Origin of the sequence: Citrobacter amalonaticus (assembly GCF_018323885.1) — a bacterium.
GTDB classification, from domain to species: domain Bacteria; phylum Pseudomonadota; class Gammaproteobacteria; order Enterobacterales; family Enterobacteriaceae; genus Citrobacter_A; species Citrobacter_A amalonaticus.
Window position 1 is genome coordinate 1,210,335 of record NZ_AP024585.1, and the last position, 461,373, is coordinate 1,671,707.

The window sequence follows — 461,373 nt, forward strand, 5'->3', positions numbered from 1 at the left end:
TTACACTGGTATGAGATTTGATATCACTATAATCTTCCGGTTTTTGGATCCCTCCTTGCTTTAAAACGTTATAAGCGTTTAAATTGCGCCCCAGATGCTGTCAGACTGACTGTATTCAGGCGGTAAATCGAAAAACTATTCTCTGCTTTCCAGGTTATGGGAGATATCCCTCTGGAATAGCTTAAAAAAACCGCTGTTTCTTCCCGCTGGGAAAGACATCACGTTAATTTAATCAACACCACATCCACAGGCCGTAAGCTTTATGACCCATCAGTTAAAATCGCGCGATATTATTGCGCTGGGCTTTATGACTTTTGCGCTGTTCGTCGGCGCAGGGAACATCATCTTTCCTCCAATGGTTGGTTTGCAGGCAGGCGAAAACGTCTGGATGGCGGCATTCGGTTTTCTGATCACCGCTGTTGGGCTACCAGTGCTGACCGTTATCGCGCTGGCGAAAGTCGGTGGTGGTGTTGATAGTCTGAGTACCCCTATCGGTAAAGTCGCTGGCGTTTTGTTGGCGACTGTCTGCTATCTGGCCGTCGGGCCGTTATTCGCCACGCCGCGCACCGCGACGGTCTCTTTTGAAGTGGGGATCGCCCCGCTGACCGGCGATTCGGCTATGCCACTGCTTATCTACAGCGTGGTCTATTTTTCCATTGTCATTCTGGTCTCGCTCTATCCGGGTAAACTGCTGGATACCGTGGGTAACTTCCTGGCGCCGCTGAAGATTCTGGCGCTGATTGTGCTCTCCGTTGCGGCCATCATCTGGCCTGCCGGTCCGATCAGCCATGCGATGGAAGCGTACCAGACCGCCGCGTTCTCCAATGGTTTCGTTAATGGCTACCTGACGATGGATACGCTGGGCGCGATGGTCTTTGGCATCGTTATTGTTAACGCCGCGCGTTCTCGCGGCGTAACCGAAGCGCGTCTGCTGACCCGTTACACCGTCTGGGCTGGCCTGATGGCGGGCGTCGGATTAACGCTGCTGTACCTGGCGCTGTTCCGTCTCGGATCTGACAGCGCTACACTGGTCGATCAGTCGGCGAACGGCGCGGCGATCCTGCATGCCTATGTTCAGCACACCTTTGGCGGTGCAGGCAGCCTGCTGCTGGCGGCACTGATCTTTATCGCCTGTCTGGTAACGGCGGTCGGCCTGACCTGCGCTTGTGCCGAATTCTTCGCCCAGTATGTGCCGCTCTCCTACCGCACACTGGTGTTTATTCTTGGCGGCTTCTCAATGGTGGTGTCCAACCTGGGGCTCAGCCATCTGATTCAGATCTCTATTCCGGTGCTGACGGCGATCTACCCGCCGTGTATCGCACTGGTTGTATTAAGTTTTACCCGCTCATGGTGGCATAATTCGACCCGCGTCATTGCTCCGGCAATGTTTATCAGCCTGATTTTTGGTATCCTTGATGGTATTAAAGCATCGGCAATCGGCGACGTGTTACCAGCCTGGACCCAGCGCTTACCGCTGGCGGAACAAGGTCTGGCGTGGTTAATGCCCACTGTCGTGATGGTGGTCCTGGCGGTTGTCTGGGATCGCGCAGCAGGTCGACAGGTGACCTCCAGCGCACACTAAGATTGCGGAAAAGTGTTTTAACCACGGGGCTATTACTGGCCCCGTGGTTTTTTATTGTGTTGATGGGTTAGGAATCGATGGAAAGTAATAACAAGCTGAAGCGTGGGCTAAGCACCCGACACATTCGCTTTATGGCCCTGGGCTCAGCCATTGGCACCGGGCTGTTTTATGGCTCTGCGGATGCCATTAAAATGGCCGGGCCAAGCGTGCTGCTGGCCTACATTATTGGCGGGGTGGCGGCCTATATCATTATGCGTGCGTTGGGTGAAATGTCGGTACACAACCCTTCTGCCAGCTCCTTTTCGCGCTATGCGCAGGAAAACCTCGGCCCGCTCGCCGGTTACATTACCGGCTGGACCTACTGTTTTGAAATCCTGATTGTCGCCATTGCCGACGTGACCGCATTCGGCATTTATATGGGCGTCTGGTTTCCGACGGTGCCGCACTGGATCTGGGTGCTCAGCGTGGTGCTGATCATCTGTGCCATCAACCTGATGAGCGTGAAAGTGTTTGGTGAACTGGAATTCTGGTTCTCCTTCTTTAAAGTCGCCACCATCATCATCATGATCGTGGCTGGTTTCGGTATCATCATCTGGGGGATTGGCAACGGTGGACAACCGACCGGGATCCATAACCTGTGGAGCAACGGCGGCTTCTTCAGCAACGGCTGGCTGGGGATGGTGATGTCGTTGCAGATGGTGATGTTTGCCTACGGCGGTATTGAAATTATTGGTATCACTGCCGGCGAAGCGAAAGACCCGGAGAAATCCATTCCGCGCGCGATTAACTCGGTGCCCATGCGTATTCTGGTGTTCTACGTGGGGACGCTGTTTGTCATTATGTCTATCTACCCGTGGAACCAGGTGGGAACCGATGGCAGCCCGTTTGTGCTGACCTTCCAGCATCTCGGTATTACCTTTGCCGCCAGCATTCTTAACTTTGTGGTGCTGACGGCGTCACTGTCGGCGATCAACTCTGACGTCTTTGGCGTCGGTCGTATGCTGCACGGGATGGCGGAGCAGGGCAGTGCGCCAAAAGTGTTCGCCAAAACCTCGCGTCGGGGGATCCCGTGGGTCACGGTGATGGTGATGACTATCGCTCTGCTGTTTGCGGTGTATCTGAACTACATCATGCCGGAGAATGTTTTCCTGGTGATTGCGTCGCTGGCGACCTTCGCGACGGTCTGGGTGTGGATTATGATCCTGCTGTCGCAAATCGCGTTCCGTCGTCGTCTGCCGCCGGAAGAGGTGAAAGCGCTGAAGTTTAAAGTGCCGGGCGGCGTGGCAACAACCATTGTAGGCCTGATTTTCCTCGTCTTTATCATCGGACTGATTGGCTATCATCCCGACACCCGCATCTCGCTGTACGTGGGCTGTGGCTGGATTGTTCTGCTGATGATTGGCTGGATGTTCTAGCGTCGCCACGATCGCCAGATGGAGCAAGCGCAGTAAGATTGTACCGGGTGGCGTGAATGCCATCCGGTCATTTCTCCTCCCCCGAACTCCTCCCCCAATAAACCTTCAGATGATGAGTTATCCTGTAAATCGCTATGGCAAGGTGTGCTCATTTTCATCAAAGGGGATACGTGATGTTGAACGCCTGGCACCTACCGGTTGCCCCATTTGTTAAGCAAAACAAAGACCAACTGGCCATTACGCTCTGGCTGACGGGGGAGAACCTGCCGCAGCGCGTCACGCTGCGTGCGGAGAATGACAACGAAGAAATTGCGCTGGCGATGCATAAATTACGCACGCAGCCGTTCCCGGGCGTGACCGCCTGGCGTGCGGCGATTGATCTTCGCAGCGGGCAGCCGCGTCGGCGCTACAGCTTCAAACTGCTCTGGATCGATCGCCAGTTGTGGTTTACACCGCTTGGGTTCAGCCGTTTTCCGCCTGCTCGTCTGGAGCAATTTGCCGTAGATGCACCGGACAGCGGGCCGCAGTGGGTGGCCGATCAGGTTTTCTACCAAATCTTTCCTGACCGTTTTGCCCGCAGTTCGTCACGCGACGCAGAGCAGGATAAGGTCTATTACCATCACGCCGCCGGGCAGGAGATTGTGCTACGTGACTGGGATGAACCGGTGACTGCGCAGGCTGGCGGCTCCACGTTTTATGGCGGCGACCTCGACGGTATCAGCGAAAAGCTGCCGTACCTGAAAAAACTGGGCGTCACCGCGCTGTACCTGAACCCTGTGTTTACTGCGCCGAGCGTGCATAAGTACGACACCGAAGATTATCGCCATGTTGATCCGCAGTTTGGCGGCGATCAGGCGTTAATGCGTCTGCGGCAGAAAACGCAGCAGCAGGGAATGCGGCTGGTGCTGGACGGCGTGTTTAACCATAGCGGCGACTCTCATACATGGTTCGATCGTTATCAGCGCGGCTCCGGCGGCGCGTGCCATAACCCAGAATCACCCTGGCGTGACTGGTACAGCTTTTCGCCAGACGGCGTTGCGCTGGACTGGCTGGGATACGCCAGTCTGCCGAAGCTGGATTATCAGTCCGAAAGTCTGGTCAACGAAATATATCGCGGCGAAGACAGCATCGTTCGTCACTGGCTGAAAGCGCCGTGGAACATGGACGGCTGGCGGCTCGATGTCGTGCATATGCTGGGTGAAGCGGGCGGAGCGCGTAACAACCTTAAGCATGTCGCCGGGATCGTTCAGGCGGCGAAGGAAACGCAGCCAGAAGCCTACGTCTTTGGCGAACACTTTGGTGACGCGCGACAGTGGCTGCAGGCGGATGCAGAAGATGCTGCGATGAACTATCGTGGCTTCACCTTTCCGCTGTGGGGGTTTCTTGCCAATACCGATATCTCTTACGATCCTCAGCAGATTGACGCGCAGACCTGCATGGCGTGGATGGAAAACTATCGCGCCGGGCTCTCTCATCAGCAGCAACTGAGGATGTTCAACCAGCTCGACAGTCATGATACCGCCCGTTTCAAGTCGCTACTGGGCAACGATGTCGCCCGCCTGCCGCTGGCGGTAGTCTGGCTGTTTAGCTGGCCCGGCGTGCCCTGTATCTATTATGGCGATGAGGTGGGACTGGATGGCGATAACGATCCGTTCTGCCGCAAGACGTTTCCCTGGCAGGCGGAAAAACAGGATGTCACATTGCTTGCCCTGTACCAGCGGATGGCGAAACTGAGGCATAGTATCCCGGCGTTACGCTACGGTGGGTGCCAGGTGGTTTATGCGGAAGACAACGTAGTGGTATTTTTGCGCGTCTACCAGCAGCAGCGCGTGCTGGTAGCCATTAACCGCGGAGAGGCGTGTGAGGTGGTGCTCCCAGCGTCACCGCTGCTGAACGTAACAGAATGGCGTTGTAAAGAAGGAAAAGGGCAGCTGGTTGAGGACGTCCTGTCGCTGCCGACGATTTCCGCCACCCTCTGGCTGAATCACTGATACAACTGCGCGATGTCGCGGCTGGCAAGCAGCGTTTCCCGCCACCACTGCTGCGCCAGCCCGTGGCTACCATCGCGCCATGCCATATAGGCGACATCTTTTTCGCGAAAAGAGATGACGTTTTTTTCGACCAGTTCGCCCGTGGCAAGCCACGGGCTGGCGATATGCCGCGGGAGAAAACCGCAGCCCATCCCGGCGCGCAGCAGCGCCACTTTACTGTGAAAATCGTCAACATGGATTTGCGGCTGTTCTTCCATCAGGTTGGTTTGCAGCGGATGGCAAAAACGCGCGCTGTCGCTGATGACAATGGCGCGGTGCAGGCAGAGTTGTTCATTCGTCAGTCTGTCAGAGAGTGCGGCCAGCGGATGATTGGGCGCCACCACAAAAACATTATCCAGAGTCCCTAACATTTTGTAGGACCACGCGGCAGAGGTCGGTGGTTCGTTAATCGCGCCAAGAATGATATCCGCGCCATTATGCGTGAGCTCTTCCCATGACCCTGCCAGCGTGTGATACGAAAATTTAAGCAGCGTTTGTTTGTTCAGCGCGTGGAAGGCGTCGATGAGAGGTAACACCACCTCAAAGGGGAAGGAAACATCCAGCGCAATGACCAGCTCTTTTTCCCAACCGGAGCTCAGTTGCAGCGCCTGCTTTTCCAGATCTTTTGCCGCACTGAGCAACAAACGCCCCTTTTCCAGCATCATCAGTCCGGTGTCGGTGAATTTGGCCCGATGCCCGGAGCGGTCAAGCAGCTCGATGTTCAGGTCTTTTTCCAGCTTCTGAATCATATAGCTGAGCGCCGCGGGCGTCTTAAACAACGATTCGGCAGCGGCGGCAAAAGTACCGTATTTGTCGATAGCGTCCAGGATAAGCAGAACGTCCAGATTAATGCGCATAGGCTGAATATATCCCTGAAAGTAAACCTCACTGTTGTACCGAATAGCGATAAACAAAACCAGTGAATAAATTAGACGGAAGATCCGCATTTTTTTGAAGGTGCCAGACTATATCGCCGGAAAAGGCTTATTTCATACGCTGGTAAGTTTTCTTTAATAAGTCGTTAGAAATTTCCAACTATACTAAACAGGCTTTCTGATTCAGGATTTGATGGCTGACGGCGGATACCAGACGTCAATTTCTAACTCATTGATTAAGGAAGTATATTATGTCTATTCGGGAACTGATTAATCCCTCTAACTCGACGCTCATTTTTATTGACCATCAGCCGCAAATGGCATTTGGGGTTGCGAATATTGATCGCCAGACGCTGAAAAATAATACCGTCGCACTGGCGAAAGCAGGCAAAATATTTAATGTGCCGGTCATTTATACTTCAGTCGAAACAAAAAGTTTTAGTGGTTACATCTGGCCTGAGTTACTGGCGGTGCATCCGGATGTGAAACCTATCGAACGTACTTCCATGAACTCCTGGGAAGACGCGGCCTTTGTGAAAGCGGTGGCGGCGACCGGGCGTAAAAAGCTGATTATCTCTGCGCTATGGACTGAAGTGTGCCTGACCTTCCCGGCACTGATGGCGCTGGAAGCCGGTTACGAAGTGTATGTGGTGACGGATACCTCCGGCGGTACCTCTGTTGATGCGCATGAGCGCGCGATCGATCGCATGGTGCAGGCCGGTGCCGTACCGGTGACCTGGCAGCAGGTTCTGCTGGAGTACCAGCGTGACTGGTCGCGCAAAGAGACCTATGACGCGGTGATGGATCTGGTTCGTGAACACAGCGGCGCTTACGGCATGGGCGTGGATTATGCCTACACGATGGTGCATGGCGCACCGGAGCGTAAGGCCTGATTCTGAATTAAAAACCAGGAAAATCAATTCATTGATTCTCGGCTGATAACCACAAAGAAGGGAAAACCACCTTTTCCTTCTTTGTCAGCAGTCTGATGGCGGGGTAACCCGCCATTAACCTTCAGCAAGGAACCCGACATGGCGCAGAATAAACCTGTGACGCTGGTGATTACGCATACTTTGCAGCCCAATCAGGCGGCGCGATATGAACAATGGCTGGGGAAAATTATGCCGGTTGCGGCGGAATTTCCCGGACACCTTGGCGCGAACGTCATTCGCCCGACGGACGGGCACAATCTGTGGAGCATCATCATTCGTTTCGACACGCTCGAGCATCTCTATAACTGGACGCAATCAGATACGCGACGGCTCCTGGTCGAAGAGATCGCTCCGCTGTTGGCGGAAGGCGATAAAACCGAGATCCACACCGAAGCGGCATTCTGGTTTACGCCCCCCGCGCCACACGTCCGTCAACCGCTGCGCTGGAAGCAGTTCCTGATCACTTTGCTGGTTATTTTTCCCAGCACTAATCTGGTGCCGTGGCTGACCGGCATGCTATTGCCGTCGCTGAAGGGAACGCTGTTACTGCATCTGATTAACGATGCCTGTGTGGTTGCGCTGGTGGTCTGGTTGTGGATGCCCATCGTAACCCGTCTGTTTGCCGGCTGGCTAAAAAAAGCCTGATCGGCTTATCAGGAGAACGTTATGTCTCAAACTGCCTCATTGATTCTGACCCACGGAAAAATACATACCCTCGACAGCCATAGCCCGCAGGCGGAAGCCGTGGCGATCAAGGACGGAAAAATTCTCGCCACGGGAACGCACGACCAGGTGATGCGTTTTGCCGCAGACGGTACACAGGTGGTTGATCTGAAAGGTCACACTGTGATTCCGGGGCTTAATGATTCCCACCTGCATCTGATCCGCGGTGGGCTGAATTACAATCTGGAACTGCGCTGGGAAGGAGTACCCTCGCTGGCCGATGCGCTGCGTATGCTGAAAGAACAGGCCGACCGAACGCCTTCGCCACAGTGGGTTCGCGTGGTGGGCGGCTGGAGTGAATTTCAGTTTGCCGAACGCCGGATGCCGACGCTGGAAGAGCTTAACGACGCCGCGCCGGATACTCCCGTTTTCGTGCTGCATCTGTACGATCGTGCACTGTTAAACCGCGCGGCGCTGAAAGCCGTGGGATACACCAAAGCGACACCCGATCCGGCAGGCGGCGAGATCGTCCGTGATGGTAACGGTAACCCTACCGGGATGCTTATCGCCAAACCTAACGCCATGATCCTTTACTCGACGTTGGCGAAAGGGCCAAAACTGCCGCTGGAGATGCAGGTGAACTCCACCCGCCAGTTTATGCGTGAACTGAACCGTCTCGGACTGACCAGCGCCATCGACGCTGGTGGCGGTTTTCAGAACTACCCGGAAGATTACGAGATCATCGAGCAACTGCATGCCAACAATCAGATGACGGTGCGCATTGCCTATAACCTGTTTACGCAGCGACCGAAGCAGGAACTGGAAGACTTTGAGCGCTGGACCGATATGCTCAAGCCGGGCCAGGGGACCGATTTCTACCGTGCGAACGGAGCCGGGGAGATGCTGGTCTTCTCCGCAGCGGATTTCGAAGACTTCCTGCAACCGCGCCCGGATTTACCGCAAGGCATGGAGGATGAACTGGAGCGCGTGGTGCGCCACCTGGTGGAGCACCGCTGGCCGTTCCGTCTGCATGCCACTTACGATGAATCGATCAGCCGGATGCTGGATGTGTTCGAGAAAGTGAACCGTGATATTCCGTTCAATGGCCTGCACTGGTTCTTCGACCACGCCGAGACTATCAGCGAGCGCAATATCGATCGCGTGAAAGCACTGGGCGGCGGCATTGCGGTACAGCATCGTATGGCCTTCCAGGGCGAATACTTTATCGACCGCTACGGGAAAGAAGCGGTGAAACAGACGCCGCCAGTGGCGAAAATGCTGGCCGCCGAGGTGCCGGTGGGGCTCGGAACGGATGCCACCCGCGTCGCCAGCTATAACCCATGGACGGCGCTGTACTGGCTGGTTTCCGGGCGCACGGTCGGCGGTACGGCGATGTATGACGACAACAACCGTTTACCGCGCGACGTGGCGCTGGAACTGTGGACGGCAGGGAGCGCGTGGTTTTCCAGCGAGCAAGGCAAAAAAGGGCGCATTGTCAAAGATCAACTGGCCGACCTGGTAGTGCTGTCAAAAGACTACTTCAGCGTCACGGAAGAGGAGATCAAAGGTATTGAGTCGGTGATGACGATTGTCGATGGCAAAGTGGTGTATGCCGCCGGACCGTTTACTCCGCTCGCGCCGCCAGCGATCCCGGTCGTCCCGGACTGGTCTCCGGTGGTGAAAGTGCCGGGGCACTATCGCGCGGCGCCGCCAGCCGCCGCGAAAGCAGGCGCCGTGGTGCAGATGCACCAGTGCTGCGGGAGCTGCGGCGTACACGGTCATCAGCATGATATTGCCCGCCAGTCGGGGATCCCGGTGTCTGACGATCGGGCCTTCTGGGGCGCGCTCGGCTGTTCGTGCTTCGCATTTTAACGCGCCAGCCGGATGTGTCGTTAACGGCATATCCGGCATTTTCACCTTCAGAGATAGCGCGAATGCAACAATTTGTGTCAATCTTAGTTGATCCCGTACAGTGAAGGTGAATACATGGACGACCTTTTAATCCTCGGCTGCATCATTTTGTTCTTCGCACTGGTCGTGGTGCCTGTTCTGGCGATTGTCGCCATCAGCCGAAGTTCAACGACGCGTGATGAGCTTGCCCGCTTACGCCGTCGGGTAGAGGAGCTTGAACAACGTGGCGTTGTTGCCCCTGCGATAACACCAGCGGCAGCGGCACCGGTTCAGCCTGCGGAGACGGTTATGGAGCGCGACCCAGACCCGATTCCGGTGGCGGCGCCAGAACCTGAACCTGAACCTGAACCCAAACCGGCTCACGTCAACCCCTGGCGCTCGTATACGCCGCAGAACGCGGCAAGCGCCGAGAAAATCGTCGAAAGAGACGTCCCTGTTGCCGCCGCGCAACCCTCCGCTTTTGGCGGCGTGATGTCATCGCTGGTGCGCTGGTTTATGCAGGGCAATCCGCTTGCTAAGCTGGGGATCCTGCTTCTCTTCCTCGGTCTCTCTTTCCTGTTGCGCTATACGGTCGAGCACTCCCTGTTCCCGCTTGAGCTGCGTCTGGTTGCGGCGGCGCTGTTTGCGATTGTCCTGCTGGCGATAGGCTGGCGTCTGCGGCATAAACAGCCGATCTATGCTCTCATTTTGCAGGGTGGGGCGACAGGTGCGCTCTATCTCACCGTCTTTGGCGCGTTTCGCCTCTGGCAAATGCTGCCGATGACGCTGGCCTTTGTGCTGCTGGTGGTTATCTGCGCAGCAAGCGTAGGACTGGCGATTCTGCAAAAAGCGCTCAGTCTGGCGATGCTGGCAAGCCTCGGTGGCTATCTTGCCCCACTGCTGCTTTCGACGGGAAGCGGTAACTATGTCGCGCTGTTCTCTTTCTATTTGCTGCTTTCGGTCGGCATTCTGGCGATCAGCGCCTGGCAACACTGGCGCGAGCTTAATCTGCTCGGCCTGCTTTTTACCTTTGGCGTTGGCGGCCTCTGGGGGCTTGATGACTATCAGCCAGCGTATTACCTGAACTGCCAATTGTTCCTGATAGCCAACATTCTGCTTTTTGGCGTGCTGAGCGTGGCGCTGTCGCTGCGAGCGCAGACGAAGGGCAAGCAGATTATTGATGGCGTTTTGTTGTTTGCGCCGCCGCTGATCGGTTTTGGCATGCAGTACGCCATTATCCGCCACTGGGAATATGGTCCGGCGCTCAGCGCGTTGGGCTACGGCGGTTTTTATCTGGTGCTGGCCTGGCTGGCATTACGTCGCTACCCGTCGTTGGGCCGACCGCTGGTGCTGGCGGCACTGGCGCTGGGCGGCGCGTTTACCACTCTTGCGATACCGCTGGCGCTGTCGGCGCAGTGGACGGCCATGGCTTGGGCGCTGGAAGGGGTGGGGATCCTGTGGCTGGGAGTACAACAGCAGCAGCGACGCATGAGTTACAGCGGTACCGCACTGCTGGTGCTGGCGCTCGGCAGCGCGCTGTGGGCGCAGGCGAACGGCACCACTGCGCTTTCGCTGATGCTGATCTTTGCCGTCCTTAGCGTTTGCTGGCTGGCAGGGGCGTGGCTGTGGCGCAAGATTCATCTGCGCGGCAGCATGGGACTGCTGGCGGGCGGGGTGATATTCTGGATTGTGGCGCTCGCGGGCGCGGCGCAGTGGCAGTTGACCTCCGATTCGCAGGTGATGGCGGGCGTGCTGGCGCTGATGGCCGTGTCGGTCTGGGGCTGGCGATTTGCCGCCGCACGCCTGACGTGGCAGGCGCTGGATGCCTGCAAATGGTTGCTGTGGCCGATGATGCTGGTGGCGCTGCTGTTTCAGATTTCTCAGCAGCAGATTTTTGCCGCAGGCTGGCAGAATCTGGCCTGGTGTCTGGCATTGCCGGCGGCGGTGGCGTTGCTCTGGCGTGATGCTGAGGCGTTGCCGCCGCGTCTTTCCAGGCTGGCGCATCTCTCGTTCTTCTGGATGATTCTGTTGGCGCTGGCGGCGGAACTGTTCTGGTTTGCCCGCGACCTGCCGTGGGGCATGGCGGCCTGGGGCAGCGGTGTGGCAATGGCGGCAGGCGGTGCGCTGATTTTCCTCGTCGCAATGGCCGTTCGTCGTCAGTTCTGGCCGTTCCGGGTCTGGCCCGCGCTGTATGCCTGTCAGGCGCTGATTCCCGTCGCGGCGGCATTGGTCGGGCTGTTAGTGCTGACCAATTTGCAGGACGGCGTAGTCTACCGTCAGACCTGGCTACCGCTGCTCAATCCGCTGGAAGAAGGGGCGGCTTTTGCATTACTGGGATTGATCGTGTTTTATCGCGCCTGCCTGCGCTTTTTCCCGGTGCAGGTGTCGGTATGTCGTCCGTGGCCAGTGGTTGCCCTGGTCGCACTTGGCTTCTGGTGGCTGAACGGTATGCTGTTGCGCGCGTTGGCCTGGTATGGCGACGTGGCGTGGAACATGGAAGCGCTGTGGCATTCTCGGCTGATTCAGACCTGTTTTGCGCTGTTCTGGATGCTGGTGGCGCTGGTGGTGATGCTGCGCGCGACCCGCTATCGTTCACGCCGGGAATGGCTGTGCGGGGCGGCATTGTTAGGGATTGTGATTGTGAAACTGATGTTGGTGGACAGCGCGCGTGGCGGCGGCCTGGCGCGTGCGGTTGCGTTTATCGGTGTGGCTATACTGGTGCTCATTGTCGGGTATTTTTCACCGTTACCGCCCAAAGCTGGAGAAGAAAAATGAAATGGATGAAAGCGGTATTATGTAGTGTGCTACTGGGCGTGGCAGGCACCGCCATCGGCAGTGATGACGTGAAGGAGTCACCGAGGGATTACGCGACGGGCGTTATGCTGGAAACGCTCGGCACATCGCCGTGGTATCGCGTGTCGCTCCCGCAGGCGGTGTACCTGGGGACCGCCTGGCCAGATTTGCGCGATGTCCGCGTTTTTAATCATGCGGGGGAGACGGTGCCGTTTACGCTGGTGGCGCAGAAAACCCAACCCGTTACACCGCAAACGGTCACGCTGAGACTCTTCCCACTGGATATGTCGCCCGTCCCGCCGCGTGAGGAGGGGAGACGTAGCGGGGAATCTTTTGTCTTACGCTCGAAGACCGGCATTGAAATTCATCTGGAAAGTGATGACGTTAAAACGGTTGGACAGAGCTATTTACTGATGCTGCCGGAGGAAATGAAAGACGACTTTTTCCTGGAGCAACTGCGTCTGAACTGGGAGACCCCGACGGGCAACTGGCAGGGGAAAGCGTCGGTCTATGCCAGTCGTGATTTACGCTACTGGCGGTCCGTACAGGAAGAGGCGCCGCTGCTGGCGCTGACGCGTGATAACGATCGGCTGAAAATGGATACCATCAGCGCCAGTCTGAGACTTTCTGCCGATGGGAATCGTTATCTGCTGGTGATCCTCGATTCGCAAAGCCCGGCGCTGACGTTAAACAGCGTCACCGCCATTGCCGAAAACAGCGCGCCGGAATCCGCACGAATCGAGATCGGCGCGCAAGAGGAAAAGGTGTCCAATGACGAAGCGATCTGGCGCTGGACACAGCCGCAGCCTCTGACTTCGCTCAGCATCGTTCTGGATGATGAAGGCGTTTTACCGGTAGAGCTGGCGTGGCGTAGCGCAGAAAAAGCGCCCTGGCAGCCACTGACGAAAACCGTGCTTTATCGCCTGAACGGCAAGCGTTCGGAGGATATTCGTCTTTCCGGTGGGCTGGTTGACGCCGTTCGGATGACGACCATTAACGCTCGCTTGCCGGAGAGACTGCCTGCGCTGAGCGGCGCGCGCGACAGCTATCAACTGGTGTTTAATACTCAGGGAAAAGGGCCTTACATGCTGGCCTGGGGCAACCGGGCGGCGCAAAAAGCGGATATCGGTCTTGATCTGTTGATTCCAGTGTCGCTACGTAAAACACAGGAGATAGACGCTCTGCCACGGGCCACGCCGCAGAATGAGGTCGCCCTCGGCGGCGAGGCGCGACTGACGGCAACATCGGCTGCCGAGCAACAAAGCCAGTGGAAAACGGTGCTGGTGTGGGTGGCGCTGATACTGGGTGTTGCCATTCTGGCGTTAATGGCCTGGCGTATCTGGCGGGAAGTCAAAAAGGATGGGACGCAGTAAGCGATAAAAAGGCTCGCCGTCAGCACGATATCGCCCGCCCCGGCGTTGACCGGCGGCGGGTTTTCCCTGAGATGGCGTCACACGATGAGGCCAAACGTTTCTAATAGCGGTTTTGCGAGCCAAACAGTTCGATGCGCCGCGCAATCATCTCGCGTACCGGTTTTAGCCCCTGATTGATCACTTTCCGCGGGTCATTGACGTCGTGACCGGTATCGGCAGCAAATATCGCTTTCACTTCCTGGCACCAGGCGTACATGTTTTCGGTATTGACGTTAATTTTTGCCGTCCCGCAGGCAATGGCTTTACGCATGTCATCGTCTGCAATACCGGTGCCGCCGTGCAATACCAGGGGGACTTTTACCAACTCGGAAATGGTTTTCATCTCCGTAAACCCTAGTTTAGCTTTGCCTTTATACAGTCCATGGGTTGAACCCAGCGCTGCCGCCAGGCAATCGACCTGGGTTTCTTTGACCAGGGTATAGCACTCCTGTGGGTCGGCGTAGATAACCTCGGAATTGACAATGCCATCTTCACTGCCGGCGATGGTGCCCAGTTCAGCTTCAACCGAAATGCCTTTGCTGTGGGCCAGTTCAACCAGATGACGGGTAATGGCCAGGTTCTCGTTAAACGGCAGGTGCGAACCATCAAACATAATAGAACTGAATCCGGCGTCGATAGCCGCTTCGCAGGCTTCACGGGTGGTCCCATGATCCAGGTGCAGTGCGACCGGAATATCAATGTTTAAATAATCCATCGCATTCACCACGATGTCATGAATACATTTTAATCCCAGCATATGTTTAACTGTACCGCCGGAAACGCCTAAAATAACCGGAGAGCGTAGCTGTTGTCCGGTGCTTAATACCGCACCGACCCATTCCAGATTATTGATATTGAATTGTCCTACGGCATAACCGTCCCGTAGGGCATGCCGAAGCATGTCCTTCATAGAAACTAACATAATCACCTCTTGATATTCATTAAAAGCAATTACTCGCCAAAATATTGCTTTAAGTTTCTTTCGTAGCTATTTAACGAGTTGTGGACAACGGCAAGGTCCGGCATAGATTCGCGGACACCTTTTTTCTCTATGGAAATGGCGGCAGTCAGGCTGGCAAATAAAATGATATTATCAATATGCCATGAATAATGAACGCCGTAAGTAAAGGCACCGTGGAATACATCTCCTGCGCCAGTGGTATCAACGGCATTGCACAGCCAGGCAGGCACAATTTGCAGCATACCATTTTTTAATAGCGCGCAGCCTTTTTCCCCGAGGGTAATAAAGGCTTCCCCACGGCAAATTTTATTTAACTCAATTAGCGCTGCTTTAATTTCCGTTTCGGTACTCAGGGCACGATATCCCATATAGTCACGGGCAAAATGCTCGCTGACCACAAAATAATCGGTCCAGGCCGCTAGTTTAATATTACTGTCACGTAATGAACCGCCGTCCATGACCACCCGTGCCGATGGCAGTTTCTTAATTAAATATTCACTGATTTCGGCTTCATGACCATCAATTAATAGCGTTACGGGCTCGTCTGACGCAATCAACCGTTCAGCCAAATCATCAAGCTTGAGCTTCTGGTCATAAGTCAGCGAAGGTGGCGTTTGCATTTTACGGGTAATTATCGTCCGCGACCCCGTTAAGCGGTTTACCAGCACCGATGCCAGCGGTGTGATCATTTCATCAGAGAACACGACCTGACTGGTATCGACGCCCGCCTGGGCAAACTCATCAATAATACGCTGACCGTAAAGGTCCTGGTTCAGATGGCCAATGTAATAAACATCTTCACCCCATAATCCCAGCAACCACGCCGCATTTGCTGCCGGGCCGCCGCCACTTTCAATAAAGTCATGGCAGAAATTTTTGGTATTTTCCTGCGGCCATTCGTTCAAAAAGAAAAACTGATCAAAACATGAAAACCCGATGGACAAGATAGCCATAACAACTCCTGATTATTTTGTCAGCTGCGGGAAGACATCCCTTCCCGCAGGGAAAAATGAAACGGCTTATTCATTTTTCTTATCCGCAGTGAGCTCCTCATAGCTGAGCGTGTCACCGACTACGCGAACCGAACGGAAGCAGAATGGCACCAGCAGCGCGACGATAAGCGCCAGACAAATCAGGTAGATAGTGATCTGACCAAACTGGGTGAAGGCGTTACCGATAATAATTCCCCACACTGCGAAATCAAAGTCAGCGAAGGTGCTGTTTTCAAAGCCCAGGTTCCCCAATGCCGGAAGCAGCATGGCTGGCAGGAAAGCAAGGAATATGCCGCCGATAAAGGAGGCGATGATGCAGCCGCGTTTACCGCCAAGCTTGTCGGCGAATACCCCGGAAGTCCCGCCACAGAAGAAGTGCGGTACCATGCCCGGAATAATCAGCGCCATTCCCAGTCCGCCCAACATGAGCATACCGACCAGACCGCCAACAAATGAGCTGATAAAGCCTACGACGACTGCCGTTGGGCTGAAGGTGAAGAAGACCGCGCAGTCAACAGCAGGGATCGAGTCAGGAATCAGCTTCTGGCTAATCCCCTGGAATGCCGGAACCAGATCGCCGAGGATCAGCCGCACGCCGTTGTAGACGATGGCGACGCCAACCGCAAACTGCAGACCGGTAAGAATAGAGAAGATCAACATGTTCTGATCCGTTATCGTACGGAGATATTCAGTGCCAGCGACGGCGCTGCATACAAAGTAGATAATGAACATCACAATCCCGGTTGTGACCGTGGTATCGCGCAGAAAACCCCACTTTTCTGAGATTTCAGTATCGGCGAATGAGTTTGCCGGGTTACCGGTTTTGGTGGCGATCCAGGCTGAGATGTAATAGCCCAGGGAGCCAAAGTGTCCCATCGCGATACCGCCGTCTTCGGTCACCTGTTTGGTATAACGCTGGCCGATTGCCGGAGAAATGGCCGACCATGAGCCGAGCAAGAATCCGCCAATTAAAACCAACATCCAGCCGCGGAATTCCGCGGCCTGGAGAACCGCCGAAAACAGGCACGCCAGAAAGAACGAGTGGTGGCCGGTCAGAAAGATATATTTGTACTTGGTACAGCGAGCAATAATGAGGTTAAAAATAAAACCTAACAGCAAAATACTCATGGTTTCCACACCCAGCACCTTCTGTGCGACGGAAACAATGGCCTCGTTGTTAGGGATTACGCCGCGAATATTAAATCCGGCTTCGATAATTCCACCAAGCGGGTTCAGGTTGGCAACGATAACGCCAGCACCTGCGCTTAACATTAAATACCCTAAAATAGGTTTTAAGGTACCGGTGAGCAATTTATTCCCAGGAGAGCGTAGCGCCACTAAGCCGACAAAGGCGATAATCCCCATCAGGAATGCGGGTTGGCTAAATATTTCTGATAAGAAACTAAGAATAGCCTGCATGATCGTTCCCTCAATAATGATTAAGAGTGAGTCGCAGCAATTTTGGTAAGTGCTTCGGTAATATCTTCAGCAATTTTCGCTTTATGCACGTAGCTGCGAATAATGGCGACGTTACAATGCGCAGGAAACTGGTTTGCCAGCTCTTTAATCGTGACATAAAGATCGGCTTTTTCTCCTACAGCGTTAGCGAAATCAACGGAAGCAACGTCGGCTTTGATGCCTAATTCATCACATATTTTTTTGACATTATTCGCAGCCATTAATGAACTGCCAATACCGTTACCACAAACCGTTCTGATAACTAACATAATGACTACTCCATTTGTTTTTGGATGAAATGTAATACTGAATGAATGTCATTTTCCTGCTGAAGAAAGGTCACGATATCGGACTCAATCAATGAGGCGATCAGCTGGATCATTTTTATATGACTATCGGCATCCGCGCCTGCAATGGCGATGATGACGTTAACCGGATCAAATTCCTCATGGCCAAAGGCAATTGGTTGTTGACTGGTGACTAAAGAAAATCCGGTCAGCAATGCGCCTTTTTCTGGCCGGGCATGGGGCATCGCCAGGCCATAGTCGATAACAATAGCGGAGCCGAAATCCCGGTAGACCTTAACCATTTCACTGACATATTCCGGGCGACAAATATTTTGTCGGACCAGTAACGAGCCAGCCAGTTCGATAGCCTGCTCGGGGCTGGAAATATTCTGCTTAAGCGTAATCAGTCCAGGGTTAAAAATAATGTCCATCATCCGATCCTTAATGCGTTCATATTCCTGAACATGATCATGGCCAAATATAGCAACAAAAATTATGGGACAGATCACATATGGATTTTTAAATGTTGAAGCCGATCACATCAGGGGAATGTTGGCGTTATTTTGTCGACAAACGTTTTATTTTGTTTTATATCAATGCGTTAGAGTTTACCTTTTTGGCGTGGAAGAAATGGAAAGGAAAGATAAGCAGTCAAATGTCTGAATTTAAAATGAAGAAATGCGATTTTTATCACAAATAATGGGGCGTTTTTTTCACAAAGTTTGAACGAGTTGGCAAAAATCAGGCTCGAGGGCGATCCTACTCATTGATGACATCAATATTTGTATGGCGATGCGTTAAAAAGATGTTGCGTGATGGTAGGGTCAGGCGGTCAGAAACAAAAAAGGCTCGCCGTGGCGAGCCTTTTCGTTAATTCATGCCGATTACAGGCTGGAGACGTTTTCGGTCAGGTATTTTGCAACACCGTCCGGAGAGGCGTTCATACCTTCTTTGCCTTTTTCCCACTGTGCCGGGCAAACTTCACCGTGCTCTTCGTGGAACTGCAGCGCGTCAACCATACGCAGCATTTCGTCGATGTTACGACCCAGCGGCAGATCGTTAACCACCTGGTGGCGAACCACGCCATTTGCGTCGATCAGGAAAGAACCACGCAGCGCAACGCCCGCTTCCGGATGTTCGATGCCATAGGCTTTCTGGATTTCACGCTTAACGTCAGCAACCATTGCGTATTTCACTGCACCGATGCCGCCTTTGTCGACAGGGGTGTTACGCCATGCGTTGTGGACGAATTCAGAGTCAAAAGAAACGCCAACCACTTCAACGCCGCGCTTCTGGAATTCTTCATAACGTTTGTCGAACGCGATCAGTTCAGACGGGCAAACGAAGGTGAAATCCATTGGCCAGAAGAACAGAACGGTCGTTTTGCCGTTGGTGTGCTGTTTGAAATTGAAGTTCTCAACAATCTCACCGCTACCGAGTACCGCAGCTGCTGTGAAATCCGGAGCCTGACGAGTCACCAGTACCATATTATTCTCCTGCAAAGTTAAGGGTTTTTGGAACGCAACGCGGGCCAGTATAGAAGGTGAAGGCGAATAAGACAAAGAGGCACTGGCAATCGTTCAGTGAGCTTTTACCTATCAATATTCTCAGGGGGTCCGGTAAGCGAAAGCGCCACCGGGCAAATCGCCTGGAGGCGGCTTTGCTTTATCCGGTCGACTGAACTACGGGTATCAGAGCGTTTTCTGCCTGGCTTGTTCCATCATGCGCGGATAAAACCGCCAGAAGCGCGCTTCCAGGGCATCATAATGGTTGTCCAGGTCATACCAGGAATCGCGAAGCGCATCCAGACGCGGTCGGCGACTCGCCATTCCGTTCAACACATTCTGAATAAAATCCATATCGCGATAACGCTCCAGCCACTTTTCCGACCACAGATAGTTGTTCAGATTGACAAAACGCGGCGGCGAATCGGGCAGAATAACCGACACCTGCTGATGGGCATAGCGCACGAACACCGGTAGCGGCATGTCCGGGGACAGCTGTGACCAGTGGCGCGACAGGAAATGATCCCACATCACGTCGAGCGTGATCGGCGCAACACGGCGCGTTTCTGGGCGAAACCACGTTTTGGCCTCCGTTACCTCGGGCAGGTTATCGGTTAGCACATCGATGCGGCGATGCATAAAAATACCGTCGACAACCTCCGGGCAATAGTCCTCTGCGGGGTTGCCGCGCACAAAATCGGCCAGCAAATTGCCGGAAAGAGAGCTGTCAGCGAGATGAGCGAGATGCAGATGAGCGAGAAAATTCATGCGTTTTATTTTTCCAGAAGCGGCTAGTTGTTGCAGCAAGAGGGTGTGAGCACTAGACTATGCCGCCTGTTTTTAAGTCACGAGTATACGTCATGCGCGTCGCCGATTTCTCCTTTGAACTACCTGAATCCCTGATTGCTCACTATCCCATGCCTGAGCGCAGCAGCTGTCGCTTACTGTCACTGGATGGGCCAACGGGCGAGCTGACGCACGGCACGTTCACCGATTTGCTCGACAAGCTCAACCCAGGCGATCTGCTGGTGTTTAATAATACCCGCGTGATCCCGGCGCGTCTGTTTGGCCGTAAAGCCAGCGGCGGTAAGATTGAAGTGCTGGTCGAACGTATGCTCGATGATAAAAGTATTCTGGCACATATTCGCGCTTCTAAGGCGCCGAAACCGGGTGCGGAGCTGCTGCTGGGCGATGATGAGAGCATCAAAGCGACCATGACCGCGCGCCACGACGCGCTGTTCGAGGTGGAGTTTGATGACGCGCGCACGGTGCTCGATATCCTGAACGCCATCGGCCATATGCCGCTGCCGCCGTACATTGAGCGCCCGGATGAAGAAGCCGATCGCGAGCTTTACCAGACGGTATACAGCGAAAAGCCCGGTGCCGTTGCCGCGCCGACCGCGGGGCTGCACTTTGACGAACCGCTGCTGGAAAAACTGCGCGAGAAAGGTGTCGAGATGGCGTTTGTAACGCTGCACGTCGGCGCGGGGACATTCCAGCCGGTGCGTGTGGACACCATTGAAGATCACATCATGCACTCCGAATATGCGGAAGTGCCGCAAGAGGTGGTGGACGCGGTGCTGGCGGCGAAAACGCGCGGCAACCGGGTGATTGCGGTTGGCACGACCTCAGTGCGTTCTCTGGAGAGCGCGGCGCAGGCGGCGAAGAACGCGCTTATTGAACCGTTCTTTGGCGACACACAAATTTTCATCTATCCAGGTTATCAATACAAAGTGATTGATGCGCTGGTGACTAACTTCCATCTCCCTGAATCGACATTGATTATGCTGGTCTCGGCATTTGCCGGTTATCAGCACACGATGAATGCATACAAGGCTGCGGTAGAACAACATTATCGCTTTTTTAGCTACGGGGACGCGATGTTTATCACGTACAATCCGCAGGCTATTTCTGAGCGCGTCGGGGAGTAAATCCGCGGCGCAGGTTGACACGTTGGACTGTTTTTCTGACGTACTGGAGAAAAAATGAAATTCGAACTGGATACCACCGACGGACGCGCCCGCCGTGGCCGCCTGGTGTTTGATCGTGGCGTTGTGGAAACGCCTGCTTTTATGCCGGTGGGGACCTACGGCACTGTTAAAGGCATGACGCCGGAAGAAGTTGAAGCCACTGGCGCGCAGATTATCCTTGGTAATACCTTCCATCTCTGGCTGCGTCCAGGCCAGGAGATCATGAAGCTGCATGGCGACCTGCATGATTTCATGCAGTGGAAAGGCCCGATTCTGACGGACTCCGGCGGTTTCCAGGTTTTCAGCCTGGGTGATATCCGTAAGATCACCGAACAGGGCGTACACTTCCGCAATCCGATCAACGGCGATCCGATTTTCCTTGATCCAGAAAAGTCGATGGAGATTCAGTACGATCTCGGTTCCGATATTGTCATGATTTTTGACGAATGCACGCCGTACCCGGCGGACTGGGACTATGCTAAACGATCGATGGAGATGTCACTGCGTTGGGCGAAGCGTAGCCGCGACCGTTTTGATGGTCTGGGCAACAAAAATGCGCTTTTTGGCATCATTCAGGGCAGTGTTTACGAAGATTTACGTGATATCTCTGTGAAAGGTCTGGTAGAGATTGGCTTTGATGGCTACGCTGTCGGCGGTCTGGCTGTGGGTGAGCCGAAGGAAGATATGCATCGCATCCTTGAGCATGTTTGCCCGCAAATTCCGGCAGATAAACCGCGGTACCTGATGGGCGTCGGTAAACCTGAAGATCTGGTTGAAGGCGTGCGTCGCGGTATCGATATGTTTGACTGCGTGATGCCAACCCGCAATGCGCGTAATGGTCACCTGTTCGTGACCGATGGCGTGGTGAAAATTCGCAATGCGAAGCATAAGAGCGATACCAGCCCACTCGATGCTGAGTGTGATTGCTACACCTGTCGCAATTATTCACGTGCCTACTTGCATCATCTTGATCGTTGCAACGAAATATTGGGCGCGCGACTCAATACGATTCATAACCTGCGTTACTACCAGCGTTTGATGGCGGGTTTACGCAAGGCTATTGAAGAGGGTAAATTAGAGAGCTTCGTGACCGATTTTTACCAACGTCAGGGTCGACCGGTTCCACCTTTGAACGTTGATTAATTTTAATAATGAGGGAATTTGAATGAGCTTTTTTATTTCTGATGCGGTAGCGGCAACAGGTGCTCCGGCGCAGGGCAGCCCGATGTCTCTGATTCTGATGCTGGTGGTGTTTGGTCTGATTTTCTATTTCATGATCCTGCGTCCACAGCAGAAGCGCACTAAAGAGCATAAAAACCTGATGGCCTCCATCGCGAAAGGTGATGAAGTCCTGACTAACGGTGGCCTGGTAGGCCGAGTGACCAAAGTTGCAGAATCTGGTTACATCGCTATCGCACTGAACGATACCACTGAAGTGGTTATCAAACGTGATTTCGTAGCTGCCGTTCTGCCGAAAGGCACCATGAAGGCGCTGTAATAGTAACTTTTCCCTAAGGGAACTGCCGTGTTAAACCGTTATCCTTTGTGGAAGTACATCATGCTGATCGTCGTCATTGTCGTCGGCCTGCTGTATGCGCTTCCCAACCTGTATGGTGAGGATCCGGCCGTTCAAATCACTGGCGCGCGCGGTGTCGCCGCCAGTGAGCAAACGCTGATCCAGGTCCAGAATACGTTACAAAAAGAAAAAATTACCGCTAAGTCTGTGGCACTGGAAGAGGGCGCGATTCTTGCGCGCTTCGACACCACCGACACCCAACTGCGTGCACGTGAAGCGCTGGTGGACGTGCTGGGTGATAAATACGTCGTGGCGCTTAACCTTGCTCCGGCAACTCCGCGCTGGTTGGCGGCCATCAAAGCAGAACCGATGAAACTCGGTCTTGACCTGCGCGGCGGCGTTCACTTCCTGATGGAAGTGGATATGGATACCGCGCTGGGTAAACTGCAGGAACAAAATATCGATAGCCTGCGCAGCGATCTGCGTACAGAAGGCATCCCGTATACTACCGTTCGTAAAGAAGACAATTACGGCCTGAGCATCAACTTCCGTGATGCTGACGCACGTGATAAAGCGATTGCTTATCTCAGCAAGCGTCACCCGGATTTGGTTATCTCAAGTCAGGGCAGCAATGCGCTGCGCGCGGTGATGACCGATGCACGTCTGAGCGAAGCGCGTGAATACGCGGTACAACAGAACATCAATATCCTGCGTAACCGTGTGAACCAGTTGGGCGTCGCCGAACCGGTGGTACAGCGCCAGGGCGCGGATCGTATCGTGGTCGAGCTGCCGGGTATTCAGGACACGGCGCGTGCGAAAGAGATTCTTGGCGCGACAGCGACGCTGGAATTCCGTCTGGTCAACACCAACGTTGATCAGTCTGCGGCGGCATCCGGGCGTGTTCCAGGTGATTCCGAAGTGAAACAGACGCGTGAAGGTCAGCCGGTTGTGCTGTACAAACGCGTTATCCTGACCGGTGACCATATCACTGACTCCACTTCAAGCCAGGACGAATACAACCAACCGCAGGTAAACATCTCGCTGGATAGCGCAGGTGGCAACATCATGTCTAACTTCACCAAGGACAATATCGGTAAACCGATGGCGACCCTGTTTGTGGAGTACAAAGACAGCGGTAAAAAAGACGCTAACGGTCGCGCGGTGCTGGTGAAACAGGAAGAGGTGATTAACATCGCCAACATCCAGTCTCGTCTGGGTAACAGCTTCCGTATTACCGGGATCAACAACCCGAACGAAGCGCGTCAGCTTTCTCTGCTGCTGCGTGCCGGTGCGCTGATTGCGCCGATTCAGATTGTTGAAGAGCGGACCATCGGTCCAACGCTGGGGATGCAGAACATCAAGCAGGGTCTGGAAGCGTGTCTGGCCGGTCTGGCGGTGTCCATCCTGTTCATGATTCTGTTCTACAAGAAGTTTGGTCTGATTGCGACCAGCGCGTTGATTGCTAACCTGGTACTGATTGTTGGCATTATGTCGCTGCTGCCGGGGGCAACGCTGAGTATGCCGGGGATTGCGGGGATCGTCTTAACCCTTGCCGTCGCCGTCGATGCGAACGTCCTGATCAACGAACGTATCAAAGAAGAGTTGAGTAACGGACGTTCGGTGCAGCAGGCGATCAACGAAGGGTATGCGGGCGCCTTCAGTTCCATCTTTGATGCGAACATTACGACGCTGATTAAGGTCATTATCCTGTACGCCGTCGGCACCGGGGCAATTAAAGGGTTCGCGATTACTACCGGTATCGGTGTGGCGACGTCGATGTTTACCGCGATCGTCGGTACTCGTGCCATCGTAAACCTGTTGTATGGCGGCAAGCGCGTCAAAAAGCTGTCAATCTGAGGAGTGCGAAGTGGCACAGGAATATACTGTTGAACAATTGAACCACGGCCGTAAAGTCTGGGACTTTATGCGCTGGGACTACTGGGCTTTCGGCATCTCAGGCCTGTTGCTGGTATTGGCCATCATCGTGATGGGCGTGCGCGGCTTTAACTGGGGTCTCGATTTCACCGGTGGTACGGTGATTGAAATCACGCTGGAAAAACCGGCTGAGATGGACGTGATGCGCGACGCGCTGGAAAAAGCGGGCTTTGTTGATCCGCTTTTACAGAACTTCGGCAGCAGTCACGACATCATGGTCCGTATGCCGCCGACCGAAGGGGCCAACGGCGGCCAGGTGCTGGGCAGCAAAGTGTTGAGTGTGATTAATGAATCCACCAACCAGAACGCAGCGGTGAAGCGTATTGAATTCGTCGGACCGAGCGTAGGTGCCGATCTGGCGCAAACCGGTGCGATGGCGCTGCTGGCAGCGCTGATCTCCATCCTGGTTTACGTTGGTATCCGTTTCGAATGGCGACTGGCGGCGGGCGTGGTTATCGCGCTGGCGCACGACGTCATCATTACGCTGGGGATCCTGTCGTTATTCCATATCGAGATCGACCTGACTATCGTGGCATCGCTGATGTCCGTTATCGGTTACTCGCTTAACGACAGCATCGTGGTGTCTGACCGTATTCGTGAAAACTTCCGCAAAATTCGTCGCGGGACGCCTTACGAAATCTTTAACGTGTCACTGACCCAGACGCTGCACCGTACGTTGATTACCTCCGGTACGACGTTAATGGTTATCCTGATGCTGTTCCTGTTTGGTGGTCCGGTGCTGGAAGGCTTCTCGCTGACTATGCTTATCGGGGTGTCCATCGGTACGGCATCGTCCATTTACGTGGCATCGGCGCTGGCGTTGAAACTTGGTATGAAGCGCGAGCATATGCTGCAACAGAAAGTCGAGAAAGAAGGGGCGGATCAGCCGTCAATTCTGCCTTAACCCGATTTTCAGTTCACGCTCAGAAATCCCGGTCATTCGATCGGGATTTTTCTTTTCTTCCTTTCTCTTGTCCTGCAATCACTCCTGACACTATGCTGTCAGGAGCCCTGTTTTATCCTCTTCCTGAACTTACCCACACAGGCAGGAGGAACGATGAAAAGCATTATTAACTGGTTTGAAATTCCCGTAACGGATATGGAACGCGCGATTGCGTTTTATGAGCCGGTCATGGGGCTGTCGCTGCGTCGTGAAAAAATGGATTTTGCCGATCTGGCGGTTTTCCCGTATGACGAACCGGCCGCCGGTGGGGCGTTGGCGAAGTTTGATGGCATCGCGCCTTCATTACAGGGCGCCATTATTTATCTGCATACGGACGATCTCGGCGCCACGCTGGATCGCGTCGCCAGTGCTGGTGGCAACTGCGTTTTTGGTCCGCTCGATCTCGGTAAAGAGATTGGTACCATCGCGCTGTTTACTGACAGCGAAGGCAATCGTGTGGGGTTACATCAACCGGCTTAATCACAGAGAGCAACTATGACCCGTCGCGCTGACCGTTTATTTCAGATAGTCCAGATCCTGCGTGGCAGGCGGCTGACAACGGCAGCGCTGCTGGCGGAGCGGCTTGAGGTGTCAGAGCGGACGATCTATCGTGATATCCGTGACCTTTCGCTCTCCGGCGTGCCGGTCGAAGGGGAGGCGGGAAGCGGCTATCGGCTGATGGCGGGGTTTGATCTCCCGCCGCTGATGCTAACGCACCGGGAATCGGAAGCGCTGATTGCCGCCATTCGTCTGCTGCACACCTGGGGCGGTGATCTGCTCTCCAGAGAACTGGAGTCGGCGCAGGAAAAGGTGCTGGCGATATTACCGGAAGAAAGCCGACGTAAAGCCGAGCAGGCACGTATTTTCGCGCCGGATTTTGGCAGGCAACAGCATTCACGTAGCGCGTTCGATATGATCCACCGGGCGGTGAGCACGCAACAGGTGCTGGCGTTACATTATCGTGATGAGGCGGGGCAGCTCACCTGGCGGGAAGTGCAGCCGTTAGGGATTTTTTTCCAGGGAGAGTTTTGGCTGCTGGTAGCCTGGTGCGAACGGCGCGAGGACTATCGCTGTTTTCGTGTCGATCGCTGTTTAAGCATCACGCCGCTCGACAGGCGATTTAGCGAGTGCGCCGATCGATCGCTGAGTGATTTTTTACGTAAGATCCGCGACGAAACGCACGCATAAAAAAGCCAGCGCTCTGGCTGGCTTTTGCAGGAAAGGAATGTTATCAGAAGTTGTAGCCGACAACCAGATAGCCACCCCAGCCGGTAGATTTCACGTTGAAGTTACCTTTGCCGAAGTTCAGCTCTGCGTCGTCGTTCCACTGACCCCCGTTGTGCCAGTAACGCGCTACGACCGAATAGTGCCAGTGGTCGTAGTTCAGCGCCAGAATATGGCTGGAGGCGATGGAGTCGTTGGTACGCGCTTTGTTGCCGTTCAGATCGGAGAAGTCGTTGTCGCCCAGATCGGAACCCCAGTCAAAGTTGGTGAAACCGATATAGCTCAGGTTACCGCCCCACAGTTCGGTAATCGGAACAAAGTATTTCACTTTGAAACGGTAGCCGTCCCACTCGTTTTCGTTAGCGGCGCCATAGTTCTGCCACTGATATTTCGCATATACGTTCAGAGACAAACTCATCGGCAGGCCAGTATCAATATCGGTACCCAGACCCATGTACCAGGTGCTCTGACGGCCATCTTTGTTACGACCCATGTCGTAGATGTAGTTATTGGCGAAGTACCACTCTTTAAACGGACCGAAGCTCAGGTCAGTGCCGGTCAGTTTGTCGATGGAGAAACGCGGTTCGATTTCCATAAACAGCGGAGAACCGTGGTTCCAGATCCCTTTCGCGTCGGTGTTACCACCGAAGAAAACCGGCGCATCCATGTAGCCATAGAAGTCAAACCAGTCTTTCTTCGCGAAAGCTTCATATTCCAGGTAGGTATCGTTACGGAGCTGCGGTCCGAAACGGGTGTGATAGCTACCGACGACGTTGACGCTCTGGTGCCACCAGTCTGAAAGATACTGCGGTTTGTCATTTTCCGCAGCATTTGCGGTGAATGTCGAGGAGAGCGCGAGCACGGCACCGGCTGCAAGTAATGTTTTTTTCATATTGTATGCCACTGTTTGAAATCCCTGACGGGAGTGAAAAAGGCGCAAATAGCGTTTCTGAATAATTCATGTTTCTGGGAGCCTATTATAGAAATCATTGCTCACAAAAATATGTCTTGTTTCACAGTTCTATCATTCACGTAATCGATTGCGTTCACGTTTGCGTATTTTAGCGCGGCGATTGTACTGACTTTCATGCTGATTGCCAACGTTGACAAAAACTGACGTGGATGTCAGTGGAGTCACAAAAAGAGGCGGAGGGATGTTGCGGAACGCACAAAACGTTCCGCAAGGAGGTTTATTGCGTAACAGGCTGGATGTCGTGGATACGCACAAATCCTAACTGGTCTGGGGTGAGGTTATTCAGTTGCAGCGGGATGTCCACATCGCTCGGTGCCAGCACGCTGGCCGGGGCATTGATCAACTGATTCTGCACATTCACTTCCTGATAATTGTCAGTAGTTCCTTGAATTTGCCCATATTCAACGGTGCCGCTAAAGGCCGGCAGCGGATCGTTGGATTCCCCCTGAATGCGCAGCGTCACCCGGGTGCCAGCGGCATTCGGCGCAATGTTGATAAGCGACATGCGCAGTGTGCCTATCTGACTGTTCAGCCGTGCGGGCGTATTGGAGCCTGGGAGCAGGTAAACACCACGGGTGGATTTAACGTTCAGACTGTTTTGCTGAGTAATCTTCACGGTTTCCTGATTAAGCTGATTCATCTCTTTATTCAGCGTTGAAACGCTTTGATGCATCTGGCGCACTTCGCTTTGTTGCGCGCAGGCGCTCAGACTAAAGAGACTTCCCACCAGGAGAATTCTTAGGTAACGTCTTGTCATCTCTCTTATTTCCTGAATAGTCGCGATACCATAATGGTAGTTCGTAATATGATCAAAGACATCGATCCATTGTCTCAAAAGCGTTGCGCCTTTGTTGTCACGTCAGTTCAGGTTAAAATAGATTTCTGTTAACCACCTGGTCAGGACGCCGTATGCATTGCCCATTCTGTTTCGCCGTAGACACTAAGGTAATTGACTCTCGTCTTGTGGGCGAGGGCTCTTCTGTACGCCGCCGTCGGCAGTGTCTGGTTTGTAATGAACGTTTCACTACCTTTGAAGTGGCAGAACTGGTAATGCCACGCGTTGTGAAAAGCAACGACGTGCGCGAACCGTTTAATGAAGAAAAGCTGCGCAGTGGAATGCAACGCGCGCTGGAAAAGCGTCCGGTGAGTTCCGATGACGTCGAAATGGCGTTGAATCATATTAAGTCGCAACTGCGCGCCACCGGCGAACGTGAAGTCCCCAGTAAGATGATTGGCAATCTGGTGATGGAACAATTGAAAAAACTCGATAAAGTCGCCTATATCCGCTTTGCCTCGGTTTACCGCAGCTTCGAAGATATCAAAGAATTTGGCGAAGAGATCGCTCGCCTACAGGATTAAGCCATGCAGGATGAGTTATACATGGCGCGAGCGCTGAAGCTGGCGCAGCGCGGGCGGTTTACCACCCATCCCAACCCTAACGTCGGCTGCGTGATCGTCAATAACGGCGAGATTGTCGGTGAAGGTTATCACCATCGTGCGGGCGAACCGCATGCGGAAGTGCATGCCTTGCGCATGGCGGGCGAAAAGGCCAAAGGGGCCACTGCGTACGTCACGCTTGAGCCCTGTAGTCATCATGGCCGCACGCCGCCGTGCTGCGACGCGCTGATCGCCGCGGGCGTTTCTCGCGTGGTGGCGGCGATGCAGGACCCGAATCCACAAGTGGCGGGACGCGGATTATACCGTTTGCAGCAGGCGGGCATTGACGTCAGCCACGGGCTGATGATGAGTGAAGTCGAAGCGTTAAATAAAGGTTTTCTCAAACGGATGCGCACCGGGTTTCCGTATGTGCAACTGAAACTCGGCGCTTCGCTGGACGGCCGTACAGCGATGGCCAGCGGCGAAAGTCAGTGGATTACCTCTCCCGAGGCGCGACGTGATGTTCAGCGTCTACGCGCGCAAAGCCATGCCATTTTAACCAGCAGCGCGACGGTGCTGGCGGATGATCCGCAGCTCACCGTGCGCTGGTCAGAACTCGGCGAGGCGACACAAGCTCTTTATCCGCAGGATGCCGTGCGTCAGCCGGTGCGAATTGTGATAGACAGTCAGAACCGCGTAGCGCCGGAGCAGCGCCTGGTACAGCAGCCAGGAGAAACCTGGATTGCGCGCACCAAAGAAGACGCACGCGTCTGGCCCGATTCGGTTCGCACGATTTTGGTGCCGGAGCATAACGGGCATCTGGATCTGGTGGTGCTGATGATGTTGCTCGGCAAACAGCAAATTAACAGCCTGTGGGTGGAGGCCGGGCCGACGCTCGCCGGTGCGCTCTTGCAGGCCGGAGTGGTTGACGAGCTTATCGTCTATCTTGCGCCTAAACTGTTAGGCAGTGACGCCAGGGGATTATGTGTGTTGCCAGGGCTTGAGAAACTGGCTGACGCCCCCCATTTCAAATTCAATGAGATACGCCAGGTGGGCCCGGACGTTTGCCTGCATTTAACCCCTGCGTGAGGCTTTCGAATTATCGAATTATTGGAAGCAGCGCACAGAATATTATGATAAAATCCGCCCCCCTTACGGGGCCATATCGAACCCGAAGGAAGAATATGAACATTATTGAAGCTAACGTTGCTACTCCGGACGCTCGCGTCGCCATCACCATTGCGCGTTTCAACAACTTTATCAATGACAGCCTGCTGGAAGGTGCGATTGACGCCCTGAAACGTATTGGTCAGGTCAAAGATGAAAACATTACCGTCGTTTGGGTTCCAGGTGCCTACGAACTGCCGCTGGCAGCAGGCGCGCTGGCGAAAACCGGTAAATATGACGCGGTGATTGCACTGGGTACGGTTATTCGTGGCGGCACAGCTCACTTCGAATATGTCGCTGGCGGTGCAAGCAACGGCCTGGCGCATGTCGCTCAGGACAGCGAAATTCCGGTCGCCTTTGGCGTCCTGACCACCGAAAGCATTGAACAAGCTATCGAACGTGCTGGCACCAAAGCTGGCAACAAGGGCGCGGAAGCTGCACTGACCGCGCTTGAAATGATTAATGTATTGAAAGCCATCAAGGCCTGATTTTTGTAAGGGGAAATCCGTGAAACCTGCTGCTCGTCGCCGCGCTCGTGAGTGTGCCGTTCAGGCGCTCTACTCCTGGCAGTTGTCCCAGAACGACATCGCTGATGTTGAATACCAGTTCCTGGCAGAACAGGACGTGAAAGATGTTGACGTCATGTACTTCCGTGAACTGCTGTCCGGGGTGGCGACTAACAGCGCGTACCTGGATGGCCTGATGAAGCCTTACCTGTCTCGTCTGCTGGAAGAGCTGGGTCAGGTGGAAAAAGCCGTACTGCGTATTGCGCTGTTCGAGCTGTCTAAACGCAGTGATGTGCCATATAAAGTGGCCATCAACGAAGCGATTGAACTGGCAAAAACGTTCGGCGCGGAAGACAGCCACAAGTTCGTCAATGGCGTTCTGGATAAAGCAGCGCCTGCGATTCGCCCCAACAAAAAGTAATCTCCAGGCCGTCAGTGAAGTGGAAGCGATTCCTCTCCCCTGGCGGCTTTTTCTTTTTTTCTGCTGAGGCATAACGTATGGCATGCGGCGAATTTTCCCTGATTGCCCGTTATTTTGACCGTGTCAGAAGCTCTCGTCTTGACGTCGAAACCGGTATTGGCGACGACTGTGCACTTCTGAACATCCCTGATAAACAGACGCTGGCAATCAGCACCGATACGCTGGTGGCGGGCAACCACTTCCTGACCGACATTGATCCTGCCGATCTGGCGTACAAAGCGCTGGCGGTGAATTTAAGCGATCTGGCGGCAATGGGGGCCGATCCGGCGTGGCTGACGCTGGCGATCACCCTGCCTGAGGTGGACGAACGCTGGCTGGAAACCTTCAGCGACAGTCTGTTTGATCTCCTGAATTACTACGATATGCAACTGATTGGCGGCGACACCACGCGGGGGCCGCTGTCGATGACATTGGGTATCCACGGCTTTGTTCCTGCCGGGCGCGCACTGAAACGCTCTGGGGCGAAACCGGGTGACTGGATTTACGTGACCGGCACGCCGGGTGATAGCGCCGCAGGTCTGGCGATTTTGCAGAACCGTTTGCAGGTTGCCGATGAGGGTGACCGCGAATATCTGCTCAAACGTCACCTGCGTCCGACGCCGCGTATTTTGCAGGGCCAGGCGCTGCGCGATCTGGCCAGTTCAGCGATTGATCTCTCTGACGGACTGATTTCCGATCTTGGGCATATTGTTAAAGCCAGCGCCTGTGGCGCGCGCGTCGATCTCGATGCGCTGCCGTGGTCAGGCGCGATGACGCGTCACGTCGAGCCCGAACAGGCGCTGCGCTGGGCGTTGTCCGGTGGTGAAGACTATGAGTTATGCTTTACGGTACCGGAACTGAACCGCGGCGCGCTGGAGGTGGCTATGGGACAGCTTGGCGTTGCCTTTACCTGCATTGGGCAGATGAGCGCGGATGTGGAAGGGATTCATTTCATGCGTGACGGAACGTCTGTCACTTTTGACTGGAAAGGATATGACCATTTTGCCACGCCATAAAGATGTCGCCAAAAGCCGCCTGAATCTGCTTAACCCGTGGCATTTACTGGCGACCGGGTTTGGTAGCGGCCTCAGTCCGATTGTTCCAGGTACGATGGGATCGCTGGCGGCGATTCCCTTCTGGTATCTGATGACCTTTCTGCCGTGGCAGCTCTATTCGCTGGTGGTGATGCTGGGCATCTGTATCGGCGTCTATCTTTGCCATCAGACGGCAAAAGACATGGGCGTGCACGATCACGGCAGTATCGTCTGGGATGAATTCATCGGAATGTGGATCACGCTGATGGCGCTGCCGACCCTCGACTGGCGGTGGGTCGCCGCCGGGTTTGTGATTTTCCGTATTCTGGATATGTGGAAGCCGTGGCCGATCCGTTGGTTCGATCGCAATGTACATGGCGGGATGGGGATCATGGTGGACGATATTGTCGCCGGAGTGATTTCCGCGGGGATCCTCTATTTCATCGGACATCACTGGCCGATCGGGATTATTTGACGGGTGATGTCGGTGCCGGATGACGGCGTTAACGCCTTATCCGGCCAGGGATCGTGTGCCTGAGCCCGATAAGCGAATCGCCATCGGGCAATGTGAGGCTATTTAAATCCGGCGATCGGATGCGGTTTATACGGTGTTTCCAGCTCGGCGATGTGCTCGGGTTTCAGCGTGAGATCCACGGCGTTCAACAACTCATCGAGCTGTTCTTCCCGCGATGAGCCGATAATCGGCGCGGCAATCCCTGGTTTGCTTAACAGCCACGCCAGCGCCACCTGGGCACGCGTTGCGCCAAGCTCTTCGCTCACGCCGGCCAGCCGGGCGGCAATTTGCGCATCATTTTCGTCGCTTTCGCTATACAGCTTTTTCCCCACTTCGTCAGAAACCAGGCGCGCCGTGGTTTCTCCCCACGGACGCGTCAGACGCCCGCGGGCCATCGGGCTCCACGGGATCACCGCCACACCTTCCTGATAGCACAGCGGCAGCATTTCGCGTTCTTCCTCGCGGTAGATGAGGTTGTAGTGGTCCTGCATACTGACAAACTGCGCCCAGCCGTGCTGTCTTTGCAGCGCCAGCGCCTGGGCAAACTGCGACGCATGCATTGATGACGCGCCGATATAACGCGCTTTGCCGGCCTTGACCACATCGTTTAACGCTTCCAGCGTCTCTTCAATCGGCGTGTTGTAATCCCAGCGGTGAATTTGCAGGATATCGACGTAGTCCATCCCCAGCCGTCTCAGACTGTCATCAATAGAACGCAGGATTTGCGCGCGGGATAATCCTTCCGGCAGGTCATCCACCCGATTAAACACTTTGGTGGCGACCACCACCTCATCACGACGGGCGAAATCGCGCAGTGCGCGACCGACAATCTCTTCACTGCTGCCGGCTGAATAGTTGTTCGAGGTATCGAAAAAGTTGATGCCGCCCTCAAGGGCGCGCTGGATGATAGGGCGACTGCTCTCTTCGGGAAGCGTCCAGGCGTGGTTTCCACGATTCGGCTCGCCGAACGTCATGCAGCCCAGACAAAGGCGCGAAACCCTGAGGTCCGTTTTTCCTAAGATGTTGTATTGCATTATTTCGCTCCTGTTATGCTCGTTATTCAGTAAGCATAGCAGGAGCGAAGTGGCGATTATGCCAACCAGGCCTTGATTTTGGCCTCAATGCCTGCGGCATCCAGACCCAACCCGGCACGGGCTTCATCCTGAGTTCCTTGCGGAATGAAGAAGTCCGGCAGGCCAATATTCAGGACAGGAACCGGTTTGCGGTGCGCCATCAGCACTTCGTTCACGCCGCTACCGGCCCCGCCCATAATGGCGTTTTCTTCCAGCGTCACCAGCACCTCATGACACGCCGCCATTTCAAGGATCAGGGCTTCATCCAGCGGTTTCACAAAGCGCATGTCGACCAGTGTGGCGTTGAGGGATTCCGCGACTTTCGCCGCATCTGGCATCAGCGTACCGAAGTTGAGGATCGCCAGCTTTTCGCCGCGACGCTTCACCACGCCTTTTCCGATCGGTAGTTTTTCCAGCGGTGTCAGCTCAACGCCGACGGCATTTCCGCGTGGATAGCGCACCGCCGTTGGGCCATCGCTGTAGTGATAACCGGTAAACAGCATCTGGCGGCATTCGTTTTCATCGCTCGGGGTCATGATGACCATGTCCGGGATGCAGCGCAGATAGGAGAGATCGAACGCCCCCTGGTGCGTTTGTCCGTCAGCCCCGACAATCCCCGCACGATCAATCGCAAACATGACCGGTAGCTTTTGGATCGCCACATCATGAATCACCTGATCGTATGCGCGTTGCAGGAACGTTGAGTAGATAGCGACAACCGGCTTGTAACCGCCAATCGCCAGTCCGGCAGCGAAGGTCACCGCGTGCTGCTCGGCAATCGCCACGTCAAAGTAGCGGTCCGGGAATTTACGCGAGAATTCGACCATGCCGGATCCTTCGCGCATGGCTGGGGTGATCGCCATCAGCTTACTGTCTTTGGCCGCCGTTTCGCACAACCAGTCGCCGAAGATTTTCGAATAGCTCGGCAGACCGCCGCTGCTTTTCGGCAGACAACCGCTGGACGGATCGAATTTCGGTACGGCGTGGAAAGTAATGGGGTCTTTTTCCGCCGGCTCATAACCCCGACCTTTCTTGGTCATGATATGCAGGAACTGCGGACCTTTCAGGTCGCGCATGTTTTTCAGCGTGGTGATAAGTCCCAGGACATCGTGACCGTCGACCGGGCCGATGTAGTTAAAGCCCAGTTCTTCAAACAGCGTGCCGGGCACGACCATGCCTTTAATATGTTCTTCGGTGCGTTTGAGCAGTTCTTTAATCGGCGGTACGCCAGAGAATACTTTTTTTCCGCTCTCGCGCAGGGAAGAGTAAAGTTTACCGGAGAGCAACTGCGCGAGGTGATTGTTCAGCGCGCCGACGTTCTCAGATATCGACATTTCGTTATCGTTGAGGATGACCAGCATATCGGGTTTGATATCGCCCGCATGGTTCATCGCCTCGAATGCCATCCCGGCGGTAATCGCCCCGTCGCCAATCACGCAGACGGTACGGCGATCTTTACCCTCTTTTTCCGCAGCAACCGCCACGCCGATGCCTGCGCTGATCGAGGTGGAGGAGTGACCCACGCTCAGGACGTCGTATTCACTTTCACCGCGCCACGGGAATGGGTGCAGGCCGCCTTTCTGGCGGATAGTGCCAATTTTATCGCGACGACCGGTCAAAATCTTGTGCGGATAAGCCTGATGACCCACGTCCCAGATGAGCTGGTCAAACGGGGTGTTATAGACATAGTGTAGCGCCACAGTCAGCTCGACCGTGCCCAGCCCGGAGGCGAAGTGTCCGCTGGAACGACTGACGCTGTCGAGTAAATAGCGGCGCAGTTCGTCGCAGAGTTTCGGCAGACTCTCTTTTGGTAGCAGTCGTAACTCCTGGGTGGAGTCGACCAGTGCCAGGGTAGGGTATTTGGCGATATCAAAACTCATCAGAGGCCTTTAAGTAAGACAGAGTGTTTATTTATTACGCTGGATTATGTAGTCCGCTAGCGCTTCCAGTGCCGAGGTATCGAGTGACTGTGCGGCCAGTTGGTTTAGCGACTGGCGAGCCTCTGCGATTAAATCCCGGGCTTTATTCCGGGCTTGCTCAAGGCCCAGAAGTGCAGGATAGGTACTTTTGCCAAGCTGCTGATCGGCGCCCTGACGTTTACCCAACGTTGCAGTATCGCCCACCACATCCAGAATGTCATCCTGAACCTGGAATGCCAGACCGATACTTTCTGCGTATTTGTCGAGTATTGGCAGTGCATTTCTGCCTTTTTCTCCGGCACTTAACGCCCCCAGGCGAACCGCGGCGCGAATCAACGCGCCCGTCTTATGACGATGGATTTTCTCCAGCGCCTCCAGCGGCACCTGTTTACCTTCGGCGTCGAGATCCAGCGCCTGACCACCGCACATTCCGGCGATGCCACTGGCGCTCGCCAGCTCGGAAATCATTGCGATTCGATCGCGGTCAGCAACTTCCGGCATCGGGGCGTCGCTGATAATCGAGAATGCCAGCGTTTGCAGGGCATCACCCGCCAGAATCGCATTGGCCTCGCCAAACTTGACGTGACAGGTCGGCAGGCCGCGACGCAGATCGTCATCGTCCATTGCAGGCAGATCGTCATGGATCAGCGAGTAAGCATGAATGCACTCAACGGCGGCTGCCGGGGCATCCAGCGTGTTCAGGCTGATACCAAACATCTGACCGGTGGCATACACCAGAAACGGACGCAGACGTTTACCGCCTAATAATGCGCCATACTGCATGGTTTCGACCACGGGAGTGTTCTGAAAGGGCAGTGGGGCAATAAAACGGCTCAGCGCCTGGTTGGCCTGCTCGACGCAGGCCTGAAGCTGCTGCGAAAAATCCATTTACTCGTTATCCGCTGTAAAAGGCGTAGGGGATGCGTCTTCATTGTCAGACAGCAGAATTTGCACACGCTGTTCAGCCTGTTGCAATTTCACCTGACCCTGACGTGCCAGCTGCACGCCACGTTCGAATTCGTTCAGCGCCTCTTCCAGCGGCAGATCGCCACTTTCCAGACGCGTTACAATTTGCTCCAGCTCGTTCAGCGACGTTTCAAAGCTGACCGGCGCCTCATTTTTCTTCGCCATAATAAATGTCGGACTCTCAGTATTTTCAGCCCTGATATGGTAACGGACTCAGAGCAATTATCAAATTTACCCACCCAACTTCAGGCTGCATGTACGTTGGCCGCATTCGCTCACTCCAGCCGCTTACGTGTTTAGCGCCAGGGGATATTCCCCTTTGCCGCCCGCCTGCAACTTGAATTATTGAGGGTATAACGCGCAATGTGCACAGGAATCGCGTGATAGTGGTATACTTCCGCGCCTGGATGCAGCCGCTTAACGGGGTTGCTGTACTATTTCTCCACGACAAGCCGTAACTGGCTTGCTAAAGAACCATTGCCGCCATGAAGTTTATCATTAAATTGTTCCCGGAAATCACCATCAAAAGCCAATCTGTGCGTTTGCGCTTTATAAAAATGCTGACCGGGAACATTCGTAACGTTTTAAAGCACTATGATGAGACCCTCGCCGTGGTCCGTCACTGGGATAACATCGAAGTTCGCGCGAAAGATGAAAACCAGCGTCTGGCGATCCGCGACGCGCTGACCCGTATCCCGGGGATTCACCACATTCTCGAAGTTGAAGACGTGCCGTTTACCGATATGCACGATATTTTCGAGAAGGCGCTGGTACAGTACCGCGATCAACTGGAAGGCAAAACCTTCTGCGTGCGCGTTAAACGTCGCGGTAAACACGAGTTTAGCTCTATTGACGTGGAACGTTACGTAGGCGGCGGTTTAAATCAGCATATTGAATCGGCGCGCGTGAAGCTGACCAATCCAGACGTTACTGTGCATCTGGAAGTGGAAGATGATCGTCTGTTGCTGATCAAAGGCCGTTACGAAGGGATCGGCGGTTTCCCGATCGGGACCCAGGAAGACGTACTGTCGCTGATCTCCGGCGGCTTCGACTCCGGCGTTTCCAGCTATATGCTGATGCGTCGTGGCTGCCGCGTTCACTACTGTTTCTTTAACCTCGGCGGCGCGGCCCATGAAATCGGCGTTCGTCAGGTGGCGCACTATCTGTGGAACCGCTTCGGCAGTTCGCATCGCGTGCGTTTTGTCGCTATCAACTTTGAACCGGTGGTCGGCGAGATCCTCGAGAAAGTGGATGACGGCCAGATGGGCGTGGTACTGAAACGTATGATGGTTCGTGCGGCGTCGAAAGTGGCGGAGCGCTATGGCGTGCAGGCGCTGGTCACCGGCGAAGCGCTGGGACAGGTCTCCAGCCAGACGCTGACCAACCTGCGTCTGATCGATAACGTCTCCGATACGCTGATTCTGCGTCCGCTGATCTCTTACGATAAAGAGCACATCATCAATCTGGCGCGCCAGATTGGGACTGAAGATTTTGCCCGCACCATGCCGGAATACTGCGGCGTGATTTCAAAAAGCCCAACGGTGAAAGCCATCAAGGCGAAGATTGAAGCGGAAGAACAGAACTTTGACTTCAGCATCCTCGACAAAGTGGTCGAAGAAGCCAGTAATATCGATATTCGCGACATCGCGCAGCAGACCCAGCAGGACGTGGTGGAAGTTGAAACCGTCAGCGGTTTTGGCCCGAACGACGTGATTCTGGATATCCGCTCCATCGACGAGCAGGACGATAAGCCGCTGAAGGTAGAAGGTGTCGATGTGGTTTCACTGCCGTTCTACAAGCTGAGCACTCAATTCGGCGATCTCGACCAGAATAAAACCTGGCTGTTGTGGTGCGAGCGCGGCGTGATGAGTCGTCTGCAGGCGCTGTATCTGCGCGAACAGGGCTTTGAGAATGTGAAGGTGTATCGCCCGTAATCGCGATTTTCCCCGGCCATCCGCGCCGGGGGAATCTTACTCCTGCAGATGAAGCGCTTCGACGCTTCTCACTAACTGTCCGGCAATCTGCGGCATGTCGTCTGCACTGAAGAACCCCATCGTCACGGCAATCGCCACCAGCTCTCCCTTTTTATTCCGTAGCGGACAGGCAATCGACTGTGCGCCAGGGATCCCCTGTGTCGGATGGTGACGCACCGCGTAGCCCCGAGAGCGTATCTGCTCAATCAGTTGTGCCTGCGCCTGGTTTTGCGGCTGATAAGTGGAATAACTCATGAATACCTGACCCGCTGAACTGGCGTGAAGCGGAACGGGCGTGTTGGGTAGAAAATCGATATCTACATTACGGAAGCTGCGATTGTAGTGCTTCAGCACTAATCCGCCGTCCGTCTCAACCACCACGCCGGTAGAGTGGTTAAAGGTATCGCGAAACGCGATCAGCGCCGTATTGAGTTCACTCACCGGATCGCGTGCTGCCGTTGGTTTCCCCGCCATCTGAAGAAGGGTTGACCCCAGGCAGTAAAGTCCTTTTTCGTTTTGCCCCAGCATACCGGTTCGACAGAGTGAGACCAGGTACTTGTGTAAACGACTTTTCGACAGATTGCATCCCGTGGCGATATCGATGGCCCGTGTCTGGCCGTTTTGACTGGCAACAAACGCCAGAATATTGACGGCGATATCAACCGAATTGACCCCTTGCGATGTTTCAGCCATATGCGTTCTCTTTTTTGATTCTTCGCGAGTATACCATCACGGCTGAAATCAGTACTGCCTTCGCAATTTAAAAAGTGCACTACGCCTAAATGGTTAGATGTTGATCTGGGTCAGGTTAATTACTGGTGAACCTGGGTTAACTAATAATGAACTATTTTAGAGGCAAGAACATGGACGCATTGAGCAATATCCGCTTAAAAAGAAGAACCCTGTTAAAAGGGTTCGGTGTGGTGGGGTTATCTTCATTAGCACCGACGTTTCTGACGCTACGTCAGGCTAACGGTGCGCCTTTACCCCGATTTCGTCTTAAGCAATCGGACTACCAGACGTTCCGCTCGACCTGTGCGATGGAATGTTTGCACTGCAACCTGACGGCGTACGTCTGGAAAGACCGGTTAATGAAAATTGAAGCGACGAAAGGCTTCAATGTGAAGTGCTGTTTACGGGGAATTAGCCGTACCAAATGGGTCTATCACCCATTACGGCTAACGCAGCCATTGTTGCGGACGGGAGAAAAAGGCGAGGGGAAATTTAAACCGATCACCTGGGACGCCGCGCTGGATCTCATTGAAAAGAACATCCGGGAGACCATTGCCACTGAGGGCAATAAAGGGTTACTGCTCACTGCCGCTTCCGGGAACATGGACTCCATCAAGAACGATATGGCCAAAGCCTTTTTCGATTATCTTGGTGGCAGTACCAAAACCGCGGGGTCGCTCTGTTGCGCGGCGGTCACTGCGGCGATGATGCCGATGGTTGGCCTGCGCTATGCCGATACCCGCGATACCATTGCAGACAGCCGCTACATTTTGTGTTGGGGGAATAACCCGGCGGTCACCATGCATGCCTATTTTAAAAACTACTCACAGGCGCAGAGAAACGGCGCACGGTTGGTGGTGATCGATCCGCGATTTAACGAAACGGCGGCCAAAGCCGACGAATGGGTGCCGATCGTGCCGGGTACGGATATCGCCCTGGCATTAGGGATGATTAACATCATCATGCAGGAGAAACGCTATGACGCGGATTTCCTGCGCGCGCATACCGGTGCGGTTTATCTGGTGGATCCGCAGCAGCAACTGATGCGTGCCGACCCAAATGACGCGGACAGCTATCTGGTGTTTGATACCCAGAGTCAGACCCTGAAACGCCATGATGCGCCCGGCGTAATACCCGCATTGCTCAGCGAGGAATTACCTGCCAACAGTGAATTCACCACCGTGCTGGATAACGTCTGGGCGCAGGCAAAACCCTGGACAGCACAGAGAGTGGAGGAGGAGACTGACGTGCCCGCGCAGACGGTGCTCCGTCTGGCACGAGATTACGCTGCAACGCAACCGGCGATGATTGTTCAGAACATGTCGGGGGCACAGAGAACCGAGTTTGGGACTTACGTCGCTGCCAGCCAGTTCTATCTGGCGTTGATCACCGGCAATATCGGCAAAGCCGGGGCGGGGGTCTGCGATGCGGGTGGCGTCAGACAGATGGCAAAATTCTCGCCCATCGTTCCTCCGGCGCCAAATGCGGCCAAAATTCCCGCCATTCCTATTCCTAAAATTGGTGACTGGGTCGTTAATGAAAAACCGCATGCGATTAAGTTCTGGTGGAATATGACGCTGGGTGCGATGACTCAGTTACCCAACACCAACCAGGTCAGAGAGGCCTTTAAAAAGGTACCGTTTGTGGTAGTAGCCGACAATCTGATGAGTTCGTCTGCGCTGTACGCCGATCTGGTGCTCCCCGTCACGACCATTTTTGAGGATGTCAGCCTTATGGCGGGCGTGCGCAGTCACTATGTGCAACTGATGGAGAAGGCCGTGGAGCCGCCGGGAGAAGCCAAACCCGATTACTGGATTTTTGCCCGGCTGGCCGAACGCTTTGGTTTTGGCGAGGTTTTTAACCAGCCTATTGAGCACTATATCGACACCTGCCTGAAAGGCTCGGGCATTACCCGCGACATGCTGAAAAAGGGACCGGTATGTCCCGTCGAAGATGACTGGATCCCGTTTAAAGACGGCCAGTTCCTCACCTCGACCGGCAAAGCGCATCTGTACATTGAGGAGTGGGCGAAGAAAGATTTCCTGCCGGTGGTGACCTGGAAGCAGGTGAAAGAATCGGTTAAAGGATCGCCTGAACTGGCTCAAACCTACCCGCTAATGGCGGTGCAGCGCAAACTGGCGCGCAGCGTGCACTCCAGCCACGGGATGAATGAGTGGATCCTGGAGGTTCAGCGTAACCGCCCGAATGTGATGATCCACCCGGAAGATGCCCGTCAGCGAAAGATTCAGTCCGGAGAGTGGGTCGTGGTGTTCAATCACCGCGGTCAGCATCGGGCGATTGCCGACGTGACCACCCATATCAAACGCGGAGTGGTGAGTCTGGATAACGGCTGGTGGGAGCAGCAGGGCGGAAGCAGTAGCCATGTGACTAACGATCAGGTGGAAGTGTTGGGCAATGGACACTGTTGCAACAGTACGCTCGTCGATGTGAGAAGGGAGGCTTAATTGCATGAAACAGTATGGATTTCTTATTGATATGCAAAATTGCTACGGTTGTAAAACCTGTAGCATGGCCTGCAAATCAGAAAACATGACGCCGATGGGCGTTCTCTGGCGTCGGGTTCGTGAACGCCATACGGATGAACCCAATACGCAAGCCTTCATCAGTATGTCGTGCAACCACTGCGATGACCCGCAATGCATGAAAGTCTGCCCGGCAGGGACGTACAGCAAACGCGCCGACGGCATTGTCGTGCAGGATCACGATCGCTGCATTGGCTGCCGGATGTGCATCATGGCCTGTCCGTGGAGTGCGCCGGTGTACGATCCCGCAGAAGGGAAAACCAGTAAGTGCAATCTGTGTGCTGAACGTCTCGATGAAGGATTGCAGCCGCGCTGCGTAGAATCCTGTCCTGCAGGCGTATTACGTTTTGGCGAGATCGCAGAGCTGCGTAAGGAGCATACGACGCCATGGACGGTGCTGGAAAAACGCTACAACCTGCCCGATCACACGATTAGCCAGCCTAACATTGTCATTATTCCGCCGCGGGATTAAGGAGAACAACATGGAACAGTATGAATTGCCGTTGGTCTTCTTTACTGTCTTTGCTCAGTGGGGGGCTGGCGGGGTACTGGCGCTGACGCTATGCCAGGTTTTCAGCGCACAGAAATTCAGCGCAATGCAGTGTCGTACGCTGGCGCTTCGGTTCTGGATCATTACCGTGCTGGGGTCCTGTGCGTCGCTGGCGCATCTGGGCGCGCCTGAAGGTGCTTACCGATCTCTGACTGGACTGGGAAGCTCCTGGCTCAGCCGGGAAGTGGCCGCGTTTATTGTGCTCAATGGCGTGATGTTTTGCTGGCTACTGCTGTGCTGGTTCAGGCCTGCGCCGCGCGGAGTGACGCTGCTGGGCGGTGTGACGGCACTGGTGGGATTGGGCACTATTCTGGTGACGTCGCAGGTCTATTACCAGATGCCGTTACACCCGCTCTGGCACAACGCTGCGACGCCTGCCGCTTTCCTGGGAACGGCGCTGCTGACGGGGTTTATGAGTGTCGCCATTGCCAGAGCGTACTGGCACCTTTCACCTTCTACGGTCTGTAATGCGGGGATTGTGACTGGCATTGTACTGAGTGCAGGCGCACTGGGCCTTCGTTATCAGGTTCCGGGTGCCGATGCATCCAGCCCTCTGCTCTGGTGGCAGCTGTTCGCCAGCGTGTGCGTCGCGGTGTGGGGAATATCACGTCTGAACAGCGGGATGCGCAGTTGGCTATGGGTGGCACTCATCATCACGGGAGAACTGGCCGGTAGAATGCTGTTTTACAGCAATGTCATGAGTTCCGCGCCCTGGTTTTGAATGATTGGTCTCCAGGCCGGATGGCGATGCTAAAGCGTCTTATCCGGCCTGGAGACTGACGCGCGTGGCGTCATCTTACTCGTAGTAATTATAAATACCTGCCGCCATCACCAGTTGTGATGCGACTTCATGGGCTTTTTCACGCCCAACCAACAGGTCGATAATCTTTAAGCCAAAATCGATTGAGGTTCCCGGGGCCTGGCTGGTCAGTAATTTGACCCGCGGGTCCCACACCACGCGTTTATCCTGCCATTGTTCTGCGGGTATTTTATCTTTCAGCGCCGGGAAGCCCGTCATATTGCCGATGGGAAAAATGTCATGCGGAACGAGTACGGTAGCGGCTGCCGCGCAAATGGCGGCGACAATCCGTCCGGAACGGTGAAACTGTTTAACGGTTTCAACCAGCAGCGTGCTGTCGCGAAAACACTCGGCGCCCTTAATGCCGCCCGGCAGGACGATGATGTCGTAGTCGCCATCGGCCACGGCAACCAGCGGCGCATCCGCCAGCAGTTTTACGCCGCGTGAACAGACAATGGTCAGACTGCCGTCGCTGGCGACGCTCGCGGTGGTGACGTTGATTCCACCACGAACCAGCAGGTCGATAGTGGTAACCGCTTCGGTTTCTTCACTACCAGGGGCGAGGCATACCAGTGCCGATGCGCTCATACTCACTCTCCTTACGTTTTACTAACTCAAACAGGCGGCTGTTTTCCGGCACCGCAATCCCGTGTGCACGGGCGCGTTTCAACAGATAGCCGGTAATGTAGTCTATCTCGGTATGACGCATGGCCCGGATATCCTGCAGCATAGACGAGATATTTTCTGCTGTACTGTCAATAACTTGCTCGACATAATAGCGTAAATCGTCCACCGAGGTATGATGACCTTCGCGCTCAATGACCGCCGCGACTTCCTGGCAAATCAGATTGACCTCTTCAGGATGGTTGCGCAGTTCGCCATTCGGGCAGTTCCACAGCGCGGTCAGGGGATTGATCACACAGTTCACCGCCAGCTTGCGCCACATCTCAGCACGAATATTATTATGCCAGGCGACGTCAGGCAGCACGCATTGCAGCAAATCGGCGAGATAGCTGAAATCGCCATCCTGCTCGCGCGCCGGACCGATACGCGTGGTGCCGTTCGCGACGTGGATAATGACGTTGCCATCGCGACGTGCAGCGTGGGTGGTCGTTCCCATCAGCAAGGGTTGGTGGATAGCGTGCAATTCTTCAATCGTTCCCATGCCGTTATGGATCAACAGAATGGGCGTCATTTCCGACAGCGTTGACGCCAGCGCTTTGACCGCGTCGGAGACCTGCCACGCTTTGAGCGTCACCAATAGCAAATCGCTGGTGGCTAAAAACTCCGGATCGTTTGCCGTCAGGGATTCGTTAAATATCGACCCGTCCGTCTCAATCACATTCACGCTGCAATAGGGCTGCGGAACGCGCAGCCAACCTTGTACTTCATGTCCCTGTTTGCACAGCGCCGAAAGCCATAACTGTCCTAAGGCTCCGCATCCCAGTACGGTAATTTTCATTCTTCCTCCTCACCCGCAACAGCACCAGGTGTTTGCTAACATAGTATAGCGCTGTCTGTTGAGTCACTTTGCAGGTATTATGCTTCGCATCAAAAATGAAGGGAGAGGAAAAGATGCCATCTTTCGATATTGTGTCTGAAGTTGATCTTCAGGAAGCTCGTAACGGCGTAGATAACGCCATTCGGGAAGTTGAGTCACGTTTTGATTTTCGCGGCGTTGAAGCGACCATTGAGCTCAATGATGCCAATAAAACCATCAAGGTGCTGAGCGAATCCGATTTCCAGGTCAACCAGTTGCTGGATATTCTGCGTGCCAAGTTGCTTAAGCGCGGCATTGAAGGGGCATCGCTTGATGTACCGGAAGAGTTCGTACACAGCGGGAAAACCTGGTTTGTCGAAGCGAAGCTGAAGCAGGGCATCGAGAGCGCCGTGCAGAAGAAGATCGTTAAGCTGATTAAAGACAGCAAGCTGAAGGTGCAGGCGCAGATTCAGGGCGAAGAGATTCGCGTGACCGGGAAATCCCGCGATGACCTCCAGTCCGTGATGGCGCTGGTGCGCGGCGGCGATTTGGGACAGCCGTTCCAGTTTAAAAACTTCCGCGATTAATCTTTAACGGTCCGGCTTTCCGGACCGTTTTCTTTTTTACGCCTGGCTGATGGCCTGTTCAACCTCAAAGCGGTTGGTCACTTTGCTGTCGATCTTCACATAGGCGGAATGTTCCTGCTGTGCAATCAACACTTCACTGACGCCTTCTGTTGCCAGTAAACGCTGCTTCAGCACGTCATCGGCTGCAATCTCCGGTGGAATGACCACCCGCAGGCTGCTGACATACGGCGGCTCTTTCATGGTGCTGGCGACGGCAAGCCAGACAACGGCTAAAAACGCTCCGGCAAGGAAAACCGTCTGACCGTCAAACATCCCATCGACCCAACCGCCCAGTGACCCGCCCAGCGCGACGCCGAGGAACTGGCTGGTGGAATACACGCCCATCGCCGTGCCTTTATAGCCCGCCGGAGACTCTTTGCTGATGAGCGAAGGGAGGAGGGCTTCCATCAGATTGAAGGCGAGGAAGAACAATTGCACACCGATAATCAGTTCCCAGAAATGGCTGCCCGCGCCCCAGAGAACAATCTCGGCAATCACAATCAGCGCGACGCAAAACAGGAACACCCGTTTCATCCGCCGCTTCACTTCGGCGTAGATAATAAACGGGACGACCGAGCCAAACGAAATCAGCATCGTCACCAGATACACTTTCCAGTGTTCCGCTGCGGGTAGCCCGGCATCAGCCAACTGGCCGGGTAGGGCAACGAAGGTGGACATCAGCAGAATGTGCAGACACATGATGCCAAAGTTGAGTTTCAGCAGTTTCGGTTCCGCCAGCACTTTGCTGAAGCTGCCTTTCACCATTCCTGATTCGCGATTAAGCACGTGGTTGTCACTGTCTGGCACCACCCACAGCGTCAGGACGATCCCAAGCGTCGCCAGGACGGCGATCATCCAGAAGAGGGCGTTGAGACCCAGGGCGTGGGTGATGATTGGCCCAAGCACCATGGCGATCGCGAAGGTGATGCCAAAGCTTACGCCAATAAACGCCATCGCTTTCGTGCGGTTTTGCTCGCGGGTTAAATCTGACAGCAGCGCCATCACCGCGGCGGCAATCGCGCCCGAACCTTGTAACGCGCGGCCAAGAATAATGCCCCAGATGGAGTCTGACAGCGCGGCGATAATACTGCCGAGAATAAACACCGCTAACCCGCCGACAATCAGCGGTTTACGACCGATACGGTCGGAAAGCAGTCCGAAGGGGATCTGAAAAATAGCCTGCGCCAGACCATAGATGCCGATGGCGAGTCCAATCAAGGCTTCACTGGCGCCCTGTAGCGCCATACCGTATGTGGTCAGAACCGGCAGGACCATAAACATGCCAAGCATGCGCAGCGAAAATACGGTCCCTAAACCCCAGGTGGCGCGCAACTCACCCGGTGTCATTTTATAATCGTTCATTCCCACCTCTGTCTCAATTTCGCGCCTAGTGTAAAGCGCTAAGCAGGCGGGGTAAACATGAGGTTATTGAGTAAATATTACCGGAAGAGAGATTTGTGACAGAAATAGAAAAGGGTGCCGAAGCACCCTTTTAATACCGTTATCTGGCTTACCAGACGTAGGTCAGCAGATTGTGTGAATCCGGCACCATAAAGTCGACGGACATCATCACGGAGAGCGCGGTAATGGCGATGATGGAGAAACCGAACAGCTTGCGCGCCCAGACTCTGTCATCTTCCACTTTGTAACCGCGCAGCGCCATGCCTAACCACCAGACGCTCACCGCTGCCGCCACCACCAGATATTTATATCCGGCATAGCCGCCCAGAGAGAGCATCAGCGTCGCGATGGCAAATGCGATGATGTACAGCGTAATGTGGTTCTTGGCGACGGAAATGCCTTTCACCACCGGCAGAACCGGGATGTTAGCCGCCTGATAATCCTTAAAGCGGAAAATCGCGATGGCATAGGAGTGCGGCATCTGCCACAGGCTGAAAATCGCCAGCAGAATCAGCGCGCCGCTGTCGAACTCTCCGGTGACTGCGCAGTAGCCGATCACCGGCGGCGCCGCGCCGGAGAGAGAGCCGATCAGCGTCCCGTAGACCGAGTGGCGTTTCATATACAGGCTGTAAACGCCCACATAAACCACAAAGCCCATCACCCCCAGCCAGCAGGCCAGAGGGTTCGCGCCAAACCACAGCAGCATGAAGCCAGCAATACCCAGCAGGGTGGCGTACACCAGCGAGACTTTAGGAGAGATCAGGCCTCTTACCAGCACCCGATTCTTGGTCCTTTCCATCTTTCTGTCGATATCCCTGTCGATGTAGTTGTTAAATACACAACCCGACGCCACAACCAGTGACACTCCGACCAACGTATAGATGAACAGGGGATAGTCGATGCTGCCCTTGGAGGCCAGCAGGAACCCCCCGATCACCGAGATCAGGTTGCCAAAGATGATGCCTGGTTTCGTTACTTGCAGGTATTGCTTAAACATCATAACCGCCGCTCTTAGTGCATCATCATATTGTAGTTGAGGTTCCACATGATCCAGATGGAACCGACAACCAGGATGGCGATGATCAGCACGGTAAAGACAAAAGCCGTCATGTTCCAGCCTTCATCAGATTTGGTGTTCATGTGCAGGAAGCACACCAGATGCACCAGAATCTGCACCACTGCCATTGCCAGGATAGTCCCCAGAATTACGGCCGGAGAGGCAGCACCTGTCATTACCATCCAGAACGGAATGACCGTCAGGATGACTGACAGGATAAATCCTGTCATGTAGGTTTTTACGCTGCCATGGGACGCGCCGCTGTTCACGTTAGAATGACTCATTACATCGCCCCCATCAGATAAACAACAGTGAACACACAGATCCACACCACGTCCAGGAAGTGCCAGAACAGGCTCAGGCACATGATGCGGGTGCGGTTGGTGCTGGTCAGGCCGCGACGGGCGATCTGTACCATCAGCACGGCCATCCAGATAAGACCGGACGTCACGTGCAGACCGTGGGTGCCGACCAGCGCGAAGAACGCAGAGAGGAAGCCGCTGCGATCCGGGCCCATACCGTTAACAATCAGATGATGGAATTCATAGATTTCCATCCCGATGAAGCCGGCACCAAACAAGAAGGTCAACGCCAGCCAGGAAACCACCTGGCTCTTGTTGTTCTTGTGCATGGCGATCGCCGCCATGCCATAGGTAATGGAGCTGAACAACAGCAAGAAAGTTTCAACCAGAACGAACGGCAGTTCGAAAATGTCCTTACCTGTCGGGCCACCTGCGGTGCCGTTCACCAGAACGGCATAGGTAGCAAACAGAATAGAGAACAGAATGCAATCGCTCATCAGGTAGATCCAAAATCCGAAGATTTTGTTCTGGCCTGCATCGTGGTGCCCGTGTTCGTGCGCGTGGGCAGTCGCGTGCGCTAATGTATCAGTTGCCATTTTTCAGCCCTGCCTTAGTAATCTCATCGAAATGCTGGTTTTCCAGTTTTTCGATTTCCGGGACCGGCACGTAGTAGTCCACATCTTCATCAAAGCTTTTCACAATCCAGCTGATGATCATGCCTGCGAAGCTTGCAATAGCCAGCCACCAGATATGCCAGATCATGGCGAAACCAAACAGCGTAGCGAAGGCGGTAATGACGATACCGGCACCGCTATTCTTCGGCATATGAATCTCTTCATAGTGCGCAGGCTGCTTGTACGCTTCACCTTTTTCTTTCATTTCCCAGAAGGCATCACGCTCATGAACGTGCGGCACAACGGCAAAGTTATAGAACGGAGGCGGAGAAGACGTTGCCCATTCCAGCGTACGGCCACCCCATGGGTCACCGGTCAGATCACGATTCTGTTCGCGGTCGCGAATAGAAACATACATCTGAATGAACTGGCACAGGATACCCACTGCAATCAGCGCGGCGCCACAGGCAGCAACAACCAGCATCGGATGGAACTGAGGGTCAATCTGCTGGCTGAGACGACGAGTCATCCCCATAAAGCCCAGCACATACAGCGGCATGAAAGCAACGAAGAAGCCGATGATCCAGAACCAGAATGCGCGTTTACCCCAGGTTTCGTTCAGCGTGAAGCCAAACGCTTTTGGCCACCAGTAGGTCATACCCGCGAAGCAACCAAATACGACGCCGCCGATAATAACGTTATGGAAGTGCGCAATCAGGAACAGACTGTTGTGCAGTACAAAGTCCGCGCCCGGGACCGCCAGCAGTACGCCGGTCATCCCGCCGACTGAGAAGGTCACGATAAAGCCAATCGTCCACAGCATTGCTGAGTGGAATACGATACGGCCCTGATACATGGTGAACAGCCAGTTGAAGATCTTCACCCCGGTCGGGATGGCGATAATCATGGTGGTAATACCGAAGAAGGCGTTAACGTTCGCACCGGCACCCATGGTAAAGAAGTGGTGCAGCCAGACGATGAACGACAATACGGTAATACACACGGTTGCCCACACCAGCGAGGTGTAACCAAACAGACGTTTACGTGAGAAGGTCGCGGCGATTTCCGAGAACACCCCGAATACCGGCAGAATCAGAATGTACACTTCCGGATGGCCCCAGGCCCAAATCAGGTTGATGTACATCATCATGTTGCCGCCCATATCGTTGGTAAAGAAATGGGTGCCCAGATAACGATCCAGGGTAAGCAACGCGACGGTAACCGTCAGAATCGGGAAGGAGGCGATAATCAGGATGTTTGCGCATAGCGATGCCCAGGTAAAGACCGGCATCTTGAACATGGTCATGCCTGGCGCGCGCATCTTAATGATAGTCACAAAGAAGTTGATACCGGTCAGGGTTGTACCAATACCGGACAACTGGACTGCCCATATCCAATAGTCGACCCCGACGCTTGGACTGTACTCAATTCCCGAGAGCGGCGGGTACGCCAGCCAACCGGTCTGCGCGAATTCACCCACACCCAGAGACAGGTTAACCAGGATAACGCCGACAACGGTGAACCAGAAGCTCAGGTTGTTCAGGAACGGGAACGCAACGTCACGCGCACCAATCTGCAGTGGAACCACCAGGTTCATCAGACCGATAACAAATGGCATTGCCACGAAGAAGATCATGATCACGCCGTGAGCCGTGAATATCTGATCGTAGTGGTGAGGCGGCAGGAAGCCCGCTTCACCTGCAGACGCCAGCGCTTGCTGACTACGCATCATGATGGCGTCAGCAAAGCCACGAACCAACATGACGATAGCGACGATGACATACATGATGCCAAGGCGTTTGTGGTCAACCGAAGTTAGCCACTCTTTCCACAGGTAGGTCCACTTACCAAAGTAAGTAATCAGGCCAAGTAAAGCCGCACCACCGATGATAATAGCAGCGATCGTAACCATGACGATGGGTTCATGGAACGGAACTGCATCCAGTGTCAATTTTCCGAACATCGTATTCTTCCTCAGCCCCTTGAGTTGGCGGCTTCCGCGTGGCTCATGTCCATGCCTTCCATTCCTTCGTGCGAGCTGTGCTCACCTTCCGGTTGGGTCATGTCCATGCTCTGACCGTGAGCCATAAATTTGTTAATCACGTCTTTAAACAAATCGGGTTTCACGTTGGAGAAGTATTCCACCTGGTTGTATTCGCTTGGCACAGCCACTTTCTCGAACGCAGCCATGTCGCTCATGGTGTTCGGTGACTGTTTCGCTTTAGCAACCCATTGGTCGAATGCGGCGCGGTCCTCTGTTGCGATAGCCTTGAACTTCATACCGGAGAAGCCAGGTCCGCTATAGCTTGCGGAGATACCGTCATAGGTACCGGCTTCATTGGCGATCAGATGCAGGCGAGTCTGCATACCGGCCATGGCATAAATCTGGCTGCCCAGACGTGGGATGAAGAAGGAGTTCATCACGGAGTTAGAGGTCACTTTGAAGTACACCGGAGTGTTCGCCGGGAAGGCGATTTCATTCACGGTAGCAATGCCCTGTTCCGGGTAGATGAAGAACCATTTCCAGTCCATGGAAACCACTTCGATGGTAATGGGCTTCTCGTCATGCGCCAGCGGCTTGCTTGGCTCAAGAGCGTGAGTGGTTTTCCAGGTCAGCACGGCAAGGAAAATGATGATTAAGATAGGAACCGTCCAGACCACCGCTTCCACTTTATTGGAGTGTGACCAGTTCGGGCTATACTTCGCATCTTTATTGCTTGCACGGTACTTCCAGGCAAAACCTACAGCCATCAAGATTGCAGGAATAACGACGATCAACATCAGGCCAAATGCCGTCAGTATCAGCGAACGTTGCTCCAGTCCAATCTGTCCTTTGGGATCTAACAGCGCAGAATTACAGCCACTGAGTAATGCAGTGCCTGCAATTAATGACAACCATCCCAAACTTTTATTGTATTTCCTGAGTCTCATTTAACGACCTCAATTCCACGGGACCGGGTGGCGTTTAAAGTGTGTGGGCATTTTACGGGAAGGTTACATTACTGTAAACATCATTGGATCTGTGTTACCGGGTTCTGCCGCCCGTGTCACATATGTTGCAAGATATGTCGTTTCAGCATTAAGAACCTGTTGCAACATCACGTTATAACGAAAGGGGACTTCAGGGAGGCGACGCGAGGGCAATTGGTATAACCAATGCAAAAATAAAACAATTGGTTAACAAGTGATTATCAATAAAGAGACAAATAAAATACAAAAAATAAATGTGTTTCGGCTGAATCGAGTAAGGAAAATAAAACCTATAAAAGGCGTCAATAATTTCCAGATTCTATTGCGCACAAAACAACAAATATTAATTTTTTCAGTTGTTGTTTATTTAGCCGATATAATTACGCAAGGTGATTACAACGGCTAAATAAAGGGGCGCTTACACCAGCCGCGTTTTGCATAGCGCCAGATAGTCGAGCAAGCCGCCAAACACGATGCCGAAAATGGCGATAGTCACTGCGACTTCCAGCAGTCCGGCGAGGAAGGAGAAGTTAGTGAACGCCAGCGCGTTCAGCGATAGCAACAGCAGCCAGACGGCAAGCAACACGCATCCCGCCATCAAAATCCATAACGCCAGACGGTAGGCTGAACGGAATTCTGTTCGCGGCAGGAAACTTTCGCTCTGTCGCGTGTACTCCAGCGTTTGCCGACACACCAGCAGCAATATCAGGCCCGGAACGGCGGCTACGACGGAGAAAAGATAAAACGTCGACCAGCCATGCGCCTCGACAAACCAACCGGCAACCGGGCCAACATAGACGCGCCCCACGGCAGAAAGCGCTGACAGCAGGGCAAACTGGGTGGCGGAAAATGACTTATTACACAGCGTCATCAGTAGCGCGACGAACGCTGACGTCCCCATTCCCCCGCACAGGTTCTCGAAAAACACCGCCGCAGCCATGCTGAACATGTGCTTGTCGGTCACCGACAGGAGCCAGTATCCGGCGTTAGAGACGCCCTGCAGAATGCCGAAAATCAGTAAAGCGCGAAACAGCGTCAGCCGTTGCATCAACACCCCGCCGTACAGCGCGCCAATAATCGTGGCGATAAGCCCCAGCGTTTTATTGACGACGCCCACTTCTCCGGCGTCAAAGCCCACACCACGAATCAAAAAGGTGGTGGTCAGGCTCATGGCGAAGGCATCACCCAGCTTATAAAGGATGATGAGCAGCAAAATCAGCCAGGCGTTGTTACGTCCGAAGAAATCGCGTAGCGGGGCTGCGACTGCCTGCTCCAGCGTTTTTGGCACCGGAATGCTGTCGGTCGGTTCGGGGGCGAGCAGAGTGGAAATAATACAAGGGATCAGTAATGCTGCCATCAGCCAGTACATGCCTTGCCAGCCGAGCCAGCGGTCGGCCATCCACAGCGCCAGTCCACCGGACACCAGCATGCCGAGGCGATAGCCGAGCACGCTGATTGCCGCACCGGTTCCGCGCTCTTCTGCGGCTAAGACGTCCGTTTTCCAGGCGTCAAACACAATATCTTGCGACGCTGAACAAAAGGCGATCACTACCGCCAGCGCCGCCATCCATCGCAACTGGCTACCGGGCTCCAGAAAACCCATCGCAGCGATGGAGACCAGCAACAAACATTGCGTCGTCAGCAACCAGCCACGACGACGACCTAAAAAGGGCGGTGTGTAGCGGTCCATGACCGGAGACCAGAGAAATTTAAAGACGTAAGCCTGACCGACCAGCGAAAAGAAACCGATGGTTTTCAGGTCGATATTCTCGACGGTCATCCATGCCTGAAGCGTACCGGAGGTCAACGCGAGCGGCAGGCCGGAGGCAAAACCTAACATCAGCAAAATGGCTGATTTCGGTTGTTGAAAAATGCGTAAGTAGTGACTAGGCATGGGCATATAAAGCTGACCCGGCGCGGAGCCGGGTCAGGGGGCAGAAATTAACGAGCGTTCTGTTTGATGAAGTCGTGGACGCTGGTGTCCTGAGACATATCAGTAATCGTATCGGTCAGCACGCTGTTAACCGCGTTGGCGATATTCTTGTTGGTCGCCTGGAACGCGCCTTCAACGGAGTAGCTGGCGCGGTAGTTTTTGGTCATCTTGTTGCCGTTGGCCGCCGTCGCGATGATCGCGATATCGGCCTTGGTGGCGATGTTATAACGCACGTTGCCCTGAGACACATCCGCGTATAGCTGGTTAACAATGATCTGCAGGTTCACCGCACCGTTCGGGCCAACCATATAACCGCGCGAGGTCATCTGTTTTTCCAGTACTTCTTGTAACAGGAAGCGCAGATCGCGGGAGGCCGTCAGTGTCACCAACTGATTGTCGCGGGTCACTTTTGCCAGCGCCTGGTCCGGACGCTGATCGGCGCCGTTGATGCTAACGGTCACGCCCATCAGGCTAGGATCCTGTTGTGGGAGCGTGATTTTAGGCGAAACGTCAATCGTGGTTGGTGGTGTCGCACAGCCCGCCAGCATGAAAAGCGCGATTAACGGGAAGAGGATTTTTTTTAACATGTTCGTGCTCTCAGTAACTCTTAATCATATGGATAGAGAAAAATTCCCGCCATCATAACATCGCCAACGGCGAGGGGAAGTGGGTAACGCATGTAAATTCATCATGTTGTCGGAATAATGAAGTTATAGAGACCAAATTGGGCATTTATGCCATCCCCCAACGGGTTGAATCAGTAAACTTCATCGCGTTGATGGCGAAAATCAGACGAAGGCTAAATTTTTGTTGTAATGGCGCAATGGAACCGGTAAAAGCGGCTAATATTTAAAGGGATGGGTGACATCTCAGCGCCGTTTGAGGAGATATATCATGATGATACGTGAGCAAATAGAAGAAAAATTAAGGGCAGCGTTCCAACCCGTGTTCCTCGAGGTCGTGGATGAAAGCTATCGTCATAATGTCCCGGCTGGCTCAGAAAGCCACTTTAAGGTCGTTCTGGTTAGCGATCGCTTTACCGGCGAGCGTTTTTTGAATCGTCATCGGATGATCTACGGTACATTAACCGCAGAACTGTCTACGACGGTTCACGCGCTGGCTCTGCATACTTATACCATCAAAGAGTGGGAAGGGTTGCAGGATACGATCTTTGCGTCACCTCCCTGTCGTGGTGCGGGAAGCATCGCGTAAAAACGCATTTGCAACTGCTGGCGTTTTTCCAGTATGTTGCTAAAGATTATGTGAAAACGGCCTGCGGGCCGTTTTGTTTTGTCTGAATTTTGCACGAGTCAAACCCTTTTCAGGGCAAGAATAGCCGGGAATTGTGAAAAATGCCGCAGCAACGCGTAATAACCGTTCTCGACTCATAAAAGTGATGCCGCTATAATGCCGCGTCTTATTTGAATGTCTTCGGGATGATTCTGACGACAGGGAATGTGATTGATTAAGAGAACATCCCGGTTCCGCGAAGCTAATAATCTGTGCTTGCGGAGTAGAGTTGACCGAGCACTGTGATTTTTTGAGGTAACAAGATGCAAGTTTCAGTTGAAACCACTCAAGGCCTTGGCCGCCGTGTAACGATTACTATCGCTGCTGACAGCATCGAGACCGCTGTTAAAAGCGAGCTGGTCAACGTAGCGAAGAAAGTGCGTATTGACGGCTTCCGTAAAGGCAAAGTACCGATGAATGTTGTTGCTCAGCGTTATGGCGCGTCCGTTCGCCAGGACGTTCTGGGTGACCTGATGAGCCGCAACTTCGTTGATGCCATCATCAAAGAAAAAATCAATCCGGCTGGCGCACCGAACTACGTTCCGGGCGAATACAAACTGGGTGAAGATTTCACCTACGCGGTAGAATTCGAAGTCTATCCGGAAGTTGAACTGACCGGCCTGGACACAATCGAAGTTGAAAAACCGGTTGTTGAAGTCACCGATGCGGATGTTGACGTGATGCTGGATACCCTGCGCAAACAGCAGGCGACCTGGAAAGATAAAGACGGCGCCGCGGATGCAGAAGACCGCGTTACCCTCGACTTCACCGGTTCTGTAGACGGCGAAGAGTTCGAAGGCGGTAAAGCGTCTGATTTCGTACTGGCGATGGGCCAGGGTCGTATGATCCCGGGCTTTGAAGACGGTATCAAAGGTCACAAAGCGGGCGAAGAGTTCACCATCGACGTGACTTTCCCGGAAGACTACCACGCTGAAAACCTGAAAGGTAAAGCGGCGAAATTCGCCATCAACCTGAAGAAAGTGGAAGAGCGTGAGCTGCCGGAACTGACTGAAGAATTCATCAAACGTTTTGGCGTTGAAGATGGTTCCGTTGCCGGTCTGCGTACTGAAGTCCGTAAAAACATGGAACGCGAGCTGAAAGGCGCGGTGCGTAACCGTGTTAAATCTCAGGCAATCGACGGTCTGGTGAAAGCGAACGACATCGACGTTCCTGCTGCACTGATTGACAGCGAAATCGACGTTCTGCGTCGTCAGGCTGCTCAGCGTTTCGGTGGTAACGAGAAACAAGCGCTGGAACTGCCGCGTGAACTGTTCGAAGAACAGGCTAAGCGTCGCGTAGTTGTGGGTCTGCTGCTGGGCGAAGTGATTCGTACCAATGAACTGAAAGCGGATGAAGATCGCGTGAAGGGCCTGATCGAAGAGATGGCTTCTGCTTACGAAGATCCGAAAGAAGTGATCGAGTTCTACAGCAAAAATAAAGAGCTGATGGACAACATGCGTAACGTCGCTCTGGAAGAGCAGGCGGTTGAAGCGGTTCTGGCGAAAGCCAAAGTGACTGAAAAAGCCACGACCTTCAATGAGCTGATGAACCAGCAGGCGTAATTCCGCTTAAACGCGCGAATTTCGCTCAAAGGCCCGTCACCGTCAGGTGGCGGGCCTTTTTTTTGTCATGACTTTTGCATGGAAGCGTGCGAAAAAGCCCTTTTCGGTGTTAGCGTTCAGGCAAAAGATTGTTATGCTTGAATTATGGCGATGCCGTACCCATAACAGAGGGACTAGCTGATAATCCGTCCATAAGGTTACAATCGGTACAGCAGGTTTTTTCATTTTTTATCCAGGAGACGGAAATGTCATACAGCGGCGAACGAGATAACTTTGCACCCCATATGGCGCTGGTGCCGATGGTCATTGAACAGACCTCACGTGGTGAGCGCTCTTTTGATATCTACTCTCGTCTACTTAAGGAACGTGTCATTTTTCTGACCGGCCAGGTCGAAGATCATATGGCTAACCTGATTGTGGCGCAGATGCTGTTCCTGGAAGCCGAAAACCCGGAAAAAGATATCTACCTGTACATTAACTCTCCGGGCGGCGTAATTACCGCAGGCATGTCGATTTATGACACCATGCAGTTTATTAAGCCAGACGTCAGCACCATTTGTATGGGCCAGGCGGCCTCTATGGGCGCGTTCTTGCTGACGGCCGGGGCAAAAGGTAAACGTTTCTGCCTGCCGAACTCCCGCGTAATGATTCATCAGCCGTTGGGCGGTTACCAGGGCCAGGCAACGGATATTGAAATTCACGCCCGTGAAATCCTGAAAGTTAAAGGGCGCATGAACGAACTTATGGCACACCATACGGGTCAATCTCTTGAGCAGATTGAGCGTGATACTGAGCGCGATCGCTTCCTCTCTGCCGCTGAGGCAGTTGAGTATGGCTTAGTCGACTCGATTTTGACCCATCGTAATTGATGCCCGGGGCGCAACTCTGCCGCTATACTTACCAGGGGCGGCACAACGCGACAAAGCGAGTTGCGCCTGAGAATGGCATTTTGCGTCGTCGTGTGCGGCACAAAGAACAAAGAAGAGGTTTTGACTCATGACAGATAAACGCAAAGATGGCTCGGGCAAATTGTTGTACTGCTCTTTTTGCGGCAAAAGCCAGCATGAAGTGCGTAAGCTCATCGCCGGTCCATCCGTGTATATCTGCGATGAATGTGTCGATCTGTGTAACGACATCATTCGCGAAGAGATTAAGGAAGTAGCACCGCATCGTGAACGCAGTGCGCTGCCGACGCCACACGAAATTCGTAACCATCTTGACGATTACGTCATCGGTCAGGAACAGGCCAAGAAAGTGCTGGCGGTCGCGGTATACAACCACTACAAACGTCTGCGCAACGGCGACACCAGTAATGGCGTCGAGTTGGGCAAAAGTAATATTCTGCTGATCGGTCCGACCGGCTCCGGTAAAACGCTGTTGGCGGAAACGCTGGCGCGCCTGCTGGATGTTCCGTTCACGATGGCGGATGCCACCACGCTGACCGAAGCGGGTTACGTGGGTGAGGACGTTGAGAACATCATCCAGAAACTGTTGCAGAAGTGCGACTACGATGTGCAGAAAGCGCAGCGTGGTATTGTCTATATCGATGAAATTGACAAGATTTCCCGTAAGTCTGACAACCCGTCGATCACCCGTGACGTTTCCGGTGAAGGCGTACAGCAGGCGCTGCTGAAACTGATCGAAGGGACGGTTGCTGCCGTTCCGCCGCAGGGTGGACGTAAACATCCGCAGCAGGAATTCTTGCAGGTGGATACCTCTAAGATCCTGTTCATCTGTGGCGGTGCGTTTGCCGGCCTGGATAAAGTGATCGCCAACCGCGTTGAAACCGGCTCCGGCATTGGTTTTGGTGCAACGGTGAAAGCGAAATCCGACAAGGCCAGCGAAGGCGAACTGCTCTCGCAGGTTGAGCCGGAAGATTTGATCAAGTTTGGTCTGATTCCTGAGTTTATTGGTCGTCTGCCGGTTGTGGCAACGCTGAGCGAACTGAGCGAAGAAGCGCTGATCCAGATCCTGAAAGAGCCGAAAAACGCGCTGACCAAGCAGTATCAGGCGCTGTTCAATCTGGAAGGCGTTGACCTGGAGTTCCGCGACGAAGCGCTGGATGCGATTGCCCGCAAAGCCATGGCGCGTAAAACCGGTGCCCGTGGTCTGCGTTCCATCGTAGAAGCCGCGCTGCTGGATACCATGTATGATCTGCCTTCGATGGAAGACGTCGAAAAAGTGGTGATTGATGAGTCGGTGATCGGCGGTCAGAGCAAGCCATTACTGATTTACGGCAAGCCGGAAGCCCAGCAGGCATCTGGTGAATAATTAGCCAATCCATACAATCAGTTAATCAAAAAGGGGGGATTTTATCTCCCCTTTACTTTTTCCGTAATCATGGCGTTGAATGTGTGGGAAACATCCCCATATACTGACATACATGTTAAAGGTGGCATGAAGCACAGCTATGCCATCTGATTACCTGGCGGACACTAAACTAAGAGAGAGCTCTATGAATCCTGAGCGTTCTGAACGCATTGAAATCCCCGTATTGCCGTTGCGCGATGTGGTGGTTTATCCGCACATGGTCATACCCTTGTTTGTAGGGCGGGAAAAATCTATCCGTTGTCTGGAAGCGGCTATGGACCATGATAAAAAAATCATGCTGGTCGCCCAGAAGGAAGCATCAACGGATGAGCCGGGTGTAAACGATCTTTTCACCGTCGGGACCGTGGCCTCTATTTTGCAGATGCTGAAACTGCCTGACGGCACCGTCAAAGTGCTGGTCGAAGGGTTACAGCGTGCGCGTATTTCTGCGCTGTCTGATAACGGCGAGCACTTCTCTGCGAAAGCGGAATACCTTGATTCGCCTGCTATTGACGAGCGCGAACAGGAAGTGCTGGTACGCACGGCGATCAGCCAGTTCGAAGGCTACATCAAGCTGAACAAGAAAATCCCACCAGAAGTGCTGACGTCGCTCAATAGCATTGACGATCCGGCGCGTCTGGCGGACACCATCGCTGCCCATATGCCGCTGAAGCTGGCGGATAAGCAGTCCGTGCTGGAGATGTCAGACGTGAACGAGCGTCTGGAATATCTGATGGCGATGATGGAGTCTGAAATCGATCTGCTGCAGGTGGAGAAGCGCATTCGCAACCGCGTGAAAAAGCAGATGGAGAAATCTCAGCGTGAGTACTATCTGAATGAGCAGATGAAGGCGATTCAGAAAGAACTCGGCGAAATGGACGATGCGCCGGACGAAAACGAAGCGCTGAAGCGGAAGATCGACGCGGCAAAAATGCCGAAAGAGGCGAAAGAGAAAGCCGAAGCTGAACTGCAGAAGCTGAAAATGATGTCGCCGATGTCAGCGGAAGCGACTGTCGTGCGTGGTTACATCGACTGGATGGTTCAGGTGCCGTGGAATGCGCGTAGCAAGGTTAAAAAAGACCTGCGTCAGGCGCAGGAAATCCTTGATACCGACCATTATGGTCTGGAGCGTGTGAAAGACCGCATCCTTGAGTATCTCGCGGTACAAAGCCGTGTGAACAAAATCAAGGGGCCGATCCTGTGCCTGGTGGGACCGCCGGGGGTAGGTAAAACCTCTCTGGGTCAGTCCATCGCCAAAGCGACCGGGCGTAAATACATCCGTATGGCGCTGGGCGGCGTGCGTGATGAAGCGGAAATTCGTGGCCACCGTCGGACATACATCGGTTCAATGCCGGGTAAACTGATCCAGAAAATGGCGAAAGTGGGCGTGAAAAACCCGCTGTTCCTGCTCGATGAGATCGACAAAATGTCTTCCGACATGCGTGGCGATCCGGCATCTGCACTGCTTGAGGTGCTGGATCCCGAGCAGAACGTGGCCTTCAGCGATCACTACCTGGAAGTGGACTACGATCTCAGCGACGTGATGTTTGTCGCGACCTCCAACTCCATGAACATTCCAGCGCCGCTGCTGGATCGTATGGAAGTGATCCGTCTGTCCGGGTATACCGAAGACGAGAAGCTGAACATTGCCAAACAGCACCTGTTGCCGAAGCAGATTGAGCGTAACGCGCTGAAGAAAGGCGAGCTGACGGTCGACGACAGCGCCATTATCGGCATTATTCGTTACTACACTCGTGAGGCTGGCGTGCGTAGTCTGGAACGTGAAATTTCCAAACTGTGCCGGAAAGCGGTTAAGCAATTGCTGCTGGATAAGTCACTGAAACACATTGTGATCAATGGCGATAACCTGCACGACTACCTGGGTGTACAGCGCTTTGACTATGGTCGCGCGGACAATGAAAACCGCGTAGGCCAGGTGACAGGTCTGGCGTGGACGGAAGTGGGCGGCGATCTGCTGACCATCGAAACCGCCTGCGTGCCTGGCAAAGGCAAGCTGACCTACACCGGTTCGCTGGGTGAAGTGATGCAGGAGTCCATTCAGGCTGCATTGACCGTGGTGCGTGCGCGTGCGGAAAAACTGGGTATTAATCCGGACTTTTACGAAAAACGCGACATTCACGTTCACGTTCCGGAAGGGGCGACGCCGAAAGACGGTCCGAGCGCCGGTATTGCGATGTGTACCGCACTGGTTTCCTGCCTGACCGGTAACCCGGTGCGTGCCGATGTGGCGATGACCGGTGAGATCACCCTGCGTGGTCAGGTGCTGCCGATCGGTGGGTTAAAAGAAAAACTTCTGGCTGCGCACCGTGGTGGTATTAAAACGGTCTTAATTCCGGATGAAAACAAACGCGACCTGGAAGAGATTCCGGACAATGTTATTGCCGATTTGGACATCCATCCGGTGAAACGCATTGAAGAGGTTCTGACACTCGCATTGCAAAATGAACCCTCTGGAATGCAGGTTGTGACGGCAAAATAGTGACCTCGCGCAAAGAGCACTAATAAAAACAGGGCTGGCAGGCCATTTCGTACTTGCCAGCCTTTTTTTGTATAGCTAATTTAGATGACGGATTGGGCTTGCCATCATTATCGGGTGTTGTAAGGGCATGGCAGGCCTGATATAACTGCTGCGCGGTCGCACTTTGAAGGATTCTGGTGCGATATAAATTATAATGAGGAAGAGAAGAGTGAATAAATCTCAACTGATCGACAAAATTGCTGCAGGGGCTGATATCTCCAAAGCTGCGGCAGGGCGTGCGTTAGACGCAATTATTGCTTCTGTTACCGAATCTCTGAAAGAAGGGGATGACGTTGCGCTGGTAGGTTTTGGTACTTTTGCTGTTAAAGAGCGTGCTGCCCGTACTGGCCGCAACCCGCAAACAGGTAAAGAGATCGCCATTGCTGCCGCCAAAGTACCTGGTTTCCGTGCAGGTAAAGCACTGAAAGACGCAGTAAACTAAGCGTGATCCCCTTCCGGGGACAGGACTCAGTACAAGGGCGCATCAATTGATGTGCCTTTTTTGTTTTTGCAGCGATTTTCTACATGTTGTGGGCTGACAATCGCCCCTGTTTCTTGTCACAATAGGCCTTTATGCGCAGCGTTCAGGAAACGCTATGCTGCGTAACGCGTATATACACAAGGCATTCACGTTTCATCGGGGCAGTTAACGACGAGGCCGCGTGAAAGATGCCGTGTATAGTCACCTACAGCGGAGTGTGGTTACACCATGATGGACAGCTTACGCACGGCTGCTAACAGTCTCGTGCTCAAGATTATTTTCGGAATCATTATCGTGTCGTTCATTCTGACCGGCGTGAGTGGTTACCTGATTGGCGGAGGCAACAACTACGCCGCTAAAGTGAATGACCAGGAAATCAGCCGTGGGCAGTTTGAGAATGCGTTCAACAGCGAACGTAATCGCATGCAGCAACAGTTGGGCGATCAGTACTCTGAGCTTGCGGCAAACGAAGGTTACATGAAAACCCTGCGCCAGCAGACGCTTAATCGTCTGATTGATGAAGCGCTGCTTGATCAGTATGCCCGCGAACTCAAACTGGGCATCAGCGACGAGCAGGTGAAGCAGGCGATTTTCTCCACGCCGGCATTCCAGGTCGATGGCAAATTTGATAACAACCGCTATAACGCGATTGTTAATCAGATGGGGATGACCGCTGACCAGTATGCGCAAGCCTTGCGTAACCAACTGACTACACAGCAGCTTATCAGCGGCGTCGCGGGCACCGATTTTATGCTCAAGGGTGAGACTGATGAGCTGGCGGCGCTGGTTGCACAGCAGCGTGTCGTCCGTGAAGCCACGATTGACGTCAATGCTCTTGCAGCGAAGCAGTCGGTGACGGATCAGGAAGTGGCCAGCTACTACGAGCAGCACAAAAACAGCTTCATGACTCCGGAACAGTTCCGCGTCAGCTACATCAAGCTGGACGCCGCCTCGATGCAAAAGCCGGTCAGCGATGAAGATATCCAGTCTTATTACGATCAGCATCAGGATCAGTTCACCCAGGCACAGCGTAGCCGTTACAGCATCATCCAGACTAAAACGGAAGATGAAGCGAAAGCGGTACTCGACGCGCTGAACAAAGGTGGTGACTTTGCTGCGCTGGCGAAAGAGAAATCGGCCGACATCATCTCTGCCCGCAACGGCGGCGATATGGGTTGGCTGGAAGACGCCACCACGCCGGAAGAGCTGAAAAATGCCGGGCTGAAAGAGAAGGGCCAGCTTTCTGGCGTGATTAAATCCTCTGTTGGCTTTCTGGTTGTGCGTTTGGACGACATTCAGCCGGCGGTTGTGAAGCCGCTGAACGAAGTCCGTGATGACATCGCAGCGAAAGTGAAACAGGAAAAAGCGCTGGATGCTTACTTTGCTTTACAGCAGAAAGTGAGCGATGCGGCGAACAATGATACGGAATCTCTGGCGGGTGCCGAACAGGCAGCTGGCGCGAAAGCGGTACAGACGGGCTGGTTCAGTCACGAGAACCTGCCGGAAGAGCTGAATTTCAAACCGGTATCAGACGCCATTTTTGATGGTGCTCTGGTGGGTGAAAACGGCGCGCCGGGCAGAAACTCCGATATCATCACCGTCGATGGCGATCGCGCGTTTGTTCTGCGTATCAGCGATCACAAGGCAGAGGCCGTGAAGCCGCTGTCTGAGGTGAAAGATCAGGTTACGGCGCTGGTTAAGCACAACAAGGCAGAGCAGCAGGCTAAACTGGATGCGGAAAAACTGCTGGTTGAGCTGAAGGCGGGTAAAGGCGCAGAAGCGATGAAAGCCGCTGGTCTGAGCTTTGGAGAGTCTAAAACGCTGAGCCGTACGGGCCAGGATCCGGTTAGCCAGGCGGCGTTTGGTCTGAGCCTGCCGGCGAAAGATAAGCCGAGCTATGGCATTGCCAACGATATGCAGGGCAATGTGGTTTTGCTGGCTCTGGACGACGTGAAAGCGGGCTCCATGCCGGAAGATCAGAAGAAAGCGATGGTTCAGGGGATCACCCAGAACAATGCGCAGATTGTCTTTGAGGCATTGATGAGTAACCTGCGTAAATCGGCGAAAATCAAAATCGGCGATGCGATGGATCAACAGCCGTAATCGTCGAGACGTCTCGCAAATCATTGCACAACCGTTGTAACACCTGAAGGCCGCTTTCGCGGCCTTTTCCATTTCTGACATTTGCCATTTGTTCGTTGGTTTTAACCTCGTTATCGTGATTCCACTGTTCACTAACAAGGAGAAAACAGTATGAAACATGGAATCAAAGCGTTACTTATCACCCTTTCCTTCGCCTGCGCGGGTATGACGCAAAGCGCGCTGGCGGCGTCATCGACAGCGGCAGCGAAAAGCCCGGCGGTGGAGACCAGCGCACAAGCACCGGTTGCAGGACAAAACAAATCCGCGGTTCCGGCGAAAGCCAGCACCGAAGAGGGCACCAGGGTCAGCATCAATACCGCATCGGCAGAAGAGCTGGCGCGCGCGATGAACGGTGTTGGCCTGAAGAAAGCACAGGCGATCGTCAGCTATCGTGATGAGTACGGTCCGTTTAAAACGGTGGAAGATCTCAAACAAGTACCGGGGATGGGCAACGCGTTAGTGGAGCGCAATCTGTCTGCTTTAACACTTTAATCACTTGCGCACTGGCAAATATTTGCCAGACTGAGAGAGGTCATACCAGTTATGGCCTCTCTACTCCTGTCTCTCTATAACAAAAACGTAAGGTCTCTGCGCTATGCAAACACAGATTAAGGTTCGTGGTTATCATCTTGATGTCTACCAGCACGTGAATAATGCCCGCTATCTTGAGTTTCTGGAGGAAGCCCGCTGGGATGGCCTGGAGAGCAGCGATAGCTTTCAATGGATGACTGCCCACAATATCGCTTTCGTGGTGGTCAACATCAATATTAACTATCGCCGTCCGGCGGTTCTGAGTGATCTGCTAACCGTCACCAGTCAGGTGCAACAGCTAAACGGGAAAAGCGGTATTCTAAGCCAGGTGATTACGCTGGAACCGGAAGGACAGGTGGTGGCTGATGCGCTTATTACGTTCGTCTGTATTGATCTGAAATCGCAAAAAGCGCTGCCGCTGGAAGGGGAGTTACGCGAAAAGCTGGAGCAGATGGTGAAGTAGGGGTGGATGATCCAACTGTTGGCCGGATAAGGTGCCTGGCACCGCCATCCGGCGAAACCCGCAATTATTTCAAACCGGTCTTCTGCTTCATTGCCGCCATTATGACCGGTTTATCTGCCAGGTAATGATTCAGGCCATTTGCGCGTAGATTACAGGCCGCGCAGTGGCCGCAACCGTCGCCCTTGATGCCGTTATAGCAGGTCAGCGTTTCTTCACGTACCAGATCCAGCTTGCCCCAATAATCTGCCAGCGCCCAGGTTTCGGCTTTATCAATCCACATCAGCGGCGTTTCAAAGCGGATATCTTTCGCCATCCCCAGTTTAATGGCGTGATTCAACGCCTCGACAAAATCATTGCGGCAGTCAGGGTAACCAGAGAAATCGGTCTCGCAGACGCCGGTAATCACCGCTTCTGCTTTTACCTGATAAGCATAAATCGCCGCCAGGGTCAGAAACAGAATATTACGTCCAGGGACAAAGGTATTCGGGATCCCATCGGCATCCGGTTCATAATCCGGAACCGGGATGTTGTCACGGGTCAGGCTGCTGACTGCCAGTTCACTCAGCAGCGTCACGTCCAGTACTTTGTGTGCACGTGCACCCAGTTTCAGGGCCAGATCACGTGCAACATCAATCTCCGCGCGATGGCGCTGACCATAATCAAAGGTCACGCAATGCACTTCATCATACTGATGCAGCGCCTGCACCAGACAGGTGGTGGAGTCCTGGCCTCCACTGAATACTACGACGGCACGTTTCATGGTTAATCCTGATAAGTTACTGTACACAAAGCCATTCAAATTGCATCGAGACGAAAAGTCTGAGAATCTCCTAGAGTTTACATAAGTAAATGACAGGGGTGAACAGACGTAGCCGACAAAGAGGCAGTTTGAAGAATGACGTGTATAAAGCCGCTATGGTAGCGCCAGAGTTGCCTGGCGACCAGCTTCTTCACGACGCGGGTGGTGGTAGCCAGGCTTCGGTGAACTCAAACCAGCCGCGCGGATTCAACCGCACCCCGTTCACACCAGGTGGTGCGCTGATGCGATAGTGATAGTTAAACAGCGGCGTCAGCGTCGCGTCATCCATCAGGCTGGCGAAAACTTGCCGCAGCGCGGCATAGCGATGATCCTCTTCCGGTCTGATTTGCAGCGCATCCAGCGTGGCCTGAAGATGTGAGAATGTTGGTGCATCAAGCACGTGCGGCCAAAGTGAATCACAGCGTAGCCACTGTTCGAGTGTATATTCGGGCGCTTCGCCAATCAGGCGGTCTCCCATCAGCAGATCCGCTTCGGCAAGCCGTTGGCAGCCGTCCCAGGTTTTCGCGTTATGAAAAATCAGCGTCAGTTCGCAGCCGAGGGCGGCCAGCGTGTGGCGCAGGTGTTCTGCCATAGTATGCAGTTCCACCGGCAGGTGATAAACCAGCGTCATTTTTTTCGGTAGTTCAACCGATTCCAGCCCCTCCCACTGCGGAATGGCCCAGCCAGGCAACAATTCGTTGCAGGGCGTAATCAGGTTTTCTCTCACATCCAGCGTTTGCAGCAGTGAAGAACGATGAATAAGGCTGACCAGCCGACGAGCCTGCAGTGGCGTCAGGTGGGCGCTTTTTTTCAGCGCGAGATAGCAAAAGCCGAGACTGATGCCGGTACTTACCGGGCTCACCGTGGCGAGTTCTTCGGGTTTGCCAATGGTTATCTGCACCGGATGGCGACAACTGGTGCCGAGATCTTGCTCAAAAAGCTGAGGGGTGATCCAGTATTCAATGGCTTTGAGCAGTGGATGTACGAGATGGTAATGGTCATGGCTTTCCAGACGTACCAGTTCGGGCGTAAACAGCGTCAGACGAAAAGGTCCCGTTCCGATGACGGGGTGTTCCGGATGTGCCAGCAGGCTGCCGTAGCTTGCCAGCCGGTGCGCCAGCCAGAAATCCGGGCGGTGCAGGATAAACGTCAGGCACTGCGGATGCGTCACCTCAATGTGCTTTACGCTGATAAACAGCCGGTTCAGTGCCGGGAGTTTGCGCAACATCAGCAGTCGCTGATGAAGCTGTGTGGTTTCTACCGCGTCACCGTTGTGCCAGAACAGCGTCGAGCGGATATAGAAGTCCCAGCGCAACCCGTCGGCGGAAATATCCCAGTGGTGGGCTAAATCCCCGCAGGGCCGCTGCGTCTGGCTGTCAAAACGGGTCAGTCCGGAGAAAATCTGCCCTGCGAGATGTTGCTCGGCGCGACCGGGAAGAAAACCAGAATGCAGCGGTTCAAGCTGACGGTAATAGGGAATACGCAGCGTGGGCGTGTCGTTTTGCCATTGACCCCCCATAAAGGGCTGCAGCATGGCCCGTAGTTCACCGGGTGCCAGTTGCGCCAGCTCCAGTACGCTAAGCTGTTGGCCCTTCTCCAGCGCCTGTTCCATCATCGCCGTGCGCAATGATTCCGGGGCCACCAGAAAACGCAGTTGCCCGCGCTTACCGCGTCCGGACTGCGCCTCCCAGACCAGCCAACCCGATTCCTGCGCCTGGCGCAACAACGTGCGGACGTGCCGCTCACTACAGAAGCAGCGTTCAGCCAGTTCCCCGACGGTCACGTGCTGCGGTTCGCCGTTAGAAGGCTGCCAGAGTCGCTGGTACTGATTAAGCCGATTGAGAAGTCGCATATAAACCCGGAACAATTTCTTTTATCTATTCACTATTACTTCCGTATATCTCAGGTAATACTGAATCACAAGTTAATCCGTCACCGAGTGGAGAAAGAGATGGCACGCCTGGCTGCATTTGATATGGATGGCACCCTGTTGATGCCAAATCACCTTTTGGGTGATGAAACGCTCTCTACTCTGGCGCGTCTGCGCGAACGTGACATTACCCTGACGTTTGCCACCGGACGCCATGTACTGGAAATGCGCCATATTCTCGGCACTTTTTCTCTCGATGCTTTTCTGATCACCGGTAACGGGACACGCATTCACTCGCTGGAAGGCGAGGTGCTGCACCGTCAGGATCTGGATCCGGCTGTTGCTGAGATCGTCCTGCATCAGCACTGGGACACACAGGCGAGTATGCATGTCTTCAACGATAACGGCTGGTTTACCGGACAAGAGATCCCCGAGATGCTGCACGCCCACGTCTATAGCGGTTTTCGCTATCAGATTGTGGATGTCGCGCGTATTCCGGCAGATCGGGTGACTAAAGTTTGCTTCTGTGGCGATCATGACGATTTGACGAGGCTGAAAATTCAGCTTGAAGAGGTACTGGGCGCACGAGCCCATCTTTGTTACTCGGCGATCGATTGCCTGGAAGTACTGCCGGTAGGCTGTAACAAAGGTTCTGCACTGGAGGTCCTGAGCGGACATCTGGGGCTGTCGCTGACGGAATGTATGGCGTTTGGTGACGCGATGAACGATCGCGAAATGCTTGGCAGCGTCGGCCGTGGCCTGATCATGGGCAATGCCATGCCGCAGCTTATTGCCGAACTTCCCCATTTACCGGTGATTGGTCATTGTCGCAACCAGGCGGTATCACACTTTTTGACACATTGGCTGGACTATCCAAATCTTCCTTATTCCCCCGAATGAGAGACCCTACCAGCACCGGGCGTTCAGCCCGGTTTTTTTTGATTTAATGGGTATTCAGCAACCCCACCAGCTCTGCTTTCGCCGCGCTAAGATCGCCAATATGGGCGCTCACCCATTCAGCATGGTAGTAGGTGTCCAGATAGCGTTCGCCGCTGTCGCACAGTAGCGTCACCAGCGAACCGGTTTCTCCGGCTTCGCGCATGCGGGCGGCCAGTTGCAACATTCCCCACATATTGGTACCCGTAGAGGCACCGACTTTGCGGCCCAGTTGCGTTTCCAGCCAGTGCGCGGTCGCCACGCTGGCGGCATCCGGTACGCGCAGCATCTCATCGACCACGTCGGCAATGAATGACGGTTCGACGCGCGGGCGTCCAATTCCTTCAATTTTGCTGCCGACAGGGCTGCGCAGCGTAGCATCACGCGACTGCCAGAAAGGCAGGAAGACGGAGTTTTCCGGGTCCACCACCATCAATTTTGTATCGTAACCCTGGCAGCGGATGTAGCGGCCAATGGTCGCGGAGGTCCCGCCGGTTCCGGCGCTCATCACAATGTGTTTCGGTACGGGATGCGGTTCACACTGCATCTGGCGGAAGATGCTGTCGGCGATATTGTTGTTACCGCGCCAGTCGGTGGCGCGTTCGGCATAGGTGAACTGATCCATATAATGGCCGTTCAACTCATGCGCCAGTTGTTCTGACGCCGCATAAATCTCGCAGGCGCTGTCCACGAAATGACAGCGACCACCGTAAAATTCAATCTGTTCGATTTTCCGTTTGGCCGTACAGGCGGGCATGACGGCGATAAACGGCAGCCCCAGCAGGCGCGCGAAATAGGCTTCGGAGACTGCCGTTGAACCGGAAGAGGATTCGATAATCGTCGTGCCTTCCTTAATCCAGCCATTGCACAACCCATAGAGGAACAGCGAACGCGCCAGCCGGTGCTTCAGGCTACCGGTCGGGTGGGTGCTTTCATCTTTCAGATAGAGCTGGATATCCGGAAATGCCGGTAATGGCAGGCGGATAAGATGGGTATCCGCCGAGCGCTGATAATCCGCGTTAATCTCATTGATGGCATTTTTAACCCAGGTGCTGTTCATCATTAGTATCCATTTGTCATTTTGTGCCAAGAGTAGCGAAAAGCACGGAAAAAATTGTTGCCATTTAGCCTTTAAAATAGAATGTAAGGAGAAAATTCTTCTCTGAGGTGCCGGTATGTTAGATAAAATTGACCGTAAGCTGCTTGCATTGTTGCAACAGGACTGCACCCTCTCTTTGCAGGCGCTGGCGGATGCCGTTAATCTGACCACCACACCCTGCTGGAAACGCCTCAAACGACTAGAAGATGAGGGAATTCTGGTCGGTAAAGTCGCACTGCTGGATCCGGAAAAACTGGGGCTGGGATTAACCGCCTTTGTGCTCATTAAAACCCAGCATCACAGCAGTGACTGGTATTGCCGCTTCGTGACGGTGGTCAGTGAGATGCCGGAGGTGTTGGGCTTCTGGCGCATGGCCGGGGAGTACGACTACCTGATGCGGGTTCAGGTGGCCGACATGAAGCGCTATGACGACTTCTATAAACGTCTGGTCAATAGCGTTCCCGGTCTGTCGGACGTCACGTCGAGCTTTGCCATGGAACAGATTAAATACACCACTGCGCTGCCAATCGAATAACTCTCCCGGCACGATTTGCCGGAAAATCAGGTCAGGACATAATACGTGCGATTATTTGCTCAATTAAGCTGGTATTTTCGCCGGGAGTGGCGTCGCTACCTCGGGGCGGTTGCCTTGCTTATCCTCATCGCTATTCTGCAACTCATTCCACCAAAAGTGGTCGGTATTGTGGTGGATGGCGTATCTACACAACGCTTTACGCCGCAACAGATCATGCTGTGGATTGGCACCATCGCCCTGATTGCCGTGGTGGTCTATCTGCTGCGCTACGTCTGGCGCGTGCTGCTGTTTGGTGCGTCTTACCAACTGGCGGTGGAGCTACGCGAAGATTATTACCGCCAACTCAGCCGCCAGCATCCTGAATTTTATCTGCGCCACCGCACTGGTGATCTCATGGCGCGCGCCACCAATGATGTCGACCGCGTGGTCTTTGCCGCCGGGGAAGGGGTTCTGACGCTGGTGGATTCGCTGGTGATGGGCTGTGCGGTGCTGATTGTGATGTCCACGCAGATCAGCTGGCAGCTTACGCTGTTTGCTCTACTGCCGATGCCGGTAATGGCGCTGATGATCAAACGCTACGGCGATCGTCTGCATGATCGTTTCAGACTGGCACAGGCGGCGTTCTCCAGTCTCAATGACCGTACCCAGGAGAGCCTGACCAGTATTCGTATGATCAAAGCCTTTGGTCTGGAGGATCGGCAGTCCGCACTGTTTGCGGCTGATGCGGAAGATACCGGGAAGAAAAACATGCGCGTGGCGCGTATTGATGCCCGTTTTGATCCGACGATTTATATCGCCATCGGCACGGCGAACCTGCTGGCTATCGGTGGCGGCAGTTGGATGGTCGTACAAGGTTCGCTGACGCTGGGACAACTGACCAGCTTCATGATGTACCTCGGGCTGATGATTTGGCCGATGCTGGCGCTGGCGTGGATGTTTAACATCGTGGAACGCGGTAGCGCCGCTTACGGTCGTATTCGCGCGATGCTGGCCGAAGCGCCGGTGGTGAATGATGGCAGCGAACCGGTGCCGGAAGGGCGGGGCGAACTGGCGGTGGCGATCCGTGCGTTCTGCTATCCGCAAACCACGCACCCGACGCTGGAAAATGTCAATTTTCAGCTTAAGCCTGGGCAGATGCTCGGCATCTGCGGGCCGACTGGTGCGGGTAAAAGTACCGTGTTGTCGCTGATTCAGCGCCATTTCGATGTCACCCAGGGAGATATCCGTTTTCATGACATCCCTCTGCCATGCCTGCAACTGGATAGCTGGCGCAGTCGGCTGGCGGTGGTCAGTCAGACGCCATTCCTGTTTTCGGATACGGTAGCCAATAACATTGCGCTGGGCTGCCCCGGCGCCACGCAGCAGGATATTGAACATGTCGCGCGTTTAGCCAGTGTGCATGAGGATATTCTCCGTCTGCCGCAGGGTTACGACACTGAAGTCGGTGAGCGCGGCGTGATGCTTTCCGGCGGACAGAAACAGCGTATCTCCATTGCGCGGGCGCTGTTGCTGAATGCCGAAATCCTGATCCTGGATGATGCCCTGTCGGCGGTGGACGGGCGAACGGAGCATCAGATCTTGCACAATCTGCGCCAGTGGGGAGAAGGGCGAACGGTGATTATCAGCGCGCACCGCCTCTCGGCGCTGACTGAAGCGAGCGAAATCATCGTGATGCAGCATGGGCATATCGCGCAGCGCGGCGATCACGAGGCACTGGTGCAGCAGGCGGGCTGGTATCGCGATATGTACCGTTATCAGCAACTGGAAGCGGCGCTTGATGATGCGCCGGAAAATAACGAGGAGGCGGCAAATGCGTAGTTTTGGGCAGTTATGGCCGACCCTCAAACGCCTGCTGGCCTATGGATCGCCATGGCGAAAACCATTAGGCGTTGCAGTGATTATGCTGTGGGTCGCGGCGGCAGCAGAAGTCAGCGGGCCGCTACTGATAAGCTACTTCATCGACAACATGGTGGCTAAAAATAACCTGCCGCTGGGGAGGGTGACCGGACTCATTGCCGCCTATCTTGGGCTACAGATTCTCGCCGCCAGTCTGCACTATGCTCAGTCGCTGTTGTTTAACCGCGCTGCGGTCGGCGTGGTGCAGCAATTGCGTACCGACGTGATGGATGCCGCGCTGCGCCAGCCGTTGAGTGAATTTGACACGCAGCCCGTCGGACAGCTCATTTCGCGCGTCACCAACGATACCGAAGTGATCCGCGATCTGTATGTCACGGTAGTCGCGACAGTTCTGCGCAGCGCGGCGCTGATTGGCGCGATGCTGGTGGCAATGTTCAGTCTCGACTGGCGCATGGCGCTGGTGGCGATCCTGATTTTCCCGGCGGTGCTGGTGGTGATGATTATCTATCAGCGTTACAGCACGCCGATAGTCCGTCGTGTGCGGGCTTATCTCGCCGATATCAATGATGGCTTCAACGAAGTGATTAACGGCATGAGCGTGATCCAGCAGTTTCGCCAGCAGGCGCGCTTTGGTGAGAGGATGGGCGAAGCCAGCCGCTCGCATTATCTGGCGCGTATGCAGACGTTGCGTTTAGATGGCTTCTTATTACGGCCTCTGCTGAGCCTGTTTTCCGCGCTCATTCTCTGCGGTCTGTTGATGTTGTTCAGTTTTACGTCGGCAGGAACAATAGAAGTCGGGGTGCTCTACGCCTTTATCAGTTATCTGGGACGCCTTAATGAACCGCTGATCGAACTGACCACTCAGCAGTCGATGCTGCAACAGGCCGTGGTGGCCGGGGAGCGCGTGTTTGAACTGATGGACGGGCCGCGCCAGCGTTACGGGCAGGACCCGCGACCGCTGGCGTCCGGGCAGATTGACGTTGAGGATGTGTCGTTCGCCTACCGCGATGATAATCTGGTGCTGCAAAATGTCAGCCTTTCCGTACCGTCCCGCAGTTTTGTTGCACTGGTTGGGCATACCGGCAGCGGTAAAAGTACGCTTGCCAGTCTGCTGATGGGCTATTACCCACTGAGTCAGGGGGAGATTCGCCTTGACGGGCGTCCATTACGTTCACTGAGTCACAGCGCGTTGCGTCAGGGCGTCGCGATGGTGCAACAGGATCCGGTGGTCATGGCGGATTCATTCCTGGCAAACGTGACGCTGGGGCGGGATATCTCTGAAGAACAAGTGTGGCAAGCCCTGGAGACGGTGCAACTGGCGGAGCTGGCTCGCGGGATGAGCGAAGGCATTCATACTCAACTTGGCGAGCAGGGGAACAATCTCTCCGTCGGGCAGAAACAGTTACTGGCGCTGGCGCGGGTGCTGGTGGCAACGCCGCAAATTTTGATCCTCGACGAAGCGACCGCCAGTATCGATTCCGGTACCGAGCAGGCCATTCAGCATGCGCTGGCCGCCGTGCGCGAACACACCACGCTGGTGGTGATTGCGCACCGACTGTCGACCATTGTTGAGGCGGACACCATTCTGGTGCTTCATCGTGGACAGGCGGTAGAGCGTGGTACTCATCAGCAACTGCTTGCGGCGCAAGGGCGCTACTGGCAGATGTATCAGCTCCAGCTCGCTGGCGAAGAGCTTGCCGCCAGCGTTCGTGAGGAGTCGCTTCCCGCCTGATGCACCGCCACTGCCGGGTCGCTTCGGCGGTGGTGCAAAAATGTAACGCATCATGCACTGCCATGGTGCGTTTTTCTTTTCCCGTTCCGTTTTCCATTCTGAATCGCCAGTCAGACGGCCTGTAGAACAGACATCGGCCCCGCTTTTTCAATTCTGGCATACCCCTTGCAATACCTCAGTCGTGTAGTCGCACCATATGCCGAATTCTGACTGGAGGGGATCTATGAAGCTGGTTACCGTGGTAATCAAACCGTTCAAACTGGAAGACGTTCGCGAAGCGCTCTCTTCTATTGGTATTCAAGGGCTGACCGTCACCGAAGTGAAAGGGTTCGGACGTCAGAAGGGTCATGCCGAGTTATATCGGGGTGCAGAGTACAGTGTCAACTTCCTGCCTAAAGTGAAGATTGATGTGGCCATTGCCGACGACCAACTGGATGAAGTGATCGATGTCATCAGCAAGGCGGCCTACACCGGAAAAATTGGCGACGGCAAAATTTTCGTCGCGGAGCTGCAACGCGTCATTCGTATTCGCACCGGCGAAGCTGACGAAGCGGCGCTGTAAAGCCTGGCACACAGTAACGGGAAACGACAAAATGAAGATAGCAACGATGAAAACGGGCCTTGCTTCGCTGGCGCTGCTGCCAGGTCTCGCGATGGCTGCTCCGGCAGTGGCGGATAAAGCCGATAACGCCTTTATGATGATTTGTACCGCGCTGGTGCTGTTTATGACCATACCGGGTATCGCCCTGTTTTACGGCGGTTTGATCCGCGGGAAGAACGTCCTGTCGATGCTGACGCAGGTCACCGTCACCTTTGCGCTGGTGTGCATCATATGGGTGGTGTTTGGTTATTCACTGGCATTCGGCGAAGGGAACAGCTTCTTCGGTAACTTCAACTGGGTGATGCTGAAAAACATTGAACTGACCGCCGTAATGGGCAGTATCTACCAATATATTCACGTTGCATTCCAGGGATCGTTTGCCTGTATTACTGTCGGCCTGATCGTCGGTTCGCTGGCGGAACGCATCCGTTTCTCTGCCGTCCTGATCTTCGTGGTGGTCTGGCTGACCCTCTCCTACATTCCGATTGCCCATATGGTGTGGGGCGGCGGCCTGTTGGGATCGCACGGTGCGCTGGACTTTGCCGGCGGTACCGTCGTGCATATCAACGCCGCCATCGCTGGCCTGGTGGGGGCTTACCTGATTGGCAAACGTGTGGGTTTCGGCAAAGAGGCGTTCAAACCGCATAACCTGCCGATGGTCTTTACTGGTACGGCGATCCTCTATATCGGTTGGTTCGGCTTTAACGCCGGTTCCGCAGGGACGGCGAACGAAATTGCTGCGCTGGCCTTTGTGAACACCGTTGTTGCCACGGCCGCCGCGATCCTCGGCTGGATCTTCGGCGAGTGGGCGTTGCGCGGTAAACCGTCTCTGCTGGGTGCATGCTCAGGGGCGATTGCCGGTCTGGTTGGCGTGACGCCTGCCTGTGGTTACATCGGTGTCGGTGGCGCGTTAATCATTGGCGTGGTGGCTGGCGTGGCCGGGCTGTGGGGCGTGACAATGCTCAAACGTCTGCTGCGCGTTGATGACCCGTGTGATGTGTTTGGCGTTCACGGTGTCTGCGGGATTGTCGGTTGTATTCTTACCGGGGTCTTTGCCTCAAGCGCACTGGGCGGTGTGGGCTTTGCTGAAGGGGTGACGATGGGGCATCAGCTGCTGGTTCAGCTTGAGAGCATCGCCATCACGATCGTCTGGTCTGGCGTCGTGGCCTTCATCGGCTACAAGCTGGCGGATATGACCGTTGGTCTGCGCGTCCCGGAAGAGCAAGAGCGCGAAGGGCTGGATGTGAACAGTCACGGCGAGAATGCCTACAACGCATAACAGAAAAATGCCCGGTGAACTTAACCGGGCAACACGGGATATCGCCGGATGCGCAGCAATGCCATCCGGTTTTTTATTCGTTGTGATTACGCATCACCCCTTCCTGCACGGTCGAGGCCACCAGTTTGCCATCCTGCGTGTAGAACTCGCCGCGAACAAATCCGCGCGCGCTGGAGGCCGACGTGCTTTCCACGCTGTACAGCAGCCATTCATTCAAATCAAACGGACGGTGGAACCACATGGAATGGTCGATCGTGGCAATCTGAATCCCTTTTTCCAGGAAACCAATGCCGTGAGGTTGCAGGGCAACCGGCAGGAAATTGAGATCGGAGGCGTAGCCCAACAGATACTGATGGACGCGAATGTCGTTGGGTAATGTACCGTTCGCGCGGATCCACACCTGGCGCGTGGGTTCTGCCACATGGCCTTTTAACGGGTTATGAAACTCAACGGGACGCACTTCCAGCGGGCGATCGCAGAGAAATTTATCTTTTAAAATCGGCGGCAACTGATGCGCGACTGACCGGGCAATGTCGGTTTCTGATGTTAATCCTTCCGGCGCGGGGGCGTGCGGCATGGTTTTTTGATGTTCGAAACCGGGCTCTGGCGCCTGGAATGAAGCGGTCATATAAAAAATAGGCTTTCCGTTCTGAATAGCGGCAACGCGGCGGGCGCTGAAGCTGTTGCCGTCGCGCAGAACTTCCACGTCATAAATAATCGGTCGCTGGCTATCACCAGGGCGTAAAAAATAGCTATGAAACGAGTGGACCAGGCGTTCTTCTGGTACCGTTTCTTTCGCTGCATACAGCGCCTGACCGACGACCTGTCCACCAAATACCTGGCGCAGCCCTAAGTCTTCACTTTGGCCCCGAAAGAGTCCTTCCTCAATTTTTTCCAGATTCAACAATGTCAGCAAATTGTTCAGTGCCTGACTCATACATGCTCTCCAGGTAACAACGACGCCGAAGCGAGATAGGCAGAGTATAACGCAATTTTAGAAGTGGTCCGATGGGTGCAATAGTCTGAAAAACTGGCCAATTCCAGGCAAAAATAAGTGATATGTGCCACACTTAGCTACGTTACGTTTTTGTTAACCACTCTTCCGGCGGGAGGAAAACCCGCTGGTGCAGAGATGATAAGGAGAATTTAATGAAGCTCATGCACATGGTAAGTGGTTTAGCGGTTGCGGTTGCTCTGGCCGCCTGCGCAGATAAAAGCGCGGATATCCAGACGCCAGCGCCAAACCCAAACACTTCAGCAACGACCACACAGCCTGCTATTCAGCAACCTAATGTCTCGGGTACCGTATGGATCCGTCAGAAAGTGGCATTGCCGCCTGACGCCGTGCTTACCGTGACCCTGTCGGATGCGTCGCTCGCCGACGCCCCGTCGAAAGTGTTGTCCCAGAAAGCGGTTCGTACCGAAGGGAAACAGGCGCCATTTAGCTTCGTTCTGCCGTTTAACCCGGCTGACGTGCAGCCGAATGCCCGCATTCTGCTGAGTGCGGCAATTACGGTGAATGACAAACTGGTGTTTATTACCGATACCGTTCAGCCGGTCATCAACCAGGGCGGTACGAAAGCCGATCTGACTCTGGTGCCGGTGCAGCAAACGGAAGTGCCTGTGCAGGCAAGCGGTGGGGCAGCGACAACGGTGCCTTCAACTTCGCCAACGCAGGTCAACCCGTCTTCAGCGGTGCCTGCTCCGACACAGTACTAAGGCCTGTCTGACCCTCTCCACCCGGAGAGGGTCAATAATTCCAGCGATACCGTTGCAAATCAATCAGCCCGCTCCCTGATACCACAATACCTTCTGCCAGTAATGCCTGCCGTTGTCGCTGTAGATCGGGACCGGTGAGTGAAATCGCACCGTGCCGATTCACCACCCGATGCCAGGGCAGGGTGCTGCCTTCGGGTAAACGTTTGAGTACGCCACCAACCTGTCTGGCCGCGCGCGGAGAACCTGCGAGCAATGCGATGTCGCCATAAGTGGTGACACAGCCTTCGGGAATGGAGGCAACAATTTGCCAGACGCGCTGAGGGAAAGTGTCTTGTCTGTCCATGGTCTCTTCCTGCGGTAATCCTTCAGCATAATCTGGAATGGCGGGCGCGGGAAGTTCCATTGCGCAAGAAACCAGCATCTGACCGCCGATGGCTTGCAATTACAGGGGGCAGCAGTGATAATGCGCCTGCGCGTTGGTTAACAACGCTCTCAATGGGGGCTCTGTTGGTTCTCCCGCAACGCTACTCTGTTTACCAGGTCAGGTCCGGAAGGAAGCAGCCAAGGCAGATGACGCGTGTGCCGGGATGTAGCTGGCAGGGCCCCCACCCATTTGTGCCATCTGGCATCACATCTTCGTTTTTCTTCTTGTTGTTGTCATAGTTTTGTCATTTTTTTGTCATCAAATGCTGGCAGAGTGTTTTTGGGATGTTAAATCCTGGCGCTCAATTCGCTTATCACGCCATGGCGATCCTGTCGTCGCCGGAACCGTGCTTTTGCCTGTCCACAAGGATTCTTACGATGGCTACTGCAGTACTGAATGTCAAAATTGATGAGACGTTAAAAGAAAAACTTCGTCATTACGCTGAACTGAATAATGAGAATTTAAGCGTCACGACAGAAAAACTGCTGCTGATTGCCTTCGACGTTGCGGCAGAGGCGGGGGTCTCGGCTGGCGATATCGATAGCCAACACACGGAAGAGTCGTTTGTTGAGCCACTGACTCCTAAAGAAATCAAAGCATTGCGCAGACTACTGAAGAAGAAAAAATGAAACAGCAAACGCTCTCCATCGCCAGTAACTATGGCGAAGCCTGTGAACTGCTCCGCTCGGGTTATGTTAAGCATGTTTGCCTGAGCTGGAACGTCGGTAGTGATGAATTTTTCCGTATAGCCTCTGACTGGTGCGATGCCGGTGCCAAAATAAAGAAAGAGGGCGATAATTTTGTGATTTCCCTCAAGGGTTTTCCGGTTCCTCGTCAGCATTAAATAATCTTACGCACCTTAGCGTTGCCGGACTGCAGACGCAGTGTTTCCCAGATCGGTTCCAGGGTGTTAAACGCCGCGCGCAGAGGCTCTTCCGGTAAGGCAAACGGCATACGTAAGAAACGATCAAATGCGCCCGTGAGCCCAAAACGGGTGCCTGTTCCGAGTTGGATCCCGACGCTTTCCGCCCGCGTGGCGAAAAGCGTTGCCAGCGTATCCGGCAGTTCTACCCAGAAGGATAATCCGCCCTGTGGTTGCTGATAGCGCCACTCGGGAAAGTGTTTGCGCATCAGGGTGTCGCAGAGTGCGCGCCGCGCGGCGAGCTGTTGTCTGCGCTGCGGCAAAAATGAATCAGCATTATCCAGGAGCCACGTGGTGGCAAGTTGTTCGATGACCGGCGAGCCCAAATCGACCGTATCCCGCGTTTGCACCAGCGCGGCGATGGTACGTGATGGCGCACGCACCCAGCCCAGACGCAGTCCTCCCCAGAAACTCTTGCCCGCTGAACCCAGCATAATTACCGGGGCGTCGCGGTGATACGCCGCCAGTGGCGGGGGCGGTGGGGCGTCGTACCAGAGGTTCACCATCGTTTCGTCAATCACTAGCGTTGTACGCGTACGGGCAGCGATATCCGCGATGACGTGCCGCGTCTCATCATCCATACACCGCCCGGTGGGATTATGGAAATCCGGCATCAGATAGGCCATTCTCGGTGAGGTCTGGGCGATGGTTGCGGCCAGTCCATCCGTATCCCAACCCTGTTCGGGTAATGACACGCCCACCGGTCGACAGGAGGCGCCCTGAATGGCCGCAATTGCCAGCGGGTACGTCGGATGATCGACCACTACCCGATCGCCGGGGCCAGTCAATAAGCGCAGGATCAGCGCCAGACCACTGACCGCGCCGTTGACCACCATGATTTCATCCGCCGTTGTCGGAAGGCCTCGCGCACAGTAATGACGGGCGAGCGATTCACGCAAGCCGAGTAATCCCTGTGGTTGATAGCCCGACGTCAGCAAATGCGGTGGCATCGCAACCAGCGCCTGTTGATAAGCCTGATGGATTTCAGGCCCCGCACTGAGGGCGGCGGTGGAGAGATCCAATGCCATCGTGGTACCGGTTCGCGTCGGCACTTCGCGGATATGACCTGGCAGAACCACACGCGACCCACTGCCGTGCCGACTCTCCAGATATCCCTCTTCCCGCAATTGCGCCAGCGCGCTGGCCACGGTGGTCCGGCTGACGTCGAGTACCGCAGCCAGTTCGCGTTCTCCGGGCAAACGACTGTCGAGTGCCAGACGCCCGTCGAGGATCAGCAGACGCAACGCTTCTGCCAGTTGCCGCCAGAGCGGAGTTCTTGCGGCGCTATCCTGCCAGTGCCCAAGCAGGCGCTGGAGAGATTGACTTCCATAACGACGTGATGACATTGCAGTCCACTTTTTCAAAACTGGTCATTAATCATAGTGCCAATTACAGCGATGATGAAGACTATCTGAACGGGGAGGGTGAAAATGGGACGTCGTCTGGTTCAACTTTATTTTGGGCTGGCTCTGTATGGGGTATCAACCGCGATGTTTGTGCGCGCGGATTTAGGTGCCGATCCGTGGAACGTGTTCCATCTGGGGCTGGCGAATCTGTTGTCGATGAAGATTGGCGTGGTGATGATTATTGTCGGCGCGCTGGTACTCCTGCTGTGGATCCCCCTGCGTCAGCGCCCAGGATTGGGGACGCTCAGTAACGTGATTGTGATCGGGCTTGCCGCCGATGCCGCGCTGGCGATGATACCAACGTTTTCCTCTCTCGCGGTGCGTAGCCTTATGCTGGTGGCGGCCGTGGTAGTGAACGCCCTGGCGACGGGGATGTACATTGGCGCGGGGTTTGGCGCCGGGCCGAGAGACGGTCTGATGACCGGTATTCACGCCCGCACGGGATGGTCGGTGCGTACGATCCGAACGGCGATTGAAGTTTCTGTTTTACTGAGCGGTTGGCTGCTCGGCGGTACGCTTGGCGTCGGAACCGTGCTGTATGCGCTGGCGATTGGACCGCTGATCCAGATCTGCCTGCCGTGGTTTCGCTACAAACCCAGTGCGCGGATTCAGACGGCGTAGACAGGAGAGGGCGACTAAACTTATTCACGACTGACGCGGCTGGAATAGGCTTGTCGCGCGGTGGACTTCGGAGGTTTTTCTCATGAAGTACGTGGATGGATTTGTCCTTGCCGTACCTGCCGAAAACAAGGAGGCTTATAAGGCGATGGCGGCAAAAGCAGCACCGCTGTTCAAGGAATTTGGCGCGCTCCGCATTGTGGAATGTTGGGCCGAGGATGTGCCCGATGGCAAACTCACCGATTTTCGTATGGCGGTGAAAGCCGAGGAGCACGAAGAAGTGGTATTCAGTTGGATTGAATACCCGTCGAAAGAAGTGCGGGATGCGGCGAATCAGAAGATGATGAACGATCCGCGCATGAAAGCGTTCAGTGAGTCGATGCCGTTTGATGGTAAACGCATGATTTACGGCGGATTCTCCCCCATTATCGACGACTAGCGTGACTGGCTGTGCGGCGTGCCGCCAGCCATCTTTGCGTTATAAGCGTTTTTCAGCCCACAGAATAAATGCTTCTTTGGGCAGCGCTTTGCTGTAAAGCCAGCCCTGCCCATAATGGACGCCGTGCTGGCGCAACCAGTCTTCCTGATTAGCCGTTTCAATTCCTTCCGCCACCATTTTCAGCTTCAGCGTTTTGGCCATTTCGATGATATGCGGCGTCACGTTTTTATATTCGAGCGCATCGACAAACGATTTGTCGATTTTCAGGATATCTACGTCCAGATTCTGCAAATAACTAAGACTGGAATAGCCGGTGCCAAAATCATCAATATAGATAGCATGCCCCGCCTTACGATAGCGGGCGACAATGGGTGAACTGGTTTTCGGATCGGCAAATCCCCGTTCCGTCAGTTCCAGCGCAATCTGTGAGGGGGCAAGCTGATACCGGTTAAGCCGTTTACTGAGCAACGTCGGGAGCTTTTCAGAGGCGAGATCCGCCGCTTCAACATTTATGGAAATATGCTGTTCGGGATGCTGCTTCAGCCATTTCCCCATATCCTCAAATACCGTTTCAATGATTAAGCGGGTGAGAGGTTCGGTAAGACCAGTCTCTTCGGCCAGAGTGATGAAAATGTCGGGCGACAGGTCGCTGCCGTCAGTTTGCGGCCAGCGCGCCAGCGCTTCCGCCCCTACGATTTTGCCGGTGCTGAGTGACACAATAGGCTGATAATGGACCTTAATATCGCGGTTATTGATGGCATCCTGCAATCGGTGGTGGGGTGACTGGAGACGGCGCAGAATGCGCAAAATAAAGGCGGCGGCCAGCAGACCGATCAGAGTGCCGGCGGGAACCCAGATCAGCGCCTGCCGGTACCAGATTTTTTGTAGTGGGAGGGTCGACGCCCAACTGACAATGGTAATGCCCATCTCCGGGAAAGGGCGAATCTCATAAATAATGCCATGACTTTCCATGTGGCGAGGCGTGGTTTCCTGAGTAAATTGCAGAATATTCGGTGCGAGCGCGCTGCTGCTGGCAATGACGGTATTGCGTTTTACGCCAATAATCGCGACATCGATCTGCCAGGCGCCAAAAGGAACCACGTCGATAAATGAGGCGGGATCAATCATCACGATATAGTCGCCATAGCCCAGTGCTGCCATGTAACGCTCGATCCCCAGATCGTTATGCGCGGTAAACCAGGCGCGGTAGCCATCGTTAGTGATTTTCATGGGCGGCGGGAAGGCCGAGGTATAACTTTCCTGCTCCAGAGAGGAACAGCGTGGTATGTTGTTTCGCAGATACAGTACTTCCTGGACATAGCGATAGCTGAAGGAAAGTCTCCGCATCGCCAGTAAGTGTTCACGCGAGCACGGTGCGCTGTTCACGGCGTTAATCTGCTGTAATGCCTGTTTTGCCTGGGCCACCACGCGTTCAGTACGTTCAGATACGCGCGATGAGTAGGTATCCAGCTCCTCGATGAATTTCTTTTCGACCTGGCGATGAGCGAGCCAGACACTCAAACCGACCGGAACCAATACGGCGAGGATAAGCACTCCTGTTACCAGACTGACCAGATGTCGTGTTCTCACGCAAATATCCTTAATAACGCATTGTAGAGAAAGTATATCCGATCGGGAAAAAAGCCCTGTAAATGATGTCGTTAATCTGCAGAATTTTTTGTGGGGAGTCCGACTTTTCGCCGTCTTCAATGCAAAAGAACGCGCGTTAATGCGGAAAGGATTGAACTGTCATGCGTTCAGCGATAAGGTAATGTTATACTATAACATAATATCAACGCTGATGAGGATATCATGCAGGTCTTGAATTCATTACGTAGCGCAAAGCAGCGCCATCCCGACTGTCAGATCGTAAAGCGGAAAGGGCGTTTATATGTGATTTGTAAGAGCAACCCGCGTTTTAAAGCGGTACAGGGAAGGAAAAAACGGCGTTAGAGAGAAGAGGGCCGGATAGAGGAAAAGTCTATCCGGCAATACCAATTGGCTATGGTGTGGCTTCTGCGCGGGCAAGAGTGAAGATATCGTAAAACGACAGTTCGCCTTTACGCGTCAGCATCTTCTGTAATTGCGCTTTACGTTCATCGTCAACGTCCGGGGAGTGAAGGATGGTGCTAATCAGTGTAGGAGGCACAAAGCGGGTGTTGTACCACTCGCCGTTGTAACACACCCTTAAATCCAGTACGTCGATATCTTCATAGCGATAGCGCGGGGCGACATCAAAAAAGAAAAAACCGTTGAGGATGACAAACAGCACCACCAGCAGCCAGACGGAGTCAACCAGCGTTTCTGATTGCAGCATGACCGCCAGCGTGGCAAACCACGCAACATACATCCCGATAAACAGGCCTGGATGTTTACGAATAAAGCTGATGCTAAAGCGGGGCTTATTATCGCGCTTCTCACGAACATTCAGATCGTCGATGGTTTCAGTGAGCAGGCGTTGTATTTCTGTCATTTTTTGCCTTCGTGATTTCGCAACTTACAGGGGAACGCCCTATTTTAAATGGGCGATTAGCCTGAAAAAAGTAACAGATTAACCACAATTTAGCATAACAGTTACAATTCTATTTACAGTGTTTTAATAATCCGTGCTGGATTACCTCCCACCACGACGTTGGCGGGTACGCTTTTGGTCACTACGGCGCCGGAGGCAACCACCACATTGTCACCAATGCTGACGCCGGGATTAATGACCGCACGCCCACCAATCCAGACATTATTGCCAATCGTGACGGGTTTGCCGAACTCCAGTCCGCTATTGCGTTCTGTCGCATCCAGCGGATGCGTGGCGGTATAGATATGAACGCCGGGAGCCAGCATGCAGTTATCACCAATAATAATGGGGCAGACGTCGAGCATGACGCAGTCGAAGTTGGCGTAGAAGTCTTTACCCAGGAAGATATTGTAACCGTAGTCACAGCGAAATGAAGGCTCGATGTAGGGGCGGTCGCACTGACCTAACAGGGCGTGGAGAATAGCCTGGCGTTCGGCCTTTTCATCCGGGGCGGTGTGATTGTAGCGGTGAACGAACCGACGCGCCTGCAATCGGTCATGGCGCAGAGTCTCATCTGCCGGGTGATACCGTTCACCCGCTATCATTTTACGCTTCTCTTCACTCATTCTGCGCTCTCTGCCTGTTCACTGGTGAGGCAATACAGTAGAGGGTCTGCGTTAATCAGGGAACGATCCCTGAACTATACCGTGACAGAAGTCACAATAGCCATGCTATTGTTATTGCAAATAAGATAAATGTTCCCCAGGAAAACATCCGTATTTCCTGATATTCAGTAATCAAATTAACGAATGAATTTCCAGACGGAGGAGGGGATCTTGTCGTAAAGTTTATTCATCGTCAATTCTGCAAGACGGTGATCGGCGGCTGAGTAAAATACAGCCAATTCATTGTCAGATAATTCATATTTATTTTTCTCAATCACGCGTTCAAGTGTGTCAATTGTCTGACAGCGTCGCAAGCGCATCAAATAATCAGTTTTAGTTAATGGTTTATCGGACATAAATCTTACCTATGATTGTAATAATTTTTAACAAGACAAACTAACAGGGTTAGCTCTGGTGGCATTCACAAAGCAACGGAACAAGCGATTACCTGATTTCCGCCATTTCTGCAGATCCTGCGCATTAATGCCATAACTGCTGAACAACATAAATGTGTCGTCCAGATATTCATCAATCTGCTCAATCAGCTTATTGTCCTCATTATACTTAATTTTATAATTAAGTGCGAAGGTTGCAATATGCTCTATCAGTTCGTTGAGTTGAAGGTTGATCGCCGAGGTTGGGTCGTTAACCCAGCCATGATTGCTTTCTTCAAGGTTTGCAAGACAGTCGTGATAAAGCGTTTCACAAAGAAATTTAAGCTGCGCTATATCATGTCTTTTGGGTGAGTATTCATCCATAACGCATCCCCTTCTTAGTGGCTTGAACTAACCGAACACCTTTCGGGATGGGTACAACTAACTGACCTGGTACTTGCCTTCTACGCTTGATGATTTAACTATAATCTACTCTAAAAAAGATTTCATCGTTATATTACGAAAAATTACAATTAATGTAATATGAGAGAAAGTGAAGGTTTGTGGATTTTTCTCATTATAGCATGTCGCCAGCCCATTCCGAAATGAGATAATTACGTGATTATTTTGAAATTCATCAGATTATCCTCTCTTTCCATCCTCATCGCTTACCTCCGACACGAAACCAGAAACGGATACCCCCCAGGAATTGTCTTAATAATGAGTGGTTAAGTAGGGAATAAGCCATAAGCCAAATGGCCAGAAATAGCCTTCATCCTCTTGTGGATTATAACCTTTATTATCTACAACCAAAAGTCAACAAGGTATCAATAAGCCCTTTTGCTGATTTCATTCGAAAAAAAGGCCGCTTGCGCGGCCTTTTATCAGATGAGCATCAGCGATGTTCTACGGAATGGCTGTGTTCAATATCTTCACTTTTCCGGCTGAAGCGGCGGCGTACCACCACAAAGAAGACCGGGACGAAGAAGATAGCCAGAACCGTTGCGGTGACCATCCCGCCCATAACGCCGGTACCTACGGCGTTCTGCGCGCCGGAACCGGCACCGGAGCTGATAACCAGTGGCATAACGCCCAGAATGAACGCCAGAGAGGTCATCAGGATCGGACGTAAACGCATACGAACCGCATCCAGCGTCGCTTCAATCAGGCCTTTGCCCTCTTTATCCATCAGATCTTTGGCGAATTCGACGATCAGTATCGCGTTCTTCGCCGACAACCCAATGGTGGTGAGCAGGCCCACCTGGAAGTAAACGTCGTTGGTCAGACCGCGGAAAGTGGCCGCTAACAGCGCACCAATTACCCCCAGCGGAACCACCAGCATAACGGAGAACGGAATCGACCAGCTCTCATACAACGCCGCCAGACACAGGAAGACGACAATCAGTGAGATGGCATACAGGGCAGGGGCCTGGTTACCGGACAGACGTTCCTGGTAGGACATCCCCGTCCAGTCGTAGCCGATACCGGATGGCAGCTTACTGGCCAACTGCTCCATCATTGCCATCGCTTCACCGGTACTCTTACCCGGTGCCGCCTGACCTAAGATCTCCATAGAAGGCAGACCGTTATAGCGTTCCAGACGCGGTGAACCGTATTCCCAGCGTGAAGACGAGAAGGCTGAGAACGGCACCATTTGACCATCGCTGCCGCGCACATACCAGTTACCGATATCTTCCGGCAACATACGGTATTTGGCTTCGGACATGACGTAAACTTTCTTCACACGACCGCGGTCGATAAAGTCGTTCACATAGCTTCCGCCCCATGCGGCACCCAGCGTGGTATTAATGTCGCTAATGGAAACACCTAGCGCCTGTGCTTTTTCCTGGTCGATATCAATCTTGAACTGCGGCGTATCTTCCAGACCGTTCGGACGAACGCCGACCAGCAGATCCGGATGTTTTGCCACTTCGCCGAACAACTGGTTACGCGCCTGGGTCAGTTTTTCGTGACCGAGTCCCGCCTGGTCAATCAACTGGAAGTCAAAACCAGTCGCGGTTCCCAGTTCCACAATCGCGGGCAGGTTAAAGGCGAATACCATGGCGTCTTTAATCTGCGAGAAGGCGGCAGAAGCGCGTTGGGTAATGGCTTCAACCTTGTTCTCTTCACCCGGACGGTCAGCCCAGTCTTTCAATGAGACGAACGCGATACCGGTGTTCTGACCACGACCTGCAAAGCCGAAGCCGTTAACCGCAAACACCGATTCAACGTTGTTCTTCTCTTTGGTAAGGAAGTAGTCGGTCATCTCATCAAGCACTTTCTGCGTCCGTTCCTGGGTCGCACCGGCAGGCAACTGGGCCATGCTCAGGAATACGCCCTGGTCTTCGTCCGGCAGGAAGGAGCTTGGCAGACGGACGAACAGGAACGCCATGCCGACGACGATGATCAGATACAGCAGCAGATAACGACCGGTGCTGCGCAGAATATTACCCACGCTGTCGGTGTAATGGTGCGTGCTCTTATCGAACATGCGGTTAAACCAGCCGAAGAAGCCTTTCTTGCCTTCACCGTGGTCGCCTTTGGCAACCGGTTTAAGCATGGTGGCGCACAGCGCCGGCGTCAGGATCAACGCAACCAGTACGGACAGCGCCATTGCGGACACAATGGTGATGGAGAACTGACGATAAATCGCACCGGTAGATCCGCCAAAGAAAGCCATCGGGATAAATACCGCAGACAGCACCATTGCGATACCCACCAGTGCACCCTGAATCTGCCCCATGGATTTACGCGTGGCTTCTTTCGGCGGTAGCCCCTCTTCGGACATGACTCGTTCGACGTTCTCGACCACCACGATGGCGTCATCCACCAACAGGCCGATGGCGAGCACCATCCCGAACATCGTCAGGGTGTTTATCGAGAAGCCAAAAGCGGCAAGCACCGCAAAGGTCCCCAACAGAACGACCGGTACTGCAATAGTCGGGATCAGCGTTGCGCGGAAGTTCTGCAGGAACAGATACATCACGAGGAACACGAGGATGATCGCTTCCGCCAGCGTTTTCACCACTTCGTGAATAGAGATTTTCACGAACGGGGTGGTGTCATACGGGTAAACGATTTTCAGGCCTGACGGGAAGAAAGGTTCCATCTTCACCAGTTCGGCACGGATCGCCGCGGCGGTATCCAGCGCGTTCGCGCCGGTCGCCAGTTTGATCCCCAGACCGGAGGCCGGTTTACCGTTGAACTTCGCGATGATGTCGTAGTTCTCGCCGCCCAGTTCAATTTTCGCGACGTCACGCAGGCGAACCTGAGAGCCGTCCTGGTTCACTTTCAGCAGGATTTTGCCGAACTCGTCGGTTGACGTCAGACGGGTCTGGGCAATAATCGATGCGTTAAGCTGCTGGCCTTTCACCGGCGGCGTACCGCCTAACTGACCGGCAGCTACCTGGGCGTTCTGCGCTTTGATAGCCGCAATGACATCGACCGGGGTCAACTGATACTTGTTGAGTTCGGTCGGGTCCATCCAGATACGCATCGCATACTGCGAACCAAACAGCTGAACGTCACCCACGCCGGAAGTACGGCTGATGGTGTCTTTCATGTTGGCGGCGACGTAATCCGAAATATCTTCCTGCGTCATAGTGCCGTCGGTATTGATAACCCCGACAACCATCAGGAAGCTACTGGACGACTTCTCAACGCTCACACCCTGTTGTTGTACTTCCTGCGGCAGCAACGGCATCGCCAACTGCAGTTTGTTCTGCACCTGAACCTGCGCGATATCTGCATCCGTACCGGATTCAAACGTCAGGGTGATCTGCACGGTACCCGTGGAGTCACTGTTTGAGGACATGTACATCAGGTTATCGATACCGTTCATATTCTGTTCGATAACCTGCGTGACCGTATCCTGCACGGTTTTGGCATCAGCGCCAGGGTAGGTTGCGGAGATCGTCACTGCGGGCGGCGCAATCGTCGGATATTGCGCGACCGGCAGCTTGAGGATCGCAAGCCCCCCTGCCAACATGATGATGATGGCGATCACCCATGCAAATATGGGGCGATCGATAAAGAAATTAGGCATGTCTTAACGGCTCCTGTTTAAGTTAAGACTTAGACTGCTCAGGCTGGCTACCGCTAGCGGCTTGCTGGTTGTTCTCTGCGGTAATCTCTTGTGCTTTCACCTGCGCACCAGGACGCACTTTCTGCAGCCCACTGATAATGACGCGTTCGCCTGCTTTCAGACCACTGGTCACCAGCCATTTGTTGCCAATCGCCTGACTGGCCACGATTTGACGGTTTTCCACTTTGTCATCCGCACCCACAACCAGCACGGTAGCATCGCCGCGCGGCGTACGGGTCACGCCTTGTTGCGGCACCAGTAACGCAGTAGGGTTGGTTCCTTCTTCCAGACGCGCGCGAACAAACATTCCCGGCAATAAGGTGTGATCCGGGTTAGGGAAGACGGCGCGGATGGTGATAGAACCGGTGGTCTGATCGACGGTCACGTCTGAAAACTCAAGCGTACCGGTCTGCGGGAATTTGATGCCGTCGCTGGTCACCAGCTCGACTTTCGCCTTGCCGTTTTCCTGCTTCAACGTTCCATTAGCCAGTTCTTGTTTCAGACGCAGGAAGTCGTTGCTCGACTGCGTCACGTCAACATAGATAGGATCGAGCTGCTGCACGGTTGCCAGCGCTGTCGCCTGACCGTTTTGCACCAGCGCGCCTTCCGTCACGGCAGATTTACCAATACGGCCGCTAATCGGAGAGGTCACTTTGGTGTACGCCAGGTTAATGCGCGCGGTTTCAACGGCGGCTTTCGCGGCAACGACAGCGGCATTCGCCTGTTGCGCATCGGCCAGCGCCTGATCGTAATCTTGTTGGCTGATGTACTGCGTGCCGAGCAGCTTTTTATAACGGTTAACCGTTACCTGAGCGATGCTGGCAGCGGCCTGGGCTTTCGCCAGATCGCCTTTCGCGCTTTCATAAGTGGCTTGATACGTCGCAGGATCAATCTGATAGAGAGACACTCCTGCTTCGATATCACTACCTTCCTCGAAATTACGCTTCAGGATAATCCCGCTTACCTGAGGACGAACTTCCGCAATACGGAAAGCACTGGTGCGACCCGGCAGTTCAGTTGTGATCTGTAGAGGTTCGGTTTTGAGCGTCACAACCCCAACTTCTGGCATCTGCTGGCCCCCTTGTTGGGCCTGTTTGTCGTCACATCCTGTAAGCGCTAAGCTGCCTGAGAGCATCAGAACGACCGCCAGAGGCGTAAACCCTCTGTTTTTGTTCATATGTAAACCTCGAGTGTCCGATTTCAAATTGATCAATGGTCAAAAGTCCACAAACCCATTGCTGCGTTTATATTATCGTCGTGCTATGGTACATACATCCATAAATGTATGTAAATCTAACACCTGTAAATTCACCGACATATGGCACGAAAAACCAAACAACAAGCGCAGGAAACACGACAACACATCCTGGATGTAGCGCTACGGTTGTTCTCGCAACAAGGGGTATCTTCCACCTCGCTGGCGGAGATTGCAAAAGCCGCTGGCGTAACTCGCGGTGCAATCTATTGGCATTTCAAAAACAAGTCGGATTTATTTAGTGAAATCTGGGAACTATCAGAATCCAGTATTGGTGAGCTTGAGACTGAGTATCAGGCAAAATTCCCCGACGATCCACTATCAGTGTTAAGAGAAATACTCGTTCATCTCCTTGAATCTACCGTGACAGAAGAACGGCGACGTTTATTGATGGAGATTATATTCCACAAATGTGAATTTGTGGGAGAAATGACTATAGTTCAGCAGGCGCAAAGAAACATCTGTCTCGAAAGCTATGATCGGATTGAACAAACTTTAGATCATTGTATTCATTCAAAAATGTTGCCTGCAAATTTGATTACGCGGCGGGCGGCGGTGATGATGCGCGCCATGATTTCAGGTCTGATGGAAAACTGGCTTTTTGCCCCCCAATCGTTTGATCTCAAAAAAGAAGCGCGGGATTACGTCGCCGTTTTGCTGGAAATGTTAACATTTTGTCCCACCTTACAGTCGACGGGGCCTGACGCCGTATCCTGACGCTACTCCAGGAATAATCCTGGTCGGTTTCGCTGCCGCTATTCTGTCTGACAGAGCCGTGATATTCTTGCGCGTTGACTATTTTCGGTCGTCTTTTCGGTTCAGAAACCTTCATTCACATGACTATGTTGCCGCTCTATAAACGTGCTCAGCACCGAGTTTTTATCACGGTGGCTGTTTTCATCTTAATGCTGTCCTGCCAGTCTCTGGCGCTTGCTCGCGCATCGTCAAACAGCGATCTGCCCTCGAAGGCGGATGTGCAAAGCCAACTGGATACGCTCAATAAGCAAAAAGACCTCTCCGCGCAGGATAAACTGGTTCAGCAGGATCTCGTCGAGACCATTGCAACGCTTGAGAAAATCGAGCGGGTGAAAGACGAGACGACCCAGCTCCGTCAGCGCGTGGCGCAGGCACCAGAAAAAATGCGTCAGGCGACAGAGGCGCTGAGTGCGCTCAGCGATGTGGATAATGATGATGAAACGCGTAAGACGCTCAGTACGCTTTCATTACGCCAGTTAGAACTGCGCGTGGCGCAGGTTCTGGATGATTTGCAGAACGCGCAAAACGATCTCGCCACCTATAACAGCCAGCTCGTTTCCCTGCAAACACAGCCCGAGCGTGTACAAAATGCGATGTATACGGCTTCTCAGCAGCTTCAGCAGATTCGCAACCGACTGGACGGCACCAGCGTGGGCGAAGCGGCGTTACGACCGACTCAGCAGGTGCTTTTACAGGCCCAGCAGACGTTACTGAACGCCCAGATCGATCAACAACGTAAAAGCCTGGAAGGCAATACGGTGTTGCAAGACACCCTGCAAAAACAGCGTGACTATATTACGGCAAACAGCAACCGGCTCGAGCACCAGTTACAGTTACTGCAGGAAGCGGTCAACAGCAAGCGTCTGACCTTAACGGAAAAAACGGCGCAGGAGGCCATTTCCCCGGATGAAACCGCGCGGATCCAGGCCAACCCACTGGTGAAACAGGAGCTGGAAATCAACCATCAGCTCAGCCAGCGCCTGATCACCGCGACGGAAAATGGCAACTCGCTGATGCAGCAAAACATTAGGGTCAAAAACTGGCTGGACCGCGCGCTGCAATCTGAACGCAATATCAAAGAACAAATCGCGGTGCTGAAGGGCAGTCTGCTGCTGTCGCGTATTCTCTATCAACAGCAGCAAACGCTGCCGTCGGCGGATGAACTCTCTGACATGACCAACCGCATTGCGGACCTGCGTCTGGAGCAGTTCGAAATTAACCAGCAGCGTGACGCGTTGTTCCAGAACGATGCGTTCGTGGCTAAGCTGGAAGAAGGCCACAGCAACGAAGTGAATGACGAAGTCCACGATGCGCTGCTACAGGTTGTCGATATGCGCCGTGAACTGCTGGACCAGTTGAACAAGCAACTGGGTAATCAGCTCATGATGGCCATTAATCTGCAAATTAATCAGCAGCAGTTAATGAGTGTCTCGAAAAGCCTGAAAGAGATCCTGACCCAGCAAATCTTCTGGGTAAACAGCAACCGGCCAATGGACTGGGACTGGATCAAAGCCTTCCCGCAGTCGCTGAAAGATCAGTTCAAGTCGATGAAAATCACGGTGAACTGGGAAAAAGCGTGGCCAGCGGTGTTTATCGCCTTCCTGGCCGGGTTGCCGCTACTGCTCATTGCCGGGTTGATTCGCTGGCGTCTGAAGTGGCTGAAAGCCTGGCAGCAGCAACTCGCCGCCGCGGTGGGATCGCTGCGCAATGACAGTCAGCTAAACACACCGAAAGCGATTCTGATCGATCTGATTCGCGCGCTGCCAGTATGTCTGCTGATTCTGGCGGTCGGCCTGATTTTGCTGACCATGCAGTTAAACATCAGCGATCTGCTGTGGGCATTCAGTAAAAAACTGGCAATCTTCTGGCTGGTTTTCGGACTGTGCTGGAAAGTGCTCGAAAAAGACGGGGTGGCGATTCGCCATTTTGGTATGCCTGCGCAACTGACCAGCCACTGGCGTCGCCAGATTGTGCGCATCAGCCTGGCGCTACTGCCGCTGCATTTCTGGTCAGTCGTGGCAGAGCTTTCTCCCTTGCATCTGATGGACGATGTGCTGGGGCAGGCGATGATTTTCCTCAACCTGCTGCTGATCGCGTTTCTGGTCTGGCCGATGTGCCGCGAAAGCTGGCGTGATAAAGAGTCACATGGCCTGCGCCTGGTGACGATCACCATCCTGTCTATCATCCCGATTGCGCTGATGGTGCTGACGGCAACTGGCTACTTTTACACCACGCTGCGCCTGTCGGGCCGCTGGATTGAAACCGTTTATCTGGTCATCATCTGGAACCTGCTCTATCAGACGGTGCTGCGCGGTTTAAGCGTCGCGGCGCGGCGTATCGCCTGGCGTCGTGCACTGGCGCGTCGGCAGAATCTGGTGAAAGAGGGGGCCGAAGGAGCGGAACCACAGGAAGAACCCACCATCGCGCTGGAGCAGGTGAACCAGCAAACGTTACGCATTACGATGCTGCTGATGATTTCACTGTTTGCGGTGGTGTTCTGGGCGATTTGGTCCGATCTGATCACCGTGTTCAGCTATCTCGACAGCATTACGCTCTGGCACTACAACGGCACCGAAGCGGGCGCAGCGGTAGTGAAAAGCGTGACGATGGGCAGCCTGCTGTTTGCCATTATCGCGTCGATGGTCGCCTGGGCGTTGATCCGTAACCTGCCGGGTCTGCTGGAAGTGCTGGTGCTGTCGCGTCTTAAAATGCGCCAGGGCGCCTCGTACGCCATCACCACGATCCTGAACTACATCATCATTGCCGTCGGGGCGATGACGGTCTTCGGTTCGCTCGGCGTGTCGTGGGATAAACTGCAATGGCTGGCGGCGGCCTTATCGGTCGGTCTCGGTTTCGGCTTGCAGGAGATTTTCGGTAACTTTGTCTCGGGTTTGATCATTTTGTTCGAACGTCCGGTGCGGATTGGCGATACGGTGACGATCGGCACATTCTCTGGTACCGTCAGCAAGATCCGTATCCGCGCAACCACCATTACCGATTTCGATCGCAAAGAGGTGATCATCCCGAACAAGGCGTTTGTAACCGAGCGCCTGATCAACTGGTCGTTGTCTGATACCACCACCCGTCTGGTGATCCGCATTGGCGTGGCGTACGGTTCGGATCTGGATAAAGTGAAGAAAGTCCTGCTTCAGGCTGCGATGGAGCATCCGAAGGTGATGCACGATCCTGAGCCGGCGGTGTTCTTCACTACCTTCGGCGCCAGTACCCTGGATCATGAACTGCGTCTGTACGTGCGTGAACTTCGCGATCGTAGCCACACGGTTGATGAACTGAACCGATCAATCGATCGTCTGTGCCGTGAAAACAACATTGATATCGCCTTTAACCAGCTTGAAGTGCATCTGCGCAACGAGAAGGGCGATGAGGTCACAGAGGTGAAACGCGAGATCAAAGGCGACGATCCGACGCCTGCGGTTTAATCAAACGATCGCATGCCTGATGGCGTCACTTGCGTCTTAATCCGGCCTACAACGCAGGGTAAATTCCAATACCCGCTCAGAAATGTAGGCCTGATAAGCGCAGCGCCATCCGGCAAAAATCAATCAAGTTTGTCAGCAGTTTGAGCCACTTTTTTTTCATAGTCCCGTTTAACCATTTCCAGCGCTTTCAAGACGGTATCCGGGGCGACATGGTTTTCTTCCAGCAATACAATCAAATCGACGGCCAGTTTGACCTCATCCGGGGCGTTTTCAAGTGACATAGCGTCTCCAGGGATTAGCGAGTTAAACGCGCCAGGACACGTTCAATATTGTCCAGCGCCTTTCGACAGCGCGCCAGACGACCTTCATAGATTTCCACTTCGCGTTGCAGCGTTTGTTGTTCGTCCAGACGGGTGACCTGAGCCAGCCGCGCTTTGCGCTGCGCGGTCATTTCCTGCAAACGTCGCTCAAATTCCTGATGCTGGATGCGTCTGCGTTGCCAGTGTGCCAGACCCGGCGAGGCGCTGTCCCACTCCCGCAGCGACCAGCTGGCAGTTTCGCGGGAGATTGCTTCCAGTTGCGACGCCAGATGTTCCGCCAGCCAGGCCACTTGCGGCAGTTGCTGCTGTTCAACCGCCTGACGTAGCGCCTGAAGGTGGCCTTCAGCTTCATCCAGACAGGCCTGGAGCAGGGTGCTACGCGTCTGAAAAAGATGGCGATCGAAACGGGCGCTGATCGTGGCATGCTGCGCCACCGGCGCACAGCGTTGGCGCAGGAGGGCGAGCTGATCTTCCAGCTTTTGCAGCAGCATGGCGGTTTTCACTGTAACACTCCGATGAAAATGATAACTGTTATGCTAAAGTAGCGTTCTGGTTTGCGATATGCCTTTATTATGCAACGAATCCTTTTAATCATCACGGGTTGGCTGGCGGTTGTATTGGGGACGCTGGGTGTTGTGTTGCCTGTATTGCCGACGACACCGTTTATCCTGCTGGCTGCCTGGTGCTTTGCCCGCTCATCGCCGCGTTTCCATAACTGGTTACTCTACCGCTCGTGGTTTGGCAGCTATTTGCGATTCTGGCAGAAATATAAGGCTATGCCGCCGGGCGTTAAGCCCCGCGCGATCGTAATGATCCTCATCACCTTCGCCGTATCGCTGTGGTTGACCCCGATGTGGTGGGTGCGGATCCTGCTGCTGGTGATCCTGGCTTGCCTGCTGGTATTTATGTGGCGAATACCTGTGATTGACGAAAAGCAACAAAAGCACTGAAGCATAATAATCGCGGTTGCAATTGCGAGCGGTAGCCAGTAAATTCGACCGTTTTCGAGCACAGGCGCACTGGGTCAAATTAATGCAGCCAATAAAGAGGCCGCTTGAAGGATGAAGTGTATAGTGCGCCGTGAAGTAACACCGTATTAATCAGGCACAAACTTATGACCGCAACTGCACAGCAGCTTGAGTTTCTCAAAAATAGCATTAAAAGCATTCAGGACTACCCGAAACCGGGCATTCTTTTCCGTGATGTCACCAGCTTACTGGAAGATCCGAAAGCTTACGCACTCAGCATCGAATTGCTGGTTGAGCGTTACAAAAATGCAGGCATCACCAAAGTTGTCGGTACCGAAGCTCGCGGCTTTCTGTTTGGCGCGCCGGTAGCGTTGGGTCTGGGCGTTGGCTTTGTGCCGGTGCGTAAACCGCGCAAGCTGCCGCGTGAAACGATCGCTGAAAGCTACGAACTGGAATACGGCACCGATCAACTGGAAATCCACCTTGATGCGATCCACGCCGGTGATAAAGTGCTGGTGGTTGACGATCTGCTGGCAACCGGCGGTACGATTGAAGCGACCGTGAAACTGATCCGTCGTCTGGGCGGCGAAGTGACCGATGCGGCGTTCATCATCAACCTGTTTGACCTCGGCGGCGAACAGCGTCTGGCGCAGCAGGGCATCAACTGTTATAGCCTGGTTCCTTTCCCGGGGCACTAATCGGCTCAACAGCACCTGACGTATTAGCTGAAGACATGACCTCGCTGAATTAGTGAGGTTGTGTTAGCATTCCCCCCTATGAATCCACCTTCCAGCGTTTCAGAGCCAGCCAATGAGTTATCAGGTTTTAGCCCGAAAATGGCGCCCACAAACCTTTGCTGACGTCGTCGGCCAGGAACATGTGCTGACCGCACTGGCGAACGGCTTGTCGTTAGGGCGTATTCACCATGCATATCTTTTTTCCGGTACCCGGGGTGTCGGTAAAACCTCCATTGCCCGTCTGCTGGCAAAGGGACTGAATTGCGAAACCGGCATTACCGCCACGCCGTGCGGCGTGTGTGATAACTGCCGTGAAATCGAACAGGGGCGATTTGTCGATCTGATTGAGATCGATGCTGCCTCGCGCACTAAAGTTGAAGACACCCGGGATCTGCTGGATAACGTCCAGTACGCCCCGGCGCGCGGTCGATTCAAAGTTTATCTGATCGACGAAGTGCATATGCTGTCTCGCCACAGTTTTAACGCGCTGCTCAAAACGCTTGAAGAGCCGCCGTCGCACGTCAAATTCCTGCTGGCGACAACCGATCCGCAGAAGCTGCCGGTGACTATTCTGTCCCGCTGCCTGCAGTTCCATCTTAAGGCGCTGGATGTCGACCAGATCCGCCATCAGCTTGAACACATTCTTAACGAAGAGCAGATAGCCCACGAGCCGCGCGCACTGCAACTGCTTTCCCGTGCGGCCGATGGCAGTCTGCGTGACGCGCTGAGTCTGACCGATCAGGCGATAGCCAGCGGTGATGGCCAGGTTTCCACCCAGGCGGTGAGCGCGATGCTCGGCACGCTGGATGACGATCAGGCGCTGTCGCTGGTGGAGGCGGTAATCGCTGCCGACGGTGAACGGGTGATGACGCTGGTCAACGAGGCCGCAGCGCGGGGAATTGAGTGGGAAGCACTGCTGGTCGAAATGCTTAGTCTGCTGCACCGTATTGCATTGGTCCAGTTGTCTCCTGCCGCACTAGGCGGCGACATGGCGACGATCGAAGTGCGCATGCGTGAACTGGCGCGCACCGTGCCGCCAGCGGACGTTCAGCTTTATTACCAGACGTTATTGATTGGCCGTAAAGAACTGCCGTACGCGCCAGACAGACGCATGGGCGTTGAAATGACCTTACTGCGGGCGCTGGCGTTTCATCCGCGTATGCCGCTACCAGAACCCGAGGTTCCGCGACAATCATTTGCCCCTGTCGCGCCAACGGCGGTAATGACGCCGACCCAGGTGCCGCAGCAGTCTGCACCCGCGCAACCGGCCCCGGCAGCACCGCTACCGGAATCCACCAGTCAGGTGCTGGCGGCGCGCAACCAACTGCAACGTGCGCAGGGAGCAACCAAAGCAAAAAAGAGTGAACCGGCAGCCGCACCCCGCGCGCGGCCGGTGAATAACGCTGCGCTGGAAAGACTGGCTTCGGTATCAGAACGCGTACAGGCTCGTCCTGCACCGTCTGCGCTCGAGCAGGCGCCGGCGAAGAAAGAGGCCTATCGCTGGAAGGCGACCACGCCGGTTGCTGAAGTGAAAGAGGTGGTGGCGACACCGAAGGCGCTGAAGAAAGCGCTGGAGCATGAGAAAACGCCGGAACTGGCAGCTAAGCTTGCCGCAGAAGCGATTGAACGCGATCCGTGGGCGGCGCAGGTCAGCCAGCTCTCGCTGCCAAAACTGGTTGAGCAGGTCGCGCTCAACGCCTGGAAAGAAGAGAACGATAATGCGGTCTGTCTGCATTTGCGTTCCAGCCAGCGTCACCTGAATTCCAGCGGTGCACAACAAAAGCTGGCGGAAGCACTGAGTCAGCTTGCGGGCTCAACGGTTGAACTGACCATCGTAGAAGATGATAATCCGGCGGTGCGAACGCCGCTGGAGTGGCGTCAGGCGATTTATGAAGAGAAACTTGCGCAGGCGCGTGAGTCGATAGTTGCGGATAACAACATCCAGACCCTGCGTCGGTTCTTCGATGCGGATCTGGATGAAGAGAGTATCCGCCCCATTTGATCGTAAGCGACGCTTATGATTGTCATCCCTTAACGTGATTGAGAGAGAAGCCTATGTTTGGTAAAGGCGGTCTGGGTAACCTGATGAAGCAGGCCCAGCAGATGCAGGAAAAAATGCAGCAGATGCAGGAAGAAATCGCGAAGCTGGAAGTGACCGGTGAATCCGGTGCGGGTCTGGTGAAAGTGACCATCAACGGCGCGCATAACTGCCGTCGCGTGGAGATCGACCCAAGCCTGCTCGAAGATGACAAAGAGATGCTGGAAGATCTGGTTGCTGCTGCGTTTAACGATGCTGCTCGTCGCATTGAAGAGACCCAGAAAGAAAAAATGGCCTCTGTCTCCTCCGGTATGCAACTGCCGCCAGGCTTTAAGATGCCGTTCTGATGCAAACCAGCCCGCTGTTAACTCAGCTTATGGAAGCACTGCGTTGCCTGCCGGGCGTTGGCCCGAAGTCGGCGCAGCGCATGGCGTTTACGCTGCTTCAGCGTGACCGCAGCGGCGGGATGCGTCTGGCGCAAGCGCTCACCCGGGCGATGTCGGAAATCGGTCACTGCGCCGATTGCCGCACTTTCACCGAGCAAGAGGTTTGCAATATCTGTTCAAATCCGCGTCGTCAGGAAAACGGCCAGATTTGCGTGGTCGAGAGTCCTGCGGATATCTATGCGATTGAACAGACCGGGCAGTTTTCCGGACGCTACTTCGTGCTGATGGGGCATTTGTCGCCGCTCGACGGCATCGGGCCAGATGATATCGGTCTCGACAGACTTGAGCAGCGCCTGTCCTGCGAGCAACTCAGTGAAGTGATCCTCGCGACCAACCCGACGGTCGAAGGGGAAGCCACGGCGAACTACATTGCTGAACTCTGCGCGCAATATGGCGTTGACGCCAGCCGTATCGCACACGGCGTGCCGGTCGGCGGTGAACTGGAGATGGTGGACGGTACCACGCTGTCGCATTCTCTGGCAGGACGCCACAAGATTAAATTCTGAACAAACGGAGGCTGTGCTCGCGGCCTCCGCTTGAAATCCCCCCCGGTTGTCCCCATTTCACCCTCAACGTGTTTTTACCATTGAAAATGGCATTGTTGAGGTAGATCTACATGAAAGGACAAGAAACTCGTGGTTTTCAGTCAGAAGTAAAACAGCTTCTGCATCTGATGATCCATTCTCTGTATTCCAATAAAGAAATCTTCCTGCGTGAGCTTATCTCTAACGCCTCCGATGCGGCAGACAAGCTGCGTTTTCGCGCGCTGTCGAACCCGGACCTCTATGAAGGCGACGGTGAACTGCGTGTACGCGTCTCCTTCGATAAAGATAAGCGTACGTTGACCATCGCCGATAACGGCGTGGGGATGAACCGTGATGACGTGATCGATCATCTGGGGACCATCGCGAAGTCCGGGACCAAATCCTTCCTTGAATCCATGGGCTCCGATCAGGCGAAAGACAGCCAACTGATTGGTCAGTTTGGCGTAGGCTTCTATTCGGCCTTTATTGTCGCGGATAAAGTCACAGTCCGCACTCGTGCCGCAGGCGACAAGCCGGAGAACGGCGTGTTCTGGGAATCAGCGGGCGAAGGTGAATACACCGTTGCCGATATCACCAAAGACGATCGCGGAACGGAAATCACGCTGCATCTGCGTGAAGGCGAAGACGAGTTCCTCGATGACTGGCGCGTACGTTCCATCATCAGCAAATATTCCGACCATATCGCCCTGCCGGTTGAGATAGAAAAACAGGAAGAGAAAGACGGCGAAACCGTCGTTACCTGGGAGAAAATCAACAAGGCGCAGGCGCTGTGGACCCGTAACAAGTCGGAAATCAAAGATGACGAGTACAACGAGTTTTACAAGCATATCGCGCACGATTTTACCGATCCACTGACCTGGAGCCACAACCGCGTAGAAGGGAAGCAGGAGTACACCAGTCTGCTGTACATCCCGTCGCGGGCACCGTGGGACATGTGGAACCGCGATCACAAACATGGCCTGAAGCTGTACGTCCAGCGCGTCTTTATCATGGACGACGCCGAGCAGTTCATGCCGAACTATTTGCGCTTCGTGCGAGGGCTTATTGATTCCAACGATCTGCCGCTGAACGTTTCTCGTGAGATCCTGCAGGACAGCACCGTCACCCGCAACCTGCGTAGCGCACTGACTAAGCGTGTTCTGCAGATGCTGGAAAAACTGGCGAAAGAGGATGTGGAAAAATACCAGACGTTCTGGCAGCAGTTTGGTCTGGTGATGAAAGAAGGGCCGGCGGAAGATCATGCTAACCAGGAAACCATCGCCAAACTGATGCGTTTCGCGTCGACGCATACCGACTCTTCTGCGCAGACCGTCTCTCTGGAAGACTACGTCTCTCGCATGAAAGAAGGGCAGGAGAAGATTTACTACATTACCGCTGACAGCTATGCGGCAGCGAAGAGCAGCCCGCACCTGGAACTGCTGCGTAAGAAAGGCATCGAAGTGCTGTTGCTCTCCGATCGCATTGACGAGTGGATGATGAACTACCTCACCGAGTTTGACGGTAAGGCGTTCCAGTCCGTCGCCAAAGCGGACGAGTCTATCGACAAGCTGGCCGATGAGGTTGATGAAAGCGCGAAAGAAGCGGAAAAAGCGCTGACACCGTTTGTTGAGCGCGTGAAAAACCTGCTGGGCGACCGGGTGAAAGACGTACGTCTGACGCACCGTCTGACCGATACGCCGGCGATTGTCACCACCGACGCGGACGAAATGAGCACCCAGATGGCAAAACTGTTTGCCGCAGCGGGTCAGAACGTACCGGAAGTGAAATACATCTTTGAACTCAATCCGGACCACGTGCTGGTGAAACGCACGGCGGATACCCAGGATGAAGCGCAATTCAACGAGTGGGTTGAACTGCTGCTGGATCAGGCGCTGTTTGCCGAGCGTGGCACGCTCGAAGATCCAAACCAGTTCATCCGCCGCATGAACCAACTGCTGGTTTCCTGATAACTGCGATGTGAATGCCGGATAAGCGTGATTGCTATCCGGCATTTCTTTTAATCGCCTCTCTTTTCTAAATTTTCCCTCATTAACCGTTTCAGCGCTGGCACCTTCCTTGAGACAAATGCGTGATGGTGGTATCGTTTAGCGCTTTTTTAAAAATATCGACAACCTTTAAGGGGATTTTCGTAATGCGTATCATTCTGCTTGGCGCTCCGGGCGCGGGTAAAGGAACTCAGGCTCAGTTCATCATGGAGAAGTATGGTATTCCGCAAATCTCCACCGGTGATATGCTGCGTGCCGCCGTGAAATCTGGCTCCGAGCTGGGCAAACAAGCGAAAGACATCATGGACGCCGGTAAGCTGGTGACGGATGAGCTGGTGATCGCGCTGGTAAAAGAGCGTATCGCGCAGGAAGATTGCCGTAACGGTTTTCTGTTAGATGGTTTCCCGCGCACGATTCCGCAGGCTGACGCCATGAAAGAAGCCGGTATCGTGGTAGATTATGTTCTCGAATTCGACGTACCGGATGAGCTGATCGTTGACCGTATCGTTGGTCGTCGCGTACACGCTGCGTCTGGCCGCGTTTACCACATCAAATTCAACCCGCCTAAGGTTGAAGGTAAAGACGACGTGACCGGCGAAGAGCTGACCACCCGTAAAGACGACCAGGAAGAGACCGTGCGTAAGCGTCTGGTGGAATACCATCAGATGACGGCGCCGCTGATTGGTTACTACCAGAAAGAAGCGGCAGCAGGTAACACGCAATACGCGAAAGTTGACGGGACTCAGGCCGTTGCTGACGTGCGCGCCGCGCTGGAAAAAATCCTCGGTTAAGTTTTTCGCGTAGTGAACCTTTTATCAGGCCTGCCATTATCGCGTAGGCCTGATAAGCGTAGCGCCATCAGGCAAATTCTCGTTTTACCTCTCACAGCAATTAGTTCTTCTTACTCACTTTTCCGCTACAATTATCAACAATTTGAATCGATAAGAGGCGGTAATGCGTCAGACGAAAACCGGTATCCTGCTGGCAAATCTTGGCACTCCCGATGCCCCCACTCCGGCGGCAGTAACACGCTATCTCCGGCAATTCTTAAGCGATACACGCGTTGTCGATACGCCCCGCGTGTTGTGGTGGCCGCTGCTGCGCGGCGTGATTTTGCCGCTTCGCGCCCCGCGTGTGGCAAAGCTTTATCAGTCTGTCTGGATGGAAGGCGGCTCTCCGTTAATGGTCTACAGCCGTCAACAGCAGCAGGCGCTTGCTGCGCGCCTGGCGGACACGCCCGTCGCGCTGGGCATGAGCTATGGCTCGCCGTCACTGGAAAGCGCGGTGGACGAGCTGCTGGCGAACCACGTGGATCATATCGTCGTGCTGCCGCTGTACCCGCAATATTCCTGCTCAACGGTTGCTGCGGTCTGGGATGAGCTGGCGCGCATTCTGGCGCGTAAACGTCGTATTCCCGGCATTTCGTTTATTCGCGATTACGCCGACGATCGCGCTTATATTGACGCGCTGGCGAACAGTGCGCGGGCCTCGTTCGCCGAACACGGCGAACCGGATTTGCTGTTGTTGTCCTACCACGGCATTCCGCAGCGCTTTGCTGATGAAGGCGACGACTATCCGCAGCGCTGTCGTGATACCACCCGTGAGCTGGTCTCAGCGCTCGGTCTGCCGCCAGAAAAAGTAATGATGACCTTCCAGTCGCGTTTTGGTCGTGAACCGTGGCTGACGCCCTACACGGATGAAACGCTGAAGATGTTAGGCGAGAAGGGAACGGGCCATATTCAGGTGATGTGTCCGGGCTTCGCGGCGGATTGTCTGGAGACGCTGGAAGAAATTGCGGTGCAGAATAAAGAGATCTTCCTCGAAGCGGGCGGTAAAAAGTATGGATATATTCCGGCGCTAAATGCCGCGCCGGAACATATCGATATGATGCTGAAACTGACAGCCCCGTACCGCTAACGTGCAGCGTTAATCTGCTGAGTGAAGAAACGCGCACCATCGCGTAAGGCGTCATCGGCAGATTTCATCATGCGTGAGTAGTGCAGAAAGGCGTGCAGCGTGCCGGGATACATTTTGTATTCGCAGGGCTGCTGGTGCGCCTGAAGCGTCTCGAAGAGCAGACGGCTGTCGTCGATCAGCGGGTCAAACTCCGCACCGGCGATAAAGCAGGGCGGCACATCGCGCGTCAGGTCGTTGTTGAACAGGCAATAGTACGGCGACTCGCGATCGTCGGCATCACGCAGATACATTTTTTCGTACATTTCCAAATCCTGACGGCTGAGACCGTCCCAGTCGCCGCCCATCAGTCGTCGACTTGCTGAGTCCTGTAAGCCGTACAGTCCATACCACAACAGCACGCCCGCCACCTTTCCACAAAATATGTGCTTATCGCGCAGCCACAGCGCGCTGGCGAGCGACAGCATCGCGCCAGCGGAATCACCGGCAAAGCCAATGTGCGTCATATTCAACTGATAGTCGTCCGCCTGCTGATAAAAGAACTGACAGGCGGCAATGGTCTCTTCAATGGCCTGCGGAAAGCGCGCCTCAGGTGAGAGTGAATAGTCGACGCCGATTACCGTGCACTGGGTATAGCTTGCCAGCAGACGCATGATTCGGTCATGGGTATCCAGATTCCCGAGAATACAACCGCCACCGTGCAGGTAAAACAGCGTGGCCTGACTGTCTGGCGTTGGGCTGTACAGGCGCGTTGTCACCTCTCCCCAGCGCGTAGGGAGGGCATATTCCCGCGTTGGCATTTGCGGTGCATCCGCATTCCAGAAGCGTCGTTCAAGAATGTAGTGTTGGCGCATCGCTGGCACATCATCGGCGGCAGGCCAGGGAGGTAAATCGTCCTGCCGGATATTCAGCACTGCGCGCATCTCGTCTGAAATGCTTGCCAGTACGGGAAGTTTATTCTCTGGTTTCATAAAACGCTCCTTGTGAAATCGACCCATTGTAAAAGCTTCCGTCGTGGAAACTGCGATCCGTTCGTCTGTTATTGAAACTCTGTCGTCCAGAGGGGAATGTGCTACCATGCACCGCTCAGTTATCCACCTGTAAAAACAGCTATGAAATTTCCCGGTAAACGCAAATCCAAACACTATTTCCCTGTCAACGCACGCGATCCACTGCTGCAACAAATCCAGCCTGAAAATGAAACCAGCGCCGCATGGGTGGTGGGGATCGATCAAACGCTGGTCGATATTGAAGCGAAAGTGGATGACGCGTTTGTACAACGTTATGGACTGAGTGCCGGGCATTCACTGGTGATTGAAGACGATGTGGCCGAAGCGCTGTATCAGGAACTGGTGCGTGACAATCTGATCACCCATCAGTTTGCCGGTGGCACGATTGGTAACACCATGCACAACTACTCCGTGCTGGCCGATGACCGTTCGGTGTTGCTGGGCGTGATGTGCAGCAACATCGAAATTGGCAGCTACGCCTACCGCTATTTGTGCAACACCTCCAGTCGGACCGACCTCAACTATCTGCAGGGCGTTGACGGGCCGATTGGCCGCTGCTTTACCCTGATCGGCGAATCCGGTGAGCGTACCTTCGCCATCAGCCCAGGGCACATGAACCAGCTGCGCGCGGAAAGCATTCCGGAACCGGTGATTGCCGGGGCATCGGCGCTGGTGCTGACCTCCTATCTGGTACGCTGCAAGCCAGGCGAGCCGATGCCGGAAGCCACCATGAAGGCCATTGAGTACGCTAAAAAGCACAATGTGCCCGTGGTGCTGACGCTTGGGACCAAATTCGTGATCGCCGATAACCCGCAATGGTGGCAGGGTTTCCTGAAAGAGAACGTCTCAATCCTGGCAATGAATGAAGAAGAGGCCGAAGCGCTGACCGGTGAAAACGATCCGCTGCTGGCATCTGATAAAGCGCTGGACTGGGTCGATCTGGTGTTGTGTACCGCCGGACCGGTAGGGCTGTACATGGCGGGCTTTACCGAAGAGGAAGCCAAACGCAAAACTCAACACCCGTTGTTGCCTGGGGCGATTGCCGAATTTAACCAATATGAGTTCAGCCGCGCGATGCGCCATAAAGACTGTCGCAATCCGCTGCGCGTCTATTCCCATATCGCGCCGTATATGGGCGGTCCGGAAAAGATCATGAACACCAATGGCGCAGGTGACGGCGCGCTGGCGGCGCTGCTGCACGATATTACCGCCAACAGCTATCACCGTTCGAACGTGCCGAATTCCAGTAAGCACAAGTTCACCTGGCTGACCTATTCGTCATTAGCTCAGGTGTGTAAATATGCCAATCGTGTGAGTTATCAGGTACTGAACCAGCACTCTCCACGTCTGACGCGTGGACTGCCGGAGCGTGAGGATAGCCTCGAAGAGTCGTACTGGGATCGTTAAGTCATTATGCCGGATGGCGACGTAAACGTCCTATCCGGCCTGGCGTTACCATTATCTGTGTCATCATGTAGGCCTGATAAGCGAAGCGCCATCAGGCAAACGAGCCGATGCCACGACGATCACCCGGTCACGATTTCACCGGCAGGGGGTGTTTCCAGCAATTCCAGCATCGTACGGGCGATTTCACGCTCGCCCATCACGACCTGATTAGCGCCGCGTTCGGTAATGTACTCGACCTCATCGTCATAATGCGCACGAGCAATAATCTCAATATTCGGGCACTTCTCGCGGGCAGACGCAACAATTTCACCGGCCTCATAGCCGTTCGGAATAGTGAGGATTAGCCAGCGGGCGCAGTCCAGATGCGCCAGATTCATAATCTCTTCATTGGCGGCATTCCCCAGCACCGCGCGGATCCCGCGCTCGCGTAGTTCATCCACTCGTGTCCGCGACGTTTCGATAACCACTAACGGCATCCCGGCCGCCATCAGTTTTTCACCGAGCAGACTGCCGACACGGCCAAAACCGACCAGCAGCGCGTGGTTGCAGATATCCACCGGAATTTGCTTTTCTTCCTCGATAGCCTCTTCCAGCGTTTGTTCTTCCAGCGTCTCGGTTTTTGCCAGATATTTTTCCAGCAGAGCAAACAGCACCGGGTTGAGCATAATCGACAGAATCGCCCCTGCCAGCACCAGATTTTGCCCTTCCTGCGGCAGCAGGTTCAGCGCCATCCCCAGACCGGCGAGAATAAAGGCGAATTCACCAATCTGCGCCAGGCTGGCGGCGATGGTCAGTGCGGTGCGCGGCGAGTGGCCAAACAGACGCACCAGGAAAAAGGCAGCGACCGACTTACCAAAGATAATGATGGCAAGCGTTGCCAGCACGGCCAGCGGTTGTTGGATCAGAATCAGCGGATCAAACAGCATACCGACGGAGACAAAGAACAGGACGGCAAACGCGTCGCGCAGCGGCAGCGTATCGTGGGCCGCGCGGTGGCTCAGTTCCGATTCATTCAGTACCATCCCGGCAAAGAACGCGCCCAGCGCGAAGGAGACATCAAACAGTTCCACCGCGCCGAAAGCGATACCTAATGCCAGCGCCAGTACGGAAAGGGTAAACAGTTCGCGGGAGCCGGTTGCCGCGCTGCGCGCCATAATCCACGGTACCAGACGGCGGCCAACCAGCATCATAATGGCGATAAAGGCGATAACTTTACCGATGGTAATGCCCATGTCGACGGCCAGCGAGGCGAAGCCGACGTCACCTTTTTCCACCATTCCGGCGACGGCTGGCAGCAGCACCAGCGTCAGTACCATTACCAGATCTTCAACAATCAGCCAGCCGATGGCAATCTGCCCTCGCTGACTGTCGACCAGTTGTCGTTCTTCAAGCGCGCGCAGCAGCACCACGGTACTGGCGGTTGAAAGACATAAACCAAAGACGATACCGGTCATCAGCGACCAGCCCAGCATGGCGGAAAGGGCCATACCCAACAGCGTCGCCACGGCTATCTGGGCGATCGCGCCGGGAATGGCTATCGACTTTACCGCCATCAAATCCTTCAGTGAAAAGTGCAAACCGACGCCGAACATCAGCAGAATAACGCCAAGCTCAGCGAGCTCCGGCGCAAGTTTGGTATCAGCCACAAAACCTGGCGTAAAAGGACCGGCCAGAACGCCCGCTAACAGATATCCCACCAGAGGAGAAATACGCAGTTTATTGGCAAGCATGCCGAGTATAAAAGCGAGCACAAGGCCGCCAACAATGGTGGTGATAAGCGGGGTGGCGTGATGCATTCCGTCTCCTTTGGTAGCTGATTTCCAAAATTCCAGGTAATAGTTTATGACAATTTTGACTATTATGTTTATGAATAATTATTGAATTTTGAAGAAAACTGCAATTTGAGCTGAAAAAAGCACGGATCGGAAAACGAATGGGTTGTAGACAGAGCAAAGGCTTATGGCAGCAGGCTGAGAGGGCGGCTAAAGTTTAGCTTTAGCCGCAAAAACTCAGGCTTTATGCCGGTTATCAGGTAGGAATATGGTCAAGATCCCCAGAAGTGGCAGGAAAGCACAGATTTTATAGACTAACTCGATGCTGGTATGGTCAGCGAGCAGACCTAACACCGCGGCTCCCAGGCCACCCATCCCAAAGGCAAAACCAAAAAACAGACCAGAAACCATGCCGATACGACCCGGCAGCAGCTCCTGGGCATACACCAGAATGGCGGAAAACGCCGAGGCGAGAATAAAACCAATGATCACCGTTAAAATGCCGGTCCAGTGCAGGGTGGCATAAGGTAAAATCAGCGTAAACGGCGCGACGCCGAGGATAGAGCCCCAAATGACATATTTTCTGCCAATCTTATCGCCTAAAGGCCCGCCAATTACCGTTCCTGCAGCAACCGCAAACAGGAAGGCAAAGAGGTGAAATTGCGCGTTTTGTACCGATAATCCGAATTTTTGCATCAGATAAAAGGTGTAATAGCTGCTGATGCTCGCCATATAGAAGTATTTCGAGAAAATCAGGATCAGCAGGACGCTGACCGCAAGCACCACCTTATTGCGCGGCAGTGGATTGATAATCGTTGCTTTTGGTTTCCCCTTGCTCATTCGATGCTGCGCGGCATACCAGCGGCTGATTTGCGCCAGCACGACAATGGCCAGCAGCGCCGCAAGAACGAACCAGGCCACATTACCTTTGCCGTAAGGGGCGATAATCACTGCCGCCAACAACGGACCGAGGGAGCTACCAAAATTACCGCCCACCTGGAAGATGGACTGGGCAAGACCGTGGCGTCCGCCTGAGGCCATACGCGCCACACGGGACGATTCCGGGTGGAATACCGAAGAACCGGTGCCGACCAGCGCGGCAGCCAACAGCACGGTGCCAAAACTGCCGGCCATTGCCAACAGCACCAGACCGCTTAGCGTAAAGCACATGCCAATCGGCAGCGACCACGGCATCGGGTACTTATCGGTCCAGTAGCCAACCACCGGTTGTAGTAGCGAAGAGGCCAACTGGAAGGTCAGGGTGATCATCCCTATCTGCATAAAGGTCAGTGAAAATTCGGACTGTAATAGCGGATAGATCGCCAGAATTAACGACTGAATCATATCGTTAAGCAGATGTGAAAGGCTGATCGCGCCTAAAATGCCGAACGACGTGCGTGCCTTAGCGACTGGCGCGGACGCACCAGGTGCTGGCTGGGTTTGTTCACTCATTGCCATAGAAAGTCACTTCTGTCTGATTTGCGATGTATGCGCTTTATCCTTCACGCTACCCGGATGCAACGTGAATGATGTTGCGCACAGGGGAATATCGTCATTGTGATTATTACCTGACTAACATACCTGCGGACGAGGTTTGAAGGAAGTCTCAATTCTGAAAACTTATTCGACTATTATTTCAGATAATTGTAATTTCAGCCGAGTGAAGGAATCAGGGAGAGAAACATGAAATTTTTAAAACGGGGTGTGGCGCTGGCACTGTTCGCTGCATTCACGCTGGCAAGTCAGCCTGCTCAGGCTTATGAAAAAGATAAAACCTATAAAATCACCATTCTGCATACCAACGATCACCATGGCCATTTCTGGCGCAGCGAATACGGCGAGTACGGTCTCTCAGCGCAAAAAACGCTGGTGGACGGGATTCGTCGCGAGGTGGCTGCCGAAGGGGGCAGCGTCCTGCTGCTGTCCGGCGGTGACATCAACACTGGCGTACCCGAATCGGATCTACAGGATGCTGAGCCCGACTTTCGCGGGATGAACCTGATTGGTTATGACGCGATGGCGGTCGGTAACCACGAATTTGATAATCCGCTCACTGTCCTGCGTCAGCAGGAGAAGTGGGCGAAGTTCCCGTTTCTCTCAGCCAATATTTACCAGAAAAGTACCGGCGAGCGCCTGTTTAAACCCTGGGCCATTTTTAAACGCCAGGATTTGAAAATCGCGGTGATCGGTTTGACCACCGACGACACGGCGAAAATCGGTAACCCTGAGTTCTTCACCGATATTGAATTTCGCAAACCAGCGGAAGAGGCAAAGGTGGTGATTCAGGAATTGCAGATGAATGAAAAGCCGGACGTCATGATTGCCACCACTCATATGGGGCATTACGACAACGGCAACCACGGAACGAACGCACCGGGCGACGTTGAAATGGCGCGCAGTCTGCCAGAGGGCGCGCTGGCGATGATTGTGGGTGGTCACTCACAGGACCCGGTGTGCATGGCGGCGGAAAATAAGAAACAGGTGGATTACGTTCCCGGTACGCCGTGTGCACCGGACAAACAGAATGGTATCTGGATCGTGCAGGCTCATGAGTGGGGGAAATACGTGGGTCGCGCGGACTTTGAGTTCCGTAACGGCGAGATGAAAATGGTCAACTATCAGCTGATTCCGGTGAACCTGAAGAAGAAAGTGACCTGGGAAGACGGGAAAAGTGAGCACGTACTTTACACCCCGGAAATCGCGGAGAATGCGCAGATGCTCTCGCTGTTGTCACCGTTCCAGAATAAAGGAAAAGCGCAACTGGATGTGAAAATTGGTGCGGTGAATGACCGACTGGAAGGCGATCGCAGCAAGGTCCGTTTTGTACAAACCAACATGGGGCATTTGATTCTGGCTGCGCAAATGGCGCGCACCGGTGCCGATTTTGGCGTTATGAGCGGCGGCGGCATTCGTGACTCGATTGACGGCGGGGATATCACCTATAAAAGCGTGCTGAAGGTTCAGCCATTCGGCAACGTTGTCGTATATGCCGACATGAACGGTAAGGATGTGACGGATTATCTGACGGCCGTGGCGCAAATGAAACCGGACTCCGGCGCCTATCCGCAGTTTGCCAGGGTTAGCTTTGTGGCAAAAGAGGGCAAGCTCAACGATTTGAAAATCAACGGCGAGCCGGTTGACCCGGCAAAAACCTACCGTATGGCGACGCTCAGCTTTAACGCGACCGGCGGCGACGGCTATCCGCGTATTGATAACAAACCGGGGTACGTCAACACCGGGTTTATTGATGCGGAAGTGCTGAAGGAATACATTCAGAAAAACTCACCGCTGGATGCCAGTGCGTATGAGCCGAAGGGGGAAGTTAGCTGGCAGTAACAGGGCGGAGTGCCGGATGGCGGTGCGGGCACCTTATCCGGCCTACAGGTTAGTGCGGTTTCCTGGCCTGATAAGCGTCGCGCTATCAGGCCATCATTCTATAATCACTTAATCCCGGCGGGCGATATCGGCGAATTCAGCCTCCAGAATCGCGGCTAAATCAACCGCCGCCAGTTCAATATCCAGCCCGCGTTTGCCGCCAGAGACAAAAATGGTGTCAAACGTCCGGGCTGGCGCATCAATCAGCGTCGGTAGACGTTTTTTTTGTCCCAGTGGGCTAATGCCGCCGACCAGATACCCGGTCGTGCGTTGCGCAACCAGCGGATCGGCCATATCGACCTTTTTCGCGCCGAGTGCTTTGGCGACTTTTTTCAGATCCAGTTGTCCGGCCACGGGCGTGACTGCAACCGCCAGATGTTTCATATCGCCATTCACCGCCACCAGCAGCGTTTTGTACACCTGATCGGCATTCAGCCCTAACTTGCGCACCACCTCATCGCCGAAGTTGGTCTCGGCGGGATCGTGGTCGTAGGTATGGATCCTGAACGTAATTTTGTTTTTTTCGAGTAATTTAACGGCGGGTGTCATAGCTATTTTTCCTGGCTAAACCAAATGACGAGTCAAGCATATCTCTAACGAATGTTCGAAATATAGTACCATCTTGCGCAATTATGTTGGCAGGATGCAGAGTTTGAGCGACAATCGACATACACCGTCGCATTAAGCGGCGGCATAATAATAATGATGAAATTCCTCTTTGACGGGCCAATAGAAATATTGGCCACTTTTTTTATCGCATCAGCTCCGGCAGATTTCCCTCTCCATAAAGGTGCAGCGCGCCGACGGCCACCACATAGCGACCCGCAGGCAGTGCCGCCAGACGATCCCGCCAGGCGATATTGCGTTGATGCATCAGCACATAGTACAGCGACTGACTGAAGGTGTTGGGAAGCGTCAGGTGATTGTCCTGCGGCGGGGAGTCAAGCCACCAGCTCATCATCTGTTGCAGTAGCCGGGCGTTGGTGTGCCAGTGCGTTAGTGTGTCCTCCAGCAGCGCCAGGCCGTTGTCTGGCAGTTCACACAACAGTGCAATCTGGCTGGCGGCACCTTCCAGTTCAATCACCGGTTTTTCTGCCTTTTTCGCGGCCTGCAACAGCTGATAATCAATACCGTATTCCGGGCGTAATCCCAACTGTTGCGCCTGGGTGGCCTGCAACACCATCGCGATTTGCCACAGCGGTTGTGTGGAAAACAGCGTCGGAGAGATCCCCAATTCATCGGTCGCGCGATGCAGATTGCGCAACTGCTCCTCGCTGATGCGCTCTTCCAGTGCGGCAAATTCGGGTAGATCGGCAAAAGGGCTGTCATTGCCGGAGACGTCGGCCTCAACAATTAGTGCATCGGCGCTGTTAAGCTTTTTGAGCAGTCTGGCAGGGAGAGGGGACATATCGCGACTGCCCATATGAATACTGCCAATCAGGTGGAAATGGCGGTTGCCGGGCAACGAAACATCAATGGCGGGCCAGGTATAGCGATTGCCGGATAGCGTAGCGAAGAATGTTTTTACCCGGTAAAACAGATCCATGCGACCTCCCTAATCAGAAGCCCATGCTAACGCGTGGCCCAGGGGTGTGCAATGTGTGAATTGCCGGATGGCGGCGCTAAAACGCCATCCGGCATCGCTTACTCTTTCGGTTTAAAGCGCAGCAGTCGGTTCGCGTTGCTCACCACGGTAATGGACGAGAGCGCCATCGCCGCACCGGCAACCACCGGGTTCAGCAACGTACCGGTAAACGGCCACAGAATACCGGCTGCAACAGGAATACCGATGCTGTTGTAGATGAATGCGCCAAGCAGGTTTTGCTTCATGTTTCGAAGCGTTGCGCGGGAAATAGACAGTGCATCTGCCACGCCCATCAGGCTATGACGCATCAGGGTAATTGCAGCGGTTTCGATAGCCACATCGCTGCCGCCGCCCATTGCGATCCCGACATCGGCTTGCGCCAGCGCCGGTGCATCATTGATGCCGTCACCGACCATCGCCACCTGACGCCCCTGGCTTTGCAGACGTTTAATGGCATCGGCTTTACCGTCCGGCAGAACGCCGGCAATCACCTCATCAATTCCCGCCTCTTTGGCGATGGCGTTAGCCGTCGTCGGGTTATCGCCGGTTAACATCACCAGACGATAGCCGGCGCGGTGCAGTCGCTGAAGGGCGGCCACGCTGTCGCTACGCAACGGATCGCGCACGGCCAGCAGCGCTGCCGCTTTACCATCAATCGCCAGCAGCACCGGCGTAGCGCCCTGAGAAGCCTGGGCCGATATCTCGGTTTCCAGTTCGCGAGTGTCAACCTGCTGCTCGTTCAGCAGGGCCTGGTTGCCCAACAACAGCGTATGCCCTTCGGCTTCACCGCTAACGCCTAATCCACGCAGGGTGCGGAAACCGTTGACCTGCGGCAGTGCACCATCACCGGCTTTGTCGAGAATCGCTCGTGCCAGCGGGTGGCTGGAGCCTTGCTCAAGCGCCGCCGCCAGACGCAGCACCTGCGCCTCGTCAGTCTCGCCTACGGTTTTAATCGCCACCACCTGGGGTTTGCCTTCGGTCAGTGTCCCGGTTTTGTCGAAGACCACGGTATCCAGAGTGCTGGCGCGCTGCAGCGCATCGGCATCACGCACCAGTACGCCAAACTCAGCCGCACGACCCACGCCGGAAATAATAGACATTGGTGTTGCCAGACCCAGCGCACACGGACAGGCAATAATCAGTACTGTGGTTGCAATCACCAGGGTGTAGACAATTTGTGGCGCCGGGCCAAAGAAGTACCAGATACCCGCGCTGACCAGCGCAATCACGACCACAACCGGAACAAACACGGCGGAAATCTTATCGGCCATCTGACCGATTTCCGGCTTACTGCTCTGGGCCTGGCGCACCATACGGATAATGCGCGACAGCGTAGTATGGCTGCCGACTGCGCTGGCGCGGAACAACACGCTGCCATCCTGCACAACGGTACCGGCATGCACACTGTCGCCTTCCCCTTTTTGCTGTGGGATAGGTTCGCCGGTAAGCATCGCCTCATCCAGCCAGGCTTCGCCCTGGGTGATTTCACCGTCAACCGGGACGCGGTCGCCGGTGGTCAGACGCAACAGCATCCCCGGTTGAACCTCTGCCAGCGGTACGCTCTTTTCACCGTCTTCTGTCACCACTCGCGCCGTTGGCGGCGTGAGATCGAGTAATTTTTCCAGCGCCTTAGACGAGCGCTGACGCGCGCGGGCTTCCAGCATGTGTCCGAGGTTAATCAGACCAATGATCATCGCGCTGGCTTCATAATAAAGATGACGCGCTTCCATCGGGAACCACTGCGGCCACAGGTTGACGCTCATCGAGTACAACCAGGCTACGCCGGTGCCCAGCGCCACCAGAGTGTCCATCGTGGCGGTACCGTTCATCAGGCTCTTCCACGCGCTGCGATAAAAATGGCCGCCGGCAAAAACCATCACGGCGAGCGTCGCCAGACCTATCGCCAGCCACAGGCTGCGGTTGTCGGCGGTCACCATCATGTTATCGCCCATCATCCCCCAGACCATCACCGGCACACCCACCAGCAGGGCGACAATCGCCTGCCAACGGAAGCGTTTCATTGTCGCGACGGCGGTTTCCTGCTGGCGCTCACGGCGTTTGAGATCGTCTTCAATCGCCTCCGCGCCATAGCCGGCTTTTTCCACCGCCTGGACTAAATCGGCGGCGGACGCACTGCCCATCACCAGCGCAGTACGTTCCGCGAGGTTTACCCGTGCCTGCGTGACCCCGGGAACGCTTTGCAGCGCATTTTGTACCCGGGAAACACAGCTGGCGCAGCTCATGCCGCTTAACAGCAGCTGTTGGCTCTCATCTTCAGCCGTCGCTGCCGGAAGCTCAGGAGGGACCGCTGCCAGTGCTTCCGACGGGATTGATGACTCCGCCAGCGGTTTAGCCTTTGGGTGGCTTAACTCTGCGCCGTAACCGGCTTGTTTGATGGTGTCGATAAGCGCTTCGGCGCTGGCGGTACCGGTGACGTGCGCTTCAGTCACGGTAACCTCAGCCTGTTCAACATCCGGGCGTTGTTCAAGACTCTCTTTTACGCGTTTGACGCAGTGACCGCAGGACAGGCCGTCCAGGGTCAGGTTGATAGTGTGAGACATCACTTCACTCCTTTATTACAGGGATTAATTGACTGTGATAAAGGTTAAACCTTCCAGCAAGGGGAAGGTCAAGGGATTTGTTTTCACCCTGTTTTTTTAATGTTCCAGTGCGATGGCGCAGACATGTTCGAGGGTGGAAAGGTTGTTGTAAAGTTCCGGTAAGGTCATTTTTTTTCTAATCACGACTTTAAGATTAACCTCTATTTTCCCCTTTTTGACATCGCGGATGGTGATAGCTTCAATAATGTTTTTTTGCTGATTAATACTTTCCACCAGCGTTTGTAGCCCTGATTTTTCGTCAAGAATAATGCGAATCTTAACTTTACCGGGCAATTGATTTTTAGTTTGTAAAAAGATGACAAAATAGCTGAGCTTTATGGCCAGCAGGAACAAGCCTGTGGCAAGAAGCGCATGCATATAAAAACCGGCGCCACTGGTAATTCCCACTCCCGCAGAAGCCCATACAATGGCTGCGGTTGTCAGCCCGGAGATGGCGTCGTCATGGCGATGAAGGATAACACCTGCACCGAGAAAGCCTACGCCGCTGATAATTTGTGCGGCCAGGCGCATCGGATCGCTACGTATATTCATCGAGATTTCCGCGTAATACTCTGCTGACTGAATAGAGACGATGGTCAGAACGCAACTGGCGACGGAAATAATGACGCACGTTTTAAATCCGACAGGCTTTCCTTTCGATTCCCTTTCAAGACCGATGATCCCGCCGAGGATAAAAGCGACGCAAATTTTGCCCAGCGTAATTAACAGAGATTCTCCTTCACCGAATAAGAGGAAGGATAACGTATTCATATTTCCTCCGGAAAACTCACCTCAAACAGCGTAAAAAAGGTCTCCTTTTCTGACCCGTAACGCTAGGCGCGGTAGGTATGGATATAGTGCTCAATCAGCGAAAGAAGTCGCCGGTTATCAATGCTCTGCAGAATTTTTACCCGCGCACCTTTTGGTTCAGGGATCCCTACATTGAGACGCAACGTGTCACGTCCATAGCGACAGGTCATACCGCGCGTGATGCCTTCCAGAGAGACATCCAGGTAATCTTCCTCCATTGTTGCCAGAGAGGGATCCAGTAACCAGGCAACGGTTAACGCATCATGGATCCAACATCCGGGCAGATGGCGGGTTTGCATAGAGTAGGTGATCCACGGACGAATGGTTTGCGCCAGATAACGGCTAAGCCCGTTTTCTGTTTTTGCCAGACGATCCAAATCGGCGTGAAGCATTTGAGTTTTCGTTGTCACATCCATCGGGACCAGCGTGACGGGCGCGCCGCTGGTAAGCACCGCATGAGCCGCCTCAGGATCCAGACCAAAATTGGTATCTTTCAGGTAGCCCGGCACATTGAATACGCCGCCCATAACAACGATATTTTTGACCGCGTGAACAATCTGCGGGTAAAGCTGCAGGGCAATGGCCACATTGGTGAGGGGACCGGTAGCAACCAACGTGATTTCACCAGGGTTATTACAGATGAGTTCACCTATCGCCTCGGGTGCATGGGGGGGCACCTGCTGGCACAATGCCGGGGCAGGAACTTCCGACCAGAGTTGCCGTAAGCCAAACTGATCGACACCCTGATCCAGTTTTTCACGCCAGGGAAGCGGATCTTCCCGGAGCGCACGCGAGGCTCCACGGTAAACAGAAACGGGAATAGCCAATTGCGCAATGAGATCTTTAGCGACGGCATATCCCACATCTGCTGGCGTATTTCCTGCGACAGTAGTGATCATCTCCAGAGTGATTTGCGGAGCGGCAATCGCCAGCGCTAGCGCCAGGCCGTCATCAATATTCGCGCCGGGAATGCCATTGCCTGGATCGCAGTCAATTATGATACGCATCGATGTATTTTCACGTTGTCTCGGGTTGTACTTCATGTCCCTGGCAGCCACACGATTCTCCTGTTCGTAAATAAAACTCAAATTCAACGCGGCGAACCTCTCCATCCCAATTTTTCAGCATGTCAATTGCCGCACGGGCCATCTTATCGACCGGTTGCAGAACGGCGGTCAAAGAAGGGACGTTGTAAGCCGATTCATGTGTTGCGTTAAAACAGACCAGTGCAACATCTTCAGGGACGCGCAGCCCATGTTCCGCCAGGGCGCGTAAGCAACCCAGTGCCTGCTGTTCATTCGTCGCGAACAACGCGCGCGGTGGCTGGCGTTGCAGCATACGTTTTGTCGCCTCGTAACCTCCGGCGCGGGTATAGTTGGTCGAAAAAATCCATGAAGGATTGACCATTAGCGATGAGGCTTCCAGCGCCTGCTGCCAGCCCCGGATACGATCCTGAGTATTCAGCATTTCACGCGGGCCACAGATGATGCCGATGTCGCGGTATCCGTGATCAATCAGATGTTGGGTTACCTGCATCGCCGCCTGTTGTTCATCAACCTGGATAACGCTGACGTTAAGTCCAGGATCCACGCGATCGAGCATAACGCAGGGCGTACCGCTCTCCTGAATCAAATTGATATAAGGATGGCGATCCACACTGGTGTAGATCAGCCCGTCAACCTGGCGGTGCAACATATTATTAATCAGTTCACGTTCACGGCAGCTACTGTCGCCCGCATCACCCAGCAGGAGTACTTTGCCATCAGTAAATGCTTCGTGTTGCAGAGCATGAGCCATAGAGGCGATAAACGGGTTCGAGATGTCCGGTGCAACAAGCCCATATGTTTGTGTACTCCCTGAAGCCAGCGCACGCGCGATGCCATTGGGTCGATAGCCGGTTTTCTTAATGGCCTGTAGTACACGTTGCCGGGTCGCTTCGGCAACGGGACGTGGACCATTATTAATAACGTAACTAACGACAGCGACGGACGTTCCCGCTTCTTTTGCCACGTCAGAACGTGTTACGCGTTGCGAATGTGATTGAGTCACGAGGCACCTACCTGATTGCGTTCAGAGTGATTTTTTCCAGACAGCATAAGGCGTTATGACCCAAAAATCTTTGGTAAAGAACGCGCATCTCACGTTCTCTGGCCTCAAATTGCATCCTCGGGTAAGTTAAGATCCCGTCCACGGGTTTCTGGTGCAAAGAACGTGGTTACCAGTCCAATTGTGGCCATCAGAGCGAAATAGAGAGCGATTGGCCACCAGTGCCCATAAAACGAGAGCAATGCAGAGGCGATAAGTGGCGCTGTCCCGCCAGACATAATCGAACCGAGCTCTTTTGCAAATGCCATTTTGGTATAACGATTCTTGACACCGAAAAGCTCAACGCCCCATGCAGCCTGAACACCAAAAATACCCAGTGACGCGATTCCCATCCCGGTAATGATCGTTGGGATGACAATCCATGGCTCACGAGAATCCAGCAGCATGAATGCCGGAAAAGCATACAGGATCAGTAACAAGCAGAACCAACGATAGACGATCCGTCTGCCGAATCGATCGGAAAGCCAGCCCGCCAGAGGAATAATGGCAAATCCCAGAACCGATGCGATAAACACCGCCACGGTCGGCACTGATTTATCCACCATCAGCACTTTAGCGACATAACCAATGATAAATCCCTGTGCCAGATAGGAGGGGCCATTCTCGCCAATGCGTAAGCCGACCATGGTCCAGAACGCACGGGTTCGTTTCCAGAAGCTACGTGTATCATGCTGTTGCTGCGCTTTTCCCTCGCGAAGAACTTTTTCTCGCTCGGCCTGCAGGAGGGCCTTTTGACGTTCAAAAACGGGCGTTTCACGCATATGGCGACGAATGAATAACGCAGCAGCGGCGATAAGAATGCTGCAAAGAAAAGGAATACGCCATCCCCAGCTTAATAAGTCATCTTTGTCCATTTGCAGGACGATTAGCCAAACCAACGAAGCCAGTAATGTTCCGCTGTTTGAGCCCAGCGCGATAATCGAGGAAACCAGCCCACGGCGTTTAACGGGAGCATATTCACCGAGCATCACGGTACCGCCTGAAAGTTCCGCTCCGGCCCCCAGGCCCTGAGAAAATCGAAGGATAACCAGGCATACCGGCGCCCAGACGCCTATCTGGGCGTAGCTGGGGATTAAACCTATTAGCATGGTCGACATGCCCATCAATCCAATCGTGATAACCATGACAATCTTCCGGCCATGTTTATCGCCTATCCAGCCAAACAGAAGCGCACCGATGGGGCGAGCAATAAACCCAACGGAATAGGCGGCAAAGCTGGAAAGTAACGCCATGACAGGTGTCGCTTCCGGAAAAAAGACATCGCCAAAGATAATACCTGCGGCAAGACCGTACAGGGCAAAATCGGCATACTCCATCGTGGTGCCTAACCAGCAGGAAAATGTCGCTCGCCAAAATTCGCGGCGTCCTTCGGGGGTTTCCAGCCGCTCCTGAGCGGCTTGTTGGTTATCCGTCAGGGGAACAGAGGATGAATGCGTGTTCATAAGAACTCCTTGAAGTTATCTGTCGACATACGTCGCAGGCTTGTGCTCTTCACGTTCTACTCGCGTAGATATTATATTTTTACCGGAGATTAATAAATCTACCCGCGTAGAATGATCAAGTAAAAGAGTTAAAATTGCGAAAGCGATCACTTATAACAGGCAATTGTTACAGAAAAAGGTACGCCTGCTTCGATGTTCTTCACTGTTTATGAAGTACGAACGTTCGACGGTTCCGGAAATGTGAAAGTGGCAGTGGTAACGCCCGCGACCTGTGAAGTGACAGGAGGTTACTGGCATCTATAGGATGGGGTGTGTGGTGTCAGCCACAAGTACGTTATAATGACACCATGCCACAGCTTAAGGTGCGGAGGACGTGTGAATATCAGCGATGTAGCAAAAAAAACCGGTTTAACCAGTAAAGCGATCCGCTTTTATGAAGAAAAAGGGCTGGTCACGCCGCCGCTGCGTGGTGAAAACGGTTATCGCACCTACGGGCAACAGCATCTCAATGAACTGACGCTGCTGCGCCAGGCGCGCCAGGTCGGATTCAACCTTGAAGAGTGCGGTGAACTGGTGAATCTGTTCAACGATCCGGGGCGTCACAGCGCGGATGTCAAAAAGCGGACGCTGGAGAAAGTGGCTGAAATTGAGCGCCATATCAGCGAATTACAGTCAATGCGCGTACAGTTGCTGGCGCTGGCGGAGTCGTGTCCGGGCGATGACAGCGCGGAATGCCCTATTATTGATAACCTTTCTGGCTGTTGCCACCACAAGGCGCAGGCTTAACGCGCGTCGGGATTAAGCATAAAGACCACCGTACCGCGATACCACGGGGATGTGCGTAACTGCGCTTCCGCCTGGCTGTCCCGCTTACCGTGCTGTACCAGACCAAGCTTAAAGGGAATTCGCAGGCGGGAGAGGGCGGGCAGGTAGTCCTGATAATTCGTCACCGTGTGCCGTCCCTGATAGCTCTGCACTACCAGTTCATCGATTGGCAGCGCGTTCAGCGTTGCAATGTCACCGGTTTTCGCCCAGTCCAGCAATCCGGTTACCCCAAGAGCAAAATCGGGTGGCAGTTGTTGGCGCAATACCCGCAGAAAGCGGGCATAGTCGGCGAGTTGATGCGTCGCGGCGTCAAAATCGACCTGTAGCCCTACCACCTGATTTCCCTCCCCCTGCCAGCGCTGCATCAGCCGCACGATGCGTGCCGGAATCGCGTCCGGAATGTCGAGCGTGGTAAAGCGCACGGTAAGCCAGATGGACGGAAACGTCAGGCGGCTGACGGGAAGCCCCAGACGCTGAAACTCCGCGCCCTTTGCCCGCATCAATACTTCCCCCTGATGCAGATAGACCGTTTGGGCGCCTCTCAGTTCATCGCTGGCTTTCACCCCTGACCAGAGCCAGAAGGCGGGATGTTCGCGGGCGATAACCGTCTCATCCGCCTGCGCCTGTCCCGCCAGTAGCGCGATTACCAGTAGTATTTGAGTTTTTGCGCCCACGGACTGCCCGGATACTGGGTTTTCAACTGCGTGAACCAGCCTTTGCGCTGCTGTTTGTCCACCTCTGCTCCGCCACACTCATTCGTGCCGGACGGGGCGTAACACATGATGGCGCGATACAGTGCGTAACTTCTGTCTTCGTGCTCGGCTTTTGGCGAGGTGATGACCTGCTGGTAGTAACTCTGGCGATCATACTGCCCAACCGGACGCTTGCGGTCGATAGCGGTCTCCAGCACGCCATTCCCTGTGCTGTCTTTCCACAAATCGACATGGGTTTGTGACGTGCGGAAGAACTCACCCAGACAGTTCAGCGCATGGGCATCATCGGGATTTTTGCTCAGCGTGCCGACGGTCTCATTGAGGCTGCGGCACACGTAACCGATTTCAGCGGCGTCACCGTTCCAGTCAAACGTGCTCAGATTGACGTCGTCGAATGCTTCGCCGATCACCGGCTGTGTGATGGCGCTGGCGAGTTTGCGGTCCTGCAGCCAGTCGCTAAAGCGGTTTTCTGTGAGATCGCGCACCAGCAGCGTATGCAGCGCGATAGTGCGTTCTTCGTTATTCGGTCCCTGGCTGACCTGCTGACGCAACTGTTCAGGCGTCGCCACGGTTTTCAGTACCCGGGAACGATAACGCAGGTTGGTGACCGCGCTGTCCGGGGCAAAAACCGCCTCCGTATCGCCACTGTACACCAGCGTGGCCGCCAGTTTTGCCTGCACATACTGCTGCTGTTCGTTATCCTGGCTCAGCTTCAGCAATGTCGACCAGAAATCACGCGCTTCTGACCACTGCTTTTGACCCATCAGCGCGTTACCGTAGAGAACCTGTTCGCTGAAAGCGAGGATATCGTGAGCCGGAAGTTGTTTCGCCGGGGTAACCGCCTGAAGAATCGCAGCATTGTTTTCTGTCGCCAGCCACAGGTTGAGTTGCAGATCGCGCCACAGCGGCAGTTTTCCGCTTTTTTCAAAAACCGGTTTGCTGGCATCCAGGTTAGCCTGCGTCAGGGTTGGCTTCTGGTCGCTGTTCAGACGAAGGGCGCGTAGCATCTCGGTATAGCTGACGAGAGGGGCGTCGGCGAACGCCTCCTGTACCGATTGATCGTAAAACTGCCTGCCATAGACATTATCGTATTCAATCACCCGGTTTCGCAGTGTCTGCGCATCGGCGGCCTGCCGGAATGCCTGCTCATACAATCCTGCAAGCGACGCCCAGTCCTGCAAATACCAGTGGATGCGACGCAGCATGCCGTGTGCGGAATCGGCATAGCGGCCTTCAGGCCAGCGCTGAAGATAGGTCTGCGCCTCTTTTTTCGCGCGTAAGGCGTCTTCACGGTTTATTCGCGCGATATCAAAATCGCCATATTCGCCGACGCTGTTCTGGCTGCTTTTGTTCAGCGCTGTGCGCATCAGCATATATTGCGCGGTTTCCGCCAGCCACGGGCGATGGCTCTTAAGCAGCGACGTGAAGACCTGCGCCGCGCTTTCGTATTCACCCGCGTAAAAATGGGCTGCGGCGATCAGATAGGTTTTATACGCCAGGGCAGGTGAGTCCGCCGGGAGCGTAGTGAGAGAGGCCGTGATTTGCTCTGCGCTGGCCCCGGAATAGAGTCCAAGACGTGCCTGCGCCAGCGCCTGTTTTTGTTCTGCTGTCAGCGTAGCATCGCTCAGTAGCGCGGCAAAAAACTGACTGACGCTGTCGGTATTATTGGAGACAAAACGGTTTTCCTGCTCACCGTCGTGGTTGAATTCAACCGCCGCTACCTGCAGCGTTGCCATCTGCTGGGCGAGTGTATTGGGTGCATTCTGCGTTTGTGCAGGCAAGTCCGTGCGGACATCAGCGTCATCCCACTGCGGGTGATAAGCAAAATAGAAATCGCGTGAGCGGGTGATATCCGCAGGCATCGACTGAACGGGCACAGCAAACGACTTTGCCTCACTCAGCAGGCGCAACAGGTTATCGCGTGAATCATTATCGGGCGTCAGAATAGGGGCGCCTTTTAGCAGACAGCGCGCGTCGCTCCAGGTGCAGTCTGCGATATCAAACGAGGCGAATGCCTGAGGGGCGGCGCTCGCCAGTAATGCACAAAAGCTAAATGCCAGAGGCGTCTTCCTGACCATCATGCGATTCCTGTCATCGGTTTTATCGGGTAAGGGGTCTGATATAGAGCGTGATGCCTTCAACGGCAATCACTTCAACGTGCGTGCCGGCGGGCAGATCGTCGCTGGCGTTGACCGGCCATGAACTGTCGCCAACACGCATGTGTCCACGACCATTGACCAGAGACGACTCCAGGACAAACCGACGGCCGACCAGTTGCTGGCCGCGCTGGTTGAGCTGACTGTCTACCGGTTTTTGTTCACGAACGCGTTTCGCCATCCACTTCCACCAGAACCAGGCGGCAAGCAGCGTTAAGACGGCAAAGATAACACCCTGCCATTCCCAGTCGACGGGCAACAGCCAGACCAGAATGCCGGTAATGACCGCCGCGACGCCGCTCCACAACAGATAACCGTTGCCGCCCAACATCTCAGCGGCCAGAAGCAGACCGCCAAGGCTGAGCCAGAAAATATGGGGATGCCCCACAATCATCTCGATCATTATTTATTCCGTTCGCTGGCGCTGTCCTTGATCAGTTCAGTGATCCCGGCAATGGAACCCATCAGGCTGCTGGCATCCAGTGGCATCATCACCACTTTACTGTTACTGGACGAGCCGATTTGCTGTAGCGCTTCGGTATATTTCTGCGCCACAAAGTAATTCACCGCCTGAATATCACCGGAGGCGATCGCTTCAGACACCATTTTGGTCGCGCGAGCTTCCGCTTCAGCGGAACGTTCGCGGGCTTCTGCCTGTAAGAAGGCGGATTGACGTTCCCCTTCAGCTTTCAGGATCTGCGACTGTTTTTCCCCTTCGGCCTTAAGGATTTCTGCCTGGCGCACCCCTTCGGCTTCCAGAATATACGCACGTTTAGTACGTTCCGCTTTCATCTGGGCGTTCATGGAGGAGATCAGTTCAGCCGGTGGGCGGACATCACGAATCTCGATACGCGTGACTTTAATGCCCCAGGGATTGGTGGCCTCATCGACGATATGCAGCAGTCGGGTATTGATGCTGTCACGCTGGGAGAGCATTTCATCAAGCTCCATCGACCCCAGAACGGTACGGATGTTGGTCATAGTGAGGTTGATGATCGCCAGTTCCAGATTGCTGACCTCATAGGCCGCACGCGGCGCGTCAATCACCTGAATAAAGCAGACGGCATCAATGGTGACGTTGGCGTTATCTTTCGAGATCACTTCCTGCGAGGGAATATCCAGCACCTGCTCCATCATATTGATTTTGCGTCCAATCCGGTCCATGAACGGCACAACGATGCTTAAGCCCGGTTGCAGCGTTTTGGTATAGCGGCCAAATCGCTCTACCGTCCACTGATACCCCTGGGGAACAATTTTCACGCCGGCGCCGACGATGACCAGCGCGACAAAAATGAGAATAGGAATAACAATAAGCATTGAAAAACCTCCTGTTGAACTGTCCATGATGTCGAGATTGGCGATGTTACTCTTGAAATTATACCTGATTCATTAAAGAGAGTTCCCCTCCTGTTAATTAGAGGGATACACTATTTTGCGATAAAACGCGAAAACAGGATAGATAATGCGTGAAAATAGCAGGTTGTTGCAGGTAAACAATGTGGGTTACCAGGTCGGGACCATCAAAATTCTGAATAACATCAGTTTTGACTTACGTCCTGGTGAATTTAAATTAATCACCGGCCCTTCTGGCTGTGGAAAAAGTACCTTACTGAAGATTATTGCGTCGTTGCTCAGTCCGAATAGCGGTGAGATCCGCTTTGGTGGAGAGGATATTGCCACTCTCAACCCGGAACATTATCGTCAACAGGTTTCGTATTGCGCCCAGACGCCCGCGCTGTTTGGCGATACGGTCTACGATAATCTGATCTTCCCCTGGCAAATCCGTAACCAGCGTCCAGATCCTGGGGCTTTTCTGGCGGACCTGGCCCGCTTTCAACTGCCGGAGTCGATTCTGGCGAAAAATATCAATGCGCTCTCCGGCGGAGAGAAACAGCGCATTTCCCTGATCCGCAATTTACAGTTTTTGCCGCAGGTTTTACTGCTTGATGAAATCACCAGCGCACTGGATGAAAGCAATAAGCGCAATGTGAATGAGATTATTCATCACTATGCTCGCGATAAGCAGATAGGGGTGTTGTGGGTGACTCACGATAAAGACGAAATTAATCATGCGGATGAAATAATCACTCTGATGCCGCATGCCGGAGAAATGCAGGAAGCGCGTAATGAATGAACATAATATTACTAACGAGTCACTGGCATTAGCGATGATGCTGGTGGTGGTGGCGATGCTGATAAGCCATAAAGAGAAACTGGCGCTGGAGAAAGATATTCTCTGGAGCGTCGCTCGCGCCGTGGTTCAACTTATTATCGTCGGCTATGTCCTGAAATATATCTTCGCGGTCAATCATGCAGTCCTGACGTTAGTGATGGTGTTATTCATCTGTTTTAACGCCGCGTATAACGCGCAGAAGCGCAGTAAATATATTGATAAAGCGTTTGTTTCCTCGTTTATTGCCATCACGACGGGGGCAGGGTTAACGCTGGCGGTGCTGGTGCTGTCGGGGTCGATTGAATTTATCCCGATGCAGGTGATCCCCATTTCTGGGATGATCGCTGGTAATGCGATGGTGGCCGTCGGATTGTGCTACAACAATCTCGGTCAGCGTTTCAGCAGCGAACAACAGCAGATTCAGGAAAAACTCAGTCTTGGCGCCACGCCGAAAATGGCGTCTGCGGGCTTGATCCGCGACAGTATTCGCGCCTCGCTGATCCCAACGATCGACTCCGCGAAAACGGTCGGACTGGTGAGTTTGCCGGGGATGATGTCAGGGCTGATCTTTGCCGGTATCGATCCGGTCAAAGCGATTAAATATCAGATTATGGTGACCTTTATGTTGCTCTCAACGGCGAGCCTGTCGACCATCATTGCTTGCTATTTAACCTATCGGAAGTTTTACAACTCGCGCCACCAACTGGTGGTGACGCGTTTGAAGAAATCGTAACCAGCGACTGGCGTAGGCCCGATAAGCGTAGCGCCATCGGGCAACGTAAATCAGTACAACAGCGCGTAGAGCTGACGACGATATTTCGACGCCAGCGCGTCGCCGGTACCCAGCGCGGCAAGAATTTCCTGGAACGTTTTACGCGCCTGACCGTCTGCGGCGGCAAGATCTTTTTTCAGATGACTGAACAGCAGTTCCAGTGCTTCTTCGTTGCGTCCCACCTGATGCAGTTGCAGCGCCAGCTGTGCGGCCAGTCCGGCGTCCTGCGGATTTTCCGCCACCTGCTGTTGCAGTAGCTGAATCTCTGGCGTATCCGCCGCCTGTTTCAACAGTTCAATTTGCGCGACCAGCCCCTGATAACGGGTGTCCTGATCCTGAAGCGGAATGGTTTTCAGCACGGCTTCTGCATCTTCAGAGCGGTTGAGGGCAATCTGCGTTTCCGCCAGTAGCAGGCCGATTTCACTGCTCTGGTTAGACAACTGCCAGGCGTCTTTCAGCAGCGGCAGTGCTTCAATGTAGTTGTCTTCCTGCATCAGCTGCATGGCCTGTTGCGCTTTTAGCTCTTCTTCACGCGGCAGCACTTTGTCGAGCAGGGCGCGAATCACCTCTTCAGGCTGCGGTCCCTGGAAGCCGTCAACCGGCTGACCGTTCTGGAACAAATAGACGGTTGGAATAGCGCGCAGACCGAACTGAGAGGCAATCATCTGCTCGGCATCGCAGTCGAGCTTCGCCAGAATGAACTGACCGTTGTACTGTGCGGCAAGGCTTTCCAGCACCGGCGTCAGTTGCAGGCAGTGCTGGCTGCGTTCAGACCAGAAGTAGAACAGGACCGGCGTGGTCATCGACAGTTCTAAGGTCTGCTGCAGGTTCGCTTCGTTAATGTTGACAATATTCTGTGTGGACATGGAGTCACTCTCTTGTGTCGATTTCTTTTTTACATGAGGGCTGACGCGTGCGCTTCAACTCATCCGTGCAAAATTTTGTCCATCAGGCGTCCCGGCAGCAGACGTTTGAGCAGCATGACGGCCCAGGTTACCAGCGTGACGGGATAGCGGAGTTTGGGTTTATCGCTGATAAAAGCATGGCGCACTTTGGCGACGACGGCTTCAGGATCGAGCGTAAAACGTGCGGCAATACCGGGGTTTTCCACCGGTTTGTCGTTCTGGGTCTGGTTAACGTTTTCCGTAAAGCGCGTGCGAATAGGGCCGGGTTCAATCAGGCTGACCTTAATTCCGCTGTGACGTAGCTCCATGCGTAACGCATCTGACCAGGCTTCCAGCGCGTATTTACTGGCCGCGTAGGCGCCGCGTCCGGGTGTGGAGATAAGCCCCATCACCGAGGAGGTCATCACGATCCGACCTTCGCCATGCGGCAGCATGGCCGGTAACAGACGCATCGTGAGCTGATGAGCGCCAAAGAAATTGGCGGAGAATTGCTGCTCCATCTGCGCGCGGCTGATGGTGGGCAGCGGACCGTAGACGCCGTACCCGGCATTGTTAAAGATCCCGTATAAGCAGTTATCGGTCAGGGCGATCACCTCGTCAGCGGCGCGATCCACGCTCTCAGGCGAGTCGAGGTCGATCAATACGCCGGTGAATCCCATATTATTCATGCGCGTGACATCGTCGGGTTTGCGGCAGCCGGCGAGAACCTGAAAACCCTGACGCTTCAGCTCAAGCGCGCTTTCCAGGCCGATACCGCTGGAACATCCTGTTATTAAGACCGATTTTTGCATAACTTTACCTGTCAGGATCTCCGTTGAATTAAGACTCGTGTTTTACTAAAGGACTCAGCTGCTTCGCCATCCAGTCAGCGATAAACGGCTGGGCATCGCGGTTAGGGTGAATACCATCATCCTGCATCCACTGCGGTTTTAGATAGACCTCTTCCATAAAAAAGGGTAACAGAGGAATATCAAATTCTTTGGCGAGCTTTGGATAGAGCGCGCTAAAGGTTTCATTATACCGACGGCCATAGTTTGCGGGCAGGCGAATTTGCATCAGCAACGGCTCGGCGTTCGCCGCCTTCACGTCCTGCACGATGGTACGCAGCGTTTGTTCGGTCTGTTGCGGCGCAAAGCCGCGTAGCCCGTCGTTGCCGCCCAGCTCAACCAGCACCCAGCGCGGTTGATGCTGTTTGAGTAGCGCAGGCAGGCGTGCCAGCGCTTGCTGGGAGGTGTCGCCGCTGATGCTGGCGTTCACCACGGTGGTTTTGCTCTGCCATTTGTCGTTGAGCAGTGCAGGCCAGGCGGCACTGGCGGACATTCGGTACCCGGCGCTCAGGCTGTCGCCGAGGATTAACAACGTGTCAGCCGCAGCGGCCCGACAGGTAAACAGGATCAGGAACAGGAAAGGCAAATGCCAGCGGAAAACATTGTTGAAGTTCATCATCTTAAGAAGTCCGTCGGTCAGGGGGAGCACGAGCTTTCCATCCTTACCGGAGTTGACCTGGTTGTCAAACGCGCCGAGACCATTGCGCTGATTGGCGAGTCGGGTTCAGGGAAATCTACGCTACTGGCGATCCTCGCCGGACTGGACGATGGCACCGACGGCGCCGTCAATTTGGTGGGGAAACCGTTGCATCAGATGGATGAAGAGGCCCGGGCTCAACTGCGTGCACAGCATGTCGGTTTTGTCTTTCAGTCATTTATGTTGATTCCCACGCTGAATGCACTGGAAAACGTCGAACTTCCCGCACTACTGCGCGGCGAAAACAGCGGACAAAGTAAAGCGGGAGCGAAAGCCCTGCTGGAACAACTGGGTCTGGGCAAGCGTCTGGACCATCTTCCGGCGCAGCTTTCCGGTGGTGAGCAGCAGCGCGTGGCGTTGGCGCGCGCTTTTAATGGTCGCCCGGACGTCCTGTTTGCCGATGAACCAACGGGGAACCTCGACCGGCAGACCGGTGAAAAAATTGCCGATCTGCTCTTTTCGCTTAACCGCGAACACGGCACCACGCTGATTCTGGTGACTCACGATCCGCAACTGGCGGCGCGCTGCAACCGACGACTGCGCCTGGTGAATGGACAGTTGCAGGAGGAGGCATGATCGCACGCTGGTTCTGGCGCGAATGGCGCTCGCCGTCGCTGTTGATTGTCTGGCTGGCGCTGAGTCTGGCGGTGGCCTGCGTGTTGGCGCTGGGCAACATCAGCGACCGGATGGAAAAAGGGTTAAGTCAGCAAAGCCGCGAGTTCATGGCGGGGGACCGGGCACTGCGCAGCTCACGCGAGGTGCCGCAGGCGTGGATTGACGATGCGCGTCAGCGCGGTCTGAAGGTCGGAGAACAACTGACCTTTGCCACCATGACCTTTGCTGGCGATACGCCACAGCTGGCGAACGTCAAAGCGGTCGATGACATCTATCCGATGTACGGCGAGCTGGAAACCAATCCGCCGGGGCTCAAGCCACAGCAGGGAACGGTACTGTTGGCGCCGCGACTGATGGCGTTGCTGAACCTGAAAATCGGCGACACTATTGATGTCGGCGACGCCACGCTGCGCATTGCTGGGGAAGTGGTGCAGGAGCCAGACTCCGGCTTTAACCCCTTCCAGATGGCGCCGCGTCTGTTAATGAATACAGCGGATGTTGCGAAAACCGGTGCCGTGCAGCCCGGCAGTCGCGTCACGTGGCGCTATAAATTTGGTGGCACGCCGCAACAGCTTGACGGCTATGAAAAGTGGCTACTACCGCAGCTGAAGCCGGAACATCGCTGGTACGGACTTGAACAGGACGACGGCGCGCTGGGCAAATCCCTGGAGCGTTCGCAACAATTTCTTCTTCTTTCGGCACTGTTAACACTGCTACTGGCCGTCGCTGCCGTGGCGGTGGCGATGAATCACTACTGTCGCAGTCGTTATGATCTGGTGGCGATTCTGAAAACGCTCGGTGCGGGCAGGGCACAACTGCGAAAACTGATTGTCGGGCAGTGGCTGATGGTACTGGCGCTTTCCGCCGTGACGGGCGGGGCGATCGGCCTGTTATTCGAAAAGATGCTAATGGTACTGCTTAAACCGGTGCTGCCCGCCGCGCTGCCGCCTGCCAGTTTCTGGCCGTGGATCTGGGCGTTGGGCACCATGACGGTGATCTCGCTGCTGGTCGGTTTGCGTCCCTATCGCTTGTTATTAGCTACCCAGCCGCTGCGCGTCTTGCGTCGTGACGTGGCGGCCAATGTCTGGCCGCTGAAATTCTATTTGCCGATCGTGACCGTGGTGGTGGTGGTGTTACTGGCCGGGTTAATGGGCGGCAGTCCACTGCTGTGGGCGGTGCTGGCGGGGGCGGTCGTGCTGGCGCTGCTGTGCGGCGTGTTGGGCTGGATGCTGCTGAACGTTCTGCGTGGGATGACGCTGTCGTCGTTGCCGCTGCGCCTCGCGGTCAGTCGCCTGCTACGTCAGCCGTGGTCGACGCTGAGCCAGCTGTCAGCGTTTTCGCTGTCGTTTATGCTACTGGCACTGCTGCTGGTTTTACGCGGTGATCTGCTGGATCGCTGGCAGCAGCAGCTTCCGCCGGAAAGTCCCAATTATTTTCTGATCAACATTGCCCCGGAGCAGGTGCCGCAGGTGAAGGCATTTCTCTCCGAGCATCAGGTGATCCCGGAAGCGTTCTACCCGATCGTGCGGGCGCGGTTGACGGCGATAAACAACACGCCGACAGAAGGGGGACAAGATGAGTCTCTGAATCGTGAGCTGAATCTGACCTGGCAGGATACCCGTCCGGATCACAACCCCATCACCGCCGGTAACTGGCCGCCAGGAAAAGGCGAGGTATCGATGGAAGAGGGGCTGGCAAAACGGTTGAACGTTTCACTCGGCGACAGCGTCACTTTTATGGGTGACACTCAGGCGTTCAGTGCGAAGGTGACCAGTTTGCGCCGGGTCGACTGGGAAAGCCTGCGCCCTAACTTTTTCTTTATCTTTCCGTCCGGCGCGCTGGATGGTCAGCCGCAAAGCTGGCTGACCAGCTTCCGCTGGGAAAACGGCAACGGCATGCTGACGCAACTTAATCGTGAGTTCCCGACGATTAGCCTGTTAGACATCGGCGCGATCCTTAAGCAGGTAGGGCAGGTGCTGGAGCAGGTTAGCCGGGCGCTGGAGGTCATGGTTGTGCTGGTAACCGCCTGCGGCATGCTGTTGCTACTGGCGCAGGTGCAGGTCGGCATGCGCCAGCGCCATCAGGAACTGGTGGTCTGGCGTACGTTAGGCGCGGGCAAAAAACTCCTGCGCACTACGCTGTGGTGTGAATTTGCCATGCTGGGGCTGGTCTCCGGGCTGGTGGCGTCCATCGGCGCGGAAACCGCGCTGGCGGTGCTGCAAACGCAGGTGTTTGACTTCCCGTGGGAACCTGACTGGCGCTTGTGGATTGTCCTGCCTCTTTGCGGCGCGCTTTTACTTTCTCTTTGCGGGGGCTGGCTCGGTGTCCGTCTGCTGAAAGGGAAAGCGTTGTTCCGTCAGTTTACTGTTTAATCCCGTGATAATGACGCGCCGGTTTTTATGCTGGCGCGTACTTTCTTAGTAGCATAAATTGATAACCCCTCGCTGTTTAACGGCACAAATCATTAAAAACCCGCCAACACGTCAGTGTTAATACCAGTTAATATTCAAACGCTGAATAATTAGCAGGAAATCTATCAAGGAAAAATAATGACTATAAAAACAACAGCGCTGGCGGCATCGATCGGCGCAGCAGTGGCATTAACGTCTTTCGCCTCTCAGGCGGAAATCACCGTTCTGAAACAAGATCCGCAGGCGGGCAATCCGCTGAGCCGTCTCAACTTTACCGTTGGCGGGAGTATTCGTCCTCAGTTCCAGAACATGACGGGCGATGACGGCGCAAATGGCTATAAACGTAATGGCTTCGACGGCGGTACCCGTTTCCGCTTCGCGGCAGATTACTATCTGTTTGATGACATCAGTTGGATCAGCTTCTACGAGCTGGGCGTTAACATTCCGGCGCAGTTCAACTGGGACAATCACTATGCTGACGGCGCGCATGACACCACGCGTCGTATGCTGTACACCGGTCTGAAGAGCGATACCTGGGGTACGCTGACCTTCGGTCAACAGAACAGCATCTACTACGATGTGGTCGGTGCGAAAACCGATATCTGGGACTACGACATGATTGGTCAGGCACCGGGTAACGGGATTAACGGCGACTATGATGGTTCTTACCGTTCCCGCAAAATGCTGAAATATAAGAAAACGGTTGGTGATGTTGATCTCTACGCATCTTATCTGTTCAGCGACGACTACAACCCGAATAATGGCCTGAACTACAAGCGTAAAGGCGGTGGTTCACTGGGTGCGGATTATCACATTACTGACGATCTGAGCTGGGGTACGGCGTGGAACTACACCCGTGCGGAAATGCGCGGTAACGGCAGCAAAACGTACGATCAGAACATCGTGGGTACTGCCCTGAGCTGGACCCCGGATAACTGGACCTTCTCACTGGGCGGCGGCTGGTACCAGAACTTTATGACCACCAAAAAAGTGTCTGTTAACGACTACTTTGCCGGTGATGCGTGGGGTCTGGAATACTTTGCGGGCTATACATTCCCAATCAACCAGTATGCGTTGAAATCCGTTCAGCCGTACTTCATGGGTGACCGTATTGAATACGTGAATGGTCGCAACTACCTGCGTACCGACAACGGCGTGGGTATCAGTTTCCAGCTGGATTATGGTTTCCGTGTTGATTACGAACACGTCTTTACCTCCAGCACCGATAACCTGGGTGATATGAACCTGGTGCGTCTGCGTTACGACTTCTGAGTCTGATGCTGTGCCCGGTGACGCTAACGCTTACCGGGCCTACAAATCATCACCCTCCGGCGTTTTTCAACCGCGCAACCACGCCTCAACCTCTTCAAATGTTCCACGAAAGGCAATCTGTCCGGCTTTCTTTTCCAGTTGATAGCGATACATCGGATCGTAATATTCTTCCAGCAGCGGCACTAACCAACTGAAATGCACTTCGGTGCTGCCGGTCTGACGCTGTGCCTCCAGCGCCACGTCCAGCCTGGCGGTTAACTCGTTAAACCGCTGCAAACCCAGACGCCGTTGAATTGCAAAAAGCCCATGATGCAGATAGTTGCTGTATTCCTGCCATCCCGGCTCTTCGCCATACGCATGGGTGAAATCATGATGCATCCGCACGAAATACTCTTCCCGCAGACGCTCAAGACGGCGCCCGAACGGATCGTCAATCACGGCGATAGCGGCCTGCGTCATGCGTTCGCGCAGGCATTCCGGCAGATGGTTAGCGCCGATCATCCGGCCTTCATCTTCCAGCACCCAGCGCGTGGCCTGCTTTTTGAGCAGCGTCACCGCCAGCAGATTTTCAAAACTGGCCTGACTGAGCTGGGGTTCCAGCGTGCGTCCAAAAGAGGAGCCGCGATGATGGGCTAATCCCTCAAGATCTACGCCGTTTTCCTGCTTTTGCACCAGTTGTGTTTTTCCATTGCCGGTACAGCCGCCAATTAGCACGATCGGTTTTTGGACCTGTTCTTCCGTGGCGGCAATCGCGGCCTGGCGTAGCGCTTTGTAGCCACCGTTGATCAACGGGTAATCCACGCCGGATTCACGTAGCCACTGCTGGACAATGTGCGAACGCTGACCGCCCCGGGCGCAGCAGAGATAGCCTTGCGGGTGTTGCCGGCAGGCTTTGTGCCAGGCAGCCAGACGCTGCTGGCGAATCTCGCCGCAGACCAGTTGATGACCGAGCTCAAGTGCAGCTTCTGGCCCCTGGCGTTTATAGCAGGTACCCACGGCGGCACGCTCGTCATCATTCATTAAGGGTAAATTTATCGCGCCCGGTATGGCACCCTGCTGAAATTCAACCGGCGCGCGGACATCGATTAAGGGCGTATCGGCGATAAGGATCGCGCGATAGTCCGTTCCATCGTTCATGAGAAATCCTGAAGAAGACAAACAGCAATGGACGGGATTTTACGCGCGGAACGAGAGGGCGGGGAAGTATAAGTTAAACTTCCCCGCATTTTAGGCTTACTTGAGCTGAGTTTGCGCCCAGAGGATACCGCTGGCGTATTCCGGCGGCAGCAGCGGCGCGAGGGCTTCCAGCGTGGCGCTCAGGCGCGCGGTATCGCTGTCGGTCAGATTCAGATGACCCACTTTACGCCCCGGACGCACCTCTTTGTCGTACCAGTGCAGATGCACTAACGGCAGTTTCAGCCAGTCGTAGTTCAGATCGCTGCCAATCAGATTCACCATTACCGACGGACTGTCCACCACCGGTGACGGCAGCGGTAGGCCGGTAATCGCCCGCAGATGCAGCTCAAACTGGCTGATGCTGGCGCCGTTTTGCGTCCAGTGACCGCTGTTGTGCACGCGCGGGGCCAGTTCGTTGATCAGCAGACCTTCCGGCGTAACAAAGCACTCCATCGCCATCACGCCAACGTAACCCAGCTCCTGCATGATGGCCGAAAGCATGGATTCGGCCTGCGCTTGTTGCTTCGCGTCGGCTCGAGGGAAGGCGACGCTGGTGCGCAGAATACCGTCCTGATGCAGGTTACGCGTCAGCGGGTAGAACACCGTGCTGCCGTCATGCGCGCGTGCGCCAACGAGCGACACTTCACCCGAGAAATTAATGCCTTGCTCAACAATGCATTCGCCGTAGTTATCGTCAGGCAGTTGATCGGTTTCACTGGCGCGTAAACGCCACTGACCACGACCGTCATAACCACCGACACGACGTTTCACGATCGCCAGTTCGCCTAAACGGTGAAAGACAGCAGGCCATTCGCTTTTGTCGGTCAGCAACTGCCATGGCGCGGTCGCCAGGCCGAGCTTATCGAAAAGCTGTTTTTGCGTCAGGCGATCAGCAATGATTGGGAACACATCACGGTTAACGAAAGCCGGATGACGCGCCAGTTCACGTGTTAACGCGGTTTCCGGCCAGCGCTCGATTTCTGCGGTAATCACGCTTTGCTGAAAAGGCACGGCAGCCGGTTCCGCATCCAGCCCCACCGGCCAGACGGCGATACCCAGCGGTTCACCGGCCTGACGGAGCATCCGGCCTAACTGCCCGTTGCCCAGTACGCAAACCTGTTTCATGCCGCACCTCGCGGATCCGGATTCTCCAGCACCTCATCCGTTTGCGCCTTGCGCCAGTCGTTCAGGCGCTGATGCAATGCCTTATCATGCGTCGCCAGAATCTGCGCCGCCAGCAGCGCCGCGTTAGCCGCGCCCGCTTTACCAATTGCCAGTGTACCGACCGGAATACCGCGCGGCATCTGCACGATCGAGTACAGGCTATCGACGCCGCTCAGCGCTGCACTTTGTACCGGAACGCCCAATACCGGCACCAGCGTTTTCGCCGCAATCATACCTGGAAGATGGGCAGCGCCACCTGCGCCAGCAATAATTACCTGATAGCCGTTCTCTTCGGCGCTTTCGGCAAAGCTAAACAGTTTATCGGGGGTGCGGTGGGCAGAAACCACTTCTACGTGATGTGGGACATCCAGGATTTCAAAGATTTCGGCGGCGAACTGCATGGTAGCCCAGTCGCTTTTGGACCCCATCACGATGGCGACACGCGCCGGATTATTGCGGGAAGACATGCGTCTGAAAACTCCTGTGGTGCGGGACACGCTGCTTTTGAGGCCACAGAGAATAGCACGATACAACGCCAAGGAAAACGGTTGCGTAGCTGGATTTTAAGGCTTCCTGCGATGTCAAAAGAGATTTCGCTGGAAACGTACCGGTTCTAACAGGAGCGGATCAACCCCCTCTGTGCCTCCTGACAAAAAGGGACTCTGTGGATCATGCTTTTTGAAATTGCTGTTGGCTTGATGTTGATTGTAAGTCGCGTAGCAATATTGACATCCACTCACTGTTGAAAGCGGGTATATCGGTGCGACGGCTGGCACTAATGATCATCGCGAGTATTCCAGTCGATAATGAGGGGGCTTTTTCTCAAAACGGGAAAGCGATCAGTTTCACATCGTCCGGCGTGACTTTAACCATCGATCCTTCCGTATGCCAGGCACCTAACACGACGCGAAAGGCGGGTTCGCCATTAGCCGTGAGCGGGTGGACATCAGGACGGTGAGTATGGCCGTGAATCAGCCACTGGACATGATGTTTTTCCATCTCTGCGATCACCGCATGTGGGTTGACGTCCATGATTTCCAGCGATTTGCTGCGGTTAGCAGCTTTGCTGTCGGCTCGCATTCGGGCGGCCACGCGTTTGCGAATACACAGCGGCAGGGCGAGGAACAGCGTTTGCAGCCAGCGTTGATGGACTTTTGCGCGAAATGCCTGATAACCCGCGTCATCGGTGCACAGCGTATCGCCGTGCAGGATAAGCACCCGGCGACCGTACAGATTGAGCACTTTTTCCTGGGGGAGCAACGTCATGCCGCTTTCGCAGGCGAAGCGTTTGCCAATCAGGAAGTCACGATTACCGTGAATAAAGAAACAGGGGACGCCGGAATCAACAACCGCTTTAATAGCGGCAGCGATTTCACGATGTAACGGGTTGGGATCGTCATCGCCAATCCACGCTTCGAACAGGTCGCCCAGGATATACAATGCGTCGGCCTGACGGGCTTCACCCGCTAAAAAACGCAGAAAACCGGCGGTGATCGCCGGTTCTTCCGTGCAGAGATGTAGATCTGCAATAAACAGTGTCGTCACGATTACTCGCTGACGGTCACGTTTTCGATAATGACGTCTTCTTTCGGTACGTCCTGGTGCATGCCGCTGCGACCGGTAGAAACGCCCTTGATTTTGTCAACCACGTCCATCCCTTCAACCACTTCCGCAAAGACGCAGTAGCCCCAGCCCTGCATGCTTTCGGCGGAGAAGTTCAGGAAGTCGTTGTCGGCAACGTTGATGAAGAACTGCGCTGTTGCAGAGTGCGGAGCCTGAGTACGCGCCATTGCCAGCGTACCACGGGTGTTTTTCAGACCGTTGTTGGCTTCGTTTTTGATAGCGTCTTTGGTGGCTTTCTGTTTCATGCCAGGCTCAAAACCGCCGCCCTGAATCATAAAACCATTGATCACACGGTGGAAAATGGTGTTGTTGTAAAAACCTTCGCGGCAGTAGTCCAGGAAGTTTTTAACTGTTTCAGGCGCTTTATCATCAAACGTTTTGATTACGATATCGCCGTGATTAGTGTGGAAAGTAACCATTTTTGCATCCTGTTCCGATATAGTAGTGCTTTAACCCAACTAAGGGTCAGAGTTAGGGAGGTGTTATAGCATAACCGCACGCTGCGATCACCTCGCAAAGTGTGCTGCTTCCCGTCCGAATTATGGGTATTATACAGACTTTGTTATCCACACACGTCTTACACGGAATCTTCGATGTTAAAAATCTTTAATACACTGACGCGCCAAAAAGAGGAATTCAAACCCATTCATGCCGGGGAAGTCGGCATGTACGTGTGTGGTATTACCGTTTACGATCTCTGTCATATTGGTCATGGCCGTACGTTTGTGGCGTTTGACGTGGTGGCGCGCTATCTGCGCTTTCTGGGCTACAAGCTGAAGTACGTGCGTAACATCACCGATATCGACGATAAAATCATTAAACGCGCAAATGAAAACGGCGAAAGCTTTGTCGCGCTGGTGGATCGTATGATCGCCGAAATGCACAACGACTTTGATGCGCTAAATATTCTGCGTCCGGACCTGGAGCCGCGCGCGACTCACCATATCGCTGAAATCATTGAAATCACTGAACAGCTGATTGCTAAAGGTCACGCCTATGTGGCGGATAACGGCGATGTGATGTTCGATGTCCCGACCGACCCAAACTACGGTCAATTGTCGCGCCAGGATCTGGACCAACTGCAGGCCGGCGCGCGCGTGGATGTGGTCGATGTGAAACGTAACCCGATGGACTTCGTGCTGTGGAAGATGTCCAAAGAGGGCGAGCCGAGCTGGCCGTCACCGTGGGGCGCAGGCCGTCCTGGCTGGCATATTGAATGTTCCGCGATGAACTGCAAACAGCTGGGTAATCACTTTGATATCCACGGCGGCGGTTCTGATCTGATGTTCCCGCACCACGAAAACGAAATTGCCCAGTCCACCTGTGCGCATGACGGTGAGTACGTGAATTACTGGATGCACTCCGGGATGGTGATGGTTGACCGCGAAAAGATGTCCAAATCGCTGGGTAACTTCTTTACCGTACGCGACGTGCTGAAGTATTACGACGCGGAAACCGTGCGCTACTTCCTGATGTCCGGCCACTATCGCAGCCAGTTGAACTACAGTGAAGAGAACCTGAAGCAGGCGCGTTCTGCGCTGGAGCGCTTGTACACCGCGCTGCGCGGGACGGATACGTCGGTCGCGCCAGCCGGTGGCGAGGCGTTTGAAGCGCGCTTTGTTGAGGCGATGAATGACGATTTCAACACCCCGGAAGCCTACTCCGTACTGTTCGACATGGCGCGCGAAGTGAATCGTCTGAAAGGCGAAGACATGGCCGCCGCGAACGCGATGGCCTCACATCTGCGTAAGATTTCTGGCGTGCTGGGACTGCTGGAGCAGGATCCGGAAGCGTTTCTGCAAAGCGGTGCGCAGGCGGATGACGGTGAAGTCGCGGAAATTGAAGCGCTGATTCAACAGCGCCTGGATGCCCGTAAAGCCAAAGACTGGGCGGCGGCGGATGCGGCGCGTGACCGTCTGAACGAAATGGGCATCGTGCTGGAAGATGGCCCGCAGGGGACGACCTGGCGTCGTAAGTAACGTTCTTGCCGGATGGCGGCTAACGCCTTATCCGGTCGACAACATACCTGAGCCGTGCCGGATAAAACGTTTTGCGTCGTTATCCGGCAATTCAATGCTTCCGGTACCACCGCAGCATCCCCATCAGCAGTACACCCGGCAACCACACCCACAGTAACTCGGAAATAATGACCTGATGCCCGTACGGCGTGGTGTAGCGCGACAGGGCAAACGGCGCGACTTTTATCACCTGCCATGGTGCGAAAAAGCGCTCGTCCGACCACGGCCACAGCCAGCCAACTCCTTTGCCGCCGGTAGTGATTGCGTCCAGCAGACTGTGCGACAGCAGCGAAACCGTCAAAAACAACCAGCAGCGCATTAACCCGGCTTTAAACCATCGCCGCCCCATCCACACGCAGAGCAGCGGGACCACCAACGCAAACAGTAGAGAATGGGTAAACCCTCGGTGTCCGAACACGTTCCCGTAGGACACGCCGAGTTTGAATGAAAGGACGTCGGCATCCGGTAGCATTGCCAGCGCGATCCCGGCAAACAGTAAACGTGGAGGAATGACTTTCAGTCCCAGACCCAGCCCAAGGCAAATCGGGACGGCGGCGTGCGTGATAACGGTAGGCATTGTCATTATCCCTGGCAAATCATAGCAATATAGCAGTGGCAAGCGGGGAGAGGAGGCGGGTGAATTCCGAATTTATGCCGATTCGCGCACGACCAGTTGACCGGAAAGGGTAATGCGCTGGATTTGTAGCGCCGGCTCTTTCAGTTTGCGCATCATAAGGACTGCCGCCTGGCGTCCGGTCTCTTCACTGGCGGATGAAACATAGGTCAATGACGGCGAGGTCAGATTCACGTGGAGCATGTCTTCGAACCCAATCAGGGCAACCTGTTGCGTGAGGAAAACATCTTTCCCGACCGTGCGCCCAACCTGATGAATGCCGGAGAACGAGCCAATCATCGCGGCGGGAGAATGGCAAAGCAGGGCGGTGAAGGTGTTGTTTTTTTCCAGTAACTGGCGTGTGGCGAGCCCCGCCGCCTGAGTGTCGTCACTACAGGCTGGTGCGGACTCTTCGCGATACACCAGGCCGTTCTGCGTCATCGCGCTGCGAAAACCCAGCAGTCGTTGCTCACGAATGTGGCAGCCTTCCTGACCGCCGATATAGGCGATATTACGGTGCCCGCGCTCGATGAGGTAGCGGGTCGCCAGATTCGCGGCCTGGCGATTATCGCGCATCACCAGATCGCATTTGTCTTCCAGTAGCGACTGAGACACCACCACCAGCGGTAGCGGGCAGTGGCGGATTTTCTCTGGCAATGTTGAGGCGCGATTATCAGAGGCGAGGTAAATCACCCCGGCGACGCCCTGCTGCTTAAACGACAGCAGACAGCGCTCCAGGTGATCGCCATCGTTAAGCGGTTGGCCGAGAAAAACCATAAAACCGTTTTTTTCCAGTTCCTGAACAATGCTTGCCATTACCTTGATGGAAAAGCTGTCGCTAAAATCGCGCAGGATCAGGCCGATCAAATTAGAGGTGTTAGCGCGAAGATTCGCCGCGGCGATGTTATGGACATAGCCAAGCGTATTGATGGCGGCATGAACCTTCTCAATGGTTGCCTCTGAGATTTTCCCTTTCTGGCGTAGCACCAGCGAAACGGTTGAGACCGAAACGCCCGCCAGCTTTGCCACATCAATAATGCTGACTTTCTTCAAAATCGCTCCCTGAAAATTACCGGTTATCAGCCTGATACAACAACGTCTCCCAGCGTACAGGAGACGTGTCACTCAGACATCTTATTATTTGCCGATCATCGTGGACATGGTCTGGGCGATAAACTGTGCTCTGGCACCGAAAATCACCTGGATACCGTTGTCGCCGACAAAGACCACGCCGCGCGCGCCGAGGCCGTTGAGACCGTCTTTATCGACCACGTCGCTTTTCGCCACTTCCAGACGCAGACGGGTGATGCAGGAGCCGACGGAGTCGATATTTTGCGCACCGCCCAGCAGGCCGATGATTTCAGTGGCAATTTCCGTATCCGTCTTGTCGTTGGCATTGGCGGTCACTTCGGTTCGACCTGGCGTTTTGATATCGAAACGGCGAATGACAAAGCGGAAGGTAAAGTAGTAAATCAGCGCCATCGGCACACCGATGATAATGGCGTTCAGGAAGTTGGTCTGATAACCATTGAAGGACGGCAGAATGCCAAACGACAGATAGTCGATGAAACCGGCGGAGAACGATTTGGCAATATGCGCATGCAGCAGGTACATGGTCATATAGGCCAGACCCGCCATCACGGCGTTGAAGACGTACAGAATCGGTGCCACGAAGATAAATGTGAACTCAACCGGCTCGGTGATCCCTGTCAGGAAGCAGGTGAGCGCCGCCGAGAACAGAATACCGGCGGCAATTTTCTTATTCTTCGTGTGTGCTTCGTGATACATCGCCAGACATGCCGCAGGCAGCGCGAACAGCATCAGCGGGAACTCGCCCTGCATAAACTTACCGGCGTTTTGATAGGTATCGCTACTGAAGGATTTGACCCCTTCCTCCAGCATTTTGAACCAGATGGTCTGATCGCCGTGGATCACCTGGCCGGCCTGAGTGGTGTAATCCCCAAAGGAATACCAGAAAGAGGGATACCAGATGTGATGTAAACCGAGCGGGATCAGCGCGCGTTCAACCAGGCCAAAGATAAAGGTTGAGACCGCCTGATTATCGCCGTTAACCACCACCGAGAGCGCATCGATACCGGACTGAATATGTTGCCAGACGTAGGGCAGCAGCAGACCGAGCACGAAGGAGAGAAACGCGGTGGCGATGGCCACAAAACGTTTACCGGAGAAGAAACCGAGGAATTCCGGCAACTGCATGGTGTGAAAGCGGTTGTAACACCAGGCGGCGAGAATACCGCAGATCAGACCGCCAAAGACGCCCATCTGCAGGGTCGGGATTCCGACCACCATCGCGTATTTGCCGCCCTGGGAGGCCATCTCCGGCGTGATGCTCAGCACCGTACTGATGGTGATATTGGTGACAAACACGGAGACCGCCGCCGACAGCGCGGCAATACCCGATTCTGAAGCGAGACCGACGGCAGAGCCGATAGCAAACAACATCGGCAGGTTATCAAAGATAACGCCGCCTGCGTTCATCATCAGCGGCAGATGGAATTTATCTCCGAAGGCCAGCAGCAGGCCCGCAGCAGGAAGTAGTGAAATTGGCAGCATTAAAGCGCGACCAATCATTGATAATTTAGACAACGATTTAACAAACCCTGATATCAGACTCATGCTGATTCCCCCGAGTAGCGTTTTTATTGACGCTGTTATTGTAAGTAGAACGTTATAGTAGAACGTTCTACTTATCGTGATGAAGGCGTGGATTTTGCGCAACTGAAATTTCACGCTTCATCAAATGAAATCGCGATTCTTTGAAGTTGATCGATAATTAACCGCTATGGTCGTAGGGTGACAGGGGAGGAGAAGGGGAGCCTCAACCCGACATCTCCGAAGGAGAGATCGGGTTGAGGTGTCAGACCGCTCAGGCTGTTACGGTGATGGTCTGTCCGGCAAAACTCACGGTTTGGCCGGCCACGATTTTACAGCGCTTGCGGGTTTCTACCGCGCCGTCAACTTTTACCTGACCTTCGGCAATCGCCATTTTCGCCTGGGCGCCGCTTTCACTCCAGCCTTCCAGTTTCAGCAAATCGCACAGTTCAACGTGAGGATGCTTGCCTAAAGAAAAGGTTGCCATATTAATTGTCCTGAGGATCGTGATATTCAACGCACGCCTGTAGCGTGTTTTCGATAAGTGTGGCGACCGTCATTGGCCCCACGCCGCCCGGTACGGGCGTAATGTACGAGGCACGTGCGGCAGCGTCTTCAAATACCACGTCGCCGACGACTTTGCCATTTTCCAGACGGTTGATGCCGACATCAACCACGATAGCGCCTTCTTTGATCCACTCACCTGGAATAAAGCCCGGTTTCCCGACGGCAACGATCAGCAGATCGGCATGCTCAACGTGATGACGCAGATTTTTGGTGAAGCGGTGGGTCACCGTAGTGGTGCAACCGGCCAGTAGCAGTTCCATACTCATGGGACGACCCACGATGTTAGAGGCACCGATCACGACCGCATTCAGCCCATAGAGGTCGATGTTGTAACGTTCGAGCAGGGTGACAATCCCGCGCGGCGTGCAGGGGCGCAAACGCGGGGCGCGCTGGCACAGGCGACCGACGTTGTAAGGATGGAAACCGTCCACGTCTTTATCCGGATCAATTCGTTCCAGCACTTTGACATTATCGATGCCTGCCGGAAGTGGCAACTGCACCAGAATACCGTCGATAGTGTTGTCGGCGTTGAGCGTATCAATCAGCTCAAGCAGTTCCGCCTCGCTGGTGGTTTCCGGCAGGTCATACGAGCGGGAGACGAATCCCACTTCGTCACAGGCTTTACGCTTGCTTGCCACATAAATCTGCGAAGCCGGGTTGCTGCCTACCAGCACTACCGCCAGGCCAGGGGCTCGACGCCCGGCCTCAATACGCGCCTGAACTTTTTGAGCAACCTCAGAGCGCACCTGCTGCGCAATCGTTTTACCGTCAATAATCTTTGCTGCCATCAGAGAGAGGATTCCATCTGTTACTTCACGTCAAAGGGGATGGCGCTATTTTGTCAGAAGTGAAGGCGGTTGTCAGTTACCGCTTACTATTGGCGTTGTTTTAGAGGGTTATCTGAAGGGGATTTGCCCTGCAAACAGACGGGATGCTCATAACTCAAGCAGTTGAGAGGAAAGCCATTGACCGCTAAGGTTGTGAACGTATAATACCGACCAGTTTTGTGTCAGTCCGCATTACAGTTCAATGCTCCCTTAGCTCAGCTGGATAGAGCAACGGCCTTCTAAGCCGTCGGTCACAGGTTCGAATCCTGTAGGGGGCGCCATTTCGAAGTCAATACACCTCTACTGAATTCGCTTTTTATCCGTTATATTCCCTGAAATGAGAAAAAATTCCCTGTCGGTGTTAATCCTGATATATCTCTGGATGAGGCTCGCTTGAAGCGAGAGGACGCCCGGAAGGTATAAAAAGATCACCTCTTTTTTAACGAACCAGCGACCATACGGCTGCCGGCACTTTGTCATACAGGGTGTTCGTTATTATCTCCGCCAGTCGATGGTCGGCTGCTGCGTAAAAATTCACCAGTTCATCGTTATTTTTTTCGATGACTTTATCCAGCGTTGCCTGACAGGTACATTTCCTTAACTGGAAAAGCCATTCCTGCTTTGTTTTAATCATTACTTTCCTGTGCTCCAGATAGCGCTTAAAAACAACGTATATCACTCACACAATTCCGGCACTGCCGTAAATGAAACCGCAACAAAATGATAGTGCCATAGCATTATCACCGAAAAGGAGGACGGAAACCCCAATGCTCAGTCATGTAGGGTTTCCCTTTCATGGAGACGGTGGTGTGTCAGTTTTTTCCTCCTGTAAGAATTGAATACGCTGCAGAGCCTTATCCAGTCCATTAACCGGCAACTGCAGTTCAATTGTCTCAGCACCATCGCCTGAATTCTTTCCCGTTAGCGTCCATTTATTCGCTTTCAGCAATTCCTTCGCTTGCTCTTTATCCCACTGCACAGGAACGATACATCCTTCTGGTACACAGGTACTGAAATGCAGTGTATCCAGACGCTTATCGTCGACAGACAGCGTGACACCTTCTGCGAGCGCAAGTCCAAATGGCAGGGTCAGCTTTCCGGTTAAGGACGTCTCGGTGTCACCCCTCAGTTCAGCAGAGAGGACTCTGACACCCGCCTTTGTCTGCACCTGCAGTGCGGTACATTGCGGAGCCGCTGTCTCCTTACTTTCCTGACAAATAACCACCCAGTCTCCGTAACGCTCCTGTAGTACCGCAGCATCAGCGCCATCAGGCAATACGGCCTGAGCCTGAAATCCAGCGGATATAAAAAATAACGTCACTCCGGTTAATAAACGTATCATTCATCCCTCTTCTTATTATTGTCGTTACTCTTATTACAGATAACAGAACCTGACCATAGAGCCGGTACTCCCGGCGCTATGGTCTTCAGTGGTTTACCAGTTGTATTTCACACCCAGCATGCCCTGGGTGTCGCTGTAGCCCTTGTCACCCATTTGCACGCCCACGCTGCCCCACACGCTCAGGCGATCATTTAGCTTACCTTCCACGCCAGTGCGGACTTCGCCGAGGTTGCGGGCACCGTCACGACTCACCGTCGTTCCGTCCATCTTCACGCCCCAGGTTTCCGTATTGTGGATCCAGTTCACTTCCACGAATGGCTGGAAGGTACGCTGTTTACCGTCATCCATTTTGTGGTGACTGCTCAGATACGTTCTCACCCCGAGGCGAGTCTGAATATTGCCGTCGCCCTGCGTTTCGATGCGGGTTCCGTCTTTACGGCGATGCGCATCATCCTTCACGCCCATCCAGGTGACCTGCGCCTGCGGCTGCACATACCAGGTGTTCAGTGTGCCTTCGCTGCCCCAGAACTCCCCGGCTTTCAGGGTGTAGCCGGCTTCCAGAGAGGCGGTCAGCCCTTTGGATTTGTACTCATCGCGCTCACGTCTGTCGGCGGTCACGCTGCTGTCGAACCAGTTGTACAGCATCCAGCTGTCCACATACATACCGGTTTTATCAGCATCGTTCTGGTACCAGGTGCCGTACAGACCGGCGCTGTAGCCGCTGACGCGACCGTCAGAACCATACCCGGCGCGGTTGCTCTGGGTGTTGCTGTGCTCGTTCGCATACCCTCCCATCACGCCCAGGTGCCAGCGGTCCAGACCGTCAGAACTCCACTGCGCGATATCGCCACCCAGTTGCAGCACATAGCGGTTGCTCTGGGTTTTCAGTTGACCGTCACCTGCACTTGAACGTTCGTGACCGCCAACGTGGCGCATCCACAGGCTGGTGACGCTGTCATCACCGTTACGCAGGGCGTCGGCGTACTGCGGTTCACCGAGACGGTCATGCAGACGGTGGTTAAACAAGGTGTTGGCCGCTGCGATGTTGCTGATATAGCTACCGGCTTCAGGGCGCAACGCGTCCTGGGCGGTCGGATCGACTACCGGCGGGTCCTGCGCGGGTACTGCGCCATTCCATTTGCTGGTCAGATACCAGTTCTTCGCCGCCTCACCGGTTCCTTTCGCCAGCGTATAGACATAGGCCCCGGCTTCAACGGTACCGTTCTCTAACGCAAAGTCACCGGCTGAGTTGCCATCAACCTGCACCAGTTCAATGCCGTTCACCGTCTGCGCACCCGTACCGCCGACGTTATTCACGTCAACACGGGTGTTGCCGCGGGTATCACCGTGAACGGTGAGTTTATCCGTCGGTGAGTTGTCGCCGTTCAGGGTGGTGTTCAGCGACAGCTGTCCGTCGTTGCCGGTGTAGTTACCATTGACCACCAACTGGTTACCCGTTTTGCTGCCGGCAAGGTTCACCGTCCCGCTGTTGCTCAGGTTACCGCCCAGTGTCAGGAGGCCTGCCGATGCCGATTCATGTCCGGGCAGGGCGTTCATGGCAATGAGCATCCCGCTGTTCACGACATTCCCTCCCACCAGCCCCTGTCCGGCCAGCATGCCGCCAGATGCCACCGTCACATCACCGGCATCCACGCCACCCAGAACCGTGTCAGGTGAAGCCAGCATGACAGTGGCTCCGTCAGCCACCGCTACACCGGCCGTCATATCACTGTTTACCCCTTCCACTGTCAGGACGCCGCCGTTCACATTAAGCTGACCACCCCCGGTAATTTCTCCCTGTACGCTGCCCCCCTGTGCCAGATTCAGCGTTCCGTCATTCAGTGCCAGCGTTCCGTTCTGCAGGGTATTCAGGCGTCCAGCTGACTGGGTGGTGCCGTTAAGGTCTGCTTTCGCACCGCTGTTAATTGCCAGCGTCGCGGTGGCGCCCAGCGCACCGTCCACATCCGTACGCAGGGTACCACTGAGCACGGTGGTGTCACCGGTGTAGTCGTTGCCGCTGTTGGACAGCGACAGCACATCACTGCCCGTTGTACTGATGGCGAGGTTACCGCTACCCGTGATGCGGGCAGACTGGTCTGCGGCGGCACCGGTAGCATCCGGTGTTCCGTCGAGCGTCAGGGTCTGGTCTTGCAGGATGTCCAGCTCTTTCAGACCGTAGTTCACATACAAACCATCCTGGCTGCCGGTGGTCCCGGTGGTGGTCATGCGGAAATCCCAGGTGCCTTTAGCCACCGTGGTGCCGCCCTGGGCGATATCCACCTCCGTGGCATCGCTGATGGTATTGCCATTCTGGTCATGCAGTATCAGGTTTCCACCACTACCGGTAACCTGAGCGGCGCTGACCAGATCAAGTTTCACATTCGCCTCATCCTGGGTCATCAGGGACGCCCGGGTGTCGGTCTCGTGGCCAGGAACATAGGTCTCAGGGATGATAATCTGCACCGTGCTGTTACCGGTTGCATCCAGCGTGCCGACGGTGACATGGCTGTCAGCCACTTTCCCATCAGGTGCCGTCGCGTTAAATACCATCTCACCCCCGGCAAAGGTGAGGCCACCGATGGTCTGCTCTCCGTCTGCCACCGTAGTGATACTGCCGACATTCGCTTTCAGAATGGCGCTGGTCAGGGCAGAGGTGTTCACGCCACTCAGATCCAGTGTCGCATTGCTCAGATCCACGGTTCCGCTAAAGGCGTTGCCTGCTGTTGATGAGAAGTTAAATGCTTCGTCTGCGGTATCCACCAGCAGCACACCGGCACCGGTCAGGACATTCCGCAGGGTGAAAGCGCCTGCTGTGGCGAGATCAATCAGCCCGTTGTCGTTCAGGCTGGCCGATGCAGGCAGTGTGGCGTCCGTGACGTGCAGGGTGCTGCCGGTCTGTACATCGTATGTACCGGTAAACGGACTGCCAGTGTCCGTGAGCGTCACATCTGCGCTGTCGGTCAGGGCTACCGTACCGGCACCCGTAACCCGGCTGTCCAGGTTACCGTCAAAGGCATCCAGTGAGAGGATTCCGGTTGTGTGGGTATTGACCGTTGCCGTTCCCGTGTTCTCCGTCCCGGAAGCATGCAGTTGGGTTCCATCTGTAACATCCCAGGTCCCGGTAAACAGGCGGTTATCCGCCGTCGCCATCACATCCGTTGCGTTACTCAGCGATACGATCCCCTGTCCGCTGAGACGGTTCACCAGTGAACCCGTTATGCCGTCCAGCGTCAGGGTGCCGCTATCCTTAATATCACCGGTACCTGCGCCCTGCGCATCATTCATCACCACTTGCGCGTCACTGCTGATGGCGGTAGTCGCGCTCAGGCTGCTGTTGGCACCGTCGATCATCAGCGTGCCGCCGGTGACATTCAGACTCCCGGCTCCGGTCAGGCTGCCGTTGCTGTAGCCGCCACTGGTCAGGTTAAGCGTACCGCCGTTAATGTTAAGGACAGAATCGACATCACCCGCCAGCTGACCGGCAGTCTGCTCAGAACCGTTCAGGTCAGCTTTCGCAGTGCTGTAGATATGCAACTCGCCGGTGTCACCCAGCGCGCCGTCTGCATCCGTCCGTAATGTCCCGGACTGAACCAGCGTGGTCCCGCTGTAGTCATTCAAACCATTTGACAGGGAAACCAGTCCGTCGGTGCTGATGGCAAGATTACCCGTCCCGGAGATTTTCGCCGACATGTCCGCATCTGCACCGCTGGCTCCCGCGAACTCAGCCAGCGTCAGCGTCTTCCCGGCACGGATATCCACTTCCTTCAGGCCGTAGTTCACATACAGACCGTCTCCCGGCGCGGTGGTCAGGCGGATACCGTACTGACCATCAGCCACAACCGTGCCGTACTGCGCGATGGCAATACTTTCGTCGGTACCAATAGCATTCCCGTTCTGGTCGATGAGCGTCAGGGCGCCGCCGGAGCCGATGACCGTATCGGCCTGGACAAGCTGAATATCGGCGTGCGTGTCATCCTGCTGCAGCAGGTTCAGGGTGGTGTCCGGGTCTGCCGTCAGACCCGGGTCATTCCACGGGTCCGTCAGCGTCACCTGAACATTGCCTGTCCCGCTTGCCTGAAGGTCACGACCGTTACGGCTGAAGGTGCCTGCGCCGGCAACCAGTGTCCCAGTCTGCAGAACACCGTCAGACTGTGTCGCACCGGGCAGGGAGATATCCAGCGCCAGGGTGCCGCCATTAAAGGCCAGACCGTCGGTATGCTGAACCCCTCCGCTTACCATTGTGGTGTTACCGCTGCTGGTCATCAGCATGGCCTGGGTCAGCGCCGCGGCGTTATCCCCGGACAGGGCAAAGGTGCTGTCCTGCAGGTCCACCGTGCCCGTAAAGGCTGTTCCGGCTGAAGGGTTAAAAGCAAAGATGTCGTCCGCAGACGCCAGGTCCACGCTCAGCAGACCGCTGCCGGTGAGCACATTACTGAACGTGAAATTCCCCGTACCGTCGGTGGTGGCACCGGCGACGTCCAGCGTTCCCGGTGCGGCAATGTTCACCGTACTGGTGCCGAGACCGGTATTGCCCGTGGTGGACTGCACGGTGGTGGTGAGCGTGCCGCCGTTAACCAGTGTGGCACCGCTGAAGGTGTTTTCTTTGCTCAGGACCGTATGGCCTGCGTCCTGCATCACGGTACCGTTGCCGGTAATCAGCGGCGTGAACTGGTATCCGCCCGCCGTGGTCGGGTCCGTCTCCGTATGGTTAAACACCAGGGTGGCGCTGCCTGCCCCCATGTTCACACTGTCAGCACCGGTGATAAGCCCGGCACCTGCTGCCGCCTCACCGTGGGCGGCGCCAATGTTAAGTGTGCCGGTGCTGCCGGCCTGCATTGCCAGCGCCACCGGATTGTTGGTATCAAGCGTACCGCTGTTGCTGAGGGTGAGGGTGCCGGCACCTGCCATTCCCAGATAAAGGAACGGGGTGCGCAACAGGGAGCCCGCGCCGTCCACAGTGATGGAGCCGGTAGTGGTTGCTAACGCGCCGGCACCGACGCCGCTTTGTTCACTGACGACCACGCCTCCGTTCCGGATATTCACGACGCCTGTTCCTGCCTGTCCTACGGCAATACCAACCACACCGTTCTGGATAAGCGTCGAACCCGGCCCTTCGACATTCAGGATCCCGGTACCGGCCCCCGGCTGTGTTGGGCCATTCAGTCCCCCAAGGATGAGACCGTCATTGCTGTTTACGGTCCCTCCTTCAGTGATATTCAGGGTCCCGTTGCCGTACTGCCCGATAATTGTCAGATCTGCGATTTCCAGATGACCTGTCTGACTGACGTTTATCACACCTGTACCGCCGGCTTGCGCACCAGTCGTAATGCCATCAGCCGTGACGTTACCGCCAGCGTTAATATTGAGCGTCCCGGTTCCGGCATCGCCCACCACCAGCGCGGGCAGGGTGCTGTTATCGATGGTCCACTGCCCGCCACTGCTGACAGTAACGGTACCGTTACTGCCGGAAAGCTGGCCTATTGAGCCGCTCTTCGACGTCATCAGACCGCCATTGCGGACCTGGACGTCACCGGTTCCCATATACCCCACGGCCCAGAGCGGACCTGAAGCGACACCGGTATTAAGCACGGCATCAGCACCGTCCACAATCACGGTACCTTCACCTCCGGCAGCCACTCCGACAACAAAACTGTCTGCGTTTACTGTACCGTTCGCACTGATATTAAGCGCGCCGGTTCCTGATAATCCCACTTCCAGCATATCTGTGGTGTTATCCCACACCGCACCGGAGCTGACATTAATCGTGCCGTGGCCACTGGTTGATTTGCCAATGATACTCTGACCGCTGGCCTGCAATAACGCGCCATCAGTGAGCGTCACAGTACCAGTACCCAGATCGCCCACAACCAGACTGTCAGTCAGCCACTGAGAATCAGCGCCCTCCACCGTGACCGTGCCGGTACCGCCTGTACCCGCACCGACTATACTGGTATCGCTGACACTTACGCTGCCACCACTTGTGATATCCAGTGACCCTGTTCCGGACTGACCCACCGTCAGGTCAACGGTATTCAGTACTGAGTCCGGACCGTCCACCGCCACGGAGCCATCACCCGTTGCAGCATTCCCTAGGATAGCGGAAGAAGAATCAACAGTACCGCCGTCATGAATGTTGACCGTGCCAGTTGCAGCATTGCCCACAATGAGGCTGACATTCTGTCCAGGGTCTGATGCTGCGCTGTTCCACACGGCACCATTACTGACGTCCACCGAGCCGTTACCCGCACCGGTAGCACCCACAGCGCCGCCCTTGCTGGTCACAACGGCATTGTTGGTCAGGGTCATTGTCCCGTTACCGGCAGCCCCCGTGGTCAGGCTGCCGGTCAGGTTCCACTGCGAACCCACACCATCAACTGTCACAGTACCGGTGCTTCCTGCCGCACTGCCTGTGATGCCGGTACCCATTCCGGCACCGGTGGTATTCACCACGCCGCCATCAGTAATGCTGAGGGTGCCCTGACCACTGGCGCCTGTGGTCAACGATGTCGTATTCATCACGGCATTCACGCCGCTGACATTAACCGTTCCTGTCCCCGCCGCTGCGTTGCCGATCGTGGTGTTACCTGCCGCCACTGTACCGGTCGTGTTGACATTCAGGATACCGGTCCCCGCATCACCCACCTTCAACGCGCCCATACCGGCATTCCACAGACCACCCGAGCTGACATCCACCGTACCTGTCCCGGTTCCGGTACTGCCCACGATGCCCCCGTAGCTGGCGACGCTGGCGTTATTAGTCAGCGCCATCGTGCCGGTACCTGCAGCCCCCGTAGTCAGGACGCTGGTCAGGTTCCACTGCGAATTCGCACCATCAACGGTGACAGTCCCGGCACTGCCTGCGGCATAACCGATGATGCCCGTTCCTGTGCTGTTCACGACGCCACTATCAGTAATGGTGAGTTCACCCTCACCATTAACCCCCGTTGTCAGGGTGGCAGTATTCAGTACGGCATCTTCACCATCCACATTTACCGTACCCACACCGGTCGCCGCATTACCTATATTGGTGTTGCCAGCCGTAACGGTACCGGTGGTGTTGATATTGAGGGTCCCTGTACCGCCACTGCCCACGGTCAGCGTCTGTCCGGCGCCAGCGGCATTGAGAAGATTCCACTGACCGTCGCTGCTGACATCGACAACACCTGTACTTCCCGTCGTACCACCGATAACGCCCGCACCAGTACTGTCCACCACACCGCTGTCAGTAATGGTGAGCGTACCTGTACCATTACTGCCTGTGGTCAGGGCGACCGTATTCAGCACAGCATCGGTTCCGTTCACACTAACAGTGCCCGTACCTGTTACAGTACTGCCAATGGTCGTATTGCCAGCGGTAACGGTGCCTGTGGTATTGATATTAAGTGTGCCCGTACCACTACCGCCCACAGTCAGGGTCTGCCTGGCTCCGCCAGCATTAATGAGGTTCCATTGAGAATGACTGCTGACATTCACCGTGCCATCACCATTTCCGATGACCGAAGCATTACCCGTAAGGGAGGCTGTATTACCTAACATGCCGGCACCACTACTGTTCACGGTGCCGCTATTGGTGATATTAAGTGTACCCTGCTCACGGTCTCCAACGGTCAGCATGGTGGTGTTCAGTTCAGTACCTGCACCATCAACATTGGCGAGGCCAGAACCAATTTCAGTATAATATGGCGTGCCAATATTGGTGCTCCCTGCGGTAACCACAGCCATGGTATTGGCATTGAGAGTACCCGTACCGCCAGCACCCACGTTCAGCCCCTGGAGCTTTCCACTGGCGTTAATGAGAGTCACTCGGGCTCCGCCACTAACATCAAATGTGCCTGTACTGCCTTCCTGCGCGCCAACCGCAATGAAGCTACCGGTCATCTCCGCGCCATCAGTTAATTTCACGGCACCAGAACCCTGGAGTCCTATGTTCGTCGTAGATGCTGTTGTCCAGGTGGAACCATTACCGTCTACCGTAATTCTGGCAATATTCCCTACAAGCCTGCCAATGTTAATCGTAGACGTACTCAACGCCCCCCCATTAGTGACCAGTATGGCGGTAGGATCTGCCGGGTTTTTACCTTGCATGTTAAAGGTTCCGCCCATACTGAGACGGGAGGCTGTGCCATCAATGGTAATGAGAGTACGGGAGGTCGCGTCATTAGTCTGCATGCTGCCACCCGCCGCAAGATTGACAACACCTCCGTTTGTAATGGCTATTGTAGGCGTGGTGCCGGTAACGGTCCCCATGAAAAAGTTGCCACTGTCCGTCCATACAGAACCTGCGCCATCCACCGTCACCGTACCATTGATCGTATCACCGGAAGTGCCGTGAGTGGCGACATTGCCTCCGTTGGTCACCGCCATTAAGCCGCCGTCATTCACGGTAAAATTTCCGGAAGTCAGTCCGGAGTCTGTGCCGTCGACCCTGAGCGTGCCGCCGCTGCTTACAGTGATTGGGTTAAGATTTCTTATGCCGATGACTTGTCCGCCATCGGTGATATCGAGGTCGCCACTAATTTGCAGGCCGCCGTTTCCGTATGACAAGCTGGAACCTGTACCATCAATAGTGGCTTTACCGCCAGCACCTATTGACACGCCATAATTATCGGTAATCATCACTGAACTCCCCCCGGAGATGTTCAGCGTTCCCGTGCCTGCGCTGCCCACTATCAGCTTTTGTCCCGATAAATTCCACTGGCTGCCACCGCTGACATCAACCACACCTTTGCTGCCAGCAAGGTGTCCAATCGTGCTGCCAGCAGTGCTGTTTACAACACCGCCATTGGTAATGGCTAACATCCCCTCGCCGGCATGTCCCACAGTCATGTCCGCCGTGTTGAGTACCGAGCCCGTGCCGTCCACCGTGAGGGTTCCCGAACTTCCGGCTGACAATCCAACCGTACTGGTGCCACCCGTGACTGCGCCACCATTACTGATGGTGAGGTCTCCCGTTCCGCCACTGGTACTGCCCACAATAATATTGCCGGCATCAGCATAAGGATTATCCTGGGTGACGGACAGATTAGGGGTACCCAGACTGCTGTCCACGACCAGGTCAGCAAAGGAGGTACCGGGCAGGGCCATCAATACCAGTAGAGAAAGCACACGCAGTCGTGAAGGAAGAGGGTGGGTAAAGGAGATATTGTTTAAACAAATAACAGTGGGGGGGGGCTGGCTTACGGATGAGACCTGCTGTTTCCCGTTCACCAGTTCAGAACAGACCTGAAAGACCCGCAGTGTGCTGTTCCAGATAACACGATAAATTTTGTTCATTGCAGCCACCTCTTATACTGTGCCAAAACTGACTACACAGGTATCTGCTCTGTCACTGCCCTGAGCTTTCCCTGTACTCTCACGCATGACTGGCGCAGTATTTTTTTCTGTCCGGATGAGATTTTTAATTCTTCCAGTGCAATTCTCAGGTACGAAAATCCGATCCCGAGAATTATTAAAACTATGAATCTTCGGTTGTTCCATACTCTATGCTCGTGGTTAATTTGTTATATTTGTTATACAGGTGAGTTATCTCTTTTGCGTAGGAGCGATAAAAGGCTCCCGAGCCCCATAATTTATGAAGCATGAAAAGAAAAATCTTAGCGTGGGTAGTTATATCACCTGTTACCAGCCTCAAGATTTTGATGAGGGTGTAATGTATTGATATTACTTTATCTTGCTGACACCTGATGAGTGCCTGACTGGCAAATATAACTACTCATTGAGTATTGCAATTTGCTTGCAAACTGCATTTTTAAGAATGGTTTACATTTCTACGGCCTCTGTAAAATAAAACAACAAAGGAATCAATAAGAATATATACGACAGATATTTTCTCTGACAGATTATGATACCATTACTCGAATAAGTAATAATGGTTTAAAAAACGTCCCTTTGCAATTCCCCAATTCCAGTTTTGCACTGTACTAAAAGAGAGTCAAGAAGAGCTAAAATGTTAGAAATGTAATATTAATGCTACTGGATAAACCTGTTATATATATTCCTGGTGGTCGTTTTAAATGAGGGGCGTCTTTTCAGGAAATATCACTCACTTGCTCTTTTGAGGTTGAGATATTTGCATCTGACAATAAGAATATTGCAAACATTAGATGAGGCTGGAAGTAGTCACCCGAGAGCACAATTTGCTAAAAAGTAATGGGCGTGGTTTGTAATTTTAATTTAAGTGATTGTATATAATGATATTTTTCTAAGTTGTTGTTATGAATTAATAATCTCCATTTTTATATCATGTAAAAAACACAACGTTATGATTGTATTATTCTTTTTTTGTTTTTTCGTTAGATATGAAAATTTGTTAAAAAAACAGTGTTACGAGAGGGTGGCAGCCGTAATTCGTAATCTGACCGGGTAAATTTTATAAAATTCAGATTTTTCTTTCTGAACAATAACCTGATAAAGGGGGACGGTATCAGTAAATTAGCCTTATGCCATGCCCATTTTTTGTGTCTTAAGCGTTTCTCATTGTTTCGTGTCGCTGCAACCCAGAACATTTCCATCCCGTTAGATAAATGGATGGATCATCAAGTCAGAAACCTCGGACAAAAAAGCTGGTGCGGTTCACCGGATCCCGTTCTTTGCAGGCCAGCAGCACACGTCCGGATCCGCGCGAGAGGGAGATAATCCCTATTGCAACCAGAAAGGGTGAAGCCTAAGAACGGCCAAGGGATTCGATATCCTGCAACAGCGTGTCGATCGTGGCGCGCTCTGTGAAAGGTTCTGGCGCACCTTCAGGTGCTGTCAGCCCAACCCTGTTATGCCAGTACGTGGGCACTCCCACTTTTTGCGTCCCAAGCATGTCATAAGCAGAGCCTGCGACAAATATAGCCTCGGCAGGAACAAAGCCTGTATTACACAACGCCAGACGATACGGCTCAGGATGCGGCTTGTAAAAATCAGCCTGTTCGGAAGTCACGACGACATCGAAGGGAACGCCGACAAGATCCGCAGCAATGCGCCTGAGGCGCGCCGAACAGTTAGTGACCACACTTAATCCCATCAGCTCAGAATAGACCCTGTTAACCGATTACACTGACGTGATTTGCTCCACCAGCATTGAACGCATCATCACCGGACGTAATGCTGCGCTGAGCCTGACAGAAATCCTTATTCATCAGCTCAGTGATATTTTTGCACTCACCGACAGCATTGGCGGGGGCAACGCGAATGAATGACGACTGCGCACATTACCTTTAAGCGGTCAGAACTTGTAGAAAAACTGAATGACATTTTCACTAAGCATTATCCGGGGATACTGGTAGCGCGATAGTTCATTGTTACCATAACCGGGCTCGAAATCACGGGTGTTTTTAGCGAAATACGATTGTGGGCTTCGGCGTTTTTCGAACTGCTAAAAATGCTGTAATAACAATGGTTATATGGCCTGTATTCGAATCCGGTAGGATCTCAGACCCACTCTTTCGGTAAACTCAACGTAAACCGGGTCACGTTTACATCCGAAGTCACCGACACTTTTCCGTGGTGTGCGGTCACAATCGATTTCACGATCGCCAGTCCGATGCCGCTGCCTTCGCCTTTACGCTGGCGGGATGGATCCACGCGATAAAAGCGATCAAACAACCGTGGTAAATGTTCGGCAGGGATAGGTGTTCCCGGGTTTTCAATGATGATGTGCACCTGTTCGTCCGCCTCTGTCAGCCGGACGGTAATGCTCTGGCCCAATGGCGTGTAGCGCATCGCGTTGGAGAGGAGATTGCTGATCGCCCGGCGCAGCATATCTGAATCGCCGGATACCAGGCATGGACGCCCTTCAAAATGCAACCCGACTTCCCGTTCTTCCGCCAGCGCCTCAAAAAAGTCGAATACTTTACTGACTTCATCCGCCAGATTGATCGTTTTTTTCTCCGGGATCAGCTGGTTGTTATCGGCCTGCGCCAGAAACAGCATATCGCTGACCATTTTCGCCATATGGCTAAATTCTTCGAGGTTGGAATAGAGCACCTCTTCCAGCTCCTTCTGGCTACGGGGCTGGCTGAGGACAATTTCTGTTTGCGTCACCAGGTTGGTGATAGGGGTACGGATCTCATGGGCAATATCAGCTGAAAAATTGGACTGGCGGGTAAAAACGTCTTCGATACGCTCGATCATGTGATTAAACGAGAGCACCAGCCGTTCCAGTTCAATAGGCACCGACCGGGGATCCAGTCGGACGTCGAGATCTTTCGAGGTGATGTTCTGAATCTGTCGGCTGACGCTACGGATCGGTTCGTGGCCTTTATACACGGCAAACAGCACGATAAAAATGATCAACATGCTGATGATCGAGGCGGTCATGATCAGCTTGTTTTTCAAATCGTTAATGTAATGCAGGTGAAAATCGATCGACAGCGCCAGATACAGGGTATAGGCCGGTTTTCCGTCGATCAGCGGCCCGACCGGCAGGCGGATCATGCGCCAGCTGGAATGGGTGCCGTGGCCAGCCATCTGCATCGACGGACCATTAATCAAATAGACGTTGCCGCCCGGAACGGTTTTATCCACCGTGGCGCGGGCAAGAAACTGGCGGATATCCGGCATATGAGGGGAATGAAAGAGCGCCTGCTGGTTGGCATCTTCCAGCGAAATAATGACGTTTGAGTAACCGGCTACCACGTTTTTCAGGATCTCCAGACGGCGGGATTCTGGCTCGTCGGAGGGGCTAAGGATACGTTCGAGGGTGGCGCTGATTTCGCTTAAGTCGTTGATGTCCTGTTCGGCAAAATGCACTTTTACCGACTGAATCATGATCCAGGCAAAGGCAAAAAAGGAGGCAATGGTCACGAGGCTGATAAAAAAGGTCAGGCGCGTCGCCAGCGAAAAAGGGCGGGGTAACCGCTTACTGACCATCCGGCACCTCAAGCACATATCCCACGCCACGCACGGTCTGAATCAGCTTAGGCTCAAAGTCGTTATCAATTTTGCCGCGCAGGCGCTTCACGGCCACGTCAATGGCGTTGGTATCGCTGTCAAAATTCATGTCCCACACCTGAGAGGCAATCAGCGAGCGGGGTAATACTTCTCCCTGGTGGCGCAGGAAAAACTCCAGCAGGGTAAATTCTTTGCTGGTGAGCGTGATGCGGGTACCGCTACGACTCACTTTGCGGCTCACCAGGTCAACGATCAGATCGGCCACCTGAAACTGGCTTTCGACGATTACCGCCGCCCCCCGGCGTAGCAGGGTTCTGACGCGCGCCAGCAGTTCGGCAAAGGCAAACGGCTTAACCAGATAATCATCCGCCCCTAATTCCAGCCCTTTTACCCGATGTTCAATGGTTCCCAACGCGGTAAGCAGCAGAATCGGCATGCCTTTATTCGCGGCACGCAGCATCCGGACGATATCCCAGCCGTTGACGTCGGGCAGCATGATATCAAGAACGAGCAGGTCGTAATCACCGGTCATCGCCAGGTGATAGCCGTTCAGACCGTTGTCAGCAAGATCGACAACAAAGCCCGCTTCCGTCAGTCCTTTGGTCAGGTATTCACCGGTTTTGTTCTCATCTTCGACGATCAAAATTTTCAACACATTCTCCTTCGCCACGCGACGGTCATGGGGCCTCTCAATTCTAGAGAAGCCAGATCGGATAGCAATCGCATTCTGGGAAAATGACAGCTTTGTCATTTTGCTGTCACGGGTTGAACAGAGAGCGCCAGGTAAAGTGGCTGATATCAACCCACATGAAAATCAGGCTTATGCGTAATTTTAAGCGTCTCACGCTCTCAATGGCGTTACTGCTGGCAGGATGTTCACTCGCCCCGGACTATCAGCGCCCGGCGCTTCCGGTACCGCAGCAGTTTTCTCTCAGTCAGAACCAACTGGTGACATCACCGACAGGTTATCAGGACAGCGGCTGGCGGCAGTTTTTTGTCGATCCGCAGGTGAAAGTGCTGATTGACGAGGCGCTGCGTAACAATCGCGATTTACGTATGGCGACGCTGAAAGTACAGGAGGCGAGGGCGCAATATCGGGTGACTGATGCCGATCGCTATCCGCAGTTGAATGCGGAAAGCAGCGGAAACTGGAGCGGGAAACTGAAAGGCGACACCCGCAGTACGCGTGAATATGAGGCCGGGCTGAACCTGAGCGTTGATCTGGATTTCTTTGGGCGGCTGAAAAACATGAGCGAAGCCGATCGACAGAACTTTTTCGCCAGCGAAGAGGCGCGCCGGGCGGTGCATATCCTGTTGGTGTCCAACGTTGCACAGAGCTGGTTCAATCAGCGTCTGGCCTTCGCGCAACTTCAGGTGGCACAAGAAACGCTGAGCAATTATGAGCGTGCATATGCGCTGGTGGAAAAACAACTGGTTACCGGCAGTACTAACGTGCTGGCGCTGGAACAGGCGCGTGGCGTGATTGAAAGTACCCGCAGTGATATTGCGAAACGTCAGGGGGAACTGGCGCAGGCGAATAACGCGTTGCAGCTGTTACTGGGGAGCTACGCTAAGCTGCCGGACGATGCGCGACAGAATGTCGGCGATATCAACGGCGTGACGTTACCGCCATCGCTGTCATCGCAAATCCTGTTGCAGCGTCCGGACATCATGGAAGCCGAACATGCGCTGATGGCGGCAAACGCCAATATCGGCGCGGCACGGGCGGCGTTTTTCCCCTCCATCACGCTGACCAGCGGGATCTCCGGCAGCAGCAGCGATCTCTCGAGCCTGTTTTCGACGGCAAGCGGGATGTGGAATTTCATTCCGAAAGTGGAGCTACCGATCTTCAATGCCGGACGTAATCAGGCCAACCTCGATCTGGCTGAGATCCGCCAGCAGCAGTCGGTGGTCAATTATGAGCAGAAGATCCAGAACGCGTTCAAAGAGGTTGCCGACGCGCTGGCGCTACGCCAGAGCCTTACCGATCAGATTCGCGGTCAGCAGCGATACCTGACTTCGCTACAAATCACGCTTCAGCGTGCGAGAGCGCTCTATCGCAATGGAGCGGTGAGCTATATCAACGTACTGGACGCTGAACGTTCGCTATTTGCGACGCAACAAACCCTGCTTGACCTTAATTACGCCCGACAGGTTAACGAAATTACGCTCTATACCGCGCTTGGCGGTGGTTGGCTGGAATAAACCGAAACACATCACAGGAGATTGACATGAACACAGTATGTAAAGCGGTGGTATTCGCCATTTTCTCTACGCTGGCAATTAACGCTCAGGCCAATGAACACCATCACGGCGATATGATGAGCGCCATGCCTGCCGCCGAACAAAGCCCGGCGATCAGCGCCACTGGCGTAGTAAAAAGCGTTGATACGCAAAGCAAAAAAGTCACCATTGAACATGGGCCGATCCCCGCGCTGAACTGGCCGGCAATGACCATGCGTTTTACCATCACACCGCAAACGCAGCTCAACGATATTAAACCCGGTGACAACGTGGCGTTTACATTTATCCAGCAGGGCAATCTCTCTTTATTGCAGGATATTAAAAGCCAGTAATTCTCTCTTATTTTAACGTTGAGCATGACCTCATGAAAAATATCGCGCTGATTATCGGCAGCATGATGGCGGGCGGCATTATCGCCGTGGGCGGCTACGCGTATTTCGCCGCGGCGCACCCGTCGGCGAATACACCGCCAGTCACGGAAAAAGAAGCCCGCAAGGTGCTGTTCTGGTACGACCCGATGTACCCGAATACCCGCTTCGATAAACCCGGCAAATCGCCCTTTATGGATATGGATCTGGTGCCGAAATATGCCGATGAAGAGTCTGCCAGCGCTACTGCGCCGGGCGTCCGTATCGATCCGACGCAAACGCAAAACCTCGGTGTGAAAACTGAGGCTGTGCGTCGCGGACCCCTCACTTTTGCCCAGACGTTCCCGGCCAACGTCAGCTATAACGAGTATCAGTTTGTCATTATGCAGGCGCGTGCCGCCGGATTTGTCGAGAAAGTCTGGCCGCTCACCGTGGGTGATAAGGTGAAAAAAGGCGCACCGCTGCTTGAACTCACGATCCCTGACTGGGTGGAAGCGCAGAGTGAATATCTGCTGCTGAAAGAAACTGGCGGCACGGCAACCCAGGTTGAGGGGATTCTGGAGCGGCTGCGCCTGGCCGGAATGCCGGAAACGGATATTCGACGTTTGACCGCAACGCGCAAAATTCAGACCCGCTTTATCCTTACTGCACCCATTGACGGAGTAATTACCGCCTTTGATTTACGTGCTGGCATGAACATCGCCAAAGATAACGTGGTCGCGAAAATTCAGGGGATGGATCCAGTGTGGGTAACCGCTGCGGTGCCTGAATCCATCGCGTGGCTGATTAAAGACGCGTCGCCGTTTTCGCTGACCGTTCCGGCGCGTCCGGACAAGTCCTTCACCGTGCGCAAGTGGACGCTGTTGCCCAGCGCCGACGCCACCACCCGAACGCTGCAACTGCGCCTGGAAGTCGATAACCCCGACGAAGCGCTGAAACCGGGGATGAACGCTTATCTTAATCTGAAAACGGAAAGTGAGCCGATGTTGCTGATCCCGTCTAAAGCGCTGATCGATACCGGCAGCGAGCAGCGGGTGATCACGGTGGACGGTGAAGGGCGTTTTGTCCCTAAACCCGTTTCTGTCTTCCAGGCCTCGCAGGGGGTAACGGCGATCCGTTCCGGGCTGGCTGAAGGCGAGAAGGTGGTTGCCAGCGGCCTGTTCCTGATTGATTCAGAAGCCAACATCTCGGGGGCGTTAGACCGGATGCGCACGCAGCAACCGTCGGCGATGCCCGATCCTGCGGCCCATGCGCACTGAGGAGAACGCAGATGATTGAATGGATTATTCGCCGCTCGGTCGCCAACCGTTTTCTGGTGATCATTGGCGCGCTCTTTCTCAGCGTCTGGGGGACCTGGACCATCGTTAACACGCCGGTGGATGCGCTGCCCGACCTGTCCGACGTGCAGGTGATCGTCAAAACCAGCTACCCGGGGCAGGCGCCGCAGATTGTCGAGAATCAGGTGACCTATCCGCTGACCACCACCATGCTGTCCGTACCCGGCGCAAAAACTGTGCGCGGTTTCTCGCAGTTTGGCGACTCGTATGTCTATGTCATTTTTGAAGATGGCACCGATCCGTACTGGGCGCGTTCTCGCGTGCTGGAATATCTCAACCAGGTACAGGGTAAGCTCCCGGCGGGCGTCAGCGCGGAAATGGGGCCAGACGCCACCGGCGTGGGCTGGATCTTCGAGTATGCGTTGGTCGATCGCAGCGGTAAGCACGACCTGGCGGAACTGCGTTCGTTGCAGGACTGGTTTCTGAAATATGAGTTAAAAACTATCCCGAATGTGTCGGAAGTGGCCTCCGTGGGCGGCGTGGTGAAAGAGTATCAGGTGGTGATCGACCCAATGAAACTCGCTCAGTACGGCATCAACCTGTCGGAGGTGAAAGGTGCGCTGGATGCCTCTAACCAGGAGGCGGGGGGCTCATCGGTGGAACTGTCGGAAGCAGAATACATGGTCCGCGCCAGCGGGTATCTGCAAACGCTGGATGACTTCAATCATATCGTTCTGAAGTCAGGGGAAAACGGGGTACCCGTGTACCTGCGGGATGTGGCGAGAGTGCAGGCAGGCCCGGAAATGCGCCGGGGGATTGCCGAACTTAACGGCGAGGGAGAAGTGGCCGGCGGGGTGGTTATCTTGCGCTCCGGTAAAAACGCGCGTGAGGTTATCTCGGCGGTTAAAAATAAACTCGAGACGCTGAAAAGTAGTCTGCCGGAAGGCGTGGAAGTGGTGACCACCTACGATCGCAGTCAGTTGATTGACCGCGCCATCGATAACCTCAGCTATAAGCTACTGGAAGAGTTTATCGTCGTGGCGCTGGTCTGCGCACTGTTTCTCTGGCACGTGCGTTCCGCGCTGGTGGCGATCATCTCGCTGCCGCTGGGATTGTGTATCGCCTTTATCGTGATGCATTTTCAGGGGCTGAACGCCAACATTATGTCGCTTGGCGGGATCGCTATCGCCGTGGGGGCGATGGTGGATGCCGCCATTGTGATGATCGAAAATGCGCATAAACGGCTGGAAGAGTGGGGACACCAGCATCCGGGTGAAGTGCCGGATAACGAAACGCGCTGGACGGTGATCACCAATGCCTCTGTAGAGGTTGGTCCGGCGCTGTTCATCAGTTTGCTGATCATCACGCTCTCTTTTATTCCCATCTTTACCCTGGAAGGGCAGGAAGGACGCCTGTTCGGGCCGCTGGCGTTCACCAAAACGTATGCGATGGCGGGGGCGGCGTTTCTGGCGATCGTGGTGATCCCGATCCTGATGGGGTTGTGGATCCGCGGGAAAATTCCGGCGGAAAGCAGCAACCCGCTTAACCGCTTTTTGATCCGTATTTACCATCCGCTACTGCTGAAAGTATTGCACTGGCCGAAAGTCACGCTGCTGGTGGCGGGGCTCTCGATCCTGACGGTGGCCTGGCCGCTGAGTAAAGTGGGGGGCGAGTTCTTACCGCAGATTAACGAAGGCGATCTGTTGTACATGCCGTCCACGCTGCCGGGGATTTCGGCGGCAGAAGCGGCAAGCATGTTACAGAAAACCGATAAGCTGATCATGACCGTACCGGAAGTCGCCAGGGTCTTTGGCAAAACCGGGAAAGCGGAAACCGCCACGGATTCGGCACCGCTGGAGATGGTGGAAACCACGATTCAGCTCAAACCGCAGGATCAGTGGCGTCCGGGAATGACGATGGAAAAAATCATCGAGGAACTGGACAACACCGTTCGTCTGCCAGGGCTGGCAAACCTGTGGGTGCCGCCGATTCGTAACCGTATTGATATGCTCTCTACCGGGATTAAGAGTCCGATTGGGATTAAAGTCTCTGGTAACGTACTGGCCGATATCGACGCGATGGCCGAGCAGATTGAAGAGGTTGCCCGCACCGTCCCTGGCGTAACATCTGCGCTCGCTGAGCGTCTGCAAGGTGGTCGCTATCTCAACATCGATATCAACCGTGAGAAAGCTGCCCGCTACGGCATGACGGTGGGGGACGTGCAGTTGTTTATTACCTCTGCCGTCGGTGGGGCGATGGTTGGGGAGACCGTTGAGGGGATTGCCCGTTATCCGATCAATCTGCGTTATCCGCAGAGCTTCCGGGACAGCCCGCAGGCGCTGCGCCAGTTACCAATCCTGACGCCGATGAAGCAACAAATTACGCTGGGGGATGTCGCCACAATCAACATCACGCCGGGGCCCTCGATGCTAAAAACGGAGAACGCACGGCCCACCAGTTGGATCTACATTGATGCGCGCGACAGGGATATGGTCTCTGTGGTTAACGATCTGAAACAGGCGATTGCCGATAACGTTCAGTTGAAGCCCGGTACCAGCGTCGCGTTTTCTGGTCAGTTTGAATTGCTGGAGCGGGCGAACCATAAGCTGAAGCTGATGGTGCCCATGACGCTGATGATCATCTTCGTCCTGTTGTATCTGGCGTTCCGCCGGGTCGGAGAAGCGCTGCTGATCATCACCAGCGTGCCGTTTGCGCTGGTGGGCGGGATTTGGTTCCTGTACTGGATGGGATTTCATCTGTCGGTGGCGACGGGAACCGGGTTTATCGCTCTGGCGGGGGTTGCTGCGGAATTTGGCGTGGTCATGCTGATGTACCTGCGCCATGCCATTGAGGCCGATCCTTCACTGGACAACTCACAGACGTTCAGCACAGAGAAACTGGATGACGCGTTGTATCACGGAGCGGTGCTACGGGTACGACCCAAAGCGATGACCGTAGCGGTGATCATTGCCGGTCTTCTGCCGATTTTGTGGGGGACAGGAGCCGGTTCGGAAGTGATGAGTCAGATTGCTGCGCCCATGATCGGCGGTATGATTACGGCGCCGCTACTGTCACTGTTTATTATCCCTGCGGCTTATAAGTTGATGTGGATACATCGTCACCGTAAAATATCCCGTTAACATCTTCATCATCCGGCCTGCTGAAATGAAGCGGGCCGGAAAAATCATTTTAACGGTGATTTTTCATTCTTTCTGACATATTCTGCAATACTGTAAAATGCTTTTTCTGATGATAAGCGTTATCCCTTTATGAATCTCCCGTTATTGCTATTCGTTCCCTCTGATATTTAATTTTGCTGTTACCTCTCAGCGGGTTGTGCATAAAAAGCACAGCCCGCATCCTTGTGTTGCAAATAGTGTAAACATCAGTTTTATATTTCAGAATCGTGCAGTTAATCGCATTTTATTCATTTTTGTTATCAAGTTTTCGTTAAGTTCATTCTCTTTTACGCATAATGCGGGCCACTTTTACACTTCACTGAATGTTTTTACATATCAATTAATCAGTAAAAATAGTCAAAAACTTAATATCATGCGAAATATCTGAAAGGTAATCCCTTATGGTAATCAAAAAACCATCTGCGGGAGCCAGTTTTAGCCTTTTATCATTAAACACGAATGAGAAGTATCTGAAATATAAAATAAGGATTTTACTATGGGATTTGGGATGGCAAAGGACAATAAATTTGAGATCGTGGCCATTATTCGCGAAGAGCTTCTCAGAAAAACGAAGGTAGAACTGAAATTTAAAGACGCCAGCGTGGTCACTCAATTAGAAAAGGTTGACTTCGACTACTTCGTGATTACCAACAACAGCGACATCCCACACTCTTCTATCCAGTCTTTTATCTTGCACAGCGACAGCGGCATTATCCGGTTCAATGCCCGGTTCAGTCAGTCGCTGACCGATAAACTGGAGTGCGGACTGGCGTATCGCATACCTGAAGTGATCTTATTGGTTCAGCGCCGCCAGCATCAGCGTTTCTCCTTTTTAAAGGGGTATCATTTCTACTGTTCTGGACGCTATAAAAATGGTGAGAATTACTTGCTGCAGATTAAGAATATCTCTCGCGGCGGTTGCGCGCTGATCTCACAGAAAATAAACACCCGCTTTCTTTATAAAAATGCGCTGATTAAAGGGGCATCTCTGGATTTTGAACAGTTTGGTCGTTTGCATTGCGATCTCCGGGTCGTCAACGTTGTTGCTATCAACGAATTTGATGAAAACAATCAGCTTTATTCCTGTCAGCAGATCTCCTGCAAGTTCGAATTCAAACATCCACGCGACGCGTTGGATGTCGAAAAGGTCATTATTCATTTTTTGATGAGTAATAAATTAAAAAGTTTATAAAGGAAGGTGAACTTTATGTTGATGTGTGGAAATGAAGATTTTGTCGGTAGCAGTGTCTCAACGTATTTAAAAAGTAAAAATGCTGAGGTGACGGATGTCCCCTGGCAGGTGATGGTAGATTACTCTGCACGCTATCGCCATCGGATGATGATTTTTAATATCATCAGCCACGAACAGTCCTACGCTGATTTTGTCAGCTATTTAAATAAGAATCGCTTTAAAGTTTACGATAATGCCGTGGTGGTGATTGCCGATGACCGTCTGGCGAAATTGTGCATTGAGTTACTGTATGTCGAAAAAGTGATTGTGCTGACCGATAAATCACCGCTGCGTGATTTTGGCCGACTGACGACCCTGACGGGGGAGTGCTGGAATCCCCGCTTATTCCGTTCACAAAAACGGCTGAGCGATCGTGAACAGCAAATCCTCAGTTTGCTGGTGAGCGGATATTCACCAAATGAAATCTCGGATCTGATCAGTGTGAGCTATAAAACGATACAGACGCATAAAATGCGAATCATCACGAAGCTGGGTCTGGCCCATTCGACTGAACTGAATAAACTGATTGTCAGATTCAACCATCCGTTCTCTTTTTTATCCTGAGTTTGTCATCAGCCTGATGGCGCTTCGCTTATCAGGCCTACAGCTGTCCTGAACAACGTAGGCCAGGTGAGGCATTGCCTTCACCCGGCCTGATCCCCTCAGCGGTTGTCAGAATGACTTTTTAAAGCCAATGGAGGCATTCACTGGCGCTTCCACCTGCGATTTATGCCCGCCGTTGTTGAACTGCGTTCCCAGTTCGCCGTACACCTGCAGATCGCGGTCGATGCTCCAGCTCAGACCTGCGGCCACTTCGGTACTGGAGTACTGCTGCGAGGATTCCAGCGTTGTGGTGGCAACCGCATTGCTGAAGTGGGTTTTGTCTTTTGACCCCAGTCCCTGCCACAGGTTGACGCGTCCATATGGCTGAATCTTACCGTGACGGGTGTCATAGTCAGCTTTCAGTCGCAGCCCAACACGGGCGGTAAAGGCATCGGCAGTATCGAGTCTGACCTTCGTCTTCGTCGCGCCGCCCAGCGTGCTGTCATCAAAATCGCTGTACTGATAGATCAGCTGTGCCTGGGGTTCCAGACTCCATGCGCTTGCTCCTAAGCGGAACGCTTTGCCGATCTCCGTCGAGGCGGTCAGCGTATGGCCTTTCACGGTATGGGAACCCTTGTTTCCGGATGCCGACAGGCGAGCGTCATGGTTACCGTATTGCAGGACGTTATCCACATACATGCCATCGGTGGAGAACCAGGTAGCATAACCGCCCAGGTAAAACGCGTTGTCATCGATGTTACCGCCTTTACCCGCGCTACCCGCATGGCTGCCTTTGACGCTGCTGTCGATATCCAGAATGCTGGTGTATACACCGGCTTTCCAGCTGGTATCCGCGTAAAGGTCAACCCCTGCCTGAATCCCCATCGTGTGGCTGGTGGTCTGTGTGCCGGTGATGTCGTCCAGTTTGGTTTTAGCGGAGTAGCCAATCATTCTCGCCCATGCACGGTGGTCTTCATCGAGACCCGGTCGTACGTCGTCCCCCATTCGCTGGTGCATATTGCCTAACAGGCTCAGGTCGCCCTGACGCACTACGCTGGCGAGACCGGAGTAGAGCATGGTTTCCGGGCGGTATTCACTGCGCAGGTACCAGTTTTCGCCCAGGCCTTTCGCGTTGCCGGCATACAACTGGTATTCAAACGCCCCGGCAGACATCCGGTTATTCGCCAGATAGAAGCCGTCACGCGTGGATTGTGCCGTGGTGGTGGCGCCGTTTTTCGCCGTCACCACTTCGATCCCGTCTCCCACCGTCGGCGCACCCAGCCCTGAACCGTCTACTTTCAGCAGCGTGTTACCGCTGACCTTACCGCCATCGATCACCAGCCGGTCCGCAATGCCCTGACCGCCGCTGTTCTGCGCTGCGGCTAATTCAAGCGTCCCGTTTTTGCCGCTGTAATCGCCTTTCACCGTCAACGCGGAACCGATCGCCGCCCCCGTCAGCGACACATTGCCGCCGTTGGTTAATCCGGCGATCGTCTGGTCGTAACCTTGCGTTTTCAGCGTGGTTTCGCTCGCCACAATGTGATGGGACGCTGCGCTCAACGTATTGGCGCCACCGGCCTGCAGAACCCCGTTGGCGACAAGCGTTGCGCCTTTGTAGCTGTTCGCGCCTTCCAGCGTGGTGATGCCGCTACCGGTGTGGTGGAGCTGTCCTTCGCCGCTGATATTGCCGCTCAGGGTGTAGCTGTTGCAGCGTTTCACATCCAGTATGCCGTCAGCGATGATATCGCCCTGTACGCTGCCGATCTCACCGCCATTACCCAACTGCAACGTGCCCTGCACGACGTGGGTGCCGCCAGTGTAGGAGGTGTCGAGCGTGAGCATGAGCGTACCCTGACCGGTTTTCGTTAACTGTCCGCTGCCTTCAACGTCGGTCAATAGTTCGACGTTGAAGCCGTTGGTGTCGAAGGTCCCGCCGCCGGATTCCAGCGTCACCTGGCGGGCGGTATTAAACGCATCGCCATACTTCAGCGTGCCGCCGTTAAAGGTGATCCCGGTATTGGCTGCTCCGAGGTTTTTATCGCCGGAAACCTGTAGTGTCCCTGCCGTAATCGTTGTACCGCCGCTGTAGCTGTTCTCGCCGGTCAGGATCAGCGTGCCGAGGTCGCTCTTATTGACGCCACCGGAGCCGCGGATCTCACTGTCGATGGTGGCGATATACCCTGCGCCATCGATGGTGCCGTCGCCGACGCGAATCAGCGTATTGGCGGTGTTGGTGGTGATGGCATCGCCCGCTACGCGGTAGCCATCGGTGGCAAACTGCGCGCCGCTGATGATCACATCGCCCAGACTGTTATCCACGGTGACATTGCCTGCCACCCCCTGGAAAACGGCGAACGCGGCATCGGTGAACGGGGCGTTCAGCGCGCCTTCTGGCGTGGATTCATCGGTGGTCCAGTTATCGTTGCCGTGGCTGGATTGCCAGATACCATCGCCGCCGTTGATCACGCCGTTGTTTTTCAGTTCGCCATTTTCACCGCCGGTGCCGTCCCAGAAGCGCAGGGTCAGACCGCCGTGGTTCACCAGATTGACCTGATTGTTAACCGATGTCTGCACGTACAGACTGTCTGCCGCCGTTGGGGCGTTGGCAATGTCCATCACGTTGTTGGTCAGCGTGCCGGAGTAGTTAATGACGCGATAGACGCCAACATCAAAGCTGCCGCCGGGTGAGGTTTCAATGTTGAGCTTGCCGTCGAGTACCAGATCGCCGTTGACGTTAATCAGGTCGTTGAAGGCACCGCCCGGGGTATATGCCTGGCCAAACTGATAATCCAGTTGCGACAGGTCATTCAGCGTCAGAGCGCCGGTGGTCAGTTTGCCGACGCTGTTCAGTGTGGAACCGGCGGTAATATGGCCGTTATCCGCAACATTTACCGCGCCGCCAATAATGCCGTTGCCGCCCAGCGTCGCGCCTGCCTTGACCGTTACGTCACCGGTCGCCGCCGCCTGATTGCCGTTGACCAGCAGTACGCCCTCATCGACCGATGTGGTGCCGGTCCAGGTGTTGTCACCGGTTAAGGTCAGTATGCCGTCGCCGATTTTCACCAGATTGCCGCTGTCACCGCTGATGATGCCGCTGATGGTGTCGTTGAGACCCAGATTACCGAGGGAGAGGGTTTTATCGCCCAGCTCAACGTTACCCGCGCCGGACAGCGAACCGACGGATGTCGCGCTGTCGACATGGCTGATATCCACTCTACCGCCGGAGAGGTTTTTCACCATCGTCATATCCGCCAGTGCGCGATCGGCAAAAGACATCAGCCCGCTGTTAGTCACCGTTGCGCTACCGCCGCTGGCATCCTCTTCCAGCGCCAGTGTGCTCGTTTCTGAAACGTTAATCGTGGATTGTCCGGCTGTTGCATTGCCTGCAATCAGCGCCTTTGCGGTGCCGCTCAGATTCAGCGTTGCACTAGCAGCAGTGACCGTGTCTTTTAGCGTTAACAGGCTGTCGGCAATATTCAGCGTCAGGGATTGCAGACTGGTTGCCGCGCCGCTGACGTTCAGCGCCGCGCCTTTCGTTACGTTCACCGTGCTGCTGGCATTGCTACCAAATGTTCCCGTCTGGCTGGCATTGACCGTAACGTTGTGAGCTTGTCCGGTACCTTCAATCAGCGTCGTACCCTGATAGCGGTTTGCCCGATCGAGCGACAGCGTGCTGGCCGCATCATGGGTACTGCTGGTGACTTTCAGGTTACCCGCGCCCGTGATATCGCCGACCGGGGAGAAGTGGTGCGAATTCAGATCGAACACCGCATCCGCGCCAGACGTCCCCAGGGTGAGGGTGCGCTGAGTGGTGAAATCCGCGCCCAGCTGGAACGTTGAGCCGTTGTTGATAGTGACGCCGGTTCCGGACTGGCCCAGGTTGTTATCCGCCGATATTTGCAGCGTACCGCCGTCAATGCGCGTGCCGCCATGATAGGTATTATCACCGCTCAGGATCAGACGCCCCTGGTCAGTCTTGACCAGCGTCAGGCTATCCGTACTGTCACCTTCGCGGATCGTCGATTCGATCGTTGCGGTGAAGTTTTCGCCTGCGCCACCAGCACCGACGCGTAGCATCAGCTCATTGCTGCCCGCGGTGGTCTCCCACGCGTTCAGCGCATCGCCTTTGATGACATAGCCGTCCGCGTCAAACTGCGCGCCGTCCCAGAACTGGAGTGTGACGCCGTTGGCGTTAACCAGGTTGACCTGCTTATCCAGTACCGTCTGAACGAAAATATTACGCTTATCCTGACCCGCCGGAACGTCACCTAACGCCAGTGTCTGGTTGTCGAGGGTGCCGCCGTAGTTATAGAGACGGTAGACGCCTGGGCCAAACGTGCCGCCTGTGCTTTGGCTGACGTTCAGCGTGCCATCGAGCAGTAGATTGCCGGTGACATCGACCAGATCGTTTTGTGCGCCACCGGGCACGAAGGCTTCTCCCAGTTCAAACGCGGAGGTGGTTTTGCTGCCCAGTTGCAGACTTCCGTTGATCTTCAGCGTCCCCGCGCCGCCGTCGCCTGCGCTAAGAGTGGTGGCGTCATTCATCACGACGTCACCGCCGAGGGTGCCGGTGCCGCCCAGGGTCGCGATGCCGTTCACGGTTGTCATGCCCGTCGCGGCAGACTGATCGCCATTGACCAGCAGTGTGCCGTTGTCGACGGTAGTCACTCCTTTATAACTGTTGGCGCCGGTTAAACGGGTAATACCTTTACCGATTTGCTCCAGCGCGCCGATACCGGAAATCACCCCGTTAAGCAGGACGTTATTGCTGCGATTCACGGTCAGAATACCGTCATCAATGATCTGCGAAACCGGGTTGATACCGCCCGTTGTACCGCCCTGACCAAGATGTAAAATCCCGCCCTGTTTGATCGTCGTAGAACCGCTGTAGCTATTGTCAGTGGTGAACACCGTCGTGCCGCCCGTTGCGCGGACAAAGTTGCCGCTACCGCTGATGGTGCCCTGATAAATCTGGCTGTCAGCGTCATTGCCCTGCGTATCAAAGATGATGTTGCTGGCTATACCGCTGGTGGTAATGCTGTAGTTGCCAATGGTCGCGCCGGTATTACTGGCATCGCGATGGTTGCCTGTGCGCAGCGTCGCGCCATCGTTAACAGCCAGGGTGCCGTCAGCCAGCGTCAGGCTATCCACAATGCGCATATCTGCCTGTGCGCCCGTCAGCGTTAAGGTATTCCAGCCGCTGCCGATGTGGGTTCCCAGACTGAGATCATCCGCCAGCAGCGTACCGATATTACCCCGTGTGTTTGTGAAGGTGAGGGCATTACCCGTACCGGCGAGCGTGGTGATGTGACGCGTGTTCGCCAGCGATACGTTGCCGATGTTGGCTTTGTTGTTGGTTGTCCCGGCGAAGTTCACCTCCCCGGCGAACGTTCCGCTGTTCCAGATAAAACGATCGCTACCGGCGCCAGTATTGATGACGCCCCGCGTATTGCCGCCGCTGATGTTGATAGTGTCATTGCCTTTACCAGACTGAATCGCGACATCCCTGTCGGTGGCGGCGAGGATCGTCCCGGTGTTGGTGATGGTCTTGCTGCTGTCACCGCTGGCATCCACCACCGGGCCGTTCACGCTGTTGGAGGTGACTTTGCCACTGTTGGTGATGGCGGAAACGTCTTTTGCCAGGATCGCTGAGCCGCCCGTCGCGTCCTGAATGGTAATATCGGCGCGGGTGGTCAGTTTGCCGTTAGTGCGGGCATCAATCCCGTTCCCCGTGGCGTTTCCGGTATTGTTGTGTACCAGCACGGTGTAACCCGTGCCGATAACCAAATCGCCGGTCGCGTTGTCGCCGTTCTCTTTCATGAAGGCAAAGCCTGAACCCGCACCGGTGACGTTGAGTAGATTATTGGCGCCGTTTTTCACATTCAGCGCCACGCTGGTGCGGATCCCCGGACCGTCGTTGGCGTTAATCATGACGTTGTTCAGCGTGATATCCGAACTTTCGGCATGGTTTTGAATCCCTGCGCCGCTGCCCAATGCGCTAATAGTGACGCCTTTGGCGGTCAGCGACCCCGCACCGGCGGCAAGGCGAATTCCATCCGCCGTGCCGTTGGTCGTAATGGTATCGGCTACCCCACCGGTTCCCGTCGTGATATTCAGCGTTGCGCCATTGGTCAGCAGCACGCCTGCGGTACCGTCATCGACCACAATGGCGCCCAGCTTTTTGATCTGCGCATCTTTGCCAGAGGCGCGAACGCCAATCCCATTGCTGACATGCAATGCCTGGGATGCGTTGTTGGTTAACCGTCCTCCTTCCTGCACGTCGACACCGATACTGTCTTTACTGGCGAGCTCGATAATCGCGTCCTGTTGCAGAACAATGTTGCCAAGATTCTTCGCCACATAGGCGATGACGTTCAGCCCGGTATCCAGGGATTTAATAATGGCGCTGGAGTTAAGAATGGTTTCGACAGGGGTGCCCTGTTTATTACCGTTCAACTGGTGCGCCTGACCATCGACAATCCCGGCTGTGGTATTTGAGCCGGTCAGTTCAATAAGGGTCTTATCGCTGATGGTGCCTTCTGCACCCCCTTCGAGCAGCAGCGCCGCCGCGCCGTCGCCGCTTACCGTAAATGTCGCTTCACCCGTATCCACGGTGCTGCCTTTACCGGTCGCAAAGACGCCAATCGATTTTTCGCCCGTTAGGGTCATCTCGAGTTTAGATGGCTGGAGCGTCAGCGGGTCGAACGTATTGCCGGCAAAGTTTGCGCCATTAGCAATGCGGAACAACGTGGTGCGCGCCTGACCGTTATCGTTCATCACGGCTTCGCCGATATTGGCGGTCGCACCTTTGCCGTACAGATAGTAGCCAATTTGATCGCTATTTTTGAATAGCGGACTGCTGGTACTGTTAACGTTAGCCACCGCATTATCGCGGACATGAACGCCAATATTGCCGACTTCTTTGAGTGTGATCGAAGAAGACACGTCAACGGTGGCCTGAGCAGTGTTACTCCCTTCTGCCCAGATTGCATAGTTACGGTTCGACGTGCCACCGTCGCCCGCGACCGTGATTGCCCCTGTATTGCTGGATGTCACATGCGCGTTCTTCGAACTGGCGGTCAGATGGATCCCGATGTTGTTGTGGCCGTTGACGTTAATCTCACCGTCGTTACGGATCTGCTGGCCGTTTTCGCTGCCGCTGTCGCGCACGGAAATACCGAAGTTATGGCTGGTGCCGGATGACGAGTCGCCGTTGAGGGTGATTTTACCGGTGTTGGTCACATTCCCGGTGGCGTTACCGACCAGGATCCCCGCCGCGTTACGTACGCCTGTTCCAAGGGTGATTGCCCCGTCATTGGTGACATCGCCTGAACTTCGGGTCAGGATCCCGGCGCTGGGGCTGGCACCACCTGCCATATCGACATCCTGTGTGAGATCGTTAGCGTTACGCCCAAGATAGATGGCGGCATCAAGGGTGTTTGTGAAGGTGGCCTCACCGGACACTTCAACGCCGTAAGCCGTTCCCTTACCAAATGAGTCGTCGTTACTGCGTCCGTCCACGACGTTAATCTCACCCCTGTTGATCCCGCTGGTTTGATCGGACAACTGCATACCGATAGCGAGCGTCAGAGAACTGTCCGGTTTATCCGTTGACCACGGATCGGCCGCCGCCGCCGTACCGTAGTTGTTGGTCGTGATGGCCTGGTTAATGGTCCCTTCGTTCACGACGGTGCTGTTTCCCAGCCCCTGCATACCGTAGGCACCGTAACTGTTGACCTTCCGATTCCCATCCTTATCGATAAACAAACCGGAGTTGATCGTGCCGTGGTTAATGGCGCTGGCATCACTGGCCAACATGCCAATCGCCAGCCCCTGTCCGGTAGACGTTCGCAGCACGTTCAGGGCGCCTTCATTGACGACAGAACCACCGCCATCGGCCTTCATTGCCCCATTGATACTGCCATCGACAGCCAGAGTCGCGCCCGCAACCAATGTACCGGTGGTGCCTTGTCCGTTAGCATAGATGGCATGCAGTTCCCCAGTGGCCGCTGTGGTGTTATTGGTGTGCGCCTGTCCGTCAGTCCAGACATCGTAATCCCAGGTCAGCAGGTCGGCATTGGTGCTGGAGGTCAGCAGTTGGTTGATCAGGCTCGCGTAGTAGGTCTGTGCGTCAGAAACTTTACTGATAGCGCCAGAATCCAGCCATAGCTGGATCTGGCTGATATCTTGCCCGTCGGGTGTTTTGGCGCTCTCACTGCCGGCGCCAATCAGCCAGTTGTTGAAATTCGCCAGATCCGCCGTGTTTTTGATGGAAAAGGTGCGGTTACCCGTTTCAACGACATTCCCCTCTTCGTCGTAGCCGTAGGTCATTAAGGTAATGTCTTTGCCAAATACGGTGGTCTGTTTCGAACCCGCAAAGATTTTGCTCGGAACGACTGGCGCAGCACCAAACTGGATATAGTTATCGGATTGCCAGTTGACCTTGCTGTTCGGTTCTTGCGCTTTGAGCAGAGAAGAGTCTTTTGCCAGCAGACGGATAGCATTTTCTCTTACGTTCAGTGAATTATCGCCAATATTGAGATTGGCGGTTGCGCCATCTTTGGCAAGGGCAAAGCCAAACTGCTTATAGATTTGCGACACATTGGCATCAAACGTGTTAAGCACTGCATCGCCAATCTGCGAAACGCTAATAAAGTTTGCCAGGCTTGTGGTATCAAACACCTTCAGTGTGGAGGTTGTTTCGGGATCGGCCGGGTCAATCACCTGAAATTCCACGCTTTGCTGCGGCGTAGACGACTGCGTATGACTCAGGTATTCCGCCAGTTCTTCAATGGTGGTGATAGGTTTTGGTTCGTGGTCGAGGTTGGTAGCGGTAATAATAATTTTGCCGCTTTCCAACAGATCCCGGATGGTAGACGATTCCACAATGCCGGTCTGTCCGTAGGCGATGTTGGGGATCGCGCCGGTGATATTCAGTTCACTGGCGTTGTTTTTGTTTTCATATAAAAAACCGTAGTTGAATACGTCCTGATGGACGCCGGCGGAGATGACATTCGAGTAATCCACGGTGATATCGCGTGTGCCATCGGTCACGATCGGTATGGCGGCGGCTGTGAAAGAAACGCCAGCAAATAAACCGGAAACAACACGCAGTCCTGTTTTACGCGAGCTGCTTTTTTTCTTCCCTTTTGATAATTCGGAGGCGACAACCCAAAGCCCGAGTGTCGCATTCCATATGATGTTGTAAACCTTATTCATAATAACCTCGTCTGCATTTCTGTTTTTAGTTGGTTGACACGTTGCGTTTGTGGTTAGGGGTGGCTCACGATGAGTTGGCCTGGGTTGTCAAATTTCGAAAACAGGAGTCCCTTCCGCAGGGCGGAATAATTTTTAGTGATTGATAACGTCTTAATTAATTCTCAGTCGTCCGTGTTGTATTTCCTTAGTAGGCTGTTAGCGATAGTGGGAGAATATATATTTCAGATGGGTGTTGTTGTGCCCTAGCTTTTTGGCAATATTGCTTTTATAGGTACCGATAGTTTTTTCGCTTTTATGCGCAATAGTGGCAATTCTGGACAGTGACCAGCCACGGGAATACATCATCATGACGTTAAATTCATTAACGCTCATGGCATTATCCAGCGGTCGGTTCACACTTGTGTTCTTGCAGTTGATGAGTTGAATCACCCGGCCGTGTAGTGCGTCAAGGCTCAATGTGCGGTCAAGAAAGTGCATCTGCATGCCGCAAATGGTCTGGAATACCGCAAAGGTTTCGACATTCGTCAGCACAAAAAGCATCAATGACGCACGCGAGGAGAGACGGCGAATGATGCTGGCGTATTTCAGAATATCCGTCTCTTCGGGATGAATAATGAGGTAATCATTATTCTGAACAACCGGGAGAGAAGAGGGCGGTGAACTGGCTGCATAATATTGCATGCCATAATAGAGTGATGTGCCGCGCAGAATATTTTTCATGCCAAGCCAGGTGTAATAATCATCACCCATAAAAATAGCTTTTGACATTAAATTCTCCTTGAGTCGGCAATAGCATCCTGCCCCTCTTTAACATTTTAAAAAAGGGTTCTTTCCCAGTCTGGGAATCTGTTTAAATCCACAACCTGTATTGGGATTATTCTCAATTGAAATATTACGCTTTGTTAAAATTTAAGATAAATCGTTTATTTCACCTCCTGAAGAATGATTGATAGATTTCACTTATGGATTGATGAAAACGGCTGGGAAAATAATGGAGCGTTTGCGGGAAAGTCTTAAAAAATAGCGGAGACCATCGGAGGTAAAGGCATGCGGTGTGGAGGTAGGGGATAAACGTGATGATGTGCGGAATCGTGAGTTAAGAATATTCCTGGGTAATGTCACCGTAAAAACACTCCCTCTGCGTAATGCTCTTGAGGTTAACGTATTTTAAGTGAATAAATCTGGGTTATTGATGATTATGTGGAATTAAACTCTATTAGTTTTTCAGTTAACGTTATTAAGTGTTATTTTTGATTTTTTGTGCTGTTTATGGGCGGGCAACTGGCCAGCACTCCTTCGCCACCCTTTTGTTACAAAAAAACTTAACCTGCCAGCAGATCCTGTTCAACATGTTTAACCTGGGTCTCCAGCGTATCGCGAAGCTCAGCCAGCGCGCGTTCTTGTTCTGCAAAGTACGCTTCTTTATCGCGAACCGAGGTCGCCAGACGCCAGGCATTTTCTGCTTCCAGCCCGGCGATCTCTTTTATCAGCGCATCAATCTGGATCCGCAACTGCTGGATTTTCTGCCGCAGATGGTCGAGATTGTTCAACCGGTCGCTGGCCATCATTGGCTCCAGACCGCTTTGCAACTGAGTGAGCAGGGCGCGAATGGCCGCCAGATCGGCGTTTTGCCGCGCCAGATTGAGCTGCACCATCATCTGGTGCGCTTTCTCTTTCAGTTCATCAGCGACAACGTCCGGGTGACACAAACGGCTGGCCTGACGCCACAGGCGCTTAAGCTCATTACGCTCATCCGGTGAAAGGCGCTGATCGCGTGCGAAACGGTGCTGAGCATCCTGCTGCTGTTCCTGATACTCCTCATATTCATGCGCTGCCTCTTCCTGTGCCTGCCGCGTGTCGCTGTCATCCTGGCGGGAAAAATCGGCTTCCAGTTCACGGATCTCGGCGAGCAGGTCGGTAATCAGCTCCGTTTGCTGTTGGATGCGCTGACGGATGTCGACTGCGGCACGAGAGGCTGAATCCATGCCCATCCATTGCTGTTTAAGCTGGGCTAACCGATCGACCGCCAGTGAGATGTACTGCTGACAGGAGAGGTAATCTTTCTCGCGACGTCTGCGTTCTGCTTCCTGCCGACGCAGGGCGCTGGCTGCGAGCTGTTTACGCAGCTCGAGAATACGGCTCATTAATGGCCCGAGGCGCAGATGATACTGGTCGTTAAACTCATCCAGAATCTGAATGCGGGTATTACGGGTATCGATCAATTCACGCAACTGATTTTCCAGCGCCTTAAGTTCCAGCTTGCTGGCGGCAATCGCCGGATCCTGCCAGTTGGTTATGGCGCGCTGATTTTGTAGCAAGGTAGCAATTTCACGCATTGCATCACTGAAGCGGCGCGTCTCGATAGCCTGGGCAATTGCCGTTATTACAGGATCGCCAGATTCCCGCTGCAGATGCACAAGCTGCTGCTGGATGATCTCCTCATCCTCAAGTTCGATGGCGCTTTTAATGATTTCGAGTCGTTTGATGATTTTATTCATGACACCGTTGCCTGGCGTGACCGACACATGAATGACGATATTTAGGTTAAGTCATTCGTTTGAAAAATATAAAAAAAGTGCAAATCGCATTCTGTGGCCTGCGGGGCCTGTTCGTCCAGAATAATTCGCAGAAATTATCGTTCACTCGCCATTTTCGTTTGAGCTCTCACAATTCGAACCTCTGTTTCATTAAGGGTATTTTTTGCGCGAAATACACTTGCTTCGAAAAAGAGAATAAGTATAGTTCTCATTCTCTTTATTATTTAATGCGTGTCTTTTTTGGTAAGGAACCCAGAATGAAAAAAAATATTACGGCGCTGGCCGTGCTGATCGCGGCGGCATTAAGCGGTTGCGCGACCACTACGCCCGTCACTACGCCGTCAAATACCGTTGAAAAAGCGGCGACGCCCGCGGTGGCGACCGATACGTTAAAGCGCGATCTGGCGGATGGCCTGTATGAGATGGCATTAAATCCTGCCGGGGACGCGTTGTATGTCGCCAGTGCCGAAGGCTTTAAAGATGTTCAGGGCGGGGTGATCTACAAACTGGATGCCAAAACCCTTAAGACGATCGGTCGCAGCCACACGGATCTGAAAAACTTTGGTATGGCGATTTCGCCTGATGGCAAAACGGTGTACGTCACCAACTCGCTGGACGGTGGCCTGAGCGCGTTGAACACTGCGGATGGCAAAGTTAAAAATCGCGTCCTGTTTCCTGAGCGGAACGCGGAAGGTTTCCCGTATGGCGCTCGTCAGGTGTTGCTGCATAACGGCCTGCTGTATATCGGCGCGGTCGCCGATCCTGCGGTGATCTGGGTGGTTGATGCCGAAACGCTGAAGCTGAAAACGCGCATTAAAAATACGGGCAAATGGATGACCGGTCTGCACTACTCCGAAACGACCCAGCGCATCTACGCCGCGAATGGCGGTGGTGAAATCCTGGTAATCAACCCGCGTAATCAGCACGTTGAGAAACGCTGGAAGCCGCTGGGCGACAAGCCGGCGCTGTTGCTGAATATGGCGGAAGACCCACAAACCGGACGTCTGTTCGTGACCGATAACGCCAAAGCGAAAACCACGCTGGTGCTCGATATCCACACCGGCAAGGTGCTGAAGCAACTGGACGTTGGGGATTCTCTGGCGGTGACATTCAACGCCAAACGCAACGAAATTTACATCACCCAGCGTGATTCCGGGAAGCTGCTCAGTCTCAACGCGAGCGATTACAGCGTGAAAAAAAGCTGGGACCTGCCGCCGAATCCAAACAGCCTGTTGCTCTCTGCTGACGGCCAGACGCTGTATGTCACTGTGAAACAGAAATTTAATAAAGACCACTCAACCGATGTGCCGGACAGCGTTGTGCGTATTGAGCTGAATAAATAATAAAAATCAGTCGGGGGACGGATGTTGTCCCCCGCCACATTGACTCTTTTTGATGGCATTCACATGAACAACACCAAAACTATTCTGGCGCTGACGATGGGCGCAATCTCTGGCTCGGCCTGGGCGGCAGACACCGCGAAAAAAGCGGAGGACACCATTGTGGTCCAGGCGACAACCCAAAATGATTTCAAACCGGGTGGCGACACGCCGCTGCCGGCCTTTCTTGATGGACAAGTCGCCAACGGCGGCAGACTCGGCATGCTCGGTCAACAAAGTGCGATGGACGTACCGTACAACGTCATCAGCTACACCTCTAAACTGGTTGAAGATCAACAGGCGAAAACCATCGCCGACGTCGTGGCAAACGATGCGGGCGTGCAGTATGTCCAGGGCTACGGCAACAGCGCGGAAAGCTTTCGCATTCGTGGTTTGAAATTTGACGGCGATGATATGACCTTTGGCGGGCTGTCTGGTGTTCTGCCGCGTCAGGTGGTGGATGCGCAGATGGTGGATCGCATCGAAATCTTCAAAGGGGCAAACGCCCTGATGAACGGCGCCGCGAGTTCTGCCGTCGGCGGGATGATCAACCTTGAACCGAAACATGCAGGCGACATCCCGCAGGCTAAAGTCGGCGTGGACTACACGTCGGATTCACAGATTGGCACCACGCTGGATGCCGGTCGTCGCTTTAGCGACAACGATCAGTTTGGTGCGCGGGTGAATCTGGTCCACCGTGAAGGCGAAACCCGGATTCAGGACGATCGCCGTCGTACTACGCTGCTCTCCACCGGTCTGGACTACAGAGGCGATAACTTCCGCACCTCACTGGACGTGGGTTATCAGAAAAAAACCTTCCACGGCAGCCCAACCAGCGTCAACATTTCTCTGGTCGATTTCGTTCCCGCGCCGCCAAAAAATGACCGTAACTTCTCGCAGAAATGGGCGTATAGCGACATTGAAAACGAGTTCGGCATGTGGCGTAGCGAATACGACATCACTGACAACTGGACTGCCTACACAGCACTTGGCGCTCAGCACGCGCACGAGGAAGGTCTCTACAGCGCGCCGAAACTGCTGGATAAGAGCGGGACGGCCACCGCCAGTCGTCTTGATACCAACCGTATCAGCGACACGGTCAGCGGCATGGCGGGAATTCGCGGCAATTTCGCTACGGGCTTTGTCTCGCACAAGGTGAACGTTGGCTACTCGGCACAAAGCAAAAACGAAAAAATCGCGTGGAAAATGTCTAAAGCGGCGGATAACCCGTATACCAACATCTATCACAACCGCGGCGTTGACGCGCCGGCCAGTACTAACTCGAACGGTAAAGGCGGTAACTACAGCGATCCGTTGACCAGTGGGCGCACCCGGACTCAGGGCTGGTTGCTAAGCGATACGTTGGGCGTGCTGGATGACAAACTGCTATTTACCGTCGGGGCACGCCATCAGAAAGTGGTGATTCGGGGTTATGACAAAATTACCGGCGCGGAAAACGCCGCCGACGGTTTTGACGGTAGCCGCTGGATGCCGACTTACGGCGTCGTCTACAAGACTTGGGAAGAGATATCTTTCTACGCCAACCACACTGAAGCGTTACAGCCGGGTAAAGCAGCGCCCAACACGGCAACCAACTATGGTCAGAGCACCGGTATCGTCCATTCTAAGCAGAATGAAGTGGGCGTGAAGGCGGACTTCGGGCGTGTTGGCGGTTCGCTGGCGCTGTTTGAAATCAAAATGCCATCGGCAATTCTTGACAGTGAAACCAAACATTATGGTCTGGATGCCGAGCAGCGTAATCGTGGCGTTGAGCTGAACATCTTCGGCGAACCGATGCTGGGCATGCGTCTGAACGCCAGCGCCACCTGGCTGCAAGCCGAGATGACCAAAACCAACAACGGTTTGAACCAGGGCAATGATGCGATCGGCGTGCCGAATTTTTACGCCGTGCTGGGTGCCGAGTATGACATCAAGCCGATTGAAGGTCTGACCGCTACCGCGCGCGTGAACCATTCCGGTTCTCAGTATGCGGATCTGGCTAATAGCAAAAAGCTCGACAGCTACACTACTCTGGATCTGGGTATGCGCTATCGCTTCGCGCTTAACCAGAACCAAAATCAGATGACCGTTCGCGCGGGCATCGACAACATTACCAACGAAAACTACTGGGCCAGTGTTGATGATTCCGGCACGTACGTCACCCAGGGAGAAGCGCGCACCTTTAAAGTGTCCGTTGGTTACGAGTTCTGAGTTCCACCTCGTTATCAGGGGCAAGGATGCCCCCTCCATTCCAGTGCCTTTAACTTGCTACCTCCAGCATGAAGTGTTAAAACGTGCCCCTTCTAAAAAAGAGACAGGGGTAGGGCGTGAAAGACGCGTCATCCGCTTCAGACAACGGCCGTTTTGAAGCGTCGTCGGAACAGAGTCCGACGCTGCAACGTGGTTTGCAAAATCGACATATTCAATTAATCGCCCTGGGTGGCGCGATTGGTACCGGGCTGTTTCTCGGCATCGGGCCCGCGATTCAGATGGCGGGTCCAGCGGTGCTGCTGGGTTACGGCATCGCCGGGGTTATTGCCTTTCTGATCATGCGCCAGCTCGGCGAAATGGTTGTCGAAGAGCCGGTATCGGGTTCCTTCGCTCACTTTGCCTATAAATACTGGGGACCGTTTGCGGGCTTCCTGTCAGGCTGGAACTACTGGGTCATGTTTGTGCTGGTCGGGATGGCTGAACTGACGGCCGCCGGTATCTACATGCAGTACTGGTTACCCGAGGTTCCCACCTGGGTCTGGGCCGCGTCCTTCTTTATCATCATTAACGCCGTCAACCTGGTGAACGTCCGTCTGTACGGTGAAACCGAATTCTGGTTTGCGCTCATCAAAGTGCTGGCGATCATCGGCATGATCGGCTTTGGTTTATGGCTGCTGTTCTCGGGGAACGGCGGTGAGCGGGCGACCATCGATAACCTGTGGCAGCATGGTGGTTTTCTGGCGACGGGCTGGAAAGGGCTGATTCTGTCGCTGGCGGTGATCATGTTCTCCTTCGGTGGGCTGGAACTTATCGGCATCACCGCAGCGGAAGCGCGTGACCCGCACAAAAGCATTCCGAAAGCGGTTAATCAGGTGGTGTACCGTATCCTGCTGTTCTACATCGGTTCGCTGGTGGTTTTGCTGGCGCTCTACCCGTGGGTGGAAGTGAAATCCGACAGCAGCCCGTTCGTGATGATTTTCCACGATCTGAACAGTAACGTCGTGGCTTCAGCGCTGAACTTCGTGATTCTGGTGGCATCCTTGTCGGTTTATAACAGCGGCGTTTACTCCAACAGCCGTATGCTGTTTGGTCTATCAGTCCAGGGCAATGCACCGAAGTTTCTGACCCGTGTCAGCCGTCGTGGCGTGCCGGTGAATTCATTACTGCTCTCTGGTGCGATCACTTCGCTGGTGGTGCTCATCAACTACCTGCTGCCGAAAGAGGCCTTCGGTCTGCTGATGGCATTGGTGGTGGCGACGCTGCTGTTGAACTGGATCATGATTTGTCTGGCGCATCTGCGTTTTCGTGCCGCGATGCGTCGCAAAGGGCGTGATACCCAGTTCAAAGCGTTGCTCTACCCGGCAGGAAACTATATCTGCATCGCCTTCCTGGCGATGATCCTTGTGCTGATGTGCACCATCGACGACATGCGTTTGTCAGCCATGTTGCTGCCGGTATGGGTCATCTTCCTGTTTGTTGCGTTTAAACTTTCTCGCAAAGTACGCTGAGAGGAAGCCGATCTCATTCGCGTAATGAGATCGGCGCTTTTGCGTTATCGTTGAAATACTCCCGCCAGCGAGCGAATATCGTTGCCCGTAGGTGACTGGTGAATGCGCAATCCAAACTCGTCTACGACAGCAAAAATATGGTCGAAAATATCGGCCTGAATGCTTTCATATTCCAGCCAGACGACGGTGTTGGTAAAAGCATAAATTTCGAGGGGGAGACCGTGATCGTCTGGCGCCAGCTGACGTACCATTAAGGTCATATCTTTGCGAATGCGTGGATGGTTGCGCAGATATTCATTCAGGTAGGCGCGAAAAGTCCCAATATTGGTCATCCGCCGATGGTTCAATACCGATTCCGGCGCATCCAGTTGTTGATTCCATTCATCTATCTCCTGATGGCGCGTCTCCAGATAAGGTTTCAGCAGGCGCGCTTTATACAGTTGCTGCTTTTCATCATCATCCAGAAAATGAATACTGGTGGCGTCAATATTGATACTGCGTTTAATGCGCCGACCACCTGATGCCGACATGCCGCTCCAGTTTTTAAACGAATCAGAGACCAGCGACCAGGTCGGAATCGTAGTGATAGTATTGTCCCAGTTGCGGACTTTCACCGTCGTCAGACCAATATCAATGACCGCGCCATCAGCACCGTATTTCGGCATCTCCAGCCAGTCACCCAGTTTCAGCATGTCGTTAGCAGAAAGCTGAATGCCCGCAACCAGCCCCAGAATCGGGTCTTTAAATACCAACATCAGCACGGCGGCCATTGCGCCCAGGCCGCTAATCAGAATCGCGGGCGATTGGCCGATTAATAGCGATATCATTAATATACCGACAATAATCGCGCCGATGAGTTTTATACCCTGAAATATCCCCTTGAGAGGAAGCTGAGAGGCAGAGGGGAACTTTTGCGCCAGATTTAATATGACATCGAGTAACGAAAATAATGAAAGCAGGGCATATATCATGATCCACAATTGTGCGCAGACAGTAAGAATCTCTGCGGCTTCGCTGCCTTTTTGCAACCACAGTGCGGACTGAATATTGACGATAATACCCTGCAGGGTGAATGCCAGACGGTGAAATAACTTATTCTGCGTAATAATTTGTAGCCACAGACGGGAGCTGGCAACAGCGCGCCTTTCAAAGGTGCGCAATACCACCCAGTGCAAAATAATATGCACAATGATGGCTGTGAGAAAAATAATACCGAAAATCATCACCAGCGAGGTGGTGTGATTCATTTCAATACCCGCTAAATCCTCAACCTGAGTAATTAATTCCTGCATAACCTCTCCTTTACAAAACAGTGACCTATGATGACTGCTGTAAGGAAATTATGCAAATGAGCCAGGTCAGTACTGTTCGGGAAGACGATTGATCTTAGTAAGAATACCGCGCGCCATCTCGATATGGCCACCCAGCCGCAAGTCGCTCAAAATCTTCATCACGCGGCTACGCGAAAGATGCGTTTTTTCCTGGATGTAGTCACTCGCGTTAACCGCAAGACGCAGTTCTTCTTTCTCTGCTATCAATGCAATAAGATTGGTGCGGATCAGTTCGTAGGTTGAGAGGCCAGCAGAGGTACGATGTGCTTCGAGAAGTTTATCTATGGCATACATATAGGTATAGGATGCGTCCAGCCAAAGGTTTTTCTCCGCAATGACATTCATTACGTGTAATGTCGGAATGATTTCGAAAAGGATTTCCCCGTTGGCTTTGTAGAAGAAATCAGCATTCGTATTCATTAACGAGTTTATGCCAACAATCATAGGTGCTTTAAGATGCTTAAGTAGCAGTTGGTCGTGGCTACGGTAAACACTTACCGTGCCTTTATGTAATACAAAAGTCATCGATTCGGCATGGTGTCCGAGAGATATGATTTGCCGCTCCCGGGCATGCAAAATGCGAGAAGTGTCGGAAACGGCATTGATTATATTGATGACATGAGTGTCTGGCTTCATAATGGCATAGCAATTCTAATTAAGGTATCTGAAGATTATATTATATTATATTATAAGGTGAATATTATATGAGGAAAGTGTAAGAGCTTATTTGGCGTTAAAGTTTACGACTGCGAATAATTCATGAAACTAATTAAACTTGATAAAGTTGTACAGATCGTAGTACGTGCTGTACGTACGGATTTGTACGTACGGATTATGAGTCTAAAAGGTCGCAAATAACTGACCTCAGCATTCATGCTGCAGAGTTAAGCAACCGACAGCGCTGACTCAATAGTATCAGTTCTCACAAAAGTAAGTTGTATTAGTCGCGACTTGATCTGACACATGGCCTTGAAAGGTTGAGAGTTACCGGTTTTGATATGGGTGTCGAATCCTTATACAAAACACGAGGTAACTCTCATGCTTCATACTACCAATCCCGTCATCAAACACAAAGCCGGTTTGCTCAATCTGGCTGAAGAACTCAGTAACGTGTCGAAAACCTGCAAAATCATGGGCGTCTCGCGCGATACATTTTACCGTTATCGCGAACTGGCCGATGAAGGTGGCGTGGATGCACTGCTAAATCGTAGCCATCGTGCTCCTAACCTAAAGAACCGTACCGATGAGGCCACTGAGCGAGCTGTTGTTGATTATGCTGTCGAATTCCTGGCTCACGGTCAGCACCGGACCAGTAACGAGTTACGTAAACAGGGCGTTTTATCTCCGGCAGTGGTGTCCGTTCCGTCTGGTTACGCCATAACCTTGAGAACTTCAAAAAACGCCTGCAAGCGCTGGAAGAGAAAATGGCCCGCGATGGTATTGAACTGACCGACAGCCAGATCGCCGCGCTGGAACGTAAAGCTAGCGATGACGAGTCCTGTGGTGAGATTAAAACCGCTCATCCGGGTTATTTGGGGCCACAGGACACGTTCTATGTGGGCAATCTGAAAGGCGTCGGGCGTATCTATCAGCAGACGTCCGTTGATACGTACTCGAAAGTGGCTCACTGCAAGCTCTATGTCACTAAAACGCCGATTACAGCGGCTGATTTACTGAATGATCGTGTACTGCCGTTTTATGAGTCTCATGGCCTGCCGATGCTGAGGATACTGACAGAGGCACCGAATACTGCGGTAAAGTGGAGCAGCACGATTACCAGCTTTATCTGGCGATAAATGACATTGAGCATACGAAAACGAAGGCAATGTCACCGCAAACCAATGGTATCTGCGAGCGGTTCCATAAAACGATCCTGAACGAGTTTTATCAGGTAACGTTCCGCAAAAAGTTATATGGTGATCTTGCTTCATTACAATCGGATCTTGATGAATGGCTGGCTCACTATAATAATGAGCGAACTCATCAGGGAAAATGTGCTGTGGCCGGACGCCAGTGGAAACATTACTTGATGGAAAACGCATCTGGGCTGAGAAAAACTTAAACCAGATGTAATCTGACAGATACCTGTATAAATAACCGGTAACTGTCAGATCAGGTCTGAGCTAATACAATTTATGACAGTAAGGGGAAATTACTCCCCCCCGATAAACCTTCTGAAGGCATCCCTTTAAAAGGAGGTGAGGACTCCGTTGAACTTAAATTTTCAGCGAGTTATCAGTCTGTAGTTGATGATGTGACGCCAGGAAGTGCAAATGTTTCAGTGACCTTTGTGGTGAACTATGCCTGATAAAAACTGAGTGTAGATAGGTTCGGTGTGTACACAATTTTAAAATCAGTTTGGGGGCGAAGAATGAACCTTCTGTTGGACATGCTCTTTTTGGGGGCCACAAACTGTTATGCGACCATATCGATAACCTGCACTTATTCCATTCTTCGTTACAGATAAACGCTCCCAGATAATTGTACAGCGCGATCAACCTATCTGACAGGCGCTGACAGTGTATGAATCCAGCGTAAATTGTCACTCTTAATCAACTGTATCAACGACGATGATGGCGACAGTTGCGGTCAGTGATATTCAGACTAAAGATAAAGTGAAAGCCGCTACTGCCAACGCCACGGCAATGCTAAACCTGACTTATCAGTGAAATGATGCAGGAAGCCGACTATGATGCCAGCTTCTTTTATTTTTACTCACCCGGATTAAAGCGCTCATCCCATGGCATTAAGCGTTGAGCCCGCAGCCTTAGCGCCAGTGCCTCTTCCCGCTTTTGCAGAAACATCAGAATATTAATCTGGTCGCTCCAGGCATCTTCTTCCATATGCATTGTGATCCACTCGGCATTCTCCTGAGCAAATAAATCTAGCTCATTAATATTACCGCTTTGATTAAAATGCATCAGATGTAAGCGGGAGAGATCCCGCTGCCAGCGTATTTGCATCAGCCAGGGAACGGATAATTGACGAATACTTTCCGGTGGTTCAAGTCGGCCCGTTTCGAATTCTCCCAGTGTCACACTGGCGCGAAAGAGCTGCATTGACAGCACAATACCGTACAGTGCGGTCGCGGCCAGGGCTGGACGCAGATATTTTACCGGCAAGGTGAACGTGGATTTACGGCTTTCAGTTGCACTCATCAGTAGCAGGATGAGAAAAAAGTGCGCAACGGAGTAATAAAGAGGAAACTCGACCTGAGTGTGTAACAAAATCGGTAGGGTGGTTAACAGCGTCACCCACTGCCACAAGCTTTTTGGGCGGCGAAATAAAATAATCCAACCCCATAAAAGAATCAGCCCGCCCAGGAAGGCGACAATTCCGCCTTCCGCCTGAATAAATAACGTCTCATTATGTGGATGCTGCATCATTTCCCGGCCAGGATTCGCGAAAGGAAGATCGGCCATAAAATTTTGATACACCGATTCAAACATGCCTAAACCAATCCCTCTCCAGGGATGCGTCATGATAAGGCGCACGGTGTATTCCAGCGTCAGGAGTCGTTGTTGATTTGACCCTTCATGAGCCAACGAATTTAATACGGAACCCTGGAGCAAAACCGAACCCAACAGACCACCGATGAACGGTAAGAAAATAATCGCAAGGCGTTGGCAAGCCGTGGTTCTATCTCGCCAACATTGTTGACAGAAAAGAAGCGACGCGCAGGCAATTCCACACAGACCGCCCAGCCAGCCAATTCGGGAACGACATAATACTAGCGTCGCAGAGATGAGGATAATTGCAAAACAGATTGCGAACCTCCGCGCAGTTTCCGCACGAAACGATTTAAGCGTTCGCTGCCTGTCCGCCATCAACACCAGCAGAAGAGATAAACCTGTCGCCAGAAATGTGGCGGTGACATTACGCTGTTGAAAAATACCCGGTGCGCCACCGGAATAATTTTCAGCCAGTGCGTTAAGCGGGAAGGGAAGCCATTGTGGGCACCAGAAACCCATCAGAGAATAAACGGTTTCAATGCAAGCTGCCGCAGCGATCATATAGCTCAGAGCAACAATTTCTTTTTCCCGCGGTGGGTACTGAAGTAAGGTGAGATAGGTAAACACGCCTCCCCAGATCCCTGTTAGTCGAGGAAGAGCGATGGCGAGTCCCTGATCAGGCGACCAGAAGACGGGTAACGTAAATGCTATCGCACTGAATAGCAGGCATAAAAACGTGGGTGTCAGACGTATTTTATCCGCTTGCAGCGATAGCCAGACGATCAGCGCCTGAAGCAAAATCGCAGCCCACGACAGCAGGTTCATCGGTAAATTCATGCCGTAATCGCCGCTGTTTGGCCAGGGAATATGTATCAGCACTAACCAGTAAAAACTGAGCAGGAAGTATAAAAAAGCGGCATAAGGTGGGAAGACGTGAAGGTTTCCCCAGATTTGCAAAACGCGAGCATTCGGGCGGGCATAATATTCTTGAGTGGGTAAATCGATGTTGTATTTACCCACTCAAGATGGCGCTATTTAAGTCCTGTCCATTCTAAGACTGATCCATTCAGGCATCGATTTAATATTGCCATTGCACTGAAAAACCAAGTGTAAACGGACTGGTCTGCATATCATCAGGTTTCATCACCGGAACGCCGGCGAAAAGATCATAGCCAACGTTGCCTTTAACACCTCGCACACCCGCAACCGCACCGGCGATGCGTGTGCCGCTCCAGTAATCATTTTTCGAACCGCTGACTTCCCCGTAATCAAAGCCAAGATAGGGCTGCATTCCCCACCTGGGGAGATTCAGGTTAATGTCGTTACGCAGATACCAACCCTTATCAGCATAAATGGAGGATTCACCGTCGAAGCCACGTACCGTCCAGCGGTTACCGATAGTAAATTTATCCGGCTGCGTCAGTTTATCCGGTGACGTTTGCTGCATGAAATGCGGCTCATAGCTCATCGACAGATCGCCTGCCTTAAACGGAAATGTGCCGTCGACGCTCAGGGTAATAATGCGTGCCAGGGGATCGGCACTACCTACCATTTCTTCGGCATCGGCTTGTTCGCCAAACCAGTGCGCGGCATGTTGATAGCCCAGTCGGGAGGTGAGTTGCCCAAAGGGCAGATAAGCTAAATGTTCCAGGTTGAGTTGCCAGCTGCTGGTGTCCCGGCGCTGTACTTCCACTTCAACATCGTTGAGGTCATAGTGTGAATCACGTTTAATGCCTTTAAAACCCAGCGTTGTTTTTTGGCTGGCGCTGCGGTAGATAACGCGTTTGATTTCTGCAGTCAGTAATTTTTCACTGCTGCTGTACTGATAGTGGTAATCACCGCTATGGATTGTCTGAACCGTGCGATATTTACTGCCATAGAGTTCAAGCAGCCAGTAGCCCCACGGGACGGAGTAGAAGGCGGAAGTGTTGTCGTTGCGACGTCCATACTCATTTTTAAAACCGCCGCCATAAGCAACATAAAAAATGTCATTCAGCGTCGTGGGGTTATTAAGGTAAAAGGCCAGACCGCCTTCATAACGCCCCGTTTTTTTACTTCCGGCGTCATCCATCCACGTCCCCAGACGCCATGCTTTATTCTGGCTGCGACTGACTTCTACGCGAGTATCGCCAGGATGTTCACCGGGAACAAGATGAATACTTGCCTGCGATCCGGGAATACGCTGCAAATTTTCCAGTCCCTGTTCCAGACCGCGTAAATCAAGAACGTCGCCTTCAGCTTCCGGGAAGTTATTCCAGCGATGAACGGTGCGGCCTTCCTGATTTTGTAACAGCCATTCACTGATACGACCGGGCAAAATTCGCAGGGTTAATGTTCCCTCTTTTAAATTTTGGTCTGGAACTAACACCCGACTGGTAATATATCCATGGGAGATTAACCGATTCTGGACGGCTTTATGTAGAGCCGTGATCCCCTGTATTCCGATACAATGCTTTTCAACCTGGCGAATAAGATCGTTAAAGGTCAGCCAGTGGGGGAGGGCGACCGTTTTATCGATAACTACGTGTTTCATGTCATAGCAGACGGATTCTTTGGGCAGGATCAGCGTATCGCTATCTTGTACATTTTCTGCCGTGAGCAATGTCTTACTTTGAGGAGCAAGCTGATTATGCCTTGCCTGATCCTGTTGTTGACTGGTGGCACCTTGGCCTGAGACGGGCTCAGCTTCCACGATGCCAGGGCGTATCGCGAACAGTGAGAAAAGAATGAGACTGAGGCTGGTACGATAAACAATCATGATATTTAACTCTTCCCTGTAGGTACTGAACCTCAGAAGCATTTCTAAAATAAATTAATAAAGCCCCATAACTTCATGGGGCTTTGGAACTAAAATATATTAAATCCCAGTACAGATAACATAACCGCCAGGATAATAGATGATATCTACCACGACGTAGCCGTAATACATGTCACCTGGTTTATAAACGACGCCATTTTCCCAGACACCGTTACCTGCAGGTGTTCCATTAGGCTGTACCACGGTGTTATCATCGTTATTGGTTGAACCACCATTATCGGTATTATTGTTGTCAGGGGTATTCGCGCCATCATCCTGATTAGCCGAACCCGTTTCATTAATAACGCCCATGTTAGTGACATAACCCGTGGTATAAACGTGATCGCCCGTAATCGTACCGGTGCTTTCGTTGAACATACCGTTAGACGTATTCAGCTTAACATCACCGGTGCTGGAGATGTTGCCGCTGTTGTTCAGGTAATTAGTGGTCAGCGTAATACCGTTTTCCGCGCTCAGCGTACCGCTATTCATCAACGTTACGCGATCCATCTGGGCATTCAATTTATTACCAGCGGCAATGGTACCGTTGTTATAAGAGGTGCTCTGTGAATAACCGTAACTTCCCATCACATTGAGGTTGATATCATGCGCGGCACGGATATCACCGGTATTGTTCAGGTTGCTCATCACAGACAGGCTAGCATCTTCCCCTGCCTGAATAGCGCTTCCTGCGTCAGTCATCAGAGAAGAGGTTGTGATGTAGATGTTATGGCCAGCATTCATGTTGCCATACATCAGGTTATAGACATTGTTGGCGTTAACGTTGATGTCATTGTTACTGGAGATCGTACCGCTGTTAGCAAGATCGGACAGTTGCAGATTCATTTGATTAGCGTGGATTGCACCGCTGTTATTAAACACGCTGCTATTCATCTGCAGATTCAGATTACCGTCGGCGGTAATAGAACCACTGTTCTGGGCTGGGCCACCGTAGCTGCCCCAACCATTGGAACCGATGGTTAAAGACATATCCTGTCCCGCAGCGAGAGTCCCTGCGTTCTGGAAAGTATTTGTCACCGTCATATCAATGTTGTGACCCGCTTCCAGCTTGCTGGCAAGATCAGAATAATAAGACGAACCATACATGAAGATATCATTGCCGGCTGAAATCGTGCCGGACATGTTATCCAGTGCGCCATTGATAGAAACGGAACCGTCGCTATGAATTGTGCCGTTATGGTTAGAGAGCATGTTATTGCCGCTTACCTGCAACTGGCTGTCACGTCCCTGAGTCTGAATAACGCCGTTATCATTATTCAACATGGAGGCGTTAATCATATTCCAGCCATTACCTGCAGAAATAACCCCGTTATTGTTGGTCAGCGTATCGACGTTAACACTCATCGAGCCGTTGCTTGTCAGGCTGCCAGACGTGTTGTCCAGATTTGCTGAGTCCACGGTCAGCGAGCCTTTAGCATTGATACGACCGTTTGTATTATTGACGCCGGTCGCTCCCCAGGAGTTATAGCTGTTAGAAGAGCGAGCGATGCTCAGGGCGCCTTCGCTGGTGATTTCACCTTGGGTGTTATTCAGCGAATCCGCCATGATGGTGGTCTGCTGGTTTCCCTGAATCTTGCCATGGGTGTTTACTGTGTTTTTGCCAGACAAATCAACATAATTGCCTTTGATTTGACCATTGCTGTTGTCCAGTAATTCGTCGGCAGAAACGGAGACCATCCCATCAGACGTGATCTGGCCATTATGGTTCAGAACAGATGATCCCATTACAGCAGTGGAGTTTTTACCGCTAATATGGCCGCCGTTGTTTTCAATCACGCCATCAACATTGAGAGACAAGGTATCCGTCGCGGTCAGGTCTGCGTGATCAATACGCACGCCGACGCCACTGTCTGTCCCTTCCATGTAAATTTTATTGGCATACATGGAACCCAGCGCAGATACATCCAGCGCGACTTCCGGGCTGGTGCTGTCGTCATATTTTTTCTGTACGCGACCATTCTTATCAATACGGTTATTACCGGTAATGATGTTCAGCTCATTCGCCTGCAGTTTCGCATTGACCTTCACGGAGCGAGCGATAATGTCGGTGTACTGAGTGGAGCGGGTGTCCATACCTTTACCGGTAATAGACACCTGGCCTTTGCTGACGTCCAGTCCGGTTACGTTGCCCTGATTATCGTAGGTGGCCGTCCCCGTGGTTAGCGTTGCGTGGTTGGTGTTAATAAAACCGCAACCGTCGCAGGTAATGCCTGATGGGTTAGCAATAATGACCTGAGCGGACTGACCGGCGACTTCGATCATGCCGTTAAGCTGGCTCGGATCGGAGGAGCGCACTTCGTTAAGAATCACTTTTGCACTGCCGCTCGCCATATTAGCGTTGCCATTAATCTGGCCGGCTAACTGAGTGTTCGAATTGCTGCTACTGTTGTTCAGAATAACGCCGTTACTGTCTACGTTGAACTCAGAATAAACGTTATGTGAAACGCCACCCGCACTGGCTTTATTAATATCAACAACGGTAGTGCCATTTGCGTTGGTATGAATACCCGGTTGGTTAGTATTACCTGCTACAACCGCAGCGTGAGCTGGCATAATCATTCCAAGCGCAAGCATCGTTGCAAAGCAGTTTGGAGCCAGCTTTGCGTGTAAAACCTGACGATTATTGCGCACGATATTAATATTTTTGCTTTTCATTTACTGATCCTTGTATTTCCTTGAATATAAATTCCCCATTTCATTGGTGAAAAATGGGGGGGATATGAAACCATGCAATCCCTTTAATCCAGAAAAGGACTTGTAACGATTCGTTTTTTTTTAACAGCAATTGTTGGCTGGGGGTGAAAAGTAACACATTGATAATTGCAAAAAAAAATATCGCAATTATTTATTATAAAAATGTGTTTATTAGGTAATTCATTAATATGAAAGAGAGGCATCGTCGAAAATGGGGAAATCGATTGATAAATGATATGGATAATTTCTGTTCAAGATATTTCTGAGGTGTTACACAATGTGTAAGAAACTTGAAAGAACCTTAACGAGTGGAAGGGTAATGAGAACAGGCACGTCGCGAAGCAACGTGCCTGAAGACATTAGCATTCAGTAATAATCGTGCTCAGCGGCAGGCGAGATTTTGGCAGCGAGGCATTAAAATCTTCCACGCTGTGATGACCGACTGGCACCACCACCACGCTGGTGAAGCCCTTTTCTTTCAGGCCAAATTCTGCATCAAGAATGGCGGCGTCGAAACCTTCGATTGGCACCGCGTCCAGACCCAGTGCGGCGACGCCTAACAGGAAGTTACCCACGTTCAGATACACCTGCTTTGCCATCCAGTGTGCATCGTCTTTCAGCTCCTTACGGTGCATGTCGGCAAAAAAAGTGCGGCCTTTGTGATTAGCGGCTTTCGCCTCCGCGGAAGCAAAACGCCCATCGGCCTCTTCCTGATCAACCACGCGTTCCAGCCATGCATCATCCATTGCCGTTTTGGCGCAGAACACCACGACATGCGAGGCATCAAGCATTTTTCGCTCGTTGAAGACAAAGTTACCGGCGGCAGATTTCGCCACGCGCGCTTTGCCTTCCTCTGTGCTGGCGACGATAAAGTGCCACGGTTGAGAGTTAGTACTGGACGGGCTGAACTGCAGCAGTGTTTTGATTTTTTCGGCTTCTTCAGCGGTCAGCTTTTTAGCTGGGTCGAATGCCTTGGTTGAATGACGTTTTAAGGCAACTGAAACGATATCCATAACGACTCCCGGTTGGTTTTAATCTTCGCAGGTTACAGGGTTCTCCCGGAGATGATAAGAGAGAAATGGCGAACACAGTTTTCGTTATTTGAGACTAATCAGACCGGACGGATTCGTTTCTGGCTGCGTTTAGGCAGGCCATCGACCACTAAATTCCACGAGTCGTTCACCAACTCCTCCAGTAACGACTCGGTAATATCGTCACCGGGCGCGACGGAAATCCAGTGCTTTTTGTTCATGTGATAACCGGGGGTTATGCTGGGGTAAATCTGCTGATTTAACAGGGATTTTTCCGGGTCGGCTTTCAAGTTTATTACCGCACGGCGGTTAAATTCGGTGACGATCATAAAAATCTTTCCTTCGACCTTAAACACGTCGTACTCCGGGCCGAACGGCCAGCAGTGCTCAGTAAAGGGGAAGGCTAATGCCAGGCGTTTTGCGCACTCGTGCAGCGTTTTTTCGTCCATTACTTTTCCTCGCGGGTGAGGGCGCGCCACATGGCTTCAAAACCCAGAGAAATAAACTCTTCAGCGCGAGCCGGTTCACGGGCGGCAAATTCCATTGTCGTTTCTGCCAGCGTTAAAAACAGCGCATCGCCGAAGGCGCGATATTCATCGGACATAAAGACCGGTAGCACTGAGCGGTGACAGAGATCGCGCAGTTCAGGAAACATATCGTCGGCTTTTTGTTCCGTCTCTTTGGTGATTTTTTCGCTGACGGCCAGTTGGCGTATCGCGCGATGCCCCTGCGTGTGGTTTATCCCCCAACTGATATAGCTGCGCCAGATATAAAAGGTCAGCGCTTTGGCATCGGTCAGTGAACGATCCAGATTGGCGATCATCGACTGGCAGAGACTCTGTTTAAGATGAAGATACAGTTCGTTGATTAACTCGTCTTTGGTCGCGAAATAGCGAAACAATGTCCCTTCCGCCACGCCAGCATTGCGGGCAATCACTGCGGTTGACGCCGCGATCCCGGACTGCGCAATCGCCGTGGTTGCTGCCTCCAGTAATGCCTTTTTTTTGTCTTCACTCTTCGGACGAGCCACTACACTTTACCCTTAATGTGGTCTAAAAATGTGATTGAAACACGGCGTATGCAGCGCCGCAACGGTGAATGTCAAAGATTGAAAATCATCTTGACGAGAAACGTCTGATTTCTATAATGAGTGCTTACTCACTCATAATCAAGGGTGCGTCGCGCAAACCATCGGACAGGCGCGCGTTTTCAGGTCAGGATATGAAGCGTCTCACAGTTTGCGTGGTTGTTATTATGCTCATTACCAGTGCAGCAACGTTACCGTTTGTCCTCAATGCTGGCTTCGGCCAGGCGCCACAGGGCGCTCAGCTTAGCCAGGTTGAACAATCTGCAAACTACCGGGACGGGCAATTCCATAATCAGATACCGACGCCGGGCTATACCGGAAACAAAAGTATGCTCGCGGCGTGGTGGGAGTTTCTGGTCGCGAAGCGTGAGAATGCGCGCCCCGATCAGCCCCTGCCGTTGGTTGCGACCGATCTTGCCAGTCTGCCGGTCACTGAAGACATCCTAATCTGGCTCGGGCATTCGTCGTGGTATCTGCAACTGGACGGCAAACGTATTCTGATTGACCCTGTGCTCAGCAGTTATGCCGCGCCGTTTTCCTTCCTCAATAAGGCTTTCGCAGGCGACTATCCGTGGACGGCGCAGGCGATGCCGGCGATCGATCTGCTGATCATTTCGCACGACCACTATGACCATCTGGACTACGCCACCATCAAGGCGTTAATGCCCAAAGTGAAGCGCGTGCTTACACCGCTGGGTGTCGGTTCGCATCTGCGTTATTGGGGAATGAATAGCGACATCATTGAAGAGCGCGACTGGAATCAGTCCGTGCGAATTGACGATTCGCTGATGATTCACGTTCTGCCTGCGCGGCATTTTTCTGGCCGCGGCATTAAGCGCAACCAGACGCTGTGGGCCAGTTTTCTGTTCGAAACGCCGGAACAGAAAATTTATTACAGCGGTGACTCCGGCTACGGGCCTCATTTCCGGGCCATCGGCGAGCAGTTTGGCGGCATCGATCTTGCCATTATGGAGAACGGTCAATATGACCAGGACTGGAAGTACATCCATATGATGCCAGAAGAGACCGCTCAGGCCGCTCAGGATTTGCGGGCAAAAGCGATATTGCCCGGTCATGCCGGACGCTTTGTGCTGGCTAAACATACCTGGGATGACCCTTACAAACGGCTGGCGCTGGCCAGTCGACATAAAGCGTACCGTCTGCTCACGCCAATGCAGGGTGAACCGGTAAAACTGGACGATCTGGCGCAGCCGTTCACCGTCTGGTGGGAGCAGACCTCACATTTGCAGGAGAGGAGTTCCGAATGACCATTTCTGCTCAGGTTATCGACACGATTGTCGAGTGGATAGATGATAATTTGAATCAGCCGCTGCGCATTGACGACATTGCGCGCCACGCGGGGTATTCCAAATGGCATCTGCAGCGTCTGTTTTTACAGTACAAAGGGGAGAGTCTGGGACGTTATATTCGTGAGCGTAAACTGCTGCTCGCGGCGCGGGATCTGCGCGAGTCCGACGAAAAAGTGTATGACATTTGTCTGCGCTACGGGTTTGACTCTCAACAGACCTTTACCCGCATTTTCACCCGCACGTTTAACCAGCCGCCGGGCGCCTACCGCAAAGAAAATCACAGTCGGGCACACTGATCTCCCGGAAAAACGCTTTCTTTGGCAAAACATCTCCTCACTGTGGATTAAAAAACATAGGTGAGGGGTATGAAGGATTTTTGCCAATAATGGGCGATTTACTATATATAGCCTGTGGGGTTTTATTGATACGTCAGATTGAGTGTCGCCGTCGCATTTGCTTGTCCGGCCCGTACTTTATCTTTGGTCTGTATATATCGGGCGGTAATGGGGAACGGCTCCAGGCCGCCTGCCGAGCGTTTAAGATTAAGCATCTTATTCAGTTCCAGTGGCGTATCGTTGTACAGTAACTGCACGCCGATCCCCGCGGCAACCCTTTCGTCACCCTGGTTACTGAGCTCGGGAACGCTGTCGTCCGTGGTATCAGGGTTTTGTGCGCCGGTTAACGTCACATTGATATCGGCGTTCGCGTCACAGTCGCGTTTCAGGTCAGCCGTGCTGCTTTCCTGTGAATGGGTACCCAACTGGGTAAACTGATCGGCCTGCACATCCCCAATGGGGAACGCGAGATTAGTACCGGACGGTATGGTGCAGGCGAGCACAGTGATACTGCCATTGATAAGATTTCATTTCCCCATTGGCAGGGTATAGGCAGAGCCGGGACCATCGCCCACTGCCCAGCTCATTATCATGCCGTTATCACAATACGCGCTCACTTCCGGGAACGTCAGATAATGGGCTTTCAGGACGGTGCCCGCAGGCGTATCTTGCTTTCGGGTTTATTAGTAAATGATCTCTGTGCCGGAAAGATGGAATGTGTGGAAGGCGCATAGATAAGAATATTTATTGTTCTAATATTTAAATTAACAAATCACGCCTGATTGGTAATGTGGTGAGTCTCTCGGGTTCCTGTTAGTGAGCGCCAAAAGAAGTGGCGCCCGGTTGGTTCACCGGCTTAGTGAGCCAGCGAAAACCAACGACGCCACACGTAGCGAATCACGAAATATTCAACAGCGCCAAGCGCTAAGAACCACAGGCAGAACAGCAGCGTGTAGAACTGGTTGAGATCCATCAGATGGAAGGTCGCAACCAGCTTTTGTGCCAGCACCAGCCCCAGCGAAGGCGCGGGAAGCAGCAGGCAGGAGAGAAAGGCCATCAGCAGAATACCGGCGGCGGTCATCAGTGATTCAAGCGGGTGTTTCATGGCAATGTTAAACGTGAGTTAAAAAAGCCATTGTCCGGGATCTTCACCGTTAACGCAAACCGGCGCCGCTTACCCGGCCCAAATCTCACAATGTTTTTTCACCAGCCCGATGAGCGATCCGCCATCGCTGACAAACTCACGCATTTTTTGCGCTTCGCTGGCACCCTGTTTAACCTGCCGGGTCAGGGCTTCAATCGCGCTTGCGGCACCGACTTTATCAGCGGACGGCGCAACTTTTTCCAGCAGGCGCAGCGTGTCCTCTGAAAGCGAATGATGGTCGCCGGTATGCACGTCGGTCAGAATCCCCTCCAGCCCGTAGCGACAGGCCTGAAAACGGTTGAATTTATATAGCAGATAGTCACGCTCCTGATGTTTAAACGGTCGTTCCGTCAGTAGCCAGTGCGCGGTAGCCTGAATTAAACCGGCCATATTGATCGCATGGCTGAGGGTGAGCGGCGTATCCATCACCCGCACTTCGACCGTGCCAAAATGCGGGCTGGGGCGAATATCCCAGTGTAAATCTTTAATGCTGTCGATCATGCTTGTATAGCTGAGACGACGGAATAACCCTTCAAACTCCTGCCAGTTGCTCACCCACGGCATGGGGCCGTTATCCGGGAAACCAGAGAAGATATTCAGCCGCGACGAGGCAAAGCGGGTGTCGGAGCCCTGCATATAAGGTGAAGCCGCCGAGAGCGCAATAAAATGCGGGACAAAGTGCGACAGCCCGTGCAGCAGGTAAATCGCATCATCTCCGCTGGCGCAGCCGACGTGAACATGTTGGCCAAATACGGTGGCCTGCTGAATGAGATAGCCAAAGTTTTCCAGCGTGCGTTGATAGCGTTCGTTATCGCATACTTCCTGGCGCTGCCATTTCTGAAACGGATGCGTACCACCGCCGCAAATTTCGAGGTGATGGTTAGCCGCCGCTTGCAGGATCACCTGTTGCATCGCGGAAAACTGCGCCGCCGCCTGATCGATACTGTGGCAAACGTCAGTCGCCATCTCCAGCATGCTTTCGGTGATATCGTGCTTCACTTCGCCGGCGTGTACCCGGTCTTTCACTGCGGCAATCAGCGTCGAAGAGTCCTGGCTCAGATCATATCCCGGCGGATTAACCACTTGCATTTCCAGTTCAATGCCGAGGGTGTACGGTTCAGAGACGTGAAAATCGGGTAGTGGCATAGTGTTCGCTTCTCCTTTGATTTGTCAGATGAGTATAGAAGTGAGTGCGGGTTTCGGCGTGGTGGAAGAAATCTGAATCCGGTGCTTTGAAGGCGCATCGGGAACTGCTATAACCAAATTTTATCCTTGTGTAAGGAGTAATCGGTGCCGGAAATCAATGAATACGGCCAGACGGTGGGCGATGCGCTACCGGACTGGCATGGCGCGTCCGTTCTGCAACGGACGGTGCTGGAAGGTCGCTGGTGTCGCCTTGAGCCGCTCGATCCTGAACGTCATGCCGCCGATTTGTTCGACGCTTATGCGCAGGCAGACGACGAGCGAGACTGGACGTGGCTGGCAAGCCGTCGACCCGATAGCGTTGCGGCGACGTTCCACTGGCTCAGTGGAAAAGCGAATGATGACGCGCTGGTACCTTTCACCGTGGTGGATATCCGCGCAGAACGTGCGGTGGGGTTAGTCTGCTTTATGGCGATCGAACGCGAGCACGGCAGCGTTGAAATCGGCCATGTCACCTGGTCGCCGCGGATGAAAAATAGCGTACTGGGCACAGAAGCCGTCTGGCTGCTGTTGCGCTACGCCTTCGCACAGGGATATCGCCGCGTGGAGTGGAAATGTGATTCTCTCAACCTGGCGTCGCGTCGCGCGGCAGAGCGCCTGGGATTTGTCTTTGAAGGCCGCTTTCGCCAGAAAATTGTCCGCAAAGGCCGCAACCGGGACAGTGACTGGCTATCGATGATTGATGGCGAGTGGCCTGAGTGTGACCGCGCATTGCAGCGCTGGTTAGCGGCGGAGAATTTTGACGCGCAGGGCCAGCAGATTAAAACGCTGGCCCAGTGTCGACAGTAATACGCTTACCGTCGCGCCGGTTTGCGTACCGGCGCGTCGCCTGCCATGTAATAACGCGCTGTACTTTTCGCCAGCGGAGCGCGTCCGCGAATGGCATCGGCAATTTTCTCGCCAATCATAGTGGTCGTTGCATTCAGATTGCCGGTGATAATTTGCGGCATGATCGACGCATCCACGACGCGCAGATTCTCAACGCCATGCACTTTCCCTTCACCGTCGACCACTGCCATCTCGTCAAAGCCCATTTTACAGGTGCCGCAGGGGTGAAACGCCGTCTCCGCATGTTCGCGCACAAATGCGTCCAGCTGTTCGTCAGTCTGACACGCGATGCCGGGACTGATCTCTCGTCCACGGAATTTATCCAGCGCCGGCTGGTTGATGATTTCCCGCGTGATACGAATCGCATCGCGGAACTCCTGCCAGTCTTGTTCTGTTGACATGTAGTTAAACAGAATTGCCGGATGTTCGCGTGGGTCGCGGGACTTCAGATGGACGTGACCGCGGCTCGGCGAGCGCATTGACCCGACGTGGCACTGGAAACCATGTTCTTTCACTGCGTTAGAACCGTTGTAATTGATCGCCACCGGCAGGAAATGGTACTGAATGTTCGGCCAGGCAAAGGCTTCACGGCTGCGGATGAATCCTCCGGCTTCGAAGTGATTACTCGCGCCGATACCGGTTCCGCCAAACAGCCATTCAGCACCAATCTTCGGCTGATTCCACCATTGCAGAGCGGGGTAAAGCGACACGGGCTCTTTACACTCATATTGCAGGTACATTTCAAGATGATCCTGCAGATTTTCCCCGACGCCGGGCAGGTGGTGAACCAGCGGGATCGCAAAAGCCTTTAGTAACGCAGCATCACCCACGCCGGAGCGTTGCAGGATCTGCGGCGAAGCAATCGCCCCTGCGCACAGCAGCACTTCTTTGTTTGCCCTGGCGCGGGTCGGGATCGTGCTGTCGCCTTCCAGCCACTCCACGCCGACGGCTTTTTTGCCGTCAAAGACGATGTGGTCAGTCAGCGCATGGGTCACAATGGTGAGGTTAGGGCGTTTTCTCGCCTGATCCAGGTAGCCTCGCGCGGTGCTGGCGCGCCGTCCCTGAGGCGTGACGGTACGATCCATTGGGCCAAAACCTTCCTGCTGATAGCCGTTCAGGTCGTCTGTCCGCGGATAGCCTGCCTGAACGCCCGCCTCGATCATCGCTTCAAAGAGCGGATTCACGCCCGGTTTTGAGGTGGTCACGCTGACCGGGCCGTCGCCGCCGTGATAGTCATTGGCACCAATATCGCGCGCTTCTGCTTTACGGTAATAGGGCAGGCAGTTGAGGTAACTCCAGTGTTCGAGCCCGGGCGCTTGCGCCCAGTTGTCGAGATCCATCGCATTGCCACGCACGTAGCACATGCCGTTAATCAAAGACGAGCCACCGAGCCCTTTTCCGCGTCCGCATTCCATCCGGCGGTAGTTCATATGCGGTTCGGGTTCGGTTTCGTAGGCCCAGTTGTAGCGTTTTCCCTGTAGCGGAAAGGCGAGTGCCGCTGGCATCTGGGTACGGAAATCCGCACGGTAATCCGGGCCACCCGCTTCCAGCAGCAGGACGGTGGTATTGCTGTCTTCTGTCAGTCGTGTAGCCAGTACGTTACCGGCAGAGCCGGCACCAATAATGATGTAGTCAAAATGCAATGAAACCTCCTGGTTAAAATACGGACTGGAAGGGGGCCATCTCGAGCTGGATGGACTTCACCTGGGTGTAGCTTTGAAGCGTCATCAGGCCATTTTCGCGGCCAATACCGGAATGTTTGTAGCCGCCAACCGGCATTTCGGCAGGGGATTCCCCCCATGTGTTGATCCAGCAGATCCCTGCTTCAAGCTGGTGGATGACGCGATGGGCGCGGTTGAGATCCTGAGTGACCACACCCGCCGCCAGACCGTAATCAGTGTCGTTGGCGCGACGAATAACCTCGTCTTCACTCTCGTAAGTCAGAATGGACATCACCGGTCCGAAGATTTCCTCGCGCACGATGGTCATGTCGTCGCGGCAGTCGGTAAACACCGTTGGCGCGACCCAGGCTCCCTCATCGAACGCGTTTCCCGTCAGTACCTCTCCGCCGCACAGCAGCGTTGCACCTTCTTTTTTACCGCTTTCGATATAGCGCAGGACGTTTTCGCGATGCGCAAAGCTGACCAGCGGGCCAAAATTAGTGGCGGGATCAAACAGATCGCCTGCGCGGATCCGCGCCACGCGGGACAAAATGGTCTGCTCAAACGCACTTTTCATCCGCGCCGGAATGAACACGCGGGTTCCGTTGGTGCAGACCTGACCGGAGCTATAGAAATTTGCCATCATCGCGATGTCTGCGGCGAGATTAACGTTAGCATCCTCGAAAACGATCAGCGGCGATTTGCCGCCCAGCTCCATCGTCACCGCTTTCAGCGACGAGGCGGCCGCGTTTGCCATCACTTTTTTACCGCTGGCGACGCCGCCGGTGAAGGACACTTTGGCGATGCCCGGATGGTCAGTCAGATAGTGGCCCGTTTCTGCGCCTTCGCCCGGCAGGACATTAAAGACGCCGTCCGGCAGGCCGGCTTCGCTGTAGATTTCTGCCAGCTTCAGGGCAGACAGCGGGGTGACTTCGCTGGGTTTGAAGATCATCGCATTACCCGCCGCCAGCGCCGGTGCGGATTTCCACAGCGCGATTTGAATCGGGTAGTTCCATGCGCCAATCCCGGCGACAACGCCCAGCGGCTCGCGGCGGGTGTAGACGAACGCGGTCTCGCGCAGCGGGAGTTGGCTCCCTTCCAGCGCGGGAATCAACCCGGCGTAGTATTCCAGTACGTCTGCGCCGGTGACGATATCGACGCTGGCGGTTTCGCTGAACGGTTTGCCGGTATCCAGCGTTTCCAGTCTCGCCAGTTCATCATTGCGTTCGCGCAGAATCTCCACTGCCCGGCGCAGAATGCGCGAGCGTTCCATGGCGGTCATCGCCGCCCAGATTTTTTGTCCGCGCTGAGCGCTTTTTACCGCGCGGTCGACATCCTCACGCCCTGCGGCCTGTACGGTGGCCAGAATCTCGCCACTGGCAGGGTTGATCGTCTCGAAAGTCCGACCGCTGGTGGCGGCGGTATAGCCACCATCAATGTAAAGTTGTTGTTCTGCCATTCGGGACATGCATTCTCCTCGGTGAGTCAGTGGCTTTTGGGTAAGTGCTGACTGATGAAATGGGTGGTCAGCGCCTGCGCAAGACTGAGATTAAACGGCTTACCGCTTAGCGCGGCGCGTAGCCACAGCCCGTCGATCAGCGCCGCGAGGCCATAGCCTGCCTGCTGCGCCTGTTCACGCGGCAGTTCGCGCATAAATTCGTACACAATGTTCGACAACAGACGTTTACTGGCGACCTGTTGCAGGCGATACAGCATCGGCTGGTGCATGCTGCTGGCCCAGAATGCCAGCCAGGCCTTCATTGCGGCGTGGCTTATCTGGGTCTCGTCAAAGTTTCCCGCCACGATGGCGCGCAATCGCAACTCGGCGCGTGCTCCCTGTAATGCATGGAGTCGATGCAAAACGGCATGACGCAGCTGGCTGGTGATGTCGCGCATCGTTGCCTCCAGCAATCCATTCTTATCCTTAAAGTAATGGCTAATGATCCCGGTTGAAACACCGGCACGACGGGCGATTTGCGCAATCGTCGCATCGTGCATCCCGACTTCATTAATCGCTTCCAGCGTAGCGTCGATCAGCTGTCTGCGCCGAAGGGTTTGCATCCCCTGTTTGGGCATGTTGCGGCTCCATTCATCAGTAATGTTTATGTATTTAACCTTTTATTGATTGAACGTTCAATATAAATGTGTCTTAATTGTTGCGAATTTGATTTCAAATAGTTACAAGAAAAGTGAGGATAATTGATGTCAGACCTTCCGCAGAGCAGAGAAAAGGACAAAATCAATCCGGTGGTGTTTTACACCTCCGCCGGGCTGATTTTGTTGTTTTCCCTGACCACCCTCTTTTTTAGTGATTTCTCCGCCGTCTGGATTGGCCGGACCCTGAACTGGGTCTCGAAAACCTTTGGCTGGTACTACCTGCTGGCGGCCACGCTGTACATCGTCTTTGTTGTTTTCATTGCCTGTTCGCGTTTTGGCTCGGTAAAGCTCGGCCCGGAGCAGTCGAAACCGGAGTTCAGTCTGCTCAGTTGGGCGGCCATGCTCTTCGCCGCCGGGATTGGTATCGACCTGATGTTCTTCTCTGTGGCGGAGCCGGTGACGCAATATATGCAGCCACCAGAAGGGGCAGGGCAGACCATTGAAGCGGCGCGCCAGTCGATGGTCTGGACGTTGTTCCACTACGGCCTGACCGGCTGGTCGATGTATGCCCTGATGGGCATGGCGCTGGGTTACTTCAGCTACCGCTATAACCTGCCGCTGACCATCCGTTCTGCGCTGTATCCGATCTTCGGTAAACGCATCAACGGACCGATTGGACACAGTGTCGATATCGCCGCTGTCATCGGAACTATTTTTGGTATCGCCACGACGCTGGGTATTGGTGTGGTTCAGCTCAACTACGGTCTGAGCGTGTTGTTTGATATCCCGGATTCGATGGCGGCGAAAGCAGCGCTGATTGTCTTGTCGGTGGTGATCGCCACGATTTCGGTCACTTCCGGGGTGGATAAGGGCATCCGCGTACTTTCAGAGCTTAATGTTCTGTTGGCGTTGGGGCTGATCCTGTTTGTGCTGTTTATGGGCGACACCTCGTTCCTGCTCAACGCGCTGGTGCTCAATGTGGGCGACTATGTGAATCGCTTTATGGGGATGACGCTCAACAGCTTTGCCTTTGATCGTCCGGTTGAGTGGATGAATAACTGGACGCTATTTTTCTGGGCGTGGTGGGTGGCATGGTCGCCGTTTGTCGGTCTGTTCCTCGCGCGGATCTCACGTGGGCGTACCATCCGTCAGTTTGTCTTCGGTACGTTGATTATTCCGTTCACCTTTACTCTGCTGTGGCTGTCGGTGTTCGGCAACAGCGCGTTGTATGAAATTATCCACGGCGATGCGGGATTTGCCCAGGAAGCGATGGTGCATCCGGAGCGCGGATTCTATAGCCTGCTGGCACAATATCCGGCATTCACGTTTAGCGCTTCCGTCGCTACCATCACCGGTCTGCTGTTTTATGTGACGTCAGCCGATTCCGGCGCGCTGGTGCTGGGAAACTTCACCTCGAAGCTGAAGGATATCAACAGCGATGCGCCAAACTGGATCCGTATCTTCTGGTCGGTGGCCATCGGGCTGCTGACCCTGGGAATGCTGATGACGAACGGAATTTCAGCCCTGCAGAACACCACGGTGATCATGGGCCTGCCGTTCAGCTTTGTGATTTTCTTTGTGATGGCCGGGTTGTATAAATCGCTCAAGGTAGAAGATTATCGCCGCGAGAGCGCCAGCCGCCATACCGCGCCGCGCCCCTTGGGCGTGCAGGATCGGTTGAGCTGGAAAAAACGCCTCTCGCGGCTGATGAACTATCCCGGCACACGCTACACCCGCGAGATGATGAAAACAGTCTGTTATCCGGCGATGGAAGAGGTCGCGCAGGAGCTGCGGTTGCGTGGCGCGAGGGTGGAACTGCAAAGTATGCCGCCAGAAGAAGGGGACAATCTTGGTCACCTCGACCTGCTGGTGCATATGGGCGATGAACGTAACTTTATCTACCAGATCTGGCCTCAGCAGTATGCCGTGCCTGGTTTCACCTACCGTGCGCGCAGCGGGAAATCGACCTATTACCGGCTGGAGACCTTCCTGCTGGAAGGCAGCCAGGGCAATGACCTGATGGACTACAGCAAAGAGCAGGTGATTACCGATATCCTCGACCAGTACGAACGTCATCTGAACTTCATTCATCTCGATCGTGAAGCGCCAGGAAATGGCGTGTTGTTCCCGGGCATGTAGGACGAGCTAAACGAAGAAGTAGCCGTTATGCGGGGAGTTATCCCCGCATATCCGCGAGTCAGGTCTGGATGAGACGGCACCGCTTAATCGCCTCGCCCGCAGTCCGTCCTGGCTGCGGGCGATTATCTGTCTACCAGCAGATAAATCCGCCATCCACAACGAGATCGACGCCAGTACAGAACGAAGCCGCATCGCTGGCGAGGAACAGCGCCGGACCTGCCATCTCCTCCACTTTTGCCATGCGCTGTATTGGTGTCTGACTTTCAAATTCACGTGTCTGATGAACCATCTCTGGACGGGTGTTCATCGGCGTGGCGGTGTATCCCGGGCTGATGGAGTTCACACGAATGCCTTTCTCAATCCATTCCATTGCCAGGCTCTTCGAAAGGTGAATAACCCCCGCTTTAGAACTATTGTAATGCGCCTGTTCAAGGCCTCGGTTGACGATGATCCCGGACATGGAGGCGATGTTGATGATAGATCCGCCGCCTGATTCGAGCATCAGTTCCGCTTCCGCTTTGCAGGAGTTCCAGACGCCCGTGAGGTTGATGTCAATAACGCGCTGCCACTGTTCGCTTTCCATTTCCAGGGCCGGGTTAGCGTTGGCAATACCGGCAGCGTTCACCGCGATATCCAGACGACCAAACCGTTCTTTGGTCAGGGCAACGGCGGCGCGAAGGTCGCTAAGCTGACGAACATCACCCGTATAGAGTGCCGACTGCCCCCCCATCGCGTCGATATGATTAGCGGTCTCTTTCAATCCGCCGTCTTCACGCAGATCAAAACAGACGACCCGTGCACCCGCGCTGGCCAGCGCCCAGGCAATGGTCTGACCGATGCCGCTACCTGCGCCCGTGACGAAAGCGACGCGTCCTTGCAGGTTAAACAGTTGTTGAGCAAAATCTTTTGCGATCATAGTGATAACTCTCTTCATCAATACCCTGGCGGGTATTACGACATAATCAGGCCACCATCAATATTGATGGTTTGTCCGGTAAGATAGCGCGCATCGTCAGAGGCCAGGAAGGCGACCAGTCCGGCGACGTCCTCGGGTTTACCGGCGCGTTTCATGGGGATGCCCTTAACCCACTCCGCCATCAGTTCACCTTTGCCATAGCGTTTTTCATCGGTACTGAGGATCTCGCCCCATACGCGGTCGTTGTAATCCCACATTTCGCTTTCGATGATCCCTGGACAGAAGGCGTTAACGGTGATGTTCCACGGGGCCAGTTCATGCGCCAGGCTCTGCGTGATACCAATCACCCCCATTTTGCTGGCGGCATAGTGCGGGGTGTAAATGAAGCCCTGACGTCCCTGACCGGAAGAGGTGTTAATCAGACAGCCATGGTTCTGTTTCACCATATATTTCGCCGCTTCCCGGCAACAGAGCCACACCCCTGTGGTATTGACGGCAAGGGTTTTTTCAAAATCAGCTTTTGGCATCCGGTCAAAGTAATCTATGGTGATCACACCAGCGTTCTGGATGGAGACGTCAATCGTGCCAAAGCGCGCAGCGGCTTGCTCATACAGCGCCTGTACCTGCTCTTCGTTAGTGACATCAACCTGCAAAGATAAAATATCAGCCTGGTAGCGCTGGCGCAGTTGCTCTGCCGTTTCGTGAACGCGCTCCGCGTTGGAGACCATCACCAGGTTTGCGCCGTCCCGGGCGAAACGTTCGGCGATACCTGCGCCAATTCCCCGGCATGCCCCGGTGATGACGACCGTCTTACCATGAAAATCACGTTGCATATTTCTTTCCCCTGTATAAGCCGGACAGGTGATGCCCGGCGGAGTGATGCTACTTAACTGGATACGGTATTCGCTGAGGGTGCTGTCGTCTGCTTTTCTTCATGGCGACGCATCAGAATGACTTTGTTCTGTAGCTTTTGCTGGAACTGGTCGACAACCACGGCGGTGACGATAACGACACCTTTAATGACCATTTGCCAGAAATCGCTGACGCCCATCATCACCATGCCATCGGCCAGAAAGACGATGACGAAGGCCCCGATGATAGAACCGGATACCCGTCCGCGACCGCCAGCGAGCGCGGTTCCGCCCAGGACGGTGGCGCCGATGGCGTCCATCTCAAACATGTTGCCGGTCATCGGGTGCGCTGTTTGTAGCTGAGACGCGACAATCAACCCAACAAAGGCAGCGCACAACCCGGAGAAGGCGTACACGAAAATTTTCGCTTTGACGATCGGCACACCGGCCAGACGCGCTGCGGATTCGTTACCGCCGATCGCGTAGATATAGCGGCCAAGCGGGGTTTTGGTGGTGATCCAGTAGCCCAACACCAGGAAGGCAATCATTAGCCAGATTGGCAGGTAAATCCCGAGCAGCGTGCCGGAACCCAGCGTAGCAAAACCGGTATTTCCTAGCGCTTCCATACCGTTAAGGTTGGGGTAGGTGCTACCGTCGTTAAACAGCAGGGCAGATCCCCTGGCAACGTACATCATGCCGAGAGTACAAATGAAAGGAGCCACACCAAAGCGGGTGATGACGGCGCCATTTACGAACCCGACGAGAACGCCGAAGATGGCGACACAGAGGATCACTTCCGCTACGTTGAAGAAGATGATGTTACCGCCCCAGATGGGCAAGCCATTGGTGAGTAATGCTCCCGCCACCATGCCGCAGATCCCTGCAACGGCGCCGACCGACAGGTCAATGCCCCCGGTGAGGATCACCAGCGTCATTCCAATTGCCAGTAAGCCGGTAATCGCAACGTGCTGGGTCATAATCAGCAGGTTAGATGTGGTCAGGAAATTCGGTACCATCACGCTGAAGAATGCGATGACCAGCAGCAGCGCGATAAACGTTCTGGCCTTCAGCAGGTACATGTAAATCATATATTTCTGGTTCATGATGGATTCCAGCCTGATTAATCTTGCGGTGTAGAAGCCGCGATCAACTTCTCGCGGGTGACTGCATGACGGGGGACATCAGCGGTGATCCGGCCATCAGCCATCACCAGAATACGGTCCGCCAGCGCCATCACTTCGTCCAGCTCTGATGAAGAAAACATCACTGCCAGCCCCTGTTGCGCCATTTTGCCGATAAGGTGATACACGTCGGTTTTCGCCCCTACGTCGATGCCGCGGGTCGGTTCATCGAGGAACACTACCTGCGGCTGTGTCATCAATGCTTTACCCAGTACCACTTTTTGCTGGTTTCCACCGCTGAGTGAGGTGATGGGCAATGCAGGATCGCTGACTTTGATGGCAAGTTGCTGAATCATCTCCTTCACGCTGGTCTGCTCTTTATGCGGATTCAGCCATTTCCAGGCCCGACGAAAACCCTGCAGACTGAGGTCAGAGAGCGTCATATTGGATTGAATCGACATCATCTGAACGACGCCTTCGCCCTGTCTATCTTCCGGCACCAGCGCAAGCCCTTTCTTAAGTCGAGACTGAAAGTGGGCTTTATCGATACACTCACCGTTGAGTTGAATGCTACCGCTCTGGCAGGGCATCAGACCCACCAGTCCTTTGAACAACTCGGTGCGTCCGGCACCCAGCAGACCGTAGATCCCAATCACCTCGCCTTTATTCAGGCTGAACGACACGTCATTGAGCTTATAGCCGCCGCTGGAGTGAAGCGCGGTCAGCCCTCGCACGTCGAGAACCGTATTGCCTTGCGGAGCCGGTTGATAATCGAAGTGTTTTTTCTTATCGCCCACCATCTGTTCGATGATCCACGGAATGCTGGCATCACTGACCGGACGCTCGCTGATAAAGCGACCGTCGCGGAAAATGGTGATGTAGTCGCCAATTTCCATGAGTTCTTCCAGCCGATGGGAAATATAGATAATGGTGACGCCGCGTCGTTTGAGTTGCTCAATCACGTTGAACAGGATTTTGACTTCAGACTGACTCAGCGCAGAGGTGGGTTCATCCATGATTAAGACGCGCGTATCTTTTGAGAGCGCGCGGGCAATCTCGACCAGTTGCTGGTGGCCGATCCCCAGTTCTTCTAAGGGCGTGTATGGATCAACATCCAGTTCCAGTCGCTTTAGAAGGCTTTGTGCCAACGCGTACTGGTATTTTTCGTTAATTTTCCCTTTCTGAAAAAACTCGTTAGCCATGAAAATATTATCCATGACATTCATATTCGGGAATAAATTCAACTCCTGAAAAATAATACTGATACCCAATTTTTCAGCCTGATGCGTCGAATTCATAGAAACAGGCGTACCATCCAGAAAAATTTCACCGGAGGATGGCGTTTCGACACCAGCAAGCATTTTCATCATGGTGGATTTACCTGCACCATTTTCTCCGATCAGAACATTCACTTTATTCCGATATACCCGATAATTGACGTTATCTAATGCCACCACGCCAGGATAGACACGAGACAGGCTGCGGGTTTCGATAATGACTTCCGATTCGACGGGTTGGGGAGTGACGATATCTTGCTGTTGCATGTTATTGTCCTCCTGCAGGTTCAATTTTTACGGGCGTAATATCAGGGATCGTCTGAGGAAGATCCCAGGCGGAAAATACACCATACACTTGCGCCGATTCGCCGGTTTTAAGTTGGGCCGTCTGAATCATTTTTATCGCCTGGTCGTTAATGGCACGACCATACTCGCCAAATAACACCTGGTCGTTAAAATCGCCGTAAGTCGCGCCCTTATAAGCATCACGTAATTGCGTACCGCGTAATGTTGGACCAATCTGAACAATAATATTGCTGCCGCTTTTGTCCGCGATGGTCATTTTTCCACTCCGGGAAGCGGTATCGATCGTGCCAATATTGCCTTCAACCTTTACGTAAAAGATGCAGGGGTTCTCTTCCTGAGAACGATAGCCCAGTTTTTTACAGGCGCTATCGAAGTCTTTCTCGGCCTGTAACGCAGCCATTAAATCTGCCACCGGACGAGCCTGCCCAACAATTTGCGGCACAATTTTGTTTTGCCACGTCTGGTCTATATTGGCCATATGGGGATTTGGCGGAGATTTCAGATCCGCAAGCTCCTGCTGCGAGACAATGCGGCATCCGCCCACGGTCAATACCACCAGCGCCAGCCAGGCTTTTTTAGACATAATGTTCTCCTCTGCGCCTCCGCAGAGGCGCAACTACCCGAGATCAGGACTTGATATTGAAATCCTGTACTTTATCTGCGTTATCTTTGGTGATGAGAATGCCGCGGAACATGACGCGTTGTTTCTCTGGTTTCACGCCTTTTTGCAGGTAGTTATCCAGATCGGTCACGCCCTGTGCGGCGATCGCCTGTGCCTGCAGCATGACAGTCGCCTGTAAGGTACCGGCTTTCACCGCATCGCGTTCATCGTTGCTACCATCGATACCGACGACCACAACGTCATTGCGGTTTGCGGCTTTCAACGCGGCGATAGCACCCAGCGCAACAGGACCGTTACCGCAGATGACGCCTTTCACATCCGGGTGGGCTTGTAGAATACTGTCCATAATTCGCTTACCGTCGATAAGCGTCCCTTTAGCATCTTGTCTGGCGACGCTGACCATGTCCGGGAACTGGTCAATCACCTGGTGGAAAGATTTAGAACGGGTAACGCAGTTATTATCGGCGAGGTTACAAGTCAGCTCGGCGTATTTCCCTTTTTCCCCCATTTTCTCAACAAAAACGTTGGCAACTTCAGAACCTGCCTGGAAGTTATTATGGGTAATTTGCACCAGCGCCACATCATCTACGGGAATTTCGCGGTTGATTAATATGACGGGAATACCGGCTTTCTTCGCTTTTTCAATGGCGGCGACGCTGGCCGTTGAATCCGCATTATCCAGAATGATGCCCTGAACTTTTTTGCCGATAGCGGTATCAATCAATTCATTCTGTTTTTTGACATCTTCACTGTGCGACAAAATGGTGGTTTTGTAGCCTAACTCCTGGGCTTTTTCACTGGCGCCTTTGGCTTCTGACGCGTAATACGGATTATCCAGTGAATTCACCATAATCATAATTGTCCCTTTTTCTGCCGCATGGGCAGAAAAAGACAAAGCAGTCAGGGTTGCAGCGGTTAACAGCGTTAAACGTAATTTCATGACAATGTTCTCTCTGTGTTGTTATTGTCGGGTACGGTGAAACAACGTAAAGCATGAATTCTTGTAAAACAGGGCTAATGGTCCGGGGTTCTCCTTCTGTTAATGAATAGGGGTGTCACGCATCTTCCCTGGTGAGGCGTCAGGCGGACGGGGCCGGTTTCCATCGTGTTCTGTTCACCGCATTGCGCCACTCCTGCCATCTTTTTTGCAGGCGATGATGGCGAGCCATGTCGGGCTGAAATGCGCTGTGTACGGTTAAAAAGGCTTTTAAATCAGTGAGCGAGCCGGGATGGAGCGCTTTGCGTGCCAGTAACGCGGCGCCAATAGCCGACAACTCAGGCACATCGCTGCGCATCACCGGACAGCCCAGCAGGTCTGCCTGGTATTGCATTAACCAGTCATTCTTTGTCGGGCCGCCGTCGACCATCAGTGCCGACACGCTAAAGTCCTCATGCTGTTGCATGGCGACCACGACATCGGCGATTTGATAGGTAATCGACTCCAGGGCGGCGCGGATCAGATGGGCACGCTTAACGCCGCGACTCAGCCCGCAGATCACGCCGCGCGCGCTGTCATCCCACCAGGGGGCGCCGAGCCCGGTTAATGCCGGGACGAAGTACACGCCCAGGGTGGACTCAACGGAAGCGGGAAGCGTATTCAGTTCATGAGCCAGTTCGGCGTCAGACAGTTCGCTCAGCCCGGTACTATCAGCCATCCACGCCACCGCATCGCCCGTGTGTGGAATGTTGCCTTCCAGGCCGTAAATAATCTTCTCACCATCGTGCCAGGCAATGGTGGTCGCCAGCGCGCCACTATCGCACTGGGCTGAGGTCACCGGTGCCATCACGGAGGACCCGGTGCCGTAAGTGGCTTTGACACACCCCATCTCGCCGAGGGCGTGGCCAAACAGCGCGGCGTGCGAGTCACCAACCATCGACATCACCGGGATACCATCCGCAATACCGTTCAGGCCGCGGGTATAGCCAAATAATCCACTGGAGGGTTTAATTTCCGGTAAGGCGGCGCGGGGGATGTGGAACAGTTCCAGCATGGTGTCATCCCACTGCCCGGTGTGCAGATTGAGCAACTGGGTGCGGGCCGCGTTAGAGTAGTCGCAGCAGAAAGCCTCGCCGCCGGTTAAATTCCACAGCAGCCAACTGTCGATGGTCCCCAGACAGATTTTTCCCTGGGCCGCGAGCCGTGAGCCATCGGCTACCGACTCCAGCAGCCAGCGCATTTTAGAGGCGGAAAAAAGCGGTGCAATCGGCAGGCCAGTCGTTGTTTTAATCAGGTGTTCTTTGTCGGCGTGGCGTAGTTCTTCACAGTACGCCGCACTGCGCGTGCACTGCCAGGTGATGGCGGAATTCAGCGGTTTGCCCGTCTGGCGATACCAGCCAATGGCGGTTTCACGCTGATTACTGATTGCCAGAGCCGCGACGTTATCGGCGCCAACATGATTGATCGCTTTCGCAATCACATCGAGTGATGCATCAATCAATACCTCGCCGGATTGCTCAACCCAACCTTCACGCGGCGTCTGAATGGTCAGCGGTTGAGAAAATTTGGCGACCACCTGACCCTGTGCGTCCAGTGCTATGGCTTTCGCGTTGGTAGTCCCTTCATCCAGCGCAATGATGAACTCTTTCGTTGCTGCACACATAGATTGATTATCTCCTGAGTCACATTGCGTCCCGGCGTTGAAGGGAAGAGGGACTCCCTTGCTGTCGCGTCTTTACTTAATCAGGCTTGTTTGTGACATCGTGTATTTTTAATGTCTTGAATATATATTCGATGCTGACTATTTATTTAATACCTTAGCCAGAATCTTTCAGTTGGGCTATAGAAAAAATCATCAATTGTGCTGGGAATCACACTTACACAACGGGAAGAATATCAGGTTTGTACGAAATTAACGCAGAGGTGAATCCTTTCAGTTTATTGAAATATAGGGATTTTTACACGGTCTTTGCGTTGAGTCCGTTTTACGCAAAGACCGAAGAGGAAGAGAGTTCAGGCTGTGACTAGCATGCGCGCGGTAGGATAATCCGTGATCAACACGTCGATATAACCGCCGTTAAGCGCCCCTTTGATGGCGGCAACTTTGTCCGTTCCCCCCGCCAGTGCCACGACGTTGGGGCATTTTTTGACTTTCTCGAGCGCCATGCCAATGACCGGATCTTCATCATCCTGTAAGACCGGCTCACCGTTTTTGTCGTAGTAGTGCAGGCAGATATCTCCCACGGCACCGCGATCGGCCAATACCTGGAGCATATCTTCGTGGTAGTAGTTACCCGACGTCTTAAGCAACTGGGATGGTTCCAGAATTCCCACCCCCACAATGGCGATATCGACATTATCGAAACGCGAGATCACCTCGGCGACATCCTTGCTGGCGATCAGCCTATTTTTCTCCTCAACCGATCCCTCAATACTTTGTGAAGGGAGCAGCCAGGCCTCGCAGTTAAGATGTTGTGCCAGCGTCTGGGTTAAAATAGTCGCCTGCACATTGCCGTTTGGCCCGACGCCACCGAGGAGTTGGATCACGCCACCCGCTTTCAGATTCTGGGTATGCACTTCGTCAACCATCGCCCGGATGGTTGAACTCCATGAGGAGACGCCCACCAGATCTTTGGGCCGCAGGCGGGTTTCAAGATAGTGGGCGGCGGCGGAACCAATGGCGCGTTTGATGCTATGGTCCGTAGCATCGTCTTCGGTATCCACCACGATTGCCTGTTTGAGTCCGTAACGATCTTCGATCCCTTTCTCAAGGTTCAGAAAGATATTTGAGGGCTGTACGACGCTGATTTTTACCACCCCTTCTTTCTGACAGCGGGTGATGGCTCGGGAGATAAACGACTGAGAAAGCGAGAGAAGTTGAGCAATATCGGACTGTTTGCGTCCTTCAAGATAGTAAAGGGTGGCGATTTTAACCAATAGCCGTTGTTCGTCCTGCTTAGCCATATATTTCCCCGAAAATCATTTACGTACAGCCATTATCTTAGAGACTTTTATCATACGCGAAAACAAAAGGCAGGTAAGTGTGATAAAGCTCTAACTTTAGTCAATCCTCAAAAACAGGGATGGACAAATGCGAGAATGTGGTTGCATAATTGAATAAAGAATCATTTGTGAATATATATTCATGGTGATTTCAGGTCAACTGATTGTTCCCGACGTCAATGTGGTCGCGGTGAGGAGGCAGAATGTTCCTGAGTAAGATGCCGTGGCGTAAGCCGTGTGATGCGAAGCAAAGGGATTTCTGGTTTTTTTAGTCCCTGGTGGAATAAATATTCCATATTGAAAATAAATTCAGAGGTGTTAAATGAATCCCTGGCACTATGATATCCAGACTCTTGAGCGCACTGCGCGAGCGGTGCGCCGTCACATCGTCAAATTAAACGCCTACAGCCCTGCAGGAGGGCATACCGGTGCGGACCTCTCCCAGGTTGAATTGCTCACCGCGCTCTATTTCCGAATTTTGAATGTCGCGCCGGATCGAATCGACGATGCGGAACGGGACATTTACATCCAGTCCAAAGGTCATGCGGTAGGTTGCTACTACTGTGTTCTGGCTGAGGCCGGTTTTTTCCCTGTTGACTGGCTGAGCACCTACCAGCACGCCAACTCTCATCTTCCGGGCCACCCGGTACGGCAGAAAACGCCGGGTATTGAACTGAACACCGGCGCGCTGGGCCACGGTTTGCCTGTTGCGGTGGGACTGGCGCTGGCCGCGAAGAAAAGCAACAGTGCACGCCGTATCTTTTTAATTACCGGCGATGGTGAACTGGCGGAAGGCAGCAACTGGGAGGCTGCGCTCGCGGCTGCGCATTATGGACTCGATAACCTGGTGATCATTAATGACAAGAATAATCTCCAGTTGGCCGGACCCACGCGTGAAATCATGAATACCGATCCGCTCGCGGATAAATGGCGTGCCTTCGGTATGCAGGTAACCGAATGTCAGGGAAATGATATGGCGTCGGTCGTCAGTACGCTGGAAGGACTGAAACAGGAAGGGAAACCTAATGTGGTGATTGCCAATACCATAAAAGGCGCGGGTATTTCGTTTATCCAGGGGCGTCCAGAGTGGCACCACCGGGTGCCGAAAGGCGAAGAGATTGAACTGGCGCTGGAGGAGTTGAAAGATGAGTAATGCAGAACATCTCGCGAACGTCATGGTTCAGGCGTTTATCGATGCGGTGGAAAAGGGTGTTGATCTGGTGCCGGTTGTGGCTGACTCAACCTCCACCGCGAAAATTGGCCCCTTCATTAAGCAGTTCCCGGACAGACTGGTCAACGTGGGGATTGCCGAACAAAGTATGGTCGGGACAGCGGCAGGGCTTGCGCTCGGCGGCAAGGTTGCGGTCACCTGTAACGCGGCACCTTTCCTGATTTCTCGCGCTAATGAGCAAATCAAAGTTGACGTTTGCTACAACAATACCAACGTGAAGCTGTTTGGTCTGAACGCGGGGGCCAGCTATGGTCCGCTGGCGAGTACGCACCACGCGATCGACGACATCGCTATTATGCGTGGATTTGGCAATATTCAGATTTTCGCCCCCTCTTCACCACGAGAATGTCGGCAGATTATCGACTATGCTATTGGCTATCAGGGGCCGGTGTATATTCGCATGGACGGAAAGGTGCTCCCGGAACTGCATGACGAGAGCTATCAGTTTGTGCCGGGTGCCGTGGTGACGTTACGTGAAGGCGACGCGTTGGCGTTGGTGGCGATGGGCTCTACGGTCCACGAAATTGTCGATGCCGCCGCGCTGTTAGCCGACTCCGGTATTCAGGCGACGGTGGTGAGTGTACCGTCCATTCGTCCGTGCGATACCAAAGCTTTGTTAGCAGCAGTGAAAGACTGTAAAGCGGTGATTACCGTTGAAGAACATAATATCAACGGTGGACTGGGAAGCCTGGTGGCGGAAGTCCTGGCGGAAGGCGGCACAGGGGCGGTTCTGAAGCGCTTAGGGATCCCGGATGGTGAATACGCTGCGGCAGCAGATCGCAACTGGATGCGCCAGCACCACGGTTTCGATGCCCAGTCGATTGCGGCCCAGGCACGGGAAATGCTGTGAGGGTTAACCCGTTGCCACGGTAATGACATGGCTATTTTTTACGAGCCACTGCACATGCCAGATCTGGTCGATGGCCTGTAACCTCATCTGGTCATGCTGAACGTCGAGAATGTGATAATGCATGAATCCGCAGCCTGCCTGCGAGCGTTTTGGGGTTGCCTTAAAGGCGCTCTCTTTGGCGGAAAATGCCAGCGTGAGCGCCTGTTCAAAGGGTAATCCGCTCCCTGCCAGCCGAACTTTTTCTGCTTCTGTGACGATACTACCTGCCAGCTCAGCCGCCGTTTGCGCTGTGAATATCGCTTCTATATCAACTCCCACTGGCTGGTGGGAAACCACCGCCAGCGCGGTAGTGGCGCAGTGGCTGATGCTGCCAGACAGACCTTCCGGCCATAACGGTTGTCGTTGTTCACCCATTCCCGGCACGTTTTTATGACCCCACTCACGTAGCGCCTGAACGGCGGCAATACGACCGGCCAGGTGTTCGGCTTTACGTTTACGTCCGGCACGTGCCAGTTGCGCATGATGAGGCAGCCACAGCAGATCGTGTTCGTGGAAGGTGTCTGGTTCAAACGCCACACCATGCAAGGTGTGGTGAGCCAGAATGAGAGAGGAGTGCGTTGTCTGCATCGTGTCATTAAAACCGAAACCCCTCCTCCGCACGGAGGAGGGGAGTGGGCATCAGAAGTGGGTGTTAACGCTCATGTACCACGTACGACCCGGTTCGTTATAGGTGTGCGCGCCAGCGCCTGCCATGTAGGCGCCCGTTTTCGTATCACTCACCGTTTGCGCGTTCCCTTCACGCCACAGACGTTTGTCGAAGACGTTATCCACGCCGCCGGTCAGGCTGACATTTTTGGTCACGTCCCAGGTCGCGCTCAGACCCACAATGCTGTAGGGGCTGACAGACTGTTTATCTGAACCGGTGACCGGTTTACCCTGGTAATCGTATTTCTTCGGCTCCTGTTTGCCGTACCAGGTAAAGGTGGATTGCAGAGAAACATCCTGATGTACCTGCCAGCTCAGCGTTGAGTTCAGCGTGTACTCCGGAATTATCGACAGGCGTTCACCTGTCTCTTTGTTTTTACTCTGCAGCATGTAAGTGATGTTGTTGGTCCAGTTAACGGTGTTGCTAACCGGTACGTTCAGCGTCCCTTCCAGCCCTTCCACGACCGCTTTAGGTACGTTCTCCCACTGATAGATATCGGTGTAGGTGGTTTTGCCTTTGTTGGTGATAGACGTACGGCTCATCGGTACCGTACCGGCTTCGATCTTGTTGCGATAATCGTTGCGGAACCAGGTCACCCCTGCCAGCCAGCCATCATGTTTGAACTCAAGGCCAATCTCTTTGTTGATGCTGGTTTCTGCTTTCAGATCGTCGTTACCCATCATGTAACAGCCGATACCGGTCGCGGCACCCGTGGCATAGCAGCCCTGGCCTTTACTGTACAAAATGTAGTTCGGGTTGGTCTGATACAGGCTTGGCGCTTTATACGCCCGCGCAATGCCCATCTTCAGGGTGAAGTCATCGCCCAGACCCTGTGACAGGTTCAGCGATGGGCTCCAGTTGTCGCCCACGATGCTGTGGTGATCGAAACGCAGGCCCGGCGTTAGCATGGTGCTGTCAGTCAGCTCCATGTTGTTCTCAGCGAACAGCGAGAAAATTTCCGCTTTTGAATAAGGGCTGCGGTCGGTGCTGCTGGAGCCTGGAATATCACCGCCCATAAAGGTTTGCGAGTTGGAGAGCATATCCTTCATGCGCTGCTGGGTCCATTCAGTGCCCAGCGTCAGGTTCTGGTTAACCAGCAAATCGAACGGCATGCTGATTTCACTGTGCAACGTGACGTCGTTCAGGTCGGCATCAACATATTTCTGTGACGCTTTCGGATCGAAGATCCCTTCCGTACCGCCCGCCAGACCTTCCGGCGTACGGGAGTTACGCGTATGTTCGTATTGCACCCAGTTGGTGGTGGTGACACCGTTATCCCAACCGCCGTTCCAGGTCAGCGAGTAGTTCTGACGGTAGAGACGGTTAGTCTCTTTGCCGTAGTTATCTTTCACCAACTGGTTGGTATTGGTGTTCTGCGTGTCCCCGGCATACAGGTTACCCTGACGGCTATAGCCGGCTTCCAGTTCAATAGACTGCATCGGCGCGAAGTCCCAACGCACCACACCGTTAACGTCCTTGTTGATAACGCCTTCACGACCGGCTGGCAGCGTGTCGGCATAAGTACCGGTACGTTCAGACTGATGGCCCTGGTTGATGTTGCGCGCATCGGCCTGCGTTTTATCCAGGTTACCGAACAGGCGGAAGCTGAAATCCCCGCCCAGCGGACCGTTGAGGGTAAAGTTAGTGCGTTTGGTTGCGCCTTCCTCTTTGTGTTCCGGTGCGTTGAAATAAGTATTCCAGGAGCCGTGCCACTCGTTGCTGCCTTTTTTGGTGATGATATTTACTACGCCGCCGGCGGCACCATTACCGTAACGTGCAGCCGCAGGCCCGCGCAGGACTTCAATGCGTTCGATCATCTCCGGCGGCACCCAGGACGTATCGCCACGGGTATCGCGCTCACCGCGCCAGCCGAGGCGCACGGAGTTACGGCTGGTCACCGGTTTACCGTCAATCAGGATCAGGGTGTTTTCTGGTCCCATCCCACGAATATCAATCTGACGGTTATTGCCGCGCTGGCCGCTGGTCGAGTTACCGGTCAGGTTAACGCCTGGCATGGTACGAATGATTTCAGAGACGTCGCGAGCGGGAGGGTTTTTGCGAATTTCATCTGCGGTGATAGTCGACACGCCAGGCGCCTGCAAGTTCTGCTGGGCGGCGGTAACCACAATAGTATCTTCATGAGAGACGGCGGTGCTATCAGCGGTTTCTTCTGCCATTGTGGGCAGCGCTACCCCGTAAATCCCTAAGTTGACCAATAAGGCCAGGGAATGAATCTTCTTGTTCATTGTCTTTCCTGCTTTTCTTTAGCCACGTGTACCAGACACCTGAGATCGGTATCCGGCCCGATGTCGCCCGCCTCTGCGAAAACCCTCCGTTCCAGAAAAGCCCGCAGCGCGGTTGGTTAAAAACTGTTCGCGCTTCCCACGGCGCGTCAATACGCTATTGCAAATGCAAATAGTTATCAATAATATTATCAATATATTTCATAAAACAATGAAAAAAATCGCAATAAACATGAGGTTATGACGGTGACGGCGTTAACGGTAGGCAGCGAGGCCTGGTGGCAGTCAAAAAACGGTCCGCAATGGACGCGTGAAGCAGACGGAAATTACCGGGTGACCTTCTGGTGGCGCGATCCGCAGGGGAGTGAATTTCACTCAGCCATTCAGCGAGTCTGGGTATACATCACGGGCGTTACCGATCATCACCAGAATGTCTTTCCTCAGACGATGCAGCGTATTGCCGGAACGGATGTCTGGCAGTGGCAGACCGTGTTAAGCGCTAACTGGCGCGGCAGCTACTGCTTTATTCCCTCAACGCAGGAGGAGTCATTTGCCTCGTTGAAGACTGATGGCGTGTTGGATCGCGCGGCGTTGCGCGAAGGCTGGCGGCAGCTGTTGCCACAGGCGATTGCCGATCCACTTAATCCGTTGAGCTGGAAAGGGGGACGAGGGCACGCCGTATCTGCGCTTGAGATGCCGCACGCCCCTGCGCAACCGGGCTGGGACTCCCCACAAACGCCAGTGTCGTCGCCGGTGGTGCTGCAATGGAATAGCGCGCGTCTGGGTAATACGCGTCGGGTATGGGTCTTTACGACCGGTGATGCGCAGCCGGATGAACGTCCCCTGGCGGTTCTTCTCGACGGGCAATTCTGGGCGCAGAGCATGCCCGTCTGGCCTGCGCTCACTTCACTCACTCAGCGGGGGCAACTTCCACCGGCGGTGTATCTGCTTATTGATGCCATCGATACCACACATCGCAGCCGTGAACTTCCCTGCAACGCGGATTTCTGGCTGGCGGTTCAACACGAGTTATTACCGCAGGTCCGGCGCGCCGCACCCTTCAGCGATCGTCCTGAGCGCACGATCGTTGCAGGGCAAAGTTTTGGCGGGTTGTCATCGCTGTTTGCCGGGTTGCACTGGCCGGAACGTTTTGGCTGCGTGCTCAGCCAGTCCGGTTCTTACTGGTGGCCCCATCGTGGCGGTCAACAGAACGGGCTGATTATTGAGCAACTCCGCGCCGGCACGCTGTCCGCGAAGGGACTACGGATTGTTCTCGAGGCGGGAGTCCGCGAGCCGGTTATCTTGCGCGCGAATCAGGCGCTCTACACACAACTACAGACGACACAGCAGTCGGTTTTCTGGCGTCAGGTTGACGGCGGACATGATGCGCTTTGCTGGCGTGGCGGACTGACGCAGGGGTTGATCGACCTCTGGACGCCGCTGCTCTGAGCGAGCGATTTTCCACGACAGGAGTTGAGTATGGAATTCAGTAATCCCTTCGATAATCCGCAGGGACAGTTCTACATTCTGCAAAATTCGCAGCAGCAGTTTAGCCTCTGGCCGCAGCATTGCGCATTACCTGCTGGCTGGCAGGTGGTATGCGAACCGCAGTCTCAGGAAGCCTGCCAGCAGTGGCTGGCGCGTCACTGGACCACGTTAATTCCCGGTTATTATGCCGTTTCGCAGGAGGCGCAATGAGCCGTCGTTTACCGCTTGTCGCCGCACAGCCCGGCATCTGGATGGCCGAAAAACTCTCCACATTACCTTCCGCCTGGAGCGTCGCACATTATGTGGCGTTAACCGGTGAACTGGATGCGCAACGACTGGCGCGTGCAGTCGTCACCGGTCTACAGCAGGCCGATACCTTGCGGATGCGTTTTACTGAGGATAACGGCGACGTCTGGCAATGGGTTGATGACGCCTTTACGTTTGCTGAACCGCAGATTTGCGATCTCCGCACCGCGGCGAACCCGCATGACGCCGCGCTGGCGCTGATGCAGGCCGATCTGCAGCAAAATCTGCGCGTCGATGGCGGCAAGCCGCTGGTGCATCATCAGTTGATCCAGGTTGGTGACGACCAGTGGTACTGGTATCAGCGCTATCATCATTTACTGGTCGATGGTTTCAGTTTCCCGGCAATTACCCGCCAGATAGCTGCGATTTACAGCGCATGGCTTCGGGGTGACGCGACACCTGACTCACCCTTCACGCCGTTTGCCGGGGTGGTGGAAGAGTATCAGCAGTATCGTCAGAGTGAGGCCTGGCAACGGGACGGTGCGTTCTGGGCCGAGCAACGTAAACAGCTTCCGCCGCCAGCGTCGCTTTCACCCGCACCGTTGCCGGGACGGGCGGCGACGTCTGACATTTACCGCATGAAGTTTAACGCTCCGGAAGGCGCGTTTCGCCACCTGGCGGCGCAACTGCCAGACGTGCAGCGAACCGATCTGGCGCTGGCGCTGGTAGCGCTCTGGCTGGGACGGCTGTGCAGCCGGATGGAATACGCGGCAGGCTTTATCTTTATGCGTCGCATGGGATCGGCGGCGCTGACCGCCACCGGCCCCGTGCTCAACGTGTTACCGCTGGGCGTGCGTATTGATGCAGCAGAAAAACTGCCAGAACTGGCAAAACGACTGTCCGCTCAGCTTAAGAAAATGCGCCGTCATCAGCGCTATGATGCGGAGCAAATCGTCCGTGACAGTGGCCGGGCGGCCGGAGAAGAGCCGCTGTTTGGCCCGGTGCTTAACGTCAAAGTTTTCGATTATCAACTGGAGATCCCGGGCGTCACGGCGCAAACTCATACGCTGGCGACGGGACCGGTTAACGATCTTGAACTGGCACTGTTCCCGGATGAAGGCGGCGGGCTGAGCATTGAGCTTCTCGCCAACCAACAACGTTATGATGAAGCAATGCTCAAACAGCATGCGCTGCGTCTGATGGCGCTGATCGAACAATTTGCCGCCAACCCAGCCCTGTGCTGTGGTGATGCCGATCTGCTGCTTCCAGCTGAATATCAGCAGATGGCGCAGATCAACGCCACGGCGGTTGAGGTCCCGTCCACGACGCTCAGTGCGCTGGTGGCGGAACAGGCGAGCAGAACGCCGGACGCGCCCGCGCTGGCGGATGCCCGCTATGATTTCAGCTACCGCGAAATGCGCGAGCAGGTGGTGGCGCTCGCCGGTGTGCTGCGTGAACACGGCGTGCAGCCGGGCGACAGCGTCGCGGTGGCCTTACCGCGCTCTGTATTTCTGACGCTGGCGCTGCACGGAATTGTTGAAGCTGGTGCGGCATGGCTGCCATTAGACACCGGTTATCCGGACGATCGTCTGCGAATGATGCTGGAAGACGCGCAGCCGAAACTGCTGATCACCACAGTGGAACAGTTACCACGCTTTAGCGATATTCCGGGGCTGGAAAGCCTCTGCTATAGCGAACCGCTGTCGGCAGGCGATAGCGCGCCGCTGGGGTTATCGCAACCGCAGCATACGGCGTACATCATCTTTACTTCTGGTTCAACGGGCAGACCGAAAGGAGTGATGGTCGGGCAAACCGCCATTGTTAACCGTCTGCTGTGGATGCAAAACCAGTATGGACTGACGGCGAAGGATGTGGTGGCGCAAAAAACGCCGTGCAGCTTTGACGTCTCGGTGTGGGAATTCTTCTGGCCGTTTATCGCCGGGGCGAAGCTGGTGATGGCGGAACCGGAAGCGCATCGCGATCCGCTGGCCATGCAGCGTTTCTTTGCCCATTACGGGGTGACGACGACCCATTTTGTGCCGTCGATGCTGGCGGCATTCGTCGCGTCGCTGACGCCTGAGAGCGCCGGTGAAAGTTGCGCAACGTTACAGCATGTCTTTTGCAGCGGAGAAGCCTTACCTGCTGATTTATGCCGCGAATGGGCACGGCTGACGCATGCGCCGTTACATAATTTGTATGGTCCAACGGAGGCAGCAGTTGATGTCAGCTGGTATCCGGCCTGGGGGGATGAACTGGCAAATGTTACTGGTAGCAGCGTACCGATTGGTTTCCCGGTATGGAATACCGGGTTGCGTATCCTCGACGCGATGATGCATCCGGTTCCTGTTGGCGTGGCGGGCGATCTCTATCTGACCGGCATCCAGCTCGCGCAGGGCTATCTTGGCCGACCGGACCTCACGGCAAGTCGCTTTATCGCCGATCCATTTGCGCCGGGAGAGCGGATGTACCGTACCGGAGACGTTGCGCGCTGGCTGGATAATGGTGCTGTTGAGTATCTGGGACGCAGTGACGATCAGCTCAAGATCCGCGGTCAGCGTATCGAACTGGGCGAGATCGATCGTGTGATGCAGGCATTGCCTGATGTTGAACAGGCGGTGGTTCACGCCTGCGTCTTTAATCAGGCGGCGGCAACAGGGGGCGATGCCCGCCAGTTGGTGGGGTATCTGGTCTCGCAGTCAGGGCTTCCGCTTGATATCCCCTCGCTCCAGGCACAGCTGCGGGAAAAACTCCCGCCGCATATGGTGCCAGTGGTGCTGTTGCAGCTGGCGCAACTGCCGCTCAGCGCCAACGGTAAGCTGGATCGTAAAGCGCTACCGATGCCGGAATTAACGTCACGAACCAAAGGAAGAGCCCCGCAGCCAGGCAGTGAAACAACGGTGGCGAAGGCATTCAGTGAGCTGCTGGACTGTGACGTCAATGACGTTGAGGCCGATTTCTTTGCGCTGGGCGGCCATTCGCTACTGGCCATGAAGCTGGCGGCGCAATTGAGTCGGACTTTCTCCCGTCAGGTGACGCCGGGGCAGGTCATGGTGGCCTCGACGGTCGCGCAACTGGCGGCGCTGCTGGATACAGACGATGACGCAGAGGCACAGCGTCTGGGGTTTGAAACGCTGCTACCGTTACGCAAAAGCGACGGCCCAACGCTATTTTGTTTCCATCCGGCATCAGGGTTTGCCTGGCAGTTTAGCGTACTGTCGCGCTATCTCAGTCCGCAATGGGCCATTACCGGTATTCAGTCGCCGCGTCCGCAAGGGCCGATGCAGACGGCAACCGATCTGGACGCGGTCTGCGAACACCATCTGGCGACGCTCCTTGAACAACAACCGCATGGCCCGTATTACCTGTTGGGCTATTCTCTCGGTGGCACGCTGGCACACGGCATTGCCGCACGTCTGCGGATGCGGGGGGAAACCGTCGCCTTCCTCGGCCTGCTGGATACCTGGCCGCCGGAAACGCAAAACTGGTCAGAGAAAGAGGCCAATGGACTCGATCCGGAAGTGCTGGCGGAGATTGATCGCGAGCGGGAAGCATTTCTGGCCGCGCAGCAGGGGAACGCCTCTGGCGAATTGTTTAGCACTATTGAAGGGAACTACGCTGATGCGGTTCGCTTACTGACCAGCGCGCACAGCGTTCCCTTTGATGGGCGCGCGACGTTGTTTGTTGCTGAGCGCACCCTGCCGGAAGGCGTAAGTCCGGAGCGTAGTTGGGCGCCGTGGATCGCGGAACTGGATGTGTATCGCCAGGACTGCGCGCATGTGGAGATTATCTCTCCGTCAGCCTTTGAAAATATTGGTCCGATCATTGCCGCATGCTGTAATAAATATGCACATCGCTGATTAATGTTTTGATTAACTATTTCCCCCGTGACGACGGTTCATGGACACGGGGGTTATTTATAATATTAGTTTATTGCATTCGGAATATTATCTCCAGAGGTTAAATTCCGAAATTAGCCTCATTATTGAATTAACATTTCGGAATGGTCAGAGTGTTTGTTACGCTGTTAATAGGGAATATAGTCATGGAACATGTAGCGGGACATTTAGTATGCCGTCACTTAATATTCAGCAGGGTAAAAATACGGAACTTACTGATTTTCCGTTGCCTCACACTCAGCATAATGAAATCGATTTAGTAAATCTGATTGATATTTTATGGCAGGCTAAAAAACGCATTATCGTGTGCACGCTCGCCTTTGCGTGCGTGGGGTTGTTTGTCACTTTCTTTTTGCCACAACGCTGGACCAGCGAAGCGGTGGTGACGCCAGCTGAGTCAATTCAGTGGCAGGATCTGCAAAGAACGCTGACGGGATTACGGGTTCTGGATGTCGATGTCAGTGTGGATCGTAACAGTACCTTCAATCTCTTCATCAAGAAATTTCAGTCTACTTCACTGCTGGAGCAATATTTACGCTCGTCACCGTATGTGATGGAGCAGTTAAAAGGGGCGAAAATCGATGAACTGGATCTGCATCGGGCCATTGTCGCGCTGAGCGAAAAGATGAGCGCGGTAGACAGCAATGTCGGAAAGAAAAATGAAACAGCACTGTACACGTCATGGGTGCTGAGTTTTACGGCTCCAGCCAAAGAAGAGGCGCAACAGGTACTGGCGGGCTATATCCAGTTTATTTCTGAGATAGTCGTGCAGGACTCGCTGGAAAATATTCGCAATCAGCTGGAGGTTAAAACCCGCTTTGAGAAAGAGCGTCTGGCTCTGGAGCGCGTCAAACTTAAAAATCAGCTGGATACCAATATTCAACGACTCAATTATTCTCTGGAGATTGCAAATGCCGCCGGAATTAAAAAGCCGGTTTACAGTAATGGCCAGGCGGTGAAAGACGATCCTGATTTTTCTATTTCTCTGGGCGCTGATGGGATCCAGCGAAAGCTGGAGATTGAAAAATCAGTCACGGATGTGGCTGAACTGAATGCGGAGCTAAAAAACCGGCAGTATTATGTTGAACAACTGGAGTCCGTCAATGTTCAGGACGTGAAATTTTCGCCGTTCAAATATCAGCTTAAGCCTTCATTACCGGTGAAAAAACAGGGGCCGGGTAGAATGATCGTGGTCGTGCTGGCGGCACTGTTGGGAGGGATTGTGGCCTGCGGTGGCGTACTTCTCCAGCATGCAATGGTATCGCGTAAACGGGATGACGCCACGATCAACGAACGTCTGGTCTGATTGCCGACCGGAAGGTTCTGCGCCTTCCGGCCAGCGGTTAACGGCGGCCCAGTGGCACCACCAACGGTGTGCCCGCAACCGGGTCGTCGATAATCATGCAACGCAGCCCATAGATTTTCTCAATTAATTCTGCGGTGACAATTTCCTTCGGCGCGCCCTCTGCGACAATTTTTCCTTCACGCAGCGCGATCAAATGAGTGGCATAGCGACAGGCCTGGTTGAGGTCATGCAGCACGGCGGCGAGGGTGTAGCCTTTCTCGCGATTCAGTTCGCTCAGTAATTCCAGCAAATCAATCTGATGACTGATATCCAGCCAGGTAGTCGGTTCATCGAGCAGCATGATTGACGTTTCCTGCGCCAGAACCATCGCTATCCACGCGCGCTGACGCTGACCACCGGATAGCGTATCCACACTTTGCCCGGCCAGATGCGTAATACCAGTGGCGCGCATGGCCTGCGTCACGGCATCTTCATCTTCTTTGCGCCAACGGGTAAACAGCGGCTGATGCGGATAGCGCCCACGCGCCACCAGTTCCTGCACGGTGATATCGCCCGGCGTCGTGGCATTTTGCGCCAGCAATCCGATGCGGCGAGCGACCTCTTTGCTGGGATAGCGCTGAATCGGCTCGCCGTCCAGCCAGACGTGACCGTTTGCCGGGGTCATCAGCCGACTGAGAGTCCGCAACAGCGTCGATTTCCCGCAGCCATTGGGTCCGATTATGGCCGTGAAATGACCATCGGGAATAGTGACGTTGAGGTCTTCGGCAACGGTGAACTTTCCATAACCCAGCGTTAACTGGTCGCCACGCAAACGGGCTACTGATTCGGTCATTTTTTGCGGGACTCCTGAATTAACAAGGCGATAAGGTAAATACCGCCGATACTCACGGTGACGACACCCACCGGAAGCTGATAAGGCATAAACAGTTGCTGTGCGCACAAATCGGCTGCCAGCAGTAACAGTGCGCCGCAGAGCGCGGCCTGGGTTAATCCCCAACGCGCGGTGCCGCTCAGGCGACGGGCGATATGTGGGGCAACCAGCGCAATAAAGGAAATCGGCCCGGCCAGCGCAGTGGCGGCTGCGGTTAACACCACGGCGACCAGCATCATGGCGAGCCGCGAGCGCTCTACGCTGACTCCCAACGCGCAGGCGCTGTCATCCCCCATTTCCAGCAGACGCATGCGCCGTACCAGCAGTGCGGCGCCTGCCAGCATGAGCATAATGATCGGCGCGGAGGGCCAGGTTTTCGCCCAGGTCAAACCGTTAAGCGATCCGGCATTCCACAATCCGGCAGCCAGTGCCGTGTCCAGCGAAGCCTTCAACAACAGCCAGGTGTTAAACGCAAACAGCATGGCACGAATGCCGATGCCGATAATGATCAGGCGGAAGGTTTCAATACCGTTGCGCCAGGCCAGCAGCCAGACCACCAGTGACGTCAGGATCCCGCCAGCCATTGCCGCCAGTGCGATAGCCGTCAGATGCTGGCCAAACAGCACCATCGCGATCAGTACGCCGCTCCAGGCGCCGGTGTTAAAGCCCATCACGTCAGGGCTGCCGAGCGGGTTACGCATCAGGGACTGAAAAATTGCTCCACTGACGCCGAGTGCCGCGCCAATCAGTAGCGCCATCAACACGCGTGGCAAGCGCCACTCGGTCACTATCATCGTCAGGCTGCGCGGCGCATCGCCGGTAAAAGCAGCAATAATTTGCGAGGTTTCCAGTGTCACTGCGCCACTGCGTAGACCCCAGAGTGCGAAGCTCAGGCAGCCAACCGTCAGCAGCAGGCACGCGATCAGCAGACGACGCGATACGTACATCATGCGGCACCTCGCGGACGACGACGAACCAGAAAGATCAGCACCGGAGCGCCAATAAAGGCGCTCACGACTGACACGCGCAGCTCGCCGGGAACAATCAGGCGGCCAATGATATCGGCAAAAAGCAACAGAACAGGCGTGGCGATAAGCGTCACCGGGAGCGACCAACGGTGGTCGGCACCAACCAGCCAGCGCGACATATGCGGCATCATCAGGCCGATAAATGCAATCGGTCCAACAATCGCCGTGGCGCTCCCGCACAGGACGGTGATGGCTAACAGACCAATCAGTTGCGTACGCGCGACTTTGCTACCAAGCGCGGTGGCGGTATCACTTCCCAGACTCAGGCTGTTCAATGCCCGACTGAGCATCAGCGCAGTGGTACCGGCTATCAGCACCGGCAGAATAACCACCTTGAGGGTTTGCAGATTGCGGATATCCAGTGAACCGGCCTGCCAGTAACGAAGCTGATCGTAGACGTCAGGATTCAGCAGGGAAATACCGCTGGTGAGACCTTCCAGAACCGCGGCGAGCGCGACGCCCGCCAGCGTCAGACGTACCGGGCTCAACTGACCGCCACCCTGACTGCCCGTAAACGCCACAATCAGTGACGCCACCAGCGCGCCGATAAAGGCCATCACCAGTTGTTCCTGCGGTGTGGAAAAGCCGAACAGCGCTGCCCCCAGCACGATGGCAAAACTGGCTCCGGCATTGACGCCAAGCAGCCCAGGATCGGCCAGCGGATTGCGGGTGAGCGTTTGCATTAACGCCCCGGCGAGTCCCAGCGCGCCTCCGGCCAGCAATCCTGCGAGCGTTCGCGGCAGGCGGGCGTCCAGCACGATAGTGCAATCGGCACTTTGACAGGTGCCGGTGAGCGCTTCCATCACCACGGAGACGGGTAAGGATTTTGCACCGATGGTCAGACTTAATGCCGTGGCAATAACCAGTAATAACAACAATCCGGGCACGGCAAGGGCACGCGTCACGGAAACAGAACATGACATATCAACTTCCCTGATAATGATAGTAATTATCGTTATCGATCTTATTTGATTATGTTAGCATGTGCAGCCATTGAATGGATAATGAAAAAAAGATCGCATTAAGGCGTTGTAATGAATCGACAATCCTGGCTGCTGAACCTCAGTTTGCTGAAGACACACCCGGCATTTCGCGCGGTCTTCCTGGCCCGTTTTATCTCTATTGTTTCGCTCGGACTGCTCGGCGTCGCGGTACCCGTACAGATCCAGATGATGACGCATTCCACCTGGCAGGTGGGGCTTTCGGTAACGCTGACCGGCAGCGCGATGTTTGTCGGGCTGATGGTCGGTGGCGTCCTCGCCGATCGCTATGAACGTAAAAAAGTGATCCTGCTGGCGCGCGGTACCTGCGGTATTGGCTTCATCGGTCTGTGCCTGAACGCCATGCTGCCGGAGCCTTCGTTGATTGCCATTTATTTGTTGGGTCTGTGGGACGGCTTTTTTGCCTCGCTGGGCGTGACGGCATTGCTGGCGGCGACGCCTGCGCTGGTGGGGCGTGAAAACCTGATGCAGGCAGGGGCGATTACCATGCTGACCGTGCGTCTGGGCTCGGTGATTTCGCCCATGCTGGGTGGGCTGTTGCTCGCCACCGGCGGTGTGGCCTGGAACTACGGTCTGGCGGCGGCAGGTACCTTTATCACCTTACTGCCGCTGTTAAGTCTTCCGGCACTGCCGCCACCGCCACAGCCGCGTGAACATCCGCTGAATTCGCTACTCGCGGCGTTTCGCTTCCTGCTTGCCAGTCCGCTTGTCGGCGGTATTGCGCTGCTCGGCGGCCTGATGACGATGGCAAGCGCTGTGCGCGTGCTCTATCCGGCACTGGCGATTAGCTGGCAGATGTCAGCGGCACAGATTGGCATGTTGTACGCCGCCATCCCGCTTGGGGCGGCGGTTGGTGCGCTCACCAGCGGGAAACTGGCGCACAGCCTGCGTCCGGGGTTAATTATGCTGGCCACGACCATCGGGTCGTTTCTGGCGATTGGCCTGTTTGCCCTGATGCCCGTCTGGGCGTTAGGCGTGGTGTGTCTCGCACTGTTTGGTTGGCTGAGCGCCATCAGTTCGCTGTTACAGTACACGATGCTGCAAACGCAGACGCCGGAAAATATGTTAGGGCGCATCAACGGGTTGTGGACGGCGCAAAACGTCACCGGGGACGCCATTGGTGCGGCGTTATTAGGCGGTCTGGGAGCGATCATGACACCGGTGGCTTCGGCGAGCGTTAGCGGCTTTGGTCTGGTGGTTGTGGGACTACTACTGCTGCTGTTACTCAGTGAATTACGTCGATTCCGGCAGACGCCGCCGGAACCCGCTTAGTGTGAGACTGGCCGGATAACGCGTTATCGCCGCCATCCGGCAATGACAATTAAAACAGTGTGGCGAGACGGTTTAACACCTGCATCGCGCTGTAATAATCCAGACGGAAAGACTCGGTGCCCAGGGCGTAGACGCGCTTGTTCTGTACTGCAGGCAGGTGCGCCAGCAGTGGGTTGGCGTAGATCGCCTGCTCATCTTTCTCGTCACCGGCAAACAGGAACAGCGCCTCGCCGTTCAGTCCGGCCGCCAGATTTTCACCGCCAAGCTGAATGATATCGTGACGTTTCCCCTGGCTTTGGCTGGGCTGCAGCCCGCCAGGCAACGTTGCCAGCGTAAAGCCGAGTTGCTCCAGCATTTTTCCCTGCGCAGACTCTGGCGTCCACAGATTGGCTCTGTGGGCGGCGGCGGTGTAGACCAGCGCGCTCACCGGTTGTGGCGGCAACGTCAACTGCTGCTTAACGATGGTTAGCTGCTTATCAAATTCGGCAATACGTGCGGAGGCCTGTTTCTCCTGGCCGGTAATCTCGCCCAACTGCGTCAGCAGCGACTGCCAGCTTTTATCGTCGTAATTGATGATAAGCGTCGGGGCAATAGGCGAGAGCTGATCGTACAGCGCCAGGGCGGAGTCGCCGCCGGTCGCGCTAATCAGAATGAGATCGGGCATTTGTGCTGCCACCGCTTCGGCGTTCGGTTCACCAATATACAGGCGCGTCAACTTGCGTGCTTTTGCCACGTCGCCCCACTGACGTAAGAAACCCTGATCGTCAGCCACGCGGTTATTGGGGGTTGTCGCCCCGCTGGCAACCACCGGTGCATCAATCGCCAGTAATGAACCGGTCAGCGTGACGCTGGTAGAGACGATGCGTTCAGGTTTGCGTTCCAGCGTATGGTTGCCGCGAATGTCGGTCACCTGACGCGGCCAGTCCGCCGCATGAGCTGAGGAGAATCCGAAAACGAAGAGCGTAACGAGCAGGGAAGGCAGTCTCACAAATCAGTTCCTGTGCTGAGTTATTAATGCTTCTCATTTTCATTATTAAGCGTAAGGGATGCAAGCGTTAGTCGCACTTTGTGCTACCTCAAGAGTTGACATGTCGCCTGTTTGCTTTTAGGTTAGCGCCCGAAAATATAAATGATAATCATTATTAAAACCTTTATCATTTTTGGAGGATGATATGGATACGTCTTTGGCCGAGGAAGTTCAGCAGACCATGGCAATACTTGCACCCCAGCGTTTTTTCTTTATGTCGCCGTATCGGAGTTTCACGACGTCAGGATGCTTCGCCCGCTTCGATGAACCCGCCATTAACGGTGATTCGCCAGACAGCCCCTTCCAACAAAAATTACACACACTGTTCACCGATGCCAAAGCGCAGGGTATCGCAAACCCGGTTATGGTGGGGGCGATTCCGTTCGATACTCGCCAGCCATCGTCGCTGTTTATTCCTCAGAGCTGGCAGACCTTTTCTCGTCAGGAAAAGCAGCGATCATCACGTTACTTTACCGATCATCAAACACTCAACGTCACGGCGCGTAACGCGATTCCCGAGCAGGAGACGTTCGAAGCGATGGTCGCGCGCGCCGCTGCGCTGACAGCGACGCCTGAAGTCGACAAAGTGGTGCTGTCACGACTGATTGACATCACCACCGACGCTGAGATCAACAGCGGTGCGCTGCTGGAACGTCTGGTGGCGCAAAACCCGGTTAGTTACAACTTCCATGTCCCACTGCGCGATGGCGGCATTTTGCTCGGCGCGAGCCCGGAATTGTTGCTGCGTAAAGAAGGCGAGCGCTTCAGCTCGCTGCCGCTGGCGGGCTCCGCGCGCCGTCAGCCTGATGACGTACTGGATCGGGAAGCCGGAAACCGCCTGCTGGCCTCTGAAAAAGATCGCCATGAACATGAGCTGGTTACGCAGGCGATGAAAACCGTACTGCGCGATCGCTGTCAGGATCTACAACTACCGTCTTCACCGCAGCTCATCACCACGCCCACGCTCTGGCACCTCGGCACGCCGTTTGAAGGCACAGCCAATGCCGGAGAAAACGCCCTGACGCTGGCTTGTCTGCTGCACCCGACGCCTGCGTTGAGCGGTTTCCCGCATCAGGTGGCAAAACAACTGATTGCCGAACTGGAGCCGTTTGATCGCGAACTGTTTGGTGGCATCGTCGGCTGGTGTGACGCCGAAGGCAACGGAGAGTGGGTAGTGACCATCCGCTGCGCGACATTACGGAAAAACCAGGTGCGTCTGTTTGCAGGCGCAGGGATCGTCCCGGCCTCTTCACCGGTGGGGGAATGGCGTGAAACCGGCGTCAAACTTTCCACCATGTTGAACGTTTTTGGATTGCATTAAGGAGCGATGATGAGCATTCCTTTCACCCGGTGGCCTGACGAATTTGCCCGTCGGTACCGCGAAAAAGGCTACTGGCAGGATCTGCCGCTGACGGATATTTTGACCCGCCATGCAGAAAGCGACCATACGGCGGTCATCGAGGGTGAGCGCCAGTTGAGCTATCGTGAACTGAACCAGGCGGTGGATAACCTCGCCTGTACGCTGCGCCGTCAGGGGATCAAATCCGGCGAAACCGCGCTGGTACAACTGGGCAACGTGGCGGAGTTGTATATCACGTTCTTTGCGCTGCTGAAGCTTGGCGTCGCGCCCGTGCTTGCGCTGTTCAGTCATCAACGCACTGAACTTACCGCGTATACGACGCAGATCGAGCCCGCGCTGCTGATTGCCGATCGTCAGCACGCGCTGTTTGCCGACAATGATTTTCTGAATACGTTTATTGCTCAGCATAATTCTATTCGCGTGGTGCATCTGCTCAATGACAGTGGCGAGCACTGCCTGCAAGCGGCGATAAACCAGCCGGCAGACGCGTTTACTGCTACGCCATCGCCTGCGGATGAGGTGGCGTACTTCCAGCTCTCTGGCGGCACGACCGGGACGCCGAAGCTGATCCCGCGAACCCACAACGACTATTACTACAGCGTGCGTCGTAGTAATGAAATCTGTCACTTCACCGCCGATACGCGTTTTTTATGCGCCATCCCTGCTGCGCATAACTACGCCATGAGTTCACCCGGATCGCTGGGCGTATTTCTGGCGGGGGGAACGGTCGTACTGGCCGCGGACCCGAGCGCCACGCTGTGCTTCCCGCTGATTGAAAAACATCAGATCAACGCGACGGCGCTGGTGCCGCCAGCGGTCAGCCTGTGGTTACAGGCGATTAATGAATGGGGCAGCAATGCGCAGCTGGCTTCGCTGAAGCTGTTGCAGGTTGGTGGTGCGCGCCTCTCTGCATCCCTGGCGGCGCGGATCCCAGCCGAAATCGGCTGCCAGTTGCAGCAGGTTTTCGGCATGGCGGAAGGTTTAGTGAACTATACCCGTCTTGACGACAGCCCGGAGCGGGTAATCAATACCCAGGGGCGTCCGATGTGTCCGGATGATGAAGTGTGGGTGGCAGATGCCGACGGCAACCCGCTGCCACAAGGGGAAACGGGACGGCTAATGACGCGTGGTCCCTATACCTTCCGCGGTTATTACAAAAGCCCGCAGCATAACGCCAGCGCATTTGACGACAACGGTTTTTACTGCTCAGGCGATCTGATCGCCATCGACGAGGATGGCTACATCACCGTTCAGGGACGAGAGAAAGATCAGATCAACCGTGGCGGCGAGAAGATTGCCGCGGAAGAGATCGAAAACCTGTTACTGCGTCATCAGGCGGTGATCCATGCGGCGCTGGTCAGTATGGAAGACGAGCTGCTGGGGGAGAAAAGCTGCGCGTATCTGGTGGTGAAAGAACCGCTGCGCGCGGTACAGGTGCGCCGCTTTCTGCGTGAGCAGGGCGTCGCTGAATTCAAGTTACCGGACCGGGTGGAAACCGTTGAGTCGCTGCCTTTGACCCCGGTGGGTAAAGTCGATAAAAAACAATTACGTCAGTGGCTGGCAACACGTTCGGCCTGAAGGAGAACACGCAATGGCAATTCCTAAACTGCAGGCTTACGCGCTGCCAACCGCGCTCGATATTCCGGTCAATAAGGTCAACTGGACGTTCGAGCCGGACCGTGCAGCGCTGCTGATCCACGATATGCAGGACTACTTCGTCAGCTTCTGGGGTGAAAACTGTCCGATGATGGAACAGGTGATCGCCAATATCGCCGCGCTGCGCAACTACTGTAAAGCCCATAATATTCCGGTTTATTACACCGCACAGCCGAAAGATCAGAGCGATGAAGATCGTGCCCTGCTTAACGACATGTGGGGGCCCGGACTGACACGCTCACCAGAGCAGCAAAAAGTGGTTGCCGCGCTGGCACCGGATGAAGCCGATAATGTACTGGTGAAATGGCGTTACAGCGCGTTTCACCGTTCCCCGCTGGAACTGATGCTGAAAGAAACCGGTCGCGATCAGCTGATTATCACCGGGGTATATGCACACATTGGTTGCATGACCACCGCGACGGACGCTTTTATGCGCGATATCAAGCCGTTCATGGTAGCGGACGCGCTGGCCGACTTTAGCCGTGAAGAACACCTGATGTCGCTGAAGTATGTTGCGGGACGTTCAGGTCGGGTCGTAATGACTCAGGAGTTGTTGCCCGCGCCGGTACCAACCAGCAAAGATGAACTGCGCGCGCTGATTTTACCGCTGCTCGATGAGTCCGATGAACCGATGGATGACGAGAACCTGATCGATTACGGTCTCGATTCGGTACGGATGATGGCGCTGGCAGCACGCTGGCGGAAAGTGCATGGTGATATCGACTTCGTGATGCTGGCGAAAAACCCGACCATTGATGCCTGGTGGGCGCTACTCTCTCGCGAGGTGCGCTGATGGCTGGATTCGATTATTACGGCAAAACGGTGTGGGTCACCGGCGCAGGTAAAGGCATTGGTTATGCCACGGCGCTGGCGTTTGTTGAGGCCGGAGCACAGGTCACGGGCTTCGATCGTGAGTTCACTTTGCAGAATTACCCGTTTGTTACCGAGGTGATGGATGTGGCGGATGCCGGACAGGTAGCTGAGGTCTGTCAGCGCCTGCTGGTGCAAACCGACCGGCTGGACGTGCTGGTGAATGCTGCCGGGATTTTACGCATGGGCGCGACCGACGCGCTGAGTCCGCACGACTGGCAGCAGACGTTTGCAGTTAACGTTGGTGGTGCTTTTAACCTGTTCCAGCAGACGATGGCGCAGTTTCGCCATCAGCGGGGTGGGGCGATAGTGACCGTGGCTTCAGACGCCGCGCATACGCCACGTATAGGCATGAGCGCCTATGGGGCGTCGAAGGCGGCGCTGAAAAGTCTGGCGCTAACCGTCGGGCTGGAACTGGCGGGCAGCGGAGTGCGCTGTAATCTGGTGTCGCCAGGATCAACGGATACTGACATGCAGCGCACGCTGTGGGTCAGTGATGATGCGGAACAGCAGCGCATTCGCGGCTTTGGTGAGCAGTTTAAGCTCGGTATTCCTTTAGGCAAAATTGCCCGACCGCAGGAGATCGCTAACACCATTCTGTTCCTTGCCTCCGATCTGGCCAGCCACATTACGTTGCAGGACATCGTGGTGGACGGCGGCTCTACGCTGGGAGCGTAACGATGATCTGGAAACGTCATTTCACGCTTGATGAACTGAACGCCACCAGTCAGAACACGATGGTGGCGCATCTGGGTATTATCTATACCCGACTTGGTGACGACGTGCTGGAAGCCGAAATGCCGGTGGATACCCGCACACACCAGCCCTTTGGTTTACTGCATGGCGGAGCCTCAGCGGCGCTGGCCGAAACGTTAGGCTCAATGGCGGGTTATCTGATGACCCGCGACGGGCAATGCGTGGTTGGGACAGAACTGAATGCCACTCATCACCGGGCGGTTTCGCAGGGTAAGGTGCGCGGTGTCTGCCAGCCGCTGCATCTGGGGCGTCAAAGCCAGAGCTGGGAAATCGTGGTGTTTGATGAGCAAGGGCGGCGTTGCTGTACTTGCCGACTGGGAACCGCAGTGTTGGGCTGAGCACGCTTAATGTTATGTGATTGCAGCGTTAACGGGTGAATGGAGTGATCCAGTTAACAATGCAATGTAAATAGTCGGTGATACTTCAGGTTTATTGGGTTGTCAGGTTGTTAAAACCAGAAAAGATGTTATAGAAACAAAATGTAACATCTCTCTTCTCTGGAACACGCAAACGGATAACAACCATGAATAAATCAGGGAAATACCTCATCTGGACAGTGCTCTCGGTAATGGGTGCCTTTGCTCTGGGTTATATTGCGCTAAACCGTGGGGAACAGATCAACGCACTGTGGATAGTCGTGGCGTCGGTCTGTGTCTATCTCATTGCCTATCGTTTTTACGGTCTGTACATCGCCAAAAATGTGCTGGCGGTTGACCCGACGCGGATGACGCCTGCAGTACGCCATAACGACGGGCTCGACTACGTCCCCACCGATAAAAAAGTCTTGTTTGGTCACCATTTTGCGGCGATTGCCGGCGCGGGTCCGTTAGTCGGGCCGGTTCTGGCGGCGCAAATGGGCTATTTGCCGGGCATGATTTGGCTGCTGGCTGGCGTGGTTTTAGCCGGGGCGGTACAGGATTTCATGGTGCTCTTCGTGTCGACGCGTCGCGATGGCCGCTCGCTGGGTGAACTGGTCAAAGAAGAGATGGGCCCAACCGCCGGGGTGATTGCGCTGGTGGCCTGCTTCATGATCATGGTGATTATCCTTGCGGTGCTGGCGATGATCGTGGTGAAAGCGCTGACCCACAGTCCGTGGGGAACCTACACCGTCGCGTTTACGATTCCGCTGGCGATCTTTATGGGTATCTATCTGCGCTATCTGCGTCCGGGTCGTATCGGCGAAGTGTCGGTTATCGGTCTGGTGTTCCTCGTGTTTGCGATTATTTCCGGCGGCTGGGTCGCGGAAAGTCCTACCTGGGCGCCGTACTTTGACTTCACTGGGGTTCAGTTAACCTGGATGCTGGTGGGTTACGGCTTCGTGGCGGCGGTACTGCCGGTGTGGCTGCTGCTGGCGCCGCGTGACTACCTCTCAACCTTCCTGAAAATCGGGACCATTGTTGGTCTGGCGGTTGGCATTTTGATCATGCGTCCAACGCTGACGATGCCTGCGCTGACTAAATTCGTCGATGGTACCGGGCCGGTGTGGACAGGTAACCTGTTCCCGTTCCTGTTTATCACTATCGCCTGTGGCGCCGTTTCGGGTTTCCACGCGCTGATCTCCTCCGGCACGACGCCGAAGATGCTGGCAAACGAAGGTCAGGCTTGCTTCATTGGCTACGGCGGTATGCTGATGGAATCGTTTGTCGCCATCATGGCGCTGGTTTCTGCCTGCATCATCGATCCGGGCGTCTACTTCGCTATGAACAGCCCAATGGCCGTGCTGGCGCCTGCCGGCACGGCGGATGTGGTGGCGTCTGCCGCTCAGGTGGTCAGCAGTTGGGGCTTTGCGATTACGCCGGACACGCTGCATCAGATTGCTAACGAGGTGGGTGAGCAGTCGATTATCTCCCGTGCGGGTGGTGCGCCTACGCTGGCGGTGGGCATGGCCTATATCCTGCACGGCGCGCTGGGTGGGATGATGGATGTGGCCTTCTGGTATCACTTCGCCATTCTGTTCGAAGCGCTGTTTATTCTGACGGCGGTCGATGCGGGGACGCGTGCCGCGCGCTTCATGTTGCAGGATCTGCTGGGTGTCGTTTCTCCAGGCCTTAAACGTACGGACTCATTGCCTGCCAACCTGCTGGCGACCGCACTGTGCGTGCTGGCGTGGGGCTACTTCCTGCATCAGGGCGTGGTGGATCCGTTAGGCGGCATTAACACCCTGTGGCCGCTGTTTGGTATCGCTAACCAGATGCTGGCAGGTATGGCACTGATGCTCTGCGCGGTTGTCCTGTTCAAGATGAAACGTCAGCGTTATGCGTGGGTGGCGTTGGTGCCGACTGCATGGTTGCTGATTTGTACCCTGACGGCGGGCTGGCAGAAATCCTTCAGCCCGGATACAAAAGTGGGCTTCCTGGCGATTGCCAATAAGTTCCAGGCGATGATCGACAGCGGCAATATCCCGCCGCAGTACACGGAATCGCAGCTGGCGCAACTGGTGTTTAACAACCGTCTGGATGCGGGCCTGACTATCTTCTTCATGGTGGTGGTCGTGGTACTGGCACTGTTCTCCATTAAGACGGCGCTCGCCGCTCTCAAAGAAGACAAGCCGACGGCAAAAGAGACGCCGTATGAGCCGATGCCGGAAAATGTGGAAGAGATCGTTGCGCAGGCCAAAGGCGCGCACTAACGTGTAATTATGCCCCTCTCCCGATCGGGAGAGGGGATTTTCTGACAGGTGGTAATGATGTTTGATACGCTTTCGAAAGCCGGGAAATATCTGGGCCAGGCCGCGAAACTCATGATTGGCGTGCCGGACTATGACAACTATGTCGAGCATATGCGGATCACCCATCCGGATCAGACGCCTATGACCTATGAGGAGTTTTTCCGTGAGCGTCAGGATGCGCGCTATGGCGGAAAGGGCGGGGCGCGCTGCTGTTGAACTCAAGGATCTTCGGGCCGGATAAGCACGTCATCCGACATAATCAGGTTATTTCACCGTCCACGCTTTTGAAAACCGACGACTGGCAAACAGCTCCTGAAGACCGTTGATCTGTTTCAGGCGCAGGACTTCGTCCTCGTCCATCCCCAGTTCCTTACCGATTTTTTCGTCTTCCCATCCCAGTAATGCCAGTTCACGTACGATCTCCGACATCGCGTGGATCTGATGACGGCCACGAGCACGGTTATGGCGAATAGTTGCTGCCATGCGGTCATGCCGCTCCCCTTCCAGACAAGTAATGGGTAAATAGCCTTTGAGACGGGATTTAAGCGAGGCTTTGCTTTTCCCCAGTTCATGGCGGTGAAAACCGTCGACGATCTCATACTCTTCCGGACTGGATTGGGTGGCAACAATGGGTTGGGTAAAGCCATCCGCCTCAATGGATTTCAGCAGCAGCTTTTTCTCCGGTGGTGCGACGTTATTAGGATTGTAATCGTTAGGCGAAATGCGATCGTTTTTTATCCATAGCACACAGTCAACCGGCTCGTTGCGAAATGGACTGACGCTGTGAATCGCCTTTCTGAACTCATTGATGGCTTTAATTCTTTCGTCATCAGATAAGCCAGAAAGATAGCTAAGAAGGTCCTGAGTTAATCGTTGTTGCATAAAATTCCCCATTCCTTGCGTTTCGCTTTCATGCGTTCGCTATAACGCTGGTAACTTTTCGGTTTAGTTGGACTGAAAGAGAGCGCCCGACACCAGTAATCATTGTTCAATAACACTTTGCAGATGCGTCGCCAGGAGGGAATATCTTTTGAACCGATATCACCCGTCTGCGTTTGCGGGATCTCACCGAGGCCGTTTTTTTTGTACCACTGTAAATAGACGGCGATTTTGTTGCGGTAATGCTCTGCCGTGGAGATGGGCATGCTGAGCAGTAACAGCATGGCGTAGTCCTGCCAGCTCAAGTGATCGGGCTTGAGAATTTTTCGATGGCCATAGAAGTGATTATCCTGCCCGGCGTAGATCCCGCCGCTCCTGACGCCACTCACGCGCTCGCACATCGCGGCCCATCTTTCCGGTTCAACAACATGATAGAGCCATAATCCCTGGCGCTGTTCAGGGCCAAATGGTTCACAAATACGCATGTAACGGGCCGGAACACCGGCCTGATACATCAGGTTGTAGAGCGGATTACAGGGCAAATTGGTGCGACCAAACCAGGTCCAGATATCGGCTGTTTTCCAGTCATACAATGGATAGATATACCAGGTATGTCCGCCTGGTGCGGCGGTCGTCCAGGGTTTGTCATCGGCAAAACGCTGTTTACGTAAACTGGCGATTGCCACAAAACGGTTATAGGATTCATCGGCCCGAATCCCGATCATCATCGCTGCCGGGCGTTTATTCGAAAACCAGTCGGCAAATTCACGTACAAACTGTTCGAAGGTCATGCCGGATTGATAGAAGGGAAAATAACCCGGATCGGTGATGGCGTCTGGCGGCGGTTGACGAACCCACTGGGCATTGGGTTCCCAACACTGCCATTCAGGCTGAAACTGTGACAGTGAGTTTTGGGTGGTGAGCGGAAGGGCAACCCAATAGAAATGGTCGATGACATCGGCATACATTTCGCGCAGCGCGGTAATATAGCTAATGGTACAGGAAAATTGCGCTTCCCAGTCAATGAACAACACATTGATTTTTTTGTGTAGCTTACGGGCAATATTGGCCGTCAGATGTAACATCAAGCCAGAATCTTTACCACCGGAAAAGGAGACGCATACGCGGGGAAGATTTTCGAGAGTCCAGGTGATGCGTTCTTCAGCGGCTTCAAGAACATTTTGGTTTAATGATATTTTATAAACGGACATGTATCGCTTATCCTTAAACGTTAAAGTCATTCGCCTGAAATAGATATCCCTCTATAATATAAGACTTTTTTGGGAGTGTGCAATACTTAAATAAATTCAATGAATTAATTAAATTATCTTACATATATCCGTTTTGAATATATTTTAATTGATATTACATGCTTGCTATACAAGCTGGTGTGGTTAAAAACAAAGGGTTTTTGCAAAGAAATGTTTCTTTCTGGTTTGAGTGTTACTTAAGTAAATCTTAAATGACGAAGTGATTTTTACAACGTGTTATGAGAAATATTCAGGGTAATTATATCTAATGGCATATAATTACCCGTAGTACTTATGGATGTGTCATCATGGCATCCAGTTGCGCTTTTTCAGGCAAGCCAACGACCTGCTGAAGAACGTTATCTTTATTCATATAATAAATTGCGGGCGTGACGTTTGCGCCTAAATCATCCATGATTTTCTGGTTCATATTGAGGATTTTCATGTGTGCCGGAGAAATCGCTTTGGGTACCGTGAGTGCCATTTTTCCGCCAGAGGCTTCATAATCATGCCAGGTTTTTGCCGGATCGTTCGATGCCAGAATGGCAGCAGCGGTAGCTGGGCTCTCTGGTTTGATGACGCCGACGAGTAGCGTTCGCAATTGGACTTTGCCGGACTCCACCCATGGCCGAGCCTGTTGCCAGAACTGTTTGCAGTACGGACAGAAAGGATCAGCAAAAACATACAGCACCACCGGAGCCTCTTTTTTGCCATCGAGAAGCCAGTCGGCTTTTTCCATGCGCTGCCACATTTCCCGTCCGGCAGGCGCATAGATTTCTTTCTCTATCAACTGATTGCTCAGGTTTTCGCCTTTTTCATTGTACATGTAGCCTGAAATGGCCTGCTTGCCATCAGGCGTCAGGTAGATAGTGACCCCCATATCCTGATATTTCCCAAGATAGCCTTTCATCCCGCCGGGCGCATCGAACGACTTTATAATGGTAATCCCTTGTTTTTCTATCGCTTTAACGGGCGCAGGCAGGTCTTCGGCCCAGGCAAAAAGAGGGAGCAGGGAGAGCAAAAGCGTACGTTTTAACATCATTTATCCTTATAAATCAGAGCGATTGCGAGAACGGTGGGGAAACCTATCACAGCCATAGATAAGACCTCAGGCTGGAACGTTGCCCTTTGAGGAGTGGGGTGGTGTAATCATTCTCGCTGTTACAGCCTTTGTTAAGGTAATGTAGAGCGCAACACATAGCCAGTTTCACTGGCGCTGAAGTTACCCACGGGTAGTTCAGGTAACGGGGCTGCCTGCAAAGGTGGCCCTTTTTACTTTGCGTCGTAGCACGTTCACAACGTTGAATTGAGAGGTTTGTTAGCTAACGCTTATTGATTTGATAAAGGAAACGCATTAGCCCTGTCAGTCAATCTTCGGTAACTTATCTCTCAACGAAAACATGGAGGAAGTACAGATGTCTTTGATTAATACCAAAATTAAACCTTTTAAAAACCAGGCGTTCAAAAACGGTGAATTCATCGAAGTGACCGAGAAAGATACCGAAGGCCGCTGGAGCGTCTTCTTCTTCTATCCGGCTGACTTTACCTTCGTATGCCCGACCGAACTGGGTGACGTTGCAGACCATTACGAAGAACTGCAGAAGCTGGGCGTAGACGTTTACTCCGTCTCTACCGACACCCACTTTACCCACAAAGCATGGCACAGCAGCTCAGAGACCATCGCTAAAATCAAATATGCGATGATCGGCGACCCGACTGGCGCCCTGACCCGTAACTTCGACAACATGCGTGAAGACGAAGGTCTGGCAGACCGCGCGACGTTCGTTGTTGACCCGCAGGGTATCATCCAGGCGATCGAAGTTACCGCTGAAGGTATCGGCCGTGATGCTTCTGACCTGCTGCGTAAAATCAAAGCCGCTCAGTATGTTGCTTCTCACCCAGGCGAAGTGTGCCCGGCTAAGTGGAAAGAAGGCGAAGCGACGCTGGCTCCATCCCTTGATCTGGTCGGTAAAATCTAAAAATTCCGGCGTTTTTCATGCCACAGGTGTGTTGGCTGCGCTTATTCATCCCGGTCACTTACTTATGTAAGCTCCCGGGGATTCATAAGCTTGCTGCCTTCCTGTGACAAGAAATACTGGGAATTTACCTCACATACGGGTGCTTATGGGTGCCCGTTTTATTCAGCACCATGACGCAAGTTGTATTAATGCAGACTCAGCCAAATCAGCTTGCATGATGATGTTTTCAGAGAGGGAAGAACAATGCTCGACACAAATATGAAAACCCAGCTCAAGGCTTATCTTGAGAAACTGACGAAACCTGTTGAGCTGATTGCGACGCTGGATGACAGCGCTAAATCGGCGGAAATCAAGGAACTGCTGGCTGAAATCGCTGGACTGTCAGAGAAAGTCACCTTTAAAGAAGACAACAGCCTGTCGGTGCGCAAACCCTCTTTCCTGATCACCAATCCGGGTTCAACGCAGGGGCCGCGTTTTGCAGGTTCTCCGCTGGGACACGAATTTACGTCGCTGGTTCTGGCGCTGTTGTGGACCGGTGGACACCCGTCAAAAGAAGCGCAGTCTCTGCTCGAGCAGATCCGCGATATTGACGGCGATTTTGAATTTGAAACGTATTACTCACTCTCCTGCCATAACTGCCCTGACGTGGTACAGGCACTGAACCTGATGGCGGTGCTGAACCCGCGTATCAAACATACGGCGATTGATGGCGGCACGTTCCAGAACGAGATCACTGAGCGTAACGTGATGGGCGTACCGGCTGTCTACGTTAACGGGAAAGAGTTTGGTCAGGGTCGGATGACGCTGACGGAAATCGTGGCGAAAGTGGATACTGGCGCTGAAAAACGCGCCGCAGAAGAGCTGAGCCAGCGTGATGCTTATGATGTTCTGATTGTCGGTTCCGGTCCTGCGGGTGCAGCCGCAGCGGTTTACTCCGCACGTAAAGGGATTCGTACCGGCCTGATGGGTGAGCGTTTTGGCGGCCAGGTACTCGATACTGTGGATATCGAAAACTACATCTCTGTCCCGAAAACGGAAGGGCAGAAGTTGGCTGGTGCACTGAAGGCGCACGTCGATGATTATGACGTGGATGTCATCGACAGCCAGAGCGCCAGCAAACTGGTGCCAGCGGCCAGCGAAGGCGGTCTGCATCAGATTGAAACCGCTTCCGGTGCGGTACTGAAAGCGCGCAGCATTATCATTGCTACCGGTGCGAAATGGCGCAACATGAACGTTCCGGGCGAAGATCAGTATCGTACCAAAGGCGTCACCTATTGCCCGCACTGCGATGGTCCGCTGTTTAAAGGCAAGCGTGTGGCGGTGATCGGCGGCGGTAACTCCGGCGTAGAAGCGGCGATTGATCTCGCAGGGATTGTGGAACACGTGACCCTGCTGGAATTTGCCCCGGAAATGAAGGCGGACCAGGTACTGCAGGACAAAGTTCGCAGCCTGAAAAACGTCGATATTATTCTGAACGCGCAGACGACAGAAGTGAAAGGCGATGGCACGAAAGTGGTTGGTCTGGAATACCGCGACCGTGTGAGCGGCGACGTTCACAACGTTGAACTGGCGGGGATCTTCGTCCAGATTGGCCTGTTGCCAAACACCACCTGGCTGGAAGGGGCGATTGAACGCAACCGGATGGGTGAAATCATCATCGACGCGAAATGCGAAACCAGTGTGAAGGGCGTATTTGCGGCGGGCGACTGCACCACCGTACCGTACAAGCAGATTATCATCGCGACCGGCGAAGGGGCGAAAGCCTCCCTGAGCGCCTTTGATTACCTGATTCGTACGAAGACGGCATAAAAAAAGAAAGTAAGACTACACCTGCAAAATGAAAGAGGTGCCGACTGGCACCTCTTTTTTTGTCAGTCATCAGATGATTAACGCACAACCAGTACCGGCAGCGTGGCATGACGTACCACACTTGAGGCATTAGAACCCAGCAGGTGTGTGGTAATTGACGGATTACGTGAACCAATGACCACTACGTCAGCATTCAGTTCTTCACCCAGCTCATTGACCACGTCACGGACGCTGCCAAAGCGGACATGCTGCTTAATACGGGAAGGATCGATACTGAAGTGACCGACCATCGTTTGCAGTCGGGTTTCGGCTTCATGCTGTAAGTGTTCTTCAAAACGACGAACGTCGGCGGCGAAGCGATGCAGGCTCAGGCTGGCAGAACCAGGCAGCACATGCAAAAGATGAATGACGCCATCCTGCTGCGCCAGAAATTCAGCGTGGCGAATCGCCTTATCGCTGAGTTCCATTTCAAAAACATCAACCGGCATAATGATTGTCTTATACATACCCGTTTCTCCCTGTTAATTAATACTTAAATCATTCAAGCATATAATAATAATTCTGTCTGCTTTCTGCAGGGTATTTTTCACATGTGCGGCGATTCCTTGTTCATTCACTACCAGTGATTCTCCAGGTAAAGCACGGCACCGACGATGATCGCCGCCATAATGAAGAATCCCAGTAATATGCTGAATGTATCGTTCATGACCGCACCTGCCAATGAAACCGATTCAGTGTGGACGAGTCAGGAGAAAGGCGAACCAGGAAGAAAGGGTGATTTTACGGAAGATGCCGGAAAGAGGATGCGAGCGCATCCTCTGGGTAAAGCGGAAAGTCGCTTATGCAGATGGGATTAACGCAGGAAGTCGCCAGCAGCTTCTGGCTGGTATTCCAGCTCCAGCACTTCGAGGTGGGTGGATACGCCGCCCGGAAGTTCCCAGTGAATAGTGTCGCCCACACGCACGCCCAACAGCGCTGCCCCCACTGGCGCCATCACTGAAAGTTGCGTACTGCTGTCGGTCATCGCCGCAGGATAAACCAACGTGCGCACGCGAATTTCGCCATCGCTCAGATTGCGGAATTTAACACGACTGTTCATGGTCACGACGTCATGCGGCATGGTCTCTGGCGAACACATTTGGGCACGATCCAGCTCGGCATTTAACGCGTCGGCAATGGGTAAATCTGCATACGCGGGTTGCTCCAGTAAGCGATCGATGCGTTCTGCATCAAGGTCGTTAATGATGATAGTTGGTCTGGACATTTTTACTCCATGTCGTCAGTACTGCGTTTTGCCGCAGGTAATATTCCCAAAAGAAAACCCTCACCGTCTGGCGGCAAGGGTTTAACTCTCCCGATGATACTGAGACTTACCCTGGGTTTGAAGTGATTTAGTTCACATTCGGGTAAATAGCTAAAAAAGCATCGCTGGTATGAATTTTATTGGATAAACGTGATCGTTCTCAAATTTGCATTATGCTTTTTAAGCGCGCGCCGCGAGCGCGTCACTTTCTCAGCGTTCCGTTACAGGAGATCTCATGAGCCAGTACGACAAAATTACTCTCAAAGATGGCAGCTATCTGTATTTTAAGGACTGGGGTGATCGCAGTGGACAGCCCATTGTCTTCAGCCACGGCTGGCCGTTAACGGCAGATGCCTTTGAAGATCAAATGTTTTTTCTGGGGTCGAAAGGATATCGGGTGATCGCCCACGACAGGCGCGGGCATGGACGTTCCGCGCAACCGTGGGAGGGGCACACGATGGATCAGTATGCCGACGATCTGGCTGAACTGACCGCACACCTGAACCTGCAAAATGCGGTGCACGTCGGTCACTCGACGGGCGGTGGCGAAGTGGCGCGTTATATTGGGCGACACGGGACGCAGCGCGTGGCGAAAGCGGTATTGATTGGGGCGGTGACGCCTATCATGGTGAAAACGGATTTCAACCCAAACGGCGTGCCAAAAGAGGTGTTCGACGGTATCCGTGAAGGCGTTGTCAATGACCGTGCCGCCTTTTTCTATGAACTCACTGCCGCCTTCTACGGCTATAACCGTCCGGGAGCGAAAGAGTCGAAAGCCGTGCGCGAGAGTTTTGTTGAGCAGGGATTACAGGGCTCAATAAAAGCGCTGTACGACTGCATCAAGGCGTTCTCGGAAACAGATCTGCGCGAAGACTTGCGCAAAATGACCATTCCGACGCTGGTCATTCATGGCGATGACGATCAGATTGTCCCGCTTGAAACCTGCGGCAAAGTGGCGGCAGAAATCTTGCCCGACGCGCAACTGAAGGTCTACGCGGGCGGTTCCCACGGCATCTGCACCACCCATAAGCAGCAGATAAATCAGGATCTGCTCAACTTTATTCAGTCGTAATCTTTAACGGATTGCTCTACGCTGATCCTCTTCCATCAGGGGGATGAGCGGAGCGCATTTCGTGCTTCGCCGACGTTAAATTCATCAGAGAATACTATGTATTTCTATCAACCCTCGCAGGGACACGGCCTGCCGCACGACCCGCTGAATGCCATTGTTGGCCCCAGGCCAATTGGCTGGATCGCTTCTCAGGACACCGCTGGCCGGGATAATCTGGCGCCTTATAGCTTCTTTAACTGTTTCAATTATCATCCGCCCATTATCGGTTTTGCCAGCACTGGCTGGAAAGACAGCGTGCGTAACATCATGGAAACCGGAGAGTTTGTCTGGAACCTGACCACCCGAGAATTAGCCAGCGCGATGAATGAAACCTCTGCCAGTCTGCCGCATGGCGAAGATGAATTTTCCGCTGCCGGTCTGACGAAGGCGGAAAGTCGGCTGGTAAAAGTGCCACGCGTTGCGCAAAGCCCGGTGAATTTTGAATGTCGCCTGTCGCAGAGTATTCAACTGACGACCGCGCAAGGTGAAGCCATCGAAACCTGGCTGATCCTCGGTGAAGTTGTCGGGATTCATATTGCCGAAACGCTGTTGGAAGAGGGGATTTACCAGACCGCAAAAGCACAGCCCGTGCTGCGTGCTGGCGGCCCTACGGCCTACTATGCGATCAGCGAGTCGCACCGTTTTGATCTGGTGCGCCCGGATGCGCGTGCGAAACGTTGATTTTTGACCCGGCGCGGATTTCACGTCGGGTCAAAAGATCAGTAACCTACTTTGTCGATGACGAACTGCTTACCACAGTTTCCCGGATGGGGTTGCGGAGCAAACGAGTCGGCGGAGAGCGGCGCGTTGATGGCACTGGCCTTCAGCGAGAACTGGATCTCCGTCAGATAAGCCGGATTGCCGTGACAACTCAGTTTTACTGCTTTGACGGCCTCTTTTCCCCAGCGTTGGGCCACCGCTGCATCAAAGGCGCGGCGACTGACGCTCTTACCGTAATTCTCGCCCAGAAATGCCCCTAATTCGCTGGCCTTGATCTCTTTGTTCAACCGCACCATGGTGCCGAAGTACGCATCCGGGTCGAAGCCAAAACAGGCGCCGTGTTTCGCGTATTCATAGCGTTCGAGGCAAGAACGTCCGCCTGCTCCTGGCATAACGTCACTGAGTTTCGCGGCGGTTTCCAGCGAAAGTCCTGTTTCAGGCGCAGAACATTTGCGACTGGCGCGAGCTTCCGGCTGATTAGGGATCGGACGCGTGGCGCAGCCAAAGCGCATCCAGCGGCGTTCATCGACTCCGCGTGAAGCGACCGATTTCGGTAACCCTGGCCACAATCCGTGAACGGTCAGAAAATCGACTTTGTTGGCGGTCTCTTTTTGCAGGCGACACTCGTCAGGTTCACGGCGGTCCCGATCGTGCTGGCTCTGACAGAAGCCTGTCTGCCAGGAGAGCGCCAGCACATAACGGTCAAAGTCACCGTACTGCGTTGCCTGTAATTCGTTGGCGGTTGCGGTAGAAAGGGGGAGGAGTGGGGCGGCGAGCCACACCCATTTTTGCCAGGTCGGTTTCATGATGATTCTGAACTTATATAAAATCTGAATAGTATCTATTTAACCATAAAAAAAGCCCGCGAGGTGTCTTTACCCTGCGGGCCTTGATCCATTCAGTGTTTTACGTCAGAACTAGTTCCACATCGCCAGAATCGGCCAGCCAACCAGCAACAGCATCGCAATGTAAATCACCCCGAAGATGGCGCCAAGACGCCAGTAGTCTTTGGATTTAACATAGCCGCAGCCGTAGATAATGACCCCTGGGCCTGTTGCGTACGGCGTCAGACAGCCCATGATCCCGATGGACAGCACCAGCAGGATACACAGATGTTCCATCGGCACGCCTGGGATTCCTTTACCGACCGCCAGAATCACCGGCAGCATGGTAGCCGTGTGCGCCGACAGGCTGGCAAACAGGTAGTGGGCAAAGTAGAACACCAGCACCAGCACAATTACCGTCGCGTTAGGCGAGAACCCTTCCAGATGGGTGCTCATAGTACTGGCGAACCAGTCAATAAAACCGGAGCGGGTTAAACCGTTTGCCATGACCACGAGGGTGGCAAGGTTCACCAGCGTGTTCCAGGCGCTGTTGTATTTGGTAATGTCTTTCCACGGCACCACATGCAGCGCCAGCATCAGTGAAACGGCTAACAAACCGACGGCGGTGGCGTCGATCATTTCACCGCCAAAGACCCATAACCCTAAGCTCAACAGAACCAGACCGATCAGCGTCCACTCTTTACGCGTCAAGGTACCCATAGTTTTGAGTTCGTCACCCGCCCACGCTGCGACTTCCGCACTGTGTGTGATTTCAGGCTTGTAGAGAACATAAGAGAGCCACGGCGCAACGATCAGCAAAATGATACCGACCGGCAGGAAGCCCAGGAACCACTGCAGCCAGCTAATCTGCACACCGGCGATTTTGCTGACAAATTCCAGACCCAGCACGTTTGGCGCAGCACCCGTAACGAACATCGAAGAACTCAGACTGGTACTGATGACCATCATCCACATCAGGTAACCGCCGATACGACGTGCGGACGGATCGTTCGGGAACGATTTAAACAGCGGCGGCAGGTTTTTGATTACCGGGAACACGGTGCCCCCGGTACGGGCGGTGTTAGATGGCGTAAACGGCGCCAGCAGAATATCGATGATGACAATCGCATAGCCCAGCGTCAGGGTGCGTTTGCCCATGAATTTCACCAGGAACAGCGCGATACGACGGCCAAGCCCCGTAACTTCGTAGCCCAACGCGAAGATAAACGCACCGAACACCAGCCAGACGGTGGTACTGGAGAACCCCGCCAGACCCCATTTCAGCGCCTGTTTACCGGCATCGAATGCCGGGTCCGCCAGCTCTTTGGCATCAAAGAGCAGGTAGTTGCTACCAATGACGCAGATGGTCACGGCGATAAAGCTGATCGCGGTAGCCGGAATCGGCTCCAGGATCATACCGACGATCATCGCCACGAAAACGGCGAAGTAATGCCATGCCTGCGGGGGCATGCCGTCCGGGACAGGGATAAGAAACATGACACCCATGACGACCAGGGGAGCCAACAACTTCCATATACTATCTTTCGATAAAGACATAAGTGATTCTCCGGAAAGGATCTTTTCAATAATTGTGTAAATGTTTAACTTGAGAAATCTGGGCTAAAAACCACGTGACGATCAGCAGGTCGGCACTGCCGCCAGGGCTGAGATTGCGTTCAATGCAGTGGCTGTCGAACTGATGCAGATGATCGAGATCGGCGGGGGTTCGGATGCCCCCTTGTTGTAACAATGCGTTTGCCTGCTGCTGTATCCAGCGCAGTCCTGCCGCACCGCCGCGCGAGGCCACGTTGGTATCGCCGTTGCGCGCAATCAGCAGGAGTAAGGTGTCCAGCAGCGCCAGCTCGGGATCGCGTCCCTCGGCTAACAGGGCGCGATAGTGCGGAAGCGCATGGCGGATGACTAACGGATATCCCGCTTCGGCTTCGCCACGTGCGCCGGTTAACCCCAGTTGCTGATAGAGTCGCTGGCCTGCCGTGAGTTGTTGGTTGTTGTTGCGCAGTTCGCGCTCGGTCAGGCCGCGGCAAAAGTGGGCGGCGGTGGTACAGATCGTTTCCGGGGTGATGGGCTGCTGCTGCTGATGTAGTCGGCCAATGGCGGCACACAGCAGACCGAGAGAAAAAATGCTGCCTTTATGGGTGTTCACACCCGCGGTGGCGCGAAACATGTCCGCTTCACAGGCCATACCTAACGGGCGTAAGCCGGTTAATACGGCATCGGCCGGCATCTTCGCACTGCATGCACCGTATTCAATAAAACGCGGAAGCCAGGCCTGAATCGCCAGCGCGCTGCGATGAAAATCCGTCAGCGACATGTCTTTATGCGCGCCGCAGTTCAGACGATCGACCAGCCCGGGTTTTGGCGACAGATTGACTTCCGTCAGCATTGCACGCCACGCCAGATGGCCGTATGCGTCAAACAGCGTACGAGGAAGAGCGGTCGTTTCAACGGGCATATTGGGAATCGGCAGCATGCAGCAGCGCCTCCATGTGGGCGATCAGATCGGAGAGCGTGTGAGTTTTCCCACGCGCGCATTCGGCAGCGCTCTGCTCGCACAGCAGGCAGCGGCGGGCGGGAAGGGCGAAATGACGGCGGGAGAGAATGTCGCCTCCGGGTGTGAGCACATCGATGTCCCACAAACGTCCCAGAGGATGGGTATGTTCGAGCTCAATGGTCGCGAGCTTGATGTCACGGGCCGGTGCCTCAATCGAGAGCATGCCTTCCGGCCCGCATGCTGAGGCCAGTGCAGCCTGCTCCCTGATATGCCAGCCCGCCTGTGCCGCCAGCGTACGCAGCGCAGTCACGCCATGATTAAAGAGGCGACGGGTGAGCTCGCTGTCTTTAATCGGGCCAGGTGCTACCACGGTAAAGGAGACCAGTGGAATGGGATGGCGCGCTAGCCAGACGTGTTGCCGTGCTTGTCGCGCATCCCGGCTGACGAGCAGCTCGGGAATTGAAACGGCGTGGCGGGTGGCCTGTTCAGGGAGCAGGTGCATGGCTTATTCCTTCACCTGATGAACAACATCGATCACTGAACCGTCGCGATAGCGCACCACGGCAATCACACGGTCGGTGAATTCGATGGGACGGGGTTCACCAGTGAGCTGTTGCGCACGTTCACGCAGCCACTCGATGGAGACCACCTTCATCCCGGCTTCTTTCAGGCGTTCCGCCAGTTCCGGACGTGCTGGGTTAACCGCAATACCATGATCGGTAACCAGAATATCGACGCTGGAACCCGGCGTGACGCAGGTCAACACGTTATCCACCAGCGTCGGAATGCGACCCCGCACCAGCGGTGCGACGATGATTGACAACGCAGCGGCGACGGCGGTATCGCAGTGTCCGCCGGACGCGCCGCGAATGACGCCGTCAGAACCGGTCAGCACGTTGACGTTAAACTGGGTGTCGACTTCCAGCGCACTCAGCACGACCACATCCAGACGGTCAACGGAGGCGCCTTTTGAACCCCAGTTGGCATACTGGTTCGCGCTGATTTCAATGTGATTCGGGTTGCGCGCCAGTGACTCTGCGGCATTGCGGTCGAAGCTCTGTACGTCCAGCAGTTTGCGAATCAACCCTTTTTCATGCAGATCGACGATGGTGGCCGTGATACCGCCCAGCGCGAAGTCTGCGCGGATATCGCGGCGACGCATTTTGTCTTCCAAAAAGCGCGTGACTGCCAGTGAGGCGCCGCCAGTACCGGTTTGCAGTGAAAAACCTTCTTTGAAATAGCCGGAGTGGGCGATGACCTCTGCCGCGCTGCGGGCAATCAGCAGTTCGCGCGGGTTGGTGGTCATTCGGGTGGCGTCAGCTCCGATTTTATCGGCATCGCCGACCTGGTCTATCTGGACGATCAGATCAACCTGATCCTGGGTAATGCTGGCCGGGTTGTGCGGATAAGGCAGCAGTTGTTCCGTCAGTAGCACCACCTGTTTAGCACTTTCAGCGTCAACGCGGGCATAGCCGAGTGAGCCACAGCATGCTTTACCGGTGTAGCCGTTAGCGTTACCGAACGGATCGCAGGACGGGACGCCGAGGAAGGCCACATCAATGTTAAGTTCGCCGCTCTGAACCAGATGCACGCGGCCGCCGTGGGAGTGAACCTGAACGGGTTCGGCGAGCAGGCCGCGAGAGATCTCTTCTGCCAGCGGTCCGCGGAGACCGGAAGTGTAAATACGGTTAACGACGCCGTTACGGATATGGTCGACCAGCGGCGCGTGGCAATCGCTCAGGGAGCTGGAAGCCAGCGTCAGGTTTTTAAATCCCATGCTGGCGAGAGTTGCCATCACCAGGTTAATGGTCAGGTCGCCGCCGCGAAACGCATGGTGGAAGGAGATGGTCATGCCATCCTGCAAACCGGAACGGCGGATTGCCTCTTCCAGGCTGGCGCACAGTTTCTGGTCGCGCGGTTTCTGTTCCTGCAGGGCCTGCTTTGCGGCGCTGGTATAGGTGGAAAGGTCGCTTTCAGCCTGGCGGCTCCAGGCTGCTACCCGTTCCTGTCGTTGAGACTGTTCGTTTTTCTGGGTCATTGTTTTTGCCTTATTCTTCGCGGATGCCGGAAAGTTCTGCACGGGAGAGCACCAGACGTGCGCGCTCGATCACCGGGCTGTCGACCATCTTGCCGTTCAGGGAGACCACCCCGAGGCCATCACGGGCGGCGGCTTCTGCGGCTTCCACGACCAGACGCGCGTGCGTCACTTCTTTTTGCGTCGGGGCATACAGGTTGTGCAGCAGGTCAATCTGGCGCGGGTTGATCAGCGATTTGCCGTCAAAACCCAGCTGTTTGATGTGGGCGGCTTCGTGCAGGAAGCCCGCTTCGTTGTTGGCATCGGAATAGACGGTATCGAAGGCCTGAATCCCGGCAGAGCGCGCGGCCTGCAAAATAGAACAACGGGCAAACAGTAATTCAGTCCCCTCCGGCGAACGTTCCGTGCGCAGGTTGCGTACATAGTCTTCCGCGCCCAGCGCGATCCCGATCAGACGTTCAGAGGCGTGGGCGATTTCCACGGCGCGAGTGATGCCTAACGGTGACTCGATGGCGGCCAGCAGACCCGTGCTGCCCGGCTCGCGACCGCAGGCTTTTTCAATGCGCAGAATTTCGCTTTCGATATCGATAACATCCTGAGCGGTATCGGTTTTCGGCAGACGAACTACGTCAGCGCCGCCGCGAACGACGGCTTCCAGATCGTTGATCCCCCATTCAGAATCCAGTGCGTTAACGCGCACGATGGTTTCGACGTCGCGATACAGCGGATGCTGCAGTGCGTGGTAGACCAGACGACGAGCGGTGTCTTTTTCACGCAGCGCGACGGAGTCTTCCAGGTCAAACATCAGGGCATCTGCCGGATAGATAAACGAGTTGCTGACCATCGCGGCATTGGCGCCGGGAACAAACAGCATGCTGCGGCGAGTACGCGTTTTGCGCTGTTGCAGAGAAGCGGAAATCATTGGCGATCCTCCCAGGGCAGGGCCGGGATACCGCTGGCGCGCGCCAGTAATGCTTCCAGTCGTGCACGTAAAATGCAGTCCAGTGCGCCTTTATCATCGACATTCAATTGCACGCCGCGCACGTCATACTGCGTCAGAACATCCAGAATGGTGGCGCGAATGGCCTCGCCAAACTGTTTCTCAACGCTGCTGTTGATCTGCAGGTCAATCTCCTGCGTATCGAGAGGGGCGATGCGTATCATCACATCACCGGACTCAAGTGTGCCTGCGACGGCAGCCTGGTTTATTTTCATTTTTCACCTGTTACTAATGCGGGGGTCTTTTGGCGGACTGTCGCGTGAGCGGGTGTGCGCTCAGGCATGCTTTGCAGGTAGTGCAAAGTGGCTGAAGGCACCAGCGACGCGATAGCCGTGAGATCTTTTTTCACGAGCAGTTTGCGCACCAGAGACGCAGAGATCGGCGTCCCCTGGAAACACAGTCGCTCGATTTCCACCAGTTCAATGGGCGGGGCGGGAAGAGTCGGCGTTTCCAGCCAGAAACGCATGTCGTGGTTATACTGGGCGGTTACGCTGCAAAACGGTTCCGTACCGACAAAGCGATGGGTGATCCCCAGCGCAGGTGCCAGATACTGACGAAAAATTTTTAAATCGATTTCGGTGTAGCAATGGTTGATGACGCTTTGTTCTTTAATGAAGTAACACGGGAACGTGGCGCGCGAAATGATGTATTCCGACCCGCGATGAACGGTGAGGTGCGGTATGTCTGCGGTGCCTTTGAGCACCAGGTCGAGTCGGTCCTCATACGGGAAACGGGAGGTATCTTCTTTCACCAAGAACAGATGAAGCCAGTCGCACTGCGCTGCCGCCTGTTGGATTAAATAGCGGTGTCCATTGGTGAACGGATTGGCATTCATCACGATGCAGCCGATTTTCTTGCCGTCATGACGTAGTTTGCTTAATGACTCTGCATAGCGTTTCAGACGTGTGGTGCTGTTTTCCATTAGCACCATGATGCCGGGAACGCGGGTCAGCGTTGAAAATCCGCACTGGCGGAACAACGATTCATACTCAGTTTTGGTATAAATGAAGAGATGCGTGCAGTGCCTTTCGTAGGCGAGATTGATAAGTTCTGTCGCCAGCGTGAGCGCTAACCCCTCGCCGCGTACCGATTCACTAATGGCCACACACTTGATGATATTTCCGGCGATACCGCCGCAGGCGATGATTTTTTCATCACGAGTCACGGTAATAAAAACTTCAACGGTGGTATCGACGCTCAGATCATTTTCTTTCAGGAATTGCGTGATCGCCGCCATCTTTATATTTTCTGAGCGTTTGACGCGCGTGAACACATTATTACCAAACATAGTGGATAAGTCCTGAAGATATATTGTTGTTGCCGGTTTTGTATGTATGTTGTACGGAAATACGATTTTATAACGTTTTGTTTTCATTCCGGGGAAAAGACGATTTTGCAACGGCCTATTTCTTTTTTTCCGGAATGCATACATCGTAAGGAGTATTTTCGAGGTAAATTTTGATTTATTTCACAAACACTTAGATGGTTTTTATGAGTTTAATGGTTTTAAGTTTTTTAATTATTCTTATTACAGATTGTGACGTGGTGTTAAATGACTTAATTGATTTAATGTGGTGAATCTGTAACGATTGTCTTTATTTGCTGCCTGTCTGTATAAAACAATTTCATTACATATGCTGGCGGCTTTTACCGAATTATGCCCATTAAGGAACCGTCATGTTGGTTCAAAAAAATAAAAAGCCGTTTTCTTTTTTTCGCCGACTGGCATTTCCGTTGCGCATTTTTCTGCTTATTCTCGTTTTTTCGGTGTTCATTATTGCCGCGCTGGCACAGTATTTTTCCGCGAGCTTTGAAGATTACTTGAGTACGCACGTTCGCGATATGGCGATGAACCAGGCGAAGATTATTGCCGCCAACGACAGCATCATTGCGGCGGTGAAGGATCGCGATTACAAACGGCTGGCAACCATTGCCGGAAAACTGCAGAGCGATACTGATTTTGACTATGTGGTGATCGGCGATAGTCACTCTATCCGGCTTTATCATCCTAACCCGGAGAAAATTGGCTACCCGATGCAGTTTACCAAGCCTGGCGCGCTGGAGAGGGGAGAAAGCTATTTCATTACCGGGACGGGCTCCATCGGCCTGGCAATGCGGGCGAAAACGCCAATTTTTGATGATGACGGCAACGTTATTGGCGTGGTCTCCATCGGTTATCTGGTCAGCAAAATTGACAGCTGGCGGCTGGACTTCATTCTACCGATGGCCGGCGTGTTTGTTTTGCTGCTGGTGGTACTGATGTTACTTTCCTGGTTTTTTGCCGCTCATATTCGCCGTCAGATGATGGGGATGGAACCGAAGCAAATTGCCCGGGTAGTTCGTCAGCAGGAAGCGCTGTTCAGTTCTGTTTATGAAGGGCTGATTGCCGTGGATCCCGACGGCTATATTACGGCCATTAACCGTAGTGCGAGAAAGATGCTCGGCCTGCGTTCGCCAGGTCGACAATGGTTGGGCAAACCGATTCATGAGGTGGTTAACCCATCCGATTTCTTTACCGAACAGATTGCCGAAAGGCGTGTGGACGCGATGGTCAACTTCAATGGTCTGAGCGTTATTGCCAACCGTGAGGCGATCCGTTCAGGGGATGAGTTACTGGGCGCGATTATCAGCTTTCGCAGCAAAGATGAGATCGCCACCCTGAACGCGCAACTGACACAGATTAAGCAATATGTGGAGAGTCTGCGAACGTTGCGCCATGAGCATCTAAACTGGATGTCAACGCTCAATGGCCTGCTGCAAATGAAAGAGTACGATCGGGTCAGGGAGATGGTGCAGGGGGAATCGCAGGCGCAGCAACAGTTGATTGACAGCCTGCGCGAGGCGTTTGCCGATCGCCAGGTGGCGGGCCTGCTGTTTGGTAAGGTTCAGCGCGCGCGCGAACTGGGGCTCAAAATGACGATCGTTCCTGGCAGTCAGCTTCAGCAGTTGCCGGAAGGGCTGGACAGTACCGAATTTGCGGCGATTGTCGGAAATCTTCTCGACAACGCGTTTGACGCCAGTTTGCGTACCGAGCAGGGGAATAAGGTCGTGGAACTGTATCTGAGCGATGAAGGCGATGATGTGGTGATAGAAGTGGCCGACCAGGGATGCGGCGTCCCTGAGGCACTGCGTGAAAAAATATTCGAACAGGGTGTAAGCACCCGTTCCGATGAGCCGGGTGAGCACGGCATCGGACTGTATCTGATTGCAAGTTATGTGGGGCGCTGTGGTGGAACGATTACTCTGGAAGATAACGATCCCTGCGGCACCTTATTCTCTCTTTTTATTCCGAAAGTGAAAAAGAACAATGACGGAACCATTAACCCTATTAATCGTTGAAGATGAAATGCTGCTTGCCGAGATGCATGCAGAGTACATCCGCCATATTCCCGGTTTTAATCAGATCTGGTTAGCCGGTAATCTGGCGCAGGCGAGAATGATGATTGAACGGTTTAAACCGGGCCTCATTTTACTGGATAACTACCTTCCGGACGGGAAGGGGATCACGCTGCTGCATGAGCTGACGGCGTCGCATTATCCCGGCGGGGTGGTTTTTACCACTGCGGCCAGCGATATGGAAACGGTGGCCGACGCGGTACGCAGCGGGGCGTTTGATTATTTGATCAAACCTATCGCCTATGAGCGTCTGGGGCAGACGCTCACCCGTTACCAACAGCGCAGACGGATGCTGGCAGAAAACGACAGCGCCAGTCAGCGACAAATTGATGAGATGTTTAATGCCTATGCGCGAGGCGAGCCGAAAGATGAGCTGCCCACCGGGATTGATGCGTTAACGTTGAATGCGGTTAAAAAGCTGTTTGCTGATCCTCAGGTACAGCACACCGCCGAAACCGTCGCGCAGGCGCTGACCATCAGCCGTACGACCGCCAGACGGTACCTCGAATATTGTGCCAGTCGGCATTTGGTTATTGCGGAAATTGTGCACGGCAAGGTGGGGAGACCGCAGCGAATTTACCACGGTTAATGGCGGCGTATGGCCGGATGAGACATAGCGCGCCCTCATCCGGCAAGGGTTCTGAATCAGCCTCCCGTTACTGCGGAAGAGGTACCCGGCACCATCACTTCGGTCGCAATGATAACGATCAACAGCCCGACCATGACCGGTACGGAGGTGCGTTTTACCACTTCAAAAGGCGAGATTTTTGCCATCCCGGCTACCGCCACGACCACGCCGGAGACCGGGGAGATCGTACGGCCCAGGTTGGATGCCTGTAGCATCGGAATCGACAGATACGCCGGGTTGATACCCGATGATTGTGCCAGCTTAGGAATCATTTCCACGAAAGCGTAGAACGGCGCGTTACCGGAACCGGTGGTCATCGCTGCCAGCATGGTCAGAATCACCAGTACCAGCATCAAAATGATGCTCGCTGAGCCAAACGAAGTGGCGATGGAGATCAGGCTCTGGATGAAGCCAATCGTGCTCAGACCCTGTGCGAAAACACCCGCCGCAACTAACAGCATCACCACGTTAGCAAACGCATCGGCCATACCGCGATACGCCACTTCCAGACCTGAATACACTTTCTGGGTGTTGAAACCCCGGACGAACTCCAGCACCGCCGCAATTAGCATACAGAGCACCAGAATCGTAATGATGTGCAATTGTGGTCCCCACTTACCATCAAAAATCAGCACTCCGATAATCGGCGTAAATGGCAGAATGGCGTAGAACGCCGGTGCCGTGGTGGTGATTTCATTTACGTCCAGCATTTCGTGGGCCGCGTTCTCTTTTTTATCCAGATAACGTTGCCAGAAATAGTGGGCTATCGCCATTCCGATGATTGCCGCAATGGAGATCGGCAGTGTGGTTTTAAAGGCAAAATCGATCAGTGGCATTTCGGCTGCTTTGGCAGCCAGCACGACGTCACCGGAGGTAGGGGAAAGGATAATTGCGGCAGGCGAGGCGCAAATGGCCGCCGCGGCACCGCGGCTGATTCCTACGTTGACCATGATCGGGAAAAGCGTCGCCATCAACAATACGCCGAGTCCGGTAGCGGATGACACTGCCAGGGACATCAGACAGGCAACAAAATAGGCGGCAATCATCAACAAATAAGGTGAATTGATGTACTGCAAAGGCTTCGACGCCAGTTTCACGACCATATCGTTCGCGCCGATGTGGGTCATATAAGCGGCAAATCCGCAGAGCATCATGATCATCATGCCAAGGTCGCCACCACGGCTCATCAGCAGGATCTTGATGTATTCAACGATATCCGTCGCGGAATAACCCGTCGTGGTCTCGCTGGAAGGCAGCACTTTATGGCCCATCAGGGCGCTGGTAATCAGCAGCACCAGACCGCCAACAAAGAGCACGCCGGTTGCCGAATACCCTTTAATGATGTAGCGCGCTACACCCACAATAACCACAACTCCAATAAGGAGTTCGATAAATGTCAACATTGTTTCCCCTGTCGCGTAGACACCCAGAAGTGAAATTAAGATAATACCAATAAGTTGGGGTAAAAATGTGCCGAATAAGTGTTTGCTACTTGCTGATTAAAATCAATAAACAGAACGATTAGTCGTCGGTCAGCGGCTATTTTTTTCGTTGCCGTGATGAAGGTGAAATATTTTATTTTCCAGTCTCCAGGAAAATTCCCTGTTGTTTCATTTTTGTTTTGTTTATGCAGCATCATTGTTAATGAATGGCGGCGAAAGAGTGCTTTCAACGTGACAGAGTGAAAAGCATACAATATCTGACTGATAATCCAGCGATAAATAATACTGCAAAAGATAGGGTTTAATTACGGCATTCAAAATCTTAGAACAATCTGATTCAGGTCTGCATTGCCGCTGTTAAGGTTTCATTCAAGTTATTTTTGGTATAATCAAGACTGAACTTAAGAATGGTAATAAACGTTGTGAGTACAGCTAAAAAATATTTTCTCCTTTTTTCATTTCTTTTTATTCAGTTAGCGATGCTGCCGCGTGCAGTGGCAGAAGAAAAAGGGTGGTTTAATACCTTTACAGACAATGTTGCCGAAACCTGGCAGCAACCTGAGCACTATGATTTATATATTCCCGCGATAACCTGGCATGCGCGTTTTGCCTATGACAAAGAAAAAACCGATCGTTATAACGAGCGTCCGTGGGGCGGTGGTTTTGGCCAGTCGCGCTGGGATGAAAAGGGAAACTGGCACGGCCTTTATATCATGGCTTTCAAAGATTCATGGAATAAATGGGAGCCGATCGGTGGTTATGGCTGGGAGAGCACTTGGCGACCTCTGCCGGATGACAATTTCCACCTGGGGTTAGGTTTTACCGCCGGTGTGACGGCGCGTGATAACTGGAACTACATTCCTCTTCCTGTCCTGCTGCCGCTGGCTTCCATCGGTTACGGTCCGGCAACGTTTCAGATGACCTATATCCCCGGTACTTATAACAACGGTAACGTATACTTTGCGTGGATGCGTTTTCAGTTTTGAACTGTTTAACGGCAATAAAATTCATATAAAACAAAGTGATATAAGCTTATATCAAAAAATAACGCGACATTTATCACTTTTTGCCAAAGTTCGACTGGACAAAGTGAACCACAATTGGTGTACTGGTACCCGACACAGCATTTGTGTCTATTTTTCATGTAAAGGTAATTTTGATGTCTAAGATTAAAGGTAACGTTAAGTGGTTTAATGAGTCCAAAGGATTCGGTTTCATTACTCCGGAAGATGGCAGCAAAGACGTGTTCGTACACTTCTCTGCAATCCAGACCAATGGTTTTAAAACTCTGGCTGAAGGTCAGCGTGTAGAGTTCGAAATCACTAACGGTGCCAAAGGCCCTTCTGCTGCAAACGTAACTGCTCTGTAAGCTTACGTCAGCAAGATTTCAAAACCCGCTTATTAGCGGGTTTTTTTGTCTTTAGTGCGCGCTGGAGGCGGAAAATAGCCAGAATGCTAACGCCGTCATCGCAAATGATCCCAACAGGTTGACTAACACATTCAGCATTGCCCAGCCCACCCGACCTTCCTGCAGCAAAAAGACCACTTCCGCCGAAAAGGTAGAGAAGGTTGTCAGGCCGCCACAAAAGCCGGTTGTGATCAAGACTTTCCATACGGGATCGATATTAGTCATTCGACTAAACCATGCCAGTCCCACACCAATGATGAATGCACCCAGTAAATTTGCGGTCAGGGTTCCTATCGGAATCGCCTGATGCATGGGATTAAACCGCATACTGAGCATCCATCTCGCTACACTTCCTGTGCCACCGCCAATAAAAACCGCTAAAAGAAGTTGTAACACTGCATAATCCTGCTTTTGGTTGGTATATAAGATAAGTGTAACGCTGAATAATCATCGTTGGCGAGCCTGATAAACCTGACCGGAGGAATTATGCTAGTTGCTGCAGGGCAATTTGCCGTCAGTCCTGTGTGGGAAAAAAACGCAGAAACCTGCGTCATGCTCATGTCGCAGGCGGCGGGAAACGGCGCGTCAATGCTGGTTCTGCCTGAGGCATTACTGGCGCGAGACGATACGGATCCCGACCTGTCGGTGAAATCCGCCCAGTCTCTCGAGGGGGAATTCCTGCAACAACTGTTGCGGGAAAGCGCGTCGAATACGATGACCACTATTCTCACTGTTCACGTTCCTTCGCGTCCCGGTCGTGCGGTAAACACGCTGGTGGCGCTGCGTGGGGGGAAAATTGTGGCAAGCTACGCCAAGCTACACCTCTATGATGCTTTCTCCATTCAGGAGTCCCGCAATGTTGATGCGGGTAACGTAATCGCACCGCTGCTTGACGTGGATGGATTCAGAGTGGGGCTGATGACCTGCTACGATCTGCGTTTTCCTGAACTGTCGATGGCGCTTGCGTTGCAGGGCGCTGAAGTGCTGGTGCTACCGGCGGCATGGGTCAGAGGGGCGCTGAAGGAACATCACTGGTCGACACTACTGGCTGCCCGCGCGCTCGATACCACCTGCTATATGATTGCCGCAGGGGAGTGTGGTAACAAAAATATCGGGCAGAGTCGTATTATCGATCCCCTTGGGGTGACGATTTCGGCTGCGGCAGACGTCCCGACGCTTATCATGGCGGAGATCACCGTTGAGCGAATTCGCCAGGTGCGGGCGCAATTACCGGTATTACGCAACCGCAGATTTGTGCCACCGCAATTATTATGACGTTTTTTTAAACACTGCTTGATTCACCTTGTTACAGATTGCTATTGTGTGCGCGCGTCAAATGACCGTTAATATTCTCAGGTTACTAAGGGCGCGCTACGCTGCCTGTTTTAAGTTAAGAAGGTATCTATGGGTGAGATTAGTATTACCAAACTGCTGGTGGTGGCCGCACTGGTCGTTCTGCTGTTTGGTACCAAGAAGTTACGTACACTGGGTGGAGACCTGGGCACGGCGATTAAGGGTTTCAAGAAAGCAATGAATGATGAAGATGCGGGCGCGAAAAAAGACGCAGACGGCAGCATTCAGGCTGAGAAACTCTCTCATAAAGAGTAATACCCGGAGCTAAACGCCTGTCCGTTTTACCCTGATGAGAAAAAACCCGCGATTAAGCGGGTTTTTTATAGGCGAAATGTAAGTATTTATTTCGAAATTACTTCACTTCCATCCCTTTCGCCTGCAGGTCAGCATGGTAAGACGAACGGACGAACGGTCCGCAGGCCGCATGGGTAAAGCCCATCGCCATGGCTTCTTCTTTCATCTCTTCAAATTCGTCCGGGCTGACATAGCGCTGAACGGGCAGGTGGTGACGGCTCGGCTGCAAATACTGTCCCAGCGTCAGCATAGTCACGCCATGACGACGCAGATCGCGCATCACTTCAATGATTTCCGCATTCGTCTCACCGAGACCCACCATCAGACCGGATTTGGTCGGGATCTCCGGATGCGCTTCTTTAAAGCGTTCCAGTAATTTGAGCGACCAGTTGTAGTCAGCGCCCGGGCGAACCTGACGATAAATACGTGGCACGTTCTCAAGGTTATGGTTGAAAACGTCCGGCGGAGTGGCGGTCAGAATTTCCAGAGCACGATCCATACGACCGCGGAAGTCGGGGACCAACGTTTCAATCTTAATCGTAGGACTTTTCTCACGAATAGCGGTAATGCAATCGGCAAAGTGCTGAGCGCCACCGTCACGCAGGTCATCACGGTCAACTGAGGTGATAACGACATAGCGCAGGGCCATGTCGGCAATCGTTTGTGCCAGCTTAACCGGTTCGTTGGCGTCCGGCGCCACTGGGCGGCCGTGGGCCACATCACAGAACGGGCAGCGACGGGTACAAATAGCGCCGAGGATCATAAACGTGGCGGTACCGTGGTTGAAACACTCCGCCAGGTTTGGGCAAGAGGCTTCTTCACAAACAGAATGCAGGCCATTCTTACGCATTGCTGCTTTGATGCCCTGGATACGAGTGGAGTCCGCTGGAAGCTTAATTTTCATCCATTCCGGCTTGCGCAGCAGGGCTTCGCGCTCTGTTGCCACATTTTTGACCGGGATAAGGGCCATCTTATCGGCATCGCGGTATTTAACACCGCGTTCCATCACAATGGGTTTACTCATAGCGTGCGTGTTCCAGTTGCGAATAACGAGGGAAAGCGTTTTGATTCAAGGGAATGTTGTATTTATCAACTATTTTTGAATTCACTACACGCAGTATATCATTTAAACGGGCCTGAAAGCAGCCTGAGTGACCGGCAAAATGTAAAATAGTTGTTGTTTTGTGCCATTTGCCTGGCATCAGTTTTGACCGGGTCGCAACATTTCTTTTTCAGAAGGCGTCGCGGATCACTGCGATGACGTTCTCCAGTACCGGATCGCGTAAGCTCAGCTTGTTGTAGTGCAGTGAGAAGTCGATTTTCTCATGGTTCAGGGATGGATGGGGGATCCGCTGAAGCGGCCAGCAGTGGCTGAACAGCGTGAAGAAGCGCGCGGGCATAATACCCACCAGATCGCTGTGAGCAATGAGTGATGCCAGCGTGAAAATATTGTAGCTGCTAAAGCTGATTTGCCGATCGGGGAACAATTCCTGGATACGTTGGCGCAGGAGCGTGAAGCTTTGTCCTTCGATCATCAGCAGACTATGTTCAGCGTCATCGAGGGCTTCAGGGGTCAGGGTACGCGTCAGGGAAGGGTGATTCTGGCGGCAGACCAGTTCGATTTTGTCAGAAAACAGAACATGGTTCTCTACTGCGCGGTTGCTGTAGATGTGGTTATCAATAATCAAATCACTCTGAAACTGACTGAGTTGCGTTTCGGCATCATGGACGGGAATGTTACGCAGATGCAGTTGTGGATGGCTCGTTTTGATGGCGTGATAAATTGTCGGCATGACCAGCGCGCCGATAGACGGAGTGGTCCCGATAGTTATCGTCCGTTGTTTATCGTAGCTGCCGGTGAGATCCAGCGCGCCGAGAATGGATTCCAGCCCCTGGCTGATATACTCATGCAGATGGGTGGCATAAGTCGTGGGCGTCACGCCCTGGCCTTTTCGAATAAACAGGGGATCGGGAAATATTGTGCGCAGTTTCTGAATGGACTGGCTGATCGCTGAAGGAGTCAGATTGAGAACTTTCGCGGCGTTGACGATTCCTTTATGAACATAAACGGCTTCAAAAATAGTCAGCAGGTTCAGGTCTATATTTCTCAGCGTTCTGAAAATTTGCGGCTTATCTTCGGGTCGGTGTTCGTAGAAATGTCCTTTCGGCTTACTATTTTCACTCACGTTCTAACTCCAATTTAATTCACTTTATAAATAATAGTGATGCTTGTATTTGTTGTAAGCATGCGTTTTGCACCACTATTGTTCATCTCGCGGTATCGATAACCTTTTTATAGCAATGGATTGAAGGTTTAACGTTCGTATAAAGAAAAATCCTACGTCGTTTTTTATGACGGAGAAAACTCGTTAAAAATTCAAACTAAGACAAACAGAAAATATAGAAACCAGGAGACATTGTAAAGCATTTGAGCCGGAAGGGTGACAATGGCCCCCGATTTTTTGGGCCATTGCATTCAATAAGTTAAGCGGAAATATATTCGTAAGGGGGATTATTTAGCAGTGCTAAAATATTGGCTAATAATCGTGGTCGGATATTATCTGTCGTGGCCTGGCTATCCCATTGAGATATTTTTGCCATTTCCATGCCGGCATAACCGCAGGGATTAATTCGTAAGAAAGGCGAGAGATCCATATTAACGTTTAATGCCAGTCCATGGAATGAGCAACCGCGACGAATACGCAAACCGAGGGAACATATTTTCTTTTCACCGACATAAACGCCAGGGGCATCTGCACGCGGGTGAGCGTCAATATCCAGTTCAGCCAGAGTATTCACGACAGTCTGTTCCAGCAACGTGACCAATTCCCGCACGCCCAGTTTACGTCGCTTCAGGTTCAACAAAACGTACATAACCTGTTGACCTGGCCCATGGTAAGTGACCTGCCCACCGCGATCGCTTTGAATGACCGGAATATCGCCGGGCATTAAAACATGTTCCGCTTTCCCTGCCTGACCCTGGGTGAAAACCGGATAGTGCTCAACCAGCCAGATTTCATCGGGAGTCTGTTCATCGCGGGTGTTGGTAAAGTCGTGCATGGCCTGGGAGACGGGTTCGTAGGGTTGAAGACCGAGCTGGCGGACCAGTATTTTATCCTGAGACAAAACAGCATCTCCGTAGAGAAGTAATCAATGGGGGAGGGAAGTATATCACAGTGAAGAGGAGGCGAGGTGGGCGCCCGAACATGGTCGGGGCCCGAACCTGTATTACAGAACCATACGGACGATTTCGATGTTACCGAGTTCTTCGTACAGCGTTTCAACCTGCTCAATATGGGTCGCGTTGATGGTAATCGAGACCGAGTGGTAATTGCCTTTGCTGCTGGGTTTTACCGTCGGAGAGTAATCACCTGGCGCATGGCGCTGTACCACTTCAACCACCTGTTCAACCAGCTCAGGTAACGCCTGCCCCATAACTTTGTAAGTAAAAGGAGTAGGGAATTCAAGCAGTTCGTTAAGTTTGGTTTTCATGTCAGCTCCGGCGTAACGTAAATAAATAACAACTCCCGCCAGAGGGCGGGAGTTTTACTGATGCTTAGTATATGGGGATGGAAATCACACTTTCAAGTGTTCAATCTTTAACCAAACCAGTGATGGAACATTAACTTAATGTAATCAATGATTTTGCTGAAGAAGTTACCTTCCGGGATTTCCTGCAGCACGACCAGAGGGCGCTGCTCAATGGTTTTACCGTCAAGCTGGAAGTTGATGGTACCGACCACCTGATTTTTCTGCAGCGGCGCATGCAGCTCCGTGCTGTTCAGTACATAGCTGGCTTTCAGGTCTTTCATACGGCCACGCGGAATGGTCAGATACACATCTTTATCAACCCCTAAGGAGGCGCGATCGGTATCACCAAACCAGGACGGTTCAGAGGCGAATTCTTTGCCTGCTTTCAGCGGGTTAACCGTTTCGAAGAAACGGAAACCCCAGGTCAGCAGTTTTTTGCTTTCCGTTTCACGTCCTTTATAGGTACGCCCGCCCATGACCGCGGAGATCAAACGCATCTGACCTTCGGTCGCCGAGGCCACCAGGTTGTAGCCTGCTTTATCGGTATGACCAGTCTTGATGCCATCTACTTTCAGGCTGTTGTCCCACAGCAAACCGTTACGGTTCAACTGACGGATGCCGTTAAAGGTGAACTCTTTCTCTTTATAGACGGAATATTCGTTAGGAACGTCGCGGATTAGCGCTTGTCCAATCAGCGCCATATCACGAGCGGAACTGTACTGACCGTCGGCATCCAGACCGTGAACCGTCTGGAAATGGGTATTTTTCAGACCCAGCGCATTCACATAGCTGTTCATCAGACCGACAAACGCATCCTGACTGCCCGCCGCAAAGTCAGCCATCGCGACGCAGGCGTCGTTACCAGACTGCAGGTTAATCCCGCGAATCAGTTGCGATACCGGAACCTGCATACCCGGCTTCAGGAACATCAGCGATGAGCCTTTAAAGACCGGATTACCCGTGGCCCAGGCATCATTACCGATAGTGACCAGATCCGTTTCTTTAAATTTGCCCGCTTTCATTGCCTGACCGATAACGTAACTGGTCATCATTTTGGTCAGACTGGCCGGGTCGCGACGCGTATCGGCGTTTTGTTCCGCCAGCACTTTACCGGAGTTATAGTCAATGAGGATGTAAGACTCCGCGTCGATCTGCGGAACACCCGGGATCATGGTTTTGATATTCAGGTCATCGGCATGCGCGCCTGAAATAGCGGCTGTACAAAGAGCCGTGGTGAGCGCCATGCGCTGCAGGAAACGAGCGGAAAAAGTGGTCTTCATGGTCTGAACTACGACGTCCGTGATGGAATTAAAAAAAGTGCCCTACTATAGCAAATGCAATACCGGCAGGCATCTGACTTTCCGCATGACTTTGTTAACGTAGTTAACGTCATTTACAGAAACTGACACTTCAGATGCCCTTGTTACGTTACTGTGCGCCGGTAATGAAGGACTGTAATTGGGCTTCAGATTGTAAGCGCTGCTGCAGCGCACTGGCTTGTGCTTTACTGGCGAACGGCCCGAGCTGAATACGCCACACGGCGCCGTTCTGCGTGACGCGTCCAGGTACGCCAAACTGCTGGCCTAAGCGCTGTTGATATTGTTGGGCACGCCCCTGATCGCTCACCGCGCCGACCTGGACTACGTAACTGCCGCTGGCCGAAGCGGCGGCAGGCGCAGCCGTCGCAGCGGGTGTTGCTGCCGGTGCACTGACTGGTGCGCTAACGGGAGCTGCAGCCGCGGGCTGTGGCGCTGGCGTCGGTTCACTGCCTTCCAGTACACCTGCTGCCAGAGTCGTCGGGGCACCCAGGAACCCACTACTCTGAACCGGTGCGCCGGCATTATCTTCACTTTGCAAGGTGGAATTGCTGATGGCGCGAACGTCACCCTGAGGCTGCATCGCTTCCGGTGCGGAGGAGGCGCTGCCCATGCCGCCGCTCAGATCCGGACGTGAGGGCAGGGCATAAGTCTGTTTGGCCACGGTGGTACAGGCCATACCCGGACCAGACAATGAACCATCCTGTGCGACAATAATTGGGTCGATACGCACTTTGGTGTTATTGGAGGTGTTCAGACGGTCGGCAGCGGCACGCGACAGCGAAATCACGCGATCGTTGCCATAGGGACCTCGATCGTTAATGCGCACCACGATCATCCGTCCATTGGCGAGGTTAGTGATCCGCGCATAGCTCGGGATCGGTAACGTCGGATGCGCAGCGGTGAGCTGCATAGGATCGAACGCTTCGCCTGAGGCGGTCAGATTGCTACCGGGCTCGGCATCGTAGATCGCCGCGAACCCTGCCTGACTAAAGCGCGAGACATCCTGCACTATCTTGTAGCTCTTCCCGTCTCGCTGATAATCCTGATTAGCGCTCGGGTTGAGAGGTTCAAAACGCGGATCGGCTCCGCTGATTTCAACGACGGGCCCATTACATACCGCCGGTTGCGGCGCGACGGTGTTCTGTTGCTGACCATCATCACTCGTACATGCCGCGAGCAGCATAATTCCTGCTACGACGCAGACTCCAGGCAACTGCTTACGCATTGCGCACCCCTTACACGCTTTTCGATAACATTTTTCTGTGGGTGTGGATCGACATGACAATCCCGAACCCGGCCATCAACACGATCAGTGCTGAGCCTCCGTAACTGACCAACGGAAGCGGAACGCCTACAACAGGCAGAATCCCACTCACCATACCAATATTAACGAAGACATAAACGAATAAAATCAACATTAAGCCACCGGCCATCACGCGACCAAAGGTGGTTTGTGCGTGGGCGGCGATCCACAGGCCACGCATAATCAGCAGTATATACAGCGCCAGCAGGATCAGTATCCCAATCAGACCCAGCTCTTCCGCCAGGACAGCGAAGATAAAGTCGGTGTGGCGTTCGGGTAAAAATTCCAGTTGCGACTGGGTACCGTGTAACCATCCCTTACCGCTCAGACCGCCGGAACCAATCGCAATTTTAGACTGAATGATGTGGTAACCGGCACCCAACGGGTCGGTTTCCGGGTCGAGTAACATCATCACACGCTGACGCTGATAATCGTGCATCAGGAAGAACCACAGGATCGGAATGAACGCCGCGAGCAGCAGTACAGCGACGCCAATTAAACGCCAGCTCAGACCCGAGAGGAACAGCACGAACAGGCCGGAAAGCGCGACCAGAATCGAGGTCCCGAGGTCAGGCTGTGCCGCCACCAACAGCGTCGGCATAAAAATCAGCACCAGCGCGATGGCCGTGTTCTTCAGGGACGGCGGACAGACGTCGCGGTTGATAAAGCGTGCGACCATCAGAGGAACCGCGATTTTGGCGATTTCAGAAGGCTGAAAACGTACAATGCCGAGATCCAGCCAACGCTGCGCGCCTTTGGATATTGCCCCGAATGCATCGACCGCCACCAGCAGAATAATACAGAAAATATAGAGATACGGCGCCCAACCTTCATAGACGCGCGGCGGGATCTGCGCCATGACCACCATGATCACCAGCCCCATCGTAATCTGACCGACTTTACGCTCCATCATGCCAATGTCCTGGCCGCTGGCGCTCCAGATAACCAGTGAGCTGTAAACCAACAGCGCCAGCAAAATCAGTAACATGGTGGGATCAATATGGATTTTATCCCAGAATGTTTTTTTGTTCGGATTATCCGTCATGGTTATTGATCCTCCGCCGCTGCAACCGCCGGGTTTTCCGCTGGCAGATCGGTGTTGTTATCGCCCAACATGATGTGGTCAAGAATCTGACGCATAATGGTCCCCACCGCCGGACCCGCCCCCCCGTTTTCCAGAATGATGGCGACGGCCACCTGCGGGTTGTTATACGGTGCAAATGCGGTCATCAGTTTATGGTCACGCAGACGCTCGGCAATTTTATGCGCGTTATAGGTTTCATTGGCTTTCAGGCCAAAGACCTGTGCGGTACCGGATTTAGCGGCAATTTTATATGGCGCGCTGGCAAAATATTTATGCGCGGTCCCGTTGCCACGGTTGGCGACGCCATACATGCCGTCTTTCGCCAGTTCCCAATAACCAGAATGAATATCGCCGACCGGTGGCTCCTGCGGTTGTACCCAGGGAACCTTCTTGCCGTTTTCTGCGGTACTCATCAGCAGATGAGGCACCTTCACGACGCCGTCATTAATCAGGATCATCAGCGCCTTACTCATCTGAATCGGCGTTGCCGTCCAGTAGCCCTGACCGATGCCGACCGGAATGGTATCGCCCTGATACCAGGGTTTTTTAAAGCGTTTGAGCTTCCATTCGCGGGTAGGCATGTTGCCGGAACGCTCTTCCGCCAGGTCGATACCGGTATAGTGACCGTAACCGAATTTGCCCATCCACTCGGAGAGGCGATCGATCCCCATGTCATAGGCGACCTGATAGAAGAAGGTATCCGCCGATTCTTCCAGTGATTTAGTAATGTTCAGGTGTCCGTGACCCCATTTCTTCCAGTCACGGTAGCGTTTTTCCGAGCCGGGCAACTGCCACCAGCCTGGGTCAAACAGGCTGGTATTACGGGTGATAACGCCGGCGCTTAATGCAGACACAGCGACATACGGTTTCACCGTCGACGCAGGTGGATAAACCCCCTGCGTTGCGCGGTTGACCAGCGGCGTGTTCGGATCGTTAAGCAAACCGGAATAGTCTTTACTGGAGATACCGTCGACGAACAGGTTCGGGTCGTAACTGGGCATTGAAACCAGGGCCAGTACGCCGCCGGTGCGCGGGTCGGTGACCACCACGGCCGCGCGGCTACCGGCAAGCAGCGTCTCGATATACTGCTGCAGTTTGAGATCCAGCGTCAGGTAGATGTCGTGTCCGGCCTGTGGGGGGACTTCTTTGAGCTGACGGATGACGCGACCACGGTTGTTGACCTCGACTTCCTCGTAGCCGGTTTGACCGTGCAGCACATCTTCGTAGTAGCGCTCTATCCCCAGTTTCCCGATGTCATGCGTCGCGGCGTAGTTGGCCAGTTTGCCGTCTTTATCCAGTCGCTCAACGTCTTTATCGTTAATCTTCGACACGTAGCCAATGACGTGGGTAAGTGCGGAACCGTATGGGTAGAACCGGCGCTTATACCCTTTCACTTCCACACCCGGGAAGCGGTACTGGTTCACGGCAAAACGCGCAACCTGTACTTCGGTGAGGTTGGTTTTGACGGGAATAGAGGTAAAGCGGTGGGAACGTGCGCGCTCTTTCTTGAAGGCGGCAATATCGTCATCGGTCAGGTCGACAACGCTGCGCAGGGCATCCAGCGTTTGCTGCACGTTATCAACCTTCTCGGGCATCATTTCGACCTGATAAATGGTGCGGTTCAGGGCGAGAGGAATGCCATTACGGTCATAAATAATGCCGCGGCTGGGGGCGATAGGCACCAGCTTAATCCGGTTCTCATTCGAGCGAGTCTGGTAATCGGTAAAACGGACGATCTGCAAGTTATACAGATTGGCGATAAGCACGCCGGTGAGCAGTAAGATACCCAAAAAAGCGACCAGCGCCCGGCGCACAAATAGCGCGGACTCAGCCGTATAGTCGCGAAAAGAATTCTGTAATTTCATCCGCTGCTTAGTCTACTCAAGCTCAATGATCACTCACGGTGATAAGGGTGATTAGTGGTAATGCTCCACGCCCGATACAGGCTCTCTGCCACCAGCACCCGGACAAGCGGATGGGGAAGCGTGAGTGCAGAGAGCGACCAACTTTGTTCTGCCGCGGCTTTGCAGGCAGGGGATAATCCCTCCGGCCCGCCAATTAACAGGCTGACATCACGACCGTCCAGTTTCCAGCGTTCCAGTTCGGTCGCCAGTTGCGGCGTGTCCCAGGGCTTACCGGGTATATCCAGGGTGACGATGCGATTTTTGCCAGCGGCAGCCAGCATCTGCTCACCCTCTTTGTCGAGAATACGCTTGATATCCGCGTTCTTGCCGCGTTTGCCGGCCGGAATTTCGATCAGCTCAAAAGGCATGTCTTTGGGAAAACGCCGCAGGTACTCGGTAAAACCGGTTTGTACCCAGTCGGGCATTTTCGTGCCTACCGCGACAAGTTGAAGCTTCACGCATTAACTCCAGAGTTTTTCCAGCTCATACAGGCGACGGCTCTCTTCCTGCATAACGTGGACAATCACTTCACCCAGGTCAACGACGATCCAGTCGGCGACGCTCTCACCTTCCACGCCCAGCGGCAGCATTCCCGCAGCGCGAGATTCCTGCACGACGTGGTCAGCAATAGACATAACGTGACGGCTGGAAGTACCGGTACAGATGATCATGCAGTCGGTAATACTGGATTTGCCCTGAACGTCTAAGGCGATGATGTCCTGACCTTTAAGGTCATCAATTTTGTCGATAACAAAATCCTGGAGTGCTTTACCCTGCAAGTTTTCCCCCTGGGTGCATGAATGAGTATTAATAAGCCTGTCAGTATACCTGAACCCACCGGCTTTTCGGGACAAATGTCACCGGGTGACTTTGGAAAGTGGGCTATCATCCCACCCCATGCAACAGAATGCATCGCCATTTTTGTAAAACAATTTCTGCAAAACGCTGAAGGGTGGGAAAAGTCTGGCAGCGGAGAATAGCAGCCTGTCCGGGGGTGTCAATGGGCGGAGCGTTGCTGGCAGTAAAAAACAGATATTTTACTCGCCGGGCGTCCATATCGCTCTGCTGTTGAGAACCCGAAGCGTGGCAAAATCGCCAGTAAAATCAATGGCACTCCAGCAGCCTTGCTCAACGCGAAAATGCCACATCGCCGCGGCGGGCATGGCAAGCAACCGGGCGATTAACAGGCTGAGAACACCCTGATGGCTGACTATCAGCACATGATCATGGTGCTGATAGTCAGCGAGGATCGAAATTGCCTGCTCAACGCGCTGGGCGAAAGCCTGAAATCCTTCCCCATTGGTGGGAACGGCATTTTGCCAGTCGTTGCACCAGGCCGCGTAGTTTTCGGCATCTTCGCGGGCCAGATCCTGGTGATGACGCATCTCCCAGTCACCAAAAAACATCTCATTGAGCTCAGGCTTCACCTGTAGCGGCAGTTCACGTCCCTGAAGCACTAAGCGCGCCGTGTGCTGCGCGCGCTCCAGTTCGCTACACAGCACCTGCTTAAAGGGAACCTGGCGAAGCAGTGTATTCAGCGTTTGCGCTTGCGCCACGCCGCGCCCGGTCAACGGTGTGGGGGCATGACCGCTGTACAATCCCGCCACATTAGCCTCGGTTTCACCATGACGAACTAACCAGAGTCGCATTTATCCCTCGTGATACGTATTCGCGCAAAACATGATATTCGCCCTGAATGCGCGCGCTAATTTCTCTAAAATAGCCTCTTTTGCCAGGAGCGGCACGATGTCTCTATTCCAAAGCGCCCACGGCGGTAATATCCGTGAGGCGGCTGAGTTTCTCGGGATCTCGCCCGAGAAGTTGCTGGATTTTAGCGCGAATATTAATCCACTGGGTATGCCTGAAACGGTAAAACGCGCCATTGTCGACAATTTACACCTTGCCGAGCGCTATCCTGACGTCGATTACCGCCATCTGCATCAGGCACTGGCCCGACATCATCAGGTTCCCGTCGAATGGATCCTCGCCGGAAACGGTGAGACGGAGTCGATCTTTACTCTGGTGAACGGTTTGAAACCGCGGCGAGCGATGATCGTCGCGCCGGGATTTGCCGAATACCGCCGCGCGTTGCAGTGGAGCGAATGCGCGATTGATACGTTCATGCTGCGTGAAGAGGATGGCTGGCAACTGACCGGGGCGATTCTTGATGCGTTAACGGCAGAACTGGACTGTCTGTTTTTGTGCACGCCTAACAATCCCACCGGATTACTGCCGGAGCGGGCGTTACTCGAGGCGATTGCCGGGCGCTGTCAGGCGCTAAATATTGCGCTGATTCTTGATGAAGCATTTATCGATTTTATCGCAGACGAAGCGGGATTTATTCCGCTGTTAAAGGATAACCCGCATATCTGGGTTCTGCGTTCACTGACAAAATTCTATGCCATCCCGGGACTGCGGCTGGGATATCTCCTTAACAGCGATGTGCAGGCGGTCGCGGCGATGAGGGCGCGCCAGATGCCGTGGTCGATCAACGCTTTTGCTGCACTGGCAGGGGAACAGGTGCTGGAGGATACCGCGTATCAACAGGCGACATGGCAGTGGTTGCGGGAAGAGGGCGGACGTTTTTATCAGCAGCTGTGTGCGCTGTCGGGACTGACGGTCTATCCCGGTCAGGCGAATTATCTTCTGCTGCGTTGCGAAACCGATCTCCAGCGCGCTTTGCTGACGCGACATATTCTGATCCGCAGTTGCGCCAATTACCCAGGTCTTGATGGACGCTATTTCCGCGTGGCAATACGCAGTCAGGAAGAGAACAACCGCCTGCTGGCGGCGTTAACCGAAGTACTTAGCGATACAGTCCATGCTCATTGATATAGTCCAGCACCGCGTGCGGCATCAGATCATCACACGGTTCGCCGTTTTCCAGCCGCTCGCGGATGATCGTGGCGGAAATATTGAACCACGGCGTCTCGGCGAGATAAATTTTCCCTGCCGGTAGCTGGTGCAGATCGTCCGGCGTATTCGTCAGATGTTGATCCAGCCAATGCTGATGCTGTTCCTGCGCCATTTCAAGCGGATAGCCCGGACGGCGGCAGACAATCAGATGGGTATTGTCGAGAATGGTTTCGTAGTCGTGCCAGGTCGGGAAGGTCAGCAACGAGTCCTGGCCGATGATAAACGCCAGTGGGGCATCTGGACCTTGCTCTTCACGCCAGGCCTTTAGCGTTTGCGCCGTATAGGAAGGGGTGTCGTGCTTTAGTTCGCGCTCATCAAGGATAAACAACGGCTTGTCGGCAATTGCCAGTTCAAGCATAGTTTTGCGCTGTTCACTCGTCGCCTCTGGCTGCGGGCGATGAGGAGGAACATTATTAGGCATCACGATGACCCGTGATAAACCAATCAGATTGGCCAGCGTTTCCACGGGTTTGAGGTGACCATAGTGCACCGGATCAAAGGTGCCGCCAAAGAGTGCCTGTAACGATTTCATATCAGCCATCAATAAAAACTTCAGCCAGCGCTTTGTGGCAAATCAGCAGTGAGAGCCCTTCAAGCTCCGCCCAGACCGACTGGCCATAGTCCTGCTTCAGCGTGATTTCCGTACGTGTCAGTAACTGGACCGCCTGACGTAACTGCGCCGGACTCAGTCGGTTCAGCGCGTCGCCAATCATGCCCCGACGGTTTTGCCAGACGCGATGCTTATCAAAAAGCGTGCGCAGCGGGGTATGGGCCGACTGGCGTTTCAGCGTAACCAGCAGCAACAGTTCACGTTGCAGGGTTCGCAGCAAAATAACCGGTTCGCTGCCTTCCAGACGTAACTGCTGAAGAATGTGCAGTGCGCGCTTACTTTTGCCCATGATCAGCGCATCCACCCAATGGAATGGGGTGAAGTGGGCGGCATCATTAACGGCCTGCTCGACGCGAGGCAGGGTGAGCTTTCCGTCGGGCCACAGTAACGATAAACGCTCCAGTGCCTGCGCCAGCGCCAGCAGGTTACCTTCATAGCAATAGCACAACAGTTGATTTGCTGCGTCGTCCAGCTGCAGATTATTTTGTTTTGCGCGCGCCGCCACCCAGCGGGGAAGTTGCGCCTGCTCCGGCGTCTGACAACTGATCTGTACGCTTCGATCGGTCAGCGCTTTAAACCATGCGGCATTTTCCTGGGCTTTGCTGAGCTTGTTACCGCGTACGATCAGCAGCAGATCGTCATGCAGCAACTTAACCAACGTTGCCAGTTGTTCATTAATCGCGGCATTCGGACCGTTTTCGGGCAGTAGCAACAACAGCGTCTGACGGCTGGCGAACAGACTCATCGCCTGGCATTGCGAGAATAATGCGTTCCAGTCGGTATTGTTGTCGAGAGTAAACGTGTGGTGTTCGTCGAACCCCTGCGTTGCCGCAACCTGACGGATGGCATCCTGGCCTTCCTGCAACAACAATGGGTCGTTTCCAAGGAGCAGATACGCCGCGCGCAACCCTTCAGAGAGTTGCGCGCGGAGTTGTTCAGGGTACAACCGAATCATCAGTTACCCAGCGTGCTGGAGACACGCGTTGAAGAGGAAGCGGGTGCCGCTTCTTTATCGTCAACGGCAACCTCTTCTTGCGATGAGAGACGATCCGCAGCATGTACGCTTGGCAGCTTACGAATTAATTGCTCCGCCGCTCTGTCGTACATTTCTTTGATGATCATATCCTGCTCGTTATCCTTCGCCAGCGCCATCTGTGGGTTGTCGAAGAACGAACGGAATACCCGGACGCTGATAGGATAAATATCGTGACCAGGAATCAATACTGACGCATTAACCGTCATAATCATCTGATATTCCGCTGTCTGCCCATTCTGGAAGACAGATGCGGTATCTTTCGAAATGCTGACCCGACCCAGACGCAGAGACGGTACGTCTTTACGCAGCGTACTCTTATCCAGCAGCTCAACGTCGTTCAGACGCAGTTGGTTACGCACCGCACGGCTTAGCGGACCGTTCGGATCCCCCGTGTCCAGAATCATGGTTTTCATGGTGTCCGGTACCTGCGTGGTATTGCGCAGGTGCCAGCCACATCCGGCGGTGGTTAACACCGCCAGAGATAACAACAATGTTGCCAGATATCGCACGCTTCCTCCCGCGCTTAGCCAACGACCAGATTGAGGAGTTTACCCGGTACGTAAATCACTTTACGCACGGTAACGCCATCAAGATATTTAGCGACCAGATGTTCCTGGCCAGCACGTTCACGAACCTGCTCTTCTGTCGCATTCACCGGAACGGTGATTTTACCGCGCACCTTGCCGTTAACCTGAACCACGACCAGCGTGGAGTCTTCGACCATTGCAGCATTGTCCGCAACTGGCCACGGCGCGTTGTCGATGTCGCCTTCGCCTTTCAGCGCCTGCCACAGCGTAAAGCAGACGTGTGGGGTGAACGGGTTAAGCATCCGGACTACCGCCAGCAGCGCTTCCTGCATCAGCGCGCGATCCTGCTCGTCATCCTGCGGGGCTTTCGCCAGCTTGTTCATCAGCTCCATCACGGCGGCAATCGCGGTGTTGAAGGTCTGACGGCGGCCGATATCATCGGTCACTTTAGCGATCGTTTTGTGTACATCGCGACGCAGCGCTTTCTGATCTTCTGTCAGCACGTCAACGTTCAGCGACGCAACATCGCCACGGGAAGTGTGTTCATACACCAGTTTCCAGACACGTTTCAGGAAGCGGTTAGCGCCTTCCACGCCGGACTCCTGCCATTCCAGCGTCATATCAGCCGGAGAGGCGAACATCATAAATAGACGCACGGTATCCGCGCCGTAACGCTCAACCATTACCTGCGGGTCGATACCGTTGTTTTTCGACTTGGACATTTTGCTCATGCCGGTATACACCAGCTCATGGCCCGCCGCGTCTTTCGCCTTCACGATACGGCCTTTCTCGTCGCGTTCAACGATCGCATCCACCGGAGAAACCCAGTTACGCTCGCCGTTTTCGCCCACATAGTAGAACGCATCCGCCAGTACCATCCCCTGACACAGCAACTGTTTCGCCGGTTCGTCAGAGTTCACCATGCCGGCATCGCGCATCAGTTTGTGGAAGAAGCGGAAGTAGAGCAGGTGCATGATGGCATGTTCGATACCGCCAATGTAAATATCTACCGGCAGCCAGTAGTTTGCCGCTTTGGAATCCAGCATCCCTTCCTGATACTGCGGACAGGTGTAGCGCGCATAGTACCAGGATGACTCCATAAAGGTGTCGAAAGTGTCAGTTTCGCGCAGTGCAGGCTGGCCATTAACGGTGGTTTTTGCCCATTCAGGATCGGCTTTGATCGGGCTGGTGATGCCGTCCATCACGACATCTTCCGGCAGGATCACCGGCAATTGATCTTCCGGCGTTGGCAGCACGGTGCCGTCTTCCAGCGTGACCATCGGGATCGGCGCACCCCAGTAACGCTGACGGGAAACGCCCCAGTCGCGCAGACGGTAGTTGATCTTACGCTCGCCCACGCCTTTGGCGGCCAGCTTATCGGCAATGGCGTTGAAGGCCGCGTCGAAGGCCAGACCGTCAAATTCGCCAGAGTTAAACAGAACGCCTTTATCGGTCATCGCCTGTTCGGAAAGATCCGGCTCTGAACCATCGGCTGCCAGGATAACCGGTTTAATGGTTAAGCCGTATTTGGTGGCAAATTCGTAGTCGCGCTGATCGTGACCCGGTACGGCCATGACCGCGCCAGTGCCGTATTCCATCAGCACAAAGTTAGCCGCCCAGACCGGGATTGCTTCGCCAGTCAGCGGGTGAACCGCCTTAAAGCCGGTATCGACGCCTTTTTTCTCCATGGTCGCCATGTCAGCTTCGGCCACTTTGGTGTTACGGCATTCGTCGATAAAGGCTGCCAGTTCAGGGTTGTTCTCTGCCGCTTTCTGCGCCAGCGGGTGACCAGCGGCAACCGCCAGGTAGGTGGCACCCATAAAGGTGTCCGGGCGGGTCGTGTAAACGGTCAGCGTGTTGTCATAATCGTACACGTTGAAGGTGATTTCCACGCCTTCAGAACGACCAATCCAGTTGCGCTGCATCGTTTTCACGGTGTCAGGCCAGTGATCCAGTTTATCCAGATCGTTGAGCAGTTCATCGGCATAGGCGGTGATTTTAATAAACCACTGTGGGATCTCTTTACGCTCAACTTTGGTGTCGCAGCGCCAGCAGCAGCCGTCGATAACCTGTTCGTTCGCCAGTACGGTCTGATCGTTCGGGCACCAGTTGACCGCGGAGGTCTTCTTGTAGACCAGACCTTTTTTGTACAGTTCGGTAAAGAATTTCTGCTCCCAGCGATAGTATTCCGGGGTACAGGTCGCCAGCTCGCGGCTCCAGTCATAGCCAAAGCCCAGCATTTTGAGCTGGTTCTTCATGTAGGCGATATTATCGTAGGTCCACGGTGCCGGCGCGGTATTGTTTTTCACCGCCGCGCCTTCCGCAGGCAGGCCGAAGGCGTCCCAGCCGATGGGCTGCAACACGTTTTTGCCCAGCATGCGCTGATAACGGGCGATCACGTCACCGATGGTGTAGTTACGTACGTGGCCCATGTGTAGTCGACCAGAAGGATAGGGAAGCATAGACAGGCAGTAATACTTCTCTTTGCTCTCGTCTTCGGTAACTTCAAATGTGCGCTTCTCATCCCAGTGAAGCTGTACTTTGGATTCTATCTCTTCCGGGCGGTATTGCTCTTGCATGGCAGCCAGTGGTCCTGTTTTCAATACAGCTACAAACGTAGCTTCGATGTGGTGTTTCAGATCCGCATAGCATAGCCCAAACGCCCGCGTCAAAACAGCCTTTCGCGCATTCAGGTTCGAATTCACGCCACGGTAATCCTTGCACGAATTTACATACTCTGTGGACAGTCTTGCAAAGCGCAACCCAAATAACGTCTATTATTATAGACAGTTAACGACCCAGGAGGCGAAACGATGAACAAGGTTGCTCAATATTACCGTGAACTGGTGGCGTCATTAAGTGAACGTCTGCGCAATGGCGAGCGTGATATCGATGCGCTGGTGGAACAGGCGCGGCAGCGGGTTTTGCAGGCCGGGGAGTTAACGCGAACCGAAGTGGACGAACTGATCCGCGCGGTCCGACGTGACCTGGAGGAATTTGCCCTCAGCTACGAAGAGAGCCTGGAGGAGGAGTCCGACAGCGTCTTTATGCGGGTAATTAAAGAGAGCCTGTGGCAGGAGCTGGCGGATATCACCGACAAAACGCAGCTCGAATGGCGTGAAGTGTTTCAGGATCTAAGTCATCACGGGGTATATCACAGCGGCGAAGTGGTGGGCCTGGGCAATCTGGTCTGTGAGAAGTGTCATTTTCACTTGGCGGTGTATACGCCGGACGTGTTGCCATTGTGCCCAAAATGTGGACACGACCAGTTCCAGCGTCGTCCGTTTGAACCGTAATCTAGTCTGATGCCGAGGTTGACGCATCTTATCAGGCCTACGGTGACTCATTACGTAGGCCGAATAAGCGTCAGCACCGTCCGGCATTGGTCATGCGTAAAACTGTAGCCGTTCTGCCAGCAGGTCTACAAATCCCTGACGATCGACATCCACCATCACGGTGGCATTCGGTTTATTGCCCGTCAGGAAGTAATAGTCCACCACGGTCATCCCCTGAGTGTATTTCCCCTGAGTTTCCACCCCAACCCAGCGTTCAACGGTGGTAAACAGTTCGGGTCTCAACAGCCAGGCGATGGTGCACGGGTCGTGCAGCGGTGCGCCGATAAATCCCCATTTCTCGTCTTTATGATACTCGAGGAAGAAGTCGAGTAGTTCAGCAACGATCGTGGAAACCGGGTTACCAATGGCGCGGAAGCGTTCGGTATCTGCGACATGAATTTGTGCTTTATGCGTGACGTCCAGACCGGCCATCACCACCGGAATCCCCGACTGGAAGACGATTTCTGCGGCTTCAGGGTCGACATAGATATTGAATTCGGCGGCAGGCGTCCAGTTGCCCAACCCCATCGCGCCGCCCATGATCACGATACGGGCGATTTTGTCACGCAGTTCAGGATGGCTGTTCAGCAACAGTGCGACGTTGGTTTGCGGCCCGGTTGAGACAAGGGTGACCGGTTGTGTGCTCTCGCGCAACGTCTTTGCCATCAGCTCAACGGCGGTGCATGGCTGCGGCGCAAAGGCGGGTTCCGGTAGCGCCGGGCCATCCAGTCCGCTTTCACCGTGGACGTTATCGGCAATGATCAGTTCACGCATCAGGGGCTTGGGCGCGCCGCCCGCCACTGGAATGTCCGTGCGGTTCAGCAGCGTTAACATTCGCAATACGTTGCGTAGCGTTTTATCGGGTGTCTGGTTTCCTGCGGATGAGGTGATGGCTTTAACGTCAAGTTCCGGTGAGGCGAGGGCGAGAACCAGTGCGATCGCGTCATCATGACCCGGGTCGCAATCTATGATTATTGGCAGTGCCATTGTTGCTCCTTATGAATGCTACATTGTGGCAAGGGTAACGCTGGGGTGAAAATGATTCGAGGAGCGAGGCAAGAAAGCGTGAGATGGCGCGCACTCTGACATGCGCGCCGAAAAGATTAATGCAGGATTTTGGCGAGGAAGTCTTTTGCGCGTTCGGATTTCGGGTTAGCGAAGAACTCTTCTTTCGGTGAGTCCTCAACGATTTTCCCTTCGTCCATAAAGATCACCCGATTCGCCACTTTGCGGGCAAAGCCCATTTCATGGGTCACCACCATCATGGTCATCCCTTCGTTGGCCAGTTCAACCATAACGTCCAGTACTTCGTTGATCATCTCTGGATCAAGCGCCGAAGTGGGTTCATCGAACAGCATGGCGATAGGATCCATACACAGCGCGCGGGCAATCGCCACACGCTGCTGCTGGCCGCCGGAAAGCTGCGCTGGATATTTATTGGCATGCGCGGCAAGGCCCACGCGTTCCAGCAACTTCTGCGCTTTTTCACGCGCCGGGGCTTTATCACGCTTAAGCACTTTTACCTGCGCCAGGGTCAGGTTTTCAATAATCGACAGATGCGGGAACAGCTCAAAGTGCTGGAACACCATCCCGACGCGTGAGCGTAACTTCGCCAGATCGGTTTTTTTGTCGTTGACCATAATACCGTTCACGGTGATTTCACCTTTTTGCACCGGCTCCAGGCCGTTAACGGTTTTGATCAGTGTCGACTTTCCGGAACCTGACGGGCCGCAGACGACCACCACTTCGCCTTTTTTCACTTCCGTGGAGCAGTCGGTCAGCACCTGAAAGTGACCATACCATTTAGAAACATTTTTCAGGGTAATCATTAAACTGTCCTTTTCTTCAAATAGCTGACCAACAACGACGCGCTCAGGCTGATAACAAAGTAAACGGCACCGGCAAACAGGATCATTTCGACCTGTGTACCATCACGCTCGCCAATCGTAGACGCAGTGCGGAAGAAATCCGCGAGACTTAAGACGTACACCAGAGACGTATCCTGGAACAGGACGATGCCCTGCGTCAGCAGCAGCGGTACCATCGCGCGAAACGCCTGCGGCAAAATGATGAGCTTCATTGACTGCCAGTGGGTCATCCCCAACGCCAGCGCCGCACTTGACTGTCCGCGGGAAATACTCTGGATGCCCGCACGGATAATTTCGGAGTAATAGGCGGCTTCAAACATCGAAAATGCGACCATTGCTGAAATCAGGCGAATATCGGTTTTCGGCGACAGCCCCAGTACGTCCTGTAATAGCCCCGGCACAATCAGATAGAACCACAACAGTACCATCACCAGCGGGATGGAGCGGAAGACGTTAACGTACGCTTTAGCAAACCAGGCGACAGGCGCAAAACTGGAAAGGCGCATAACGGCGAGAATAGTGCCCCAGACAATACCGATAATCACCGCGGTGACGGTAATTTTCAGTGTAATGAGCAGCCCATCCAGCAGATAGGGCAGGGAAGGGACAATTGAACTCCAGTCGAATTCGTACATTATTTGCCTCCCAGATTGCCAGGCAGGCGGATTTTACGTTCCACCAGACTCATCACCAGCATGATGAAGGCATTAATCAACACGTACGCCAGGGTAATGGCGGTAAATGACTCCCAGGCATGCGCCGAGTAATCGAGCAGCTTCCCGGCCTGCGCGGCCATATCGACCAGACCGATGGTCGAGGCGATGGCGGAGTTTTTCACCAGGTTCATCATCTCAGAGGTCATCGGCGGGACGATCACCCGATAGGCGTTAGGCAACAACACGTAGCGGTAGGCCTGCGGCAGGGTCAGTCCCATCGCCAGCGCTGCGTTTTTTTGACCGCGTGGCAGTGACTGAATGGCGGCACGAACCTGTTCGCAAACGCGCGCGGCGGTAAACAGCCCCAGACAGAGCATGGACGATACGAAGAACTGAATATTGGGATCCAGTTCTGCCTTAAACCACATGCCAAGATCTTCTGGCAGCAGTTCAGGCACCACCAGATACCAGGTGAAGAACTGGACGATCAGCGGTACGTTACGGAACAGTTCTACATACAGGGTGCCGATCCCGGAAAAGAAGCGATTCGGGACGGTGCGTAAAATGCCAAATAAAGAACCGACCAGGAAGGCAATGATCCAGGCGGTGATGGAAAGTGCGACGGTAACCTGGAAACCGCTCCAGAGCCAGCCGAGATAGGTGGTGTTGCCGAATGGGGCCTGTTGTAAAAAAATGCCCCAGTTCCAGTCTATTGACATACATCTACTCCGAAAAAATAAGGGTAGCAGCGCTACCCTCGAAGATTGTTATCCAGCGTACTTCGGTTTTCAGGCCTGATGGGGAACGACCATCAGGCATATAGTCTGTCCGTGCTGCATAGCAATCGAGAGGGCAAGGAGTTCCCGCCCCATTTCGTTCTAGTTAGTTAAGTGCTTTATCATTCGGTTCTTTGAACAGCGCTTGCATTTCGTCCGACAGTTCGAAGTTCATGTTCAGGTTTTTCGGTGGGATCGGATTTTTGAACCACTTATCAAACCATTTCGCGGCTTCGCCTGAAGTCTGCGCCTGGGCGATGGTGTCATCCATCAGCTTTTTGAACTCAGGATCGTTCTTACGCAGCATGCAGCCGTAAGCTTCCTGAGACTGTGGTTTGCCGACGATTTCCCAGTTGTCCGGTTTCTTCGCCTTCGCGCGTTCACCGGCCAGCAGGGCATCATCCATCATAAAGGCAACGGCGCGACCGCTTTCCAGGGTACGGAAAGAGTCACCGTGGTCTTTAGCGCTGATGATACGCATATCCATTTTTTGCTCGTCGTTCAGCTTGTGCAGCAGAATTTCAGAGGTGGTACCTGAGGTGACAACAACCGCTTTGCCTTTCAGGTCCGGGAAGTCTTTAATGTCGCCGCCTTTTTTCGCCAGCAGACGGGTGCCGACGACAAAGATGGTGTCAGAGAAAGCGGCCTGTTTCTGGCGCTCAAGGTTGTTGGTGGTGGACCCGCACTCAAAGTCGAAAGTGCCGTTTTGCAGCAGCGGAATACGGTTCTGCGACGTAATCGGGATCAACTTCACCTGCAGATCGGGCTTGTTCAGCTTCTTCTTCACGGCTTCAACGATGGCGTTGGAGTAATCCTGAGAATAACCCACCACTTTCTGCTGATTGTCGTAATAAGAGAATGGCACGGAGGATTCACGGTGACCGACGACGATAACGCCGTTTTTGGCGATCTTGTCCAGCGTGCTGCCTGCGGCAGGGGCCGCATCTTCCGCATGTACCAGACCGGCTGACATTCCCATTACCAGCATTGCTGCGGCTAGCTTACGTAATTGCATATCCAACTCCTTATCGTCTGCGCCGTCGACGCAGTGATACCTATTGTGAGTGTCTGTGTTGTTATCACCTGCAACTTAAGCGTGCAGTGTTTTACCTGTTTGTTAACATTTAGTCTGGCTTAATGTAAAGATATTGCTGCGTTATTGTTTATTTTTGCGAAGTGCGCCGCACCGTTTAGAGGCAAAAATCCCTCGTTGCACCGTTTCGGTGCTACCGGTGAACTGCTTTAGTGCGACGACGTTGCGCTGAACGCCAAAAACAGGTTTGCCTTTGTTAACAAAGCAATAGACGTGCCAGAATGGAAGAAGAGAATGGAGAATGGTAGGCCGGATAAGACGCGTAAGCGCGGTTATCCGGCCTGATGCAGGGAGAAATCGATTATTTACGACGTTGACGCAAACTCATTAACACGGCGGCAAAACCGAACAGCGCGGTCAGGAACCACAGCGGCCAGTTGCCAGTGCGAGCATATGGCGTTAAGCCTGTTGTTGGCGTTACATCGGCGGTTAACACCTGGCGTGTAAATTGCGGGATCATCGCCTGAATCTCGCCCTGCGGACCAATCACCGCTGTAATACCGTTGTTAGTACTGCGCAGCAGGGGGCGTGCCAGCTCCAGCGAGCGCATCCGCGCCATCTGGAAATGCTGCCAAGGACCAATCGACTTACCAAACCACGCATCGTTGGAGATGGTTAGCAGAAAGTCCGTGTCCGGGCGGAAGTTATCGCGTACCTGTTCACCCAGAATGATCTCGTAGCAAATCGCGGCGGTCAGTGCTAAACCGTGCGCATGCAGCTGCGGCTGAATGTACGGGCCGCGGCTGAACGAGGACATCGGCAGGTCAAAGAACGGCGCTAAGGGGCGCAGAATGGATTCCAGCGGCACAAACTCACCAAACGGCACCAGATGGTTTTTGTTGTAGCGGTTGGTGGAGTCATAACGGTAAGGATTGTCTTTCCCCAACGTGATGATGGTGTTGTAGGTGTCGTAACGGTTCTGCTTGTTCAGTCGCGCATCGACAATACCGGTAATCAGCGAGCTGTTCTTTGAACGCAACAGGTCATCCAGCATGCCCAGAAAGCGCTGCTGGTTGATTTCCAGATCCGGAATGGCGGATTCCGGCCAGATGATCAGCTGCGATTTCCCCATTTCGGGCTGCGTCGCATCCAGATAGATCTTGAGCGTATTCATCAACTGGCCTTCGTCCCATTTCAACGACTGCGGGATATTGCCCTGAACCAGCGACACGCGGGTCGTTCTTTCCGGCTCCAGGGTGAACCACTGGATATAGCGCAGTGGGAAAGGGAGCGCGAAAAGAACGATGGCGACCACCAGCGGACGCCAGTTACGGCTGACCAGCGAGAGAACCAGCAATCCGCTGACCATCATCAACAGGAAGTTTATGGCTTCGACACCCATGACCGGTGCCAGCCCTTTCAGCGGGCCGTCGATCTGACTGTAGCCGAACTGCAGCCACGGAAATCCGGTCAGCACCCAGCCACGCAGAAATTCCGTTAGCTGCCAGACTACCGGTGCGGCAATGGCAACCCGCAGCCAGCTGGTTTTTGGCCACAGACGCGCAAGCACGCCAGCAAACAGTCCGGTATACAGCGAAAGGTATGCCGCGAGCAGCACCACAAGGAAGACGTTCACCGGGCCTGGCATCCCGCCAAACTGCGCGATGCTGACGTAAACCCAGTTGATACCTGTACCGAAGAGTCCCAGTCCCCAGAAATAGCCAATAGCAGCTGACTGACGCGGGCGACGATTCAGGGTGAGTGCCTGCAAGCCCATCAGCGACACAATCGCAGCGGGCCAGATGTCATAAGGAGAAAAAGCCAGCGTACCGCAGGCACCGAATAATAACGCCAGCAGCAGGCGAATGCGCTGGCGTTCAAGTAATGAGGCAAAAGCCATTGAGTTCTTCTTCCCGTTCGGTGTTATTCGTCCAGTTTTGGCTGGGGGGAGTCATCCGGAATTCTGACGTGAACCTGAATAATACGACGGCTGTCGGCCATAGCCACTTTGAACTGGTAACCATCGATATCAATGGTTTCACCCCGTGCGGGCAGGTGACCAAACGCCTGCATCACCAGACCCCCAATGGTATCGACTTCTTCGTCGCTAAAGCTGGTGCCGAAGGCATCATTGAAGTCTTCGATCGGCGCGAGCGCGCGAATGGTCCAGGTATGGCGACTGAGCTGACGGAAGTCGATATCATCTTCTTCGTCGTATTCATCTTCGATTTCACCGACGATCAGTTCGAGGATATCTTCAATGGTGACCAGACCAGAGACACCGCCGAATTCGTCGATGACGATAGCCATATGGTAACGCTGAGAGCGAAACTCTTTGAGCATACGGTCAACGCGTTTGCTCTCCGGGACGACAACGGCCTGGCGTAACACTTTCTCCATGCTGAAGGCTTCGGCATCGCTGCGCATAAACGGCAGCAAGTCCTTGGCCATCAGAATCCCTTCAATGTGATCTTTGTCTTCGCTGATCACCGGAAAACGCGAGTGGGCGGACTCGATGATGACATCGAGGCATTCGTCCAGCGTCTGGTTGCGTTTCAGGGTAATCATCTGGGAGCGGGGAATCATGATGTCGCGAACGCGCTGGTCCGCAATGTCCATCACCCCTTCGAGCATATCGCGCGTATCTTCATCGATAAGGTCGTTCTGCCCGGAATCACGGATCAGCGCCAGCAATTCATCACGGTTTTTCGGTTCACCGTGGAAAAGTTGGCTCAGTAACAGGGAGAAAAATCCCTTCTTGCTGTTTAACGTGTCACTACTGTGTGAATTGTCGTCGCTCATGGCGTCGTATGGGTTCTCTTGTTAGTTAATCTCTTGCTCAATGCGCGCAAACTCAGCGCATGGCATCACCAGAAACCACCGGGCATTCGCCCGGTCGCTTATTCCTTCTCGGCAATGTACGGATCCTCATAGCCCAGAGCAAGCATAATCTCTGTCTCGAGGGATTCCATCTCTTCTGCCTCGTCGTCTTCGATATGATCGTAACCCAGCAAATGCAGGCTGCCGTGGACGACCATGTGCGCCCAGTGGGCATCCAGCGGCTTACCTTGATCCTGGGCTTCCTGTTCAACTACCTGACGGCAGATGATCAAATCACCGAGCAGCGGCATTTCAATCCCTGGCGGCGCTTCAAACGGAAAAGAGAGCACGTTGGTCGGCTTATCTTTCCCACGATAGGTCAGATTGAGGTCGTGGCTTTCGGCCTCGTCCACCAGGCGAATCGTCACTTCTGATTCTTCCTGAAATTGCGGGATAACCGCATTCAACCAGGCCTGAAACTGGCTCTCTTCCGGCAAACCGCTGTTGTTCTCACACGCCAGTTGCAAATCAAGGATCACCTGACTCATTTCTGTTCCTGTTGTTCCTGAGCTTCACGCTTGCGCTCGGCAGCCAGCTCGGCTTTACGTTTTTGTTCGGCTTCTTCCCAGGCTTCATAGGCGTTAACGATACGGGCTACCACCGGGTGGCGCACGACGTCTTCGCTGTGGAAGAAGTTAAAGCTGATCTCGTCGACCTCTGCCAGCACCTCAACGGCATGGCGCAGACCCGATTTGATGTTGCGCGGCAGGTCAATCTGCGTGACGTCGCCGGTAATCACCGCCTTCGAGTTAAAGCCGATACGGGTCAGGAACATCTTCATCTGTTCGATAGTGGTGTTCTGACTTTCATCAAGAATGATAAAGGCATCGTTCAGTGTACGTCCGCGCATATAGGCCAGCGGAGCCACTTCAATCACGTTGCGCTCAATCAGCTTTTCAACTTTCTCGAAGCCGAGCATTTCGAACAGGGCGTCATACAGCGGGCGCAGATACGGGTCGACCTTCTGGCTCAAATCGCCTGGCAGGAAGCCCAGTTTTTCCCCGGCTTCAACCGCCGGACGGGTCAGTAGAATACGGCGGATCTCCTGGCGCTCAAGGGCATCCACGGCAGCGGCAACGGCGAGGTAGGTTTTCCCTGTACCGGCAGGACCGACGCCGAAGGTGATGTCATGGTCGAGAATGTTGGCGATGTACTGCGCCTGGTTAGGTGTACGCGGTTTAATCACACCACGCTTGGTTTTGATATTGACCGCTTTGCCGTACTCGGGAACGCTCTCAGCGCTCTGCTCAAGCACACGCGCTTCTTTAATCGCAAGGTGGATTTGTTCCGGTTCGATATCCTGCGTCTGGCCGCGCATCGGCGCAGTATCCACATACAGGCTGCGCAGGATATCTGCCGCAGCGGTGACGCAAATCGGGCGACCGGTCAGTTTAAAATGGTTGTCACGGCGGTTAATCTCGATGCCGAGACGGCGTTCCAGCTGTTTGATGTTGTCGTCAAACGGGCCGCAAAGGCTCAGCAGGCGGGCGTTGTCTGCGGGCTCAAGGGTAATTTCGCGAGTGTCTGTGTTCAAACTGTTCCTCTTATGCATAGGGAGCCGGAAGGCGAACATTCACCGGCCTGTCAGGAAATTATTCACGCCACGGGTGAAAGGCGCAAGCACTGGAATAAAGATGGGGGCGCAGAGAGGAAATACAAGAGCCTTATCGGGCCTGTGAAGCGTCGTGCTTTGTAGGCCCGATAAGCGCAGCGTTATCGGGCATTTTGACGTTTTCAGCAGAATTAAGGCTGCCAGAACCCGACGCCAATCTCGTTCTCTTTACGGGTTCGCGCAATCACCGATTCCGGGGTTTCTGCAATGCGCAGACCCATTTCGTCTTCGGTACGCACCACTTTCCCGCGCAGTGAGTTGGTCCAGACATCGGTAATTTCCACATCGACAAATTTACCAATCATCTCCGGCGTGCCTTCGAAGTTCACCACGCGGTTATTTTCGGTACGACCAGACAATTCCATGATGCTCTTACGCGACGTTCCTTCTACCAGAATACGCTGAACGGTGCCGAGCATACGACGGCTCCAGGCCATTGCCTGCTGGTTAATGCGATCCTGAAGAATATACAGACGCTGTTTCTTCTCTTCTTCCGGCACATCATCGACCATATCGGCGGCTGGCGTTCCCGGACGTGCAGAGAAGATGAAGCTGTAGCTCATGTCGAAATTAACGTCAGCAATCAGCTTCATGGTCTGCTCGAAGTCCTGGGTGGTTTCACCTGGGAAGCCGACGATGAAGTCGGAGCTTATCTGAATGTCCGGACGTGCCGCACGCAACTTGCGAATGATCGCTTTATATTCCAGCGCCGTGTGGGTACGTCCCATCAGATTCAGTACGCGATCCGAACCGCTCTGTACCGGCAGGTGCAGGAAGCTCACCAGTTCCGGCGTGTCGCGATAGACGTCGATAATGTCGTCGGTGAACTCGATCGGATGGCTGGTGGTGAAGCGGATGCGATCGATACCGTCAATGGCGGCAACCAGACGCAGCAGGTCGGCGAACGAACCGGTGGTACCGTCGTAGTTTTGTCCGCGCCAGGCGTTGACGTTCTGGCCAAGCAGATTGACTTCACGGACGCCCTGAGCCGCAAGCTGGGCGATTTCAAACAGAATGTCATCAGACGGACGGCTGACTTCCTCACCGCGGGTGTAAGGCACCACGCAGTAAGTACAATATTTGTTGCAGCCTTCCATAATAGAGACAAACGCGGTCGGACCTTCCGCACGCGGTTCTGGCAGGCGGTCAAACTTCTCGATCTCCGGGAAGCTAATATCAACAACCGGACTACGGTTGCCGCGAACGGAGTTAATCATTTCCGGCAGGCGATGCAGCGTTTGCGGCCCGAAGATAATGTCGACATAGTGCGCGCGTTGGCGGATATGATCGCCTTCCTGAGACGCCACACACCCGCCGACGCCGATGATCAGATCGGGATTTTTCTCTTTCAAGAGCTTCCAGCGGCCCAACTGATGGAAGACTTTTTCCTGAGCCTTCTCGCGGATTGAGCAGGTATTCAGCAGCAGCACATCCGCTTCTTCCGCCACATCGGTCAGTTGATACCCGTGAGTGGCATCCAGCAGATCGGCCATCTTCGATGAATCGTATTCGTTCATCTGACAGCCCCAGGTTTTAATATGGAGTTTTTTGGTCATCGACTTGCTCTTGCGAAATAGTGGCTGAATTGCAGGGCGCATAGTGTAATGCTTTGCTGCCCTGGTGACCAGTATGACCGTTATCAGCCTCAAGGGGTAAAAAATCCTGTAAACTTGTCTTATTCATGCAACAGGATGATTGACCATGACAAATCAACCAACGGAAATTGCCATTGTCGGCGGGGGAATGGTCGGTGGCGCACTGGCGCTGGGACTGGCACAACACGGCTTCACAGTAACGGTGATTGAACACGCCGCGCCTGCGCCGTTTGTTGCACACAGCCAGCCGGACGTGCGTATTTCGGCGATCAGCGCCGCCTCGGTTTCACTGCTGAAGGGACTCGGCGTCTGGGATGCCGTGCAGGGGATGCGCAGTCATCCCTATCGTCGACTGGAAACCTGGGAGTGGGAAAACGCACATGTGGTGTTTGACGCCAGCGAACTGAAGCTGCCGCTACTTGGGTATATGGTTGAAAACAACGTTCTGCAACAGGCGCTCTGGCAGGCGCTGGAAGCGCATCCGAAAGTGACGCTGCGGGTTCCGGCTTCGCTGATTGCGCTGCATCGCCATAACGAACGTCATGAGCTGGAACTGGCCGGTGGCGAGCGAATCACCGCAAAACTGGTGATTGGCGCGGATGGCGCAAATTCGCAGGTGCGGCAGATGGCCGGCATTGGCATTCACGCCTGGCAGTATGCGCAATCCTGTATGCTGATTACCGTTCAGTGCGAGAATGACCCTGGTGACAGCACCTGGCAGCAGTTTACGCCGGAGGGGCCGCGCGCGTTTCTGCCGCTGTTCGATAACTGGGCATCGCTGGTGTGGTATGACTCACCGGCGCGGATCCGTCAGTTGCAGGGGCTAAGTATGTCGCAGCTTCAGACGGAGATCGCGAAGCATTTCCCGGCGCGTCTGGGACAGGTGATGCCCGTCGCGGCAGGTGCGTTTCCGCTGACGCGCCGTCATGCCCTACAATATGTGCAGCCGGGGCTGGCGCTGGTTGGTGATGCGGCGCACACCATTCATCCGCTGGCCGGGCAGGGGGTAAACCTGGGCTATCGCGACGTGGATGCGCTGATTGATGTGCTGGTGAATGCCCGCAGTTATGGCGAGTCCTGGGCGAGTCAGCCGGTTCTGAAACGTTACCAGACCCGGCGCATGGCAGATAACTTCATCATGCAAAGCGGGATGGATCTGTTCTACGCCGGATTCAGTAATGATATGCAGCCGCTGCGGATTATTCGTAACCTTGGACTAATGGCGGCTGAACGCGCTGGCGTGTTAAAACGTCAGGCGCTGAAATACGCATTAGGGCTGTAGTGTTGATAAAGGCCTGATGGCGGTACGCTTATCAGGCCTGTTCGTTGGTCACTAGCAGAAAAGCAAAAAGCTCGCCGAAGCGAGCTTTTCTGATGTGGCTGGGGTACGAGGATTCGAACCTCGGAATGCCGGAATCAGAATCCGGTGCCTTACCGCTTGGCGATACCCCAATGGTATGTCGGTTATCTCGTGCCGGACTCAGCCCGGTGCTTTACAGCCTGGAGATATCCAATAGTGCAGTACATCTTGAAATTTGGCTGGGGTACGAGGATTCGAACCTCGGAATGCCGGAATCAGAATCCGGTGCCTTACCGCTTGGCGATACCCCAACAAATTGTTTTTGAACCCGTTTAAAGAAACTAACGTGTTCTGAATATGGTGGCTACGACGGGATTCGAACCTGTGACCCCATCATTATGAGTGATGTGCTCTAACCAACTGAGCTACGTAGCCAGGGTGTTTCTTCGATGGCTGGGGTACCTGGATTCGAACCAGGGAATGCCGGTATCAAAAACCGGTGCCTTACCGCTTGGCGATACCCCAATGACCGTCGCGGTAATCCGCAAACTCGAAGAAAAATGGCTGGGGTACCTGGATTCGAACCAGGGAATGCCGGTATCAAAAACCGGTGCCTTACCGCTTGGCGATACCCCATCCGTGCAACGCTTTTATGGGAATGGTGCGGGAGGCGAGACTTGAACTCGCACACCTTGCGGCGCCAGAACCTAAATCTGGTGCGTCTACCAATTTCGCCACTCCCGCAAAAAAGATGGTGGCTACGACGGGATTCGAACCTGTGACCCCATCATTATGAGTGATGTGCTCTAACCAACTGAGCTACGTAGCCCTCTTTTTTCGCGCTTACCTTATCGGCGTTGCGGGGCGCATTATGCGTATTGAGCCTTGAAGCGTCAACCCCTTTTTCATCGAAAACGCCCGGAATGTGACTGTTTGGTTAGGTTGCGAACAGCGTGGCGCAATATTCGGCAATTATTGGTTATTAATCGCTTTCTGAACCGTTTTTCAGGATCAAAAAAGGGCCCCGAAAGGCCCTTTTTCATCAGCGTGGCTTATTGATAAGCGGACTGGTGAACACCCACTGCGCGACCAGATGGATCGTTCATGGTTTTGAACGCTTCGTCCCATTCGATCGCCTTAGCAGAAGAGCAGGCGACGGAAGGGCCACCCGGTACACATTCTGCGGCGCTTGGTACCGGGAACAACTCTTCGAAGATCTCGCGGTACAGATACGCTTCTTTTGAGGACGGCGTGTTGTACGGGAAGCGGAAGCGGGCGGTTTCCAGTTGCTGATCGGAAACTTGCTTAGCGGCCACCTCTTTCAGGGTGTCGATCCAACTGTAACCCACACCGTCGGAGAACTGCTCTTTCTGACGCCATGCGACGCTTGCCGGCAGATAGGATTCAAAACATTCGCGAAGGATATGTTTTTCCATCTTGCCGTTGCCGCACATTTTATCTTCCGGGTTGATGCGCATCGCCACGTCGAGGAATTTTTTATCCAGGAACGGGACGCGTGCTTCCACCCCCCAGGCCGACATCGCCTTGTTGGCGCGGGCGCAGTCGAACATGTGCAGCGCCTGGAGTTTGCGTACGGTCTCTTCGTGCAGTTCTTTGGCGTCTGGCGCCTTATGGAAATAGAGATAGCCGCCGAACACTTCATCCGACCCTTCGCCAGACAGCACCATTTTGATGCCCATCGCCTTGATCTTACGCGACATTAAGTACATCGGCGTGGAGGCGCGAATGGTGGTGACATCGTAGGTTTCGATGTGATAAATCACGTCGCGGATCGCGTCCAGCCCTTCCTGTACCGTAAAGTGAATCTCATGGTGTACGGTCCCCAGATGGTTCGCCACTTCCTGCGCGGCTTTCAGATCCGGAGAGCCTTCCAGACCGACGGCAAAGGAGTGGAGTTGCGGCCACCAGGCTTCAGAACGTTCGTCATCTTCGACACGACGGGCGGCGAATTTTTTGGTGATCGCTGAGATAACGGAAGAGTCCAGGCCGCCAGAGAGCAGCACGCCGTAAGGCACGTCTGACATCAGGTGGCTTTTGACGGAATCTTCCAGCGCCTGACGCAGTTCGTTTTTGTCGGTAACGTTATCTTTTACCGCGTCAAAATCGAACCAGTCACGCTGATAGTACTGACGGATTTCACCGTCTTTGCTCCACAGATAGCTCCCCGCCGGGAACTCTTTAATGGTGCGGCACACCGGCACCAGCGCTTTCATTTCTGACGCCACATACAGGTTGCCGAATTCGTCGTAGCCCATATACAGCGGGATAATGCCGATATGGTCGCGACCAATCAAATATGCATCCTGCTCGCTGTCATACAGCGCGAAGGCAAACATCCCTTGCAGGTCGTCAAGAAACTCTACGCCTTTTTCCTGATACAGCGCGAGGATCACTTCGCAGTCAGAGCCGGTCTGGAACGCGTAGCGATCGCCATATTCTGCACGCAGCGCCTGGTGGTTATAGATTTCACCGTTGACGGCCAGCACGTGGGTTTTCTTTTCGTTATACAGCGGCTGCGCACCGGCGTTGACGTCGACAATCGACAGACGTTCATGGGCCAGAATGGCCTTATCACAGGCATAAATACCGGACCAGTCCGGGCCGCGATGGCGCATCAGGCGTGACAGCTCAAGCGCTTTTTTACGCAGTTCACCTGCATCTGACTTAATATCGAATACGCCGAAAATTGAACACATAACCTTCTCCGTTAACCTGTTGCGTAATGCTTTTTGTGTTTGCTTGCTAAAGAAAATGCCGCAAAGAAACAAGAGGCGCAAGGGGTTTGCGGTCTGAAAAAGAAAAAACGCAATGGCTATTGCTGAATGGTGAAAAAAGATTACGTATTGAGCATATTCATTGATGGATTATCAGTTTTTTGCCACTTTTGTTGAATGGAGTGGTTTTTTATGAGGCAGAAATGAAGAACCACGTCCTGAGACGTGGTTCGCTTTAAATAACGTCGATTTCAGCGACGGAGGGATAAATCCAGCTCGGGCGGAACGGCATACTGTCGATGTCATCCAGCGTGGAAACGCCGGAGAGCACCAGAATGGTTTCGAGTCCCGCCTGGAAGCCCGCGAGAATATCGGTGCGCAGGTTATCGCCGACAATGACCGTCTCTTCCGAGTGCGCCTGCATTTTATTTAACGCCGCGCGAATGATCCACGGACTGGGTTTACCAACGTAGAACGGTTTACGACCGGAGATTTTTTCGATACCTGCACAGAGCGCGCCACAGGCCGGATAAAACCCGCGACCGTGAGTGTCCGGGTTGGTAGCGATAAAGCGTGCGCCGTTGGCCACAAAGTAAGCTGCTTTGTGCATCATGTCCCAGTTGTAGGAACGGGTCTCGCCAACGATAACGAAATCCGGGTTTACATCGGTAATGGTGAAACCGGCTTTATACAATTCGTGGATCAGTGCGCCTTCGCCGACCACATATGCCTTTTTCCCTTCCTGACGACGCAGGAAATCGGCGGTCGCCATGGCCGAGGTATAAAACACGCTGTCCGGCACATTGACGCCAGCCGTCGCGAAACGGTTCGCCAGATCCTGGCCGGTCTGCGACGGGTAATTGGTCAACAGCACCAGCGGCAGGCCTTTTTCCATTACGCCAGTCAAAAATTCCGCCGCACCCGGTACGGCGACGTTGTCGTGCATTAGCACGCCGTCGATATCACAAATGACATTCTTAATGGTCATGAACTACCCAGGAGATGTGTTATTAATCCGATACTATAAGAGCGCATCAGTTTTCCAGCAAATGCTGGAGCAAAATACCGTTGAGCATAGCGCGTTTTACCAGCGCAAACGCACCGATGGCTGAGCGGTGATCCAACGTAGAACGCACCACGGGCAAATTCGTGCGAAACGCCTTCAGCGCCTGCGTATTAATGCAGCTTTCAATGGCGGGTAACAGCACTTTATCGGCTTCGGTGATCTCACCGGCAATCACGACTTTTTGTGGATTAAACAAGTTGATGGCGATCGCAATGGTTTTGCCCAGATGACGCCCGACGTGCTCGATCACCTCAGAAGCCAGGCTGTCGCCCTTATTTGCCGCCTTGCAGATGGTTTTGATCGTGCAGTCTTCCAGCGGAACACGGCTCTGGTAACCTTGCTTGAGCAGATTAAGAACGCGATGTTCAATCGCCGCGTTTGCAGCAATGGTTTCCAGACAACCGAAGTTGCCGCAGTGGCAGCGCTCGCCCAATGGTTCAACCTGGATGTGACCAATCTCGCCAACGTTGCCGTTACGACCAATAAAAATTCGCCCGTTAGAGATGATTCCGGCGCCTGTTCCGCGGTGGACGCGCACCAGAATGGAGTCTTCGCAATCCTGACTTGCACCAAAGTAGTGCTCTGCCAGCGCCAGACTGCGGATATCGTGACCGACAAAACAGGTGACGAGGAACCGTTTTTCCAGTGCCTCAACCAGTCCCCAGTTCTCCACCTGAATATGCGGCATATAGTGGATCTTGCCGCTTTCCGGATCGACAAGCCCCGGCAGAATCACGGAAATGGCGATGAGCTCGCGGATTTTGCGCTGATTGCTGTCAATAAAAGCGGTAATGGCGTTGAGCAACGCGTGTTCCAGCGTTTCCTGCGTCCGTTCGGGCAGAGGATAGTGCTCTTCCGCCAGCACTTTGCTGCTCAGGTCGAACAGGGTGATGGTCGCGTCGTGGCGGCCAAGACGCACGCCAATGGCGTGAAAACTGCGGGTTTCGGTGACGATAGAGATGGCGCGGCGGCCTCCGGTGGAGGCCTGTTGATCGACTTCTTTGATCAGTCCGCGTTCAATCAGTTGACGCGTAATTTTGGTTACGCTGGCGGGGGCAAGCTGGCTTTGTTCGGCAATCTGGATCCGCGAGATTGGCCCATGCTGGTCAATCAGGCGGTAAACGGCCGCGCTGTTAAGCTGTTTTACGAGATCAACATTACCTATTTGAGCTTGTCCGCCTGGTGTCATACTTTCTCTTACTCAGTAACGACCTCGTTACCATTAACGATGGTCTTGATGATTTTAAAGTCGTGTGTGAAAGCGGTCAGGTTCGCCACTTTACCCGCCGCGATACTGCCGAGGTGTTTCTCAACACCGATGGCACGCGCAGGGTAGAGGGTCGCCATGCGCAGCACTTCGTCGAGTGCGATACCGCAATGTTCAACCAGATTACGCACGCCTTCAATCATGGTTAGTGATGAACCGCTCAGCGTTCCGTTCTCATCTACACAGAGTCCATTGCGGTAGTATATTGTTTTACCAGCAAAAATGAACTGTTCAATATTTGCCCCTGCCGGCGCAGTCGCATCCGTCACCAGGCACAGTTTGTCGCCTTTCAGCCGTTTGGCGTTGCGGATATTGGCATAGTCAACGTGCAGACCGTCGGCAATCACGCCGCAATAGATATCAGCTTCATCCAGAATCGCACCTGCCAGGCCCGGTTCGCGTCCGGTGATATAAGGCATCGCATTGAACAGATGTGTAGCAAAGGTGATACCTGCACGGAACCCGGCTTTCGCTTCTTTCAGCGTGGCGTTGGAGTGCCCGGCGGAGACTACAATCCCGGCATTCGCCAACTTGCTGATCACTTCCGCAGGAACCATTTCCGGTGCCAGCGTCACTTTGGTGATTACGTCGGCATTATCGCACAGGAAATCGACCAGCGCAGCGTCAGGCTGACGGACAAAGCTCGGATTGTGCGTCCCTTTTTTCACCAGGTTCAGCCACGGGCCTTCCAGGTGCAGACCCAGCGCCTGATTCGGATGTTTGGCCAGGTATTCACGCATCACGCGAATGCCTTGCTTCATGAGATCATCGCTGGTGGTAATCAGCGTAGGCAGGTAGTTGGTGCAGCCCGATTTCTCGTTGGCCTTCTGCATGATCTCCAGCGTTTCAACGGTGACGGCTTCTGCCGTGTCGTTAAACTGCACGCCGCCGCAGCCGTTGAGCTGGACATCGATAAAGCCGGGGGAAAGAATGGCCCCGTTCACTGAACGTTGTTCGATCTCTGGCGGCAGTTCTGCCACAGGACAAACGCGGTCAATCAGGCCATTGGCGACAACAATCGCATGGTCATCAAGAATTTCGTGACCGGTGAAGATCCGGCCCTGGGTTAAAGCATACATTCCGACCCCCGATTTCAAAAAAATGCCGCCCTGAACATAAAACAGGGCGGAGACTACATTACAGACCTTTGATATTTTCGGCTTCTAACTCGTTGAAATATTTCAGTGTCTTAACTTTCAGTTCCATTGTGGACGGCTCATCGCACACCACAACCGCTTTCGGATGCAGTTGCAGACAGCTGATGGTCCACATGTGGTTCACATTGCCTTCCACCGCAGCCTGCAGCGCCTGCGCTTTCTGCGAACCCAGCACCAGAATCATCACTTCTTCAGCGTCCAGCAGGGTACCCACGCCAACGGTCAGCGCGTACTTCGGTACCTGATCCACGTCGCCGTCAAAGAAACGGGAGTTTGCCACACGGGTGTCATGCGTCAGGGTTTTGATACGGGTACGAGAAGCCAGCGACGAAGCCGGTTCGTTAAAGGCGATATGACCATCATTACCGACCCCCCCCATGAACAGGTGGATTTTACCATAGGAACGGATCTTTTCTTCATACTGACGGCATTCGGCGTCGATGTCCGGCGCGTTGCCGTTGAGCAGGTTGATATTTTCTGCTGGAATATCAACATGGTCAAAGAAATTGCGATGCATGAAGCTGTAGTAGCTTTCCGGATGCTCTTTTGGCAAGCCGACATATTCGTCCATATTGAACGTCACGACGTGTTTGAAGCTAACCTGGCCCGCTTTGTGCATTTCGACTAAGGCTTTATACGCTGTCAACGGCGTGCCACCTGTCGGCAGACCCAGAACAAACGGACGATCGGCTGTCGGTTTGAACGCGTTGATGCGATTAACGATATGGCGTGCCGCCCATTTGCCGACCTGTTCAGCGGAAGTCAGGGGAATCAGTCTCATTCTTCACCTCAGAAAGTAAATGTAAGCCGTTGACGGATTGTGCAGGTGCATGACAAAGCGTAACCTGGCATGCATCAGTTGGGTCAATCTGTCTTGATTTTTTGGATGATAAAATAAGTTTTCCCACATAGCCAGTAAAAGGGAGTGAATATAACGATATTTGGTGACTAAACTCACAAAAAACACGCTTTTAATTTGCGGTACGAATTAAATTTTTACACACTCACAATGCCAGTAAAGCAACAACTGAATTTCAATAAGTTAGTGACAAAATAAAAACACAGCTTAAAGCGAGCCTTAACGGGGTCTCAAAGGGGGAAGAAAGTGAGTATTCTAGGTTATCTGCAAAAGGTAGGCCGTGCGCTAATGGTGCCGGTCGCCACGCTGCCTGCGGCGGCAATATTGATGGGGGTCGGCTATTGGATCGACCCGGTAGGTTGGGGTGGAGACAACGCCCTTGCGGCGTTCTTCATTAAGTCCGGTTCCGCCATTATCGATAACATGTCCGTACTGTTTGCTATCGGTGTGGCTTACGGTATGTCTAAAGATAAAGACGGTGCTGCGGCGCTGACCGGTTTTGTGGGCTTCCTGGTGCTGACCACGCTCTGTTCTCCGGCGGCGGTTTCCATGATTCAGAAGATCCCTGCAGACCAGGTGCCTGCTGCTTTCGGAAAGATCAGCAACCAGTTCGTGGGTATCCTTGTGGGTATTATCTCTGCTGAACTGTACAACCGCTTTAGTAGCGTTGAGCTGCCGAAAGCGCTCTCCTTCTTCAGCGGGCGCCGTCTGGTACCGATCCTCACCTCTTTTGTGATGATCGTTGTGGCGTTCATCATGATGTACATCTGGCCGGTAATTTTCGACGGTCTGGTTAACTTCGGTGAACACATTCAAAAACTGGGCTCAACCGGTGCGGGTATCTACGCCTTCTTTAACCGTCTGTTGATTCCGGTGGGTCTGCATCACGCCCTGAACTCCGTATTCTGGTTCGACGTTGCGGGGATTAACGACATTCCTAACTTCCTCGGTGGTGCCCAGTCTATTGAATCGGGTAAAGCAGTTGTCGGGATTACCGGTCGTTATCAGGCGGGCTTCTTCCCAATCATGATGTTTGGTCTGCCGGGTGCGGCGCTGGCTATCTACCACTGCGCGCGTCCTGAGAACAAGGCGAAAGTGCTGGGTATTATGATGGCCGGTGCGTTTGCGGCATTCTTTACCGGTATCACTGAACCGTTGGAATTCTCCTTCATGTTCGTTGCGCCGGTTCTGTATGTGATTCACGCCGTCCTGACCGGGATCTCTGTATTCATCGCAGCGAGCATGCATTGGATTGCTGGCTTCGGCTTCAGCGCGGGTCTGGTGGATATGGTGCTTTCTTCCCGTAACCCGCTGGCGACCCAGTGGTGGATGCTGATCCCGCAGGGTCTGGTGTTCTTTGCCATCTACTACGTGGTGTTCCGTTTCGTTATTACCAAATTCAACCTGATGACGCCGGGTCGCGAACTGGCTGTGGCTGGCAGCGAAGCGGACGGTCAGGACCTCAATGTGAGCAGCGATAAAGAGCAGGACGTTTCTGCCCTGGCGCGTCAGTACATCGCCGCCATCGGTGGTTCTGATAACCTCACCGGTATTGACGCCTGCATCACCCGTCTGCGTCTGAGCGTAAAAGACTCGTCGCTGGTGAATGAAGGTCTGGCGAAACGCCTGGGTGCTTCTGGTGTGATTCGTCTGAACAAAACCAGCGTGCAGATTATCGTCGGCTTCGTGGCTGAGAAAATCGCTAACGCGATGAAAACCACCGGTCCGGTTGCGGCGGCTGAAGCCTCTGCTGCGCCTGTTGCCCAGGCAGCAGCTAAACCGCAGGCGGTTCCAAATGCGGTGACCATTGCCGAACTGGTTTCTCCGGTAACCGGTGATGTGGTTGCGCTGGAGCAGGTGCCTGACGAAGCGTTCGCCAGCAAAGCGGTGGGTGACGGTGTTGCGGTAAAACCAACGGATAAAACCGTAGTTTCTCCGGCTGCGGGCACGATTGTGAAAATCTTCAATACCAATCATGCGTTCTGTCTGGAAACTGAGAAAGGCGCGGAAATCGTTGTCCACATGGGGATCGATACCGTCGCGCTGAACGGCCAGGGCTTCACGCGTCTGGTAGAAGAGGGCGCGGAAGTGACCGCGGGTCAGCCGATTCTGGAAATGGATCTGGATTACCTGAACGCAAACGCGCGCTCTATGATTAGTCCGGTGGTGTGCAGCAACATCGACGATTTCAGCGGCCTGGTGATTAAAGCCGACGGTCACGTGGTTGCCGGTCAAACGCCACTGTATGAGATCAAAGGGTAGGTCGGATAAGGTATAAGACACCATCCGGCAACATGAAGCGGCGGGGGAAACCTCCGCCGCTTTTTTTTGCAGCAAATTCCCTCCTATTTTTCTTCAACGCCACTTTTTCAGTAACTAAAGGTTGTCAGTCAGTCCGGCTTATAAGATCATATGCCGTTATACGTTGTTTACGCTTTGAGGAATCCACGATGAGTGAGGCTGAAGCCCGCCCGAGTAACTTTATTCGTCAGATCATCGATGAAGATCTGGCCAGTGGTAAGCACACCACAGTCCATACCCGTTTTCCGCCGGAGCCAAATGGCTATCTGCACATTGGTCACGCGAAATCCATCTGCCTGAACTTTGGTATCGCGCAAGATTACCAGGGCCAGTGCAACCTGCGTTTCGATGACACCAACCCGGTAAAAGAAGATATCGAGTACGTTGATTCGATCAAAAACGACGTTGAGTGGTTAGGTTTTCACTGGGCTGGCAACGTTCGCTACTCCTCAGATTACTTTGATCAACTGCACGCTTATGCGGTTGAACTGATCAACAAAGGTCTGGCGTATGTCGATGAGCTGACGCCGGAGCAGATCCGCGAATACCGTGGCACGCTGACTCAGCCTGGCAAAAACAGTCCGTTCCGCGATCGCAGCATCGAAGAGAACCTCGCGCTGTTTGAAAAAATGCGTACCGGCGGTTTTGAAGAAGGTAAAGCCTGCCTGCGTGCGAAGATCGACATGGCGTCGCCGTTTATCGTGATGCGCGATCCGGTTCTGTACCGCATTAAATTTGCCGAGCACCATCAGACCGGCAACAAGTGGTGCATCTACCCGATGTACGACTTCACCCACTGCATCAGCGATGCGCTGGAAGGCATTACCCACTCTCTGTGTACCCTGGAATTCCAGGACAACCGTCGTCTGTACGACTGGGTGCTCGATAACATCACGATTCCGGTTCATCCGCGTCAGTATGAATTCTCGCGCCTGAATCTGGAATACACGGTGATGTCCAAGCGTAAGCTGAACCTGCTAGTGGCTGACAAGCACGTTGAAGGCTGGGACGATCCGCGTATGCCGACGATCTCTGGTCTGCGTCGTCGTGGCTATACCGCAGCGGCGATCCGTGAATTCTGCAAACGCATTGGCGTGACCAAGCAGGACAATACGATCGAAATGGCGTCGCTGGAATCTTGTATCCGCGAAGACCTGAACGAAAACGCCCCGCGTGCGATGGCGGTTATTGATCCGGTGAAACTGGTTATCGAGAACTACCCGCAGGGTGAAAGCGAAATGGTCACCATGCCTAACCATCCGAACAAACCGGAAATGGGCACGCGTGAAGTTCCTTTCAGCGGTGAAATCTGGATCGATCGCGCTGATTTCCGCGAAGAAGCCAACAAGCAGTACAAACGTCTGGTGATGGGTAAAGAAGTGCGTCTGCGCAACGCCTACGTGGTGAAAGCAGAACGCGTGGAAAAAGATGCGGAAGGCACTATTACCACCATCTTCTGTACCTATGATGCAGATACCCTGAGCAAAGATCCGGCAGATGGCCGTAAAGTGAAAGGTGTGATCCACTGGGTTAGTGCCGCACACGCGCTGCCAGTCGAAATTCGTCTCTACGATCGTCTGTTCAGCGTACCAAACCCAGGCGCGGCGGAAGATTTCCTCTCCGTGATGAACCCGGAATCGCTGGTGATCAAACAGGGGTTTGCTGAACCGTCGCTGAAAGCCGCAGTAGCAGGGAAAGCGTTCCAGTTTGAGCGCGAAGGTTACTTCTGCCTGGACAGCCGTTACACCAGCGCAGAGAAGCTGGTGTTTAACCGCACCGTTGGCCTGCGTGACACCTGGGCGAAAGTCGGCGAATAAACTGCCGCAATGCTACCTTCAAGCGCCGCATTCTGCGGCGTTTTTTTATCTTCTGTTCAACGAAAAATCTCGCTTTGCGAAGCGAATTAATTCCCATTCACAAAATAATGCCATTAACAACCGTCTGTTATCGATAACACTCGCAAAAAAACAGATAGTGTCATGAAATCTCGTTCATCTTTCTGGAAAACAAAGAGAATTTGCAGCTTTTACGGTATTTATTGATGGATGAATAAAATGTAACAGGAAGCAATGAATTATGTGCGGTTGCTCATACTCTTACATTCTCGTTACAGAAAGATATTGATAATTCGCGTCGCGAAAAATAGTCTATCACTGTAGTCAGTGAGGTTTTTTTCAGTGCTACTTTTACTTTTTTATTTTTTCGCTGTTTTGCCTTTGGCAACAGCAATTTATACGTCAAAGAGGATTAACATATGCGTACGTTTAGTGGCAAACGTAGTGCGCTGGCGTTGGCTATCGCCGGTATCACAGCACTGTCAGGTCTGGTCGTTGTTCCGCAGGCACAGGCCGAAGGCTTTATCGATGATTCAACCCTGACGGGCGGCATTTATTACTGGCAGCGTGAACGCGACCGTAAAGATGTCACCGACGGAGATAAGTACAAAACCAACCTTTCTCACGCGACCTGGAACGCCAACCTGGATTTCCAGTCCGGCTATGCAGCAGATATGTTCGGTCTCGATGTGGCGGCGTTTACGGCAATTGAAATGGCAGAAAACGGCGACAGCGGCCATCCAAACGAAATCGCGTTCTCGAAAAAGAACAAAGGCTACGATGAAGACTACTCCGGCGATAAGAGCGGAATCAGTCTGTACAAGGCCGCCGCGAAATTCAAATACGGCCCAGCCTGGGCGCGTGCCGGTTATATTCAGCCTACCGGTCAGACGCTGTTAGCGCCGCACTGGAGCTTTATGCCGGGTACCTATCAGGGTGCTGAAGCGGGCGCAAACTTTGACTACGGCGATGCAGGCGCACTGAGTTTCTCCTACATGTGGGCCAACGAATATAAAGCGCCATGGCACACTGAGGTTGATAAATTCTACCAGGGCGATAAAAAGACCAAAGTCGATTATCTCCATTCTGTCGGCGCAAAGTATGATTTCAAAAATGACCTGGTGCTGGAAGCCGCCTTTGGTCAGTCCGAAGGCTATGTCGATCAGTACTTCGCCAAAGCCAGCTACAAGTTTGATTTAGGTGGCAATCCGTTCTCCACCAGCTACCAGTTCTACGGTGCGCGTGACAAAGTTGATGACCGCAGCGCCAGCGATATCTATGACGGAACCGCCTGGCTGCAGGCGTTGACCTTCGGCTATAAAGTGGCGGAAGTGGTTGACCTGCGTCTGGAAGGGACCTGGGTTAAGGCCGAAGGGCAGCAAGGGTTCTTCCTGCAACGTATGACGCCGACCTATGCGTCATCCAACGGTCGTCTGGATATCTGGTGGGATAACCGTTCAGACTTCAACGCCAACGGCGAAAAAGCGGTCTTCTTTGGCGCGATGTATGACCTGAAGAACTGGAACCTGCCAGGCTGGGCCGTCGGGGCTTCTTATGTGTATGCCTGGGACGCGAAACCGTCTACCTGGCAGAGCAACCCGGATGCGTACTACGACAAAAACCGTACCATTGAAGAATCGTCATACAGCCTGGATGCGGTCTACACCCTGCAGGACGGTCGTGCGAAAGGCACCATGTTTAAACTGCACTTCACCGAATATGACAACCACTCCAACATCCCGAGCTGGGGCGGCGGTTACGGCAACATCTTCCAGGATGAGCGCGACGTGAAGTTCATTGTGATTGCACCGTTCACCATCTTCTAATGCCAACAGCGGCAGGCCTTGTGCCTGCCGCCTCGTTGAGGACCATGCTATGAAAAAACTGATACTCATCGCCGTAATGGCCTCGGGACTGGTGGCCTGCGCACCGTCAACGGCGCCGAAAGAAGATAGTCGGTTGAAAGAGGCGTATAGCGCCTGTATCAACACGGCACAGGGATCGCCCGAGAAAATCGAAGCCTGCCAGAGCGTGCTGGATGTGCTGAAAAAAGAAAAACAACATCAACAGTTTGCAAATCAGGAAAGTGTTCGTGTGCTGGATTACCAGCAGTGTATTCAGGCGACACGTACCGGTAACGATCAGGCTGTCAAAGCCGATTGCGATAAGATCTGGCAGGAAATTCGCAGTAACAATACGGCGAAGTAAACGTCAGAGACAACATAAAGCGGGCGGAGATATCTCTCCGCCCGCTTGCGTTTCAGAGCTTATTCTCTGCTGTCTGATAGCCACGGCTGAGACGAACAAACAGCATTGCCGTTGCGGCGAGTCCGCACAGCGCCGCGCACATGAGCCACCACCCCGGAGAACTCTTATCGCCGGTCAACTGGACCAATGCGGTGGAGATAGCAGGCGTCAGGCCGCCGAAAATCGCTGTCGCAAGACTAAAGGCCAGCGAAAAACCCACGGTTCGGACATAAACCGGCATCACTTCGGTCAGGGCCGCCACCATCGCGCCGTTATACATGCCAAAAAAGAACGAGAACCAGAGCAGCACCAGCGTCATGCGGGTGAAGTCAGGGGCAGCGGTAAGCCAGTTCATCACCGGCCAGGTGGTGACGAGGGCGAGCAAGGTGATGCCCATCAGCACCGGGCGTCGCCCGATCCGATCAGAGATAGCGCCGCCAATCGGCAGCCAGATGAAGTTAGAAATCCCTACCAGCATGGTGACTACCAGGCTGTCACGTGCGCTCAGGTTCAACACCGTTCTCCCGTAAGTGGGGGTATAGACAGTAATAAAATAAAAGGTCGTGGTCGTCATCGCCACCAGCAGGGTACCCGCGGTGATGATGCGCCAGTTTTTAGCAATGGTGGTAAAAATTTCCCGGGTGTCCGGACGGTGTTTACGTTGTAAAAAGGCTTCAGTTTCCTGTAGCGAACGTCGAAGAACAAAAATCAGCGGAATAATCATGCAGCCAATGAAGAACGGGATTCGCCAACCCCATTCGGAGATTTCATCGTGTCCCAGCGTGACATTCAGACCGTAGCCGATCAGCGCGGCGACGACAATCGCCACCTGCTGGCTGGCCGATTGCCAACTGGTGTAAAAGCCTTTATTGCCTGGTGTGGCGATCTCAGAAAGATAAACAGAGACGCCGCCCAGTTCGACGCCAGCAGAAAATCCCTGTAGCAGACGCCCCACCAGGACCAGCACGGGAGCCAGCAGGCCGATAGTCTGATAACCCGGCACGAGGGCGATGAGCAGCGTGCCGCAGCCCATAATCGCCAGGGTGACCATCAGCCCTTTCCGTCGGCCGATCCTGTCGATATATGCGCCCAACACCACGGCCCCGATAGGGCGCATTAAAAATCCGGAGCCAAAAACGGCAAAAGTAAGCATTAATGCGGCAAACTCACTTTCGGCAGGAAAAAACGTCTTTGCGATATAAGTGGCGTAAAAACCAAACAGGAAAAAATCGAACTGTTCGAGAAAATTACCGCTGGTCACACGCAGTATTGCGCCGAACGTGCCAGCGCGCGATGGTTGTTGAGTCATTGAAGTTGCTCCACTGTCTTATCATAATTATGTATAGAGGTAAGAGTTTGCGGGTTAGTCGCCTGCGACCCCCGCCTGTTTTCCACGTCGCTTCTCAATCGCCCATTTGAGTAAAGACGCGCAGCGGTAAAATCCGTGGGCAAATTTTCCGTATGGAATGGTCAAAAAAAGCGCCATGACCACGCCAAGATGGATGGCAAGCAGGATCCCCATCCATGAGGTGTCTCTTCCCGCCAGCAAACCTAAACCGGTCAGGCTGGTCAGGAGCAGCAGTAAAATAAAACCGCGATCCATCGGTTTCTGTCGCGCGTCGCCATGCAGTGGCGAGCGCTTAAGGTTTAACCACAGCAGGCCTGCCGGGCCGACAATTAAACCGATTCCTCCGAGCGTGCCAAGCATGACCGGCACGCTGAAGAACGGGTAGGGGGCTTCCCAACCGGCGAAGTAGTGGTAACCCGTCGCCACGACGGTCGCGGCGAAACAGAGCATAAAGCCGTAGAAGGTGAAATGGTGGAAACGACGACGCATCAATGTGAAAGCATCGTCCGCCTCGTTGCAGCCTTTGCCATGTCCGCCGTCGAGGTATTTCAGCGTCAGCGCGTTGTGCGACGCTTCGGCAATTTCCGCCGGACGCGGCCCGACGGGAGAGATCTCGCGCCAGAAGCGGATCACCCCTGCCATTAGTAAACCGATCGCCAGCATGAAAACCGATCCAAACATCCATGCCAGCAGGTTATGCGGGAAGATTTGGTAGAAATCACCGGCCAGCGGCGGATGGAGTAGCGATCCCTTCAGCCCCATCGCGAGGAGTAAAAAGAGGATCAGACTAAAGACCAGTGCCAGCGTCACGGTAACGCCAGCCTGGCGATACAGCGCTCCGAAGGCCGCCGGTTGTGCGTAGTGTTGATACGTTTCCAGACGCACTTCCGCCATTGCTTTCGGCACGTTGATCGCAAACTCATGGGGCGGCGCATACTGGCAGGCGTGCAGACAGGCGCCGCAGTTATGGCACAGGTTTGCCAGATAGTTAATGTCCGCTTTGCCAAATTCCAGTCGCTGAGTCATCGCCGGGAACACGGCGCAAAACCCTTCGCAATAGCGACAGGCATTACACACCTGCATCACCCGCTCGACTTCAGCTTCTGGCTCGGTGAGAATTTTGGCCTCGATGATCAGTTTTTCAAGCTGCTTCATGATGCGCCTCCTTACGTGCTGCCTGCGCGGCTTCTTTACCTGCGATGCGACCAAACGTGGTGCCGATGGACATGCCGACACCGGCGGTATAGCCTTTGCCCAGTACGTTGCCAGCCATCATCTCACCGGCAACGAACAGGTTACGGCTGGGGGTGCCTGCGAAGTGAACCGCAGCGTGTTCATTCACTTTCAGTCCCAGGTAGGTAAAGGTGATCCCCGGTCGCAGGGCATAACCGTAGTAGGGGGGCGTATCAATAGGCCGCGCCCAGTGCGTTTTCGGTGGCGTCAGGCCCTGCGTCGCGCAGTTGTCCAGCTTCGTGTGATCAAACTGACCCGGCTGACAGGCCTGATTGTAGTGCTCCACGGTATGGGTAAAGCGTTCGGGATCCAGCCCCAACTGGCGGGCCAGTTCACTCAGCGTATTGGCCTGTGCGCCGGGGAAAACCGGCGGCATAAAGTGACCGATCGCTTTGCTGTCGATAATGGAGTAGCCAATCTGCCCCGGCTGGTGGGCAACCAGACGCCCCCAGATGGCATAGCGTTTCGGCCAGAAATCTTCGCCTTCATCGTAAAAGCGCTCCGCGTCCCGGTTGACTACCACACCCAGTGAGACGCAATCCACGCGGGTACAAATGCCGCCGTCGTACAACGGGGCCCGGGCATCAATTGCCACACAGTGGGACTGAGACGGATCGCCGATAATGTCAGCACCGGCATCGATCATAAATTTGAGCAAGACGCCCTGATTAAAGCGGGTGCCTCGAATGAGGAAGTTATCGGCTGGCCATTCGCCACGAGCGTTCTCTCCCCAGGCGTCGCGCAGCCATTCGCGGTTGGATTCAAATCCACCGGCGGCGAGTACGCAGGCTTTCGCCTCAATGCGCTCGTGGCCTGCCAGGGCTGCGATGAATTCGCCGTTGTGCAATTCAAGTGCCTGTACCGGCGTGTTGTAGCGAATCTGTACCCCCAGCTTTTCTGCGCTGCGGTAATAGGCGTTCACGAGGGCTTTACCGCCGCCCATGAAGAAGGCATTGGTACGCGCCACGTGTAGCGCGCCAGAGAGCGGAGGCTGAAAATTAACGCCGTGCTGACGCATCCAGTCGCGACACTGGGAAGAGGTCCGGATCACCAGTCGCGCCAACGCTTCATTGGTATTGCCTTCGGTGACACGCCAGAGATCCTGCCAGAACTCCTCTTCGGGATAACTCTCGACCAGCACATCCTGTGGCGCATCGTGCATACAGCGTAAATTGCGCGTGTGTTGGGAATTCCCGCCGCGCCATTCCCGGGGCGCAGCCTCTAACAGCAGCACGGAAGCTCCTGCCTCACGGGCGGTTAAGGCGGCACATAACGCGGCATTACCACCGCCAATCACCAGTACATCAACCATCGTCTACTCCATTACCATTTAACTATTTGTTAAATTTGTAATTGAAATGTATACGTGCTGATTGTATGGGCGCTATGACGAATAGCTAAAGAGGGGTTTAGGGAGCGTAAAGGGTTGCGCCCGGCCAATGACCGGTTTCAACGAGTTCACGCATGACTTTTGTGAGTATTACGCGGGCTGCAAGACCGGCAGGGGTGAGTTCATCGTCCGACAGACTGACCAGAAAATTGGGGCGGCTGAGGACAGGATTATGGACGCCGATCACTCTTAGCGCTTCCCTCTCAAGATGCGAAATGGCTGCACCGGGTTGCAGCGTGGCGCCGAGTCCGCTGCCAACGGCGCGCATCAGTAACGTCAGGCCGTCAATTTCCGTGGCAATATCGACCTTCAGTCCATGTTCCTGACAGATGGCTTCCAGTCTGCCACGCAGGCCGTGTCCCTGGCTTGGCATGATCAGGGGAATATTCGCCAGTTGAGCAGGCGTTATGGTGTCATCCGGAATATCCGCCAGCAGCTCGTGTGTGCCAATCAGAAACAGGCGCTCCTCAAGAACCGGTCTGGCGCTCCAGCGCAGGATTTTCTCTTTTTGAAACACGACCGCCAGATCAATCTGGCGCGTGTTGATCATCCGTTCCAGATTACCCGACAGGCTTTCCACCACATGCAGGCGAACGTCGGCGTAATGTTCCCGCATGGCATGAATAAACGGTATTCCCAGGATGGAGGCGGTGCTGGGGGCCATGCCGACGCTGACGTGTCCCGAAAGACGCGCCTCGCGAGCGGCCAGGATCGCATCATCGGCGTGGCGTAGCGCCAGTTGTGCCTGCGAGTAAAAGGCCAGACCGGCGTTAGTGGGCGTGACGCCGCGCGAGGTTCGCTGAAACAGGCGGATCGCGAGTTCGTTTTCCAGCCGCGTCATCTGCTGGCTCAGGGCGGACACGCCGATGTCGAGATCGAGCGCCGCGCTGCCCATACTGCCGGTTTCTACAATACGGACAAAGTAACGTAGCTGGCGAAGTTCCATTTCGATTCTCCGGACGAAGCAGGGTGAGATATTTTACATTAAAGCAACATGCAGGCAGAAGAAAGCGCGGAGTAGGGAATGGCAGGCATAAAAAAAGCCAACCGGCAGGTTGGCTTTTCAGAATAATGCAGATTATTTCGCGTCATGCGCGTGTTCGTTTTCGGGCAATCGCCTTCAGCGCAGTGGCCATAGAGGTAGAGGCTATGGTTCGTCAGACGAATGCCATGCTTCGACGCGATCTCACGCTGGCGCGCTTCAATAGACTCATCGCTAAATTCGATCACTTTGCCGCAATCAAGGCAAATCAGGTGATCGTGATGATGCTGCTGGGTCAGCTCGAAAACGGATTTGCCGCCTTCAAAATTGTGGCGGGTTACGATACCGGCGTCATCAAACTGGTTCAGCACGCGATACACGGTCGCCAGACCAATTTCTTCACCCATGTCGATCAGTCGTTTGTATAAATCTTCCGCACTGACGTGATGGTTATCCGGTCCCTGAAGAACTTCCAGAATCTTTAAACGAGGAAGCGTTACTTTCAGGCCAGCCTTCTTTAATGCGGTATTGTTGTCAGTCATGCGGAATCTGTCCTGTTGCTAAACGATTCACTTCATACAAGAAGTGACAGAAATTGCACTCGGGATAATGCGTTTCATTATAGGACTGCCGTGTCTAAATGAAAACTGCAAGCCTCTGGCAAATGTTAATAAATAGTCGGTATTGCCTGGAAATGAGAGCGCCACCTAAAAACTCCCGCACATTGTACAGGGATGGGCAAGAAAGTTACAAATTTGTAGCAATTATTTTGATTGGTTCTGTCTATTGATGCGGCGCAAACCTTGTCTGCGCCGCCGTACATCAGGCGTTGATGATCTCATCAAGGTGCAATTCTTCAGAGATCTGCTTCACCCATTTTTCCACGCGCTCGGCGGTCAGTTCCGGCTGACGGTCTTCGTCAATCGCCAGACCGACAAAATGGTCATCATCCGCCAGACCTTTGGAGGCTTCAAAATGATAGCCAGCGGTCGGCCAGTGACCCACGATGGTTGCACCGCGTGGCTCAATGATATCGCGGATTGTGCCTAACGCGTCGCAGAAGTATTCTGCATAATCTTCCTGATCGCCGCAGCCGAACAGTGCGACCAGTTTACCGTTAAAATCGATGTCTTCGAGAGTAGGGAAGAAGTCGTCCCAGTCGCACTGCGCTTCACCGTAGTACCAGGTTGGGATGCCAAGCAGCAGAATGTCATAACTTTCGAGATCTTCCTTGCTGCTTTTTGCAATGTCATGCACATCGGCAACGTCTTTACCAAGCTGTTTTTGAATCATTTTTGCGATATTTTCGGTATTCCCGGTGTCGCTGCCGAAAAAGATGCCAGTGATTGCCATGAGTAAAGTAACCTCTTGAAACTTATTGAAATGGTGGTGGCGAATTGCCCACAGATAAGGGCAATCATAGCAGAACAGTCAGGTATGCGGAAATAGCAAACGCATACGAGTGCACTCCATGCTACACGAAAGTGGGAGAGAGGATAATTTCAGGCGAGATCCTGGCCGCGTAGCGTTGCCAGTTGGGCCATCAATATCTCTTCGATCAGTTCACTGCGGCTCATCTCTCGGGATTCCGCCAGCTCATTCAACGCGTCAACAGCTTCTGCGTTGAGTTTGAGTTCGACACGCTTAAGACCGCGAACTTTGTCGCGTTTGAGTTGATTACGCTTATTAATGCGCAGCTGTTCATCGCGTGAAAGCGGATTGGTTTTCGGTCGTCCCGGGCGACGCTCGTGCGCGAACAGATCTAGTGTCGTACGGTCCGTTTGTTCTTTGGCCATGATATTGGTGACTTCGGGGAAACAATCAGCCAGGCCTCTGCCCGGATGGATAGCGCGCCATCATACATCAGCGAATGAGGCGCGCCAACGTTCACACGCGTAATCGCGCACGGACGCTGAGTTTTTAATCAGTTAGCTGTTTCATTAAGATAACGACGGATGGCGCGCAACACCGCCTCCGGTTTTTCGGCATGCACCCAGTGACCGGCCCCGGCAATCACATGCGCACGTGCTTGCGGAAACTGTGCCAGTAAATCGTCGCGATACGCCTCGGTGACATATGGGGAGTTGCCGCCGGGGATAAACAGCGCCGGATGATTCCAGGCGGGAATCGTCTCCCAGCCGACGATATGCGGATATTGTTCCCACAGTACCGGCACGTTGAAGCGCCACTCGCCGTCAACATACGATTTCAGCAAAAATTGAATCACACCTTCTTCATTAAGATGTTCGCGCATGACCGCTGCCGCCTGCTGGCGAGTTTTTGCTGCTGATGCCGTCACCGCGTTGATAGCAGCGAAAATTTCGTCGTGGCGGCGGACATGATAGTCCACCGGGGCGATATCGATAGCCACTAAGCGATCGATGCGTTCCGGAGCCAGCGCACTGAGCGCCATCACCGCTTTACCCCCCATCGAGTGGCCAATGAAGGTGGCTTTTTCGAGGTGTTGCGCATCCAGCGTATCCAGCAGATCCTGTGCCATCGCCGGGTAGTTCATCACCGGGTCGCGAGGAGAGAGACCGTGGTTACGCATATCGACCTGGATGATGTCATGGTCGTTCACCAGGTCACGAGCAAGCACGCCCAGATTGTCCAGACTGCCAAATAAACCGTGAACCAGTACGATGGGAGAATTATTGTGCAGGTTTTGTGCGGATTGCGCTCGGATATTCAATTTCATGGCAAAGTTCTTTTTTTCGCTCTGTCGGGTTAGGGTATTATGTTGACCATTCTGCCACTGGGCTGCAACCACTTCGGTTTTCTCCGAGTTTTTTGTTCAGCCGGGTTTGACGCTATTCGCTGTTGGGATTTGCTCCTATACTCCCAACGATTTGTATTTCAGATCAGATAAGACACCGCACTGGATTAAGATGAAAACGATTGAAGTTGATGATGAACTCTACAGCTATATTGCCAGCCACACGAAGCATATTGGCGAGAGCGCATCCGAGATTTTACGGCGTATGTTGAAGTTTTCCGCCGCATCACAGCCCGTCACGCCAGTGACAAAAGAGGTTCGCGCTGCGCAACCGGTTGTTGCTGAGGCGAAACCCGTCAATCTTGTCAAAGATAAAGTGCGCGCTATGCGTGAACTGCTTCTGTCCGATGAATATGCGGAACAGAAGAAGGCCGTTAACCGCTTTATGCTGGTGCTGACTACACTCTATACACTGGATCAGCACGCGTTTGCTGAGGCAACCGAATCGTTGCATGGCCGTACGCGTGTCTACTTCGCGGCTGATGAACAGACGCTACTGAAAAACGGTAACCAAACCAAACCAAAACACGTGCCCGGCACGCCGTATTGGGTGATCACCAACACCAACACTGGCCGTAAATGCAGCATGATTGAGCACATCATGCAGTCAATGCAATTCCCGGCGGAATTGATTGAAAAGGTTTGCGGAACAATTTAATCCATGCAGAAAAGGACCAGGCAATGGCAATCCACGACCGTGCAGGTAAACCTGCGCAACAGAGTGATTTGATTAACGTCGCGCAACTGACGTCACAATACTATGTACTGAAGCCCGCAAAAGGAAATGCGGAACACGCGGTGAAGTTCGGCACCTCCGGACACCGTGGCAGTGCAGGCCGTCATAGCTTCAACGAACCCCACATTCTGGCGATTGCGCAGGCTATCGCGGAAGAACGTGCGAAAAATGGTATTACGGGTCCATGCTACGTGGGAAAAGATACCCATGCACTGTCTGAACCGGCGTTTATCTCCGTGCTGGAAGTGCTCGCCGCGAACGGTGTTGATGTGATTGTTCAGGAGAACAACGGTTTTACCCCAACACCCGCTGTGTCAAATGCCATTCTGGTTCACAACAAAAAAGGCGGTCCGCTGGCTGACGGTATTGTGATTACCCCGTCCCACAATCCGCCAGAAGATGGTGGCATTAAATACAACCCGCCTAATGGTGGCCCGGCAGATACCAACGTCACGAAAGTGGTGGAAGATCGCGCGAATGCGCTGCTGGCTGACGATCTGAAAGGCGTGAAGCGCATTTCTCTGGATGCGGCGCTGGCATCCGGTCATGTCAAAGAGCAGGACCTGGTACAGCCGTTCGTTGAGGGGCTGGCTGATATCGTCGATATGGCGGCGATTCAGAAAGCCGGTCTGACGCTGGGTGTGGATCCGCTGGGCGGCTCCGGTATTGAATACTGGAAGCGTATCGCAGAGCATTACAAACTGAATCTGACCATCGTAAACGATCAGGTTGATCAGACTTTCCGCTTTATGCATCTCGATAAAGATGGCGCAATCCGTATGGACTGTTCGTCTGAATGTGCCATGGCCGGTTTGTTGGCGCTGCGTGATAAGTTCGACCTGGCGTTCGCCAACGATCCGGATTATGACCGTCACGGTATCGTCACTCCGGCGGGGTTGATGAATCCAAACCACTACCTGGCGGTGGCTATCAACTACCTGTTCCAGCATCGTCCGCAGTGGGGCAAAGACGTGGCTGTCGGTAAGACGCTGGTTTCGTCGGCAATGATTGACCGCGTGGTTAACGATCTGGGGCGTAAACTGGTTGAAGTTCCGGTGGGCTTTAAATGGTTTGTTGATGGTCTGTTTGACGGCAGCTTCGGCTTTGGCGGCGAAGAGAGCGCGGGGGCATCCTTCCTGCGTTTTGACGGTACGCCGTGGTCTACTGATAAAGACGGGATCATCATGTGTCTGCTGGCAGCAGAAATTACTGCCGTCACCGGGAAGAACCCGCAGGAGCACTACAACGAGCTTGCCGCCCGTTTTGGTGCGCCAAGCTACAACCGTCTGCAAGCTGGTGCAACATCGGCACAGAAAGCGGCGCTGTCGAAACTGTCTCCGGAGATGGTCAGCGCCAGTACGCTGGCTGGAGACCCGATCACAGCACGTCTGACGGCGGCACCCGGTAACGGTGCGTCGATTGGCGGTCTGAAAGTCATGACCGACAACGGTTGGTTCGCGGCACGCCCGTCGGGTACGGAAGATGCGTACAAGATCTATTGCGAGAGCTTCCTTGGCGAAGAACATCGCAAGCAGATCGAGAAAGAAGCGGTCGAAATCGTCAGCGAAGTGCTGAAAAACGCCTGAGTTGTACCACTGAATTAAAAAAGGAGCCGAAAGGCTCCTTTTTTGTTTGGCTAGCCTTAACCGTGTTTATTCTTCAGTTCAAAGCGTGGTGATACCAGGCCGTACAGCGTCCAGCCGAGGAAGGTCACGATGGAACCATACAACATCGCTTCTTCACCTGACGAGTAGAGCGCATAGAAGCTGTACATCGCACCGATGAAGGCGACAAAGTTTGCCATCTTCGCCTTTGACGGCGGAACGTTCGCCACTCTCTGGATGATCACCAGTGCGGCCATCGACAGAATATACGGAATGATATTCGTCACCACGGCCAGGTTGACCAGCACGTTAAACTGGCTGTTCAGCGACGGGCTGATGGTCATCAGCGATAAGCCACTCTGGATGATAACAATCGTCAGCATCCCCTGAACCGGCGCATCGACTTTGGTCACGCGAGAAAAGATTTTCGGGAAATAGCCTTCATCGGCAGAGGATTTAAAGACCTGCGCAATGGTGAATTGCCAGCCCAGCAATGAACCACAGCAGGACATGATCATCAGCGCCATGATCACTTTACCCACTTCCGGTGTGAACATCTGCGCGAACGCCAGACCAAACGGTGCGGTGGAGTTAGCCAGATCCATGTTAGGTACAATCCCGGCAATCACGTTGGTAGAGACGATGTAGATCACCGCCGCGCCCAGCGTCCCGCCCAGTACGGCAATCGGTACGTTCTTCTCCGGGTTTTCCACCACTTCCGCGTTCGCACAGGCGGATTCCAGACCAAGGAACGCCCACAGCGTCATGGCGATAGAGGAACCGACGGCGGTAAAGAACGGTACATGATGCGGGTTCCACGAGTTGGCATACAGCGTCGGGCTAAACCAGAACCAGCCGATAATGCACAGACCGACCACCGGAATGATCACCCCCCAGACGGTAATGCTACTGATCTGTCCGGTAATGCGCGCACCGCCAAAGTTCGCGACCGTACAGATCCACAGTACGCCGATGGTGGCGAGACCGATTTGCACCGGGGAGAGGGTGGCGCCGAAAAGTTCGGTACCGTAACCCACGGCGGAGATGGCAATGGCGACGTTGGCAATCAACAGCGATACCCCATAGGTGTAGTTCGCCATAAAGTTACCGGATTTACCAAACGCATATTCTGCGTAGCCCCCCATCCCGCCGGCTTTACGGCTGAACATTCCGCACTTGGCGAACGCCCAGGCCAGCGCCATGGACCCGACGGCTGTCACCAGCCAGGAGATAATCGAAATGGTGCCGACTTCAGCCAGTTTGGTCGGCAGCATGATGATCCCGGAGCCCATCATATTGACCATGGTCAGGATGGTGAGCTGCATCACGCCCATTTTATTGGATTTGGCTTTACTCATAATGCTTCTCCTTTCAACAGGTCGCTTTGTGCTTCACGCGGTTTAATCACGTAGCACCACACCTGTTTGCGACCATCGCACTCGTTGATGTACACACCCTGAAGTTCCGGCGCGAAACCGGGCAGCAGGTTGATCCCTTCTTCCAGTGCGCTGAAGTAACGCAGTACCGCACCGCCCCAGACTTCCCCAGGAACCACGCACAGCACACCCGGCGGGTAAGGGAGCGCGCCTTCAGCGGCAATACGGCCTTCGGCCTCAGGCAGCGGCACCAGATCCACTTCACCACGCAGATAGGCGTAGTTGGCATCTTGTGGGTTCATGCTGACGCGCGGGAAATGGGACTTACGGAACATCTCTTTTTGCAGTTGTTTCACGTTGTGACGCGCATACAGGTCGTGCATCTCCTGACACAACTGGCGCAGGGTGTAACCGGCATAACGCGCTTCGTGCTGTTTGTAGATAGACGGCAGAACGTCCGCCAGCGGTGCGTCAGATTCCAGCATGCGCTCGAAGCGCACCAGCAAGGCGACGAGTTGTTGCAGTTTCGCCATATCTTCCGCCGGGGTCAGCAGGAACAGGATCGAGTTGAGGTCGCATTTTTCCGGGACCACGCCGTTTTCACGCAGGAAGTTGGCAAGAATAGTCGCCGGGACGCCGAAGGTGTCGTACTCGCCATTGCGTGCGTTGATACCCGGAGTGGTCAACAACAGTTTGCAAGGGTCAACAAAGTATTGATGCTCGGCGTAACCTTCAAACGCATGCCAGTGTTCGCCAGGGACGAAGTGGAAAAAGCGCAGATCGTTGGCGATTTCCGCAGTCGGATAAGACTGCCACGGTTTTCCATCAACCAGTTCCGGAACAAAGGGACGGATATGATGGCAGTTATCAAGGATCAGCTTACGGGCGTCGATACCGTTGGCGACACAGTCCATCCACATGTTGCGGCCACTGACGCCTTCGTGCATTTTGGCGTTAATATCCAGTGCGGCAAACAGCGGATAGAACGGGCTGGTGGAGGCGTGCATCATGAACGCGTTATTCATGCGTTTATGCGGCACATAGCGCGGCTGACCTTTGATATGGCTGTCTTTTTTGTGAATTTGCGAGGTCTGGGAGAAGCCAGCTTGCTGTTTGTGAACGGACTGCGTTACCAGAATGCCCGGATCGTTTTCGTTCAGTTCCAGCAGCAGCGGAGAACAATCCGCCATCATCGGGATAAACTGCTCATAGCCCACCCAGGCGGAATCGAACAGAATGTAATCGCAAAGGTGACCAATTTTATCCACCACCTGACGGGCGTTATAAATCGTGCCGTCGTAGGTGCCCAACTGGATAACAGCAAGACGGAATGGACGTGCGTCACGAGCCCGTTGCGGCGCCACTTCGCTGACCAGTTCGCGCAGGTAGCTTTCTTCAAAACAGTGGGCATCGATCCCGCCGATAAAGCCGTACGGGTTACGTGCGGTTTCCAGATAGACCGGCGTTGCGCCCGCCTGCAATAACGCGCCGTGGTGGTTTGACTTGTGGTTGTTACGGTCGAAGAGCACCAGATCGCCCGGAGTCAGCAGTGCGTTCAGCACCACTTTGTTAGACGAAGAGGTTCCGTTTAACACAAAGTAGGTTTTATCGGCATTAAAAACCTTCGCGGCATGTTGCTGAGCGATGCACGGTGCGCCTTCATGGATCAGCAAATCGCCCATTGCTACGTCAGCATTGCACAGGTCGGAGCGGAAAAGCGTTTCGCCGAAATATTCCACGAACTGGTTACCTGCCGGGTGACGGCGGAAAAACTCGCCGCCCTGATGTCCTGGGCAGTCGAAGGCGCTGTTTCCCTGGTTTACATAATCAACCAGCGCGCGGAAGAACGGTGGTCGTAATTGTGTTTCGTAATGACTGGCTGCCGTTTCTAACTGACGACCGTAGAAAGCGGTACGGGCTTCATTGCATTCGAATACGCCCGAAATGCGCGGCAGATGTTCTGCCGGAACGCGCTCTTCCTCTTCGGTTGCGATAAATACCGGAATACCGTATCCGGTCGCGTCAATTTCATCGAGCTTCCCACGTTCAATATCATTGACAGACAACACGACGGCAGCGACATCAATAAAATTACTTTCATCAACATTCACAATCGTGCGTTGTGTAGAAAAACAGTCAGGGCAAGAACGACTCACGGCAATTTTTAATTCAGACATTTTCATCTCTTTATTTTCAGATAATAGCAGGTCCTCAATTTCCCGAATGAGAAACTGATAACGCCGGAATAAAAGCAAAGTGTGTCCCCTGATAAATAAATCAGTAAATTGCTTTTTTTCAGGATGCAAAAAACCTTACCTGTCCGGTCACAGGCAAATCAAGGCTTAAGCAGAGTGAGCACTGAGGAATACAGGCGTGAGCCTGCGATACAGCGAGTCAGGAAGACCTGTATGCTGGAGTGCCCATAGTCGAAAGACTAACGGGCATTAAAGAAATGAAAGTCAAAACTATTACGGTGGGCAAACATCATAATATGTGTTGTCCGCCTGATATGTGGCATAGTACGGCTATTGTTTTCCATTTTGATTACCTTTTCTTTATCAGTAGAAGGTGAAGGTATTTTATCCAGGAAAACGGCCTGATCCGTGAAGGAGATCAATAAAAAACGATCATTCGCAAAATATTTAGTCGTTTTTTATGCATGGCTGGCGATAAGATATCGTTTTGTTTATTATTTGTTATAATTCTGTATTTTTTAATTTTGTGGAAAATCTTAAATACCCGAAATAATATAATTTCGACTAAGTAAGAATAATAAAAATTAATTTTAAGATTTATTTAAAAATAATGAATAACCATTCATGGCATAAAACGATAGCCAATACCGGTTTCGGTAATAAAGTGGCGGGGGCGCGCGGGATCACGCTCCAGTTTCTGTCGCAGGTGACCCATATAAATACGCAAATAATGGCTGTGCTCGACGGCGTTCGGTCCCCAGACCTGGTTCAACAACTGGCGCTGGGTCAGCACTTTCCCGGCGTTGTTGAGCAACACGGCCAGCAGGCGAAACTCAATCGGTGTTAAATGGATTTCTGTTTCTCCGCGATGAATCAGATGCGCGGCGAGATCGACGACCACATCGGAAAAGCGTACCACCGGCTCAGGAGAGGGCGTTGCAGAATGACGGCGCAGGGCGACGCGCAGACGTGCCTGTAACTCGCCAATGCCAAACGGTTTGCTCAGGTAGTCGTCGGCACCGGCGTCGAGCGCGGCAATTTTATCGCTCTCTTCGCTACGTGCAGAGAGCACGATCACCGGGACGGCGCTCCACTGTCGCAGGTCGCGAATGAAATCGATGCCGTCACCATCCGGCAGGCCGAGATCGAGAATAATGAGATCGGGCTTGCGCGTTGCCGCTTCCAGCAAACCACGCTGAAGCGTCTCGGCGTCGTACACGCGCAACCCATCGGCTTCCAGCGCGGTACGCAGAAAGCGGCGAATGGCCTGCTCATCTTCAACAATCAGAACGTTTGTCACATATCCTCATGAAAATCTTCAAGTTCTGGTGGCGCGTCTTGCCTCAGTGTAACACGGAAACAGGCACCGCCCTGAGGGCGATTATAGACGGCAATTGACCCGCCATGCACTTCCACTATCGCCCGACAAATGGCCAGCCCCAGCCCGACGCCCGGCACCGCCGACTCTTTATTCCCCCGTGAGAATTTATCGAACACGCGCTGCTCCTGTCCTTGTGGAATGCCAGGCCCATTATCCCAGACGTCGAGTTGCAGATGTTCGTCTTCAACGTGCGCGTCGATGCCGATCTGCGCCTGTGGTCCGGCATATTTAATGGCATTCTCCAGCAGATTAATCAGTACCCGTTCGAACAGGGGGCCATCGACGTGAATGAGAGTCAGCGGCGCGGGCAGGGAAAGGTTTACCGGATGAACCAGGCCTGGTTCCAGCATTTTCAGCGCACTGCCCACTACTTCTTCCAGCGTCAGCCACTCTTTTTTGAGGTTGAAACCACCAGACTGAATCCGCGCCATATCCAACAGGTTATTCACCAGACGGGTGGTATTCAGTACATGCTGGCGAATTTCGCTGGCCTGTCTGGCATGAGGCGAGCCTTCGCTGGCGAGGTCGAGCGTGAGGATTTCCGCCTGACCAAACAGCACGGTCAGCGGGGTGCGCAGGTCGTGAGAAAGTGCCGCGAGCAGAGCGTTGCGCAGGCTTTCCCGTTCGCTGGCCAGCCGCGCCTGCTCTTCGCTGGCCGTTAAGGTCAGACGTTCCAGCGCATTCGCCACCAGCAAAGTGAAGGTTTCCAACAGTCGCTGCTGCTCGGGGATCATTAACTGACGCAGATTGCCGGGTTCGACAACCACCAGGCCGTGGGTTTTGTCGGCGCTGCGTAACGGCAGGATCTGGTACGGCACGCCTGGCAGGGTATCGGTGCCAGCGCCTGCCGGTAACCCTTTATCAAAGCTCCAGCGGGCAATAGCATCATCCCAGGGGGTCATTCCCTGCTGGTGGGTGAGGGCGGCCAGTTTGCCCTCTTCATTCGGCAATAAAATCTGGCTGCGGGCATGAAAGGTGGAGGCAATAAATTGTTCGCTGGTACTGGCGATGTCTTGCGCACTGCGCCCCATCGCCAACGCTTTCGACATCTCATAAAGATGACGAGTTCGCTGTTCCCGGTAGCGCGCAACGCGAGCCTGATAGCGCACGCCCGCCGTCAGGTTACCCACGACCAGTCCAACCGTCAGCATGACGCCGAAGGTGAGGAGATACTGCACGTCCGAGACGGCGAGCGTGCCGCGCGGCGCAATGAAGAACAGATCAAAGCTGACCACGCCAATAAAGGTGGAAAACGCCGATGGCCAGCGACCATAGAAGAGAGCGATGACCACCACACCGAGCAGATAGAGCATCACCAGGTTTGCGGCATCAAAGGCGGCCAGCCACTGGCTGGCGATAAACGTTGTCAGAGCGCAGAGTGCAACGGCAACCAGACAGCCCTGAATTTGCACCCGCCACTTGTCTTTAAAGGCGCGGGTATCGGGCAGGGACGACAGCGTCCGCACCGGTGGCTCATCGAGGGCGACCACCATCAAATCCAGCTCAGGGGCGCGTTTCGCCAGCCGATCGGCAAACGACTCCCGGTGCCACCAGCGTCGCGTTGACGTCCGCCCCAGCACTATTTTTCCCAGATTATGCTCGCGAGCGTAGCGGACCACCGCTTTATCCTCGCTGGGATCGGATAGCGTGGCGGTCTCCGCGCCCAGCTCTTGCGCCAGTCGCAGGGCGTGCAGAATATTGCGCCGCTGCTTTTCCGGCAAGCGATGCAGCGCGGGGGTTTCGACGTAGACGGCGTGCCAGATGCTGCCCAGTCGCGACGCCAGTCGTGCGGCAGTACGCACCAGTTTTTCACTGCCGGTGTTGTGACCAATGCAGAGCAGTATGGCGTCGCGGGTATGCCAGACCTTCTCTTCACCCGGACGACCGCGCCAGGCGCGCATCTGATCGTCCACCCGATCGGCGGTGCGGCGCAGCGCCAGTTCGCGTAGCGCGATTAAATTACCCTTACGGAAAAAGTGTTCAATAGCACGCTCGGCCTGTCCCGCAATATAGACTTTGCCCTCTTTCAGGCGCTGGCGCAGATCGTCAGGTGGTAAATCGACCAACACCACCTCGTCGGCAGCGTCAAAAAACGGATCCGGCACGGTTTCGCGCACCTGAATCCCCGTCACGCCGCTGACCACATCGTTCAGGCTTTCGAGATGCTGCACGTTGACGGTGGTAAAGACATCAATACCGGCGTCGAGCAGTTCTTCAATGTCCTGCCAGCGCTTGGGATGGCGTGAACCCGGTGCATTACTGTGCGCCAGTTCATCCATTAAGATCAGCGCCGGACGGCGTGCGAGCGCGGCATCGAGATCGAATTCACTGATATGACGTCCGTGGCGCGCCTGGCGTTTCAACGGCAGAATGCTGAGACCCTCCAGCAGGGCGGCGGTCTCTTTGCGTCCATGGGTCTCCACCACGCCAATCAGGATGTCGAGTCCCTGTGCGCGCAGGCGCTGGGCTTCAGCCAGCATCGACCAGGTTTTCCCGACGCCCGCACAGGCGCCGAAGAAGATTTTTAGTTTTCCCCGATGGGGGGCGACCGCCTGCTCAAGCAGGCGATCGGGATCGGGGCGTACTGGTTCACTATTCGCCATTCATGCTGTCCAGCGCTAAATTGAGTTCGACAATATTTACGACCGGTTGACCGATAAAGCTCACCAGTGGTTTCTGCGTGTATTCTGCAACCCGTTGCGTCACCTGTTCAATGGTCAGATGACGAGCCTGCGCCACGCGGGGGATTTGCCACGCCACCGCGGCGGGCGTCAGGTTGTTGTCCAGACCGCTCGCGGAGGCAGTAACCAGTTCCACCGGTACGTTACGACTGGCCTGCGGGTTGGCGGCGCGCAGGGTGGCGACCCGGTTTTGCAGTTGTTTATCCAGTTCCGGGTTACTGGCGGCGAGATTACTGCCGCCGGATGCCATGGGATTATAGGGCATTTCAGCGGTGGCTGAAGGCCGTCCCTGGAAATAGCCTTCAGAGGTAAAGTTCTGCCCGAGCAGTGCAGAACCCCGCACCCCATGCTCATCCCGAATCAGTGAACCGTTGGCCTGATACGGGAACCACCATTGCCCCAGCGCGGTGGTCAGCAGCGGATACGCACCGCCCGTCAGTAGCAGCAGGAAAATCAGTGTTGAAAACAACGGACGTAAAGCACTCATCAGACACCTCACACCAGACCCAGCAGGGTCAGCAGCAAATCAATTACTTTGATGCCAATAAACGGCACCACCAGCCCCCCCAGACCGTAAATCCACAGGTTACGGCGCAGCATGGCGGAGGCGGAAAGCGGTTTGTAGCTCACGCCTTTCAGCGCCAGCGGGATCAGAAAGACAATAATCAAGGCGTTAAAGATCACCGCACTCAGAATGGCCGAGTCCGGCGAATGCAGACGCATGATGTTCAGCGCATTCAGTTGCGGATAGGTCGCGGCGAATGCGGCCGGAATGATCGCAAAATACTTCGCCACGTCGTTGGCGATACTGAACGTGGTCAGTGAACCACGCGTCATCAGCATCTGTTTGCCGATGTGCACCACTTCGATAAGCTTGGTGGGGTTAGAGTCGAGATCGACCATGTTGCCCGCTTCTTTTGCCGCCTGCGTACCGGAGTTCATTGCTACCGCGACATCGGCCTGGGCCAGCGCCGGGGCGTCGTTGGTACCATCACCGGTCATCGCCACTAAGCGGCCTTCCGCCTGATACTGGCGGATGAGCGCCAGCTTGGCTTCCGGTGTCGCTTCGGCAAGAAAGTCATCCACACCCGCCTCGGCGGCGATGGCGGCGGCGGTCAGGCGATTATCGCCAGTGATCATCACCGTTTTAATGCCCATTTTACGCAACTGAGCAAAACGCTCTTTTATCCCGCCTTTGACGATATCTTTCAGCGCGATCACGCCTAGCACCCGGGAACCTTCCACCACCACGAGCGGCGTGGCGCCCAGACGGGCGACGCTGTCCACTTTCTGCTCGACATCCGCCGGGAACTGGCCGCCGCTGGCCTCAATGTGGCGACGGATGGCGTCGACGGAACCTTTACGAATCATCCGGTTGTCGATGTTAATACCGCTCATACGACTCTGGGCGGTAAAGGGGACGAAGGTGGCATGCAGCGACTGCACGTCACGTTCGCGCAGATTAAAGCGCTGCTTGGCGAGGATCACAATGCTGCGACCTTCCGGCGTCTCATCGGCTAACGACGAAAGCTGTGCGGCGTCGGCCAGCGTTTTTTCGTCGACACCCTGCGCAGGCAGGAAGTCCGAGGCCTGACGGTTACCGAGAGTAATGGTGCCGGTTTTGTCCAGCAGCAATACGTCCACGTCGCCTGCGGCTTCCACCGCGCGACCACTGGTGGCGATGACATTCGCACCGAGCATACGGCTCATCCCGGCGACGCCAATCGCGGAGAGTAACCCGCCGATTGTCGTTGGGATCAGACAAACCAACAGGGCGACCAGCACCGTGACGCTGACCGCGTGACCGCCCCAGGCAGAAAATGGCCACAGCGTGGCGGTTGCCAGCAAAAAGACAATCGTCAGGGCTACCAGCAGAATGGTCAGGGCGATCTCGTTGGGCGTTTTACGGCGCTGGGCGCCTTCGACCATGGCGATCATCCGGTCAAGGAAAGTTTCGCCAGGATTCACGCTACACTCGATCACCAGCCAGTCGGAGAGAATGCGCGTCCCGCCAGTCACCGAGGCGAAATCGCCGCCGGATTCGCGGATGACCGGCGCAGACTCGCCGGTAATCGCACTTTCATCCACGGAGGCGCCGCCTTCAATGACTTCGCCGTCACAGGGAATGATATCACCTGCTTCCACCAGCACGATGTCGCCTTTGCGTAGCTCATCGGCCGGAACGTGATCCATTTTCGCGCCGTACTTCGGCTCGCGCAGTTTGCGGGCAAAGGCCGTCTTTTTCACTCCTTTGAGGCTGTTGGCCTGTGCTTTACTGCGCCCTTCGGCGAGCGCTTCCGCAAAGTTGGCAAACAGTACAGTGACCCACAGCCACAGACAGATCGCCCCGGTAAACAGCGCGCTGCCGGCCATCTGTCCTGTCGCCATCGCAACGGTAATCACGGTGGTCAGCAGGCTACCCATCCAGACAATGAACATCACCGGGTTGCGCCACTGGGTATGTGGGCTTAATTTTTTCACTGCGTCCATCAGCGCCTGAGCGACCAGAGACGGTTCGAACAGCGCCAGTTGTTTGCGACTCATAACATTTGCTCCGCATCGCTTAGCGTTAGGAAAGGTGTTCAGCGACTGGGCCAAGCGCCAGTGCAGGAATAAAGGTTAGGGCGCCGACTAACAGCACCGTGCCGATCAGTAAACCGACAAACAGCGCGCCGTGGGTCGCCAGGGTGCCGGGACTGGCCGGTTGGCTCTTTTTCGCCACCAGCGATCCGGCAATCGCCATCACCGGGATGATGACCCCGAAGCGACCGACGAACATGCAAAACGCCAGCAGGCAGTTCCAGAACGGGGTGTTTGCGCTCAGACCAGCAAAGGCGCTGCCGTTGTTGTTGGCGGCGGAAGAGACGGCGTACAGGACTTCGCTAAAGCCGTGTGGGCCAGGGTTGAGCATGGCGCTGCGTCCCGCATCGGTCATCATGGCAAGCGCGGTGCCGAGTAAAACCAGCGCAGGGGTGACCAGAATCGCCAGTGCGGTCATTTTCATCTCGCGAACGTCGATCTTTTTGCCCAGGTACTCTGGCGTGCGGCCAATCATCAGTCCGGCGATAAACACCGCCAGCAGCACGAACAACAGCATGCCGTAAAGGCCCGAACCAACGCCGCCGAACACCACTTCGCCAATCTGCATCAGCCACATTGGCACCATGCCGCCCAGCGCGGTAAACGAGTCGTGCATGGCGATCACCGCGCCGCATGAGGCTGCCGTCGTCACCACCGCAAACAGACTGCTCACCAGCACGCCAAAGCGGCTCTCTTTGCCTTCCATATTAAGAGTGGAATCCGCGCCAAATTGCAGCAGATGGGGGTTGCCCTGGACCTCCGCCCACATCACCACCGCGACGCAGACGATGAAGATGAGCGACATGGCCCACAGCAACATCCGCCCCTGACGGCGATCGCCTGCCGCGTCGCCAAACGCGAAACAGAGCGCGGCTGGAATTAAAAAGATGGCCAGCATTTGCACCATGTTGGTCAGCGCGGTGGGGTTTTCGAACGGGTGTGCCGAGTTGGCGTTAAAGAAGCCGCCGCCGTTGGTCCCCAGCATCTTGATGGCTTCCTGCGAGGCCACCGGCCCCATCGGCAGCAGTTGCTGCACACCTTCCAGAGTAGTGAAAGTCTGATAGGGCAGCAGGTTTTGCAGGCTGCCTTGCTGAATAAAGAACAGCGCAATCACCAGCGCGATGGGGCATAAAATCCACAAGGTAATACGCACCAGGTCGACCCACGCATTGCCCAGCGTATTCATGCTCTGGCGGGTAAAGGCGCGGATCAGCGCGAACACCACCGCAATGCCGGTCGCGGCGGACAGGAAGTTTTGTACCGTCAGCCCGGCCATCTGGCTGAAATAGCTTAAGGTGGTTTCCCCGCTGTAAGCCTGCCAGTTGGTATTGGTAACAAAACTCACCGCCGTATTAAGCGCCAGATGCCAGGGCAGACCGGGCAACTGCTGTGGATTCAGCGGCAGAAGGTGTTGCCACAACAACAGCAGGAACAGGAGCGTCAACCCCAGCACATTCAACGCGAGGATCGCCAGCAGGTACTGCTTCCAGTTCATCTCGTGTGTCGAAATGCCCAGACCGCGCCAGATCAGGCGTTCAACCCTCGCGGTACCAGGCAGCGAATGGTTGCCGATCAGCCGTGCCAGGCCCGCGCCTAACGGCCTGGCGAGCACGAACAGAATCAGCAGAAAACTGGCGATGAGTAAAAATCCTTGCGCAGCCATCAGAACGCCTCCGCATTGATCAATGCATATACCAGGTAACCTAATAATAAGAAAATCAGCACGATGCCGATTATCACGCCTGCACTCACAGTGCACCTCCCGTGGCATAAATGTGATAAACAAAGCGTAAATATCTGCCTGCAAAGATTTCGCAAAAATCGACGTCGGGGGTGTAAAAAAAGTATAAAAATGGCAAAGACCATTATTTAACTAATGATTAGTATTAATTTAACTTTTTTGTAACTTAATTACGCGATAAAGATAAATAAAGCGTAAATAGCTAAAAATAAGTGGTCGGATGAGTAGTAAAATTACACGCAAAGCGGTACTATTTTCAGCAGATAACCAATTTGACTTTACCGGTGATGATTACCGGCCAGATAAAGGGGAGAGAATCATGGAGTTGTACAAAGAATATCCAGCACATGTTGTATTGTTACGCCGTACTTTCGCCGTCGTGGCTGGGGTGCTGGCACTACCGGTCATGCTGTTCTGGAAAGACCGCGCCCGTTTTTATAGCTATTTACACCGCGTGTGGTCAAAAACCAGCGATAAACCGGTGTGGATGGATCAGGCTGAAAAAGCCACCTGCGATTTCTACTAAGCGCATCGCGTTCAGAAAAACCGCCAACAGCAATGTGGCGGTTTTTTTATGTCTCTGTGTCTACACTTATTTCAGAAATGGAAAAGGAGACATCATGAGCGAGAAAATCCCTGTTGGCATTAGCGCTTGTTTGTTAGGGGAGGCGGTTCGCTTTGATGGTGGACACAAACGCCTGCCCTTTGCAGTCGAAGAACTTTCACCGTGGGTGCACTTTGAACCCGTCTGTCCGGAAATGGCGATCGGCCTGCCGGTGCCGCGTCCTGCATTGCGCTTAGTCAAAATGGAAGAGGCAATTGCACTGCGTTTCAGTGACCGGCGCGAGGGCGATTTAACCCAGGCGATGACCGCGTTCAGTGAAGAACGTGTCAGTCGTTTCGAACACCTTTGTGGCTATATTGTCTGTGCGAAATCCCCAAGTTGCGGCATGGAACGCGTTCGTGTTTATGACGCCGATGGGAAAAACAATCGCAAAGCCGGTCGCGGTATCTTTACCTCAGTCCTGATGGCATCTTACCCGTGGCTCCCTGTTGAAGAGGACGGGCGATTGCACGATCCACAATTACGGGAAAATTTTGTCGCGCGGATTTATGCCCTGCATGAATTGCATGGATTGCGGCAACAAGGGCTCACGCGTGGCGCGCTGATTGACTATCACAGCCGCTATAAACTGTTGCTGCTGGCCCATTCACAGTCGGAATACCGCGAGCTGGGGCGCTTTGTCGCTGCGCTTTACGAGTGGGAAAGCCTTGATGACTTTTTCATTGAATATCGTCTGCGCCTGATGAAACTGATGTCCCATCCTGCCACCCGGCGTAACCATACCAATGTCCTGATGCACGTTCAGGGCTATTTTCGCAAACAGCTCAATGCCCGTCAGCGGCAAGAGTTGGCTTCCCTTATTGACGGTTACCGACGCGCTACGCAGCCACTGCTTGCGCCTGTGACGCTGCTCAAACACTATATGGCAGAATATCCGGATGCGTATCTCTCCGGGCAACGCTATTTTGATCCCTGGCCGGAAGCCCTGCGGCTGCGCTACGGGAGTTGATTTTTTTCATTCGGGAGTGTTATGTCCACCCATCTGGTCTGGTTTCGTCGCGATCTCCGTCTGCATGACAATCTTGCCCTCGCCGCCGCCTGCCGCCACCGCGCCGCGCGCGTTGTGGCGTTATTTATCTCCACGCCTGAGCAGTGGAAAAATCACGTCATGTCACCGCGTCAGGCCGCCTTTATCCAGGCTCAGCTAAACGCTTTACAACAGGCGCTGGCGGAAAAGGGCATTCCGCTGCTGTTTGAGGAAGTCGACGACTTCGCAGGCAGTATTGAAACGGTGAAAGCGGTGTGCGAACAGCATGACGTCAGCCACCTGTTTTATAACTATCAGTATGAAGTGAACGAGCGTGAACGCGATGCGGCGGTAGAAAAGGCGCTGCCGCATGTGGTTTGCGAAGGGTTTGATGACAGCGTGATCCTGCCGCCAGGTGCGGTGACGACGGGAAATCATGAGATGTATAAAGTCTTCACGCCGTTTAAAAACGCCTGGTTAAAACGGCTGAAGGAGGGGATGCCGGAGTGCGTATCCGCACCGGCCCGCCGGGAGAACGGTAGTGTTTCTTCCGCGCTGGTGCCAATTAACCTTCACTATCCGCAACAGGAATTCGACCCCGCCCTTTTTCCCGCCGAAGAAAAAGCCGCAATTGCCCGGTTACGCCAGTTTTGCCAGCAGGGGGCAGGAGAGTACGACGAATGTCGCGACTTCCCGGCCATTGAGGGCACCAGTCGTTTATCCGCCAGTCTTGCTACCGGTGGCTTATCGCCGCGCCAGTGTCTGCATCGCCTGCTGGCGGAACAGCCGCAGGCGCTGGACGGCGGCGCGGGCAGTGTCTGGCTGAACGAACTTATCTGGCGTGAGTTTTATCGCCATCTGATGACGTACCATCCCAATCTGTGCAAACACCGCCCCTTTATTCTCTGGACCGATCGCGTGCGCTGGCGGGATCGTGCGGAAGATTTACAGGCCTGGCAGGAGGGGAGAACGGGTTATCCGATTGTTGATGCGGCGATGCGGCAACTGAACGCCACCGGCTGGATGCACAACCGTCTGCGGATGATTGCGGCCAGCTTCCTGGTCAAAGATCTGCTGATTGACTGGCGTAAAGGTGAACGCTATTTCATGTCGCAACTGATTGATGGCGATCTCGCTGCGAATAACGGCGGCTGGCAGTGGGCGGCCTCTACCGGAACCGACGCCGCGCCGTATTTCCGCATTTTTAACCCCACGACGCAGGGCGAAAAGTTCGACAGAGAGGGGGAGTTTATCCGCCGGTGGATCCCGGAACTTAGCCATGTACCGGGCAAGGCGATTCACGAGCCGTGGAAATGGGCGATGAAAGAAAGCATCACGCTCGACTACCCGCAGCCGATTGTCGATCACAAACTGGCGCGCCAGCAGACGCTTGCCGCGTATGAGGCCGCGCGAAAGAACTAACGGTGGCTATGCGGCCTGACGCCATAACTATTCATAATGAGGTGCGTTAATACGCCCCTTTTTTTATGGCTAAGAACGGGGTGATGGTTTCTTAATATGGCTAATAATTGTCTATCGACGAACCGCCACAGGGATGCTATGTTAACGGAGTGCATAAATAAACAAGGGATCGATGATGAAAAACACCGAACTGGAACAACTGATCAACGAGAAACTGAACAGCGCCGCCATCAGCGACTACGCGCCAAACGGTTTGCAGGTTGAAGGCAAAGAAACGGTGCAAAAAATCGTCACCGGTGTGACCGCCAGTCAGGCGTTACTGGATGAAGCGGTGCGTCTGCAGGCTGATGCGGTCATCGTTCATCATGGCTATTTCTGGAAAGGCGAATCTCCGGTGATTCGCGGGATGAAGCGCAATCGCCTGAAAACGCTGCTGGCGAATGACATTAACCTCTACGGCTGGCATCTCCCTCTGGATGCACATCCCGAACTGGGCAACAACGCACAGTTGGCGGCCCTGTTGGGGATCACCGTGATGGGCGAAATCGAGCCGCTGGTTCCCTGGGGCGAACTGACGATGCCGGTCCCTGGGCTGGAACTGGCGTCGTGGATTGAAGCACGTCTTGGACGCAGGCCGTTATGGTGCGGTGATACCGGGCCGGATACTATCAAACGTGTCGCCTGGTGCACTGGCGGCGGGCAAAGCTTCATCGACAGCGCCGCGCAGGCTGGCGTTGACGCCTTTATCACCGGTGAAGTTTCCGAACAAACCATCCACTCAGCCCGTGAACAGGGACTGCATTTTTACGCCGCCGGGCATCACGCCACCGAACGCGGCGGGATCCGTGCGCTCAGCGAATGGTTGACGGAGAACACCGATTTGGATGTGACGTTTATTGATATTCCAAACCCGGCATAAATAAAAACAAGAGGAACGCAAGTGCAACGAGCGCGTTGTTATCTGTTAGGTGAAACGGCGGTAGTGCTGGAGCTTGAGCCGCCGGTGACGCTGGCGAGCCAGAAACGTATCTGGCGTCTGGCGCAACGTTTGGTTGAGACGCCAAACGTGGTCGAGGCGATTCCGGGAATGAACAATATCACCGTGATCCTGCGTGACCCGCAAACGCTGGCGCTGGATGCGATTGAACGCCTGCAACGCTGGTGGGAGGAGAGTGAGGCGCTGGAGCCAGACTCACGCTATATCGAAATTCCGGTGACCTACGGCGGCGCCGGTGGTCCCGATCTGGCGGACGTAGCCCGCCACAGCGGCCTGAGCGAAAAGCAGGTAGTGGAGCTGCACGCGTCGGTCGAGTATGTGGTCTGGTTTTTAGGTTTTCAGCCGGGATTCCCGTATCTCGGTAGCTTACCGGAACAACTGCACACGCCCAGGCGCGCTGAGCCGCGGCTGATCGTTCCGGCTGGATCGGTGGGTATAGGCGGACCGCAAACCGGTATTTATCCGCTGCCAACGCCTGGTGGCTGGCAGTTGATTGGTCATACCTCGCAGGCCTTGTTCGACCCGAAAAAAGAGGAACCGGTTCTCCTGCGCCCTGGCGATAGCGTGCGCTTTATCCCGCAGAAGGAGGGGGTATGCTGAATATTATTCGCGCGGGATTGTACACCTCCGTTCAGGATGGCGGTCGTCACGGTTTTCGTCAGTCAGGCGTTAGCCATTGTGGTGCGCTGGATAAACCGGCGATGCAAATCGCTAACCTGTTGGTGGGTAATGAGGCCAGTGCTCCGGTGTTGGAAATTACCCTCGGACAACTGGTTGCGGAATTTGAAACCGACGGCTGGTTTGCCCTGACCGGCGCAGGATGCGAAGCGCGGCTGGATAATCACCCCGTCTGGACGGGCTGGCGTCTGCCGGTGAAAGCGGGCCAGCGTCTGGTGCTAAAACGTCCGCAGCACGGTATGCGCAGCTATCTTGCCGTCGCGGGCGGTATCGACGTGCCGGAAGTGATGGGGTCATGCAGTACCGATCTCAAAGTGGGCATCGGCGGGTTGGAAGGACGCCTGCTGAAAGACGGCGACCGGCTGGCAACCGGCAAACCCCGACGGACGTTCCTGGAAGCGCGAGGGGTAAAACAGCTGCTATGGGGGAATCGCATTCGGGCGCTGCCGGGGCCGGAATACCACGAATTTGACGCCGTTTCGCAGGAGTCGTTCTGGCGATCGCCGTGGCATCTCAGTCCGCAGAGTAACCGGATGGGCTACCGCCTGCAGGGACAACCGCTGATGCGAATGACGGATCGGGAACTAGTGTCGCACGGTCTGCTGCCTGGCGTGATTCAGGTTCCGCACAACGGTCAGCCGATTGTATTGATGAACGATGCCCAGACGACCGGCGGCTATCCGCGCATTGCCTGCATAATCGAGGCAGACATGTACCATCTGGCGCAGATCCCGCTCGGCCAACCCATTCACTTTGTTCAGTGTTCGCTGGAGGAGGCGCTGAAAGCGCGGCAGGACCAACAGCGCTATCTGGAACAACTCACATGGCGACTCAATGATGAACATTGATTTAAATGCGGATCTCGGCGAAGGCTGCGCCAGCGATGGAGAACTGTTGACGCTGGTCTCATCGGCCAACATTGCCTGCGGCTTTCATGCCGGCGATGCACAAACCATGCTGACCAGCGTGCGCGAGGCGCTGAAAAATGGCGTAGCCATTGGGGCACACCCGAGTTTTCCGGATCGGGAAAACTTTGGCCGCACGGCGATGACGCTGCCTGTGGAAACGGTCTATGCGCAAACGCTGTATCAAATCGGCGCGCTGGCGGCCATGGCCCGGGCGGAGGGGGGCGTCATGCGGCACGTGAAACCGCATGGCATGCTCTACAACCAGGCGGCGAAAGATCCGCAACTGGCGGATGCCATTGCCAAAGCGGTGTACGCCTGCGATCCGGCACTGATTCTGGTCGGCCTGGCGGGAAGTGAGCTTGTCCGCGCGGGTGAGCGTTACGGTCTCGTCACGCGCCAGGAAGTGTTCGCCGATCGCGGTTATCAGGCGGACGGCAGTCTGGTGCCACGCACGCAGCCGGGCGCGCTGATTGAAGACGAGGACCAGTCGCTGGCGCAAACGCTGGGAATGGTGGAAACCGGACGCGTGAAAAGCATTACCGGTGAATGGACAAGCGTGGTGGCGCAAACGGTTTGTATTCATGGCGATGGCGAACACGCGCTGGCCTTCGCCCGACGTTTACGCTCGGCGTTTGAAGCCCGCAGAATCACCATTGTTGCCTGAGCACACTGACGCAGCCTCCATAGAGGGGTTGCGCATATAAAAACACCACAACAAAACACAACATACAGGAATGGATTATGGGAGATGCAATAACGCTCTGGCCACTGATGGGCATCGCCGTCATTGTGGTTGGATTTCTTTTACGTTTTAACCCGGTGCTGGTGGTTATTGTCGCCGGGATCGTCACAGGACTGGCGGCGCAAATGCCGATCGCCACGATCCTCGAAAAGCTGGGTGAAGGTTTTCTCAACACCCGCAACCTGCCGTTTATCCTGCTGATCCCGCTGGCGGTTATCGGCCTGCTCGAGCGTCACGGGCTGAAAGAGCGCGCCCAGGCGTGGATTGCCAGGATTAAAAGCGCTACATCAGGTCGCTTGCTGATCGTCTATCTGTTTATTCGTGAAGCCACCGCTGCGCTAGGGCTGACCAGCCTGGGCGGTCACCCGCAAATGGTGCGTCCGTTGTTAGCGCCTATGGCGGAAGGGGCGGCGGAGAAAACGTACGGGGCATTGCCCGGCGCGGTGCGCTACCGGTTGCGAGCGATGTCGGCGGCGACGGATAACGTGGGACTTTTTTTTGGTGAGGATATCTTCGTCGCGTTCGGCGCGATTATCTTCATGCACAACTTTATGCTGGAGTCCGGCGGTATTCAGACCGAACCGCTGCACATTGCCTTATGGGGGATCCCAACGGCCCTGTGCGCCTTCGTGATCCATGGTACGCGCCTGTGGCGGCTGGATAACTATCTGCAACGCGAAATGGCGAAAGCCGGTTCTGTTGACACCCGCAAAGGAGAGGCGCAATGAATTTTCAACAAAGCTACCTCTACTGGCTGGCGGGGATCGTGCTGCTGATTGTCGCCATTATGTCCTGGCAGGATAAAGCTAATCCGCGTCGGTTAACGACCGGGTTATTCTGGGGCGTCTATGGGCTGTTGTTCCTGCTGGGCGACTGGACGTATCAACTGGTGGGCGACAAACGTATAGTCAACATTGCCGTCGGCGTCGCGGTGGTGATCATGGCGTTGATCGCCGGTTTTGGCGGCGTCAAGCTGGGCAGTTATCATCAGCGCACCCGCGAGCAGCGGGAAGAGAGCGCGACGCGTCTGGCTAACCGCCTGTTTTACCCGGCGCTGGCCATTCCGGTCGTCACCGTGATTGGCGTACTGATGTTCAATCACATTCCGGGGTTGCAGGACGCTCTGTTTGGACCGGGTAATCATGCCACGCTGGTGACGCTGTTCTCGATGACCGCAGGCTCACTGATTGGTCTCGGTATGGCTATCAAAATGACCCATGAGAGGGTGCATCAGCCGATTCAGGAGGCGCGCCGCCTGCTGGATTCCATCGGCTGGGCATTTATTTTACCGCAGATCCTCGCAACGTTAGGACTGCTGTTTACGGCGGCAGGCGTTGGCAGTGGCATTTCGTATCTTACTCAAGAGTATCTGGCCGTCGACAGCCGCTTTATCGCGGTGGCGGTGTATACCATTGGGATGGCGCTGTTGACGATGGTGATGGGCAATGCGTTTGCCGCCTTCCCGATTGTCACCGCGGGAATTGGCATTCCGATTCTGGTGCTTCAGCACGGTGGTAACCCGGCGGTGATGGCGGCTATCGGGATGTTCTCCGGCTATTGCGGTACGCTGATGACGCCGATGGCGGCAAACTTCAACATCGTGCCCGCCGCGCTGCTGGAACTGCCAGATAAAAACGCGGTCATTAAAGCGCAGGTGCCAACCGGCATACTGCTGCTGCTAGTCAACGTGTTCCTGATGTATTTCCTGATGTTTCTGTAAGGAGGACGGATGAAAACGGTATTAATCACCGGATTTGAGCCCTTCGGCGGCGAGCAGATTAACCCTTCCTGGGAAGTGGTCTCGCAGCTCGACAATGCTATCATCGCCGGGTGCCGCGTGGTGGCGCGTCAGTTGCCGTGTGTGTTTGGCGAGTCGCTCAGTGTGCTGAATTCCGCCATTGATACGCTCTCTCCGTCGCTGGTGCTGGCCATCGGACAGGCGGGCGGACGGACCGATATTACCGTTGAGCGCGTGGCGATCAACGTCGACGACGCCCGTATTCCGGATAATAAAGGCCAACAGCCGGTGGATGAGCCGATTGTTGCTGGTGGACCAGCGGCCTGGTTTAGCACGCTGCCAGTCAAAGCCATGGTGGCGGCGATGCGTGAAGCCGGTGTGCCAGCGTCGGTCTCACAGACGGCGGGGACATTTGTTTGCAACCATGTGATGTACGGATTGCTCCACAAACTGAGCGGCATCGCGGAGGTGAAGGGGGGATTCATCCATATCCCTTATCTGCCGCAGCAGGCGGCGGCGCATCCGGGGGCGCCCAGTATGGCGGCGGAAACGGTGCGTCTGGCGCTGGAGGTGGCGATCGCTACCGCATTGCAGGTTGACGATGACATCGCCGTGACAGGTGGCGCCACGCACTAATCTTCTCAGATAAGGACAGAACCATGCCTGAAGGCCCGGAGATCCGCCGCGCGGCGGATAGCCTGGAGGCGGCGATCAAAGGCAAACCCCTGACGGATGTCTGGTTTGCCTTTGCGCAGTTAAAACCGTATCAATCCACACTGGTGGGGCAGACCGTCACGGCGATGGAGACGCGCGGCAAAGCGTTGCTGACCCATTTTTCCGCGGGTCTGACGCTCTACAGCCATAATCAGCTGTATGGCGTCTGGCACGTGGTGGACAGTGGCGACATGCCGCACACCACCCGTATTCTGCGCGTTAAACTGCAAACCGCGGATAAAACCATTCTGCTTTATAGCGCGTCTGACATTGAGATGTTGACGCCGGAACAGCTCACTACCCATCCCTTCCTGCAACGGGTTGGGCCGGACGTGCTGGACCCGCGTCTGACCCCTGATGCGGTGAAAGCCCGATTACTCTCGCCGCGTTTTCGCAACCGCCAGTTTTCCGGGCTGTTGCTGGATCAAGCTTTTCTCGCTGGGCTGGGAAACTATCTGCGGGTGGAGATCCTCTGGCAGGTGGGGATAACCGGTCAGCATAAAGCGCGCGATCTCAGCGATGCGCAGTTGACGGCGTTAGCGCATGCGCTGCTGGATATTCCGCGCTTGTCCTACACCACGCGTGGGCAGGTCGATGAAAATAAGCATCATGGCGCGCTGTTTCGCTTTAAGGTGTTTCACCGCGACGGTGAACCTTGCGAACGTTGTGGCGGGATCATCGAGAAAACCACGCTCTCCTCACGGCCGTTCTACTGGTGTCCACATTGCCAGCATTAATGCGCTTGTCGCGGCGCTTTGGCTGAAATAAAACGGGCGATGGCAGGGCCAGTGAGAAGAATACTGAACAGCCGCAGGGTTTGCATCGCCATGATCAGCGACATGTCGGCGTGACTGCCGGCGGCAATGACTGCAACCGTATCAAGCCCGCCGGGGCTGGTGGCGAGATAGGCGGTTAAAAAATCAATCTGCATATAGTGGGTCATTCCCCAGGCCATTGCTGCGCAAATGGCAAGCAGGGCGAAGATAGAGAGCAGGATTTGCGGCAACGGTCGCAGCGCCATAAAGAAGACCTGCTTGTCGAATCCGAGACCAATCTGCCAGCCAATAAGCATATACGCTATCGCCAGCAGCCATTCCGGCAGTTCAATCACCATCACGCCGCTTGCGTGCAGCAGGGCGCCTACCAGCATCGGCACCAGCATGGTACCGGAGGGAATGCGCAGCACCCGACCGACAACGCTGGCAACCGCCGCTAACAGCAGCGTCGTGAACAGATTGCCGCTCAGCGGCGGGAACCACTCAATCTGCTGGCTGACGGCTTCTGCGCTTTCGCCCATGATAAACCGCGTCACCAGCACCGCTGCGCCAGCGACAAACAGTACCCGCAAATATTGCATAAAGGCGACCAGGCGGATATCGGCGCCGTAGTCTTGCGCCATCGCGACCATTGCCGCCGCACCGCCGGGAGATGAGCCCCACGCGCCGGTATTGCCAGGGAGTGAACTGTAGCGAACCAGTAACCAGCCAACGACCGTACTGGAGAGCAGCGTCACCAGCAGAACTGCCAGCACCACTACCCAGTTTGCCGCCAGCGTCGTTAATAATGAGCCTGACAAATTCTGCGCGATCATACAGCCAAGAATGGCTTGCGCGCCGAGGAACGTACAGCGAGGAAGCTTTAGTGAGATACCGCGAAGACTAAACAGAATACCGGTGATCATCGGGCCGAGCAGTAACGCCGCCGGAAGATGAATGCTGAGAAAGAGCAGGGACAGAAGGAGTGACAGCAAAAACAACAAGCCCCACTGCAGAACTGGCATCCTGTGCTCCCGGAAGAAATGAACAAACTATCCGTAAATCATAGAGAAGGGCGGAGAAGATTAATATAGCGAGGGTCAAGAAAAGGTAGGGAAGTTGCCGGATGGCGCTACTACTTATCCGGCCTACGAATTGACAACCGTAGGCCGGATAAGACGCAGTCGCGTCACCATCCGGCAGTCTGACGATTAATGCTTAAGGTCAGATTTAAAATCGCGTTTTTCGTAGCCGGTGTACAGCTGACGTGGACGCGCGATTTTCATGCCATCGGTATGCATTTCGCTCCAGTGCGCAATCCAGCCGACGGTACGCGCCATGGCGAAGATCACGGTGAACATGGAAGACGGGATACCCATCGCTTTCAGGATGATACCGGAGTAGAAGTCGACGTTCGGGTAAAGTTTCTTCTCAATGAAATACGGGTCGTTCAGCGCGATGTGTTCCAGCTCCATCGCCACTTCCAGCAGGTCATCTTTGGTACCCAGCTCTTTCAGCACTTCGTGGCAGGTCTCACGCATCACGGTGGCACGCGGATCGTAGTTTTTGTAAACACGGTGACCGAAGCCCATCAGGCGGAAAGAGTCATTCTTGTCTTTCGCACGACGAACGAATTCCGGAATGTGTTTAACCGAGCTGATTTCTTCCAGCATCTTCAGCGCCGCTTCGTTCGCGCCACCGTGCGCCGGTCCCCACAGGGATGCAATACCCGCAGCAATACAGGCAAACGGGTTCGCGCCAGACGAGCCAGCAGTACGTACCGTTGAGGTGGAGGCGTTCTGTTCATGGTCGGCATGCAGGATCAGGATACGGTCCATTGCGCGTTCCAGTACCGGGTTCACTTCATAGGTTTCACACGGCGTGGAGAACATCATGTTCAGGAAGTTACCGGCGTAGGAGAGGTCGTTACGCGGATAAACAAACGGCTGGCCGATAGAATATTTGTAACACATCGCCGCCATTGTCGGCATTTTGGACAGCAGGCGGAATGCGGCGATTTCGCGGTGGCGCGGATTGTTAACATCCAGAGAGTCGTGATAGAACGCGGCGAGCGCACCGGTGATCCCGCACATGACCGCCATCGGATGTGAATCGCGACGGAAAGCGTGGAACAGACGGGTGATTTGCTCATGGATCATGGTATGGCGAGTCACGGTGGTTCTGAATGCGTCGTACTCTGCCTGCGTCGGTTTTTCGCCGTTCAGCAGGATGTAACACACTTCCAGATAGTTAGACTCGGTGGCTAACTGATCGATCGGGAAGCCGCGATGCAACAAAATGCCTTCATCGCCGTCGATGAACGTAATTTTGGATTCGCAGGATGCAGTAGAGGTGAAACCAGGGTCAAAAGTAAACATCCCCTTCGAACCCAGGCTACGAATATCAATAACATCTTGACCTAGCGTGCCCTTCAGCACATCCAGTTCAATAGCCGTATCACCATTTAGGGTGATTTTTGCTTTTGTGTCAGCCATTTACGGTCTCCTTAGCGCCTTATTGCTTAAGACTACTCAGGTGAGATTTGCCATCGATACATCAATCAACCGTTACCAGTTTGTTATTCGGCTCGCCGCTCTGGATAGAGGAGAAACCAGGGTACAGAGCAATGGGCGCTTGCAGGTAAATCAGTTAACTCATGGTGAATTAGCAACAAATCAACAACTTAGCAATCCGAATTATTCAACCTGTCTATCACTATTAACTGTACTGAAGGGATCGGTCAATATCTTCCTACTGTTACATAACTTATTTGCAGGTTAAAGAGTGACCCCATAACTTTTACGCATTATATGCCTTTTCTGGTGTTGTTTGTAACAACTTTGTTTAATGATTGTCAAATCAGATGATTAAAAATTAAATAAATGTTGTTATCGTGACCTGTGTCACTGTTCGGGATAAAACCCGACAAACTATATGTAGGTTAATTGTAATGATTTTGTGAACGTCCTATACTGCCGCCAGGTCTCCGGAAACCCCTGCAATCCCGAGCCACCCAGCGTTGTAACGTGTCGTTTTAGCAACTGGAAGCAGTGTTTTACATGACGCGCAGTTATAGAAAGGACGCTGTCTGACCCGCACGCAGACCGGAGGAAGGAAATCCCGTCGTCTTTCAGGCTACAGGTGATTCACTCTCTGTACCCGAAGTCCAAAGGGAATAATAAGAACAGCATGTGGGCGTTATTCATGATAAGAAATGTGAAAAAACAAAGACCTGTCAATCTGGATCTGCAAACGATCCGGTTCCCAATCACGGCGATAGCGTCCATTCTCCATCGCGTTTCCGGAGTGATCACCTTTGTGGCGGTCGGGATCCTGTTGTGGTTACTGGGCACCAGCCTCTCTTCCCCTGAAGGATTCCAGCAGGCATCCGCCATCATGGGTAGCTTTTTTGTTAAATTTATTATGTGGGGCATCCTTACCGCGCTGGCGTATCACGTCGTAGTCGGTGTTCGTCACATGATGATGGATTTTGGCTATCTGGAAGAAACATTCGAAGCGGGTAAACGCTCAGCCAAAATCTCTTTTGTTATCACTGTCGTGCTTTCACTTCTCGCAGGAGTCCTCGTATGGTAAGCAACGCCTCCGCACTAGGACGCAATGGCGTACATGACTTCATCCTGGTCCGTGCTACCGCTATCGTTCTGACGTTATACATCATCTATATGGTGGGTTTCTTCGCCACAAGCGGCGAACTGACCTGGGAAGTCTGGACCGGTTTCTTCTCATCGGCTTTCACCAAAGTCTTCACCCTGCTGGCACTCTTCTCCATCTTGATTCATGCCTGGATCGGCATGTGGCAGGTGTTGACCGACTACGTTAAACCACTGGCAATTCGGTTGTCGCTGCAACTGGCTATCGTCGTTGCACTGGTGGTTTACGTGATTTATGGATTTGTTGTGGTGTGGGGTGTGTAATGAAACTGCCAGTCAGAGAATTTGATGCTGTAGTTATTGGCGCAGGCGGCGCAGGTATGCGTGCGGCGCTGCAAATTTCCCAGAGCGGCCAGACCTGTGCGCTGCTGTCCAAAGTGTTTCCAACCCGTTCCCATACCGTTTCCGCGCAGGGTGGCATCACCGTCGCGCTCGGTAATACCCATGAAGATAACTGGGAATGGCACATGTACGACACCGTGAAAGGGTCGGACTACATCGGTGACCAGGACGCTATCGAATATATGTGTAAAACCGGTCCGGAAGCGATTCTGGAACTGGAACATATGGGGCTGCCGTTCTCCCGTCTCGACGACGGTCGTATCTATCAGCGTCCGTTTGGCGGCCAGTCGAAAAACTTCGGCGGTGAGCAGGCGGCACGCACCGCAGCGGCAGCTGACCGTACCGGTCACGCACTGCTGCATACGCTGTATCAACAGAACCTGAAAAACCACACCACCATTTTCTCCGAGTGGTATGCGCTGGATCTGGTCAAAAACGCCGATGGCGCAGTGGTCGGTTGTACCGCACTGTGCATCGAAACCGGTGAAGTGGTTTACTTCAAAGCCCGTGCAACCGTGCTGGCCACCGGCGGCGCAGGCCGCATTTATCAGTCCACCACTAACGCGCACATCAACACCGGCGACGGCGTGGGGATGGCAATCCGTGCCGGTGTTCCGGTTCAGGATATGGAAATGTGGCAGTTCCACCCAACCGGGATTGCCGGTGCGGGCGTGCTGGTAACAGAAGGCTGCCGCGGTGAGGGCGGTTACCTGCTGAATAAACACGGTGAGCGCTTTATGGAGCGTTATGCGCCGAATGCGAAAGACCTGGCGGGCCGTGACGTGGTGGCGCGTTCCATCATGATTGAAATCCGTGAAGGTCGCGGCTGCGATGGTCCTTGGGGTCCGCACGCTAAACTGAAACTTGACCATCTGGGTAAAGACGTCCTCGAATCCCGTCTGCCGGGCATTCTGGAATTGTCCCGTACGTTTGCACACGTTGACCCGGTGAAAGAGCCGATACCGGTTATCCCAACCTGTCACTACATGATGGGCGGTATTCCGACCAAAGTAACCGGTCAGGCATTGACGGTGAACGAGCAGGGTGAAGACGTGGTGGTTCCGGGGCTGTTTGCGGTGGGTGAAATCGCCTGCGTATCGGTACACGGCGCTAACCGTCTGGGCGGTAACTCGCTGCTGGATCTGGTGGTCTTTGGTCGTGCGGCCGGTCTGCATCTGCAGGAATCTATCGCTGAGCAGGGTGAACTGCGCGATGCCACAGAAGACGAAATCGACGCGTCCCTGGCGCGTCTGAATCGCTGGAACAATAACCGTGATGGTGAAGATCCGGTAGTGATTCGCAAAGCGCTGCAGGAATGTATGCAGCATAACTTCTCGGTCTTCCGGGAAGGCGATGCGATGGCGAAAGGGCTTGAAGAGCTGAAAGCCATCCGCGAGCGGTTGAAAAATGCCCGTCTGGACGACACCTCCAGCGAATTCAACACCCAGCGCGTAGAGTGTCTGGAGCTGGATAACCTGATGGAAACTGCCTATGCCACCGCAGTATCCGCCAACTTCCGTACCGAGAGCCGTGGCGCGCATAGCCGCTTCGACTTCCCGGAGCGTGATGATGAAAACTGGCTGTGCCATTCCCTGTATCTGCCAGAGACGGAATCCATGACCCGACGTGAAGTCAACATGGAACCGAAACTGCGCCCGGCATTCCCGCCGAAGATTCGTACATACTAATGCGGAGACAGGACAATGAAACTCGAGTTTTCAATTTATCGCTATAACCCGGATGTTGATGACGCTCCGCGCATGCAGGATTACACCCTGGAAGGCGAAGAAGGGCGTGACATGATGCTGCTGGATGCGTTGATGCAGCTCAAAGAGAAAGACCCCAGTCTCTCTTTCCGCCGCTCCTGCCGTGAAGGCGTGTGTGGTTCAGATGGTCTGAACATGAACGGGAAGAACGGTCTGGCCTGCATCACGCCGGTATCAGCGCTGGTTCAGCCCGGTAAGAAAATTGTTATCCGTCCGCTGCCTGGTTTGCCGGTGATCCGCGATTTGGTAGTAGACATGGGGCAATTCTATGCACAATATGAGAAGATTAAGCCTTACTTATTGAATAATGGGCAAAATCCTCCGGCTCGTGAGCATTTACAGATGCCAGAGCAGCGGGAAAAACTCGATGGGCTGTATGAATGCATTCTGTGCGCCTGCTGCTCAACGTCTTGCCCATCCTTCTGGTGGAATCCGGATAAGTTTATCGGTCCGGCGGGTCTGTTAGCGGCCTATCGCTTCCTGATCGACAGCCGTGATACCGAGACGGACAGCCGCCTGGAAGGGATAAGCGATGCATTCAGCGTATTCCGCTGTCACAGCATCATGAACTGCGTCAGTGTATGTCCTAAGGGGCTGAACCCGACGCGCGCCATCGGCCATATTAAGTCGATGCTGTTGCAACGCAGTGCGTAAGTAGACATTGCCTGCGGTGGCAATCCTGTAGGCCGGATAAGACGTTTACGTCGCCATCCGGCACATGTTGCCTGATGGCGCTTCGCTTATCAGGCCTACGGGGTCGCCATCAGGCAAATTAGTGCAGGAAACCTCTAAAAACTGCCACATTGATAGCAATAATCGAGATGTTCAGCGCGAGACAAGGCGCGAACGGAACGAATCGCCGGGAGCATAGTTCACTATGTGACCGGGTGAGGGACGGTTGCAACACAGTCGCAGCCTGAACAACGACGATTATTAGACAGTTTTTAAAGGTTCCTTAGCGGACGCAGATCACACGACAGTCCGTAACAAGTGAACCCCGGCACGCATACGACGTATGCGTGGTAGTATCCACGGCGAAGTAAGCATACAAATGCTTAAGGGATCACGATGCAGAACAGCGCTTTGAAAGCCTGGTTGGACTCTTCTTACCTCTCTGGCGCAAACCAGAGCTGGATAGAACAGCTCTATGAAGACTTCTTAACCGATCCTGACTCGGTAGACGCTAACTGGCGTTCGACGTTCCAGCAGTTACCTGGCACCGGAGTCAAACCGGATCAATTCCATTCAAAAACGCGTGATTATTTCCGTCGTCTGGCGAAGGATGCCTCACGTTACTCTTCTTCGATTTCCGACCCTGACACCAATGTGAAGCAGGTTAAAGTCCTGCAGCTCATCAACGCTTATCGCTTCCGTGGTCACCAGCATGCGAATCTCGATCCGCTGGGACTGTGGCAGCAAGACACTGTTGCCGATCTGGATCCGTCCTTCCACGATCTGACAGAGGCCGACTTCCAGGAAAGCTTTAACGTAGGTTCTTTTGCCGGCGGCAAAGAGACGATGAAGCTGGGCGAGCTGCTTTCCGCGCTCAAACAAACGTACTGCGGCCCGATTGGTGCTGAGTACATGCACATCACCAGCACCGAAGAGAAACGCTGGCTGCAACAGCGCATCGAATCCGGTCGCGCGGCATTCAGCAGCGAAGAGAAAAAACGCTTCCTGAGTGAACTCACCGCAGCCGAAGGTCTGGAACGTTATCTGGGCGCCAAATTCCCTGGCGCGAAACGCTTCTCGCTGGAAGGCGGTGATGCGTTAATCCCGATGCTCAAAGAGATGATCCGCCATGCCGGTAACAGCGGTACCCGTGAAGTGGTGCTGGGTATGGCGCACCGTGGTCGTCTGAACGTCCTGGTCAACGTACTGGGTAAGAAACCGCAGGATCTGTTCGACGAATTTGCGGGTAAACATAAAGAACATCTCGGCACCGGTGACGTGAAGTACCACATGGGCTTCTCATCGGATATCGAAACCGAAGGTGGCCTGGTTCACCTCGCGCTGGCGTTTAACCCGTCGCACCTGGAAATCGTCAGCCCGGTGGTGATCGGTTCCGTTCGCGCTCGTCTGGATCGTCTGGATGAACCAAGCAGCAACAAAGTGCTGCCGATCACCATCCACGGCGACGCTGCGGTAACCGGGCAGGGCGTGGTTCAGGAAACCCTGAACATGTCGAAAGCGCGGGGTTACGAAGTGGGCGGTACCGTTCGCATCGTGATCAACAACCAGGTGGGCTTCACCACTTCTAACCCGCTGGATGCACGTTCCACCCCGTACTGCACCGATATCGGTAAAATGGTACAGGCACCGATTTTCCACGTGAATGCGGACGATCCGGAAGCGGTGGCTTTCGTCACTCGTCTGGCGCTGGATTTCCGCAACACCTTCAAACGCGATGTCTTCATCGACCTGGTGTGCTACCGCCGTCACGGCCACAACGAAGCCGACGAGCCGAGCGCAACCCAGCCGCTGATGTATCAGAAAATCAAAAAGCATCCGACCCCGCGCAAAATCTATGCGGATAAGCTGGAAGCGGATAACGTCGCGACGCTGGAAGATGCTACCGAAATGGTCAACCTGTATCGCGACGCGCTGGACGCGGGCGAATGCGTGGTGAAAGAGTGGCGTCCGATGAATATGCACTCCTTTACCTGGTCGCCGTACCTCAACCACGAGTGGGATGAAGCGTACCCGAACAAGGTTGAAATGAAGCGCCTTCAGGAACTGGCGAAACGCATCAGTACGGTGCCTGAAACCGTTGAGATGCAGTCTCGTGTGGCCAAAATCTACGGCGACCGCCAGCTGATGGCGAACGGGGAAAAACCGTTCGACTGGGGCGGCGCAGAAACGCTGGCTTACGCTACGCTGGTTGACGAAGGGATCCCGATTCGCCTGTCCGGTGAAGACTCTGGTCGCGGCACCTTCTTCCATCGCCACGCGGTGATCCACAACCAGACCAACGGGTCGACCTGGACTCCTCTGCAGCATGTCCACAACGGGCAGGGCAGCTTCCGCGTCTGGGACTCCGTGTTGTCTGAAGAAGCGGTACTGGCCTTCGAATATGGCTATGCCACAGCGGAACCGCGCACCCTGACCATCTGGGAAGCGCAGTTCGGTGACTTCGCCAACGGCGCGCAGGTGGTTATCGACCAGTTCATCTCCTCTGGCGAACAGAAATGGGGCCGGATGTGTGGCCTGGTGATGCTGCTGCCGCACGGTTATGAAGGGCAGGGTCCGGAGCACTCCTCCGCGCGTCTGGAGCGTTATCTGCAACTTTGCGCTGAGCAGAACATGCAGGTGTGCGTACCGTCTACTCCGGCTCAGGTGTATCACATGCTGCGTCGTCAGGCGCTGCGCGGGATGCGTCGTCCGCTGGTGGTCATGTCGCCGAAATCGCTGCTGCGCCATCCGCTGGCGGTCTCCAGCCTGGATGAGCTGGCGAACGGCACCTTCCTGCCTGCCATCGGTGAAGTCGATGACCTCGATCCGAAAGGCGTGAAGCGTGTGGTGATGTGTTCTGGTAAGGTTTATTACGACCTGCTGGAACAGCGTCGCAAGAACAATCAGCAAGATGTCGCCATTGTGCGTATCGAACAGCTTTATCCGTTCCCGCATCAGGCGATGCAGGACGTATTGAAACAGTACGCTCACGTACATGATTTTGTCTGGTGCCAGGAAGAGCCGCTCAACCAGGGCGCATGGTACTGCAGCCAGCATCATTTCCGTGAAGTGATTCCATTTGGGGCCGCTCTGCGTTATGCAGGTCGCCCGGCCTCCGCCTCTCCGGCGGTAGGGTATATGTCCGTTCACCAGAAACAGCAACAAGATCTGGTCAATGACGCGCTGAACGTCGATTAATTAAAGGATACAAAATGAGTAGCGTAGATATTCTTGTTCCCGACCTGCCTGAGTCCGTAGCGGACGCGACTGTTGCCACCTGGCACAAAAAACCGGGTGATGCGGTGGTTCGTGACGAAGTGCTGGTAGAAATCGAAACTGACAAAGTGGTACTGGAAGTACCGGCATCAGCGGACGGCATTCTGGATGCGGTTCTGGAAGACGAAGGCACCACCGTGACCTCCCGCCAGATCCTCGGTCGCCTGCGTGAAGGCAATAGCGCGGGTAAAGAAACCAGCGCGAAGTCTGAAGAAAAAGCGTCTACCCCGGCGCAGCGTCAACAGGCTTCTCTGGAAGAGCAAAATAACGATGCGCTGAGCCCGGCGATCCGTCGCCTGTTGGCTGAGCACAACCTCGACGCCAGTGCGATCAAAGGCACCGGTGTGGGCGGACGTATCACTCGTGAAGATGTGGATAAGCATCTGGCGAAAGCCCCTGCGAAAGCGGAAGCCAAAGCACCGGCAGAAGCTTCTGCTGCACAGCCGGCGCTGGGTGCACGTAGCGAAAAACGCGTACCGATGACCCGTCTGCGCAAACGCGTGGCCGAGCGTCTGCTGGAAGCGAAAAACTCCACTGCCATGCTGACGACCTTCAACGAAGTGAACATGAAGCCCATCATGGATCTGCGTAAGCAGTACGGTGAAGCGTTTGAAAAACGTCACGGTATCCGTCTGGGCTTCATGTCCTTCTACGTGAAGGCGGTAGTAGAAGCGCTGAAACGCTATCCGGAAGTGAACGCCTCTATCGATGGCGACGACGTGGTGTATCACAACTACTTCGACGTGAGCATGGCGGTATCCACGCCGCGCGGTCTGGTGACCCCGGTCCTGCGCGACGTCGATACGCTGGGTATGGCTGACATCGAGAAAAACATCAAGACGCTGGCTATCAAAGGTCGTGACGGCAAGCTGACGGTGGAAGATCTGACGGGCGGTAACTTCACCATCACCAACGGTGGTGTGTTCGGTTCGCTGATGTCCACGCCGATCATCAACCCGCCGCAGAGTGCGATCCTCGGCATGCACGCGATTAAAGATCGTCCGATGGCGGTAGATGGCAAGGTCGAAATCCTGCCGATGATGTACCTGGCGCTGTCCTACGATCACCGTCTGATCGATGGTCGCGAATCCGTGGGCTTCCTGGTGGCGATCAAAGAACTGCTGGAAGATCCGACGCGTCTGCTGCTGGACGTGTAGTAAACAAGAGTATCACCTGCCTCGTAGGCCGGATGAGCGTAGCGCCATCCGGCACAAGCACCACGCCGGTCTACGGGTTTAAAGATAACGATTACCTGAAGGATGGACAGAACACATGAACTTACATGAATATCAGGCAAAACAACTTTTTGCCCGCTATGGCTTACCGGCGCCGGTGGGTTATGCCTGTACTACTCCGCGTGAAGCTGAAGAAGCGGCATCGAAAATCGGTGCGGGTCCGTGGGTAGTAAAATGTCAGGTTCACGCAGGTGGCCGCGGTAAAGCGGGCGGTGTGAAAGTTGTAAAAAGCAAAGAAGAGATTCGCGCGTTTGCTGAGCACTGGCTGGGCAAACGTCTGGTGACCTATCAAACAGACGCCAACGGTCAACCGGTCAACCAGATTCTGGTTGAAGCGGCGACCGATATTGATAAAGAGCTGTATCTGGGTGCGGTCGTTGACCGTAGCTCCCGTCGTGTGGTCTTCATGGCCTCCACCGAAGGCGGCGTTGAAATTGAAAAAGTGGCGGAAGAAACCCCGCACCTGATCCACAAAGTGGCGCTTGATCCGCTGACCGGTCCAATGCCGTATCAGGGACGCGAGCTGGCGTTCAAACTGGGTCTGGAAGGCAAACTGGTTCAGCAGTTCACTAAGATCTTCATGGGCCTGGCGACCATTTTCCTTGAGCGCGACCTGGCGCTGATCGAAATCAACCCGCTGGTTATCACCAAACAGGGTGACCTGATCTGCCTCGACGGCAAACTGGGCGCTGACGGCAACGCGCTGTTCCGCCAGCCGGATCTGCGCGAAATGCGCGATCAGTCTCAGGAAGACCCGCGTGAAGCGCAGGCAGCACAGTGGGAACTGAACTACGTCGCGCTGGATGGCAACATCGGCTGCATGGTTAACGGCGCAGGTCTGGCGATGGGCACCATGGACATCGTGAAACTGCACGGCGGCGAACCGGCTAACTTCCTTGACGTGGGCGGCGGCGCCACCAAAGAGCGCGTCACCGAAGCGTTTAAAATTATCCTCTCTGACGACAACGTTAAAGCGGTTCTGGTTAACATCTTCGGTGGTATCGTGCGTTGCGACCTGATCGCTGACGGCATTATCGGCGCGGTAGCGGAAGTGGGCGTTAACGTTCCGGTGGTGGTTCGTCTGGAAGGTAACAACGCCGAACTCGGCGCGAAGAAACTGGCTGACAGCGGCCTGAATATTATTGCAGCGAAAAGTCTGACGGATGCAGCTCAGCAGGTTGTTGCCGCAGTGGAGGGGAAATAATGTCAGTTTTAATTAATAAAGATACCAAGGTTATCTGCCAGGGCTTCACCGGTAGCCAGGGGACATTCCACTCCGAACAGGCAATTGCCTACGGTACGCAGATGGTTGGCGGCGTAACGCCAGGCAAAGGCGGCACCACGCACCTGGGCCTGCCGGTGTTTAACACCGTGCGTGAAGCCGTAGAAGCGACGGGCGCCACCGCGTCGGTTATCTACGTGCCGGCACCGTTCTGCAAAGACTCCATTCTGGAAGCCATCGACGCAGGCATTAAGCTCATCATCACTATCACCGAAGGCATCCCGACGCTGGATATGCTGACCGTGAAGGTGAAGCTGGATGAAGCCGGTGTACGCATGATCGGCCCGAACTGTCCGGGTGTTATCACCCCGGGCGAATGCAAAATCGGTATCATGCCCGGTCACATTCATAAGCCGGGTAAAGTGGGTATTGTCTCCCGTTCCGGTACGCTGACCTATGAAGCGGTTAAGCAGACCACCGACTACGGTTTCGGCCAGTCCACCTGTGTGGGCATCGGCGGCGACCCGATCCCGGGCTCTAACTTCATCGACATCCTGAAACTGTTCCAGGAAGATCCGCAGACCGAAGCGATCGTGATGATCGGTGAGATCGGCGGTAGCGCGGAAGAAGAAGCGGCGGCCTACATCAAAGATCACGTGACCAAACCGGTTGTTGGCTACATTGCCGGTGTGACTGCGCCGAAAGGCAAACGTATGGGTCACGCAGGCGCTATTATCGCCGGTGGAAAAGGAACTGCGGATGAGAAATTCGCAGCGCTGGAAGCCGCTGGTGTGAAAACCGTTCGCAGCCTGGCCGATATCGGCGAAGCGCTGAAAGCCGTCATTAAGTAAAAGCAATAAAACAGCCCAACCCCTGCATTTACCCGTGATGCAGGGGAAAGGGCTGGTCCATTTTCGACATGGTTGGCCATCTGATGATGGCCTTTTTTTTTGCCTGTCTGTTTGCCGGATGGCGCTGGCGCTTATCCGGCCTACAGGGGAGTGTTGACTTGCCAGGTTATGCGCTTTCCGCCAGCGTTTTCAGCCAGCGGATGCCGCTTTCCGGAGAGGTCATCACCGGGACGGGCGGCGACGGAAGCTGCTGCAGAACGCGCGCCATCGACGCTTGCGCCAGCATAACCACATCAGCCTGTTTATACGCGCTGTGCAATCCTTCGCTGACGATGCGATCGTGGGTTTCCATATCGCCCGCCAGCAGAGCATGGAAGGCCTCTTCCATCAATATCGGCGTCACGGTGCATTGCTTACCACTGGCCTGTACTTTGCGTTGCACATACTCCAGCGTCGGTTTCATCGTGGTGGCGACGGTGGCCAGCACGGCAATGTTCTCACCCAGGCTAATGGCTTGTTCCACCATCGCGCAGTCGATACGGGCAAGCTGCAGCGGTGTCATAAACTGACACTGTTCAACCGCCGTGCCAATGGACGAACAGGCGGTGATGAAAATCTCGCAATCCGCTTTTTCGGCTATGTGGACGTAGTCGGCAATGCGTGCCGCAATGTTCGGCGTCACGCCCCCGGCCTTCATCACCTGCTTAATCATCGACTCTTCGACCAGGTGCATCACGTCCGCTTCTGGCATGATGTCGCCGATCAGTTGCTGCATCATGGCGAGCGTGGCGGAACTGGTGTGAAGCATAGCGATCTTTTTCATTCTGCGAACTCCTTGAGCAAACATTCGGCAACGGCCATAGCCGCATCGTGATCTTCCTGGGCGGACAGTCCACCAACCGCAACGGCCCCCACGCATTTACCGTTGTGAAGAATCGGTACGCCGCCGGGCAGCGCGGTAAAACGTGGGTCAGCAAAGTAGCTGATATCCAGTGACTCATTTTGCAGACGTTGCAAAAACGCCTGAGTGGTGCAACCTAAACGGCTGCTGGTGCGTGCTTTGCGCTGCGTCAGCTCAATGGTCAACAGTTTGGCGTTATCCATACGGGCAAAGCTCAGTAACTCGCCGTGAGCGTCGCACACCGCCACGCTGAGCGGACGTTGCGCATAACGGGTGTCGGCGAGATCGAGCGCGCAGTCTACCGCGCGTCGTGCCTGTTGCAGGGTTAAAGTCATCATGGTGAGTTATCCTTTTGACAGAGGTTCTGATACCGGCTGAGCAGGCGAACTCTCGCTCTGGGCCTGCGCCTGTCGGGCATCCTTTTTGCGCCAGTAGTTAGCCAGCAGCGAGCCGCTGACGTTGCCAAGCGGCGTCATGACCGCAGAGGCGAGACCAACGGTGGCCAGTTTTCCCATCGCGGCGGCAAGACCTGATGCCATCCCGCCGTTTTGCAGTCCGACTTCGAAGGCTACCGTCCGGGCGGACTGAACATCCATGCGGAAGATCCAGCGGCTCATCAGATAGCCAATCAGGAAGCCGCCGAGGTTGTGCATCAGCATGGCGAAGCAGAGCAGGAAGCCGACCTGAACCAGGTTGTCGCGCCCGGCTGCCGCTGCCGTAGTGGTGAAGAAAATGATGCCCATCATCGAAATGGTCGGCATGATCTTCTTAACGCCGGCCACGCGTCCATACAGCCAGTTATAGAACAGCGCCCAGATGATCCCGCCAGCCACAAAGTTCAGCACCACCGCATACATTTGCGCGTCGGCGCTGGCGCTACCAAACAGCGTGTCCCAGCCGCCGGTAAGCATATACAGCAGCCAGATGGCGCTGATCCCGGCCAGCGTTTGCACGGTACGACGCCCCTGCACGCCGGCATAGGTTTTCAGGTAGTCATGTAAAATCGCCGCGCCAATCGGGATCAACACGATTTTCACGACGTCCATCACCATCGCCGTGAGCTGGATGTCGATCATTGAACCCGCCAGCAGATTCACCCACAGCGGGGTCATGACCGTCGCCGCCAGCGTCGAGACGGCGGCGATCGAGACCGCCAGCGCCAGGTTGGCGTTGGCGATATACACCATGACAGTGGAGGAGAGCCCACTGGGACAGGAACCAATCAGCAGAATGCCTACCGCCACTTCCGGCGGAAAGTCAAAGATCAGCGTGATGCTCAGGCCGAGCAGAGGCATGATGACGAAATGACAGAAGGTGCCGATAAACACCGCCCAGGGCATTTTAGCGACGTCGATAAAGTCCTGAATCGTGAGTTTGGTACCCATACTGAACATGGTCGCCTGGATCACCAAAAAGACGATCCATTTATGGGTGATGTTGAATCCGCCCCAGACGATTAGATCGGTTGACCAGGTCATCGCCGCGACAAAGCCGGCAATGATCCACAGGGTAAACTGGTAGCTGCGAAGATTTGTCCAGTAGCCCGCACCTGCCGCGAAGCCTGTCGTCAGCATCACCAGCCCCGGCTGCCAGAGGGCGGGAGACTGCATCAGCGCGCCAATTGCCGCCAGGGCGCCACCGGCGATGCAGACGCCCAGTCCGGTTTTGTGAATAACGGTTGTGATAGTCATGGTGAAATGTCCTTTCTCTCGTTATTACTGCCGTGGTGGAATAGCTAACATTTGCCGCGCAATATCCGGCGTGGCGACCTTTTTATCCATACTGCGAATAAGCGTGGCGAGTTTGGCAACCTGCTGATAATTATGCTGAGCTTTCTCTTCGGCGCTTAAATAATAGCTATCTTCAAAACCAATTCTCACTTCACTGGCGCCCATGCCGACCGCTGCCGCAATAATATCGAAATTCTTGCGGCCAAAATGGGTAATTCCCCATAAGGCGTCGCGAGGGATCATACTGCGCAAGGCAATTAACGCATCAACCGTCGCGGGTGAACTTCCACGGTGTCCGAGGACAATATTGAATAACATCGGTTTCTTGAACGATATTTTTTCTTCCAGCGCCAGAATGTTATTAATCATGCCAATTTCGAAAACTTCAAATTCAGGAATAATGGAACGTTGGGTTATTTGTTGCGAACAATATTCGACGTCCGGTCCGGGATTAACGTACACGGCATCGCCGAGGTTAACGGAGCCGACGTTCAGCGACGCCATTTCGACGCCGGGACAGTCCAGAGGCGCGCAGCGCTCGGCAATCGACATGGTGGAGACGCCACCGGTTGAGGCCTGAATAATCAGGTCGGAATGGCGCATGACGTGGTCAATTGTCGCCTGAAAATCGGTGGTGTCCGACGTCAGACGACCTTGTTTATCGCGAACGTGTAAATGCACGATGGCTGCACCCTGTTCGACGCTGGCCAGTATTTCCTGCGCCAGTTCTTCAGGTATAACTCTGGGGCAATCCGCGGCAACGGGTGCCAGCGAAATAATAACAGTATCCGACATGTGTTCCTCCGGTTTTCCGGTACAGAGATATTAAAATTATAAGTACGGTGTCATCCAGCGTAACGATTCGGGCCCTGGTGTTGACGGTTTATATTCACAACCTATCCAGCCCTGATAACCTGTCTGCTTAATAAATTCAAAAAGCCATGTTTCATTTAATTCTCCCGTTCCCGGTTCATGGCGGCCGGGTACAGAAGCAATCTGAAAGTGTTTAATGATCGGTAAATAATGTTGAATAAGATGTGTAACATTACCGTGTATTTTTTGGCAGTGGTAAATATCAAACTGTAAGCCGATATTTTTTCTGTTCACTTCGCGAATAAGACGTTCAGCCAGTGGAAAGCTATCAACAAAATAACCAGGCATATCGTCCGGGTTTAACGGTTCAATCAACACGTCGATATCGGCCCCAACCATGACGTCACAGGCGATACGCAGTCGGTCGGTTAATTGTTCATACTGGGCGTTAGCGGAAAGTCCGGCCACGCGCAATCCGGCCATGACGTGCACCTTGCGACAGCCCAGTGCCGTGGCGTAATCGCGGGCAATCAGCAGACTGCGATGATACTCCTCGTCACAGCCTGGCAGGGAGGCCAGTCCGCGTTCACCGGCCTGCCAGTGACCCGCTGGCGCATTCATCAGCGCCACCGGCAGACCGGTTTCCCGTTGCGCCGCCAGCAGCACATCCAGCGGATGCTGCCAGAGAAACAGCCCTTCAACGCCGTGAAAACCCGCCGCTTTTGCGGCCTGAAAGCGCTCCGCAATGGGACGTTCGCAAAACAGCCAGTCGAGGTTAGCCGCTAACTTCAGCATGATGCGTTCCCTCCCGGCAATCCACCAGGTGCAGTTTCACGCCCTGGCTGGTAATGGTGTCCTGCGCTACGTCGGGTAACCGGTTATCCGAAATAATGTCGGTCAGTTGATCCAGCGAGCAGATGTGGAACATCCCGTATTTGCCAAATTTACTGCTGTCGCAGACCAGCACCCGACGGCGGGAGACGGTGAGCACGGCCTCTTTCACCGAGGCTTTGCCTTCGCTGGGGGTCGACATTCCACGTTCGGTATCCCACGAGGACGAACTGAGAAACGCCACGTCTATATTGATCGTGCGCAGAAAACTGGCGGCGCTTTTCCCAAGGCATGAGCGGTTGCGCTGATCCACCAGTCCGCCGGTGTGATACAGCGTGATGTGCGGCATATCCATCAGGTAGTGGCTGATGGAAAAATCGTTCGTCACCACCGTCAGGTTGAAGCAGTGGCTGGCGGCGACGGCTTTCGCCACTTCAAACAACGACGTTCCCGCATCGAGATACAGCGTTTGCCCTGGTTCTATCAACATCGCGGCTAATTGCCCCATTCGTCGCTTCACGTCATGATGCAGCTCGGCCTTTTCCCGCCACGGCAGCTCCGATTTCAGCAGATTGTTGAGTTTCACCCCGCCATTGATCGAGATGACTTTGCCTTCTTCTTCCAGCAACTGAATATCGCGGCGCACGGTCATGTGCGACACGCTCATCAGATCCGCCAGCTCATTAAACGAGGCGACGTTTTTTTCATGCACGTAGCGGTAGATAAAATCACGTCGTTGTTCGGGGATCATCCTCTCACCTCATGCTCGCCGGGATTGTTCGAGTTCAGCTACTGCTTCCGCCGTTAGCGGCACGTAGCCGAGTGGTTTTAAGGTCAGCCAGATGCGGGCGCTGTCTTCCAGCTCTTCGGCATTAAACACCGCCTCACGAAGTGAGCGACCACTGACTACCGGGCCGTGATTTGCCAGGAGCGCGGCAGTATGGTCCGCCGCAATCTCGCTGAGTGCGCTGGCAATCCCCTCATGACCGGGTTTGAAATAGGGCAACAGAGGCAACTGCCCGACGCGCATTACGTAGTACGGCGTTAACGGCGGCAGACAGTTTTCCGGTGTGCTGCATGGCAGACAGGAAAGGGCGGTCAGCCATGGCGAATGCAGATGAACCACCGCGCCGCAGGCCGGACGATGACGATACCAGGCCAGGTGCATGGGCACTTCTTTCGACGGTTTATCGCCACTGAGGTGAACCCCGCTGGCATCCAGTTTACTGAGCGTTGCGGCGTCCAGCTCGCCCAGACAGGAGTTGGTCGGCGTGACCAGATAGCCGCCGTCCGGCAGTTTTACGCTCAGGTTGCCCGAACCACCGCTGCTGAAGCCGCGCATAAACAGAGAACGACCGTAGTGCACCAGCTGTTCGCGGAGTTGTTGTTCGTTAAGCTGACTCATCATGCAGACTCCTGCGCGGTGAAAAAGAAGTCTTCGTCACCGAAGTTGCCTGACTTCAGCGCCAGCGCGAGCGGCGGCTCGGCGGAGAACACCCACGGCACGCCGGGCGCGATGGCTTTGCCGACCGTCAGTCGCGTCACCTGTAACGCCTCCACTACGGTGCCGGACGTTTCGCCACCGGCGACGATAAAACTGTTTACGCCTGCGGCCTGCAGTTTGGCCGTCAGTCTGGCAAAGGTATGCTCAATCGCCCGGCTGGCGCGCTGCTCGCCGTACTCCTGTTGAATGCGTTTCAGCGCTTCCGGCGGCTGGGTGGCGTAAATCAATGGAGCGAGCGCGTCATCGACATGAGTCATTGTCCACCGCGACAGCTCGTCGCTGTAACGCTCTGCGTCTGTCAGGCAGCGCGCCACGTCGAGTAGAAGGGAAGCGGCCTGTGCTTTATAGCGATTCACCTGGCGGTTACTCATGGCGGAACAACTTCCGGAAAACACCACCGTTTTTGCCGGCTGCGGGAAGGGATGTACCGCTTCCCGCCTACGCTGTGGTGCGGCGCAAGCGGCCAGTGCACCACCCAGGCCGGAACCGCCCGCCAGCAACGGTGTATGACGTAAGGCCTGAGCGAGGGTCTGCAGATCGGCTTCGCTGAAGGTATCCACGATCACGTGACGTACACCTTCAGACTGGCAGCGTTCCAGCGCGTGAGTGACCGCTTCCACACCTTTCTGAATCGTGCTGAGGTCAATGCGCCCGACAGCGCTGGCAGTTTGCGCCGTGAGCAGGCGAATCAGGTTCGCATCGGTCATCGGGTTGAGCGGATGTTTCTCCATGCCGGATTCATTCAGTAATACGCCATTCACAAACAAATGACCGTGAATCACCGTCCGTCCGTTTTGTGGCAGGGCTGGGCAGTGAACGATGTACGGCGCGTGCATCGCTTCTATCAGCGCATCGCTGACCGGACCGATATTCCCGGCGGGGGTGGAATCAAAGGTGGAGCAATATTTAAAGTAAATTTGCCGCGCACCTGCCGTGTGGTGCAGCCATTGCCAGCAGCGTAATGATTGATCGATGGCCTGGTCAGCCGGTAGAGAACGGCTTTTCAGCGAGATGACAATCGCGTCGACCTCTTCATTCCACGGCTGCGCGGCGTCTGGCATTCCGGGCAGCAGCGCGACCCTCCAGCCTTGCTCAGCCATAAAACTTGCGATATCCGTTGCGCCAGTAAAGTCGTCGGCGATAACACCTGTCGTGACGGGCATACATCCACTCCGTTCAGATTATCTTGTCATTGAGCCTATTATTCAGGAGGGCGTTTCACATTCACATGATGATTCTCACAAATAAGCACATCATAAAATTGTATGTTATTTATATAACTAATTGAAAATCATAAATAAAATGATGGGTGATGTTGAAATGAAACTCACAGGAAGATGTGAAGATTCGTTAATCTTTGGGAAAAGTTGTCACAGCAGTCGGTGGACTGGTGTTGAGGAGCGCGGGGGGCGCTCTTGCAATTTGATCATAATCACCTGATTAAATGAGATTATTTTTTGCGGTCAGGGTCATTTTTTCACCTGGACAAATTAAGCATAGTAGCGACGTTATCCAGACCACTGACGGAGCGTAACGTGCCTCAGCATATTCAGGACGATGTCTTACACACTTTTTACTCACTGGCAGAGGTGTTTTCTAAGGCGACCGGGCTCGCCGCCGTGGTGGTAGACATTAATGGTCAGGAAATCTCAGCCTGTCATAATTTTAATTCGTTCTGTTCATTACTGCGCGCCAATCCGCAATACCAAAAAACGTGTCAGAAATGTGATAAATATTGCGCTTTTGAAGGGTTAAAAGAAGAAAAAATCAGAATACTCTGCTGTCATGCGGGGTTGAGTTTTTTCTCTATGCCGTTAATTCGTCAGGGACATCTACTGGGATTTATTATTTGCGGTCAGGTGCGCGCAAAGTATCCGGAATATAAAACTATTGTCATTGATGACGATCGGCAGTGGGCTTTCGATCCTAAAATTAAATCAGCCTGGAATCAGGTCGCGATTGTTGAAAATAATCATCTGGTGGCAGCGGCAAACCTGCTCAGTTTTATTATTAACAATCTCAGCCCGGTTCAGCGTAAAACGGTGGACACCGCTGATGTGCAGTTGAGTGACCTGCGTCTGTCGGCAATGGAACTTTCTCGCCACGAAAAGAAACTGGTCGCTGCACTGCGCTATATTGATGAACACTTATACGAGGAACTGACGCTGGAGTCGGTGGCCGCGCATGTCTGTTTAAGCGCCAACTACTTTAGCCGTTTCTTTAAGAAACGGCAGGGAGTGAATTTTAAAACCTGGGTGAGCCAGAAAAAAATGCAGCGGGCGAGTGAGTTGCTGCGCGATCCGAAGAACTCTATCGACAGCATCGCCCGGAAACTTCAGTATGCGCAGACCAGCTATTTTTGTCGGGTGTTCCGGGCGGCTCACCAGACGTCTCCGCAGTCATTCCGTCATGAACACCTCTCGCTGTAGGCGCGTTCCATCACCTCGGGAATAAAAGAGAGTCGGTCGCTCAAACGGACAACATCGCCAACCACAATCAGTGCCGGTGGCACAATATTCGCTTCCTGTGCTTTCGTGAGTAATGTACCGAGCGTACAAGTTAAGCGCCGCTGATTGTCCCGGGTAGCCGACATCACAATCGCCGCGGGCGTGGCCGGTGATTTGCCTCCCATCAGCAGTTCTTCACAAATAAACGGCAGGTTAGCGATCCCCATAACAATCACCAGCGTGCCGTTGAGCTTCGCCAACTGCCGCCAGTCCTGCTGCTGATTACCTTCGCGGGTATGTCCTGTCACGACATGAAAACCGGATGCCAGGTCGCGGTGGGTCACCGGGATCCCGGCGCAGGCCAGCCCGCCAATGGCGGAACTGATCCCCGGCACCACTTCGAAAGCAATGCCTTCTTCGACCAGACATTCCACCTCTTCGGCACCGCGGCCAAACACGTAAGGATCGCCGCCTTTCAGGCGCACAACGTTCCGCTGTGTTCGCGCATGCTGGATAAGCAGGGCATTGATCTCCTCCTGAGGAACACTATGATAGCCCGGACTTTTGCCAACGTTGATACAGGTACAGCTCGCTGAGCACCACTCAAGCATTTTAGGATTGACCAGCCGATCGTAAATGATGACATCAGCCTGTTGAATACACTGCAGGGCTTTAAGGGTCAGTAAGCTGATATCACCAGGACCTGCACCAACCAGCCAGACTTTTCCGGAATTTTTCATATGTCGTCCTTAATTATTGTCGGGAAAAACAGTAAAAATAGTAAAAGCAGATAAAAAAACGTCATCGTTTGCTTATCGTTGAGTGAACTGAATTCTCCTGAAATAATAAGTAAATAATATTGATTAAACCCGCAAAGTTTTTTCTCCGATAAACAAGTTATCTTGAAAAATTATTAAGAACTTATTGGCGCTATTTGTCGCAAAATAACCTTAATTAAATTGTGTTTATGGCCAGTCTTGCGTATTATTGGTTATTATTTGTTCGCCCCCTGTGTGAATAAACCATGGAGTGGATCAATGACATCCAGGTAGGAAATAAAATATAACTCTCAGGCCAATCGGGAGTCGGTTGCATTTATTTTTTATAAATTAAACTATTTTTGTACGCGGCATATGGAAGACGTTATGAGAGGAAAGATACCAAAGACTGAATTACTGGTGACGTTTGAAGTGGTGGCACGTCATGAAAGTTATACGCGTGCGGCGGAGGAGTTAGCATTAACGCAAAGTGCTGTATTTCGCCAGGTGAATGCACTTGAGGATTTTCTGCATACTGCATTATTTAATCATGCCAAAAAGCGGATTTTTTTAAACGAGGCCGGGAAGCATTATTTGAGCATTGTTAAAGAAACGCTAAATAAACTTGAGCGTGATACGAATACCATTATGACCTGGCAGCCCACGGTCGAAGTCATTGAACTGGCGGTCAACCCGACCTTCAGCACCCACTGGCTGATCCCCAATCTGCGTGAATTCAACAAACTTAACCCCGATATTATCGTTAATATTCACTCGCTGGCGAACATGGGCGATTTCCTCAACCGTGAATATGATGCGGCCATTATGCGTGAAGACTTCTGTTCGCCGTGGTCAGAAGTGGAGTATCTGTTCGAAGAGGAAATCCTCCCGGTTTGTAGCGGCAGTCTGCTGTCGCAGCCCAACCAGAAACTGGCGGTTGAAGAGTTGCTCAATGAGTTTCCCTTGTTGCATCAAAGTACGCGAATTAACGGCTGGCAGGAGTGGTTCGCCCTGTCGGATGTCAGTAGCCCACTGGTCAACAAAGGCCCGCGTTTTGATCTGCTGTCGATGCTGATCGCCGCGGTGCGATCGAATTTGGGGGTTGCGCTGCTCCCACGTTTTGCGATCCAGCACGATCTGGACAACGGTGACATGGTGATCCCTTGCGATGTGCCCATGCGCACGGGTAATCGTTTCATCATGACCTGGCGGGAAGAAAAAGCGGAATCCCGTCATTTACAGGTTTTCCGCGACTGGCTGTTACAAAAATCGGTGGTATCTCACCTGGAACGCTGATGGCGGATGACGGGTAAACGGGAAGCCGGATAAGCGCATGCGCCATCCGGCAACGACGTAACTACCAGTCAATTCCTGCCTGAGCCTGAATACCGCTGTCAAACGCATGCTTGACCGGGCGCAGTTCGCTCACCGTATCGGCAAGCTCCAGTAACTGCGCGTGACACCCTCGCCCGGTCACAATCACACTCTGCTGCGCCGGACGCTCCCGAATGGCGGCAATCACCTCGTCAGTATCCAGGTAGTGATACGCCAGCATGTATGTAAGTTCGTCCAGGACCACCAGATCGTAATGCGCATCGGCCAGCATGCGCTTGCTCTCTGTCCAGACAGCCTGCGCCGCCGCGATATCCGCCTCGCGGTTTTGCGTTTCCCAGGTAAACCCGGTACCCATAATGTGAAACTCAACCCCCAGCGGATGCAGGGTGTTGTATTCGCCATTATCCCACTGGCCTTTGATAAACTGCGCGACGCCAACGGTTTTACCATGACCCACCGCACGGGTGGCAGTGCCAAAGGCGGCCGTGGATTTCCCTTTTCCATTTCCGGTAAATACGATCAAAATCCCTTTTTGTTCCGTGGCGGCGGCCACACGGATTTCCACCTGTTCTTTCAGCTTTTGCTGACGCTGGCGATGACGGTCGCCATTGGCTCGCGCTTGCATAAACGCTCCTTAATGTCCTGCCGGGCAGGATGCACAACGATGCTGTTGTTCAAACTGACTGAAGAAGTTGTTTCCTTTGTCGTCTACCAGCACGAAGGCAGGCAGGTTTTCAACTTCCATCATCCAGACCGCTTCCATTCCCAGTTCGGGATATTCGAGGCAGCGCAGGCTTTTCACGTATTGCTGCGCCAGCAAGGCGGCGGCGCCACCGATGCTGCCGAGGTTGAATCCGCCGTGTTTATGGCAAGCCTCGGTGACTTGCGCACTGCGGTTGCCTTTGGACAGCATGATCAGGCTACCGCCAGCGGCCTGGAAAGCGTCGACATAGCCGTCCATGCGCCCGCCGGTGGTTGGCCCGAGCGAACCACAGGCCATCTGATCCGGCGTTTTAGCCGGGCCGGCATAGTAGACAATGTGATCTTTCATGTACGCTGGCATCGCTTCGCCGTTGTCCAGGCGCTCTTTGAGTTTGGCATGCACGATGTCGCGGGCGACGACGATCGGGCCGTTTAGCGAAAGCCGCGTGCCGACTGGCAGGGTGGATAAATCATGCAGGATCTCGCGCAGCGGACGGTTCAAATCCAGGTTTACGCTCTGTGCGCTGTTCTCGATGCGGCTGGATTCAGGGATAAATTTACCTGGGTTATGCTCGAGTTTTTCCAGCCAGATCCCGTGTTTGTTGATCTTCGCTTTGATATTGCGATCGGCGGAGCAGGAGAGCGCCATCGCGATCGGGCAGGAGCCGCCGTGGCGCGGCAGACGAATTACGCGAATATCATGGGCGAAATATTTACCGCCAAACTGCGCGCCAATGCCAAATTCGCGGCTGGCATTGAGCAGCGCGGATTCCAGCGCCGTGTCACGAAACGCCTGACCCAGCTCATTACCGCTGGTGGGCAGGTTGTCGTAATACTTGGTTGAAGCCAGTTTGGCGACCTTGAGCGCCTGATCTGCGGAGAGACCGCCGACGACAAAAGCGATGTGATACGGCGGGCAGGCTGCGGTGCCCAGTGATTTCATCTTCTCGATCAGGAATGCGGTGAGCTTTTCCGGTTGCAGGATCGATTTGGTCTCCTGGAACAGCGCCGCCTTGTTGGCTGAACCGCCGCCCTTATTGACAAACAAGAAGCGGTATTCGTTACCCGGTGTGGCGCTGATATCGATCTGCGCCGGCAGGTTGGTGCCGGTATTCACCTCGGTATACATATCCAGTGGGGCGTTTTGCGAATAGCGCAGGTTATTTTCTTTAAAGGTGGTGTAAATCCCTTTGCTGAGCGCTTCGGCGTCATCGCCGCCGGTCCATATCTGTTGGCCTTTGCTGGCGACCACTGTCGCTGTACCCGTGTCCTGGCAGTTCGGCAGCACGCCTTTCGCCGACACTTCCGCATTACGTAACAGCTGCAGGGCGACATATTTGTCGTTACTGCTGGCCTGCGGATCGTGCAGGATGCTGGCGATCTGCTTTAAATGTCCGGAGCGCAGGAAGAACGATGCTTCATAGAATGCCTGTTGCGCCAGCAGCGTTAATGCTTCCGGCGCCACTTTGATGACCTCTTCGCCATCTAACTCTGTCACCGTAACATGCTGATTGCTCAGTAATTCGTATTCCGTACTCTCTTTGCTTTGTACAAAGAGTTCTTGCCAGACAAAGGGTTTAGACATGTTACTTCTCACGTTAAGGTTGATATCGCCGGAGGGCGGCGTCGCGCCGTATCCGACCTACAAAAATGCCTGATTCGTAGGCCGGATGCGCATGAGCGCCATCCGGCATCCACTTAATGCGCCATAAAGAGATTGGCCTGCGTTGCATGGGCAACATATTCAATAGTCTGCTGGGCGCGCACGCTGTTCCCGGCGCTGTCCAGCGGCGGTGAGTAAACGGCAATGGCGTACTGTCCCGGTACCACCGCGACCATGCCCCCGCCGACGCCGCTTTTCGCCGGAATACCGACGGTGTACAGCCATTTTCCGCTGCCGTCATAGAGACCGGCGATGGCCATTTCAGCCAGCACCTGCGGTACATAACGCTCATTGAGCAACTGTTTGCCGTTGAACGGCGATTTACCCTTGTTGGCCAGCACGGCACCCATTTTGGCAAGCTGCTCAACGGTGACGTCTACTGAACACTGGCGGGTGTAAATCTCTACGGCCTCCTGCGTATCGCCGTAGAAGCTGTTGTACGATGCCATCAGTTGCGCCAGCGCCTGATTGTGTTGGTTGGTCTCCATTTCCGATCTGAATACCGGTTCATTGACCGTGAGCGTGGCGTCGGCCCAGGCGTTCAGGTTGGTGAGGATTTTGTTCCAGCGGTCGGTTTTGTCTTTGGCGTCAATCAGGCTGACGGTACTCATGGCACCTGCATTGACCAGCGGATTCTCCGGTGCGCCCTTCGTGAGTTCGACCGCGAGGCCGGAATTAAAGGGCAGGCCGGTGGCATTAGCGCCGAGTTTATCCAGTACCTCCTGCGGCCCGTGCTGTTCCATCGCCAGCGCGAGGGTGAAGACTTTGCTCAGCGATTCCATCGGGAATGCTTTGTTGATGTCTCCTGCCTGGTAAATTTTGCCGTCAACGGTAGCGAGGGTAATGGCGAAGTTGTTGGGGCTGTAAGTGGCAAGGGCAGGGATGTAGTCGGCGACTTTGCCGTCGTTGTTACTTTTGTATTTCTGGTGTGCCTGTTCGATCAATGCGGCGTAGTCCGGCGCCGTTTGCGCCAGCGCGGCGGCGCTAAAAAACAGGCTGGCGGTTAACATGCTCGCGCCGAAGAATTTTACGTTCATGGTGCAACCTTGTTGGTGTGATTGGCATGTTGCCGGAAGGGGCGAGTGCTTATCCGGCAACCTTATATCATCAGGACATCACCACTTCTGACGGCTCAGTGGCAGGACGCTCCTGTTCTGGCGTTTTGACCGGCGCAGTACCCCGGCAGCCGGAACCGAAATGTTCGCCTTCCCAGCGACTGACAATCGCGGCGCCCATGGCGTTACTCATCACGTTGGTTGCAGAACGGCCCATGTCGAGGAACGGATCGACACCCATCAGCAGGATCAGACCGGCTTCCGGAATGTTGAACTGGTTGAGGGTAGCGGCAATGACCACCATCGAGGCACGCGGTACGCCTGCCATACCTTTAGAAGTCAACATCAGGATCAGCAGCATGGTGATTTGCTCGCCCATGCTCAGCTCAATGTTGCACGCCTGCGCGATAAAGACGGTGGCAAACGAGCAGTAGGCCATTGAACCCACGAGGTTGAAGGAGTAACCGATAGGCAGTACGAAACTGGCAATCTTGGACGAGACGCCGAATTTCTCCAGCTTATCCAGAGTACCCGGGAACGCGGCTTCCGAGCTGGACGTGGTAAATGCCAGCAGTGCCGGTTCGAGGATCGCTTTCGTCAGGCGACCGATGCACGGACCGACAATCATCGTTGACAGGCCGATGAGGATCGCCCACAGCATACCCAGCGTCAGGTAGAACTCACCCATGAAGATCCCGGCGCTCACCATCACGCCCAGCCCGCGTTCAGCGATAAGCCCGGAGATAGCGGCGAATACCGTTAACGGGGCGAACAGCATGACGTAACCCGTCAGTTTCAGCATGACGTGAACCAGAGAGTCGAGCACCTTCACGATCGGTTCGGCTTTCTCACCAATCGCCGCCAGGCTACAGCCGAGAAAGATCGAGAACACAACGATTTGCAGGATTTCGTTACGCGCCATGGCGTCAACGATACTGGTCGGTACGGCGTGAGAAATAAACACTTTCAGCGTGAACGGTTCAGACTGAACGGCCGCCACGGCCCCGGCGTCATGGGCAACAAAGTTAATGCCCGCGCCTGGCTGGAACAGGTTGACGATCACCAGACCCAGCGCAATCGACAGCAGTGAGGCGCAAATAAACAGGAAAAAAGTTTTTGAAAATATACGCCCCAGCGTTTTCGCATCGCCCATTTTCGCGATGCCGACAACCAGGGTTGAAATAACCAACGGCGCGATAATCATTTTCACCATACGTAAGAATATGGTGGTGAAAATAGAGATATCCTGCGCATACGATTTTGCTGTATCAGCCGATGCCATATTATTAATAGCCACCCCGGCAATCATGCCGAGTATCAGGCCTAATATGATCATTTTTGTTAGACTTATTTTCTTCATGTTTACTCCATCGGATCTAGGCTGGTCTGTGAAGTGTTGTAGGGTCGCGTGCGCCAGAGCCAGGACAGCAGCTCAGGCGCACGCAGGTTATGACCAACCGCATGAATTATCTGGAATACAGTGATACAGCGAAATCCTGTACGCCAATGGACGTTGTTGTATTTTATTTGTTACAGATCGAACTCAATACTTAATAACGGCGCATGCTGCTGCGCGCCATAAACATCATTGTCACCAACGTTGCCGGAAATAATATCGCGAGGCATCACGATTTTTACGGCATTCGCCGGGTCAAACCAGACGATGCGATGAATAAAATCAGGTTCAACGTTATATAAGCGGGCAATTAACTGCGGGGTTAATTGCTCAGAACGTTTTACCCGCTGATAGTCTTCGCGCGTTTTAAATAAAATATCTAACACCAGTTCATACGGTCCGGCGTTTTTAGAACGAATCACCTGCGCCAGGGTGCAAATAGCGTGTTTCATGCCTGAACTCCTTCTGGCGTCACCTGTTCGATATGGAAGTCAAAACGCAGGGCGTCGCTGGCTTCGATCAGGTGATAGATTGAGAACTCATACACCGGCCCGCTTTGAATGTCGGATGGCGAGAACGGGAAGGCGAGGTTGCCTGCCGTGGCGATCCGGTTTTCGTAGCCGTAGTGCAACAGAGTAGATCGCACCAGCGAACAGACGCTGTTGGCGATATCCTGCGTCGGCGCGACCACGTCCAGCAAAATGCCCAGCTCATGCCCGGCGGTTTGCACCGGTTCATGGTTACCCATCACGCCGTTCTTGCCGTACAGGTGGAACGTCATGCGGATGCTGTCATCATTCAGCGAGAGGTTGCGGGCGACGCTGGCCTGAACTTCTTCGAGAATGGTGTCGATGCTGGCAATCATGATCGGATCGCGGGTACCGGCGATGGTCAGGCAACGGAAGCCCACCTGACGCGCGCCTTCCAGTTTCAGCGCATACGGCGTTGCTTCATGACGTGAACCGCTGACGTACACTTCGCCATCGTTTACCGCTTTGAAACTGCACCCTTTCAGGTTCAGCACGCCGCCCGGGCCTGGCAGGAAGTACGGATCGGATTTCTCATACAGGGTATGTGCCGCCGCCGACGTTTCGGTGAACTTGCGTTTCGGGTTGAACGTCTTCAGCGTAAAGCCGTTGTCGTCGATAATCCCCATTGCGCAGTCAGAACCGGAACCTGGGGTGGCGGCAATGGCCGCACATTCCAGGATCTTGCCACAGTGCAGCGCCAGACCTTCATCAAAGCCCTGCATAATCGGCAGCGCCGCGAAGCAGGCCGGATCATAAGCCCGTCCGCCCAATACCACCTGCGCACCGGCTTCCAGCGCCCGCTGGAACGGTTCGATCCCCATCTGCGCCACGATGTAGGTGCTCTCTTCGATCGCCTCGTGGGTCAGTGCCGGAACAAAGTCCAGCGCGGTGATTTTGCCGTTATCCAGCGCCTGGTGAACCACCTCTTTATTGACATCCGATGGGATCAGCGCCATGGAGAAGGACAGTTTTTCTTCCTGTGCGATCTCCAGGATAATCTGCCGACACCACTCAAGGTGCGGTGCAGCACCGGATCCCCCGGCGGTGCCGATCACCACCGGAATGTTGTTCTTAACGCCCGCCGTGATCATATAGCGCAGATCGCGTTTCACTCCGGCCCGATCGGTAAACGGTTTACCCGCCCCCAGGTAGTGGGGGCCGGGATCGGAGGAGCCTGCGTCAACCGCGATCAGATCCGGTGACTCTTCCATGGCTTTACGAAAGCTCTCTTCCGGGAAGCCATAGCCCAGGATAGCCGTCGGCGATAAGATCTTAAATGTGCGTGCCATCTCTTAATCCTTAGTCTGCAACAGCGCGATGGTGCGGTTCATTTCGTTAAATACGATATTGAGACCTTCATCGAAGCCCATACCCGGCTTGATCAGCATACGCATTGGACGGGCGGCAAGAGCCACGTGGACGCAGGTGCGGGCGCTGATTTCGGTTTCGTTGCAGGTGCCGCCCTGGTAGGCTTCCATCCCGTGCTTGTTGCAGTACAGCACCGCGTCAACGATGTTGTGAATGCCGCCGAGATCCGGGGTTTTGATCTGCACCATGTGGCAACTACCGGCATCGGTGAAGTCCACGATGTCCTGATAGGTGTTGCACCATTCGTCGGCGACAATTTTCACGCCGGAACCCAGACGGGTCAGCTCTTTGGTGATCGCGGTCAGCATGCGGATCTGATCCGGTTTGTTGCCTGCATCGACCGGGCCTTCAATGTACAGCGGCAGACCCTGCGCTTCTTTTTCGAGGCTGGCGATATACTCGGCGCAGCGCACCGGGTCCATGTCGAAGATCAGACCGATGGTGCCATACACGTCGATATGCAGCGTCGGGTGATAGCGTGGGCTGGTGCGCAGGCTGAGAATACGGTCGGACAACCAGCGCACGTACTCACGCAGTTTTTCGCCTTTAAAACCGAGCTTCTCTTCAACGTTGTTGATCAGCGCGTGCGGCAGGACGTCAACGCCTTTGAGGATCATCTTGTCGACGGCGATGTAGCGGTCGTCGCCGCTCTGACCAAATAAAGGAATGGCTTCTGGTACGCACGGCAGTTGCCATTCGTCACACACCACTTCGGTTTTCAGACGACCTGAGGCTAGCGCGGTGGCGTCAAGCAGCGCCTGCGACAGACCGTAACGAACGGCGGTATGCAGCAAATTACCGTCGATGCGCAGTTTGTCGAAGAAACGGGCGTTCGGCAGGAACGCATCCACATCGCGGCCTTCCAGCAGCGGCTTAATATGATCGTTGAGGAACGGAATAAAATGTTCAGCCAGGAACAGCGGATCGCGGCCGCCGGCACCGGAGTACTGCACTGCGGCGCAATCACCCACCGCGACGGCGCCGTTTTCCAGAATCAGTTGTACGGAAACGCACTCGCCAGCCTGGCGGACAGAGGTAAAGCCCGGGGTAACCGGCGCACCGGTATAAATGAAACCGTCATGACCTGCGCCATTTTTGATCGCCTGCTGGTCATCAAAATAGAATGAGGAGTAGCCAGCGGTGAAAAGCGCCTGTTTAATTTTCATTATGGTCTTCCTATTAATTGACTGTGGGATACAGCGTTGATGTCATCAACAACCATCTGGAATGAGGGTTTACGTCCTTCGAAATGGGCACGTTCGGCGACGTAATCGTGGTGTAGAGCGAGAATGTCCTGCGGCAGCGGAACGGAGCCGGCTTCCAGAATACGGATCGCCCCGGCGTTATCGCGAACTGGCAGGATTTTACCGGCGTTACAGGAGGCAGGAGCGAAAGGTACGTCCAGCACGCCTGCTTCGAAGGCCAGCACGGTGCCGCGCGCAACATCGCCGTTGCCCAGCTCAAACACTTTCTTCAGAACCGCACGAACTTCGCTCTTAATCAGTTCCACTTCCTGCTCGACGGCGGCACACGGCGGGAATTTCTGGTCACTGACCATGTTGAGCATCTGACGTGACGCACGCAGCCCCTGGGCGTTTGCCGCCGCTGTCGGAATACCGAAGGCCTCATGCGGGCTCTTGGTGATCACTTTGGTCGCGCCGGACATACCGGCGACCGCTGCGCCCCAGGAGATAATGGCGAATGCTTTGGATTCGTCTTCCGGGAAACCGCCCATCCACTGGTGGAAGACGGTGCTCAGCTCGTAATCATCAAAACCGTAGTTCTGGAAATATTCATGAGACAGTTCACGCAGGGACTGAATCGCCGCGATATCCTGCGTGAGGCTACCGACCTGGCCGTAGCCGACGGTAATCGACTTCACGCCCTGTTCCAGCGCCAGCAGACCTTCGATAATCGCCACTGCGTGAGACATGAACGGCGGGATCAGCGTGCCGGTCAACGGGCCGAATGGTTCGCGGTTAATGCGAATGCCATGTTCTTCATACAGCCCCATCAGACGGTCGCAGTACTGCCAGTCGCGAATCGATTTTTCCAGCGTCACGCGCTTGGCGTAAGGAATGTTGTAGGAGATCCCGCCGCCTTCATAGCTGGTGAAGCCGCTGGCCATGGCGATCTCCGCCAACAGACGCGCATCTGGCGTACCGTGACGGACCTGAATCGGTTTCTCCAGCGCTTCGGTCATCCGACGACAGGCCGCCACACCGTGGTTAACCACCGGCAGTCCGTTGAGTTTTGAGGTCCCGGCTTCGATAGATTTCTGGATCCCAATGGCGGCTTCTTCATAACGATTCAGACGGGTGTAGGCATCGATGGTGCTCGGCAGCAGGTCACACTCAACCTGCAGGGTTTTCAGCAGTTCGATATGCTCATCCATCAACGCCACACCGGCACGCGGTTGGCTCAGGGTTTTCCCTTCCTGATCCGCCTTCAGCAAGGCATGAGAGAAACGTTTTTTCTCAGGAATGGTCTGCTGATACTTCACGCCATCTTCAAAATGTTCGACGTCTTTGCCGGTATGCCACGTCTGCAACACCTGATGCCGTTCGGTCATAAATTCGTCATGGGTTAATTTTTTATTTCGAAGTTCCATTCGTCGCTGCCTTAGGTTTTATAGGGTTAAACAGTGAATGCTGGTGCGCGCAGCGGCCTGGGGATCCAGTCTGGCAACGTTTGCCAGCAGGGGGAGCAGACCTTTTGCGTCGCGGTAGTACTCAAACTGAGTGGGTAAAAGAATGCGTCTACCGTCGTCGTCCAGTTCGCGATATTTGAGCCAGTGATGGATATCAAACTGACTGGCGCGGGAGAGCCAGCCGCCCGAGCCAACCACTTTGCGCACGGTGGTCAGGTCGCGCCCCATCTGTAAATCGACATTGCCAACGCAGGTACAGACCTGCTTTTTGGTGCCAGCGTGACGCTCGGCGGCATAGCCGACGCACAGTCCGGCTAACAGAGAATCAAAGTATTTCTCTTCCTCGCTCTGCGGCAGATAATCGGGATGCGCCACCAGATGACGCAGGTAGCCATAGAAGGCCTCCTGGCGTGCCGGTTGCTGAGCGAATACCACCTTCACCAGTTCCTGGGTGCTTTCGCCTACCACCACGGCGGAGACGCGCATGCCGAGATCGCCTTCCACGGTGCGCTTAACAAAGGGCTCCGGGACACCGTGCAGCACGGTATCGGGCGAGAGGGTGTTGGCACTGGCGGAATAGACGTCGGTGGTCGCGCCGCCCATGTCGATGAGCATGAATTCTCTCCACGCGCTATCGACTTCGCTGATGGCTTTGACCAGTTCGTACACCGTCCAGGGTGTTGGCATGGGCTCTTCGCCGGTTTCACCGACAATCACATCCAGGCCTTTGCCTTTCACAATGCGGGACAGGAAGACATCACAAATCGCCTTGCGGGCGGCGAAGGGATTCGGGTGATCGAGATCGGGCAGAATGTTGTCTACCGTGGTCAGATCTTTGTGTCCCAGAATCGCCTGGACATCATCCTGAATGTCGCGGTTTCCGGCGTAGATAATGGCGCAGTCGAGGCTGGACTCTGCCAGGGCGCGCGCATTGGCCAGGCCGTAGCTCTCTTCGCCACCGTCGGTGCCGCCGGTAAACAGCAGAATGTCCGGTGGTGAAGCTTCCAGCGCCTGAATATCATGGCGATTCAGTTTGTACGAATAGTACTGGGCGATTTTTGCCCCGGCGGAATGCGCCGTGACTTTTGCCGATTCCAGAGTGATCGACGGCACCAGTCCCATTGCGGCGACGGCAAGACCGCCTTTCGCCGACGAGGAGTATTTCAGGGTCACTTCACCCCGGTTGAGCAGTGGGCGCGCATCGGCAACGTTCAGCACCTGGTTCAGGCTGGCGAAAAAACCTTCCGCCAGATGATGGGTCGTCGTCGGAGTCAGAACGTGGTTAACCAGTGTTAACGCATCCCCCTCCTTTGCGAAGAGGGCAGCTTTGGTCCACGTCGAGCCGATATCGACAGAGACGGTTTGCATCAGATGGCCTCTTCCAGACAACGCTTTTCAATGCCGTGGCGCTTGTTGATATCCGCTGCCATCAGCTGACACACATCTTCGAGATCGTGGCTTGGGGCAAAGACGCGCTGGAAGCCCATCTCTTTGAATTTGGCTTCGACGTCTGCGAAATCATGCTTCCCGACCACCAGGTTGCCGCCGACATAAAGCAGGATGTCGCCGATACCGCGTTCGATGCAGCGCTCGCGCAGACCCAGGCAGTCGATGTCGCCGTGGCCATAAATGGAAGAGACGACAATCGCATCGGCGCCGGTTTCGATCGCGGCATCGATATATTCATCCTGGCTTACCATTACGCCCAGATTGATTACGCGAAAATCATGGGCAGTAAAAACGCGGTCCAGAACTTTATTGCCTACGGCATGGCAGTCAGCACCAATGACGCCAATAACGAGTGTTGATTTTTTCATGGGTAATCCTCTCCAGGACTCAGGGTAAGAAATAAAAAGTTTTGCAATGTTTTAATAGGGACGGAGTGTCGTGGGGAGGCGCGATGGATGCAATTGATCTATTTTCAAAATATCTTTCGAAAAACGACTGTTCTATGAATGAAAATTTAAAAAATGTTTATTATCAATAGGTTATTTGTTTTATTATGGATGGTGTATATTTTAATAAATAGATTCCTATTAAACGGCTTTCTATGTTTGTGATCTAAATCCTGTTTATTTGTCTTTGCGCTGAATAGGTGTTTAAATAATTTTAGAGGAAGAAGTGTGAGGCGCGTAACGGAATAAAGCATAATGTTTCTATACGCCATTTTATTATTGTTAATAAAATGATAAATATGATCGTGAGTTGTTTGCAATTCCCGCGTTGGGACATGAAAAATTCAGCATATTACATTGCCTTTATATTTGTGAAGCAGTTAACACTTCGTCGAAATAGTTTTAAAGCGCACTCCAATTAACGCTGTTTCCTGTGGGCGATCAACGTAAATTTATAATCGTCAGTATTAAACGCATTGCGACTGTATTCGAATACCTGTCCTCCCTTTAAAAAACCACGCGACACTTTTTCCAGGATTGGCTTTGTGAGCGGGATAGCAAGCAGGCGGCTCATCTCTTCGGTGGGCATCAGTGGAATCAACTCCTGCTCACTGCGTTCAATGACCTGTTTCTTCACCTCTTCAATGAAGTGGTACTTTGAGTTTTCCATCACCTGCCAGGTTAAATCAGGGAATAATGCCAACGGCATCCACGTCTCCTCCAGCGCGACTGGTTTTTGCTTGATGTAACGCACCCGCTTGACGTGCCAGACCCGTTTGTCATCAGCCAGTTGTAATTGATTTTTCAAAAAATCATCGGCCTGAATCACTTCGAAAACCAGCACGTCGCTGTGCGTATCGCTGCTACGGTCGGTCAGCTTTTCATCAAAACTGGTTAATTGATAGATGTCGTAATTAACCCGCTCCTCTTTAACGTATGTGCCGCTGCCCTGAATGCTTTCGATGATCTGCTGCTCGGTTAACTGCCTTAGCGCCTGACGCACGGTGACCCGACTGACCCCAAATGCCGCCTGTAGCGCGGATTCTGTCGGCAGAGCATCACCGGGCTTCAACTCACCTCGCTGGATTTGTTCACGGATCCCGTCGGCTATCTGTCGATAAAGTGGTTTTCGGCTCATGGTTTTTTCTGTCAGGTTGTTAAGACGACTTTTCACATTATGCCTAATGAATTGAATGTGTAAATAATACAAATTAAATACAAATTATCGTCTTTAAGTGAAAATGATCACATAAATGTATTGTTTTGTCTGGCACACTCCTTCGCACATAAAACAACCATTTTGTGAGGATCATGATGAACCTGACGACGTTAACCCAGCGGGACGCGCTGTGCCTGAACGCCCGGTTTACCAGCCGTGAAGAGGCGATTCGTACGTTAGCGCAGCGGCTGACGGCGTTGGGCAAAATTGCTGATTCTGATACCTTTCTGGAAGCCGTGTTTGCACGTGAAAACCTCGGACCGACTGCGTTAGGAGAAGGGCTGGCGGTACCACACGGGAAAACGTCGGCTGTGAAAGAAGCCGCTTTTGCGGTGGCGACGCTCAGCAAGCCCCTGAGCTGGGAAGGGGTCGACGGTCCGGAAGCTGTTGACCTGATTTTCCTGCTCGCCATCCCACAGGAAGAGGCGGGCAGTACCCATATGCAATTGTTGACCGCGCTCACCACGAGGCTGGCTGATGAAGAAACGCGAGCCCGTGTTATGGCGGCAACGAGTGCTGACGAGCTGTTGGCGGCGCTGGATGACAACGGGCATGGACCAATGGTCGCAACGCCATTCAACGCCCCCACAATTGTGTGTGTGACCGCCTGTCCGGCGGGGATCGCGCATACCTATATGGCGGCGGAATATCTGGAGAAAGCCGGACGGAAGCTGGGCGTCAATGTGTTTGTTGAAAAGCAGGGCGCTAACGGTATTGAAGGGCGCTTAACGGCAGATCAACTGAATTCGGCCAGTGCCTGTATTTTGGCCGCTGAGGTGGCAATCAAAGAGAGCGAACGGTTTGCGGGGATCCCGGTGCTGACGGTACCCGTCGCCGAACCGATTCGCCATGCTGAGCAACTGATCCGGCAAGCGTTGGCGCTTGAACCACAAAATGTAAAGCGCGTGCGGCAGGAAGAGAGCCATCAGTCTAAAGGGCTTAAGACGGAGTTAAAACAGTCCTTACTGAGTGGGATCTCCTTTGCTGTGCCGCTGATTGTTGCGGGTGGGACGGTACTTGCTGTCGCGGTATTACTGGCGCAGATATTCGGTCTGCAACCGCTGTTCGAACAGGAGAACTCCTGGCTGTGGATGTATCGCAAACTTGGCGGTGGAATGCTCGGTGTGTTGATGGTGCCTGTACTGGCGGCTTACACCGCGTATTCTCTGGCGGATAAACCCGCACTGGCACCCGGTTTTGCTGCCGGGCTTGCCGCGAACATGATTGGTTCCGGTTTTCTTGGCGCAATCGCAGGGGGATTAATTGCTGGATACCTGATGCGCTGGGTGAAAAAACACCTGCGATTGAGCAGTAAATTCAACGGTTTTTTGTCGTTTTACCTCTATCCGGTGGTTGGTACGCTGGGGGCAGGCAGCCTGATGTTGTTTGTTGTCGGCGAACCGGTGGCATGGATTAACAACAGCCTGACCGCCTGGCTTAACGGTTTATCTGGGGCGAATGCGCTGCTGCTTGGCGCGATTCTCGGCTTTATGTGTTCATTTGATTTGGGGGGCCCGGTCAATAAGGCCGCCTATGCCTTTTGTCTGGGGGCGATGGCGAACGGCGTCTACGGTCCTTATGCCATCTTTGCCTCGGTCAAAATGGTCTCCGCATTTACGGTGACCGCGTCAACGTTAATTTCTCCCCGTCTGTTTAAAGAGTTTGAAATTGAAACCGGGAAATCCACATGGCTGCTAGGGCTGGCGGGTATTACAGAAGGGGCAATCCCGATGGCGATTGAAGATCCTGTGCGGGTGATTGGCTCCTTTGTCCTCGGGTCAATGGCGACAGGGGCAATGGTTGGGGCGATGAATATTGGTCTCTCAACGCCTGGCGCGGGTATTTTTTCACTCTTTTTGCTGCACGATGCCGGGTACGGCGGCGTACTGGCCGCGGCAGGCTGGTTCGGTGCGGCGCTGGTGGGAACCGTTATCTCAACGCTGGTTTTGCTGCTCTGGCGACGCTATGCGGTGAAGCAGGGTAAATATACGACTGATGGCGTAATGTCTTAATTCTGAACAGGAAACGAAGATGAAAGCTGTATCTCGCGTTCACATTACCCCGCATATGCACTGGGATCGGGAGTGGTATTTTACCACCGAAGCGTCACGCATTTTGCTGGTCAACAATATGGAAGAGATCCTCACCCGACTGGAACAGGATACCGACTATAAATATTACGTTCTTGATGGACAGACGGCAGTGCTGGAGGATTACTTTGCGATAAAGCCGGAAAATACCCATCGGGTACAACGTCTGGTGCAAACCGGAAAGTTAATTATCGGCCCATGGTACACCCAGACGGATACCACCATTGTCTCCGGTGAGTCTATTGTGCGTAACCTGCTGTATGGCATGCGTGATTGCCTGGCTTTTGGCGAGCCGATGAAAATTGGCTATCTACCCGATTCCTTTGGCATGTCGGGACAGCTTCCGCATATCTACAACGGATTTGGCATCACCCGCACGATGTTCTGGCGCGGTTGTTCAGAGCGACACGGTACCGATAAGACCGAGTTTTTATGGCAAAGCAGCGATGGCAGTGAAGTCGTCGCACAGGTACTGCCACTGGGTTATGCGATTGGGAAGTACTTACCCGAGGATGAGAACGGGCTGCGCAAACGGCTTGACAGCTATTTTGAGGTGCTGGAAAAAGCGTCTGTGACAAAAGAGATATTGCTGCCGAATGGTCACGATCAGATGCCGCTGCAACAGAACATTTTTGCGGTGATGGACAAACTGCGCGAGATCTACCCGCAGCGAAAGTTTGTGATGAGCCGTTTTGAAGCGGTGTTTGAACATATCGAGAATCGACGTGAACAACTGGCTACGCTGAAAGGCGAGTTTATTGATGGTAAGTATATGCGGGTACACCGCACGATTGGCTCGACGCGGATGGACATCAAACTCATTCATGCGCGTATTGAAAATAAGGTAGTCAATATCCTTGAACCTCTGGCGACGCTGGCCTGGACGCTTGGCTTTGAGTATCACCACGGTTTGCTGGAAAAAATGTGGAAAGAGATTTTAAAAAATCATGCTCACGACAGCATTGGATGTTGCTGCAGCGATAAGGTTCACCGGGAAATCATCGCGCGCTTCGAACTGGCGGAGGATATGGCGGATAACCTGATCCGCTTTTATCTGCGCAAAATCACGGACAACATGCCGCTCAGCGACAGCGATAAACTGGTGCTGTTTAACCTGATGCCGTGGCCGCGTGAAGAGGTGATTAACACAACGATCCGCCTGAGAGGTCATCAGTTTTGCCTGCGTGACGATCGGGGAAATCCCGTTCCCTTTTTTGTTCGCGGGGTTCGCGAAATCGATCCTGGTCTGATAGACAGGCAGATCGTGCATTACGGTAACTACGAGCCGTTTATGGAGTTTGATATCCAGATCCAGCAGATTGTACCGTCGATGGGTTATCGCACACTGTACGTAACGCAAGGGGAGGCGGGAAATCACGTTGCACCAGAAACGCCAGGGGCAGAAGTGCTGGAAAATGCGTTCTGGCAGATAGCCGTTAACGACGACGGAACGCTGCGTCTGTATGACAAAGATAGCGGCATCTGCTATGACCGCGTTCTGGTGCTGGAAGAGGGATCTGATGATGGGGATGAGTATGACTACTCGCCCGCCAGAGAAGAGTGGCGGTTGACTTCCTCATCGGTAAAAGCAGAGTGTGTTATGACCCATGAAGCCTGGCAAAGCCGGGCGCGGATTCGTTATCAAATGGACGTGCCGCTCAATCTTACGGAACGTTGCGCTCGCCAGCGTAGCGGTAGGGTTGGGGTTGAAATAACGGTCATCCTGAGTCACAACAGCAGGCGAATTGATATTGAAGTCCTTCTGGATAATCAGGCAGACGATCATCGTCTGCGGGTACTGATCCCCACTCCGTTTGTGACCGACACTGTGCTGGCAGATACGCAGTTTGGTACGGTGAGTCGCCCCGTGCGGGATCCCGCACTGGCAAAATGGCGGGAAGAGGGCTGGAAAGAGGCACCGATTCCCGTCTGGAATATGCTTAACTATGCGACGCTTCAGGAGGGCAGAAATGGTCTGGCAGTTTTCACTGAAGGATTGCGGGAATTTGAAGTGCTGGGTGACCGGGAAAAAACTTTCGCCATCACGCTACTACGCGGTGTAGGACTACTGGGGAAAGAGGATCTGCTTTTGCGTCCAGGTCGTCCTTCAGGCATTAAAATGGCGGTACCGGATGCACAACTGCGCGGACGATTGCACGGTCGGTTGAGCCTTTTCAGTTATACCGGTACGCCTGTGAATGCCGGTATTGCTCAGCAGGCCAGGGCCTGGCTCACACCCGTACAGTGTTATAACAAGATTCCGTGGGATGCGATGAAACTGAACAAGGCCGGTTTCATAACGCCTGACCACTACAGTTTATTCACTATGCCACCGGTTGGGTGTCAGTTGAGCACCCTGAAGAAAGCTGAAGGGAGGAATGAACTGATCCTGCGCCTGTTTAATCCCTCCGATTCGGAGCCATGCGACGCAACGGTTGCCTTCGGCAGCGCGGTTCAATCGTGTACAGAAACGCGTCTGGATGAGCAGCCGCTTAAGAGCGTTGATGAAAAGCGCAGCGACTTCGGCCCGGTTTTGCCGGGACAAACACGAACGTTCAGCTACAAAATTGTGTGAATAGCCAGCAAACAGACACAAGCCACGCATCGCGTGGCTTTTTTCTTAACAGAATAATAACTGTGCGGTGTTAATTTATACCGCTATAAAAGTGAAATAATTGTGAATGTTGACACGTGAAATTTATATCCTGGCAAATAACAATAAATTGTCTACGCTGAACTCATCGGGAAAGGGAAGATAAATTCCTGTGTTGGCGTTAATTAAAACACTGTTTTTTTATATATACATTTTCACTTAGTAACCATCCCTCCCGTAGATGCACATGTTTGCAACATGTTTTTCACCATAATTACTCCATTTAAACATAGTTAACAAAAAGTCTTGTTTTTGATTTAAATCAAGGTTTAAACATTGGAAAACCGACGTGAAACGAGTTAAATTGTCGCCGATCAAATTGGTGGAAAAGTGATGAATTCGCTATAAATTGATCACTGTCGAAAAATGCAAATATTCCTCAATAAAAACCTGTTTATTGTAAGGATTTTGCGGCGTAATATAATTGCGGGATCAATTTGAGTTTTTTATTAACATGTTTGTAACCTTTCGCCCTTTCTGTTTCCTTCTCCAGGAAAACGGCAACGGCGAGAGTGCACAAATAAATTTGTATTGGGGCATGCGTGTGACCCTTTCTAACGGGGTTCACTCTCGGAGTCTTCATGCGATGAGCAAGGAGTCATGATGTTAGATATAGTCGAACTGTCGCGCTTACAGTTTGCCTTGACCGCGATGTACCACTTCCTCTTTGTGCCACTGACGCTCGGTATGGCGTTCCTGCTGGCCATTATGGAAACGGTTTACGTCCTTTCCGGCAAACAGATTTATAAAGATATGACTAAGTTCTGGGGCAAGTTGTTTGGTATCAACTTCGCCCTGGGTGTCGCAACCGGGTTGACCATGGAGTTCCAGTTCGGGACAAACTGGTCTTACTATTCCCACTACGTTGGGGATATCTTCGGTGCGCCGCTGGCGATCGAAGGTCTGATGGCCTTCTTCCTCGAATCCACCTTTGTAGGTCTGTTCTTCTTCGGCTGGGATCGTCTGGGTAAAGTTCAGCACATGGCGGTAACCTGGCTGGTCGCATTAGGTTCTAACCTGTCCGCTCTGTGGATCCTGGTCGCAAACGGCTGGATGCAGAACCCTATCGCATCGGATTTCAACTTCGAAACCATGCGTATGGAGATGGTGAGCTTCTCTGAACTGGTCCTTAACCCGGTAGCCCAGGTGAAATTTGTGCACACCGTGGCGTCTGGCTACGTGACCGGTGCGATGTTCATCCTCGGTATCAGTGCTTATTACCTGCTGAAAGGTCGCGACATCGCTTTCGCAAAACGCTCTTTTGCTATCGCTGCCAGTTTCGGTATGGCTGCTGTGTTGTCTGTTATCGTTCTGGGTGATGAATCCGGTTACGAAATGGGTGACGTGCAGAAAACCAAACTCGCGGCCATTGAAGCAGAGTGGGAGACTCAGCCCGCTCCAGCTGCCTTTACCCTGTTTGGTATTCCGGATCAGGATTCGCAGGAAAACAAACTGGCGATTCAGATCCCGTATGCGCTGGGCATCATTGCGACACGTTCTGTCGACACGCCAGTTATCGGTCTGAAAGACCTGATGGTGCAGCATGAAGAGCGTATCCGTAACGGGATGAAAGCGTATGAACTGCTGGAGCAACTGCGTGCCGGTTCGACCGACCAGGCGGTTCGCGATCAGTTCAACGTGATGAAAAAAGACCTGGGTTACGGCCTGCTGCTGAAACGCTATACCCCGAACGTCTCTGATGCGACTGAAGCGCAGATTCAGCAGGCGACGAAAGATTCTATTCCTCGCGTTGCGCCGCTGTATTTTGCCTTCCGTATCATGGTGGCCTGTGGCTTCCTGCTGCTGGCGATCATTGCGCTCTCCTTCTGGAGCGTGATTCGTAACCGCATCGGTGAGAAGAAATGGCTGCTGCGCGCCGCGCTGTACGGTATTCCACTGCCGTGGATTGCAGTAGAAGCCGGCTGGTTTGTTGCCGAATATGGCCGTCAGCCGTGGGCGATCGGTGAGGTGTTGCCAACCGCAGTGGCGAACTCGTCGCTGACCGTCGGTGACCTGCTGTTCTCCATGATCCTGATTTGTGGCCTGTATACCCTGTTCCTGGTGGCTGAACTGTTCCTGATGTTCAAGTTCGCACGCCTTGGCCCAAGCAGCCTGAAAACGGGTCGCTACCACTATGAGCAGTCCACCGTGGCTTCTCAGCCGGCACGCTAAGACAGGAGTCGTCAAATGATCGATTATGAAGTACTACGTTTTATCTGGTGGCTGCTGGTTGGCATTCTGCTGATTGGTTTTGCGGTCACCGATGGCTTCGACATGGGGGTGGGCATGCTCACCCGTTTCCTCGGTCGTAACGACACCGAGCGTCGAATTATGATTAACTCCATCGCCCCGCACTGGGACGGTAACCAGGTGTGGCTGATCACCGCGGGTGGCGCGTTGTTTGCAGCCTGGCCGATGGTCTACGCCGCGGCGTTTTCCGGTTTCTATGTGGCGATGATCCTCGTGCTGGCATCCTTGTTCTTCCGTCCGGTCGGTTTTGATTACCGCTCCAAGATTGAAGACACCCGCTGGCGCAACATGTGGGACTGGGGCATCTTCGTGGGGAGCTTCGTGCCGCCGCTGGTGATCGGCGTGGCATTCGGCAACCTGTTGCAGGGCGTACCGTTCCATATCGACGAGTATCTGCGTCTGTTCTACACCGGTAATTTCTTCCAGTTGCTGAATCCGTTTGGTCTGCTGGCGGGCGTGGTGAGCGTAGGGATGATCATTACTCAGGGCGCCACCTATCTGCAAATGCGTACCGTGGGTGAACTGCACCTGCGTGCACGTGCGACATCGCAGATTGCGGCGCTGGTCACTCTGGTCTGCTTCGCACTGGCGGGTGTCTGGGTGATGTACGGTATTGATGGCTACGTGGTGACCTCTGCGATTGATCATCATGCAGCGTCTAACCCGCTGACCAAAGAAGTGGCACGTGAAGCGGGTGCCTGGATGGTCAACTTCAACAATGCACCGATCCTGTGGCTGGTTCCGGCACTGGGTGTGGCGCTGCCGTTGCTGACGATTCTGACGTCCCGCATGGAGAAAGGGGCATGGGCATTCCTGTTCTCTTCTCTGACGCTGGCCTGCATCATCCTGACTGCCGGTATCGCCATGTTCCCGTTCGTGATGCCTTCAAGCACCATGATGAACGCGAGCCTGACCATGTGGGATGCGACGTCCAGTCAGTTGACGCTGAATCTGATGACCTGGGTTGCTGTGGTGTTTGTTCCGATCATTCTCATCTACACCAGCTGGTGTTACTGGAAAATGTTCGGTCGCATCACCAAAGAGCATATTGAAAACAATACCCACTCTCTGTACTAAGTAAGGAGCAAACTATGTGGTATTTCGCCTGGATTCTGGGAACGCTTCTTGCCTGTGCATTTGGGATCATCACTGCGCTGGCCCTTGAGCACGTCGAGGCAAGCAAAGACGGTCAAGAAGAACACTGATGACCACCCTGATCGCGATGCAATATAACGCGATGGACAAGCGCCCGTTACGGGCGCTTTCTTTGGTGATGGCGCTAGTGTTAGCAGGATGTATGTTTTGGGATCCCTCCCGCTTCGCGGCTAAAACCAGCGGGCTGGAAATCTGGCACGGTCTGCTGCTGATGTGGGCGGTCTGTGCGGGCATCATTCATGGCGTGGGCTTTCGTCCTCGCGCCATGCACTGGCAGGGGATTTTCTCTCCGCTACTCGCCGATATCGTGCTTATTGTCGGTCTGATATTCTTCTTCTTTTGAATAAGAAACATCCTGAATGATCTATGGGCTTGCATAAGCCCATATATTTTTACTCTCCCTTAACTTCCCCCCATTCCCAAGCCTCAATCGCGCGCGTATAGTAGCAACGTTTAAAAGCACTAACGTGAGGCTGTGTCCTGCCATCCGTAAACAATGGCAGTCAACAACCTAATTGCATTACCGGGATGTAAAGTGAATACAACGCTATATACAACAGCATTCTTGAAGCATCGCGGCGGTAAGTACGCGAATCACCAGGAGCTTACAGGCGTAAGTGACGGTGTGAGTGGACGAAGCCAACAAAAAGGCAGCAGGAATGAATAAGTATATATTTCGATGGCCGGTACGTGTTTACTATGAAGACACCGACGCCGGTGGTGTGGTTTATCACGCCAGTTACGTCGCTTTTTATGAACGAGCACGCACAGAGATGCTGCGTCATCATCACTTCAGTCAGCAGGTGCTGTTGGCTGAGCGAGTTGCCTTCGTGGTGCGTAAAATGACGCTAGAATACTACGCGCCTGCGCGACTCGACGATATGCTCGAAATCCAAACAGAAATTACGTCAATGCGTGGCACCTCTTTGGTTTTCACGCAACGCATTGTCAACGCAGAGAACACCGTGCTCAATGAGGCTGAGGTTCTGATTGTTTGCGTTGATCCACTCAAAATGAAGCCTCGTGCGCTTCCCAAGTCTATTGTCGCGGAGTTTAAGCAGTGACTGACATGAATATCCTTGATTTGTTCCTGAAGGCAAGCCTTCTGGTTAAACTTATCATGTTGATTTTGATTGGTTTTTCAATCGCATCCTGGGCCATCATTATCCAGCGGACCCGTATTCTTAACGCCGCCGCGCGTGAAGCCGAAGCGTTCGAAGACAAATTCTGGTCCGGAATTGAACTGTCTCGCCTGTATCAGGAGAGTCAGGGACGCCGTGATAATCTGGCGGGTTCGGAACAAATCTTTTATAGCGGGTTCAAAGAGTTTGCACGATTGCATCGGGCAAACAGCCATGCGCCGGAAGCAGTGGTGGAAGGGGCATCTCGTGCGATGCGGATCTCGATGAACCGTGAACTTGAAACGCTGGAAACGCATATTCCGTTCCTCGGCACCGTGGGTTCCATCAGCCCGTATATCGGTCTGTTCGGTACCGTGTGGGGGATCATGCATGCGTTTATTGCGCTCGGGGCGGTAAAACAGGCGACGTTGCAGATGGTTGCACCGGGTATCGCGGAAGCATTGATTGCTACGGCAATTGGTCTGTTTGCGGCAATCCCGGCGGTCATGGCCTACAACCGTCTGAATCAGCGTGTTAACAAGCTGGAACTGAATTACGACAACTTTATGGAAGAGTTCACCGCGATTCTGCACCGTCAGGCGTTTACCGTTAGCGAAAGCAACAAGGGGTAAGCCATGGCCAGATCGCGTGGACGAGGTCGTCGCGACCTGAAGTCCGAAATCAACATCGTACCGTTGCTCGACGTGCTGTTGGTGCTGCTGCTGATCTTTATGGCGACAGCGCCGATCATTACGCAGAGCGTGGAAGTCGATCTGCCGGATGCGACCGAGTCGCAGGCCGTTAGCAGTAACGATAATCCGCCGGTCATTATTGAGGTTTCCGGAGTAGGGCAGTACAGCGTGGTGGTTGAGAAAGATCGTATGGAACAACTACCGCCGGAACAGGTGATCGCCGAGGCGAAAAGTCGCCTGGAGTCCAATCCGAAAACGGTCTTCTTGATCGGGGGCGCGAAAGATGTGCCTTACGATGAAATAATTAAAGCGCTGAACTTGTTGCACAGTGCAGGTGTGAAGTCGGTTGGCTTAATGACGCAGCCTATCTGATCATTTGCGTCTCTGGTTTTAAAGAGAACGTGTAACAGGCGAACAGTTTTTGGGAACCGAGAGTGTCAAAGGCAACCGAACAAAACGACAAGCTCAAACGGGCGATAATTATTTCAGCGGTGCTGCATGTCATCCTATTTGCAGTCCTGATCTGGAGTTCGTTCGATGAGCATATTGAGGCTTCAGCCGGCGGCGGCGGTGGTTCTTCCATCGATGCCGTGATGGTTGATCCTGGCGCCGTGGTTCAGCAGTACGAACGTCAGCAGCAGCAACAGTCAAGTGCGCAGCGTGCCAAAGAGCAACGTGAAAAACTGGAGCAGCAGCAGGCGGAAGAGCTTCGTGAGAAGCAGGCTGCCGAACAGGAACGGCTTAAGCAGATCGAGAAAGAACGTTTAGCGGCTCAGGAACAGCAGAAGCAGGCTGAAGCCGACGCGAAGAAAGCGCAGGAACAGCAGAAACAGGCTGAAGAAGCGGCGAAGAAAGCCGCGGCGGATGCCAAAGCGAAAGCTGATGCGCAGGTGAAAGAAGCCGCAGAAGCCGCGAAAAAAGCCGCGGCGGATGCACAGAAGAAAGCCGAAGCAGAGGCGGCAAAAGCCGCTGCTGACGCGAAGAAGAAAGCGGAAGCAGAAGCGGCTAAAGCGGCTGCCGATGCGAAGAAGAAAGCCGAGGCCGAAGCCGCTAAGCAAGCCGCCGCGGAAAAAGCGGCTGCAGCCAAAGCCGCCGCCGCCGCCGAGAAAGCCGCTGCTGAGAAAAAAGCCGCCGAGAAAGCCGCTGCTGAGAAAAAAGCCGCCGCAGAAAAGGCCGCCGCTGATAAAAAAGCTGCAGCTGAGAAAGCCGCTGCCGATAAGAAAGCAGCAGCCGAGAAAGCCGCTGCGGCCAAAAAGGCCGCTGCTGAAAAAGCGGCTGCAGCATCTGGCGTTGACGATCTGCTTGGCGATCTTAGCTCCGGTAAGAATGCGCCGAAAACCGGCGGTGGGGCAAAAGGGAACAACGCTTCTCCTGCGGGGAGTGGTAATACTAAAAATAATGGCGCATCAGGCGCGGATATCAGCAACTATGCCGGGCAGATTAAATCTGCCATTGAAAGCAAGTTCTACGACGCATCGTCTTATGCAGGTAAAACCTGTACGCTTCGGATAAAACTGGCTTCTGACGGTATGCTGCTCGACATTCAGTCTGAAGGTGGCGATCCCGCGCTTTGTCAGGCAGCGCTTGCTGCAGCCCGACAAGCGAAGATTCCAAAACCACCGAGCCAGGCGGTATATGAAGTGTTTAAAAACGCACCTCTGGACTTTAAACCGTAAGCTAAACTTTCCCCGTTATGACGGGGAAAACAATCTGCGGTAGTCGCTGGGTTCTGGTAGTTTTGTGTATTTGAGTTTGTTAACATTCTGCTAAATTATCGTGGGCTGATCGCCTGGATAAGGGAGATATGATGAAGCAGGCATTACGAGTAGCATTTGGTTTTCTGATGCTGTGGGCAGCGGTGCTGCACGCAGAAGTACGTATTGAGATAACCCAGGGGGTGGACTCGGCGCGCCCGATTGGGGTTGTGCCATTCCAGTGGGCTGGGCCGGGTGCTGCACCTGAAGATATCGGTGGCATTGTTGGCGCTGACCTGCGCAACAGCGGTAAATTTAATCCGTTAGATCGGTCTCGTTTGCCACAACAGCCGGGGACTGCGCAGGACGTTCAACCTGCTGCATGGTCTGCGCTGGGGATTGACGCGGTCGTGGTCGGTCAGGTGACTCCGAATCCGGACGGTTCCTACAATGTTGCTTACCAGCTGGTTGACACCGGCGGTGCGCCGGGTACTGTACTGGCTCAGAACTCTTACAAAGTGAACAAGCAGTGGCTGCGTTATGCCGGCCATACTGCCAGTGACGAAGTGTTTGAGAAACTGACCGGTATTAAAGGCGCATTCCGTACCCGTATCGCGTATGTTGTTCAGACTAACGGCGGTCAGTTCCCGTATGAACTGCGCGTGTCTGACTACGATGGCTACAACCAGTTTGTGGTTCACCGTTCACCGCAGCCGTTGATGTCTCCGGCCTGGTCTCCGGACGGTTCTAAACTGGCGTATGTCACCTTCGAAAGCGGTCGTTCTGCGCTGGTTATTCAGACGTTGTCTAACGGCGCGGTCCGTCAGGTTGCGTCATTCCCGCGTCACAACGGTGCGCCTGCGTTCTCTCCGGATGGCAGCAAACTGGCGTTTGCCCTGTCAAAAACCGGGAGCCTGAACCTGTATGTGATGGATATTGGTTCTGGCCAGATCCGTCAGGTGACCGATGGCCGCAGCAACAATACGGAGCCGACCTGGTTCCCGGACAGCCAGAACCTGGCCTTTACATCGGATCAGGCGGGTCGTCCGCAAGTGTATAAAGTTAACGTTAACGGCGGTGCTCCGCAGCGTATTACCTGGGAAGGTTCACAAAACCAGGATGCTGATGTCAGCAGCGACGGCAAATTTATGGTAATGGTAAGCTCGGCCAATGGTCAGCAGCACATTGCCAAACAAGATCTGGTAGCGGGTGGCGTACAAGTTCTGTCGTCAACGTTCCTGGACGAAACGCCAAGTCTGGCACCTAACGGCACTATGGTAATCTACAGCTCTTCTCAGGGGATGGGATCCGTGCTGAATTTGGTTTCTACAGATGGGCGTTTCAAAGCGCGTCTTCCGGCAACTGATGGACAGGTTAAATTCCCTGCCTGGTCGCCGTATCTGTGATAATAAATAATTGATTAATAAAGGAATCATTGAAATGCAACTGAACAAAGTGCTGAAAGGGCTGATGATCGCTCTGCCTGTTATGGCTATTGCGGCATGTTCTTCTAACAAGAACGCCAGCAATGACGGCAGCGAAGGCATGCTGGGTGCCGGCACTGGTATGGATGCAAACGGCAGCGGCAACATGTCCTCTGAAGAGCAGGCTCGTCTGCAGATGCAACAGCTGCAGCAGAACAACATCGTTTACTTCGATCTGGACAAGTACGATATCCGTTCTGACTTCGCTGCAATGCTGGATGCGCACGCTAACTTCCTGCGTAGCAACCCGTCTTACAAAGTCACCGTAGAAGGTCACGCGGATGAACGTGGTACTCCTGAGTACAACATCTCCCTGGGTGAACGTCGTGCGAACGCTGTTAAGATGTACCTGCAGGGTAAAGGCGTTTCTGCTGACCAGATCTCCATCGTTTCTTACGGTAAAGAAAAACCTGCAGTACTGGGTCACGACGAAGCGGCTTACTCCAAAAACCGTCGTGCCGTACTGGTTTACTAAGAGAATTGCATGAGCAGTAACTTCAGACATCATCTGTTGAGTCTGTCGTTACTGGTTGGCATAGCGGCCCCCTGGGCCGCTTTTGCTCAGGCGCCAATCAGTAGTGTCGGCTCAGGCTCGGTCGAAGACCGTGTCACTCAACTCGAGCGTATTTCTAACGCTCACAGCCAGCTTTTAACCCAACTCCAGCAGCAACTCTCTGATAATCAGGCCGATATAGACTCCCTGCGTGGTCAAATTCAGGAAAGTCAGTATCAACTGAATCAGGTAGTTGAGCGTCAGAAGCAGATCCTGTTACAGATGGACAGTCTGAGCAGCGGTGGCGCTTCCGCGCAGTCGACAAGCGGCGATCAGAGCGGATCAACTGCGGGGGCAGCGACGTCTGCGCCTGACGCAGGTGCTGCGACGTCGGGTGCGCCAGTACAAAGCGGTGACGCGAATACCGATTACAATGCGGCAATTGCCCTGGTGCAGGATAAATCCCGCCAGGATGATGCAATTGTGGCATTCCAGAACTTCATCAAAAAGTACCCTGATTCGACTTATCAGCCGAACGCCAACTACTGGCTCGGTCAGTTGAATTACAACAAGGGTAAAAAAGATGATGCCGCGTTTTATTTTGCTTCGGTGGTGAAAAACTACCCGAAGTCACCAAAGGCTGCTGACGCGATGTATAAAGTCGGAGTGATCATGCAGGACAAAGGTGACACTGCGAAAGCAAAAGCGGTTTATCAACAGGTTATCAGCAAATACCCAGGCACCGAAGGCGCAAAACAAGCGCAGAAACGTCTTGGCGCGATGTAATGCACAGCATGCGACCAGAAATCGAATTATTTCTGGTCGTGTCGTGCGATTCCTAAGCAGTTGAGTGATCTACATCGAAATTTTTGTTGCGCTCAAATCTTAAATCAGTAATATATGCCGCCGTTGCCAAGGGATATCAAACAAACCAAAAGCAGCGCAAAAGTGGGTCGTTAGCTCAGTTGGTAGAGCAGTTGACTTTTAATCAATTGGTCGCAGGTTCGAATCCTGCACGACCCACCAATCGTTCTGGTGGACGCGATAGTAGAATGTGTAGGATAACGTTGCGAAAGCAACGGCCCGTAGGACGAGGCGAAGCCGAGTCATCCTGCACGACCCGCCACGAACAAAGGTAGTCAGTAATATCCAGCGTAGTATCGGGTGATTAGCTCAGCTGGGAGAGCACCTCCCTTACAAGGAGGGGGTCGGCGGTTCGATCCCGTCATCACCCACCACTCGGGTCGTTAGCTCAGTTGGTAGAGCAGTTGACTTTTAATCAATTGGTCGCAGGTTCGAATCCTGCACGACCCACCAATTTAACATCAAACTCAGATGTTAAACGTGAAGGATAACGTTGCTTCAGCAACGGCCCGAAGGGCGAGGCGAAGCCGAGTCATCCTGCACGACCCACCAATTTAACATTGAATATTAAATTGGTGACGAGTAAAAAATCTTTCAGGTAACACCCGAATGGGTCGTTAGCTCAGTTGGTAGAGCAGTTGACTTTTAATCAATTGGTCGCAGGTTCGAATCCTGCACGACCCACCAATATTAAGGTGGTTACTGGTAGAGAACGTGAAGGATAACGTTGCTTTAGCAACGGCCCGAAGGGCGAGGCGAAGCCGAGTCATCCTGCACGACCCACCATCCTGAATGATTAATTAAGAAAGTCCCGTAAGGGGTCGTTAGCTCAGTTGGTAGAGCAGTTGACTTTTAATCAATTGGTCGCAGGTTCGAATCCTGCACGACCCACCAATTTAACATCAACATCAGATGTTAAACGTGGAGGATAACGTTGCTTCAGCAACGGCCCGAAGGGCGAGGCGAAGCCGAGTCATCCTGCACGACCCACCAGTGTAAAAAGGCGCCCTAAAGGCGCCTTTTTGCTATGCGCAGAATGTAACGATTCGAACCTGCGTAGCGCCTGATGACGCTTCGTTTACCAGGCCGACAATGATTGATCGGGTCAATGGCTACGCCCTTCCTGTCCGGATAAGACGTTAGTCGCCATCCGGCGTTATCAAGCGCAATTGTTGTGACTTTTGCCGCTCAATCCGCTATCTTGTTTAGCATATAAAACAAATATGACCGATCATGGCATGCATCACGCCTTAAGTCGGTTAATTCGTTAAGCTAGCAAAACGAGAAAGCATGATGAGCGTGATGTTTGATCCTGAAACCGCAATCTATCCGTTTCCCCCGAAGCCGGTACCGCTGAGTGCCGATGAAAAAGCGTTCTACCGCGAAAAAATCAAGCGTCTGCTGAAAGAGCGTGATGCGGTGATGGTTGCGCACTATTACACCGACCCCGAAATCCAGCAACTGGCCGAAGAGACCGGCGGCTGTATTTCTGACTCACTGGAGATGGCCCGCTTTGGCGCCAATCATCCCGCCTCGACGCTGCTCGTTGCAGGCGTTCGCTTTATGGGGGAGACGGCTAAAATTCTCAGCCCGGAAAAAACTATTTTAATGCCGACCCTCGAGGCGGAATGTTCGCTGGATCTTGGCTGTCCGATCGACGCATTCAGCGCGTTCTGCGATGCCCATCCGGATCGCACCGTCGTGGTTTATGCCAATACCTCCGCGGCGGTTAAGGCTCGCGCCGACTGGGTGGTGACGTCCAGTATCGCGGTTGAACTGATTGAGCATCTGGATAGTTTGGGTGAAAAAATCATCTGGGCACCGGATCGCCATCTCGGAAAATATGTTCAAAAACAGACAGGGGCGGATGTCCTTTGCTGGCAAGGGGCGTGCATTGTCCATGACGAGTTCAAAACGCAGGCGCTGAGTCGCATGAAAGGTTTATACCCGGACGCCGCGATCCTGGTTCACCCGGAATCACCGCAGGCGATAGTGGATATGGCTGATGCTGTCGGTTCCACCAGCCAGCTCATTAATGCAGCTAAAACGCTGCCACATCAGCAACTTATTGTTGCTACCGATCGGGGTATTTTCTACAAAATGCAGCAGGCGGTACCGGACAAAGAGTTGCTGGAAGCGCCCACAGCCGGAGAAGGCGCCACCTGCCGCAGCTGCGCGCACTGTCCATGGATGGCGATGAACGGCCTTAAAGCCATCGCTGAGGGGCTGGAGCAGGGTGGGCAGACTCATGAGATACAGGTTGACGAAGCGCTGCGAGAAGGCGCATTAGTGCCGTTAAACCGTATGCTGGAATTTGCGGCTACACTACGTGCGTAGATAATCACACGCTCCGGGGGAAAAGATGGACTTTTTTAGCACGCAGAACATTCTGGTACATATACCCATTGGTGCTGGGGGGTACGATCTGTCGTGGATCGAAGCGATAGGCACTATCGCGGGGTTGTTGTGTATTGGTCTCGCCAGTATGGAGAAGATCAGCAACTACGTTTTTGGCCTGATTAACGTCACGCTGTTTGCGATCATCTTTTTCCAGATCCAGCTCTACGCCAGCCTGCTGTTGCAGCTTTTCTTTTTCGCCGCCAACATTTACGGCTGGTATGCGTGGTCGCGGCAGACCACGCAGAATGAGGCGGAGCTCAAGATTCGCTGGCTGCCTCTGCCGAAGGCGTTGGGCTGGCTGGCGGTTTGTGTGGTGGCGATCGGTTTGATGACAATCTATATCGACCCGGTCTTTGCTTTTCTGACCCGTATTGCGGTATCGATCATGCAGATGCTGGGCCTGCAGGTTGCCGTACCGAATTTACAGCCCGATGCCTTCCCGTTCTGGGATTCCTGCATGATGGTATTGTCGATCGTGGCGATGATCCTGATGACTCGCAAATACGTTGAGAACTGGCTGCTCTGGGTGGTAATCAATGTGATTAGCGTGGTGATCTTTGCCCTGCAGGGGGTCTATGCGATGTCGCTGGAGTACCTGATCCTGACCTTCATCGCGCTTAACGGTAGCCGGATGTGGATTAACAGCGCGCGCGAACGAGGCTCACACGCGCTGTCCCATTAGTGGTGATGATGTGAATGGCCGGACACTTTCTGATTGAGATCGCAGTCCGGCCCGTGACAGGGCTGATATTCCATCTGAATGGTGGCGTGTGCAATCTGGTAATGATGAATCAGAAAATGCTGGATGCGCGCCAGCAGCCCGTCATGATCATGTGGCGGGATCACCTGTACATGCAGGGTCATGACCGGTTTTTCCCCCACCATCCACACGTGTACGTGATGGACGTTTCGCACTTCAGGAAGCTCCCTGCTGAGGTGGCGCTGCAGCGCAGCGATATCCAGCGAAACCGGGGCACCTTCCAGCAACTCATTCACGCTATCTTTCAATAAGCGCCACGCACTGCGCAGGACCAGCAGTGAAACCAGTATTGACAGAATAGGGTCGGCAGGCGTCCAGCCGGTCCAGATAATAATCACCGCCGCGATGATGGCCCCCACAGAACCCAATAAATCCCCCATCACATGCAACGCCGCGGCGCGTACGTTCAGGTTTTTCTCTTCGCTGCCGCGGTGGAGGATCCAGAAGGCAAGGATGTTTGCCAGCAATCCGGCGATGGCGATGACCATCATCATGCCGCCCGCCACCGGACGCGGCGTGTAGAAGCGCTCAATCGCCTCCCAGACGATTAAAATCGTAATCACGACTAACGCAATCGCATTGACGAAAGCGGCCAGCGTCGTCAGTCTCAGCCAGCCAAAGGTGTGGCGGATAGTCGGCGGTCGGCGGGCGAACTGAACGGCCAATAGCGCAAACAACAGTGCGGCGGCATCGGTCAGCATATGCCCTGCGTCGGCGAGCAACGCCAGTGAACCGGATAAAATCCCGCCCACTACCTCCAGCAACATAAAGCCTGCCGTGATGCAAAACGCGAGCATCAGACGGCGGGCGTTGCCATCCTCGGGCAGATGAGGGGCCGAATGTGAGTGTGAGTGCGCCATAATGTCATCCCTTGGGTATTCTTTTCTTAACTGTATGACATCATACCGTTTCTGGATTAATAAATTAAAAAAGGAGAGCCTGAGCTCTCCCGTTATTAGCCATTTCAGTGTTACTGATCAGTGTTACTGAGTGGTGCCATCGGTTTTAGTATCAACGTCGTTGTTAATGCCATTTCCGGTTTCCACTTTTTTATTCACATCCGGGCAGCGCCCGTCCTTACACATGGTGTTTTTGTGCACCTCATCTTTGGTCATCCCCTCATGGTTCATCGATGAACCATTCGGATGCAGCATTGTGCCACCTGAGTTGATGTTGTCGTTATCGACATTATTTGGCGCCACGTTTTCTTTTGCATCCGGAGCGACCTGGCCTGCGTCGGCGGCGGCGTTCGCCTGGCCATTATTGGTCTGGGCGCTGGTTTCGGCTGCCAGCGCTGCGCCGCTGGCAAGGCTGAGCGTAGCGGTCAGGAAAAGTGAAGCTAATTTTGTCATTTTCATCAGATGCTCCTGTTATGGTTGAGATGTCGGATAACGTCTTCCAACAGTGCATATGCCAGTCAAGGGTCAGGCAATGGTTAACGATCTCAAACGAGCGCAAAGGCTCAGCAGAGAATCTTGAAAAGATTCATAAACAGAGTGGTTACAGTTAAAAATTGTAGGTTAGATCTCGTTTTTCGCTACTTTGTGGCGTTTTTTAGCTGAATTCCAGGATTATTCCGTCCGAAGTGTAAAAGCCCGTTTACACTTTTTGGCTGAGGATATAGATTGGAGGGATTGCATTCATTTAGATAAGTATGGCAACGCTGGAATAATCATGAATTATCAGAACGACGATTTACGTATTAAAGAGATCAACGAGTTATTACCCCCTGTCGCACTGCTGGAAAAATTCCCCGCTACAGAAAATGCCGCCAACACGGTTGCCCATGCGCGTAAAGCCATTCACAAAATTTTGAAGGGGAATGACGATCGCCTGCTGGTGGTGATTGGGCCGTGCTCTATTCATGATCCTGTGGCGGCGAAAGAGTACGCAGGTCGTCTGCTGGCGCTGCGCGAAGCGCTGAAAGGCGAGCTGGAAATCGTCATGCGTGTCTACTTTGAAAAACCGCGTACGACCGTTGGCTGGAAAGGGCTGATTAACGATCCGCACATGGATAACAGCTTCCAGATCAATGACGGTTTGCGCATTGCGCGTAAGCTGCTGCTGGATATTAACGACAGCGGCCTGCCGACGGCAGGTGAATTCCTCGATATGATCACCCCGCAATACCTGGCGGACATGATGAGCTGGGGCGCGATTGGCGCGCGTACTACCGAATCTCAGGTTCACCGTGAGCTGGCGTCGGGTCTTTCTTGTCCGGTCGGCTTCAAGAACGGTACTGATGGCACCATTAAAGTGGCGATTGACGCCATCAACGCCGCTGGTGCACCGCACTGCTTCCTGTCTGTCACCAAATGGGGTCACTCTGCCATTGTGAATACCAGCGGTAACGGCGATTGCCATATCATTCTGCGCGGCGGCAAAGAGCCGAACTACAGCGCTGCACATGTCGCGGCGGTGAAAGAGGGTCTGGCGAAAGCGGGTCTGCCTGCGCAAATCATGATTGATTTCAGCCATGCCAACTCCTGTAAGCAGTTTAAAAAGCAGATGGAAGTTGGGGCTGATGTCTGCCAGCAGATTGCTAACGGTGAGACTGCGATAATGGGCGTGATGATTGAAAGTCATCTGGTAGAAGGCAATCAGAACCCGGACAGCGGTGAGCCGCTGGTGTACGGCAAAAGCATTACCGATGCCTGCATTAACTGGGAAGATACCGACACCATCCTGCGCCAACTTGCGGATGCGGTAAAAGCGCGTCGCGGTTAAGTCTTGCGAATAGAAAGCCGACTCATTGAGTCGGCTTTTTTACGTCGTAAGGTAAATTACTTCGCTTTACCCTGGTTGGCGACGGCAGCCGCTTTCGCCGCGATCTCGTCGGCATTACCCAGATAGTAACGTTTGATTGGCTGGTAGTTTTCGTCGAACTCATACACCAGCGGCACGCCGGTCGGGATGTTCAGTTCGAGGATTTCGTCTTCGCTCAGGTTGTCGAGGTATTTCACCAGCGCGCGCAGAGAGTTGCCGTGCGCAGCGATGATCACGCGCTCGCCGCTCTTCATGCGCGGCAGAATGGTTTCATTCCAGTAAGGGATCACGCGATCGATGGTCAGCGCCAGGCTCTCGGTCAGCGGCAATTCTTTTTCCGTCAGTTTGGCATAGCGCGGATCGTGGCCCGGATAGCGCTCGTCATCTTTGGTCAGCTCCGGCGGGGTCACCGCGAAACCACGACGCCACTGTTTAACCTGTTCGTCACCGTATTTCTCAGCGGTTTCTGCTTTGTTCAGACCTTGCAACGCACCGTAGTGACGTTCGTTCAGTTTCCAGGATTTCTCAACCGGCAGCCAGGCCTGATCCAGTTCATCCAGGACGTTCCACAGCGTGTGGATGGCACGTTTCAGCACAGAGGTATAAGCAAAATCGAAGCTATAGCCTTCAGCCTTCAGCAGTTTGCCTGCTGCTTTCGCTTCACCCACGCCTTTCTCGGACAGGTCAACGTCATACCAACCGGTGAAGCGGTTTTCATTGTTCCACTGGCTTTCGCCGTGGCGTACCAGAACCAGCTTAGTTACAGCCATACTCTCACTCCTCAAGCTTTATCGAATGATAATAATTCTCATTATATTGCCGTGACGGGGCAGCGGCAATGCTTACGCATAACCATAGCGAAAATACTGCAGCAGTGTAAGGTTCTTGTGAACTCTAAGTTGCGATTTTGTCTTTGAGTGATGGGGATTTGAGCAAGATGCGATATCTTAAGCCCGATACGCAGGTGCTATCGGGCATTTTACACTGGCTGTGCCGCACCATCAGGAAGGAATAAAACGATATTCCGTCAGGCTGGCGTACTCCTCTCCGGGGCGCAGAACGCAGTCTGGCTGCGGCCATTCCGGATGGTTCGGGCTGTCTGGCAGGAATTCGCTCTCCAGCGCCAGGCCCTGATAATCATCGTAGGCGTTCGGTCCGCGTGAAGAGGTGCCACCGAGAAAATTACCGGAGTAAAACTGTAGCGCCGGGGCCGAGGTGTAGACCTCCATCTGCAACTTCCCGTCTTGCGAAGTGAGCAGGGCAACCGGTTTTTTACTGTCGCCTTTTGCCTGCAACAGGAAGGCGTGATCGTAGCCCTTCACTTTGCGCTGGTCGTCATCGGCAAGAAATTCGCTGGCGATCACCTTCGCGGTGCGGAAATCAAATGAGGTTCCGGCGACCGGTTTCAGGCCGTCCCGTGGGATCCCGCCTTCATCCACCGGCAGATATTCATCCGCCAGAAGTTGCAGCTTATGGTTGCGCACGTCGGTTTGATCGCCATCGAGGTTGAAGTAAACGTGGTTAGTCAGATTGACCGGACACGGCTTATCCACCGTCGCGCGATAGGTAATCGAGATGCGGTTATCATCGGTCAGACGATATTGCGCCGTGGCGCACAAATTGCCCGGAAAACCCTGATCGCCATCGTCGGAGCTGAGGGCGAACAGTACCTGACGTTCGTTCTGATTGACTATCTGCCAGCGGCGTTTATCAAATCCGTTTGGCCCGCCATGTAGCTGATTGACGCCCTGGCTTGGCAGCAGACTGACCGTCTCACCGCTAAACGTGTAACGGCTGTCGGCAATCCGGTTGGCGTAACGGCCAATCGAGGCACCCAGAAACGCCGACTGATCCTGATAATGCTCCGGACTGGCGCAGCCCAGTAACGCTTCACGCACGCTGCCGTCGGAAAGGGGAATACGGGCCGAGAGTAACGTAGCACCCCAGTCCATCAGCGTAACCACCATCCCTGCGTCATTGCGCAGGGTTAGCAGGCGGTACGGCTGACCATCGGGTGCCAGTGCGGGTGTTTCATTCAGCACTGTCCTGCTCCTTGTGATGGTTTGCACACATAGAATGTTTCTTTGATACCGGTTTTAGCTTCGTACTGTGCAGCCACGGCTTGCTGGACGGCAGGGACCAGCGCTTCCGGGATCAGCGCCACAACACAACCGCCAAATCCACCGCCGGTCATGCGTACACCGCCTTTCTCCCCGATTGTGGCTTTGACAATGTCAACCAGCGTATCAATCTGCGGCACGGTGATTTCAAAATCATCACGCATTGAGGCGTGCGATTCCGCCATCAGTTGCCCCATGCGTTGCAGATCGCCTTTTTCCAGCGCGCTGGCGGCTTCAACAGTACGTGCATTCTCAGTTAACACGTGACGGACGCGTTTGGCAACCAGTGGGTCCAGTTCATTCGCCACGGCGTTAAAGGTATCGAGACTGACATCACGCAATGCCGGTTGCTGGAAGAAACGCGCGCCTGTTTCGCACTGCTGACGGCGAGTGTTGTACTCGCTACCGACCAGCGTGCGCTTAAAGTTGCTGTTGATGATGACGATCGCTACGCCTTCTGGCATTGAGACCGCTTTGGTGCCCAGCGTGCGGCAGTCGATCAGCAGGGCATGATCTTTCTTGCCCAGCGCGGAGATGAGCTGATCCATAATCCCACAGTTACAGCCGACAAACTGGTTTTCCGCTTCCTGACCGTTGAGCGCAATCTGCGCGCCGTCCAGTGGCAGATGGTAAAGCTGCTGGAACACGGTACCGACGGCCACTTCCAGCGAAGCGGAAGAGCTCAGACCCGCGCCCTGTGGGACATTACCGCTGATCACCAGGTCTGCGCCACCAAAGCTGCTGTCGCGCTTGAGCAGGTGCTTCACCACGCCGCGTACGTAGTTTGCCCACTGCTGGCTGTCATGGGTGACGATAGGAGCATCAAGAGAAAACTCGTCAGTCTGATTATCGTAATCGGCCGCAATGACACGGATCTGGCGGTCGTTGCGGGCAGCGCAACTGATCACGGTTTGATAATCAATGGCGCAGGGCAACACAAAACCGTCGTTATAATCGGTGTGTTCGCCGATGAGATTGACGCGGCCTGGCGCCTGAATAGTGTGGGTTGCAGGGTAGCCGAATTTTTCAGCAAACAGAGATTGTGTTTTCTCTTTCAGACTCATTTTTATACTCCGGATTCGCGAAAATGGATGTCGCTGACCGCGCGCAGACGCTCTGCCGCTTGTTCTGCTGTGAGATCGCGCTGGGTTTCGGCCAGCATTTCGTAACCGACCATAAATTTGCGGACGGTCGCGGAGCGTAGCAGCGGCGGATAAAAGTGCGCGTGTAGCTGCCAGTGTTCGTTCTCTGCACCGTTAAACGGCGCGCCGTGCCAGCCCATTGAATAGGGGAAAGAGCACTGGAACAGGTTGTCGTAACGACTGGTCAGTTTTTTCAACGCCAGCGCAAGGTCTGCGCGCTGTTCGTCGGTCAAATCAGTAATGCGCAGCACATGCGCTTTCGGCAGTAATAGCGTTTCGAAGGGCCAGGCTGCCCAGTAAGGGACGACAGCCAGCCAGTGATCGGTTTCTACTACCGTACGGCTGCCGTCAGCCAGTTCACGCTGCACATAGTCAACCAGCATCGGCGACCCCTGCTCAGCAAAATAAGTTCTTTGCAGGCGATCTTCGCGTTCAGCTTCGTTTGGCAGGAAACTGTTGGCCCAAATCTGGCCGTGGGGGTGGGGATTCGAGCAGCCCATCGCCGTGCCTTTGTTTTCAAAGACCTGTACCCAGGGATAACGTTTCCCAAGATCAGCGGTTTGCTCTTGCCAGGTTTTCACTATTTCGGTCAGGGCAGGAATGCTAAGCTCCGGCAGGGTTTTACTGTGATCCGGTGAAAAGCAAATAACGCGACTGGTGCCGCGTGCGCTCTGGCAGCGTATCAGCGGGTCGTGACTGTCCGGCGCGTCAGGCGTATCCGTCATCAGCGCGGCAAAGTCGTTAGTGAACACAAACGTCCCACTGTAATCCGGATTTTTATCACCGGTGACGCGGGTATTGCCCGCGCACAGGAAACAGTCCGGATCGTGTGCTGGCAGTACGTCATTAGAGGGTGTTTCTTGCGCCCCTTGCCAGGGGCGCTTAGCACGATGCGGCGACACCAGAATCCACTGTCCGGTGAGCGGATTAAAACGACGATGCGGATGATCGACGGGGTTGAATTGATTCATGATATTTCTTAATCCTCGTATCCCTGCGGATGACGCGACTGCCAGTGCCAGGTGTCCTGCGCCATCTCATCAAGCGTGCGCGTGACACGCCAGTCCAGTTCGCGGTCGGCTTTGCTGGCATCTGCCCAGTAGGCTGGCAGGTCGCCATCACGACGCGGAGCAAAATGATAATTCACCGGTTTTCCGCAGGCTTTGCTGAAGGCTTTGACCACGTCCAGCACGCTGCTGCCGACGCCTGCGCCGAGGTTGTAAATATGGACGCCCTGTTTGCCCGCCAGTTTTTCCATCGCGGCAACGTGACCATCAGCCAGATCCATCACGTGGATGTAATCGCGGACACCGGTACCGTCTTCGGTCGGATAATCGTTGCCAAAAATGGCGAGGGAGTCGCGACGGCCCACTGCAACCTGGGCGATGTAAGGCATCAGGTTATTCGGGATGCCCTGCGGGTCTTCGCCCATGTCCCCTGATGGATGCGCGCCGACCGGGTTGAAATAGCGCAGCAGCGCGATGCTCCATTCCGGCTGGGCTTTTTGCAGATCGGTGAGGATTTGCTCAACCATCAGTTTACTTTTGCCATAAGGGCTTTGCGGCGTGCCGGTCGGGAAGCTTTCAACGTAAGGGATTTTCGGCTGGTCGCCGTAGACGGTGGCGGATGAGCTGAAAATGAAGTTTTTGACGCCGGCGGCGCGCATGGCACTAATCAGTCGCAGTGTTCCGTTGACGTTGTTGTCATAGTATTCCAGCGGCTTTGCAACGGATTCGCCGACGGCCTTCAGTCCGGCAAAATGGATGACGGTGTCAATGGCGTGATCGTGCAGGATCTCCGTCATCAGCGCTTCGTTACGGATATCGCCTTCAACAAACGTTGGATGTTTGCCGCTCAGACGTTCAATAACAGGCAGTACGCTACGCTTACTGTTGCAGAGGTTATCAAGGATGATGACGTCATGACCGTTTTTCAGCAATTGTACACAAGTATGACTTCCTATGTAACCGCTACCACCGGTGACCAGAACTCTCATAATTCGCTCCGTTAAGCTTATGGTATGGAATTACCATAGCATAACAAAGATGCGAAAAGTGTGACATGGAATAAAATAGTGGAATCGTTTACACTCACGATTTCTCACGCTGAGTCATCAATTAATCGATTATAAATCATTAACTTTAAGAATGATTGCGCCTTTTATCCGAAAAAAAAGGGCGCTTTCGCGCCCACGGATGAAAACTAACGCAGCCGCGTTTGCTGATAGGTATAGGTCTCGCCTTCTGGCACAAATTCCAGACGATGGGTAATGCAGGCAGGCGCATCTTCAGCGTGATGGGAGACAAACAGCAGTTGCGTGTCGCCCTCGCTAATCAACACATCGACAAAGCGACGAATAAGCAGGCGGTTCAGCGGATCCAGCCCCTGTAAGGGTTCGTCGAGGATCAGCAGGGTCGGATGCTTAACCAGCGCACGGGCGATCAGCGCCAGTCGCTGTTGTCCCCAGGAAAGACTGTGAAACGGCGCGTCAGCGGTACGTTTGTCGAGTCCCAGAATGTCCAGCCACTGCTGTGCGAGTTTTTGTTGACGATCCGACACGGCCTGATAAATCCCGATGGAATCGAAATAGCCCGACAGAATCACATTGCGCACCGTGGTGCTCACCCGGTAGTCGAGATGCAGACTGCTACTGACGTAGCCAATGTGCTTTTTGATATCCCAGATAGTTTCCCCACTGCCGCGACGACGACCAAACAGCGTCAGATCGTTGCTGTAACCCTGCGGATGGTCGCCGGTGATCAGGCTGAGCAGCGTCGATTTTCCTGCCCCGTTGGGGCCGACAATCTGCCAGTGTTCGCCGGGATCGACCTGCCAGCTCAGACGATCGAGAATAGGGCGATCGTTATACGACACGACGCCATCCCGGAGGATGATCCGCGGCGCATCGGTGGCCAGAGCAGGCTGGGCGGCGGGTTCGTCGGCTTCAGGTAATGCCACCCCTTCCAGTCGCTCGCTATGCGCAAGTTGAGCGATCAGCGCCTGCTGGAGTAAATCGGCTTTCGCGCCGGTTTCCGTTAAGGTGCAGTCGACCAGCACACCGGCATACTGAATAAATGCCGGGATTTCATCAAAGCGGTTCAACACCAGCACCAGCGTGATGCCTGACTGATGGAGCGTTTCAAGCAGTCCTGCCAGTTGCTGGCGGGAGGCGACGTCGAGACCGTCAAACGGCTCGTCGAGAATCAACAGGTCCGGCTCAGCCATCAGCGCCTGGCAGAGCAACGTCTTACGCGTTTCGCCGGTAGAGAGATATTTAAAGCGGCGATCGAGCAGGTGAGTGATACCAAACTGCTGCGCAAGCGTCGCGCAGCGGGCCGGGTTGTTCACTTCGTCCTGAATGATTTCCGCCGTGGTGCGTCCGGTATCCTCTTCGCCAGGACTGAGCATATCGGTGTTATTACGCTGCCATTCATCGCTGACCAGTTTCTGCAGTTGCTCGAAGGAGAGGCGTGTTATCCGCGAGAATGCGCACAGGCGTTCACCTTTGAGCAGCGACAATTCGCCGGCCAGCGCGCGTGCCAGCGCTGATTTCCCGCTTCCGTTCGAACCGACAAACGCCCAACTCTCACCCGCGTTTAACGTCACGGAATCCAGGTGAAGCGTTTTTGTGTCGCTAAGACGAAACGTGCCTTGCGAAATATGCAACGATGACATTTTGTATCCCATTTTATGCAGCAATGAATGACAGGGATACGTGTTCTGAGCAGGAATGTCAATGTGATTAGCGCGACTGCGGATAAAAAACAGCGCTTGAATATCGATGTCGATATCTGTGCTGCGCGGCGGTTGCGGCGACAGAACTATCGCTGTTTTGTGAACAACTGCAAAAAAGGGTGATGCGTTATCCAGTATTTTTTCGCAGCCAGTTGAGATGTCATGGCGATGAATAATGGAGTGTTTTATGGATGTTTTTATCTCGAAAAAAATGCGTAATTTCATCCTGTTGGCGCAAACCAATAATATCGCCAGAGCGGCTGAGAAAATACACATGACGGCATCGCCATTTGGTAAAAGCATTTCTGCGCTGGAAGATCAAATTGGCTATACGCTGTTTACCCGTAAAGACAACAGCATAAGCCTGAACAAGGCCGGGCAGGAGTTGTACCAGAAACTGTTTCCGATTTATCAGTCCTTGTCGGCAATCGATAATGAAATTCATCACGCTGCACGTGGTTCGCGCAACATAGTCATTGGCGTCGACAACACCTACCCAACGATTATTTTCGACCAGTTGATTAGCCTGGGCGATAAGTATGACGGCGTGACCGTAAAGTCCGTTGAGTTCAGCGAGAATGAAGTCATTGATGACCTGTTTAGCCGCCAGCTCGATTTTATCATTTCTCCACAGTATGTTTCGGCTCGCGTGCAGGAGCTGGACAATCTGACCATCAGTGAGTTGAAGCCTTTGCGTCTGGGGTTTCTTGTTTCCCGTCGCTATGAGGATAAACAGCCGCAGACGCTTTTGCGTGAACTGCCCTGGCTGCAAATGCGCTTTCAGAATCGGGCCAATTTTGAAGCGATACTGGAAGCGCATATGCGGCCATGCGGTATTAACCCAACGATCATCTATCGTCCCTACAGCTTTATGGCGAAGATAAGCGCGGTAGAGCGCGGGCAGTTTCTGACCGTGATCCCCTGGTTTGCCTGGCGTCTGGTGAATCCGGCAACGTTGAAGTATTTCGATGCGCCCGGCGGTACGATGTATATGCAGGAGTACCTTTACTCCCTGAAAAACCACCGCTATACCGCCACGATGCTTCAGTATATTGCGGAAGATCGTGGCGCAGAGATGGCTTAGCCGAGCATCGAACCGCGTTCAATCAGATTACGGTGCAGATCGAACACGTGGTTGAGATCGTGATGAATGTGCCCGCCAGGCGCACTGGCGAGATAGCGATGTAGATAGTCCTGATAGAGAGGATGCGCACAGTTGTCGATGATCGTGTGCGCCCGTTGTAGCGGTGAGAGTCCCCGCAGATCGGCGATCCCCTGTTCGGTGATGATCACCTTCACGCTGTGCTCGCTGTGATCAACGTGACTGCACATGGGGACGATAGTGGAAATCTTGCCGCCTTTGGCGATGGATGGTGCCATAAAGATAGACAGGTAGGCGTTGCGCTCAAAATCACCGCTGCCGCCAATGCCGTTCATTAGATTCACGCCAGCCACGTGCGTTGAGTTGGCATGGCCGTAGATATCAAACTCCAGCCCGACATTAAGGGCTATTACGCCAAGACGGCGAATAATTTCCGGATTATTCGAGATCTCCTGTGGGCGAAGCACAATACGGCTGGCGAAGAAGTCCATATTGTCATAAATCTTTCGCAAGGAATCGGCGGATACCGTCAGACTGGAGGCGCTGGCTCCGGTGATTTTTCCCGTTTCCAGTAGATGAACGACAGACTCCTGTAACACCTCCGAATACATCATAAAAGACGGAATATCCGGATTTTCACCCAGTCGCGCCATCACGGCATTATTGATATTACCCACCCCGCTTTGCAGCGGCAGAAACTCCGCGGGGATCCGCCCATGCGCCATTTCTTCCAGCAGAAACGTTACGACGTTATCGGCGATTTGCTGGCAGACAGGATTGGCGTTATCCAGCACGTTTCCGCCGTCGGGGAGTTCTGTATCGACCACCGCAATAATCTTGGTGGGATCAATCTGCACATACCGGGCGCCCACGCGATCCATCGCATGAAAAATGGGGACGCTGTTGCGACGCGGCGGTGCGCCGGGAATGACGATATCAGCCAGTTCAGCGACGCGTGGGTTATGGTAGTGATTCAGCTCAATGATGACTTTCTTCGCCCGCAGTAGCCAGGTGGGCGCATTGCCGATCCCGCTGGTGAGCCAGACTCGTCCGTCAGGCGCGATCGCCGAGGCTTCAATCACCGCGACGTCAATATCACCAAAGAAACCATAATTTACCATCTGCGCCACTTCACTCAGATGCAGGTCTACAAATCGAACCTGACCCTGATTGATTTTTTGCCGAAGGCTGCCTGACGTCTGATAGGGCGCACGCCATGAAATGGCGTCAGCCTCAGACAGCGCATCATCGGCGGCAGCGCCAATAGACGCTCCCGTCAATAACCGAATCTGAAACGGTTGTTGTGCCTGATGCAGTTCGCTGGCGCGGCGGGCGATAGCCGCAGGGAGTGCTTTGGGCGAACCGGCGGGGGTAAAGCCGCTGAAAGCAACCATCGCATTGTGCTCAATGACCTGCGCGGCGTCGTCGGCGCTCATCCGTGTCCAGGGGTCTTTCATATCTTGTCCCTTCCTGGTATCAATGGCCCACAAAATTGGGTTTACGTTTATTCATAAACGCGTTCATCCCTTCCTGATAATCTTCGCTGTCGTAAACGGCGCGGCGCATCCCCTGAATACGTTCGAACTCATCGGAATTCATGGTGTGCGCTTCGCCAAGCACGCGTAGCTCTTCCTTGATCACGGCAATGGCCAGCGGCGCTTTTTCCGAGATATGGTGCGCCATCTGCAACGTGAAATCCTCCAGCTCTTCGGCGGCGACGACATGGTTGAGAATGCCGACCGCCATCGCGCGCTGTGCGGTGATAGGGGACGCGGTGAAGATCAGCTCTTTGACGATATGGAAACCCGCATCGCGGGTCAGGTTGTGGATCCCGACCAGATTGTATGGAACGCCAAGGTTGACCGGGGTCATGGAGAACGTGGAGGTACTGGCGGCGATGATCAGATCGGAGCTCATGATCATCTCAAACGCCCCTCCCCAGACGCTGCCTTCGACCATGGAGATCACCGGTTTGGGGTACTTCTGAATCATGCGGGTGATCTGGCGCAGCGGATCGTCATAAGAGAGCGGATCGCGACGTCCGGAGGGAAGTTCATGAATGTCATGACCGGCGGAGAAGACCTTCGCGCCGCTGGGCGCACGCAGGATAATACAGCGAATATCCGGGCGATTGAGATCGCTGAGCGCCAGCATGAGATCGTCAATAAAGACTTTGCTCAGGGCGTTCAGTTTGCGGGCATAGTTGAACTCAATGACCGCCACTTTACGGATGATAACAACATTAACGTATTGATAAGACATATTTTTCTCTTTATGCAAAGTAATGATTCTGAAGGTATTCGCTGATTCGCTGAAGGCCAGCGCGCGGCGAGAGACGGTTGTTTTTGACGGCCTGCTGCGTCAGGTGGTAGTAGCGGTCGAAGTCGTCACGGGAGAACAGCAATCGCAACGCCTCGGCTTCCGTCTGCTTTTTCAACCAGGCAATTTCCTGCAACTGGCGCACCTGTTGCAGCCGTCCGCTGGAGGTCATCTGTGTTCTGAAATCGCAGATGGTCTGCCAGACCTCGTCAATCCCGCGTTTTTCCAGCGCGCTACAGGTCAATACCTGCGGCTGCCACTCGGCATATTTATGCCGCACAATATGCAGTGCGCTTTCGTACATATGGCGGGCGATGGCGACACGGTTATGGTTTTCCCCGTCATCCTTGTTGATGACAATCACGTCCGCCATTTCCATGATCCCTTTTTTGATGCCCTGCAGGTCGTCGCCGCCGCCGGCTATCTGTAACGACACAAAGCAGTCCACGATCTGGGCAATTTCTGTTTCCGATTGTCCAACGCCGACGGTTTCGATAATCACAACGTCGAAGCCCGCCGCTTCGCACAACAGCCCCAGCTCTCGTGCATGCAGACAGGCTCCACCCAGATGCCCGCGGGAGGGGGCCGGACGGATGAAGGCGGCATCCGATCGCGCCAGTTCGGTCATCCGCGTTTTGTCGCCAAGGATGCTGCCACCGCTGATCGGACTGCTGGGGTCGACGGCAATCACAGCCACGCGCAGTCCGTCGCGGATCAGTCGCGTACCGAAAGCCTCCAGAAAGGTGCTTTTCCCGGCCCCCGGCGTACCCGTGATTCCCAGACGCAGCGCGTTGCCGGTGAAAGGCATTATGGCATCCAGCAGTTGTGTGCTCAGCGTCTGGTGACGAGGGTGCTGACTTTCAATCAGCGTCATGGCCTGGGCGAGCGTTGCCCGCTCGGCCTGGCGTAATCGCCGAACGGTGTCAGCCAGCGTGGATTCGCTAATCATGATGCTGACTTATCCGTTTCAGTACGTCGCGTACGCTTTCCAGCATTGGTGTGCCGGGTCCATAAATGGCCGCCACGCCGCGCTCCTCCAGGAAGGCGTAATCCTGGGGAGGGATCACGCCGCCGGCGACCACGCAGATATCGTCGCGTCCCCATTTTTTCAACGCGCCGACCAGTTCCGGGATGAGTGTTTTATGACCGGCCGCGAGCGATGAGGCGCCGACGACGTGTACATCGTTTTCTACCGCCAGGCGGGCGATCTCTTCCGGAGTGGAGAACATCGGGCTGAGATCGACGTCGAAGCCGAGATCGGAATAGGCGCTGGCGATCACTTTTGCGCCGCGATCGTGACCATCCTGACCCATTTTGGCGATCAAAATGCGCGGACGACGACCGCGGTCAGCCAGGAACTGCTCTGTTTGCGCAACAATGGCGTCAAACTCGCAGGCCGATTGGTTGGACTGATGGTAGCTCTGCGCAATCACCCCAGTGACGCACTGGCTAGGCACCAGATAACGGTCAAACGCCGACTCCAGCGCGTCGGAGATCTCACCCAGCGTGGCGCGGACGCGTGCGGCGTTCACGGCGGCGGCCAACAGGTTTTCATGATGCAATGCGGCGTGAGTCAACGCCGCCAGCGCCGCGTGAACGGCGGCATCATCGCGGGTCGCGCGGATCCGCGTCAGAGAGGTGATCTGCTCGTTGCGCACCTTGACGTTGTCGATCTCCAGGACGGTCGTGTCGTCCTCTTTTTCCAGCTTGTATTTGTTGACGCCGACAATGACGCGTTTGCCCTGGTCGATCAGTGATTGCTCGCGGGCAGACGCTTCTTCAATCATCCGTTTCGGTAACCCGGCTTCGATAGCCTTTGCCATCCCGCCCGCGTCGTCGATCTGCTGGATGATGGCCCGCGCCTGTTTAACAATGTGATCGGTCAACGACTCCACATAGTAAGAGCCAGCCAGCGGATCCACGGTGCGGCAGATTTCTGATTCCTCTTGCAGGATGATTTGCGTGTTACGCGCGATGCGGGCAGAAAAGTCGGTGGGCAGACCGAGTGCTTCGTCAAAGGCGTTGGTATGGAGTGACTGGGTGCCGCCAAGCGTGGCGCCGAGCGCTTCGATAGTGGTACGGATCACGTTGTTATAGGGATCCTGTTCGGTCAGGCTCCAGCCGGAAGTCTGGCAGTGGGTACGAAGGGCTAACGATTTCGGGTCTGCTGCGCCGAAGCCGCTCACCGCTTCGCTCCACAGATAACGCGCCGCGCGCAGCATGGCGACGTTCATGAACAGATCCATGCCGATGCCAAAGAAGAACGAAAGGCGGGGCGCAAAGTCATCAATGTTCAGCCCGGCTGAAAGGGCGGCTTTGATGTATTCAATACCATCCGCCAGGGTAAAAGCGACCTGTTGCACGCAGTTGGCGCCTGCTTCGCCCATATGGTAGCCGCTGATGCTGATGGTATTAAAGCGTGGCATGTTGCCCGAACACCAGGCGATGATGTCGGCGATAATGCGCATGGAGGGTTTCGGCGGGTAAATGTAAGTGTTACGGCACAGGTACTCTTTCAGAATATCGTTCTGAATGGTGCCGGTAAGCTGTTCCGGCGAAACGCCTTGCTCTTCCGCGGCCACGATATAAAAAGCCATTACTGGCAGCACCGCGCCGTTCATGGTCATTGATACCGACATCTTATCCAGCGGGATCTGGTCGAACAGTATCTTCATGTCTTCAACGGTATCGATAGCCACACCGGCCTTCCCGACATCACCTGCGACGCGTGGATTATCGGAATCATAGCCGCGGTGGGTGGCGAGATCGAAGGCGACAGAAAGGCCTTTTTGCCCGGCGGCAAGGTTGCGACGATAGAAGGCGTTAGATTCTTTGGCGGTAGAGAAGCCAGCGTACTGACGAATGGTCCACGGTTGCGCGGTATACATGGTAGCGCGTGGGCCGCGAACGTAAGGCGGCAGGCCGGGAAGGGTGCCGGTGATCTCCAGTTTATCGAGGTCGGCTTCGGTGTACAGCGGCTTGATGGCAATGCCTTCCGCTGTCTGTGTGACCAGCGACTCGACGGTTTTATTCCGCCGGCTGAGCTCCTTGTTGGCGAGTGTCTGCCACTCTGATAAGTCTGACATATTTTGCTCCGTATTCCGCAATAAAAAGAGGGGATTGCGAGTACGATGAGCTTTTTACTGTCCTCTGTCGCCAGCAAAAAATAGCCAACGATGCGTCGTTTTTTGCCGGGTGGAATTATTCATCCTGTAATGAATTTCAAAGAAAAATTTACGGCGGGTAACATCCCGCCGTAATCACCGTGGTGGCGATACTTAGCACAATGTTGCGATAATTACCCTGTCGGCGTTGAAATACGCCGTCACGTTCGTGCCTTCCGTCAGCGTGGCGGCGGCGTCCAGCGGCACGGTGGCGCACAACGTCTGACCGTCCGGTAGCGCCATCAGTACTTCACACTGCTCTGTGCCGCGTTCAATATGATTGATAATGCCCTGGAGCTGGTTATCCGCCGCCTGGGCGATGGCGTCGTCCTGGGTAATCCCCACCCACGGCGCTTTCAGCAGCACGAGAACCTCTTTGCCTTCATCAAGCCCTAAACGCTCGCCGCTCTGGGCGGTAATGGCCACTTTCAGTCGCGTTTCGCCATCGGCTAACAGCACGTCGACATGCTGCTGTACCTGATTGCGATCGCGGGCGGTAATGGTGCCAAACCACTGGTTGCGCGCACTGGTCTGCAGAGAAAAACGCGAGATGGCCGCCAGCAGGCTGTTGAGCGGCAGCGCGTCATCGTCGCTTAAAACATCGAAGGCTTTTTGCTGAATCTGTGCCAGCAGATCGTAGAGCTGGATCAGACGCTGACCGTAGCGGGTTAACACCGCACCGCCGCCGCCTTTACCGCCTGTCGCACGCTCGACCAGCGTTTGCTCGCTGAGAAGATTCATTTCATTAATGGCGTCCCAGGCGCTCTTATAGCTGATGCCTGCGTCTTTCGCGCCCTGACTAATGGAACCGGAAAGCGCAATGTGCTTGAGCAAAGAGATGCGTCGGGGATCGGCGAACAGTTTTTGCTGAAGTTTCAGGGTAAGAAGGATTTCGGCTTGCATAACAAGATCCTGGCAAAAAGGGTATTGTGACGGAAAACTGCAGAGACGCAAAGCCGACCGCACAAAAGGGGAGTGCTTTTCTCAGTGATGCGGTTAGAATACTACAAGGACTATATCAGGAGTTGACCATGTTAGAGTTATTGAAAAGTCTGGTATTCGCCGTAATCATGGTACCTGTGGTGATGGCCATCATCCTGGGTCTGATTTACGGTCTCGGTGAAGTGTTCAACATTTTCTCCGGTATCGGTCAGAAAAACCAGTCCAGACAGAATCATTGATTTCCCAAACGCCCGCTCAGTCGGGCGTTTTTGTTTTCTCATCTTTCAAACCGTATCTTTGTTGGTCGCGCCTCAATGCAGTGCGCACCCCATTGGGATTGTTTCTCAAGTTCTCCTTATTCCTGCCGATATTTTCTTTGCGTAACCTCTTAGTGGTATCAATAACTTCTGGGAAAATCGTTGCTTTATCGTTATATTCATAAATACATAACGATATGCAAAGGAGTTACAAATGGCTCGTACCTGGTTACGCCTGTTTGCTGGGGCAACCTTATCATTGTCGGTTGCTGGACAAACGCTGGCGGATGAAGGGAAAATCACCGTGTTTGCCGCAGCGTCATTGACTAATGCGATGCAGGATATCGCGGCAGAGTATAAAAAAGAGAAGAATGTCGACGTGGTCTCCTCTTTTGCGTCGTCTTCCACGCTGGCTCGCCAGATAGAAGCCGGTGCGCCAGCAGATCTGTTCATTTCTGCCGATCAGAAATGGATGGATTACGCGGTAGATAAGAAAGCGATTGATACCGCAACGCGTCAGACGCTGCTGGGCAACAGCCTTGTGGTGGTGGCGCCAAAAGCCGGTGAGCAGAAAGCGTTTACGATTGACAATAATACCCGCTGGACGACGCTGCTGAACGGTGGACGTCTGGCGGTAGGCGACCCGGAACACGTTCCGGCGGGGATCTACGCGAAAGAAGCACTGCAGAAACTGGGGGCCTGGGAGACGCTGTCACCGAAACTGGCTCCGGCGGAAGATGTGCGCGGCGCGCTGGCGCTGGTCGAGCGTAACGAAGCGCCGTTGGGCATTGTTTACGGCTCTGATGCGGTTGCCAGTAAAGGCGTTAACGTCGTGGCCACCTTCCCGGAAGATTCGCACAAAAAAGTGGAGTACCCCATCGCGATTGTTGATGGACATAAAAACGCCACGGTCAGCGCGTTCTATGATTACCTGAAAGGACCGCAGGCTGCTGAAATCTTTAAACGTTACGGATTTACGACCAAGTAATGATATTGACCGATCCTGAATGGCAGGCCGTGCTTCTGAGCCTGAAAGTGTCTTCCCTGGCCGTGTTGTTTAGTTTGCCGTTTGGGATCTTCTTTGCCTGGCTGCTGGTGCGCTGCACTTTCCCAGGCAAAGCCCTGCTGGACAGCGTACTGCATCTGCCGCTGGTATTACCGCCGGTGGTGGTCGGTTATTTGCTGTTGATTTCGATGGGACGGCGCGGATTTATCGGCCAGTGGCTATACGACTGGTTCGGCATAACCTTTGCCTTCAGCTGGCGCGGCGCGGTACTGGCGGCGGCAGTGATGTCTTTTCCGCTGATGGTGCGGGCTATCCGACTTGCGCTGGAAGGGGTGGATCTTAAGCTTGAGCAGGCCGCCCGGACGCTAGGGGCGGGACGCTGGCGCGTCTTCTTCACCATTACCCTTCCGTTGACGCTGCCTGGCATTATCGTCGGGACGGTACTGGCATTTGCCCGTTCGCTCGGCGAGTTTGGCGCGACGATTACCTTCGTTTCCAATATTCCCGGCGAAACCCGCACCATTCCTTCGGCGATGTATACCCTGATTCAGACGCCGGGCGGTGAAAGCGCTGCGGCAAGGCTGTGTCTTATTTCCATCGTACTGGCGCTGATTTCGCTGTTAATTTCTGAATGGCTGGCGCGACTCAGCCGTGAGCGGACGGGGCGATAATTATGCTGGAACTCAATTTCTCTCAGACGCTGGGGACCCACTGCGTCTCGCTCAACGAAACGCTGCCCGCCAGCGGTATCACCGCGATATTTGGCGTCTCTGGTTCTGGAAAAACCTCGCTGATCAATGCCATCAGTGGCCTGACGCGACCGCAGAAAGGGCGCATTGTACTCAACGGACGGGTGCTGAATGACACGGAAAACCACATCTGTCTGACCCCGGAAAAACGCCGGATAGGCTACGTTTTTCAGGATGCGCGCCTGTTTCCCCATTATAAAGTGCGCGGCAACCTGCGTTACGGCATGGCGAAAAGTATGGCCGGCCAGTTCGATAAGCTGGTGGCGCTATTGGGTATTGAGCCTCTGCTCGACAGACTGCCGGGCGGCCTCTCCGGCGGTGAAAAACAACGTGTGGCGATTGGCCGGGCGCTGTTGACCGCGCCGGAACTGTTACTCCTGGATGAACCGCTCGCCTCGCTGGATATTCCGCGTAAGCGTGAACTGTTGCCCTATCTGCAACGGCTGGCGCGGGAGATCAATATTCCCATGCTCTATGTCAGTCACTCGCTCGATGAAATTCTCCATCTGGCCGATAACGTAATGGTGCTGGAAGACGGTCAGGTGAAGGCGTTTGGCGCGCTGGAAGAGGTCTGGGGGAGCAGCGTGATGCATCCATGGCTGCCGAAAGAACAGCAGAGCAGCATCCTGAAAGTGAGCGTACTGGAGCATCATCCGCATTACGCGATGACGGCGCTGGCGCTGGGTGATCAGCATCTATGGGTCAATAAGCTCAATGAGCCGCTGCAGGCCTCGCTGCGCATTCGCATTCAGGCGTCGGATGTCTCGCTGGTGCTACAGCCGCCGCAGCAGACCAGCATTCGTAATATCCTGCGCGCGAAGGTGATCCACTGCTACGACGATAACGGGCAAGTGGAAGTTCAGCTTGAGGTGGGAGGTAAAACGCTGTGGGCGCGCATTAGCCCATGGGCCAGGGATGAATTGGGGATCAAAGCTGGCCTCTGGCTGTATGCGCAGATTAAGAGTGTATCGATAACCGCCTGATTACAGCAGCTGGCTATAGATGAACTTCGCGATGCTGTCGGTGGTGTTATCGCCGATGACGACGTTGGCGCGTGCTTTGATTGCGTCGTCAGCATTGCCCATCGCCACGCCGGTACCAGCCGCTTCCAGCATACTGATGTCGTTGTAGTTATCCCCGAAGGCAATTACGTTTTCCATCGACCCACCCTGAGATTCAACCCACTGGGTCAGGCGTTTGCCTTTGCTGTTACCCTGACGAGCGATATCGACCTGATCGTGCCAGGACCATTCGCACTCAAGGCCCAACAGCTCTTCGACATGCTTGCCAAATTGCTGCAGCTTAGGAATATCGTCGTCTGTCAGAGCGAACTTCCACACCGCGTTGACATCGTGCGCCGCCTGCGCCAGTGAAGGCACCTGGGTGAAGATCGGGCGCTGTTCCGGCGGCAACGTCTGCGCCCAGTTTGAGGTGCGAATGACATGGCCGGTCGGGTGCTCATACAGCATGGCGTCATCGACATACATCAGGCCGTGAATCTGATGCGCTTCCAGCAGCGTAATAAGCTGTAGCGCCTGGTTAACCGGCAAGGGATCGGCTGCGAGAACATTTTTTGCGTGATAATCATACAAATAGGTGCCATTACAGCAAATTGCAGGTGTATCCAGTGCCAGTGCCTGATAAAAAGGATGAATTGCGACGTGATGACGCCCGGTGACGATGATAAGTTGGTAGCCTGCCTCCCTGGCGCGCGACAGTGCTTCGACAGACGAGGGGAGCAGGGTTTTTTGCGGGGTTAGCAAGGTTCCATCTAAATCAAGGGCAATCACGCGAGCGGTCATATCGTCATCCCGATTAACATTGAAGTTTTGTCTGCCTGAATGGTACACCGGGACGGGGAGCAGGCAAAATTTTGTGCGTATATTCAGCATTCACCGTTAAAAGCGACTACGTTAAGCTGTATTCCATTTTTGCAGCCAGTTGCCTAAAGCAGAGGAGCATTCATGAAGCAAACCGTTTATACCGCCAGCCCTGAAAGCCAACAGATCCATGTCTGGAGCCTGAATCATGATGGCGCATTGAAGCTGGTACAGGTGGTTGATGTGCCCGGGCAGGTTCAGCCGATGGTAGTCAGCCCGGATAAACGTTATCTCTACGTGGGCGTGCGTCCTGAATTCCGCGTACTGGCTTACCGGATTGCGCCGGATGATGGTGCGCTGACGTTTGCCGCAGAATCCGCGCTGCCGGGTAGCCCGACACACATTTCAACCGATCATCATGGCCGTTTTGTTTTTGTTGGCTCCTATAACGCGGGTAACGTCAGCGTCACCCGTCTGGAAGACGGCCTGCCGGTTGGGGTGGTGGATGTGGTGGAGGGAATGGATGGCTGTCACTCCGCCAATATCTCCCCGGACAACCGCACCCTGTGGGTGCCTGCGCTGAAGCAGGATCGTATCTGCCTGTTTACCCTCAGCGATGACGGTAAGCTGGTGGCACAAGAGCCTGCGGAAGTGACCACCGTTGAAGGGGCCGGTCCGCGCCATATGGCGTTCCACCCGAATCAGCAATATGCCTACTGCGTCAACGAGCTCAACAGCTCTGTGGACGTCTGGGAACTGAAAGATCCGCACGGTGATATCGAATGCGTGCAAACGCTGGACATGATGCCGGCTGATTTCTCCGACACCCGCTGGGCGGCGGACATTCACATTACGCCGGATGGTCGTCATCTGTATGCCTGTGACCGTACCGCCAGCCTGATTACCGTGTTCAGCGTTTCAGAAGATGGCAGCGTGTTGACCAAAGAAGGCTTCCAGCCAACCGAAACACAGCCGCGTGGTTTCAACGTTGACCATAGCGGGAAATACCTGATTGCTGCCGGACAGAAGTCACACCATATCGCGGTGTACGAGATTGCCGGTGAGCAGGGGCTGTTAACGGAGAAGGGACGTTATGCGGTAGGCCAGGGCCCGATGTGGGTGGTGGTTAACGCGTATTAATAGGGGCGCTTATTAGCCAACCGATAAATAAAAACCGGCATCCTGTGATGCCGGTTTTTTTATGCTTACTGCTTCGGCGCAGCCACGACTTTGCTGCCCACACCGCGGTTATTGTATTCCCACATGCGGTTAAAGTTGGTGTCGTTCAGGTTACGCTGGGTTTCGCCTTTATCATCCTTCGCCCCGGTATTGCCCGCGAATGGACGTTTAGAGATCACGGCGTCAGCCCACGGCTGTGCCATGTTAAAGCCCTCGTTAATCACGCTATCACGGATCACGACCTGACCGTTGGTGTTGCCGTCGACATCCAGTGCGCGACCCAACTGCGCCACGCCGTCACCGGCGGCGGTAAAGCGGCTGTTGGTGGCGAGGAAACCGTAATAAATGTTCGCAAGCGTTGCAGGCGCGAAGACGTACGCTTCCTGTTGAGTACGCGAGTTCACTACGCGGAAGTCGGTGTTATCGAACACCACCGCGCCGCGACCGGAAACGATATCCACATCACCTTCGATATAGCTGTTGGTCACCAGGGTACGCGGTTGGCGATTATTTTCCAGACGGTTCTGCACGCCGCTGTTGGTCACAAAGAAGGTGTTCTGGCGGCCCAGAATGTTCACATTATTGATTTGAACTTTGTCACCGTCGGTGCGCAGCGCAACGGCCGGGTGGTTACCCGCATCCACGCTATCGCCAAGATTGTTTTCAACGGTCAGATTCTGTAACTGCAGGCCATTATTCTGTGACCACAATACCGCTGAACACATCACGCCGATAGTCGCGCCGCGTTTGCTCTGGCAGTTGTCAAACATGTACCAGGCCGGTTTACCAGGCATATATTTCCCGCCCGGATTCACCGTATGACGCCAGTCAGCGGTGCTCATTTCACCGTCAATTGCTGCGCCAATCTTCACGTCCAGCGGTTTCTCACCCGTTCCGTACAGCGTCAGGCTGCCTGGCGCCGCAGGGATATAAACAGTCCCCTGATACTCACCTGGCATAATCGCAATGTACTGACGTTTGTTGGTGCGCGTAGTGATCGCCGCATCCACCGCCGCCTGAATGGTGGTGTGGGTAACGCCTTGCGTACCGGCCGGGCCGACCACAAAGTCAGGCTGCGCAGGCAGAGAAATTGAAGATGGCGTCCACGGCGCGGTGTTCGGCGTCAGGGAAGAAAAATAGTTTTTAGCGACAAAATTCTGCGCTTCATTCGCCGATAAAATCGGGCGCGAGGAGGTTCCTGGCGCGGTTTGATCGGAAGGAATTTGATCCGGCGGGGTAGAGCTACAGGCGGTCAGCGTCACGCCAAAAGCCAGTGCCAGCGCCAGACGGGAAACTGATGATGTGTTCACGAGTTGCTCCGGGCTATAAAAGTATCCATTGAAGCCTGCTTTTTTATACTAAGTTGAGCAAAACAGAAAGGTGAAAAGCTAAAAAGTTGTTTTTAAACCCCTCCTCGCGGATTCGGGTACCGTCAAAGTCACAATTAAATAACATATTTGCCTGGGATGATTGACTTCCCGCGTGCGATCTCAAATAAATGTCTATACAACCTAAGACAAGCTGGAGAAAGCATGGAACCCCTGTTACCTGATGATACGCTCTGGCGAAACCTGCGCCTGGCGACGCTCGATCCGGCGCAGACGGCACCGTATGGCATGCTGGACCATCATGCGCTGATTATCCGTAAGGGAAGGGTGCTGGCGATTGTGCCAGAGGCTTCACTCCCGACTGCGCATGCCAATACGCATGACCTGCAAGGACGTCTGGTGACGCCTGGGTTGATTGATTGTCACACTCATCTGGTGTTTGGCGGCAATCGCGCCAGCGAGTGGGAGCAACGGTTGAACGGCGTTTCTTATCAGCAGATTAGTGCGCAGGGCGGCGGGATTAACGCCACCGTGACGGCGACGCGTGCCGCGACGGAGAAGGCGCTTTTAGCCTCTGCTCAGGCGCGGATCGCGCGTCTGATGCGCGAGGGCGTGACGCTGCTGGAAGTGAAATCCGGCTATGGGCTGAATGCGACAGCCGAAGAAAAGATGCTGCGCGTCGCGGCCCGCCTGGCCGAAGAGAATCTTATCGAAATCAGCCCCACGCTGCTGGCGGCCCATGCCGTGCCGGTTGAGTATCGGGACAATCCTGACGGCTATATCACCCACGTCTGCGAAACGATACTGCCGCAGCTATGGGAAAAGGGGCTGTTTGAAGCGGTCGATCTGTTCTGTGAGAGCGTGGGCTTTACCCTGGCGCAAAGCGAGCGGGTATTGCGCGCGGCGCAGGCGGCGGGCATTCCGGTCAAAGGGCATGTCGAGCAGTTGTCTCTGCTGGGTGGAGCGCAACTGGTCAGTCGCTATCATGGGCTTTCTGCGGATCACATTGAATATCTTGATGAAGCGGGCGTGGCCGCGATGCGTCACAGCGGCACCGTTGGCGTACTGCTGCCGGGGGCGTTCTATTTCCTTAAAGAGACGCAGCATCCGCCCGTTGAGTTGCTGCGCCGTTACCAGATACCTATGGCGGTGGCGACCGATTTCAACCCCGGCACCAGTCCCTTTATCAGCTTGCATCTGGCGATGAACATGGCCTGCGTTCAGTTCGGACTGACGCCGGAAGAGGCATGGGCGGGCGTCACCCGTCATGCCGCTCAGGCGCTGGGCCGCCAGGCGACGCACGGACAGCTAAAGGCGGGTTACGTTGCCGATTTTAACGTCTGGGATGCGCAAAACCCGGTGGAGATCCTCTATGAGCCTGGGCGCAACCCGCTGTATCTACGCATATTTCGAGGACAAATCACATGACGCAATGGGAAGCGGCTGCCCCTGACCTGTGGCGGGGGCGAGATGACAGCGGCGAAGCCGCAAACGCGCTGCGCCTGTTTCAGACGATCGATCGCAGCCTGACGTTTTCGCCAGAGCGATACCGCGACAGGATAGCGCTGCTCGGCTTTGCCTGCGATGAGGGGGTCAAGCGTAATCATGGGCGTCCTGGTGCCGCCGGTGCGCCGGACGCGCTGCGTTCAGCGCTGGCTAACCTGGCGAGTCACGCGGGACACGAGCGACTGGTGGATATGGGGAATCTGCTGGCCCCGACAGCGGATCTGGAAGGGGCGCAGCAAGCACTACGTGATGCGGTCTGTCAATGTCAGCAGGCGGGGATGCGCACCTTCGTTCTTGGCGGCGGGCACGAAACGGCATTCGGTCATGGAGCGGGCATTTTCGATGCATTCCCTGGCGAGCGGGTAGGGATCATTAATCTCGACGCGCATCTGGATCTGCGTAACGCTGGGCGGGCAACCTCAGGCACGCCGTTTCGTCAACTGGCGCAGCTTTGCGACCAGCAGCAGCGTGAGTTCCGCTATGCGTGCATCGGCGTTAGCCGGGCGGCAAACACCCAGGCGCTGTGGGATGAGGCGCACAAGCGCAACGTGCTGGTGGTGGAAGATTTGCAGTGTAATGACGCCCACGCTCAGCTGGCGGCGTTTATCAGCGAGGTGGATAAACTCTATCTGACTGTCGATCTCGACGTCCTGCCCGTAGGAGAGATGCCAGCCGTATCGGCGCCTGCGGCGCTGGGCGTACCGTTGGCGACCCTGCTGAAATTGATTGAACCTGTTTGCCGCAGCGGTAAGCTCCAGGCGGTGGATGTGGTTGAATTTAATCCGCGCTTTGATAATGATGGCAGGTCGGCACGCGTGGCGGCGCGGCTTGGCTGGCAAATCGCCCACTGGTGGCAGTAATCGATTGATAAGGTAAACATTCCCATGACACTTTCTCGCCCTCGTTCTGCTCCCGCGCCGTTTTATGAGACGGTTAAACGCGAGATTAGCGAAAAGATCGCCAGCGGCGTCTGGCAGCCGCACGATCGTATTCCGTCGGAAGCGGAGCTGGTGGCGCAGTACGGCTTCAGCCGGATGACCATCAACCGGGCGCTGCGTGAACTGACTGACGAAGGGATGCTGGTGCGCCTGCAGGGGGTGGGAACCTTTGTCGCGGAGCCGAAAGGCCAGTCCGCGCTGTTTGAAATTCGCAGTATTGCCGACGAAATTGCCGCACGGGCGCATCGACATCACTGCGAGGTGCTGATTCTGGAAAAGAAACCGGCCAATGCGCGGCAGGCAGCGGCGCTGAAGGTGACGGAAGGTACGCCGATTTTTCATTCTGTGATGGTACATTTTGAAAACGACCAGCCGGTACAGATTGAAGATCGCTGTGTGAATGCCGACATTGTGCCGGAGTATCTGGCGCAGGATTACAGCCAGACCACGCCGCATGCATATTTGTCGTTGATTGCCCCACTGACGGAAGGGGAGCACATTGTTGAAGCGGTGCGCGCCACGACGCAAGAGTGCGCGTTACTCGACATCGGCGAGACCGATCCTTGCCTGCTCATTCGTCGTACCACCTGGTCCGCCTCGCAGATCGTTTCTCACGCGCGGTTGCTCTTTCCAGGCTCTCGTTACCGCTTGCAGGGCCACTTCTCCTCCTGACGCACGCGGACTGAAAGCGTGATTGCTGACGCAATATAACAAAAATGTATCTTATTTGTTAAATTGTGCCTTGTTATGTCTTGTATAGACAAGTATATATTTACCTCACACCCGATCATTCCCTTTGCCGGATAAACCTTTTCCGGCATGTCCGTGAGGAGTCGTTGTTATGTCTCATAGCAAGTTTCGTCAGCAAGATATCCGCGCCCCGCGAGGGACAACGCTGACGGCCAAATCCTGGCTGACCGAAGCGCCATTGCGCATGTTAATGAACAACCTGGACCCCGACGTCGCCGAGAACCCACATGAGCTGGTGGTGTACGGCGGTATAGGCCGCGCGGCCCGGAACTGGGAATGCTATGACGCGATTGTCAACGCCTTGACCCAACTGGAAGAGGACGAAACGCTGCTGGTCCAGTCCGGTAAACCGGTAGGCGTGTTCAGAACCCATCAGAACGCCCCGCGTGTGCTCATTGCCAACTCCAACCTTGTTCCGCACTGGGCGACCTGGGAGCATTTCAATGAACTGGATGCGAAAGGGTTGGCGATGTACGGACAGATGACGGCCGGAAGCTGGATCTATATCGGCAGTCAGGGAATTGTGCAGGGCACTTATGAAACATTTGTTGAAGCGGGACGGCAGCACTACGACGGCGACCTGCGCGGGCGTTGGGTGTTAACCGCCGGGCTCGGCGGCATGGGCGGCGCGCAGCCACTGGCGGCGACGCTGGCAGGCGCCTGTTCCCTGAACATTGAATGTCAGCAGAGTCGTATCGATTTTCGTCTGCGCACTCGTTATGTCGATGAACAGGCGACATCTCTTGATGATGCGCTGGCGCGTATCGAAAAATACACCCGCGAAGGTCAAGCCGTATCGATTGCCCTGTGCGCCAATGCGGCGGATGTGGTGCCCGAACTGGTGAAGCGCGGTGTGCGTCCGGACATGGTTACCGACCAGACCAGCGCTCATGACCCGCTGCACGGTTATCTGCCTTCCGGCTGGGACTGGGAAACCTATCAGCAAAAAGCGCTCGCCGATCCACAGGGTACGGTAGAGGCAGCGAAGCGCTCGATGGCAAAACACGTGGAGGCGATGCTGGCGTTCAACGACATGGGCGTACCGACGTTCGATTACGGCAACAACATTCGTCAGATGGCTAAAGAGATGGGCGTGGAAAACGCCTTCGCCTTTCCTGGCTTCGTACCGGCCTATATTCGCCCGCTGTTCTGCCGCGGCATTGGGCCGTTTCGCTGGGTGGCGCTTTCCGGCGATCCGCAGGATATTTATAAAACCGACGCCAAAGTAAAAGCGATCGTGGCGGATGACGAACATCTCCACCGCTGGCTGGACATGGCGCGGGAGCGCATTAATTTTCAGGGGCTGCCAGCGCGTATCTGCTGGGTGGGGCTCGAATGGCGGCAAAAACTGGGTCTGGCATTCAACGAAATGGTGCGCAGGGGGGAAGTGTCTGCGCCAATTGTGATCGGTCGCGACCACCTGGATTCTGGCTCTGTCGCCAGCCCCAACCGCGAGACCGAAGCGATGCGCGATGGTTCTGACGCCGTCTCCGACTGGCCGCTGCTCAATGCGCTACTCAACACGGCCAGCGGGGCGACCTGGGTATCGCTGCATCACGGCGGCGGTGTGGGAATGGGCTTCTCACAGCATGCCGGGATGGTCATTGTCTGTGACGGTAGCGATGAAGCCGCCGAGCGCATTGCCCGGGTTTTGCATAACGATCCGGCGACCGGCGTAATGCGTCATGCGGATGCGGGCTACGATATTGCCGTGGCGTGCGCTGTGGAACAAGGGCTGAATCTGCCGATGGTTGCGGCAACGCAGGGGAAACGCTGATATGAATACCATGACCTTAACGCCGGGCCATCTGAGTTTTTCACAACTACGCGAAGTCTGGCAGCAGCCGGTTAAACTGCGCCTCGATGCCAGCGCTATTGACGGCATTAACGCCAGCGTGGCCTGCGTCAACACCATTGTCGCTGAGGGCCGCACGGCCTACGGCATTAACACCGGCTTTGGTCTGCTGGCGCAGACGCGCATCGCCAATGAGGATCTGCAAAACCTGCAACGTTCGCTGGTGCTGTCCCATGCGGCAGGCGTGGGTGATGCCTTAGATGACTCACTGGTGCGCCTGATCATGGTGCTGAAGATAAACAGCCTTGCGCGCGGCTTCTCTGGTATTCGCCTTAGCGTGATAGAAGCGCTGATTGCGCTGGTGAACGCCGAAGTCTGGCCGCACATCCCGGCGAAAGGATCGGTAGGCGCCTCCGGTGATTTAGCGCCACTGGCCCATATGTCGCTCACGCTGCTGGGGGAAGGAAAGGCGCGTTGGCAGGGGGAATGGTTACCGGCGACGGAAGCGTTAAAAAAAGCCGGCCTGGAGCCGATTACGCTGGCGGCGAAAGAAGGGCTGGCGTTACTTAACGGCACACAGGCATCGACGGCGTTTGCGTTACGCGGACTGTTTGAAGCACAAGAGCTGTTCGCGTCGGCTGTCATGTGCGGATCGTTAACCACCGAAGCGGTGTTAGGGTCTCGCCGTCCGTTTGATGCGCGTATTCACGCCGCGCGGGGGCAGCGTGGACAGATCGACGCGGCGGCGCTGTATCGCCATGTATTGACGGAGACCAGCGCGCTGTCTCAGTCGCACCACAATTGCGAAAAGGTGCAGGACCCGTATTCTCTGCGCTGTCAGCCGCAGGTGATGGGCGCATGTCTGACACAGATGCGTCAGGTGATGGACGTACTGCTGGCGGAAGCCAATGCGGTCTCCGATAATCCGCTGGTTTTTGCTGAGCAGGGAGACGTTATCTCAGGCGGTAATTTCCATGCTGAACCGGTGGCGATGGCGGCAGATAATCTGGCGCTGGCGATTGCTGAAATTGGCGCGTTGTCCGAACGCCGTATTGCGCTGATGATGGATAAGCATATGTCGCAGTTGCCGCCTTTCCTCGTCAAAAACGGGGGCGTGAACTCCGGCTTTATGATTGCCCAGGTGACGGCGGCGGCGCTTGCCAGCGAGAACAAAGCGCTGGCGCATCCGCACAGCGTGGACAGCCTGCCAACGTCGGCGAATCAGGAAGATCATGTCTCGATGGCACCGGCGGCAGGGCGCAGGTTGTGGGAAATGGCGGCGAATACTCGCGGCGTGCTGGCCGTCGAATGGCTGGCCGCGTGTCAGGGGATCGATTTGCGTGAAGGATTAACGTCAAGCCCGCTGCTGGAGCAGGCGCGAACGGTATTACGTGAGCAGGTTGCGCATTACACCCAGGACCGCTTCTTCGCCCCGGATATTGAGCGTGCGACAGAATTGCTTGCACAGGGGGCGTTGCTGCAGCTCGTGCCGGAATTTCTTTGAACCGCGCCGGATGGCGCTAACGCTTATCCGGCCTGTGAATCCCTCCCGTAGGCCGGATAAGACGCGTGAGCGTCGTCATCCGGCACAACAGCGATCAACTGAACATCGCGGTAATTGAGGCGCTGGCAAGCGAGTGGAAATGGACGTTAAATCCGACCATCGCCCCGCTGGCACCTTCATCGACGTCAATCCTGTCCACCTCCAGCGCGTGAACGGTAAAGATATAGCGGTGGGTTTCGCCTTTTGGCGGCGCCGCGCCGCCATAGCCCGCTTTACCGAAATCGGTTCGTGTCTGGATAACGCCGTCTGGCACGGCGACCAGCCCGGAGCCATAGCCCTGGGTCAGAACACGGGTATCGGCCGGTAAATTAGCCACCACCCAATGCCACCAGCCAGAGCCGGTCGGTGCATCGGGGTCGAAACAGGTCACCACGAAACTCTTCGTTCCGGCAGGCACTTCATCCCAGGCCAGATGCGGGGAAATATTATCCCCTTCATAACCCATACCGTTGAAGACATGGCGCAGGGGGAGTTTTTCCCCGTCGCGAAAATCGTTGCTGATTACTTTCATGCACTCTCCTTAATTCTCGCCAAAAAGTGTAGCCAGAAACCGCACAGCTTACCGCCAGTTACCCGTTAAAAAATGTTTCGTCGCGCACAGCGTCGTTCACGGCCTGCGTCAGGCGGCGTAGTTGCTCTGGCTGGATGAGATACGGCGGCATCAGGTAGATGAGTTTGCCAAACGGGCGGATCCACACACCCTGTCGCACAAAGAATTTCTGCAGGGCCGCCATATTAACCGGATGCGTCGTCTCCACCACGCCAATCGCTCCCAGCACGCGGACATCAGCCACCCATGGCGATGTCTGCGCCGGGGCGAGTTCCTGGCGTAGCTGGGTTTCAATGGACGAGACCTGCGCCTGCCAGTCGCCGGATTCGAGTAGTGACAGGCTGGCGATCGCCACCGCGCAAGCCAGCGGATTGCCCATAAACGTCGGACCATGCATAAAACAGCCCGCCTCGCCGTTGCTGATGGTTTCCGCCACCTGGCGGGTGGTCAGGGTGGCTGAAAGGGTCATCGTTCCGCCGGTCAGCGCTTTTCCCAGACACAGAATGTCGGGCGCGATCCCGGCGTGTTCGCAGGCAAACAGTTTGCCCGTGCGGCCAAATCCGGTGGCGATTTCATCCGCAATCAGCAGAATGCCTTCACGGTCGCACATTTTGCGGATACGGCGCAGCCACTCCGGATGGTACATCCGCATTCCGCCCGCGCCCTGAACAATCGGCTCGAGAATCACTGCCGCAATGTCATGACGATGTGCGGCCATCAGGCGCGCGAAGGCCACCATATCGCGCTCATCCCACTCGCCGTCCATTCGACTTTGCGGCGCAGGGGCAAACAGGTTTTCCGGCAGATAGCCCTTCCACAGGCTGTGCATGGAGTTGTCTGGATCGCAGACCGACATCGCGCCGAAGGTATCGCCGTGATAGCCGTTACGGAACGTCAGGAAGCGCTGACGGGATTCCCCTTTGGCCTGCCAGTATTGCAGCGCCATTTTCATCGCCACTTCCACCGCGACGGAACCGGAATCGGCGAGGAACACGCATTCCAGCGACGCGGGCGTCATGGCGACCAGTTTACGGCACAGGTTGACGGCGGGGGCATGCGTGATCCCGCCAAACATCACATGCGACATGGCGTCTATCTGCGTTTTCATCGCCGCATTGAGCTGCGGATGGTTGTAGCCGTGAATCGCGGCCCACCACGACGACATGCCATCAATCAGGCGTTCACCGCTGGATAAAATCAGTTCGCAGCCCTCGGCCCGTTCAACAGGATAGACCGGTAGCGGGGAGGTCATAGAGGTGTAGGGGTGCCAGATGTGGCGCTGATCAAACGTGAGATCGTCCGTTGTCATAATCGACTTGTAAACCAAATTAAAAAGATTTAGGTTTACAAGTCTACACCCTTATCACCACAAAACGTATAAAATTATGACCACTCATTCTCGCTGGACGCTGTCGCAAGTCACCGAATTATTTGAAAAACCGCTGCTGGATCTGCTGTTCGAGGCGCAGCAAATCCACCGTCAGCATTTCGATCCTCGTCAGGTGCAGGTCAGCACACTGTTGTCGATCAAAACCGGTGCCTGCCCGGAAGACTGCAAATATTGTCCGCAAAGTTCGCGCTATAAAACCGGCCTTGAAGCTGAGCGGCTAATGGAAGTTGAGCAGGTGCTGGAGTCGGCGCGCCAGGCGAAGAACGCCGGTTCCACTCGTTTCTGCATGGGGGCGGCGTGGAAGAACCCGCACGAGCGCGACATGCCATATTTGCAGCAGATGGTTCAGGGGGTGAAAGCGCTGGGACTGGAAGCCTGCATGACGCTTGGCACACTCGATGAATCACAGGCGCAACGGCTGGCGGAGGCGGGGCTGGACTATTACAACCACAACCTCGACACCTCGCCGGAATTTTACGGCAACATCATCACCACCCGTTCCTACCAGGAGCGACTCGACACGCTGGACAAAGTACGCGAGGCCGGGATCAAGGTCTGTTCCGGCGGCATCGTCGGCCTGGGCGAAACGGTGACCGATCGCGCCGGGTTGCTCCTGCAACTGGCAAACCTGCCGACCCCGCCGGAAAGTGTGCCGATCAACATGCTGGTGAAGGTGAAAGGTACGCCGCTGGCAGATAACGATGACGTCGACGCATTTGATTTTATTCGCACCATTGCCGTGGCGCGCATCATGATGCCGACCTCGTATGTGCGCCTGTCTGCCGGTCGCGAGCAGATGAATGAACAAACGCAGGCCATGTGCTTTATGGCTGGCGCCAACTCTATTTTCTACGGCTGCAAACTGCTCACCACGCCAAACCCGGCAGAGGACAAAGATCTCCAGCTTTTCCATAAGCTGGGGCTGAATCCGCAGCAAACGGCGGTGCTCGCCGGGGATAACGAGCAGCGTGCGCGTCTGGAGCAGGCGCTGCTGACACCGGATACTGACGATTACTACAACGCGGCTGCCGTATGACCTGGCAACACAAAATCGACGATGCGCTGGCGGCGCGTCGTTCGGCGGATACGTTGCGCCGACGTTATGTGGTAGCACAGGGAGCCGGTCGCTGGCTGGAGACGAATGACCAGCGCTATCTCAATTTTTCCAGCAATGATTATCTGGGGTTGAGTCATCATCCGCATATCCTTCGCGCCTGGCAGCAGGGGGCGGAGCGGTTTGGCGTCGGTAGCGGCGGCTCGGGCCACGTCAGCGGTTATTCCATTGCTCATCAGCAACTGGAAGAGGAACTGGCCGACTGGCTGGGCTATCCGCGCGCGTTACTGTTTATTTCCGGTTTCGCCGCAAATCAGGCGGTGATTACCGCGCTGATGGAAAAGGATGACCGGATTGTCGCTGACCGTCTCAGCCATGCTTCGCTGCTGGAAGCGGCCAGTCTTTGCCCGGCGCAGCTTCGCCGTTTTACCCATAACGACGCCTCGCATCTCACGCGCCTGCTTGGCACCCCCTGTTCCGGGCATCAACTGGTGGTGACCGAAGGCGTGTTCAGCATGGATGGCGACAATGCGCCGCTTGTGGACATTCAGCAGGCCGCACAGGCGCGTAATGCCTGGCTGCTGGTGGATGATGCCCACGGCATTGGCGTCAGTGGAGAAGCGGGTCGCGGGAGCTGCTGGCAGCAGCGGGTAAAACCTGAGCTATTGGTCGTAACATTCGGCAAAGGCTTTGGCGTCAGCGGTGCGGCGATTCTGTGCTCTGAAAACGTTGCCGATTATTTGCTGCAGTTCGCCCGTCATCTGATTTACAGCACCAGCATGCCGCCCGCGCAGGCGATGGCGTTACAGGCGTCGCTTTCGGTGATTCGCAGTCAGGAAGGTGACGCACGCAGGGAGAAAATGACTGCGCTGATCCAGCGCTTCCGCTCGGCTATCAACCATCCCGATTTCATGCTGGCGCAGTCGCACAGCGCCATCCAGCCGCTGATTGTCGGCGAAAATGCGCGCGCATTGCAGCTGGCGGACACCTTGCGCCGTCAGGGATGTTGGGTCACGGCGATCCGTCCGCCGACCGTGCCCGCCGGGACAGCCCGTCTGCGACTGACCTTAACTCAGGCGCATGAGCCTGAGGATATCGACCGATTGCTGGAGGTGCTGCATGGGGCAGGTAAATAAACAGGCAATCGCGGCGGCGTTTGGTCGTGCGGCAGCGCACTATGAGCAGCACGCTACATTGCAGCGCCTGAGCGCCGACGCGTTGCTGGCGCAACTGCCGGAACGCCCATTTTTACAGGTACTGGATGCCGGCTGCGGGCCGGGGCGTTTGAGTCGCTACTGGCGCGAGCTGGGGAGTCAGGTTACCGCGCTGGATCTCTCTGCCCGCATGCTGGACGAGGCGCGTCGCCAGGACGTGGCGCATCACTATCTCACCGGCGACATTGAGTCACTGCCGTTAGCCAGTGCAACGTTTGACCTGGCCTGGAGCAATCTGGCCGTGCAATGGTGTAACAGTCTGCATCAGGCGCTGAGCGAACTGTATCGGGTCGTGCGCCCCGGTGGCTGCGTGGCCTTCACCACGCTGGCCCAGGATTCGCTACCGGAGCTTCATCAGGCCTGGCGCGCGGTGGATGAGCGGGCGCACGGCAACCGGTTTTTATCCCGCGAGGCGCTGTGTGAAGCGATGCACGGCTGGCAGGGGCATCATCAATCAATCTCCCTGACGCTGGAGTTTGATGACGCCCTGAGCGCTATGCGCTCACTGAAAGGCATCGGCGCGACCCATTTGCACGAGGGGCGCGAGCCGCGCGTCTTAACCCGCTCACAGTTGCAGCAGCTTCAACTGGCCTGGCCGCAGCGGCAGGGAAAATATCTGCTGACCTACCATCTTTTTGCAGGAGTGATTGCACGTGACTAAACGTTATTTTGTCACCGGTACCGATACGGAAGTCGGTAAAACCGTCGCCAGCTGTGCGCTGCTCCAGGCGGCGCGCAGTCTGGGTTATCGGACGGCCGGGTATAAACCTGTCGCATCAGGTAGTGACATGACGCCAGAGGGACTGCGCAACAGCGACGCCCTGGCGCTTCAGCGCAACAGCAGTCTGGCGCTGGACTACGCGGCGGTGAATCCTTACACCTTCGCGGAACCCACCTCGCCGCATATCATCAGTGCTGATGAGGGAAGGCCAATTCGTGCTGATGTGATGTCAGACGGCCTGCGCGCGCTGGACGTGCAGGCGGAGTGGCTGCTGGTGGAAGGTGCTGGCGGCTGGTTTACCCCGCTTGCGGAAGATTTTACCTTCGCTGATTGGGTGCAGATCGAGCGCCTGCCGGTGGTCCTGGTCGTCGGCGTGAAACTGGGGTGTATAAACCATGCGATGCTGACCGCGCAGGCGGTACAGCAGGCAGGACTTCCGCTTGTCGGGTGGGTGGCGAATGACGTCACGCCGCCGGGAAAACGCCATCATGAGTATCTGGCGACGCTTAAACGGGTCATCCCTGCGCCATTGTTAGGCGAAATCCCGTGGCTGGCGGCGGGAGCCGAAAATGCGGCCACAGGACAATATCTGGATCTCGCTTTACTCGCGGGTGAGTAAAAGGCGAAATTGCGAGCAAGATCTCGCCTGCCAGGGACACTTCTTTAGCTGATAAAAATCAAAATTTAGCGATAATTTTTTTTTATGTGCTGCCTGGTGGGTTGGACCGGGAATTTGCCAGGCGGCAGACCATATGGCCTGCAGGCAGTTATCCACCATTCCTGTGGATAACCTTGTGTATTATAGTTAGAAAACACAAGGCAAGCGAGAGATTACGCGGCTTCCAGCCGAATTGGTGCGAAAGGCGTCTTTATAAAATATCCTTTAATTTACAGCGCGTTAGATAAAATCAATGGCTGTCATATTGTGGTCATTGAATGCAATAAAACTTTCATCACGCATCTTGACAATGTTAACGAAGTCAATGGTCTGGGGATAAACCCGCTTCATAGTGTAATATCTTGCCAGCGGTGAAATTATAGCCATCTCCGATCCGCTTTTATCATGCGTAACACAAATTTTATGAGGCGTTACTGTTTTTTCATCCAGTATATTTTACTGGCAATATTATCTTCTGCGAGTAAAATTACACACCTGCCCGCTCATTCCTTCAGGTAGCTGCTCATGAGTAAACCGTTCAAACTGAATTCCGCATTTAAACCTTCCGGCGATCAGCCTGAGGCGATACGCCGTCTGGAAGAGGGACTGGAGGACGGCCTGGCGCATCAGACGCTACTTGGCGTAACGGGGTCGGGGAAAACGTTCACCATTGCGAATGTGATCGCGGATTTGCAGCGACCGACGATGGTGCTGGCACCCAACAAAACGCTGGCGGCGCAGCTGTATGGTGAAATGAAAGAATTTTTCCCGGATAACGCCGTCGAGTATTTCGTCTCCTACTACGACTACTATCAGCCGGAAGCGTATGTTCCCAGCTCAGACACCTTCATCGAAAAAGATGCCTCGGTGAATGAACACATCGAGCAGATGCGTCTGTCGGCCACCAAAGCGTTGCTGGAGCGTCGTGACGTGATCGTCGTGGCCTCCGTTTCTGCCATCTATGGTCTGGGCGATCCCGATTTATATCTGAAGATGATGCTGCACCTGACGGTGGGCATGATTATCGATCAGCGCGCCATTCTGCGGCGACTGGCTGAACTGCAATATACCCGTAACGATCAGGCGTTCCAGCGCGGGACTTTCCGCGTGCGCGGTGAGGTGATTGACATCTTCCCGGCGGAGTCTGACGACATCGCGCTGCGTGTGGAGCTGTTTGATGAAGAGGTGGAGCGTCTGTCGCTGTTTGACCCGCTGACCGGGCAGGTGGAATCCACTATTTCGCGCTACACCATCTACCCCAAAACGCACTACGTGACCCCCCGTGAGCGCATTGTGCAGGCGATGGAAGAGATCAAAGTCGAACTGGCTGAACGTCGCAAAATCCTGCTCGCCAACGACAAACTGCTGGAAGAGCAACGCCTGAGTCAGCGTACCCAGTTTGATCTGGAGATGATGAACGAGCTGGGTTACTGCTCGGGGATCGAAAACTACTCGCGCTTTCTGTCAGGACGCGGGCCGGGTGAGCCGCCGCCGACCCTGTTTGACTATCTGCCCGCTGACGGTTTGCTGGTGGTGGATGAATCCCACGTCACCATCCCGCAGATTGGCGGGATGTATCGTGGCGATCGGGCGCGTAAAGAGACGCTGGTGGAGTACGGTTTCCGTTTGCCATCGGCGCTGGATAACCGTCCGTTAAAGTTCGAAGAGTTTGAAGCGCTGGCTCCGCAGACCATATATGTGTCTGCGACGCCGGGCAATTACGAGCTGGAGAAATCGGGCGGAGAAGTGGTTGATCAAGTGGTGCGTCCGACAGGGTTGCTGGATCCGGTCATTGAAGTGCGACCGGTGGCAACGCAGGTGGACGATCTGCTCTCTGAAATCCGCAAGCGCGCAGAGATCAACGAGCGCGTGCTGGTTACCACGCTCACCAAGCGTATGGCGGAAGATCTCACCGAGTATCTGGAAGAACACGGTGAGCGGGTGCGTTACCTGCACTCGGACATCGATACCGTTGAGCGTATGGAGATCATTCGTGACCTGCGTCTGGGCGAGTTTGATGTGCTGGTGGGGATCAACCTGTTGCGCGAAGGTCTCGACATGCCTGAGGTGTCGCTGGTGGCGATTCTCGACGCCGACAAGGAAGGGTTCCTGCGTTCCGAACGTTCGCTGATACAGACCATCGGTCGTGCGGCGCGTAACATCAACGGGAAGGCGATTCTTTACGGTGACAAAATTACGGCCTCAATGGCGAAGGCGATTGGCGAAACCGAGCGTCGTCGCGAGAAACAGCAGCAGTACAATGAAGAACACGGCATTACTCCGCAGGGCCTGAATAAAAAAGTGGTCGATATTCTGGCGCTGGGGCAGAACATTGCGAAAACCAAAGCGAAGGGCCGAGGCAAATCGCGTTCCGCAGTGCAATCGGATGTGGTGGAACTGGACATGACGCCAAAAGCGCTGCAACAGAAGATTCACGAGCTCGAAGGGCAGATGATGCAGCATGCGCAGAACCTGGAATTCGAAGAGGCCGCGCAGATCCGCGATCAACTGCATCAGCTGCGTGAACTGTTTATCGCTGCGTCGTGAGAGATTGCCGGATGGTGGTGTAACCACCTTATCCGGCCTGTTCGCTGGTAGTTTGCAGAGTAGATAAGTAGGCCTGATGAGCGTAGCGCCATCAGGCAATAAACCCTTTACCGCAGCGCCTGTACGGCTTTCTCCAGCGCGCTGTGCAATAACTGGCGGTCATGGCGATAGGGAATATCGCTGGCCTCCAGCACTTCCTGAATCACCACCCGGTCACTGACCGCAGAGACATCCACCTTCGGCCCCACGATAACCGCATCAACGACTCTCTTACCGACATACTGCTCCATAATGGTTAGCTTATCGATAAGCGTCAGGCTTGCGGCGGGGATGCTCAATTCCCGGCCCAGATTGCCGATGTAGACCATCGGCGCCTGCGTACGGCGCAGCGCCTGTGCGAGATCCTCCAGCAGCAGGATTGGCATCAGGCTGGTGTAAAAACTGCCCGGACCGATAATAATCAGGTCGGCATCGTTAATCGCCTGCACCGCTTCCCGGGTGGTGGGGACCTTCGGTGACAGCATCAGTTCCTGCAAGGGCGAGGTGAGCTGATCAATATTCACTTCGCCGTACACTTCATGCCCCTGATCGTCGATCGCCATCAGGTCAACTGGCAGCTCTGACATGGGGATTAAATGCGCGTCCACTTTCAGCAGATTACGAATTAAGTTGATGGCTTCCAGAGGCCGCACGCTCAGGTGGTCGAGCGCCTTTAACATCAGATTTCCGAGGTTATGGCCTGAAAGTTCGCCATTACCGCCAAAACGGTATTCAAACATCGCGGAAGCGACGCTCGGTTCGGTAATCAACTGATTGAGACAGTTGCGCATATCGCCCCAGGCGATTCCCCCTTCCGAGCGGCGAATACGCCCCGTCGAACCGCCGTTATCGGTGGTGGTCACGATACCGGTGAGGCGTGAACCCAGGGAGGAGAGGGAAGAGAGAACGCGTCCTAATCCATGCCCTCCGCCGAGAGCCACGACACGATCCAGGTCAGCCAGCGTACGATTGCGCATAAAAGTTCCTGAAGTCAGATTTACCGCGCTACAGTAGCGCAAACAGGGGCTTTTCAGCAATTCGCTAACGGCAAGTTGAGAAAATAAATTCTGCCGCACTACTCCTTTAGGGGGGCGAATGCCTGACAGCGAAATGATGTACATCAATGCAAAAGTGCTATTTTTGCTTATTCTGTAACGAAATGGCACGATCATGGCGCTATATATATGATTATACATCGTTAAGTGTAAATAGCATTATGTTCGTTTACACGCTAGTATCGCCATAACCACAGTTAACACTCTAGCCTCTGCACCTGGGTCAAATGATACGGTGCTTTGGCCGTGACAACGCAAACGCATTGCCACCAGGGCGCAGGAAGAAATGACTTCGCCTCCCGTATTTGGAAAGGTGTACATGGCCACACAACTGACCGATGCTTTCGCGCGCAAGTTTTACTATTTGCGTCTGTCGATTACCGATGTGTGTAACTTTCGTTGCACATACTGCCTGCCGGATGGCTACAAGCCCGGCGGCGTCACCAATAAAGGTTTTCTCTCCGTCGATGAAATTCGTCGGGTGACTCGCGCCTTTGCCAATCTGGGCACCGAAAAAGTGCGCCTGACCGGTGGCGAACCTTCTCTGCGTCGTGATTTTACCGACATCATTGCCGCCGTGCGTGAAAACGAGGCGATTCGTCAACTGGCGGTGACCACCAACGGCTACCGTCTGGCGCGTGATGCCGCCCACTGGCGCGATGCGGGTTTGACCGGCATTAACGTCAGCGTTGATAGCCTTGATGCGCGTCAGTTCCACGCGATTACCGGGCAGGATAAATTCCAGCAGGTGATGGCGGGCATCGACGCCGCGTTTGATGCCGGTTTTGCAAAAGTTAAAGTCAACACCGTGCTAATGCGCGATGTGAATCATCATCAGCTCGATACTTTTCTTGGCTGGATCCAGACGCGTCCCATTCAACTGCGTTTCATCGAACTGATGGAGACGGGTGAGGGCAGCGAACTGTTCCGTAAACACCACATCTCCGGTCAGGTGTTGCGTGACGAACTGTTGCGTCGCGGCTGGATCCACCAGCTACGCCAGCGCAGTGACGGCCCGGCGCAGGTGTTCTGTCACCCCGATTATGAGGGTGAAATCGGCCTCATCATGCCGTACGAAAAAGATTTCTGCGCCACCTGCAACCGTCTGCGCGTCTCCTCCGTGGGTAAACTTCATCTCTGCCTGTTCGGCGAGGGTGGCGTCAGCCTGCGTGATTTGCTGGAAGACGATGGGCAACAAGACGCGCTCGAAGCGCGTATCTCGCTTGCGTTGCGTGAGAAAAAGCAGACCCATTTCCTGCACCAGAACAACACCGGTATTACCCAGAACCTCTCATACATCGGCGGTTAACGCCGCTTGAACAAGGAGTATTCCATGAGTCAGGTAAGCGCTGAATTTATCCCGACCCGCATTGCTATTCTGACAGTATCTAATCGCCGTGGCGAAGAGGACGATACCTCTGGTCATTTTCTGCGGGATTCCGCGCAGGAAGCGGGACATCAGGTTATCGATAAAGCAATTGTCAAAGAGAACCGTTACGCCATTCGCGCGCAGGTGTCAGCATGGATTGCCAGTGATGAGGTGCAGGTGGTGTTGATCACCGGCGGCACGGGCCTGACTGAAGGCGACCAGGCACCGGAAGCGCTGCTGCCGCTGTTTGATCGCGAAGTGGAAGGCTTTGGTGAAGTGTTTCGTATGCTGTCATTTGAAGAGATCGGCACGGCCACGCTGCAGTCGCGCGCAGTGGCGGGCGTGGCCAACAAAACGCTAATTTTTGCGATGCCGGGTTCCACCAAAGCCTGCCGCACGGCGTGGGACAATATCATCGCTCCGCAACTTGATGCCCGTACGCGTCCTTGTAATTTTCACCCACATTTGAAGAAATAATAAGTATGTCGCAACTGACTCACATAAACGCCGCCGGTGAAGCGCACATGGTGGATGTCTCCACAAAAGCGGAGACCGTACGCGAAGCGCGCGCCGAAGCCTTTGTCACCATGCGCAGCGAAACACTGGCCATGATTATCGACGGCAGCCACCATAAGGGCGATGTGTTCGCCACCGCGCGTATCGCCGGGATTCAGGCAGCAAAGCGCACCTGGGAGCTCATCCCGCTGTGCCATCCGTTGCTGTTGAGCAAAGTGGAAGTCCAGCTCCATGCACAGCCGGAACACAACCGTGTCCGTGTTGAATCGTTGTGTCGTCTTACCGGCAAAACCGGGGTGGAAATGGAAGCGCTGACGGCGGCGTCCGTCGCCGCGTTGACCATTTACGACATGTGCAAAGCGGTGCAAAAAGACATGGTGATTGGCCCGGTGCGCCTGCTGGCGAAAAGCGGCGGCAAGTCTGGCGATTTTAAGGCGGATTCGAATGATTAAGGTTTTGTTCTTTGCTCAGGTTCGCGAACTGGTTGGTACGGATACGCTGGACGTCGCGGCAGATTTCCCGACAGTGGAAGCGCTGCGTCAGCATCTGGCGACTAACAGCAACCGTTGGGCGCTGGCGCTGGAAGACGGCAAGCTGCTGGCGGCGGTAAACCAGACGTTGGTGAGCTTTGATCATCCGCTGACGGCGGGTGATGAAGTGGCTTTCTTTCCCCCGGTGACGGGAGGCTGAGATGGCTGAAACGAAAATTGTGGTCGGGCCTGCGCCGTTCAGCGTGGGGGACGAGTATCCCTGGCTGGCGGCACGCGACGAAGACGGTGCGGTGGTGACCTTTACTGGTAAAGTGCGCAACCATAATCTCGGCGACAGCGTGAAGGCGCTTACGCTGGAGCACTATCCGGGGATGACGGAAAAAGCGCTGGCGGAGATTGTCGATGAGGCGCGGGTGCGCTGGCCGCTGGGACGCATCACGGTGATTCACCGGATTGGCGAACTGTGGCCGGGCGATGAAATCGTCTTTGTTGGCGTCACCAGTTCGCACCGTAGCAGTGCGTTTGAGGCCGGTCAGTTCATCATGGACTATCTAAAGACGCGTGCGCCGTTCTGGAAGCGTGAAGCCACGCCGGAAGGCGAGCGCTGGGTGGAAGCCCGTGACAGCGATCGGCAGGCGGCTAAACGCTGGTAGCACGAAATTGTGATACGCTTATCCAGAGTGGTCACTTTCAATCAGGAGATTATCATGGACCGATTTCCACGATCCGAATCAATCGTGCAGGCACGTTCCGGCCTGCAAACCTATATGGCGCAGGTATACGGCTGGATGACGGTCGGGTTGCTGCTTACCGCGTTTATTGCGTGGTATGCGGCGAATACGCCAGCCGTCATGATGTTCGTTTTTTCCAGCAAAATTACGTTCTTCGGTTTAATCATCGCCCAACTGGCGCTGGTCTTTGTGCTGTCTGGGTTGGTGCATAAACTCAGTGCAGGTATGGCGACGACGCTGTTTATGCTCTATTCGGCGCTAACCGGGCTCACACTTTCCAGTATTTTTATCGTCTACACCTACTCCTCCATCGCCAGCACCTTCGTGGTGACCGGCGGGATGTTTGGAGTGATGAGCCTGTGGGGATACACTACGAAGCGCGATCTGAGCGGCTGGGGCAACATGCTGTTTATGGCGCTGATTGGCATCATCCTGGCCTCACTGGTGAACTTCTGGCTGAAAAGCGAGGCGCTGATGTGGGCGGTGACCTATATTGGCGTGGTGGTGTTTGTTGGGCTGACCGCCTATGACACCCAGAAGCTGAAGAACATTGGCGAGCAAATCGATGTGCGCGACAGTTCTAACCTGCGTAAATATTCGATTCTCGGTGCGCTGACGCTGTATCTGGACTTTATCAACCTGTTCCTGATGCTGCTGCGTATTTTAGGCAATCGCCGTTGAGTTCGTTGTGCCGGATGGCGGCTACGCCTTATCCGGCCTACGAAATGATGCCGAGGGCGGTGACGAGGTATTACTTCGCCATCGCCTTCTCGTTCTTCGCCCGCAGCTTCTTCGCCCGACTCTCCAGCACCAGATAGCAGATCAGCGCCAGCAATAAGGGAATAAAGTAATACAGCACGCGGTAGGCGAGCAGGGCGGCAATAATCGCGCCTTGCGACGTGTCTTCCCCCGCCAGCAGCGCGATAAACACCGCTTCCAGAACGCCAATTCCCGCCGGAATGTGGACAATCACTCCCGCGATACTGCTGACCAGCAGCACGCCCAGCACGAAGAAATAATTCACCTCCTGGCCCAGCAGCAACCAGATAATCGCCCCCATCACCATCCAGTTGGCGCTGGAGATAGCCATCTGGGCCAGCGCAAATTTCCACGACGGTAGCACCAGTTTCTGCCCTTTGATCGTCATATGACGGTGTTTTGCGAAAGCGCAGAACCACAGATAAATAGCGATGATTAACAGCAGCACCACGCCGAGAATACGCAGCGTGCCCTCGTCGATATACCAGTGGGCAGGCAGTTGCACCACGCCAAAGGTGAAGATGATCCCGCCAAGCAAAATATAGCCCAGCCAGTTGGTGGTGATGCTAAGAGAGAAGATACGGGTGATGGTGCCACCCGGCAGGCCGAGGCGGGAATAAAGCCGGTAGCGCATACCGATGCCGCCGACCCAGGTACTGAGCGTCAGGTTAAAGGCATAGCAAATAAACGACACCAGCATCACTTGCCGCTTTGCCAGCTTGTGACCGCAATAGGCACGGCCCAACAGGTCATAGCAGCCATAGAGCAGATAGCTGAGGATCACCAGCCCGACGGCGCTCAGCAACGCAACCCGGTTGTAGTCGCGGATCACCGTCCAGACGTCTTCCCAGTTCACCTTTTTGGCGTAGACCACCAGCAGCACAATCACGGCGATAAAAAACAGCCAGGTGAGGATCTTTTTTGCCAGCCGCCAGCGCGGATGTGATTTTGCCATCAGGGTTTGGCTCCTGTGTTCTGTACTTCTACCCGATCCTGCGTTTCCATCTCGGGCTGGGCTGGCGGATCCACCTGCGCGAGATGGGGAGTATGCGCCGGAAGCCAGCCGACCAGCGCCGGGAAGTGACGTAAGAAGTGGAACGCCAGCACGCTTTTGGTCAGGTTCCACCAGGTGCGTCTCGGCAGCATCGACTCATCGACCTGCTTACAGTCTTCGGCAATGATCGCGTTAAGGTTGTCGCGCAGCGTCTGGTTGAACTGGCGATCGTGCACGATCAGGTTGGCTTCCAGATTAAGCGACAGGCTGAGCGGGTCGAGATTGCTGGAGCCGACCGTCGCCCAGTGGTCATCCATCAGCGCCACTTTGCCATGCAGTGGCTTGCGGCGATATTCGTAAACCTGGACATCGCCTTTCACCAGATAGTTGTACAGCAGACGGGCTCCGACCTTCACAATTGGCATATCCGGCTCCCCCTGCACGATCAGTTTGACGCGCACGCCGCGGCGGGCGGCTTTGCGCATGGCGTGCAGTAACCGGTAACCGGGAAAGAAGTAGGCGTTGGCGATAATCACTTCCCGCCGTGCCTGGGTGAGCATTTTCAGGTAGTGACGTTCGATATCGTCGCGGTGCTCGTCGTTGTCGCGCCAGACGAACAGCGCCTGCGCCTCGCCGGGCTGGCGGTTCTCTTCAGCACGGTGATGACGGCGCCACCAGCGGCGTACTGCACTCTGCCCGGGAAGGTTTTCCACTTCAAACTGCAGTATATCGGCGACGACAGGTCCTTCCACGCGTACCGCGTAGTCCTGCTTGGCTTCCGGGCCATAGTCGGACATATGTTCATCGGAATAGTTGATCCCGCCGATAAACGCCACCCGGTCGTCTATCACCACAATCTTGCGATGCATACGGCGAAAGACGTTGGTGCGCATACCAAAGATCCGGGGACGCGGATCGTAATAACTAAACACCACGCCTGCCGAGGTCAGTTCGCCAACGAATGCATCGCTCAGGTCCGGTGAGCCGTAGCCGTCCAGCAGTACTTCCGCCTTCACGCCGCGTTTTGCTGCGGCCAGCAGAGCCGCATGAAGCTGTTTTCCTACCTCATCTTCAAACCAGATGAAAGTTTCGAGAATAATTCTTTGCTGCGCATCGGCTATTGCCGCAAACACAGCGGGATAATACTGGTCGCCGTTTTCCAGTAACTGGATCTGATTACCTTCACGCCAGCCACATTTCATAGATGGATCTCCGCGCTAAGGGGGGCATGGTCAGAGAGATGCCGCCAGTTGCGCAGCGGTAGCGCTGTCGGCGAACTGGCATTGGCATTTTTCACGTAAATACGATCAAGGCGCAGCAGCGGCAGGCTGACAGGAAAGGTCCGTGCCGGGCGGCCGCGGGCGCGGGTGAAAATTTCCTCCAGGCCCGCGGCTTTTAAGGAATGGTTTGCCTTTTGCCGCCAGTCGTTGAAATCACCGGCCACCACCACCGGTTCACCGTCGGGCAGGGCGTTGACCCAGTCTGTCAGCAGGGTAAGTTGCGCCTGCCGGTGAGCTTCACGCAGGCCGAGGTGAACACTCATCACATGAATCGGTTTCCCGAGTTGCGGCGGAACAATACGGCAATAGAGCACGCCGCGCTTTTCACTGCTGCCGACCGAAACATCACGATTTTCATAATGTTCAATAGGATAGCGTGACAGCACCGCGTTGCCATGATGCCCTTGCGGGTAGACGGCGTTACGCCCGTAAGCGTAGTCACTCCACATTGTGTCGGCGAGAAATTCGTAGTGCGTGGTATCCGGCCAGTTTTCGACGTGCAGCGGATGCACTTCGTGCGCGCCCATCACCTCCTGCAGGCAGACAATGTCGGCTCCAACCGTACGAACGGCATCACGCAGTTCCGGTAAAATGAAGCGCTTGTTAAAGGCGGTAAAGCCTTTATGCGTATTGATGGTGAGCACGGTGAATGAAAAATTTCGTGTCGATTGAGTCATTTTTCTCCTGTTGGCGTCACTCTTCTGATTGAAATAGTGTAGTCGTCGTCACAAAAAGGTGCGGTGTTACGGAATTTTCCGTAAAGTGCGGTACTCTGAGTCATTAGAGAAAAATCCTTCAGGAGAAAAGCCATGAGGTGGCAACAACGAGTTCGTGTCGCAACGGGGTTAAGTTGCTGGCAGATTATGTTGCATTTACTGGTCGTGGCGTTGTTGGTCGTAGGCTGGAAGAGTGGCACGCTGGTGCACGTTGGCCTGGGATTATGCGTAGTGTATGGCGTGACCGTATTACTGATGCTGGCGTTACAGCGTCATCACGAGCAGCGCTGGCGCGAAGTCGCCGACGTGCTGGAAGAACTCACCACCACCTGGTATTTCGGCGCGGCGCTGATTGCGTTGTGGCTGCTGTCCCGGGTTTTACAAAACAACGTCTTGTTGGCGTTAGCGGGACTGGCAATCCTGGCCGGACCCGCTGTGGTTTCGCTGCTGGCGAAAGACAAAAAGTTACATGATTTTGCGTCTAAACATCGCATACGCCGCTGATCCCGTTGTGGCCGCTATCACCAGTAGCGGCCACAAGCTTCCCCAGACAATCTGCAAACTCGCATCTTTCAAATAGATCTGCTTGGTGATATCCGTGAAATGACGGATCGGGTTTATCCATGTCAGATTCTGTAACCAGACCGGCATGTTCTCGACCGGAGAGACGTAGCCCGACAGTAAAATTGCCGGCATCATAAAGACGAATACGCCGATAAACGCCTGCTGCTGCGTGGAGCAGAGTGAGGAGATCAACAGGCCAAATCCCACCAGCGACAGCCCGTAAATCACCATCGTGAAGTAAAACAGCGCCAGCGACCCGGCAAACGGGATCTGATACGCCCAGATACCGATTGCCAGCACGATAGAGGCCTGGCCGGTGGCGACAATCAGTGCAGGAACCGCTTTACCGATAAATATTTGCCAGGTGGTGAGCGGGGAGACCAACAGCTGATCCAGCGTGCCCTGTTCGCGCTCGCGCGCGACAGACAGCGAGGTAACGATCATCACGCCAATGGTGGTGATCATCGCGATCAGTGACGGCACCACAAACCATTTGTAGTCGAGGTTAGGGTTGTACCAGTTGCGCACCACCAGCTCGCTGTTGTTCGGCTTCGGCTTGCCCTCCATCAACTCCTGCTGATAGTTCTTCACGATTTGCTGGAGATAGTTGGCGGCGATCTGCGCGCTGTTCGAGTTACGACCATCAAGTATTAACTGCATGGGCGCAGACTGAAAGGTATCCAGATTGCGCGAGAAATCCGCCGGAAAACGCACCAGCAGCAGCGCTTTTTGCGTATCGATTGTGGGCTGAATTTCCTGCGGGCTTTTCAGTAGCAGGATGTGGGTAAAGGCTTTGGCACGGGCAAAGCGTTGGGTCAGCTCCACCGAATGCTTGCCGTTGTCTTCGTTATAGATGGCGATGGTGGCGTTAGTCACTTCCAGCGTTGCGGCAAAGGGAAACAAAAGCACCTGAATCAGTACCGGCAAAATTAAAATCGCGCGGGTCTGCGGCTCGCGCAGCAGCGACTGCAATTCTTTGCGGATTAACGTCCATAAGCGATGAAACATACGCGTCTCCCTAATCCAGCCGACGTTTGGTTTTCAGCCACGTCAGGCCAATAAACATCACCGCTGAGGCGATCAAAAACAGCACGTTGACCACCAGCACCACCGGGATATTACCGGCGAGAAACAGGCTTTGCAGGGTGCTGACGAAGTAGCGCGCCGGAATAATATAGGTCACCGCGCGGATCACCGCAGGCATACTGTCTATTTGAAAAATAAAGCCTGACAGCATAATCGACGGCAAAAAGGCGGCGTTAAGCGCCACCTGGGCGGCATTAAACTGGTTGCGGGTGATGGTGGAGATCAGAAGTCCCATCCCCAGCGTGCTGAGCAAAAACAGGCTGGTGATGAAAAACAGCAGCAGAAGCGATCCGCGATACGGGACGCCGAGAATAAACACCGACACCAGCATACACAGCAGCATCGCCAGCATGCCGAGGAAGTAGTAGGGGATGAGCTTGCACAGCAGCAGTTCTGCGCGCGTCACTTCCGTGGAGAGCAACGCTTCCATGGTCCCGCGTTCCCATTCGCGCGCCACCACCAGCGAGGTGAGGATCGCGCCGATCACCGTCATGATGATGGTCACTGCGCCCGGGATAATAAAATGCTGGCTGATTGCCGCAGGGTTAAACCAGTAGCGGGTTTGCACATCAATCAGTGGTTCAAACGTTTCCCCGCGATCTTCCGCTCGCTGCATCTGCCAGATTTGCCAGATCCCTTCCACATAGCCCTGCACGAAGTTGGCGGTATTGGGTTCACTACCGTCGGTGATTACCTGAATGGGTGCGGTGTCGTTGGCGCGCGCCATCTGCTGGGCGAAATCGACCGGAATGACCACCAGACCGCGAATACGTCCGGCCTGCATCTTTTCAATCAGCGCCTGGCGGTTATCGCTGATGGTGGCGTCGATGTACGGTGAGCCGGTCATCGCATGGGTAAAGTCCAGCGCCTCTTCGCTTTGCTGCTCAAGCAGGATCCCCACCCGCAACTTGCTGGAGTCAAGGTTAATGCCGTAGCCAAAAATAAACAGCAGCAGCAGTGGGATCACCACGGCGATCAGCCAGCTACTGGGATCGCGGACAATCTGCCGCGTCTCTTTGACGCACAGCGCCCGTACGCGACGCCAGGAGAGAAGGCGGTTACGCATTGGCATGCTCCTTATCCCAGTCGTTAATTAACCGGATAAAAGCCTGCTCCATGGTCGGGTCCGGCGTGTCGTCATCGGCGGCCTGCGCTTTCAGATCGTCCGGCGTACCGCTGGCAATCAGTTTCCCGCGATAGACCAGTCCGATGCGGTCGCAGTATTCCGCTTCGTCCATAAAGTGGGTCGTCACCATCACCGTCACGCCTTTTTCCACCATGCTGTTGATATGCAGCCAGAACTCTCGGCGGGTGAGGGGATCGACACCAGAAGTGGGCTCGTCAAGAAACAGAATGTCCGGTTCATGCATCAGCGAACAGGCCAGCGCCAGACGCTGCTTAAAGCCCAGCGGCAGTTCGTCGGTGGCATGCGAAGCGATGCTCTTCAGACCAAACGCCTCGCTCATGCGGGCGATTTTTTCGTTCTGCGCGCGTCCCCGCAGACCATAAACGCCGGAGAAAAAGCGCAGGTTTTGCTCCACCGTCAGGTTGCCGTAGAGCGAGAACTTTTGCGCCATATAGCCAAGATGCTGGCGAGCTTTGCCGGAGCTGACCTTCAGATCCATGTCCAACACCAACGCTTTCCCGGACGTGGGCACCAGCAGGCCGCACATCATTTTAAAGGTTGTCGATTTTCCCGCGCCGTTGGGGCCCAGCAGGCCAAAAATTTCTCCGCGCTGGACGGCAAAATCAACGTGGTCAGTGGCGGCAAAATCGCCGAATTTCTTGGTCAGCGCTTTCGCTTCAATCACCGTTTCGCCTGGCGTTCCCTCTACGGTATGCAAAATGGCGCCCAGCGGCGATTCAGAGGTCGCGGCACCGCCCAGCAGATCGATAAACGCATCTTCGAAGCGTGGCGCAGTCTCGCTGATGTCGAGTTCCGGCATGCCGTTGCCATGGCGAATGTCGTCCGCTGTGGCCTCTTTTTTCAGGATCAGACGCACCGATTTCCCCTGAATCATGCCGTCGCTAACCTGCGGCAGTTTTAACGCCCGCTGGAGCAGTTTCCGGTTGTTTTCCTGCGGGCTGTGCATCAAAAAACTGCGTCCCGCCATGGTTTGTGTCAGTTGGGTCGGCTCCCCCTGATACAGCAGTTCGCCTTCGTTCATCAGCAGCACGTCCCGACACTGTTCGGCTTCATCCAGATAGGAGGTGCTCCACAGGATCAGCATCCCGTCTCCCGCCAGTTCGTGCACCATCTGCCACAGTTCGCGACGTGAGATTGGGTCAACGCCGACGCCAGGTTCATCCAGCAGCAGCACTTTGGGTTCGCCGACCAATGTACAGGCCAGCCCCAGCTTTTGTTTCATCCCGCCGGACAGTTTTCCCGCCAGACGTCCGGTAAACGGGCCGAGCGAGGTAAATTCCAGCAGACGGGCAAAGGTTTTTTCCCGCACCTCGCCCGTCACGCTGCGTAAATCCGCGTAAAGATTGAGGTTCTCCATTACAGTGAGATCCTCATACAGACCGAATTTCTGCGGCATGTAACCGAGCACAGCATGCAGCGCGCTGTCGTTTTTGATTGGATCAAAGCCAATCACCGTTGCGCTACCGCCATCCGGCTTCAGCAAGCCCGCCAGCATTCGCATCAGCGTGGTTTTCCCGGCGCCATCCGGCCCCACCAGACCGGTTACATACCCGGCGTGAATCGTACAATCGAGTGGGGCGACCGCCGGCTTTTCCAGTCCGGAAAAACGCTTAGTCACCCCGCTCAGCGTGATGACGGCGTCATTCATGTCCAGCCTCGTTGCCGAACTTCACCGTCACCGGCATGCCCTGGCGCAGCGCGTCGTCGGCATCGGTGACCACAATGCGCAGACGGTAAACCAGATCGGTACGCAGGTCCGGTGTCTCTACCGTTTTCGGCGTGAATTCTGCCGTCGGAGAGACAAAGCCGATTTTACCGTGATAAGGCTTGTCGGGACGTCCATCGGTATACAGCAGGATTTCGCGTCCCGGCTGTGCCTGAGAAAGATGACGTTCGTCGACGTAGGCGCGCACCCAGACTGGTCGGGTGAGAGAGAGCGTCAGCACGGTGCCTCCTGCGCTGAGCATGCTGCCAGGCTCGACCGCACGAGTTAGTAGCGTGCCGTTCGAGGGGGCGACAAGCGTGGTGTCATGGAGATCGAGTTCCGCCTGTGCCAACTGCGCCTGTGCCTGTTCAAGGCTGGCTTTCGCCTGGGCGATATCCTGTTCGCGATTACCGGAACGGTACTGACTCAGTTTGTCCTGCGCGGATTTCAACGTGGCCAGCGCCTGGTCGCGGGAAGAACGGGCGTTTTCCAGATCGTTAGCGGAAATAGTGCGGCTTTTCCACAATCCCTGCTGTCGGTTGTAGAAATTCTGTGCGTAATCATAGGCAGCCTGGGCCTGTTTCACCGCTGCCGCCACCTGCGCAATCTCTTCCTGACGATAGCCCGCCAGCATCAAATCGTACTGGGCCTGGGCGACGGAAACGCCTGCTTTTGCCTGCATCAGGGCGTTCTCATAAGGAGCATGATCCAGTTCACCCAGCACCTGTCCCGTTTTAATGGTATCCCCTTCATCCACCGCCAGCGACGCGAGTCGGCCTCCGACGCGAAAGCTGAGGTTAACGGTACGGATGTCCACGTTGCCGTAGAGCGTCAGTCCGTTATCCTGCCGGCTTTGATACCACCATGTGCCACCCGCAATCACGGCGAGCAGTGCCGCAATCACCAGCCCGATAACGACAGGTTTTTTCATCACTCCAGACTCCTTTGCGATAACCCTTGCAGAATAAGATCGATATGGCAGGTCACGGTCTGCGTAATCAGTGCAGTTTTTTCTTCATCAAACTGCGACCAGCCGGTACGTAACAAAATGGTTTCTTTACCAAGACGGAATGCCAGCACTTCGCCGAGCAGCGCGTGGGTATGCAGAATCATGCGCGTATCGCTGGCGTCGCAGCCGGTATACGCGGCGATAAGACGAGTGAGATGACTGTGCAGCGGCTCAATAACCTGCTCGTGCACCCGTTGATAAGCTGCGGTAGGGGAGAGCTGTTCACGCGAGATAAATTTGCTCAGATTGACGGTGTCCTCCTGGGTCAACAGCATGATCATGTTTTTGCAGGCACGCAGAATCAGTTCGCGCATGGCCGTACGGTCGGGATGAGGCTCGGCGAATAAGCGTTCGGCTTCTTCCGCGTGTGGCCGAAACTGCCCGCCAATAAAATCGGCAATCCACTGGGCGCAGGCGAGGTATAAATCCTCTTTTGAGCCAAAATAGTAGGTAATGGCGGCAATATTTTGTCCGGCCTGCGCGGCAATGTCGCGGGTGGTGGCATGCAGGCCATACTCGCCAAACTGTGCCAGTGCGGCGGCAATCAGCTGGCTTTTGGCCTGTTCACCTTTCGTGGTCATGGTGGGTGTATTCATCACGCGACCTAATTCTTAATCAATCGATTGATTAAGATTATGACTGAATATTCTCCTTGTCCAGTCTGGCCGTTTATTTTGTCTTTTCCAGTGACCGGGATAATTTATGCGGTGTGTCACAAAAACTGCTACACTCCGCCCCTTCATGACATTGTGGTTTTTGTCATTCCCAAATTGTATGCATCTCCCTGAAAACGACACCGGGAACGGTCGGGGCGGTTCGGAGTAGTTATGTCTTTTGATTCCCTGGGTTTAAATCCTGATATTCTGCGCGCCATTGCTGAGCAGGGTTACCGTGAACCTACCCCTATTCAGCAACAGGCGATCCCTGCCGTGCTGGAAGGTCGCGACCTGATGGCGAGTGCGCAGACCGGTACCGGTAAAACGGCGGGCTTTACGCTGCCGCTGTTACAGCACCTTATTACCAAACAGCCGCATGGCAAAGGGCGTCGCCCGGTGCGTGCGCTGATCCTGACGCCAACGCGTGAGCTGGCGGCGCAGATTGGTGAAAACGTCCGTGATTACAGCAAGTATCTGAACATTCGCTCGCTGGTGGTTTTTGGCGGCGTGAGTATTAACCCGCAGATGATGAAACTGCGCGGTGGCGTCGATGTGTTGGTGGCAACGCCGGGCCGCTTGCTGGACCTGGAACACCAGAACGCGGTGAAGCTGGACCAGATTGAGATTCTGGTGCTGGATGAAGCGGACCGTATGCTGGATATGGGCTTTATTCACGATATTCGCCGCGTGTTAGCGAAACTGCCGGCGAAGCGTCAGAACCTGCTGTTTTCCGCGACGTTCTCTGATGAGATCAAAGCGCTGGCTGAAAAGCTGTTGCATAACCCGCTGGAAATTGAAGTGGCGCGTCGCAACACGGCGTCTGAGCAGGTGACGCAGCACGTCCATTTTGTCGATAAGAAACGCAAGCGCGAACTGTTGTCGCAGATGATCGGTCAGGGCAACTGGCAGCAGGTACTGGTCTTTACCCGCACCAAACACGGCGCCAATCACCTGGCGGAACAGCTCAACAAAGATGGTATCCGCAGCGCAGCGATCCACGGTAACAAGAGCCAGGGGGCGCGTACCCGTGCGCTGGCGGATTTCAAATCAGGCGATATCCGCGTGCTGGTGGCGACTGACATTGCGGCGCGAGGTCTGGACATCGAAGAACTGCCGCACGTGGTGAACTACGAGCTGCCGAACGTTCCGGAAGATTATGTGCATCGTATCGGTCGTACCGGTCGTGCTGCGGCGACGGGGGAAGCGCTGTCGCTGGTTTGTGTTGATGAACACAAACTGCTGCGTGACATTGAAAAACTGCTGAAAAAAGAGATCCCGCGTATTACCACGCCGGGCTATGAGCCAGATCCCTCGATCAAAGCTGAGCCGATCCAGAATGGTCGTCAGCAGCGTAGCGGTGGTGGCGGTCGGGGCCGTGGTCAGGGACAAGGGCAGGGCGCGGGTCGCGCTCAGCAGCCGCGTCGTCAGGACGGTGGCGCGTCGAAGGGCAAACCGCGTGGCGCAGAAGGCAAACCGGCGGGTGAAAAGCCACGTCCACCGCGTCGCCCGCGCAGAATTACACCCGTACAGTAAGGGGGTCAGGAAGGCCTGATACTCTGAGAAATGTTACGTTCACTTTGTATTCAGTGATTCTCTGAAACCGCAGTACACGTGAACGTGCAAGGGAGGCTCACCGCCGCCTCCCTTGCAACCCTGGCTCCCGGCAAGGAAAATCGCCACTTCGTGGTTCATTCGTCTTATGCCGTCTGCCTGTCGGGTCGGGGTCGAGCCTGCATCCATGCAGGCCGTCCCCTCCGCCCGCTTCCCTGCGGGCGGCCCCGGTCAGCCGCCAACGCCTCATCGATTTTCACGCCGGACCAATGCCATCGCTTCAATTCTCTGCCTTTCAGCTAAATTCACTTCGCTGTAAAAAAAAGCAAACCGTGGAGATGGTCAGGTATGGATAGGTCCGGCTGAAAATTGCCGACGCGTTTCCGTAAGGCCGGGAGAACCCGCAGGGATGCGGGTTCAGGGCGCGCGAAGCAGGGATGCTGAGTCGTGCCCGGCCCGGTAGCCTGAAGGAATAAGCGGAGGGTATCGCGAAGCGACAATTTTCCAGCCGGGAGCCAGGATTGTTAAGGAGGCGGCGACGAGCCTCCTTAACCCGTTCACAGGTACTGGTGTACCAGATTGGCTGCGAACATGAGGTGAACGGTACTCGTCCCACAGGGGCATATGCTTCTCAAAGCGTATACGCCCCCTCACTCCCCCGCATTCTGCGATTTCAACACAATAGAACAGGTATACCTTCCCGCCGGGTGAATTGAAATCGTGGTCTCGAACACTTTCCCGTCACGATCCCGATAGCGCCGTACGATGCGCATCCCCGGAGAGTCGGGCTCGACATTCAGTATCTTGGCGATTTTCTTCGGTACGCCAACGGCGGTGATCGTCTGATGCACTTCGTGACTCTTAATTCCGTAGTGCGTTTCGATCAGATCGCTAATCAGCGAGTGCGGATCGTCGCGGATGAACGCGCGTAGCCTGGAATAATCGGTGCTGGCGTAACTGTCCGTCCAGCAAATAGGCGCATCCGGGTTTTGCGCATCCTCACGAATACTGGCGATATGTAGCCAGCGTGAACCGGGCGGGCAATCTATCAGTTGGGAAAGCTCAATATCCGCTACAATCTCATCGATCTTCTTAATCACCCGCAGGTTGTTTTTCGCCAACAGCAGCAGATCTTCCAGATGTGACAACGGATGGTTAACCCCGCTCGCCTGCGGTTCGCATACGCGCGTGCCAGCGCCTTTACGTCGCGAAATCAACCCCTGTTCCGTTAATTCCCTCAGCGCTTCGCGCATGGTGTGACGACTCACTTGCCAGGTTTCGCACAGTTCCATTTCTGTCGGAAACAGTGAACCGGGCGGGTAAGTTCCCGTTGAGATTTGATGAGCCAGTTCACGGGCTATCCGTTTGTACAGAGATTCTTTCATCGCAGTTTCGTCAAATAATTAATGATCACAGTCACAGAAATGACTACGGGCTATTCCCTGGATTCGTCATGATTATTATAAATGTCCGTACATTTTAAATGTACGGACATTTATGTATGTTCGGACATTTTTGTTGGCCCGATTGCGTCGTAAACCGGGTCAGACGCTCATCTTATCATTATCAGATTGAACCGGGGGATTTATGGCTTCGAATGTAATGGATTCTGTTTTATTTAGAGATTCTTTTGGTACACCAGCAATGCGCGCCGTGTTTGATGACTACGAACTTATTCGCAAGTATGTCGAAGTGGAGGTGGCGCTCGCCAAAGCGCAGGCGCGTTGCGGAGTGATCCCGGAAGCGGCAGCCAAAGAGATCGCTGAGAAGTGCAATGCCGATACGCTGGATTTCGATTTGTTACGTCATGAGACGGAAATCGTCGGTTATCCGATCCTGCCGCTTGTGCACCAGATTTCAAAGCAGGCCGGAGAGTCTGGCGGCTATGTGCACTGGGGAGCGACGACGCAGGACATCATGGACACGGCGGTGGTACTGCAAATCCGTGATGCCTTTGAACTGATCGAGGCGGACATGAACCGGTTACGTGCAACGCTGGCTGACCTGGCGCTGCGCTATCGGGATACGCCAATGGCCGGTCGCACCCATTTACAGCAGGCGCTACCGGTGACGTTTGGTTATAAAGCCGCTATCTGGCTGGACATGTTTGAACGCCACGCCGAACGTTTGCAACAGGCGCGTCCGCGAGTGTTGGTCGGTGAATTTGCCGGGGCCGCCGGAACGCTGGCATCGCTGGGCGACAAAGGATTGCCGGTACAAAAAGCGCTGATGGAAGAGTTAGGTCTTAACGTCCCGACCTCCACCTGGCACGTAGCGCGCGACGGCTTCGCAGAGGCGGTGAACCTGCTGGCGGTCATCACCGGTTCGCTAGGGAAGATTGCTTATGACGTGATGCTGATGGCATCGAACGAGTTTGGCGAACTGTATGAACCGTTCGTTAAAGGCCGTGGTGCCAGCAGCACTATGCCGCAAAAACGCAATCCTATCTCCAGCGAACTGATGCTGGCCTGTGCAAAAGGCGTTCGTCAACAGGCCGGGCTGATGTTGGATGCGATGGTTCAGGATCTGGAACGCGCCACCGGACCGTGGCACGCGGAGTGGATTGCGATCCCGGAAAGTTTCGTCCTGAGCGCAGGGGCGCTGCATCAGGCCAACGTTATGCTGGCAGGACTGGAGGTCGATGAAGCGGCAATGTTGCGCAATCTTGGGATGACCAACGGCCTGATTGTGGCAGAAGCGGTGATGATGGGGCTGGCTCCGTACATCGGCCGCCAGGATGCCCATGATGTCGTCTATGACGCCTGTCGTATCGTCAACGAGAAGGGCGGTCACTTGGCCGACGTACTGAACGCTATGCCGACAGTGGCACAACGACTGGATCCGCAACTGATTAACCAACTGACCGATCCGGCTAATTATCTGGGAATGGCGCCGGAAATGGTCGATCAGGTGCTGTCCAGGTATCAGTCACGGAAATGAAGGTTCTCGTGTTAACGGAATAAGGATATGGCTATGTCTACAAATACTGTCGCGGGAAAGAAACTTCTCTCATTTCTGATCCCGCTGGTAATCGGTGCCGTCATTTGGTTTATTCCCGTTCCTGAAGGGTTAACCCCGGCGGCCTGGCATATGTTTGCGATTTTTGCCGCCACCATTGCGGCAATCCTGACCCAGCCGCTCCCTTCGGGGGCGGTCATGCTGATTGCGCTTTGCGTGGTGATCTTTAGCAAAACGTTGACTGAGGCGAAGGCACTGTCAGGCTTTGCCTCTGGCACGGTATGGCTGATTTTCTGCGCCTACGTGCTCTCGCTGGGGTTTGTGACCTCCGGACTGGGAAAACGTATTGCCTATAAAATGCTGTCGCTGTTTGGCGGAAGCAGTCTGGGAATTGCCTATTCACTCGGTGTTTCTGACCTGATTATGGCCCCGGCGATGCCGTCGGTGACGGCGCGGTCTGGCGGGATTATTTTCCCGATCGCTCGCTCAATCAACGACGTACTCGGTTCGGCGCCTGGCGCGACTGGCAAGCGGATTGGCGATTTCTTGACGATGGTTTGCTTTCAGTTTACGCCGATCACCGGGGCGATATTTTTAACCGGTATGGCGGCGAACCCGCTAGTGGCAAGCCTGGCAAAATCCACGCTGGGTCTGGAGATCACCTGGGGCGGCTGGTTTATTTCTGCCGTCGTTCCAGCGATGGTCTGTTTTTGCCTGATGCCGCTGCTGGTCTACAAGTTGCTGGATCCAGAACTGAAGCATACACCGGAAGCCAAAGCGATGGGCAAACAGTCGCTGGGCGAACTGGGTGTCATGAGCAGTAATGAGAAAAAAGTGGCCGTAGGGTTTGTGCTGGCGCTTGTCGGCTGGGGAACCAGTCTGATTACCGGGATCTCGGCGACATCGGTCGGGCTGGGGCTGGCCGCTTATTTGTTTGCGACCGGGGCCGTCAGTTGGAAAAGTCTCCTCAATGACCATGCGGCGTGGGACACGGTGATCTGGTTCAGCGTGATCATCAGCCTGGCGACGGGTCTGGCGGATCTGGGATTCATCAAATGGATGACGGTGAAGTTGGGTAGCGGGATTCAGGGATTCGGTGCGATGGAAGCCTTTATCGTGCTCGGTGTCTTGTACATCTACGTCCACTATCTGTTTGCCACTGCCACGGGGCACGTTGCCGCGTTGTACGCACCATTTGCCGCCACGGCGATTGCCGCCGGCGCACCGCCGATGATGGTGGCTATCTGCTTCGGTATCTTCAGTAACCTGATGTGGGGGAACACCGAGTACGGCGGAGGACCCGGCCCTATCTACTTTGCGCAAGGTTATTTCGAGCGACCACGGTTTTACCGAATCAACCTGTGTGTGGTGACCTTCAACGTCATTATCATTTTCGCGGTTGGCATGCTGTGGTGGAAGCTGCTGGGTTACTATTAAGTCACAGCGCAGTTGCCTGATGGCGCTGCGCTTATCAGGCCTGCGCGCATAGAATTGTCTATAGCCGTAGGCCGGATAAGGCGTAAGCTGCCATCCGACACGTCGAATCCAGGTTGCGAAGCACCTTCCAGAAGCGGCAAAAAAGATACGTTCCAGGTCTGAAATGTGCCACAATAGTGGCTGTTTATACAGTGTTTCAGGTTTTCTCATGGCATTAACCGCTGCGCTTAAAGCGCAAATCGCCGTCTGGTATAAGGCGCTTCAGGAACAGATCCCCGACTTTATCCCCCGTGCGCCGCAGCGGCAGATGATTGCCGATGTCGCGAAAACGCTGACCGGAGAAGAAGGGCGTCATCTGGCGATAGAGGCGCCTACCGGAGTGGGGAAAACCCTGTCCTATCTCATTCCCGGCATTGCCATTGCACGGGAAGAGCAAAAAACGCTGGTGGTTAGCACCGCCAACGTGGCGTTGCAGGATCAGATCTACAGTAAAGATCTGCCGTTACTGCGCAAAATTATTCCCGATCTTCGCTTTACCGCCGCGTTTGGACGCGGGCGCTATGTGTGTCCGCGAAATCTGACGGCGCTGGCCAGTACTGAACCCACGCAACAGGATCTGCTCGCCTTTCTTGACGATGAACTCACGCCGAACAACCAGGAAGAACAGAAGCGCTGCGCAAAGTTAAAAGGCGACCTCGACAGCTACAAGTGGGACGGCCTGCGCGATCATACGGATATCGCCATTGACGACGACCTCTGGCGACGACTGAGTACCGATAAAGCCAGTTGCCTGAACCGCAACTGCCACTACTACCGCGAGTGCCCGTTTTTTGTCGCCCGTCGCGAGATTCAGGAAGCGGAAGTGGTGGTGGCAAACCATGCGCTGGTGATGGCGGCGATGGAAAGCGAAGCGGTGTTACCGGACCCGAAAAACCTGCTGCTGGTTCTGGATGAAGGCCATCACCTGCCGGATGTCGCCCGCGATGCGCTGGAAATGAGTGCGGAAATTACCGCCTCCTGGTATCGCCTGCAACTGGATCTGTTCAGCAAACTGGTGGCGACTTGCATGGAGCAGTTTCGCCCCAAGACCACGCCGCCGCTGGCGAATCCGGAGCGTCTAAACGCCCATTGCGAAGAGCTGTATGAACTTATCGCGTCACTTAATCACATTCTCAGTCTGTACATGCCTGCCGGGCAGGAAGCGGAACATCGCTTTGCGATGGGGGAACTGCCGGATGAAGTGATGGAGATTTGCCAGCGTCTGGCGAAGCTCACCGAAACGCTGCGCGGTCTGGCGGAGCTGTTTTTGAACGATCTCAGCGAGAAAACCGGCAGCCATGACGTTGTGCGTTTGCATCGGGCTATTTTGCAGATGAACCGGGCGCTGGGGATGTTTGAAGCGCAAAGCAAACTGTGGCGACTGGCCTCGCTGGCCCAGTCATCCGGCGCACCGGTGTCGAAATGGACGACGCGCGAGGTGCGCGACGGGCAACCCCACGTCTGGTTTCACTGCGTGGGGATCCGCGTGAGCGATCAACTCGAGCGATTACTCTGGCGCAGTGTGCCGCATATCATCGTCACCTCCGCCACGCTGCGTTCGCTTAATAGTTTTTCGCGTCTGCAGGAGATGAGCGGCCTGAAGGAAAAAGCCGGAGACCGCTTCGTCGCGCTCGATTCGCCGTTTAACCATGTCGAACAGGGTAAAATTATTATTCCGCAGATGCGCTATGAACCGTTGATCGACAACGAAGAACAGCATATTGCGGAGATGGCGGCTTATTTCCGCGAACAGCTGGAAAGTAAAAAACATTCCGGCATGCTGGTGCTATTTGCCAGTGGGCGAGCGATGCAGCGCTTTCTGGAATACGTCAGCGATCTGCGCTTGTTGCTGTTGGTCCAGGGTGACCAGCCTCGCTACCGGCTGGTGGAACTGCACCGTAAGCGGGTGGAAAACGGCGAGCGTAGCGTGCTGGTGGGGCTGCAATCCTTCGCCGAAGGACTGGACCTGAAAGGCGATTTACTCAGTCAGGTGCATATCCACAAAATTGCTTTTCCTCCCATCGACAGCCCGGTGGTGATCACCGAAGGCGAGTGGCTTAAAAGTCTCAATCGCTATCCGTTCGAAGTGCAGAGTTTGCCCGCCGCCTCGTTTAATCTAATCCAGCAGGTGGGACGCTTGATCCGTAGCCACGGGTGTTGGGGAGAAGTGGTAATTTATGATAAGCGTCTGTTGACCAAAAATTATGGCAAGCGTTTACTGGATGCATTACCTGTTTTTCCCATAGAACGACCCGCAGTGCCAGACGTTATCGTTAAGGCAAAAGAAAAAGCGAAACCCACGCGCCGTCGGCGTAAATAACGTGAGTGTGAGGCAAGGAGTTTTCGATGGATTACCGCAAAATAATTAAAGAGATCGGCCGGGGGAAAAACCACGCCCGCGATCTGGATCAGGATACCGCGCGAGGGCTTTATACCCACATGCTCAACGGCGACGTGCCGGAACTGGAAATGGGCGGCGTGCTGATTGCATTGCGTATCAAAGGGGAAGGGGAAGCCGAAATGCTGGGCTTTTATGAGGCGATGCAAAACCATTCCATTAAGCTTACCCCGCCGGTTGCGAAGCCGATGCCGATCGTTATCCCCAGCTATAACGGCGCGCGTAAACAGGCGAACCTGACGCCGCTGCTGGCGATTTTATTGCACAAGTTGGGTTTTCCGGTCGTCGTGCATGGGGTGAGCGAAGATCCGACCCGCGTGCTGACAGAGACCATTTTCGAACTGATGGGGATTGCGCCGACGCGTCATGCCGGACAGGCACAGGCGAAACTGGATGGACATCAGCCAGTCTTTATTCCGGTGAGTACGCTCTGCCCGCCGCTGGAAAAACAGCTGGCAATGCGCTGGCGACTGGGTGTGCGCAACAGCGCACATACGCTGGCGAAGTTAGCGACACCGTTTGCCGAAGACGCCGCGCTGCGTCTTGCCAGCGTGTCGCATCCGGAATATGTGCCGCGCGTCGCGAAATTCTTTAATGATATTGGTGGGCGTGGGTTGTTGATGCACGGAACCGAAGGTGAGGTTTACGCCAATCCGCAACGCTGCCCGCAGATTAGCCTGATTGATAGCACTGGCACCCGGGTGTTACAGAGCCGACAAAGTGAAATGCCCGACGAACCTGTACCGCTGCCCGCGGCAAAGGATCCTGAGACGACCGCGCGCTGGATTGAACGCTGCCTGGCGGGAAGTGAGCCGGTACCCGCATCGTTGAAAATCCAGATGTCCTGTTGCCTGGTGGCAACGGGTGAGGTGGCAACACTCGAGCAAGGACTGGCGCGAGTCAACGACAGTTTTTAGCGCGACAGATAAAAAAAAGCCCGTCCAGTGGCGGACGGGCAAACAAGGGTAATTCAGGTTCAATGAGGGTTGGAGCAGGGTGTCTGTTGGCAGCAGACGGGGTAAAACTTATTTGTAGATAACAGCAGTACCGCTCATTTTGTTGTTGTTGTTGGCGGATGTGATGCTGTAACCGCTTGCGCCGGCAGCAGCGGCTTTCTCAGCCAGTTTTGCTTCCAGGCCGTCCAGCGTGGTTGCGCCTTCTGCAGAAACCACACCGATTTTATTCATGCTTTGCGCCTGAGCAGCCGTAACAGGTTCGGCAGCGAAAACGCCAAAAGACAGAGTAGACAGGGCAACAGCGGCAACAGCATATTTGATAGTTTTCATTGTTAATCTCTCGCAGGTTATTTATTAAGGAAGACGATGTTCCGTCGATGTGATGAGTATCACGCTTTTTTTCGAGAGATAAAATCGAAGAGAATTGACAGCATTAATCAAAAAAATTGAATGACAAATAACTTATTGATTATTAATTAATTCACGAGATGAATTTACGGTTCTACGCAGTTCACTTTACAGTTGAGGGATGAACGGCACATTTTGCTACGCAAAGAGAAATTTAACGTGAGCGTAAGCGAAACGGCATGTTCTTGATATCTATGTAAGCTTAGGTCAACGTAGCTGGCTGTCTTTTGATCCTCTGCGATTATATCCTGTATAGGATGAGTTCTGTGAATCTTTCTCCTGCTGGCAGTTAAGGCACAGTCTTACACCTGGCACTGCCTGTCGGCGGGCTTCAGGGATCGGATCGCCACATTCTTCACATTCATACAGGCTATCACCGCGCGGAATTTCGCCTCTTGCACGTGCAACAGCATCTTCAATTGTACTGTTGATTTGTTCGTTCACAGCGTCATCATTTGCCCAACCAGAAGCCATAGCACTATTCTCCTCACGCTTTTTACCGAGGTTATTATAGTCAAGATGGGGTCAAAAATTGCGCAGTCAAGGGAACATTGCCCGATAAGCGGCGTCGCTATCGGGCAGGTGGTGGGGAAGGTTACTTGTAAATGGTGGCTGTACCATACATCTGGTTCTTACCGCCTGCGGAATTAACCATAAAGCCTTTCGCGCCTTGTTCTTGCGCTTTTTCCGCCAGCTTATCCTCCAGATCACTCAGGTTGGTTGCGCCAGTGGCAGAGACGGTACCTGACGCACGTAGCTGACCGGTATCGGGACTGCTCAAAGGTTGTGCTGCAGACGCCGCGAATGCCACGCCTGCAAGCGTGGTGGCGACGAGTAATACGAGGCATTTTTTCATGATGCTCTCCTCAGTGAAACAACGTGTAGTGCCAGATAAGTTTAGGTCGTCAATGCGGCAGAAATGGCGTAAAAAATTGATGATGATCTGCTTAAAATTTGAACGAAAAATATTGGCGTATGTTGACAAATCAATGACATACATATCATTGATATTTGGGCGATTTGCGCCACTTCACCCCATTTCGCGCGCAGATGCGCTGCAGAGAAGCGCCCGTTTGTTATCAACCCGGTTTACCGCGTTGCGTTATGCGGGTATCTTACGCCGCTGTTAAAAGGAGAATGCTATGTCCCCCCAGAAACCGGGCTTACACCCGCGCAACCGTCACCACAGTCGCTACGATCTTGCCACGCTCTGCAAAGGCACGCCTGAGCTGGCGCAGTATCTCGTCCTGACCCCCGCAGGCGAACAAAGCGTTGATTTTGCCAATCCGCTGGCGGTAAAGGCCTTGAATAAGGCGCTGCTGGCGCATTTCTATGGGGTGGCAAATTGGGATATTCCTGAAGGGTTTCTGTGTCCGCCTGTTCCTGGGCGTGCCGATTACCTCCACCATCTGGCCGATCTGCTTGCAGAGACAACGGGAAGTGTGCCAACTCAGGCCACAATCCTGGATGTTGGCGTGGGCGCGAACTGTATTTATCCGCTGATCGGCGTGCATGAGTATGGCTGGCGTTTTACGGGCAGTGAGACGCATGAGCAGGCGTTAGCCAGCGCGCAGGCCATTATCAGCGCCAATCCAGGGCTGACGCGCGCCATTCGCCTGCGTCGTCAGAAAACCCCAGCGGCTATTTTTAACGGCATTATTCATAAAAATGAGCAATATGATGCGACGCTGTGCAACCCGCCGTTCCATGATTCCGCCGCCTCTGCTCGTGCAGGAAGCGAGCGCAAACGTCGCAACCTCGGACAGAGCAAAGATGATGCGCTGAACTTCGGCGGTCAGCAGCAGGAGTTGTGGTGCGAAGGGGGGGAAGTCGCGTTCATCAAAACGATGATTTCCGAAAGTCAGGCTTTTGGCCGTCAGGTCATGTGGTTTACCACGCTGGTGTCACGCGGCGAAAACCTGCCGCCGCTCTATCGTGCGCTGACTGACGTGGGAGCGGTCAAGGTGGTGAAAAAAGAGATGGCCCAGGGGCAAAAGCAGAGCCGCTTTATTGCCTGGACCTTTATGGACGACGACCAGCGCCGTCGTTTTAGCGCGCGTAAGCGCTAGAGCGTCGGCTCGCCGGGTGGCCGCGACGGCGGTGTGGCCGGTGTTGTGGCTGCCGCTGGCGCGGCGGGCAGAAACTGCCAGGTCTGCACCGGTGGACGAACGCCCGCCAGGTCGAAATGTTTTTTCACCTGACTGTCCAGCGCGAAGCGAACCGTCCACTGCTTCAGCGGCAGCGTGGTAAACGATACCCGTAGCGTAAATGCCGTGTTGGTTAATCCGACAATCCCGGCAAACGACGGCTCACCAATAATCAGCCCACGAACGTCCTCGGTTTCCATTACCGCAGCGACCGCCTCTTTCAGCGCCTGATTGGCCTTATCAGCATCTTCATGACGATCCACATCGTAATTGGCGACCACCGAGCCAATGCCGCGGACAAAGTTGGCAAAGGTGGTGATCGATGACCACGGAATAATATGATACGCCCCGGTGTCCTGGCGTACGCCAACGGAGCGAATCGACATGCGTTCTACCGTACCGGTTAACGGCCCGATGGTCACCAGATCGCCCGTATTCATGCCATTTTCAAACTGAATAAAGACCCCGGTAATAATATCTTTCACCAGCGTTTGCGCACCAAAGGAAATTGCCAGCCCCAGCGCCCCGGCCCCGGCCAGCAGTGGGGCGATGTTAACGCCGATTTCCGAAAGTACGATCATGATGGTGATTGTGCTGATGATCACCGCCAGTGCGTTACGAAACAACGTTAACAGCGTGCGGGTACGCGCGCTGGGGAGAGGACGGCCATGAATATCGGAAGCCAGCCGGTTTTCGATCAGGCTGGCAAGCAGTGTCCAGCCTACTGCGGAGAAAAACAGAATCAGCACGATGCGGATCAGAATATCAACCGTCTTCTCACCGGCGCCGTTGTGCAGCCAGTTCCAGAAATCAAACAGTCCCCAGGCGTTCAGCAGCAGCATGATGGCGACACACACCGTCAGGATCCGCGCCACGTTCAATGCGGTAGAAAGCCAGCCGTTGAGCCGCTTTTGCAGTTCGGGATAATTGCGCTGCGTATGCGGGGAGAGGGTAATGGTTTTGGCGATCCAGCGGGTAAACATTCCGGAAACGAAGGCCGCAATGCCGATGATCACCAGACTGCGCACTGTCGCCCCCATCATAAACTTCAGGCTGTTGCCGGGGTCGAACAGGGAGAAGAAAAACAGGACGATGAAATAGGCGCTTGCCAGCCAGTGCCAGACCAGAGCAAAGGCGCGAATAAACAGACTGAAAAAGGCCAGCGATCGTTCCGCAAGATTCAGCAGGTGCTGGGTAATCTCTTTCTTGTTACGAAAAATCAGGTACAGCGCCCACAGCGTAATACACAGCATGATGACCACGTTGGCCATCGCACCGACCTGTACGTTCACCTGATTGGAAATAATCGGAACAGCGACGATCAGGCCATAGCCAATCAGACTGCTCAGCGAACTCAGTCGCCGGTTCCAGTAGCGGGCGCTGGCATCCTGAATGGTAAAAGGCCGCAGTTCCGCCACGTTCGGACAGAAGATCAGTCGCAGAATGGCTTTGAAAAATTCGATCAGGGCAAAGGCGTTCAGAAACAGTCCTTGTTGAAACGCGATGGTGCGACTGCCCGCGTTCAGTCTGTCGCTCAACAACTGACCGACAAACAGGGTAAGCGCCAGCAGAAGCAGATCAATAATAAAGGCGCCAACGATCATTGCCGGTAGCTGGAGCCAGTTGCTGCGCTCGCGGTTCTTCTTCCGCGCCCAGTTTCCCATTTTACGGTACAACGGCAACATACACAGACGAATCAACCAGTAGAAGCCGAACACCGCAGCGGCCAACATCAGAAAGTGACTGAGGGCATTACTGAAGGTCTGGCTGTTAAAGGGCTTGTGTGGCGCATCGGTGATGTTGCGATAGAGCTGGGCAAAGCGGCCAGACAGGGCTTCGCCGTAATGGCGGCTGAGATCGGTAACGTTCTCCAGTACCGTTTTTTCCTCCACAACCACCGGCGGGGTGATTTTAGGCACCGGTTCCGGCGGTGGCGTGGCGGCAACGGTACGCAACTGGTCAATCAATTCTTTGCGCGATGTCTCATTTTCCAGTACGTCGGCCAGCGCTCCGTAGGCCGCTTTCTTTTGCTCGACATCAGGTTCGGGCGCAGGTGTTGTTTGCGCGTCAGCATCAGCGCCGGTTGTGACACCGGGAATGGTTACCGCCTGGGCTGGTGCGCCCAGCAGGCAAAAGAGGATGAACAGGATCCACCGCATGACTCCTCCAGTGAGAAAACAGAACAAAGAGATAAGTATAGTGGCTGGAGGCGCGGCGATTCGAAATGGGAAGAGTCGTAGAGAAACCTCCCTTCCAGATGGAAGGGAGGCAGGCCGTCAGGAAACGTGCTGCAAGAACTCCTGCAAACGCTGGCTTGGCGGGTTTTCAATCAGGGTTTGCGGATTACCGTCCTCGGCAATACGACCCTTATCGATGAAGATCAGGCGTGAGGCGACTTTTTCGGCAAAGCCGATTTCGTGCGTAACGATGACCATCGTCATCCCTTCTTCCGCCAGATCCTGCATCACTTTCAGTACTTCGTGGCGCAGTTCCGGATCGAGTGCAGAGGTCGGTTCATCAAACAGCATCATCTTCGGCTTCACCGCCAGGGCGCGGGCAATCGCCACACGCTGCTGCTGACCGCCGGAAAGCTCAGACGGATAGTGGTGAGCGCGCTCGGCCAGACCCACTTTCGCCAACAGCTCTTTTGCCTGCTTCTCGGCAGCGTCTTTCTTCGTCCCACGAACGCGCAACGGGCCAAACATGACGTTTTCCAGCGCGGTCAGATGAGGGAAAAGATAGAACTGCTGGAACACCATCCCGGCTTCCTGACGGATCAGACGCTCGTCGACCTTCGGGTCGTTGACCTTTAGCCCATCAACGATCAGATCGCCGGAGGTAATCTCTTCGAGTTTATTTATGCAGCGCAATAACGTGGATTTACCGGAACCCGATGGCCCGATAATCACCACCACTTCGCCCTGCTTAATGCTCAGATCAATGTTATGCAGCACCTGGGTCGGGCCAAAATGCTTTGAGACGTTTTTAAATTCAATCACAGGATTTTCATCCTTCTTTCCAGACTACGAAGCACGATGTTCAGGACTTGCGTGATGATGAGGTAAATAACACCCACCGCGGTCCAGATTTCCAGGGCACGGAAATTGCCGGCAATAATTTCCTGACCGCTGCGGGTCAGTTCCGCCGCGCCGATGACGATAAACAGCGATGTATCTTTGATACTGATGATGAGCTGGTTACCGAGCGAAGGCAGCATACGACGCAGCGCAAGTGGCATGATCACATGACGGATGGTTTCCCGACGGGAAAGACCCAGCGCCAGACCCGCTTCGCTAAATCCTTTATGGATCGACAGGACCGAACCACGGGTGATTTCCGCGATATAGGCTCCGGAGTTAATCATGATCGTGATAACGGCGGCGCTGAAGGTGTCGATGCGCAAGTCCGGGAAAGCCATCGGCAGGGCGAAATAGATGTACATCACCTGGACGACGATCGGCGTGCCGCGGATGACTTCAATGAAGACGAGAGAGACGTGATTGGCTATCCAGCCGCCATAAGTTCGGGCTAAACCCGCCAGCAAGCCGATGATGATCCCGCCAGCCAGACCGAGGATGGAGATCCACAGGGTCATTTTGGCGCCCTGAAGCAGGATCGGAATGGCGGGCCAGATGGCGCTCCAGTCAAACTGCATATGTTGTTCCTGTTACCGTGGTGAAAAAAAATCAAATGCCCGGTACGCTTAGCGCCTCCGGGCAACATCTGAAGGCAAAGCCATTATTATTTAGGTTCAGTACCGAACCATTTTTTGTAGATTTCGTTATAAGTACCGTTGTCACGCAGCGTTTTCAGCGCGCCATTCACTTTCTCGCGCAGTTCGTCGCTGCCTTTCGGGAATGCGATACCGTACTGCTGCGCTTCCAGTGATTCACCCACCGCTTTGAACTGGCCGTTACCTGCGGTTTTGATGAAATACAGGATGTTCGGCGTATCGTGCAGAACCGCGTCTGCGCGGTTGGTACCCAGTTCCATATAGGCGTTATCGATGTTCGGGAACTGCCGCAGATCTTTCGTTTTGATGTTGGCTTTGGCGTAATCAACGGATCCAGTACCGCTCTTCACCGCGACCACTTTACCGTCCAGATCTTTTACGCTTTTTACGTCGTTATTGTTGGTTTTCACCATCACTAACAGACCGCTTTTGTAGTAACCGTCAGAGAAATCGATCGCTTTTTTGCGCTCGTCAGTAATGGTGATGCCCGCCAGCGCCAGGTCAACGTTTTTGGTTTGCAGCGCCGGGATAATGCCACTGAAATCCATCGGTTTCAGTTCATAATCCAGCTTCAGTTCTTTTGCTACGGCGGCCCACAGGTCCACATCAAAGCCAACGTATTTGTCACCCTGTTTGAATTCAAACGGCACGAACGCGGTGTCAGTTGCGACAACCAGTTTCTTATCCGCGGCATGAGAGGACACCGCAAAAGCCAGAGCAAGTGCTGCCAGTGAAACTTTTAATACAGACTTCATAGCATTTCCTTTTTTATCCACGGGGCGATCCCCTGCGAGAACGATAAATGTAATGAAAAAATCGTGCCAGTTTTGCAACCCCTTGTTTTAACAAGAGGGGACTGCACGCTTGTGCACAGGTCTCGGAGCAAAACTCGCTTTTTGCACCATTCTGGGGCACTGATTTAGTGCAGCCTGGAGGGGGCGTGAACGGTCTGCCTATTTAGCGCAAAGATCGTTGATAAAACAATCTTTCGTTAACGATTGTGTGAGGTGATTATTACAAATATTTTACTTTACGACGGAGTGGTGACGATGTGGTGCACCATAAAAGTGCAAAACCCCCGCCGTGGCGAGGGTTGTAGAGGGAATACTTATGAGGCGATTATTCGATGTTGGATTCGATGAACCACAGGAATTTGTCGAGATCGCGGGATGCGGCGGTAAAGATATCGGCGGTATCTTCGTCTTTCGCTTCGCTGATGGCTTTACGCACATCGTTAGCGACGACAGCATAACGGTCTGCCAGTTCTTTCAGATGATCCTGAACGGTATGGATGTCCAGCGGATAGCTTTTCAACGGCGTTTTGCTATTAATAACCTGCGTAGTCCCCAACGCCACACCGCCCAGCTGTACGGCACGCTCTGCCATGGTATCGAGATGGTCGGTCAATGCCGTACGGAAGCCATCCAGCATCTCATGGACGGCAATAAAATTAGCCCCACGCATATTCCAGTGGGCCTGCTTGGTGATCAGTGACAGGTCGATAAACTGGATCACCTGACGATTCAGCAACTCAACCGTTGCTTTCTTATCGCTGTCAGAGACATCGTTGCGGGTATAAAGCAGATTGGACGCTTTTGTTTTTACCAATTTAGCGGTACTCATAATTTCATATCCTCTTGATGTTATGTCCCAGTAATTTACGAGATTCAGTATAGCACCGGTTATGATTCCTGCTTTTCTGGCTCTGCCTATCGCTTTAATAGTATTTAACACCATCGTTATTTAATTGCATTACTATTCATGTGGTTGCGCAAGAGTTAGACCAGCGGTAACAATATTCTGATGGCGACATGAGAAGGCGGATAAATAGTCGGTACGGGGCAGATAGACGGTGGGGAAATATCAGGAAAATACAGGGAAAACAGCGGGAAGATATTCTGCATGGTTATGCAACCATGCAGAAATGTAAAATTAATTTACATCAACCTCTTTTATTTTGCTTTCCCGTCGAATGGTCAACGTCGAG

The 461,373-nt window shown here is 54.2% G+C and carries 401 protein-coding genes, 13 tRNA genes, 1 other RNA gene, 4 pseudogenes, 1 riboswitch and 1 other annotated feature (1 of these 421 cut by a window edge); of the genes and pseudogenes, 187 read left to right on the forward strand and 232 right to left on the reverse strand.

What is annotated here, in order from left to right; genetic code table 11:
* Positions 1–262 precede the first annotated feature (262 nt).
* The 3 genes from brnQ to malZ all read left to right on the forward strand — a co-directional run bounded on the left by brnQ (position 263) and on the right by malZ (position 4,988).
* Positions 263–1,582 (forward strand): branched-chain amino acid transporter carrier protein BrnQ, encoded by a 1,320-nt coding sequence (brnQ, locus tag KI228_RS05710; protein WP_044259012.1) that lies wholly within the window; start codon positions 263–265, stop codon positions 1,580–1,582.
* A 77-nt stretch (positions 1,583–1,659) separates the two neighbouring features.
* On the forward strand, positions 1,660–2,997 hold the full coding sequence (gene proY / locus KI228_RS05715; RefSeq protein ID WP_141227408.1) for a proline-specific permease ProY: 1,338 nt from the start codon (positions 1,660–1,662) through the stop codon (positions 2,995–2,997).
* A gap of 173 nt (positions 2,998–3,170) precedes the next feature.
* Complete coding sequence (gene malZ / locus KI228_RS05720) at positions 3,171–4,988, forward strand: maltodextrin glucosidase (protein ID WP_043001618.1); 1,818 nt, start codon at positions 3,171–3,173, stop codon at positions 4,986–4,988.
* On the opposite strand, the gene KI228_RS05725 is transcribed toward malZ, so the two are convergent.
* Entirely contained in the window at positions 4,982–5,884 is a 903-nt protein-coding gene (locus tag KI228_RS05725; protein ID WP_141227409.1) for a LysR family transcriptional regulator, read from the reverse strand. The two genes, malZ and KI228_RS05725, sit on opposite strands and share 7 nt — an antisense overlap.
* Positions 5,885–6,153: 269 nt before the next feature.
* Here KI228_RS05725 and KI228_RS05730 point away from each other — a divergent pair, with 269 nt between their 5' ends.
* The 5 genes from KI228_RS05730 to KI228_RS05750 all read left to right on the forward strand — a co-directional run bounded on the left by KI228_RS05730 (position 6,154) and on the right by KI228_RS05750 (position 13,553).
* Positions 6,154–6,795, forward strand: coding sequence for a hydrolase (locus KI228_RS05730; protein WP_043001616.1), 642 nt, complete (start codon positions 6,154–6,156; stop codon positions 6,793–6,795).
* A gap of 138 nt (positions 6,796–6,933) precedes the next feature.
* Positions 6,934–7,479 (forward strand): antibiotic biosynthesis monooxygenase, encoded by a 546-nt coding sequence (locus tag KI228_RS05735; protein ID WP_043001615.1) that lies wholly within the window; start codon positions 6,934–6,936, stop codon positions 7,477–7,479.
* A 21-nt stretch (positions 7,480–7,500) separates the two neighbouring features.
* Positions 7,501–9,369 carry an amidohydrolase gene (locus tag KI228_RS05740; RefSeq protein WP_043001614.1) on the forward strand — a complete coding sequence of 623 codons (1,869 nt, stop codon included), beginning with the start codon at positions 7,501–7,503 and terminating at the stop codon, positions 9,367–9,369.
* Between the two features lie 114 nt (positions 9,370–9,483).
* Positions 9,484–12,162 (forward strand): DUF2339 domain-containing protein, encoded by a 2,679-nt coding sequence (locus KI228_RS05745; protein WP_061070474.1) that lies wholly within the window; start codon positions 9,484–9,486, stop codon positions 12,160–12,162.
* Complete coding sequence (locus KI228_RS05750; protein ID WP_044259000.1) at positions 12,159–13,553, forward strand: DUF3999 domain-containing protein; 1,395 nt, start codon at positions 12,159–12,161, stop codon at positions 13,551–13,553. The genes KI228_RS05745 and KI228_RS05750 overlap by 4 nt, the downstream gene beginning before the upstream one ends.
* Before the next feature lie 100 nt (positions 13,554–13,653).
* On the opposite strand, the gene fba is transcribed toward KI228_RS05750, so the two are convergent.
* From fba to acpH, 7 genes are all read right to left on the reverse strand, one after another.
* Positions 13,654–14,514 (reverse strand): class II fructose-1,6-bisphosphate aldolase, encoded by an 861-nt coding sequence (fba, locus tag KI228_RS05755; RefSeq protein WP_044327308.1) that lies wholly within the window; start codon positions 14,512–14,514, stop codon positions 13,654–13,656.
* A gap of 29 nt (positions 14,515–14,543) precedes the next feature.
* Entirely contained in the window at positions 14,544–15,506 is a 963-nt protein-coding gene (locus KI228_RS05760; RefSeq protein WP_061070473.1) for a carbohydrate kinase family protein, read from the reverse strand.
* 66 nt (positions 15,507–15,572) lie between these two features.
* On the reverse strand, positions 15,573–16,964 hold the full coding sequence (ulaA, locus tag KI228_RS05765; RefSeq protein ID WP_044258993.1) for a PTS ascorbate transporter subunit IIC: 1,392 nt from the start codon (positions 16,962–16,964) through the stop codon (positions 15,573–15,575).
* Between the two features lie 20 nt (positions 16,965–16,984).
* On the reverse strand, positions 16,985–17,272 hold the full coding sequence (locus KI228_RS05770; protein ID WP_004099415.1) for a PTS sugar transporter subunit IIB: 288 nt from the start codon (positions 17,270–17,272) through the stop codon (positions 16,985–16,987).
* A 5-nt stretch (positions 17,273–17,277) separates the two neighbouring features.
* Positions 17,278–17,721, reverse strand: coding sequence for a PTS sugar transporter subunit IIA (locus KI228_RS05775; RefSeq protein WP_044268241.1), 444 nt, complete (start codon positions 17,719–17,721; stop codon positions 17,278–17,280).
* A 453-nt stretch (positions 17,722–18,174) separates the two neighbouring features.
* Positions 18,175–18,777, reverse strand: a complete 603-nt coding sequence (locus KI228_RS05780) for a peroxiredoxin (protein ID WP_043001608.1) — start codon at positions 18,775–18,777, stop codon at positions 18,175–18,177.
* A gap of 204 nt (positions 18,778–18,981) precedes the next feature.
* Positions 18,982–19,563 carry an ACP phosphodiesterase gene (gene acpH, locus KI228_RS05785; protein WP_061070472.1) on the reverse strand — a complete coding sequence of 194 codons (582 nt, stop codon included), beginning with the start codon at positions 19,561–19,563 and terminating at the stop codon, positions 18,982–18,984.
* Positions 19,564–19,655: 92 nt separating this feature from the next.
* Here acpH and queA point away from each other — a divergent pair, with 92 nt between their 5' ends.
* The 7 genes from queA (at position 19,656) to KI228_RS05820 (ending at position 26,347) form a co-directional block, all read left to right on the forward strand.
* Positions 19,656–20,726: a tRNA preQ1(34) S-adenosylmethionine ribosyltransferase-isomerase QueA gene (gene queA, locus KI228_RS05790; protein ID WP_061070471.1), complete on the forward strand. Its 1,071-nt coding sequence runs from the start codon at positions 19,656–19,658 to the stop codon at positions 20,724–20,726.
* Positions 20,727–20,780: 54 nt separating this feature from the next.
* Entirely contained in the window at positions 20,781–21,908 is a 1,128-nt protein-coding gene (gene tgt, locus KI228_RS05795) for a tRNA guanosine(34) transglycosylase Tgt (RefSeq protein WP_012133574.1), read from the forward strand.
* A 22-nt stretch (positions 21,909–21,930) separates the two neighbouring features.
* Complete coding sequence (gene yajC, locus KI228_RS05800; RefSeq protein ID WP_042324569.1) at positions 21,931–22,263, forward strand: preprotein translocase subunit YajC; 333 nt, start codon at positions 21,931–21,933, stop codon at positions 22,261–22,263.
* Positions 22,264–22,290: 27 nt separating this feature from the next.
* Positions 22,291–24,138 carry a protein translocase subunit SecD gene (secD, locus tag KI228_RS05805; protein ID WP_071888433.1) on the forward strand — a complete coding sequence of 616 codons (1,848 nt, stop codon included), beginning with the start codon at positions 22,291–22,293 and terminating at the stop codon, positions 24,136–24,138.
* Between the two features lie 10 nt (positions 24,139–24,148).
* Positions 24,149–25,120, forward strand: a complete 972-nt coding sequence (secF, locus tag KI228_RS05810; protein WP_043001604.1) for a protein translocase subunit SecF — start codon at positions 24,149–24,151, stop codon at positions 25,118–25,120.
* A 153-nt stretch (positions 25,121–25,273) separates the two neighbouring features.
* Positions 25,274–25,639, forward strand: coding sequence for a VOC family protein (locus KI228_RS05815; RefSeq protein WP_061070470.1), 366 nt, complete (start codon positions 25,274–25,276; stop codon positions 25,637–25,639).
* A gap of 15 nt (positions 25,640–25,654) precedes the next feature.
* Positions 25,655–26,347, forward strand: a complete 693-nt coding sequence (locus KI228_RS05820) for a helix-turn-helix transcriptional regulator (RefSeq protein WP_061070469.1) — start codon at positions 25,655–25,657, stop codon at positions 26,345–26,347.
* A gap of 43 nt (positions 26,348–26,390) precedes the next feature.
* Here KI228_RS05820 and KI228_RS05825 read toward each other — a convergent pair whose 3' ends face one another.
* Both KI228_RS05825 and KI228_RS05830 read right to left on the reverse strand, forming a co-directional pair.
* The gene (locus tag KI228_RS05825) at positions 26,391–27,275 is read right to left on the reverse strand and encodes a nucleoside-specific channel-forming protein Tsx (RefSeq protein ID WP_044258980.1); all 885 of its coding nucleotides are present in this window, start codon (positions 27,273–27,275) and stop codon (positions 26,391–26,393) included.
* 298 nt (positions 27,276–27,573) lie between these two features.
* A complete protein-coding gene (locus KI228_RS05830) occupies positions 27,574–28,113 on the reverse strand; it encodes a SadB/YajI family lipoprotein (protein ID WP_043001600.1) in 540 nt (179 codons plus the stop codon).
* A 152-nt stretch (positions 28,114–28,265) separates the two neighbouring features.
* On the opposite strand from KI228_RS05830, the gene nrdR reads away from it, so the two are divergent.
* The 6 genes from nrdR to pgpA all read left to right on the forward strand — a co-directional run bounded on the left by nrdR (position 28,266) and on the right by pgpA (position 32,375).
* A complete protein-coding gene (gene nrdR / locus KI228_RS05835; protein WP_042324561.1) occupies positions 28,266–28,715 on the forward strand; it encodes a transcriptional regulator NrdR in 450 nt (149 codons plus the stop codon).
* Positions 28,716–28,718: 3 nt separating this feature from the next.
* Positions 28,719–29,822 carry a bifunctional diaminohydroxyphosphoribosylaminopyrimidine deaminase/5-amino-6-(5-phosphoribosylamino)uracil reductase RibD gene (gene ribD / locus KI228_RS05840; RefSeq protein WP_044258978.1) on the forward strand — a complete coding sequence of 368 codons (1,104 nt, stop codon included), beginning with the start codon at positions 28,719–28,721 and terminating at the stop codon, positions 29,820–29,822.
* 95 nt (positions 29,823–29,917) lie between these two features.
* Complete coding sequence (gene ribH, locus KI228_RS05845) at positions 29,918–30,388, forward strand: 6,7-dimethyl-8-ribityllumazine synthase (RefSeq protein ID WP_001021161.1); 471 nt, start codon at positions 29,918–29,920, stop codon at positions 30,386–30,388.
* A 19-nt stretch (positions 30,389–30,407) separates the two neighbouring features.
* The gene (gene nusB, locus KI228_RS05850) at positions 30,408–30,827 is read left to right on the forward strand and encodes a transcription antitermination factor NusB (RefSeq protein WP_042285962.1); all 420 of its coding nucleotides are present in this window, start codon (positions 30,408–30,410) and stop codon (positions 30,825–30,827) included.
* A gap of 77 nt (positions 30,828–30,904) precedes the next feature.
* Complete coding sequence (thiL, locus tag KI228_RS05855) at positions 30,905–31,882, forward strand: thiamine-phosphate kinase (RefSeq protein WP_043001598.1); 978 nt, start codon at positions 30,905–30,907, stop codon at positions 31,880–31,882.
* Positions 31,860–32,375: a phosphatidylglycerophosphatase A gene (gene pgpA, locus KI228_RS05860; RefSeq protein ID WP_043001597.1), complete on the forward strand. Its 516-nt coding sequence runs from the start codon at positions 31,860–31,862 to the stop codon at positions 32,373–32,375. Before thiL ends, pgpA begins: the two co-directional genes overlap by 23 nt.
* Positions 32,376–32,473: 98 nt before the next feature.
* Here pgpA and KI228_RS05865 read toward each other — a convergent pair whose 3' ends face one another.
* Genes KI228_RS05865 through xseB form a run of 4 tightly spaced genes read right to left on the reverse strand, consistent with a single transcriptional unit; the run spans position 32,474 to position 36,537 of the window.
* On the reverse strand, positions 32,474–33,448 hold the full coding sequence (locus tag KI228_RS05865; RefSeq protein WP_061070468.1) for an aldo/keto reductase: 975 nt from the start codon (positions 33,446–33,448) through the stop codon (positions 32,474–32,476).
* 56 nt (positions 33,449–33,504) lie between these two features.
* Positions 33,505–35,367, reverse strand: coding sequence for a 1-deoxy-D-xylulose-5-phosphate synthase (gene dxs, locus KI228_RS05870; RefSeq protein WP_061070467.1), 1,863 nt, complete (start codon positions 35,365–35,367; stop codon positions 33,505–33,507).
* Between the two features lie 27 nt (positions 35,368–35,394).
* On the reverse strand, positions 35,395–36,294 hold the full coding sequence (gene ispA / locus KI228_RS05875) for a (2E,6E)-farnesyl diphosphate synthase (RefSeq protein ID WP_043001594.1): 900 nt from the start codon (positions 36,292–36,294) through the stop codon (positions 35,395–35,397).
* The gene (gene xseB, locus KI228_RS05880; RefSeq protein WP_042324547.1) at positions 36,295–36,537 is read right to left on the reverse strand and encodes an exodeoxyribonuclease VII small subunit; all 243 of its coding nucleotides are present in this window, start codon (positions 36,535–36,537) and stop codon (positions 36,295–36,297) included. It lies immediately after the preceding gene.
* 320 nt (positions 36,538–36,857) lie between these two features.
* Between xseB and thiI the strand changes: the two genes are divergently transcribed.
* A complete protein-coding gene (thiI, locus tag KI228_RS05885) occupies positions 36,858–38,306 on the forward strand; it encodes a tRNA uracil 4-sulfurtransferase ThiI (protein ID WP_043001593.1) in 1,449 nt (482 codons plus the stop codon).
* Positions 38,307–38,342: 36 nt separating this feature from the next.
* Here the strand turns inward: thiI and KI228_RS05890 are convergent, their stop codons facing one another.
* Complete coding sequence (locus KI228_RS05890) at positions 38,343–39,038, reverse strand: IclR family transcriptional regulator (RefSeq protein WP_044258972.1); 696 nt, start codon at positions 39,036–39,038, stop codon at positions 38,343–38,345.
* Positions 39,039–39,208: 170 nt separating this feature from the next.
* Here KI228_RS05890 and KI228_RS05895 point away from each other — a divergent pair, with 170 nt between their 5' ends.
* Genes KI228_RS05895 through KI228_RS05905 form a run of 3 tightly spaced genes read left to right on the forward strand, consistent with a single transcriptional unit; the run spans position 39,209 to position 42,891 of the window.
* Positions 39,209–41,542, forward strand: a complete 2,334-nt coding sequence (locus tag KI228_RS05895; protein WP_043001591.1) for a molybdopterin-containing oxidoreductase family protein — start codon at positions 39,209–39,211, stop codon at positions 41,540–41,542.
* A 4-nt stretch (positions 41,543–41,546) separates the two neighbouring features.
* A complete protein-coding gene (locus KI228_RS05900) occupies positions 41,547–42,092 on the forward strand; it encodes a 4Fe-4S dicluster domain-containing protein (RefSeq protein WP_044258969.1) in 546 nt (181 codons plus the stop codon).
* Positions 42,093–42,102: 10 nt separating this feature from the next.
* Complete coding sequence (locus KI228_RS05905) at positions 42,103–42,891, forward strand: dimethyl sulfoxide reductase anchor subunit family protein (protein ID WP_104010331.1); 789 nt, start codon at positions 42,103–42,105, stop codon at positions 42,889–42,891.
* 75 nt (positions 42,892–42,966) lie between these two features.
* Here the strand turns inward: KI228_RS05905 and yajL are convergent, their stop codons facing one another.
* Both yajL and panE read right to left on the reverse strand, forming a co-directional pair.
* Complete coding sequence (gene yajL / locus KI228_RS05910) at positions 42,967–43,557, reverse strand: protein deglycase YajL (protein ID WP_043001589.1); 591 nt, start codon at positions 43,555–43,557, stop codon at positions 42,967–42,969.
* Positions 43,520–44,431 carry a 2-dehydropantoate 2-reductase gene (gene panE, locus KI228_RS05915; RefSeq protein WP_044258965.1) on the reverse strand — a complete coding sequence of 304 codons (912 nt, stop codon included), beginning with the start codon at positions 44,429–44,431 and terminating at the stop codon, positions 43,520–43,522. The genes yajL and panE overlap by 38 nt, the downstream gene beginning before the upstream one ends.
* Positions 44,432–44,544: 113 nt before the next feature.
* On the opposite strand from panE, the gene KI228_RS05920 reads away from it, so the two are divergent.
* Positions 44,545–45,036 carry a YajQ family cyclic di-GMP-binding protein gene (locus tag KI228_RS05920; RefSeq protein WP_043001587.1) on the forward strand — a complete coding sequence of 164 codons (492 nt, stop codon included), beginning with the start codon at positions 44,545–44,547 and terminating at the stop codon, positions 45,034–45,036.
* A gap of 36 nt (positions 45,037–45,072) precedes the next feature.
* Here the strand turns inward: KI228_RS05920 and KI228_RS05925 are convergent, their stop codons facing one another.
* The 8 genes from KI228_RS05925 to KI228_RS05960 form a co-directional block, all read right to left on the reverse strand.
* Positions 45,073–46,437 (reverse strand): MFS transporter, encoded by a 1,365-nt coding sequence (locus KI228_RS05925; RefSeq protein ID WP_043001586.1) that lies wholly within the window; start codon positions 46,435–46,437, stop codon positions 45,073–45,075.
* A 148-nt stretch (positions 46,438–46,585) separates the two neighbouring features.
* Positions 46,586–47,476 (reverse strand): heme o synthase, encoded by an 891-nt coding sequence (cyoE, locus tag KI228_RS05930; RefSeq protein ID WP_080343218.1) that lies wholly within the window; start codon positions 47,474–47,476, stop codon positions 46,586–46,588.
* A gap of 11 nt (positions 47,477–47,487) precedes the next feature.
* Positions 47,488–47,817, reverse strand: a complete 330-nt coding sequence (locus KI228_RS05935; RefSeq protein ID WP_043001584.1) for a cytochrome o ubiquinol oxidase subunit IV — start codon at positions 47,815–47,817, stop codon at positions 47,488–47,490.
* Positions 47,817–48,431 (reverse strand): cytochrome o ubiquinol oxidase subunit III, encoded by a 615-nt coding sequence (locus KI228_RS05940; protein WP_043001583.1) that lies wholly within the window; start codon positions 48,429–48,431, stop codon positions 47,817–47,819. The genes KI228_RS05935 and KI228_RS05940 overlap by 1 nt, the downstream gene beginning before the upstream one ends.
* Complete coding sequence (gene cyoB, locus KI228_RS05945; RefSeq protein WP_043001582.1) at positions 48,421–50,412, reverse strand: cytochrome o ubiquinol oxidase subunit I; 1,992 nt, start codon at positions 50,410–50,412, stop codon at positions 48,421–48,423. The genes KI228_RS05940 and cyoB overlap by 11 nt, the downstream gene beginning before the upstream one ends.
* A gap of 11 nt (positions 50,413–50,423) precedes the next feature.
* Positions 50,424–51,380 (reverse strand): cytochrome o ubiquinol oxidase subunit II, encoded by a 957-nt coding sequence (gene cyoA / locus KI228_RS05950; RefSeq protein ID WP_043001581.1) that lies wholly within the window; start codon positions 51,378–51,380, stop codon positions 50,424–50,426.
* 457 nt (positions 51,381–51,837) lie between these two features.
* The gene (ampG, locus tag KI228_RS05955) at positions 51,838–53,313 is read right to left on the reverse strand and encodes a muropeptide MFS transporter AmpG (RefSeq protein WP_061070709.1); all 1,476 of its coding nucleotides are present in this window, start codon (positions 53,311–53,313) and stop codon (positions 51,838–51,840) included.
* 47 nt (positions 53,314–53,360) lie between these two features.
* Complete coding sequence (locus KI228_RS05960) at positions 53,361–53,939, reverse strand: lipoprotein (RefSeq protein WP_043001580.1); 579 nt, start codon at positions 53,937–53,939, stop codon at positions 53,361–53,363.
* Between the two features lie 307 nt (positions 53,940–54,246).
* Between KI228_RS05960 and bolA the strand changes: the two genes are divergently transcribed.
* The 9 genes from bolA to fadM all read left to right on the forward strand — a co-directional run bounded on the left by bolA (position 54,247) and on the right by fadM (position 64,670).
* The gene (bolA, locus tag KI228_RS05965) at positions 54,247–54,564 is read left to right on the forward strand and encodes a transcriptional regulator BolA (RefSeq protein ID WP_042324511.1); all 318 of its coding nucleotides are present in this window, start codon (positions 54,247–54,249) and stop codon (positions 54,562–54,564) included.
* Positions 54,565–54,905: 341 nt separating this feature from the next.
* Entirely contained in the window at positions 54,906–56,204 is a 1,299-nt protein-coding gene (gene tig, locus KI228_RS05970) for a trigger factor (protein ID WP_043001579.1), read from the forward strand.
* Positions 56,205–56,449: 245 nt separating this feature from the next.
* Entirely contained in the window at positions 56,450–57,073 is a 624-nt protein-coding gene (gene clpP / locus KI228_RS05975; protein ID WP_002891804.1) for an ATP-dependent Clp endopeptidase proteolytic subunit ClpP, read from the forward strand.
* Positions 57,074–57,200: 127 nt separating this feature from the next.
* Complete coding sequence (gene clpX / locus KI228_RS05980; RefSeq protein ID WP_042324505.1) at positions 57,201–58,475, forward strand: ATP-dependent protease ATP-binding subunit ClpX; 1,275 nt, start codon at positions 57,201–57,203, stop codon at positions 58,473–58,475.
* Positions 58,476–58,659: 184 nt separating this feature from the next.
* A complete protein-coding gene (lon, locus tag KI228_RS05985) occupies positions 58,660–61,014 on the forward strand; it encodes an endopeptidase La (RefSeq protein WP_042285905.1) in 2,355 nt (784 codons plus the stop codon).
* 193 nt (positions 61,015–61,207) lie between these two features.
* Positions 61,208–61,495 (forward strand): nucleoid-associated protein HU-beta, encoded by a 288-nt coding sequence (gene hupB, locus KI228_RS05990; protein WP_152754439.1) that lies wholly within the window; start codon positions 61,208–61,210, stop codon positions 61,493–61,495.
* Between the two features lie 267 nt (positions 61,496–61,762).
* Positions 61,763–63,637 (forward strand): peptidylprolyl isomerase, encoded by a 1,875-nt coding sequence (gene ppiD / locus KI228_RS05995; RefSeq protein ID WP_044258959.1) that lies wholly within the window; start codon positions 61,763–61,765, stop codon positions 63,635–63,637.
* A 150-nt stretch (positions 63,638–63,787) separates the two neighbouring features.
* Positions 63,788–64,168, forward strand: coding sequence for a helix-hairpin-helix domain-containing protein (locus KI228_RS06000; RefSeq protein ID WP_043001577.1), 381 nt, complete (start codon positions 63,788–63,790; stop codon positions 64,166–64,168).
* Between the two features lie 103 nt (positions 64,169–64,271).
* Complete coding sequence (fadM, locus tag KI228_RS06005) at positions 64,272–64,670, forward strand: long-chain acyl-CoA thioesterase FadM (protein ID WP_043001576.1); 399 nt, start codon at positions 64,272–64,274, stop codon at positions 64,668–64,670.
* A 64-nt stretch (positions 64,671–64,734) separates the two neighbouring features.
* Here the strand turns inward: fadM and queC are convergent, their stop codons facing one another.
* Together queC and KI228_RS06015 are read right to left on the reverse strand one after the other, a co-directional pair.
* Positions 64,735–65,430: a 7-cyano-7-deazaguanine synthase QueC gene (gene queC / locus KI228_RS06010; protein WP_043001575.1), complete on the reverse strand. Its 696-nt coding sequence runs from the start codon at positions 65,428–65,430 to the stop codon at positions 64,735–64,737.
* Positions 65,431–65,620: 190 nt separating this feature from the next.
* A complete protein-coding gene (locus tag KI228_RS06015; RefSeq protein ID WP_044327292.1) occupies positions 65,621–67,321 on the reverse strand; it encodes an SgrR family transcriptional regulator in 1,701 nt (566 codons plus the stop codon).
* 99 nt (positions 67,322–67,420) lie between these two features.
* On the opposite strand from KI228_RS06015, the gene cof reads away from it, so the two are divergent.
* On the forward strand, positions 67,421–68,239 hold the full coding sequence (cof, locus tag KI228_RS06020; protein WP_061070465.1) for an HMP-PP phosphatase: 819 nt from the start codon (positions 67,421–67,423) through the stop codon (positions 68,237–68,239).
* Positions 68,240–68,282: 43 nt separating this feature from the next.
* Here the strand turns inward: cof and KI228_RS06025 are convergent, their stop codons facing one another.
* A complete protein-coding gene (locus KI228_RS06025) occupies positions 68,283–69,338 on the reverse strand; it encodes a PLP-dependent cysteine synthase family protein (RefSeq protein ID WP_141227411.1) in 1,056 nt (351 codons plus the stop codon).
* Positions 69,339–69,450: 112 nt separating this feature from the next.
* On the opposite strand from KI228_RS06025, the gene decR reads away from it, so the two are divergent.
* The 5 genes from decR (at position 69,451) to amtB (ending at position 75,378) form a co-directional block, all read left to right on the forward strand.
* Positions 69,451–69,909: a DNA-binding transcriptional regulator DecR gene (gene decR, locus KI228_RS06030; RefSeq protein ID WP_043001571.1), complete on the forward strand. Its 459-nt coding sequence runs from the start codon at positions 69,451–69,453 to the stop codon at positions 69,907–69,909.
* Positions 69,910–69,954: 45 nt separating this feature from the next.
* Positions 69,955–71,727 carry a SmdA family multidrug ABC transporter permease/ATP-binding protein gene (locus KI228_RS06035; protein ID WP_061070464.1) on the forward strand — a complete coding sequence of 591 codons (1,773 nt, stop codon included), beginning with the start codon at positions 69,955–69,957 and terminating at the stop codon, positions 71,725–71,727.
* Positions 71,720–73,498, forward strand: coding sequence for a SmdB family multidrug efflux ABC transporter permease/ATP-binding protein (locus tag KI228_RS06040; protein WP_044258949.1), 1,779 nt, complete (start codon positions 71,720–71,722; stop codon positions 73,496–73,498). Before KI228_RS06035 ends, KI228_RS06040 begins: the two co-directional genes overlap by 8 nt.
* Before the next feature lie 223 nt (positions 73,499–73,721).
* Complete coding sequence (gene glnK, locus KI228_RS06045; protein ID WP_002891893.1) at positions 73,722–74,060, forward strand: P-II family nitrogen regulator; 339 nt, start codon at positions 73,722–73,724, stop codon at positions 74,058–74,060.
* Positions 74,061–74,091: 31 nt separating this feature from the next.
* Positions 74,092–75,378, forward strand: coding sequence for an ammonium transporter AmtB (gene amtB, locus KI228_RS06050; RefSeq protein ID WP_043001568.1), 1,287 nt, complete (start codon positions 74,092–74,094; stop codon positions 75,376–75,378).
* 73 nt (positions 75,379–75,451) lie between these two features.
* Here the strand turns inward: amtB and tesB are convergent, their stop codons facing one another.
* Positions 75,452–76,315 (reverse strand): acyl-CoA thioesterase II, encoded by an 864-nt coding sequence (gene tesB / locus KI228_RS06055; RefSeq protein WP_043001567.1) that lies wholly within the window; start codon positions 76,313–76,315, stop codon positions 75,452–75,454.
* Positions 76,316–76,527: 212 nt separating this feature from the next.
* Between tesB and KI228_RS06060 the strand changes: the two genes are divergently transcribed.
* Positions 76,528–77,097: a YbaY family lipoprotein gene (locus KI228_RS06060; protein ID WP_061070463.1), complete on the forward strand. Its 570-nt coding sequence runs from the start codon at positions 76,528–76,530 to the stop codon at positions 77,095–77,097.
* Between the two features lie 31 nt (positions 77,098–77,128).
* Here the strand turns inward: KI228_RS06060 and KI228_RS06065 are convergent, their stop codons facing one another.
* On the reverse strand, positions 77,129–77,440 hold the full coding sequence (locus tag KI228_RS06065; protein ID WP_043002001.1) for an MGMT family protein: 312 nt from the start codon (positions 77,438–77,440) through the stop codon (positions 77,129–77,131).
* Between the two features lie 162 nt (positions 77,441–77,602).
* Between KI228_RS06065 and ffs the strand changes: the two genes are divergently transcribed.
* The 3 genes from ffs (at position 77,603) to KI228_RS06080 (ending at position 78,365) form a co-directional block, all read left to right on the forward strand.
* An RNA gene (ffs, locus tag KI228_RS06070) (signal recognition particle sRNA small type) lies at positions 77,603–77,699 on the forward strand.
* A 199-nt stretch (positions 77,700–77,898) separates the two neighbouring features.
* Positions 77,899–78,150 carry a hypothetical protein gene (locus tag KI228_RS06075; protein ID WP_043001565.1) on the forward strand — a complete coding sequence of 84 codons (252 nt, stop codon included), beginning with the start codon at positions 77,899–77,901 and terminating at the stop codon, positions 78,148–78,150.
* Positions 78,147–78,365 (forward strand): hypothetical protein, encoded by a 219-nt coding sequence (locus KI228_RS06080; RefSeq protein ID WP_043001564.1) that lies wholly within the window; start codon positions 78,147–78,149, stop codon positions 78,363–78,365. Before KI228_RS06075 ends, KI228_RS06080 begins: the two co-directional genes overlap by 4 nt.
* On the opposite strand, the gene yczR is transcribed toward KI228_RS06080, so the two are convergent.
* On the reverse strand, positions 78,362–79,789 hold the full coding sequence (gene yczR / locus KI228_RS06085; protein ID WP_061070462.1) for a MocR-like transcription factor YczR: 1,428 nt from the start codon (positions 79,787–79,789) through the stop codon (positions 78,362–78,364). The genes KI228_RS06080 and yczR overlap by 4 nt on opposite strands.
* An 84-nt stretch (positions 79,790–79,873) precedes the next feature.
* Here yczR and yczE point away from each other — a divergent pair, with 84 nt between their 5' ends.
* Together yczE and KI228_RS06095 are read left to right on the forward strand one after the other, a co-directional pair.
* Positions 79,874–80,470 (forward strand): membrane protein YczE, encoded by a 597-nt coding sequence (gene yczE, locus KI228_RS06090; RefSeq protein WP_061070461.1) that lies wholly within the window; start codon positions 79,874–79,876, stop codon positions 80,468–80,470.
* 82 nt (positions 80,471–80,552) lie between these two features.
* Complete coding sequence (locus KI228_RS06095) at positions 80,553–80,906, forward strand: DUF1428 domain-containing protein (protein ID WP_043001561.1); 354 nt, start codon at positions 80,553–80,555, stop codon at positions 80,904–80,906.
* 39 nt (positions 80,907–80,945) lie between these two features.
* Here KI228_RS06095 and KI228_RS06100 read toward each other — a convergent pair whose 3' ends face one another.
* Positions 80,946–82,496, reverse strand: coding sequence for an EAL domain-containing protein (locus tag KI228_RS06100; RefSeq protein ID WP_054176085.1), 1,551 nt, complete (start codon positions 82,494–82,496; stop codon positions 80,946–80,948).
* A 222-nt stretch (positions 82,497–82,718) separates the two neighbouring features.
* Here KI228_RS06100 and ykgO point away from each other — a divergent pair, with 222 nt between their 5' ends.
* Positions 82,719–82,859, forward strand: a complete 141-nt coding sequence (ykgO, locus tag KI228_RS06105) for a type B 50S ribosomal protein L36 (RefSeq protein ID WP_003859006.1) — start codon at positions 82,719–82,721, stop codon at positions 82,857–82,859.
* A gap of 49 nt (positions 82,860–82,908) precedes the next feature.
* On the opposite strand, the gene KI228_RS06110 is transcribed toward ykgO, so the two are convergent.
* The 6 genes from KI228_RS06110 to acrA form a co-directional block, all read right to left on the reverse strand.
* Entirely contained in the window at positions 82,909–83,379 is a 471-nt protein-coding gene (locus tag KI228_RS06110) for a YlaC family protein (protein ID WP_061070460.1), read from the reverse strand.
* Between the two features lie 113 nt (positions 83,380–83,492).
* Entirely contained in the window at positions 83,493–84,044 is a 552-nt protein-coding gene (gene maa / locus KI228_RS06115) for a maltose O-acetyltransferase (RefSeq protein WP_044258934.1), read from the reverse strand.
* A 176-nt stretch (positions 84,045–84,220) separates the two neighbouring features.
* Positions 84,221–84,439: an HHA domain-containing protein gene (locus KI228_RS06120; protein WP_001280991.1), complete on the reverse strand. Its 219-nt coding sequence runs from the start codon at positions 84,437–84,439 to the stop codon at positions 84,221–84,223.
* Positions 84,440–84,466: 27 nt separating this feature from the next.
* Positions 84,467–84,841, reverse strand: a complete 375-nt coding sequence (gene tomB / locus KI228_RS06125; RefSeq protein WP_042324455.1) for an Hha toxicity modulator TomB — start codon at positions 84,839–84,841, stop codon at positions 84,467–84,469.
* A gap of 511 nt (positions 84,842–85,352) precedes the next feature.
* A complete protein-coding gene (gene acrB / locus KI228_RS06130; protein WP_043001557.1) occupies positions 85,353–88,502 on the reverse strand; it encodes an efflux RND transporter permease AcrB in 3,150 nt (1,049 codons plus the stop codon).
* 22 nt (positions 88,503–88,524) lie between these two features.
* Positions 88,525–89,718 (reverse strand): multidrug efflux RND transporter periplasmic adaptor subunit AcrA, encoded by a 1,194-nt coding sequence (gene acrA / locus KI228_RS06135; RefSeq protein ID WP_043001556.1) that lies wholly within the window; start codon positions 89,716–89,718, stop codon positions 88,525–88,527.
* 141 nt (positions 89,719–89,859) lie between these two features.
* Here acrA and acrR point away from each other — a divergent pair, with 141 nt between their 5' ends.
* Entirely contained in the window at positions 89,860–90,513 is a 654-nt protein-coding gene (acrR, locus tag KI228_RS06140) for a multidrug efflux transporter transcriptional repressor AcrR (RefSeq protein WP_044258933.1), read from the forward strand.
* A 119-nt stretch (positions 90,514–90,632) separates the two neighbouring features.
* The gene (gene mscK / locus KI228_RS06145) at positions 90,633–93,992 is read left to right on the forward strand and encodes a mechanosensitive channel MscK (protein ID WP_044258930.1); all 3,360 of its coding nucleotides are present in this window, start codon (positions 90,633–90,635) and stop codon (positions 93,990–93,992) included.
* A 119-nt stretch (positions 93,993–94,111) separates the two neighbouring features.
* On the opposite strand, the gene rsmS is transcribed toward mscK, so the two are convergent.
* Both rsmS and priC read right to left on the reverse strand, forming a co-directional pair.
* Entirely contained in the window at positions 94,112–94,273 is a 162-nt protein-coding gene (rsmS, locus tag KI228_RS06150; protein WP_043001554.1) for a pleiotropic regulatory protein RsmS, read from the reverse strand.
* Between the two features lie 14 nt (positions 94,274–94,287).
* Positions 94,288–94,815, reverse strand: a complete 528-nt coding sequence (gene priC / locus KI228_RS06155) for a primosomal replication protein N'' (RefSeq protein WP_043001553.1) — start codon at positions 94,813–94,815, stop codon at positions 94,288–94,290.
* Positions 94,816–94,884: 69 nt separating this feature from the next.
* On the opposite strand from priC, the gene KI228_RS06160 reads away from it, so the two are divergent.
* The 8 genes from KI228_RS06160 to hemH all read left to right on the forward strand — a co-directional run bounded on the left by KI228_RS06160 (position 94,885) and on the right by hemH (position 102,948).
* Positions 94,885–95,262, forward strand: a complete 378-nt coding sequence (locus KI228_RS06160; RefSeq protein ID WP_043001552.1) for a DUF454 family protein — start codon at positions 94,885–94,887, stop codon at positions 95,260–95,262.
* Between the two features lie 164 nt (positions 95,263–95,426).
* A complete protein-coding gene (gene apt / locus KI228_RS06165) occupies positions 95,427–95,978 on the forward strand; it encodes an adenine phosphoribosyltransferase (protein WP_043001551.1) in 552 nt (183 codons plus the stop codon).
* A gap of 112 nt (positions 95,979–96,090) precedes the next feature.
* Positions 96,091–98,019: a DNA polymerase III subunit gamma/tau gene (gene dnaX, locus KI228_RS06170; RefSeq protein WP_061070459.1), complete on the forward strand. Its 1,929-nt coding sequence runs from the start codon at positions 96,091–96,093 to the stop codon at positions 98,017–98,019.
* Positions 97,352–97,416: a sequence feature (DnaX frameshifting element), on the forward strand. Its footprint overlaps the gene before it by 65 nt.
* A gap of 53 nt (positions 98,020–98,072) precedes the next feature.
* Complete coding sequence (locus KI228_RS06175) at positions 98,073–98,402, forward strand: YbaB/EbfC family nucleoid-associated protein (RefSeq protein WP_001515903.1); 330 nt, start codon at positions 98,073–98,075, stop codon at positions 98,400–98,402.
* Positions 98,402–99,007 (forward strand): recombination mediator RecR, encoded by a 606-nt coding sequence (gene recR, locus KI228_RS06180; protein WP_043001549.1) that lies wholly within the window; start codon positions 98,402–98,404, stop codon positions 99,005–99,007. Before KI228_RS06175 ends, recR begins: the two co-directional genes overlap by 1 nt.
* A gap of 110 nt (positions 99,008–99,117) precedes the next feature.
* Positions 99,118–100,992: a molecular chaperone HtpG gene (htpG, locus tag KI228_RS06185; protein ID WP_044258926.1), complete on the forward strand. Its 1,875-nt coding sequence runs from the start codon at positions 99,118–99,120 to the stop codon at positions 100,990–100,992.
* 185 nt (positions 100,993–101,177) lie between these two features.
* Positions 101,178–101,822 carry an adenylate kinase gene (adk, locus tag KI228_RS06190; RefSeq protein ID WP_043001547.1) on the forward strand — a complete coding sequence of 215 codons (645 nt, stop codon included), beginning with the start codon at positions 101,178–101,180 and terminating at the stop codon, positions 101,820–101,822.
* A 163-nt stretch (positions 101,823–101,985) separates the two neighbouring features.
* The gene (hemH, locus tag KI228_RS06195) at positions 101,986–102,948 is read left to right on the forward strand and encodes a ferrochelatase (protein ID WP_061070457.1); all 963 of its coding nucleotides are present in this window, start codon (positions 101,986–101,988) and stop codon (positions 102,946–102,948) included.
* On the opposite strand, the gene aes is transcribed toward hemH, so the two are convergent.
* Positions 102,945–103,916 (reverse strand): acetyl esterase, encoded by a 972-nt coding sequence (aes, locus tag KI228_RS06200; protein ID WP_044258924.1) that lies wholly within the window; start codon positions 103,914–103,916, stop codon positions 102,945–102,947. The genes hemH and aes overlap by 4 nt on opposite strands.
* Positions 103,917–104,057: 141 nt before the next feature.
* On the opposite strand from aes, the gene gsk reads away from it, so the two are divergent.
* Positions 104,058–105,362: an inosine/guanosine kinase gene (gene gsk / locus KI228_RS06205; protein ID WP_061070456.1), complete on the forward strand. Its 1,305-nt coding sequence runs from the start codon at positions 104,058–104,060 to the stop codon at positions 105,360–105,362.
* 119 nt (positions 105,363–105,481) lie between these two features.
* Here gsk and ybaL read toward each other — a convergent pair whose 3' ends face one another.
* Together ybaL and fsr are read right to left on the reverse strand one after the other, a co-directional pair.
* Entirely contained in the window at positions 105,482–107,158 is a 1,677-nt protein-coding gene (ybaL, locus tag KI228_RS06210; protein WP_061070455.1) for a YbaL family putative K(+) efflux transporter, read from the reverse strand.
* A gap of 213 nt (positions 107,159–107,371) precedes the next feature.
* Entirely contained in the window at positions 107,372–108,592 is a 1,221-nt protein-coding gene (gene fsr, locus KI228_RS06215; RefSeq protein WP_043001542.1) for a fosmidomycin MFS transporter, read from the reverse strand.
* A gap of 225 nt (positions 108,593–108,817) precedes the next feature.
* Between fsr and ushA the strand changes: the two genes are divergently transcribed.
* Positions 108,818–110,470, forward strand: a complete 1,653-nt coding sequence (ushA, locus tag KI228_RS06220; protein WP_061070454.1) for a bifunctional UDP-sugar hydrolase/5'-nucleotidase UshA — start codon at positions 108,818–108,820, stop codon at positions 110,468–110,470.
* A gap of 108 nt (positions 110,471–110,578) precedes the next feature.
* On the opposite strand, the gene ybaK is transcribed toward ushA, so the two are convergent.
* The 7 genes from ybaK to KI228_RS06255 all read right to left on the reverse strand — a co-directional run bounded on the left by ybaK (position 110,579) and on the right by KI228_RS06255 (position 119,052).
* Positions 110,579–111,058 carry a Cys-tRNA(Pro)/Cys-tRNA(Cys) deacylase YbaK gene (ybaK, locus tag KI228_RS06225; protein ID WP_043001540.1) on the reverse strand — a complete coding sequence of 160 codons (480 nt, stop codon included), beginning with the start codon at positions 111,056–111,058 and terminating at the stop codon, positions 110,579–110,581.
* A 202-nt stretch (positions 111,059–111,260) separates the two neighbouring features.
* The gene (locus tag KI228_RS06230; RefSeq protein ID WP_043001539.1) at positions 111,261–112,055 is read right to left on the reverse strand and encodes a TraB/GumN family protein; all 795 of its coding nucleotides are present in this window, start codon (positions 112,053–112,055) and stop codon (positions 111,261–111,263) included.
* Positions 112,056–112,153: 98 nt separating this feature from the next.
* Complete coding sequence (copA, locus tag KI228_RS06235; RefSeq protein ID WP_043001538.1) at positions 112,154–114,655, reverse strand: copper-exporting P-type ATPase CopA; 2,502 nt, start codon at positions 114,653–114,655, stop codon at positions 112,154–112,156.
* 96 nt (positions 114,656–114,751) lie between these two features.
* The gene (locus tag KI228_RS06240; RefSeq protein ID WP_043001536.1) at positions 114,752–115,465 is read right to left on the reverse strand and encodes an MgtC/SapB family protein; all 714 of its coding nucleotides are present in this window, start codon (positions 115,463–115,465) and stop codon (positions 114,752–114,754) included.
* A gap of 62 nt (positions 115,466–115,527) precedes the next feature.
* Positions 115,528–116,511, reverse strand: a complete 984-nt coding sequence (locus tag KI228_RS06245; protein ID WP_044265276.1) for a nucleoside hydrolase — start codon at positions 116,509–116,511, stop codon at positions 115,528–115,530.
* A 10-nt stretch (positions 116,512–116,521) separates the two neighbouring features.
* A complete protein-coding gene (locus KI228_RS06250; RefSeq protein ID WP_061070453.1) occupies positions 116,522–117,553 on the reverse strand; it encodes a LacI family DNA-binding transcriptional regulator in 1,032 nt (343 codons plus the stop codon).
* 104 nt (positions 117,554–117,657) lie between these two features.
* A complete protein-coding gene (locus tag KI228_RS06255) occupies positions 117,658–119,052 on the reverse strand; it encodes an MFS transporter (protein WP_054176090.1) in 1,395 nt (464 codons plus the stop codon).
* A gap of 375 nt (positions 119,053–119,427) precedes the next feature.
* On the opposite strand from KI228_RS06255, the gene cueR reads away from it, so the two are divergent.
* Positions 119,428–119,838, forward strand: coding sequence for a Cu(I)-responsive transcriptional regulator (gene cueR / locus KI228_RS06260; protein ID WP_044258912.1), 411 nt, complete (start codon positions 119,428–119,430; stop codon positions 119,836–119,838).
* On the opposite strand, the gene KI228_RS06265 is transcribed toward cueR, so the two are convergent.
* From KI228_RS06265 to KI228_RS06280, 4 genes are read right to left on the reverse strand one after another with little or no spacing between them, the layout of a single operon-like run.
* Positions 119,835–120,551: a DUF3142 domain-containing protein gene (locus tag KI228_RS06265; protein WP_061070452.1), complete on the reverse strand. Its 717-nt coding sequence runs from the start codon at positions 120,549–120,551 to the stop codon at positions 119,835–119,837. The two genes, cueR and KI228_RS06265, sit on opposite strands and share 4 nt — an antisense overlap.
* A complete protein-coding gene (locus KI228_RS06270) occupies positions 120,521–122,668 on the reverse strand; it encodes a PA5441 family protein (protein ID WP_061070708.1) in 2,148 nt (715 codons plus the stop codon). The genes KI228_RS06265 and KI228_RS06270 overlap by 31 nt, the downstream gene beginning before the upstream one ends.
* Before the next feature lie 22 nt (positions 122,669–122,690).
* Positions 122,691–123,149, reverse strand: coding sequence for an NfeD family protein (locus KI228_RS06275; protein ID WP_054176092.1), 459 nt, complete (start codon positions 123,147–123,149; stop codon positions 122,691–122,693).
* Positions 123,149–124,063, reverse strand: a complete 915-nt coding sequence (locus KI228_RS06280; RefSeq protein WP_043001529.1) for an SPFH domain-containing protein — start codon at positions 124,061–124,063, stop codon at positions 123,149–123,151. Before KI228_RS06280 ends, KI228_RS06275 begins: the two co-directional genes overlap by 1 nt.
* A 145-nt stretch (positions 124,064–124,208) precedes the next feature.
* On the opposite strand from KI228_RS06280, the gene fetA reads away from it, so the two are divergent.
* Together fetA and fetB are read left to right on the forward strand one after the other, a co-directional pair.
* Positions 124,209–124,880 carry an iron efflux ABC transporter ATP-binding subunit FetA gene (fetA, locus tag KI228_RS06285; RefSeq protein ID WP_044258908.1) on the forward strand — a complete coding sequence of 224 codons (672 nt, stop codon included), beginning with the start codon at positions 124,209–124,211 and terminating at the stop codon, positions 124,878–124,880.
* The gene (gene fetB, locus KI228_RS06290; RefSeq protein WP_043001527.1) at positions 124,873–125,652 is read left to right on the forward strand and encodes an iron efflux ABC transporter permease subunit FetB; all 780 of its coding nucleotides are present in this window, start codon (positions 124,873–124,875) and stop codon (positions 125,650–125,652) included. Before fetA ends, fetB begins: the two co-directional genes overlap by 8 nt.
* A 50-nt stretch (positions 125,653–125,702) precedes the next feature.
* Here the strand turns inward: fetB and KI228_RS06295 are convergent, their stop codons facing one another.
* From KI228_RS06295 to tesA, 3 genes are read right to left on the reverse strand one after another with little or no spacing between them, the layout of a single operon-like run.
* Entirely contained in the window at positions 125,703–126,557 is an 855-nt protein-coding gene (locus tag KI228_RS06295) for a co-chaperone YbbN (RefSeq protein WP_043001526.1), read from the reverse strand.
* A gap of 59 nt (positions 126,558–126,616) precedes the next feature.
* On the reverse strand, positions 126,617–127,387 hold the full coding sequence (gene ybbO, locus KI228_RS06300) for an NADP(+)-dependent aldehyde reductase (RefSeq protein WP_043001525.1): 771 nt from the start codon (positions 127,385–127,387) through the stop codon (positions 126,617–126,619).
* Between the two features lie 28 nt (positions 127,388–127,415).
* Entirely contained in the window at positions 127,416–128,042 is a 627-nt protein-coding gene (gene tesA / locus KI228_RS06305; RefSeq protein ID WP_125339513.1) for a multifunctional acyl-CoA thioesterase I/protease I/lysophospholipase L1, read from the reverse strand.
* On the opposite strand from tesA, the gene ybbA reads away from it, so the two are divergent.
* The 3 genes from ybbA to KI228_RS06320 all read left to right on the forward strand — a co-directional run bounded on the left by ybbA (position 128,010) and on the right by KI228_RS06320 (position 132,418).
* Positions 128,010–128,696: a putative ABC transporter ATP-binding protein YbbA gene (gene ybbA / locus KI228_RS06310; RefSeq protein ID WP_044259018.1), complete on the forward strand. Its 687-nt coding sequence runs from the start codon at positions 128,010–128,012 to the stop codon at positions 128,694–128,696. The two genes, tesA and ybbA, sit on opposite strands and share 33 nt — an antisense overlap.
* Complete coding sequence (gene ybbP / locus KI228_RS06315) at positions 128,693–131,107, forward strand: putative ABC transporter permease subunit YbbP (RefSeq protein ID WP_141227413.1); 2,415 nt, start codon at positions 128,693–128,695, stop codon at positions 131,105–131,107. The genes ybbA and ybbP overlap by 4 nt, the downstream gene beginning before the upstream one ends.
* Positions 131,108–131,284: 177 nt before the next feature.
* Complete coding sequence (locus KI228_RS06320) at positions 131,285–132,418, forward strand: porin (protein WP_044258905.1); 1,134 nt, start codon at positions 131,285–131,287, stop codon at positions 132,416–132,418.
* A gap of 66 nt (positions 132,419–132,484) precedes the next feature.
* Here KI228_RS06320 and mnmH read toward each other — a convergent pair whose 3' ends face one another.
* The 5 genes from mnmH to ppiB form a co-directional block, all read right to left on the reverse strand.
* The gene (gene mnmH / locus KI228_RS06325) at positions 132,485–133,555 is read right to left on the reverse strand and encodes a tRNA 2-selenouridine(34) synthase MnmH (RefSeq protein WP_061070450.1); all 1,071 of its coding nucleotides are present in this window, start codon (positions 133,553–133,555) and stop codon (positions 132,485–132,487) included.
* A 96-nt stretch (positions 133,556–133,651) separates the two neighbouring features.
* Positions 133,652–134,719, reverse strand: a complete 1,068-nt coding sequence (gene purK, locus KI228_RS06330; protein WP_043001521.1) for a 5-(carboxyamino)imidazole ribonucleotide synthase — start codon at positions 134,717–134,719, stop codon at positions 133,652–133,654.
* Positions 134,716–135,225, reverse strand: coding sequence for a 5-(carboxyamino)imidazole ribonucleotide mutase (gene purE / locus KI228_RS06335; RefSeq protein ID WP_043001520.1), 510 nt, complete (start codon positions 135,223–135,225; stop codon positions 134,716–134,718). Before purE ends, purK begins: the two co-directional genes overlap by 4 nt.
* 355 nt (positions 135,226–135,580) lie before the next feature.
* Positions 135,581–136,303: a UDP-2,3-diacylglucosamine diphosphatase gene (gene lpxH / locus KI228_RS06340; RefSeq protein WP_061070448.1), complete on the reverse strand. Its 723-nt coding sequence runs from the start codon at positions 136,301–136,303 to the stop codon at positions 135,581–135,583.
* 2 nt (positions 136,304–136,305) lie between these two features.
* Positions 136,306–136,800, reverse strand: a complete 495-nt coding sequence (gene ppiB / locus KI228_RS06345; protein WP_042324369.1) for a peptidylprolyl isomerase B — start codon at positions 136,798–136,800, stop codon at positions 136,306–136,308.
* Positions 136,801–136,974: 174 nt separating this feature from the next.
* On the opposite strand from ppiB, the gene cysS reads away from it, so the two are divergent.
* A complete protein-coding gene (gene cysS / locus KI228_RS06350) occupies positions 136,975–138,360 on the forward strand; it encodes a cysteine--tRNA ligase (RefSeq protein ID WP_043001518.1) in 1,386 nt (461 codons plus the stop codon).
* Between the two features lie 91 nt (positions 138,361–138,451).
* Here the strand turns inward: cysS and KI228_RS06355 are convergent, their stop codons facing one another.
* From KI228_RS06355 to folD, 5 genes are all read right to left on the reverse strand, one after another.
* Positions 138,452–138,976, reverse strand: coding sequence for a metal-dependent hydrolase (locus tag KI228_RS06355; RefSeq protein WP_061070447.1), 525 nt, complete (start codon positions 138,974–138,976; stop codon positions 138,452–138,454).
* Between the two features lie 72 nt (positions 138,977–139,048).
* Complete coding sequence (malI, locus tag KI228_RS06360) at positions 139,049–140,065, reverse strand: Mal regulon transcriptional regulator MalI (RefSeq protein ID WP_043001516.1); 1,017 nt, start codon at positions 140,063–140,065, stop codon at positions 139,049–139,051.
* Positions 140,066–140,149: 84 nt separating this feature from the next.
* Positions 140,150–141,649 carry a PTS transporter subunit EIIC gene (locus tag KI228_RS06365; protein ID WP_043001515.1) on the reverse strand — a complete coding sequence of 500 codons (1,500 nt, stop codon included), beginning with the start codon at positions 141,647–141,649 and terminating at the stop codon, positions 140,150–140,152.
* 250 nt (positions 141,650–141,899) lie between these two features.
* Positions 141,900–142,112 (reverse strand): ribosome-associated protein YbcJ, encoded by a 213-nt coding sequence (ybcJ, locus tag KI228_RS06370; protein WP_043001514.1) that lies wholly within the window; start codon positions 142,110–142,112, stop codon positions 141,900–141,902.
* A 1-nt stretch (position 142,113) separates the two neighbouring features.
* Positions 142,114–142,980 carry a bifunctional methylenetetrahydrofolate dehydrogenase/methenyltetrahydrofolate cyclohydrolase FolD gene (gene folD / locus KI228_RS06375; RefSeq protein WP_043001513.1) on the reverse strand — a complete coding sequence of 289 codons (867 nt, stop codon included), beginning with the start codon at positions 142,978–142,980 and terminating at the stop codon, positions 142,114–142,116.
* A gap of 243 nt (positions 142,981–143,223) precedes the next feature.
* On the opposite strand from folD, the gene KI228_RS06380 reads away from it, so the two are divergent.
* Positions 143,224–143,300: transfer RNA gene (locus tag KI228_RS06380), tRNA-Arg, on the forward strand.
* A gap of 158 nt (positions 143,301–143,458) precedes the next feature.
* Here the strand turns inward: KI228_RS06380 and KI228_RS06385 are convergent.
* From KI228_RS06385 to KI228_RS06400, 4 genes are all read right to left on the reverse strand, one after another.
* Positions 143,459–143,650 carry an Hha/YmoA family nucleoid-associated regulatory protein gene (locus KI228_RS06385; RefSeq protein ID WP_044265302.1) on the reverse strand — a complete coding sequence of 64 codons (192 nt, stop codon included), beginning with the start codon at positions 143,648–143,650 and terminating at the stop codon, positions 143,459–143,461.
* A gap of 162 nt (positions 143,651–143,812) precedes the next feature.
* The gene (locus KI228_RS06390; RefSeq protein ID WP_052517383.1) at positions 143,813–144,361 is read right to left on the reverse strand and encodes an invasion associated locus B family protein; all 549 of its coding nucleotides are present in this window, start codon (positions 144,359–144,361) and stop codon (positions 143,813–143,815) included.
* A 93-nt stretch (positions 144,362–144,454) separates the two neighbouring features.
* On the reverse strand, positions 144,455–153,634 hold the full coding sequence (locus KI228_RS06395; protein WP_141227469.1) for an autotransporter outer membrane beta-barrel domain-containing protein: 9,180 nt from the start codon (positions 153,632–153,634) through the stop codon (positions 144,455–144,457).
* 1,390 nt (positions 153,635–155,024) lie between these two features.
* Positions 155,025–155,372, reverse strand: a complete 348-nt coding sequence (locus KI228_RS06400) for an HAD family hydrolase (protein WP_224267574.1) — start codon at positions 155,370–155,372, stop codon at positions 155,025–155,027.
* Between the two features lie 16 nt (positions 155,373–155,388).
* On the opposite strand from KI228_RS06400, the pseudogene KI228_RS24575 reads away from it, so the two are divergent.
* Positions 155,389–155,544: pseudogene (locus tag KI228_RS24575) on the forward strand (DUF4942 domain-containing protein); the annotation flags it as partial.
* A 235-nt stretch (positions 155,545–155,779) separates the two neighbouring features.
* Here the strand turns inward: KI228_RS24575 and KI228_RS06405 are convergent.
* The gene (locus tag KI228_RS06405; RefSeq protein WP_141227470.1) at positions 155,780–157,219 is read right to left on the reverse strand and encodes a Cu(+)/Ag(+) sensor histidine kinase; all 1,440 of its coding nucleotides are present in this window, start codon (positions 157,217–157,219) and stop codon (positions 155,780–155,782) included.
* Positions 157,209–157,892 carry a copper response regulator transcription factor CusR gene (gene cusR / locus KI228_RS06410; protein ID WP_044269013.1) on the reverse strand — a complete coding sequence of 228 codons (684 nt, stop codon included), beginning with the start codon at positions 157,890–157,892 and terminating at the stop codon, positions 157,209–157,211. Before cusR ends, KI228_RS06405 begins: the two co-directional genes overlap by 11 nt.
* 170 nt (positions 157,893–158,062) lie before the next feature.
* Between cusR and KI228_RS06415 the strand changes: the two genes are divergently transcribed.
* From KI228_RS06415 to KI228_RS06440, 6 genes are all read left to right on the forward strand, one after another.
* Entirely contained in the window at positions 158,063–159,445 is a 1,383-nt protein-coding gene (locus tag KI228_RS06415; RefSeq protein ID WP_044269041.1) for an efflux transporter outer membrane subunit, read from the forward strand.
* 26 nt (positions 159,446–159,471) lie between these two features.
* On the forward strand, positions 159,472–159,816 hold the full coding sequence (gene cusF, locus KI228_RS06420; protein WP_044256696.1) for a cation efflux system protein CusF: 345 nt from the start codon (positions 159,472–159,474) through the stop codon (positions 159,814–159,816).
* A 32-nt stretch (positions 159,817–159,848) separates the two neighbouring features.
* A complete protein-coding gene (locus KI228_RS06425) occupies positions 159,849–161,111 on the forward strand; it encodes an efflux RND transporter periplasmic adaptor subunit (protein WP_044269016.1) in 1,263 nt (420 codons plus the stop codon).
* 11 nt (positions 161,112–161,122) lie between these two features.
* On the forward strand, positions 161,123–164,269 hold the full coding sequence (locus KI228_RS06430; RefSeq protein ID WP_212807555.1) for a CusA/CzcA family heavy metal efflux RND transporter: 3,147 nt from the start codon (positions 161,123–161,125) through the stop codon (positions 164,267–164,269).
* A 535-nt stretch (positions 164,270–164,804) separates the two neighbouring features.
* Positions 164,805–165,500, forward strand: coding sequence for a flagellar brake protein (locus KI228_RS06435; protein ID WP_044256689.1), 696 nt, complete (start codon positions 164,805–164,807; stop codon positions 165,498–165,500).
* Between the two features lie 15 nt (positions 165,501–165,515).
* A complete protein-coding gene (locus tag KI228_RS06440; RefSeq protein WP_044269019.1) occupies positions 165,516–166,103 on the forward strand; it encodes a helix-turn-helix transcriptional regulator in 588 nt (195 codons plus the stop codon).
* Positions 166,104–166,211: 108 nt separating this feature from the next.
* On the opposite strand, the gene KI228_RS06445 is transcribed toward KI228_RS06440, so the two are convergent.
* From KI228_RS06445 to KI228_RS06455, 3 genes are all read right to left on the reverse strand, one after another.
* Positions 166,212–175,301 carry an autotransporter outer membrane beta-barrel domain-containing protein gene (locus KI228_RS06445; protein WP_212807560.1) on the reverse strand — a complete coding sequence of 3,030 codons (9,090 nt, stop codon included), beginning with the start codon at positions 175,299–175,301 and terminating at the stop codon, positions 166,212–166,214.
* Between the two features lie 195 nt (positions 175,302–175,496).
* The gene (locus KI228_RS06450) at positions 175,497–176,069 is read right to left on the reverse strand and encodes a LuxR C-terminal-related transcriptional regulator (protein ID WP_044269022.1); all 573 of its coding nucleotides are present in this window, start codon (positions 176,067–176,069) and stop codon (positions 175,497–175,499) included.
* A gap of 554 nt (positions 176,070–176,623) precedes the next feature.
* Positions 176,624–177,799 carry a DnaJ family molecular chaperone gene (locus KI228_RS06455; RefSeq protein WP_044269025.1) on the reverse strand — a complete coding sequence of 392 codons (1,176 nt, stop codon included), beginning with the start codon at positions 177,797–177,799 and terminating at the stop codon, positions 176,624–176,626.
* A gap of 296 nt (positions 177,800–178,095) precedes the next feature.
* Between KI228_RS06455 and KI228_RS06460 the strand changes: the two genes are divergently transcribed.
* From KI228_RS06460 to pheP, 3 genes are all read left to right on the forward strand, one after another.
* Positions 178,096–179,181 carry a YncE family protein gene (locus KI228_RS06460; RefSeq protein ID WP_044269026.1) on the forward strand — a complete coding sequence of 362 codons (1,086 nt, stop codon included), beginning with the start codon at positions 178,096–178,098 and terminating at the stop codon, positions 179,179–179,181.
* A gap of 63 nt (positions 179,182–179,244) precedes the next feature.
* The gene (locus tag KI228_RS06465; protein WP_061070403.1) at positions 179,245–181,428 is read left to right on the forward strand and encodes a TonB-dependent receptor; all 2,184 of its coding nucleotides are present in this window, start codon (positions 179,245–179,247) and stop codon (positions 181,426–181,428) included.
* Positions 181,429–181,544: 116 nt separating this feature from the next.
* Positions 181,545–182,936, forward strand: coding sequence for a phenylalanine transporter (pheP, locus tag KI228_RS06470; RefSeq protein ID WP_043001498.1), 1,392 nt, complete (start codon positions 181,545–181,547; stop codon positions 182,934–182,936).
* Between the two features lie 44 nt (positions 182,937–182,980).
* Here pheP and KI228_RS06475 read toward each other — a convergent pair whose 3' ends face one another.
* Both KI228_RS06475 and KI228_RS06480 read right to left on the reverse strand, forming a co-directional pair.
* Entirely contained in the window at positions 182,981–184,228 is a 1,248-nt protein-coding gene (locus tag KI228_RS06475; RefSeq protein ID WP_043001497.1) for a mechanosensitive ion channel family protein, read from the reverse strand.
* Positions 184,229–184,294: 66 nt separating this feature from the next.
* Positions 184,295–184,903: a helix-turn-helix domain-containing protein gene (locus KI228_RS06480; protein ID WP_141227471.1), complete on the reverse strand. Its 609-nt coding sequence runs from the start codon at positions 184,901–184,903 to the stop codon at positions 184,295–184,297.
* Positions 184,904–185,305: 402 nt separating this feature from the next.
* Between KI228_RS06480 and KI228_RS06485 the strand changes: the two are divergent.
* Positions 185,306–186,340, forward strand: a pseudogene (locus KI228_RS06485) (IS481 family transposase).
* Positions 186,341–186,978: 638 nt separating this feature from the next.
* Here the strand turns inward: KI228_RS06485 and KI228_RS06490 are convergent.
* From KI228_RS06490 to KI228_RS06515, 6 genes are all read right to left on the reverse strand, one after another.
* Positions 186,979–188,556: a PglL family O-oligosaccharyltransferase gene (locus KI228_RS06490; protein WP_155016847.1), complete on the reverse strand. Its 1,578-nt coding sequence runs from the start codon at positions 188,554–188,556 to the stop codon at positions 186,979–186,981.
* Between the two features lie 241 nt (positions 188,557–188,797).
* On the reverse strand, positions 188,798–190,477 hold the full coding sequence (locus tag KI228_RS06495) for a ShlB/FhaC/HecB family hemolysin secretion/activation protein (RefSeq protein WP_043001493.1): 1,680 nt from the start codon (positions 190,475–190,477) through the stop codon (positions 188,798–188,800).
* A 99-nt stretch (positions 190,478–190,576) separates the two neighbouring features.
* Positions 190,577–193,192 carry a filamentous hemagglutinin N-terminal domain-containing protein gene (locus tag KI228_RS06500; RefSeq protein WP_141227474.1) on the reverse strand — a complete coding sequence of 872 codons (2,616 nt, stop codon included), beginning with the start codon at positions 193,190–193,192 and terminating at the stop codon, positions 190,577–190,579.
* A gap of 398 nt (positions 193,193–193,590) precedes the next feature.
* Positions 193,591–194,244 carry an oxygen-insensitive NAD(P)H nitroreductase gene (gene nfsB / locus KI228_RS06505; RefSeq protein ID WP_043001491.1) on the reverse strand — a complete coding sequence of 218 codons (654 nt, stop codon included), beginning with the start codon at positions 194,242–194,244 and terminating at the stop codon, positions 193,591–193,593.
* 98 nt (positions 194,245–194,342) lie between these two features.
* Positions 194,343–194,711, reverse strand: a complete 369-nt coding sequence (locus KI228_RS06510; protein ID WP_044256666.1) for an MmcQ/YjbR family DNA-binding protein — start codon at positions 194,709–194,711, stop codon at positions 194,343–194,345.
* Positions 194,711–195,292 carry a TetR/AcrR family transcriptional regulator gene (locus KI228_RS06515; protein WP_043001489.1) on the reverse strand — a complete coding sequence of 194 codons (582 nt, stop codon included), beginning with the start codon at positions 195,290–195,292 and terminating at the stop codon, positions 194,711–194,713. Before KI228_RS06515 ends, KI228_RS06510 begins: the two co-directional genes overlap by 1 nt.
* 191 nt (positions 195,293–195,483) lie before the next feature.
* Between KI228_RS06515 and KI228_RS06520 the strand changes: the two genes are divergently transcribed.
* A complete protein-coding gene (locus KI228_RS06520) occupies positions 195,484–196,617 on the forward strand; it encodes an MBL fold metallo-hydrolase (RefSeq protein WP_043001488.1) in 1,134 nt (377 codons plus the stop codon).
* On the forward strand, positions 196,614–196,955 hold the full coding sequence (locus KI228_RS06525; protein WP_043001487.1) for a RamA family antibiotic efflux transcriptional regulator: 342 nt from the start codon (positions 196,614–196,616) through the stop codon (positions 196,953–196,955). Before KI228_RS06520 ends, KI228_RS06525 begins: the two co-directional genes overlap by 4 nt.
* A 122-nt stretch (positions 196,956–197,077) precedes the next feature.
* Here KI228_RS06525 and KI228_RS06530 read toward each other — a convergent pair whose 3' ends face one another.
* From KI228_RS06530 to KI228_RS06540, 3 genes are all read right to left on the reverse strand, one after another.
* A complete protein-coding gene (locus KI228_RS06530) occupies positions 197,078–197,497 on the reverse strand; it encodes a fimbrial protein (protein ID WP_054176110.1) in 420 nt (139 codons plus the stop codon).
* 353 nt (positions 197,498–197,850) lie between these two features.
* The gene (locus KI228_RS06535) at positions 197,851–198,099 is read right to left on the reverse strand and encodes a DUF1158 domain-containing protein (RefSeq protein ID WP_043001486.1); all 249 of its coding nucleotides are present in this window, start codon (positions 198,097–198,099) and stop codon (positions 197,851–197,853) included.
* Positions 198,100–198,168: 69 nt separating this feature from the next.
* Complete coding sequence (locus KI228_RS06540; RefSeq protein WP_061070397.1) at positions 198,169–199,284, reverse strand: YbdK family carboxylate-amine ligase; 1,116 nt, start codon at positions 199,282–199,284, stop codon at positions 198,169–198,171.
* Between the two features lie 144 nt (positions 199,285–199,428).
* Between KI228_RS06540 and KI228_RS06545 the strand changes: the two genes are divergently transcribed.
* Complete coding sequence (locus KI228_RS06545) at positions 199,429–200,130, forward strand: GNAT family N-acetyltransferase (protein ID WP_044256664.1); 702 nt, start codon at positions 199,429–199,431, stop codon at positions 200,128–200,130.
* Between the two features lie 5 nt (positions 200,131–200,135).
* Here KI228_RS06545 and betA read toward each other — a convergent pair whose 3' ends face one another.
* Genes betA through betI form a run of 3 tightly spaced genes read right to left on the reverse strand, consistent with a single transcriptional unit; the run spans position 200,136 to position 203,906 of the window.
* Positions 200,136–201,812 (reverse strand): choline dehydrogenase, encoded by a 1,677-nt coding sequence (gene betA, locus KI228_RS06550; RefSeq protein WP_061070396.1) that lies wholly within the window; start codon positions 201,810–201,812, stop codon positions 200,136–200,138.
* 13 nt (positions 201,813–201,825) lie between these two features.
* Entirely contained in the window at positions 201,826–203,298 is a 1,473-nt protein-coding gene (betB, locus tag KI228_RS06555; RefSeq protein WP_061070395.1) for a betaine-aldehyde dehydrogenase, read from the reverse strand.
* A 17-nt stretch (positions 203,299–203,315) separates the two neighbouring features.
* Positions 203,316–203,906, reverse strand: a complete 591-nt coding sequence (gene betI / locus KI228_RS06560) for a transcriptional regulator BetI (RefSeq protein ID WP_044266442.1) — start codon at positions 203,904–203,906, stop codon at positions 203,316–203,318.
* Between the two features lie 126 nt (positions 203,907–204,032).
* Between betI and betT the strand changes: the two genes are divergently transcribed.
* Positions 204,033–206,066 (forward strand): choline BCCT transporter BetT, encoded by a 2,034-nt coding sequence (gene betT / locus KI228_RS06565; RefSeq protein WP_141227475.1) that lies wholly within the window; start codon positions 204,033–204,035, stop codon positions 206,064–206,066.
* A gap of 130 nt (positions 206,067–206,196) precedes the next feature.
* On the opposite strand, the gene KI228_RS06570 is transcribed toward betT, so the two are convergent.
* The 8 genes from KI228_RS06570 to KI228_RS06605 form a co-directional block, all read right to left on the reverse strand.
* Entirely contained in the window at positions 206,197–206,982 is a 786-nt protein-coding gene (locus tag KI228_RS06570) for an SDR family oxidoreductase (RefSeq protein ID WP_044266441.1), read from the reverse strand.
* 35 nt (positions 206,983–207,017) lie between these two features.
* The gene (locus KI228_RS06575; RefSeq protein WP_043001478.1) at positions 207,018–207,815 is read right to left on the reverse strand and encodes an SDR family oxidoreductase; all 798 of its coding nucleotides are present in this window, start codon (positions 207,813–207,815) and stop codon (positions 207,018–207,020) included.
* A 53-nt stretch (positions 207,816–207,868) separates the two neighbouring features.
* Positions 207,869–208,936, reverse strand: a complete 1,068-nt coding sequence (locus KI228_RS06580; RefSeq protein WP_044256655.1) for an ABC transporter permease — start codon at positions 208,934–208,936, stop codon at positions 207,869–207,871.
* A gap of 17 nt (positions 208,937–208,953) precedes the next feature.
* A complete protein-coding gene (locus tag KI228_RS06585) occupies positions 208,954–210,498 on the reverse strand; it encodes a sugar ABC transporter ATP-binding protein (protein ID WP_043001476.1) in 1,545 nt (514 codons plus the stop codon).
* A gap of 1 nt (position 210,499) precedes the next feature.
* Positions 210,500–211,120 carry a DUF2291 family protein gene (locus tag KI228_RS06590; protein WP_054176112.1) on the reverse strand — a complete coding sequence of 207 codons (621 nt, stop codon included), beginning with the start codon at positions 211,118–211,120 and terminating at the stop codon, positions 210,500–210,502.
* A gap of 43 nt (positions 211,121–211,163) precedes the next feature.
* Complete coding sequence (locus tag KI228_RS06595) at positions 211,164–212,099, reverse strand: D-ribose ABC transporter substrate-binding protein (protein WP_043001474.1); 936 nt, start codon at positions 212,097–212,099, stop codon at positions 211,164–211,166.
* Between the two features lie 139 nt (positions 212,100–212,238).
* Positions 212,239–213,759, reverse strand: coding sequence for an FGGY family carbohydrate kinase (locus tag KI228_RS06600; RefSeq protein WP_044266434.1), 1,521 nt, complete (start codon positions 213,757–213,759; stop codon positions 212,239–212,241).
* Positions 213,760–214,109: 350 nt separating this feature from the next.
* Positions 214,110–215,060 (reverse strand): sugar-binding transcriptional regulator, encoded by a 951-nt coding sequence (locus tag KI228_RS06605; RefSeq protein ID WP_043001472.1) that lies wholly within the window; start codon positions 215,058–215,060, stop codon positions 214,110–214,112.
* Positions 215,061–215,421: 361 nt separating this feature from the next.
* On the opposite strand from KI228_RS06605, the gene KI228_RS06610 reads away from it, so the two are divergent.
* On the forward strand, positions 215,422–216,252 hold the full coding sequence (locus KI228_RS06610) for a transketolase (RefSeq protein ID WP_043001471.1): 831 nt from the start codon (positions 215,422–215,424) through the stop codon (positions 216,250–216,252).
* Positions 216,245–217,180 carry a transketolase family protein gene (locus KI228_RS06615; RefSeq protein ID WP_044266432.1) on the forward strand — a complete coding sequence of 312 codons (936 nt, stop codon included), beginning with the start codon at positions 216,245–216,247 and terminating at the stop codon, positions 217,178–217,180. Before KI228_RS06610 ends, KI228_RS06615 begins: the two co-directional genes overlap by 8 nt.
* 3 nt (positions 217,181–217,183) lie before the next feature.
* Here the strand turns inward: KI228_RS06615 and entD are convergent, their stop codons facing one another.
* On the reverse strand, positions 217,184–217,807 hold the full coding sequence (entD, locus tag KI228_RS06620) for an enterobactin synthase subunit EntD (protein WP_044266430.1): 624 nt from the start codon (positions 217,805–217,807) through the stop codon (positions 217,184–217,186).
* Positions 217,808–217,858: 51 nt separating this feature from the next.
* On the reverse strand, positions 217,859–220,132 hold the full coding sequence (locus tag KI228_RS06625) for a TonB-dependent siderophore receptor (RefSeq protein WP_061070393.1): 2,274 nt from the start codon (positions 220,130–220,132) through the stop codon (positions 217,859–217,861).
* Positions 220,133–220,366: 234 nt separating this feature from the next.
* On the opposite strand from KI228_RS06625, the pseudogene fes reads away from it, so the two are divergent.
* The 4 genes and pseudogenes from fes to wzz(fepE) form a co-directional block, all read left to right on the forward strand.
* Positions 220,367–221,578: pseudogene (gene fes / locus KI228_RS06630) on the forward strand (enterochelin esterase); the annotation flags it as partial.
* A gap of 30 nt (positions 221,579–221,608) precedes the next feature.
* Complete coding sequence (locus KI228_RS06635; protein WP_043001467.1) at positions 221,609–221,827, forward strand: MbtH family protein; 219 nt, start codon at positions 221,609–221,611, stop codon at positions 221,825–221,827.
* Positions 221,824–225,720 carry an enterobactin non-ribosomal peptide synthetase EntF gene (gene entF, locus KI228_RS06640; RefSeq protein ID WP_044266426.1) on the forward strand — a complete coding sequence of 1,299 codons (3,897 nt, stop codon included), beginning with the start codon at positions 221,824–221,826 and terminating at the stop codon, positions 225,718–225,720. The genes KI228_RS06635 and entF overlap by 4 nt, the downstream gene beginning before the upstream one ends.
* Before the next feature lie 211 nt (positions 225,721–225,931).
* Positions 225,932–227,065: an LPS O-antigen length regulator Wzz(fepE) gene (wzz(fepE), locus tag KI228_RS06645; protein ID WP_044256634.1), complete on the forward strand. Its 1,134-nt coding sequence runs from the start codon at positions 225,932–225,934 to the stop codon at positions 227,063–227,065.
* Between the two features lie 37 nt (positions 227,066–227,102).
* Here the strand turns inward: wzz(fepE) and fepC are convergent, their stop codons facing one another.
* Genes fepC through fepD form a run of 3 tightly spaced genes read right to left on the reverse strand, consistent with a single transcriptional unit; the run spans position 227,103 to position 229,887 of the window.
* Positions 227,103–227,897, reverse strand: coding sequence for an iron-enterobactin ABC transporter ATP-binding protein (fepC, locus tag KI228_RS06650; RefSeq protein ID WP_043001464.1), 795 nt, complete (start codon positions 227,895–227,897; stop codon positions 227,103–227,105).
* Complete coding sequence (gene fepG / locus KI228_RS06655) at positions 227,894–228,886, reverse strand: iron-enterobactin ABC transporter permease (protein ID WP_044266425.1); 993 nt, start codon at positions 228,884–228,886, stop codon at positions 227,894–227,896. The genes fepC and fepG overlap by 4 nt, the downstream gene beginning before the upstream one ends.
* Positions 228,883–229,887: a Fe(3+)-siderophore ABC transporter permease gene (gene fepD, locus KI228_RS06660; RefSeq protein ID WP_044256630.1), complete on the reverse strand. Its 1,005-nt coding sequence runs from the start codon at positions 229,885–229,887 to the stop codon at positions 228,883–228,885. The genes fepG and fepD overlap by 4 nt, the downstream gene beginning before the upstream one ends.
* 111 nt (positions 229,888–229,998) lie before the next feature.
* Between fepD and entS the strand changes: the two genes are divergently transcribed.
* Positions 229,999–231,237 carry an enterobactin transporter EntS gene (gene entS / locus KI228_RS06665; protein ID WP_061070392.1) on the forward strand — a complete coding sequence of 413 codons (1,239 nt, stop codon included), beginning with the start codon at positions 229,999–230,001 and terminating at the stop codon, positions 231,235–231,237.
* A gap of 49 nt (positions 231,238–231,286) precedes the next feature.
* On the opposite strand, the gene fepB is transcribed toward entS, so the two are convergent.
* Positions 231,287–232,225 carry a Fe2+-enterobactin ABC transporter substrate-binding protein gene (gene fepB / locus KI228_RS06670; RefSeq protein ID WP_061070391.1) on the reverse strand — a complete coding sequence of 313 codons (939 nt, stop codon included), beginning with the start codon at positions 232,223–232,225 and terminating at the stop codon, positions 231,287–231,289.
* 184 nt (positions 232,226–232,409) lie between these two features.
* On the opposite strand from fepB, the gene entC reads away from it, so the two are divergent.
* The 7 genes from entC to KI228_RS06705 all read left to right on the forward strand — a co-directional run bounded on the left by entC (position 232,410) and on the right by KI228_RS06705 (position 239,790).
* Entirely contained in the window at positions 232,410–233,585 is a 1,176-nt protein-coding gene (gene entC / locus KI228_RS06675; protein WP_141227477.1) for an isochorismate synthase EntC, read from the forward strand.
* Between the two features lie 9 nt (positions 233,586–233,594).
* On the forward strand, positions 233,595–235,202 hold the full coding sequence (gene entE / locus KI228_RS06680; RefSeq protein WP_044266418.1) for a (2,3-dihydroxybenzoyl)adenylate synthase EntE: 1,608 nt from the start codon (positions 233,595–233,597) through the stop codon (positions 235,200–235,202).
* Between the two features lie 13 nt (positions 235,203–235,215).
* Positions 235,216–236,073, forward strand: a complete 858-nt coding sequence (locus KI228_RS06685) for an isochorismatase (protein ID WP_044266415.1) — start codon at positions 235,216–235,218, stop codon at positions 236,071–236,073.
* Positions 236,073–236,828: a 2,3-dihydro-2,3-dihydroxybenzoate dehydrogenase EntA gene (gene entA, locus KI228_RS06690; RefSeq protein ID WP_044266412.1), complete on the forward strand. Its 756-nt coding sequence runs from the start codon at positions 236,073–236,075 to the stop codon at positions 236,826–236,828. Before KI228_RS06685 ends, entA begins: the two co-directional genes overlap by 1 nt.
* A 2-nt stretch (positions 236,829–236,830) precedes the next feature.
* A complete protein-coding gene (gene entH / locus KI228_RS06695; protein ID WP_043001455.1) occupies positions 236,831–237,244 on the forward strand; it encodes a proofreading thioesterase EntH in 414 nt (137 codons plus the stop codon).
* A 185-nt stretch (positions 237,245–237,429) separates the two neighbouring features.
* Positions 237,430–239,535, forward strand: coding sequence for a pyruvate/proton symporter CstA (gene cstA / locus KI228_RS06700; RefSeq protein WP_043001454.1), 2,106 nt, complete (start codon positions 237,430–237,432; stop codon positions 239,533–239,535).
* 57 nt (positions 239,536–239,592) lie between these two features.
* Positions 239,593–239,790, forward strand: coding sequence for a YbdD/YjiX family protein (locus KI228_RS06705; protein WP_043001453.1), 198 nt, complete (start codon positions 239,593–239,595; stop codon positions 239,788–239,790).
* A 48-nt stretch (positions 239,791–239,838) separates the two neighbouring features.
* Here KI228_RS06705 and KI228_RS06710 read toward each other — a convergent pair whose 3' ends face one another.
* The 3 genes from KI228_RS06710 to dsbG all read right to left on the reverse strand — a co-directional run bounded on the left by KI228_RS06710 (position 239,839) and on the right by dsbG (position 242,742).
* Positions 239,839–240,456 carry an IbrB-like domain-containing protein gene (locus tag KI228_RS06710; RefSeq protein ID WP_043001452.1) on the reverse strand — a complete coding sequence of 206 codons (618 nt, stop codon included), beginning with the start codon at positions 240,454–240,456 and terminating at the stop codon, positions 239,839–239,841.
* Positions 240,441–241,664, reverse strand: a complete 1,224-nt coding sequence (locus tag KI228_RS06715; RefSeq protein WP_043001451.1) for a phosphoadenosine phosphosulfate reductase — start codon at positions 241,662–241,664, stop codon at positions 240,441–240,443. The genes KI228_RS06710 and KI228_RS06715 overlap by 16 nt, the downstream gene beginning before the upstream one ends.
* A gap of 331 nt (positions 241,665–241,995) precedes the next feature.
* A complete protein-coding gene (dsbG, locus tag KI228_RS06720) occupies positions 241,996–242,742 on the reverse strand; it encodes a thiol:disulfide interchange protein DsbG (protein ID WP_043001450.1) in 747 nt (248 codons plus the stop codon).
* A 376-nt stretch (positions 242,743–243,118) separates the two neighbouring features.
* On the opposite strand from dsbG, the gene ahpC reads away from it, so the two are divergent.
* Both ahpC and ahpF read left to right on the forward strand, forming a co-directional pair.
* The gene (gene ahpC, locus KI228_RS06725; protein ID WP_002894394.1) at positions 243,119–243,682 is read left to right on the forward strand and encodes an alkyl hydroperoxide reductase subunit C; all 564 of its coding nucleotides are present in this window, start codon (positions 243,119–243,121) and stop codon (positions 243,680–243,682) included.
* Between the two features lie 243 nt (positions 243,683–243,925).
* Complete coding sequence (ahpF, locus tag KI228_RS06730) at positions 243,926–245,491, forward strand: alkyl hydroperoxide reductase subunit F (RefSeq protein WP_044256621.1); 1,566 nt, start codon at positions 243,926–243,928, stop codon at positions 245,489–245,491.
* A 77-nt stretch (positions 245,492–245,568) separates the two neighbouring features.
* On the opposite strand, the gene uspG is transcribed toward ahpF, so the two are convergent.
* The 3 genes from uspG to rnk all read right to left on the reverse strand — a co-directional run bounded on the left by uspG (position 245,569) and on the right by rnk (position 246,755).
* Complete coding sequence (gene uspG, locus KI228_RS06735) at positions 245,569–245,997, reverse strand: universal stress protein UspG (protein WP_043001448.1); 429 nt, start codon at positions 245,995–245,997, stop codon at positions 245,569–245,571.
* Between the two features lie 110 nt (positions 245,998–246,107).
* On the reverse strand, positions 246,108–246,197 hold the full coding sequence (yldA, locus tag KI228_RS24470; RefSeq protein ID WP_272482625.1) for a small membrane protein YldA: 90 nt from the start codon (positions 246,195–246,197) through the stop codon (positions 246,108–246,110).
* 147 nt (positions 246,198–246,344) lie between these two features.
* Complete coding sequence (rnk, locus tag KI228_RS06740; protein WP_043001447.1) at positions 246,345–246,755, reverse strand: nucleoside diphosphate kinase regulator; 411 nt, start codon at positions 246,753–246,755, stop codon at positions 246,345–246,347.
* Positions 246,756–247,029: 274 nt separating this feature from the next.
* Between rnk and KI228_RS06745 the strand changes: the two genes are divergently transcribed.
* Entirely contained in the window at positions 247,030–247,866 is an 837-nt protein-coding gene (locus tag KI228_RS06745; RefSeq protein WP_043001446.1) for an alpha/beta fold hydrolase, read from the forward strand.
* Positions 247,867–247,962: 96 nt separating this feature from the next.
* On the forward strand, positions 247,963–248,586 hold the full coding sequence (locus tag KI228_RS06750; protein ID WP_061070388.1) for a flavin reductase family protein: 624 nt from the start codon (positions 247,963–247,965) through the stop codon (positions 248,584–248,586).
* 38 nt (positions 248,587–248,624) lie between these two features.
* Here the strand turns inward: KI228_RS06750 and rna are convergent, their stop codons facing one another.
* The 8 genes from rna to citC all read right to left on the reverse strand — a co-directional run bounded on the left by rna (position 248,625) and on the right by citC (position 256,284).
* Complete coding sequence (rna, locus tag KI228_RS06755; protein ID WP_044256618.1) at positions 248,625–249,431, reverse strand: ribonuclease I; 807 nt, start codon at positions 249,429–249,431, stop codon at positions 248,625–248,627.
* A gap of 111 nt (positions 249,432–249,542) precedes the next feature.
* Positions 249,543–251,006: a citrate/succinate antiporter CitT gene (citT, locus tag KI228_RS06760; protein WP_043001443.1), complete on the reverse strand. Its 1,464-nt coding sequence runs from the start codon at positions 251,004–251,006 to the stop codon at positions 249,543–249,545.
* A 25-nt stretch (positions 251,007–251,031) separates the two neighbouring features.
* Entirely contained in the window at positions 251,032–251,940 is a 909-nt protein-coding gene (gene citG / locus KI228_RS06765) for a triphosphoribosyl-dephospho-CoA synthase CitG (RefSeq protein ID WP_090048753.1), read from the reverse strand.
* Positions 251,912–252,463 (reverse strand): citrate lyase holo-[acyl-carrier protein] synthase, encoded by a 552-nt coding sequence (gene citX, locus KI228_RS06770; RefSeq protein WP_061070386.1) that lies wholly within the window; start codon positions 252,461–252,463, stop codon positions 251,912–251,914. Before citX ends, citG begins: the two co-directional genes overlap by 29 nt.
* A gap of 3 nt (positions 252,464–252,466) precedes the next feature.
* Positions 252,467–253,999 carry a citrate lyase subunit alpha gene (gene citF, locus KI228_RS06775; protein WP_090048751.1) on the reverse strand — a complete coding sequence of 511 codons (1,533 nt, stop codon included), beginning with the start codon at positions 253,997–253,999 and terminating at the stop codon, positions 252,467–252,469.
* Positions 254,000–254,009: 10 nt separating this feature from the next.
* Positions 254,010–254,918, reverse strand: a complete 909-nt coding sequence (gene citE, locus KI228_RS06780; RefSeq protein ID WP_058587782.1) for a citrate (pro-3S)-lyase subunit beta — start codon at positions 254,916–254,918, stop codon at positions 254,010–254,012.
* Entirely contained in the window at positions 254,915–255,211 is a 297-nt protein-coding gene (citD, locus tag KI228_RS06785; RefSeq protein WP_043001438.1) for a citrate lyase acyl carrier protein, read from the reverse strand. Before citD ends, citE begins: the two co-directional genes overlap by 4 nt.
* A complete protein-coding gene (citC, locus tag KI228_RS06790; RefSeq protein WP_109740000.1) occupies positions 255,208–256,284 on the reverse strand; it encodes a [citrate (pro-3S)-lyase] ligase in 1,077 nt (358 codons plus the stop codon). The genes citD and citC overlap by 4 nt, the downstream gene beginning before the upstream one ends.
* A gap of 389 nt (positions 256,285–256,673) precedes the next feature.
* On the opposite strand from citC, the gene dpiB reads away from it, so the two are divergent.
* Positions 256,674–258,335, forward strand: a complete 1,662-nt coding sequence (dpiB, locus tag KI228_RS06795; protein ID WP_043001436.1) for a sensor histidine kinase DpiB — start codon at positions 256,674–256,676, stop codon at positions 258,333–258,335.
* Positions 258,304–258,981: a two-component response regulator DpiA gene (gene dpiA, locus KI228_RS06800; protein WP_043001435.1), complete on the forward strand. Its 678-nt coding sequence runs from the start codon at positions 258,304–258,306 to the stop codon at positions 258,979–258,981. Before dpiB ends, dpiA begins: the two co-directional genes overlap by 32 nt.
* A gap of 56 nt (positions 258,982–259,037) precedes the next feature.
* Here the strand turns inward: dpiA and dcuC are convergent, their stop codons facing one another.
* Entirely contained in the window at positions 259,038–260,423 is a 1,386-nt protein-coding gene (gene dcuC / locus KI228_RS06805; RefSeq protein WP_061070383.1) for an anaerobic C4-dicarboxylate transporter DcuC, read from the reverse strand.
* A 446-nt stretch (positions 260,424–260,869) separates the two neighbouring features.
* Here dcuC and pagP point away from each other — a divergent pair, with 446 nt between their 5' ends.
* Both pagP and cspE read left to right on the forward strand, forming a co-directional pair.
* Positions 260,870–261,448, forward strand: a complete 579-nt coding sequence (gene pagP, locus KI228_RS06810; protein ID WP_043001433.1) for a lipid IV(A) palmitoyltransferase PagP — start codon at positions 260,870–260,872, stop codon at positions 261,446–261,448.
* A gap of 173 nt (positions 261,449–261,621) precedes the next feature.
* Entirely contained in the window at positions 261,622–261,831 is a 210-nt protein-coding gene (gene cspE / locus KI228_RS06815) for a transcription antiterminator/RNA stability regulator CspE (protein ID WP_000034826.1), read from the forward strand.
* Between the two features lie 51 nt (positions 261,832–261,882).
* Here cspE and crcB read toward each other — a convergent pair whose 3' ends face one another.
* Complete coding sequence (gene crcB / locus KI228_RS06820; RefSeq protein WP_043001432.1) at positions 261,883–262,266, reverse strand: fluoride efflux transporter CrcB; 384 nt, start codon at positions 262,264–262,266, stop codon at positions 261,883–261,885.
* A 90-nt stretch (positions 262,267–262,356) separates the two neighbouring features.
* On the opposite strand from crcB, the gene KI228_RS06825 reads away from it, so the two are divergent.
* Together KI228_RS06825 and tatE are read left to right on the forward strand one after the other, a co-directional pair.
* On the forward strand, positions 262,357–263,145 hold the full coding sequence (locus KI228_RS06825) for a deaminated glutathione amidase (RefSeq protein WP_061070382.1): 789 nt from the start codon (positions 262,357–262,359) through the stop codon (positions 263,143–263,145).
* A gap of 129 nt (positions 263,146–263,274) precedes the next feature.
* Positions 263,275–263,478 carry a twin-arginine translocase subunit TatE gene (gene tatE / locus KI228_RS06830; protein ID WP_043001430.1) on the forward strand — a complete coding sequence of 68 codons (204 nt, stop codon included), beginning with the start codon at positions 263,275–263,277 and terminating at the stop codon, positions 263,476–263,478.
* A gap of 97 nt (positions 263,479–263,575) precedes the next feature.
* Here the strand turns inward: tatE and lipA are convergent, their stop codons facing one another.
* From lipA to KI228_RS06885, 11 genes are all read right to left on the reverse strand, one after another.
* Complete coding sequence (gene lipA / locus KI228_RS06835) at positions 263,576–264,541, reverse strand: lipoyl synthase (RefSeq protein WP_044266391.1); 966 nt, start codon at positions 264,539–264,541, stop codon at positions 263,576–263,578.
* Positions 264,542–264,749: 208 nt separating this feature from the next.
* Complete coding sequence (locus tag KI228_RS06840) at positions 264,750–265,703, reverse strand: YbeF family transcriptional regulator (RefSeq protein WP_044256603.1); 954 nt, start codon at positions 265,701–265,703, stop codon at positions 264,750–264,752.
* A gap of 298 nt (positions 265,704–266,001) precedes the next feature.
* On the reverse strand, positions 266,002–266,643 hold the full coding sequence (gene lipB / locus KI228_RS06845) for a lipoyl(octanoyl) transferase LipB (RefSeq protein WP_054176130.1): 642 nt from the start codon (positions 266,641–266,643) through the stop codon (positions 266,002–266,004).
* Between the two features lie 102 nt (positions 266,644–266,745).
* A complete protein-coding gene (ybeD, locus tag KI228_RS06850) occupies positions 266,746–267,009 on the reverse strand; it encodes a DUF493 family protein YbeD (protein WP_042320704.1) in 264 nt (87 codons plus the stop codon).
* A 107-nt stretch (positions 267,010–267,116) separates the two neighbouring features.
* Entirely contained in the window at positions 267,117–268,328 is a 1,212-nt protein-coding gene (gene dacA / locus KI228_RS06855) for a D-alanyl-D-alanine carboxypeptidase DacA (RefSeq protein WP_043001427.1), read from the reverse strand.
* Positions 268,329–268,476: 148 nt separating this feature from the next.
* Positions 268,477–269,592: an endolytic peptidoglycan transglycosylase RlpA gene (gene rlpA, locus KI228_RS06860; protein WP_043001426.1), complete on the reverse strand. Its 1,116-nt coding sequence runs from the start codon at positions 269,590–269,592 to the stop codon at positions 268,477–268,479.
* Between the two features lie 10 nt (positions 269,593–269,602).
* On the reverse strand, positions 269,603–270,715 hold the full coding sequence (gene mrdB, locus KI228_RS06865; RefSeq protein WP_043001425.1) for a peptidoglycan glycosyltransferase MrdB: 1,113 nt from the start codon (positions 270,713–270,715) through the stop codon (positions 269,603–269,605).
* A 2-nt stretch (positions 270,716–270,717) separates the two neighbouring features.
* The gene (gene mrdA / locus KI228_RS06870; protein ID WP_043001424.1) at positions 270,718–272,619 is read right to left on the reverse strand and encodes a peptidoglycan DD-transpeptidase MrdA; all 1,902 of its coding nucleotides are present in this window, start codon (positions 272,617–272,619) and stop codon (positions 270,718–270,720) included.
* Positions 272,620–272,648: 29 nt separating this feature from the next.
* Positions 272,649–273,116, reverse strand: coding sequence for a 23S rRNA (pseudouridine(1915)-N(3))-methyltransferase RlmH (gene rlmH / locus KI228_RS06875; protein WP_003022725.1), 468 nt, complete (start codon positions 273,114–273,116; stop codon positions 272,649–272,651).
* Between the two features lie 3 nt (positions 273,117–273,119).
* On the reverse strand, positions 273,120–273,437 hold the full coding sequence (gene rsfS / locus KI228_RS06880; protein ID WP_012904988.1) for a ribosome silencing factor: 318 nt from the start codon (positions 273,435–273,437) through the stop codon (positions 273,120–273,122).
* Positions 273,438–273,695: 258 nt separating this feature from the next.
* Positions 273,696–274,307: an adenosylcobalamin/alpha-ribazole phosphatase gene (locus KI228_RS06885; RefSeq protein ID WP_044266384.1), complete on the reverse strand. Its 612-nt coding sequence runs from the start codon at positions 274,305–274,307 to the stop codon at positions 273,696–273,698.
* 97 nt (positions 274,308–274,404) lie between these two features.
* Here KI228_RS06885 and cobD point away from each other — a divergent pair, with 97 nt between their 5' ends.
* The gene (gene cobD / locus KI228_RS06890) at positions 274,405–275,490 is read left to right on the forward strand and encodes a threonine-phosphate decarboxylase CobD (protein ID WP_043001421.1); all 1,086 of its coding nucleotides are present in this window, start codon (positions 274,405–274,407) and stop codon (positions 275,488–275,490) included.
* On the opposite strand, the gene nadD is transcribed toward cobD, so the two are convergent.
* The 4 genes from nadD to leuS are packed head-to-tail and all read right to left on the reverse strand — an operon-like array spanning position 275,465 to position 280,326.
* Positions 275,465–276,106, reverse strand: coding sequence for a nicotinate-nucleotide adenylyltransferase (nadD, locus tag KI228_RS06895; RefSeq protein WP_080343225.1), 642 nt, complete (start codon positions 276,104–276,106; stop codon positions 275,465–275,467). The genes cobD and nadD overlap by 26 nt on opposite strands.
* A 1-nt stretch (position 276,107) precedes the next feature.
* Positions 276,108–277,139: a DNA polymerase III subunit delta gene (gene holA, locus KI228_RS06900; protein WP_043001419.1), complete on the reverse strand. Its 1,032-nt coding sequence runs from the start codon at positions 277,137–277,139 to the stop codon at positions 276,108–276,110.
* Positions 277,139–277,729, reverse strand: a complete 591-nt coding sequence (gene lptE / locus KI228_RS06905) for an LPS assembly lipoprotein LptE (protein WP_043001418.1) — start codon at positions 277,727–277,729, stop codon at positions 277,139–277,141. The genes holA and lptE overlap by 1 nt, the downstream gene beginning before the upstream one ends.
* 14 nt (positions 277,730–277,743) lie before the next feature.
* On the reverse strand, positions 277,744–280,326 hold the full coding sequence (gene leuS / locus KI228_RS06910) for a leucine--tRNA ligase (protein ID WP_061070698.1): 2,583 nt from the start codon (positions 280,324–280,326) through the stop codon (positions 277,744–277,746).
* Positions 280,327–280,560: 234 nt separating this feature from the next.
* Between leuS and KI228_RS06915 the strand changes: the two genes are divergently transcribed.
* A complete protein-coding gene (locus tag KI228_RS06915) occupies positions 280,561–281,043 on the forward strand; it encodes a zinc ribbon-containing protein (protein WP_044266378.1) in 483 nt (160 codons plus the stop codon).
* A gap of 90 nt (positions 281,044–281,133) precedes the next feature.
* Here KI228_RS06915 and rihA read toward each other — a convergent pair whose 3' ends face one another.
* The 10 genes from rihA to miaB all read right to left on the reverse strand — a co-directional run bounded on the left by rihA (position 281,134) and on the right by miaB (position 291,463).
* Positions 281,134–282,069 carry a pyrimidine-specific ribonucleoside hydrolase RihA gene (gene rihA, locus KI228_RS06920; protein ID WP_061070380.1) on the reverse strand — a complete coding sequence of 312 codons (936 nt, stop codon included), beginning with the start codon at positions 282,067–282,069 and terminating at the stop codon, positions 281,134–281,136.
* Positions 282,070–282,185: 116 nt separating this feature from the next.
* Complete coding sequence (gltL, locus tag KI228_RS06925; protein WP_043001415.1) at positions 282,186–282,911, reverse strand: glutamate/aspartate ABC transporter ATP-binding protein GltL; 726 nt, start codon at positions 282,909–282,911, stop codon at positions 282,186–282,188.
* Positions 282,911–283,585: a glutamate/aspartate ABC transporter permease GltK gene (gltK, locus tag KI228_RS06930; protein WP_043001414.1), complete on the reverse strand. Its 675-nt coding sequence runs from the start codon at positions 283,583–283,585 to the stop codon at positions 282,911–282,913. Before gltK ends, gltL begins: the two co-directional genes overlap by 1 nt.
* On the reverse strand, positions 283,585–284,325 hold the full coding sequence (gene gltJ, locus KI228_RS06935; protein ID WP_044256590.1) for a glutamate/aspartate ABC transporter permease GltJ: 741 nt from the start codon (positions 284,323–284,325) through the stop codon (positions 283,585–283,587). Before gltJ ends, gltK begins: the two co-directional genes overlap by 1 nt.
* Before the next feature lie 163 nt (positions 284,326–284,488).
* On the reverse strand, positions 284,489–285,397 hold the full coding sequence (locus KI228_RS06940; protein ID WP_043001412.1) for an amino acid ABC transporter substrate-binding protein: 909 nt from the start codon (positions 285,395–285,397) through the stop codon (positions 284,489–284,491).
* A 379-nt stretch (positions 285,398–285,776) separates the two neighbouring features.
* The gene (lnt, locus tag KI228_RS06945; protein WP_044256589.1) at positions 285,777–287,315 is read right to left on the reverse strand and encodes an apolipoprotein N-acyltransferase; all 1,539 of its coding nucleotides are present in this window, start codon (positions 287,313–287,315) and stop codon (positions 285,777–285,779) included.
* A gap of 23 nt (positions 287,316–287,338) precedes the next feature.
* The gene (corC, locus tag KI228_RS06950; RefSeq protein WP_043001410.1) at positions 287,339–288,217 is read right to left on the reverse strand and encodes a CNNM family magnesium/cobalt transport protein CorC; all 879 of its coding nucleotides are present in this window, start codon (positions 288,215–288,217) and stop codon (positions 287,339–287,341) included.
* A 98-nt stretch (positions 288,218–288,315) separates the two neighbouring features.
* Complete coding sequence (ybeY, locus tag KI228_RS06955) at positions 288,316–288,783, reverse strand: rRNA maturation RNase YbeY (RefSeq protein WP_061070379.1); 468 nt, start codon at positions 288,781–288,783, stop codon at positions 288,316–288,318.
* The gene (locus tag KI228_RS06960) at positions 288,780–289,829 is read right to left on the reverse strand and encodes a PhoH family protein (protein WP_043001408.1); all 1,050 of its coding nucleotides are present in this window, start codon (positions 289,827–289,829) and stop codon (positions 288,780–288,782) included. Before KI228_RS06960 ends, ybeY begins: the two co-directional genes overlap by 4 nt.
* Positions 289,830–290,038: 209 nt before the next feature.
* The gene (gene miaB, locus KI228_RS06965; protein WP_043001407.1) at positions 290,039–291,463 is read right to left on the reverse strand and encodes a tRNA (N6-isopentenyl adenosine(37)-C2)-methylthiotransferase MiaB; all 1,425 of its coding nucleotides are present in this window, start codon (positions 291,461–291,463) and stop codon (positions 290,039–290,041) included.
* A gap of 145 nt (positions 291,464–291,608) precedes the next feature.
* Between miaB and ubiF the strand changes: the two genes are divergently transcribed.
* Positions 291,609–292,784, forward strand: coding sequence for a 3-demethoxyubiquinol 3-hydroxylase (gene ubiF / locus KI228_RS06970; RefSeq protein ID WP_044256585.1), 1,176 nt, complete (start codon positions 291,609–291,611; stop codon positions 292,782–292,784).
* A 95-nt stretch (positions 292,785–292,879) separates the two neighbouring features.
* Here the strand turns inward: ubiF and KI228_RS06975 are convergent.
* From KI228_RS06975 to nagB, 12 genes are all read right to left on the reverse strand, one after another.
* Positions 292,880–292,954 (reverse strand) — tRNA-Gln (locus KI228_RS06975).
* A gap of 84 nt (positions 292,955–293,038) precedes the next feature.
* A tRNA-Gln gene (locus tag KI228_RS06980) sits at positions 293,039–293,113 on the reverse strand.
* A gap of 47 nt (positions 293,114–293,160) precedes the next feature.
* Positions 293,161–293,237: transfer RNA gene (locus tag KI228_RS06985), tRNA-Met, on the reverse strand.
* Between the two features lie 15 nt (positions 293,238–293,252).
* A tRNA-Gln gene (locus KI228_RS06990) sits at positions 293,253–293,327 on the reverse strand.
* Between the two features lie 36 nt (positions 293,328–293,363).
* A tRNA-Gln gene (locus KI228_RS06995) sits at positions 293,364–293,438 on the reverse strand.
* Between the two features lie 23 nt (positions 293,439–293,461).
* A tRNA-Leu gene (locus KI228_RS07000) sits at positions 293,462–293,546 on the reverse strand.
* Positions 293,547–293,554: 8 nt separating this feature from the next.
* Positions 293,555–293,631 (reverse strand) — tRNA-Met (locus tag KI228_RS07005).
* A 223-nt stretch (positions 293,632–293,854) separates the two neighbouring features.
* Positions 293,855–295,519: an asparagine synthase B gene (gene asnB, locus KI228_RS07010; RefSeq protein ID WP_043001405.1), complete on the reverse strand. Its 1,665-nt coding sequence runs from the start codon at positions 295,517–295,519 to the stop codon at positions 293,855–293,857.
* A gap of 253 nt (positions 295,520–295,772) precedes the next feature.
* Positions 295,773–296,525 carry a ribonucleotide monophosphatase NagD gene (gene nagD, locus KI228_RS07015; RefSeq protein WP_042320681.1) on the reverse strand — a complete coding sequence of 251 codons (753 nt, stop codon included), beginning with the start codon at positions 296,523–296,525 and terminating at the stop codon, positions 295,773–295,775.
* Positions 296,526–296,571: 46 nt separating this feature from the next.
* Positions 296,572–297,792: a DNA-binding transcriptional regulator NagC gene (nagC, locus tag KI228_RS07020; RefSeq protein WP_043001404.1), complete on the reverse strand. Its 1,221-nt coding sequence runs from the start codon at positions 297,790–297,792 to the stop codon at positions 296,572–296,574.
* An 8-nt stretch (positions 297,793–297,800) separates the two neighbouring features.
* Positions 297,801–298,949 (reverse strand): N-acetylglucosamine-6-phosphate deacetylase, encoded by a 1,149-nt coding sequence (nagA, locus tag KI228_RS07025; protein WP_043001403.1) that lies wholly within the window; start codon positions 298,947–298,949, stop codon positions 297,801–297,803.
* Between the two features lie 58 nt (positions 298,950–299,007).
* The gene (nagB, locus tag KI228_RS07030) at positions 299,008–299,808 is read right to left on the reverse strand and encodes a glucosamine-6-phosphate deaminase (RefSeq protein ID WP_043001402.1); all 801 of its coding nucleotides are present in this window, start codon (positions 299,806–299,808) and stop codon (positions 299,008–299,010) included.
* Positions 299,809–300,132: 324 nt separating this feature from the next.
* On the opposite strand from nagB, the gene nagE reads away from it, so the two are divergent.
* The 4 genes from nagE to KI228_RS07050 all read left to right on the forward strand — a co-directional run bounded on the left by nagE (position 300,133) and on the right by KI228_RS07050 (position 306,230).
* Entirely contained in the window at positions 300,133–302,148 is a 2,016-nt protein-coding gene (gene nagE / locus KI228_RS07035) for an N-acetylglucosamine-specific PTS transporter subunit IIBC (protein WP_043001401.1), read from the forward strand.
* A 188-nt stretch (positions 302,149–302,336) separates the two neighbouring features.
* On the forward strand, positions 302,337–304,004 hold the full coding sequence (gene glnS / locus KI228_RS07040) for a glutamine--tRNA ligase (protein WP_061070378.1): 1,668 nt from the start codon (positions 302,337–302,339) through the stop codon (positions 304,002–304,004).
* A 437-nt stretch (positions 304,005–304,441) separates the two neighbouring features.
* Positions 304,442–305,848, forward strand: coding sequence for a chitoporin ChiP (gene chiP, locus KI228_RS07045; RefSeq protein WP_043001399.1), 1,407 nt, complete (start codon positions 304,442–304,444; stop codon positions 305,846–305,848).
* Positions 305,849–305,897: 49 nt separating this feature from the next.
* Positions 305,898–306,230 (forward strand): ChiQ/YbfN family lipoprotein, encoded by a 333-nt coding sequence (locus KI228_RS07050; protein WP_044256579.1) that lies wholly within the window; start codon positions 305,898–305,900, stop codon positions 306,228–306,230.
* 52 nt (positions 306,231–306,282) lie between these two features.
* Here the strand turns inward: KI228_RS07050 and tcuC are convergent, their stop codons facing one another.
* The 8 genes and pseudogenes from tcuC to ybfF form a co-directional block, all read right to left on the reverse strand.
* Positions 306,283–307,578 carry a tricarballylate/proton symporter TcuC gene (gene tcuC / locus KI228_RS07055; RefSeq protein ID WP_032190702.1) on the reverse strand — a complete coding sequence of 432 codons (1,296 nt, stop codon included), beginning with the start codon at positions 307,576–307,578 and terminating at the stop codon, positions 306,283–306,285.
* A gap of 54 nt (positions 307,579–307,632) precedes the next feature.
* Entirely contained in the window at positions 307,633–308,772 is a 1,140-nt protein-coding gene (tcuB, locus tag KI228_RS07060) for a tricarballylate utilization 4Fe-4S protein TcuB (RefSeq protein WP_044326662.1), read from the reverse strand.
* Positions 308,759–310,162 carry an FAD-dependent tricarballylate dehydrogenase TcuA gene (tcuA, locus tag KI228_RS07065; protein ID WP_104010328.1) on the reverse strand — a complete coding sequence of 468 codons (1,404 nt, stop codon included), beginning with the start codon at positions 310,160–310,162 and terminating at the stop codon, positions 308,759–308,761. The genes tcuB and tcuA overlap by 14 nt, the downstream gene beginning before the upstream one ends.
* Before the next feature lie 97 nt (positions 310,163–310,259).
* The gene (gene tcuR, locus KI228_RS07070; protein ID WP_061070377.1) at positions 310,260–311,186 is read right to left on the reverse strand and encodes a tricarballylate utilization LysR family transcriptional regulator TcuR; all 927 of its coding nucleotides are present in this window, start codon (positions 311,184–311,186) and stop codon (positions 310,260–310,262) included.
* A gap of 132 nt (positions 311,187–311,318) precedes the next feature.
* Positions 311,319–311,764 (reverse strand): annotated as a pseudogene (gene fur, locus KI228_RS07075) (ferric iron uptake transcriptional regulator).
* 280 nt (positions 311,765–312,044) lie between these two features.
* Positions 312,045–312,575, reverse strand: a complete 531-nt coding sequence (gene fldA, locus KI228_RS07080) for a flavodoxin FldA (RefSeq protein WP_043001393.1) — start codon at positions 312,573–312,575, stop codon at positions 312,045–312,047.
* A 149-nt stretch (positions 312,576–312,724) separates the two neighbouring features.
* Positions 312,725–313,018 carry a LexA regulated protein gene (ybfE, locus tag KI228_RS07085; protein ID WP_043001392.1) on the reverse strand — a complete coding sequence of 98 codons (294 nt, stop codon included), beginning with the start codon at positions 313,016–313,018 and terminating at the stop codon, positions 312,725–312,727.
* A gap of 128 nt (positions 313,019–313,146) precedes the next feature.
* Entirely contained in the window at positions 313,147–313,920 is a 774-nt protein-coding gene (ybfF, locus tag KI228_RS07090) for an esterase (protein ID WP_061070697.1), read from the reverse strand.
* A gap of 190 nt (positions 313,921–314,110) precedes the next feature.
* Here ybfF and seqA point away from each other — a divergent pair, with 190 nt between their 5' ends.
* Both seqA and pgm read left to right on the forward strand, forming a co-directional pair.
* Entirely contained in the window at positions 314,111–314,656 is a 546-nt protein-coding gene (gene seqA / locus KI228_RS07095; protein ID WP_043001391.1) for a replication initiation negative regulator SeqA, read from the forward strand.
* A gap of 23 nt (positions 314,657–314,679) precedes the next feature.
* On the forward strand, positions 314,680–316,320 hold the full coding sequence (pgm, locus tag KI228_RS07100) for a phosphoglucomutase (alpha-D-glucose-1,6-bisphosphate-dependent) (protein WP_044266360.1): 1,641 nt from the start codon (positions 314,680–314,682) through the stop codon (positions 316,318–316,320).
* 56 nt (positions 316,321–316,376) lie between these two features.
* Here the strand turns inward: pgm and potE are convergent, their stop codons facing one another.
* The 9 genes from potE to kdpF all read right to left on the reverse strand — a co-directional run bounded on the left by potE (position 316,377) and on the right by kdpF (position 328,303).
* Complete coding sequence (gene potE / locus KI228_RS07105; RefSeq protein ID WP_044256569.1) at positions 316,377–317,696, reverse strand: putrescine-ornithine antiporter; 1,320 nt, start codon at positions 317,694–317,696, stop codon at positions 316,377–316,379.
* Positions 317,693–319,891, reverse strand: coding sequence for an ornithine decarboxylase SpeF (gene speF, locus KI228_RS07110; RefSeq protein ID WP_061070696.1), 2,199 nt, complete (start codon positions 319,889–319,891; stop codon positions 317,693–317,695). The genes potE and speF overlap by 4 nt, the downstream gene beginning before the upstream one ends.
* 257 nt (positions 319,892–320,148) lie before the next feature.
* Positions 320,149–320,253, reverse strand: a complete 105-nt coding sequence (speFL, locus tag KI228_RS07115; RefSeq protein WP_114149115.1) for a leader peptide SpeFL — start codon at positions 320,251–320,253, stop codon at positions 320,149–320,151.
* A gap of 278 nt (positions 320,254–320,531) precedes the next feature.
* Entirely contained in the window at positions 320,532–321,209 is a 678-nt protein-coding gene (gene kdpE, locus KI228_RS07120; protein ID WP_043001388.1) for a two-component system response regulator KdpE, read from the reverse strand.
* Positions 321,206–323,893 carry a two-component system sensor histidine kinase KdpD gene (gene kdpD / locus KI228_RS07125; RefSeq protein ID WP_061070376.1) on the reverse strand — a complete coding sequence of 896 codons (2,688 nt, stop codon included), beginning with the start codon at positions 323,891–323,893 and terminating at the stop codon, positions 321,206–321,208. Before kdpD ends, kdpE begins: the two co-directional genes overlap by 4 nt.
* A complete protein-coding gene (kdpC, locus tag KI228_RS07130) occupies positions 323,883–324,458 on the reverse strand; it encodes a potassium-transporting ATPase subunit KdpC (RefSeq protein WP_054176144.1) in 576 nt (191 codons plus the stop codon). The genes kdpD and kdpC overlap by 11 nt, the downstream gene beginning before the upstream one ends.
* Positions 324,459–324,466: 8 nt before the next feature.
* Complete coding sequence (gene kdpB, locus KI228_RS07135; RefSeq protein WP_043001385.1) at positions 324,467–326,515, reverse strand: potassium-transporting ATPase subunit KdpB; 2,049 nt, start codon at positions 326,513–326,515, stop codon at positions 324,467–324,469.
* A gap of 25 nt (positions 326,516–326,540) precedes the next feature.
* Positions 326,541–328,214 (reverse strand): potassium-transporting ATPase subunit KdpA, encoded by a 1,674-nt coding sequence (gene kdpA, locus KI228_RS07140; protein WP_061070375.1) that lies wholly within the window; start codon positions 328,212–328,214, stop codon positions 326,541–326,543.
* Entirely contained in the window at positions 328,214–328,303 is a 90-nt protein-coding gene (gene kdpF / locus KI228_RS07145; RefSeq protein ID WP_042285393.1) for a K(+)-transporting ATPase subunit F, read from the reverse strand. Before kdpF ends, kdpA begins: the two co-directional genes overlap by 1 nt.
* 308 nt (positions 328,304–328,611) lie before the next feature.
* On the opposite strand from kdpF, the gene KI228_RS07150 reads away from it, so the two are divergent.
* The 11 genes from KI228_RS07150 to nei all read left to right on the forward strand — a co-directional run bounded on the left by KI228_RS07150 (position 328,612) and on the right by nei (position 337,820).
* On the forward strand, positions 328,612–328,818 hold the full coding sequence (locus KI228_RS07150) for a YbfA family protein (RefSeq protein WP_043001383.1): 207 nt from the start codon (positions 328,612–328,614) through the stop codon (positions 328,816–328,818).
* Positions 328,819–328,912: 94 nt separating this feature from the next.
* Entirely contained in the window at positions 328,913–329,866 is a 954-nt protein-coding gene (locus KI228_RS07155; protein ID WP_061070374.1) for a YbgA family protein, read from the forward strand.
* Between the two features lie 21 nt (positions 329,867–329,887).
* Positions 329,888–331,306, forward strand: coding sequence for a deoxyribodipyrimidine photo-lyase (gene phrB, locus KI228_RS07160; RefSeq protein ID WP_054176147.1), 1,419 nt, complete (start codon positions 329,888–329,890; stop codon positions 331,304–331,306).
* Positions 331,307–331,481: 175 nt separating this feature from the next.
* A complete protein-coding gene (gene ybgI, locus KI228_RS07165; protein ID WP_043001380.1) occupies positions 331,482–332,225 on the forward strand; it encodes a radiation resistance protein YbgI in 744 nt (247 codons plus the stop codon).
* Positions 332,226–332,246: 21 nt separating this feature from the next.
* Complete coding sequence (gene pxpB / locus KI228_RS07170; protein WP_043001379.1) at positions 332,247–332,903, forward strand: 5-oxoprolinase subunit PxpB; 657 nt, start codon at positions 332,247–332,249, stop codon at positions 332,901–332,903.
* Complete coding sequence (gene pxpC, locus KI228_RS07175; RefSeq protein WP_061070373.1) at positions 332,897–333,829, forward strand: 5-oxoprolinase subunit PxpC; 933 nt, start codon at positions 332,897–332,899, stop codon at positions 333,827–333,829. The genes pxpB and pxpC overlap by 7 nt, the downstream gene beginning before the upstream one ends.
* Complete coding sequence (gene pxpA / locus KI228_RS07180) at positions 333,819–334,553, forward strand: 5-oxoprolinase subunit PxpA (RefSeq protein WP_044266447.1); 735 nt, start codon at positions 333,819–333,821, stop codon at positions 334,551–334,553. The genes pxpC and pxpA overlap by 11 nt, the downstream gene beginning before the upstream one ends.
* Positions 334,554–334,630: 77 nt before the next feature.
* Entirely contained in the window at positions 334,631–335,359 is a 729-nt protein-coding gene (locus KI228_RS07185) for a DUF969 domain-containing protein (protein WP_043001377.1), read from the forward strand.
* Positions 335,356–336,351: a DUF979 domain-containing protein gene (locus KI228_RS07190; RefSeq protein ID WP_061070371.1), complete on the forward strand. Its 996-nt coding sequence runs from the start codon at positions 335,356–335,358 to the stop codon at positions 336,349–336,351. Before KI228_RS07185 ends, KI228_RS07190 begins: the two co-directional genes overlap by 4 nt.
* Positions 336,352–336,360: 9 nt before the next feature.
* Positions 336,361–337,005 (forward strand): pyroglutamyl-peptidase I, encoded by a 645-nt coding sequence (gene pcp / locus KI228_RS07195; RefSeq protein ID WP_043001375.1) that lies wholly within the window; start codon positions 336,361–336,363, stop codon positions 337,003–337,005.
* Positions 337,006–337,028: 23 nt separating this feature from the next.
* Positions 337,029–337,820: an endonuclease VIII gene (gene nei, locus KI228_RS07200; protein WP_054176149.1), complete on the forward strand. Its 792-nt coding sequence runs from the start codon at positions 337,029–337,031 to the stop codon at positions 337,818–337,820.
* Here nei and KI228_RS07205 read toward each other — a convergent pair.
* Entirely contained in the window at positions 337,817–338,863 is a 1,047-nt protein-coding gene (locus tag KI228_RS07205) for an AbrB family transcriptional regulator (RefSeq protein WP_044266336.1), read from the reverse strand. The genes nei and KI228_RS07205 overlap by 4 nt on opposite strands.
* 186 nt (positions 338,864–339,049) lie before the next feature.
* Positions 339,050–340,333 carry a citrate synthase gene (locus KI228_RS07210; RefSeq protein ID WP_043001372.1) on the reverse strand — a complete coding sequence of 428 codons (1,284 nt, stop codon included), beginning with the start codon at positions 340,331–340,333 and terminating at the stop codon, positions 339,050–339,052.
* A 694-nt stretch (positions 340,334–341,027) separates the two neighbouring features.
* On the opposite strand from KI228_RS07210, the gene sdhC reads away from it, so the two are divergent.
* From sdhC to sucD, 8 genes are all read left to right on the forward strand, one after another.
* Positions 341,028–341,432 carry a succinate dehydrogenase cytochrome b556 subunit gene (sdhC, locus tag KI228_RS07215; protein WP_043001371.1) on the forward strand — a complete coding sequence of 135 codons (405 nt, stop codon included), beginning with the start codon at positions 341,028–341,030 and terminating at the stop codon, positions 341,430–341,432.
* Positions 341,426–341,773, forward strand: coding sequence for a succinate dehydrogenase membrane anchor subunit (sdhD, locus tag KI228_RS07220; RefSeq protein ID WP_043001370.1), 348 nt, complete (start codon positions 341,426–341,428; stop codon positions 341,771–341,773). Before sdhC ends, sdhD begins: the two co-directional genes overlap by 7 nt.
* Complete coding sequence (sdhA, locus tag KI228_RS07225; protein ID WP_043001369.1) at positions 341,773–343,539, forward strand: succinate dehydrogenase flavoprotein subunit; 1,767 nt, start codon at positions 341,773–341,775, stop codon at positions 343,537–343,539. The genes sdhD and sdhA overlap by 1 nt, the downstream gene beginning before the upstream one ends.
* A 15-nt stretch (positions 343,540–343,554) precedes the next feature.
* Entirely contained in the window at positions 343,555–344,271 is a 717-nt protein-coding gene (sdhB, locus tag KI228_RS07230) for a succinate dehydrogenase iron-sulfur subunit SdhB (RefSeq protein ID WP_043001368.1), read from the forward strand.
* Between the two features lie 414 nt (positions 344,272–344,685).
* The gene (sucA, locus tag KI228_RS07235) at positions 344,686–347,487 is read left to right on the forward strand and encodes a 2-oxoglutarate dehydrogenase E1 component (protein ID WP_044256558.1); all 2,802 of its coding nucleotides are present in this window, start codon (positions 344,686–344,688) and stop codon (positions 347,485–347,487) included.
* 14 nt (positions 347,488–347,501) lie between these two features.
* A complete protein-coding gene (gene odhB, locus KI228_RS07240) occupies positions 347,502–348,722 on the forward strand; it encodes a 2-oxoglutarate dehydrogenase complex dihydrolipoyllysine-residue succinyltransferase (protein WP_043001366.1) in 1,221 nt (406 codons plus the stop codon).
* 115 nt (positions 348,723–348,837) lie between these two features.
* Entirely contained in the window at positions 348,838–350,004 is a 1,167-nt protein-coding gene (gene sucC, locus KI228_RS07245) for an ADP-forming succinate--CoA ligase subunit beta (protein WP_042320639.1), read from the forward strand.
* The gene (gene sucD, locus KI228_RS07250) at positions 350,004–350,873 is read left to right on the forward strand and encodes a succinate--CoA ligase subunit alpha (RefSeq protein ID WP_043001365.1); all 870 of its coding nucleotides are present in this window, start codon (positions 350,004–350,006) and stop codon (positions 350,871–350,873) included. Before sucC ends, sucD begins: the two co-directional genes overlap by 1 nt.
* A 166-nt stretch (positions 350,874–351,039) precedes the next feature.
* On the opposite strand, the gene KI228_RS07255 is transcribed toward sucD, so the two are convergent.
* Genes KI228_RS07255 through otnK form a run of 8 tightly spaced genes read right to left on the reverse strand, consistent with a single transcriptional unit; the run spans position 351,040 to position 357,815 of the window.
* Positions 351,040–351,696, reverse strand: a complete 657-nt coding sequence (locus KI228_RS07255; RefSeq protein ID WP_044266333.1) for an aspartate/glutamate racemase family protein — start codon at positions 351,694–351,696, stop codon at positions 351,040–351,042.
* Positions 351,693–352,112 (reverse strand): GlcG/HbpS family heme-binding protein, encoded by a 420-nt coding sequence (locus KI228_RS07260; protein WP_044256550.1) that lies wholly within the window; start codon positions 352,110–352,112, stop codon positions 351,693–351,695. The genes KI228_RS07255 and KI228_RS07260 overlap by 4 nt, the downstream gene beginning before the upstream one ends.
* 6 nt (positions 352,113–352,118) lie before the next feature.
* Positions 352,119–353,465 carry a bile acid:sodium symporter family protein gene (locus tag KI228_RS07265; protein ID WP_043001362.1) on the reverse strand — a complete coding sequence of 449 codons (1,347 nt, stop codon included), beginning with the start codon at positions 353,463–353,465 and terminating at the stop codon, positions 352,119–352,121.
* A gap of 24 nt (positions 353,466–353,489) precedes the next feature.
* Entirely contained in the window at positions 353,490–354,299 is an 810-nt protein-coding gene (locus tag KI228_RS07270) for a beta-keto acid cleavage family enzyme (RefSeq protein ID WP_043001361.1), read from the reverse strand.
* A gap of 36 nt (positions 354,300–354,335) precedes the next feature.
* Positions 354,336–355,112, reverse strand: a complete 777-nt coding sequence (locus KI228_RS07275; RefSeq protein ID WP_044256547.1) for a hydroxypyruvate isomerase family protein — start codon at positions 355,110–355,112, stop codon at positions 354,336–354,338.
* A complete protein-coding gene (locus KI228_RS07280; protein WP_044256544.1) occupies positions 355,093–355,899 on the reverse strand; it encodes a DeoR/GlpR family DNA-binding transcription regulator in 807 nt (268 codons plus the stop codon). Before KI228_RS07280 ends, KI228_RS07275 begins: the two co-directional genes overlap by 20 nt.
* Positions 355,900–355,908: 9 nt before the next feature.
* Positions 355,909–356,553, reverse strand: a complete 645-nt coding sequence (otnC, locus tag KI228_RS07285) for a 3-oxo-tetronate 4-phosphate decarboxylase (RefSeq protein WP_054176183.1) — start codon at positions 356,551–356,553, stop codon at positions 355,909–355,911.
* A complete protein-coding gene (gene otnK, locus KI228_RS07290) occupies positions 356,553–357,815 on the reverse strand; it encodes a 3-oxo-tetronate kinase (protein ID WP_044266323.1) in 1,263 nt (420 codons plus the stop codon). Before otnK ends, otnC begins: the two co-directional genes overlap by 1 nt.
* Positions 357,816–358,187: 372 nt before the next feature.
* On the opposite strand from otnK, the gene KI228_RS07295 reads away from it, so the two are divergent.
* Complete coding sequence (locus KI228_RS07295; RefSeq protein WP_044327991.1) at positions 358,188–359,081, forward strand: PocR ligand-binding domain-containing protein; 894 nt, start codon at positions 358,188–358,190, stop codon at positions 359,079–359,081.
* Here KI228_RS07295 and cobA read toward each other — a convergent pair.
* A complete protein-coding gene (cobA, locus tag KI228_RS07300) occupies positions 359,060–359,839 on the reverse strand; it encodes a uroporphyrinogen-III C-methyltransferase (protein WP_043001357.1) in 780 nt (259 codons plus the stop codon). The genes KI228_RS07295 and cobA overlap by 22 nt on opposite strands.
* A gap of 405 nt (positions 359,840–360,244) precedes the next feature.
* Here cobA and KI228_RS07305 point away from each other — a divergent pair, with 405 nt between their 5' ends.
* Entirely contained in the window at positions 360,245–361,153 is a 909-nt protein-coding gene (locus KI228_RS07305; protein ID WP_043001356.1) for a LysR family transcriptional regulator, read from the forward strand.
* Positions 361,154–361,214: 61 nt separating this feature from the next.
* On the opposite strand, the gene cobO is transcribed toward KI228_RS07305, so the two are convergent.
* The 11 genes from cobO to KI228_RS07360 all read right to left on the reverse strand — a co-directional run bounded on the left by cobO (position 361,215) and on the right by KI228_RS07360 (position 373,589).
* Positions 361,215–361,817 carry a cob(I)yrinic acid a,c-diamide adenosyltransferase gene (gene cobO / locus KI228_RS07310; protein WP_043001355.1) on the reverse strand — a complete coding sequence of 201 codons (603 nt, stop codon included), beginning with the start codon at positions 361,815–361,817 and terminating at the stop codon, positions 361,215–361,217.
* 9 nt (positions 361,818–361,826) lie between these two features.
* Positions 361,827–363,479, reverse strand: coding sequence for a class I fumarate hydratase (locus KI228_RS07315; protein WP_061070370.1), 1,653 nt, complete (start codon positions 363,477–363,479; stop codon positions 361,827–361,829).
* A 113-nt stretch (positions 363,480–363,592) separates the two neighbouring features.
* Entirely contained in the window at positions 363,593–364,594 is a 1,002-nt protein-coding gene (glsA, locus tag KI228_RS07320) for a glutaminase A (RefSeq protein ID WP_044256534.1), read from the reverse strand.
* Between the two features lie 70 nt (positions 364,595–364,664).
* On the reverse strand, positions 364,665–365,972 hold the full coding sequence (locus KI228_RS07325) for a dicarboxylate/amino acid:cation symporter (RefSeq protein WP_043001352.1): 1,308 nt from the start codon (positions 365,970–365,972) through the stop codon (positions 364,665–364,667).
* Between the two features lie 170 nt (positions 365,973–366,142).
* Positions 366,143–366,460, reverse strand: a complete 318-nt coding sequence (locus KI228_RS07330) for a DUF4387 domain-containing protein (RefSeq protein ID WP_042320615.1) — start codon at positions 366,458–366,460, stop codon at positions 366,143–366,145.
* Positions 366,457–367,827, reverse strand: a complete 1,371-nt coding sequence (locus KI228_RS07335; RefSeq protein ID WP_044256532.1) for an acyclic terpene utilization AtuA family protein — start codon at positions 367,825–367,827, stop codon at positions 366,457–366,459. The genes KI228_RS07330 and KI228_RS07335 overlap by 4 nt, the downstream gene beginning before the upstream one ends.
* Before the next feature lie 3 nt (positions 367,828–367,830).
* Complete coding sequence (locus tag KI228_RS07340) at positions 367,831–369,072, reverse strand: methylaspartate ammonia-lyase (protein WP_043001350.1); 1,242 nt, start codon at positions 369,070–369,072, stop codon at positions 367,831–367,833.
* On the reverse strand, positions 369,072–370,517 hold the full coding sequence (locus KI228_RS07345; protein WP_043001349.1) for a methylaspartate mutase subunit E: 1,446 nt from the start codon (positions 370,515–370,517) through the stop codon (positions 369,072–369,074). Before KI228_RS07345 ends, KI228_RS07340 begins: the two co-directional genes overlap by 1 nt.
* Before the next feature lie 18 nt (positions 370,518–370,535).
* Entirely contained in the window at positions 370,536–371,924 is a 1,389-nt protein-coding gene (gene glmL, locus KI228_RS07350; protein ID WP_043001348.1) for a methylaspartate mutase accessory protein GlmL, read from the reverse strand.
* A complete protein-coding gene (gene glmS, locus KI228_RS07355; protein WP_043001347.1) occupies positions 371,924–372,373 on the reverse strand; it encodes a methylaspartate mutase subunit S in 450 nt (149 codons plus the stop codon). The genes glmL and glmS overlap by 1 nt, the downstream gene beginning before the upstream one ends.
* A gap of 496 nt (positions 372,374–372,869) precedes the next feature.
* On the reverse strand, positions 372,870–373,589 hold the full coding sequence (locus tag KI228_RS07360; protein WP_044266315.1) for a GntR family transcriptional regulator: 720 nt from the start codon (positions 373,587–373,589) through the stop codon (positions 372,870–372,872).
* Between the two features lie 176 nt (positions 373,590–373,765).
* On the opposite strand from KI228_RS07360, the gene mngA reads away from it, so the two are divergent.
* The 20 genes from mngA to pnuC all read left to right on the forward strand — a co-directional run bounded on the left by mngA (position 373,766) and on the right by pnuC (position 391,248).
* A complete protein-coding gene (gene mngA, locus KI228_RS07365; protein WP_141227690.1) occupies positions 373,766–375,682 on the forward strand; it encodes a PTS 2-O-a-mannosyl-D-glycerate transporter subunit IIABC in 1,917 nt (638 codons plus the stop codon).
* 19 nt (positions 375,683–375,701) lie between these two features.
* The gene (gene mngB, locus KI228_RS07370; protein WP_061070368.1) at positions 375,702–378,335 is read left to right on the forward strand and encodes a mannosylglycerate hydrolase; all 2,634 of its coding nucleotides are present in this window, start codon (positions 375,702–375,704) and stop codon (positions 378,333–378,335) included.
* A 681-nt stretch (positions 378,336–379,016) separates the two neighbouring features.
* Positions 379,017–380,585, forward strand: a complete 1,569-nt coding sequence (gene cydA, locus KI228_RS07375; RefSeq protein WP_043001343.1) for a cytochrome ubiquinol oxidase subunit I — start codon at positions 379,017–379,019, stop codon at positions 380,583–380,585.
* 15 nt (positions 380,586–380,600) lie between these two features.
* Positions 380,601–381,740 carry a cytochrome d ubiquinol oxidase subunit II gene (gene cydB / locus KI228_RS07380; protein ID WP_043001342.1) on the forward strand — a complete coding sequence of 380 codons (1,140 nt, stop codon included), beginning with the start codon at positions 380,601–380,603 and terminating at the stop codon, positions 381,738–381,740.
* A 14-nt stretch (positions 381,741–381,754) separates the two neighbouring features.
* Entirely contained in the window at positions 381,755–381,868 is a 114-nt protein-coding gene (cydX, locus tag KI228_RS07385; RefSeq protein ID WP_042320599.1) for a cytochrome bd-I oxidase subunit CydX, read from the forward strand.
* Positions 381,868–382,161 carry a cyd operon protein YbgE gene (ybgE, locus tag KI228_RS07390; RefSeq protein WP_061070367.1) on the forward strand — a complete coding sequence of 98 codons (294 nt, stop codon included), beginning with the start codon at positions 381,868–381,870 and terminating at the stop codon, positions 382,159–382,161. The genes cydX and ybgE overlap by 1 nt, the downstream gene beginning before the upstream one ends.
* Before the next feature lie 316 nt (positions 382,162–382,477).
* A complete protein-coding gene (ybgC, locus tag KI228_RS07395) occupies positions 382,478–382,882 on the forward strand; it encodes a tol-pal system-associated acyl-CoA thioesterase (protein ID WP_043001341.1) in 405 nt (134 codons plus the stop codon).
* On the forward strand, positions 382,879–383,571 hold the full coding sequence (gene tolQ, locus KI228_RS07400; RefSeq protein WP_080343208.1) for a Tol-Pal system protein TolQ: 693 nt from the start codon (positions 382,879–382,881) through the stop codon (positions 383,569–383,571). The genes ybgC and tolQ overlap by 4 nt, the downstream gene beginning before the upstream one ends.
* 3 nt (positions 383,572–383,574) lie before the next feature.
* Positions 383,575–384,003, forward strand: coding sequence for a colicin uptake protein TolR (gene tolR / locus KI228_RS07405; protein ID WP_044266307.1), 429 nt, complete (start codon positions 383,575–383,577; stop codon positions 384,001–384,003).
* A 62-nt stretch (positions 384,004–384,065) separates the two neighbouring features.
* The gene (tolA, locus tag KI228_RS07410) at positions 384,066–385,307 is read left to right on the forward strand and encodes a cell envelope integrity protein TolA (protein WP_043001340.1); all 1,242 of its coding nucleotides are present in this window, start codon (positions 384,066–384,068) and stop codon (positions 385,305–385,307) included.
* 131 nt (positions 385,308–385,438) lie between these two features.
* On the forward strand, positions 385,439–386,731 hold the full coding sequence (gene tolB / locus KI228_RS07415; RefSeq protein ID WP_043001339.1) for a Tol-Pal system beta propeller repeat protein TolB: 1,293 nt from the start codon (positions 385,439–385,441) through the stop codon (positions 386,729–386,731).
* Positions 386,732–386,765: 34 nt separating this feature from the next.
* Positions 386,766–387,284, forward strand: a complete 519-nt coding sequence (pal, locus tag KI228_RS07420) for a peptidoglycan-associated lipoprotein Pal (RefSeq protein ID WP_006685431.1) — start codon at positions 386,766–386,768, stop codon at positions 387,282–387,284.
* A gap of 9 nt (positions 387,285–387,293) precedes the next feature.
* Positions 387,294–388,088, forward strand: coding sequence for a cell division protein CpoB (gene cpoB, locus KI228_RS07425; RefSeq protein ID WP_043001338.1), 795 nt, complete (start codon positions 387,294–387,296; stop codon positions 388,086–388,088).
* Positions 388,089–388,252: 164 nt separating this feature from the next.
* Positions 388,253–388,328: transfer RNA gene (locus tag KI228_RS07430), tRNA-Lys, on the forward strand.
* Between the two features lie 136 nt (positions 388,329–388,464).
* Positions 388,465–388,540: transfer RNA gene (locus tag KI228_RS07435), tRNA-Val, on the forward strand.
* 3 nt (positions 388,541–388,543) lie between these two features.
* Positions 388,544–388,619: transfer RNA gene (locus tag KI228_RS07440), tRNA-Lys, on the forward strand.
* Between the two features lie 158 nt (positions 388,620–388,777).
* Positions 388,778–388,853, forward strand: a tRNA-Lys gene (locus tag KI228_RS07445).
* Positions 388,854–388,984: 131 nt separating this feature from the next.
* Positions 388,985–389,060: transfer RNA gene (locus KI228_RS07450), tRNA-Lys, on the forward strand.
* 399 nt (positions 389,061–389,459) lie between these two features.
* Positions 389,460–390,503, forward strand: a complete 1,044-nt coding sequence (gene nadA, locus KI228_RS07455; RefSeq protein ID WP_061070365.1) for a quinolinate synthase NadA — start codon at positions 389,460–389,462, stop codon at positions 390,501–390,503.
* A 25-nt stretch (positions 390,504–390,528) separates the two neighbouring features.
* Positions 390,529–391,248 carry a nicotinamide riboside transporter PnuC gene (pnuC, locus tag KI228_RS07460; protein WP_044327779.1) on the forward strand — a complete coding sequence of 240 codons (720 nt, stop codon included), beginning with the start codon at positions 390,529–390,531 and terminating at the stop codon, positions 391,246–391,248.
* Here pnuC and zitB read toward each other — a convergent pair.
* The gene (gene zitB / locus KI228_RS07465) at positions 391,245–392,186 is read right to left on the reverse strand and encodes a CDF family zinc transporter ZitB (protein WP_061070364.1); all 942 of its coding nucleotides are present in this window, start codon (positions 392,184–392,186) and stop codon (positions 391,245–391,247) included. The genes pnuC and zitB overlap by 4 nt on opposite strands.
* A gap of 123 nt (positions 392,187–392,309) precedes the next feature.
* Positions 392,310–392,684 (reverse strand): YbgS-like family protein, encoded by a 375-nt coding sequence (locus KI228_RS07470; protein WP_043001334.1) that lies wholly within the window; start codon positions 392,682–392,684, stop codon positions 392,310–392,312.
* Positions 392,685–393,000: 316 nt separating this feature from the next.
* Between KI228_RS07470 and aroG the strand changes: the two genes are divergently transcribed.
* Positions 393,001–394,053, forward strand: coding sequence for a 3-deoxy-7-phosphoheptulonate synthase AroG (gene aroG / locus KI228_RS07475; protein ID WP_043001333.1), 1,053 nt, complete (start codon positions 393,001–393,003; stop codon positions 394,051–394,053).
* Positions 394,054–394,109: 56 nt separating this feature from the next.
* Here the strand turns inward: aroG and gpmA are convergent, their stop codons facing one another.
* From gpmA to modF, 6 genes are all read right to left on the reverse strand, one after another.
* Complete coding sequence (gene gpmA, locus KI228_RS07480) at positions 394,110–394,862, reverse strand: 2,3-diphosphoglycerate-dependent phosphoglycerate mutase (protein ID WP_043001332.1); 753 nt, start codon at positions 394,860–394,862, stop codon at positions 394,110–394,112.
* A gap of 231 nt (positions 394,863–395,093) precedes the next feature.
* A complete protein-coding gene (gene galM / locus KI228_RS07485) occupies positions 395,094–396,134 on the reverse strand; it encodes a galactose-1-epimerase (protein WP_061070363.1) in 1,041 nt (346 codons plus the stop codon).
* Positions 396,128–397,276, reverse strand: a complete 1,149-nt coding sequence (gene galK, locus KI228_RS07490; protein WP_054176162.1) for a galactokinase — start codon at positions 397,274–397,276, stop codon at positions 396,128–396,130. Before galK ends, galM begins: the two co-directional genes overlap by 7 nt.
* A gap of 2 nt (positions 397,277–397,278) precedes the next feature.
* Entirely contained in the window at positions 397,279–398,325 is a 1,047-nt protein-coding gene (gene galT, locus KI228_RS07495) for a galactose-1-phosphate uridylyltransferase (RefSeq protein WP_061070362.1), read from the reverse strand.
* 8 nt (positions 398,326–398,333) lie between these two features.
* Positions 398,334–399,350, reverse strand: coding sequence for a UDP-glucose 4-epimerase GalE (gene galE / locus KI228_RS07500; protein WP_043001328.1), 1,017 nt, complete (start codon positions 399,348–399,350; stop codon positions 398,334–398,336).
* 206 nt (positions 399,351–399,556) lie between these two features.
* On the reverse strand, positions 399,557–401,029 hold the full coding sequence (gene modF / locus KI228_RS07505) for a molybdate ABC transporter ATP-binding protein ModF (RefSeq protein ID WP_061070361.1): 1,473 nt from the start codon (positions 401,027–401,029) through the stop codon (positions 399,557–399,559).
* A 247-nt stretch (positions 401,030–401,276) separates the two neighbouring features.
* On the opposite strand from modF, the gene srsR reads away from it, so the two are divergent.
* Entirely contained in the window at positions 401,277–402,173 is an 897-nt protein-coding gene (gene srsR / locus KI228_RS07510) for a LysR family transcriptional regulator SrsR (RefSeq protein WP_061070360.1), read from the forward strand.
* Here the strand turns inward: srsR and scpC are convergent.
* From scpC to modE, 5 genes are all read right to left on the reverse strand, one after another.
* Positions 402,170–403,648: a succinyl-CoA:acetate CoA-transferase ScpC gene (gene scpC, locus KI228_RS07515; protein WP_061070359.1), complete on the reverse strand. Its 1,479-nt coding sequence runs from the start codon at positions 403,646–403,648 to the stop codon at positions 402,170–402,172. The genes srsR and scpC overlap by 4 nt on opposite strands.
* Before the next feature lie 19 nt (positions 403,649–403,667).
* Entirely contained in the window at positions 403,668–404,453 is a 786-nt protein-coding gene (scpB, locus tag KI228_RS07520) for a methylmalonyl-CoA decarboxylase (protein ID WP_044256718.1), read from the reverse strand.
* A gap of 10 nt (positions 404,454–404,463) precedes the next feature.
* On the reverse strand, positions 404,464–405,459 hold the full coding sequence (meaB, locus tag KI228_RS07525) for a methylmalonyl Co-A mutase-associated GTPase MeaB (RefSeq protein WP_061070358.1): 996 nt from the start codon (positions 405,457–405,459) through the stop codon (positions 404,464–404,466).
* Positions 405,452–407,596: a methylmalonyl-CoA mutase gene (gene scpA / locus KI228_RS07530; protein WP_061070357.1), complete on the reverse strand. Its 2,145-nt coding sequence runs from the start codon at positions 407,594–407,596 to the stop codon at positions 405,452–405,454. Before scpA ends, meaB begins: the two co-directional genes overlap by 8 nt.
* 192 nt (positions 407,597–407,788) lie before the next feature.
* Positions 407,789–408,577: a molybdenum-dependent transcriptional regulator gene (modE, locus tag KI228_RS07535; protein WP_044256486.1), complete on the reverse strand. Its 789-nt coding sequence runs from the start codon at positions 408,575–408,577 to the stop codon at positions 407,789–407,791.
* A 128-nt stretch (positions 408,578–408,705) separates the two neighbouring features.
* On the opposite strand from modE, the gene KI228_RS07540 reads away from it, so the two are divergent.
* From KI228_RS07540 to modC, 4 genes are all read left to right on the forward strand, one after another.
* Entirely contained in the window at positions 408,706–408,855 is a 150-nt protein-coding gene (locus KI228_RS07540; protein ID WP_043001322.1) for an AcrZ family multidrug efflux pump-associated protein, read from the forward strand.
* Between the two features lie 232 nt (positions 408,856–409,087).
* Positions 409,088–409,861 (forward strand): molybdate ABC transporter substrate-binding protein, encoded by a 774-nt coding sequence (modA, locus tag KI228_RS07545; protein ID WP_061070356.1) that lies wholly within the window; start codon positions 409,088–409,090, stop codon positions 409,859–409,861.
* Complete coding sequence (gene modB, locus KI228_RS07550) at positions 409,861–410,550, forward strand: molybdate ABC transporter permease subunit (protein ID WP_044328845.1); 690 nt, start codon at positions 409,861–409,863, stop codon at positions 410,548–410,550. The genes modA and modB overlap by 1 nt, the downstream gene beginning before the upstream one ends.
* A 2-nt stretch (positions 410,551–410,552) precedes the next feature.
* The gene (modC, locus tag KI228_RS07555; RefSeq protein ID WP_043001319.1) at positions 410,553–411,611 is read left to right on the forward strand and encodes a molybdenum ABC transporter ATP-binding protein ModC; all 1,059 of its coding nucleotides are present in this window, start codon (positions 410,553–410,555) and stop codon (positions 411,609–411,611) included.
* Here modC and KI228_RS07560 read toward each other — a convergent pair whose 3' ends face one another.
* Entirely contained in the window at positions 411,612–412,430 is an 819-nt protein-coding gene (locus KI228_RS07560) for a pyridoxal phosphatase (RefSeq protein WP_043001318.1), read from the reverse strand.
* A 162-nt stretch (positions 412,431–412,592) separates the two neighbouring features.
* On the opposite strand from KI228_RS07560, the gene pgl reads away from it, so the two are divergent.
* Entirely contained in the window at positions 412,593–413,588 is a 996-nt protein-coding gene (gene pgl / locus KI228_RS07565) for a 6-phosphogluconolactonase (protein ID WP_044256478.1), read from the forward strand.
* A 65-nt stretch (positions 413,589–413,653) separates the two neighbouring features.
* Here pgl and KI228_RS07570 read toward each other — a convergent pair whose 3' ends face one another.
* Positions 413,654–414,937 (reverse strand): putative acyl-CoA thioester hydrolase, encoded by a 1,284-nt coding sequence (locus KI228_RS07570; RefSeq protein ID WP_043001316.1) that lies wholly within the window; start codon positions 414,935–414,937, stop codon positions 413,654–413,656.
* Positions 414,938–415,159: 222 nt separating this feature from the next.
* On the opposite strand from KI228_RS07570, the gene hutI reads away from it, so the two are divergent.
* The 5 genes from hutI to hutH all read left to right on the forward strand — a co-directional run bounded on the left by hutI (position 415,160) and on the right by hutH (position 421,448).
* Entirely contained in the window at positions 415,160–416,383 is a 1,224-nt protein-coding gene (hutI, locus tag KI228_RS07575; protein WP_061070355.1) for an imidazolonepropionase, read from the forward strand.
* Positions 416,380–417,321, forward strand: coding sequence for a formimidoylglutamase (hutG, locus tag KI228_RS07580; protein ID WP_061070354.1), 942 nt, complete (start codon positions 416,380–416,382; stop codon positions 417,319–417,321). The genes hutI and hutG overlap by 4 nt, the downstream gene beginning before the upstream one ends.
* Positions 417,322–417,345: 24 nt before the next feature.
* Positions 417,346–418,071: a histidine utilization repressor gene (locus KI228_RS07585; protein ID WP_043001313.1), complete on the forward strand. Its 726-nt coding sequence runs from the start codon at positions 417,346–417,348 to the stop codon at positions 418,069–418,071.
* A 169-nt stretch (positions 418,072–418,240) separates the two neighbouring features.
* Positions 418,241–419,926: a urocanate hydratase gene (gene hutU, locus KI228_RS07590; RefSeq protein WP_043001312.1), complete on the forward strand. Its 1,686-nt coding sequence runs from the start codon at positions 418,241–418,243 to the stop codon at positions 419,924–419,926.
* A gap of 1 nt (position 419,927) precedes the next feature.
* Positions 419,928–421,448 carry a histidine ammonia-lyase gene (gene hutH / locus KI228_RS07595; RefSeq protein WP_061070353.1) on the forward strand — a complete coding sequence of 507 codons (1,521 nt, stop codon included), beginning with the start codon at positions 419,928–419,930 and terminating at the stop codon, positions 421,446–421,448.
* Between the two features lie 94 nt (positions 421,449–421,542).
* Here hutH and KI228_RS07600 read toward each other — a convergent pair whose 3' ends face one another.
* Both KI228_RS07600 and bioA read right to left on the reverse strand, forming a co-directional pair.
* Positions 421,543–422,019: a kinase inhibitor gene (locus tag KI228_RS07600; protein ID WP_104010327.1), complete on the reverse strand. Its 477-nt coding sequence runs from the start codon at positions 422,017–422,019 to the stop codon at positions 421,543–421,545.
* Positions 422,020–422,077: 58 nt separating this feature from the next.
* Positions 422,078–423,367, reverse strand: coding sequence for an adenosylmethionine--8-amino-7-oxononanoate transaminase (gene bioA / locus KI228_RS07605; protein WP_061070695.1), 1,290 nt, complete (start codon positions 423,365–423,367; stop codon positions 422,078–422,080).
* A gap of 76 nt (positions 423,368–423,443) precedes the next feature.
* On the opposite strand from bioA, the gene bioB reads away from it, so the two are divergent.
* The 5 genes from bioB to uvrB all read left to right on the forward strand — a co-directional run bounded on the left by bioB (position 423,444) and on the right by uvrB (position 429,642).
* Entirely contained in the window at positions 423,444–424,484 is a 1,041-nt protein-coding gene (gene bioB, locus KI228_RS07610) for a biotin synthase BioB (protein WP_043001309.1), read from the forward strand.
* The gene (gene bioF / locus KI228_RS07615) at positions 424,481–425,638 is read left to right on the forward strand and encodes an 8-amino-7-oxononanoate synthase (RefSeq protein WP_104010326.1); all 1,158 of its coding nucleotides are present in this window, start codon (positions 424,481–424,483) and stop codon (positions 425,636–425,638) included. The genes bioB and bioF overlap by 4 nt, the downstream gene beginning before the upstream one ends.
* Positions 425,622–426,377, forward strand: coding sequence for a malonyl-ACP O-methyltransferase BioC (gene bioC, locus KI228_RS07620; RefSeq protein ID WP_043001307.1), 756 nt, complete (start codon positions 425,622–425,624; stop codon positions 426,375–426,377). Before bioF ends, bioC begins: the two co-directional genes overlap by 17 nt.
* Entirely contained in the window at positions 426,370–427,056 is a 687-nt protein-coding gene (gene bioD, locus KI228_RS07625; RefSeq protein WP_061070352.1) for a dethiobiotin synthase, read from the forward strand. The genes bioC and bioD overlap by 8 nt, the downstream gene beginning before the upstream one ends.
* A 564-nt stretch (positions 427,057–427,620) precedes the next feature.
* Positions 427,621–429,642, forward strand: a complete 2,022-nt coding sequence (gene uvrB / locus KI228_RS07630; protein ID WP_043001304.1) for an excinuclease ABC subunit UvrB — start codon at positions 427,621–427,623, stop codon at positions 429,640–429,642.
* 107 nt (positions 429,643–429,749) lie between these two features.
* On the opposite strand, the gene yvcK is transcribed toward uvrB, so the two are convergent.
* Positions 429,750–430,658: a uridine diphosphate-N-acetylglucosamine-binding protein YvcK gene (gene yvcK, locus KI228_RS07635; RefSeq protein ID WP_043001303.1), complete on the reverse strand. Its 909-nt coding sequence runs from the start codon at positions 430,656–430,658 to the stop codon at positions 429,750–429,752.
* A 267-nt stretch (positions 430,659–430,925) separates the two neighbouring features.
* Positions 430,926–431,068, forward strand: a riboswitch (molybdenum cofactor riboswitch).
* On the opposite strand from yvcK, the gene moaA reads away from it, so the two are divergent.
* The 6 genes from moaA (at position 431,056) to KI228_RS07665 (ending at position 434,524) form a co-directional block, all read left to right on the forward strand.
* Positions 431,056–432,045, forward strand: coding sequence for a GTP 3',8-cyclase MoaA (moaA, locus tag KI228_RS07640; protein ID WP_043001302.1), 990 nt, complete (start codon positions 431,056–431,058; stop codon positions 432,043–432,045). Its footprint overlaps the riboswitch before it by 13 nt.
* 24 nt (positions 432,046–432,069) lie before the next feature.
* On the forward strand, positions 432,070–432,582 hold the full coding sequence (gene moaB, locus KI228_RS07645) for a molybdenum cofactor biosynthesis protein B (protein ID WP_043001301.1): 513 nt from the start codon (positions 432,070–432,072) through the stop codon (positions 432,580–432,582).
* Between the two features lie 5 nt (positions 432,583–432,587).
* On the forward strand, positions 432,588–433,073 hold the full coding sequence (gene moaC / locus KI228_RS07650; RefSeq protein ID WP_061070351.1) for a cyclic pyranopterin monophosphate synthase MoaC: 486 nt from the start codon (positions 432,588–432,590) through the stop codon (positions 433,071–433,073).
* The gene (moaD, locus tag KI228_RS07655) at positions 433,066–433,311 is read left to right on the forward strand and encodes a molybdopterin synthase sulfur carrier subunit (protein ID WP_043001299.1); all 246 of its coding nucleotides are present in this window, start codon (positions 433,066–433,068) and stop codon (positions 433,309–433,311) included. The genes moaC and moaD overlap by 8 nt, the downstream gene beginning before the upstream one ends.
* Position 433,312: 1 nt before the next feature.
* Positions 433,313–433,765 carry a molybdopterin synthase catalytic subunit MoaE gene (gene moaE, locus KI228_RS07660; protein WP_044256447.1) on the forward strand — a complete coding sequence of 151 codons (453 nt, stop codon included), beginning with the start codon at positions 433,313–433,315 and terminating at the stop codon, positions 433,763–433,765.
* A 54-nt stretch (positions 433,766–433,819) separates the two neighbouring features.
* Complete coding sequence (locus KI228_RS07665; RefSeq protein WP_043001297.1) at positions 433,820–434,524, forward strand: Bax inhibitor-1/YccA family protein; 705 nt, start codon at positions 433,820–433,822, stop codon at positions 434,522–434,524.
* Positions 434,525–434,594: 70 nt separating this feature from the next.
* Here KI228_RS07665 and KI228_RS07670 read toward each other — a convergent pair whose 3' ends face one another.
* From KI228_RS07670 to KI228_RS07680, 3 genes are read right to left on the reverse strand one after another with little or no spacing between them, the layout of a single operon-like run.
* Positions 434,595–435,557 (reverse strand): lysylphosphatidylglycerol synthase domain-containing protein, encoded by a 963-nt coding sequence (locus tag KI228_RS07670; protein ID WP_043001296.1) that lies wholly within the window; start codon positions 435,555–435,557, stop codon positions 434,595–434,597.
* Positions 435,557–436,798 (reverse strand): cardiolipin synthase ClsB, encoded by a 1,242-nt coding sequence (gene clsB / locus KI228_RS07675; RefSeq protein ID WP_141227482.1) that lies wholly within the window; start codon positions 436,796–436,798, stop codon positions 435,557–435,559. The genes KI228_RS07670 and clsB overlap by 1 nt, the downstream gene beginning before the upstream one ends.
* Entirely contained in the window at positions 436,795–437,553 is a 759-nt protein-coding gene (locus KI228_RS07680; protein ID WP_043001294.1) for an endonuclease/exonuclease/phosphatase family protein, read from the reverse strand. Before KI228_RS07680 ends, clsB begins: the two co-directional genes overlap by 4 nt.
* Before the next feature lie 132 nt (positions 437,554–437,685).
* Between KI228_RS07680 and KI228_RS07685 the strand changes: the two genes are divergently transcribed.
* Positions 437,686–438,096, forward strand: coding sequence for a YbhQ family protein (locus KI228_RS07685; RefSeq protein WP_043001293.1), 411 nt, complete (start codon positions 437,686–437,688; stop codon positions 438,094–438,096).
* Here KI228_RS07685 and KI228_RS07690 read toward each other — a convergent pair.
* Genes KI228_RS07690 through cecR form a run of 5 tightly spaced genes read right to left on the reverse strand, consistent with a single transcriptional unit; the run spans position 438,058 to position 443,699 of the window.
* Positions 438,058–439,164, reverse strand: coding sequence for an ABC transporter permease (locus tag KI228_RS07690; protein WP_043001292.1), 1,107 nt, complete (start codon positions 439,162–439,164; stop codon positions 438,058–438,060). The genes KI228_RS07685 and KI228_RS07690 overlap by 39 nt on opposite strands.
* A gap of 10 nt (positions 439,165–439,174) precedes the next feature.
* Positions 439,175–440,308, reverse strand: a complete 1,134-nt coding sequence (locus KI228_RS07695; protein ID WP_044267992.1) for an ABC transporter permease — start codon at positions 440,306–440,308, stop codon at positions 439,175–439,177.
* The gene (locus tag KI228_RS07700; RefSeq protein ID WP_044267990.1) at positions 440,301–442,037 is read right to left on the reverse strand and encodes an ATP-binding cassette domain-containing protein; all 1,737 of its coding nucleotides are present in this window, start codon (positions 442,035–442,037) and stop codon (positions 440,301–440,303) included. Before KI228_RS07700 ends, KI228_RS07695 begins: the two co-directional genes overlap by 8 nt.
* On the reverse strand, positions 442,030–443,025 hold the full coding sequence (gene hlyD / locus KI228_RS07705) for a secretion protein HlyD (protein ID WP_061070349.1): 996 nt from the start codon (positions 443,023–443,025) through the stop codon (positions 442,030–442,032). Before hlyD ends, KI228_RS07700 begins: the two co-directional genes overlap by 8 nt.
* On the reverse strand, positions 443,025–443,699 hold the full coding sequence (gene cecR / locus KI228_RS07710; RefSeq protein WP_044256429.1) for a transcriptional regulator CecR: 675 nt from the start codon (positions 443,697–443,699) through the stop codon (positions 443,025–443,027). The genes hlyD and cecR overlap by 1 nt, the downstream gene beginning before the upstream one ends.
* Before the next feature lie 231 nt (positions 443,700–443,930).
* On the opposite strand from cecR, the gene rhlE reads away from it, so the two are divergent.
* Complete coding sequence (gene rhlE / locus KI228_RS07715) at positions 443,931–445,292, forward strand: ATP-dependent RNA helicase RhlE (RefSeq protein ID WP_044256428.1); 1,362 nt, start codon at positions 443,931–443,933, stop codon at positions 445,290–445,292.
* A gap of 668 nt (positions 445,293–445,960) precedes the next feature.
* On the opposite strand, the gene KI228_RS07720 is transcribed toward rhlE, so the two are convergent.
* Positions 445,961–446,695, reverse strand: a complete 735-nt coding sequence (locus KI228_RS07720; protein ID WP_044256426.1) for a GntR family transcriptional regulator — start codon at positions 446,693–446,695, stop codon at positions 445,961–445,963.
* A 202-nt stretch (positions 446,696–446,897) separates the two neighbouring features.
* Here KI228_RS07720 and pcaB point away from each other — a divergent pair, with 202 nt between their 5' ends.
* The 4 genes from pcaB (at position 446,898) to ybiB (ending at position 453,059) form a co-directional block, all read left to right on the forward strand.
* Entirely contained in the window at positions 446,898–448,250 is a 1,353-nt protein-coding gene (gene pcaB / locus KI228_RS07725) for a 3-carboxy-cis,cis-muconate cycloisomerase (RefSeq protein WP_141227484.1), read from the forward strand.
* A gap of 33 nt (positions 448,251–448,283) precedes the next feature.
* Positions 448,284–449,705, forward strand: coding sequence for a DASS family sodium-coupled anion symporter (locus tag KI228_RS07730; protein WP_061070347.1), 1,422 nt, complete (start codon positions 448,284–448,286; stop codon positions 449,703–449,705).
* 208 nt (positions 449,706–449,913) lie between these two features.
* On the forward strand, positions 449,914–452,064 hold the full coding sequence (gene dinG, locus KI228_RS07735; protein WP_044256421.1) for an ATP-dependent DNA helicase DinG: 2,151 nt from the start codon (positions 449,914–449,916) through the stop codon (positions 452,062–452,064).
* 26 nt (positions 452,065–452,090) lie between these two features.
* The gene (gene ybiB / locus KI228_RS07740) at positions 452,091–453,059 is read left to right on the forward strand and encodes a DNA-binding protein YbiB (RefSeq protein ID WP_044256419.1); all 969 of its coding nucleotides are present in this window, start codon (positions 452,091–452,093) and stop codon (positions 453,057–453,059) included.
* A 108-nt stretch (positions 453,060–453,167) separates the two neighbouring features.
* Here the strand turns inward: ybiB and ybiJ are convergent, their stop codons facing one another.
* From ybiJ to mcbA, 3 genes are all read right to left on the reverse strand, one after another.
* Positions 453,168–453,428, reverse strand: coding sequence for a DUF1471 family protein YbiJ (ybiJ, locus tag KI228_RS07745; protein ID WP_043001280.1), 261 nt, complete (start codon positions 453,426–453,428; stop codon positions 453,168–453,170).
* 285 nt (positions 453,429–453,713) lie between these two features.
* Positions 453,714–453,980 (reverse strand): DksA/TraR family C4-type zinc finger protein, encoded by a 267-nt coding sequence (locus KI228_RS07750; protein ID WP_043001279.1) that lies wholly within the window; start codon positions 453,978–453,980, stop codon positions 453,714–453,716.
* Between the two features lie 121 nt (positions 453,981–454,101).
* Positions 454,102–454,362, reverse strand: coding sequence for a DUF1471 family periplasmic protein McbA (gene mcbA / locus KI228_RS07755; RefSeq protein WP_043001278.1), 261 nt, complete (start codon positions 454,360–454,362; stop codon positions 454,102–454,104).
* A gap of 286 nt (positions 454,363–454,648) precedes the next feature.
* On the opposite strand from mcbA, the gene rlmF reads away from it, so the two are divergent.
* Positions 454,649–455,575 carry a 23S rRNA (adenine(1618)-N(6))-methyltransferase RlmF gene (gene rlmF / locus KI228_RS07760; protein ID WP_043001277.1) on the forward strand — a complete coding sequence of 309 codons (927 nt, stop codon included), beginning with the start codon at positions 454,649–454,651 and terminating at the stop codon, positions 455,573–455,575.
* Here rlmF and ybiO read toward each other — a convergent pair.
* The 6 genes from ybiO to rhtA form a co-directional block, all read right to left on the reverse strand.
* Positions 455,572–457,812: a mechanosensitive channel protein gene (gene ybiO, locus KI228_RS07765; protein WP_043001276.1), complete on the reverse strand. Its 2,241-nt coding sequence runs from the start codon at positions 457,810–457,812 to the stop codon at positions 455,572–455,574. The two genes, rlmF and ybiO, sit on opposite strands and share 4 nt — an antisense overlap.
* A 117-nt stretch (positions 457,813–457,929) precedes the next feature.
* A complete protein-coding gene (glnQ, locus tag KI228_RS07770) occupies positions 457,930–458,652 on the reverse strand; it encodes a glutamine ABC transporter ATP-binding protein GlnQ (protein WP_043001275.1) in 723 nt (240 codons plus the stop codon).
* On the reverse strand, positions 458,649–459,308 hold the full coding sequence (gene glnP, locus KI228_RS07775; protein ID WP_043001274.1) for a glutamine ABC transporter permease GlnP: 660 nt from the start codon (positions 459,306–459,308) through the stop codon (positions 458,649–458,651). Before glnP ends, glnQ begins: the two co-directional genes overlap by 4 nt.
* A gap of 86 nt (positions 459,309–459,394) precedes the next feature.
* Positions 459,395–460,141 carry a glutamine ABC transporter substrate-binding protein GlnH gene (gene glnH, locus KI228_RS07780; RefSeq protein WP_043001273.1) on the reverse strand — a complete coding sequence of 249 codons (747 nt, stop codon included), beginning with the start codon at positions 460,139–460,141 and terminating at the stop codon, positions 459,395–459,397.
* Positions 460,142–460,505: 364 nt separating this feature from the next.
* Positions 460,506–461,009 (reverse strand): DNA starvation/stationary phase protection protein Dps, encoded by a 504-nt coding sequence (dps, locus tag KI228_RS07785; protein ID WP_042320427.1) that lies wholly within the window; start codon positions 461,007–461,009, stop codon positions 460,506–460,508.
* Between the two features lie 309 nt (positions 461,010–461,318).
* Positions 461,319–461,373 carry the 3' portion of a threonine/homoserine exporter RhtA gene (gene rhtA / locus KI228_RS07790; protein ID WP_043001272.1) on the reverse strand. It continues 833 nt past the right edge of the window, so 55 of the gene's 888 nt are visible here — the last part of the coding sequence; its start codon lies beyond the right edge, outside the window; the stop codon is at positions 461,319–461,321.

Coding starts and splice junctions, on each gene's coding strand:
- brnQ (WP_044259012.1), top strand. CDS start 263: ATGACCCATCAGTTAAAATCGCGCGATATTATTGCGCTGGGCTTTATG.
- proY (WP_141227408.1), top strand. CDS start 1,660: ATGGAAAGTAATAACAAGCTGAAGCGTGGGCTAAGCACCCGACACATT.
- malZ (WP_043001618.1), top strand. CDS start 3,171: ATGTTGAACGCCTGGCACCTACCGGTTGCCCCATTTGTTAAGCAAAAC.
- KI228_RS05725 (WP_141227409.1), bottom strand. CDS start 5,884: ATGCGCATTAATCTGGACGTTCTGCTTATCCTGGACGCTATCGACAAA.
- KI228_RS05730 (WP_043001616.1), top strand. CDS start 6,154: ATGTCTATTCGGGAACTGATTAATCCCTCTAACTCGACGCTCATTTTT.
- KI228_RS05735 (WP_043001615.1), top strand. CDS start 6,934: ATGGCGCAGAATAAACCTGTGACGCTGGTGATTACGCATACTTTGCAG.
- KI228_RS05740 (WP_043001614.1), top strand. CDS start 7,501: ATGTCTCAAACTGCCTCATTGATTCTGACCCACGGAAAAATACATACC.
- KI228_RS05745 (WP_061070474.1), top strand. CDS start 9,484: ATGGACGACCTTTTAATCCTCGGCTGCATCATTTTGTTCTTCGCACTG.
- KI228_RS05750 (WP_044259000.1), top strand. CDS start 12,159: ATGAAATGGATGAAAGCGGTATTATGTAGTGTGCTACTGGGCGTGGCA.
- fba (WP_044327308.1), bottom strand. CDS start 14,514: ATGTTAGTTTCTATGAAGGACATGCTTCGGCATGCCCTACGGGACGGT.
- KI228_RS05760 (WP_061070473.1), bottom strand. CDS start 15,506: ATGGCTATCTTGTCCATCGGGTTTTCATGTTTTGATCAGTTTTTCTTT.
- ulaA (WP_044258993.1), bottom strand. CDS start 16,964: ATGCAGGCTATTCTTAGTTTCTTATCAGAAATATTTAGCCAACCCGCA.
- KI228_RS05770 (WP_004099415.1), bottom strand. CDS start 17,272: ATGTTAGTTATCAGAACGGTTTGTGGTAACGGTATTGGCAGTTCATTA.
- KI228_RS05775 (WP_044268241.1), bottom strand. CDS start 17,721: ATGGACATTATTTTTAACCCTGGACTGATTACGCTTAAGCAGAATATT.
- KI228_RS05780 (WP_043001608.1), bottom strand. CDS start 18,777: ATGGTACTGGTGACTCGTCAGGCTCCGGATTTCACAGCAGCTGCGGTA.
- acpH (WP_061070472.1), bottom strand. CDS start 19,563: ATGAATTTTCTCGCTCATCTGCATCTCGCTCATCTCGCTGACAGCTCT.
- queA (WP_061070471.1), top strand. CDS start 19,656: ATGCGCGTCGCCGATTTCTCCTTTGAACTACCTGAATCCCTGATTGCT.
- tgt (WP_012133574.1), top strand. CDS start 20,781: ATGAAATTCGAACTGGATACCACCGACGGACGCGCCCGCCGTGGCCGC.
- yajC (WP_042324569.1), top strand. CDS start 21,931: ATGAGCTTTTTTATTTCTGATGCGGTAGCGGCAACAGGTGCTCCGGCG.
- KI228_RS05815 (WP_061070470.1), top strand. CDS start 25,274: ATGAAAAGCATTATTAACTGGTTTGAAATTCCCGTAACGGATATGGAA.
- KI228_RS05820 (WP_061070469.1), top strand. CDS start 25,655: ATGACCCGTCGCGCTGACCGTTTATTTCAGATAGTCCAGATCCTGCGT.
- KI228_RS05825 (WP_044258980.1), bottom strand. CDS start 27,275: ATGAAAAAAACATTACTTGCAGCCGGTGCCGTGCTCGCGCTCTCCTCG.
- KI228_RS05830 (WP_043001600.1), bottom strand. CDS start 28,113: ATGACAAGACGTTACCTAAGAATTCTCCTGGTGGGAAGTCTCTTTAGT.
- nrdR (WP_042324561.1), top strand. CDS start 28,266: ATGCATTGCCCATTCTGTTTCGCCGTAGACACTAAGGTAATTGACTCT.
- ribD (WP_044258978.1), top strand. CDS start 28,719: ATGCAGGATGAGTTATACATGGCGCGAGCGCTGAAGCTGGCGCAGCGC.
- ribH (WP_001021161.1), top strand. CDS start 29,918: ATGAACATTATTGAAGCTAACGTTGCTACTCCGGACGCTCGCGTCGCC.
- thiL (WP_043001598.1), top strand. CDS start 30,905: ATGGCATGCGGCGAATTTTCCCTGATTGCCCGTTATTTTGACCGTGTC.
- pgpA (WP_043001597.1), top strand. CDS start 31,860: ATGACCATTTTGCCACGCCATAAAGATGTCGCCAAAAGCCGCCTGAAT.
- KI228_RS05865 (WP_061070468.1), bottom strand. CDS start 33,448: ATGCAATACAACATCTTAGGAAAAACGGACCTCAGGGTTTCGCGCCTT.
- dxs (WP_061070467.1), bottom strand. CDS start 35,367: ATGAGTTTTGATATCGCCAAATACCCTACCCTGGCACTGGTCGACTCC.
- ispA (WP_043001594.1), bottom strand. CDS start 36,294: ATGGATTTTTCGCAGCAGCTTCAGGCCTGCGTCGAGCAGGCCAACCAG.
- xseB (WP_042324547.1), bottom strand. CDS start 36,537: ATGGCGAAGAAAAATGAGGCGCCGGTCAGCTTTGAAACGTCGCTGAAC.
- thiI (WP_043001593.1), top strand. CDS start 36,858: ATGAAGTTTATCATTAAATTGTTCCCGGAAATCACCATCAAAAGCCAA.
- KI228_RS05890 (WP_044258972.1), bottom strand. CDS start 39,038: ATGGCTGAAACATCGCAAGGGGTCAATTCGGTTGATATCGCCGTCAAT.
- KI228_RS05895 (WP_043001591.1), top strand. CDS start 39,209: ATGGACGCATTGAGCAATATCCGCTTAAAAAGAAGAACCCTGTTAAAA.
- KI228_RS05900 (WP_044258969.1), top strand. CDS start 41,547: ATGAAACAGTATGGATTTCTTATTGATATGCAAAATTGCTACGGTTGT.
- KI228_RS05905 (WP_104010331.1), top strand. CDS start 42,103: ATGGAACAGTATGAATTGCCGTTGGTCTTCTTTACTGTCTTTGCTCAG.
- yajL (WP_043001589.1), bottom strand. CDS start 43,557: ATGAGCGCATCGGCACTGGTATGCCTCGCCCCTGGTAGTGAAGAAACC.
- panE (WP_044258965.1), bottom strand. CDS start 44,431: ATGAAAATTACCGTACTGGGATGCGGAGCCTTAGGACAGTTATGGCTT.
- KI228_RS05920 (WP_043001587.1), top strand. CDS start 44,545: ATGCCATCTTTCGATATTGTGTCTGAAGTTGATCTTCAGGAAGCTCGT.
- KI228_RS05925 (WP_043001586.1), bottom strand. CDS start 46,437: ATGAACGATTATAAAATGACACCGGGTGAGTTGCGCGCCACCTGGGGT.
- cyoE (WP_080343218.1), bottom strand. CDS start 47,476: ATGATGTTTAAGCAATACCTGCAAGTAACGAAACCAGGCATCATCTTT.
- KI228_RS05935 (WP_043001584.1), bottom strand. CDS start 47,817: ATGAGTCATTCTAACGTGAACAGCGGCGCGTCCCATGGCAGCGTAAAA.
- KI228_RS05940 (WP_043001583.1), bottom strand. CDS start 48,431: ATGGCAACTGATACATTAGCGCACGCGACTGCCCACGCGCACGAACAC.
- cyoB (WP_043001582.1), bottom strand. CDS start 50,412: ATGTTCGGAAAATTGACACTGGATGCAGTTCCGTTCCATGAACCCATC.
- cyoA (WP_043001581.1), bottom strand. CDS start 51,380: ATGAGACTCAGGAAATACAATAAAAGTTTGGGATGGTTGTCATTAATT.
- ampG (WP_061070709.1), bottom strand. CDS start 53,313: ATGCCTAGTCACTACTTACGCATTTTTCAACAACCGAAATCAGCCATT.
- KI228_RS05960 (WP_043001580.1), bottom strand. CDS start 53,939: ATGTTAAAAAAAATCCTCTTCCCGTTAATCGCGCTTTTCATGCTGGCG.
- bolA (WP_042324511.1), top strand. CDS start 54,247: ATGATGATACGTGAGCAAATAGAAGAAAAATTAAGGGCAGCGTTCCAA.
- tig (WP_043001579.1), top strand. CDS start 54,906: ATGCAAGTTTCAGTTGAAACCACTCAAGGCCTTGGCCGCCGTGTAACG.
- clpP (WP_002891804.1), top strand. CDS start 56,450: ATGTCATACAGCGGCGAACGAGATAACTTTGCACCCCATATGGCGCTG.
- clpX (WP_042324505.1), top strand. CDS start 57,201: ATGACAGATAAACGCAAAGATGGCTCGGGCAAATTGTTGTACTGCTCT.
- lon (WP_042285905.1), top strand. CDS start 58,660: ATGAATCCTGAGCGTTCTGAACGCATTGAAATCCCCGTATTGCCGTTG.
- hupB (WP_152754439.1), top strand. CDS start 61,208: ATGAGGAAGAGAAGAGTGAATAAATCTCAACTGATCGACAAAATTGCT.
- ppiD (WP_044258959.1), top strand. CDS start 61,763: ATGATGGACAGCTTACGCACGGCTGCTAACAGTCTCGTGCTCAAGATT.
- KI228_RS06000 (WP_043001577.1), top strand. CDS start 63,788: ATGAAACATGGAATCAAAGCGTTACTTATCACCCTTTCCTTCGCCTGC.
- fadM (WP_043001576.1), top strand. CDS start 64,272: ATGCAAACACAGATTAAGGTTCGTGGTTATCATCTTGATGTCTACCAG.
- queC (WP_043001575.1), bottom strand. CDS start 65,430: ATGAAACGTGCCGTCGTAGTATTCAGTGGAGGCCAGGACTCCACCACC.
- KI228_RS06015 (WP_044327292.1), bottom strand. CDS start 67,321: ATGCGACTTCTCAATCGGCTTAATCAGTACCAGCGACTCTGGCAGCCT.
- cof (WP_061070465.1), top strand. CDS start 67,421: ATGGCACGCCTGGCTGCATTTGATATGGATGGCACCCTGTTGATGCCA.
- KI228_RS06025 (WP_141227411.1), bottom strand. CDS start 69,338: ATGATGAACAGCACCTGGGTTAAAAATGCCATCAATGAGATTAACGCG.
- decR (WP_043001571.1), top strand. CDS start 69,451: ATGTTAGATAAAATTGACCGTAAGCTGCTTGCATTGTTGCAACAGGAC.
- KI228_RS06040 (WP_044258949.1), top strand. CDS start 71,720: ATGCGTAGTTTTGGGCAGTTATGGCCGACCCTCAAACGCCTGCTGGCC.
- glnK (WP_002891893.1), top strand. CDS start 73,722: ATGAAGCTGGTTACCGTGGTAATCAAACCGTTCAAACTGGAAGACGTT.
- amtB (WP_043001568.1), top strand. CDS start 74,092: ATGAAGATAGCAACGATGAAAACGGGCCTTGCTTCGCTGGCGCTGCTG.
- tesB (WP_043001567.1), bottom strand. CDS start 76,315: ATGAGTCAGGCACTGAACAATTTGCTGACATTGTTGAATCTGGAAAAA.
- KI228_RS06060 (WP_061070463.1), top strand. CDS start 76,528: ATGAAGCTCATGCACATGGTAAGTGGTTTAGCGGTTGCGGTTGCTCTG.
- KI228_RS06065 (WP_043002001.1), bottom strand. CDS start 77,440: ATGGACAGACAAGACACTTTCCCTCAGCGCGTCTGGCAAATTGTTGCC.
- KI228_RS06075 (WP_043001565.1), top strand. CDS start 77,899: ATGGCTACTGCAGTACTGAATGTCAAAATTGATGAGACGTTAAAAGAA.
- KI228_RS06080 (WP_043001564.1), top strand. CDS start 78,147: ATGAAACAGCAAACGCTCTCCATCGCCAGTAACTATGGCGAAGCCTGT.
- yczR (WP_061070462.1), bottom strand. CDS start 79,789: ATGTCATCACGTCGTTATGGAAGTCAATCTCTCCAGCGCCTGCTTGGG.
- yczE (WP_061070461.1), top strand. CDS start 79,874: ATGGGACGTCGTCTGGTTCAACTTTATTTTGGGCTGGCTCTGTATGGG.
- KI228_RS06095 (WP_043001561.1), top strand. CDS start 80,553: ATGAAGTACGTGGATGGATTTGTCCTTGCCGTACCTGCCGAAAACAAG.
- ykgO (WP_003859006.1), top strand. CDS start 82,719: ATGCAGGTCTTGAATTCATTACGTAGCGCAAAGCAGCGCCATCCCGAC.
- KI228_RS06110 (WP_061070460.1), bottom strand. CDS start 83,379: ATGACAGAAATACAACGCCTGCTCACTGAAACCATCGACGATCTGAAT.
- maa (WP_044258934.1), bottom strand. CDS start 84,044: ATGAGTGAAGAGAAGCGTAAAATGATAGCGGGTGAACGGTATCACCCG.
- KI228_RS06120 (WP_001280991.1), bottom strand. CDS start 84,439: ATGTCCGATAAACCATTAACTAAAACTGATTATTTGATGCGCTTGCGA.
- tomB (WP_042324455.1), bottom strand. CDS start 84,841: ATGGATGAATACTCACCCAAAAGACATGATATAGCGCAGCTTAAATTT.
- acrB (WP_043001557.1), bottom strand. CDS start 88,502: ATGCCTAATTTCTTTATCGATCGCCCCATATTTGCATGGGTGATCGCC.
- acrA (WP_043001556.1), bottom strand. CDS start 89,718: ATGAACAAAAACAGAGGGTTTACGCCTCTGGCGGTCGTTCTGATGCTC.
- acrR (WP_044258933.1), top strand. CDS start 89,860: ATGGCACGAAAAACCAAACAACAAGCGCAGGAAACACGACAACACATC.
- mscK (WP_044258930.1), top strand. CDS start 90,633: ATGACTATGTTGCCGCTCTATAAACGTGCTCAGCACCGAGTTTTTATC.
- rsmS (WP_043001554.1), bottom strand. CDS start 94,273: ATGTCACTTGAAAACGCCCCGGATGAGGTCAAACTGGCCGTCGATTTG.
- KI228_RS06160 (WP_043001552.1), top strand. CDS start 94,885: ATGCAACGAATCCTTTTAATCATCACGGGTTGGCTGGCGGTTGTATTG.
- apt (WP_043001551.1), top strand. CDS start 95,427: ATGACCGCAACTGCACAGCAGCTTGAGTTTCTCAAAAATAGCATTAAA.
- dnaX (WP_061070459.1), top strand. CDS start 96,091: ATGAGTTATCAGGTTTTAGCCCGAAAATGGCGCCCACAAACCTTTGCT.
- KI228_RS06175 (WP_001515903.1), top strand. CDS start 98,073: ATGTTTGGTAAAGGCGGTCTGGGTAACCTGATGAAGCAGGCCCAGCAG.
- recR (WP_043001549.1), top strand. CDS start 98,402: ATGCAAACCAGCCCGCTGTTAACTCAGCTTATGGAAGCACTGCGTTGC.
- htpG (WP_044258926.1), top strand. CDS start 99,118: ATGAAAGGACAAGAAACTCGTGGTTTTCAGTCAGAAGTAAAACAGCTT.
- adk (WP_043001547.1), top strand. CDS start 101,178: ATGCGTATCATTCTGCTTGGCGCTCCGGGCGCGGGTAAAGGAACTCAG.
- hemH (WP_061070457.1), top strand. CDS start 101,986: ATGCGTCAGACGAAAACCGGTATCCTGCTGGCAAATCTTGGCACTCCC.
- aes (WP_044258924.1), bottom strand. CDS start 103,916: ATGAAACCAGAGAATAAACTTCCCGTACTGGCAAGCATTTCAGACGAG.
- gsk (WP_061070456.1), top strand. CDS start 104,058: ATGAAATTTCCCGGTAAACGCAAATCCAAACACTATTTCCCTGTCAAC.
- ybaL (WP_061070455.1), bottom strand. CDS start 107,158: ATGCATCACGCCACCCCGCTTATCACCACCATTGTTGGCGGCCTTGTG.
- fsr (WP_043001542.1), bottom strand. CDS start 108,592: ATGGCAATGAGTGAACAAACCCAGCCAGCACCTGGTGCGTCCGCGCCA.
- ushA (WP_061070454.1), top strand. CDS start 108,818: ATGAAATTTTTAAAACGGGGTGTGGCGCTGGCACTGTTCGCTGCATTC.
- ybaK (WP_043001540.1), bottom strand. CDS start 111,058: ATGACACCCGCCGTTAAATTACTCGAAAAAAACAAAATTACGTTCAGG.
- KI228_RS06230 (WP_043001539.1), bottom strand. CDS start 112,055: ATGGATCTGTTTTACCGGGTAAAAACATTCTTCGCTACGCTATCCGGC.
- copA (WP_043001538.1), bottom strand. CDS start 114,655: ATGTCTCACACTATCAACCTGACCCTGGACGGCCTGTCCTGCGGTCAC.
- KI228_RS06240 (WP_043001536.1), bottom strand. CDS start 115,465: ATGAATACGTTATCCTTCCTCTTATTCGGTGAAGGAGAATCTCTGTTA.
- KI228_RS06245 (WP_044265276.1), bottom strand. CDS start 116,511: ATGCGTATCATAATTGACTGCGATCCAGGCAATGGCATTCCCGGCGCG.
- KI228_RS06255 (WP_054176090.1), bottom strand. CDS start 119,052: ATGAACACGCATTCATCCTCTGTTCCCCTGACGGATAACCAACAAGCC.
- KI228_RS06270 (WP_061070708.1), bottom strand. CDS start 122,668: ATGGTCAGGAAGACGCCTCTGGCATTTAGCTTTTGTGCATTACTGGCG.
- KI228_RS06275 (WP_054176092.1), bottom strand. CDS start 123,149: ATGATCGAGATGATTGTGGGGCATCCCCATATTTTCTGGCTCAGCCTT.
- KI228_RS06280 (WP_043001529.1), bottom strand. CDS start 124,063: ATGCTTATTGTTATTCCTATTCTCATTTTTGTCGCGCTGGTCATCGTC.
- fetA (WP_044258908.1), top strand. CDS start 124,209: ATGCGTGAAAATAGCAGGTTGTTGCAGGTAAACAATGTGGGTTACCAG.
- fetB (WP_043001527.1), top strand. CDS start 124,873: ATGAATGAACATAATATTACTAACGAGTCACTGGCATTAGCGATGATG.
- KI228_RS06295 (WP_043001526.1), bottom strand. CDS start 126,557: ATGTCCACACAGAATATTGTCAACATTAACGAAGCGAACCTGCAGCAG.
- ybbO (WP_043001525.1), bottom strand. CDS start 127,387: ATGCAAAAATCGGTCTTAATAACAGGATGTTCCAGCGGTATCGGCCTG.
- ybbA (WP_044259018.1), top strand. CDS start 128,010: ATGCCAGCGGAAAACATTGTTGAAGTTCATCATCTTAAGAAGTCCGTC.
- tesA (WP_125339513.1), bottom strand. CDS start 128,042: ATGATGAACTTCAACAATGTTTTCCGCTGGCATTTGCCTTTCCTGTTC.
- ybbP (WP_141227413.1), top strand. CDS start 128,693: ATGATCGCACGCTGGTTCTGGCGCGAATGGCGCTCGCCGTCGCTGTTG.
- KI228_RS06320 (WP_044258905.1), top strand. CDS start 131,285: ATGACTATAAAAACAACAGCGCTGGCGGCATCGATCGGCGCAGCAGTG.
- mnmH (WP_061070450.1), bottom strand. CDS start 133,555: ATGAACGATGGAACGGACTATCGCGCGATCCTTATCGCCGATACGCCC.
- purK (WP_043001521.1), bottom strand. CDS start 134,719: ATGAAACAGGTTTGCGTACTGGGCAACGGGCAGTTAGGCCGGATGCTC.
- purE (WP_043001520.1), bottom strand. CDS start 135,225: ATGTCTTCCCGCAATAATCCGGCGCGTGTCGCCATCGTGATGGGGTCC.
- ppiB (WP_042324369.1), bottom strand. CDS start 136,800: ATGGTTACTTTCCACACTAATCACGGCGATATCGTAATCAAAACGTTT.
- cysS (WP_043001518.1), top strand. CDS start 136,975: ATGTTAAAAATCTTTAATACACTGACGCGCCAAAAAGAGGAATTCAAA.
- KI228_RS06355 (WP_061070447.1), bottom strand. CDS start 138,976: ATGCCTACCGTTATCACGCACGCCGCCGTCCCGATTTGCCTTGGGCTG.
- KI228_RS06365 (WP_043001515.1), bottom strand. CDS start 141,649: ATGAGTCTGATATCAGGGTTTGTTAAATCGTTGTCTAAATTATCAATG.
- ybcJ (WP_043001514.1), bottom strand. CDS start 142,112: ATGGCAACCTTTTCTTTAGGCAAGCATCCTCACGTTGAACTGTGCGAT.
- folD (WP_043001513.1), bottom strand. CDS start 142,980: ATGGCAGCAAAGATTATTGACGGTAAAACGATTGCGCAGCAGGTGCGC.
- KI228_RS06390 (WP_052517383.1), bottom strand. CDS start 144,361: ATGATACGTTTATTAACCGGAGTGACGTTATTTTTTATATCCGCTGGA.
- KI228_RS06395 (WP_141227469.1), bottom strand. CDS start 153,634: ATGAACAAAATTTATCGTGTTATCTGGAACAGCACACTGCGGGTCTTT.
- KI228_RS06400 (WP_224267574.1), bottom strand. CDS start 155,372: ATGGGATTAAGTGTGGTCACTAACTGTTCGGCGCGCCTCAGGCGCATT.
- KI228_RS06405 (WP_141227470.1), bottom strand. CDS start 157,219: ATGGTCAGTAAGCGGTTACCCCGCCCTTTTTCGCTGGCGACGCGCCTG.
- KI228_RS06415 (WP_044269041.1), top strand. CDS start 158,063: ATGCGTAATTTTAAGCGTCTCACGCTCTCAATGGCGTTACTGCTGGCA.
- cusF (WP_044256696.1), top strand. CDS start 159,472: ATGAACACAGTATGTAAAGCGGTGGTATTCGCCATTTTCTCTACGCTG.
- KI228_RS06425 (WP_044269016.1), top strand. CDS start 159,849: ATGAAAAATATCGCGCTGATTATCGGCAGCATGATGGCGGGCGGCATT.
- KI228_RS06430 (WP_212807555.1), top strand. CDS start 161,123: ATGATTGAATGGATTATTCGCCGCTCGGTCGCCAACCGTTTTCTGGTG.
- KI228_RS06435 (WP_044256689.1), top strand. CDS start 164,805: ATGGGATTTGGGATGGCAAAGGACAATAAATTTGAGATCGTGGCCATT.
- KI228_RS06440 (WP_044269019.1), top strand. CDS start 165,516: ATGTTGATGTGTGGAAATGAAGATTTTGTCGGTAGCAGTGTCTCAACG.
- KI228_RS06445 (WP_212807560.1), bottom strand. CDS start 175,301: ATGAATAAGGTTTACAACATCATATGGAATGCGACACTCGGGCTTTGG.
- KI228_RS06450 (WP_044269022.1), bottom strand. CDS start 176,069: ATGTCAAAAGCTATTTTTATGGGTGATGATTATTACACCTGGCTTGGC.
- KI228_RS06455 (WP_044269025.1), bottom strand. CDS start 177,799: ATGAATAAAATCATCAAACGACTCGAAATCATTAAAAGCGCCATCGAA.
- KI228_RS06460 (WP_044269026.1), top strand. CDS start 178,096: ATGAAAAAAAATATTACGGCGCTGGCCGTGCTGATCGCGGCGGCATTA.
- KI228_RS06465 (WP_061070403.1), top strand. CDS start 179,245: ATGAACAACACCAAAACTATTCTGGCGCTGACGATGGGCGCAATCTCT.
- KI228_RS06475 (WP_043001497.1), bottom strand. CDS start 184,228: ATGCAGGAATTAATTACTCAGGTTGAGGATTTAGCGGGTATTGAAATG.
- KI228_RS06480 (WP_141227471.1), bottom strand. CDS start 184,903: ATGAAGCCAGACACTCATGTCATCAATATAATCAATGCCGTTTCCGAC.
- KI228_RS06490 (WP_155016847.1), bottom strand. CDS start 188,556: ATGAATTTACCGATGAACCTGCTGTCGTGGGCTGCGATTTTGCTTCAG.
- KI228_RS06495 (WP_043001493.1), bottom strand. CDS start 190,477: ATGATTGTTTATCGTACCAGCCTCAGTCTCATTCTTTTCTCACTGTTC.
- KI228_RS06500 (WP_141227474.1), bottom strand. CDS start 193,192: ATGAAAAGCAAAAATATTAATATCGTGCGCAATAATCGTCAGGTTTTA.
- nfsB (WP_043001491.1), bottom strand. CDS start 194,244: ATGGATATCGTTTCAGTTGCCTTAAAACGTCATTCAACCAAGGCATTC.
- KI228_RS06510 (WP_044256666.1), bottom strand. CDS start 194,711: ATGGACGAAAAAACGCTGCACGAGTGCGCAAAACGCCTGGCATTAGCC.
- KI228_RS06520 (WP_043001488.1), top strand. CDS start 195,484: ATGAAGCGTCTCACAGTTTGCGTGGTTGTTATTATGCTCATTACCAGT.
- KI228_RS06525 (WP_043001487.1), top strand. CDS start 196,614: ATGACCATTTCTGCTCAGGTTATCGACACGATTGTCGAGTGGATAGAT.
- KI228_RS06535 (WP_043001486.1), bottom strand. CDS start 198,099: ATGAAACACCCGCTTGAATCACTGATGACCGCCGCCGGTATTCTGCTG.
- KI228_RS06540 (WP_061070397.1), bottom strand. CDS start 199,284: ATGCCACTACCCGATTTTCACGTCTCTGAACCGTACACCCTCGGCATT.
- betB (WP_061070395.1), bottom strand. CDS start 203,298: ATGTCCCGAATGGCAGAACAACAACTTTACATTGATGGTGGCTATACC.
- betI (WP_044266442.1), bottom strand. CDS start 203,906: ATGCCCAAACAGGGGATGCAAACCCTTCGGCGCAGACAGCTGATCGAC.
- betT (WP_141227475.1), top strand. CDS start 204,033: ATGTCAGACCTTCCGCAGAGCAGAGAAAAGGACAAAATCAATCCGGTG.
- KI228_RS06570 (WP_044266441.1), bottom strand. CDS start 206,982: ATGATCGCAAAAGATTTTGCTCAACAACTGTTTAACCTGCAAGGACGC.
- KI228_RS06575 (WP_043001478.1), bottom strand. CDS start 207,815: ATGCAACGTGATTTTCATGGTAAGACGGTCGTCATCACCGGGGCATGC.
- KI228_RS06580 (WP_044256655.1), bottom strand. CDS start 208,936: ATGAACCAGAAATATATGATTTACATGTACCTGCTGAAGGCCAGAACG.
- KI228_RS06585 (WP_043001476.1), bottom strand. CDS start 210,498: ATGCAACAGCAAGATATCGTCACTCCCCAACCCGTCGAATCGGAAGTC.
- KI228_RS06590 (WP_054176112.1), bottom strand. CDS start 211,120: ATGTCTAAAAAAGCCTGGCTGGCGCTGGTGGTATTGACCGTGGGCGGA.
- KI228_RS06595 (WP_043001474.1), bottom strand. CDS start 212,099: ATGAAATTACGTTTAACGCTGTTAACCGCTGCAACCCTGACTGCTTTG.
- KI228_RS06600 (WP_044266434.1), bottom strand. CDS start 213,759: ATGTGTGCAGCAACGAAAGAGTTCATCATTGCGCTGGATGAAGGGACT.
- KI228_RS06605 (WP_043001472.1), bottom strand. CDS start 215,060: ATGGCTAAGCAGGACGAACAACGGCTATTGGTTAAAATCGCCACCCTT.
- KI228_RS06610 (WP_043001471.1), top strand. CDS start 215,422: ATGAATCCCTGGCACTATGATATCCAGACTCTTGAGCGCACTGCGCGA.
- KI228_RS06615 (WP_044266432.1), top strand. CDS start 216,245: ATGAGTAATGCAGAACATCTCGCGAACGTCATGGTTCAGGCGTTTATC.
- entD (WP_044266430.1), bottom strand. CDS start 217,807: ATGCAGACAACGCACTCCTCTCTCATTCTGGCTCACCACACCTTGCAT.
- KI228_RS06625 (WP_061070393.1), bottom strand. CDS start 220,132: ATGAACAAGAAGATTCATTCCCTGGCCTTATTGGTCAACTTAGGGATT.
- KI228_RS06635 (WP_043001467.1), top strand. CDS start 221,609: ATGGAATTCAGTAATCCCTTCGATAATCCGCAGGGACAGTTCTACATT.
- entF (WP_044266426.1), top strand. CDS start 221,824: ATGAGCCGTCGTTTACCGCTTGTCGCCGCACAGCCCGGCATCTGGATG.
- fepC (WP_043001464.1), bottom strand. CDS start 227,897: ATGACCGAATCAGTAGCCCGTTTGCGTGGCGACCAGTTAACGCTGGGT.
- fepG (WP_044266425.1), bottom strand. CDS start 228,886: ATGATGTACGTATCGCGTCGTCTGCTGATCGCGTGCCTGCTGCTGACG.
- fepD (WP_044256630.1), bottom strand. CDS start 229,887: ATGTCATGTTCTGTTTCCGTGACGCGTGCCCTTGCCGTGCCCGGATTG.
- entS (WP_061070392.1), top strand. CDS start 229,999: ATGAATCGACAATCCTGGCTGCTGAACCTCAGTTTGCTGAAGACACAC.
- entC (WP_141227477.1), top strand. CDS start 232,410: ATGGATACGTCTTTGGCCGAGGAAGTTCAGCAGACCATGGCAATACTT.
- entE (WP_044266418.1), top strand. CDS start 233,595: ATGAGCATTCCTTTCACCCGGTGGCCTGACGAATTTGCCCGTCGGTAC.
- KI228_RS06685 (WP_044266415.1), top strand. CDS start 235,216: ATGGCAATTCCTAAACTGCAGGCTTACGCGCTGCCAACCGCGCTCGAT.
- entA (WP_044266412.1), top strand. CDS start 236,073: ATGGCTGGATTCGATTATTACGGCAAAACGGTGTGGGTCACCGGCGCA.
- entH (WP_043001455.1), top strand. CDS start 236,831: ATGATCTGGAAACGTCATTTCACGCTTGATGAACTGAACGCCACCAGT.
- cstA (WP_043001454.1), top strand. CDS start 237,430: ATGAATAAATCAGGGAAATACCTCATCTGGACAGTGCTCTCGGTAATG.
- KI228_RS06705 (WP_043001453.1), top strand. CDS start 239,593: ATGTTTGATACGCTTTCGAAAGCCGGGAAATATCTGGGCCAGGCCGCG.
- KI228_RS06710 (WP_043001452.1), bottom strand. CDS start 240,456: ATGCAACAACGATTAACTCAGGACCTTCTTAGCTATCTTTCTGGCTTA.
- KI228_RS06715 (WP_043001451.1), bottom strand. CDS start 241,664: ATGTCCGTTTATAAAATATCATTAAACCAAAATGTTCTTGAAGCCGCT.
- dsbG (WP_043001450.1), bottom strand. CDS start 242,742: ATGTTAAAACGTACGCTTTTGCTCTCCCTGCTCCCTCTTTTTGCCTGG.
- ahpC (WP_002894394.1), top strand. CDS start 243,119: ATGTCTTTGATTAATACCAAAATTAAACCTTTTAAAAACCAGGCGTTC.
- ahpF (WP_044256621.1), top strand. CDS start 243,926: ATGCTCGACACAAATATGAAAACCCAGCTCAAGGCTTATCTTGAGAAA.
- uspG (WP_043001448.1), bottom strand. CDS start 245,997: ATGTATAAGACAATCATTATGCCGGTTGATGTTTTTGAAATGGAACTC.
- yldA (WP_272482625.1), bottom strand. CDS start 246,197: ATGAACGATACATTCAGCATATTACTGGGATTCTTCATTATGGCGGCG.
- rnk (WP_043001447.1), bottom strand. CDS start 246,755: ATGTCCAGACCAACTATCATCATTAACGACCTTGATGCAGAACGCATC.
- KI228_RS06745 (WP_043001446.1), top strand. CDS start 247,030: ATGAGCCAGTACGACAAAATTACTCTCAAAGATGGCAGCTATCTGTAT.
- KI228_RS06750 (WP_061070388.1), top strand. CDS start 247,963: ATGTATTTCTATCAACCCTCGCAGGGACACGGCCTGCCGCACGACCCG.
- rna (WP_044256618.1), bottom strand. CDS start 249,431: ATGAAACCGACCTGGCAAAAATGGGTGTGGCTCGCCGCCCCACTCCTC.
- citT (WP_043001443.1), bottom strand. CDS start 251,006: ATGTCTTTATCGAAAGATAGTATATGGAAGTTGTTGGCTCCCCTGGTC.
- citG (WP_090048753.1), bottom strand. CDS start 251,940: ATGCTGCCGATTCCCAATATGCCCGTTGAAACGACCGCTCTTCCTCGT.
- citX (WP_061070386.1), bottom strand. CDS start 252,463: ATGCACCTGCTCCCTGAACAGGCCACCCGCCACGCCGTTTCAATTCCC.
- citF (WP_090048751.1), bottom strand. CDS start 253,999: ATGACCCAGAAAAACGAACAGTCTCAACGACAGGAACGGGTAGCAGCC.
- citE (WP_058587782.1), bottom strand. CDS start 254,918: ATGATTTCCGCTTCTCTGCAACAGCGCAAAACGCGTACTCGCCGCAGC.
- citD (WP_043001438.1), bottom strand. CDS start 255,211: ATGAAAATAAACCAGGCTGCCGTCGCAGGCACACTTGAGTCCGGTGAT.
- citC (WP_109740000.1), bottom strand. CDS start 256,284: ATGTTTGGTAATAATGTGTTCACGCGCGTCAAACGCTCAGAAAATATA.
- dpiB (WP_043001436.1), top strand. CDS start 256,674: ATGTTGGTTCAAAAAAATAAAAAGCCGTTTTCTTTTTTTCGCCGACTG.
- dpiA (WP_043001435.1), top strand. CDS start 258,304: ATGACGGAACCATTAACCCTATTAATCGTTGAAGATGAAATGCTGCTT.
- dcuC (WP_061070383.1), bottom strand. CDS start 260,423: ATGTTGACATTTATCGAACTCCTTATTGGAGTTGTGGTTATTGTGGGT.
- pagP (WP_043001433.1), top strand. CDS start 260,870: ATGGTAATAAACGTTGTGAGTACAGCTAAAAAATATTTTCTCCTTTTT.
- cspE (WP_000034826.1), top strand. CDS start 261,622: ATGTCTAAGATTAAAGGTAACGTTAAGTGGTTTAATGAGTCCAAAGGA.
- KI228_RS06825 (WP_061070382.1), top strand. CDS start 262,357: ATGCTAGTTGCTGCAGGGCAATTTGCCGTCAGTCCTGTGTGGGAAAAA.
- tatE (WP_043001430.1), top strand. CDS start 263,275: ATGGGTGAGATTAGTATTACCAAACTGCTGGTGGTGGCCGCACTGGTC.
- lipA (WP_044266391.1), bottom strand. CDS start 264,541: ATGAGTAAACCCATTGTGATGGAACGCGGTGTTAAATACCGCGATGCC.
- ybeD (WP_042320704.1), bottom strand. CDS start 267,009: ATGAAAACCAAACTTAACGAACTGCTTGAATTCCCTACTCCTTTTACT.
- dacA (WP_043001427.1), bottom strand. CDS start 268,328: ATGAAGACCACTTTTTCCGCTCGTTTCCTGCAGCGCATGGCGCTCACC.
- rlpA (WP_043001426.1), bottom strand. CDS start 269,592: ATGCGTAAGCAGTTGCCTGGAGTCTGCGTCGTAGCAGGAATTATGCTG.
- mrdB (WP_043001425.1), bottom strand. CDS start 270,715: ATGACGGATAATCCGAACAAAAAAACATTCTGGGATAAAATCCATATT.
- mrdA (WP_043001424.1), bottom strand. CDS start 272,619: ATGAAATTACAGAATTCTTTTCGCGACTATACGGCTGAGTCCGCGCTA.
- KI228_RS06885 (WP_044266384.1), bottom strand. CDS start 274,307: ATGCGACTCTGGTTAGTTCGTCATGGTGAAACCGAGGCTAATGTGGCG.
- cobD (WP_043001421.1), top strand. CDS start 274,405: ATGTCTCTATTCCAAAGCGCCCACGGCGGTAATATCCGTGAGGCGGCT.
- nadD (WP_080343225.1), bottom strand. CDS start 276,106: ATGAAATCGTTACAGGCACTCTTTGGCGGCACCTTTGATCCGGTGCAC.
- holA (WP_043001419.1), bottom strand. CDS start 277,139: ATGATTCGGTTGTACCCTGAACAACTCCGCGCGCAACTCTCTGAAGGG.
- leuS (WP_061070698.1), bottom strand. CDS start 280,326: ATGCAAGAGCAATACCGCCCGGAAGAGATAGAATCCAAAGTACAGCTT.
- KI228_RS06915 (WP_044266378.1), top strand. CDS start 280,561: ATGAACAAGGTTGCTCAATATTACCGTGAACTGGTGGCGTCATTAAGT.
- rihA (WP_061070380.1), bottom strand. CDS start 282,069: ATGGCACTGCCAATAATCATAGATTGCGACCCGGGTCATGATGACGCG.
- gltL (WP_043001415.1), bottom strand. CDS start 282,911: ATGATTACCCTGAAAAATGTTTCTAAATGGTATGGTCACTTTCAGGTG.
- gltK (WP_043001414.1), bottom strand. CDS start 283,585: ATGTACGAATTCGACTGGAGTTCAATTGTCCCTTCCCTGCCCTATCTG.
- gltJ (WP_044256590.1), bottom strand. CDS start 284,325: ATGTCAATAGACTGGAACTGGGGCATTTTTTTACAACAGGCCCCATTC.
- KI228_RS06940 (WP_043001412.1), bottom strand. CDS start 285,397: ATGCAATTACGTAAGCTAGCCGCAGCAATGCTGGTAATGGGAATGTCA.
- lnt (WP_044256589.1), bottom strand. CDS start 287,315: ATGGCTTTTGCCTCATTACTTGAACGCCAGCGCATTCGCCTGCTGCTG.
- corC (WP_043001410.1), bottom strand. CDS start 288,217: ATGAGCGACGACAATTCACACAGTAGTGACACGTTAAACAGCAAGAAG.
- ybeY (WP_061070379.1), bottom strand. CDS start 288,783: ATGAGTCAGGTGATCCTTGATTTGCAACTGGCGTGTGAGAACAACAGC.
- miaB (WP_043001407.1), bottom strand. CDS start 291,463: ATGACCAAAAAACTCCATATTAAAACCTGGGGCTGTCAGATGAACGAA.
- ubiF (WP_044256585.1), top strand. CDS start 291,609: ATGACAAATCAACCAACGGAAATTGCCATTGTCGGCGGGGGAATGGTC.
- asnB (WP_043001405.1), bottom strand. CDS start 295,519: ATGTGTTCAATTTTCGGCGTATTCGATATTAAGTCAGATGCAGGTGAA.
- nagD (WP_042320681.1), bottom strand. CDS start 296,525: ATGACCATTAAGAATGTCATTTGTGATATCGACGGCGTGCTAATGCAC.
- nagC (WP_043001404.1), bottom strand. CDS start 297,792: ATGACACCAGGCGGACAAGCTCAAATAGGTAATGTTGATCTCGTAAAA.
- nagA (WP_043001403.1), bottom strand. CDS start 298,949: ATGTATGCTTTAACCCAGGGCCGGATCTTCACCGGTCACGAAATTCTT.
- nagB (WP_043001402.1), bottom strand. CDS start 299,808: ATGAGACTGATTCCCCTGACTTCCGCTGAACAGGTCGGCAAATGGGCG.
- glnS (WP_061070378.1), top strand. CDS start 302,337: ATGAGTGAGGCTGAAGCCCGCCCGAGTAACTTTATTCGTCAGATCATC.
- chiP (WP_043001399.1), top strand. CDS start 304,442: ATGCGTACGTTTAGTGGCAAACGTAGTGCGCTGGCGTTGGCTATCGCC.
- KI228_RS07050 (WP_044256579.1), top strand. CDS start 305,898: ATGAAAAAACTGATACTCATCGCCGTAATGGCCTCGGGACTGGTGGCC.
- tcuC (WP_032190702.1), bottom strand. CDS start 307,578: ATGACTCAACAACCATCGCGCGCTGGCACGTTCGGCGCAATACTGCGT.
- tcuB (WP_044326662.1), bottom strand. CDS start 308,772: ATGAAGCAGCTTGAAAAACTGATCATCGAGGCCAAAATTCTCACCGAG.
- tcuA (WP_104010328.1), bottom strand. CDS start 310,162: ATGGTTGATGTACTGGTGATTGGCGGTGGTAATGCCGCGTTATGTGCC.
- tcuR (WP_061070377.1), bottom strand. CDS start 311,186: ATGGAACTTCGCCAGCTACGTTACTTTGTCCGTATTGTAGAAACCGGC.
- fldA (WP_043001393.1), bottom strand. CDS start 312,575: ATGGCAATCACTGGCATCTTTTTCGGCAGCGACACCGGGAATACCGAA.
- ybfE (WP_043001392.1), bottom strand. CDS start 313,018: ATGGCCAAAGAACAAACGGACCGTACGACACTAGATCTGTTCGCGCAC.
- ybfF (WP_061070697.1), bottom strand. CDS start 313,920: ATGAAATTGAATATCCGAGCGCAATCCGCACAAAACCTGCACAATAAT.
- seqA (WP_043001391.1), top strand. CDS start 314,111: ATGAAAACGATTGAAGTTGATGATGAACTCTACAGCTATATTGCCAGC.
- pgm (WP_044266360.1), top strand. CDS start 314,680: ATGGCAATCCACGACCGTGCAGGTAAACCTGCGCAACAGAGTGATTTG.
- potE (WP_044256569.1), bottom strand. CDS start 317,696: ATGAGTAAAGCCAAATCCAATAAAATGGGCGTGATGCAGCTCACCATC.
- speF (WP_061070696.1), bottom strand. CDS start 319,891: ATGTCTGAATTAAAAATTGCCGTGAGTCGTTCTTGCCCTGACTGTTTT.
- speFL (WP_114149115.1), bottom strand. CDS start 320,253: ATGGAAAACAATAGCCGTACTATGCCACATATCAGGCGGACAACACAT.
- kdpD (WP_061070376.1), bottom strand. CDS start 323,893: ATGGCGAATAGTGAACCAGTACGCCCCGATCCCGATCGCCTGCTTGAG.
- kdpC (WP_054176144.1), bottom strand. CDS start 324,458: ATGAGTGCTTTACGTCCGTTGTTTTCAACACTGATTTTCCTGCTGCTA.
- kdpB (WP_043001385.1), bottom strand. CDS start 326,515: ATGAGTCGCAAACAACTGGCGCTGTTCGAACCGTCTCTGGTCGCTCAG.
- kdpA (WP_061070375.1), bottom strand. CDS start 328,214: ATGGCTGCGCAAGGATTTTTACTCATCGCCAGTTTTCTGCTGATTCTG.
- KI228_RS07150 (WP_043001383.1), top strand. CDS start 328,612: ATGGAGTTGTACAAAGAATATCCAGCACATGTTGTATTGTTACGCCGT.
- KI228_RS07155 (WP_061070374.1), top strand. CDS start 328,913: ATGAGCGAGAAAATCCCTGTTGGCATTAGCGCTTGTTTGTTAGGGGAG.
- phrB (WP_054176147.1), top strand. CDS start 329,888: ATGTCCACCCATCTGGTCTGGTTTCGTCGCGATCTCCGTCTGCATGAC.
- ybgI (WP_043001380.1), top strand. CDS start 331,482: ATGAAAAACACCGAACTGGAACAACTGATCAACGAGAAACTGAACAGC.
- pxpC (WP_061070373.1), top strand. CDS start 332,897: ATGCTGAATATTATTCGCGCGGGATTGTACACCTCCGTTCAGGATGGC.
- pxpA (WP_044266447.1), top strand. CDS start 333,819: ATGAACATTGATTTAAATGCGGATCTCGGCGAAGGCTGCGCCAGCGAT.
- KI228_RS07185 (WP_043001377.1), top strand. CDS start 334,631: ATGGGAGATGCAATAACGCTCTGGCCACTGATGGGCATCGCCGTCATT.
- KI228_RS07190 (WP_061070371.1), top strand. CDS start 335,356: ATGAATTTTCAACAAAGCTACCTCTACTGGCTGGCGGGGATCGTGCTG.
- pcp (WP_043001375.1), top strand. CDS start 336,361: ATGAAAACGGTATTAATCACCGGATTTGAGCCCTTCGGCGGCGAGCAG.
- nei (WP_054176149.1), top strand. CDS start 337,029: ATGCCTGAAGGCCCGGAGATCCGCCGCGCGGCGGATAGCCTGGAGGCG.
- KI228_RS07205 (WP_044266336.1), bottom strand. CDS start 338,863: ATGCCAGTTCTGCAGTGGGGCTTGTTGTTTTTGCTGTCACTCCTTCTG.
- KI228_RS07210 (WP_043001372.1), bottom strand. CDS start 340,333: ATGGCTGACACAAAAGCAAAAATCACCCTAAATGGTGATACGGCTATT.
- sdhC (WP_043001371.1), top strand. CDS start 341,028: ATGTGGGCGTTATTCATGATAAGAAATGTGAAAAAACAAAGACCTGTC.
- sdhD (WP_043001370.1), top strand. CDS start 341,426: ATGGTAAGCAACGCCTCCGCACTAGGACGCAATGGCGTACATGACTTC.
- sdhA (WP_043001369.1), top strand. CDS start 341,773: ATGAAACTGCCAGTCAGAGAATTTGATGCTGTAGTTATTGGCGCAGGC.
- sdhB (WP_043001368.1), top strand. CDS start 343,555: ATGAAACTCGAGTTTTCAATTTATCGCTATAACCCGGATGTTGATGAC.
- sucA (WP_044256558.1), top strand. CDS start 344,686: ATGCAGAACAGCGCTTTGAAAGCCTGGTTGGACTCTTCTTACCTCTCT.
- odhB (WP_043001366.1), top strand. CDS start 347,502: ATGAGTAGCGTAGATATTCTTGTTCCCGACCTGCCTGAGTCCGTAGCG.
- sucC (WP_042320639.1), top strand. CDS start 348,838: ATGAACTTACATGAATATCAGGCAAAACAACTTTTTGCCCGCTATGGC.
- sucD (WP_043001365.1), top strand. CDS start 350,004: ATGTCAGTTTTAATTAATAAAGATACCAAGGTTATCTGCCAGGGCTTC.
- KI228_RS07255 (WP_044266333.1), bottom strand. CDS start 351,696: ATGAAAAAGATCGCTATGCTTCACACCAGTTCCGCCACGCTCGCCATG.
- KI228_RS07260 (WP_044256550.1), bottom strand. CDS start 352,112: ATGATGACTTTAACCCTGCAACAGGCACGACGCGCGGTAGACTGCGCG.
- KI228_RS07265 (WP_043001362.1), bottom strand. CDS start 353,465: ATGACTATCACAACCGTTATTCACAAAACCGGACTGGGCGTCTGCATC.
- KI228_RS07270 (WP_043001361.1), bottom strand. CDS start 354,299: ATGTCGGATACTGTTATTATTTCGCTGGCACCCGTTGCCGCGGATTGC.
- KI228_RS07275 (WP_044256547.1), bottom strand. CDS start 355,112: ATGCTGAAGTTAGCGGCTAACCTCGACTGGCTGTTTTGCGAACGTCCC.
- KI228_RS07280 (WP_044256544.1), bottom strand. CDS start 355,899: ATGATCCCCGAACAACGACGTGATTTTATCTACCGCTACGTGCATGAA.
- otnC (WP_054176183.1), bottom strand. CDS start 356,553: ATGAGTCAGCTTAACGAACAACAACTCCGCGAACAGCTGGTGCACTAC.
- otnK (WP_044266323.1), bottom strand. CDS start 357,815: ATGCCCGTCACGACAGGTGTTATCGCCGACGACTTTACTGGCGCAACG.
- cobA (WP_043001357.1), bottom strand. CDS start 359,839: ATGAAAAATTCCGGAAAAGTCTGGCTGGTTGGTGCAGGTCCTGGTGAT.
- KI228_RS07305 (WP_043001356.1), top strand. CDS start 360,245: ATGAGAGGAAAGATACCAAAGACTGAATTACTGGTGACGTTTGAAGTG.
- cobO (WP_043001355.1), bottom strand. CDS start 361,817: ATGCAAGCGCGAGCCAATGGCGACCGTCATCGCCAGCGTCAGCAAAAG.
- KI228_RS07315 (WP_061070370.1), bottom strand. CDS start 363,479: ATGTCTAAACCCTTTGTCTGGCAAGAACTCTTTGTACAAAGCAAAGAG.
- glsA (WP_044256534.1), bottom strand. CDS start 364,594: ATGAACGTAAAATTCTTCGGCGCGAGCATGTTAACCGCCAGCCTGTTT.
- KI228_RS07325 (WP_043001352.1), bottom strand. CDS start 365,972: ATGAAGAAAATAAGTCTAACAAAAATGATCATATTAGGCCTGATACTC.
- KI228_RS07330 (WP_042320615.1), bottom strand. CDS start 366,460: ATGAAACACGCTATTTGCACCCTGGCGCAGGTGATTCGTTCTAAAAAC.
- KI228_RS07335 (WP_044256532.1), bottom strand. CDS start 367,827: ATGGCACGCACATTTAAGATCTTATCGCCGACGGCTATCCTGGGCTAT.
- KI228_RS07340 (WP_043001350.1), bottom strand. CDS start 369,072: ATGAAAATTAAACAGGCGCTTTTCACCGCTGGCTACTCCTCATTCTAT.
- KI228_RS07345 (WP_043001349.1), bottom strand. CDS start 370,517: ATGGAACTTCGAAATAAAAAATTAACCCATGACGAATTTATGACCGAA.
- glmL (WP_043001348.1), bottom strand. CDS start 371,924: ATGCAAACCGTCTCTGTCGATATCGGCTCGACGTGGACCAAAGCTGCC.
- glmS (WP_043001347.1), bottom strand. CDS start 372,373: ATGAAAAAATCAACACTCGTTATTGGCGTCATTGGTGCTGACTGCCAT.
- KI228_RS07360 (WP_044266315.1), bottom strand. CDS start 373,589: ATGAGCCGAAAACCACTTTATCGACAGATAGCCGACGGGATCCGTGAA.
- mngA (WP_141227690.1), top strand. CDS start 373,766: ATGAACCTGACGACGTTAACCCAGCGGGACGCGCTGTGCCTGAACGCC.
- mngB (WP_061070368.1), top strand. CDS start 375,702: ATGAAAGCTGTATCTCGCGTTCACATTACCCCGCATATGCACTGGGAT.
- cydA (WP_043001343.1), top strand. CDS start 379,017: ATGTTAGATATAGTCGAACTGTCGCGCTTACAGTTTGCCTTGACCGCG.
- cydB (WP_043001342.1), top strand. CDS start 380,601: ATGATCGATTATGAAGTACTACGTTTTATCTGGTGGCTGCTGGTTGGC.
- cydX (WP_042320599.1), top strand. CDS start 381,755: ATGTGGTATTTCGCCTGGATTCTGGGAACGCTTCTTGCCTGTGCATTT.
- ybgE (WP_061070367.1), top strand. CDS start 381,868: ATGACCACCCTGATCGCGATGCAATATAACGCGATGGACAAGCGCCCG.
- ybgC (WP_043001341.1), top strand. CDS start 382,478: ATGAATAAGTATATATTTCGATGGCCGGTACGTGTTTACTATGAAGAC.
- tolR (WP_044266307.1), top strand. CDS start 383,575: ATGGCCAGATCGCGTGGACGAGGTCGTCGCGACCTGAAGTCCGAAATC.
- tolB (WP_043001339.1), top strand. CDS start 385,439: ATGAAGCAGGCATTACGAGTAGCATTTGGTTTTCTGATGCTGTGGGCA.
- pal (WP_006685431.1), top strand. CDS start 386,766: ATGCAACTGAACAAAGTGCTGAAAGGGCTGATGATCGCTCTGCCTGTT.
- cpoB (WP_043001338.1), top strand. CDS start 387,294: ATGAGCAGTAACTTCAGACATCATCTGTTGAGTCTGTCGTTACTGGTT.
- nadA (WP_061070365.1), top strand. CDS start 389,460: ATGAGCGTGATGTTTGATCCTGAAACCGCAATCTATCCGTTTCCCCCG.
- pnuC (WP_044327779.1), top strand. CDS start 390,529: ATGGACTTTTTTAGCACGCAGAACATTCTGGTACATATACCCATTGGT.
- zitB (WP_061070364.1), bottom strand. CDS start 392,186: ATGGCGCACTCACACTCACATTCGGCCCCTCATCTGCCCGAGGATGGC.
- KI228_RS07470 (WP_043001334.1), bottom strand. CDS start 392,684: ATGAAAATGACAAAATTAGCTTCACTTTTCCTGACCGCTACGCTCAGC.
- aroG (WP_043001333.1), top strand. CDS start 393,001: ATGAATTATCAGAACGACGATTTACGTATTAAAGAGATCAACGAGTTA.
- gpmA (WP_043001332.1), bottom strand. CDS start 394,862: ATGGCTGTAACTAAGCTGGTTCTGGTACGCCACGGCGAAAGCCAGTGG.
- galK (WP_054176162.1), bottom strand. CDS start 397,276: ATGAGTCTGAAAGAGAAAACACAATCTCTGTTTGCTGAAAAATTCGGC.
- galT (WP_061070362.1), bottom strand. CDS start 398,325: ATGAATCAATTCAACCCCGTCGATCATCCGCATCGTCGTTTTAATCCG.
- galE (WP_043001328.1), bottom strand. CDS start 399,350: ATGAGAGTTCTGGTCACCGGTGGTAGCGGTTACATAGGAAGTCATACT.
- modF (WP_061070361.1), bottom strand. CDS start 401,029: ATGTCATCGTTGCATATTTCGCAAGGCACGTTTCGTCTTAGCGACACA.
- srsR (WP_061070360.1), top strand. CDS start 401,277: ATGGATGTTTTTATCTCGAAAAAAATGCGTAATTTCATCCTGTTGGCG.
- scpC (WP_061070359.1), bottom strand. CDS start 403,648: ATGAAAGACCCCTGGACACGGATGAGCGCCGACGACGCCGCGCAGGTC.
- scpB (WP_044256718.1), bottom strand. CDS start 404,453: ATGTCTTATCAATACGTTAATGTTGTTATCATCCGTAAAGTGGCGGTC.
- meaB (WP_061070358.1), bottom strand. CDS start 405,459: ATGATTAGCGAATCCACGCTGGCTGACACCGTTCGGCGATTACGCCAG.
- scpA (WP_061070357.1), bottom strand. CDS start 407,596: ATGTCAGACTTATCAGAGTGGCAGACACTCGCCAACAAGGAGCTCAGC.
- modE (WP_044256486.1), bottom strand. CDS start 408,577: ATGCAAGCCGAAATCCTTCTTACCCTGAAACTTCAGCAAAAACTGTTC.
- KI228_RS07540 (WP_043001322.1), top strand. CDS start 408,706: ATGTTAGAGTTATTGAAAAGTCTGGTATTCGCCGTAATCATGGTACCT.
- modA (WP_061070356.1), top strand. CDS start 409,088: ATGGCTCGTACCTGGTTACGCCTGTTTGCTGGGGCAACCTTATCATTG.
- modB (WP_044328845.1), top strand. CDS start 409,861: ATGATATTGACCGATCCTGAATGGCAGGCCGTGCTTCTGAGCCTGAAA.
- modC (WP_043001319.1), top strand. CDS start 410,553: ATGCTGGAACTCAATTTCTCTCAGACGCTGGGGACCCACTGCGTCTCG.
- KI228_RS07560 (WP_043001318.1), bottom strand. CDS start 412,430: ATGACCGCTCGCGTGATTGCCCTTGATTTAGATGGAACCTTGCTAACC.
- pgl (WP_044256478.1), top strand. CDS start 412,593: ATGAAGCAAACCGTTTATACCGCCAGCCCTGAAAGCCAACAGATCCAT.
- hutI (WP_061070355.1), top strand. CDS start 415,160: ATGGAACCCCTGTTACCTGATGATACGCTCTGGCGAAACCTGCGCCTG.
- hutG (WP_061070354.1), top strand. CDS start 416,380: ATGACGCAATGGGAAGCGGCTGCCCCTGACCTGTGGCGGGGGCGAGAT.
- KI228_RS07585 (WP_043001313.1), top strand. CDS start 417,346: ATGACACTTTCTCGCCCTCGTTCTGCTCCCGCGCCGTTTTATGAGACG.
- hutU (WP_043001312.1), top strand. CDS start 418,241: ATGTCTCATAGCAAGTTTCGTCAGCAAGATATCCGCGCCCCGCGAGGG.
- hutH (WP_061070353.1), top strand. CDS start 419,928: ATGAATACCATGACCTTAACGCCGGGCCATCTGAGTTTTTCACAACTA.
- KI228_RS07600 (WP_104010327.1), bottom strand. CDS start 422,019: ATGAAAGTAATCAGCAACGATTTTCGCGACGGGGAAAAACTCCCCCTG.
- bioA (WP_061070695.1), bottom strand. CDS start 423,367: ATGACAACGGACGATCTCACGTTTGATCAGCGCCACATCTGGCACCCC.
- bioB (WP_043001309.1), top strand. CDS start 423,444: ATGACCACTCATTCTCGCTGGACGCTGTCGCAAGTCACCGAATTATTT.
- bioF (WP_104010326.1), top strand. CDS start 424,481: ATGACCTGGCAACACAAAATCGACGATGCGCTGGCGGCGCGTCGTTCG.
- bioC (WP_043001307.1), top strand. CDS start 425,622: ATGGGGCAGGTAAATAAACAGGCAATCGCGGCGGCGTTTGGTCGTGCG.
- uvrB (WP_043001304.1), top strand. CDS start 427,621: ATGAGTAAACCGTTCAAACTGAATTCCGCATTTAAACCTTCCGGCGAT.
- yvcK (WP_043001303.1), bottom strand. CDS start 430,658: ATGCGCAATCGTACGCTGGCTGACCTGGATCGTGTCGTGGCTCTCGGC.
- moaA (WP_043001302.1), top strand. CDS start 431,056: ATGGCCACACAACTGACCGATGCTTTCGCGCGCAAGTTTTACTATTTG.
- moaB (WP_043001301.1), top strand. CDS start 432,070: ATGAGTCAGGTAAGCGCTGAATTTATCCCGACCCGCATTGCTATTCTG.
- moaC (WP_061070351.1), top strand. CDS start 432,588: ATGTCGCAACTGACTCACATAAACGCCGCCGGTGAAGCGCACATGGTG.
- moaD (WP_043001299.1), top strand. CDS start 433,066: ATGATTAAGGTTTTGTTCTTTGCTCAGGTTCGCGAACTGGTTGGTACG.
- moaE (WP_044256447.1), top strand. CDS start 433,313: ATGGCTGAAACGAAAATTGTGGTCGGGCCTGCGCCGTTCAGCGTGGGG.
- KI228_RS07665 (WP_043001297.1), top strand. CDS start 433,820: ATGGACCGATTTCCACGATCCGAATCAATCGTGCAGGCACGTTCCGGC.
- KI228_RS07670 (WP_043001296.1), bottom strand. CDS start 435,557: ATGGCAAAATCACATCCGCGCTGGCGGCTGGCAAAAAAGATCCTCACC.
- clsB (WP_141227482.1), bottom strand. CDS start 436,798: ATGAAATGTGGCTGGCGTGAAGGTAATCAGATCCAGTTACTGGAAAAC.
- KI228_RS07680 (WP_043001294.1), bottom strand. CDS start 437,553: ATGACTCAATCGACACGAAATTTTTCATTCACCGTGCTCACCATCAAT.
- KI228_RS07685 (WP_043001293.1), top strand. CDS start 437,686: ATGAGGTGGCAACAACGAGTTCGTGTCGCAACGGGGTTAAGTTGCTGG.
- KI228_RS07690 (WP_043001292.1), bottom strand. CDS start 439,164: ATGTTTCATCGCTTATGGACGTTAATCCGCAAAGAATTGCAGTCGCTG.
- KI228_RS07695 (WP_044267992.1), bottom strand. CDS start 440,308: ATGCGTAACCGCCTTCTCTCCTGGCGTCGCGTACGGGCGCTGTGCGTC.
- KI228_RS07700 (WP_044267990.1), bottom strand. CDS start 442,037: ATGAATGACGCCGTCATCACGCTGAGCGGGGTGACTAAGCGTTTTTCC.
- hlyD (WP_061070349.1), bottom strand. CDS start 443,025: ATGAAAAAACCTGTCGTTATCGGGCTGGTGATTGCGGCACTGCTCGCC.
- cecR (WP_044256429.1), bottom strand. CDS start 443,699: ATGAATACACCCACCATGACCACGAAAGGTGAACAGGCCAAAAGCCAG.
- rhlE (WP_044256428.1), top strand. CDS start 443,931: ATGTCTTTTGATTCCCTGGGTTTAAATCCTGATATTCTGCGCGCCATT.
- KI228_RS07720 (WP_044256426.1), bottom strand. CDS start 446,695: ATGAAAGAATCTCTGTACAAACGGATAGCCCGTGAACTGGCTCATCAA.
- pcaB (WP_141227484.1), top strand. CDS start 446,898: ATGGCTTCGAATGTAATGGATTCTGTTTTATTTAGAGATTCTTTTGGT.
- KI228_RS07730 (WP_061070347.1), top strand. CDS start 448,284: ATGTCTACAAATACTGTCGCGGGAAAGAAACTTCTCTCATTTCTGATC.
- dinG (WP_044256421.1), top strand. CDS start 449,914: ATGGCATTAACCGCTGCGCTTAAAGCGCAAATCGCCGTCTGGTATAAG.
- ybiB (WP_044256419.1), top strand. CDS start 452,091: ATGGATTACCGCAAAATAATTAAAGAGATCGGCCGGGGGAAAAACCAC.
- ybiJ (WP_043001280.1), bottom strand. CDS start 453,428: ATGAAAACTATCAAATATGCTGTTGCCGCTGTTGCCCTGTCTACTCTG.
- KI228_RS07750 (WP_043001279.1), bottom strand. CDS start 453,980: ATGGCTTCTGGTTGGGCAAATGATGACGCTGTGAACGAACAAATCAAC.
- mcbA (WP_043001278.1), bottom strand. CDS start 454,362: ATGAAAAAATGCCTCGTATTACTCGTCGCCACCACGCTTGCAGGCGTG.
- rlmF (WP_043001277.1), top strand. CDS start 454,649: ATGTCCCCCCAGAAACCGGGCTTACACCCGCGCAACCGTCACCACAGT.
- ybiO (WP_043001276.1), bottom strand. CDS start 457,812: ATGCGGTGGATCCTGTTCATCCTCTTTTGCCTGCTGGGCGCACCAGCC.
- glnP (WP_043001274.1), bottom strand. CDS start 459,308: ATGCAGTTTGACTGGAGCGCCATCTGGCCCGCCATTCCGATCCTGCTT.
- glnH (WP_043001273.1), bottom strand. CDS start 460,141: ATGAAGTCTGTATTAAAAGTTTCACTGGCAGCACTTGCTCTGGCTTTT.
- dps (WP_042320427.1), bottom strand. CDS start 461,009: ATGAGTACCGCTAAATTGGTAAAAACAAAAGCGTCCAATCTGCTTTAT.